The following is a 453754-nucleotide window of genomic DNA, read 5'->3' on the forward strand; positions in this document are numbered from 1 at the left end:
ATACGCGGATCATCCTGCCGTCCGCGCTGCGCCGCTCGCTGCCGAGCTACAGCAACGAAGTGATCCTGATGCTGCACGCGACCACGCTCGCGTTCACCGCGACCGTGCCCGACATCCTGAAGGTCACGCGCGACGTCAATTCGGCAACCTACATGTCGTTCCAGGCGTACGGCATCGCGGCCGTGATGTATGCCGTCGTCGTGTTCGCGCTCATCTGGGCGTTCCGCAAGCTCGAGACGCGCTGGCTCGCGTACCTCTCGCCGCGCGGCCATTAATGCATTCGCAAGGAAGGACCAAGCATGTACAAGCTCACCGTTGACAACCTGCACAAGAAGTTCGGCGACAACGAGGTGTTGAAGGGCGTGTCGATGAAGGCGAAGGCCGGCGACGTGATCAGCATCATCGGCTCGAGCGGCTCCGGCAAGAGTACGTTCCTGCGCTGCATCAACTTCCTCGAGCAGCCGTGTTCGGGGCAGATCACGATCGGCAGCGAACCGATCCAGACCACGCGCGACCGCAACGGCTCGCTGCGCGTGGCCGACCAGAAGCAGCTTCAGCGGATGCGCACGAAGCTGTCGATGGTGTTCCAGCACTTCAACCTGTGGGCGCACATGACAGTGCTCGAGAACGTGATCGAGGCGCCGATGGCCGTGCTCGGGATCGGCCGTGACGAAGCGATCGCGCGGGCGCGCAAGTACCTGGAGAAGGTGGGGCTCGCGCCGCGCGTCGAGGGCATGTATCCGGCGCACCTGTCGGGCGGCCAGCAGCAGCGTGTCGCGATCGCGCGCGCGCTCGCGATGGAGCCGGAAGTGATGCTGTTCGACGAACCGACGTCGGCGCTCGATCCGGAACTGGTGGGCGAAGTGCTGAAGGTGATGCAGAAGCTCGCCGAGGAGGGCCGCACGATGGTCGTCGTCACGCACGAGATGGGCTTCGCGCGCAACGTGTCGAATCACGTGATCTTCCTGCATCAGGGGAAGATCGAGGAGGAGGGGAATCCGCAGGAGATTCTCGTGAATCCGAAGAGCGAACGGCTCGGGCAGTTCCTGTCGGGCCGGTTGAAGTAAGTCAGCAGCAGCGTTGCGCATCGCCCGTGAAGCCGCAATGGCGTCACGGGCGATGCGGAGATTGAAGTACGCTTACAGTTGCGCGAGCGCATCCGTCGAAGGCGCGCTGCGCGACACGCACGAGCGGTAACCGGCACGGCTTCGCGCCGTCGCAGACTGGAACGCTAAATGCTTGTCAGGCTTGATCCTTTCGATGAAGGAGCACCAAGATGAGCACACCGACCACCACCGCCTTTTCCCACGTGAAGCCGCAGGACACCGCGTATCGGGGCGACGGCCTGCGCGACTTCTTCCTGTATCGCGATCTCGGCATCGCGGCCGCGACGAACGGCAAGGTCGTCGCGCAACTCGTCCGCGCGAATCATGCACCGACGGCGGGCACCGGCTGGCACCGTCACGAGGCCGAGTTCCATATCGTGATCATGCTGAAGGGCTGGGCGCGCTTCATGTACGGCGAACAGGAAACGCTGGTGGCCGCCGGAGACTGCGTGCATCAGGCGCCGGGGATCGTCCACTACCTGTTCGACTACTCGCCGGACATGGAGTATCTGGAGATCGTCGGGCCCGCCGATTTCAAGTCGATCGATGTCGAAGGGCCTTGCGCCGTGCCGCCGCCGACGCCGTGGGGCGAGACGGGCGCGTAGCTGCCCGGTTTCCCGACGCGCGCATGGTGCGCACGCTTGCATCAAACCGCCTTCAGGAAGGCGGTTTTTTCGTTGCGCGTTCCACGGAAGCTTCCGTGTGCTCCGATGACACCTGCGATTCGCTTTCCCCTTCGACACATTCTTTCGAATTCCGAATGGTTGCGAAGCTGAAGATCCGGAAAGAAAAGAAAGACATTCGTCAGCTTCGATGCGGTGGCGGCGCTGCGATGTCAAAGATCGTCAATTGCACGTGGATGCGGTGCACGGCATGTCGACGGGCGGCGTTAAGGAGGTACCAGCCGAATCACCGGCTGACTTACCCGGGAGCGTTCCATGAATCGCATCGCGAAGATCCTGACGGCTAGCGCACTGGCTTGCGCCGTTTTCATTCCGGCGCTTGCCGAAGCACATTCGCACCGCGTGTGCCATTTCGATCATCACCATCATCGCGTGTGCCGCTGGGTGCGGTAACCGTGGCTTTCCCCGGTGATGCCCGGGACGCTTTCACCATTCAGGCCAATCAGGAGAGGACTATGAAAAAGACGATGTTGATCGCCGCGCTGGTCGCCGGCATGGGTGTGTCGATCGGTGCGTTCGCGCAGGTTCCGGCCAGCGCGCCGGCCGGCACGACCGGTCTGTGCAAGGACGGTTCGTTCTACTCGGGCGCGTCGAAGAAGGGCGCATGTGCGGGCCACAAGGGTGTGAAGACCTGGTACGGCGCATCGGCTGCCGCCGCGGCCAGCGCACCGGCTGCAGCGCCTGCAATGGCGGCTTCCGCTGCGGCAGCATCCGGCACCGCGCCGGCGAAGAGCACGGCGGCGACGACCGCGGCTGCGGCGCCGGGTGGCGGCGCGGGCAAGGTGTGGGCCAACGACAGCACGAAGGTCTATCACTGCTCGACCGACAAGTACTACGGCAAGACGAAGCACGGCAGCTACATGTCGGAAGCGGATGCGAAGGCGAAGGGCTTCCATGCGTCGCACGGCAAGGCCTGTTCGTAACACCGGCCGGGCGCGCGGGTTCGCTCGCTCGCGCGTCGGCTGAACGCTGCTGGAAATCGCGCCCCGCCCCTACGGCGGGGCGATTCATTTGCAACGCCGGCGAATACCGTGCCGCCCGGCTTCAGCGGGCGTGATGCGATCACGTTTCGGCCGCCGCATCGTGCCTCGTTGCGCGCGCATCGAGCAGTGCGCGCAGCGTGACGTAGTGCGTGCCGTTTGCGTTGCCTTCCGCATCCGCGGTGCGATCGTACGGCTCGTTGTCGTGGATCGTCGCGCGCACGATCGGATAGATCTGCGTTTCCCAGCGGGTGCCGTTGAACACCCCGTAGTGGCCCGCACCCGTCTGCACGTGGTGCGTCTTGAGATACGGCGGCAACCCCGAACACAGCTCCTGCGCGGCCATCGTCTGGCCGACTGCGCAGATGTCGTCCTTCTCGCCTTCGATCGTCAGCAGCGCGGTGCGATGAATCGCCGCCGGTTCGACGAGCCTGCTGCCGACCGTCAGCTCGCCGCGCGCGAGCGCGTATTGCTGGAACACCTTCTCGACCGTTTCCAGATAGAACTCCGCGGTGAGATCGGCCGTTGCGAAGTATTCGTCGTAGAAATGCCGCAGCGTGTCGGCTTTCGCGGGGTCGCCTTTCGCGCGCTCGTAATACAGATCGGCAAACGACGCCGCATGCCGGTCGGGATTCATCGACATGAAGGCGCCCACCTGCACGAAGCCCGGATACACGCACCGCTGCGCGCCGACGAAGCCGGCCGGCACGACGCTGATCAGGTTCCGCGCGAACCATTCGATCGACTGGCTCGTGGCGAGCGCGTTGACCTTCGTCGGATTCACGCGGCAGTCGATCGGGCCCGCCATCAACGTCAGGCTCGCGGGCTGCGCCGGATCGCCGCCGGCCGCCATCAGCGCGACCGCCGCGAGCGCGGCGACGGTCGGCTGGCAGATCGCGAGCACATGCGCGTCGGGGCCGATCTGGCGGATGAAGTCGATCACGTGCGCGACGTATTCATCGAAGCCGAACCGTCCGGCCGTCAGCGGGATGTCGCGCGGGTTGTGCCAGTCGGTGATGTACACGTCGTGGTCGGCCAGCATCGTGTGCACCGTGCCGCGCAATAGTGTCGCGAAATGCCCGGACATCGGCGCGACGATCAGCACGCGCGGCTGGGGCGCGACCGGCCGCGCCTTGCGGAAATGCAGCAGCGTGCCGAACGGGGTGGCCGCGGCAGCCTCCTCGACGATCGGTACCGTTTCCCCGTCGACGACGATCGACCGGATGCCGAACGGTGGACGCCGATGCGAGAACGCGCAGCATTCGAGCAGTTCGCACAGTGCGTCGAGCATGCGGCCCGTCGGCGTGGCGTTGGACGGCGGCCACAGCGCCATCGTCGCGCGTGCGGTGGCCGCCCATGCGCGCGCCGGGCGCAGGCATTCGGCAGACCATTGATAGAACGGATAGGCAAGCAGGTTCATGACGGTCGCTCGTTGCGCTGCGTTGCATCAAACGAGGCAAGCCGTGTGCCAGCGCGCGGCTGGCACGCGCGTTGCACGCAGTTCGTGAGCGCGGCGGCGCAGGTGGCACGCGATGACGGATGGCCGAGGGCGATGCGTTGCCGCGCCGGTCTGGCGCGTGGCCCGCGCCGCGACACGGTGCGGCGCTGCGCCAGTTCGGCGAATGCGCCGCACAGGCGTGGTGCGGATGACGCCGTGCGGCGTCCGTTTTCGGTGCAGGGGCACGAACAGCATTGGGCAGGGGAGCGACATGGAATCCACCGGAAAGACGACGCTGACCATCAGCAGCCGCAATTACTCGTCGTGGTCGATGCGCGGCTGGCTGCTCGCGAAGCTGAGCGGGCTCGCGTTCGACACGGTCAGCGTGCCGATCGATGCCGCGTCGCGCGCGGAGTTGCTGCTGCTGTCGCCGTCGATTCTCGTGCCGTGCCTGACGCACGACGGCAATGCGGTGTGGGATACACTCGCGATCGCCGAATACCTGAACGAAATTCGGCCGCAAGCGCGGCTGCTGCCCGAAGACCGGCATGCGCGCGCGCATTGCCGGTCGATCTGCGGCGAGATGCATTCCGGTTTCAGCGCGTTGCGATCCGCGTTGCCGATGAACCTGCGTGCGCATTTCCCCGGCTTCCGGATCTGGTCGCGCGCGCAGCACGACATCCAGCGGATCGTGACGATCTGGCGCGAGTGTCTGGCCGCGTACGGCGGCCCCTGGCTGTTCGGCGCGGAGATCGGCATCGCCGACGCGATGTATGCGCCGGTCGTCACGCGCTTCCTGACCTACGACGTGAAGCTGGAGCCGGATATCGCCGAGTACTGCATGCAGGTGCTCGCGCATCCGTTCGTGGCGGAGTGGATCGACGCGGCGAAGGCGGAGCAGGAAGACATCGACGAACTCGACATGGAATTTTGACGCGCGGGATCGCATTGCGCTTTCAATTGCACTACACACACACGCATCGAAGTGAACAATCGAAGTGAACATTGCAAAGCAGCCGCGCAACCCGCAAACGTTTCACCTTGATTTCGCGCAAAAGCGAGTGCGAACTCCCTAAAGGATGTTGCGCCCGATGACGTAAACGAGTCACGGGGATGACTCGCGATCGCATGCTTCCGACAGGCGACGCGCAGTCCGCAACATTCAGCGCAGCAGGGGGATCGACGTGAATCGTCAGCAATCGTGGACGCGTACAGCGGCGCCCGGAGAAATCATTTACTCGGAGGGCTTCGCGGGCGAGCCCGTCATCTTTCTGATTACGGATGGCAAGGTCGAGCTGTCCACGCGATGCGACGACAAGCGCGTCATCGTCGCGACGCTCGGCCGCGGCGAGTTCTTCGGCGAATCGGCATTGCTCGCCGCCGAGCCGCGTGCCCATACCGCGAAAGCGCTTTCGTTCTGTCAGCTCACGGTCGTGCCGGCCGGCATGCTCGATGAAGAAATCGAGCGCGTGTCGGCGCTGCTGCGCCATATCGTGCGAACGATGATCCGTCGCGTGAAGCGCAAGGACGACCAGCTCGCGACCTATACGCATGCCGACTTCATGCCGGGCGTGCTGTCGTATGCGCATGTGCTGTCGCTGATGGCCGGCGCCGACGCGCGCGACTCGGGCGATACGTGGGCGCGCCGGCAGATGCAGGCCCATGCGGCGGAAACCTCGGTGCCGCTTGCCGAAGTGATCCGAAAATGCCGCGCGATTGCCGGCCATTCGCGGCCGCACGTGCTCGCGATGCTGCGACGCATGGAGAAGCTCAACCTCGTCACGATCGAATCCGCGCAGGCCGACCTTGCCGGCAGTGCAACCGACCATGCGGCTTCGTCGGATGCGCGCCAGGTCGTCACGTTCGACGCCGCACGCGTGATCGATCGCGCGCAGCAGGTTGCCGATCACGATCTCGACCTGTCGATCAACAGCGAACTCGAACTCATCGAACTGGCCGACCTCGAATCGCTGATCGGCGTCGAGAAGACGCTGTTGCTCAACAAGCTGTCGAACGGCGAGATCGCCGAAGAGGTGTTCGCGTTCCGCAAATCGAAGGTGCTCAGTTACGTCGAGCAAAAGGGCGTCGCGTATTTCTCGCGGCGCAACGCGCGTCGCGGCGGCGATGTGCGCTCGCTCGAGGATCTCGTGTGGATCGACCCGCGCACGCTGTTCGACGTGATCAGCGCGTTCGATACGTACGATCTCGCAAAACTGATCGCGAACCTCGACGATCGCGCGGTGGCCGACAAGCTGTTTTCCGTGATGACCGAGGCGCGGCGCAACGAGGTGTCGTGGGTGATGCGCCGCGAACTCAAGCTCGATCCGGTCGAGATCGAGGACATCGAGCGGCGCGTGCTGGATGCCGTGCGCGCGGCGAAGGCGCCTGCGACGGGCGTGGCGTCTGTGGCGTCGACGTCGTCGTCGGACGCGTGAAACGGGGAGGCGTATGGATCTGTTGACCCTGGCCGGAGTGGTGCTTGGCGGCGCGGCGATCGTGTTCGGTTTCGCGCTGGAAGGCGGGCATTTCTCGATGCTGTTCCAGTTCGAGGCGCTCGTGATCGTGCTCGGCGGCACGCTCGGCGCGGTGATGATCCAGAACACCTGGGCGCGCTTCTTCGACGCGGTGAAGCAGTTGCGGCTCGCGTTCGTGCGTGCGCGCGAGGTCGATCGCAAGAACCTGTCCGACCTGCTCGAATGGGGCGACCGCGCGAAGCTCGACGGGCTGCTCGCGTTCGAATCGATGGACGTGAGCGGCATCCATCCGTTCGCGCGCCGCGGGCTCGAACTGCTGGCGAACGGCGTGTCGACCGCCGTGCTCGAGGATGCGTTGCAGCGCGAACTCGATGCCTACGAGCGCAGCCGCCTGGCCGCCGCGCGCGTGTGGCAGCAGGCCGGCGGTTATGCGCCGACGTTCGGCATTCTCGGCTCGGTGCTCGGGCTTGTGCAGGTGACGAGCCATATTCTGGAGCCGGCGCAACTCGGGCCGGGCATCGCGGTCGCGTTTATCGCGACGCTGTACGGGCTGGCGTTTGCGAACCTCGTGTTCCTGCCGCTGTACGGCAAGCTGCGTGCGCAGATCGACAGCGAGCTGCGGTTCCGCAAGCTGTATCTCGACGGATTGCTCGCGATTTCGCGCAAGGAATCGCCGCATACGATCGAAACACGCCTGACCGGCGATGTGCGAGGGCGCGCGACGGAGTCGCTCGCGTGATATGCGTGTGCCTGTGCCTGTGCCTGTGTCGTACGACGAACCGGAATTCTCGACAGCATGACAGCTCGAACTGACGGCGCATCATCAGCTGATCGCGACCATGACGAACTCGAAGGCGCGCAGTCCGGCCGCTGGCTGATTTCGTACGCGGATCTCATCACGACGCTGATGGTGCTGTTTCTCGCGCTGTATGTGCTCCAGCTCGCGAAATTCAATGCGCTCGACGCGCGGTACCAGACGCTCGCGCGACATGCCGGCAGCGCCGTGAGCGCAGCCGATACCGTGACGCCCGAACGCGCGCCGGCGTGGCTCGCGTTGCTCGATTCGTTGAAGACGAATGGCCGGATCTCGCTCGTGAAAGCGCCGCACGGCGTCGAGATCGGCATCGACGCGAAGATCCTGTTCAATGTCGGCGATGCGCGCTTGCTGCCCGATTCGGCGCCCGTGCTGAACCAGATCGCGCAGGCGCTGAGCAATCACGCGACCGGCGACATCCTCGTCGAAGGCCATACCGACAGCGTGCCGATCGCGAATGCGAAATACGAATCGAACTGGGAGCTTTCGTCGGCGCGCGCGGGGAGTGTGGTGCGTTACCTGACCGAACGCGGCGTCGCACCGCACCGGCTTGCCGCGATCGGGCGAGCCGATACGCAGCCGCTCGTCGCGGGCGACGATGCCGCCGCGCGGGCGCGAAACCGGCGGGTGACGATCTTCGTTGCATACTGATTGACGCTGATTCTGCGCGTATAGGCGGCCGCATATGCCCGCCTGGTAACGACATAACGAATCTCGCATGATGAACATCTGAAATCAGCGATGCGGTTCTGCGCGTGCATGCCGATAACCCAAACTGGCTCAGACCGAGCGGTTATCGAGGGTTCCCCATGCACTTCTGGCGCAAGCTTTCCATTCAAAACAAGCTGATTCTCAGCATGACGAGTTGCCTGCTCGTGTTCGTCGCGATTTCGAGCGGACTCAGTATCCGCCTGATCAGCAACGCGGTGCGCGATCGCGTCGTTCGCGAGGAGTTGCCGACGGCCGTGAACGGCATTCGCGCCGACGTGCAGCGGCAGATGGCCGGGCCGATCGCCGCGTCGCGCATTCTCGCGCGCGACGCGTTCCTGCTGCAATGGGAAGCCGACGGCGAACCCGATGCCGGCACGCGCAACTGGATCCAGCTTGCAAAGAACGTGAAGGACGAGCAGAAGGCCGCGTCCGTGCAGTGGGTGTCGGTGAAGAGCGGCAACTACTACAACGAGGCCGGCCTGCAGCGGAAGGTGACCGACAAGGATCAATGGCTGACCAGCTTCCTGTCCTCCGGCAAGGCGTTCGACGTGAACATGGACCGCGAGGTGACCGTCGGCGGCTACATGATGTTCATCAACAGCCGCGTCGAGCTCGACGGCGTGCCGATCGGCGCGGCCGCCATGAGCCTGTCCGTCGATGCGCTCGCGAAGGGTATCGCTGCTTACCGGATCGGCGAGACCGGGTTCGCGTATCTCGTGCGTCCCGACGGCGCGATCATGATGCATCGCGATTCGTCGCTGATCGACGGCAAGCATTTCATGAAGGATCAGCAGGGCTTGCCCGGCGATGCATCGTCGACGCTGCTGGCCGGCAAGCCGTATTCGTACCTGAGCTACGACGGCGACGGTGGCGCGCGCTTCATCGCGACGTCGTTCATTCCGGAGCTGAATGCGTATGTCGTCGTAGAGGCGCCGCAGGCGGAACTGCTCGGCCCCGTGACGCGCGCGATCCGCAGCGCGGCGCTGGTCGCAGCGGTGGTGGGCCTTGGTGTCGCGCTGCTCGTGATCTGGCTGGTGGGCCGCGCGATTGCCGCGCCGATCCGCCGGGCGGCGACGCTGCTGTCGGAGATCGCCAGCGGCCAGGGCGACCTGACGCGCCGCATGACGGTCGAGAGCGAGGACGAGATCGGGCAGTTGTCGGATGCGTTCAACCGGTTCGTGTCGTCGCTGTCGACGCTCGTTCACCGGATTCGCGCGGCTTCCGCGTCGATCGCAACCGGGTCGGCGCAGATTGCTTCGGGGAACGCGGATCTCAGCGAGCGTACCGAAGGGCAGTCGAGCAACCTGGAGCGGACGGCTTCGTCGATGGAAGAGATCACGGCCGTGGTGCGGAACAACACCGAGACGGCGACGACCGCCGCGCAGATGATCAATGGTGCATCGGATGCGGCGGCGCGCGGCGGGCAGGTGGTGGGCGAAGTCGTGAGCACGATGGAGCAGATCAGCAATGCGTCGCAGCGGATCTCCGAGATCATCGTGATGATCGACAGCATCTCGTTCCAGACGAATATTCTGGCGTTGAATGCGGCTGTGGAGGCGGCGCGGGCCGGCGAGCAGGGGCGCGGGTTTGCGGTGGTGGCTTCGGAGGTGCGGAATCTGGCGCAGCGCAGCGCGCAGGCGGCGAAGGAGATCAAGGCGCTGATCGAACATAGTGCGGGGACGGTGAATACCGGGTCGCGGCTGGTCAGCGAGGCGGGGAAGGTGATGAGCGATGTCGTTTCGCAGGTTCAGGGCGTGAGCGCGATGATGAGCGAGATCGCCGAGGCCAGCCTGGAGCAGAGTGCCGGGATCGACCAGATCGGGGACGCGGTGCAGTCGCTCGATCAGATGACGCAGCAGAATGCGGCGCTGGTGGAAGAAAGTGCGGCGGCTGCGGCGAGTTTGAAGCAGCAGGCGGCGGAATTGACCCGGCTGGTGTCGGCTTTCAAGGTGGATGACTGACGATTGCGAGCTGCTGCCAACAGCATTTGTGAAAGTTGATTGATCGTAGTTGATCTGGACGAGGTAGCCGCAGTCACCAGTTGTTGGGGCGGCGCTGCCGACCTTTGTTGTAGCTGGTAGCTAGAAGTTGAGGCCGGACAAGGTGGACGCTAACTGGCATGCGATCAAGAAGTAGTTCGAGTGCGTCCCCTATTCATATTGCTATGTTGCCCCAAGCTTTTGCTTATTGATAGGTCGTCGACGACGGCGGATATCCGAACAGGTGCTTGCAGGCTCGATTTCTTCGTCAGGCACTTCTACCTCTTTGCATCCCGAGGCATCTGCCGCAGGCTACCAAAGCTCACATGCGTGGTTGATGGGGCATTCAACGCTGTCATATAGCTGTCTTCCTCTGACCGCTCTCTTGGATCGGTTTGTAGTTTCTCGCCCTTGGGGGGGGCTGAAGTATCGGGATCGAGCCTGTACCGATCGCGTGGCAGCCTAAGCAATTACTCTAGCTCTCAGCTTCATTGGATAATGATAAGTTGCCGAATCCGTGGGGCGACCGAACCTAATGAAAAAAAATTCTAGTAGTGCAGAGACAAGATACCAACGGCACTTTCGAGGAGCCGGTACGCAAGCCATGAGTGTGCTGGCGAGGCTTCGTCTCGAGGCGAAAACAACAGAGATGCCAGCATTAGTTCGAGCTGTTCATCGAACTGCTCCATCTATCGGCCGATCCTTCAGTCGGCGGGGATTGGCCGAATTCAGAATGTTGGCATGGAATGCGTCACTACCGACCGCAAGTCTAGAGCAGGAGCTTCGATTTGCTGCCGAATGGCTATCTTCACACACTGTAAAGATTAACGAATTTAGAGCCTTAGCCATCGAAGTTGAGGCAGATGTGCTCGGTGATCGCTTACAGGCTGCAAAGGAAAAGATCGATTCATTCGAGCAGACCAATGGGTGGTGTTTTTGGACTGTTGAGTTGAAGTTCGCATTGATACAGCAGTTGGAAGGGGACGATGCGCTTCGGGCCTATGCTCAAGCACTTGCGACACAAGCGAGTCCTAGAATCGCAGCATTGGCCGCCCAAGTCTTTAGTGATCGAAATGATGGACTTTTTTCCATCGATCGCTTTATTGCGAAATGCAGTGACAGTTTTCCGGTTTTGCCTGTTTCTGAGGCAAAGATTGTGTACATGTTTTACCGCGCGTTAGGTCGAATTGATGAGGTGCCAGAAGGAATGGCGGTTGTATTAAGCGCTGAGTTCGCTAATGGTCTCACGGACTATTATGAGTCATTTGTCGATGCGTGTTGTACGGTAGCGATATATGGTGTCCAGGAGCAATTGCTGACTGAAACGACTGCCTGCATCCGGATTTTGAGAAACGCGGGATTTGTGGATTGGCGCTTAGTAAAGGCAGAGGCCTTAATTGATGGGGGATTGGGGTGGGGTGTAGGCGAAGTGGGCGAGGACGTGGTTTGTCTTCAAGAGTTGATGCTCGGGAGAAGTGTTAATTCGGATGGCTGTCAAAAATCACGTTATACGGCTACGCTGTCGGGATTGATTTGCGATGTGCTTGATGTGGGGTTGGTGGCGCAAGGAAGTATCGAAAAAATAATAAAGCTTGGAATAAATAATCGAGGTCTCACGTTTGGTCCTGCATTGGGTTCGTTTGCTGTTGATCAGTCGGATGATATATTTGAAGGGAACTTAATATCTCCTTGGTTGAGTTTTATGTCGCCAACATTTCGGCTCGAAGAAATTCTTTGGATGCGAAAGGATAGATTTCGGAGTGTGGTCGAGAGATTGTCATCGTTTGGTGCATTAAACGCACGAGATATTAATGTCGCGTCACAAATTTTGAGCTGTCTTGAAAGTGCCGATATTTCGACTATTCTTGATTTGCCAGCTATTTTTCAAGTATGGATCGCGCGAGAATTCGTTGTTGGAGATAATGCGGTCGCTGCACGGGGTATTGCAGAAAGATTAGTGGGAACAGAAAGCAGCAGGAAGCATGCAACACGCATTCTTATTGCGGCAGATATCGAAGATGGTTATCTGGAGAGGGCGCTCGAGCGGACAGCACTGGCCCTTGTTGATGATCAAATGATTGGTCATACCCTCCCTCTCAAGCGCCTATTTTCAGGCAAGAAGTGGCTAGACTTCCGCGACGCTGATCCGATACTTGTTGCATGTGTTGCACACAGTGCATTCAATGTATTGGAGGAGTCTCGCATCGCATTTATTTGTCGAATGGCATGTCGAGAATTTAAGGCAGGACGGGACGAGGAGGAAATTGTATCGAAATGGCAATATTTGCCTGAGAGTGGGAGGAAATTGATCATTTCGTTCTATGAACGGGTATGGGTTGATGAATATTTGTTGCTGTTGGATTTCGATTCTTCGCAAGCAGTGAGATTGGAACGATTGAGGGCGGTGCAATTGCTTGTGCAATTGCGGGGTGAATCTTTGCAAAGATACACCGACGAAATTAAATCGCTAACTCTTCAGGAGACTTTGTGGAGAGGGCTTCAGGATGTTAACGAGTCGCGTGTCTTTGTTAACGAAGCCGCAATTTTACAGTGGGCAGAGCGTGAACTCTCGGCTGACTATGAACGTTGGCAACGTGCCGAGCGAAATCACAGGATCGCCCCAATTCCGGGTGCGCTGATTCGAGATTATCTTCTCGAGCAAGATAAAGAGAGTTTTCTCCATGCGCTGAGTAAGGAAAATCTTTCTGAGTCGACTGCGCTGCTAGTCGGAATTGTTGAACGCCTTCTTCGTCGTTTCTTGACTGATCCTGCCGATGGTTTGAACTCTTATCTAAGCTCGCGGATACGTCATGGCACATTAAAGGGAACTATTCTAGGGCCACTGGAGGAGAACGGATTAATCGGCCAGGATGGAAGCTATATCGTAGCGGAGTTATTCGATGACGTTGATATCCCAAGCAATGCTTTAGAGATTGCGACTGCATTCAATGCCTTCGGCAAGGAGGTGAATCGTATTGTCGAACATCTGCGGGATCAACGGGTTCAGATTAGAGATGCGAAGCATCCGGATGGTGCAATATCAGTCGCTTTGGATCCAATGGCCGCACCCCAGGTGCTTAGTGATCTTGCACAGAATTCTTCGAATTTTCAGGTCTTTGTCACGTCTTGCTTTGAGGCTTACTGGCATGCCCTAGCAGAGCCGATGGAGCAACTCGCTCACTTCATATCTCATAATGTTAAAGATCAAGTGCAGGTGCAGTTTGATAACCTAATCGGCGTGGTTAGGCGAGGAGGTAATAATGCAATGAGGTTGAATTCACTACTGAGAACTGTGGCTACGGCTACGCAATCCCAGTGTGATATTGCTGCCGATTGGTTTTTGCTAGAAAAAAATTCCGAACAACAAACATACAAGCTTCGCGAAGCAATCGAAATTGCCGTTAGCTCAGCGAAGAACGTAAATCGTAGGTTCGCTGCGGAAGTGGTCCTCGATCCCCAATCAAAAATTGATATCAATTTAACCTCTTATGGTCTTTCGGTAATTGCAGATTGTTTTTATGCCATTCTGGAGAACGCATGGAAGCACTCTGGGCTGGGTGTTGAAATGGATCGTGTTGATATTGCAATACTTTTCGATGATAAAACAGGGACATTGGAGATTGTTGCAAAAAATCAATTGGCAGAAAGTGTTTCTCAAAGACTGGAAGATGGAGGGCTTGAGCAGCTTTTGAATCGATATACGCGAAGTATACCGTACGAACTCGTTCCTATTGAAGGTGGGTCAGGGCTGGCTAAGCTTGCAAGCATGACGCGGACTATCGATCGGACTGTGTTCCCAGTGCCGCTAGATCTGCAGGTGAAAGATAAAATTTGGACTGTGAAAATATGCGTGCCGCTTTACTTGCGAGGGGAAGCTTACGATGCCTACGCCTAATTTCACCTTGCTGGTTGTTGAGGATGATGATCATAAGTTGACTTCAATATTTGGATTGATTCACGATATATTTCCAGATGCAAATATCGTAGCTGCTCGCTCTGTTACATCGGCGGTAAGAGCCTGCGAGAAGGGAAATATCGATTTTGCCATTGTGGATATGTCGTTGCCGACATTCGACTTCTCGGTTGATAAGGCAGGAGGAGGGAAGCCCCAAAGTCTTGGTGGAACAGAGGTCTTACGTTTCATGGAGGCAATCGAATGTACGGTACCGGCTGTTGTGCTCACGCAGCATGGAGAGTTTCCAAACAATCGCGGATCAAAAGTGACATTTCAGACGCTAGCGGAAGATCTGGCTCAGGAGTTTGGCGACTGGATGCTAGGCGCAATATACTATTCCGGGCAGGCTGGCGCTTGGAGGCGTGAGCTCACTGATTTGATTAAACGTTATATCGACGAGAAATAGATGACATTTCCAGTTTTGTTGGTCGAGGATGGGGACGAGAAAGCATCGTCCATTCGGCGTGAGCTCGTGTCCAGCGGTATTCAAGATTCAGACATTGTGAGGGTAAGCAATACGAGAGAGGCTCGGCTGGTGTTATCCGAGCGATCATTTGAGCTTGTTTTGCTTGATTTAATCTTGCCTGCAAGAGATGACAAGCCGACGGCGAGTAACGGGCTGGATTTGTTGTTTATGATGGTTGAGGAGCCCGGGCTAAATTCACCAAGAACGATTGTTGGTATAACTGCCGACGAAGATGCGCTCAGGGAAAACGAAGCTGATTTCCGGAGGCTCACGACTCAGATTATTCGCTATGATGTCGGTAGTGCTGATTGGCGAAATTCTATTAAAAATCTTGTATCGCATATTCGGCGATCTATTGAAAAATCTGTCGATTTTGATGTTGATGTGTGTTTTGTAACGGCACTCCGTAATCCGGAACTAAAGGCAATCCTGGATTTACCTTGTCAGTGGGATGGAGAGGAGCTAGTGGCCGCTTTGCCGCCTCTGAGAAAGGGTTTCATTGAAGTGGGGGGGCGAGTAGTGTCTCTTGTGGCGGCGCATGCGCCTCAAATGGGGTCGGTCTCGGCCGCACTCACGACCTCCGCGCTACTACAAGCTTTTAGGCCTCGCGTGTTGCTTATGACAGGCATATGCGGAGGCGTTGGTGATAGTCCGAAATTGGGAGATCTTGTAGTTGCTGAAAAAAGCTGGGATTGGCAGAGTGGAAAATGGATTGACGACGGATCTTTCGAGGCCGCACCGGACCAAGTTCCAGGTGACCGAGACTTGATCAACGCCGCAACGAGTTGTGAGACCGAGTTGGAGGTGCTTCATCGCGCCTTTCCAGGGGCGCGACCAGGTAATGTACCGTCACTTCATTGCGGCCCGATGGTTTCTGGTAGCGCAGTTGTAGCTGATCTGGGAAAGCATGTACTGTTTAAGAAGCAACATCGTAAAACTATCGCAGTAGATATGGAGTGCTACGGTGTATACAGCGCTGTTGCAATGTCCGCGGCGCCGAAGTCAAAGGTTCTTTGCCTGAAATCTGTTTCCGATCTTGCGAATCGGGACAAGTCTGATGATTATCAGCAATATTGTAGTTACTTGTCTGCGTCGATAGGTCTTAGAGTGATTGAGCGACACTTTTCTGGATTGTGATGATCGAATCTTGTCGCTGATCTGGGCTGATTTTTTTACATCAAAGGTATGTAGTTCAACATTAATCTGGCATTGCATTTTTGGTGGCAAGTCCGTTGCTCTGTGGAGGGTAACGTCTACGTAATGTGGAGTAGTAACGGGGCCGCTACATGCGTGGCTCCGTTACTAGGGATATATCAGTAATTTCGTGTTCAAGACATATGATGCTCCCCAGGAGGCTATATGCCTTGCAAACCGAAAGCCAAACCGGTAAACCTGCCGGCGATTCCCGCTGAGTTGCTTGAGCAATTCGGTCGCGGTCCGATAACGGCCGCAGCGATCAATGCCGCGATGCTGGCCCTCGAGAAGGCGCTAATCGAGCGAACACTGGGCGGCGAGATGAGCCGCCATCTCGGCCACCCGCCCGGCGCTGCCAAGCCGAGCGCGGTGACCAACCAACGCAATACCGATCGACAACGCAAGGTGTTGATCGGGAAACGGAAAATACGTCAATGCCGGCAGCGCACTGACTGCAGCCCCTCGCAACACGCATGTCGAAACAATCGAATGGATTAGATTCGCTTGTGGGGCGCAGCCGCTAGAGACGCGCTGCCAGCTTCCCGCATTCATGCGAAGATTGTTGATATCCCAAAAATTCCGAGACCGCCGTGACCCGATCGACCCCTGAGGGCAACCGAGAAGCGACCGCCCACCCACCCTGGATGCGCGTCGCCCTGGCCGAACTCGGCATCCGCCGCCACTCGCCGGGCAGCATCAACCCGCGCATCGTCGAATACAACAACCAGACGAACCTCGCCGGCTACGACGACAAGATTTCCTGGTGCTCGTCATTTGTCAACTGGTGCATGACGCACTCCGGCATTCGCGGCACGGGCTCCGCACTCGCACGTTCGTGGCTCGAATGGGGCCGCCCGCTGGAACGCCCGGTCTACGGCTGCATCGCGATCCTGACGCGCGACGATCCGCCAAGCTGGAAAGGGCACGTCGGCTTCTACCTGCGTCACGACGCCGAACACGTCCACCTGTTCGGCGGCAACCAGCTGGAAGAAGTGCGCGAACTCGCCTACCCGTTGAACGAAGTGATCGGATACCGCTGGCCCGACGCCGAATGATCACGCAGCGTCGGCGCACACAAAACCCCAAACACCGCCTTTTCCGCCGCTGCTAATCTGTCGAACACACCGCATCGACCCACCCGGAGCCCGTCGGCGCATCAACCCGCCGCCGCCAACCTCCGCCCCCACAAGGAACCTGCAGTGCAAACCGGTAATCTCCGTCTCTACGCGGATGCGCAATACACGAGCCCTTACGCGATGTCGGTCTTCGTCGCGCTCGAGGAAAAGTCTCTGCCTTACGAACTGGTGACCGTCGATCTCGGCAACCGCGCGCATTTCGCACCCGACTATGCGGCGACGTCGCTGACGCAACGCGTGCCGACGCTCGTGCACGACGATTTCGCGTTGTCGGAATCGTCGGCGATTACCGAGTATCTCGAAGATATATTCCCGGGCACACGGCTCTATCCGGTCGATCCGCGCCAGCGCGCGCAGGCGCGGCAGGTGCAGGCGTGGCTGCGCAGCGACCTGATGCCGGTGCGCACGGAACGGTCGACCGAAGTGCTGTTCTACGGCCCGTCGAGCGAGCCGCTGTCGAATCTGGCGCAGGCTGCCGCGCAGAAGCTGTTCGCGGCCGCCGACAAGCTGCTCGCGCCGGGCGCGGCAAACCTGTTCGGCGAGTGGAGTATTGCCGATGTCGATCTGGCGGTGATGCTGAACCGTCTGGTGCTGAACGACGACCCGGTGCCGCAACGCCTTGCCGACTATGCACGCGCGCAGTGGGAGCGGCCGTCGGTGCAGCGCTGGGTGAAGCTGAAGCGGCCGCCGCTGTAATCGCGGTTGCATGGGGCGTGTCGGCGGCTCGAAAGTACGCCGGCACGCCGTGCCTCAAGCCGTCCCGTATGTACCCAAAATCGGCATGCTAGAGTAGCCCGGCTTTCCTCCTTCACCCGAATCCACCCGAACCGCCATGAGCTATCTTCCTCAACTTGCCGCAGTCGGCGGCGTGATGTTGCTGGCGTGCGTCAGCCCCGGCCCCGACCTGATCGCCGTTTCGTCCCACGCACTCGGCAATCGCCGTGCGGGCCTGCTGGCCGCGTTGGGCATTGCGTCGTCGCATGCGGTCTGGGCGGCGATGGCGATTTTCGGGCTCGGGCTGATCGTCGCGAAGCTCGCGTGGTTGTACGAGGCGATCCGCATCGCCGGTGCCGCGTACCTGATTTACCTCGGTATCAAGACGCTGTCGAGCCTGCGTCAGTCGGCGCAACAAGCTGAATCCGCGAGCCAGCCCGTTGTTCGCGGTGGCGTGCATGCGTATCGGAAAGGGCTGCTGGTCGGCCTGACGAATCCGAAGGCCGCGGCGTTCTTCGGCAGTCTGTTCGTCACGCTGTTGCCCGCACACGCACCGGCGTGGGTGCATGGTGCGACGCTGGCCGTCGTCGTTGCCGTATCGCTGACGTGGTTCTGCACGGTCGCCGTACTGTTCTCGACGAACCGTGTGCAAACGGGTTACGCGAAACTGCGCAAGCCGATCGACGCGGTGATGGGGACGATCCTGTTGGGGCTCGGCGCGAAGCTGGCATTGGATCGCTAAGCGGTCGAGCTTTGCTGCCCATCGCGGGCAGCTACAACGGACGGCAATCTCATCTCAATAGCCGGGATGAAGTTGTCGTTCGCTCATCTTCAACGGGTCTGCACAGCCAGCACACGCCTGATATCTGCACATGTCGATTGCCGGTCTCCAACGTCAAAACGGAACCGCAGCGGGTCGGATTGCGGGATGGGAAACGACTGCGGAATATCTTCGACGTCATCCCCCGAATATCCCGGCGTACGAAGATGCGGCATCGGAGCGCTGGCGTGCCCCTTCGATGCATCCTGGTAGCACGACCACATCAAATACCGACGACGGTTCTGCACGAAGAAGTACGGCATTTGCGTCATCTGGATTTTGTATAGCGTTGTGCTGAGCAAGCGGCCCGCACCACCGATATCCCCCATCCCGGTTTCACTTCTTTGGTTTGCGCCGTTGAACACGGTGATCGACCAAAAGCCGTCCAGTCCGACTCGGGCAGTCGGTACACGCATCGGCGACGTCCAGATGGAATTGGCGGTAGCGCCGATCTGCGCGAGGTCGTCGGCACCGAGTGCGATGTCGCCGCGATCGATGACGGTTGTCCTCCGCTTGCCATTCACGAGATCAACATCGAATTCCACGAACGACAGCGTGCCGACATCCAGATCAACCAGCGAGATAGCCTCGGGGCCGAAGAGGCCGCCGGTGGAGAGGTCGATGCCGTGGCGAACCTGACTGAGCGGGAACGATTCCGAGTCTGGGCGCGCCGAACAGCGCGTGGCGCATGGTTTGTCGGTCATGCGGAATCGGGTGTCGCCGATGGATCCGCCGTTCCAGGCTGTCACAGGTGCGCAGGCGGCCGTGACGAATGTGGTGACTATCAGACTGATGGGGGCAAAAAGGAGTCGAATAGTCATGGCTGAATTCTGGATTCCGGCTATGCAGAAGAGGGCTGTGCATTATGCCGTATCGGCCTTCGTCTCCAGCGACGTCGGCCAATACCGTATCAAGCCGGGTTTGTCGGGCGTTTAAGCTGCTATTCAACGTCTGATGGCTTTTTCACCCCGCATCCATTCAGCCTTCAATTCTTCGCCACAGCCTCCACCTCCGGCCCACCCGCCGCATCGTTCCTGCTCCACCCACCCCCAAGCGACCGATAAAGCGCAACCGCCGCCAGCGCATGCTCGCGCTTGAGCTGATTGAGCGAATCCGAATCCCGCAGATACACCTCCTGCGCCGACAACACATCCAGAAAATCCGTCGCCCCGCCTTTGTAAAGCTGATTCGCCAACCCAAGCGCCTTGTCCGACGCAGCAAGCGCGCTATCGAGCTTCCGCGTCGCTTCATCGGAACTGACGAGATTCGCCCGCGCATCCTCGACTTCCCGCAACGCCTGCAGCATCGTCTGCCTTAACCCGAGTTCCGACTCGCGCATCCGGCTTTCGCTCTGCGAGATATCGGCGGTGATGCGCCCCGCGTTGAAGATCGGGCTCGTCGCACTCAACGCCGCGCTGAACAGATTGTCCGTCAACGTAGGCAACCCGAGATAAGAAGCAGCCAGAATCCCGTCCGTCAGATTCAACGAAAACTTCGGATACCGCTCGGCCTTGGCAACCCCCACCTGAGCCGCACGCCGCTCGACCTGCGCATAAGCAGTCAGCACGTCAGGCCGCCGCAGCAATGCCTGCGAAGGCAACGTCCCCGGCGCCCCAACCGGCGGGGCAGGAATCTCGCCCGCCTGCACCAACACGAGCCGATCGACCGCCTCCGGCGTCCGCCCCGAATACACGGCAATGAGATTGAGCTGATGCGAGATCTGCGCCTGCGTCGGCGGAATTCGCGCTTCGAGCGCATCGAGCTGGTTCTGCGCGCGCGTGACGTCGAGTTCCGTCGACAGCCCGAACGCCTGCCGCTTGCGCGTGAGTTCAAGCGCGTGCTGCCGGATCTTCGCGTTGTCTTGCAGGATCTTCAACTCCTGCTGCGCCCAGCGCAGATCGACATATGCGGATGCCGCATCGGCCGCGAGCGCGAGCCGCATCGCATCCTCCGCATGCTTCTGCCCGACCAGTTCGGCCTGCGCGGCGAGCAGATCGAGCCGTTCGCCGCCGAACACATCGGGCGACCAGCTCAGCGCGAGCCCGGCGCCAGCCTGCCGCACATAACCGAGCGGCGGCGGCGTGTTCTGCCGTGCGTCGGCCGCATGCGCGGTCGCGTCGAGTTCGGGCAGCAGCGCCGCGCGCTTCTGCACGGTCAGCGCCTGCGCCTGCTTCACGCGTTCGGCGGCCGCCTGCAGATCGAGATTGCCGGCGAGCACGGTCGCGATCAGCCGGTCGAGCACGGGATCGTGGAATTGCGCCCACCATGCGGCGGCGTCGATATCCGCGCGCGGCACGTCGGTATCCCAGGCGGTGGGCGCGAGCGTCTGAACGGATTCGTTCAGCGCCGGATGCTGGGCAGGCTGTACCGCACACCCTGCGGCGAATGCGCTGACAGCCAGCGCGACGAGTAGCTTTTTCATGATGATGATCTCGGCGTCAGTGCGCGTCCGGCGGCGGCGCGTTCAAGGTAATGGGTTTGGAAAACACGACGGCGATCAGCGCGACGACGAAGCATAGCGACAGCGCGTAATACGCATCCGCGTAGGTGAGCGTCAGCGCTTCGCGATAGATCAGCCGATGCAGGTTCGCGAGCCCGGCTTGCGCGGTATTCAGCGTATTGCCGGCGACCGCTCCCCAGTACGCAGCCTGCTGATCGAGCAGCGATGCGACCTGCGGCTCGCCGGCGCTCACGTGCTCGTTCAGGCGCAGGTAATGAAAATTCAGCCGGTCGTTGAGCATCGTCGCGCTCACCGCGATGCCGATCGCGCCGCCGAGATTGCGCATCAGGTTGAACAGGCCGCTCGCCGATTTCAGCCGCGACTGCGGCAGCGAGCCGAGCGCCATCGTCACGATCGGCGGCACGCTGAACTGCTGGCCGATTCCGCGCAGCGCCTGCGGCAGCAGCAGCTCGCGCCAGCCCCAATCGTGCGTGATCGGCGTGTACAGATAGCAGCCGAGGCCGAAGCAGATCAGTCCGAACACGAGCAGCGCGCGCATGCTGAAGTAGCGTGCGGCGAACGCATACGCACAGAGCGCGAGCAACTGGAACGCGCCGACCGACAGCAGCGCGATGCCGATCTGCAGCGAGCTGAATGCGCGCACCTGCGCGAGAAACAGCGGCGTCAGGAACACGGTCACGAAGATCCCGATGCCGGTCACGAACGACAGCAGGCTGCCGATCCCGAAGTTGCGCACGGCGAGCGCGCGCAGGTCGACGACCGGATCTTCTGCGGTCAGCGCATGCACGATGAACAGGAAGCCGCAGATGCCGGAGATCCACGCGCAGATGACGATCGCGTCGTCGCCGAACCAGTTCTTGCGCGGGCCTTCCTCCAGCACGTATTCGAGGCAGCCGAGGAAGCCCGACATCAGCACGATGCCGAGATAGTCGCCGCGCTTGATGAGGCTGAGGTCGGGTTCGTCGATGTGCACGTAGCGCGGCACGAGCGCGGCCACGGCAATGCCCGGCACGAGGTTCAGGTAGAACAGCCAGTGCCACGACCATTGGTCGGTGATCCAGCCGCCGATCACGGGGCCGATCGCCGGCGCGAGCGACGCGAGTGCGCCGATGGTCGTCGATGCAATGAGCCGCTGCTTGCCGGGGAACAGCACGAACGCGGTGGTGAACACGGTCGGGATCATCGCGGCGCCGAGCGCGCCCTGCAGCCCGCGAAACAGGATCATCGAGTTGATGTCCCACGCGAGCCCGCACAGCATGCTCGTGATCGTGAAGCCGACGGCCGACGCGACGAACAGCCAGCGCGTCGACATCACCTTCGACAGCCAGCCCGACATCGGGATCACGATGATCTCGGCGATCAGGTAGGCCGTCTGCACCCACGACAGCTCGTCCTGGCTCGCGGAAAGCCCGCCGCCGATGTCGCGCAGCGACGACGCGACGATCTGGATGTCGAGCGTCGCCATGAAGAAGCCGACGCACATCAGCGCGAACGCGAACACGCGCTGCCTGGTCGGTTGCGACGCAGGGTCGCCGGAAAACGCGGTGGTCATGGTCGGCTCCCGCTCAGTGCGCGTGGTCGGTATGCACGGTCACGACCGCGGACAGGCCGGGGCGCAGCACGTGTTCGAGGCCCGGCTGCGCATCGAGATGCACGCGCACGGGCACGCGCTGGACGATCTTCGTGAAGTTGCCGGTCGCGTTCTCGGGCGGCAGCACGCTGAAGGTCGCGCCGGTCGCGGGCGCGACGCTATCGACGCGGCCGTGCAGGCGCGTGCTCGACGCATCGAGCGACACGTCGACGCGATCGCCCGCGCGCATCTTGCGAAGCTGGTCTTCCTTGAAGTTCGCGTCGATCCACAGCCCGGAAGCCGGCACGACCGTCAGCAGCGGTACGCCGACGTTCGCGAGCATCCCGACGCGGCCCGTGCGGTTGCCGACGTAACCGTCGACCGGCGAGCGGATCGTCGTGTATTCGACGTTGAGCGCCGCGACGCGCTGCGCGGCAAGCGCGGTGTTCACGCGGGCCCGCGCATCGGCGAGCTGCGCGCCGAGCACGTCGAGCTGCCGCTTCGACGCGAGCAGCGCGGCGTCGCTGCGTTCGACGGCAGCACCGGCCTTCGAATAATCGGCGTCCGCGCGCTCGACGATCTGGTTCGACACGGCATCGGATTTCACGAGCTCGCGGTAACGCACGCGGTCCGATGCGGCGCGTGTCAGTTCGGCCGACGAAGCGTTCTTGTCGGCGGCGTGCTGGCCGATCACCGCGAATTGCAGTTGCTGCTTCGCTTCGAGTTCGGTCACGGCGGAGCGCGCGCTGTCGACTTCGGCGGCGGCCTGCGCGAGCTTCGCATCGTAGTCGCGCGCATCGAGCTGGACGAGCACGTCGCCGGCTTTCACGCGCTGGTTGTCGGTCACGAGGATCTTGTCGACGAAGCCGTTGACCTTCGGCGCGAGCACCGTCACGTCGCCGCCGACGTACGCATCGTCGGTGCTCTCCTGGAAGCGCAGCACGAACAGCCAGTCGAGCGCGGCCGCGGCCACCGCGACGACGACGATACTTACCGCGATGCGCATCCACGGCACACGGCGTTGCTGCTTCGCGGGCGGGTCGATTGTGGCTGCTTCGCGTGAGGAGGCAGCGGCCTGGGTCGTATCCATCGATTCACCTATGTATATGCACTTATCAAAACGATCGACGGCATGTCGTCGATCGGGGAAGGGCTAGCGTTCCGGCAGGTTGTGCGTGATCCGGAACAATTCGTCTCTCAGGCGGGCCGCCTGCGCCGGCCCGAACCGCCGCTCGAACGCTTCCTGCGCGGCGAGCCAGTGCACGTGCGCATCGGCGATCTTCGTTTCGCCGTGCGCGGTCAGCGCGAACGTCTGGCGGCGCTGCGGCGGCTCGATCCGGCCCGTCACCAGCGCCGCGCCGACGAGCGGCTTGAGCGCGCGCAGCAGCGCGGTGCGTTCGATCACCAGCACGGCCGACAGCGCCGCCATCGTCAGGCCGGGCCGGTCGCGCAGCAGCGCGAGAATGCTGTACTGCGACGGCGTGACGCCCGCCCGCGACAGGTAACGCTCGTAGAACTGCGAGATCCGGCGGGCGGCTTGCCGGACCGCGAAGCAATCGTCATCAATGAGCGTGGTCTTGTGCATGTACACATGTTAGGCGGCAAGGCCGCGCGAAGCGAGGGGTGGGGCGGGATCAGATTGGTGTCGTGGCTGTACCAATCGGCGTCAGGCCGGCACGTTTGCGCGCCGGATCAGGCCGCCGCCGGAACAATCCAGCCTTCGCGGTCGCAATAGGCGGCCGTGTAGTCGATGAACGCCTTCACCTTCGCGGGCAGCAGCGCGCGGTTCGCATACGCGAGCTTGATCTCGACGAACGCGTCGACGAGATCGGCGTTCGCCAGCAACTGCACGAGCGCGCCCGATGCCAGTTCGGCTTCGACGAGCGTTTTCGGCACGACGCCGATGCCGAAGTCGTGCATCACCATTTCGCGATTGAAGACGGGGCTGTTCGACGAGATGTCGAAACGGAACGGGACGGTCAGCGTGTCGCCGTCGATGCGGAACGACAACGCGGGCCGGCGCAGCGACGGCGATATCGGCACGAACGGATGATCGGCCAGGTCGGCCGGCGTCTCGGGTCGCGAGTGTGCGTTCAGATACGCGGGCGTCGCGACGATCACGACCGGAATGCGTTCGACCAGCCGCACGACGGTCGTCTCGCTCGTCAGCATGTACGGCACGACGATGCCGATGTCGTAGCCTTCGCCGACGAGATCGACCGGGCGCTCGGTCAGCGTGACGTCGAGGCGCACCTTCGGATGCGCGCTCTTGAAGCCGGCGATTAGCGGCACGAGCCGGTTCAGCGCGGCCGTCGTATGCGCGACGAGGCGCAGCAGGCCTTCGGGCTCGAGCGTCTGTGTCTGCGCTTCCACTTCGAGCGCGTCGAGTTCGTCGAGCACGGCCGCGCAGCGCTCGTAGATGCGTTCGGCCGTTTCGGTCAGCGACACCTGGCGCGTGGTCCGGTGCAGCAGCCGGCTGCCGAAGCGCGCTTCCAGATCCGCGACCGCGCGCGACACGACAGGCCGCGCGAGGCCGTGCATGTCGGCGGCGCGCGTGAAGCTGCGCATTTCCACCACCGACCGGAAGATCCGCAGCTTGTCGATGTAGTCCATGTCCGTCTCCTTGACGCGATGGCGGGGCGCCAGCCTCGCGCCCCCAGCCTCGTTACGGCGGAGTGTACATTGACTTTATGCATATGCACATATAAATTGCCAGGCATGAACGACCTCTCGATTGCCCAAGCGTGCAACTGCCTCGCGCTGCGTCAGGCGGCGCGCTTCGTCACGCAACTGTACGAACGCCATCTGGCCCCGGTGGGCGTCACGCCCGCGCAGTTCTCGATCATGTCGAACCTGAAGCGCCGGCCCGGCCTGCTGATGAGCGAACTCGCCGATACGCTCGTGATGGATCGCACGACGCTGCTGCGCGCGCTGAAGCCGCTGCAGCGCGACGGTTTTGTCGCGACGGCCGCGTCCGAGCACGATGCGCGCGCGCATGCGCTGAGTCTCACGAAGCTCGGCGAACGCACGTTCGCGCGGGCGTTGGTGGCGTGGCAGGCCGCGCAGGACGAATTCGAGACGCAGTTCGGCCAGGGACGCGCGAAGGCGTTGCGCGATGAACTGTTCAGCCTGACTGCGGAGCGCTAGACGAATAGGCAGCGAACTGGATCGAAATTCGAGCCATCGGCTGCCTCGACGGCGTTCAGTCATGGAAATTGGTTTTAAGATTATCCGGATCGACGGTCATCTGGACAGTTTTTACTTCCAGTTGTAGAGTCCTCTGACGGATTTCACGGGCCGGCGCGCCGCCGGCCCGAGTCACGAGGAGCAACCGATGCTGCAGTTGAGTGACCGCGACGACGCAATGTTGCGCGGGGATTTCGGCGACGGCGTTGCGCGCGCGATGCGGATCGTCGCGCGCACGGCGCAAGTGATGTCCGCGCCGCACCTGATCGACATTACGTCTGCCCATATCGACGGCTGTCTGTACCACGGCCAGACGAGTCTCGACTTCGTCGAGTATTTCGTCGACACGGGCGCGCAGGTCGCGGTGCCGACCACGCTGAACGTCGGGTCGCTCGACCTGATCCATCCCGAGCTGTACCACGGCGACCGCACGATCCAGCGCGATGCGCAGCGCCTGATGGATGCGCATCTGCAGCTCGGCTGCGAATCGAGCTTCACCTGCGCGCCATATCAGTTGAAGAGCCGTCCCGCGAGAGGCGAACAGATCGCGTGGGCCGAATCCAATGCGATCGTGTTCGCGAACTCGGTGCTCGGCGCGCGCACGAGCCGGTACGGCGATTTTCTCGACCTGGCCGCCGCGATCACCGGGCGTGCGCCGTATGCGGGGCTGCATGTCGAAGCGAACCGCGCCGCGCGAATCGTGTTCAACGCGCCGGATTTCAGCCGCCTGCCGTCGCGCGACATCTACTTCGCCGCGCTCGGCCTGGCTGTCGGAAAGATCGCGGGCGCGGTCGTGCCGGCGATCGTCGGGCTGCCGGCGGACACCACCGAAGACGAACTCAAGGCGCTCGGCGCGGCCGCCGCGTCGAGCGGCGCCGTCGCGCTGTTCCATGCGGTGGGCGTGACGCCCGAGGCGCCGACGCTCGACGCCGCATTGCACGGGCACGCGGCGCAACGCACGGTCGATGTCGCGATGGCCGATCTCGACGAGATTCGCCGCACGCTGAACCACGGCGCGGCCGGCGACGCACTCGTCGCGGTGGCGCTCGGCACGCCGCATTTCTCGCTGGCCGAATTCCGCACGCTCGACATGTTGCTCGACGCATTCGACGGCAAGCCGGCCTGCGATTTCTACGTGAACACGAGCCGCTTCATTTTGTGGGAACTGGACGAAGCCGGCCTCGCGGAGAAGTTCGCCGCGCGCGGCATCCAGATCGTCGTCGATACCTGCACGTACATCACGCCGGTGATGAAGCAACTGTCGGGGCTGGTGATGACCAACTCGGGGAAATGGGCGTCGTATGCGCCCGCGAACATCGGCGTGACGGTCGCATACGGCAGCATGCGCGAATGCGTGCGTTCGGCATACGAAGGAAAGGTGCGATTCGATGACTGAAGCGACAAGCAAGATGCTGACGGGCGACACGCTCGTACCGGGCAGCGCATGCGCGCGCCCGTTCGTGCTCGACAAGCCGCTCAGCTTCTGGGGCGGCTACGATTCGGGCGCGGGCAGGATCGTCGATCGCGGGCATCCGCAGGCCGGCGCGAGTCTCGCCGGCAAGGTGATGGTGATGCCGCACGCGAAGGGGTCGAGTTCGAGCAGCAGCGTGCTCGCGGAAGCCGTGCGCAACGGCACGGGGCCGGTCGCGATCGTGCTGAAGGAGCGCGACCTGATCATCTCGATCGGCGCGATCGTGGCTGCCGAGCTGTATGCGATCGCGGTGCCGGTGGTGTGCGTGACCGATGACGTGTACGACGCGATCGTCGCGGCGACGGGTGACGTGTCGATCGAGGCAGGCGAGGGCGACGGCGGCGCGCGGATTCATCTGGGCGACGATACGCGTTCGGGCGGATCCGGTTTGACCTGAACGAGCGGTGCGCGCCGACGGTGAGTCGGGTGGCGACCGAGGCGATGTAATCCGGGGCGCGCAGCGTCGTTCGCCTGCACCGTGGCCGCGCCTGACCCGGTCAGATGAAGCGTACGTGCCGGGTTTCTTCCTGCGTGATGGAGAGGGCCTGGGCTGCTGCATTCATCTCTCGTTTGCCGCCCGGCTGCGCCAGTCTTCGTATTTCGGGCCACAGGATCACGCCGAACAGGATGCGCAGGAGCGCACTCAGTACACACAAGCCGATGGCACTCGCGCTGATCAGCGCAAACACGTCGAGCATCGAGTCTGTGCTGAGCGTCACCGCCGATACGATCCCGCTGACCACGGCGGCGGCAACCACGCAACCGAGCATGACGACGAGGTCGATCCGGGCGCTGGCGACTTTGGCAGGGCGCAGCAGATAGGCCGAACCGTCGGTCACGTTGCGGATACCGTAGACGATCTGGCGATCCTGGTCGCCGGCATAGGCGACATTCAATCGATCGCCATCGGCGATGAACAGGCGCGTCGTCCGGTTGGTCCTGAACACGAGAGGGGATGCGATCGAATCGAGTTGGAGCGTGATTTCCTCGATACTTTGCGTGGTCGCGCCCAGGTTGTTGCTCCAGACTTTCGTCTCGATCGATTGCTGGCCGATTGCCGTTACGCGGCCGGATATGGTCTGCATGGCGTGGTTCGTCATGGGCTGCTCCGCTCCACGTCGAAACCGGACGGCTCACATAGCCAGCTATCCTGGGCTTCGCGTCGCTGCGGCTGGAATATCAGGTCGGACAAGCCTCCGATGGCGAGCAGGTTGCCCAGCAGACTGATGATGGCCACGACGGTGGCCAGTGCCGAGACGAATGCCCAACCAGAATGAAGTGCCGCGGCGGCGATAGCCAGGCTCAGCACGAGCAGGCACGACGCCCAGGCAAGCAGCGACAGGTTCCGCCGCTTTTGCGCGACCAAGTCGTAGGGCGCGACGGCAAGCTTGCCGCTCCTGATCCAGGCGATTCGGCGACGGCCGCGATGCTCGAATGTGCAGGCGCGCACCGACATGCCGGGCCTCAATTTCTCGATCTGCTTGAACGCTTCCGCGTCGACGTCGCTGGCCGTGACGAAGTAGCAGACCTCCTGCATCGTCAAACGGTATGGCGGGGTCTTCCTGACATCGGCCTTGACTCGGATGAGGTTGGTATCGACGCAGTCGATCGTGGCCTCGATCAGGGTGGTGCGATTGGGCATGGGTCGGAGCGGGCGCCGATTCGCGCGACGTCGTTTTGATGTGGCGCCCATCATACGCCAACGCTTTTGGTCGACCGTCCCGTATTGCCGGGTGGCGGATTGCCCGGCGCATGCACTGAAATCTGCGCGCAGCCGCGCCCCTGCTGCTGCCGGCTCGGCGTTATTCGCGCACCGGTGTGCCCGCGGCCGCTTCCCGATAAGCGCTCGGCGTCTGCCCGGCCCAGCGTCGGAACGCGCGCGTGAAATTCGCCGGGTCGGTGAATTGCAGTCGCTCGGCGATCGTTTTCAGGTCGAGATCCGACGCGGCGAGCAACTGCTTCGCGTCGCGAAACCGCGCTTCGTCGAGCAATTGCCGATAGCCCGAACCGGCTTCCTCCAGCCGGCGCCGCAGCGTGCGCGTCGACACGAGCAGCGCGTCGGCGAGCGTTTCCGGCCCCGGGTAATCGCCGGCCCGGCGCGCCAGCTCCGCGCGCACGCGTTCGACCAGATCGCCTTCCTCCTGCCGCACCTGCGCATACTCGTGCTCGACCTGCACGAGCGCCTGCCGGTGCGCGACTTCGTCGGCGAGCGGCAGCGGCCAGTCGAGCACCTCCCGCGCAATCCAAAGCGCATTTGCCGCGCAACCGAATTCGACCGGCGGCAACGTGTCGCGATAGCGCGCGAAATAGGCGGGCTCCGGCCATGCGAATTGCAGCGCGATCGGCGGCGACGCGCGCCCGGCCCATTGCGAGATGTTCTGCGCGAGCCCGGTCAGCACGAATTCGAACATCACGTGATGCTGCAGCACGGGACTGGCCTGCACGCCATGCAGTTCGAGCGTCGCGCCGCGTTCGTCTTCCGCATAGGTCAGCCGATATTGGCGGTTGCGCATCCGGAAGTAGCGCTGCGTGACCGACAGCGCTTCGCGGATGTCCCGCGCGGTCAGCGTCGCATAGCCGAGAAAGCCGTGCACGGTCGGCTTCAGCAGCAGCCCGAACGCGAGCCCGATGCCCGGATCGCCACCGATCTCGATCGCATTGAGCACGAGTCGCCCCCATTGCGACGGCGCGACCCGCGCGTCCGGTTCGGCCAGCACCGCATCGCGCAGGCCCGTACCGGCGCGCACGGCGGCCAGGCTGACGCCGCGTGCGGCCAGCGCCTGCAGCAGCAGGCGCGGATAGGCGACCGGAATCGTCGGCCGGCGCAGCCCGAGGCGGTCCTTGGCGAGCGGGGAGGTCATGTCGTATTGGCCGGAAATGACAAGCATTATGGCTGTTTGCCCCCTCACGTTCAAGGCGGCGCGCGCCTACGATGGCAAGCATCGCTTATTGGCTGGATCATCATGACCACACCCTTTCCGCACCTGCTCGCGCCGCTCGATCTCGGCTTCACGACACTGAAGAACCGCGTGCTGATGGGCTCAATGCACACGGGCCTCGAGGACAGCCGCAAGACACTGCCGCGGCTCGCCGAATATTTCGCCGAGCGCGCGCGCGGCGGCGTCGGCCTGATCGTGACGGGCGGTTTCGCGCCGAACGTGGCCGGCTGGACCAAGCCGTTCGGCGGCACGCTGATGACGTCGGCCGCCGCGCGGCGGCATCGCGAGATCACGGATGCCGTGCATGCGGAGGACGGCAAGATCGCGCTGCAGATCCTGCATACGGGCCGCTACGGCTATCACCCGTTCGCGGTCGCGCCGTCGAAGATCAAGTCGCCGATCTCGCCGTTCGCGCCGCACGAACTGAGCGCGCGCGGCGTCGAGCGGCAGATTCGCGCGTTCGTCCGCTGCGCGAAGCTCGCGCGCGAAGCCGGCTACGACGGCGTCGAGATCATGGGCTCCGAGGGCTACCTGATCAACCAGTTCATCTCGATGCATACGAACAAGCGCACCGACCCGTGGGGCGGTTCGTACGAGAACCGCATCCGGCTGCCGATCGAGATCATCGAGCGCACGCGCGAAGCGGTCGGCCGCGATTTCATCCTGATCTACCGGCTGTCGATGCTCGACCTGATTCCGGACGGCAGCGACTGGAGCGAAACCGTGCAGCTCGCGAAGGCCGTCGAGCGCGCGGGCACGACCATCATCAACACGGGGATCGGCTGGCACGAGGCGCGTGTGCCGACCATCGCGACGTCGGTGCCGCGCGGCGCGTTCGCGTGGGTGACGAAGAAGATGAAGGGCGAGGTCGGCATTCCGCTCGTGACGACCAACCGGATCAACCGCCCGGAAGTGGCCGAACAGATCCTCGCGGACGGCTGCGCGGACATGGTGTCGATGGCGCGCCCGCTGCTTGCGGATGCCGAGTTCGTCGTCAAGGCCGCGCAGGGCCGCGCCGACGAGATCAACACCTGCATCGGCTGCAACCAGGCGTGCCTCGATCACGCGTTCAAGAACAAGATCGCGTCGTGCCTGCTGAATCCGCGCGCGTGCCACGAGACGGAGTTGAAATACACGCCCGCGCGGCAGCCGAAACGTATCGCGGTGGTCGGCGCGGGGCCGGCCGGGCTCGCGTGCTCGACCGTGCTCGCGCAGCGCGGCCATCAGGTCGACTTGTTCGACGGCTCAGCCGAGATCGGCGGCCAGTTCAACATGGCGAAGCGGATTCCGGGCAAGGAAGAGTTTCATGAAGCGCTGAGCTACTTCGGCCGCCAGGTCGAGCTGACCGGCGTGAACCTGCACCTGAACCGCCGCGTCGACGCGAGCGACCTGATCGCGGGCGGCTACGACGAGATCGTGCTCGCAACCGGCGTCGCGCCGCGCGACCCGAAGATCCCCGGGCAGGACGGGCCGAACGTGCTCAGCTATATCGACGTGCTCGCGGGCAGGCAGCCGGTCGGCCGCAGGGTCGTGGTGGTCGGCGCGGGCGGGATCGGCTTCGATGTCGCCGAATATCTGGTGCAGGACGGCGAGTCGCCGGCACTCGATCTGGAGGAGTGGAAGGCCGAGTGGGGCGTGACCGACCCGGCCGCGACGCGCGGCGGCGTGACGCGCGCGCAGGTCGCCGCGCCCGCGCGCGACGTGACGCTGCTGCAGCGCAAGGCCGCGCCGCTCGGCAAGGGGCTCGGCAAGACGACCGGCTGGATTCACCGCGCGACGCTGAAGATGAAGCAGGTGAAGATGATCGGCGGCGTGAACTACGAGCTGATCGACGCGCGCGGGTTGCACGTGTCGTACGGCGAGCAGCGCACCGATCACGAGGTGATCGAAGCCGACACGATCGTGCTCTGCACCGGGCAGGAGCCGCAGCGCGCGCTGCTCGCGCCGCTGCAGGCGGCCGGGCGCTCGGTGCACCTGATCGGCGGCGCGGAACTGGCCGCCGAACTCGATGCGAAGCGCGCGATCGATCAGGGCGCTCGGCTCGCGGCGCGGCTGTAACGGGTGGTCGTTGCCATGTTCGTTGCGAGGTTCGTCGCGCGGCGGCGGTCTGCCGGCGCGACGGCCCGTGGCTTGCGATCCGATGCGCCGATGCGCCGATGGGCGCGCGCAGGACGGCATTGAACGGCATGTACCGCGCCACCACGCAATGCGGCGGCGCGATCGCGGCAAACCGCAGCCGGCCGGCGCGGCTCAGGCCGCTTCCGCCCGTTCTTCCTCTTCCGCTTCCAGCATCGCCTTGACGATCAGGTAGATGGCCGGCAGGTCGTCGTCGTCGCGGCGCCAGTCGACCGGCTCCTCGACGTCCGCGGCGACCAGCCGGCTGTCGCGCAGCCGGATGAATGCGTCGACGACCGTCGGATCGTTGCGGTTCAGGAAACCGGCATTCGAGAATGCCAGTTCCTCGACGTTCAGCAGCGCCTGCCAGCTCATCGTGCGGACGGCGGCAGGATGGGTGCGGCGTCGCAGGCCGAGCGCCCGCTGCGCGGGGCCGCCCGCGACACGCTGCAGATCGACGACCGCCCGCTGCGCGGCGCGCTCGAAGTGGACGGGATTGAAGCCGGGTTGCTCGGGATCGAATGCGGATGACTGGAACATGGTCGCCTCACTAAAGACCGTCTCGGATGACGGAATTCGGGTCAAATGACGCAGAAACACTGTAAATATATACAGTGTTCGGCGTACTTTCAAGCCCCCGATGACAGCAGGTGGCAGCCATTCCGCCACCGGCGTGTCAGACCGATGCCGCAATCGTCTCCCGTAACCACCGATGCGCCGGATCGCGGTGCACGCGTTCGTGCCACAGCATCGACATCTCGTAGCCGGGCACGTCGACGGGCGCTTCCACCACGCGCAGCGCGGGTACGTCGCGCACCAGCCGCTCGGGCAGCATCGCGACGAGATCGGTGCTGGCGACGGCCGACATCACGAACAGGAAATGCGGCACGGACAGCACGACGCGCCGCGCGGCGCCCGCCTTCGCGAGCGCTTCGTCCGTCACGCCGAAGAAGCCGCCGCCGTCGGGCGACACGATCACATGTTCGAGCGTGCCGAACTGCGCGAGCGTGGGGCGCCGCTTCAGCTTCGGGTGACCGGCGCGGCCGATGAGCACGTATCGCTCGACGAACAGCGGCAGGCGCCGCATGCCTGCCGGCGAACCCTCGGTCGTGTGGAATGCCAGGTCGATGCCGTTTCGTTCGGCATCCTGCTCGATGCGCGGCGGCACGAGTTCGACCACGGCGAGCCGCGTACCGGGAGCGGCCGAACGCAGTGCGTTCAGCGCGGGCAGCACGATCGTCGATTCGCCGTAGTCGGTTGCGGCCACGCGCCATGTGTTCGTCGCGATGGCGGGATCGAACGGCGTGGCGGGGATCACCGCGCGTTCGACCGCGTCGAGCGCGGCCCGCAGCGGCTCGCGCAGCGCTTCCGCGCGCGCGGTCGGCCGCATCCCGCGCGGCCCCGGCAGCAGCAGCGGATCGCCGAACAGGTCGCGCAGCTTCTGCAACTGCACGCTGACCGACGGCTGCGACATGTTCAGTTTTTCGGCCGTGCGCGTGACGTTGTGCTCGGCGAGCAGCATGTCCAGCGTCACGAGCAGGTTCAGGTCGAGTCGTCTGAGATTGTTCATGGCTATAACTGGAATATCAGGAATTCATTTCAAATATACCTTTGGCCGCGGCATCCTGCAGTCATTCAATCAACGGAGTGACGAATATGAATGTGCTGATCGTTTATGCCCATCCCGAACCGCGTTCGCTGAACGGTGCGCTGCGCGACTTTGCCGTCGGGCATCTCGAGGCGGCCGGCCACACGGTGCAGGTGACCGACCTGTATGCGATGAACTGGAAGGCGGCGTTCGATGCGAACGATGTGGCCGAGCGTGTGCCGGACGCGCGCTTCGATCCGTCGCTCGATTCGAAGCGCGCGTTCGCGACGGGTACGCAGCGCGAAGACATCGCGCGCGAGCAGGACAAGCTGAAGTGGGCCGACGCGGTGATCCTGCAGTTTCCGCTGTGGTGGTTCTCGATGCCGGCGATCATGAAGGGCTGGGTCGAGCGCGTGTATGCGTATGGCTTTGCGTATGGGGTCGGCGAGCATTCCGATACGCACTGGGGCAATCGCTATGGCGAAGGCTCGCTGGCCGGCAAGCGGGCGATGGTGATCGTCACGGCGGGCGGGTGGGAATCGCACTACAGCCCGCGCGGCATCAACGGACCGATCGACGACGTGCTGTTCCCGATCCAGCACGGCATTCTTTATTACCCGGGGTTCGACGTGTTGCCGCCGTTCGTGATCTATCGGACGGGCAGGATGAACGAAGCGCGCTTCGACGAAACGCGCGCGGCGCTCGGCAAGTGTCTCGACGAGCTGTGGACCGCGCAGCCGATTCCGTTCCGGCGGCAGAATGCGGGCGACTATGACATTCCGGCGCTGACGCTGAAGACGGAGATCGCGCCGGGGACGGTGGGATTTGCCGCGCATCTGGCGTGCGAGCAATGATCGTCGGCGCATCGTCGTGATGCGTGCCGATACCTGAACGCGGCGCTGCAAAATGACAAGGGCGACCGGCGAGAAGATCGCCGGCCGCCCTTGTCGTGCATCTCGCGGCCGTTTGGTAACGGCGCGCTTCACCTTCATTTACCGATCGTCTTCCCGCACCGAAGACGGATGCCGGCACAGCGCCCGCACTTCCATCTCCATATACGGAAACAACGGCAACTGGCTCAGCAAATCATGCAGCTGCTGCACGCTCTCGACATCGAAAATGCTGACGTTCGCATACTGCCCCGCGATCCGCCACAGATGCCGCCAGATCCCTTCGTTCATCAGGCGCTGGCACATCGCCTTTTCTTCCGCCTTCAGCGTCGCCGCCTTGACGGGATCCATGTCCGTCGGCAGACGGACGGTCATTTCCACATGAAACAGCATCCTGTACTCCTTGCGTTATCGATTCGTCGAACGGGAAGGCCGCTCACGCTTGCGCGCGGGCCCGCTCGACTTCGCTTCCCGGCACGTCCTGCTTTTCCTTGAGCAGCGAGAAATCGAAGTCGATCAGCGCGAACTGGCCGTCGACACCATACGGCTTGCCTTCCGCGCCTTCGGCCTGCTTGACCGCTGGGATCAGCCCGTCGCGCGTCGCGAAGGCGAAGTCGTCCCACAGATGCGGATCGCCTTCGATGTTGATCTGCGTCGTCAGCTTACGATAACCGTCCGCCGAAACGAAGAAGTGAATGTGCGCGGGGCGATGGCCGTGACGGCCGAGCTGGTCGAGCAACTGCTCGGTCTTGCTGCCGGGCGGCACGCTGTAGCCGACCGGCAGCACGCTGCGGAAGCTGTAGCGGCCTTCGGCATCGGTGCGGATCGAGCGGCGCAGGTTGAACGCGGGCTGCGACTGATCGAAGTACGAGTAATTGCCGAGATGGTTCGCGTGCCACACCTCGACCAGCGCGTTCGCGATCGGCGCACCATCGTTGCCGAGCACCTGGCCGCGCATGATGAGCGTCTGACCCGGATCGTTGCCGTCGTCGAGACGCGCATGGCCGACCGATTCCGGCGCACCGGCGACGTACAGCGGCCCTTCGATCGTGCGCGGCGTGCCGCCCTGGATGCCGGCCTTTTCCTCGGCCTCGTCCATCCGCACGTCGAGGAAGCGCTCGAGGCCGAGACCCGCGGCGATCAGCCCGAATTCCCGGCCGGCTTCGTTCAGGTAGTTGAGGGCCGTCCAGAACTCGCTCGGCTGCACGTCGAAATCCTCGATCGTGTAGCAGATGTCCTTCACGATCCGGTTGACGATCGCGCGCACGCGCGGGTTGCCGGGCTTTTCCGCGGCGTCGTCGAAGGTCTTCAGCAGGGCGTCGATGGCTTGCTTGTTCATCTGTGTCTCCGGTTTCGGTTGTCGTGTGGGGTCAGCGGGCGTCGCGTCGCATCCGCTCGATGCGGGCCCAGTCGAAGGTGATGCCGAGGCCGGGCGTCGCCGGCAGGTGCAGCTTGAAATCCTGGTAGCGCAGCGGCTCGACGAGGATTTCCTCGGTGAGCAGCAGCGGGCCGAACAGCTCGGTGCCCCATTTCAGCGAGTCGAACGTGCTGAACAGTTGCGCGGACGCCATCGTGCCGGCCGCGCCTTCGAGCATCGTGCCGCCGTACAGTTCGATGCCGGCCGCCGCCGCGATCGACGCGACGCTCGCCGCGCCCTGCAGGCCGCCCGATTGCGCGATCTTCACCGCGAACACGTCGGCCGCGCGGTCCTGCGCGAGCGCGAACGCATCGACGGGGCCGTGCAGCGCCTCGTCGGCCATGATCGGCACCTGTGCGAGTTGCGTGAGGCGTTTCAGCCCCGCGCGATTGGTCGCGGCGATCGGCTGCTCGACAAGGCTCACGCCGGCTTCCGCGAGCCGTGCGCCGGCCCAGATCGCATCGGTTTCGCTCCATGCCTGGTTCACGTCGACGCGCACGTCGCCGCGCTCGCCGAGCGCGCGCTTGATCGCAACCACGTGCGCGACGTCGTCGGCGACCGCGTTCGAACCGATCTTCAGCTTGAACGCGCGATGGCGGCGCGCGTCGAGCATCGCCTCGGCTTCCGCGATGTCGCGCTGCGTGTCGCCGCTCGCGAGTGTCCAGGCGACGTCCACCGCATCGGTCCTGCGGCCGCCGAACAGCTCGGACAGCGGCACGCCGAGGCGGCGCGCCTGCGCGTCGAACAGCGCGGTCTCGATCGCGCACTTCGCGAAGCGGTTGCCCTGGAACAGCTTGCGCGCGCGTGCCAGCGCGGCGCCCGGGCGTGTGGCGTCCATGCCCTGCAGCAGCGGCGCGAAGTAGGTGTCGATGTTGACCTTGATGCTTTCGGGGCTCTCCTCGCCGTACGCGAGACCGCCGATGGTCGTCGCCTCGCCGACGCCTTCGATACCGTCCGTGCATCGAATACGGACCAGCACGAGGGTCTGGCAATTCATCGTGGCGACCGACAATTTGTGGGGCCTGATCGTCGGCACGTCGACGAGCAGCGTCTCGATGCGTTCGATGGTGGCGGCAGTTGCTATCATGCGATTCCTCCTGTTGGTGCACATGGTAGGAATTCCGGCCCCGCGTCGTCCAACACTCTTTCCGACTACTTCCATACCTTTGAGGCATGAAATGGAATTGCGTCAGCTCCGCTACTTCATCGCCGTCGCCGAGGAAATGAACATCACGCGGGCGGCGGAGCGGCTGCACATGACGCAGCCGCCGCTGAGCCGCCAGGTCCAGGCGATCGAGGACGAGATCGGGCTGCCGCTGTTCGAGCGCGGTGCGCGACCGCTGAAACTGACCGATGCCGGGCGGGTGTTCTATGCACAGGCGAAGCGCCTCGTCGATCAGGCCGACGAGCTCGGCCCGCTGACGCGGCGGCTCGCGCAGCTGTCGGAACGGATCGTGATCGGTTTCGTGCCGTCGACGCTGTACGGCGCGCTGCCGGACGTGATCCGCGCGTTTCGCGAGGCGCAGCCGGACGTCGAGCTGTCGCTGATCGAAATGTTCACGCTCGAACAGCTCGGCGCGTTGAAGGGCGGGCGGATCGACGTGGGGTTCGGCCGCCTGCGTTTCGATGACGACCAACTGGTGCGCGAGGCGCTGATCGAGGAAAAGCTGATCGCGGCGCTGCCGGTCGGGCATCCGCTCGCCGATCCCGACCGGCCGCTCGCGCTCGCGGATATCGCGAACGAGACGCTGATCGTCTATCCGAGCACGCCGCGGCCGAGCTTCGCCGATCAGCAGCTATCCGCGCTGCGCGACGGCGCGCTGGTGCCGGCGGCCGTTCATGAGGTGCGCGAGCTGCAGACGGCGCTCGGGCTCGTCGCCGCGCAGGTGGGCGTGTCGCTGGTGCCGGAGAGCGTGGAGGGCGTGCGTGTGAAGGGGGTCGTCTACCGGCGGCTGCCGGAGCCGGCCGCGACGTCGCCGATCATCATGAGCCGCCGGCTGCACGGCGAGAGCGCCGCCACGGCCGCGTTCTGCGCGATTGCGCGGGAAATGATCGTGCCGGCGGCGTAACGATCGTCCTTACGCTATGAATTGCAACTAACGGCGTGTTTCAGCGTGCGCGGGTGAATTCGGAGAGGGCAGCCCGATGCGATGCCGTGCCGGCTCATGTCACAGCCGGCCGGCAAATCGTCGCGCGGTGCGCAAGCATGGCGACAACGGTTACCGCTTCCCGTCGAGCGTCTCCGACGGCGACTCGCCAAACTTTTCCCGGTACGCGATCGCGAACCGGCCGAGGTGCGTAAACCCGCAATCGAGCGCGACATCGGCGATCCGCCGGGCGGACGCCGTGCCGCGCAGCAGCTCGCGCGCATGGTCGAGCCGCGTCGCACGCAGGTACTGCATCGGGCTCATCCCGCGAAACTGCAGGAAGGCGTCGCGCAGCGTCCGTTCCGGCACGTTGGCGGCCTGGACGATATCGGCGAGCTGCAGCGGCTGCGTGTAGTGCGCGTTCACGAACTCCTGCGCGCGCCGCACGAAGCCCGGCGCCGGGTCGCGGTGCGACGCATGCAGCACGGACGGCGGATGGCCTTCGATCAGCAGGTCGATCAGCAGGTGCTCGAGCTGCGAGCCGACGCGCGGGTTCGCGTTCGCGCGTTCGAGCAGTTCGGGCGAGCGTGCGACGAACATCAATTGCTGGCGCCACGCGGCGAGCGCGGCGTCGCTGATGTGCAGCACGGGATCGAGCATCGCGCGCGGGTCGCCGGTCAGCGAGCCGACGGTCGCCGCGTCGATGCGCAGCACGAACTGCTCGCAATCGGCGGACAGCACCGCGTCGAAGCGCTCGCCGGGCGCGCACAGCACGCCGGTCTGGCCGTCGACGCCGAGCTGGCGCCCCATCGCGCGCACCTCGGCCTGGCCGGACAGGCAGAACATCAGCAGGTAATAGCCGTCGACCGCGTCGACCTGCACGCGCATCGCGTCGCCGAATGCGATCGTGCCGATCCCGAGCCCGCCGAGCTTGACGAAATCCATGTGCGACGCACCCTGCACGCGGCCGTTCGGCAGCAGCGCATGCGGCTGCATCACGCGCGAGATCCGCTCGCGCGTCTCGTCGAGATCGCGGGATTCGAACAGCCGGTGCGCGCGCAGCGCGACCGGCTCGAACGACGTTGGGGACATGGGCCTCAGCCTTTGTATGAGCGACGCGCGCTTCGATCCGACGAATGGGTCGCGATCGTGCGCCGGGACGCGTGTGCCGCCATGCTAGCGCAGAAATCCGCCGAAAGTGGATATTGCGCCGCCGCAATCGCACTTTCCGGATAGACGGCGAATATTAGCTTTTCAAAAATGGGCTCCATGCATTCAACGAAACGGATGGACAAGGAGTCCGACATGGAGCAGACAGAATCGCCCGTCGTATTCGCCGCGCGCGGCGACGCATCCGACGTGACCTTTCCGCACGACGACGGCTCGCGCGTGCCGTACAAGGTGTTCAGCTCGCGCGCGGTCTACGATCGCGAGCAGGAGCGCATCTTCCGCGGGCCGACATGGAACTTCGTCGCGCTGGAAGCGGAAATCCCGAACGCCGGCGACTTCAAGAGCACGTTCGTCGGCGATACGCCGGTGGTCGTCACGCGCACCGAGGACGGCACGCTGTCCGCGTGGGTGAACCGCTGCGCGCACCGCGGCGCACAGGTGTGCCGCAAGTCGCGCGGCAACGCGAGTTCGCACACGTGCGTGTATCACCAGTGGAGCTTCGACAACCAGGGCAACCTGCTCGGCGTGCCGTTCCGGCGCGGCCAGAAGGGGATGTCCGGGATGCCGGCCGACTTCGACCCGAAGCAGCACGGGCTGCGCAAGCTGCGCGTCGACAGCTACCGCGGGCTCGTGTTCGCGACCTTCAGCGACGACGTGATGCCGCTGCCCGACTATCTCGGCGAGCAGATGCGCCCGTGGATCGACCGGATCTTCCACAAGCCGATCGAGTATCTCGGCTGCACGCGCCAGTATTCGAAGTCGAACTGGAAGTTGTACATGGAGAACGTGAAGGACCCGTATCACGCGAGCATGCTGCACCTGTTCCATACGACCTTCAACATCTTCCGCGTCGGGATGAAGGCGCGCTCGATTCCGGATGCGAACCACGGGCTGCACAGCATCATCACGGTGACGAAGACGGGCGACGACACGTCGGCCGCGTACAAGCAGCAGAACATCCGTTCGTTCGACGAGGGCTTCCACCTCGAGGACGAATCGATCCTCGATCTCGTGTCGGAATACGACGAGGACTGCACGAACCATATCCAGCCGATCTTCCCGCAGCTCGTGATCCAGCAGATCCACAACACGCTGGTTGCGCGGCAGATCCTGCCGAAGGGCCCCGACAACTTCGAGCTGATCTTCCACTTCTTCGGCTACGTGGACGACACGCCGGAACTGCGCGCGCTGCGCATCAAGCAGGCGAACCTCGTCGGGCCGGCCGGCTACATCTCGATGGAGGACACGGAGGCGACCGAGCTCGTGCAGCGCGGCACGGTGCGCGACGGCGATGCGACGTCGGTGATCGAGATGTCGCGCGGCAATCCGGACCAGCAGGACACGGTGATCACCGAAAGCCTGATCCGCAAGTTCTGGGTCGGCTACCAGAAGCTGATGGGCTATTGAAGCGGGAGCGCGAAATGACGGAAGACATGAAGACGTGGTTCGAGATTTACATGCTCCAGAACCGCTATATCGGGCACCTCGACAACGACCGGCTCGAACACTGGCCGGAAATGTTCACCGAGGACTGCACGTACGAAATCGTGCCGAAGGAGAACGCGGATCTCGGGCTGCCGGTCGGGATCGTCCACTGCACGAACCAGCGGATGCTGCGCGATCGCGTGGTGTCGCTGCGGCACGCGAACATCTTCGAGGAGCACACGTACCGGCACATGACGTCGGGTCTGACGATCATCGCGGAGCGCGACGGCGAGATCGACACCGAGAGCAACTACGTCGTCGTGCAGACGCGCAGCAACGGCGAATCGAATGTGTACCAGGCCGGCAAGTATTACGACACGGTCGTGCGCACGCCCGACGGGCTGCGATACAAGACCAAGCGGGTGATCTACGACACGTCGCGCGTGCAGACGCTGCTTGCCACCCCGATCTGACGCAGAAGCAAGGAAAAGACATGACCGAAGCAACGCTGGCCGAGTGGCATTCGCTCGGCGCTTTCGACGAATTCTCCGAAGACGAACCGGCGGCGCGCGTCGCCGGCCAGAAGCCGATTGCCGTGTTCCGGATCGGCGACGAACTGTTCGCGATGCACGACCTCTGCACGCACGGCCATGCGCGGCTGTCCGAAGGCTATGTGGAGGACGGCTGCGTCGAATGCCCGCTGCACCAGGGGCTGATCGACATCCGCACCGGCGCGCCGAAATGCGCGCCGATCACCGAGCCGGTGCGGGTCTATCCGATCCGGATCGTCGACGGGCAGGTGGAAGTCAATGTCGGCTGATCCGTTCGTGATCGTCGGCGCGGGCCACGCGGCGCGGCGCACGGCCGAAGCGCTGCGCGAACGCGACGCCGCGGCGCGCATCGTGATGATCGGCGCGGAGCGCGAACTGCCGTACGACCGGCCCGCGCTGTCGAAGGATGCGCTGCTGAGCGACGGCGGCGAGCAGCGTGCGTTCGTGCGCGATGCGGCGTGGTACGACGCGCAGCGCATCGAGTTGCGGCTCGGCACGCGTGTCGACGCGATCGAGCGGGATGCACGGCGCGTGCGGCTCGACGACGGCACGACGCTGCCTTATGCGCGGCTCGTGCTCGCGACGGGCTCGCGGGTGCGCATGTTCGGCGGGGCAGTCGACGAAGGTGTCACGCCGTATTACGTCCGCACGGTTGAAGATGCACGTGCGTTGCGCGCGCAACTTTCGCCAGGGCGCCGCGTGGCGGTGCTCGGCGGCGGTTTCATCGGCCTCGAGGTCGCGGCTGCGGCGCGTCAGCTCGGTTGCGACGTGACGGTGATCGATCCGGCGCCCCGCTTGTTGCAGCGTGCGTTGCCGGATGTGGTCGGCGCGTATGCGCGTCAGTTGCATGACACGCGTGGCGTGGTCTTCCAGATGGCGACGCTGCCGCGTGCGATTCGTCGCGCGCCGGCCGGCGGCGCGATCGTCGAGACCGACCGCGGCGACGTGCCGGCCGACATCGTCGTGGTCGGAATCGGTGTGGTGCCCAATGTCGAACTCGCGCAGGCGGCCGGGCTCGATGTCGACAACGGGATACGCGTCGACGCGGGCTGCCGCACGGCCGACCCCGCGATCTTCGCGGCGGGCGAGGTGACGATGCACTTCAATCCGTTGCTCGGGCGTCACGTGCGGATCGAATCGTGGCAGGTGGCCGAAAACCAGCCGGCCGTCGCGGCCGCGAACGTGCTTGGCGCGGACGAGACCTATGCCGAGCTGCCGTGGCTGTGGTCCGATCAGTACGACTGCAACCTGCAGATGCTCGGGTTGTTCGGCAGCGAACGCACGACCGTCGTGCGCGGCGATCCGGCGAGCGGGCCGTTCACGGTGTTCGGGCTGGGCGACGACGGCAGGATCGTCGCGGTGGCCGCGGCGAACCTGGGGCGCGACATCGGCGCATCGCGCCGGCTGATCGCGGCGGGGGCGGTGCCGGATCCGGTGAAACTCGCGGATCTGGCGGTGAACCTGAAGACGTTTCTGTAACGTTCGAGCGACGGGGCGGAAGCCGGTCATGGGGCCGGCGGCCGACCGGGCCGGGACCCGGACGGCGATCGAAACAGGGCCGGGCATTTGGCGGCGGCCGCCGACTCGGTGCATATTGGCGGCATTGCCTGCCTTGCCGGTTGCCCATGACGCCAGACAAATCCCTCGAACTGAAACGCAGCAAGCGCCGCGCGCTATGGCTGCTGCTGGCCGCCGTCGCGGTGTTCGTCACGACGATCCTGTTGCCGCGCGGCCCGTGGGTCGACGGCGTCAAGGCCGTGGCCGAGGCCGCAATGGTCGGCGCGCTCGCCGACTGGTTCGCGGTCGTCGCGCTGTTCCGCCGCGTGCCGATCCCGTTCGTGTCGCGCCACACCGAGATCATCCCGAAGAACAAGGACAAGATCGCCGACAACCTCGCGGTGTTCGTGCGCGAGAAGTTTCTCGGCCCCGACGCGCTCGCCGCGCAGATCCGCCAGCATGATCCGGCGCAGAAACTCGGCGCGTGGCTCGGCGAGCCGGCGAACACGGACGCGCTCGGCGGCTACGTGACCAGGCTGATGAGCTTCGCGCTCGACATGACCGACGACGCACGGATCCAGTCGTTCGTCCACGACGCGTTCCGTGCGGTGATCGATCGGATCGACCTGTCGCAATCGGCCGGCGTGATCCTCGACACGCTGACGAAGGACGGCCGTCACCAGGCGCTGCTCGACGACGCGATCGAACAGGTGGTCGACGTGCTCGACAAGGAGGAGAACCGCGAGGTGATCGCGGGCTTCATCGTCGAATGGCTGAAGACGCAATACCCGAAGGTCGAGAAGATCATGCCGACGCAGTGGTTCGGCGAGAACGGCGCGCGGATGCTCGCGAGCGCGGTGAGCCGCGTGCTCGAAGGTGTGGCGGCCGACCCCGAGCACGAACTGCGGCAGCGCTTCGACCGCACGGTCGCGCGGCTGACCGAGCGGCTGAAGCACGACCCCGCGTTCATCGAAAAGGGCGAGGAGATCAAGCGCTATATCCGCGACGGCGATGCGTTCAACGAGTATGCGCGCGACTTGTGGGACCAGTTGCGCGCGTGGCTGAAGGCCGATCTCGCGCGCCCCGATTCTGCGCTGCACCGGCAGGCCGCGACGCTCGGCGGCTGGCTCGGCGCGCGGCTCGCGGAGAGCCCGGCGCTGCGCGCGTCGCTGAACGAGCACGTCGAGAAGGCCGTGCACGAGATGGCGCCGGATTTCGCCGATTTCCTGATGCGTCACATTCGCGACACGGTGCGCAACTGGGATGCGCGCGAGATGTCGCGGCAAATCGAGCTGAACATCGGCAAGGATCTGCAGTACATCCGCATCAACGGCACGCTGGTCGGCGGGCTGATCGGGCTCGGGTTGTATCTGGTGTCGCTGGTGCCGCGCTGGGCGGCCGGGTGGCTGCACTGACGCGGCCACGGGTATCGTGCAGCGGGCGCGATGGTGCGCGCCCGCGCATCACGCGTGCGCTTTCGAGCCGTGCAGTTGCAGGCCGAGCGCCTTGATGACCTTCAGGATCGTGCCGAAGCTCGGGTTGCCGTCGTGCGACAGCGCCTTGTACAGCCCTTCGCGCGACAGGCCCGCGTCGCGCGCGACCTGCGACATGCCGCGCGCGCGGGCGATCACGCCGAGCGCATGCGCGATGAAGGCCGGATCGTCGCCGGCTTCCTGCAGGCACGCTTCGAAGTAGTCGGCCATGTCGTCTTCGGTTTTCAGATGGTCGGCCGAATCCCACGGCCGGGTGCTGATCTTGTCCATCGATTACTCCATGTCGAGATGCGCGAGCATTGCGTGCGCGGCGCGTATGTCGGCCTGTTGCGTCGATTTATCGCCGCCGCAGAGCAGGATGACCCAGATCGTTCGCCGCCGCACGTAATAGACCCGATAGCCGGGACCATGGTCGATCCGCATTTCGACGACGGGCGAGCCGGCGGATTTCCAGTCGCCCGGATTGCCCATCGACAGACGGTCGATGCGCGCCTGGATGCGGCGCTTCGCGACGCGATCCTGCAGGCCGGCGAACCATGCGTCGAAGACATCTGTGGTCCGGATGCTGAACGTAGGCGCACTGTAGGGCATTGATTTCAGTATGTCAACCATAGTTCACAGGTGTGATGTGTTGAATTCCAGTGCCGCCACAGTAGGGGCGCCCGCTTCGTTTGTGCGCCAAATGGCCGTTCGGCCGAAGTCGAGATCTCGCGAATCCGTCTACAATCAAAAACGTCTTTGCCGCCCGTGCGCGCCCGCCGCGCGCGGGCGGGTCCGTTCGTCCTCCGGTATCCGGAGGCGCCGCCGCGCATTGCCGAATGCGTGGCGAGCAGTGCCGTGGTCTGTGTCCAGTAGGTAAAGCGTCCGCGTGCCGTAGGCCGGCGCGCGTTCTGAACGCCGCGTGTCCGTAGGCCGGGCAGGCGGCATCAACCGAGAGTCCCCATGAAAGCATCGGATCTGTTCGTGAAGGCGCTGGAAGCCGAAGGCGTCGAGTACGTATTCGGTATTCCCGGCGAAGAAAACCTCGATCTACTCGAATCGCTGCGGCGATCGAAAATCAAGCTCGTGCTGACCCGGCACGAGCAGGCAGCCGGGTTCATGGCCGCCACCTACGGCCGCCTGACGGGCCGCACCGGCGTGTGTCTCGCCACGCTCGGGCCCGGCGCCACGAACTTCGTGACGGCCGCCGCGTATGCGCAGCTCGGCGGGATGCCGATGCTGATGATCACCGGGCAGAAGCCGATCAAGTCCAGCAAGCAGGGCCACTTCCAGATCGTCGACGTGGTCGACATGATGCAGCCGCTCACGAAGTTCACGCGGCAGATCGTGTCGATCGGCAACATCCCGTCGGCCGTGCGCGAGGCGTTCCGCCGCGCGGAGGAAGAGCGCCCGGGCGCCGCGCACCTCGAGCTGCCGGAAGATATCGCGCACGAGGAGGGCGACGGCAAGCCGATCCCGCGCAGCTACAGCCGGCGGCCGGTGGCCGAGGAGAAGGCGGTCGCGCACGCGGTCGACGCGATCCAGGCCGCGCGCCATCCGCTGTTGATGATCGGCGCGGGCGGCAACCGCAAGACCACCCGCAAGATCCTCGTCGAATTCGTCGACAAGACCGGCATCCCGTTCTTCACGACGCAGATGGGCAAGGGCGTGATCGACGAGTCGCACCCGCTGTGGCTCGGCAACGCGACGCTGTCCGACGGCGACTTCGTGCACCGCGCGATCGAGCACGCGGACTGCATCATCAACGTCGGCCACGACGTGATCGAGAAGCCGCCGTTCTTCATGCGCGCGGACGACAAGACCGTGATCCACGTGAACTTTCTCGGCGCGCAGGTCGATCCCGTCTATTTCCCGCAGATCGAGGTGGTCGGCGACATCGCGAACGCGGTGTGGCAGATGAAGGAGGCCGTGTCGCCGCAGCCGCACTGGGATTTCGCGCGCTTCGCGATGATCAAGGAGCATTTCGACGCGCACCTGGAGAAGGGCCAGCACGATCCGCGCTTCCCGATGTACCCGGTGCGGATTGTCAACGACCTGTACAACGCGCTGCCGGTCGACGGCATCGTCTGTCTCGACAACGGGATGTACAAGATCTGGTTCGCACGCTACTGGCGCGCGCACGAGCCGAACTCGCTGCTGCTCGACAACGCGCTCGCGTCGATGGGCGCGGGCCTGCCGTCGGCGATCGCGACGAAGATCGTGCATCCGCAGCGCAAGGTGATCGCCGTGTGCGGCGACGGCGGCTTCATGATGAATTCGCAGGAGCTCGAAACGGCCGTGCGGCTGAAGCTCGACATCGTCGTGATGATCCTGCGCGACGACGCGTTCGGGATGATCCGCTGGAAGCAGGAGAACATGAACTTCCCCGATTTCGCGATGACGCTGCAGAACCCCGATTTCGTGGCGTATGCGCAAAGCTACGGCGCGCACGGGCATCGCGTCGAATCGGCCGACGATCTCGAGCCGCTGCTGCGCGAGTGCTTCTCGTCGCCGGGCGTGCACGTGATCGACGTGCCGATCGATTACTCGGATAACGAGCGCGTGCTGAACCGCGAGATCAAGCGCCTGTCGGCGCAACTCTGAATTCCCCGTTCACAGGAAGGAGTCGTTCCATGTTGAAGGAAACCTATCCGTACTACCTCGCCAACGAAGCCGTCTATGCGAACACCGATCTGGAAGTGACGGACAAGTTCAGCGGCAAGGTCGCGACGCGCGTCGCGCTGGCCGACGCGAAGGCGATCGACGCGGCGATCGGCGCGGCAGTCGACGCCGCGAAGCCGATGCGCGAGCTGCCGGCCTACAAGCGGCAGGCCGTGCTCGACCATTGCGTCGCGCGCTTTCGCGAGCGCTTCGACGAGCTGGCCGAGGCGCTGTGCATCGAGGCCGGCAAGCCGATCAACGATTCGAAGGGCGAAGTGACGCGGCTGATCGACACGTTCCGCGTTGCCTCCGAGGAATCGGTGCGCATCGACGGCGAGATCATCAACCTCGAGATCTCCGCGCGTGCGCAGGGCTATACGGGCTATACGAAGCGCGTGCCGGTCGGCCCGTGCTCGTTCATCTCGCCGTTCAACTTCCCGCTGAACCTCGCCGCGCACAAGGTCGCGCCCGCGCTCGCGGCCGGCTGTCCGTTCGTGCTGAAGCCCGCGAGCCGCACGCCGATCGGCGCGCTGATCATCGGCGAGGTGCTCGCGGAAACCGACCTGCCGAAGGGCGCGTTCTCGGTGCTGCCCGCGCATCGCGACGGCGCCGATCTGTTCACGACCGACGAGCGTTTCAAGCTGCTGTCGTTCACGGGCTCGCCGGCCGTCGGCTGGGCACTGAAGGAGAAGGCCGGCAAGAAGAAAGTCGTGCTGGAGCTCGGCGGCAATGCAGCCGCGATCGTCGATGCGGACCAGCGCGACCGGCTCGACTACGTGGTCGAGCGTCTCGCGTTCGGCGCGTACTACCAGTCGGGCCAGAGCTGCATCGGCGTGCAGCGGATCCTCGTGCATGCCGATCTTTACGACGCGCTGCGCGAGAAGCTGATCGCCAGGACGCGTTCGCTGAAGATGGGTGATCCGAAGGATCCGTCGACGTTCGTCGGCCCGATGATCTCCGAATCCGAATCGCGTCGGCTGTCGGGCTGGATGGATGCAGCCGTCGCGGCGGGCGCGAAGATCGTCGCGGGCGGCAAGGTCGACGGCGCGATGTTCGAGGCGACGCTGCTGGAAAACGTCGGGCATGAGCAGGACCTGTACCGGAAGGAGGCGTTCGGCCCCGTCGCGATCCTCGAGAAGTTCGACCGGTTCGACGACGCGCTCGCGCGCGTGAACGACAGCGACTTCGGGCTGCAGGCCGGCGTGTTCACCGATTCGCTCACGCATGCGCAGCGCGCGTGGGACGAGCTGGAGGTCGGCGGCGTCGTGATCAACGACGTGCCGTCGTTCCGCGTCGACAACATGCCGTACGGCGGCGTGAAGGATTCGGGCCTCGGCCGCGAAGGGATCCGCTACGCGATCGAGGACATGACCGAGCCGCGATTGATGGTCGTGCGGCGCCGGTAACGCGCGGCAGGCAGCGCGTTGCCGTGACGGCACGCGGGCGGGCGATCGGGCCGGCCCGCGTGCCGTTTTTCATGGTGGCGCGCGCATCGGGCCGGCGCAGCGCACGCCCCGCGCGGCGGGGCGCCCGAACGCGCTCGACTGCGGGCGTCGCCTCGTGATGTAATCGCGCCAAACTGCGGACCGGGGTACGACGCCGGAAAGCGCGAATTCATTCTTCACGAGGTCGATTCATGTCCCCCGTCTCGGCATTCAAGCTGGTTCTGTTGTCATTCCTGGCGATCGTCGCGCTCGAATGCATCGCCAAGCGGCTGCGGCTGCCGCCCGCGGCCGCGCTGCTGATCGGCGGCATCGGCATCGCGTTCATCCCCGGCCTGCCGCCGATCAACCTCGATCCCGAACTGGTGCTGCTGGTGTTCCTGCCGCCGCTGCTGATGGACGGCGCGTACTTCTCGGTGTGGGAGGAGTTCAAGCGCAACGTCGGCGGCATCCTGCTGCTCGCGATCGGTGCGGTCGTGTTCACGACGTTCGCGGTCGGCTTCGCCGTGCACTGGGTGGCGCCGTCGCTGCCGTGGGCCGCATGCTTCGCGCTCGGCGCGATCGTGTCGCCGCCCGATGCGGTCGCCGCGAAGGCCGTGCTCGAACGCGTGGCGCTGCCGCGCCGGTTGATGGTGCTGCTCGAAGGCGAGAGCCTGCTGAACGACGCGGCCGGCCTGGTGCTGTTCCGCTTCGCGGTCGCGGCCGCGCTCACCGGCGCGTTCAGCCTCGAGCACGCGGTCGTGCGCTTCGCGGAGCTCGGGCTCGGCGGCGTGGTGGTCGGCTTCGTGGTCGGCAAGCTCGTCGTGTGGTTCCTGAAGCTGCTCGACGACGACTATCTCGTGATCACCGTCGCGGTGATCGCCGGCTGGATCGCGTACATCGCGGGCGAAATGGTCGAGGTGTCGGGCGTGATCGCGACGGTGACGGCCGGCATGATCGTCGGCTGGCATCAGCACGAGGTGTTCTCGGCGGCCGTGCGCACGCGCGGCACCGCGTTCTGGCAGGTCATCGTGTTCCTGCTCGAGTCGATGGTGTTCGTGCTGATCGGGCTGTCGCTGCGCGGTGCGATGCACCGGCTCGGCGGCTTCGAGCAGGTGCTCGGCACGATGGTGCCGCCCGTGCTCGCGGTGCTGGCGGCGGTGATCGTGTCGCGCTTCGTGTGGATCTACGCGGTCGAGGTGCTGAAGTGGCCGGTGCGCGGGATCGCGCGGCGCAGCGACGCGCCCGACTGGAAGGCCGCGACGATCATGAGCTGGGCCGGGATGCGCGGCGTCGTGACGCTGGCGATCGCGCTGTCGCTGCCCGAGGCGATGCCCGGCCGCGACGTGATCCTGGTGGCGTCGTTCGCGGTGATCCTCGTCACCGTGCTGCTGCAGGGCACGACGATCGGGCCGCTGATCCGGCTGCTGCGCCTGCCGCAGCGGGAAGAACGCGCCGCGCATCACCTGACCGAGCCGCAGACGTGGGCGCACGTCGAGGCCGCACAGCTCGCGGCGATCCAGCCGCTCGTGCGCGACGAGAGCGGGGCCGTGATCCATCCGCGCCTGCTCGAGCAATACACGTACCGGGCGGAACTGACCGAGCGGGCGAAGAACGAGCCCGCGTATCCGGCCGAGGTGCGCGCCGCGCACTACGACGTGGTGCTGGCCGCGATCAGGGCCGGGCGCGCGGAACTGTTGCGCCTGCACCGTTCGGGGCACATCCATGACGAGATGCTGCACACGCTCGAACGCGATCTCGACCTGCAGGAAGTGTCCGCGCAGCACGCGCGCGGGTAAGCGGGCGCGCACCTTCATCACACGGGCCGGCTGCCTGCCGGCGCCGATACGCGCGCGGGTCGATCCTCGCCCGCCGCGCCATTTTTTTGCCTTCCCGCCAGCCGATTCGGCTTGTCTGAGTCCGGCCCCAATAAGGCAGGCAGCCAGCCTTGCAGCGCTTGCAAACCTTCTTGCGCCGGTCTCGCAAACGTTTTCGTCTTTCGAATCCGGAAATGATCTGATTTATCTGACTCCGTCTCTTTCTGCATATTTGGCAAAACTAAACCGGAAGGAGATAGATGCTGTGTTCTAATTTCATTTAGAATCAGCCGGTTATGTTTATTGAGAGAAAGAATGCGGGGGTAATGTGGGCGCCAACGGGGAAAGAAACGGCGACCGAAGCCCTGCAAGGCAGTGCCGACAGGCTAAATCGGCGGAGTCAGGCGGGATTTTCAACCGCCAAAATAAGATAGCATCCAAGTCGGATAAACAACTCATATGAAAGAATCGATTGGAGAATCGGCGTTTGAAACTGTATTTATGAAAGAATCGAGCAGTGATAATGCCTCGGATTGTCTTGAACCGGGGTTGTCGGTCCTCCTCGTCGACGATCAACCGTTCGTCGGCGAGGTGATCCGCCGCGCGCTGCGCAGCGAGCGCGACATCGACCTGCACGTGTGCACCGATGCGCACCGGGCGATGGCGGTCGCGCGCGACGTGAAACCGACGGTCATCCTGCAGGATCTCGTGATGCCGGAGATCGACGGCCTCGATCTCGTCCGCGCATGGCGCGCGGACGCCGGCACCGCTCGCGTACCGATCATCGTGCTGTCCGCGAAGGAGGAGCCGATCGTCAAGCGCGAAGCGTTCATCGCCGGCGCGAACGACTATCTCGTGAAGCTCCCCGACGCGATGGAGCTGACCGCGCGCATCCGCTATCACTCGAATTCGTACCTGATGTCGCGGCAGCGCGACGAGGCGCTCGATTTCCTGTCGCACGACATGCGTTCGCCGCAGACGTCGATCCTCGCGCTGCTCGACGTCTACCGGACCGAACACGGCGACATGCCGGCGATCATGGAACGCATTGCCGGCCATGCGCGGCGCGCGCTCGCGCTCGCCGACGGCTTCATCCACCTGACCCGCGCGCAGTCCGAGCGCCGCGCGCACGAGGTCGTGAGTCTCAACGAGATCGTGCTCGATGCCGTCGACCAGCTTTGGGAGAAGGCGGCCGGGCTCGGCAGCCGGGTCGTCGCGCACGTGCCCGATACCGAGTGCGTGACGAAGGGCGACCGCATGATGCTCACGCGCGCGGTCGCGAACCTGATCGACAACGGGCTGAAGTACGGCCCGGCTGGCACGGACGTGCACTGCACGCTGCGCGGCGACGACGATGCATGGCTGATCGGCGTCGAGGATACCGGCGCCGGCATCGCGCCGGAGCAGCGTACAGCCGCGACCGAGTCGTTCGTGCAGCTCGAATCCGCGCATGGCGCGGCGCGCGGCGGCTTCGGCCTCGGGCTCGCGTTTGTCCGCGCGACGGCGGCGCGGCATCGCGGCCAGATCCTGATGCGCAACACGGCGCGCGGCTTCATGGTCGCGCTTCGGCTGCCGGCGCAAGCGGAGCGGTGATTTCGTGGCGCGGCCTGCCGGCGCCGCGCCGTCCGCATCCGACCCCGATACGCTCGTGGCGTGCCATTCGGCACGCAGGCGGGCGCGGTTTTTTTCAACGCTGATTTTAGAAAGCCCATACCGAACATGGCCACCGTGACGCCCCGCTCGACCAATGAAAGCCTGCATCCGACGATCGGCGCTACCCGGCTGACGCTCGGCAATCGCATCCTGCTCAGCTTCAGCGTGCTGTTCGTGCTGATGCTGGTAACAGCCGGCGTGTCGTACGAGCGACTGCGCGCGATCAACAGCGAAGCCGTCAGCATCGAGCGCGACTCGCTGCCCGGCGTCTACCTCGCGTCGTCGCTGCGCGGCTCGGTCAACGAATCGTTCACGCTGCTGCAGCAGGCCACCTTCGTCGACACCGAGCCCGGAACCGTGCAGCGCGATCTCACGAAGATCTCCGACGCGCTGAAGGAGATCGAGTCGCTGTCGATGGACTACCAGAGCACGACGTTCCGCGACGACGACCGGCAGCGCTTCGCGGCGTTCCGCGGCGCCTACGACCGCTACGTGCCGCTGCTGAACGACGCCGTGCAGAAGAGCCGCGCGTCGCGCGAGGAGGCCGTCGCCGCCTACGCCAAAACGCTGCCCGCGTGGACCGAGGTCGTGCGCATCGCTAACGTGCTGGTGCAGGAGAACCGCAAGTTCGCCGAGCAGTCCGCGAAGCTGATCCGCGAATCCGTGCAGGACACCGAGGTCGTGCTCGCGACCGCGCTGGCGTTCGTGCTGCTGTCCGCACTCGGGCTCGGCTACGGGCTGTACCGTTCGATCACCGTACCGATGGCACGGCTCGTCGAGGTGCACGACGTGATGCGCACCGGCAACCTGACGCGCCGCCTCGACCTGCGCCGCCGCGACGAATTCGGCACGCTCGAAACGGGCTTCAACCGGATGGCCGACGAGCTGACCGAGCTCGTCTCGCGCGCGCAGCAGTCGTCGCTGCAGGTGACGACGTCGGTCGCGGAAATCGCGGCGACGTCGCGCGAGCAGCAGGCGACCGCGAACGAGACCGCGGCGACGACGACCGAGATCGGCGCGACCTCGCGCGAGATCTTCGCGACGTCGCGCGACCTGCTGCGCACGATGAACGAGGTGGCCGGCGTGGCCGAACAGTCGGCCACGCTCGCGGGCGTGAGCCAGAGCGGGCTCACGCGGATGGGCGAGACGATGCGCAGCGTGATGGACGCGGCCGGTTCGGTGAACGCGAAGCTCGCGATCCTCAACGAGAAGGCGCTGAACATCAACCAGGTGGTCGCGACGATCACCAAGGTGGCCGACCAGACCAACCTGCTGTCGCTGAACGCGGCGATCGAGGCCGAGAAGGCCGGCGAGTACGGCCGCGGCTTCGCGGTGGTCGCGACCGAGATCCGCCGCCTTGCCGACCAGACGGCGGTGGCGACCTACGACATCGAGCAGACGGTGAAGGAAATCCAGTCGGCGGTGTCGGCGGGCGTGATGGGGATGGACAAGTTCTCCGAGGAAGTGCGCCGCGGGATGCTCGACGTGCAGCAGGTCGGCGGGCAGTTGTCGCAGATCATCGCCGAGGTGCAGACGCTCGCGCCGCGCTTCCAGATGGTCAACGAAGGGATGCAGACGCAGGCGAACGGCGCCGAGCAGATCACGCAGGCGCTGTCGCAACTGTCGGAAGCCGCGCAGCAGACGGCCGAATCGCTGCGCCAGTCGTCGCAGGCGATCGACGACCTGACGCTCGTCGCGAACCAGTTGCGCACCAGCGTGTCGCGCTTCAAGGTCGACGCGTGACGCGCGCCGACACGCAGAACGGCGCACATGCGCTGTTCCTGATGTTCGAGCTCGACGGCGAGCGCTATGCGCTCGACGCGGCCGGCATCGACGAGGTGCTGCCGCTCGCGGTCACGAAGGCCGTGCCCGGCGCACCCGAATGGATCGCCGGGCTGCTGATGCGCGGCGGCCAGCCGGTGCCGGTGATCGACGTGCCGATGCTGGCGCTCGGGCGGCGCGCGCATGCGCTGCGCTCGACGCGGCTCGTGATGGTCCGCTACCGCGCGGGCCACGCCGGCGGCGAGCGCGTGATCGGCCTGATCGTCGAGCGCGCGACGCAGACGATGCGGATCGACCGCGCGGCGTTCCACGCGAGCGGCATCTCGACCGCGCGCACGCGCTGGCTCGGGCACGTCGCGAACACGCCCGACGGCGTCGTGCAGCAGGTGTCGGTGTCCGACCTGGTCGACGATGTCGCGCGCCTGTATCTGTTCGATGACCTGCCGGGCCACGAGAGGGAGTCCGCATGAAAGAGTCCGAATCGCGATTTCGCGACTGGCTGCTGCGCGAGACCGGCATCGACCCCGATTCGCTCGGCAACGATTTCCTGACCCGTGCGCTGACGGAGCGCGTGCACGCGCTGCAGGCGGACGGCGAGCGCCTGCCGTCGGCGGCGCGGCCGCCCGTGACGCAGGAAGCGCTCGACGCGTACTGGCAGCAGCTCAACGCGTCGGCCGACGAGCGGCGCGCGCTGATCGATCTGTTCGTCGTGCCGGAGACGTGGTTCTTCCGCGACCGCGAGGCATTCGCGACGCTGGCGCGGCTCGCGGCCGAACGGTTCGCCGCGATACCCGGCCGCGTGATCCGCGTGCTGAGCGCGCCGTGCTCGACGGGCGAGGAGCCGTATTCGGCGGCGATGGCGCTGCTCGACGCGGGGCTCGATCCGGCCAGCTTCACGATCGACGCGATCGACCTCAGCGCGCGCGCGATCGAGCAGGCGCGGCTCGGCTGTTACGGACGCAACGCGTTCCGCGGCACCGCGACGGAGTTTCGCGCACGGCACTTCACGCCCACCGGCGACGGCTGGCTGCTCGACGATCGCGTGCGCGCGTGCGTGCAGTTCAGTCACGCGAACCTCGTCGAACCGGCCGTGGATACGGGCGTTCGCTACGATTTCGTGTTCTGCCGCAACGTGCTGATCTATTTCGATCGCGACGCGCAGGATCGCGTGATCCGCTCGCTCGGCGAGCGTCTTGCCGACGACGGCATGCTGTTCGTCGGGCCGGCCGAAACGGGTGTCGCGATGCGGCACGGGATGCGCTCGGCACGCGTGCCGCTGGCATTCGCGTTTCATCGCGAGCCGGCCGGCGCGGCAGCCGACGCATGCGCGGCCCGGCCGGCGGCGGCGTCGTCCGTGGCGGCGCCGTACCGGCGCACGGAGCGCTTCACGGTCGCGCCGCTCGCGGCGACGCGCACGGTGCTGGCCGTTGCGCCGCCGGCCTGGCTCGGCGGCGCGCGCCAGCCGTTCGCGGCGCCGCCGCCGGCTGTGCCCGCGGCCGCGTTCGACGCACGGGCCGACCTGTCGGTGGCGACGGTCGACGTGGCCGCGCCCGCCGCCGAAGACATCGCGCCGACGCTCGAGGATGCGCAGGCGCTTGCGAACGCAGGCGCGTTCGACGAGGCCGAGCGCGTGCTCGCGCAGTTCTCGGCGCGTGTCGGGCCGCATGCCGATGCGTTCTACCTGAACGGGCTGATCGCGGATGCGCGCGGGCGCGCCGCGGAAGCCGGCGACTTCTACCGGAAGGCGCTGTACCTGCAGCCCACGCACCACGAGGCGCTGACGCATCTCGCGACGCTGCTCGACGTCGGCGGCGATCGCGCGGGCGCGCAATGGCTGCTCGAGCGCGCACGGCGCTCGGCCGGCTGACTACGGGATTGGGACCGACACCGTGATGACCAGAGGAATCCATGAACCGCGCCGCCGCTGCCGCTGACGATACGACGATCGACGTCGACGATTGCTGGAACCGGATCGGCACGCGCGGCGACCACTCGTGCGAGCGGCTGAACGACTGCCAGCGCTGCCTGAACTGCCCGGTCTACGCGTATCACGCGGCGAAGCTGCTCGAGCGTCCGCTCGACGCTGCCGAGATGGCCGACGCCACGCGCCGGATCAGCGCGTTCGGCGCGACGCCCGTGCACGACGACGGCAGCGATGCGCACCAGGCGGCGCTGGCGTTCCGCGTGGCCGACGAATGGCTCGCGCTGCCGATCGGCGTGCTGCGCGAGATCGCCGGCACGCGCCCGATCCATTCGCTGCCGCATCGCCGCAATTCGGCCGTGCGCGGCGTGGTCAACATCCGCGGCACGCTGCGCATCGCGATCTCGATCGGTGCGCTGCTTGGCCTCGGTGCAGGCAAGGGCGGCAACGGCGGTGACGCCGGCCGGTTCACGCGGCTGCTGGTGGCCGCGCACCAGGGCGAACCGGTCGTGTTTCCGGTCGACGAAGTCGAGGGCGTGCTGCGCTTCGGTGCATCCGACTGGGTGCCCGTGCCGGCGACGGTCGGGCGCGCGAGTGCCGGCCTGTCGCGCGGCGTGCTGTCGTGGCGCGGCAAGTCGGTGGGCCTGCTCGACGACGATCGCCTGTTCGACGCGGTGACACGGAGCATGCGATGAGCGGCGATGACGATCTGAGCCACCTGTCGCTGCTCGAGCTGTATCGCGAGGAGACGCGCACGCAGACCCAGGCGCTGTCCGAGCGGCTGCTCGCGCTCGAATCGGGCGAGCCCGATTCCGTCGCGCTCGAAGCGTGCATGCGCGCCGCGCATTCGCTGAAGGGCGCCGCGCGGATCGTCGGCGTGCCGCTCGGCGTCGACATCGCGGGGCGGATGGAAGAATGCTTCGTCGCCGCGCAGGCCGGCACGATCGCGCTGACGGCCACGCACGTCGATGTGCTGCTTGCCGGCGTCGATTTGCTGGTGCGCGTCGGCGATCCGCAGGGGCCGCCCGTGTCGCCGACCGAGATCGACGTGTTCGCGGCGGCGCTGACAGGCGCCGACGGCGCGCAGACGATGCAGGCACCGCCCGTCGTGCCGCCGCCGATGCCGCCGTCGGCCGTGCCGTATCGCGAGCATGACGGCGCGGCGAACGAGCCCGTCGGGGCCAGCGCCGCGGTGCCGCCGCTCGCCGTGTCCGGCACGATGCCCGATCCGGCCCAGGCCGGCCGCGTGGCCGGCGCCGGCGCGATGCGCCGCGTGCGCGCCGATACGCTGAACCGGCTGCTGAGCCTGTCCGGCGAATCGCTGGTCGAATCGCGCTGGCTGAAGCCGTTCGCCGAATCGATGCTGCGCGTGAAGCGCGCGCAGCGCGACGCCGCCCGTTCGCTCGATTCGATGGTCGAGCGGTTCGCCGACGATCTCGACGCGGGCGCGCTCGCGTCGATGAACGAAGTGCGGCACATGCTCAACGACCTGCAGCGTTCGTTGGCCGAGCGCATGGATGAATTCGACCGCTTCGAGCGGCGTAGCACGCATATCGCCGAGCAGCTTTACGACGAGGCGCTGCAGTGCCGGATGAGGCCGTTCGGCGACGCGACGCGCGCGTACCCGCGCATCGTCCGCGACCTCGCGCGCTCGCTCGGCAAGCAGGTGCGCTTCTCGATCGTCGGCGAGGGCACGCAGGTCGATCGCGACATCCTCGACCTGCTCGATGCGCCGCTCGGCCATCTGCTGCGCAACGCGATCGATCACGGCGTCGATTCGCCCGACGCGCGGCGCGCGCGCGGCAAGCCGGCCGAGGCGAGCGTGACGCTGGAGGCGCGCCACAGCGCCGGCTCGCTGCTCGTCAGCGTGATCGACGACGGGCCGGGCGTCGACATGGACGCGCTGCGCGCGGCCGTCGTGCGCCAGCGCCTGACCGACGACGAGACGGCCGCGCGGCTGTCCGATCCCGAACTGCTCGAATTCCTGTTGCTGCCGGGTTTCTCGATGCGCGATGCGGTGACCGACGTGTCGGGCCGCGGCGTCGGCCTCGACGCGGTGCAGGAGATGGTGCGCGGCGTGCGCGGCGCGGTGCGGATCTTCAACGAGCCGGGCGCGGGCATGCGCTTCGTGCTGCAGTTGCCGCTCACGCTGTCGGTGATCCGCAGCCTGCTCGTCGAAGTCGGCGGCGAGCCGTATGCGTTTCCGCTCGCGCATGTGCGCCGCACGCTCGAACTCGCGCACGACGACATCGACGTGCTCGAAGGGCAGCCGCATTTTCCGTTCGACGGCCGGCGTGCCGGCCTCGTCGCCGCGCACCAACTGCTCGACGCGGGCGAGCCCGACGTCGCGCGCACCAGCACGGCGGTCGTGGTCGTCGGCGGCGAACCGGAGCTGTACGGCGTCGCGGTCGACCGCTTCCTCGGCGAGCGGATGCTCGTCGTGCAGCCGCTCGACAGCCGCCTGAACAAGATCCAGAACATCGCGGCCGGCGCGCTGCTCGAAAACGGCGACCCCGTGCTGATCGTCGATGTCGAGGATCTGATCCGCTCGGTCGACAAGCTCGTGCGCGGCGGGCAGCTCGCGCGACTGACGCGCGACCCGCAGCTCGCGCTCGTCGATCGCCGCCGACGCGTGCTCGTCGTCGACGATTCGCTGACGGTGCGCGAGCTCGAGCGCAAGCTGCTGGAAAAGCGCGGCTACGACGTGACGGTCGCGGTCGACGGGATGGACGGCTGGAACGCGGTGCGCAGTGACGGGTTCGATCTCGTCGTGACCGACGTCGACATGCCGCGCATGGACGGCATCGAACTCGTCACGCTGATCAAGAACGACCCGATGCTCAAGCGCGTGCCGGTGATGATCGTGTCGTACAAGGATCGTGACGAGGATCGCCGCCGCGGGCTCGACGCCGGCGCCGACTATTACCTCGCGAAGAGCAGCTTCCACGACGAGGCATTGCTCGATGCCGTGCACGACCTGATCGGGGACGCACGCGGATGAACATCGGCATCGTCAACGACCTGCCGCTGGCCGTGGAGGCGCTGCGCCGCGTGATCGCGCTGCGCGCCGACCACCGCGTGCTGTGGGTCGCGACCGACGGCGACGAGGCGGTGGATTTCTGCGTCGCGCATCCGCCCGACGTCGTGCTGATGGATCTCGTGATGCCGAAGGTCGACGGCGTGGCCGCGACACGCCAGATCATGGCGCGCGCGCCATGCGCGATCCTGATCGTGACGGCGAGCGTCAGCGCGAACACGTCGTCGGTCTACGAGGCGATGGGCGCCGGCGCGCTCGATGCGGTCGACACGCCGACGCTCGCGCTCGGGTTGTCGACCGACGCGTCGCCGCAGGCGCTGCTCGCGAAGATCGACCAGATCGGCCGGCTGCTCGAAAGCCGCACCGCGGCGCTCGTGCCGCCGGGGCCGACGCCCGCGCGCGGCCAGCCGACGCTCGTCGCGATCGGCGCGTCGGCGGGCGGGCCGACCGCGCTCACCGCGCTGCTGCGCGCGCTGCCGGCCGATTTTCCGGCCGCGATCGTGATCGTCCAGCACGTCGACCAGGCATTCGCGTTCGGGATGGCCGAGTGGCTCGACGGCTATACGCGCCTGCCGGTGCATGTCGCGCTGCAGGGCAGCGTGCCGCAGGCCGGCGAGGTGCTGCTCGCGGCGACCAACGATCACCTGAGCCTGTCGCCGCGCGGCGTGCTCGGCTATACGCGGCATCCGGTCGAGACGCCGTACCGGCCGTCGATCGACGTGTTCTTCAACAGCGTTGCCGATGGCTGGCAGGGCGATGCGTTCGGCGTGCTGCTGACGGGAATGGGGCGCGACGGCGCGCTCGGCCTGAAGGCGATGCGCGCGAAGGGCTGCTTCACGATCGCGCAGGACGAGGCGACCAGCGCTGTCTACGGGATGCCGAAGGCGGCCGCGGCGATCGACGCGGCGTCGGCGATCCTGCCGCTCGAGCAGATCGCGCCCCAGCTGATCTCGCGCATTACGCGCCCGCTGCGCGACTGACGGCGCGCCGGGAGGGCGCGACGCCGTCCGGTTCCGGCGCGCCGGCGGACGCATTGTGTGCGGTGCGCGGCGTCACGTACAATTGCGGCCTGCGGAGATGGCATGCCTCCCTGCGGTCGTTCCCCGGCGTGTGGCGCGCGGAGCGGCCCTCAACCGCCGGTTCGCCCGGCTGATGATGCCTGCGTGTTCCTGGGTTGTCAGGAGGTCGCAGGCCGTCCATGCGGTATTCTGCCGCCCAGGTTTTGATGTTCATCGAATCTGGAAATCATGTTTTTCACGACTTCTGCCGACCTTCTCGCGACCGTGCGCTACGTGTGCCGCTGGCTCGCGCTCTCGGCCCTGCTCGGCGCGCTGGCCGGCACGGCTTCCGCGCTGTTCCTGATCGCGCTCGACTGGGCGACCGGCACGCGCGTTGCGCATCCGTGGCTGCTGTGGGGGCTGCCGGCCGCCGGTTTCGCGACCGGCTGGATCTACCATCGTTTCGGCCAGTCCGTCGCGCGCGGCAACAACCTCTTGATCGACGAGATTCACGACCCGAAGGCGCTCGTGCCGAAACGGATGGCGCCGCTCGTGCTCGTCGCGACCGTCGTCACGCACCTGTTCGGCGGCTCGGCCGGCCGCGAGGGCACGGCCGTGCAGATGGGCGGCGCGCTCGCCGATCGCGTCACGCACGTATTCCGCCTCGATCGCGAGCATCGGCGCGTGCTGCTGATGGGCGGCATCGCGGCCGGTTTCGCGTCGGTGTTCGGCACGCCGCTCGCGGGCGCCGTGTTCGGGCTCGAGGTGCTTGCGATCGGGCGCGTGCGGTACGACGCGCTGCTGACCTGTGTCGGGTCGGCGATCGTCGCGGACGTCGTGTGCCGCGCATGGGGCGTGCATCACACGGCCTATGCGATTCCGTTCGTGCCGGCCGTGTCGGCGACGGGGCTGGCCGTGACGGTCGTCGCGGGCATCGCGTTCGGCGCGGTCGGGCGGCTGTTCGCGTTCGCGACGCACGCGCTGACCGCGTGGTTCCGCGGAGTCGTCCGCTATGCGCCGCTGCAGCCGGTGCTCGGCGGCCTGCTGGTCGCCGGGGCCGCGACCTTGCTGAACGTGCCGCAGTATCTCGGCCTCGGCATCCCGACGATCGAGGCCGCGTTTCACGGCCCGCTGCCGCTCTACGATTTCGCGGGCAAGTTCGCGTTCACCGTCGTCACGCTCGCGTCGGGGTTCAAGGGCGGCGAAGTGACGCCGCTGTTCTTCATCGGCGCGACGCTCGGCAACGCGCTTGGCCAGGTGCTGGCACTGCCGGTGCCCGTGCTCGCGGGGCTGGGCTTCGTTGCGGTGTTCGCGGGCGCGGCCAACACGCCGATCGCGTCGACGATCATGGCGATCGAACTGTTCGGCGCGGATATCGGCGTGTATGCGATCGTCGCGTGCGTCGTCGCGTATCTGTTTTCCGGGCACGCGGGGATTTATCGCGCGCAGCGGGTGGCGGTGGGGAAGGGGGCGCGGGTGGAGGCGGAGTGAGGCGGTCGAAGAAAGCGGATTTGTCGAGAATCCTCGGGGAACGTGATGCAGACGATGTCGGAGGTTGAGCGTGTCGTTGCTTGTACATCTCATCGGGCCGGGAGGCGCCGGTAAAACGACCGTCGGGGCAATCGTCGCGGATCGATTGAACTGGCGGTTTCTCGATGTGGATCACTGCTTTCTGGCGTCGCACGGGAACATCGCCGAGTTCATCCGGCACCACGGATACATCGAATACGCGACGCGCAACGTCCGGCTATACGAGAAACTCAGGCGCGGTATTGCGGAGCCCGCGATTTGCGCGGTTTCGTCCGGATTCATGTTGTATCCGGCGGATGTCGTGCCGGGCTATTCGGCGCTTCGCCGTTGCATCGAGGCGGACCCGCACACGGTGCTCCTGTTGCCTGCGTTCGACCTCGAAAGCTGCGCTCGACTGATCGTCGAGCGTCAGATGTCGAGGCCGTATCTGAATGCCAATGAAGCAGACGAGACGAGGAAAATCCGCGATCGGTTTCCCGCGTTCATGCGCTTGAACTGCAAACGGCTTGCGAGCAGCGGATCGCCCGAACAACTCGCGGCCGACCTCGAACGCATTATCGTGGGGTCTTTGCGGTCGATCGAATGCGGTCCGCATCCGGTCACGAGGGGCTTGCCGACGGATGCCGATATTCGGTGATCTAACGGATCACCTGGCACGCCGGCATCCGTTACTCCTTCGGCAGCCGCGCGACATGGCGGGCCAGCAGCTCCTCGATATCGATGCCCTTTTCCGCCAGCAACGCCGTGACGACGCCGGTCAATTCGCCGAGCGTTTCCTTGACCGATTCGCGGATCGTATCGACGACGACCTGGGTGCTTCGCTCGATCTCGATGTTGACCTTGTCGTTGACGCCCTTCGCATCGAAGGTCGTCGCGCGCCGCGTTTCGGGAATCAGCCAGACTTCGAACCAGCCTTCATCGCGATTGACATCCGAAACGGTGAGACTGCAGCCGTTGATCGCGATATAACCCTTCGCGAAGACATATCGCTTGAAATCGGCAGGCACGCCGATGCGGATCATCCGGTTGTGCTCGGACGATGCGATGTGCAGGATGGTCCCCGTGAAATCGACATGGCCGGACAGCGGGTGCCCGCCGATCTCCGCGCCGTCCTTCGCGGCACGCTCCACGTTGACGCGGGCGCCGGTCGTGAGGTCGGCCAGCGTGGTGATTCTCAGGCTCGGCAACATCACGTCGAAGTCGATCAGCACCGGCGAATGGATGGTCGTCACCGTCAGGCAGACGCCGTCGACCGACACGCTCGCGCCGATCTCGATATCGTCGGTAAACCGCTCGGGGAATTCGATGCTGAACGTTCTCAGTTCGCCGTGATCCTTGATGGCGTTGATGACGCCAACGCCCTGGACAATTCCTGTAAACATGGTCGATCCCTCGTCGCAAATTTCCTGGCCGACATGATAAGTGATCCCGGAAGCGGCGGCGCTGCGGCATGCGCGTCAGGGGCGGCGAGCGCGTTACGCGGACACAAAAAAGGGCCGTGCACCTGGCACGGCCCCGATCCGGATCCGGTTGTCGACACGGCCCGGCGGCGATGACCCCGCCGCCGGGCCGCATCGCGACACGCGTGCGTCACGCCTCGGCCGGCTCGCCGAGCGGCCCGGCGTCATCGTCCGCCATGCGCCGCGGCGAATCGGTGAGGCCCTTCGCCAACTCCAGCGCCTGCCGCTCGAACAGCCGGCGGTAGATGCCGCCGTCGATGCGGATCAGCGCGTCGTGATTGCCTTCCTCGATCACGTTGCCGCGCTCGAGCACGAGCAGCCGGTCGAGCGCACGCACGGTCGACAGCCGATGCGCGACGACCAGCGTCGTGCGGCCGACCATCAGCCGCTCCATCGCCTGCTGGATCAGCAGCTCGCTTTCGCTGTCGAGGCTCGACGTCGCTTCGTCGAGGATCAGGATCGGCGCATCGGCGAGGAACGCGCGCGCGATCGCGACGCGCTGGCGCTCGCCGCCCGACAGCTTGATCCCGCGCTCGCCGACGAGCGTGTCATAGCCGTCCGGCAGCGCGACGATGAAGTCGTGCGCGCTGGCGAGCCGCGCGGCGCGCTCGATGTCGGCGCGGCTCGCGTCGGGGCGCGCGTACGCGATGTTCTCCGCGAGCGTGCGATGGAACAGCACGGGCTCCTGCTGGACGATCGCGATCTGGCTGCGCAGCGAATCCTGCTGCACGCGCGCGATGTCCTGGCCGTCGATCGTGATGCGGCCGCCCGACACGTCGTACAGGCGCTGGATCAGCTTGATGAACGTCGTCTTGCCCGAGCCCGAGTGGCCGACGAGGCCCACGCGTTCGCCGGGCGCAATGCGCATCGAGAAGTCGTCGTACAGCGGCACCGGATGGTTGCCGTAGCGGAACGTCACGTGCTCGAAGCGGATTTCGCCTTGCCCGATCCGGATGGCCGGCGCGTCGGGACGGTCGTCGATGCCCAGCGGCTGGCGTTCGAGCGCGACGAGTTCTTCCATGTCGTTCACCGAGCGCTGCAGGTTGCGGATGTGCATGCCGACGTCGCGCAGGTAGCCCTGCAGCATGAAGAACATCGTCAGCGCGAACGCGATGTCGCCGACGCTCGCCTCGTTGTTCAACCACAGCCGCAGCGCGACGCCGATCATCGCGGCCTGCATCGCGACGAGCATCGCGCCCTGCAGCCCGCCGTTGAACGTGCCGCGCACCCACGTGCGGCGCGTGCGCTGCCGCCACTTGCCGATCACGCGCGCGAGCCGCGCTTCCTCGCGCGTTTCCGCGCCGAATGCCTTGACGACCGCGTTGCAGCTCACGGCGTCGGCGAGCGCGCCGCCCATGCGCGTATCCCACAGGTTGCCGAGCCGCGCGGCCGGCGCGACGATGCCGAGCGACACGGCGACCGTCACCGAGATGTACAGCAGCGAGCCCGCGCCGACGACGAACCCCATCACGGGCCAGTGCGTGCCGAGCAGCACGGTTGCGCCGACGAGCATCGCGACCGACGGCAGCAGCGCGATCAGCACGGTGTCGTTCAGCAGGTCGAGCGCCCAGATCCCGCGCGTGATCTTGCGCACGGTCGAACCCGCGAAGCTGTTCGCGTGCCAGTCGGTCGAGAAGCGCTGCACGCGATGGAACGACGCGGCGGCGATCTCGCTCATCATCTTCAGCGTGAGCGTGATGATGTTCAGGTAGACGCCTTGGCGCAGCACCGTCGCGCCGATGCCGAGCGCGGCGAGCGTGCCGAATGCGACGAGGGCCGAATGCCACGCGGCGGCGCGGTCGGTCAGGCCGGTCGACAAGGCATCGACGAGGCGGCCGGCGAACAGCGGCGTGAGCACGTCGGCGAGCGCGGCGAGCAGCGCGAGGCTCGCGACCGTGGCGATGCGCGCCGGCTGCTTGCGCCAGTAGCGGAAGGTGAAGCCGAAGACGGCCTGGAATGCGTGGCCGCCCAGATGGGAGGTTTTTCTGGTCATTTATCGTTGCCCGGCGCATCGCGCGACGGGACTTTCCGGTTCGGAGAACGTCGAAAACGCAACAGCCGGAGCCGCGCGGAAAACGCGGGCGGAACGAAACGGGCTGTCGGAAAAAAGCGCGGCTGGCGGGTTAGCGGAAAACTCGGGAGCCGGCGCGGACGGCGGGCTGGATCAGCTGGGCCGTGGGACCACGTTCGGGAAGGTTGCTGGCATTCGGAACATCTGCACCTCCCCTGAAGTGAACGGTTGAAAGGACGCCGAAAAGACGTTCGAAGATTCTATCAGCAGTGTCCGGCGCGCCGCAACGTCTGACGAATGCGGCGTTGCAGCGTCGATACGGTTTAGTATTCGGGGTTTCGGCCCTTCTTTCGCGGGCTCTCCGCGGCGCGGCGGCGCATGGGCCGGCGGGCGCATCGATTACACTTCGGCGTTTCGCGGCGCACGACGGTGCGGCCCTCGCAGATTCACCCCGAACCATTCTGAGGAAACGATGAGCGACGTTCAGCAAGGCATCCTGACCCCGATCGATACGGTGGCCCGATACCTCACTTTCACGATGTCGAATGACGGCAATGTGGCGGCGGCGCTGGCCGCGCTGCGCGAGATCGTCGACGGCCGCGACACGGTCGTCGGTTTCGGACAGGCGCTGGCGGCGTACCTTGGGCGCCCGGTTCCGGGCCTGACCGATTACCCGGCGTTCGCGGTGAAGGATCGCACGCTGCCGGCGACGCCGGCCGATGTGTGGGTCTGGCTGCGCGCCGACGACCGCGGCGAGATCGTGCTGCGCGCGCGGGCGATCGAACGCGCGCTGGCGCCGGCGTTCGCGCTGCAGGACGCGGTCGACGGTTTCCGCTATTCGAACGATCGCGACCTGTCCGGCTACGAGGACGGCACCGAGAACCCGGAAGGCGACGACGCGGTAGCAGCGGCGATCGTGACGGGGCAGGGTGCGGGGCTCGACGGTGCGAGCTTCGTCGCGGTCCAGCAATGGCTGCACGACTTCGACCAAATGGAGCGCATTCCGTCGGGCGACATGGACAACATCATCGGGCGCCGCCGCTCGGACAACGAGGAACTCGACGACGCGCCCGAGTTCGCGCACGTGAAGCGCACCGCGCAGGAAAGCTTCGAGCCGGAAGCATTCATGCTGCGCCGTTCATCGCCGTGGTCGGACGCGCGCCGCGCGGGCCTCTACTTCGTCGCGTTCGGCTGCTCGTTCCGCGCGTTCGACGTGCAGATGCGCCGGATGAGCGGCGCGGACGACGGGATCGTCGACGGCCTGTTCCGCTTCACGCGGCCGCTGACGGGCGCGTATTTCTGGTGCCCGCCGATGAGCGGCGGCAAGCTGGATCTGTCCGCGCTCGGGCTGTAAGCGCCAGGCGGTATCGACGAACGGGCGGGTCGCGCATCGGGCGCGGCCCGCCCGTTCTGTTTTTCAGGCGGCGAACGTGTGCCGGCCGCCGCCTGCCGTGTGCATCAGTTCAACGTCGTCTCGATCCGCGTGCCGCGCTTGATGAACTGCGTCACCGGCGTCTTCTCGCAGATTTCCGCGAGACGCTGGCGCTGCGCGTCGTCGAGCGGGCCGTCGAGCGTCACGACGCGGCGCACGTATTGCACGCCTTCGCGATCGGCATGCAGCTCGGTGCGCACGGCGATGTGCGCGGCCGGCCACGTCTTGCGCTGCATATACATGCGCAGCGTCGCGGCCGTGCATTGAGCGAGACCGGCCAGCACGAACTCGTACGGCGCCGGCCCGCGATCCTGGCCGCCTTCGCGTGGCGCTTCGTCGCCGGTCAGCGCGTGCGTGCCGGCCTGCAGCCGGACGACGTAGTCGGGTGCATCGGCGTCGAGGACGGCGGCGGCATGGATGAGCGACATGGCAAGTCTCCGGTCAGCGGGAAGAAGGAAGCGGGCGCCGCGGGGCGGCGCGAAGCCGTCAGCATACCGTCCCGGTCGCGACCGCGTGCGCCATGCGGCTACGCGTCGGCGGTGCCGGCGGCGCCGGCGCTGCTGCGTACGAGCGCGGCGATGCGTTCGCGTACCCACTGGTGCGCGCGATCGGCATCGCGCGATTCGTGCCAGTAGGCGAGGAGCGGGAACGGCTTGAGCCGCAACGGCAGCGGCTGCACGACGATCGGCAGCAGCGCGGCCATCCGCAACGCATAGGTGTGCGGCAGCGTGACCAGCAGGTCGCCGGCCGCAGCGATCTGGCATGCGGCGAAATAGTGCTGGCAGGTGAGCCGGATATCGCGGAAGCGTCCGTCGTTGCCGAGCAGCACGTCGAGCGATTGCGGCTCGCCGAGCGACGATACCGCGACATGCCGTGCCGCGAAATAGTCGCCGCGCCGCAGCGGGTCGCGCGCAAGCGGATGATCGCGGCGCAGCGCGACGACGAGCGAATCGTCGAGCAGGTGTTCGGTGGCGATGCGCGGGCCCGTCTGCACGCGCCGGTCGACGACGAGATCGAGGTTGCCCGATGCGAGTTCGCGCTCGATGTCGGGCACCGCGATGCGGCGGCTCACGAGCCGCAGGCCCGGCGCTTCGTCGGCGAACGCGGCGACGATCCGTGGCAATGCAATGGATTCGAGCACGTCGCGAATGCCCAGCGCGATGCTCAGGTCGAGCGTCGCGGGATCGAATGCCGACGGGTCGCGCGCGGTGCCTTGCAGGCCCTTCAGGTGCAACTGCACGTCCGCGATGATCGAACGCGTGCGTTCGGTCGGCACGACGCGGTTGCCCTGGCGCACGAACAGCGGATCGTCGAAATGCGCGCGCAGCCGGTTGAGCGCGTGCGTGACGGCCGGCTGCGTGAGATGCAGCGCGCGGGCGGCCGCGCCGATGCCGCCGTGCACGTAGACGGCGTCGAGCACGCGAAACAGGTTCAGGTCGAGGCGATGATCGGCGGGCACGGGGTGCGGGCGGCGTGGTGAACGGTGGAGATTCTAAAGGATGCGCAGGCAACGGATACGCGGATTGTCGAGTGCGGAGATCGCGCGCGTTCGATGCATGTCGATGCCGTTCGAGCCGATACGCGAGCGCGGCTTCATCCGATGCGCGGAGCAACACAATGCGCACTGCGATGTACGACGGCCGTAACAATCGGCTGCTTCGTGAAGCGCGATTCCGTGCCGGCATGCCGGTGACCCATGGCAGCCTGTAGTAATCCGCCATCATGCTGTCCACGTCGGCCATTTCGCGCCAAAGGCGCTATCCGTTCGGCTAAGATGCCGTCGCTTCATATTTCGGGATAGCCGTCCTGTCGCACGCATTCAAACCAAATATAAGCCTGACAGTTCGACGGTATTAGAAGAAGTCGAACAAGTCGGGGGCTTGGCCAGTGAATGCAGCAGATCAGAGGTGGGTCGTTATCTATTTGAGTACGGGGTTTTCGTTGGCCCAGGCCGCGCGTCTTGGCGAGGCTTTCAATCTGGCGAATCGACTGCATGCGTACAGTGCGGATTACCAGTTGAAGTACGTATCCGAAAGGGGGGGGCTGTTGCAGTCGTCGTCCGGCGTGAGCATCGCGGCCGATCCGCTCGGCGACGAGCACGGCCGCCGCGCGCTCGCGTTCTTTCATCTTCACGGCGACCGCGCGGCCGTCAACTGGGACGACGCATTGCAGCGGCGCCTGACCGACATTCGCGATCATGCGCGCTGGATCGTCGACGCGATGGACCTGCCCGCGCTCGCGGCCACGCAGCGGCCGTCGACGGCGATCGACGTGCGGCCCGGCAGGGCCGGGCGCCGTGCCGCGTCGACGATTGAACCGCAGGCCGGCGAGGCCGACGTGTTCGCCGCCGTGCTCGACATGTTCCGCGTCGATCTCGGCGACAGCGCCGCGCAAGAGATCGCCAGCAACATGCTGCGGCCGGTCGAGCAACGCTATGCGCAGTCGATGTGGGCGTTCCGCGAACTGAGCGCGAGCCCGTCGATCCGGATGTCGGCGCAGCGGCTGCGCGCGCAGAGCGTGAACCGCATCTCGATCGCGAATGCCGCGCAGGCCGCCGCGATGAGCGAGCGCAATTTCCTGCGGCGCTTCAAGAAGGAGATCGGCGTGACGCCGACCGAATTCGTCCAGCACGTGCGGCTCGAGCGCGCGTGCCACATGCTGATCCATACGACGCTGCCGGCCGACAAGGTCGCGCGTCGCACCGGGTTCGGCAGCGGCGAGCGGCTCGCGAAGCTGTTTCGCCAGCGACTGCTGATGTCGCCGACCGAATTTCGTGTCGCCGAGCGGGAAAAGATCCTCGCTCGCGGCGCCGCGTCGCCGGATACGGACGAGGGGCCCGCATCCGCGTGTTGCGATGGCGACGGGGCGAGTTGCGGCGCGTGCGTCGACGCGCGGGAGAAAACGGGACGGATACCCGTAAAATCGTCCTGTCGCGATTTCGATCCCCGGTCTCCATGCCCATCCTCCCCACTACCGCCACTGCCCCTTTCTGCCCGTCGGAAGTAAAGGGCAGCATCACGATCGACGCCGGCGCGCCGCGCTGGCAGAAGCTCAAGCGCTTTTTCGGGCCCGGCCTGCTGGTTGCGATCGGCTATATGGATCCCGGCAACTGGGCGACCGATATCCAGGCCGGCTCGCAGTTCGGCTATTCGCTGCTGTGGGTCGTCGCGTTCTCGAGCCTCGCGGCGATCTTCCTGCAGATGCTCGCGGCGCGGCTCGGCCTCGTCGCGGGCCGGGATCTCGCGCAGGCGAGCTACGACCGCTACGGCCGGGGCGGCCGCATCGTGCAGTGGGTGACCGCCGAGGTGTCGATCATCGCGTGCGACATCGCGGAAGTCCTCGGCTGCGCGCTCGCGTTCAAGCTGCTGCTCGGCGTGCCGCTCGCGTGGGGGATCGTGCTGACCGCGCTCGACACGGTGATCGTGCTCGGCCTGCAGGGCAAGGGGTTCCGGCAGATCGAGGCGATCGTGCTCGGGCTGATCGGGACGATGGCGTTCTGCTTCGTCGCGCAGGTGGCGATCACGCCGCCCGACTGGCATGCGGTGGCCGGCGGGCTCGTGCCGGGCGATCCGGGCCACGACCGCAAGGACGCGATCGTGCTCGCGCTCGGCATCGTCGGCGCGACGATCATGCCGCACAACCTGTATCTGCATTCGTCGGTCGTGCAGACGCGGCGCGTGGTCGGCGGCACGCGCGGGATGATCCGCGACACGCTCGCGCTGGTGCGCATCGATACCTGCGTGTCGTTGTTCGTCGCGATGCTCGTCAATGCGGCGATCCTGATCGTCGCGGGCGCGGCGTTCCATGCGACGGGCCAGCACAACGTGACCGACATCGAGCAGGCCTACCAACTGATCACGCCGATCGCGGGCGGCGCGGCCGCGCTGCTGTTCGGCATCGCGCTGCTCGCGTCGGGGCAGAGCTCGACGCTGACCGGCACGATCGCCGGCCAGGTGATCATGGACGGCTTCCTGCATACGAAGATCCCGTGCTACCAGCGCCGGCTGATCACGCGCGGGCTCGCGCTCGTACCGGCGCTGATCGGCGTGCTGTGGCTGGGCGACGGCTCGGTCGGGCAACTGCTCATATGGAGCCAGGTGCTGCTGAGCCTGCAGCTGCCGTTCGCGATGTGGCCGCTGATCCGGTCGGTCAGCGATCGCAACATGATGGGCGAGCACGCGATCGGCCGCGGGATGCAGGTCGCCGCGTGGGCGCTGTTCGCCGTCATCACCGGCACCAACCTGCTGCTGATTACCGGCGTCGCGAGCTGATACAGCCTGTCACAGGCTGACACAGACGCGGCGCGTGCATGCGGTAAACTGCGGCCTTTCGATAGCCGTCCGAAGTCCGTTATGTGGAGTGAAATCAGCAACCTCGGCGATGCCGCGCTGACCTTGCCGATCGCGCTGACGTGCGCGGCATGGCTGGCGCTGACCGACTGGCGCCTCGCCGTCCGCTGGGGCGTACTGCTCGCCGCCGGCATGGGCCTGGTCGGCGCAACGAAGATCCTGTATGCCGGGTGCGGCGTCGAGCTCCCGCAATTCGATTTCCGCGTGATCAGCGGCCATACGATGCTGTCGACGTCCGTGTGGACGGTCGCACTGTCGATGCTGTGGCAGGCGTTCCGGCCGAGCAAGGCGCCCGGCATCGCGGCCGGGCTGGCCGTCGGCGCGGTCACGGCCGTCGCGCGCGTGTTCGATCTCTCGCACACCGTTCCGGAAGTCGTCGCCGGCTGGATGCTCGGCGCGCTGGTCGCGCTGCTGTTCCTGCGCGGCTACGACGGCGCGCGGCAGCGCGCGTTCTCGCCGCGCGTCGCGGCGGTCTGCCTGCTGCTCGTGTCGGGCATCGCGTACGGCCACCGCGCGCCGTTCCAGCAGATGATCGACACGCATTCGCCGCAACTCTGCGCGTTCGTGCGCGCACCGTCGGGCGACGGATTCTGACGGTTGCGGGTGGCAGGTTGCTGCTCGCGGCGGCCGGCGCTCCGGCGCCGCTTCGCGGCCGCTGGCGATCGCCCGGCGGTTGCCCGATTCTGCTTCCCGATCGCGTCCTGCCCGGCGCGAAGCGCAATGCTTGCTATCCCCCGACTCGACGAACCGGCCGGCCCTCAGGATCGGTCGCGCCGGCTCGTGCATTGGCGCAGGGGCGCGAAGGTCATGAGCAAAATTTATGACCGGGCATAACGAATATTCATTTCATCGATTGGCGGCATTCGCGTACGCTGGCTGTCGTTCAACCGGGGCGCGGCTGCCCGGCCGGTCCGGCGCGCGTCACGTTCATCTCGATATACTCGAGGAAACCGCAGGGCGCGTTGCAGCGTCGACGCGCCGGCAACCGGCCCGCGTCGGCCGGGATACGCATGGACAAACCCGTCGCGGCAGCGTTTCGCGACGACGATCACGAGAGGAGGAGGTCACATGACAGTCGTATCTTCGCGCCTTGCCGGCAAGTGCGCATACATCACGGGTGCCGCGGGCGGCCTCGGCCGCGCGATCGCGCGCCGGATGGTCGAGCAGGGCGCGCGCGTGTTCGTGACCGACATCGTCGATGCGGCGGTGCTCGACGCGTTCGCACAGGAACTCAACGCGGGCCATGCGACGCCGGTCGCGTTCGCCGCGACACAGGACGTGCGCGACGAAGCGCGCTGGCAGGCGCTGCTCGCGCAGGCGATCGATGCGATGGGCGGGCTGTCGGTGCTCGTCAACAACGCGGGGGTCGGCTCGATCGGCTCGCCCGCGCAAATCGAGCTGGACGAGTGGCGGCGCGTGATGGCGATCAACGTCGAGAGCATCGTGCTCGGCTGCAAGCATGCACTGTCGTATCTGGCCGAGAGCCAACCCGCATCGATCATCAACATCTCGTCGGTCGCCGCGTTCAAGGTGGAGCCGGATTTCACCGCATACAACGCGTCGAAGGCGGCGGTCGCGTCGCTGACGAAGTCGGTCGCGATCGACTGCGCGCGCCGCGAGCTCGACGTACGCTGCAACTCGATTCACCCGGCGTTCATCCGCACGGGGATCGTCGAGCCGCTGTTCCAGACGCTCGGCGAACGCGACGCGACGCGCAAGCTCGCGCGCGGCATTCCGCTGCGCCGGCTCGGCGAGCCGGACGACGTCGCGCACGCGGCCGTGTATCTCGCATCCGACGAGAGCCGTTTCGTGACGGCCGCCGAACTCGTGATCGACGGCGGCATGTGCGCGGTTTGACGCGCATCCAGATCCACAACCGGAGGAGAACATCGTGTCGACACCCGTGAACCGCCAACTGCTGCTGAAGACGCGCCCGGAAGGGCGGGTCGGCCGCGAACACTTCTCGCTCGTCGAGACGCCGGTGCCGGCGCTCGCGGACGGCGAGGTGCTCGTGCGCGTGTTGTACCTGTCGATGGACCCGACCAACCGCGTGTGGATGAGCGACGTGCCGCAGTACCTGCCGCCCGTCGCGATCGGCGAGGTGATGCGCGCGCTCGGCATCGGGCGCGTGGTGGCGTCGCGCCATGCAGGGTTCGCGCAAGGCGATCTCGTGCAGGGGCTCGTCGGCTGGCAGGACTACGCGGTCGTGCCGGCCGACCAGGCCGCGCAGCTCGTGAAGCTGCCCGCGCAATCGGGCCTGCCGCTGCCGACGCTGCTCGGCGCGTGCGGGATGAGCGGGCTGACCGCGTACTACGGGCTGACCGACATCGCGCCGGTGCAGCCCGGCGAAACGCTGGTCGTGTCGGCGGCGGCCGGGTCGGTCGGCTCGATTGCCGGGCAGATCGGCAAGATCCACGGCGCGCGCGTGGTCGGCATCGCGGGCGGGCCCGACAAGTGCCGCTACCTGACCGAAACGCTCGGCTTCGACGCGGCCGTCGACTACAAGGCCGACGATTTCCGTCAGCAACTGAAGGCGGCGACGCCGGACGGCGTGCACGTGAACTTCGAGAACGTCGGCGGCGAGGTGATGCGCGCGGTGCTGTCGCGGATGGTGATCGGCGGGCGCGTCGCGCTGTGCGGCGTGATCTCGAACTACAACAGCGGGCGCGCTGCCGACGACGTCGGCGTGCTGATCTCGAAGCGGCTGACGATGCGCGGCTTCCTGATCCTCGACTACCGCAAGAGCCGCGAAGCCGTGCAGACGCTCGCGGGCTGGCTGCGCGACGGCCGGCTCAAGGCCGAGGAAACCGTGGCCGATGGTCTCGAAAACGCACCCGACGTGCTGAATCGCCTGTTCGACGGCGACCATCGCGGCAAGCTCGTGCTGCGCGTCGATCCGGACGCGTGACCGGCCCGCAGCGCGGCGTGCGACGCCGGTCGTACGTTGCCGCAAGGGGGCGTCGAACGCGGTGAGTTCGATCAGCCCGGCATCAGTTTCGGACTTGTCCCATATATTGTTCGAGCCTCTCTCCCTAAAGTGAATACCAGCAAACAGGCGGCGTGACCGACGTGTCACGCCGCCTTTTTTTGGGTCACGCGGCAGAGGAGAGGGAACATGCGAAACAACGCGAAGCGGGCGGCATCGGCGACGATGCGCAATCGAACGGTGTGGCGCGCCGGTGCCGTGCGGATGATGGCGATCGGGCTTGGCGTGGCGTGCGCGATGTCGAATGCGGTGGCGGCCGGGCAGGCTGCGCCGGACGGCGTCGTGCGCTTCACCGGCGCGCTCGTGGATCTCTACGACGTGACGTTCGACATGCCGTCGGGTGTGCTTGTCGAAGGGCGAGAGGCGGCGCTCGGCGGGGCGGAGGCAACGCTCCGGTTCGATGCGCACGGCCGGCGTTTGCCGGGTGCTCATGTCGCGCTGGCCGGGCCCGACGGTGCGCCGCTCGCGCCGGATGCCGGTTCGGGTGTACGCGCAACGTGGCGCGATGCGCACGACGATCGGAGCATCCCGCTGGTGTCGGGCCGCGCTTATCGCGTGGGCCCGTATGGCGGCGTGATGACGGTTGCGGCGGATGACGCGACGGGCGCCGCGGCGCCCGTCGTGATCAGCATTCGTCATCCCTGACAGGGCGTTTGCGCGGCGGCGCGGATCGCCGGCCGCCGGGTGCGCGGCACGCGGCCACGCGGGGCGTCATTCGCCCTGTTCGGAACGTGCGTAGATGTCCCAGCTCGCCATGAACAGCGCGGCGACGAGCGGCCCGATCACGAAGCCGTTGATGCCGAACAGCGCCATCCCGCCGAGCGTCGAGATCAGCACGACCCAGTCGGGCATCTTCGTATCCTTGCCGACCAGGATCGGGCGCAGCAGGTTGTCGACGAGGCCGATCACGCCGACGCAGAACGCGACGAGGATCACGCATTTCCAGATCGCGCCGATCATCAGGAAGTAGAGCGCGGCAGGCACCCACACGAGGCTCGCACCGATCGCGGGCAGCAGCGACAGGAACGCCATCAGCGCGCCCCACAGCACGACGCCCTGGATCCCGAGGATCCAGAAGATCAGGCCGCCGAGCGCGCCCTGCACCAGCGCGACCGCGATGTTGCCCTTCACGGTCGCGCGCACGACGGTCGTGAATTTCGCGAGCAGCAGGTTCTTGTGCTCGTCGTCGAGCGGCAGCGCGCGGCGCACGCGGCGGCCGATCTCGCCGCCGTCGCGCAGCAGGAAGAACACCAGGTACAGCATCACGCCGAAGCTCACGACGAACTGGAACGTGTTCTGGCCGATGCTGAGCGCCTGGGTGGCCGCGAACTGGCTGATCTGCGCGGCACCGTCGGTCAGCTTCTTCTGGATGCCCGGGATGTTGGTCAGCCCGTATTTCTGAAGGAGGTGCTGGATCGACGACGGCAGCGCGTGGATGATGTCCTGGAAGTATTGCGAATAGTTCGGCTGCGCGTCCTTGATTTCCTGGTACACGTACGCGATTTCCTGCACGAGCGTCGCGGTGACGAACACGAGCGGCAGGATCACGATCAGGATGATCAGCGACATCGTCACGAGCGCGGCCAGGTTGCGCCGCTTGCCGAAGCGCGCGGCGAGCCACCGCTGCACGGGCTGGAACAGGATCGCGAGAATGGTGCCCCAGAACACGGCCCCGGAGAACGGCGCGAGGATCCCGCAGAGTCCGACGGTGACCGCGAACAGCAGGAAATAGAAGAATTTTTGGTGAACGAGGCCGCTATCCATGGGTGACATTCGCGCAGATTGATGCGTGGTTTGATTGAATCTCGTTGCCCCGTGCGCGATCGGTTCGCGAACGTCACGGGTTCGCGGCGAAACGCGCCGCGAGGGGCCATCCGCCGGGCGGCCCGGATCGGAGTATGCCCGCAAAGGTGCCGCCTTCATAGCCGCTGCGCGCGACACATGCGAAAACGCCGCGGCCGGGGCCGCGGCGCTGCCGGGAAGCGAACGCGGCGCGAGGCCGCGCGCCGCATCGTCAGATATTGAGCTTGGTGACCTTGGTGCCGTTCACCGACAGGTCGCCCATCAGGCCCGCGTTGGTGAGGACCAGCACCTCGACCGGCGCGGTTGCCGTGGTGGTATCGACCGCGCCGTTCGCGCCGACCTTCACGACCGCGACTGACGCGTCGGCGCCGGCTGCCCAGCCTTCGGACTTGCGGAACGAGTCGAGCGCATCCTGCGTCATGAACAGGAACACGATTGCCTTCGACTGCGCGCCGGCCTGCAGGCCGACCGACAGCGACGACGTGTTGTAGTAGCCGACGGTGCTGCCGCCGACGCGCAGCGCGCCGTTGCCGGACTGGCCGCCGACGATGAAGCCGGCCTGCAGCACGTTCGGGAACACGAGCGTGCCGCGCGATTTCGCGACGAGCTCACGCGAACCCGGCACCGTCGAATAGAGGCGCGACAGCGTCGCGTTCACGCTGGCGTCGATCGACTGGCGCTTCGACGCGCTGGCCGACGCGGTGTCGGGTTTGTCGGGCGTGGTCGTGCAGCCGGCGAGCGCGAGGCTGCCGAGCATCACGGCGGCGGCGGCTTTCATGGCGAGAGACTTCTGCATGGCGGTTCTCCTTCGTTGTCGGATTGAGGGCGGTGCGGGCAGCAGGGCGGACGGCCCCGTTCAACGGCGGGCAAGGAGCAGGCCCGCAACGAACGCGAGGCCCGCGACGACGCCGGCGGTTTGCCACGGGTTGTCGTGCACGGCCTGCGACACGCGTTCGGCCGAATCGCGCAGCCGGGCGGCCGCGCTGCCCGACGCGTAGTCGAGCGCACTGCGTGCTTCATCGAGCCTGGATTGCACGCGCTTGCGCAGTGCGGCGACATCGCCGTCGCCATCGTTTTTCAGCAGGTCTTCCAGTTCGTCGACCAGCCCGCGCAGATCGTCGGTCACGTCGGCATGCAGGTCGCGGGCGGCCGAGCGCGTCGTGCGTCCTACGCGCCGGCCGGTGCGACGGATCTCGGACAGGCCACGGTCCAGCTTGTGTTCGATCGAGTCGGTGAGCGCCATGGTGTTTATCCTCCTTCGATTCAGGGCTAACTTGAAGATAAGACGAATCCCAGCAACTGATGTGATTCACTTGGCCCAATTGAGTTTCGAGACAAATTTTCAATTCGTTGGCAGGATCGCCGCGAAGCCCCGTCGTGCGGGGCGGCGTGGCGGTTGAAAAAAATTCGCGTTTCAGGCGAAGCGGCGTATCGGGCAGCGGGACGAAGTGAAAGTCCGGTAAATATGGCGTCGCCAGGGTCGCCAGGTAAATAGTGCCGTTGCGGGACTTTTGGTGATGCAAATGCACTATTCGACGCTATATCGACGAGCACGGTTCGTGCCCGGGGCAGGCAACGTGCCGCTGTCGCCAAGCGCGACGTCGATGATCACGGGATCGTGGTCGGACGAGCGGTACGCGTCGGGTGCGTAATAAGACGATCGTTGCGCGGGCGTTTTGTAATCGGGCACGGGTTGCAATGCAACCGGTTCGTCGGCATTGATGTGCCAGACGTGCACGGCCTTCACGCGCGCCGCGAGGGCCGGCGTGGCGAGCGCGTGGTCGAGGTTGCCCGCTTCGCCGCGAAATACGTAGCTGTACGCAGCATCGCCGACGAAGCGGGAAACCAGGTTCGCGTAGCCGCGCGCTTCGAGCGCGCGAAGCGGATCTTCCTTCGCATAGCTGTTCAGGTCGCCGATCAGCAGCGCGCCGTCGGCCGCGGCGCCCGTCGGCGACGTGGCGAGCCAGTCGGCGACGCGCGTGGCCGCCAGCGTGCGCGCCGCATTCCAGCAGCCCTGACCATCCGACTGGTCGCGATCGGCGCCGGTCGCGTTCGGGCAGTTCTTCGACTTCAGGTGATTGACCGCGACCGTGAACGCGCGTGCGCCGCCGACGCGCCGGAACGTCTGCGCGAGCGGCGGGCGGTGCCGGCCGCCGAGCGCGACGGTGGCGGCGCGCCCGACCGGCGCGACCGCGCGGCTGTCGTACAGCAGCGCGACCGCGATCGTGTCGCGGCCGAGCCGTGCGGTGCCGGGATCGACCGCGCGCCAGCCGTCGCCAAGCTGCGCGGCGAGACGCCGCACGGCGCTCGCGTCGCCGTGGCCGTTGTTCGCGATTTCCATCAGCCCGACCACGTCGGCGCGCAGCGCGCGCAAGGCCGCGACGATCTTCGCTTCCTGCCGTGCGAACACGGCGGGCGTTTTCGCGCCGCGGTTGGCCGGCGCGTCGAATCCGCCGCCATGGCCGTCGCCGTTGAAATAGTTGAATACATTGAACGACGCGATGCGCACGTCGGCGTCGGGATGCCGGGCCGGTGCATCGGTACGCGGGTTCGCCGCGGCGTCGAACACCGGCGCCGCGCCGGCGATCGGTTGCAGCCGCCACGCGCCATGGCGCAGTTCGAGCACGCCTTCGACGCCGCGCACGGTGTAGCCCGCGCGCAGCGTGTTGGCGGCGCTCAGCGCGGGCGGCGGATAGCGGATGGTCGCGGGATCGCGGCGGTTCGAGCCGTCGTCGAGCACGATGCGGTTGCGCGCGTTGGCTGCCGCGTATGCGGCGGCTTCGGCCGGCGGCGCGACGTGGGTCGGGATGCGCAGCCGGCCATTGCTGAGCAAGAGGCTGCCGTAGCGGCCGAGTTCGTGCGTGTCGCTGACCGTCAGCATTTGCGGCAGGCGCACCCGCATGGCTTCGTGCGCGGCCAGCACGGCAGGCGTCGCGACCGGCAGCGTGAGCGTCGCCGGCGTGACCGTCTGCCCGCGTGCGCAGACGGCCATGCCGCCCGACAGCGTGAATTGCGTCCGGCCGTATTTCTCGTCGACCGTGCCGGTGAGATGCACGAGATCGCCGGCGTTTGCAGGCACCTTCGGCGCGTACACGAACAGGCCTTCCGGGACGCCCGGCCTGCGCAGTCGCTGCGCGTCGGCCTGCTGGACGAAGAAGCCGCCGAGGCCGTCGGCGCCGCCGAACGCCGCGGTGACGACGGCTTCGATCGAGGTCGTTTGACCGGCCAGCGGCGACGGGCCGGCGGCGCTGCGGAGGTCGGCGATCGCGGTGGTCGCGCCGCCGCAGCCAGCGCTGACCGGCAGCACGCCCGCGGCCGGCGGGGCGGAGAGGGCGACGAGTAGCGCAACGGTGGGCGCGACGGCAAGCGGCGGAAGCAGGCGTGACATGGAATGATCCCTGGAAGAAAATCCGACGGTTCGGGCAGGCATCTTGACGTCAAAATGTCGGGAATCGGCCGAATTGGCCGTTCGGCCAGAGCCGGATGGCCAGCGATGCAGGCAGGCCGCCTGCCGGCTGTTACGCTTTCGCACCGGGCGCCGAACCCGATCGCGCAGCGAACGCTGCCGCGCCCGTTCCCACAGGAGAAGTCCATGTCTTACATGCTGTTGATTGTCGAACCGACCGATCAGCGCGCCGAACGCACGCTCGACGAAGGTCAGGCGCTGTATGCACGGATGGTCGATTTCGCCGAGACGCTGAAGGCGCGCGGCGTGCTGCGCGGCGTCGAGTCGCTGGAGCGCTCCGAGCGCGGCACGCGCGTGCAGGTGCGCGACGGCGAGACGCGCCTGCTCGACGGCCCGTTCGCGGAGGCGAAGGAAATGGTCGGCGGCTTCTTCCTCGTCGATGTCGACACGCGCGAAGAAGCGATCGAGATCGCGCGCCAGTGCCCGGCCGCGCAATGGTGCACGGTCGAGGTGCGCGCGGTCGGCCCGTGCTTCCTGTGACTGCCGCGACTCGGTATTTACCCTGATTTGTGGTGGCGCGTGTCGATCCGGCCGTCTTCTGCCCGTCGTCCGGATAAGGCACCGATGAACGGGCGCCTCCTTCCACCGACGACAAGGAGTGAACGATGCGATTCATGATCATGATCCGGGCCAACGCCGTCAGCGAATCCGACGCGTTGCCGGACAACCGGCTGGTCGAGGCCATGACGGTCTATCACGAGGAACTGGCCAGGGCCGGCGTGCTGCTCGACGCGAACGGGCTGCGGCCGAGCGCGCGCGGCTGGCGCGTGCGCTACACGGGCGGCAAGGGCGCGGTGGTCGACGGCCCGTTCGCCGAAACGAAGGAACTGATCGCCGGCTATACGCTGATCCAGGTGCGTTCGCGCGACGAGGCGCTCGAATGGACGCGCCGGTTCCCCGCGCCGTTCGGCGCCGAGATGGATTGCGAGATCGAGGTGCGGCCGCTGTTCGAACTCGACGACCTCACGCCGAGCGACGCGGTCGAGCGGTTCCGCGATCTCCACGTCGGCCGCACCAACGCCTGAATTCCCACCCGAATCCAACCTCACCGGGAGCACCCGTCATGCACAAGATGGTTTTCATCAACCTGCCCGTGGCCGACCTGCCGCGCGCGAAGACGTTCTACCAGGCGCTCGGCTTCGAGGTCGTGCCGGCCTATACCAACGACCAGGCCGCCTGCCTCAAGATCAGCGACGCGATCTTCGCGATGCTGCTCGTGCGGCCGTTTTTCCAGACCTTCACCGACAAGACCATCGTCGATCCGGCGACGCACGTGCAGGTGTTGTCGTGCCTGTCGTGCGAAAGCCGTGCCGAAGTCGACGCGGTCGTCGCGAAGGCGCTTGCGGCGGGCGGTGCCGCACCGCGTCCGCCGATGGAATACCCGGGCATGTACGGCCACAGCTTCGCCGATCCTGACGGCCATGCATGGGAGCTGATGTACATGGCGCAGGACGCGTCCACCCAGGGGCAGGCGTCGTGACGCGTGAGGCGACTCACCGTGCGATCGAAGCGGTCTGGCGGATCGAGGCGCCGAAGATCATCGCGCGCGCCGCGCGCGTGGTGCGCGACGTCGGCGTGGCCGAGGAGCTGGCGCAGGACACGCTCGTCGCGGCGCTCGAGCACTGGCCCGTCGACGGCGTGCCCGACAACCCGGCCGCGTGGCTGATGACGGCCGTCAAGCGTCGCGCGCTCGACCGCGTCCGGCAGGAGTCGCTCCATGCGGCGAAGCGCGACCAGCTCGGCCACGAGATGGATGCGCTCGAAGCGCATGTCGTCCCCGACATCGCGGATGCGCTCGCCGACGCGAGCGACGACGACATCGGCGACGACCTGCTCCGGCTGATCTTCACGTCGTGCCATCCGGTGCTGTCGACCGATGCGCGCGTCGCGCTGACGCTGCGGCTGCTCGGCGGGTTGACCACGGGCGAGATCGCGCGTGCGTTCCTGACGCCCGAGCCGACGATCGCGCAGCGGATCGTGCGCGCGAAGCGCACGCTCGCGGCGGCGCACGTGCCGTTCGAGGTGCCGGCCGCCGATGCGCGGCCCGCGCGGCTCGCGTCGGTGCTCGAAGTGATCTACCTCGTGTTCAACGAAGGGCATGCGGCGACCGCGGGCGACGACTGGACACGTCCGGCGCTGTGCGACGAGGCGTTGCGGCTCGGCCGCGTACTGGCCGGGCTCGCGCCGGACGAGAGCGAAGTGCTCGGGCTCGTCGCGCTGATGGAACTGCAGGCGTCGCGCATGCATGCGCGCACCGATGCGCAGGGCCGGCCCGTGCTGCTGCTCGACCAGGACCGCAGCCGCTGGGATCCGCTGCTGATCCGCCGCGGCCTCGCGGCGCTCGAGCGGGCGACGAAGCTTGGCGGCGTGCGCGGGCCGTATGCGCTGCAGGCCGCGCTGGCCGCCTGCCATGCGCGTGCGCGCCAGGCGTCGGATACGGACTGGGCGCAGATCGTCGCACTGTATGACGCGCTCGCGGAAGTCGCGCCGTCGCCCGTCGTCGAGCTCAATCGCGCGGTGGCCGTGGGGATGGCGTTCGGGCCGGCCGCGGCGCTCGAACTCGTCGACGCGCTGCGCGACGATCCCGCGCTCGCGCGCTATCACTGGCTGCCGAGCGTGCGCGGCGACCTGCTGGCGAAGCTTGGCCGCGCCGACGAGGCCAAGATGGAGTTCCGCCGCGCGGCGGAACTGACGCGCAACGAGCGCGAACGCGAATTGCTGCTCAGGCGCGCGATGGATGCGTGACGCATGATGCGCCCGTGAGCGCGCTGCCCCGCGCGCCGAATCCACCCGCCCGACGATCCCCGCCTCCCGCCCGGCACTATCGCCCGCATTGAAAAAGCCTATTGGGGGATGCGAACGCCAGCGCCTAGATTAAAGAGCACGATGCGCGCCCCCAGGCAAACGCATCGTTCCCCACAATCATCATCGGCCCCGCTTCGCACGCGGCCGCGCCGATCCGAACGGAGGCGCAAATGGCTCAACTCAAGGGCAGCAAAACCGAAGAGAACCTGAAGGCCGCATTCGCAGGCGAATCGCAGGCGAACCGGCGCTATCTGTATTTCGCTTCGAAGGCTGACGTCGAAGGCCAGAACGACATCGCCGCGCTGTTCCGCTCGACCGCCGAAGGCGAAACCGGCCATGCGCACGGCCATCTCGAATATCTGGAAGCCGTCGGCGATCCGGCAACGGGCTTGCCGTTCGGTTCATCGCGGCTGAATCTCCAAGCGGCGATCGCCGGCGAAACGCACGAATACACCGACATGTATCCAGGCATGGCGAAGGCGGCGCGCGACGAAGGCTTCGACGAAATCGCGAACTGGTTCGAAACGCTCGCGAAGGCCGAACGCAGCCACGCGAACCGCTATACGAAGGCGCTGGACAGTCTCGTCGACTGACGGGACGCACGGCCCGCTCGTGTGACCGGCAAGCGGCCGGCTGTTCGTTCATCGCTGCCCGCATCGCGCGGGCGGCGGGTTCGCGCGCATGCGCGCCACGCTGGAGCGCCCCATGCCCCACAAGGAAGGCAGTCTCGAAGCCCCCACCCGGCATCCGCTCGACTGGCAGTCCGAAGCGTTCTACGACCAGGCCGCGATCGATGCGGAAATGACGCGCGTGTTCGACATCTGCGCCGGATGCCGGCGCTGCGTGTCGCTGTGCGGCGCGTTTCCGGCGCTGTTCGACCTGGTCGACGACACGCCGATGGGCGACATCGAGGAAGTGCCGAAGGCAGCGTTCGGCAAGGTCGTCGACCAGTGCTATCTGTGCGACCTCTGCTACATGACGAAATGCCCGTACGTGCCGCCGCATGCATGGAACGTCGACTTCCCGCACCTGATGCTGCGCGGCAAGGCCGCGCGCTACAAGCGCGGCGAAGCGACGCTGCGCGACAAGGTGCTGTCGAACACCGACGCGCTCGGCCACTTCGCGGGCATTCCGATCGTCACGCAGGCGGTGAACGCGGTGAACCGCACGCCGCCCGCGCGCCATGCGCTCGAAGCGGCGCTCGGCGTCGATCGCAACGCGTGGCTGCCGGAGTTCGCGCCGCGCAAGTTCCGGCGCGCCGCGCGGCGCTCGGACAACCCGCCCGCGCGCGACGGCGAACGCACGCCAGGCAAGGTCGCGATCTACGCGACGTGCTACGTGAATTTCAACGAGCCGGGCATCGGCCACGACCTGCTCGCGATCCTCGCGCACAACGACATCCCGTACGAACTCGTCACGCGCGAAGCCTGCTGCGGGATGCCGCTGCTCGAGCAGGGCAACCTCGCCGGCGTTGCTGCGAAGAAGGCCGTGAACGTGCCCGTGCTCGAACGCTATGCGCGCGAAGGCTATGCGCTGATCGGCGCGATTCCGAGCTGCGTGCTGATGTACAAGAGCGAACTGCCGCTGATGTTCCCCGGCGACGAAGCCGTGCGCGCGGTGGCCGACGCATTCTGGGATCCGTTCGAATACGTGATCGCGCGGCATCGCGACGGGTTGCTGAAGACCGATTTCAAGACCGGCCTCGGCACCGTGTCGTATCACGTGCCGTGCCATGCGCGCGTGCAGAACATCGGCCGCAAGACGGCCGACGCGCTGTCGCTCGTGCCCGATACGCGCGTGAATGTCGTCGAGCGCTGCTCGGGCCATGCGGGCACGTTCGGCGTGAAGAAGGAATTCCACGCGGACGCGATGCGGATCGGCGCGCCCGTGTTCAAGGCGATGGCCGAACCGAAGCCGGATTTCGTGTCGTCCGATTGCGCGCTCGCCGGCCATCACATCGTGCAGGGCATCGACGAGAAGGGGCTGCCGCCGGCGCCGCTCGCGCATCCGCTCACGCTGCTGCGCCGCGCATACGGCATCTGAGCCGATGCCACCCACGAGGACATCCCATGACGCTGACCCGCGACTCCCTGCTGACGCTCGAAGCGTACGCGAAGATCCGCAGGACCGAACACGCGCGACTCGTCGCGTACAAGCGCCGCCGCGCGGTGGCGCTCGGCAACCACCTGCGCTTCCTGTTCGAGGACGAGACGACGATCCGCTACCAGATCCAGGAGATGCTGCACATCGAGAAGATCTTCGACCAGGCGGGCATCGAAGGGGAGCTGGAAGCGTACCTGCCGCTGGTGCCCGACGGCACCAACCTGAAGGCGACGATGCAGATCGAATACGAGCACGAGGTCGAGCGGCGCGCGGCGCTCTCGCGGCTGGTCGGTGTCGAGGATCGCGTGTACCTGCAGGTCGACGGGCACGCGAGCGTCTACGCGGTCGCCGACGAGGATCTCGAGCGCGATACCGCCGAGAAGACGTCGGCCGTGCACTTCGTGCGCTTCGAGCTCGGCGCGCCGATGCGCGCGGCGCTCAAGGGCGGGGCGGCGCTGTCGATCGGCTGCGATCACCCGGCCTACACGATGCCGCCGCAGCGCGTGGATGCCGACGTGACCGCTTCGCTGGCCGGCGATCTGCGCTGACACGGCCGCTGCGCGGCTGCGCATCGGATTCCGTTTTTCCGTTTCGACCCGAAACAGGGTTTCCGCACGCGCTGCGGCGCTGCCGCTCGCCCGTCGCGGCGAAGATGTAACAAGCGTCACGAATTTGCGTGCGGGGAAAGAATGTGCATCGCGCGTCACCGTGCTTTCATCACTCGCAGAGAAACAATAAAAAGATTGTGCACGGAGATAATTAAATCGAGCGGAATTCGAATGATTTACCGATTCGTGAATATCTTGTTACGAAATTTCCCCTGATTTACCGATATCTAGCAGCAATTCCGGGGATTGTTGCCGGCAGGGGTCGGAACAGCCCGAAAAGGCCCGCTGGCGGGCATTCTTCATACCTTGTAGAGCCCCGTCACACGGGCCTTTGCGGCGGCGGGCATAAAGATCTCGCAAAAAAATTCATGCATAAATTGATTACGCATCCATGGCAGGTTGTTTCAGTGCGTAACATTAAGTCATTGTCATATTGAGATAAACCCTGAGGATGGTATGCTTCGTGCACAAAAATTCCCACATTGGAGTGAGACCGCGATTTGTGCGCCATTGCCGGGAATCGCGGCACCGTGAAAGTGCGGTGTCGCGCCGGCATGCACAACGCCGGATAAACATAATGTGCAACCGGGCCGCCCCGCGACGCGATGTGTCGCGATGGCGCCGCCAATCGCAGCCCCGGCCTGGCTGCGTGGAGAAATTACTATGTTCTTCGATGAGCTTAACGATGAAGAGTGGTTTCGTCTTTCAACGCTGATCGCCGATGAACCCATCCGGCTGAACCGCCGTGGGCGTCCACGAGCAGAACCGCGCGTCGTTGCCAACGCGGTGCTCTGGATCCTGACGACCGGTGAAGCCTGGTCCAAGCTGCCCGGCCGTTACCCGTCCGGGCCGACGTGCCGTCGCCGCTACGAAGAGTGGCTCGCGAGCGGCACGCTGCTGCAGATGATCGATGTGCTGACCCAGTTCAGCGGGCGCACGTTCGCGTATGTTCCGCCGCCGCCGGTGCCGGTCGTTCCCGCGCGCCGCGCGGAGCCCGTACCCGATAACGATCGCTTGCGCGGCGTGTTCTGGCAAAACCCCGAGTCGTGGCAATTGCCGGTCGCTCAGGCAAACGTTTGGGAGGGCGAGGGCGCGTCGGTGAGCGCGATGCCGGGCGACGAAAGGGTCGACCGGTCGGATGTGTCGTTCGTGGTGCCCGGTGCGCCGGCGGCGGAACTGCGTCATGCGCGTGCGTCGTCGGCGAGCTTTGCCGCGGCCGACCCGCAAGTCGACGAATATCGCGGCTATACGATCAGCGGCATCGCGCAGCCGGTGCAGAACCTGATGTATCGCGCCTGGGCCGAGATCTCGCAGGACGATCGGCGCGTCGAACGCTCGGGCCTCATCGGCCCGCGCTTCACCGATGCCGAGGAAGCCGAGCAGTTCGCGCTCGACTGGGCGCGTCAGTGGATCGACCGCCACGGTGCGAGCGGCGCGCCGGCGCGCGAGCCGCAAGGCGAGGTGCTGGCCGGCCTGTCCGCGCTGGCGCGTGCGGAGTCGGACATCAAGCGCTTCATCGCCGAGCGTCACGCGGGCGCGCTGTCCGAAAGCCGCAACGATCCGGTGCAGTCGGAACGCCGCGAATACGCGTACCGCGTAGGTTGATCGCCGTTTCAATGCAATGCGCGGGCCGCCGTGTGCCACGGCGCCCGCGCGGAAATCCCGTCTGTCCATGCCTGCCTCGCCCGGGGGCGCCGCCGTCGAAGCGGCGCCCCCGGCGCTTGATGCGTCACTTGCGGCCGTAGGTATCGTCGAAGCGGACGATGTCGTCCTCGCCGAGATAGGCACCCGACTGCACTTCGATCAGCTCGAGCGGCATCATGCCCGGGTTCTCCAGGCGGTGCGATACGCCGAGCGGGATGTACGTCGATTCGTTTTCGGACAGCAGGAACGTTTCGTCGCCGCGCGTGATGCGCGCGGTGCCGCGCACGACGATCCAGTGTTCGGCGCGGTGGTGGTGCATCTGCAGCGACAGTTGCGCGCCCGGCTTCACGACGATGCGTTTCACCTGGAAGCGCTCGCCCGTGTCGATCGAGTCGTAGTGGCCCCACGGGCGATGCACCTTGCGGTGATCGGTCGCTTCCGCGCCGCGTTGCGCCTTGATGCGCCCGACGATTTTCTTCACGTCCTGCACGCGTGACTTGTCCGCGACGAGCACGGCGTCGGGCGTTTCGACGACGACGAGGTTCTGCGTGCCGACGCAGGCGACGAGCCGGCTTTCCGAATGCGCGAACGTCGATTCGGCGTCTTCGAACAGCACGTGGCCGCGGCCGACGTTCTCGGCATCGTCCTTCGGCGAGATCTGCCAGATCGCGTCCCACGAGCCGACGTCCGACCAGCCCGCGTCGAGCGGCACGACGACGCTCTCGCACAGTTGCGGCAGGCTCGCGAGCGGCTCCATCACCGCGTAGTCGATCGAGTTCGACGGCGACGCGGCGAACGCTTCGCGATCGACGCGGAAGAAGTCGCCATCGTCCTTGCCCTGCGCGACGGCCTGTTCGCAGGCCGCGTAGATCGCCGGTTCGAGCTGGCGGATCGCTTTCAGCCACACCGATGCGCGAACGATGAAGATCCCGCTGTTCCACCAGTATTCGCCCGATGCGACGTACTGCTGCGCAAGTTCGAGATGCGGCTTCTCGACGAAACGGTCGAGGCGGCGCACGTCGAGGCTGCCGGTCGCGGCGTCGCCGAGCGGCGCGCCGACGCGGATGTAGCCGTACCCCGTTTCGGCATGCTTGGGCACGATCCCCATCGTCGCGATCTTGCCTTGTGCCGCGCAGTGCACGCCGGCCGCGACGGCCGCGTGGAAGCGCGGCAGGTCGGCGACCGCATGGTCGGCCGGCATCACGGTCATCACGGCATCGTTACCGTCGGCGACGAGCCGCAGCGCGGCGAGCGTCAGCGCGGGCGCGGTGTCGCGGCCGAGCGGCTCGAGCATGATCGTCGCGCGCTTGGCCGTCAGGCGCAGTTGTTCGGCGGTCGTGAAGCGGTGATCCTCGCCGCACACGATCAGCACGTCGTCGTTCAGTGCGAGATCGGCCGTCAGGCCGTCGAGGCGCAGCGCGGTCGACTGCAGCAGCGAATGATCGCCGAGCAGGCCGATCAGCTGTTTCGGAAAACGTTCGCGCGACATCGGCCACAGACGCGTGCCGGAACCGCCGGCAAGAATCACCGGCTGCACGGCAAGGCGCGTGCCGGCGGCGGGTGCGGCGGAAGAAGAATGGCGCGTTTCGGCAGCCACGGCCGGAGCATTCATGATGACACTCTCCACGGTTGAAGTCAGTGCCTGTCGTTGTAGCATGAAGTAAATCGACAATAAAACCGGGCCGATTGCCCGATATTCGCCAGGCATTCATCTGCAAGAATTTCCGAGACAGCATCGGACGCAAATAAAAAAATAAAAAATAATTCCGGGCATTGATGCCAGTGGCGTGCCTGCAAAGGGCCGGCGGCGAACATAAAGTTTCCGAAAACTACTCGATTCCCGACCAATTCGGGAAAACGTGCCGATTTAATTCGAAAACATCGCGGCAATAATTTCCGATTATTTTTCGAAATACTTGTCCGCTTGAGGAGGAATTTTCTTGTCGCTTCAATAGCGTCATGCAACGTTTGAATCGAATGTGCGGCACGGGTCGTACAAGGAGCTGTTCGGCAAACGCCTGTTCAAAGAGGAAGCAGACATGTTGAGCGTGCTGGCGAGAGTCATCGATATCGCGATGGTCGTGACGGGGGCGCTGATCGCCGCCGCGCTGCACGACGGCAGCATCTGGCTCAACGACCTGCAGCGCACGACGGTGCTGTTCGACTGCCTGCTCGTCGTCGTGTTCTTTCCGGCCATCGGCATTTACCAGTCGTGGCGCGGCAAGCGTCTCGTCGGGCTGGTGGGGCGCGTTGCGTTCGCGTGGCTCGTGGTCGAGCTCGCGGGCATCCTGATGAGCTTCAGCTTTCACCAGTCGGGCGACCTGTCGCGGCTGTGGCTGGGTTACTGGGCGCTCGTGACGATGGCGCTGCTCGCCGGCTCGAAGGCCTGCGTGCACGTGGTGCTGCGGCAACTGCGCCGCGGCGGCTACAACCTGAAGGCGGTCGCGATCGTCGGCGGCACGCCGGCGGCGCGGCGGCTGATCGCGCAGATGCGGGCGCGGCCGGAAGCGGGCTTCAACCCGGTGTGCGTGTACGACGAAAGCGAAGTGCCGGGTGAAGTCGCGCTCGACGACGTGCGCATCGAGCGGCAGTTCGAATCGCTGGTGTGGCTGGTGCGCAGCCGCGCGATCAGCGAGCTGTGGCTCACGCTGCCGGTCTCGGAGGAGCGCCGGATTCACCACATCGTCACGGTGTTCCGCCATGACTTCGTGAATATCCGTTTCATTCCGGACGTGCGCACGCTGTCGTTCTTCAACCAGGAAGTGGTCGAGGTGCTCGGCGTGCCGGCGATCAACCTCGCGGCGTCGCCGATCACCGACGTGCGGATCCTGCCGAAGTTCGTGTTCGACCGGCTGTTCGCGCTGGCGGCGCTCACGGCGCTCGCGCCGGTGATGCTGTTGATCGCGGGCCTGATCAAGCTGACGTCGCGCGGGCCGGTGTTCTTCCGCCAGAAGCGCAAGGGCATCGACGGGCACGAGTTCGAGATCTACAAGTTCCGCTCGATGAAGGTGCACCAGGAAGTGGCCGGGCAAGTCACGCAGGCCACCAAGAACGACACGCGCGTGACGCCGGTCGGCCGGTTCCTGCGCCGCACGAGCCTCGATGAGCTGCCGCAGTTCATCAACGTGCTGAAGGGCGAGATGTCGGTCGTCGGCCCGCGCCCGCATGCGCTTGCGCACGACGACATCTACAAGGATCTGGTCAAGGGCTACATGTTCCGCTACCGGATCAAGCCCGGCATCACCGGGTGGGCGCAGATCAACGGCTATCGCGGCGAGACCGACCAGATCGAGAAGATGATGGGCCGCGTGAAGCTCGATCTGTACTACATGCAGAACTGGTCGTTCTGGCTCGACATCAAGATTGTCGCGCTGACGCTCTGGAAAGGCTTCACCGGCAGCAACGCTTACTGACAGGTGTCCCCAGGAGGTCCCCCGATGGGGATCCCCCAAGGGGACTTCCCGCGGGGCGGAAAACCTGGGGCGGCCCGGCGGTTTCTTGAGACGCAATGCCACGCAGGCATTCCGGTTTTACGAATTTCAAATCATTGGTCACGAGGTCCGACACATCATGAATCTGACTATCATCGGCAGCGGTTACGTAGGTCTTGTCACCGGCGCCTGTCTTGCCGACATCGGGCACGACGTGTTCTGTCTCGACGTCGACCAGGCGAAGATCGACGTCCTGAACAGCGGCGGCGTGCCGATCCATGAGCCGGGCCTCAAGGAAGTCATCGCGCGCAACCGCGCGGCCGGCCGCTTGCGCTTCTCGACCGACGTCGAGGCCGCGGTCGCGCACGGCGACGTGCAGTTCATCGCGGTCGGCACGCCGCCCGACGAGGACGGCTCGGCCGACCTGCAATACGTGCTCGCGGCGGCGCGCAACATCGGCCGCTACATGACCGGCTTCAAGGTGATCGTCGACAAGTCGACGGTGCCGGTCGGCACGGCCGAGCGCGTGCGCGCGGCGGTCGCCGAGGAGCTTGCGAAGCGCGGCGGCGACCAGATGTTCTCGGTCGTGTCGAATCCGGAATTCCTGAAGGAAGGCGCGGCGGTCGACGATTTCACGCGGCCGGACCGCATCGTGATCGGCTGCGACGACGACGTGCCGGGCGAGCGCGCCCGTGAGCTGATGAAGAAGCTGTACGCGCCGTTCAACCGCAACCACGAACGCACGCTGTACATGGACGTGCGCTCGGCCGAGTTCACGAAGTATGCGGCGAACGCGATGCTCGCGACGCGTATCTCGTTCATGAACGAGCTGGCGAACCTCGCCGACCGCTTCGGCGCGGACATCGAGGCCGTGCGCCGCGGGATCGGCTCCGATCCGCGCATCGGCTATCACTTCCTGTATGCCGGCTGCGGCTACGGCGGCTCGTGCTTCCCGAAGGACGTCGAGGCGCTGATCCGCACGGCCGACGAGCACGGGCAGGCACTGCAGATCCTGAAGGCCGTGTCGTCGGTCAATGCCACGCAAAAGCGTGTGCTCGCCGACAAGATCGTCGCGCGCTTCGGCGAGGACCTGACGGGCCGCACGTTCGCGATCTGGGGTCTCGCGTTCAAGCCGAACACCGACGACATGCGCGAGGCACCGAGCCGCGAGCTGATCGCCGAGCTGCTGTCGCGCGGCGCGCGCATCGCCGCATACGATCCGGTCGCGCAGCAGGAAGCGCGCCGCGTGATCGCGCTCGATCTCGCCGATCACCCGAGCTGGCTCGAGCGCCTGAGCTTCGTCGACGACGAGGCGCAGGCCGCGCGCGACGCCGACGCGCTCGTGATCGTCACCGAATGGAAGGCCTTCAAGAGCCCCGACTTCATCGCGCTCGGCCGCCTGTGGAAGACGCCGGTGATCTTCGACGGCCGCAACCTGTACGAGCCGGAGACGATGAGCGAGCAGGGCATCGAATACCACCCGATCGGCCGGCCGGGCTCGCGCCAGGCCGTCGCTGCCCGCGTGCCGGGCACGGCGCGCGCGAGCGCGTAATCCGTTATTCGTTACGAGACGCCATGTTCCGGAACATCCTGATCGTCTGCCACGCGAACGTCTGCCGCAGCCCCGCGGCGGAAATGCTGTTCAAGTCGCACGCCGCGTCGCGCGGCGGCCCGCGCCCGACGTTTCACTCGGCCGGCGTGCATGCGAACGACGGCGACGGCATCGATCCGGTGATGCGGCAACTGCTCGCCGAGCGGGGCGTCGATGCGACGACCCATCGCTCGCGGCGGCTGTCGCGCCGGATCGTGCGCGATGCCGACCTGATTCTCGTCAGCGAGCGCAGACAGATCAAGGCCGTTGAATCGGTCGATCCGTTCGCGCGCGGCAAGGTCCACCTGCTCGGCAAGTGGGAAGGGGCCGAAATTGCCGATCCGCACGGCGGCCCCGAGGCCGATTACCGCGAGAGCTACTCACTGATCGAACGTCTGGTTCAAGGATGGCTACAGAAATTATGCTGAAACGCCCGATGCGCCCGATGCGCCCGATGCGCCCGGTGGCGCTTGCCGTCGCGCTGACGACTTTCCTGTCAGCCTGTGCAACCGCCCCCGGCAACTACCTCGACTCGTCGAACCTGAAGGACGAAGGCCGGAAGGAAGCGGCCGAGACCTATCCGGTTCATTACATCGACGCCAAAGTGGTGATGGACCAGTTGCAGAAGCAACAGGTCGACCATCCGCTGCCGCCGGGACGTTATACCGATCCGTCGCAGTACGTGTACCGCGTCGGCCCGCAGGACATCCTCGGCGTCACCGTGTGGGACCACCCCGAGCTGACGACGCCGCAGGGCCAGTCGTTCTCGAGCGGCGGCAACACGACGCAGTCGGTCGCGGGTGCGCTGCAGCAGCCGTATACGACCGCGCTGCCGGGCCAGGCCGATCCGTACGGCCAGACAGTGGCTTCCGACGGCACGATCTTCTTCCCGTTCGTCGGCCGCTTGCGCGTGACGGGCAAGACGATTGCGCAGATCCGCGAGGAGCTGGCGTCCAGCCTGTCGCGCTACGTGAAGAATCCGCAGCTCGACGTGCGCGTGCTGTCGTTCCGCAGCCAGAAGGTGCAGGTGACGGGCGAGGTGAAGCAGCCGGGCCCGCTCGCGGTGAGCGACGTGCCGCTGACGCTCGTCGACGCGATCTCGCGCTCGGGCGGCTCGACCAACGAGGCCGACCTGCAGCGCGTGCGCCTGACGCGTGACGGCAAGCTCTACACGCTCGACGCGAACGGCGTGCTCGATCGCGGCGAAGTGCGGCAGAACGTGATGCTGCAGCCGGGCGACATCGTCAACGTGCCGGACCGCAGCGACAGCCGCGTGTTCATCATGGGCGAGGTCAAGACGCCGGTCACGGTGCCGATGCTCAAGGGCAGGCTGACCATCGCCGACGCATTGACGGCGGGCGGCGGGATCCTCGACACCGACGCGAACCCGCGCAAGATCTACGTGATGCGCGGGATGCGCGACAACCCGACGAAGCCCGAAGTGTTCCGTCTCGACATGACGCAGCCTGATGCGCTGATGCTGTCGAGCCGCTTCCCGCTTCAGCCGCTCGACGTCGTCTACGTCAGCACGGCCAGCTCGGTGCAGTTCAACCGTGTGCTGCAACAGGTGCTGCCGACGATCCAGACGATCTTCTTCATGCGGCAAATCACGCGCTGATAGCCCGCCGGGGCGGCGCCTCCGCCCCGGCACCACTCAAGCGGGAACGAATGGTGAACACGCAAGCGAAACACTCCTACGCGGATCTGTCCGTGAAAACCGAGGAAGAGGACGTCGTCCTCGGCCAGTTGCTCCAGGTGATCATGGACGACATCTGGCTGCTGCTCGGCATCGCGGTGACGGTTATCGCGCTCGCCGGCCTCTACTGCTACATCGCGAAGCCGGTTTACCAGGCCGATGTGCACGTGCGGGTCGAGGGCAACGACAACACGTCGCAGGCGCTCACGCAAACGCAGACGGGTGCGATGATCAACAGCGGCCCGCAGCAGGCGCCGACCGATGCGGAAATCGAGATCATCAAGAGCCGCGGCGTCGTCGCGCCGGTCGTCGAGCAGTTCAAGCTGAACTTCTCGGTCGCGCCGAAGACGCTGCCCGTGCTCGGCAGCCTCGCCGCGCGCGTCGCGACGCCCGGCGAGCCGTCGCGGCCGTGGCTCGGCCTGAAATCGTATGCGTGGGGCGGGGAAGTCGCCGACGTCGACGCGATCAACGTCGTGCCGGCGCTCGAGGGCAAGAAGCTGACGCTGACCGCCGGACCGAACGGCACCTATTCGCTCGTCGACCAGAACGGCACCCGGCTGCTGTCGGGCCATGTCGGCGAATCGGCGCAGGGCGGCGGCGTGACGCTGCTCGTGCAGAAGCTCGTCGCGCGCCCCGGCACGCAGTTTACGGTGGTCCGCTACAACGATCTCGACGCGATCAGCGGTTTCCAGACCGGCATCCAGGTGTCCGAGCAGGGCAAGCAGACGGGCGTCGTGCAGATCTCGCTGGAAGGCAAGGACCCGGACCAGACCGCCGCGATCGCGAACGCGCTCGCGCAGTCGTACCTGAACCAGCACGTGGTCGCGAAGCAGGCCGAAGCGACCAAGATGCTCGACTTCCTGAAGAGCGAGGAACCGCGCCTGAAGACCGACCTCGAACGGGCGGAAGCCGCGCTGACGCAGTACCAGCGCACGTCGGGCTCGATCAACGCGAGCGACGAGGCGAAGGTCTACCTCGAGGGCAGCGTGCAGTACGAGCAGCAGATCGCCGCGCAGCGCCTGCAGCTCGCGTCGCTCGCGCAGCGCTTCACCGATTCGCACCCGATGGTGATCGCCGCGAAGCAGCAGCTCTCGGAGCTGCAGGGCGAGAAGGACAAGTTCAGCAACCGCTTCCGCAGCCTGCCGGCGACCGAAGTGAAGGCCGTCCAGCTCCAGCGCGACGCGAAGGTCGCCGAGGACATCTACGTGCTGCTGCTGAACCGCGTGCAGGAGCTGTCGGTGCAGAAGGCCGGCACGGGCGGCAACATCCACCTCATCGATTCGGCACTGCGTCCGGGCGATCCGGTCAAGCCGAAGAAGGTGCTGATCCTGTCGGCCGCCGTGTTCCTCGGGCTGATCCTCGGCACGGGCATCGTGTTCCTGCGCCGCAACCTGTTCCAGGGCATCGAGGATCCCGATCGCATCGAGCGCACGTTCAACCTGCCGCTGTACGGGCTGGTGCCGCAAAGCGCCGAGCAGGTGAAGCTCGACGCCGCGGCCGAGAAGGGCGGCGGCCGCGCGCGGCCGATCCTCGCAAGCCTGCGTCCGAAGGATCTCAGCGTCGAGAGCCTGCGCAGCCTGCGCACCGCGATGCAGTTCGCGATGTTGGACGCGAAGAACCGCGTGATCGTGCTGACCGGCCCGACGCCCGGTATCGGCAAGAGCTTCCTGACGGTCAACCTCGCGGTGCTGCTCGCGCATTCGGGCAAGCGCGTGCTGCTGATCGACGCCGACATGCGCCGCGGCCTGCTTGACCGCTATTTCGGTCTCACCTCGCAGCCGGGCCTGTCCGAGCTGCTGAGCGACCAGTCGGCGCTCGAGGACGCCGTGCGCGAGACGCCGGTGCAGGGCCTGTCGTTCATCTCGGCCGGCACGCGCCCGCCGAACCCGTCGGAACTGCTGATGTCGACGCGCCTGCCGCAATACCTCGAAGGGCTCGGCAAGCGCTACGACGTCGTGCTGATCGATTCTCCGCCGGTGCTGGCGGTGACCGACGCGACCATCATCGGCCGCATGGCCGGCTCGACGTTCCTCGTGCTGCGCTCGGGCATGCATACCGAAGGCGAGATCGCCGACGCGATCAAGCGCCTGCGCACCGCGGGTGTCGATCTGGAAGGCGGGATCTTCAACGGCGTGCCGCCGGTGCGCGGCTACGGCCGCGGCTATGCGGCCGTGCATGAATACCTGAGCGCCTGATCCGCATGGCGCGTAACCGGGCGGTCGGCAAGCGCTGCCCGCCCGGCCGACTGGAGAACCAACGATGAAAATTTCCGTGCTCGTTCCGACCTACCGGCGTCCCGCCGACCTCGCGCGCTGCCTGCTGGCGCTGCAGCGGCAGCAGCGGCTGCCCGACGAGGTGATCGTCGTCGCGCGCCCGGAGGACGACGCCACGCACGAGCGGCTCGCCGATCCGTCGGTCGGCGGCGCGCTGCCGCTGCGCATCGTGCCGGTCGACGTGACGGGGCAGGTCGCCGCGCTGAACAAGGGGCTAGACTCCGCGAACGGCGACATCGTCGCGATCACCGACGACGATGCGGCGCCGCACCCCGACTGGCTCGCGCGTATCGAAGCCGCGTTCCTGTCCGACCCGCGCGTGGGCGCGGTCGGCGGCCGCGACTGGGTGCACGAGAAGGGCCGCCTGCTCGACGAGTCGCGCGAGCTGGTCGGCCAGCTCACGCTGTCGGGCAAGATCATCGGCAATCATCATCTCGGCGTCGGCGGCGCGCGCGAAGTCGACACGCTGAAGGGCGCGAACATGAGCTACCGGCGCGCGGCGATCGGCGGGCTGCGTTTCGACACGCGGCTGCGCGGCGCGGGCGCGCAGGCTCACAACGACACCGCGTTCAGCATGGAAGTGCAGCGCGCGGGCTGGAAGCTGCTGTACGACCCGGCGATCGCCGTCGATCACTACCCGGCCGAACGCTTCGACGACGACCGGCGCGACGCGGCGTCGCTGAACGCGATCAGCAACGGCGCGTACAACCTGCAACTGACGCTGCGCGAGCATCTGCCGCCGGTCCGGCGCGAGATCGCGTGGTGGTGGTGGGCGCTGGTCGGCACGCGCGTCTATCCGGGCTTCGCGCACGTGCTGGTGTCGCTGCCTACCGCACGACGCGCTCGCGTGCTCGCGCACTGGCGCGCGGTGCGCCGCGGCGCGCGCGATGCGCGCCGCACCACCGTCGCCCCGCACCGTGCGGCCATGCCGCCGGTGACGTCATGAACGAGCCGCGCGCAACGCCGCGCGGCCGAACCCGGAGCGCTTGAATGACAGCTACCAAGGTCCATGTCCATCTGTTTTACGGCGCCGATCCGCGTACCTATCGGAAAGGCGAGAACATCGGCTGCCTGTACGGCTATCACCATGCCGAATCCGACGAATTCCGGCTGACCTATTCGCAGGACGGCGGCGAGAGCCGTGTCGCCAGCCTTGCGCGCCGCGCGCTGAAGGCGGCGCTCGGCTTCGACGTCGTGCATGCGTGGCGCAACCGTGCCGCGCTGCTGAACACCGACGTGATCTGGACGCACACCGAGCAGGAGCATCTTGCCGCTTCGCTGGTCCTGAAGCTCGCCGGCGCGCAGGGCAAGCGCCCGCTGCTGCTCGCGCAGAGCGTGTGGCTGTTCGACAAGTGGGGCACCTTCGGCGGCGCGCGCCGCTGGCTGTACCGCAAGCTGCTCGCCCGCGCCGACGCGCTGACCACGCTCGCCCGCGACAACGCCGAGCTGTGCCGTCGCTATCTCGGGCGCGATGCGGAGTTCGTCTATTACGGGCTGAACACGCAGGACTTCCCGCTGACCGAGCCGCAGCAATGGCAACCGAACCGGCCGCTGCGGATCGCGGCGATCGGCAACGACCGCGACCGCGACTGGCGTACGTTCCTCGCCGCGTTCGGCGGCGACGAGCGCTACGACGTGCGGCTCGCGACGCGCCGCCGCGTGCCGCGCGAGTGGCATGCGCCGAACGTGAAGATCGGCTCGGCGTCGGGCCTCGCGAAGCAGCACGAACTGTACGCATGGGCCGACGTGATCGTCGTGCCGCTGCGGCCGAACTTCCACGCGTCGGGCATCACCGTGATGCTCGAGGCGGCAGCCGTCGGCAAGCCGATGATCGTGTCCGACGTCGGCGGGCTCAGCGACTACTTCCCCCACGATACGGCCGCCTATGTGCCGGCGTTCGACGTGCAGGCGATGCAGCAGGCCGCCGACCGTTTCGCGGCCGATCCGGTCGCGGCGCTCGGCTGCGCGCAGGCGGCCGCCGCATGCCTGCGCGAGCGCGACCTGACCACGCAGGCGTTCGCCGAGCAACACGTGCGGATCACGCGCGACATGCTGCGCCGGCGTCGCACGCCGGCCGCCGCGGGCGTGGCGATGCCGCTCGCGGATTCGCGTCCGTCGTCGCGGTGAGAGCGCATCGATGAGTACGATTGCCGCCGAACGCGCCCCGTCGCGCAGCCGCAGCTGGTTCGCCGAGCCGAAGCACTGGGCCGGGCAGGCCGGGCTGTGGACGTTCACCGCCGCGCTGATCGCCATTCACCAGGGCAAGGTGCTGACGCTCGCGTTTCCGGTGCTGGCCATCGCGGTCGGCATCTGGCTGTATTTCAAGAGCCCGGCGCGCTATGTCGGCTTCATGTGGTGGGTGTGGTTCCTGAGCCCGGAAGTGCGGCGTCTCGCCGACTGGTCGAAGGGCGCGTTCACGCCGACGAGCCTGATCCAGGTCGCGCCGCTCGCGGTGACGATGATCGCCGGTTTCGGATTGATCCGGCATTACCGCGTGCTTGCGCAGCGGCGCGGGATACCGGTGCTGCTGATGCTGTTCGGGCTCGCGTACGCGTACCTCGTCGGCATCGTGTCGAGCGGCGTGATGGCCGCGACCTACGATCTCGCGAACTGGGTGTACCCGGTGCTGATCGGCTTTCACATCATGGTCAACGCGCGCGACTATCCCGAGTACCGCGACGTGCTGCTGTCCACGTTCATGTGGGGCATGCTCGTGATGGGCGTGTACGGCGTCGTGCAGTACTTCGTGATGCCGCAGTGGGACGTGATGTGGATGATCGGTTCGGACATGGGTTCGCAGGGCGAGCCGGTGCCGTACGGCGTGCGGGTATTCAGCACGATGAATTCGTCGGGGCCGTTCGCGTTCGCGATGATGGGCGCGCTGGTGTTCGTGCTCGCGGCGCCGCAGAAGATCCGCTGGTTCGCGGGCGCGGCCGGCTTCGTGTCGTTCGCACTGTGTCTCGTGCGATCGACGTGGGGCGGCTGGGTGATCGCGCTCGCGATCCAGCTCGCGCAGTCGAACAACCGCGTGCGGATGCGGATCCTCATCAGCGGCGTCGTGCTGGTCGGGCTATGCGTGCCGCTGCTGACCGTCGGGCCGGTGGCCGACCGCCTGGGCCAGCGTCTCCAGTCGATCACGAACCTGAAGGACGACCGCAGCTACGACGACCGCAACAAGTTCTACGCGACCTTCGCGCAGACGGCGTTCACCGACGTCGCCGGCGAAGGGATGGGCGCGACGGGCGCATCCACGAAGCTGTCGAGCGACAGCGGCGAGCTCGGCAAGTACGGCAGCTTCGACAGCGGCGTGATGAACGTGCCGTTCGTGCTCGGCTGGCCCGGCACGCTGCTGTACCTCGCCGGCGTCGTGATGCTGTTCGGCCGCACATTGCGCGCGGCGTTCAAGCTGCGCAAGGACAAGTTCGTCGGCGCTTGCCTGAGCCTGTGCCTGTCGACGTTCGCGATGCTCGTGTTCACGAACTCGCTGATCGGCACGGGCGGCCTGCTGATGTTTACAGCCATTTTTTCGATACTTTCCGCGGCGCACTGGCAAAAGGCACAACGCCAGCTGGCCGCCGCGCGTCTACGGGGAGGCGACCATTGAGAATCGCGATCGTCACGCACGTCGTGCGACATAACGACGGGCAAGGCCGCGTCAATTACGAAATCGCGCGCGCGGCGCTGGCCGAGAACTACGAGGTCACGCTGGTCGCGTCGCACGTCGCGCCCGAGCTGCTGGCCGACCCGCGCGTGCGCTGGGTGCCCGTGAAGGTCGGCGGCTTCTGGCCGTCGAACCTCGTCAAGCAGCAGGTGTTCGCGCTGAAGAGCGCGTGGTGGCTGCGCGCGCACCGCAGCGAGTACGACGTGCTGCACGTGAACGGCTTCATTTCGTGGATCAAGGCCGACGTGAATACCGCGCACTTCGTGCACGGCGGCTGGTTCAAGAGTCCGTACTATCCGTTCGGGCCTACCAAGGGGATCTGGTCGGCTTACCAGTACGTCTATACCCGCGTGAACACCGTGCTCGAGCGCTGGGCGTACCGGCGTTCGCGCGCGATCACCGCCGTGTCGCAGAAGGTGGCCGACGAGATCGCCGGGCTCGGCATCGACAGCCGCAAGATCAGCGTGATCTACAACGGCGTCGACGCCAGCGCGTTCGCGGGCGCGCAGGCCGATCGTGCGGCGTTCAAGCTGCCGGACGACGCGTTCCTGCTGCTGTTCGTCGGCGACCTGCGCACGCCGCGCAAGAATCTCGGCACCGTGCTGAAGGCGCTCACGAAGCTGCCGGCGAACGTCCATCTGGCGGTGGCCGGGTATCTGCCCGGCAGCCCGTATCCGGAAGAGGCGCGTGCGCTCGGCATCGATGCGCGCGTGCATTTCCTCGGTCTCGTGAAAAACATGCCGACGCTGATGAGTTCGGTCGACGCGTATGTCTTTCCGTCGCGCTACGAAGCGATGAGCCTGTCGCTGCTGGAGGCGATGGCGGCCGGGCTGCCGGTGGTCACCGCGCGCACGGCGGGCGGCGCGGAAATCATCACGCGCGAATGCGGGATCGTGCTGGAGGATCCGGACGATCCGGCCGCGCTCGCGCAGGCGATCGGCTCGCTCGCCGCCTCGCGCGACACCTGTCGCGCGATGGGCGACGCGGCCCGCGAACTGATGACCCGTTTCGGCTGGGCGCACATGGGCGCCCAGTACATCGCGCTCTACCGGCGCATCGGCCAACCCACGCAGCCGTCCGCTTTCGAGCGGGTCGAGCATGCAGTCACGCAGGAGCAGTCGTGATGTCTCAATCTTCCCGGCCGATCAAATCGTTGCAGATCGGCATGCACTGGTTCCCCGAACGCGCGGGCGGCCTCGACCGGATGTACTACTCGCTCGTCGGCGCGCTGCCGGGCGCGGGCGTCGCGGTGCGCGGGCTCGTCGCGGGCTCGCCGAAGGTCGCCGACGACACGGGCGGAGCGATCCAGGGCTTCGGTCCCGCATCGGAGCCGCTCGCGCGCCGGATGCTCGCCGCGCGGCGCGCGCTGCGCGAGGAGGTCCGCAGCGAGCGGCCGGACGTGATCTCGTCGCACTTCGCGCTGTACACGTTCCCGGGGCTCGACGTCATGCGCGGGATTCCGCAGGTGTCGCACTTCCAGGGGCCGTGGGCCGACGAAAGCCAGGTCGAGGGCGCCGCGTCGCTCGGGCAGCGCGCGAAGCGCTATCTCGAACAGGCCGTCTATACGCGTTCGTCGCGGCTGATCGTACTGTCGCAGGCGTTCGGCCAGATCCTGACGAACCGCTACGGGATCGATCCGTCGCGCGTGCGCGTGATTCCCGGCTGCGTCGATACCGCGCAGTTCGACACGCCGCTCACGCCGGGCGAGGCGCGGCACAAGCTGCAACTGCCGCAGGACCGCCCGATCGTGCTGGCCGTGCGCCGGCTCGTGCGGCGCATGGGGCTGGAGGACCTGATCGACGCGATCGGTGTCGTCAAGCGCCGTCACCCGGACGTGCTGCTGCTGATCGCCGGCAAGGGCAAGATCGGCGAGGAGCTGCAGCAGCGCATCGACGCGGCGGGGCTGCAGGACAACGTGAAGCTGCTCGGTTTCGTGCCCGACCATCACCTCGCGGCGCTGTACCGCGCGGCGACGGTCAGCGTCGTGCCGACGGTCGCGCTCGAAGGCTTCGGGCTGATCACCGTCGAATCGCTCGCGTCCGGCACGCCGGTGCTGGTCACGCCGGTCGGCGGGCTGCCGGAGGCGGTCGCCGGGCTGTCCGGCGATCTCGTGCTGCCGTCGACGGGCGCGGACGCGATCGCGGAAGGGCTCGGCGCGGCACTGTCGGGCGCGATCACGCTGCCCGACGAGGCCGCGTGCAAGCGCTATGCGCGCGAACATTTCGACAACGCGGTGATCGCGCGGCGCGTCGCCGGCGTGTACGAAGAGGCGATCCAGGCGGCGGGCTGAACGCTCGCGGCGCGCCACCGGCACGCCGAACCGAAGGTCGAACCGGCGCGCGTGCGCGGCCGGTTCGCGCACCGGCCGCCCGTCGAGGGCGGGCCGGCTTTCCCCATGCGACACGCGGCGCCGGCACGCATCACGTGCGCCTGAGCGTCGCGGCCCATACGCCGAGCGCGGCAACGCTCACGACCGCGCCGAGCACGCAGACGCCCGTCCATCCGGCGCGCGCATACATCATCGTCGACGCAATCGCACCGAGCCCGCTGCCGGCCGAGTAGAACAGCATGTAGCAGCCGACGAGGCGCGCATGCGCATCGGGCCGCGCACCGAGAATCATGCTCTGGTTGACGACGTGGACGGCCTGCCCGCCGACGTCGAGCAGCACGATGCCGACGATCAGCAGCGCAATCGACGTATCGCCGAACGCGAGCGGCAGCCAGGAGCACGCGAGCAGCGCGAGTGCGGCGCCGGTCGTCGCTTCGCCGCGCCCGCGATCCGCGAGCCGGCCCGCGCGGGCGGCGGCCGCCGCGCCCAGTGCGCCGACGAGGCCGAACGCGCCGATCTGCGTATGCGACATCGAATGCGGCGGCGCGCTCAGCGGCAGCACGAGCGCGCTCCAGAAGATGCTGAACGCCGCGAACATCAGCAGCGCGATCGCGCCGCGCACGCGCAGCACGCGTTCATTGCGCAGCAGCGACACCATCGACCGCAGCAGCGCCGCGTAACCGATGCGTTCGCGCGGCCCGTTCGTGTCGGGCAACAGTCGCGACAGCACGACGAGCATCGCGATCGCGAGCGCGCCCGACACGAGATAGACGGCCCGCCAGCCGGCGATATCGGTGACGACGCCGGCCAGCGAGCGCGCGGCCAGCAGCCCGGCCACGACGCCGCCCTGCGCGGCGCCCACCACGCGCCCGCGCTCGCCGGCGCCCGCGAGCGCGGCCGAGCACGCGATCAGTCCTTGCGTCATCGCGGTGCCGAGCAGGCCGACCGCGACCATCCCCGCCAGCAGCGCGATGCGTGTCGACGACGCGGCCACGCCGATGCAGGCCGCCGTCAGCAGCAGAAGCTGCACGGTAATCAGGCGCTTGCGGTTCAGCAGGTCGCCGAGCGGCACGACGAACAGCAGCGCGAGTGCACAGCCGAGCTGCGTGGCGGTGATGACGCCGCCGACGGCCGCCTGCGACACGCCGAAATCCCGCGCGATCGAATCGAGCAGCGGCTGCGCGTAGTAGACGTTCGCGACGCTCGCCGCGCAGCAGACGGCCAGCAGCGCGACGCGCGCCGCGGACAGACGGCCTTCGCCGGCCGGATGCGTCGCGCGCGTTGGCGCGTTCGACGGGACGGTATTTGAATGACAGGAAGACTCCATGGGTTCCCTCGCGCAATAGTAAACTGGTTGCAATTTGAAACTGGTGTGAGTGTAGGAAAAGTAGTTTTAAAATGCAACTTGTTGTGCGGCGGGCGACGGGCCCGCGCACGGATGGCCGGCGCTGCCGCGAGGGCGGCCGGCACGTTTGCGGAGAGGAACATGGCCAGGCAGAAAAGTCTTGCGGATTCGCCGTGCCCGGTGGCGCGGGCGACCGATATCGTCGGCGATCGCTGGGCGTTGCTGATCGTGCGCGATGCGTTCGACGGCGTGCGCCGCTTCGGCGATTTCCGCGCGAGCCTCGGCGTCGCGAGCAACATCCTGTCCGACCGGCTCAGGATGCTGGTGGACGCCGGCGTGTTCGACGTCGTGCCGGCGTCGGACGGCACCGCGTATCAGGAGTACGCGCTGACCAGAAAGGGCGAAGGGTTGTTTCCGGTCATCGTGATGCTGCGGCAGTGGGGCGAGGCGAACCTGTTCGCGCGCGGCGAGCCGCATTCGGTGCTGGTCGACCGCCACACGGGGCGCGCGATCCGCAAGCTGGCGCTGCGGCACGACGACGGCCGGCCCGTGAAGGCCGCCGACACGGTCGTGAGGAAAGTCGGCGACGCAGCGCAGGCGCCGCAGCGGTGAGCGTCATGCGCGGCGCATGACCGCACACGTTCAATCGGCAGCCGGCACCGCCTGACGCGCGGGCGATGCGCCCCGATGCGCATCGGGGCGCACCAGCGTCGCGAGCAGCGCGGCTGTGGCCAGCAGCGCGACCGACACGGCCGTTTCGATCCGCAACCCGTCCACGACCTGCCCCGCACCGCCGCCGCCGGCGAGCGCGCCGAACGCCGCGACGCCCATCGCGCCGCCGGCCTGCCGCGCGGTATTCAGCACGGCCGACGCGATGCCGGCCCGCTCGGGCGCGACCGACGCGAGCACGGCGGTCGTCATCGCCGGCACCGCAAAACCCATTCCCGACGGAATCAGCAGGAACGGCACGAGCAGGGCGGCCAGCGGCGTCGACGCGTCGACGAAATGCAGCGACCCGTAGCCGAGCGCGGCGACGAGCGCGCCCGCCAGCATCGGCACGCGCGGCCCGTGACGCGCAACGGCCCGACCGCTCGCGAGATTCGCCAGCAGGAAGCCGCCCGTCAGCGGCAGGAACGCGAGGCCCGCCTGCAACGCCGATTCGCCGCGTGCGCGCTGCAGGTAGAGCGCGAGCACGAACACGGTGCCGTAGTACGTGAGGTTCACGCAGATCCCGAACAGCACGGCCGCGCTGAACGTGCGATGGCGGAACAGCGACAGCGGCAGCATCGGCGTGGCCGTGCGCGATTCGACCGCGACGAACGCGAGCGCGGCGAGCGCCGCCAGCGCGAAGCCGCCGGCGACGACCGGATGCGCGAAGCCGAGCGGCCGCCATTCGATCACGGCGCCCGTCAGTGCGGTCAGCATCGCGATCGCAATGAGCTGGCCGCGCAGGTCGAGCGCGCGAACGGAACGGGACGGCGCGGGCGGCGCAGCCTTCCCGCGGCGCGCGGGCACCCACGCGAACGCGGCCGCGAGCCCCGCCGCGCACAGCGGCAGGTTCACGAGGAAGATGCCGCGCCAGCTCCACACGGCGATCAGCAAGCCGCCGACGACCGGGCCGGCCGCGATCGAGATCGAGCCGGCCGCCGTCCACCAGCCGACGGCACGTGCGCGCAGGTGCGGGTCGTGCCGGCATGCGTCGTTGAGCAGCGCGAGCGAATTGGGCAGCATCGCCGCGGCGCCGACGCCCTGCAGCGCGCGAGCCGTGACCAGCATCGCGGGCGCATTCGCGGCGCCGCATGCAAGCGACGCGAGCGCGAACAGCACGAGGCCGGCGATATACAGTCGGCGCGCGCCGAAACGGTCGCCGAGCGTGCCGCCCGACAGCATCAGTACCGCGAACGCGAGCGTGTACGCATCGACGACCCACTGCAGGCCGGCGACGGGCAGATGCAGATCGCCGGCGAGATGCGCGAGCGCGATGTTGACGATCGTCACGTCGCGCTGCGTGACGACGAAACCGATGCTGACGGTCGCGACGACGCGTGCAAGCACGGACGGGAAGGCGGGAGAGGGCGTGGTCGTATCCATGCGCCCATCGTAGGACGCGACGCGCGGGCGATGTTTCAGCGGGACGTGAAGCGTCGAGACGGGCGCCGCGATGCAGCCGGGCTGCAAGTGCGCTGGAAGCGGGGAGGACGAACGCCGCGATCGCACACCGATGCGGATGCGGTCTGCACGAACGGTGCCGCTACATGTGTTGGCGCGTGTTCAGCGACGCCGATCCGCTCAATGCCGTTCGCCGCGCCAGCGTCCCGGCGCGACGCCGAAACGTTTCGTGAACGCATGCGTGAACGTGCTCTGGTCCGCGAAGCCGACCATGCCGGCGATGTCGACGAGCGGATGCCGGCCGTCGGCGAGCAGCACGATCGCTGCGTCGAGCCGCAGCCGCTGCAGGTAGCGATGCGGTGTTTCGCCGAACGCGTCGACGAACAGTTGATGGAACCGGCGCATCCCGTAGCCGCAGTGCGCGGCGAGATCGGCGATGCGCAGCGGCTCGGCGAGCCGCGCGCGCAGCCAGCGGTCGATGCGCGCAAAATCGAGGCCCGACGCGGGCGCGGCGAGGCCGGCGTCGTCGAGCAGCGCGCCGCACAGGCGCGCGGCGGCCTGCCACTGGAAGCGGTGCGCGGCTGCGTGCCGCGCGTCGCCGGCCGGCGCATCGAGCTGCGCGGCGGCCGCGGCGACCTGTGCGACGAGCGATGTCAGGGCCGGCTCGATCGAGACGGCGCGCGCGCGATCGAACAGCCGCTGCGGCACCGCGAGCGACGCGGCGGGCAGATCGATCACGAGCTGGCGATTGTCGCCGAGGCCCGCGTAGTCGTGGCGCGCGCCGGCCGGAATCAGCCAGGCCGCGTGCCGGTCGATGCACCGGCCGATCCCGTCCACCGCCATCACCATCGCGCCATCGACGCCGAGCACGACCTGGTGGAAGTCGTGCACGTCCGACGCTTCGCGCGTGTCGTAGCGGCGCAGCGCGATGGCGGGGGAGGCGATGCGTTCCATCGGAAGGAAACCGGCCGGCTGCGTCGTCAGATGGCGAGCAGTTCGACTTCGAACACGAGCGTCGCGTTCGGCGGAATCACGCCGCCTGCACCGCGCGGGCCGTAGCCGAGTTGCGGCGGGATCGTCAGGCGGCGCACACCGCCGACCTTCATGCCCTGCACGCCTTCGTCCCAGCCCTTGATGACCATGCCGCCGCCGAGTACGAACGCGAACGGGTCGTTGCGGTCCTTGCTCGAATCGAATTTCTGACCATCGGTCAGCCAGCCCGTGTAGTGAACGCTGACGGTCTGGCCGGCTTGCGCTACGTCGCCGGTGCCTTCGGTCAGGTCTTCGTATTTGAGGCCCGATTCGGTCGTGGTGACAGACATGACTTCTCCTGAAAGAGGGTGGATAAAACCGCTATTGTAGGCGAGCGCGCAGCGGGTCGCCGCACGCGGCTTTCGCCCCGTCGCATGCATGCCGGGGACGGCGTCCGGGCCCGGCGCCCGCGATCGTCAGAAACGCGAATGGAACGCGCGTTTGAATTTTTCACGGCTGCGCGGCCGGGGTTGCACCACGCGAGTGCGCAGCGCGTATGAAGCGGCGCTGCCGGTGCGGCCCGCGGCATGCCCGAACAGCCGCTGCCGGATTCCGCGAAACGCCCGCCCCACGGGGCTTTCGGGCCGCCGGCGGGACGCTTGCGCCGACCCTCGCACATCGCTCGCAGTCCGCCGCACGTGTTCGAATCGAGACCCGTTCAGGCGCTGTTCGAGTGCCTTTTTTTCGACCTTTCCGACCGTGCCCTGTTTGGAAGCGCGCATCTACCGCGCGGCTTGCGCGTGCCGGCGCGGGCAGCCTATCTTTACATTTGTCGATGTCAAGATTTTGGCGGTGCGCGACGCGCCGCCCGGGCCTGCGCCGGCCGTGTCGGATGACGCGCCGGGCCGCTCCGGAACAAGGAGAACGATGAACATGAAGTCAGCCGCTTCCGCCACCGCAGCCGGGATCGTGCCGGTGCGCCGCGACCTGCGCTTCGACCTGCCGGTCGAACGCGCGAAGGACTGGCATGGCCTCGGGTCGCACGTGACCCATTTCTTCAACGCGCTGTCGCTGCTGTTCCCGGCCGGCGAGCGTTTCTTCATGGATTCGGTGCGCAATTATCGCGACCGGATCGACGATCCCGTACTGAAGCAGCAGGTGCTCGGTTTCATCGGTCAGGAGGCGATGCATACGCGCGAGCACGCCGAATACAACGAACTGATGCAGGCGAACCGCCTGCCCGCGCGCAAGCTCGACAAGCGCGTGTGGACGGTGCTCGGCTACATGAAGCGCACGCTGCCGCATTCGGTGCAGCTCGCGCATACGGTCGCGGCGGAACACTACACGGCGATGCTCGCCGACTGGCTGCTGCGCGACCCGACGCGCCTCGAAGGCTCGGTCGAGGGCTACCGCCAGATGTGGATATGGCATGCGCTCGAGGAAACCGAACACAAGGCCGTGTCGTTCGACGTATGGAACACCGCGATGAAGCCGGGGCTGCGCCGCTACCTGATCCGCATCGGCGTGTATCTGCTGACGACGCTGACGTTCTGGCCGACCGTGTTCCTGATGCACGCGACGCTGCTGTGGCGCGATCGCGGCGCCGGCCATCACGTGCGCGGCATGCTGCGCACGATCGCGTTCCTGTACGGGCCCCGTCGCGGGTTGTTCCCGCGCATCGCCGGCGAATGGCTGAGCTTCTTCCGGCCGGGCTTCCATCCGTGGGATCACGACAATCACCACCATCTCGCGCGGATCGATGCGCTCGCCGCCGCCTACGGCGAACACGGCGGCCCGCCGGCCGGCCGCGGCCGCGCGAACGCGCCGGCGCCGCTCGCGTCGGGCCGCTGACCGGCCGCCGCGCCACCGTGCGCGGGGCCGGACCGCGCATGTTGCGTGCGTGCATCAGCCGGCTTCATCTGACGATTGACCGAAGTCAATCGAAATCGGTTGCACCGGCGGTTGCGCGCCCGGCCGACCGGTTGCGCACGCATCCGCCGGCGAGCCGGTTTTGCGTGCGCCGCATCGCACGCGAACGCCGCGCGCCAGCACCGGCGCGGCTTTGCGCACAGGGCGCCTGCTCGCTCCGGCTGCGCGTCGCACCTGCTACCGGGATAACACCCATCTAGCCGCACGGCTGCCGCGTCGATATACCGTTCATGACAACGTTCGCCCTTGTGCACTATTCGTGCGCAGGGGGATTTTATTCGGACGGAAATGCGGCCAATATGTCGGTTCGATCGTGGTCCGTCTCACGCGGCGGCGAGCCGGCGCGCGATACCAACGCCAAGCGGGGAACAACGATGGTTGCAAGGTCACCCGACGCAAACGGGCACGCGGCGCCCGAGATGACGGACGTGTCCGTCACCGCTCCCGAGGCCGGACGCAAGCTGTTCGTCATCATGCGTTCGCCCGACGAGCCGTTGCTGGCGCAACTGCGCGGGCTCGGCTGGGAGATCGCGGTCGCGAAAACGGCCGGTGCCGCGCAGAACATGACCTCCGGCGTAAGCGTCGCCGCCGGGCTGGTCGATTTTACCGGGTTCACGTCGCGCGACTATCCCGCGCTGAAGGCGTGCCTGAGCCAGCCGGCGATCGGCTGGATTTCCATCGCGCAGGCCGGCATCACGATCAGTCCTGCCGTGCGCGAACTGATCCGCAGCTATTGTTTCGATTACGTGACGCTGCCGCTGCCCCACGAATGGATTTCGCACGTGCTCGGTCATGCGCGCGGTATGGCCGCGCTCGATCGCGTCGACGGCGCGGCCTATGCGGCGTCGATCGGCGAACACGGGATGATCGGCAACTGCGAGGCGATGCAGCAGCTGTTCAGCACGATCCGCAAGGTCGCGAAGACCGACGCGAGCGTGTTCATCTCCGGCGAGTCGGGCACCGGCAAGGAACTGACGGCGCTCGCGATTCACGAGCGTTCCGGCCGCGGCAAGGGGCCGTTCGTCGCGATCAATTGCGGCGCGATTCCGCATCACCTGTTGCAGTCGGAACTGTTCGGCTACGAGCGCGGCGCGTTCACCGGCGCGAACCAGCGGCGCGCGGGGCGGATCGAGTCGGCGAACGGCGGCACGCTGTTCCTCGACGAGATCGGCGACATGCCGGTCGAAAGCCAGGCGAGCCTGTTGCGCTTCCTGCAGGAAGGGAAGATCGAGCGGCTCGGCGGGCAGGAGTCGATCGCGGTCGACGTGCGGATCATCTCGGCCACGCACGTCGATCTCGACGGCGCGGTCGAGGCCGGGCGCTTCCGCGCGGATCTCTATCACCGCCTGTGCGTGCTGCGCATCCACGAGCCGCCGCTGCGCGCGCGCGGCAAGGACATCGACATCCTCGCGCACTACGTGCTGCAGAAATACAAGGCCGACAGCGGCCGCAAGATCAGCGGCTTCACGTCGGCGGCGCTCGACGCGATGCGTCGCTACGAGTGGCCGGGCAATGTGCGCGAGCTGATCAACCGCGTGCGGCGCGCGATCGTGATGGCCGAGAGCCGGCTGCTGACGCCGCACGATCTCGGGCTCGACACGCCCGGTGAAACCGAACCCGTGACGCTCGAACAGGCGAGGGCGCTCGCCGAGCGCACCGCGATCGAGAACGCGCTGCTGCGCAACGATCACCGGATCAACAGGGCCGCCGCCGAACTCGGCATTTCGCGCGTGACGCTCTACCGGATGATGATCGAGCACGGGCTGAACGATCACGACAACAACGGCGACAACGGCGGCCACGACGGCGCGCCGTCCGGCGACGCGGGGCATCAGCGGGTCGGTTGAGCGGCGCGCGCCGGGTTTCCCGCATGGCCGTGCGATCGGCCGGGCCCGGCACTCGCCGGGCCATCCGGAGACGGCCTGCGGCCCCCGTCGTGCCGCCGACGGCATGTAAAGCGCATGAAACATTTCGTCTCGGCACCCGGGCGAATTTTCGCGGCAAATCGGGCCGACCGGCCGGACGTCCATCGGTAAAAATTCCGTAGCCCATTGTTCAGCCTTATCCGGCAAGGCCGGGCCGCGACGCGGCCGGTGCATGCCGCGCGCCGCGTGTTTCAGTTTCGCAACCGCCCGCCTTCCGCGCCTGTTCCGGCCGCGACGCTACCCGATCAACCCCTTGTCCGGACGGCCTTGCGCGATGCTGGCCCGCTCCTTGCAACGGTGAGCGTGCGAGAGTCGACGACGCGAGGTCCGTCCGGTCCGGCAGCGAACCCTGCCGGTACCGGCCAGGGCGCGGTACGCGGGGGTGCGGCGGCGGAACGCGGCGCAGCAGCCGCGTTCCGGCGAGCACGGAACGTCGTCGTCTGATCGTCGGGGCACCGGCATCGTCCGGCTGCCGGAACAAGCACAGACTGAAGACGGGGTAGAAAAATGATCGATCACTACACGCTGCGGCCGGCAGGCCGTGATCGCAGCGATTCGGGGCATCGCCGGTCGAACGTCGCTCTCGCAGCCGGCCGGCATGCATCGACAGGCCATCTCTGCGCACCCGGTGCGAGGCGGATCCGGCTGGTTGCCGGTCATCCGCGCCGGGTCGGCACTTTCCTGCACGCCAACCCGATCCGCAAGGGCATGTGCGCACGGGCGCCGATACCCCGGCGCCCGATCTTCGCGTATTGATTGAAGTCGCACGATATCCGGTCGCGTCGGGCATCGTTCCCGCGAACGATTGATCTGCAATCCGAATGAGGATCGAAGCGTCGTGCTGCACGCGCGACGGATGAAGCATTCGATGCGACGGCGAACGGCGCAATGCCGTTGCCGTCCGGTGGTGAGGGGAGGGCGGTCGGACGCGCGCGACGGGCGTGGCACCCGTACGCGCGCGACGCCGTTTCAACTGCCGTAGATGTCGAAGTCGAAGTACTTCGACGCGAGCCGCTTGTAGGTGCCGTCCTTGACCATGTCGACGATCGCGCGATCGATCTTCGCCTTCAGGTCGGTGTCTTCCTTGCGCAGCCCGATGCCGGCGCCGATGCCGAGCACCTTCTCGTCGACGAGCTCGGGACCGACGAACGCGTAGTTCGCGCCGCGCGGCGATTTCAGGAACCCGATCGCCGCCTGCACTTCATCCTGAAGCGCCGCGTCGAGGCGGCCCGAGGTCAGGTCCGCGTACACGCCGTCCTGGTTCTGGTACGACACGACGTTCGCGCCTTGCTTGCCCCAGTACGCCTTCGCATACGTTTCCTGCGTCGTGCCCTGCTCGACGCCGATCGATTTGCCCTTCAGCGATTCGGCCGTCGGCAGCAGCGGCGAGCCCTTCTTCACGACGAGCCGCGTCGGCTGGTTGTAGATCTTCGTCGTGAAGCCGATCTGCTGCGCACGCTGCGGCGTGATCGACATCGACGACAGCACCGCGTCGAACTTCTTCGCCTTCAGCGCCGGAATCATCCCGTCGAAATCGTTCTCGAGCCACACGCACTTCGCTTTCAGGCGCGCGCAGATCTCGTTGCCGAGGTCGATGTCGAAACCGACGAGCTTGCCGTCGGGCGCCTTCGACTCGAACGGTGCGTAGCTGGCATCGGTGCCGAAGCGGATCGTGGTCCAGTCCTTCGCGACGGCGGGGCCTGCGGATACCGCGAGCAGGGCGATCGAAACAGCGGCAATCAGTCTCTTCATGGTTGCGTTCCTTGGCGTGGTGCTTCCGGTTTCTGTGCGACACGGTTCCACGGACACGAACCGCGTCTCGACGCGGCGTCCGCACGGCCATTAACGCAGAAAATAAAATAAGAGTCCAGAATGGACAAAAAATATCGATTTACCGGATGCACGGGCCGGTCCGCGGGTGTCGACCCTTGCAAAAATGCGAAAATGGACTAATCTTGTTAGTAGATTCATTTCGAGACTAACGATCATGTCACAACCCGCCTACGATTCGCATTCCGCCCCGCCGCAGGCTTCGGTCGCGCAGATGTCGGCGGCCGGCCTGCGTGCGTTTTTCAACATCGCGCGCGACTGGGCGCTGACGATCGACGAGCAGATCGTGCTGCTCGGGTCGCCCGGCCGTTCGACGTTCTTCAAGTGGAAGGCCGCGCCTGAATCGGCGCGCCTGCCGCGCGATACGCTCGAGCGGCTATCGCTGCTGCTCGGCATCTACAAGGCGCTGCAGATCCTGCTGCCGCAGCCGGCCGCGGCCGACGCATGGGTCAAGCGGCCCAACGACGCGGCGCCGTTCGGCGGCAAGCGCGCACTCGACCGGATGCTGGCCGGCAACGTCGGCGATCTGGTCGCCGTCCGGCAATATCTCGACGCGATGCGAGGTGGCTGGGCGTGACGATGACGATCGAAGCAAAACAATGGCCCACGACCGCCGTCGACTGGGCACCCGCCTATCGCGTGATCCCCACCCGTTTTCCGGCGATCAACCTGTTCGACCGCGTTGCATCGGCGGACGATTTCGACGCGCTCTACGCGCTCGAATCGCTGACCAACGACCGCATCCGCAACGAAGTCGGCACGCTCGACCTCGTGCCGCCCGCCGAGCGCCGCTACGGGCTGGGCTGGGGGCCGATCATGGCCGCGTTCACGCACCTGAATCCGCAGGGCAGCCGCTTTTCCGACGGCAGCTACGGCGTGTTCTACTGCGCCCGCTCGCGCGATACGGCGATCGCCGAAACGCGCTATCACGGCGCGCTGTTCCTGGCCGCGACGAAGGAGCCGCCGATGCGCCAGCAGATGCGGCTCTACACGGTGTACGCGCAGGGTGACGTGGCCGACGTGCGCACGTGGCCGCAGCGCGATCCCGCGTTGCTCGACCCGCTCGATTACGGCCCGGGGCAGGCGTTTGCGCGCAAGGTGCGCAACGCGGGCGCCGCAGGGATCGTCTATCCGTCGGTGCGCGACCCGCGTGGCGAGTGTCTGGCGGCGTTCCGCACCACGCTGCTGCGCGACTGCCATCACGCGGCCTATCTCGAATACAACTGGAACGGCTCGGCCGTCGACGCGGTGTTCGAACTGAACCAGGTCGGCTAGCGTTTTCTCGGGGGGGCGATGTGGACACGAACGCGAGGGGCAAGCGCGAGGGCGTCAGGGCAGCGGCCAGTCGCCCGCGTGGCGTTCGCGCGCCTCGGCCTGCGTCATCGACCACGTGCTGCCGGTGCGCGGCTCGGCGAGCGTGAGCCGCCCGGACGGCGCGAAAGCGCCGGTGTCGATGAACCACTGCGCGCCGATCCGCTGCGGCGCGCGCACGGGCGTGTGTCCGCTGCAGGTCAGCGACAGTCCGGCCTGCAGCGCCGGATCGGCGAGCCCCTGGACGAGATCGCGGCCCCAGATCAGCCGTTCGCGCACGTCGTGCGAATAGCTGCCCGTGTCGAGGTCGGCATCCGAGCCGAAGAATTCCGCATGCAGCACGTTGAAGCGCTCCGGGCCGTCGCCGATTACGCGCACCAGCGGCAGCGCGTCGATGCGCGCCGCATGCGCGTGCAGCCGTTCCGGCGGCAGGTCGGCGCCCCAGTCGCCGCCGATCCCGCGCCACGCGTCGGGCGACAGCTTGCCGTGCGACACGAGGCTCAGCACTTCCTCGTGATTGCCGCGCACGACGTGGCACCACGGGCGGTCGAGCAGTTCGAGCGCGGTTTCGGAGGCGGGGCCGCGGTCGACGAGGTCGCCGACCGAGAACAGGCGGTCGCGAGCCGGATCGAAGCGGATGTCGTGCAGCAGCGCGCGCAGCACGTCCACGCAGCCGTGCAGGTCGCCGACGACGAAGTCGCGGCCGGCCGGGTTCGCGGGATGGCGGCAGAGGGGGGCGGTGGCAGTCATCCCCTTATCTTAGGCGCTCGTGCCCATCGCCACGTCACGACGGAATAGCGATAATCGGGGCGCGGTACCCGCGGGCACGGCGCAGCGGGCCGTCCCGCGCGCCGGCCGAACCCTTTCCATTCGCTTTCGGAATCACACGATGACGTTTTATCCGCAGGTATTACGCAACCGGCCGCGCATGGTCGCCGCGTTCGTCGCCGGCGCGCTGTGCGCGGCGCTGCTGCCGGTTTCGCTGCGTCCGACCGCGCGTGCGCTGATCGGCTGGGATTGCGCGATCTGGCTGTATCTCGCGCTGATGTGGGTGCGCATGGTCACCGCGCATCATCACCAGGTGCGCGAAATCGCGATCCGCGAGGATGAAAACGCGACGACCGTGCTGACCGTCGTGTGCCTCGCGACCGTCGCAAGCGTCGCCGCGATCGCGATCGAGCTCGCGACCGCCAAGAGCGTCGGCTTCCGCGCGGGGCTCGGCCATTACGCGATCACGGGCGCGACGCTGTTCGGCGCGTGGTTCCTGATCCCGACGATCTTCACGCAGCACTACGCGCGGCTCTATTACGGCTCGCCGGGCAACGACCGCGCGCTGCGTTTCCCGGACCGGAACCCCGAACCCGATTACTGGGATTTCCTGTATTTCTCGTTCACGCTCGCGGTCGCGTCGCAGACCGCCGACGTGTCGCTGGCGAACCGCTCCGCGCGGCGCTCGGTGCTCGCGCAGTCGATCCTGTCGTTCTACTTCAACATGGCCGTGCTCGGGCTGTCGATCAACGTCGCGGCCGGCTTGCTGAGTTGACGCGGCCTACTTGAGCAGTTCGTACGGGCCGCCGCGTTCCAGCGCCCGCCGATACGCGGGCCGCGCGTGGATCGCGTCGAGAAAGCGCGCGATCGCGGGGTGCCGGCTGCTGCCGCCGCGCGCGGTCGCGGCTTCGAGCGGAAAGCTCATCTGGATGTCGGCCGCGCTGAAGCCGTCGCCGACGAACCAGCCGGTGCGGCTCAACGTATCGTCGAGATAGCCGAGATGCAGTGCGATCTGCGGATCGACGAAGCCCGACTGCAGCGTCGTGGCGATCTTGCGTGCGATCGGCCGCGCGAAGAACGGCATCGGCGCATGCGCGATCCGCAGCGCGACGAGCTTGAGCAGCAGCGGCGGCATCGCCGACCCTTCCGCGTAGTGGAGCCAGTACGTGTAGTCGTGCCGCTCGGGCGTGCCGGGCGGCGGCGCGAGGCGCCCGTTGCCGTAGCGTTCGACCAGGTACTCGATGATCGCGCCCGATTCGGCGAACGTGCGGCCGTCGTCGGTGACGACGGGCGACTTGCCGAGCGGATGGATCGCGCGCAACTCGGGCGGCGCGAGCATCGTTTTCGGATCGCGTTCGTAGCGCACGATCTCGTACGGCACATCCAGTTCTTCGAGCAGCCAGAGCACGCGCTGCGAGCGCGAGTTGTTCAGGTGATGGACGGTGAGCATGTCGACGCCGGAAGGGGGGCGGGAACGACATCATACCGAGCGCGCGCGGCGCGCACGCGAAAACGCATTGCGCGCCGTTTCGAGCCGTTTCGAGCCGCTTCGATCCGTTATGCGCGCCGCACCGCGATCCACGCACCCCAGAACAGGCTTGCGAAAAAACGCAGCGGCGCATCGAAGCCCGCTTCGCGCAGCAGACCGAAAACGGCGTCCTCGGAAGCCGGCGGATCGGCGCCCTGCAGGATCTTCGCGAGTTGCGCGCGCACGGCGTCGGGCGTGGCGCCTTTCATGCGCCAGCGCTGCTGCCACGCGTCGAGCAGGCGAGGGTGGTCCGCGTAGCGGCGATGGTTGCCGGCGAGCACGAGCGGCGCGCCGGGTTTCAGGCGCCGTGCAATCGCGTGCAGCAGTTCGGCCTTCGCAGCGTCGCCCGGGACATGATGCAGCACGCCGATCAGCGTCGCGCCGTCGAACGCCGGCACGTCGGGCAGCGCATCGACGCCGCCCTCGACGAACGCCGTGCGCGCGTCGCAGCCCGCGGCTTCGACGTTCGAGCGCGCGAGCGCGAGCATCGGCGCGGACGGGTCGACGGCCGTGAACCGCCAGCCCGGTTCGAGCGCGGCCGCGATGCAGATTTCCTGCCCCGTGCCGCCCGCGCCCGCGACGAGGATTCGTGCATCGGGCGTACCGATCGCCGACGCGAGCATGCACGCGGTGAGTTCGTGGCAGGCATCGTAGCCGGCGAGCGCGATGCGCGATTGCTCGGCGTATTCGTGCGCGCGCGCCGGATCGAATTTCGCGGCGCTGGAGGGAAGCGACATGACGGGTTCCTCGGGTCGGGTGCGGACGACGTGTCCGCGAGCATGGCGCAGAGCGTAAGCGGGCGCGGCCGGCGCAACAAGGCGAGCGGTCATTCCGGTATCCCGACTACCCGACTCGTCGGCACGCGCCGGCTTGCCGGTTTTCCGGGGGTCGATTCGCATTTAAAAATGTCCGGACACGTTGCATCGAGGTAGCGAATCCGGCGCATACTCGTTTCTCTCCCCCCGCCTGGCCATCGCATGCCGGGCCCCGATGCGCCGCACCGCTGGCGCGGCCATGCCGCTCGGCAAGCACAAGGAGCGCATGATGTCCGATTGTCCGCACGATCCGTATGCGCAGCACTACATTCATTGCTTGCCGTTCGGCGCGCAGCCCTGTGGCTCGCTGTGCACGACGCCGCGCACGCATTTTCGCGTGTGGGCGCCGGGCAGCACGCAGGTCCAGATCGAACTCGATACCGGCTACGGTCCGATGCTCGTCCCGATGATGCCCGCCGGCCCGAACTGGTTCGAAGTCTTCGCCGACTGCGGCGCGGGCGTGCGTTACCGCTATCGTCTCGACGATGCCGTGTCGATTCCCGATCCCGCGTCGCGCTCGCAACCCGAAGGGCTCAACGGCCCGAGCGAGGTCGTCGATCCGCGCGCGTTCACGTGGCGCAACACGTTCTGGCGCGGGCGTGCGTGGGAAGACATCGCGCTCTACGCGATTCGCCCGCACGCGGTGGGCGGCTTCGACGGCGTGCGTCGCCGCCTGCCGCAACTCGCACGCCTCGGCGTGACCGCGCTGGAGTTGCTCGCGTCGCCGCACGACAGCCTGCCGTTCGCGCCGCTTGCGGCCGAAGGCGGTCCCGATGCGCTGAAGGCGCTGATCGACGACGCGCACGGCCATGGTCTTGCGGTGTTGCTGGAGCTCGACTATGCGCGCTTCGGCAGCGGCACCGACGCGCTGCGCCACTACGCGGTGCCGTTCTTCCATACGCGCGACGATCCGCTGCAGGCCGCGCCACTTGCGCTCGATCATCCGGAAGTCTGCGATTTCTTCTGCGACAACGCGCTGTACTGGATCGACGAATACCGTTGCGACGGGCTGCGCCTGCGCGAGGCCGACCGGATCGGCGTGTCGTGGCTGCGCGAGATCGCGGACCGCGTGCGCGCGGGCGTGCCCGCCGACCGGCTGATCCATCTCGTGCTCGGCAGCGAGCGGCATCCGGCGCATCTCGCCGATACCCATTTCGATGCGCAGTGGAACGGTTGCGGCGAACGCGCGCTGCACCGGCTGACGGGGCGCGAAGGGGCGGCCCATGAAGGGATTTCCGCGCACCAGTCGATCCATACGCTCGCCCGTGCGCTGACCGCGGCCGGAGCCGCGTTCCAGCCGGCCGCGTCGACAGAAGGCATGGCCGCCGACAGCGCGCTGTCGCTGACGTCGCTCGTGCTGTCCGATGGCGTGTGGCATGACAGCGGCCGGGACGACCACGCGCAGGAGGCCGGCCTGGCCGCGCTCGCACTGTCGCTGCTCACGCCGCAGATCCCCATGATCTTCGACGAAACCGCGCGCGACATCGATCGCGCGCATTTCGTGCAGTCGGCGCTCGCGGTGCGCGCGAAGCTGATCTCGCCGCGGTTGTCCGATTGCCGGCCGCAGGACGCGCATGCACTGAAGGCGGACGGCGACGGCGATGCCGACGCGCTGTGCGCATCATGGCGGCTCGCCGACGACGAGACATTGACGATCGCATTGAACCTGTCGCCCGATGCGGTGCCGTTCGATGCACCGAGAGGGCGGATCGTGTTCGAGACGCCGGGGCGCGCGCGCGACCGGGTCGATGAAGGGGAATTGCCGCCGTATTCGCTCGTCGCGTGGCTGACGGGCGACGTCAACCGGTACGCGCTCACGCACGACGTGCGGCGCATCGACGACGGCTCATGGCGCGGGATGCGTCCGAACCTGAACGCATGAGCGTGTGAAAGCGTGAGCGCGTGAATGTCCGAACGGCGGGCGCATTGGCACCCGGCCGTGCTGCAGGCATTCCCCGATCTACCAGAACCCGCGAATGCCCGCGACGCCGTACGCGCCGTGGCGGCGCGCGTCGTCGAGGTGCGCGCGCGTCATTCCGCCGAGCGCGAAGACCGGCATCGCGGCCTGCGCGGCCAGCGCGTCGAATCGCGTCCAGCCGAGCGTCGGCGCGCCGGGATGGCTGAGCGTCGGCAACACGGGCGACACCGTGACGAAATCCGCGCCGGCGCGTGCGGCCAGCAGCAGGTCGTCGCGCGTGTGGCAGGCGGCGGACACCCATCTTCCGGCCGGCAACGGCCGCCGCGCGGCGGCGCGCAATGCCGTGCCGTCGAGATGCCAGCCGGCGCCGTCGAGCCGCATGACGCCGGCCGCATCGATCGGGCCGTTCAGCATCAGGTGCGCGCCGGCCGCGTCGCAGCGCGCGAGCGCGGCGGCGGCGAGTTGCGCGAACGTAGCCGCGTCGAGCGATTTCACGCGCAGTTGCACGAGCGTTTCACCGCGCGCAAGCACGGCCGAAAGCCGGTCGAGGAACGCCGCGCAATCGGCTGCCGACGCGGACGCCGGTTCCGGCGTGATCACGCAGCAGCGCGGCAGCGTCGCGTTCATCGCGTGCGGCGAAGCGGGGCCGTCATTCGTCGGCCTCTTTCACGACTTTCGGATAGACGCGCACGAGTACGATGCGCGGCCCGTTCATCTTCTTCACGACGACGTCGAAGCGGTCGAACGACACGCGCTGCCCTTCGGTCGGCAGGTCGCTGAGCGCCTGGATCACGAGGCCGCCGACCGATTCCGCGCGGCCTTCGTCGATGTCGATGCCGAGCGCCTGTTCGAGCGACACGACGGGCAGGCTGCCCTTGCCCATCAGCGTGCCGTCATCGAGGCGGCTCCAGTCGGCGTCGCCCTGGCGGAACTCGTCGTGGATCTGGCCGACCAGCGCGCCGAGCAGGTTGTCGAGCGTCAGGAAGCCGATCGGCTTCTCGCTCTTGTTGCCGACCAGCGCGAAGTGCGGCGCGCCCTTGCGGAAGCGGCGGAACAGGTCGAGCGCCGGGGTGTCGGGCCTCACGTACTGCACCGGGCGCACGTAGTCGGACAGGTCTTCGAGCGCCGCGCCCGCGTGACGCGCGAGCAGCAGGTCCTTCAGGTGGATCAGCCCGCTCACCTGTTCGCGCGACGCATCCTCGAACAGCGGATAGCGGCTGAAGCGGTGCCGCGCGACGATCTCCATGTTGTCGGGCAGCGGCAGGTCGCGCCGCAGCCCGATCATTTCATGGGCCGGCCGCATCAGGTCCGACACGGTCATCGACGAAAAATCGAGCGAATGCGCGAGCGTGTTCCACTCGTCGTTGCTGTACGTGCCGCGCGCCGGCTGTGCCGCGTTGCCGGCCGTGCTGCGGCGGCTGCGCAGGATCAGCTTCAACTCGTCGGTCGAGTAGTGCGCGTCGCCGCCGTGGTCGGCCGACAGCCCCGCGAGCCGGAGCACCGCGTTGGCGCTGTTGTTGAGCACCCAGATCGCCGGATACATCGCCCAGTAGAACGCATAGAGCGGCAGCGCGACCCACAGGCCGACCTTCTCGGACTGGCGGATCGCCATCGATTTCGGCGCAAGCTCGCCGACGACGATGTGCAGGAACGAGATCAGCGAGAACGCGAACACGAGCGAGATCAGGTGCACGACGCGTTCGGACTCCACGCCGATCAGGTCGAGCAGCGGGCCGATCAGTTGCGCGAAGGCCGGTTCGCCGACCCAGCCGAGGCCGAGCGACGCCAGCGTGATGCCGAGCTGGCACGCGGAAAGATACGCGTCGAGCCGGCTGTGCACGATGCCGAGGATGCGGCCGCGCAGGCCGTGCTTGCGGGCCAGTGTCTTGACGCGCGTCGCGCGCAGTTTGACGAGGCCGAATTCGGCCGCGACGAAGAACCCGTTCAGGGCCACCAGGAACAACGCGCCGATGAGCGCGAAGATCTGTAACAAAGAATCGCTCCGGTTATGACAGACCCATCAGTATAGGGCCGGAAAGGAATTTGTAATGTCTTGGGGCGGCCGACCGCTTACACCGGCGCCTCGCAGGGGACGGAGAACGTGATGACGGTTGCCGCGCCGTCGGTGAACGCGGTATGCGAAAACGCGCCGCCGTGCGCGAGCGCGACGCGCTGGCAGAGCGCGAGCGCCCAGGCGCTCCGCTTTGCGTCGCGCTCGCGCAGCATCTCGCGCCGCGCGAACGCTTCGAACGCGTGCGGTTGCGCGGGATCGGCGAGCGCGTCGGCGCTCACGGTGCAGGTGGCGCGCGCGACGAACTGCGCGCCGTCGCGCGTGCACGCGAACGTCACGCGGCCGCCGGCGGCGCTGGCTTCGACGGCCGCCGTCAGCATGGTCCAGAGCGCCTGCGCGATGCGTTCGCGGTCGGCGACCAGCGACGGCTCGCCGTCGGGCAGCGTCGCGTCGAGCGCGACTTGCCGTGCGTCGGCGAGCGCAAACCGGACAAGCGCGATCGAATCGTCGAGCAGCGCGCGCAGCGCGAATGGCTGCGGTGCGATCGCGAGCGTGCGCGTTTCCGCGCGCGGCGCATCGAGCACGTCGTCGATCAGCGCGACCTGCTGGTCGATGCCCGTGCGGATGCCGGCGAGCGCGCGCTGAAGGTTGGGGTCGGCGTTGGCGAGCTGGCGCTCGAGCACGTACGCCCAGCTATGCATCGCGTTCAGCGGGCTGCGCAGGTCGTGAGACGCGGTGGAGAGCGCCTGGTCGCGCAGGAACAGCGCCGCCTGGGTGGCGTAATGCGCTGCGCGTTCGCGCAGCAGGTCGGCGGCGGGATCGGCGGAGATGGACGTCACGGAGCAGGCCTGTCGGAAGCGGTTGGCGTGGAAGTCACGCGAACCGCCATTATAGGGACGGTGCGTGTCACGCCGGCAGCGCGTCCTCGTCCTTTTTCGGTGCGTCGCGGTTCGGCAGCAACTGGCACGCGAGCAGGCCGGCCAGCATCAGTGCGCAGCCGACGAGTGCGCGCGGCGTGAGCGTTTCGCCGAGCGCGGCCCAGCCGGCGATTGCCGCGAACACGCCTTCCGTGCTGAAGATCACGGCCGCGTGCGCGGGCGCCGCGTCGCGTTGCGCGACGACCTGCAGCGTATAGCCGACGCCGACCGACAGCAGCCCGCCGTACAGCAGCGTCGGCAGCGCGCCGCGCAGCATCGCGACGCCGACCGGCTCGACGGCGAGACCGACCGCGAGGCACGCCACGCCGCATACGACGAACTGCAGGAACGCGAGCACGAGCGGATCGTGGCGTTTCGCGAGATGGCCGACGGCCATCACGTGCGCGGCGATGACGACGGCGCCCGCGAGCTGGAACCAGTCGCCGTAGAGCACCGAGAAATGCTCGTCGATGCTGAGGAAATACAGGCCGATCGCCGCGAGCAGCGCGCCGAACCACGTGCCCGCGCCGATCCGGTGACGCGCGAACACGCCCATCAGCGGCACGATCACGACGTACAGCGAGCTGATGAAGCCCGCGTTCGCGACCCGCGTGTACTGCAGGCCGAACTGCTGCATCGAGATCGACACGGCGAGCAGCCCGCCGAGCGCGAGGCCCGGCAGCAGCAGCGCCGGTTCGCGGCGGATCGCCGCGAGCTGCGCGCGCGACGCCGTGTTGAGCATCAACAGCGGCACCAGCACGAGTGCGCCGAGCAGGAAGCGCAGCCCGGTGAACAGGAACGGCCCGATCACGTCGAGGCTCAGGCGTTGCGCGACGAAAGCGGAACCCCAGATCGCAGCGGCGGCGAGCATCAGCAGGTTGGCGCGGAGGTGCTTGCGGGCTTCGGGTTTCATCGGAATTTGTCTGGAGATTGCGGGCGGCGAAACGCGATAGCTTACGCCGAGATTGCAAGGCTGTCGGCAAACCTGCGCAATGCAGCGGCCGCGCGTGCGTCGCGCACGCGCGAATACAGCACGACTTGCGACTGCGGCAGCGGCGGCAGGCCGAATTTCGCGCCGACGTCGACCAACGTGCGCGGTGCGACGCGCCGTGCGAGCGGGCAGACGGCGAGCCCCGCCGCCGCGGCCGCCGTCACCGCCGCGACACCGCCGCCCGTAAAGCGCTCGCGCCACGGCCGACCCGCATGGTCGAGCGCGCGCAGCGCAGCGGCGCGCACGCCGCACGGGCCGGCCAGCACCGCGAGCGGCAGCGGTTCACCCGCGCGCGGCGCCCAGTCCGGTGCGGCGAGCCAGGCCAGCGGTTCGGTGAACAGCAGCGTGCCGTCGTCGCGCGGCGGGTCCTCGCCGGGCTCGTGCCGCACGATCGCCGCGTCGAGCCGGCGTTCGTCGTATTGCGCGAGCAGGCCCGCCGACATCCCGAGATGCATTTCCAGCGACAGCCCCGGATCCTGCCGGTGCAGGCTCGTGAGCACGGCCGGCAGGTCGGGCACCGCGACGTGCTCGCTGACGCCGAGCGACAGGCGGTGCGTGCCGGCCGAGATCGCGCCGAGCGCGTGGTCGTGCGCGTCGAGCAGCACCCGGGCGGCCGGCAGGAAGTTCTCGCCGTCGGCGGCCAGCTTGACCACGCGCGGCGTGCGCGCGAGCAGCGGCTTGCCGAGATGTGCTTCCAGCCGCTTCAGCTTCAGGCTGACGGCCGATTGCGTGGTGCCGAGCGCCTCGGCGGCGCGCGTGAAGCTGGCGAGGTCGGCGACCAGCACGAACGCGCGCACGGCATCGAGATCGAGTACTTTCATTTTTAACGTAAATGGATGAAATATTCATCGATGACTGTTCATTATAGATCGCCGGGGCTAACCTGACGCCGTGTTTCCGTTCTTCAACGTCACCGACAGGAGCAGGACCATGCCATTTACCCGTATCGCAGTACGCGAAGGCAAACCGGCCGCCTACCGCGCGGCACTCGTCGACGGCGTGCATCGCGCGCTGATGCACACGTTCAACGTGCCCGAGGACGACATCTTCATGGTCGTGACCGAGCATGCGGCCGAGAACTTCGTGTTCGGCCGCCATTACCTCGATATCGAACGCAGCGACGATCTCGTGATGATCCAGATCACCGCGAACAACACGCGCACGCTCGAGCAGAAGCGGGCGCTGTACCGGACGATCGCGGAGAACCTCGCGCAGCAGCCCGGCGTGCGGCAGCAGGACGTATTCATCAGTCTCGTCGAGGTGCTGAAGGAGGACTGGTCGTTCGGCAACGGCATCGCGCAATACGCCGTTTGATGTGCGACAGGGGCGACGGGGCCGGATCGTCGCCTGAGCGTTTTCGCGACGTGTACTATTGAAGTTGCTTCACGGACGACGCCGGTGCAGACGATGCGCCGGCGATTCTTCATGTGCAGGAGCCTCCATGTCGCGTGTGCTGGAAATCGTGTTGTCACTGTCGCTGGAAGGTTGGCCGGTCAAGGCTGCAAGTCGTGCTCGTGGCGCGCAGCGCGACTTCGGCGCCGAACTCGTGCGCGCGTGGCGGATCTGCCCGCAGGTCCGGATGCGTCGCGGCCATGAGCGCGTGACGATCGAGCCGTGCCAGGTCGAGGAGGCCGAGCCGAGCCCCGGCGCGAGCTGGTGGACCTGGGTCGAGTCGGGCGCGCATGGAAGGCGGGTCGTTGCATCCCGCACGAAGGCGTTCGCGCCGGGCGTCACGGCGCGCGAATTGTTCGACGCGGAGCATGCGGGGATCGTCGTCGCGATGCCGTTACCCGTACCCGCGACGCCCGCCGCAGCCGATACCGACGCGCCGACAGGCGAAGTCGATGGCGTCGCACCGGACGCCACCGCGCACTCGGCCGCCGCAGCGCAGCCGGAATCGTCGGCCCTGTGCCTCGTCAGCGAACGGCGGCGCGGACGGTGGGCCGACGACAGCGGCGTCGTGGTCGAGATGACGCTCGACGACGTCACGCTGCACGGCGGCGGCGAGCCGCCGCGCCGCTACGTCGAGTTGCGCCTCACCGCGCCCGACTGGGAAACCTTCGCCGCGCGCACGGCCGCGCTGCACGCGCTGTTCGCCGCGGCGCGCGAACTGAGCGGCGCATGGCCCGCATTCGTGCAACTGACGAGCGTGATCGATCGCGCCTGCGCGGGTGAGCCGGCCGCCGCCAAGCCGGTCAAGGCGCAGTTCGTCGACCTGGCCGGCATCCGCACGCAGCGCGCCGCGCTGTTCGCGCTGTCCGGCGACATCGTCGCGCAATGGCTCGGCAACGAGGGCGGCGTGCTCGATCGCGACGATCCCGAGTTCGTGCACCAGATGCGCGTCGCGCTGCGCCGCCTGCGCACGCTGATGCGCTTCTTCCCGCGCTTTGCCGACCGGCAATGGAAGGACACGTTCGGCGTCGACCTGCGCTGGCTTGCCGCGCTGCTCGGCACGGTGCGCGACTGGGACGTGTTCTCGACCGAAAGCCTGCCCGCGCTGATCGCGGCCGACGGCGGCGGTGCCGACTGGAACGGCACGCTCGACGCCGCGCGCGCGCAGTGCGTGGCCGCGCGCGTCGAGCTGCGGCAGGCGCTGCATTCGGCCCGCTACGCGCGGCTGACGCTCGGCTGGCTCGAATGGCTGAGCGCGCTTGCGCTGCCGCCTGCCGAAGGCGGCGACGCGCCGTCGCTGCGGCGTCACGCGACCAAGCGCGTGCGGCGGCTGTTCGGCCATCTTTACGCATCGCCGTCGCTCACGTCGCTCGACACGGCAGCGCGCCACCAGGTGCGGATCGACGCGAAGCGGCTGCGCTATGCGCTCGAATTCTTCGCGTCGCTGGCGTCGCGCCGCACGCGCAACGAGACGGTCAAGACGCTTGCGCGCGTGCAGAGCGTGCTTGGCGAAGCGAACGACACGATGGTCGCGCTGCATCATCTCGAGCAACTGGCTGCGCCGCCGTACCAGCTCGGTTTCGTGCGCGGCTACGGCGCGGCGCTCGAACAGCGCGCGGCGCGCGACGCCGAGGCGCTGCTGGCGAAGCTGCGTCCGCCGAAGCTCGACGGCAAGCCGCGTTGAGCGGCGCGCGCTGACTATAATGGCCGCCCCTTTTTCGTACGCATCCCGATGACCGACGCACCGCCTCCTTCCCCGTCCGCCGAACCGCTCGAACTGGGCGGCGAGCTGTGGCTGCGCGCCGGCGAGCAGACGCTCGGCGGCGCCACGCGCATCGCGCTGCTCGCGGCGATCGGCGACACCGGGTCGATCACGCGCGCGGCGAAGGCTGTCGGCCTCAGCTACAAGGCCGCATGGGATGCGGTCGACACGATGAACAACCTCGCCGGCGAACCGCTCGTCGCGCGTTCGACGGGCGGCAAGGGCGGCGGCGGCACGACGCTGACGCCGCGCGCGACGTCGCTGATCGCCGCGTTCCGCACGATCGAGCGCGAGCACCGCCGTTTCATCGAGGCCGCGAGCGCGGCCGTTGCCGGCTTCGACGTCGACTGGGCGCTGATCGGCCGGATCGGGATGAAGACCAGCGCGCGCAACCAGTTGTTCGGCAAGATCGCGTCGATCGTGCGCGGCACCGTCAACGACGAGGTGACGCTCACGCTGCCCGGCGGGCAGCCGGTCGTCGCCGTGCTGACGCACGAAAGCGCCGATGCGCTCGGCCTGCAGGCCGGCGCGGACGCATGCGCGCTGGTGAAGGCATCGTGGGTCGTGCTTGCGGTCGACGATGGCGGGCCCGACCTGAAGGTGTCCGCGCGGAACCGGCTGCGCGGCAGCGTCGAAGCCGTCGTGGCGGGGGCGGTGAACAGCGAAGTGACGCTGGCGCTCGACGGCGGCGGAACGCTGGCGGCCGTCGTCACCAACGACAGCGTCGATGCGCTGCAGCTCGGCGCAGGCCGGCGGGCGATCGCACTGTTCAAGGCGTCGAGCGTGATTCTCGCGGTGACGGGCTGACGGCGCGCGCAGGGCGGCGCGCGTCGGCGATCGTCTGAAAGACGGGGCGAAGCCGGCATCGCACAGCGTCTGCACGGCACCGGCTTCGTTTCCGTTTTCAGCTTATGCCGCCATGCGCGGCTTCTCTCAGGCCCCAACGTGCCTGCCACGACCACGGCCTCGCGCGTTCATGCGACGCGCGTCGGCCACTCGGCGTGCGGCGGTGTCGCCTGCACGCGTCCTTCGCTCAACTGCACGACCTGGTCGCCGAACGCGGCGACATCGTCGGGATCGTGCGAGATCAGCACCATCGGGATATCGAGCCGTGCCTGCAGTTCGGCCAGCTCGTGGCGCATGCGCTGGCGCATCGCGCTGTCGAGTGCCGCGAACGGTTCGTCGAGCAGCAGGATCCGGGGCTGCGCGACCAGCGCGCGCGCGAGCGCGACGCGCTGCTTCTGCCCGCCCGACAGTTGCGACGGATACTGTCCCGCGAGCGCTTCGAGATCGAATGCGTGCAGCCAGTACGCGACTTCGGGCGGCACCGTCTTCGCGCGCGGGTTGCGCAGCCCCGACATCAGCCCGAACGCGATGTTCTGGCGCACGTTCAGATGCGGAAACAGCGCGTAGTCCTGGAACAGGTACGCGACGCGGCGTTCGCGGGTCGGCACGTCGATGCGGCGCCCGGCGTCGAACAGCAGTTCGCCGTTCAGCGAGATCGTGCCTTCGTCGGGCGACAGCAGGCCGGCGATCGCCTGCAGCGTCATGCTCTTGCCCGCGCCGGACGGCCCGAACAGCACGACGCGCTGCGTCGTTGCCGTGAACGACAGGTCGAGCGTGAAGCGGCGCTCGGCGTTCGCGTAGGTCTTGCGGATGTCGACGACGAGGCTCATGCGGGCCTCCGCCGAAGCAACCGGGCCGCCGAACGACACAGGCGATACGAACGAGACAGGCGCTTCATGTCAGCTGACTCCGCCGGGCACGCGAAGGCACGAGCCAGCCGGTCGCGAGCAGCACGAGCACGCAGGTGATCGACGTCACCAGCACGAGGAAGTTGGCCGTGCTGTCGTCGCCGGCCTGCACGGCTGCATAGATTGCGACCGACAGCGTCTGCGTGCGGCCGGGCAGGTTGCCCGCGATCATCAGCGTCGCGCCGAACTCGCCGAGCGCGCGCGCGAACGCGAGCAGCGCGCCCGCGAGGATCCCGCGCGTGGCGAGCGGCAGCGTCACGCGGAAGAACACCGCGGTTTCGCCGAGCCCGAGCGTGCGCGCGGCGCGCTCGAGATGCGGATCGACGCCCTCGAACGCCGCACGCGCCGATTTCAGGATCAGCGGAAACGCGACGACCATCGACGCGATCACTGCGCCTTGCCACGTGAAGACGAGCTCGATGCCGAGCTTGTCGAGCCATGCGCCGAACACGCCGCGCCGGCCGAGCAGCACGAGCAGGTAATAGCCGAGTACCGTCGGCGGCAGTACGAGCGGCAGCGTCAGCAGCGAATCGACGACGTCGCGCAGCGGCGAACGCCAGCGCGCGAGCACGAACGCGGCTGCGACGCCGAGCACGATGTCGAGCGCGGTCGCCCAGCCGGCAACCTTCAGCGACAGCAGCAGCGGTACCCAGGCGTCTTGCATCGCGTTACGCTCACTTGCCCGCGGGCTTGAAGCCGAACGTCGACAGCACGGCCTGGCCCTGCGGCGACGAGACGAAATCGATGAACGACTGCGCCTGCGCGGCATGGCGGCTGTCCTTGACCACGGCGATCGGATAGGTGATGGCCGTCGTCGTCGGCACCGTCAGCGCGATTTTCACGCGGCCCGGCATGATCGCGGCGTCGGTGCCGAATACGAAGCCCGCATCGACCTCGCCGCGCGCGACGTAGTCGAGGCTCTGGCGCACGTTGGCGGCCAGCACGCCCTTCGCGCTGACGGCATCCCACACGCCGGCCGCGCGCAGCGCGCCTTCGGTGTAGCGGCCGACCGGCACCGACGCCGGGTCGCCGTACGCAATGCGCTTCACGCCGGGGGCGCTCAGGTCGTTCAGCGACGTCGGCGCGGCCGCGTGGCTGTCCGCCGGCACGATCAGCACGAGCGAGTTCGCCGCGAAATCGCGGCGCGTGCCGGGCACGATCACCTTTTCGTCGGCCGCGCGATCCATCGCCTTCTGGTCGGCCGAGGCGAACACGTCGGCCGGCGCGCCCTTGACGATCTGCTGCATCAGCACGTCCGACGCGCCGAAGTTGAACAGCACCTTGGTGCCCGGATGCTGCTTCTGGTACGCATCGCCGACGGCCTTGAACGCATTCGTCAGGCTCGCGGCCGCCGACACGACCAGCTCGTCGGCGGCGGAAGCCGGCGCGCTGAACGCGATGCCCGCGGCAAGCGTGGCGATCGGCAGCAGGCGGAGCAGGGTGCGGCGCAGCGGACGGACGGATGAGCGCATGGTCGGGTCGTTTGAATGGTTGGAAACCGTAATCGTAATATAGCGTGGGTTATAACGCTCGACATACCGCTCATGCGAAGGCACGCATGAAATGATCAGACCTGAAAAGGGGCGGGCGTGGCGGCCGGGCGGCGCGTCACGTATGCAGCATCTGCGACGACGATTCGGTGCGCTGCAGCGACGACGGCTGCGATGCAGGGCGGTAGTTCGGGTTGGTTTTCCAGCGCGCGCGGACGAACGGACGCTCGTGGCCCGACAGTTCCAGCGCGACCTTGGTGACCCAGCGGTGCGACGGCACCGTGATGCCGTGCAGCGCGACGGTGACGAGCGCGAGGCTCGCAACGACCGCGGGCACCGACCAGCGGTGCGGCACCGCGCGCCACGAACCGGCGATGAACGCGATCGCGGCGATCGCGCCGACGATGCAGCCGGTAATCGATTCGGACGGCGAATGTGCGTCGAGCGCGACGCGCGACACGCCGACCGCGATGCCGGCCGCGAGCCCGAGCGCGATGCCGGCGATCCGCACCGGCGTGCGTGCGCGGATCAGCATCAGGAAAATCGCGACCGGATAGACCGACGTCGACAGCATCGCATGGCCGCTGAACCCCGTGAAATCCCACGCGCGGATGCCGATGCCCCAGCCGAGGAACGCGATCTTCGTGAGCGCGACCACGCCGATCGCGGCCGCGAGCACGCCCAGCCACGCGGCCGCGCGTTGCCGCGAGTAGCCGAGCGCGAGCCAGACGGCGATCGTGATCGCGAGCGGCAAGGTCAGGCCGGCGCCGCCGAACGCGGTGATCATGATCCACAGGTGAGACGGCAGGTCGAACATCGGGAAGGGGACGAACGGGGCGGGGAGGATGCTTAAATCAACGCGCGAGCCGGGAAGAACGACTACAACGGATACAAGCGGCGAAGCCCCAGTATAGCGCCGCGTACGCATGAGGCCCGAATTTTGCGCCGCCGGGAATTATCCGCATGCAGGAAAAATCCCATAAACAATGTTATGGTGCATTGCACAAAGTCGAACGATGCATCCGTTGTGGTGCCCCCATTTTTCCTGACTGCGAGCCCGATCGATGACCAAAAGTCTGACCAAAGTGTGGGTGGGCGGCATGAAACGCATGCTGTCCCCGGCCACCAAGCGCACGGCGCGCGATGCGCAGCGCATGACACGCGACGCGCTCGAGGCGGCTGCCTCTCCCGCCGTATCCGATCTGTCCCCGTTGCGTGAGTCGCGCGTGCGTCCGCGTGCGGCCGCCTGGGCGGCGGGCGAGTGGACGCGCGGCGAACATCCGATGGCACCCGCGCTCGGGCGCCTCGTCCAGAATCTCGCGTACGGCCTCTACGTGCCGCCCGGCCGCCGGCGCGGCGCGATGCCGCTTGTCGTGATGCTGCACGGCTGCCAGCAGTCCGTCGACGAATTCGTGCAGGGCACGCGGATGAACCTGCTGGCCGACAAGCACGGCTTTGCCGTTTTGTATCCGGAGCAGTCGCTGCGCGCGCACGCGCACGGCTGCTGGCACTGGTATGAAGACACCGAGCGCGCGGGCCGCGGCGAGGCGAACACGGTTGCGTCGCTCGTCGATGCGCTCGTCGACGAGCACGGTTTCGACGCGTCGCGTGTCTACGTCGCGGGGCTGTCGGCCGGTGCGGGCCTCGCGTCGCTTCTTGCGCTGCACCATCCCGACCGCTTCGCGGCGGTGGCGCTGCACTCGGGCCCCGCGCTCGGCGAGGCGAATTCCGGCATCACCGCGATGGACGTGATGCGGCGCGGCCTGCGGCAGAACCCGGCCGCGGTCGTGGATGCGCTGGTCGAGGCCGACGTGTATCCGGGCATGCCCGCGCTGATCGTCCAGGGCGACGGCGACCACGTCGTCGCGCCGAAGAATGCCGATCAACTGACGGTGCAGTTCATGCGCCTGAATGGGCTGGCCGATAGCCGCGGCGCATTGCGCGGCGGCGAGCGGGTCGAGACGCGAGAAGCGGGTGCGCAGATCACCGATGTCTGCCGGGACGGCGAACCGGTCGTGCGGCTCTGCCGTGTGAAAGGGCTTGATCATGCGTGGGCCGGCGGCGACGAAGCCGTGCCGTTTCATGCGGCGGTCGGCCCCGATGCGAGCGCGATGATCTGGGCCTTTTTCGAAGCACATCGCCGCACTGTGGCGACCCAACCACGCACCGTCTGATCGACGCTGGCCAAAGCCTAGGGTTTTCCCTATAATTCGGGAAAACCCTAGTCAAAGAACCTTTGGATTGCGAGATCGAACATGTACCTGCTGAGCCACCTCTTCCTGATGCTGACCAAGAACGCTGAACAGGCCTCGAAAGAGCGCGCCGACGCGTACCTGGCCGAAGCGACCGACATCTACGATCTCGAATTCCGCATGCGCAAGATCGATCGCGAAGCGGCGATGAGCCGCCCGTATTCGATCGGCTCGCGCTAAGCCGCGCAGGGCGGGCCGGCCGGCCCGCCGTTCCGGCGAGTCACGCAAAAGGGCGCGTGCGGCTACATGCCGCACGCGCCCTTTTTGCTTGTGTCGCGTTGCGTCGCGTCAGACGACCGTCAGGCGCACCGGCACGTTGTTGCGCGTTGCGTTCGAATACGGGCACACGTGGTGCGCCTTTTCGACCAGCGCCTGCGCGTCGGCCTTGTCGAGCCCCGGCAGCGACACGCGCAGCTCGATGTCGAGCCCGAAACCGCCTGCATCGTTCGGGCCGATGCCCACTTCCGCCGTGACCTGCGTATCGACCGGCAGCGCCTGCTTGTTCTGGCCGGCGACGAATTTCATCGCGCTCAGGAAACAGGCCGAGTAACCTGCGGCAAACAGTTGCTCCGGATTCGTGCCTTCCGCGCCCGTGCCGCCGAGTTCGCGCGGCGCGGCCAGCTTCACTTCCAGCTTGTTGTCGGCGGATACCGCGCGGCCGTCGCGGCCACCCGTGCTCGTGGCGCTGGTCTTGTACAGAATGTTCATCGTGCAGCTCCTGTCGGGAAAAGGGGAGAAAAGCGGCCCGGTCGGACGGGACGTCGCCGGCCACGAACAAAATATAGAACACAAATCATTAGTGTGCAAATGAAATTTGCAAGAAAAAGCCCGGCAGTGCCGGGCGGGTCGGACGACGTTCGGTTCGTCAGCGTTCGTTGGCGGCCGACAGTGCTTCGCGCAGTTGCTGGAGATCGGCGCGCAGCCTGATCAGGAACTCGGGTGTTTGCTGCATCGCGCAAAAGAGATCGGCGGGCACCGAGCGTGCGCGCCCCTTCAGCGCACGGCCTTCCGGCGTCACGCGCACATTCACGACCCGTTCGTCGGTCGCGCTGCGCACGCGCTCGACGTAACCGAGCGCTTCCAGCCGCTTGAGCAGCGGCGTGACCGTGGCCGGGTCGAGGTCGAGCCGCGCGGCGATGTCCTTCACCGCGATATCGTCGCGCTCCCACAGCACGAGCATCGCGAGATATTGGGGATAGGTCAGCGACAGCTTGTCGAGGAGCGGCTTGTACGCCTTCGTCATCGCGTGCGAAGTCGAGTAGAGCGCGAAGCACAGTTGCTCGTCGAGCGTCTGGGGCAGCGGGGGCTGGCGGTCCATGATTCGGGAGGCGCGGCGAACGCGCGAACAATTTGCACGCAAATTATTTTGCGCGCAAAAGATCGGGTTGAACAGGGGCGGCCGGCGACGGATGCCGGGAAGGGGCGCGATCGGGAGGTGCGCCGGCAGGCAACCCGGCGCGGGGAACAGCATGACGGCCGTCGGCGCGCGCCGGCCGGTGGGGCGCTTCAGCGGCCCGACGTGGCCGTCGGCGCGCCCGGTTCCTGTACGCCGAAGCAGCCGCGATAGGTCGCGTAGAACGAGCAGTACAGCATCGTGACGATGATGATCGTCACCGGCATCATGATCGTCAGCGCATAGGCGCCGGCGCCGAGCGCCTGCAGCAGCAGCGACAGCGCGAGCGACGTGCCGAGTGCGACGGCGAACCACAGCGCGCCGTACACGACGAACGCGCCGCGATTGCGCCAGCAGCTGACGACGCTGAAGAACAGCGCCTTCGCGGGCGGGACGTCATGCCACGCGACCAGCACCGGTGCGAACCAGAACAGCATCGCGACCGGCAGATAGAGCAGCGTCGCGAAGAACAGCGCGCCGAGCGTGCCCTGCGCGGCGAGCGTCTCCGGCGTCGTGCTCGCTTCGTCCGCCGCGCCCATCATCACGTGGAACAGCGCGCCGCCGTCCACGAACGACGAAGCCGCGAACACCAGCACCATCGACGCGACGTAGATCACGCCCAGCACGAGCAGCCGCTGGGTTGCGACGGTGCCGTACGAGCGGAAGCCGTCGATGAGGATCGTCGGCATCACGGTTTTGCCGGCCACCGTGTCGCGACACGCGGCCATGAAGCCGACCGCGATGCCGGGAATGAACACCAGCGGCAGCGCCGAGCCGATCACGGGCACCATCGACACCAGCGTGATCGCCAGCAGGTACGTGAAGAACAGCGTGATGAACGCGAGCGGGTTCCGGCGGAACAGCCAGACGCCTTGACGGAACCAGACATAGCCCGTTTTGGCGGGCACTTCGATCAGTTGCATGCGGTTTGGATCTCGGGAAGCGCGGGCGTATGGGCGATACGCTCACGCAGGATGCGTTCGAAATGGCCGGGGTCGTGCGGCTTGAGCATCTCGGCCGCGCGCGGCAGGTGGAAGTCGTACAGGCGCGACACCCAGAAGCGGTACGCGCCCGCGCGCAGCATGTCGCTCCAGTGGCGGCGTTCCTCGGCCGTGAACGGCCGCACGGTCTGGTACGCGCGCAGCAGCGCATCGGCGCGCGCGACGTCGAGCACGCCGGTCGCGAGGTCGACGCACCAGTCGTTGACCGTCACCGCGACGTCGAACAGCCATTTGTCGCAGCCCGCGAAATAGAAGTCGAAGAAGCCGCCGAGCCGCACGTCGTGGCCGGTGCCGGGCGCCGCGTGCGCGAACAGCACGTTGTCGCGGAACAGGTCGCAATGGCACGGCCCGGCCGGCAGCGCCGCGTAGTCGTCCGACGCGAAGAAGCTCGCCTGGTGCGCCAGCTCGCCTTCGAGCAGCACGCGTTGCGCGTCCGTGACGAACGGCACGATCGCCGGCACGTTCTCCTGCCACCACGGCAGGCTGCGCAGGTTCGGCTGGTTGCGCGGATAGTCGCGCCCCGCGAGGTGCAGGCGCGCGAGCATCTGCCCGACCTCGATGCAGTGTTCGACCCCCGGCGCGAGTTCGGCCGCGCCGTCGAGCTTCGTGACGATCGTGGCCGGCTTGCCGTGCAGCTCGCCGAACAGCGCGCCGTCGTCACGCGGGACCGGATCCGGCACCGGCACGCCGTGGCCGGCCAGATGGCGCATCAGGTCGAGGTAGAACGGCAGCTGTTGCGCCGTGAGCTTTTCGAAGATCGTGAGGACGTACTCGCCGCGCGTCGTCGTCAGGAAGAAATTGCTGTTTTCGATACCGGACGGAATGCCGCGGAACGCAAGCACGTCGCCCAGTTCGTAGTGGCGCATCCATTGCGCGAGATCGGAGTCGGAAACAGCAGTGAAAACGGCCATGCGGGATGCGTCAGGTCAAGTTGTCGGCACGCGAGCGGCGTGCGTCGCGACAGCAGGTGAGGGGGGCGGCGCGCCGCGAGCGATGCGGCGCGCCACGAAATCAGTAGCGCAGGTTCAGCGACGGCAGGCGCGTGATCGGGACGCCCGCGTCGTGCGGCTTCGGCGACGTGTCGGGCGTCGAGCTCATCTGGTAGCGCGTGCCGAAGTTCGACTTCACGTCGATCTCGACCGGTTTGCCGCGGTCGCGGTACTCGGTGACCTCGGTGCCGTTCTTGCTCTTTTCGTGGAAGCTGGGCGTGCGGCGGATGTCGGCGAAGTCGATTTTCGACGTGACTTCGGCGCCCGGCCGGTTGATCTTGCGGAGATCGGGCAGGCCGGCGGCTTCGTTGGCCTCGGCCCGGGCCTGCGCGTCGGCGTCAGGCGTGCCGCCGGCGGCGTAAGCGACGCTGGCGGCGGCAAACGCGGCGGCAGCGGCGACGAAAATGAGCGGCTTCATGATGAGTCTCCAGTGAACCCACCGATTTTAGCAAATACTGAGCGCCATCCGGCCCCTGCGTGCGGATGGGCGGCCATAAGGGTGACCGGGTTCCGTGGTAATGTCGTCGGATCAGACGAGGTGTTGAAAATGAAAAACGATTTGAGCCGCCGGCACCGTGTGCTCTCGCCCGAAAGCCCGTCGGTCGAGGCTTTCGACGATCCGATCGCCGCCGTCGCGCGGTTGTCCGCCATTTACGACACGAATACGGGCTTCCTGCGCGACGCCTTCGCGCGTTATCGCCGCCACGAACCGATTATCGAGCACGTGCGTGCGTGCTACCCGTTCGTGCGGATCCGCACCGACGTCAACACGCACGTCGATTCGCGCCGCTCGTACGGCTTCGTCGCGGGCCCCGGCGTATTCGAGACGACGGTCACGCGCCCCGATCTCTTCGCGAACTACTATCGCGAGCAACTGCGCCTGCTGTCGAAGAACCACCATGTCAAGATCGAGGTCGGCGTGTCGTCGCAGCCGATTCCGATTCATTTCGCGTTTCCGGAAGGCATCCATCTCGAGGGCGAACTCGACCGCGACCGCCTGCTCGCGATGCGCGACATCTTCGACACGCCCGACCTGTCGTATCTCGACGATCGCATCGTCAACGGCACGTTCGAGCCGGCGCCGGGCGAGCCGCATCCGCTCGCGCTGTTCACGGCCGCGCGTGTCGACTTCTCGTTGCACCGCCTGCGTCACTACACGGCGACGTCGCCCACGCATTTCCAGAACTACGTGCTCTACACGAACTACCAGTTCTACATCGACGAATTCGTGAAGCTCGGCCGCGAGGTGATGACGGAAAGCACCGATCCCGAGGTGCGCGCGTACCGCAGCCAGTACAGCTCGTTCGTCGAGCCGGGCGATGTCGTCACGTACAACGCGAACCTCGGCGGCGAGCCGGCCGAGGGCGTGGCGCCGCCGCGCCTGCCGCAGATGCCCGCGTATCACCTGAAGCGCGCGGACGGCAGCGGGATCACGATGGTCAACATCGGCGTCGGTCCGTCGAACGCGAAGACGATTACCGATCACATCGCGGTGCTGCGTCCGCACGCGTGGGTGATGCTCGGTCACTGCGCGGGGCTGCGCAATACGCAGCGTCTTGGCGACTACGTGCTCGCGCACGGTTACGTGCGCGAGGATCACGTGCTCGACGCCGACCTGCCGCTGTGGGTGCCGATTCCGGCGCTCGCCGAAGTGCAGCTCGCGCTCGAACGCGGGGTGGCAGACGTCACACGGCTTGAAGGCGTCGAACTGAAGCGCGTGATGCGCACGGGCACGGTCGCGAGCGTCGACAACCGCAACTGGGAACTGCGCGATCATCGCGAGCCGGTGCAACGGCTGTCGCAGAGCCGCGCGATCGCGCTGGATATGGAAAGCGCGACGATCGCCGCGAACGGCTTCCGCTTCCGCGTGCCGTACGGCACGCTGCTGTGCGTGTCGGACAAGCCGCTGCACGGCGAGCTGAAGTTGCCGGGCATGGCCGACACGTTCTATCGCGGACAGGTCGACCAGCATCTGCAGATCGGTGTGAAGGCGATGGAAATCCTGCGCACGAACGGGCTCGACAAGCTGCATAGCCGGAAGCTGCGGAGCTTTGCGGAAGTGGCGTTCCAGTAAGGCAAGATGACCGGCAGCCCTTTGACGGGGCCGCCGTGTTGAGCCGTCCGAACTGGCCGGCAAGCCGTGTGTGCGGTTTTATCGGCCGGCGGCGTGCGGCCGCGCGCCGGCAATGATCGACGCGGCTTCGAAACCCCGGTCCGACCCGGTTGCCGTGGCCCTGGTCACCATTGCACCGGTTCGACCGTCCGGTCGAATGCGGCTTCGAGTAACGCGGTTTCGCGAGCGTCGAGCGTCAGCTCGAGTGCCGCGAGCGCATCGGCCATGTGATGCGGTTTCGACAACCCGACGATCGGTGCCGTGACGCCGGGCCGCCGCAGCGCCCACGCGAGGGCGATCCGGGCGGGCGGCAGGCCGCGGGCCTGCGCCACCTGGCTGACGGCTTCGACGGTCGCCGCGACCGTGTCGCGGCCGTCGTACCAGGACACCATCTGCCGGTCGGTCGCGGCCCGCGTCGTCTCGGCCTCGCGCGAACCGGCCGGCAGCCCGCGACCGAGCGGCGACCACGGTGTATAGGCGACGCCTTCCTCGATGCACAGCGGCAGCATGTCGCGTTCGTCGTCGCGGCAGATCAGGCTGTACTGGCTTTGCATCGACGTGAACCGCGCGAGGCCGCGATGCCGCTGGAACGCGAGCATCTTCATGAATTGCCACGCGTGCATCGACGATGCGCCGAGATAGCGGACCTTGCCGCTCCTCACGATTGCGTCGAGCGCGTCGAGCGTTTCTTCGATCGGCGTGTCGGGATCGAAGCGGTGGACGACGTAGAGATCGACGTAATCGGTTCCAAGGCGCTGCAGCGACGCATCGATGCTCGCGAACAGATGCTTGCGCGACAGGCCGCGCGCATTCGGACCGTCGCCGGTCGGAAAGAACGCCTTGGTCGCGATCACCACGTCGTCGCGCGCCGCGAAGTCGCGCAGTGCGCGGCCGAGGATGCGCTCGCTCTCGCCGCCCGAATAGATGTCGGCGGTGTCGAAGAACGTCACGCCCGCGTCGAGTGCCGCGCGGATGAACGGGCGAGCCACCTCCTCGGTCGCGACCCACGGCCGCCACGACGGATCGCCGTAGGTCATGCAGCCCAGGCACAGCTTCGACACCTTCAGCCCGGACGTTCCCAGTCTCACGTACTCCATTGGTGCATCCTCCGTTGCGGTGCCGATCAGCGCATGCCGCCGATCGTGTAGCCGCCGTCGACCAGGATCGATTCGCCGGTCACGAAGCGTGCTTCGTCGCTGCAGAGCCACACGGCCGCGTCGGCCACGTCTTCGGGGGTGCCGATCCGCCGGGCGGGCGTGAACGCGGCGAACGGGCGGAACATCTCGTCGCCGCCGAAGCGGCGCGCCATCGGCGTGTCGATGATGCCGGGGTTCACGTTGTTGATCCGGATGCCGTGCGGGCCGCCTTCGAGCGCGACCGCGCGCACCAGCGCATCGAGTGCGCCCTTGCTCGCCGAATAGGCGGACGAGCCGGCAAGTGCGCCTTTCGCGAGCCAGGACGACGTGTTGACGATCGCACCGCCCCCGTGCGCGAGCATCGCCTCCATCTCGTATTTGATCGACAGCCACGTACCCTTGAGATTGGTGGCGATCACGTTGTCGAAGTCGGCCTCCGTCTGCTCCACGATCGGTGCGAACGTGCCTTCCGTACCGGCATTGTTGAATGCCGCATGCAATGCGCCGTAGCGCTCGACCGTCGCGTCGACGAGCGTACGCACGCCGGCGGCGGATGCGACGTCGACGGCGATCGCGAATGCTTCGCCGCCGCGTTCGGCAATCGCGCGTACGGTTTCGTCGAGCGGCGCCGCGCGCCGCCCGGCGACGACGACGCGGGCGCCTTCCCGCGCGAACGCGAGCGCGGCCGCCCGGCCGATGCCGGTGCCGCCGCCCGTGACGAGCGCGACGCGTCCGCCGAGCCGGGCCCGCGTCGTGGCGGAAGGGGTTGATAAGATGCGTGAATCGGACATGATGGATGGCGCTCCGCGTCGAGGTGAAACGAGCCGGCCGACGGGCCGGCGCTCAGTCTTTGTCATCCGGAACCGTCAGTGGCGCGCCGGGCGTGCCCGCGTAGAACACGATCAGTTCCGCGGGCTCGTCGCCGGTCTCGCCGCGATGGGCGCCGTCGACCATTTCCGGCACCACGTCGCCGGGACCGAGCGTCAGCCGCTTGCCGTCGCTTCGGCGCACGGCGCTCAGATGGCCCGACAGCACATAGCCGATGTTGATCGACGGATGCGTGTGCCACGGCAATACCGCGTGCGGCGGGATCGCGTAGCGTACGACCGTGATTTCCGGTTGCCCCGACGGGTACGCGCGGTACCGCGAGCCATCCCATGCATGGTCGGTTCGCAGCAGCACCGTTTCGGCGACGCGAGCGCCGGTGCCCGTGTTCTGCGCGGTCGCTTGCGGCGAGGCGGCGACGATCAGTACGGCCGCGACGGCGGTCCGGGAAACGACGGAAAATAGTTGCTTGTTCATCGCGTGTGGCCCGCCGGGCCAGGGCATTGAAGACAGCGCCATTGTGCGAAGCCGGGCGCCGCGCGAATAGCGCCGCTTCGGTTGAAACCGATTCAACCGGACGGACAGGCGTCGCGACGCCATCGACGAATGCCCGGACGTTCCGGGTTTGACGGGAGCTGCGAATGGATCGTTTGAAGGCGCTGACGGTATTCGTCCGCATCGCAGTCGCGGGCGGCATCAGCTCGGGCGCCCGCGAGCTGGGCATGACGCCGCAGGCGGCCAGCAAGCAGGTCGCCGCGCTGGAGGCGTTGCTGAATGTCCGGTTATTCCAGCGCTCGACGCGCGGGATCGTGCTGACGCTCGAGGGCGAACGCCTGCTCGCGCAGTGCCGCGGCGCCGTCGGGGAACTGGAGAGTGCGTTGCGCATGCTCGACGACGATCGTGCGCACGTGGCCGGCACGATCCGCGTCGCGGCGCCTTATTCGCTGGCCCGGCGCTTTCTCGCGCCGCTGCTCGGCGAGTTCTGCGACCGGCAGCCAGGGGTCACGGCCGAGCTGATCGTCAGCGACGATATGGCCGACATCGTCGAGCAGCGGATCGACATTGCCGTGCGGACCGGCAATCTGCCCGACAGCGGGCTGGTTGCGCGGCGCATTGCCGATCTGCAACTGGTTGTCTGCGCGGCGCCTGCGTATTTGCGTCGCCATGGCGAGCCGCAGACGATCGACGCGTTACGCGATCATCGTTGCACCGCGTTCCTGTATCCGCGCACGGGCAAGCCGTTTCCGTGGGAATTCCTCGTCGACGGTCGAGTCGACACGCGACAGGTAGACCCGTTCATTGCGACCAACGACATCGACGCGGAACTCGATACGGTATTGAGCGGCGCCGCGATCGGCCAGTTCTTCGGCTATTCGGTCCACTCGCATGTGCGCGAGGGCCGCCTCGTGCCGCTGCTGACCCGGCACGTCACCTGTCAATACGGCCTCCATCTGTGCATGCCGCAGCGCATGCACCTGCCGCGAAGGAGCCGTTTGCTGATGGATTTTCTCGCTGCCCGGCTCGGTGCGCACCCGGATCTCGCGCCGCTTTCGTTTGCGGATACGCCGGCATGACGCGTGTCTTGGTCGCGGGCGAGTGTCCGGGGCGACGTCCTCGCGGGACCGCCGGGGCGATGCGGTAGAAGGGGGCATTCGCGGGGGCGGGCCGTTGTTTCGCGGCGTGTGTTGCCCACAGCGACAAGGCCGCCCGGCGCCGAAGCGCACGGGCGGCCTTGCCTGTCGAGCGATTGCGTTGCGTGGCTCAGCACTCGCCCTTCTTCGCATGTCCCGGCGGGCAGTGATAGCCGCCGCGGCCTTCGTGACCATGATGGCGCTCGTGGTCTTCCCACTCGCGGCGCTCCCAATAGCGGCGGCCGTCCCAGTAGCGGTCGCCGTGCCAGCCGACGATGACCGCCGGCCCCGGGGCGACGATGACGGGCGCAGGCGCGACGACGACCGGCGCGGGCGTGCCGATGTTCACGTCGACGTTGACGGCATGAGCGAGGCCGGACAGCGAAAGGCCGAGGCCGGCGAAGGCGAGGGCGATCAGCGAGCGTTGCATGTTCTCTTCCGTGAGGTCGTGATGAAGGGGCCGACGCGACGCGATGGAAGCGAGGGGGACCGTTCCACCGGGGGGAACGCCGCGCCGACACAATGCAGTGTGCTGGCGCGCGACGGAAAAGGCGAGTCGTGTTTATTACGGAGGATTGGCGGTTCGCAAGCGCGGGATGCGGGTAGCGGGGCCGCACATTTGACAATGGCGAGCCGCGGGTGCGGGTGGCCACGATGCGTCGCACAGCACCGGCCGCACGGACTTGACATTCGGCGGCGCACGGCCGCGAAGCAGAATTAACGGCGCGTTACAAAGTGACGCGCGGCAGACGGCCAAAGCCATGCCTGCCGCGCGGTGAGCGGTACGCCGGCCGTCGGGCCGGCGGTCGCCGGGATGGATTACAGATAGAACATCCGGTCTTCTTCAGGCCGCGGCGGCCTCTCGTCCGAGCCTTCGCCTTCTTCGTCGCCGCTGTCCTCGTAGAACGCGAGCACCGCGTCGAGCACCTGGTCGGGATCGTCGATCACCTGCATCAGGTTCATGTCTTCCGGATTGATCAGGCGCATCGGGATCAACTGGTCGCGGAACCATTGCAGCAGCCCTTGCCAGAACTCGCTGCCGACGAGAATGATCGGCACGAGGCGCGATTTTTTCGTCTGGATCAGCGTGAGCACCTCGGACAGCTCGTCGAGCGTGCCGAAGCCGCCCGGCATCACGATGACCGCATCCGAATTCTTCACGAACGTGACCTTGCGCGTGAAGAAGTGGCGGAAGCGCAGCGAGATGTCCTGGTAGTGGTTGCCGGCCTGCTCGTGCGGCAGCTCGATGTTCAGGCCGACCGACGGCGCCTTGCCGGCGTGCGCGCCCTTGTTCGCGGCTTCCATGATGCCGGGGCCGCCGCCGGAGATCACGGCGAAGCCGGCGTCGGACAGCTTGCGCGCGATCTGCACGGCCAGCTTGTAGTGCGGCGTATCGGGTTTCAGACGGGCAGAACCGTAGATGCTGACAGCCGGGCGGATCTCCGACAGGTACTCGGTCGCCTCGATAAACTCTGCCATAATCGTGAACATCTGCCACGATGCGCGCGCCTTCTTGGCCGTCGCGCGTTCTTGATCTGCGAGCGAACGCAGACTCGGAATCACTTTTCTCTTGTTCATAATGCCTGAAGAACGAAATCTGGAAGGTAAGACCCTGCTATTGGTTGACGGTTCGAGCTATCTGTATCGGGCTTACCATGCGATGCCTGATTTGCGTGGCCCGGGCGGGGAGCCGACCGGAGCGCTCTACGGAATCATCAACATGCTGCGCCGTATGCGCAAGGAAGTCAGTGCAGAGTATAGCGCTTGCGTGTTCGATGCAAAGGGCAAGACGTTCCGTGACGACCTTTATGCCGACTATAAGGCAAACCGCCCGTCGATGCCGCCCGACCTCGCGTTGCAGGTCGAACCGATCCACGGCGCCGTGCGCGCGCTCGGCTGGCCGTTGCTGATGGTCGAAGGCGTCGAGGCCGACGACGTGATCGGTACGCTCGCGCGCGAAGCCGAGCGGCACGGGATGAACGTGATCGTGTCGACGGGCGACAAGGATCTCGCGCAGCTCGTGACCGATCGCGTCACGCTCGTCAACACGATGACCAACGAGACGCTCGACCGCGACGGCGTGATCGCGAAGTTCGGCGTGCCGCCCGAGCGGATCATCGATTACCTTGCACTGATCGGCGACACCGTCGACAACGTGCCGGGCGTCGAGAAGTGCGGGCCGAAGACGGCCGTGAAATGGCTGTCGCAATACGACAGCCTCGACGGCGTCATCGAGCACGCGGGCGACATCAAGGGCGTGGTCGGCGACAACCTGCGCCGCGCGCTCGGCTTCCTGCCGCTCGGCCGCACGCTCGTGACCGTCGACACGGCCTGCGATCTCGCGCCGCATCTCGAATCGATCGAAGCGTCGTTGAAGACCGACGGCGAAGCGCGCGACCTGATGCGCGACATCTTCGCGCGCTACGGCTTCAAGACCTGGCTGCGCGAAGTCGACAGCGCACCGGCGGAAGGCGGCGGCGATGCGCCGGAAGGCGAGCCGGCGCCGGTGGTGGCGGCCGACATCGTCCGCGAATACGACACGATCCAGACCTGGGAGCAATTCGACGCGTGGTTCGCGAAGATCGACGCGGCCGCACTTACCGCATTCGACACCGAGACGACCGCGCTCGACCCGATGCTCGCGCGGCTCGTCGGCCTGTCGTTCTCGGTCGAGCCGGGCAAGGCCGCGTACCTGCCGGTTGCGCACCGCGGCCCCGACATGCCCGAGCAGCTTCCGCTCGACGAAGTCCTCGCACGCCTGAAGCCGTGGCTCGAGTCGGCCGATCGCAAGAAGGTCGGCCAGCACATGAAGTACGACGCGCAGGTGCTCGCGAACTACGACATCGCGCTGAACGGCATCGAGCACGACACGCTGCTCGAATCGTACGTGGTCGAATCGCACCGCACGCACGACATGGACAGCCTCGCGCTGCGTCATCTGGGCGTCAAGACGATCAAGTACGAGGACGTGGCCGGCAAGGGCGCGAAGCAGATCGGTTTCGACGAAGTGGCGCTGACGCAGGCCGCCGAATACGCGGCCGAAGATGCGGACGTCACGCTGCAGCTTCATCACGCGCTGTATCCGCAGGTCGCGCGCGAACCGGGCCTCGAGCGCGTGTATCGCGAGATCGAGATGCCCGTCTCGCTCGTGCTGCGCAAGATGGAGCGCACGGGCGTGCTGATCGATGATGCGCGCCTGTACGCGCAGAGCACCGAAATCGCGACGCGTCTGATCGAGCTCGAAGCGCAGGCGTACGAACTGGCGGGCGGCGAATTCAATCTCGGCTCGCCGAAGCAGATCGGGCAGATCTTCTTCGAGAAGCTGCAGTTGCCGGTCGTGAAGAAGACGCCGAGCGGCGCGCCGTCGACCGACGAAGAGGTGCTGCAGAAGCTGGCCGAGGACTACCCGTTGCCGAAGCTGCTGCTCGAGCATCGCGGGCTGTCGAAGCTGAAGTCGACCTATACCGACAAGCTGCCGCGCATGGTGAACCCCGCAACGGGCCGCGTGCATACGAACTATGCGCAGGCCGTCGCGGTCACGGGGCGTCTCGCGTCGAACGATCCGAATCTTCAGAACATTCCGGTGCGCACGGCCGAAGGCCGGCGAATCCGCGAGGCGTTCATCGCATCGCCGGGCCACCGGATCGTGTCGGCCGACTATTCGCAGATCGAACTGCGGATCATGGCGCATATCTCGGGCGACGCGTCGCTGCTGCGCGCGTTCTCGCAGGGCGAGGACATCCACCGCGCGACGGCCGCCGAGGTGTTCGGCGTGACGCCGCTGGAGGTCAATTCCGACCAGCGCCGGATCGCGAAGGTGATCAACTTCGGGCTCATCTACGGGATGAGCGCGTTCGGGCTCGCGTCGAACCTCGGCATCACGCGCGACGCGGCGAAGCTGTATATCGACCGCTATTTCGCCCGTTATCCGGGCGTCGCGCAGTACATGGAAGACACGCGCGCGATCGCGAAGGAGAAGGGCTACGTCGAGACCGTTTTCGGTCGCCGCCTGTGGCTGCCGGAGATCAACGGCGGCAACGGCCCGCGCCGCCAGGCGGCCGAACGCGCGGCAATCAACGCGCCGATGCAGGGCACGGCGGCCGACCTGATCAAGCTGTCGATGATCGCGGTGAACAACTGGCTCACGCGCGACCGGCTTGCATCGCGGATGATCATGCAGGTGCACGATGAACTGGTGCTCGAGGTGCCCGACGGCGAACTGTCGCTCGTGCGCGAGAAACTGCCGGAAATGATGTGCGGCGTCGCGAAGCTGAAGGTGCCGCTCATCGCCGAAGTGGGCGCCGGCGCGAACTGGGAAGAGGCACACTGACGCACCCCCGCGCGGTTCCCGCTTCCCGCGGCATATTGTTGCAGGGATGCTGAATATCGAGATGGTTTGCTTGTGGTCAACGCGCAAGCTCCCGGACAATGCATGTCGGACATGTCATTGACGCGGGGCGGCGCGCCCCGCGTTCCGGGATCGGACGCATCGAAGTGTTTCGAACTGCACATCGATGATGTCCGAACCGGTTAATCCACCGGGCGGCGTGAATGCATCATGTTCGCGGTGTCCGGCGGCAGCAGTTTCGAATCGCTAAGGGGGAATCAGATGCATCGGATCATCATCGTAGGCGGAGGCGCGGGCGGCCTGGAACTGGCGACGCGGCTCGGCGACCGTTACGGCGCACGCGGCAAGCGTCCCGCGCGTGCGCTTGTCACGCTCGTCGACCGCAATCCGACGCACATCTGGAAACCGCTGCTGCACGAGGTCGCGGCCGGCAGCATGGACCCGTTCACGCAGGAGCTCGAATATGCGGCGCAGGCGCGCTGGCATGGCTTCGAGTTCCAGCAGGGCGAGCTGACCGCGCTCGACCGCGCGGCGAAGCGCGTCACGCTGTCGCCCCTCAACGACAGCGACGGCGAGGAATTGCTGCCGGAGCGCGAGCTGGAATATGACACGCTCGTGATCGCGATCGGCAGCACGACTCACTTCTTCGGCGTGCAGGGTGCGCCGGAAAACGCGATCGCGCTCGATACGGTCGGGGAGGCCGAGCGCTTCCGCAAGCGGCTGATCGCCGCGTGCATGCGCGCCGAGCATCAGGCGCCGGCGCCGACCGTGCCGGGCGAGTCGGCCGAGCCGCGCATCCAGGTCGTGATCGTCGGCGGTGGCGCGACGGGCGTCGAGTTGTCCGCGGAATTGCGCAACACGGCGCAGGTGCTGTCCGTGTACGGGCTGCACAAGCTCGACCCGCGCCATGACGTCGGCATCGTGCTGATCGAATCGGGGCCGCGGATTCTGCCGGCGCTGCAGGAGCGCGTGTCGTCGGCGACGGCCGAGCTGCTCGAAAAGCTCGGCGTGCGGCTGATGCTCGGCGAGCGCGTGACCGAGGTCGCGCCGGGGCTCGTGCATACCGCGAGCGGCAAGACGGTGCGTGCGGACCTGACGGTGTGGGCGGCCGGCATCAAGGCGCCGTCCGTGCTTTCGCATCTCGACGGCCTCCAGGTCAACAAGCTCGGCCAGCTCGACGTGCGCCGCACGCTGCAGACCTTTACCGACGATAACGTGTTCGCGCTCGGCGATTGCGCGGCATGCGTGTGGCCCGGCAACGAACGCAATGTGCCGCCGCGCGCGCAGGCCGCGCACCAGCAGGCGAGCTTCCTGCTGAAGGCGATCGGCTGCCGGCTCGACGGGCGTTCGCTACCCGAGTTCACGTATCGCGATTTCGGTTCGCTCGTGTCGCTCGGCCACTTCAGCGCGGTCGGCAACCTGATGGGCGGGCTGATCGGCGGCAACATGCTGATCGAAGGGCTGTTCGCGCGCTTCATGTACATGTCGCTGTACCGGCTGCATGTCGCGGCGCTGCACGGCTATCCGCGGATGATGCTCGACACGGTCGCGCACTGGCTGCGGCGCACGACGCTGCCGCGCGTCAAGCTGCACTGAGCGTTCGTGCCCGGAGCGGGCGGGGAGTGCGCACGTCGTGCGTGTTCCCCGCCCGTTGTTTCGTGCGGGCAGCCGGACGGTTGGCCGGGTGCTTGCCGGGCGGCATCGGCCATGCGTTTTTCTTTTCAATTCGCAAGCATCCGGGCGTGCAATGGTGATCGACATGCGCATGCCGCGAAGTGACTCGACGGGCCGTCGGCGGGCTTCTGCGCGACGACCGACGCGGTCGAATCGACGCGTCGTAATTGAGTCTTACACATCTGACAGTTGACGCGACAACGGATTATTGGGCATCTTGTCCGGGTTTCCGTTTGCGGCGGGGTGCCAACCGCCGCGACATCCGCGCCGCGCGCCGGCGCGATGTCCCGTCATGCCGTATTCGCGGTCGTGACGGTGGCGCCCAATCGAGGAGTGCATTCATGTTGAAACCCGAAGTCGACAGCCTGGTCCCCCACGTTCCGTTCACGCGCCGCAAGTTCATGCAGGCCGCGCTGGGCGGCGCCTTCGCGGCGGCCGTGCTGCCCGTGTCGGCGCAGACGGTCACGACCGACAGCGACGGCCTGGACGTCGACACCGTCGAGATCCGCTCGGGCGATGCGAGCATCCCCGCCTATCGCGCGCAGCCGAAGGACAAGACGAACCTGCCGGTCGTCATCGTGATCCACGAGATCTTTGGCGTGCATGCGCATATCGCCGACGTTTGCCGCCGCTTCGCGAAGCTCGGTTATCTCGCGATCGCACCCGACCTGTTCGCGCGGCAGGGCAATGCGTCGAAGTATCCGACGATCAAGGAGCTTGACGAGCACATCGTCAGCAAGGTGCCGGACCGGCAGGTCACCGAGGATCTCGACGCGACCGTCGCATGGGCCGGCAAGAACGGCGGCGACCTGTCGCGCCTCGGCGTGACGGGATTCTGCTGGGGCGGCCGTCAGGCCTGGCTGTATGCGGAGCACAACCCGCACGTGCGTGCGGCCGTTGCATGGTACGGGTTCGTCGAAGGCAAGACCGACGAGATGACGCCGTTCAACCCGGTCGATCATGCATCGTCGCTGAAGGTGCCGGTGCTCGGGCTGTATGGCGAGAAGGATACGAACATCACGCAGGCCTCGCTCGCGAACATGCGCAAGGCGATTCAGGCCAGCGATTCGAAGCTCGCGCGTGAATCGGAGATCGTCGTGTATCCGGATGCCGGTCACGCATTCTTTGCCGACTACCGGCCGAGCTATGTGAAGGCCGATGCGGAGGAGAGCTGGAAACGCGCGATCGAGTGGCTCCACAAGTTCGGCGTGATGTAAACGGCAAGCGGCGGCACATGCCGCCGCTTCGTTGTTACGACTGCGCCGCGTCGGTGCTTACGGCGTCGGGCCGGTTGCGATCGGCCGCGACGGATCGGCGCTCCATTCGCTCCACGAGCCCGGATACAGCGACGCGCCGTGCAGGCCCGCCACCTCCAGCGCAAGCGCGTTGTGGCACGCGGTGACGCCGGAGCCGCATTGCAGGATCACGTTGTTCGGTTCGGTGCCTGCCAGTACCGTGGAGAACGCCTCGCGCAATTCGTGGCCGGTCTTGAAGCGGCCGTCGGCGGCCAGGTTGTCCTTGAAGAAGCGGTTGCGCGCGCCGGGGATGTGGCCGCCCACCCGATCGATCGTTTCGTTTTCGCCGCGGTAGCGATCCGGCGCACGTGCATCGATCACGACGCGCGTGGGCGACGTCACGTTCGCGAGTACGGCTGCCGCATCGACCGTCGATTCGAGCGGCGCAGCCGCGCGGAAGTCGCCGGCGGCCGGCTGCGGCACGTCGGTCGTCAGCGGCTGGCCGGCCGCTTCCCAGGCTTGCAGGCCGCCGTCGAGCACGGCGATCGAATCGTGGCCGAGCCAGCGCAGCAGCCACCACAGGCGTGCCGCATAGGCGCCGCCTTGCGCGTCGTACGCGACGGCCTGCTGGCCCTGCTTGAGGCCGCGGCTGGCAAGCAGCGTGGCGAGCGCATCGCGGGTCGGCAGCGGATGGCGGCCGTTGGTGCCCGTCTTGCGGCCCGACAGGTCGCGGTCCAGATGAAGGTACTGTGCGCCGGGGATGTGGCCGGCCGCATAGGCGGCTTCGCCCGCACCGGGATCGACGAGATCGAAGCGGCAGTCGAACAGCGCGACGCTGCCGGGCGCCGCGGCCAGGCGCTCGGCGAGATTGGCGGCGGAGATGAGCGTGGTGTAATGGGTGTGTGGCATGACGGCTCCCTGGAGTGCGAATGACCTGACATTCCAAGTCTAAACAAAAAAAGACGGGCCGAAGCCCGTCTTTTCGTCTGCCGGATGCCGTGCGGCGTCAAAGCGCCGCACCGGCTGTCAGATGTCGCCGAGGTGGCGGCGCAGGAACTCGTGGAAGTGCTGCATGCCGTCTTCCATCGGGCTCTGGTACGGGCCGACCTGCGACTCGCCGCGTGCCATCAGCGCACGGCGGCCTGCGTCCATCCGCATCGCGATCTCGTCGTCCTCGACGGCCGTTTCCATATAGGCGGCGCGCTCGGCCTCGACGAATTCGCGTTCGAACAATGCGATTTCCTCGGGGTAATAGAATTCGACGATGTTGGTCGTCTTCTGCGGGCCGCGCGGGATCAGCCACGACACGACGAGCACGTGCGGATACCACTCGATCATCAGGCCCGGGTAGTAGACCATCCAGATCGCGCCGAACTCCGGCGGTACGCCGTTGCGGAACTTCAGCACCTGCTCGTGCCATTTCTGGTAAGTCGTGCTGCCCGGTTTCGCGAGGGCGTTGTGCACGCCGACCGTCTGCACGCTGTACCAGTCGCCGAACTCCCACTTGAGATCGTCGCACGACACGAAGCTGCCGAGGCCCGGGTGGAACGGAACGACATGGTAATCCTCGAGATAGACCTCGATGAACGTCTTCCAGTTGTAATCGCACTCGTGCACTTCGACGTGATCGAAGTGGTACTCGGAGAAATCGAAGTGATGCTTCGTGCCGAGGTCGGCGAGGTCGCGCGCGACATGCCGGCCTTCGGCCTCGAACAGCAGCCCCTGCCAGTTCTGCAGCGGGCTTTTGCCGAGGTTCAGGCACGGCTTGTCGGGGAAGTGCGGCGCGCCGAGCAGCTCGCCTTCCAGATCGTACGTCCAGCGGTGCAGCGGGCACACGATGTTCTGCGTGTGGCCGCGCCCGTTGAGCATGATCGCCTGCCGGTGGCGGCAGACGTTCGACAGCAGTTCGATCTGGTTCGTCTGGTTGCGAACCAGCACGCGGCCTTCCTGCTCGGACGGCAGCGCAAAATAATCCCCCGCCTCGGGCACCATCAACTCGTGCCCGACGTAACGAGGTCCTTTCTTGAAGAGGGTTTCGATCTCGCGCTCGAGCAGCGCCTCATCGAAGTATGCAGTGACTGGAAGCTGGCTGTGAGCCGACTTCAACTGAAGCGCATCGCTCAGATTGGACATTCCCACTCCCGGTGTTAGCGTGAAAGCAGTGAACAACCCAACCATCGAAAAATCGATTTAGGGAAACGGAGAATTATACCCGGTTCGCCTCGCAAGGCTAGGAATAAGTGCCTGATTTGTGTCAATTTTTTGTCGGGCGACGATCGGCAGGCGCACAATGTGTGTCGGAGATGGGGCCGGAATATGTGCCCGGTTGTACCGGGGTACCCAAGTCGGCAGGTCGGAAAATTCTCTTTTGCCGTAGAATGTCCGACTTGTTTTGAAATTTGACACCCTTGTCCATGGCGAAAACCGCATCCCCAGGCGCCACGCCGCCCGGTAATGGCACCGAACCGTTGCCGGACAATTACGAGATGGCGCTCGCGGAACTCGAAACGCTGGTTGCACGGATGGAAGGCGGCGCGTTGAGCCTCGAGGATTCACTGGCGGCGTATCGCCGCGGTGCGACCCTCGTTGCGTTTTGCCAACAGCAGCTCGAGAAAGTGGAGCAGCAGGTTCGCGTGCTCGACGGCGCGACGCTGAAGCCGCTTTCGTCCGGAACGGCCGCCACGGACGGCGAAGACGACGATCTATGACATTCGAACAATGGATGCGGTCTGTGCTAGACCGTGTCGAGGACGCACTCGGCCACTATTTGCCCGCTGAAACCGCGATGCCGGCGCAACTCCACGAGGCGATGCGCTATGCGGTCCTCGGCGGCGGCAAACGCGTTCGCCCGCTGCTGTGCCATGCAGCAGGCGAACTGACCGGTGCGACGGAAGCGGCGCGCAATGCGGCGGCGGCGGCGCTGGAGATGATCCACGTCTACTCGCTCGTGCACGACGACATGCCGTGCATGGACGACGACGCGCTGCGTCGCGGCAAGCCGACCGTGCACGTGCAGTACGACGAGCCGACGGCGCTGCTGGTCGGCGATGCGTTGCAGTCGCAGGCGTTCGTTGCGCTGACCGACGCCGAAGCGCTGTCGCCGGTGCAGCAGGCGGCGCTCGTGCGCGAGCTTGCACTCGCGAGCGGCTCGATCGGCATGGCCGGCGGGCAGGCGATCGACCTGGCGAGCGTCGGCCTCAAGCTGACGCGCGAGCAGCTCGAGACGATGCACCGGATGAAGACGGGCGCACTGCTGCGCGCGGCCGTGCGAATGGGCGCGCTGGCCGGCGAGACGCCGTCGGCGGAAACGATGGCCGCGCTCGACGTCTATGCGGGGGCCGTAGGTCTGGCCTTCCAGGTCGTCGACGATATTCTCGACGTCACGACCGATTCGGCGACGCTCGGCAAGACGGCCGGCAAGGATGCGGCGAACGACAAGCCGACCTACGTATCGATCCTCGGCCTCGAGGCGTCGCGCGAGCTCGCAGCGCAACTGCGCGCCGAAGCGCACGACGCGCTGAAACCGTTCGGCGCACGCGCACAGCGTCTCGCCGAACTTGCCGACCTGGTAGTGAACCGGGTCAGCTGACGCGAAGCCCGCCGCCGCGCACACGCTACGGTGCGTGCAATAGAATGCGGGCGCGTTTGATTTCCTACAATGGAACGACGATGTACGACTTGCTGAAAACCATCGACGACCCGGCGGATTTGCGCCGCCTCGATCGTCGCCAACTCCAACCGCTCGCGGATGAACTGCGCGCGTTCGTGCTCGACAGCGTGTCGAAGACGGGCGGCCATTTGTCGTCCAACCTCGGGACGGTCGAGCTGACGATCGCGTTGCACTACGTGTTCAACACGCCGAACGATCGCATCGTCTGGGATGTGGGCCACCAGACCTACCCGCACAAGATCCTGACGGGCCGCCGCGACCAGATGCATTCGCTGCGTCAGCAGGACGGCATCTCGGGCTTCCCGCGCCGTTCGGAGTCGGAATACGACACGTTCGGCACCGCGCACTCGAGCACGTCGATCTCGGCCGCGCTCGGTATGGCGATCGGCAGCCAGCTGAACGGCGACGACCGCTTCTCGATCGCCGTGATCGGCGACGGCGCGATGACGGCCGGCATGGCGTTCGAGGCGATGAACAACGCGGGCGTGTCGGAAGATGCGAAAGTGCTCGTGATCCTGAACGACAACGACATGTCGATCTCGCCGCCGGTCGGCGCGCTGAATCGCCATCTCGCACGCCTGATGTCGGGCCGCTTCTATGCGGCCGCGCGCGCGGGCGTCGAGCGCGTGCTGAGCGTGGCGCCCCCGGTGCTCGAACTCGCGCGCAAGCTCGAGGAGCACGCGAAGGGCATGGTCGTGCCGGCCACGCTGTTCGAAGAGTTCGGCTTCAACTACATCGGCCCGATCGACGGTCACGATCTCGATTCGCTGATCCCGACGCTGCAGAACATCCGCGAACTGCGCGGTCCGCAGTTCCTGCACGTGGTGACGAAGAAAGGCCAGGGCTACAAGCTCGCCGAGGCCGATCCGGTGCTCTATCACGGCCCCGGCAAGTTCAACCCGGCCGAAGGCATCAAGCCGTCGACCGCGCCCGCGAAGAAGACGTACACGCAGGTGTTCGGCGAGTGGCTGTGCGATGAAGCCGAGCGCGATTCGCGCGTCGTCGGCATCACGCCCGCGATGCGCGAAGGCTCGGGCATGGTCGAGTTCGAAAAGCGCTTCAAGGATCGCTACTACGACGTCGGCATCGCCGAGCAGCACGCGGTGACGTTCGCGGGCGGCATCGCGACCGAAGGGCTCAAGCCGGTCGTCGCGATCTACTCGACGTTCCTGCAACGTGCGTACGACCAGTTGATCCACGACGTCGCGCTGCAGAACCTGCCGGTCGTGTTCGCGATCGACCGCGCGGGGCTCGTCGGCGCGGACGGCGCGACGCACGCGGGCGCGTACGATCTCGCGTTCATGCGCTGCATCCCGAACATGACGATCATGGCCGCATCCGACGAGAACGAATGCCGCCAGATGCTGCACACGGCGCTGCAGCAGCCGAACCCGACCGCGGTGCGCTATCCGCGCGGCGCGGGCGCGGGTGTGCCGACGGTGAAGGAATTCACCGAGATCCCGCTCGGCAAGGGTGAAGTGCGTCGCCGGACGTCGCAGCCGGAAGGCAAGCGCGTCGCGATTCTCGCGTTCGGCACGATGGTCGCACCGTCGCTCGCCGCGGCCGAGGAACTCGACGCAACCGTCGCGAACATGCGCTTCGTGAAGCCGGTCGACGCAGCGCTCGTGCGCGAACTCGCCGAGACGCACGACTACCTCGTCACGATCGAGGAAGGCTGCGTGATGGGCGGCGCGGGCTCGGCCTGCGTGGAAGCCCTGATGGAGAGTGGGGTTATCCGACCCGTACTACAATTGGGCCTCCCTGACCTGTTCATCGATCACGGCGACCCCGCGAAGCTGTTGTCGCAATGCGGCCTCGACGGCGCGGGCATCGCGAAATCGATTCGCGAACGCTTCCTGAACCCGGCGGCCGATGTCGCCGGTCAGGCGAAGCGCGTCGCATAAGCCGGCACCGCCCGCGGGCGGTGTCGGTGCGACTGGCGCAACCGGTCTTCATTGATGCGGAAAACATGGGCCTGCGGGCCCATGTTGCTTTTCCGGCTGCCGCATGACGCGGCGTGCGCGTCGTCGAACGCGCGGCTTACAAGGATTGAACAAGATGAACCAGATGAATCCCGCCTTCGTGATGCCCGACGTGCAGAGCACGGTGGATACCCGTCAGATTCCGATTCAGCGCGTGGGCGTGAAGGCGGTCCGGCATCCGTTGACGGTGCGTACCGAAAGCGGCGACGTGCAGCCGACCGTCGGCGTCTGGAACCTCGACGTCCGCCTGCCGGCCGACCAGAAGGGCACGCACATGTCGCGCTTCGTCGCGCTGCTCGAAGAGAATCGCGCGCCGCTGACGGTCGAGCGGTTCCGCGCAATGCTCGCATCGATGCTCGAGAAGCTCGAAGCCGAGGCCGGCCGCATCGAAGTCACGTTCCCGTACTTCGTGAACAAGACGGCGCCGGTGTCCGGCGTGCAGAGCCTGCTCGACTACGAAGTGACGCTCGCGGGCGAAAGCCGCAACGGCGATACCCGCCTGTTCCTGAAGGTGCTCGTGCCCGTGACGAGCCTGTGCCCGTGCTCGAAGAAGATCTCGCAGTACGGCGCGCACAACCAGCGCTCGCACGTGACGATCGACGCCGAGCTCGCGGCCGACCTGCCGGTCGAGGCGCTGATCCGCATCGCGGAGGAAGAGGCGTCGTGCGAGCTGTGGGGCCTGCTGAAGCGTCCGGACGAGAAGTTCGTCACCGAGCGTGCGTACGAGAACCCGAAGTTCGTCGAGGACCTCGTGCGCGACGTCGCGCAGCGTCTCGATGCGGACGGGCGCGTGGTCGCGTATGTGCTCGAAGCCGAGAACTTCGAGTCGATCCACAACCACAGCGCGTATGCGCTGATCGAGCGCGACAAGCGGCAGGCTGCTTAACGCCGCGGCGTTTTGTCGCTCCGATGAAAAAGGCTGCTCGTTCGAGCAGCCTTTTTGTTTTCTTGCGTCGGCGTTGCGCGGCTCAGCGTGCGAGCGATGCGAGATCCCAGCGCGGCTTCACCGTGAACGCGTAGTCGGCATTCGCCTGCTCGGGCCAGCGACCGAGCCGCAGCGCGCCCGCAAGCGCGATCATCGCGCCGTTGTCGGTGCAGAGCGCGAGATCGGGGTAGTGCACGTCGAAGCCGCGCTTGGCCGCGGCGGCCGACAGCGCGGCGCGCAACTGGCGGTTCGCGCCGACGCCGCCCGCGACCACGAGGCGCTTGAGCTTCGTCTGCTTCAGCGCGGCGAGCGACTTCGCGACGAGCACGTCGACGGCCGCGTCGACGAAGCCGCGCGCGAGGTCGGCCTTCGCGCGTTCGAGCGCTTCGCCCGCCAGCTTCGCCGCTTCGAACTTCTTCATCTGCGTGAGCACGGCCGTCTTCAGGCCGCTGAAGCTGAAGTCGAGATCGCCCGAATGCAGCATCGGCCGCGGCAGCACGACCGCGCCCGGCGTGCCCGTTTCGGCGAGCTTCGACACTTCCGGGCCGCCCGGGTAGCCGAGGCCGATCAGCTTCGCCGTCTTGTCGAACGCTTCGCCGGCCGCGTCGTCGAGCGTCTCGCCGAGCGTCTCGTATACGCCGACGTCGGTCACGCGCATCAGTTGCGTGTGGCCGCCGGACACCAGCAGCGCGACGAACGGGAACGGCGGCGGCTCGTCGACGAGCAGCGGCGACAGCAGGTGGCCTTCGAGGTGATGGATGCCGACGGTCGGCTTGTTCCATGCGAGCGCGAGCGCATTCGCAATGCTCGCACCGACCAATAGCGCGCCGGCGAGGCCGGGGCCTTGCGTGAACGCGATCGCGTCGATGTCGTCGCGGTGCGTGCCGCTTTGAGCCATCACCTCCTCGAGCAGCGGCAGCGCGCGGCGGATGTGGTCGCGCGACGCGAGCTCGGGTACGACGCCGCCGTAGTCGCGGTGCATCGCGATCTGCGAATGGAGCGCGTGCGCGAGCAGGCCGCGCTGCGTGTCGTAGAGCGCGAGGCCGGTTTCGTCGCAGGAGCTTTCGATGCCGAGAACGAGCATGGGTGCGGGCGGGGCGCGCCGTATCGGGCGCGCCGCAGGAAGGTCAACGTAACCGAAAATTATAGCAGGTGAGGGTCGCCCGCCGCTGGCGGCGGCCCGGCCCGATGCCGGGCAGGTACAATCCGCGCCATGGAAACTTATGATATCGCCGTGATCGGCGCGGGCGCCGCCGGGATGATGAGCGCCGCGGTCGCCGGGCAGCTCGGCCGCCGCGTCGTGCTGCTCGATCACGCGCCACGGCTCGCCGAGAAAATCCGCATCTCGGGCGGCGGCCGCTGCAACTTCACGAACCTGTACGCCGGCCCCGACAACTATCTGTCGACGAATCCGCATTTCGCGCGTTCGGCGCTGGCGCGCTATACGCCGCGCGACTTCCTCGGGCTGCTCAAGCGTCATCACGTGACCTGGCACGAAAAGCACAAGGGCCAGCTTTTTTGCGACCACGGCAGCGATGCGGTCATCGACGTGCTGAAGCACGAGTGCGATGCGGGCGGCATCGCATGGCGCCGGCCCGTCGTCGTCGACGCGGTGCGCCACGCGCCGGCCGACGGCTTCACGCTCGACACGCAGCAGGCGGGGTCGATCGGTGCGCGCGCACTGATTGTCGCGACCGGCGGCCTGTCGATCCCGAAGATCGGCGCGACCGACTTCGGCTACCGGCTCGCAAAGCAGTTCGGCCACAAGCTCATCGATACGCGGCCCGCGCTCGTGCCGCTCACGTTCGCGCAGCAGGACTGGGAGCCGTTCGCGGCGTTGTCCGGCGTGTCGCTCGAAGTGCGCGTGTCGACCGGCGACAAGAAGCGCGGCGGCGAATTCGTCGAGGACCTGCTGTTGACCCATCGCGGCCTGTCCGGGCCCGGCATCCTGCAGATCTCGAGCTACTGGCAGCCTGGCGATCCGATCCGCGTCGACCTGCTGCCGCAGCGCGACACGGTGGCCGACCTGCTCGACGCGAAGCGCACGTCGAAACGCCAGATCGGCTCGCTGCTCGCGGACTGGGTGCCGTCGCGCCTCGCGCATGCGTGGCTCGACACGCATCGCGTCGCGGCCGACGCGCGGCTCGCGGACCTGCCCGACAAGACGCTGCGCCAGGTCGGCGACGCGCTGTCCGGCTGGACGCTGACGCCGAACGGCACCGAGGGCTACAAGAAGGCCGAGGTGACGAAGGGTGGGGTCGATACGCGGGAGCTGTCGTCGGCGACGATGATGAGCGCGCGCGTGCCGGGGCTGTTCTTCGTCGGCGAAGCGGTGGACGTGACGGGCTGGCTCGGCGGCTACAATTTCCAGTGGGCGTGGGCGTCCGGCACGGCGGCCGGGCAGGCCGCGGCGGAGTATTCGCGCGGCGCCTGACGCGCCGGGCCGGGCCCGTTTTAGCGGGACCAGGCCCCCGTGCCTTTGTACAATCGCTCTGCTATACTCGGTAGTCTTTCCCTGCAAACCTTTATTCGTGTCGGATCATGACGATCATTCGCGTTAAAGAGAACGAGCCGTTTGAAGTTGCAATGCGCCGCTTCAAGCGCACGATCGAGAAGAACGGTTTGTTGACCGAGCTTCGTGCGCGCGAGTTTTTCGAGAAGCCGACCGCGGAGCGCAAGCGAAAGAAAGCTGCTGCGGTGAAGCGTCATTACAAGCGTATTCGCAGCCAGACGCTGCCGAAGAAGCTGTACTGAACGATTGGGCGCCGCGCGGTACGCTGAGCGGCGCACCGGTGACTCCGTGCGATCGGGTGCGATCGCGCAACCGATCAGGCGGCGAGTCGCCGATGCCGGATTCGAGCAACCCGCTTGAGACACTGTCCCAAGCGGGTTTTTGTGTTGACGCCCGTTCGCGGGCGTCGGATTCACGTTTCCATCCCGGGTGAAAGATGAGTTTGAAAGAGCAGATCAGCGAAGACATGAAGGCCGCGATGCGCGCGAAGGAAAGCGAGCGCCTGGCAACGATTCGCCTGCTGATGGCCGCGATCAAGCAGCGTGAGGTCGATGATCGGGTCACGCTCGACGACGCGGGCATCACGGCCGTGATCGACAAGATGATCAAGCAGCGCAAGGATTCGATCAGCCAGTTCGAGGCCGCCGGCCGCGACGACCTCGTCGCGAAGGAACAGGCCGAACTGGTCGTGCTGGGCGGCTACATGCCCGCGCAACTGTCGGACGCCGAAGTGGCGGCCGAAGTCCAGGCGGCGGTCGCGCAAACGGGCGCAGCCGGCCCGCAGGACATGGGCAAGGTGATGGGCGTGCTGAAGGGCAAGCTCGCCGGCCGTGCCGACATGACGGCCGTGTCCGCGCAGGTCAAGGCCGCGCTCACGAAGTAAACCCGGTCCCGGTGCGCCCAGCGATGCGTGCGCCGGGCGTCGTATTGTCTTTTTTTTGCTCGATCCCACGGTGATTCCGCATTCGTTCCTGCAGGATTTGCTGAACCGCGTCGATATCGTCGACGTGGTGGGTCGGTACGTGCAGCTCAAGAAGGGCGGCGCCAACTTCATGGGGCTGTGCCCGTTCCATAACGAGAAGAGCCCGTCGTTTACCGTCAGCCCGACCAAGCAGTTCTATCACTGCTTCGGTTGCGGCGCGCACGGCACGGCGATCGGCTTCCTGATGGAGCACGCGGGGCTCACGTTCCCGGAGGCCGTGCAGGAACTCGCGCAGTCCGTCGGGCTGACCGTGCCGCACGAGCCGTCGATGCGTGGCGGCGGTGGGGGCGGAGGCGGTGGCGGCGACTATCCTGCACCGGTGTCGAAGTCGGTTGCGACCGCGCTGTCCGATGCGATGTCCGCCGCGTGCGACTACTACCGCAAGCAGTTGCGCGGCGCGACCGTCGCGATCCAGTACCTGAAGAACCGGGGCCTGACCGGCGAGATCGCCGCGCGCTTCGGGCTCGGCTATGCGCCGGACGGCTGGCAGAACCTCGAAACCGCGTTTCCGGATTATCGCGACGAGGCGCTCGTCGAGTCGGGGCTCGTGATCGTCAGCGAGAAAACCGATGCGCAGGGCGTCGCGCGCCGCTACGACCGGTTCCGCGAGCGGATCATGTTCCCGATCCGCAACGTGAAGGGGCAGGTGATCGGCTTCGGCGGCCGCGTGCTCGGCAGCGGCGAGCCGAAGTACCTGAATTCGCCCGAAACGCCGCTGTTCAACAAGGGCAGCGAACTGTACGGCTTGTTCGAGGCGCGGCTCGCGATTCGCGAGCGCAAGTACGTGCTGGTCGTCGAAGGCTACATGGACGTCGTCGCGCTTGCGCAGCTCGGTTTCCCGAACGCGGTCGCGACGCTCGGCACCGCGTGCACGCCGATTCACGTGCAGAAGCTGCTGCGCCAGACCGACACGGTCATTTTCAGTTTCGACGGCGATTCGGCCGGACGGCGTGCAGCCCGGCGCGCGCTCGAGGCATGCCTGCCGCATGCGGCGGACAACCGCACGATCCGGTTCCTTTTTCTGCCGGCCGAGCACGATCCGGACAGCTATGTGCGCGAGTTCGGCGCGGATGCGTTCTCCGAACAGGTCGAGCGAGCGATGCCGCTGTCGCAATTTCTGTTGAACGAAGCAATTGCCGGCAAGGCGCTCGATCAGCCGGAAGGCCGCGCGAAGGCGCTGTTCGATGCGAAACCGTTGCTGCAGGCGCTGCCCGCGAACGCGTTGCGTGCGCAGATCATGCACATGTTCGCGGATCGCCTCGATATCCCGTTCGAAGAGGTCGCGGGGTTGTCCGACGTCGATACGCGGATCGCGGCGCCGCCGCGCCAGGCGCCCGCACGCAGCGAGCGGCGTCGCGTGACGGACAGCGAAAAGCGTGCGTTGCGCACGCTGGTGATGCATCCGCGCATCGCGTCGCAGCTCGACGACGAACAGATTGCGACCCTGCACGCGTTGCCGCGCATCGGCGAACTGTTCGCCGAAGTCGTCGATCATGCGCGCGCACTGGGCGACGGCGCGGAGTTCAGGATGCTGTCGGATGTCCTGCGGACGTCCTCGAACGGGGCGACTTACGAGGAAATCTTCCGCGAAATTCTGGACTATGATGAAAACGTCCGCGATTTGCTGTTACAGAATCCGGAAGACGAGACGGTGCCCGAGCGGCAGCGTGAACAGGAACGGATCGCGGGGGAGGAACTGCAGGCGGCGGTGCTCAAGATGCGTTACGACGCCTGCTGCGACCGGCTTGACAGGCTGGCGCGGCAATCCAACTTCACACCCGAGGAATTGGCCGAATTGACGGAATTGAACCAGCAGCGAACCGACATGAAGCGTCGACTCGGGCTGTAGGCGGCCGGGGAGCTTAGAGAGGGCTCCTCAGCGTGCTATAATATAAGGTTTCCAGCGGTTTGTTTTCTAAGCAAGAGGCGAGAATCGCGATGGCAAAGACGACAGGCGGAAAGAAAGCAGCAGGCAAGGGCTCGACGGAGCCGACCAAGAAGGTCACAGCGGCCAAGTTTGCTTCTTCCACCAGGACAACGTCTTCAGCTACGTCAGCCCCTGCGGGAAAGAAAACCGCGGCCGGCACTGCTCAGGCTGCGCCGGCGTCGGCAGCCAGAACACGGGCTGCCGCCAGACCCGACTCCGGGCCGGCCAAGCCGGCGGCGAAGCGGGCAAGTGCGAAAAGCGCAAGGGACACGACTGCCGACGCGGACGAAACGGCAGTACGTACTACTCATGCACCCACGGTTCAACCGGCTGTCGTCCAGCAGCCGCGAGTCGATATAGCCGGTACGGCGAACTCCATGACCAAAAAGCTGAACGAAGTATCCGTCGTTGACGACGCAAATCAGAGCGACGAGCAGCCCGCAGCCGCAGCCGCGGCTGCCCCGGGCAAAGCCAAGGTGCGCGATCGTCGCGCCAAGGAAAAGGCGCTGCTGAAGGAAGCGTTCGCGACGAGCACGCCCGGCACGGCCGAGGAGCTCGAGGAGCGCCGCGTGAAGCTGCGCGCGCTGATCAAGCTCGGCAAGGAGCGCGGCTTCCTGACGTACGCCGAAATCAACGACCACCTGCCGGACAACTTCACCGAGACCGAAGCCCTCGAAGGCATCATCGGCACGTTCAACGACATGGGCGTGGCGGTTTACGAGCAGGCACCGGACGCGGAAACGCTGCTCCTGAACGACAACGCGCCGGCCGCGTCGTCGGACGATGAAGTCGAAGAGGAAGCGGAAGTCGCGCTGTCCACCGTCGATTCGGAATTCGGCCGCACGACCGATCCGGTCCGGATGTACATGCGCGAGATGGGCACGGTCGAGCTGCTCACGCGCGAAGGCGAAATCGAGATCGCGAAGCGGATCGAGGACGGCCTGCGCCACATGGTGATGGCAATTTCCGCGTGCCCGACGACGATCGCCGACATCCTCGCGATGGCCGAGCGCGTCGCGAACGAAGAGAGCCGTGTCGACGAGCTCGTCGACGGCCTGCTCGACCCGAACGCTTCGGACTCCGCCGATACGGACGGCTTCTCCGCGAAGGAAGCGGAAGCCATCGAGAACGAGGACGAGGAAGCCGAAGAGGAAGAGGAAGAAGAGGAAGCGGAGGAGGACGACGGTGCCGCACAGGCGTCGGCCAACGCCGCCCAGCTCGAAGCCCTCAAGCGTGCATCGCTCGACAAGTTCTCGCAGATCAGCGAGTGGTTCGACAAGATGCGCCGCGCGTTCGAGAAGGAAGGCTATAAGTCGAAGGCCTACCTGAAGGCGCAGGAGACGATCCAGACCGAGTTGATGACGATCCGCTTCACCGCGCGTACCGTCGAGCGCCTGTGCGACACGCTGCGTGCGCAGGTGGACGAAGTGCGCCAGGTCGAGCGCCAGATCCTGCACATCGTCGTCGACAAGTGCGGCATGCCGCGTTCGGAATTCATCGCGCGCTTCCCGGGCAGCGAGACGGATCTCGACTGGGCCGAGAAGATCACGGCCGAAGGCCATTCGTACAGCGCGGTCCTGGCGCGCAACATCCCGGCGATCCGCGAACAGCAGCAGCGCCTGCTCGACCTGCAGGCGCGTGTCGTGCTGCCGCTGAAGGACCTGAAGGAAACCAATCGCCAGATGGCGGCCGGCGAACTGAAGGCACGCCAGGCGAAGCGCGAAATGACCGAGGCCAACCTGCGTCTCGTAATCTCGATCGCGAAGAAGTACACGAACCGCGGCCTGCAGTTCCTCGACCTGATCCAGGAAGGCAACATCGGCCTGATGAAGGCGGTGGACAAGTTCGAATACCGTCGCGGCTACAAGTTCTCGACCTATGCGACGTGGTGGATCCGCCAGGCCATCACGCGCTCGATCGCTGACCAGGCGCGCACGATCCGTATTCCGGTTCACATGATCGAGACGATCAACAAGATGAACCGCATCTCGCGGCAGATCCTGCAGGAAACCGGTCTCGAGCCGGATCCGGCAACGCTCGCCGAGAAGATGGAGATGCCGGAAGACAAGATCCGCAAGATCATGAAGATCGCGAAGGAGCCGATCTCGATGGAAACGCCGATCGGTGACGACGACGATTCCCATCTCGGCGACTTCATCGAGGACAACAACACGGTCGCGCCGGCGGATGCCGCGCTGCATGCGAGCATGCGCGACGTCGTGAAGGACGTGCTCGATTCGCTGACGCCGCGCGAGGCGAAGGTGCTGCGGATGCGTTTCGGTATCGAGATGAGCACCGATCACACGCTCGAGGAAGTCGGCAAGCAGTTCGACGTCACGCGCGAGCGGATCCGTCAGATCGAGGCCAAGGCGCTGCGCAAGCTGCGTCACCCGAGCCGTTCCGACAAGCTGAAGTCGTTCCTCGAAGGGAACTGATTTCCAGCGTCTCTCCTGCGAACGCCACCGGCATCCGCGTGATGCCGGTGGCGTTTGTCCCCTTTGTTGTTACAATGCCGGCCCGGCTTCCTTGCCGGGGCTGCGTGTAGCACGCATTGCTTCTCATCAGGGCTTGTAGCTCAGCGGTTAGAGCAGTCGACTCATAATCGATTGGTCGCGGGTTCGAACCCCGCCGGGCCCACCAGATTTCATGCCGCATCGTGTCGCGGCATGTTGTGCCGTTGAGCATAAGTTGTCGATCCGGACACGTTATGCTTTATCGGGAATCGGCTGTATGTTTGAAAGTTTGTTTCGCGGTGGCAACCGACCGCGATTGGACGCAAAAAAGCCGGCCCAGTGGGCCGGCTTTTTCGTTTCCAAGTACCTGACGTCGTCTAGCTCGGTCCGAGCGTCTCCTTGCCCCTCTGACGTCCGTCCGTGACGCCGCGGATGGCCTTGCAATGCTTGGCGAATGCAGTTCCTCCAGGCATTTGCTCAAGCCGCATGCCGGCGGGCGACCGCGCCCCGTGTGCACGGATTTGTGCGTAGCTTTGTGTGACGTCGATTTGCGCCAAGCGCGCTCGGCCTTATTAGCGCTCCGCACGGCGGTCGTACGTTTCGTGGCGCTAACAAGCGGGGAAGTCCTCGATGGCGGATTCCACTGGCAACGCGCAAAATATCCGGATCTAACAACCAGGGTTGATTCGTGGGTGTCAACTTCGATCTAAACGATTTGCAGGCGTTTCGAGCAGTGGTGGAACTGGGAAGCTTCCGTAAGGCCGCCGAGGCCGTCAATATTTCCCAGCCGGCCTTGAGCCGACGCATTGAGAAGCTCGAGGACGCTCTCGGGGTGCGTCTCTTCGAGCGTACTACACGCAGCGTCACGCTGACCACCGTCGGCCGTGCGTTCGCCCCAAGCGCGGAGCAGTTGCTCGATGATCTCGACATCGCGCTGCTCGGTATCCGCGACGTTTCATCGAGCCGCCTCGGTCATGTGACGATCGCGTGCGTGCCGTCGGTGGCCTACTACTTCTTGCCGAACGTGATCGCGAGCTATCACCGCCGCTTTCCGCGTATCAGGGTCAAGCTGCTGGATGCGAGCGCGAACGAGGTGCTTGACGCTGTCGTCAGCGGCGAGGCCGATTTCGGCGTGAGTTTCATGGGCAGCCAGGAGCCCGAGGTCGAGTTCAAGCTGCTGCTGCAGGAGCGGTTCGTTGCCGCGTGCCGGCGTGACCATCCGCTCGCGCGCAAGAAGCGCGTGACCTGGAACGAGCTTTACGAGTACGAGTATGTGTCGGTGGACAAGACTTCCGGCAACCGCCTGTTGCTCGACCAGGCGCTGACGACCGTCGCGCCGCGTGCGCCGAGCGTGTGCGAAACGCGTCACGTGACGACCATGCTCGGGTTGATCGAGGCGGGGCTCGGCGTCGCCGCGGTACCGTCGATGGCGATGCCCGGACATGACCATCCGCTGCTCACGAGCGTGCCCCTCGTCGAGCCGGTGGTCAGGCGCCGGGTGGGCATCGTGAAACGGCGCGGACGCCCGCTCACGCCGGCCGCGGAGGAGTTTCACCGGGCGGTCGTCGACGCGAAGCGCGGCGGCGCCGCACGCAGCGACGTGTCGAAGTGACGCATACGACGAACCCGACAGGAACATCGAGGAAGACCGCATCGTGAGGCTGGCAAGACTGCTTCGTTCGCTCTACGTGCAGGTTCTGCTGGCGATGGTGCTCGGCGTGAGCGTCGGCCACTTCTGGCCGTCGGCGGGCGCGATGCTCAAGCCGCTCAGCGATGCCTTCGTCAGTCTCGTGCGGATGATGATCGCGCCGATCGTGTTCTGCACGATCGTCTCGGGCATCACGTCGCTCGCGAACGGAAAAGCCATCGGACGCACGATCGTCCGCGCGCTGGTGCTCTTCTATCTGCTGACCGCCGCCGCGCTCGCATTCGGGCTCGTCACCGCGTTCGTGCTGCGGCCCGGCGCCGGCATGCACGTCGACGTGCGCCATCTCGATTCGAGCATCCTGGCGCAATACGTGCGGGATGCGCAGCCGCACGGGTTCGTCGAGTTCGCGCTGAACGTGATCCCGGACACGATGCTCGGCGCGTTCCAGAAGGGCGAGGTGCTGCCGGTGCTGCTGCTGTCGCTGCTCTTCGGTTTTTCGCTGAATGCGTATCCGCAGGCCGGGCGGCCCGTGCTGGCGCTGATCGACGCCGTCGCGCAGGTCGTCTTTCGCGTGCTCGCGATGATCATGCGGCTCGCCCCGCTCGGCGCATTCGGCGCGATGGCGTTCACGGTGGGCCGCTTCGGCATCGGCTCGGTCGGCTCGCTCGCGCGGCTGATGGCGTCGTTCTACGTGGCCTGTGTGCTGTTCGTCGCGCTGGTGCTTGCGCCGCTCGCACGGCTGCACGGCTTCGCGCTGTGGCGGCTGTTGCGCTACATGCGCGAGGAATTGCTGATCGTCCTCGCGACCTCGTCCACGGAGCCGGTATTGCCGCGGCTGATCGTCAAGCTGGAGTCGCTGGGTTGCGACAAGGGCGTCGTCGGGCTCGTGCTGCCGGCCGGCTACTCGTTCAACCTGGACGGCACCGCGATCTACCTGACACTCGCGGCATTGTTCATCGCGCAGGCGTGCGACGTGCCGCTTTCCGCGCCGCAAATCGCGGCGATGCTGGCCGTGATGCTGCTGACGTCGAAGGGGGCGGCCGGCGTGTCCGGCAGCGGGCTCGTCGCGCTCGTCGCGACGCTCGCGGTGATGCCGGACCTGCCGGTCGCCGGGGTCGCGCTTCTGGTCGGTATCGATCGCTTCATGTCCGAGGCGCGTGCGCTGACGAGCGTGATCAGCAATGCCTGCGCGGTGATCTTCGTCTCGTCGTGGGAAGGGGCGTGCGATCGTGCGCGTCTCGCACGGATGCTGAACGCGGCCGGGCCGGCGCGCCCGAACGGCGCCGATGATGCCGAGGCCGACGCCGCGCGCGACGGGAAGGCTGTCTGACGCACGCCTTCCCGTGGTTCGTGCTCAGTGTGCGGCGACCGAATCCAGGCCGGTCGATTTCACTTCCGGCTGCACGTCGGGCGACGCGAGATAGTCGAGGAGTGCCTTCGCTTCCTTCGGATGTTGCGCGCCGACGGGGATGCCGGCGGCGAAGCGTGTGACGGACTGCAGCGATTCGGGAAGCTTGCCGACGAAGGCCGCGCCCTGGACCGGCAGCAGTTCGCTCACCTGCTGCAAGCCGATTTCATAGTCGCCGTTCGCGACCACGGACGCGACCGGGATCCGCGGGATCATCTTCGCCTTCGATTTCACCTGATCCTCGATGCCGAGCTTCTTGAACAATTCCCGCTCGACATAGACGCCGCTCGCGCTGTCCGAGTAGGCGATCGACTTTGCGTGCAGCAGAGCCTGCTTGAGCCCCTCGGTCGAGCTGATGTCGGGTTTCGCCGCGCCGTCGCGCACGACCACGCCGATGCGCGAATCGGCCAGCTCGACGCGCGACCCGGGGATCACCTTGCCTTGCTTGATCAGGTCGTCGAGCGCGTAGCCGACCATGATCACCGCATCGGCAGGTTCACCGCGTGCGAGCCGGTTCGGAATCGCTTCGGGCGACTTGCCCATCGACGGGCCGAGCGCGGTGTCGAGCGTGTTGCCCGTGCGGGACGCGAACTGCGGGCCGAGCAGCTTGTAGGCGGCGGTGAAGCCGCCCGAGCTCATCACGTGCAGGTCGGCTGCCTGCACGTTTGCGGTGGCGGCGGAGGTGGCGACGAGCGCGGTCGCGCACAGCTTCAGGAACGGGTTTTTCATGGTCGTGGTCGTGCGAAGTTGGGGGGAGAGGCTCGGCGAGGGGCTTCAGTGCGCGGGCGTCAGCGTTGCCGTCCGACCGCGATAGAGTGCGAACGTCGCAAGCAGCGCGCACACCGCGGCGAGGCTCATCCAGTAGCCCGGTGCGGCCTTGTCGCCGGTCATGTGAATGAGCGCCGTCGAGATGGCGGGCGTGAAGCCGCCGAACACGGCCGTCGCGAGGCTGTAGGCGAGCGAGAAACCTGCCACGCGTACCTCGGGCGGCATCACCTCCGTCAGCGCGACGACCATCGCGCCGTTATAGATGCCGTACATGAACGACAGCCACAGAAGCACGAGCAGCATGTTGATGAACGACGGCGCGTGAGCGAGCAGCGACAGCGCAGGATAGGCGGTCACGATCGCGAGCACCGTCATGCCGACGAGCAGCGGCCGGCGGCCGATGCGATCGGACAGCGCACCGCCGATCGGCAGCCATACGAAGTTCGACACGCCGACGCACAGCGTCACGAGCAGGCTGTCGGCGGTGCTCAGGTGCAGGACGGTCTTGCCGAAGGTCGGTGCGTAGATCGTGATGAGATAAAAGCTCGTGGTCGTCATCGCGACCAGCATCATGCCGGCAACCACGACGCCCCAGTTCCGGGCCAGCGTACTGACGACTTCCCGCATGCCCGGACGATGCCGGCGGGCCTTGAACTCCTGAGTTTCCTCCAGGTTGCGGCGCAGGATGAAGATGAACGGCACGATCATGCAGCCGACGAAGAACGGAAGGCGCCATCCCCACGCGGCGATGGCCGATGTGCTCAGCCACTGATTGAGCATGAAGCCCAGGGCCGCCGCGACGACGATCGCCACCTGCTGGCTGGCGGACTGCCAGCTCGTGAAGAAGCCCTTGCGGCCGGGTGTGGCCATCTCGGCGAGATAGACCGACACGCCGCCCAGTTCGGCGCCTGCCGAAAAGCCCTGCAGCAGTCGCCCGATCAGCACGAGCACCGGCGCGAGCAGGCCGATCGTCGCGTAGCCCGGGACGAACGCGATCAGGATGGTGCCGCTTGCCATGATGCTCAGCGTGACGATGAGGCCCTTGCGGCGGCCGACGTCGTCGATATACGCGCCGAGCACGATCGCACCCAGCGGCCGCATCAGGAAACCGGCGCCGAAGACGGCGAAGGTCATCATCAACGAAGCGAACTCGCTCGCGGCGGGAAAGAATACGGCGGCGATCTGCGTCGCGTAGAAGCCGAACAGGAAGAAGTCGAACTGCTCGAGGAAGTTCCCGGCCGTCACGCGGAATACCGCGGCGGCCTTCGAACTTCCGGTCGAAAGGCTGGGGGAGGGGTGCATCAGGGTGTCTCCAGAGAATCCAGAAAATGCGCGGGGTGCGGCTGATTGTCGTTTTGGCAATGTTCGCTCGGCAGCGGGCTAACGATAAGTGCAATTTTTTGAACGATTGATGTTCTTTCGTTATCAATCGATTGCTGTCCTCGCGGGTTTTTCTTTGCGTGGACGGATCGTCCGGATCGGGAAAACACGGAGAGGGTGCAGTGCCGATGGCAATCGAAGTATGCTGTGGCGCGGCCGGCCTGCGCGCGAACCCTGTCGCGCGCCCGGACTGCCGACCAGCGCCGCGATCCGACCGGCGGCCAGAATAAACAACCTTCGCCCGGGAGCGGGGACGGCGATCATGACCATGCTGCGTTCGTGGGGTGCGATTCTTTCGTTGCTGGCGCTCGTTGCATGCGCCAGCCTTCCGCCGCAGGCTGACCGCGCGCCGACGCATGCGTACACCGACACGGAAAACACGCGGCTGGGCGTCGCGTTCCGGCAGCAGGCCCGCACGCATCCGGGGCAGGACGCGTTTCATCTGCTGACCGATCCGGTCGATGCGCTGGATGCGCGCGTGCTGCTTGCCGATCGCGCGGACCGGTCGCTGGACCTTCAGTACTACATCTGGCACGACGACCTGACCGGGCATGAACTGGCCGATGCGATCATTCGCGCGGCCGATCGCGGCGTACGCGTCCGTGCGCTGCTCGACGATCTCGGCACGAATGCGGACGACCGCAAGCTGCTCGAGATCAGCTCGCATCCGAACATCGAAATCCGGCTGTTCAATCCGGTCGCCACGCGCCGTTTCAAGAAGATCGGCACGGTGTTCGAGTTCTCGCGCGTCAACCGGCGCATGCACAACAAGGCGATGATCGCGGACAACCAGGTGGCGATCGTCGGCGGCCGCAATATCGGCGACGAATACTTCGGCGCATCGTCGATGCTGGAGTTCGGCGATCTCGATGTCGTTGTCCACGGGCCGGTCGTGAAGAACATCTCGACGGAGTTCGATACCTTCTGGAATTCCCCGTATGCGTATCCGGTCGATACGCTGGTCGGGCACGACGCCGCGCCGGGCGGGCTGGACCGCGAGCGCGAACGGTTGCGCGACTACCTGAGGGTCATGGAGGACAATCCGTACGTGCTCGAGGCCAGGCAACGGCTCGACCGGATCGTGCATGGGCAGGGTACGGAACTGTCGTGGGGGCACGCGACGGTGCTGTACGACGATCCGTCGAAGATCGCGCGCGCGCCGAAGGACAGCGACGGGCACCTGATGCCGCAACTGCGGGCGCTCGCGTTGCAGCCGGAACATGACCTGCTGATCGTGTCGCCGTACTTCGTGCCGGGCAAGGACGTCGTCGAGCGGCTGCGCGCGCTGGCGGCGCGCGGCGTGCGCGTGACGGTGCTGACCAACTCGCTCGCGTCGACCGACGTGGCGGCCGTGCATGCCGGCTACCGGCGCTACCGAAGCGATCTCGTGGAGGCCGGCGTGCGGCTTTACGAACGGCGGCCATCGGGCGACAAGAGCATTTCGAAGCAGGTCATCATCGGGTCGTCGCGCGCGTCGCTGCATGCGAAGACCTACGTGTTCGACCACAAGAGCATTTTCATCGGGTCGATGAATCTCGATCCGCGCTCGCTGAACCTCAATACGGAGATCGGCGTTTACTGCGAGAGTCCGGCGATTGCGTCACAGGTTGCAAACGATCTGGAAGCGCGGCTCGATCGGATCGCGTGGCGTGTCGAGCCGAGGACCGATCCGGCAGGGAAAGGGCGGCTCAAGTGGGTTCAGACCGATTCGGACGGGAAGGTCGCCGAACTCGACCACGAACCGGAAGTTTCGGTTCCGCGGCGGATGGAGGTCTGGTTTCTCGGACTGTTTCCGATCGAATCGCAACTGTGAGCGACGATGCGGCGCGCGACGCTCAGCAGCGCGTGCGGCCGTGTTTCTCGATGACGGCCGCGAATTGCAGCGTTGCTTTCTCGATCGTCGCTTCGCCCAGCCCGGCATACCCGAGCACGAAGCCGTTGTACCGACGGCCGTCGCCGACGCCGTAGCTGCTCAGCGGCTGAAGCAGCAGCCCATGCGCGGATGCGGCGCGGGCGACTTCGATATCGTGCAGCGGCATCGCGAGATCAGCCGACAGATGCATGCCGCCCGGGCTTTCGCGAACGCTCAGCGAGGTGCCGAGGTGGCGGGCGAGTGCCGCTTCGAGGCTGCTCCGCCGGTCTGCGTAGAGCGCCCTCATCCTGCGCAGGTGCCGCGCAAAGAGGCCGGTGTCGATAAATTCGGCCATCGCCAGTTGATCGGCCGAATGACCGCGATGGACGAGTTCGCGCAGCGTTCTGGTGAAGCGTTCGACCAGCACCGGCGGAACCACCATGAAGCCGAGCCGCAGGGCGGGAAACATCGTCTTGCTGAACGTGCCGAGATAACAGACCGGCGCGTCGGCATGCAGGCCCTGGATCGCGGGCAGCGGCTGGCCGCCGTGGCGGAACTCGCTGTCGTAGTCGTCCTCGATGATCCACGCGCCGCACGCACGCGCGCGCTCGACCAGCGCCGCGCGGCGCCGGGCGCTCATCAGCGCGCCGAGCGGGTATTGGTGCGACGGCGTCGTATAGATCAGCCGGGGCGGTTGCGCGTGCCATTGTTCGTCGGTCGGCGCCATCCCTTCGTGATCGACCTCGATCGGCACGATATTCAGGCCGGTCGACCGGAATGCGGTCCTGGCGCCGTTATAGCAGGGGTTCTCGAGCCAGCCGGACTCGCCGGGATTCGCCAGCATGCGCGCGCACAATTCGAGGCTGCTTTGCGTACCGTCGGTGATGAAGACCTGGTCTGTTTCGCAGCGCACGCCTCGCGAGACGCGGATATAGGCGGCCACGGCACGCCGCAACTCGGGCAGCCCTTCGACCGGGCCATACGCGAGCCGGGCGGGCGTGATGACTTTCCACGCGCGCTCGATGCAACGGCGCCACTGGGCAACGGGGAATTCGTCGAGCGAAGGGAGGCCGGGGACGAACGGCAGCATGCGATCAGGCTCGGGATGGGCGTTCTCCAGCCCGTGCACGCGCTCGGACAGGCGAACCGTGGCCGGGCCGCTTTCGTGCGCGGCGCTCGAACGGCCGCAGCCGTCCCATAGCGTGATCGTGCCATTGCGCGTGGCCGCCACGAAGCCTTCCTCGGCAAGGCGCTCGTACGCATAGACCGCCGAATTGCGCGCGATGCCCAGCTCCGCCGCGAGCACGCGCGTCGGCACAAGCCGCGTGCCGGGCGGAATATGTCCGTCCAGCAGCATGTCGCGCAGGCTCCGGTAGAGGGCTTCCTGCCGGCTGTGTCTTGTCGTGCCGTCCTGTCTGGAAAGCGATGAGATGAGCAGCGCGAGATCCATAGGCTGGTTCTAAAAATTATCCTTGAGCTGGTTCTTTTTAAGATTCAACGCGCATCGTATTGTTCATGCTTTCGCGGCGCCCGCGTATTTTGATCGATTTGGCGAGCCGCTGTCGATGAGGCGATCGACCGGTCGTTCAAGCGTTGAGGCTGAACGACTCCGATTCGATTCGCTTCGTAGTGCAAATATATGTTCGATCGGATACCCGCGTCTTGCCGGAACGCGGGCCGATCGATGCGTGCAAGGCTGCGCGCGAACAGGAAAACGAAACATGAAAGACCAGACCGTCATTTCTCCCACATCCCGCACCACCATTCGCCGCCTGCCGGAACTGGCCAATCACGATCGCACGCTGCTTTCCCGCATCGTGGACGAGGCCTACGTCTGTCACATCGCGTTCAATGCAGGCCAGGACACGCATTGCATCCCGACCGCCCACTGGAGGCGGGACGATGACCTCTATATTCACGGGTCAAATGGCAGCCGGATGATCAAGGCGCTGTCTGCCGGCGCACCGGCCTCCGTGGCGATTACGTTGCTGGACGGCCTCGTGCTGGCCAAGTCGGCCTTCAACCATTCGATGAATTATCGATCCGCGGTGATCTATGGGCAGTTCGACATGGTGGAGGGTCGCGCGGAAAAGCTCGCGGCCCTGGATGCATTGATGGACAAGATCGCACCGGGCCGCAAGCATGAGGCGCGACCCGGCAACGAGAAGGAACTCAACGCGACCAGCGTGCTGCGGATTTCCCTTGCGGAAGCGGCCGTGAAAGTCGGCGATTCCCTGCCGTCCGACAAGGAAGAAGATCTCGCGCTCGCTGTCTGGACGGGGATCCTGCCGCTGAAGACAGCGCGCGGCGCGCCGGTTCATGCCGACGGAAACGACAACGTGCCCGTGCCGGACTATGTCCGGAACTGGGCCGAGTGAGTCGCGCGGCTAGCGGCACGACCGCGCGGCTTCGTGGAAAACGGCGGTGCGCGGCGTCATGGGCCGTGCTGCCGACGCATGGCAGCGAGCACGTGTTTCGCCGGCCGGCCGCGCGAATACCGTGATGTCGCGGCGTGGTGCTTGTCACTCCGCGTGGTGTTCATGCGATTCGTGCGGCGGAGGCGACTGCGCAGGGTGCGGTGCGGGCGCGTGCTCGGGAGCCGGCTGCTGCGGTTGAGGCTGCGGTGCCGCGTGTTCCTGCGGTTGCGCTTCGTTCCGCGGCGGCGTCTCCTTGTGCAGTTGCTGCTGGGCGTCGTTGCGTTGCTGCATTTCTTCGCGCTGCTGTTGCAAAGCCGCATTGTGTTGCTGCATCTCCTCGCGTTGCTGCGGTTGCGCCGCGTTGTGTTGCTGCAATTGCTGCTGCCACGCGACCGCGCGATTTTCCTGCGCGGCGCGTTCCTGCTGCTTCGCGAGATGACGAGGAATGCAGAAAACCCGCGATGGCTTCGCAGCCTTCGCGGGTTTTTTACGCGGTTGCATGCGGTTGCGGGCGCGAAACGGCGCGCGCCCGCAACCGGGGCGATCATCGGTCCATCAGCGTGCGAAATCCGGCGTGCTCTGGATGAACGCGTTCAGCTTCGAGATGTTCACGCTGCCGAAGCCCGTCGTCGCATCCCAGCCGGCCTTCGCCTTGTAGCCGTAGGTGCCGCTGCCGTTGTTGCCGGACGTGACGTCGTGCAGCAGCGCCGCGTTGGTCGGGAAGTACTTGTAGATACTCGACGCAGGAAACCCGAGCGCATTGTTGTTCGCCGACTGCAGCCGAGCCCAGATGCCCGTGAAGATCGGCGCGGCGAGGCTCGTGCCGCCTTCGTTGTTCAGGTAGCCCGAGCCCCACAGCGTGTCGGACGTCTGGCCGTTCACGACGAGGATCGCGCCGGTGCGCAGGTCGGCGTCGAAGCCGACATCCGGCAGCGCGCGCTTGGTCGACCCGGTGAGGCTCGACGATTGCCACGACGGCGCGGCCTCGTACTTGCTGTACCCGCCGCCCGTCGACCACACGGTGCCCGGCTGCCAGCTCGGATCGTTCCAGACGATCTCGCTGTTGTACGCGTTGGTCGACGTATTGGTGAACAGCGTCGTGCCGCCCACCGCGATCACGTACGGCGACGTTGCCGGCTCGCTCACCGTGTAGGTCGAGCGCGACGGCGTGCCGCTCGCGCATTCGTACGCGCCGTGGTCGCCGGCGGATACGGAGAAGGTCTGTCCCTGCGCGACCGCCTGCTTGAAGATGGTGTCGTCGGTTGCCTGCGAGCCGGTGCTGTTTGCGGACGATTCGCACACGCCGAGCGACACGTTGATCACCTTCGCGACGTTGTCGGTCACCACCTTGTTGTACGCGGCCGTGATCGCCGTGAGCGTCATCGACGGCGCGGCGTAGAACACGACCTGCTTCACGCTGCCGCCGGCCGAGCCGACGATCGACTGGCTGTCGAGGTTCCATTCGACGGTGCCGGACGTGTCGGTGTACGAACTGCCGGCCGGGCCCGTCTGCACGATGGTGCTGCTGATCGTGCCGAGGCCGTTGTTCGCGGCGAACGTATTGAGGTCGCTCACCGTCTGCGACAGGTCGCCTTCGGAGATGATGCCGACCGTGGTTTGCGAGGCCGTCGGCGTGCCGTCGCCGCCGTAGAGCGACGAGAATTCGGTCGGATTGTGCGGCACCGCCGACGCGCCGGCCGGGATCGTCAGGTTGCTGGTATTGCCTTGCGGCTTGCTGCCCGCGCCGGTATGCATCAGCTCGACGTTCTGCAGGCCCAGCACCGCGCCCACGATGCCGCCGATCGCATTCGGCACTTGCGCGGCGTCGGTATTCGCATAGACGCTGCGGCCGTTGCGCGTGAAGCGCTTGAGCGTCGTGCGGAACGCGGACTTGACGGTCGCCGCGGTGCCGGACGCGGACACCAGCAGGCGGTTCGGCGCGACCACGATATTCACGAAGCCTTCCTTGCGCAGATGCGCGACGACGGACGCGACCTGCTGGTCGGTCGGCGCATACTGCGCGGCGAATTGCGCCGGCGTGAGGAACTGCCGGTAGTGCGGCGAGCCGGGCGTATGCAGGTCGCGCAGGTACTGGTCGAGTTGGGCCTCGTTGCGCAGGTTCAGCCCGAGCACGATGTCCACCGACTCGCCGGGCGCCATTTCGATTGCCGCGGCAGCGGCGGCGGCCGTGCTCGCGGCAGGTGCGCCGGCGGCGCCGCTTTCGCTCTGCTGCACGAGCGGCAGGAACCCCTTGGTGTGCGTTTCCGTCCAGCCGGCCGCCGGCGCGGCGTGGACGGTCGTCATGCCGAACGAGGCGGCCGCGGCCGCTGCGAATGCGAGCTTGACGATGCGAATGTGCTTTTGTTTCTTGTTTGCAACCTGATTCATTTGAATTACCCCTCCGGTTGAACATCGAACGGCACGAACAACAACGGTCGACAGCGGCACGGGTCATGCACCGCCGCATTCTGTCGCGCGCATGCGGATGACACGGACGCGACAGGGCCTTTCGCCCGATCCGGAAAGATGGTTTTCTCCCGGGGGCGAAATACGGAAAACGTGATAACAGGAGGGCTGCGCCGTGCTGCGGGGCAGCCGCGTTGGACATGGCGCCGGCGGGATTGCTAGAGCAAAAGCTTCGTTATCCTGCTCATTTGATTCGATCCTTCGGCCCGCTGCCGGATGGCAGCCGTCCAATGAGATGCATCGGGATGTTGCGTGCGCCGGCGCGCGAACGACACGGCCGGCTGCGAGCACTTCGGTGAGGCGGAAGCAAAAAACGTAGAGCGGAATCGATTGCGTGGTTGGCAATTCGTCAGATTGCTTGCGACTGACGGTATCAAGAACGAAAGCGGAGTGTCAAACTTTTTTTGATTATATGAAACAAATTTAAATCGAATATAGCGCAATGTTTTTGAAAAGATTGGCGGTGTTTTGTAATATTCGAGACCTGAAAGGAAGGTAATGCCGAAAACGACTCGCCGATCATTTCCGACGTGTTTTTAAATGGACTGGTTGTTGTCGAGGAAATGCTCGAATGGCCGGGGCCTGCCGGAGTGTCGAATTCGAGGACGGCATCGAGGCGAAGCGATGCGAGATGGCGAACCCGTCCGTCGCGGGCGTGCCGCGCTACTGTCTGGCACCAGCGCGTCGCAGCGCATCGGCGGCGTCCGTGTTGTCGTGCGTCAGCGCGAGCTGCAGCAGCGACTGACCGCGTCGATCGACATGGTTCGGATTCGCGCCATGCGCGACGAGCAGCGGAATCAACTCGAAGCGATTGAACAGCGTCGCGAACCCCAGCGCGGTTTCGCCGGCACCGTTCGCCTGGTCGATCGGGCAGCGCGTGTCGATCAGGCGCCGCGCGATATCGGGTTCGTTCTTGAAGAGGGCGCCCATCAGCGCCGTGTTGCCGTGACGATCGCCGATGCACGCGTTGGCGCCGGCCGACAGCAGATAGTCGAGTGCGGCGCTCTGGCCGTCGTAGGACGCGAGTATCGCGGCCGTATAGCCGTGGCTGTCGGTGGCATCGACGGGATAACCGGCGTCGTGCAATGCGCGCAGGATGTCGACGCGGCCGACGCGCGCGGCGTCGAACCAGTCGCCGTCGTAGCGCCGCAGTGCGGCGGGATCGGCCTTGCCGTACGCCGGCTGGTCGGGCAGGTGCGCGCAGCCGGCGATCGCGGCCAGCGCCAGCGCCGTGGCGGCCGCGCGGATCGCGCGTGTGAAGCGTTCTGATCGCATGGGGAGGTCCTGGTGAAGAAGTCAGGCCGACGTGCGCGGCGCGATCGTGCACGTCGGCAGCAACCGGAGTCGCGGGATCAGTTGTCGCTGAGCTTCGCCGCGAGCGACTGCACTTGCTGAACGTTCGCGTGAACGGCCTGCGCGAGGCGCGTGCCGTAGTCGGCGTCGGCCTTGTAGAAGTACGACAGCATCGCGTACTGGTTGTGCGCGTTCTCCACCTGGCCGAGATCGCCGGACAGCGCCGTGACGAGGTCGTCCTTGTCCTGCTGCGACAGGCCGCGGTAGTAGTCACCCGCCTGACGGAACGGAAGTTTCCTGCGGATCGCTTCCTGCTGCGTCGTTCCGCTGAGCGCCATGCGGACGGACTTGTACTGCGGATCCTGCGCGAGTTCGTTCAGCGTCGACGGTTCGTAATTCACGTCGCCCTTGCGGTCGCCGGCATTCATCTTGCCGTCCTGGTTGTTGTTGACCACCGGCACGACAGGCCGGTTGATCGGCAGGTCCATGTAGTTCGCGCCGAGCCGGTACATCTGCGTATCGGCATACGCGAACAGCCGATCCTGCAGCATCCGGTCTTCGGAGGGTTCGATGCCCGGCACGAGCCGCGACGGCGCGAACGCCGATTCCTCGGTCGACTGGAAGTAGTTGTCGGGCACGCGGTCGAGCGTCATCGTGCCGATCTTGCGTTCAGGGACGTCGGTCCAGACCTTCGTGTCGTCCAGCGCGTCGAAGTCGAAGCGGTTCAGGTCCTTCGGCGTGAGCACCTGCACGTACAGATCCCATTTGGGGAAATCGCCTTGCTTCAGCGCACCGTACAGGTCGTTCGTCATCATGTTCCAGTCATGCCCGATCGACGCGGCGATGTCTTGCGGGCGCAGGCCATGCACGCCTTGCTGGCTTTTCCAGTGGAACTTCACGTAGTGCACGTCGCCGCTCGCATTGACGAACTTGAACGCATGCACTGCGAAGCCGTCCATATGGCGATACGAATCGGGCATGCCCGCATTCGAATACAACATCGTCAGCATGTTGGTCGCTTCTGGCGTGTGCGCGAAGAAGTCGAACGCGAGGTTCGGATCTTGCACGCCGGTCACGGCGCTCGGCTTGTTCGCGTGAACGAAGTCGGGGAACTTGATGCCGTCGCGAATGAAGAACACGGGCCAGTTGATGCCGACCATGTCCCAGTTGCCCTGCTGCGTATAGAACTTCACCGCGAAGCCGCGCGGATCGCGCGCCTGTTCCGGCGAACCGCGATAGCCCATCACGGTGGAGAAGCGTACGAACACCGGCGTGCGGGTGCCCGGCGTGAAGACCTTCGCTTTCGTCAGGTCGGAGATGTCGGTGCTCGGTACGAACTCGCCGAATGCGCCGGTGCCGCGCGCATGCACGACGCGTTCCGGGATGCGCTCGCGATCGAACCGCTGCAGTTTCTCGATGAGCGCGGAGTCCTGCAGGAGCACGGGGCCGGCAGGCCCGGCCGTCTGCGAATTCTGATTGTCGCCGACGGGCGCGCCGGTGTCGCGCGTGAGTTCGGCGGCATGGGGAGAGGCGGAGAGAGCGACGCAGATCGCGGCAACTGCGTGCCGCAGCACGCGATGGGAGGATGAGGACATGACGATGAAACTCCTTGAATCCGGTCGGTGGTGGGGAAGCCGACTGAATTAGAAGATATCGTCAGATGATTGGCTAATTGATATTCGATATGTTTTCGATAGCCGCGGCGTCAATGCGGCACGAGCCCGTTCGTTGCGGAAGAGACGAAGCAGTATCGTTGCGCACGCAATGAGTCATTGCGCCGCACATGACACCGCGATCGTGCATGCGTCGCGCCGGCACCGTTATCCCGCGCCCGCCTGCCACCCGAGCCCGAGGCTCTTCTGCAGCGACACGTAGTCCTTGATCAGTTCTGCCGGTCCTGAAGCCGGTTCGAAGCGGGGGCAGGGCACTGCGGCGAAACGCACGGCGAAGCCGGGTGCGTCGACGTCCGCAGCGGCAAGTACGCGGCGCGTGCAAAACCCCGCCGCGCGTTGACCGCCGCGCGCCGTCAGCCCCGGCCGGTCAGCCCGGCTTGCGCTCCGCTTCGCCGTTTGACGGCGGCCGGGCTGCCGTTTCGGCGGCATTTCGGTTGTCAGGGCGGGTGTCGTTTTCATCGTCGCCGACCGGCTGCGATCCGTCCGCGTATGCGACGAGGCTGCGCTGCGGATTGGCGATCCGGATGCCGCGTTCGCGGAACGTCTCCGCGATCCGCCGGTTGAATTCACGCTGCACGCTCCAGCGCGTCGAGTCCGTGCACTGCATCTGTCCGGCCAGCGCGAGCGCCGCGCCGTCGACCTGGTCGATACCCCAGTAGCTGAAATCCGACAGGATGCCGTCGTGGTACTTCGGATCGTCGCGCAACGCGGCGCCGATCTCCTTCAGCGTCGCGATCGCGCGTTCGATGTCCTCGCCGTAGGCGATGCTGACCTTGACGGCCGCGTTGCCGAGCCCGCGATTCGTGTTGTTGACGGTCGTGACCGAGCTGAACGGAACCGTATACAGCGACCCGTCGCCCGCGCGCAGCCGCACGGTGCGGATCGACAGGTATTCGACGGTGCCCGACACGCCGGCGAGCGTCACCCAGTCGCCGACCTGCATCGCGTTTTCCATCAGCAGGAAGATCCCGGTGATGAAATCCTGCACCAGCTTTTGCGAGCCGAAGCCGAGCGCGACGCCGAAGATGCTGGCGCCGGCCAGCAGCGGGCCGACGTTCACGCCGAGCTCGCTGAGGCCCGTCAGCACGACCACGAGCGCGATCATCACGAACAGCAGCGAGCGCAGCATCGGCAGCAGCGTGCGCAGCCGCGCCGCGCGTACGAGATTGCCTTCGCGCGTCCAGCGCTGCAGACGGCGCTCGATCGCAATGTTCGCGGCTTCCCATACGACGAGCGCGACGATGGCGGCGATCGCGATCGTCATCAGCGCCGACGCGAGCCGGTGGCCGATCGTGCCGGTTTCGAACGCGCGGAAGATCGGCACGCCCCAGATCTGCAGCAGCAGCACGATCGTCACGACGCCGATCACAGCCGATACGATCTGGCGCAGCAGCGGGTAATAGCGGTACGCATGCAGATGGACGAGCGTGCGATCTTCGTCGCGGCCCTGGAACAGCCGTGCGAGTGCGCCGAACACGACGATCGACACCATCCGCATGCCGATCATCACGGCGATCGAGCGGCCGCCGAGCGTGATCAGCACGCGGTAGCCGTTGTGGACGTCGAGCGCCCACACGAACCACAGCGCCATCACGATGAATACCGATACGGGTGCCCATGCGTCCGCGAGCGCGTTGCCGACCACAGAGAAAGCAGGGTGGTCCTCGCCGACCGCGCGGATCCGAGCCGCGACCGGCCGGCGGCACTGGAGGATCAGTGCCGAGATCATCACGTGCCCGACGAGCGCGACGGCTTTCAGCAGCGCGACGTGGCCGGCCTCGCTGAGACCGAAGTTCGCGGCGATCTCGACCGCGGCCGTGCACGCGCCGACCACGATCACGATCCGGGCGATCGAGCGTTGCGCGAAGTCGGCCCACGCGTCGCTGATATGCAGCAACCGCAATTGCCGCGCATCGGGCTGGAAGCACAACCGGCTGACGATCGCGACGAGCCGGCAGATTACGTAGATGTCGATCAGCGCTTCGAGCGCGGATTCGATCGGTGTGCCCGCATCGCCGATCAACGACATCGTCAGGCTCGCGACGCCGACGAACACCAGCAGCGGCACCGCGCGCAGCGCGAGGCTGACGAGCGCACGCGGCATCCGGTGCAGCGGCGTGGTGTGGCGCTGCGCGTGGCCGCGGCCTTGCGACGACGTGGGCGCGGCGTCGGGCGGGGCGGATGCGTCCGGCGGCGGCGCGTCGTCGTCGGGCTTGACGGACTCGGACTCGGACTCGGACTCGGACTCGGACTCGGACTCGGACTCGGACTCGGACTCGGACTCGGACTCGGGCGCGGTGCGGCGCGACGTGTCGGCGCGCCGGGCGGCCACCGCGGCCAGCGCGCGCCGCAGCAGCCGCTTCGCGAACCATTCGACGACGAGCGCGGGCACGAGCACGGCGAGGATGATCCAGATCGCGTGCGCGAGATCCGCGCGCTCGTCGGCGCGCACCAGCCTGTCGTGCCACCAGCTTCCGACCGAGCCGATATCGAGCAGCGAGCGTAGCGATTCCTTCAGCGCGCCGCCGATTTCGGTGGTCCAGCGCGACCCTTGGCGGACGAGCATCGACGCGAGCCCGTTCGATGTCAGCGCGGTCGGGGCCGCGGCAGCCGACGCGCCGCTGGCCGCGGCCGCTTCGCTTGCCGCGACCGCGGGCGCGCTCAATGCGCCGACGGCCGCGATCGCGCGCAGCGTCGTTTCGACCTGGGCGCGCTCACGCGGATTTTCGAGTACGTTGAGTGCCTGCTGAGCCTGTTGCGACGTCAGCGCGGGTGCGGTGCCGGAGGCGGCCGATGGGGCTGCCGGTGCGGGAGCGGCTGCGTGGGCGGCCGAGACGATGGCGGCAAGCAGCCAGCCGAAGAGGAAATGTCGCATGGGTTGGCATGCGGGTGCGCATCGGCGCGCGGCCCGCCGGGCTGAACGAAGGACGGAAGTTAACATGATCGCGACAGGAACCGAATAGTTCCGTCGACAAATATTCAAATCAGGCATACGCGAGGCGGCGCGGGCGTTTGCGGCCCGTTGGAGCGTTGCATCGCCCGTTGCCGGCTGCGAGTTCGGACAGGCATGTGCTTGACGCAGACGGGTGACAGTCCGGCAGGTGGGCACGTTCTTCCTGTCGGTTCGTAAGGGTTTTGTAACGCCTGCTTGTCGGCGACGGTGAGCGACGCGCGCACCGTACATCGCATCGGATTGATCTGGATTCCTGTCGAATCAGGCTCGGCCGTCGTGAAAAACCGGCAGCACGTGCGCCGCGATTTCTTCGATGACATCGCGCACGGGCCGGTCAGATCCCGAATTCAGCGTGACGTGATGCGTGCCCGCCGCGCGCATGTCCTGCAGGATGTCGACCAATGCGCGGCGCCCGGTTGCATAGCCGAGCGGCAGTGCGGTGGCCGGCGTATCGGGATGCGCGGCGAAGGCGACCGATACGACTTCTCCGTCGACGACAGCCGCGCACCACGGCGCCCACGGATCGGCGACGCTTCGAAAGCCCATCGAGAACAGGCCTTCGGGCATCCCGTGCGCGGACAGCGATTGCAGCAGTTGCCGGCCTGCATCGCTGTCGCCGTCGCCGTCGCTCAGGCGGGTCGTCTTGCGCGTTTCAGTTTCGAAACATTCGCGCTTCTCGCCGCTGCGCGATTCGCGTCGACAGCCTCGCATCCGCCCGTGTGGCCTTGCGGCATGAAGCATGGTGCGCTCCTTGCATATCTGTGCGAGCCGTGAGCGCGATCGCGGGTGCAGTCGTCCGGCGATCGCTTCAGTGGGTCGGACGTATCAAAAAAACGGGGACAAGAGAATGAAAACAGACCGAATCGCAACGTGTCGTGTTGCAAACATGAATCGCCGACCTGCCAGAGTAGTCGCGTCGCCGTTGATTGCGGCGACTTGAGCGCGCGGCTTTCCGTTCCATCCGAGCAATCGGGTTCGTTCTGAACGACGACGTGCATGCGTGACGCACGAGGCCGACCGATGCCGGTCGGCCGTCGGGGATGAACCGCGAACGCCTGCGGATGGCCCGGCCCGGATCCCGGATCGTCATTCCGCCGCGCGCAACGCGAGTCGTCGTGCGGCGTATTCGTTCGCGCGCCCCGCATGGTCTCGGCGCGACGGACCTGAACCGGATCGTACAGGGAAGCCAGCGGCGCAACGATGCGCGCGGCATGGCGGAACACGCGTAGTCGAGGGGAAGCGTTCGCCGGTCGCAGCATGGCGGACGCCGCGAAATCGTGCTGTCAGTTGATCCACTACCCCGATGGATCAATTGTTGAAGCGCCCATCGCCGAGCGGCGTATGGGCGTCTTTTTTTGTGCGTCGGCTTGTCACGCGGGGCCCCAGGCCCGAGCGCGCGGCGTTCTGTATCATGTGCTGGCGTGTCTGGCCGCCCGTGCGGGCGCACGGCCTGCCGGCACGCCCGACACGCGTTGCCAACATGAACGATAAAGCCTTGCACCACCCCTCAACCGCTGGCGTCGATCCGGCCGCGCTCGATGCGCTGCACACGTTCGTCGAGCGTCATCCGCGCCTGCTCGTGCTGACCGGCGCGGGCATCAGCACCGACTCCGGCATTCCCGGCTATCGCGACCGCAACGGTCGATGGATGCGCTCGCCGCCGATCCAGCTCCAGGAATTCCTCGGCTCCGATGCCGCGCGGCGACGCTACTGGGCGCGCAGCATGATCGGCTGGCCCGTCGTCGGCCGCGCGCAGCCGAACGGGTCGCACGTCGCGCTGTCGCGGCTCGGCGGCGCGGGCCGGATCGAATGTCTCGTCACGCAGAACGTCGACGGCCTGCACCAGCGCGCGGGCAGCGGCGACGTGATCGAGCTGCACGGCGGGATCAACGGCGTGACCTGCCTGGCGTGCGGCGCGCATCATGCGCGCGCGACGATCCAGACCATGCTCGAAGCCGACAATCCCGAACTGCTGGGCGCGCAGGCCGAACCGGCCGCGGATGGCGACGCGCACCTCGAATGGGCCGCGCTCGACACGTTCCGCATCCCGGCGTGCCCCGCGTGCGGCGGCCTGCTGAAGCCGGCGGTCGTGTTCTTCGGCGAGAACGTGCCGCGCGAGCGCGTGGCGCTGGCGTCGCAGGCGCTCGAGGCGGCCGATGCGCTGCTCGTCGTCGGCTCGTCGCTGATGGTGTATTCCGGCTACCGCTTCTGCGTGTGGGCGCAGGCGCAGCACAAGCCGGTCGCCGCGCTCAATCTTGGCCATACGCGCGCCGATCCGATGCTGACGCTGAAGGTCGAGGCGCAGTGCGCACCCGCGCTCGACGCACTCACTGCTCGGCTGGGCATCGCGGGCGACACAACGGAGCACGCATCATGACCGGCGCTGCATCTTCGCCCGATCCGTCCGAGCGGCTGTCGGCGCCGGCGGCCGAACGCAATCGCGGGCCGATCCTCGACGTGTTGCGCCGCGTGCTGCCGGCGAGCGGCAGCGTGCTCGAAATCGCGAGCGGCACGGGGCAGCACGTGGTCCACTTCGCGCAGGCGCTGCCGGGCCTGCGCTGGCAGCCGAGCGATCCCGATGCGCAGGCGCGGCGTTCGATCGCCGCATGGATCGCGCATGCGGGCCTCGCGAACGTCGCCGGGCCGCTGGCGTTCGACGTGCGCGACGCGGCGTGGCCGGTCGTGGCGCTCGACGCGATCGTCTGCATCAACATGATTCACATCTCGCCGTGGGCCTGCACCGACGCGCTGTTCGCGGGCGCGGCGCGGCTGCTGCGGCCGGGCGGCGTGCTGTTCCTGTACGGCCCGTACCGTCGCGAGGGCCGGCATACGGCGCCGTCGAACGAGGCATTCGACCTGCAGTTGCGCAGCCGCGACCCGTCGTGGGGCGTGCGCGATCTCGAGGCCGTCGTCGCGCTCGGCCTCGATCTCGGGCTCGACTGCATCGAGGTCGTCGAAATGCCGGCGAACAACCTGAGCGTCGTGTTCCGGCGGCTGCCGCACGCGGAGCAATGACGCGCATGCGCGCATCACCGCCGCGTTTCCACTATCCTTTCGCCTGTGCGCGCGGCCCGGTTCGGGTCGCGCCCCGTTTTTTCCGGAGAATTGACTAATGGGCAAACAAGCAATCGGTGTGATCGGGCTCGCGGTGATGGGCCGCAATCTCGCACTCAATATCGAGAGCCGCGGTTACGCGGTGTCGGTGTACAACCGCAGCCGCGAGAAAACCGACGAACTGATCGCCGAATTCCCCGGCCGCAACCTGGTGCCGGCCCATACACTCGAAGAGTTCGTCGCGTCGCTCGAAACGCCGCGCCGGATCCTGATGATGGTGAAGGCCGGCGAAGCGACCGATGCGACGATCGCGTCGCTCAAGCCGCTGCTCGAGAAGGGCGACGTGCTGATCGACGGCGGCAATACGCACTTCACCGACACGATCCGCCGCAACCAGGAACTCGCGCAATCGGGCCTGCATTTCATCGGCACCGGCGTGTCGGGCGGCGAAGAGGGCGCGCTGCGCGGCCCGTCGATCATGCCCGGCGGCCAGCGCGACGCGTACGACCTCGTCGAGCCGATCCTCAAGCAGATCGCCGCGAAGGCGCCGTCGGACGGCGAGTCGTGCGTCGCGTACATGGGCCCGGACGGTGCGGGCCACTACGTGAAGATGGTCCACAACGGCATCGAATATGGCGACATGCAGCTGATCGCCGAAAGCTATTCGGTGCTGAAGGACGTCGCGGGCCTGACCAACGACGAGCTCGGCGCGGTGTACACCGAATGGAACCAGGGCGAACTCGACAGCTACCTGATCGAGATCACGTCGAAGATCTTCGGCAAGAAGGACGAAGAGACCGGCAAGCACCTCGTCGACGTGATCCTCGATCGCGCCGCGCAGAAGGGCACCGGCAAGTGGACGAGCCAGAACGCGCTGGATCTCGGCGTGCCGCTGCCGCTCATCACCGAGTCGGTGTTCGCGCGCGTGCTGTCGTCGCTGAAGACCGAGCGCGTCGCGGCCAGCAAGATCCTGTCGGGCCCGGCCGCCGCGCCGTTCGACGGCGATCGCGCCGCGTTCGTCGAAGCGGTGCGCCGCGCGCTGTACCTGAGCAAGGTGATCTCGTACGCACAGGGCTTCGCGCAACTGCGCACGGCGTCCGAAGAATACGGCTGGAACCTCGATCTCGGTACGATCGCGAAGATCTTCCGCGCGGGCTGCATCATCCGCGCGCGCTTCCTGCAGAAGATCACGGACGCGTATGCCAAGGATCCGGCGCTCGCGAACCTGCTGCTCGATCCGTACTTCAAGGACATCGCCGCGAATTACCAGGCGTCGCTGCGCGACGTCGTGGTCGCCGCGGTGAAGGCCGGCGTGCCGGTGCCGGCGTTCGCGTCGGCGGTCGCGTACTTCGACAGCTACCGTTCCGAGCGGCTGCCGGCGAACCTTGTGCAGGCGCAGCGCGACTTCTTCGGCGCACACACGTTCGAGCGTACCGACAAGCCGGGCAGCTTCCACGCGAACTGGTCCTGACCGGCCCGCGGGGGCGGCATTGTTGCGAAAATCTATTCTATGAATAGGGTTTTTCTATCCCGGATGTCGGCATTGTTGGCTCCGGGGAAACAGTGTTTTCGTTCTTTCATGGTTTTCCCTAGGTGCTGCCGGGACTAAACTCTGTTCATCGCTGCAGACATGGTGTGTGCGGCGGAGCAAAAAAAATCCCGGAGGTAATCATGAAATCGCTGATCGCAACGTTCGCTGCAGCTGCCGTCCTCGCCGTTCCCGCCGTCTCGTTCGCCCAACAGAACGCGCCCGTCACCCGTGCACAGGTGAAGGCCGACCTGGTCGCCGTCCAGCAGGCTGGCTACAAGCTGGGCAGCGACCGGACGAACTACCCGGAAGGCATCCAGGCCGCTGAAGCCCGTCTGAACCCGCAACAGAACGTCGCCGCCGCCGACACGACCGGCTACGGCGCGCAACCGGCCGCCGCGCAAGAATCCGGTGCACCGGCCAAGGCCAAGACCGGCTGGCAAGTCAAGCGTATCGCTGACGACGCCCCGATCTACAAGGGTCGTTAATGGTACGGCCGCTGCGGCGACCGGATCCGACCCCCCCGTAGTACAAACAGCCCGTCGTTCCGACATCCGGAACGACGGGCTGTTTTCATTGGCGGCGCGTGACGCGCCGGCGGTCAGTGCAGCGGGCGCCGGCCGCGCCCGATATCCCGGAACAGCGCTTCGTCCGGTTCCAGCACCTGCAGCCACGTTTCGTCGTAGCCGCTCAGCGTGTCGAGGGCGTCGCGCAGCCGTTCGATCGCGAGAACCGGCAGCTCGACGCTATGGCGCGTGGCGCCTGTCAGGTGCGCGACGCTCGCCAGCTGGACGAGCGCATCGGCCGCCTCGGCGACGTCGGTCGCGAACAGCAGGTGCCGGTTGAGCAATTCGACCAGGCCGCTGGAACCGGCGAAATCGTCGGCGTCGAGCTGCACGGAAAGAAACGTCGCGTTGTTCATTGTCATGCTCCTCGTTGTCGTCGGATTGCGCGCTGCTCCACCGAGTATAGGCGGCGATCCAAGTGGAGAATATGACGGGGCCGATACGGCGGGCGAGGGCGGCGGCGCGTGCGGAAAACCCGCGACAGGCCCGCCGGGCGGCCCGCGCGGTGCGATCTGCAGGCCGCCGCTACGCCGGTGCGGGCTGCAAGATTGTTGCCTGATCAGGTGCCTGTCGCGGTCCCGACCGCGACAAATGGTATCTTTGCCGATCGGGACGACGCGAAAAAGGGGCCGGTGAGCCTGTTCGCGCCGACTCCGCTATGGAAACTGACGGCCGCGAGAGCGGTCGGATACTGGTTGGTCCGGCCTCTGGCCGGACATCGTGCGTCGCGCGCCGGGGGGCGGTGGGCGGCGCAACGACGCAAATCCGGGAGGACCCTTGAGAGAAAATGTTTCCATCCACGCTGCGCTGACGCGCTGGCTGCCGCAGGCGGCGTTCATTGCCGCAGCCGTCGCGCTGTCGGGCTGTACGATGACGCCGTGGACCGACAACTGGCAGCCGTCGCGCCAACCGGCACCCATGTCGGCCGCGACGCCTGGCGTGATCGCCGGCTATTACCGCGTGAACCCGGGCGATACGCTCGCGGGCATCGCGAGTGCCTACGGGCAACGCGTGCAGGACCTGGCCAGCTGGAACCACATGGCGCCCACCGACGCCGTGTCGCCCGGCCAGGTGCTGCGCGTCGCGCCGCCTTCCGCGACATCGCTCGGGCAGCCGCCCGCGGCGGCCCAACCGGGTTCGCTCGCATGGCCGGCCACGGGTGTCGTCGCGGCGCCGTTTGCGGCCGGCAGGACGCGCGGCGTCGTGATCGCCGCATCCGGGCCCGATCATTCGGTGCGGGCCGCGGCGAACGGGCGCGTGGTTTACGCCGGGTCTGGCGTCAAGGCCTACGGTCCGCTCGTGATCCTGAAGCACGACAACGGGCTCATCACGGCTTACGGGCACAACGGCAAACTGCTCGTCAACGAAGGCGACGCGGTGCGCCAGGGCCAGCCGGTCGCCGAAATGGGCACCGACGCGAGCGGCCGTTCGACGTTCGAGTTCGAAGTCCGCCAGAACGGCAAGGTCGTCGATCCGATGAACTTCCTGCCGCGCAACGGCGGCTGACCACCTGTATCGCTACGTGTGCGCCGGGCGGCGCACACGCTCCCGCCTTCATCCTTCCTTGAGCGTCGTGGTGCCGGACTGTCTCGCGTGATTGCCGAGCCAGCGAATACCCAGTGCGAGCGCCGCCGCGCCGAGCGCGATCAGCGAGCACTGGATCGCGACCGGCAGGTAGCCATGCGGCCGCGGATCGACGAACGGGTAGGGATACCAGTTCTCCAGCGCGCCGCGCACGAGCGTATAGCCGAGATAGACGACCGGAAAGCCGAGCCACGCGAACGCGCTGCGCCACGGGATCGGCGAGCGTGGCTCCACGTACAGCCAGTCGCCCAGCATGACGAGCGGCACGATCCGGTGCAGCACCCAGTTGTTGAACGCCGGCGTGACGTGGCGCAGCGCATCGAGCCGCGCGAGCAGGAGTTCGTAGACGATCGCGGTAATCAGCATGTACAGCACGGCGGCGCCGCGCATCGATTCGTAGCGGGCCGAGCCGGGGCGCGCGATGCGCCACATCCCCGCAGCCAGCATCGCGGCCGCATAGAGGCTGCTCAGTTGCGTGAAGTAGCTGAGGTAGTTGCCGAGATGAAAGGTCGGCAGGTGCCAGTAGTCGGCGACACTGTGCAGCGTGGTGGATACCGCGAGCAACGCGGCGGTCAGCCGATAGGCCGCAACGAAGAACGCTTTGCTCATGATGCCCGCGCGCCGTCGCACCAAAGCTTTATCGTGCCACAGCCGCCCGGGCGTGCGATGCGGATTTTCCATAAGCGGGCCCGCGCGGCGCGCATGGACGATTCGTCGGATATTTGACCGGGCCGCACAAAACCGGACGTCCGCACGGCTACAATCGTGACGGTTCTGCCGGGCGCCGACCCGGTGGCGGCATTCGCCCGTCCCCGCATACAACACGAGACGAAGCATGAGAAACATCCTCGCGAAACAGACGCGCTACAGTTCGCCCGCGATCTTCTTCCACTGGGCGATCTTCCTGCTGGTGGCGCTGGCCTACCTGGCCATCGAGATCCGCGGGCCGAAAGGCAGCGACAGCCGGGTGTTCTGGATGAACGTGCACCTCACCGCCGGCACGTTCGTACTCGTGCTGTCGGTGCTGCGCGTGCTGTGGCGGGTCGTCAGCCGCGTGCCTGAAGCCATTCCGCAGGCGGCGCTGCTGCGCTGGCTGTCGAAGCTCTCGCATTTCGCGCTCTACGCGTTCATCATCGCGCAGCCGCTGCTCGGCATCATGATGATCAACATGGGCGGCAAGCCGGTGTCGCTCGACTGGCTCGGCGTGTCGTTCACGCTGTTCGGCCCCGACAAGGCGCTGCGGCCGACGATCAAGGCAGCGCACGAACTGATCGGCAACGCGTTCTACTTCGTGATCGGCCTGCATGCGCTGGCCGCGCTCTACCACCATTTCATCCGGCGCGACGACGTGCTGCGACGCATGGCGCCCTGAGCGCCACGCTCCGGAAGCACGCAGCACGCGGGGGCGCATGGTTGTGTTGACAACCATGCGCCCCCGGTCCGTTTACCGTCGTGTACGGCTGGCCATCGAGGCGAACATTCTGTAACATCTCGGCTGTTTTTACATTCCGCTTACTCGCCGCCGCGCATGCTGCACCGACATCGTCACCTGACCGCCTGGCTTGGCGTGCTCGCGATCTGGTTCGCGATCGCGGCGCCGCTGGTGTCGCAGTGGCGCGTCGCACAGGCGGCCACGCCCGACGCAATCGTCTGCAGTGCAGAGCATGGTGCGCATCGGTCGCCCGATGCGGGCCGCATGCACGATCATGCGCTGCATCTCGATGCGTGCGGCTACTGCGGCTTCTTCGCACATAGCCCCGCGAACGGCGCGCCTGCTGCCGCGCCGTTCGCTTCCGATTCCGTCGTTGCCGTTTCCGCCGCCGCGCCGCCAGCCGTCGCGGCGCGCACCGATCGCTATCCGCGCGCGTATCCACGCGCACCGCCCGAGCGCGCCTGACGCGCTTTCTTCCGTTCTTTCCACCGCCGATATCCGTGCAGCCCGTCGAGGCCGCGTGGAGGGCGTCACTCGGGCTTTCGATCATGAATATTTTCCAGTTGCGTGCGCCGCGGGCGTCACGCAATGCCGGTGCGCGGCGCATGCCGCGCGTGCTGAAACTCACCGTTCCCGCGCTCGCCGTCGGCGCGTTGGCCGCGACTGCCGCGACTGCCGCCGCGGCCGAAACGGCGCGAGCGGCCGGCGCGCCTGCGGACGATGCGGCTGCGCTGCTGCCGCCCGTCGAGGTGGTCGCGTCGCCGCTGTCGACGCCGCTCGTCGTCGTCACGGATCCGAAGGCGCCGCGCCAGCCGCTGCCTGCCAGCGACGGCGCGGACTACCTGAAGACGATCCCCGGCTTCACGTCGATCCGCAGCGGCGGCACGAACGGCGACCCGGTGCTGCGCGGGATGTTCGGTTCGCGGCTGAACATCCTGGCGAACGGGATGCCGACGCTCGGCGCGTGTCCGAACCGGATGGATGCGCCGACTTCGTACATCGCACCGGAAAGCTATGACAAGGTCACGGTCGTGAAGGGGCCGCAGACCGTGCTGTACGGCCCGGGCGCGTCGGCCGGCACGGTGTTGTTCGAACGCGTGACGCCGCGCTTCGACAAGCCGGGCATGCGCTTCGAGGGCAGCGTGGTCGGCGGGTCGTTCGGCCGCAACGACCAGAACATCGACGTGACGGCCGGCACGCCGGACGTCTATGGCCGCGTGACCGCGAACCATGCGCATTCGCAGGACTACAAGGACGGCAACGGCAACACCGTGCCGTCCCAGTGGGACAAGTGGAACGCCGATGCGGCACTCGGCTGGACGCCGGACGACCACACGCGCGTCGAGTTGACCGCCGGCACCGGCGACGGGTACGCGCGCTATGCGGGTCGCGGGATGGACGGCGCGCATTTCCGGCGCGAGACGTTCGGCCTGTCGTTCGACAAGCGGCATCTCGGCGACGTGCTCGACCGGATCGAGGCGCGCGTGTACTACAACGAAGCCGACCATGTGATGGACAACACCACGTTGCGGCAGCCCGACCCGACCAGCAGCATGCCGATGCGGATGGCGGCCGACGTGCGGCGCCGCACGTTCGGCGCGCGCGCGGCCGCGACGTTCCGTTTCGGCGACGACTTCAAGTTCGTGACGGGTGTCGACGCGCAATCGAACCGGCTCGATTCGCGCTCGGCGATGGGGCGGCAGAACTACCGCGACCAGCCGTGGGAGGCGCAGGCGACGATGTGGAACGCGGGCGCGTTCGGCGAGCTGACGTGGTACGCGAGCGACGTGTCGCGCGTGATCGGCGGCGCACGCATCGACTATGCGAGCGCACGCGACAAGCGCACGACGACGAGCGGCATGATGACGAGCAAGCCGAACCCGACCTTCGACGACGATCGCGCGCGCGTGCTGCCGAGCGGTTTCGTGCGCTACGAGCGCGATCTCGCGTCGCTGCCCGTCACGTGGTACGCGGGGATCGGCCATGCGCAGCGCTATCCCGACTACTGGGAGCTGTTCTCCGCAAAGCGCGGGCCGGCCGGTTCGGTCAATGCATTCTCGGCGGTGCAGCCGGAGAAGACCACGCAGCTCGACATCGGCGCGCAATACAAGAGCGACCGGTTCGATGCATGGGTGTCGGCCTACGCGGGCTACGTGCAGGACTTCATCCTGTTCAACTACGCGGCCGGCATGATGGGGCCGACCACGCAGGCGACCAACGTCAACGCGCAGGTCATGGGCGGCGAAGCGGGCGTGTCGTGGCGGCCGGTTGCGCCGCTGCGCGTCGAGACGTCGCTCGCGTATGCGTGGGGGCGCAACGTGGCGAGCGGCGATCCGCTGCCGCAGATGCCGCCGCTCGAGGCGCGCATCGGGCTCGAATATACCCGTGGCGCATGGTCGGCCGGCGGCCTGTGGCGGATCGTTGCGCCGCAGCATCGCTATGCGCTGAATGAGGGCAACGTGGTCGGCAAGGACTTCGGCCCGAGCGCCGGATTCGGCGTGCTGTCGCTGCATACGCAATACAACGTCAGCAAGACCGTGCAGATCTCGGTCGGCGTCGACAACGTGCTGAACAAGGCCTACACGGAGCACCTGAACCTCGCCGGCAACGCGGGCTTCGGCTATCCGGCGAACGCGCCGGTGATGGAGCCGGGCCGGACCGCATGGGTGCGCGTGAGCGCGAAGCTGTAGCGCGCGGCGTGTGTGCGTTGCAGCATGCCCATGCATGAACGCGGCCCCGCCCGAACGGGTGGGGCGCGTCAACTGATTAGAGAGCCGTGTCTAGTCGGGGCGCAAACGTTCTCGACTCGTGCTTTACTCCGGCAGTCGACGTACAGGGGGGGGCACGCGAGGGTGCCGTGCGTCGATCCGATTTCATTCGAATCGGCGGCGAAATAATCAGGAGAACAGACATGGCAAGATCGATACGTTGCAAGGTAGTGGCAGGGGCAGTAGCGTGCGCGATGAGCGCGGCGCCGTTCGCGGGAACCGCCGCGTTGATGATGGCGGCGACGACGCACGCGGCAGTCGCGGCGTCCGCGCCTGCCGACGACTACGCGGCGACGCGCTATCCGGTCATCCTCGTGCACGGGCTCACGGGCACCGACAAATACGCCGGCGTGCTCGAGTACTGGTACGGCATCCAGGAGGACCTGCAGCAGCACGGTGCGACCGTCTACGTCGCGAACCTGTCGGGCTTCCAGAGCGACGACGGCCCGAACGGGCGCGGCGAACAATTGCTCGCGTACGTGAAGACGGTGCTTGCCGCGACGGGTGCGACCAAGGTCAATCTGGTCGGTCACAGCCAGGGCGGGTTGACGTCACGCTATGTCGCGGCCGTCGCGCCCGATCTCGTCGCGTCGGTGACCACGATCGGCACGCCGCATCGCGGCTCCGAGTTCGCCGATTTCGTGCAGGGCGTGCTCGCGTACGATCCGACCGGGCTTTCGTCATCGGTGATCGCCGCGTTCGTCAATGTGTTCGGGATCCTGACGAGCAGCAGCCACAACACGAACCAGGATGCGCTCGCCGCGCTGAAGACGCTGACGACCGCGCAGGCCGCAACCTACAACCAGAACTATCCGAGCGCGGGCCTCGGCGCACCGGGCAGTTGCCAGACCGGCGCGCCGACGGAAACCGTCGGCGGCAACACGCATCTGCTGTATTCGTGGGCCGGCACGGCGATCCAGCCGACGTTCTCCGTGTTCGGCGTCACGGGTGCGACGGACACGAGCGTCGTTCCGCTCATCGATCCGGCGAACGCGCTCGACCCGTCGACGCTCGCGCTGTTCGGCACGGGCACGGTGATGATCAATCGCAGCTCGGGCCAGAACGACGGTCTCGTGTCGAAGTGCAGCGCGCTGTATGGCAAGGTGCTGAGCACGAGCTACAAGTGGAACCATATCGACGAGATCAACCAGCTGCTCGGCGTGCGCGGCGCGTATGCGGAAGATCCGGTCGCGGTGATCCGCACGCATGCGAACCGGCTGAAGCTTGCGGGCGTGTGAGCGATGACGGCACGTGAAGGGCGCGCGCCGCTGGCGCGGCGCGCTGCAATCTATGGTGTCGTGGGGCTGGCGGCGGTCGCCGGCGTCGCGATGTGGAGCGGTGCGGGATCGCATCGCGGCACGGGCGTTGCGGGCGATGTACCCGATGCAGCGGTGGCGGGCGGCGTGGCTGCCGCACCGCCGCAGGCCGCCGTGCCGGCGAGCGCGGGGCTGCCGCCGTCGCTGGCCGGTTCCAGCGCGCCGCGGCTGCCACTCGATGCCGGCGGCCATCTCGCGAAGTCGCGCGCGGTGCGCGATTTCCTCGACTACTGCCTGACCGCGCAGAGCGACCTGAGCGCGGCCGCGCTCGATGCGTTCGTCGGGCGCGAGATCGCCGCGCAGCTCGACGGCACGATTGCGCAGGTCGAGGCGCTCGACGTGTGGCACCGGTATCGCGCCTATCTCGATGCGCTCGCGAAATTGCGCGATGCCGGCGCGGTCGACAAGTCCGACCTGGGCGCGCTGCAACTCGCGCTCGATCAGCGCGCGTCGATCGCGTATCGCACGCTCGGCGACTGGAGCCAGCCGTTCTTCGGCGCGGAGCAGTGGCGGCAGCGCTACGATCTCGCGCGGCTGAAGATCGCGCAGGATCGTACGCTGACGGATGCGCAAAAGGCCGAGCGGCTCGCCGCGCTCGAGCAGCAGATGCCGGCCGACGAACGCGCCGCTCAGCAGCGGGTCGACCGGCAGCGCGCCGCGATCGACCAGATCGCGCAATTGCAGAAGAGCGGTGCGACGCCCGACGCGATGCGTGCGCAACTGACGCAGGCGCTCGGCCCCGAGGCTGCCGCACGCGTCGCGCAGATGCAGCAGGACGACGCATCGTGGCAGAGCCGCTACGCGGACTATACGGCGCAGCGTGCGCAGATCGAGTCGGCCGGCCTGTCACCGCAGGATCGCGACGCACGGATCGCCGCATTGCGGCAGCGCGTGTTCACGAAGCCCGGCGAAGCCGTGCGCGCGGCATCGCTCGATCGCGGGGCGGGCAGCGCGCAATGATGCGGGCGGCGCTGCGTGTGACCGCCCCTATGCCGCGCGGGTGATGTCCCGCGGCAGATGTTGCTCGATGGTATCCGCGAGCGTGTCGAACGCGGGCCCGATGCCTTCGTGCGCGACGCACGCATAGCCGAGCAGCAGGCCGCGCCGCGCGGTGTCGAGGTTGCTGTAGTAGCTGGTGAGCGGACGCACGATCACGCCCGCGTCGAACGCGCTCTGCGTGACCGCGCGATCGTCGCAGGCGTCGGGCAGGCCGAGCACCAGATGCAGGCCGGCCTCGTCGCCCATCACGGGCAGCGCATCGCCGAAGCGCGCGCGGATCGCGTCGATCATCAGTTGCCGGCGCTCGCCGTAAAGCGTGCGCATTCGCCTGACGTGCGAAGTCAGGTGGCCGTCCATGATGAATTCGGCGAGCACGGCCTGCTGCATCAGCTGGCCCTCGCGATACAGCTCCGACAGTCCCGTGCGGAAGGTATCGACCAGATGCTCGGGCACGACCATGTAGCCCATCCGCAGCCCCGGGAACAGCATCTTGCCGAGGCTGCCGACGTAGATCACGCGGCCGCCGTCGTCGAGCCCCTGCAGCGACGCGAGCGGGCGGCTGCCGTAGCGGAATTCGCTGTCGTAGTCGTCCTCGATGATCCAGCAGCGGTGCTGGCGCGCGTATTCGAGCAGCGTGCGGCGCCGCGCGAGGCTCATCACCATCCCGAGCGGGTACTGATGCGACGGCGTGACGAGCACGAGCCGCGGCGGATGCTGCATGTCGCCCGCGCTCGGATCGAGCCCTTCCTGGTCGACCGGCACCGGCGCGAGCGTGAGGCCGGCCGCCTGCAATACGCTGCGCACGCCCCAGTAGCACGGTTCCTCGACCCACGCGCGATCGCCGATGTCGGACAGCAGCCGTACCGCGAGATCGATCGACTGGTGGATGCCCGTCGTGATGATCACCTGGTCCGGCGAACATTTGACCGAGCGCGCGACGCGCAGGTAATCGGCGAGCGCGCGCCGCAATGGCCGGTAGCCGCCGCCCGGCGCATAGGTCAGCAGTTCGGGGTTCGCCTCCTTCCACAGCCGCGCCTGCAGGCGGCTCCATGTGCGGCTCGGAAACTCCGACACATCCGGCACGCCCGGCATGAACGCGCCCCATTGGCGCCGCGATACGCCCGCATGCTCGATCAACCGGCTGCCGCGCATCGACAGGCTGTCCTGCGCGTCAGCCAGCGGCGGGGCGCCGGCGTCCGAAGGCGGCGGCGCGACGCCCGGCGCCTGAATCGCGGCGGCGTCCGGCCGCGTGTCGGCCACATAGGTGCCGCTGCCGGTCGTCGTCAGCACGTAGCCTTCGGCCGTCAGCTGGTCGTACACATGCAGGACGGTATTGCGCGCGATCGACAGGTCGGCCGCAAGTGTGCGCGAACTCGGCAGCTTTGTGCCTGGCCCCAATTCCCCGGTCAGGATGGCCTGCTGCATCTGCTGCAGCAGCTGCCGGTACATCGGCTCGGGCGAACTGCGGTCGAGGCGGGCGGAAAGCCAGTCGGCGAGGATGACGGTATCCAGAGTGGTCCTACTAGGAATATTGAAATGGTTCCCTATTGTAGAACCGTACGGGTCGTATAGTGACTCGCATCTTGAAAACAATTGTCGCGAAGCAAGGGGACAGCCACGATGAAGTCCGATGATGTGATCGTCAGCTTTCGCGGTGTGCGGAAGACCTACGACGGCGAGACGCTGGTCGTCAAATCGCTCGACCTCGACATCCACCGCGGGGAATTCCTGACGCTGCTCGGGCCGTCGGGTTCGGGCAAGACGACCTGCCTGATGATGCTCGCCGGCTTCGAATTCCCGACCGGCGGCGAGATCCACCTCGACGGCGAGCTGCTGAACAGCGTGCCGCCGCACAAGCGCAACATCGGCATGGTGTTCCAGAATTACGCGCTGTTCCCGCACCTGACGGTCGAGCAGAACGTCGCGTATCCGCTGACCGTGCGCAAGCTGCCGGCGGCCGAGCGCGCGGAGCGCGTCGCGCACGCGCTGAAGATGGTGCAGATGGAGCGCTTCGCGAAACGCTATCCGGCGCAGTTGTCGGGCGGCCAGCAGCAGCGCATCGCGCTGGCGCGTGCGCTCGTGTTCGAGCCGAAGCTCGTGCTGATGGACGAGCCGCTCGGCGCGCTCGACAAGCAGCTGCGCGAACACATGCAGTACGAACTGAAGGCGCTGCACGAAAAGCTCGGCGTGACCTTCGTGTACGTGACGCACGACCAGGGCGAGGCGCTGACGATGTCCGATCGCGTCGCCGTGTTCGACAAGGGCATCGTGCAGCAGCTCGACACCGTCGACCGCCTGTACGAATCGCCATGCAACGAATTCGTCGCGAACTTCATCGGCGACAGCAACCGGCTGCGCGGCACCATCGCGCGCGTCGACGGCGAATTCTGCGAGTTCCGGCTCGACGATGGCACGAAGCTCGTCGGCCGCCACATCGGCGAAGCAGCCGAGGGCGCGTCGGCCGTCGCGTGCATCCGCCCCGAACGCATGAGCCTTGCCGCGCACGGCGCGAACGGGCACGCGAACGGCACGGCCGCCAACCGTGTGACGGGCGAGGCGCGCAGTCTCATCTATTTCGGCGATCACGTGCGCATGCGCTGCGCGCTGCCGGGCCAGGACGAATGCTTCGTGAAGGTGCCGCTCGGCACCGGCGCGCTCGACGCGTTCTCGCCCGGCGCACCGGTCTCGCTCGCGTTCGCGCCCGAACACCTGCGCGTGTTCGCGTGAGCATGGTTTACCCGATTTTCCGCAGCACGTCGTCAACAACAAAGCCCACTTCCACCACGAGAGGAGAGGAACCATCATGAAACGAGCAAGCTTTACGGCGCGCCGCACGGCGCTCGCGCTGGCACTGGTCGCGTTCGGCGCATCGGCAACGGCTGCCGAACTCACGGTCGTCAACTTCGGCGGCGCGAACGGCGACGCGCAGAAGGCCGCGTTCAACCAGCCGTTCGAGAAGGCGACCGGCAACAAGGTCACGGCCGTCGAATACAACGGCGAGCAGGCGAAAGTGAAGGCGATGGTCGAGGCGAAGCACGTCAACTGGGACGTGGTCGAAGTCGAATCGGGCGACCTGAACCGCGGCTGCGACGAAGGGCTGTATGAAAAACTCGACTGGTCGAAAATTGCGAAGAAGTCCGACCTGATTCCGGAATCGCCGCAGGTGTGCGGCGTCGGCTTCTTCGTGTGGTCGACGGCGCTGTCGTACAACGCGGACAAGCTGAAGGGCGCGCCGACCGGCTGGGCCGATTTCTGGAACGTGAAGAAATTCCCCGGCAAGCGCGGGATGCGCAAGGGCGCGCGCTACAACCTCGAGTTCGCGCTGATGGCCGACGGCGTCGCGACGAAGGATGTCTACAAGGTGCTCGGCACGAAGGCCGGCCAGGACCGCGCGTTCAAGAAGCTCGACGAGCTGAAGCCGTACATCCAGTGGTGGGAAGCGGGCGCGCAGCCGCCGCAGTTCCTCGTCGCCGGCGACGTCGTGATGTCGACCGCGTACAACGGCCGCATCGACGCCGCGCAGAAGGAAGGCAAGAACCTGAAGGTCGTGTGGAACGGCAGTATCTACGACCTCGACTACTGGGCGATTCCGAAGGGTTCGCCGAACAAGGCGCTGGCCGAGCAGTACATCGCGTACTCGCTGACGCCGAAGCCGCAGCAGGCGTATGCGCAGCACATCGCGTACGGTCCCGCGAACATCGCGGCGATCAAGTCGCTCGACGCGAAGACGCTCGCCAACCTGCCGAACTCGCCGGCCAACGGCAAGAACGCGGTGCTGGAGGACATCGGTTTCTGGACCGATCACAGCGACGAGCTCGAGCAGCGCTTCTCCGCATGGGCGACGAAGTAAGCGCGCAGGCGTCCTGACGCAACCGGCCGCGCGGCGCGATTCAGCGCCGCGCGGCCTTCCGCCGGATCGCGGTCCGGCCGGAGAGAAACCGTTGAATACGATGACGATCGCACCTTCCTCGCCGTCGACGGCCGCGCTCAAGCGCGAGCTGAAGGCCGCCGAGGCCCGCAAGCGCACGATGGCGCTGCTGCTGGTCGCGCCGCTCGCGATTTTCCTGCTGCTGATTTTCGTCGTGCCGATCGGCACGCTGCTCACGCGCGCGGTGCAGAACCCCGAGATTGCGACCGCGCTGCCGAACACGATTGCCGCGCTGTCGGGCTGGGACCGCAAGGCGCCGCCGGCCGATGCCGCGTATGTCGCGCTCGCGGCCGACATGACGAAGGTGGCCGACAGCGAGGCGATGGGCGCGCTCGCGCGGCGCCTGAACACCGAAATTCCCGGCTATCGCTCGCTCGTCGCGAAGACGGCGCGCGCGATGCCGCTGAAGGGCGGGGAGGGTGCCGGCGACGCGGCGCTGACGCCCGCGCAGACGCGCGAGAAATTCATCGAGCTCGATTCGCGCTGGGGCGAGCTCGCGTACTGGCAGTCGATCGCGAAGAACGGCAGCCAGGTGTCGCCGTTCTACCTGCTCGCCGCGCTCGACCACAAGCAGGACGGCTTCGGCCATATCGTGCAGGCCGATCCCGACCAGTCGATCTATCTCGCGATCTTCGGCCGCACGTTCGTGATCGGCGTCGCCGTCACGCTGTTCGCGCTGCTGCTCGGCTACCCGCTCGCGTACTGGATCTCGACACTGTCGGATCGGCGCGCGAACCTCGTGATGATCCTCGTGCTGATTCCGTTCTGGACCTCGGTGCTGGTGCGCGTCGCCGCGTGGATCGTGCTGCTGCAGAGCGAAGGGCTGATCAACACGGCGCTGATCGGCAGCGGGCTGATCTCGCATCCGCTGACGCTGCTGTTCAACCGCATCGGCGTGTACATCTCGATGACGCACATCCTGCTGCCGTTCATGATCCTGCCGCTCTACAGCGTGATGAAGTCGATCCCGCCGACCTACCAGCGCGCGGCCGTGTCGCTCGGCAGCCATCCGTTCGCCGCGTTCTGGCGCGTGTACGTGCCGCAGACCTATCCGGGCGTCGGCGCGGGCGCGCTGCTCGTGTTCATCCTCGCGATCGGCTACTACATCACGCCCGCGCTGCTCGGCGGGCCGAACGACCAGATGGTCAGCTACTACGTCGCGTACTTCACGAACGTGACGATCAACTGGGGCATGGCGTGCGCGCTCGGCGGGCTGCTGCTCGCGGCGACGCTCGTGCTGTATGCGGTGTACGGGCGCTTCACGCGCACGAACGTGAGCCTCGGCTGAGCGCCGCGTACAACGAAACGGGAAAGGGAATCCGACCATGAAACTCGCCAGGCCGCTGTTCGCGCCGCACATGTCGTTCGTCGAGCGCGCGTGGTACGTCGCGCTGCGCGTGCTCGTCGTGCTGACGCTGCTGTACCTGATCCTGCCGGTGCTCGCGATCGTGCCGCTGTCGTTCTCGTCGAGCACGTTCCTCGTCTATCCGATCCCGGGCTTCTCGATGCGCTGGTACGAGAACCTGATCGCATCGGACGAATGGCGGATGGCCGCGAAGAACAGCTTTATCGTCGCGCCGTCGGCGACCGTCGTCGCGACCGTGCTCGGCACGCTCGCCGCGATCGGTCTCACGAAGGCCGACTTCCGCGGCAAGGGGCTGCTGATGGCCGTGCTGCTGTCGCCGATGATCGTGCCCGTCGTCGTGGTCGGCGTCGGCATGTACCTGTTCTTCGCGCCGCTCGGGCTCGCGAATACCTATACGGGGCTGATCGCCGCGCACGCGGCGCTCGGCGTGCCGTTCGTCGTGACGACGGTTGCCGCGACGCTGCAGGGCTTCAACCAGAACCTCGTGCGCGCGAGCCTGTCGCTCGGCGCGAATTCCGTGACGACCTTTTTCCGCGTGACGCTGCCGGTGATCGCGCCGGGCGTGATGTCGGGCGCGCTGTTCGCGTTCGCGACGTCGTTCGACGAAGTCGTCGTCACGCTGTTCCTCGCGGGCGCGGACCAGACGACGCTGCCGCGCCAGATGTTCACCGGCATCCGCGAGAACATCAGCCCGACGATCGCTGCGCTCGCAACGATCCTGATCATTTTCTCGACGAGCCTGCTGCTTGCGCTCGAATGGCTGCGCGGGCGTAATGCGCGGCGCGCGGTGACCTGACGCGTCGGAGATGCGTCGCATGCGTTGCCGCGCAAGATGCACGGCAACGCGCCTGCTTTCATTTCGCTGACTGACGAGGCGGCTGCCTGCACGTTCGATGCGGCTCTGCAACAATACGGGGCGCGGCGGCGCGCGTTCCGAGCGGTGCGACCGGAACGCCGCCGCGAGTTCAATCCGCGACGCGGCGCAACGCGTCGCTCGTCAGCCGAGCCTCATCTTGTCCGAATTCGCTTCCCCCGCCGGCGCCCATGAGCCGGCCGTCAACTGGCGCGCGATGTCCGCGGTGCTGCTGGCCGTCGCGCTCGCGACGCTCGACACCGCGATCGCGAACACCGCGCTGCCCGCGATCGCGGCCGACCTGCATGCGTCGCCGGCCGCGTCCGTGTGGATCATCAACGCATACCAGCTCGCGATGGTCGCGACGCTGCTGCCGTTCGCATCGCTCGGCGACATCGTCGGCCACAAGCGCGTGTATATCGCCGGGCTCGCGGTGTTCACGCTCGCGTCGCTCGGCTGTTCGCTCGCGTCGACGCTGCCGATGCTGACGGCCGCGCGGATCGTGCAGGGCTTCGGTGCGAGCGCGATCATGAGCGTGAACGTCGCGCTGATCCGCGGCCTGTTTCCCGCGCACCGTCTCGGGCGCGGCGTCGGCTTCAACGCGCTCGTCGTCGGCGTGTCGTTTGCGGTGGGGCCGACGATCGCGTCGCTGATCCTGTCGGTCGCCGCGTGGCCGTGGCTGTTCGCGGTGAACGTGCCGCTCGGCGTGTTCGCGCTCGCGGTGGCGATTCCGTCGCTGCCGCAGACGGCGCGCGGCAAGCATGCGTTCGATCCGGTTGCCGCGCTGTTCAACGTGATCACGTTCGCGTCGCTGATCTTCGCGCTCGGCGAATTCGCGCAGCGCGGGCCGCTTTCCGTCGTGTTCGCGGCGGCCGCGGTTGCGCTCGCATTCGGCTGGCTGCTGATCCGCCGCCAGGCCGGGCACCCGGCGCCGATGCTGCCGGTCGACCTGTTTCGCCGGCCGGTGTTCACGCTGTCCGCGCTGACAGCCGTATGCGCGTTCGCCGCGCAAGGGCTCGCGTTCGTGTCGCTGCCGTTCTATTTCGAAACCGTCCTGCATCGCAGCGCGGTCGAGACGGGGTTCCTGATGACGCCGTGGTCGGCGATCGTCGCGCTTGCCGCGCCGATCGCGGGCCGGCTGTCGGATCGCTACCCGCCGGGCCTGCTCGGCGCGATCGGGCTCGCGCTGCTGAGCGCGGGCATGGTGTCGCTCGCCGCGTTGCCGGCGGCGCCGGGCGTCGTCGACATCGGCTGGCGGATGATGCTGTGCGGCGCGGGCTTCGGCTTCTTCCAGTCGCCGAACCTGAAGGCGCTGATGTCGAGCGCGCCGCCCGAACGCAGCGGCGGCGCGAGCGGAATCATCGCGACCGCGCGGCTGATCGGGCAGGCAACGGGCGCGGCGCTCGTCGCGCTGTCGTTCGGGATCGCGGGGCGCCACGGGCCGACGCTCGCGCTGATGCTCGGCGCGGGCTTTGCGGGGGCCGCGAGCGTCGCGAGCGGGTTGCGGCTGTTCGCGCCGTCGCATCGGGCCGGCGTGCCGGCCGCGCCGGAGCGCGTGAACGAGCAGGCGACGGAGTAGGGCACGGGAAAGTCACGAACCGGCGCGCGACAGACCACCGCCGCGCGCCGGCCTTCATGCATCGATCAGAACCCGCCCGACTTGATCAGCTGGTTGAGGTTCGCGATGTTCAGGCTGCCGAAGCCGGTCGTCAGATCCCACCCGGTGCCTGCGGTATAGCCGTACCCCTGATAGCCGTTGTTCCCCGACACGACGTCATAGCGCACGAGCGACGGGTTCGACGGAATCGCGCGATACAGGTTGCCGGCCGGGAAGCCGAGGCCCGTGCCGTTCGCCGCGAGCAGGCGCGCCCAGAGGCCCGTGAAGATCGGCGCGGCGAGGCTCGTGCCGCCGATCTGCTGCAACTGGCCGTAGTTGTAGATGTACGCGCCCGTGCTTTGCGCAGCGTCGAACGAGACGTCCGGCAACTGGCGGTTGCTGCCGGACTGCCACGACGGCGCGGGCAGGATCGTGCTGACGCCGCCGCCCGTCGCCCACAGCTTGCCGTTGCCGTCGAGCCCTTCGTTCCACACCGTCTCGTTCGAGAAGGCGCCCGCCGACGTCGTGTAGAGCGTCGTGCCGCCGATCGCGAGCACGTGCGGCGACGAAGCCGGCCACGATACCGTGTAGTTCGAGCCGTCCGGATAGCCGCGGTTGTTGCACTCGTACACGCCTTCGTCGCCTGACGACACCGAGAACGTCTGGCCTTGCGCCGCGGCCGTCGTGAAGATCTGCTCCTCGGCGTCGAGCGTGCCGTCCGCGCTCGCGTCGGTCTCGCACCAGCCGAGCGACACGTTGATCACCTTCGCGGTGTTGTCCGACACCGCGCGGTTGAACGCCTGCGTGAGGCCTGTGTTGCCGGAGGCGTTGAGGTCCGCCATGTAGAACACGAGCTTGCCGACCTGGCCGCCGGCCGAGCCGACGATCGACTGGCTGTCGAGATCCCATTCGCCCTGGCCGCTCTGGTCGTCGCTGTAGCTGCCGCTCGTGCCGTTGGTCTTGACGGTCTGCGTCGAGACCGTGCCGTAACCGTTGCTCGACGTGAACTGCTTCAGGTCCTGCAGCGTTTGCGACACGCCGCCGATCGTGATGATGCCGACGGTCACGCCGGCCGCGGTCGGCACGCCGGTCGCGTTGTAGAGGCCCGGGAATTCCTTCGGATAGTGGCCGGTCGCCGTGCCGGCCGCGAGCGCTTGCGGCTTCGCCACGTTGCCGACGCGCAGCATCGGCCGTGCACGCGCGACGCTCTGCAGCCCGAGCACCGAGCCGACGACGTCGCCGAGCGCGCGCGGCACCTGCGCGGTCGACGCGTTGGCGAAGCCCGAGCGGCCCGCGTACTGGAAGTGTACGAGCGACGTGTTGAACGCAGTCTTCACCGTGCCGGCCGTGCCGCTTGCGGATACCAGCAGCCGGTTCGGCGCGACCTCGACGTTCACGAAGCCGCTCTTGTGCAGATAGTCGACCACCGACTTCACCTGCGCGTCGGTCGGCGCGTAATTGGCGAGGAACTGCTCGTGCGTGAGGTACTGGCGGTAATGCGCGCTGCCGGGCCGGTTCACGTCGCGCGCCAGTTGCTTGAGCTGCGCGTCGTTGCGCAGCTTCAGGCTGACGACGACGTTGGTCGTCTCGCCGGCCGCGAGTTCGAGCGACGGCGCCGCACTGCGCGCCATCAACTGCGGGCCGGTCAGAAAGGCCTTCGTATGGGTATCGACCCAATCCGTCGCCGCGTGCGCCGCAGCGGCGGCGAACACGAGCGGTGCCACGCACGCAAGGCGGCGGGGCGACGGAAGGGGAAGGGCAAACCGGGCATTCCTTTTCATCGGGAGTCCTTTTTTAGGAGAGGCGACGTTACTGGAACCCCCGGCCCTTGTGGGGCCGCGAGCGGTGACGAGCGTAGGGCGTCGGTGCGGTTCGGGTAGCTGCCATTTTCCATAGCTGTCAGTTCTGACATCGGCGCGTGCGCACGCGCGCGTGGCGTCGTATGCGCAAGCGATGGCGAGCCCGGCGAGCGGAACCGGTTCGTGGCACGACGGCGCGGCAACGCGCGTCGTTCGGACGCACGAGTCGTTCGTCACTGCATCGGAACATGCGCGATCGTGGAGTGCAGGGTCGCGTGGATGGACGAGGCTTGCGTGCCGGTTGCCGCGTGCCGAGTCGCACTATGTGGTCAATGGAAGGGACTCGTCAGGAACGGATGCGTGCATGCACAAGAACGGGGCCAGTGGACCTCAAACGTTTCCCGAACTGTGGAACGGCGCGCCGGGCAGTCTTGCAGGCGGCTTTCGGATCGCGCGCCGCGATTGCGGATTAGAGGGAATGCTCGAATTCGGGGCGGGCACGCGCCGACGTGGCGGACAGGATGTCCGCGCAGGATCGAGCGACGCCGTTCGCGAAATCCCGCCTTGACTCGCGGCAATCAGCGGATATCCTTCAATCCATAACCACCGGGTTATGGATTTGGACATGCAGAACGCTCACGACATGCTTTTCAGGACCCTTGCCGATCCCACGCGCCGCGCGCTCTTCGAGCGGCTGTGCGCGGATGGCGAGTTGACGGTTGCCGCGCTGACGGCCCATGCGGGCGTCTCGCAGCCGGCCGTCTCGAAGCATCTCGGCGTACTGAAGCAGGCCGGGCTCGTGAGCGACCGCCACGAAGGCCGGCAGACGCACTACAGCGCGCAGCCGCAAGCGCTGGCCCCGTTGATCGACTGGACAAGCCAGATGGCCGGCTTCTGGCAGAACCGGTTCGATGCCCTCGAAGATCTGCTCAAAAGGATGGATCAATGAACCAAGCCTCTACCGAAACGCGCTCCGTCGTCGTCGACCGCGAGCTGCCGCATCCGCCGGAGAAGATCTGGCGCGCGCTCACGCAACCGCACCTGATCGAGGCGTGGCTGATGAAGAGCGACTTCGAACCCGTCGCGGGCCGCGCTTTCAGCTTCCGCGCGGACTGGGGTTCGGTCGACTGCAAGGTCCTGACGATCGAGCCGCCGCGGGCGCTGTCCTATACATGGGCCGCGTACGGCCTCGAAAGCGTCGTCACGTGGACGCTTACGCCGACGCCGGCCGGCACGCACTTGCGCATGGAGCAGGTCGGCTTCCGCGCGGATCAGGAGCAGGCGTACCGCGGCGCGCAGCACGGCTGGGTGCGGTTCTTCGAGTCGCTTGAACAGGTTCTGGCGCGTCCCGACGAAGGCACGGAGGCCCGCGCATGAGTACAACGGACCTCGACCCGTCGGCGCGCATCGACGCGCTGATCGCCGGCATCGCCGACTGGCGCGGTCAGACCTTTGCCGAGCTCCGCCAGACGATCCTCGCGGCCGACGCGGGCATCGTCGAGGAATGGAAGTGGATGGGCAGCCCCGTGTGGTCGTGCGACGGGATGATCGCGGTCGCGGATGCGCACAAGGGCAAGGTGAAGCTGACCTTCATGCACGGCGCGCAACTGCCGGATCCCGACCGGCTGTTCAACGCCGGCCTGGAAGGCAATGCGCGGCGCGCGATCGATTTCCTCGAAGGCGACCGGATCGACAAGCGGGCGCTGAAAAGCCTGGTGCGCGCGGCGATCGAATACAACCGGACGCATCTGAAGAAGAACGCACGAGCGGGCGCGAAGGCGCGAGGCAGCGTCGCGTAGCGCGCAGGCAAAAAAAAGCCCGACACGAGGTCGGGCATCCAAATCGGCCGCAACCGCCGCGAGGCGGCTGCGGCACCTGCAAAAGCAGCGCTTACGCTGCGAGCAGCGAGCGCAGCACGAACGGCAGGATACCGCCGTGCTTGTAGTAGTCGACTTCGATCGGCGTATCGATGCGCAGCAGCACCGGCACGCGCTGCGTTTCGCCGTTCTTGCGATTGATCACGAGCGTGACGTCCTGCTGCGGCTTGAAGTCGTCGCCGAGGCCTTCGATGTCGTAGGTCTCTTCGCCGGTGATGCCGAGCGACTGGACGCTGTCCGAGCCCTTGAATTGCAGCGGCAGCACGCCCATGCCGACCAGGTTCGAGCGGTGGATCCGCTCGAAGCTGCGTGCGACCACGGCCTTCACGCCGAGCAGTTGGGTGCCCTTCGCGGCCCAGTCGCGCGACGAGCCCGTGCCGTACTCTTCGCCCGCGAACACGACGGTCGGCGTGTCGGCGGCAACGTACTGCATTGCCGCGTCATAGATCGACTGCTGTTCGCCGCTCGGCTGGTGAATCGTCAGGCCGCCTTCGACGCGCGTGCCGTCGGCCTTCACCGGGATCATCAGGTTCTTGATCCGGACGTTCGCGAACGTGCCGCGCATCATCACGTCGTGGTTGCCGCGGCGCGAGCCGTAGCTGTTGAAGTCGGCCTTCTGCACGCCGTTTTCCTTCAGCCACTTGCCTGCCGGCGAGTCTTCCTTGATCGAGCCTGCCGGGCTGATGTGGTCGGTCGTGACCGAGTCGCCGAAGATGCCCAGCGCGCGCGCGCCCTTGACCGTCGGGATCGACGCAGCCGGTTCCATCGAGAAGTCGTTGCCGAAGAACGGCGGCTCGGCGATGTACGTCGACTTCGGCCAGTCGTAGACCTGGCCCGATTCGCCCTCGATCTTGCTCCAGAGGTCGCCCTTCTTGGTCAGCTTCGCGTAGTTGTCCTCGAACTTCTTCGGATCGAGCGCGAACTTGAGCAGCGCGTGGATTTCATCGCTCGTCGGCCAGATGTCGCCGAGGTAGATGTCGCGGCCGCCCTTGCCCTTGCCGACCGGCTCGGTCATCAGGTCGCGCGTGATGTTGCCGGCGATCGCGTACGCGACGACGAGCGGCGGCGACGCGAGGAAGTTCGCGCGGATGTTCGGATGGATACGCGCTTCGAAGTTGCGGTTGCCCGACAGCACGGCAGCCGCGACGATGTCGTTCTTCGTGATCGCTTCGTTCAGTTCCGGCGTCAGGTCGCCCGCGTTGCCGATACAGGTCGTGCAGCCGTAGGCCGCGACTTCGAAGCCGAGCTTCGACAGGTAGGGCAGCAGGCCCGTCTTCGTCAGGTACTCGGTGACGATGCGCGATCCCGGCGCGAGCGAGGTCTTGATCTTCGGATCGACCGTGAGGCCGGCCTCGACCGCCTTCTTCGCTAGCAGGCCGGCCGCCAGCAGCACGCTCGGGTTCGACGTGTTCGTGCACGACGTGATCGCGGCGATCAGCACGTCGCCGTTCTTCACGTCGACGCCGTTGCTCGTCGTGTACTGCGTGTTCAGGTCGTCCGCCTTCTTCGCGAAGCCGTTGTCGGCGACCGGCTTCGAGAACAGGTCGGTGAACGTCGACTTGACGTTGCCGATCTCGATGCGGTCCTGCGGGCGCTTCGGGCCGGCCAGCGACGGCGCGACCGTCGCGAGGTCCAGCGTCACCGTCTTCGTGTAGTCGATGTCGCCGGCCTTCGGGATGCCGAACAGCTTCTGCGCCTTGAAGTAGTTTTCGAACGCGGCGATTTCCGCCTTCGTGCGGCCCGTGCCCTTGAAGTAGTCGATCGTCTTTTCGTCGACCGGGAAGAAGCCCATCGTCGCGCCGTATTCCGGCGCCATGTTGCCGATCGTGGCGCGGTCCGGCAGCGACAGCGACTTCGTGCCGGCGCCGAAGAACTCGACGAACTTGCCGACGACCTTCTCCTTACGCAGCATTTCGGTGATCGTCAGCACGAGGTCGGTGGCCGTCACGCCTTCGCGCAGCTTGCCCTTCAGCTCGACGCCGACGACGTCCGGCGTCAGGAAGTACACCGGCTGGCCGAGCATGCCGGCTTCCGCTTCGATGCCGCCCACGCCCCAGCCGACCACGCCGATGCCGTTGATCATCGTCGTGTGGCTGTCGGTGCCGACGAGGGTATCCGGGTAGTACACGGTGTCGCCGCCATCCGCCTTCTTGTGGACGCCGCGCGCGAGGTATTCGAGGTTCACCTGGTGGACGATGCCGACGCCCGGCGGCACGACCTTGAACGTGTCGAAGGCCTGCATGCCCCACTTCATGAACTGGTAGCGCTCGTTGTTGCGCTGGAATTCCAGCTTCATGTTCAGGTCGAGCGCGTCCTTCTGGCGGAAGTAGTCGATCTGGACCGAGTGGTCGACGACGAGATCGACCGGGACCAGCGGCTCGATCTTCTTCGGGTTCTTGCCCGTGCGCTCGGCGACGCCGCGCATGGCCGCGATGTCGGCGAGCAGCGGCACGCCCGTGAAGTCCTGCAGCACGACGCGCGACACCACGAACGGAATCTCGTCGACGCGCTTCGCGGTCGGCTTCCAGTTCGCGAGCTGCTCGATGTGCTCTTCGGTGATTTTCTTGCCGTCGTAGTTGCGCAGCACGGACTCGAGCACGATACGGATCGACACCGGCAGGCGTTCGATCTTCGTCTTCAGCTCCTTGCCGAGTTGCGGCAGCGAGTAGAACTTGCCTTTGCCGGAACCGCTGTCGAATTCCTTGAGGGTCTTGTGGAGATTGTGGGCCATGGTGATTTTCCTGGGGTTAAGGCTAGGAAACATACAGATCGACGTACTCATCGACCGGCATCGCTTCGAGCTTTGCCTGGTCCAGCGACACGTCGAGAATCGCTTGTTGCTGTGTTGCCGGGAAGCGGCGGGCGAGGTTGGTCCTGAATTTCTCGACCAAGAGCGGGATGCCGTCCGCGCGGCGTCGCCGATGGCCGAGCGGGTATTCGACCGCCACTTCGGCAAGCTTCGACCCGTCCGTGAACTCGATCGTCAGCGCATTCGCGATCGAGCGCTTGTCCGGATCGTGGTAATCCTTCGTGAACTGCGGATCCTCGACGCACACGGTTTTCGCGCGCAGCGCGTCGATGCGCGGGTCCGCTGCGGCCGAATCTTCGTAGTCGGCCGCGGTCAGCCGGCCGAACAGCAGCGGCACGGCGACCATGTACTGGATGCAGTGGTCGCGGTCAGCCGGATTGGCGAGCGGGCCCTGCTTGTCGATGATGCGGATCGCGGCCGCATGCGTGCGGATCGTGATCCGGCTGATGTCGTCGGTCGAGCGGCCTGCGGCGGCGAGCTGCGCGTGCAGTTGCAGCGCGGCTTCGGCAGCCGTTTGCGCATGGAATTCGGCGGGGAACGCGATCTTGAACAGCACGTTCTCCATCACGTACGTGCCGTACGGGCGCTGGAAACGGAACGGCTGCCCGTCGAACAGCACGTCGTAGAAGCCCCAGGTCTTCGCGGTGAGCGCCGACGGATAGCCCATTTCGCCCGTTTTCGCGATCAGCGCGAGGCGCACCGCGCGGGAGGTGGCGTCGCCGGCCGCCCAGGATTTGCGCGAACCCGTGTTCGGCGCGTGGCGATAGGTGCGCAGCGCGTGGCCGTCGACGAACGCATTGGATACCGCGTTGATCAGCTCGTCGCGCGTGAGCCCGAGCAGCCGGCCGACGACGGCCGTCGACGCGACCTTCACGAGCAGCACGTGGTCGAGCCCGACCGCGTTGAACGAATTCTCGAGCGCGAGGCAGCCCTGGATCTCGTGGGCCTGGATCATCGCGACCAGCACGTCGCGCATGGCAAGCGGCTTGCGGCCGGCCGCGACGGCCGTGCGGGAGAGCCAGTCGGCCGTCGCCAGGATGCCGCCGAGGTTGTCGGACGGATGGCCCCATTCGGCGGCGAGCCAGGTGTCGTTGAAGTCCAGCCAGCGGATCATTGCGCCGATGCTGAACGCGGCCTGGACGGGATCGAGCTGGAAGGACGTGCCGGGCACCTTCGCGCCGTTCGGCACGATCGTGCCGGGCACGACGGGGCCGAGCAGCTTGGTGCAGGCAGGGTAGGACAGCGCCTCGAGTCCGCATCCGAGCGTGTCGATCAGGCAATGACGCGCCGTCTCCAGCGCGAGCGCGCTGTCGATACCGGTGTTCAGCACGTAGTCGACGATATCGACGAGTACCGTATCCGGAGCAGGGCGGACGTTGGAGACCGGGGCGGACATCGAGGGGCCGGGGGGCGCGCTTAGTTCGTTACGGGCTTCAGCTCGTTCGATTGCGTCGGCGCTGCCGTGCCTTGCGCCATTTCCGGCGTCACGCATTCGTCCGCGAGGCGCTCGCCGCCGTTTGCGTCGGAGAACAGCATCGCCTTGGTCGGGATCACGACCAGCTTGAAGCCTGCTGCCGGATCGTAGAACGTGTCGGCGCCCGTCGTCGTGGCCTGACGCGGCAGCTTGTAGTTCTTCTTCGCCCAGTGAACCGTGATGACCTGGTCGCGCTTCATGTCGCCGGCGAGGTCGAACGACAGGCCTTCCTTACAGGACCACTTGACCGCGCCTTCCGGTACCGGATCGACCTTGGCAGCGGCACGCGCCTGCGCCTTCTTGCTGCGCGGGATGATGCGCTTGGCCGGCGCCGGGCGCTTGGCCGTTGCCTTCTTCGCGGTCGTGGTAGCCGTACCCTGGGCAAATGCGCTCGGAGCCGACACCAGCATCGTGGCGGACAACGCGCCGATGGCGGTAGCGATCAGGAGTTTCTTCATGGAGTCAGAACCTTTCGATAATCAGTTGACAAGGGTCGGCAATCGAAACTGCCGGCCGGTTTGAAACTGCACGCGCCCCGAAAGCGCGCAGCGGCCGCTATTTTCACCTATTTGGCCGCGCATATTTCAGGTTTTCGGGCTCCGTTACGTTTTTTGTCGTTTCGCAAACCTCTGTCCGGTTTGCGCGTCGGCGAATGCATGAAACTCGTGTATCGGCCGGCGGTGCGCGCTTACGGCGCGCTGCCCGCGTCGGCCGGGCCGAACAGCGGCGCGGCCTCGGCCGGTACGGGCTGGCCGGTGGCCCGCGCGCGGCGCAGCACCGACCAGTAATAACGATAACTCGCGCGATCGTGCAGCGTATCACCGTGGCGCGTCGGACCCCAGTCGGCGGCCTGCGCGGCCAGCAGGATCTCGGCGGCCAGCGCGACTTCGGCGGTGCGCGGTGCGAAGGCGTCGACGATCGGGCGGATCTGCGCGGGATGGATGCTCCACATCCGCGTGAACGCGAATTCGTCGCGCGCGCGGCGTGCATCGCCGGCGGCGACGCTCATGTCGCGCACTTCGGTCGTCACGTTGTGCGACGGCGTCTTGCCGTGCGCGTGACAGGCCGCGGCGATTTCCAGCTTCGCGCGGCGTACGAGCGGGTGGTCGAACTGGCCGGGCGAGCGCATCGCGGCATCGGGGATCGCGCCGTGATGCGCGGAGACGAAATCCATCAGCCCGAAGCTCAGCGTGCCGACCGTCGGCAGCGCGGCGAGGGCGGCCGCCTGCGCGAGCGCGCCGTGCGTCTCGACCAGCACGTCGACCGGGATCGGCTGCGCGATGCCGAGCTCGCGGCGCGTGCCTTCGATGAACGCGGTCATTTCGGCCGCGTCGGCGGCGTTCGCGATCTTCGGGAGCGTGATGTAGGCGGGTGCGCGCGATGCACGCAGCACGATGCGCACGTCGTCGCGCCAGTGCGGGTGGGAAAAGTCGTGGATGCGGACGCCGACGCGGCCGAAGCGGTTCTCGGCGCTGCCGAGCAGGTCGGCGACGAGTGCCGCGTGCGCGGCTTCCTGGCCGACGGCCGCGCCGTCCTCGCAGTCGAGCGTGATGTCGAACACGGGGCCCGTTTCGGTCTGCAGCGCGAGCGACTTGCGCATCAGCTTTTCGCTGCCCGCGTAGTGATCGCAGCAGGGCAGGATCGCGGGCGGGGACGCCCCGTCGTACAGCACTTGTGCAGGAGTGAGCGCGGCCATCTCGTCTACGTCAGGGAAGCGGGTCAACGTGGAGAAAATCGGATTCGGGCGCATTCTGGGCCGGTGCGCGGCGAGCGCGGGGCGGCAAAACGTGCACGGATCGGATCGGTCGGCCGGGCCGGCGGCATGCCGGGCCCGTGCCGAAACCGGGCTGCCCGAGGGCCGCCCGGCAATGCGCGTGATGCTTAGTTCTTCAGCAGGTGGGCGACGCCATCGCGCTCTTCGAGCAGCTCGGCCAGCGTGCCGTCCATCTTCTCGCGCGAGAACGCGTCGATTTCCAGGCCTTCGACGCGCTTGTACTCGCCGTTTTCGCACACGACCGGCACGCCGTAGATGATGTCTTCGGGGATGCCGTACGAACCGTCCGACGGGATGCCCATCGTGACCCACTTGCCGTTCGTGCCGAGCACCCAGTCACGGACGTGGTCGATCGCCGCGTTGGCTGCCGACGCTGCCGACGACAGGCCGCGCGCTTCGATGATCGCCGCGCCGCGCTTGCCGACGGTCGGGATGAACGTGTCGCGGTTCCACACGTCGTCGTTGATCAGCTTCAGCATCGATTCGCCTTCGGCGGTCGCGAAGCGGAAGTCGGGGTACATCGTCGGCGAGTGGTTGCCCCACACGGCGAGCTTCTCGATCGATGCGACCGGCTTGCCCGACTTGGCCGCGAGCTGCGACAGCGCGCGGTTGTGGTCGAGGCGCAGCATGGCCGTGAAGTTCTTCTTCGGCAGATCCGGCGCCGATTTCATCGCGATGTACGCGTTCGTGTTCGCCGGGTTGCCGACGACCAGCACCTTCACGTCGCGGCTGGCGACTTCGTTCAGCGCGGCGCCCTGAACCGTGAAGATCTCGGCGTTCGCCGACAGCAGGTCCTTGCGCTCCATGCCCTTCGAGCGCGGACGTGCACCGACCAGCAGCGCGACGTCGGCATCCTTGAATGCGACCTTCGGGTCGTCGGTGATCACGACGCCCGCGAGCAGCGGGAACGCGCAATCGTCGAGTTCCATCACGACGCCTTTGACGGCGCCTTGGGCTTGCGGGAGGTCGAGCAGTTGCAGGATGACCGGCTGGTCCTTGCCGAGCAGGTCGCCGTTCGCGATGCGGAACAGCAGGGAGTAAGCGATTTGACCTGCGGCGCCGGTGACGGCAACGCGCTTTGCGGGCTTAGCCATTGAAAATCTCCAGGACGGGTGAAGCGTTGGACGCTAGCGAAAACGCCATTCTATGCGCGTTGTGCGTAGCGTTGCATTGAAGCAGGGCGGAGGATTCGCGATGGCAGACGCGGGAACCTGGAGACGGCCGTGGCACGTAGCCGGGGACGCGCTGTTTGCACCCGCGAACCCTTGCTCGACCGGGAGTGTAGGAGCCGTCACGCGCAAAGTCAAACGGTATCATATGTCTTATATAAGACAGATGTTTTGCGGAAATTGAGTGGACGAAAAAGTGCGGTTTGTGATGAAATGCGCGCCATGACATCGAACCAGGCGAATACCGCGAATCAGTCCGGCGCAGGCGGCCCAGGGCAGCCGGGCGCGAGCGATCCCGCACCTTCGCCCGCGGCCTCTGCGTCGCCCACGTTCAGCCCGTTATACCAGCAGATTAAGTCATTGATCACGCAAAGTCTCGAAACCGGTGAATGGAAGCCGGGCGAGATCATCCCGAGCGAAGTGGAGCTCGCGGCCCGCTACAAGGTCAGCCAGGGCACCGTTCGCAAGGCGATCGATGAACTGGCCGCCGAAAATCTCGTGGTCCGGCGGCAGGGCAAGGGTACTTTTGTTGCAACGCACAACGAGGATCGCGCGCAGTTCCGCTTCCTGCGTTTGCTGGCCGACGACGGGGCCGAGCACCCGCACGTGAGCCGCCTGCTCGAATGCCGGCGCCTGCGCGCGCCGGCCGAGATCGCGCGGCAGCTCGACCTGAAGCCGGCCGATCCCGTCGTGCAGGTGCGCCGCCTGCTGGAGTTCGATAGCGAAGTGACGGTGCTCGACGAGATCTGGCTGCCGGGCACGATGTTCCGCGGGCTCACGTTCGAGCGGCTGAGCGAGTACAAGGGGCCGCTCTACGCGATGTTCGAGACGGAGTTCGGCACGCGGATGATTCGCGCGACGGAGAAGATCCGTGCGGTGGCGGCGGAGCCGGCGGTGGCCGACCTGCTGCATGTGCCGGTGGGTTTCCCGTTGCTGTCGGTCGAGCGCGTGTCCTATACATACGGGGACCGGCCCGTGGAAGTGCGACGCGGCTGGTATGTCACAACCGGGTACTACTATCAGAATGACTTGAGCTGACGATGGTTCGGCTCAGGCCGAGTGCGTTCGCGTTTCCCACACTCGCGAAGCACGTTTCGGGCCGCCTTTGTTCTAGTTCGCGCAACTATTCAGAGCAGACTTTCGCTGCAGCGCGATATAAAAAGGCGCTAAAATCGCGGATTAGTGTGACAACATAGTAGGGGTCTAGCATGACTGACGCAGTAAGAAAGCCGAGACCGGAATACCGGAACATCGGACTCAGCGATATCACGCTGAAATATCGCATGCCGCTGGCGGCGACATTGTCGATTCTCCATCGAATCAGCGGCGCGCTGCTGTTCCTGTTCCTGCCGTTCCTGCTGTTCCTCCTCGATCAAAGCCTGACGTCAGAGCTCAGCTTCGAAGTCTTCAAGGCCTTCCTCTCCAACATCATCGTCAAGCTGATCGTCCTCGTGTTGTCCTGGGCGTTCTTCCACCATTTCTGCGCCGGCATTCGCCACCTGCTGATGGACGTCAATCACGACGCCGTCACGAAGGAAGGCGGCAAGCGGACGGCAGTCGTCGTCTTTGTCGTCTCGATCGCACTGACGATCGCCATGGCACTCAAACTGTTCGGAGCGTTCTAAGAAAATGGCAGCCAACAACCGAATCGGCTCGAAGCGCCTCGTCGTCGGCGCACATTACGGCCTGCGCGACTGGCTTGCGCAGCGCATCACCGCCACGATCATGGCGGTCTACACGGTCATTCTGCTCGTCCTGTTCTTCGGCGCGCACGATTTTTCGTACGAAGGCTGGGCATCGATCTTCGCCGCGCAATGGATGAAGCTCGCGACCTTCGTGATGCTGCTTTCCCTCTTCTACCACGCATGGGTCGGCGTGCGCGACATCTGGATGGACTACGTGAAGCCCGTCGGTGTGCGCCTGCTGCTGCAATCGCTGACCATCGTCTGGCTGCTCGCATGTGCGGGCTACGCCGCGCAGATTCTCTGGAGAGTTTAAAGAATGGCTGCAATCAAAACTTCCCTCCCGCGTCGCAAGTTTGACGTAGTGATCGTCGGCGCAGGCGGCTCCGGCTTGCGCGCGGCACTGCAACTGTCGCGCGCGGGCCTGTCGGTCGGCGTGCTGTCCAAGGTGTTCCCGACCCGTTCGCACACGGTGGCCGCGCAGGGCGGCATCGGCGCGTCGCTCGGCAACATGAGCGAAGACAACTGGCACTTCCACTTCTACGACACGATCAAGGGCTCCGACTGGCTCGGCGACCAGGACGCGATCGAATTCATGTGCCGTGAAGCGCCGAACGTCGTGTACGAACTCGAGCACTTCGGCATGCCGTTCGACCGCAACGCGGACGGCACGATCTACCAGCGTCCGTTCGGCGGCCACACCGCGAACTACGGCGAGAAGCCGGTCCAGCGCGCTTGCGCGGCCGCCGACCGTACCGGTCACGCGCTGCTGCACACGCTGTACCAGCAGAACGTCGAAGCGAAGACGCAGTTCTTCGTCGAATGGATGGCGCTCGACCTGATCCGCGACGCGGACGGCGACGTGCTCGGCGTGACGGCCCTCGAGATGGAGACGGGCGACGTCTACATCATGGAAGGCAAGACGACGCTGTTCGCGACGGGCGGCGCAGGCCGGATCTTCGCGGCATCGACCAACGCGTTCATCAACACCGGCGACGGCCTCGGCATGGCCGCGCGTTCGGGCATCGCGCTGCAGGACATGGAGTTCTGGCAGTTCCACCCGACCGGCGTGGCCGGCGCGGGCGTGCTGATCACCGAAGGCGTGCGCGGCGAGGGCGGCATCCTGCGCAACGCGAACGGCGAGCGTTTCATGGAGCGCTATGCGCCGACGCTGAAGGATCTGGCGCCGCGTGACTTCGTGTCGCGTTCGATGGACCAGGAAATCAAGGAAGGCCGCGGCGTCGGTCCGAACAAGGACCACGTGCTGCTCGACCTGTCGCACATCGGCGCCGAGACGATCATGAAGCGTCTGCCGTCGATCCGCGAAATCGCGCTGAAGTTCGCGAACGTCGATGCGATCAAGGAACCGATCCCGGTCGTCCCGACGATCCACTACCAGATGGGCGGCATCCCGACCAATATCCACGGTCAGGTCGTCGGCACGTCGCGCGATCACAAGGAACCGGTCAACGGCTTCTACGCAGTGGGCGAGTGCTCGTGCGTGTCCGTGCACGGCGCGAACCGCCTCGGCACGAACTCGCTGCTGGACCTCGTGGTGTTCGGCCGCGCGGCCGGCAACCACATCGTCGAGCACGTGAAGAACCAGCGCGATCACAAGCCGCTGCCGGCCGATGCAGGCGAATACTCGCTGGCGCGCCTGAACAAGCTCGACAAGTCGACTGCGGGCGAATACACGCAGGACGTCGCGAACGACATCCGCTCGACGATGCAGAAGCACGCAGGCGTGTTCCGCACGTCGGAGCTGCTGAAGGAAGGCGTCGATCAGATGGCCGGCCTGGCGGAGCGCGTGGAACACATCCACCTGAAGGACAAGTCGAAGGTGTTCAACACCGCGCGTGTCGAAGCGCTCGAGCTGGAGAACCTGATCGAGGTTGCCCGCGCGACGATGGTATCGGCGGAAGCACGCAAGGAAAGCCGTGGCGCGCATGCCCACAGCGACTACGAGCACCGCGACGACGAAAACTGGCTGCGTCACACGCTGTGGTACAGCGAAGGCGATCGCCTCGACTACAAGCCGGTTCAAATGAAGCCGCTGACGGTCGAATCCGTGCCGCCGAAGCCGCGCACGTTCTAAGCCGAGTCAAAGGAATCCGAAATGGCAAAACGCATTTTTGAAGTCTACCGCTACGATCCGGACAAGGACGCAGCGCCGCGCATGCAGACGTACGAGCTGGATCTCGAACACGAGCGCATGCTGCTGGATGCACTGGTCAAGCTGAAGGCACTGGACGAGACGCTGTCGTTCCGCCGTTCGTGCCGCGAAGGCGTGTGCGGTTCGGACGCGATGAACATCAACGGCAAGAACGGTCTCGCGTGCCTGACGAACCTGAACGACCTGCCGCAGAAGATCGTGCTGCGTCCGCTGCCGGGCCTGCCCGTCGTGCGCGACCTGATCGTCGACATGACGCACTTCTTCAACCAGTATCACTCGATCAAGCCGTACCTGATCAACGACGCGCCGCCGCCGGAGAAGGAACGCCTCCAGTCGCCGGAAGAGCGCGACGAGCTCGACGGCGTGTACGAGTGCATTCTGTGCGCGAGCTGCTCGACGTCGTGCCCGAGCTTCTGGTGGAACCCGGACAAGTTCGTCGGCCCGGCCGGCCTGCTGCAGGCTTACCGCTTCATCGCGGACAGCCGCGACACGGCGACCGGCGAGCGTCTCGACAACCTGGAAGATCCGTACCGTCTGTTCCGTTGCCACACGATCATGAACTGCGTCGACGTCTGCCCGAAGGGCCTGAACCCGACGAAGGCGATCGGCAAGATCAAGGAACTGATGGTCCGTCGCGCAGTTTAAGGTTGCAATGAGCGACGATTCGCATCAATCCGACCCGCACCGCCGCGCGCGCCTTCGCTGGCGCGCACGGCGGGGTCTGCTGGAAAACGATCTGATTTTCGAGCGTTTCTTCGGCAGATACGAGCATGACCTCACCGATGCAGACGTAGGCGCGTTGTCGCGCCTGCTCGATCTGAGCGACAACGACCTGATGGACTTGCTGCTCGCGCGCAAGGAACCAGAAGGCGACCTAGACAGCCCGGATATTCACCGGCTGTTGGAGATGCTGCGCAACGTGTAACGCGTTACGCCCGTTATCGAATCCCGTTTCTTTATTTCGATTGAGGATGTGCCATGACTCCGTCTGATGTTAAAGCCACGCTATCGTTCAGCGACAATTCGCCGAGCGTCGAACTGCCGATCTACAAGGGCACGATGGGCCCGGACGTGATCGACATCCGCAAGCTGTACGGCCAGACCGGCAAGTTCACGTATGACCCGGGCTTCATGTCGACGGCAGCTTGTAATTCGGCGATCACGTACATCGACGGCGACAAGGGCGAGCTGCTGTACCGCGGTTACCCGATCGACAACCTCGCGCAAAACGCCGACTTCCTCGAAACCTGCTACCTGCTGCTGAAGGGCGAACTGCCGAACGCAGCGCAGAAGAAGGAATTCGTCGACACCGTCACGAAGCATACGATGGTGCACGAGCAGATGCACTTCTTCTTCCGTGGCTTCCGCCGCGACGCGCACCCGATGGCGGTGCTGGTGGCGGCCGTCGGCGCGCTGTCGGCGTTCTATCACGACTCGCTCGACATCAACGAGCCGCGTCACCGTGAAGTGTCGGCGATCCGCATGATCGCGAAGCTGCCGACGCTCGTCGCGATGGCGTACAAGTTCAGCATCGGCCAGCCGTTCGTTTATCCGAAGAACGAACTGTCGTACAGCGCGAACTTCATGCACATGATGTTCTCGAACCCGTGCGAAGAGTACAAGGTCAACGACGTGCTCGTCCGCGCGCTCGATCGCATCCTGATCCTGCATGCCGACCACGAGCAGAACGCATCGACGTCGACGGTTCGCCTGGCCGGCTCGTCGGGCGCGAACCCGTTCGCATGTATCGCGGCCGGTATCGCGTGCCTGTGGGGCCCGGCGCACGGCGGCGCGAACGAAGCCGCGCTGAACATGCTCGAGCAGATCGGTTCGCCGGACAACATCCCCGAATTCATCAAGCAGGTGAAGGACAAGAATTCGGGCGTGAAGCTGATGGGCTTCGGCCACCGTGTGTACAAGAACTACGACCCGCGCGCGAAGCTGATGCGCGAGACGTGCTACGAAGTGCTGAACGAACTGGGCCTGCACGACGACCCGCTGTTCAAGCTCGCGATGCAGCTCGAGAAGATCGCGCTGGAAGACGAATACTTCGTGTCGCGCAAGCTGTACCCGAACGTCGATTTCTACTCGGGCATCGTCCAGCGCGCGCTGGGCATCCCGACGTCGATGTTCACGTGTATCTTCGCGATGGCACGTACGGTCGGCTGGATCGCGCAGTGGAACGAAATGATTGCCGATCCGGAGCAAAAGATCGGCCGTCCGCGCCAGCTGTTCATCGGCGATACGCCGCGCGAAGCGAAGCCGATCAACGCACGTTAAGTCGTGTGCGACGCGAACGGCCGGCAAGGCCGCTCGCGTCGGGCAATCGCAACGCCACGACACCCCGACGGGTCATCCCGCCGGGGTGTTTTCATTTGCGCGCCGGATCGTTGCGGCGCTCGAGCGACGGCGGTCGCGTATCGAGCGCCGGCGCATCGTCGTCGGGTGCGTGGCCGTGTTGCAGGAAGAACTGCCGGTAGGCGCCCGGCGTCGTCCCGCGCGCAGCGAGGAACTGGCGGTTGAAGTTCGCGGAATTCGGAATGCCGCAGCGAGCGGCCACCGTCGCGATCGGCCAGTCGGTGCCGACCAGATGACGGCACGCGTGCGCGAGCCGCAGACGCTGCACGTAGCGGCCGACGCTTTCGCCGAGATGCCGGACGAACAGGCGCTGCAGCGTGCGTTCGGACATGTGCGCGGCAGCGGCGAGCGTGTCGATGCGTAGCGGTTCGTGGAAGTGCCGGTCGATCGCGTCGAGCACGTGATCGAGGCGCTCGGCTTCGGGCGCGGCCGCTTCGGCGGGCGGTGTCGTTCCGTCGGGCCGGTCGTATGCGTGCGCGGTGGCGAGCGGCTCGCCGCGGGCTTCCGCGAGATCGGCCAGCGTGTCGAGCGCGGCCGCGAGCCGTGCGCGCGGCGAAGGGTCGAGCAGCCGCGGCAGCCGTGCGCGCATCGCGCGGGCCGCGTCGGCGTCGAAGCGCAGGCCCGGCGCCGCGCGCCGCAGCAGCGAGCGCAGCGGCGCGTATTCGGGGCAACAGTCGGCAAGCCGGCGCGCCCAGTCGCCGTCGAACCAGATAACGAGTGCGACTTCGGGCGCATCGCGATCGATGCGCGCGTTCGACGACCAGGTATGCGGCAGGTTGGGCGGCACGAGCACCAGGTCGTCGTCGGCGTAGCGCGCGACGTGATCGCCGATGAAGCGCTGGCCGCGGCTGTTGAGCGTCAGCGTCAGTTCGTATTCGGGATGGCGATGCCATTCGAACGGAATCCGCGCGAGCTGGCGGTGATACACGCGGATCGAACAGCCGGAAGCGAACGTCACGTGCTCGTACAGGGGTTTCATCGCGGCCTCCGCGCGAGGGCGGGCACCGCGCCGTGGCATGATCGAGAGCATTCGTCACGACGGAGCGATGCCATGTTTTCACATGTTTGCGTGGGCGTCAGCGACACCGCGCGCGCCTACGATTTCTACGCGCCGCTGTTCGCGGAACTCGGGCTGCGCCTGAAATTCCACGAGCCGGAAGGCTGGTCGGGCTGGATGCCGGCCGACGCCGACCGGCCGCTGTTCTTCTTCGGCCAGCCGCTCGACGGCCGCGCGCCCGAACCGGGCAATGGCCAGACGATCGCATTCGCTGCGCCGACCCGCGCGCACGTCGATCGCTGCCACGCGCTCGCGCTGCGGCACGGCGGCACCTGCGAAGGGCCGCCGGGCCTTCGGCCGGACTATCACCGCGACTACTACGGCGCCTATTTTCGCGACCCGGACGGCAACAAGCTCTGCGTGGTCTGCCATCGTCCGGAGTAACGCACGGTTGTCAGGATTGTATCGATAGTTGGCCGGATAGTGGTGATGATGACGGCGCGCCGGCCGTACGCTGACGGCACATCACGACACGCTTCAGCGAGGAGACCACGATGCAACTGACGATTGACGATCTGCCCGCCGCGATCCGCGCGGCGAAACAGGCGCTGCGCGCCGACCTGCCCGGTTACGCGGCCACGTTCCGCGAGCTGGAGGGCGACATCGCGCGGCAGGTCGACGCGATCCGCCGCGCACATGCGCAGGGCCGCGACGTGATTCCGGTGGTGCCGTTCGCGGATATCGTGGGCGGGAACGTCGATCGGGACGCGATTGCCGCGATTCGAACGCACGGAGCGGTCGTGATTCGCGGTGTATTCGACGCGCGGCAGGCCCGCGACTGGAACGACGAGATCGGCGCCTACCTGGACGCGAACCGCTTCGTCGACCGGCTGCATGCGCGTGCGGACGACCGCTATTTCGGCAACCTCGCGTCGGGCAAGCCGCAGATCTACGGCGTCTACTGGTCGAAGCCGCAGGTGGCCGCGCGCCAGTCGCCGGCGCTCACGCAGGCGCGCGTGTTCCTGAACCGATTGTGGCGGCATGCGGACGGCGCGCGCACGCATTTCGATCCCGGCCAGGTGCCCGCGTATGCGGACCGGATTCGCCGCCGGCCGCCCGGTTCGACGTCGCTCGGGCTGTCGCCGCATGTCGACGGCGGCTCGGTCGAACGCTGGCTCGGCGCGAACTTCCGCCAGGTCTACCGTCACGTGCTGGCCGGCCGCTGGCGCGATTACGACCCGTTCGATGCCGCGTTCCGCCCCGACGTCGAGGAAATTCCGTCGCCGGCCGTGTGTTCGATGTTCCGCACGTTCCAGGGCTGGACCGCGCTGACGCCGCAGGGGCCCGGCGACGGCACGCTGCAGTTGATCCCGGTGGCGAACGCGATGGCCTATGTCGTGCTGCGCGCGCTGCAGGACGACGTCGCCGACGACGACCTGTGCGGCGCGCGTCCGGGCCGAGCGCTGTCGATCCGGCCCGAATGGCACGCGCTGCTGCTCGATGCGCTGGTGCCGATCCCGCACATGGAACCGGGCGACGCGGTGTTCTGGCACGGCGACGTCGTGCATGCGGTCGAGGATGCGCACCGCGGCAGCGGCGACAGCAACGTGATGTACATCGCGGCCGCGCCCGGTTGCGCGAAGAACGATGCGTACCTGCAGCGCCAGCGGTCCGCGTTCCTGCGCGGCGAGAGCCCGCCCGACTTCCCGGCCGATCATTTCGAGGTCGAATTCGACGGGCGTGGCGGGGAGGGCGATCTCACGGCGCTCGGCCGCTCGCAGATGGGGTTCGAGCCCGGCGTGTAATGGGCGCGCCGCGTGCGACGGCGGCCGTTCGCGATGCATCGAGCGGCCGTCTGCCGAATCCGCTGCGTGCCGCGCGCAATTCGACGCAATCGGCTGTCGCCGCAGCCGAAATCGACGCGAATTGCGCAATTTGGCTTCCGATAATGGTCCGGACACAACGCAGCTGCCCCGTGTGCCGCACGGGCGTGGCAATGACCATGGAGGAGTCGATGCAATTCACGCAAGCGATCGTTCGCCGTCCCGCGCCGTCCTGTGGCGCGGGCCTGACCACCGCCGAACTCGGCGCGCCCGACTACGACAGGACGCTCACGCAGTTCCATGCGTATTGCGACGCGCTGCGCACGCTCGGCGTCGAGCTGACCGAGCTGCCGCCGCTGGAGGGATTCCCCGATTCGCACTTTGTCGAGGACGTCGCCGTCGTGACGCCGGAATTCGCGGTGATCACGCGCCCCGGCGCGCCCGCACGGCGCGGCGAGACAGCGCATATCGAAGCGGCGCTCGCCGCGCATCGCGACCTGCTGCCGATGCGGGAAGGCCGTCTCGACGGCGGCGACGTGATGCAGGTCGGCAAGCGCTTCTACATCGGCCTGACGGGCCGCACCGACGCAGAAGGCATCGCCGCGTTCGAATCGCTGGTGTCGCGCTACGGCTATTCGGTCGTCGCGGTGCCGGTCGGCGCCGGCCTGCATCTGAAATCGGTCGTCAACGCGCTCGGCGACGACACGCTGCTCGTGACCGAAGCGCTGGCCGCGCATCCCGCGTTTGCCGACTATCGCCGGATCGCGATCTCGGCCGCCGACGAATACGCGGGCAACACGCTGCGCGTGAACGGCACGCTGATCACGCCGGCCGGCTATCCGCGCGTGCACGACGCGATCGCGACACTCGGGTTGCCGCTGCACGTGATCGATACGAGCGAGTTCCGCAAGATGGACGGCGGCCTGACCTGCCTGTCGCTGCGGTTCTAGCCGATTGGCGCGCGGCCGCTTCGGCCGGATAATGTGGGCCCCGCGCGGAACAGGAGACGTTCCGTGCACCAGCCACGACCCGACCGGAGCGAACGCGGATGACCGACAAGAAGATGCAGCTCGACAAGATCGATCTCCGGATCCTCGACATCCTGCGTACCGACGGACGGATTTCATACCGCAAGCTGTCGGAGCTCGTGAACCTCACGCCGCGTCCGTGCCAGGCGCGCGTGGAACGGCTCGAGGCGCTCGGCGTGATCGAGGGCTACCGCGCGGTGATCAAGACGCCGCGCGCGACCAAGCCGATCGTCGTGATCGCGCAGATCGTGCTGGCCGACCACGGGCGTTCGCAGGCGCCGTTCGAGGACGAAATGCGCGTGAATCCGGCCGTGCTCGATTGCTGGCTCGTCAGCGGCACGTTCGATTTTCTCGTGCGACTCGCGTGCGAGGATCTCGACGAGTACCGGCGGATCGCGAACGTGTGGCTGGAAAGCCCGCGGTTCCGGATCGAGAAGATCGTGACGACGGCCGAGTTGCAGGCGATCAAGCGCAGCGTCGTTTGACGCGGCCGGCCGGGAAGGTCCGGTTTCGATGCGAATGATCGGCTCTAGCGATTCGTATTCCGAATCAAATTGATCGAGCCGAAATCCAATCAGGGTGAACACTATGGATGCTTTGCAAGCGGCAGCGGAGACGGCCGCACCGTCGGGGACGACGCTGAAGCGCCGTCTGCAGGGCCGCCACATCGCGATGATCGCGATCGGCGGCTCGATCGGCACGGGGCTGTTCGTCGCGTCGGGCGCGTCGGTCGCGCAGGCGGGGCCGGGCGGCGCGATCGCCGCGTATCTCGCGATCGGGATCATGGTCTACTTCGTCGTCACGGGGCTCGGCGAGATGGCGGCACTGATGCCCGTGTCGGGCTCGTTCGCGATCTACGGCGAGAAGTACGTCGACGAAGGGTTCGGCGTCGCGCTCGGCTGGACCTACTGGTACAGCTGGGCCGTGACGATCGCGATCGAGCTGGTCGCCGCGCAGATCGTGATGCGCTACTGGTTTCCTTCCGTGCCGGGCGTGTGGTGGGGCGCGGGCTTCCTCGTGCTGATCTTCCTGCTGAATACGCTGTCGGTGCGCGGCTTCGGTGAATCGGAGTACTGGTTCTCGCTGATCAAGGTCGTCACCGTGATCGCGTTCATCGCGGCCGGGCTCTTGATCGCGGCCGGCGTGCTCGGCAGCGGGCATCCGGTCGGCTGGCGGAACTTCACGACGGGCGACGCGCCGTTCGTCGGCGGCGTGCACGCGATGATGAGCGTCGCGCTGATTGCCGGATTCTCGTTTCTCGGCACCGAGCTGGTCGGGATCACGGCCGGCGAATCGGAGAATCCGCGCAAGACGATCCCGCGCGCGGTGAAGCAGATCTTCTGGCGGATCATGCTGTTCTACGTGTTCGCGATCTTCGTGATCGGCCTGCTCGTGCCGTACACGGATCCGAACCTGCTGAAGAGCGACGTGACCGACATCGGCGTGAGCCCGTTCACGCTGGTGTTCAGTCACGCGGGCTTCCCGCTCGCCGCCGGCGCGATGAATCTCGTGATCCTGACGGCCGTGCTGTCGGCCGGCAATTCCGGCACCTACGCGGCGACGCGGATGCTGTACAACCTCGCATCGGAAGGGCGCGCGCCGGCGATGTTCGCGACGCTGTCGCCGGGCGGCGTGCCGCGCAACGCGCTGTACGCGACGATGGCGGTCGGCGGGCTGTGCTTCCTCACGTCGCTGACCAACAACCAGGGCATCTATCTGTGGCTGCTCAATACGGTCGGCATCACGGGTTTCATCGCGTGGCTCGGCATCGCGGTCTGCCATTACCGGTTCCGCAAGGGGTTCGTGAAGCAGGGCTACCGGCTCGATCAGCTGCCGTACCGTGCGAAGTGGTTTCCGTTCGGGCCGCTGTTCGCGATCGCGATCTGCATCGTGATCTCGCTCGGGCAGGATTACCAGGCGTTCTTCGCGGCCCGCATCGACTGGATGGAAGTGCTGTCGATCTATGTGTGGATTCCGCTGTTCGTCGCGATCTGGTGGGCGTATCGCCGCGCGCGCAAGAGCCGGCTCGTGCGCTACGAGGAGATGGAGATCGGCCCGTGGCTGACGCGCTCGGTCGAGGCCGTCGACGCAGCCGCAACGCAGCACGGGCAGCCGCACTGAACGTTCGCCGGCGAAAGCACGGCAACGCGAGCCGGCCGCATCGCGCGGCCGGCTCCGATGAAACGACCCGTGCCGCAACGTGTGTTCAGCGCGCTTGTTTCAACTGCGCCTTCATGAAATCCACCCACGCGCGCACTTTCTGCGGCACGTGTCGCGTTGCGACGTACAGCGCATAGACGTTCTGTTGCGGAAACCGGTACGCGGGCAGCGCGTCGACCAGCGCGCCGCTTTCGAGATCGTCGTGCACGAGCCATTCGGGCAGCAGCGCGACGCCACTGCCCTGGCGGGCGAGTTCGCTCAATACCGACGCATTGTCGACGACGACGCGAGGCTTCGTGGCCGGTCGAAAAACATGGTCGTTGCCCGCGCAATCGGTGAGCGTCCATTCGGCGATCCGCTCCAGCCGGCTGTGGCCGAGCTGCGGCAGGCGGGCGAGGTCGCCGGGCGACGCCGGATGCGGGACGCCGGTCTTCGCAGGCAGGCCGGGCGCCATCACGGCGAGCACGTCGTAGGCGGCGAGGCAGACGCCGCGATAGGGCAGGTCGCGAAAGTGCTCGTGGCGTCCGAGCCGGATCGCCACGTCGAAGCGGTCGCGCACGAGATCGGCCTGCGACGTATGCGTTTCGAGCCGCACGCGCAACGCGGGATGCAGCGCGGTAAACGCATGCAGGGCCGGTGCGAGTACGCGCGCCGCATACTCGACCGTCGACGTCACGCGCAGGATGCCCTCCATCCCGCCATGTTCGCCGCGTACCTCGTCGATCGCGCCTTCGGCTTCGTCGAGCACGCGCAGGCAGCGCCGGTAGAAGCGCTCGCCGGCATCGGTCAGCTCGACGCGCCGTGTCGTCCGCGTGAGCAGCGTGACGCCGAGCTCGGCTTCGAGCTGCTTGATGTTGAAGCTGACGGCCGCTCGCGCCTGGTTCAGCACGGTCGCGGCGGCCGTGAACGAGCCGGCCTCGACCACGGCGCGGAATACGACGAAACGATCGAGGCTCACCATGGTCGGGTCGTGGATCCTGTCTGTGCGTTGGTTCGCTCGAAGGGTACCTGAATGTGCGGCCGCATGTGACGCGCCGAGCGTGGCAATGGGCGCGCGGCGTTGCCGGCGGGTGCGCCGATTGTCAAAATTTTTCGACCGGACTGGTCGAATCCGGCCGCTTACCGAAGCGGCCGCCGGCTTCTACACTGCGGCGTTTCGTGACGTTTCCGCCGCCATGCCAGACCGTTCCAGAGTTGCCACCGTCTATCTGCTCGGATTCGCGATCGATCTCGCGAACATGTTCATGCTGAACGCCGCGTATCCGGCGCTGCAGCGCGAACTGCACGCATCGGTCGCGCAGCTTGCGTGGGTCGGCAACATGTACGTGCTCGGCCTGACCGTCGTGATTCCGTTCGGCACGTGGCTCGCGCGCCGCTGCGGCGAGCGGCGCGTGTTCGCCGCATCGTTGCTGCTGTTCGGGCTCGGCAGCGCCGCCGTCGGCGCGTCGCCGTCGATCGAAGCGCTGCTCGCCTGGCGGCTGGTCCAGGGGCTCGGCGGCGGGCTGCTGATCCCGATCGGGCAGACGATGGCCTATCGCGCGTATCCGCCGCAGGCGCGGGCAAGGCTCACGTCGATCGTGATGATGGTCGCGCTGCTCGTGCCGGCGTTGTCGCCCGCGATCGGCGGCGCAATCGTCGATCGCCTGTCGTGGCGCGCGATTTTCTTCGCGATGTTGCCGATCGCGGCCGCGACCTGCGCGCTCGAGTTCGCATGGCTGCCGCGCGACGGCGTGCGCGAACGGCCGCCGCGGCTCGACTGGCAAGGGCTCGTCCTGAGCGCGGCGGCGCTCGTTGCGTTGCTGCTCGGGCTGACCGCGGCGGGGCAGCCCGGCGGCGCGGCATTCCCGCTTGCAATGCTGGCGATCGCGGTGGCTGCCGGCTCCGGTTATGTGGTGCATGCGCGTCGTGCCGCGTCCCCGGTGCTCGACCTGCGCCTGCTCGCGCAGCCGTTGCTGCGCATCGGCGTCGTGGTCTATCTGTGCGTGCCGGGCATCTTTACGGGCGTCAATCTCGTCGCTTCGCTCTATCTGCAGAACGCGCTCGGGTTGAGCGCCGCGCATGCCGGCGCATTGATGCTGCCGTGGGCGATCGCGGCGTTCTTCGCGATCGCGACGACGCGCCGCTGTTTTCCGCGCCATGGCGTGAAGCCGCTGTTCGCGTGCGGGATCGCGATCGATTGCGTCGGCATCGCGCTGCTCGCGACGCCGTGGGCGAGCTTCGAAGCCGTGCGCATCGCGGCGTTCGTCACGATGGGGTTCGGCGCGAGCCTGTGCACGAGCACGTCGCAAAGCGCGGCGTTCGCCGAAGTGCCGGCCGATCGGATGGGCGATGCGAGCGCGCTGTGGAACATCAACCGCCAGTTGAGTTTTTGCGTGGGCGTGGCCGTGCTCGGCAGCGCGCTCAATGCGTTGCTGGCGTTCGATGCGGGCCGTCTGTCGCTGGCACCGTACCGTTGGTGCTTCGGGCTGGCGGTGCTGCTGACGTTGCTGCCGCTCTGCCTGATCGCGCGGCTTCCCGCGCGCCGTGCGCCGGTCGTGCAACCCGTTTCAACCCACCCCTGAGAACCTGAGAGACTCATGAATCTGCCGAATCCGTTTTTCAAGGAAGTCGTCGATACCGTCGCCGACATCGAAAGCTGGTTGTCCGGTCGTGCAAACCCCGAGCGGCTCGCGACGCTGATGGCGCGTTTTTCGCCGGGATTTTCGATGATCACGCTGTCGGGCACGGTACTCGATTACGCGGGCGTCGACGCGCTGTTTTCACACGGACATGGCGCGCGGCCCGGGCTGGTGATCGGCCTCGACGAATGGCGCGAGCTTGCCGTGTGGTCCGACGGCGCGACGATCGGCTATCGCGAGACGCAGACCGACGGCGAAGGGCGGCGCACGGTGCGGCGCTCGACGGCCGTGTTCCGGCGCGAAGCGGACGGCGTGATCGTGTGGCGTCATCTGCACGAGACACCGGTTGCCGCGTGAGCAGCGAGCGCACCGCCCACCGTTACACGTCCAGCTCCGGATAGTGCCGGAAGATCCCCATGTCGTTGAACGGGATGCGGCGCGACGACGCGAGATAGCGCGCGACGGGCGGATGCTGCGCGACGCGATCATGCAGTGCGACGAGTGCCGCGACTTTCCGCTCCGCGCGCTTCATCGCTTTCGGAAACGCATAGCGCAAGCCTTCGATCAGCTGGAACATCGACAGGTCCGCGTAACTGAGCGCGGTGCCCGCGATATGGCCGCTGTCGTGCGGATTCTGTCCGAGCACGCGATCGAAGTAGCCGAGGAATTTCGGCAGCCGGTTCTCGAGGAAATCGGCCGCGCGCTCGGCGGCTTCCGCCTTCTGGTCTTCGTAGTACAGGCCGCTGGCGATCGGGTGATGCGTGTCGTGGATCTCGGTGACGAAATCGGCGACGGTCAGCTGGATCTGGTGTACCCACAGCCGGCCGGCTTCGTCGTCGGGCGCGAGCCCGAGCCGCGCGCCGAGAAACAGCAGGATGTTCGCCGTCTGCCCGACGACCAGGTCGCCGGCCTTCAGGAACGGCGGCGCGAACGGCACGCATTCGGCCTTCGTGCTGTCCATCATGCGCATCATTGCCGACACGCCCATCCCGCGCCCCGATTCGCGTGCGACATCGACATAGTCGGCCTCGGCTGCCTCGAGCGCGAGCCGCACGTACTCGCCGCGGCCCTGGATCTCGGGCCAGTAATAGAGTTCATAGCGCATGCTGTCTTCCTGTTCGTTGAACCGGATGCTGCCGGCATCGTGACGACCGGGCGGCCGCGCGCCGTCCGTTGCGAATAGACAGTCTAGGCGATCACGGGAAAAGCGCCGCGCGCATCATGCGTCACGCGCGCTCGCCGCCTTCCGGGCCGTAGAAGAACACCCAGGTCGAGAAGTCGTCGGAGAAGCCGACGAAGCGATGCGCCGCGTATGCGGGGACGAACAGCGCGTCGCCGGCCGCGACGCCGCATTCGCGCCCGTCGACGACGAAGCGCGACGTGCCGGTCGCGATCACGTAGATTTCGTCGCGCGAGTGCGGCGTCTGCAAGTCGTCGATGCGCGGCCGGTACAGCTCGACGTCGAGCGTGCCGTGGCGAAACAGTGTCGTGAACAGCGCGCCTTCGTCGTCGAGGCGCGCGAGCGATTCGTTCAGGCCGAGCTTCATCGTGGGGGGCTCCGGGTCCGGATCGTGGGGACGTGTGTTGCGCCATCGTAGCTCGGGTGTCGATACGTCGAAACCCCGTGCCTGTCGCGAGCGCGCCACCAGCGAAACAGGAATGCGGTTCGCTCACCACATGTGAAACGAAACCGCCCATCGGCGAAACACGGTGGCGATCGAGCGGATTCGGCCGGTGCTTTCACCGCAATTTAACCAACGCCGCCTAGGATCGCGTCGTCGATCGGCGGCGCGTCGCGATTCCGGCTCGCGCGCGGTTGCCCGGTTGCGTTTCCCCTTGACCCTGCGAATTTCGTTGACCCTGCCTGCCGCCGGGCACGGTCGTCATTCGCATCATTGCGTATCGTGCTCATGAGTCTGCCTTCCCGGGCTTCGTCCCGAAGAAAATTCCTTGCCGCCGCGCCAGCCGTCGCGGCCTCTTCACTGCTGAGCGCATGCGGTGGCGACGACGTCACGTCGGCGCCGATCACCGACGCGGCGCTTGCCGCGCAGATGTCCGCGAAGCTGAACGCGCAGCTCGGCGATGCGGCGACGGTCGATGCGATCGTGCCGGCGCTGACCGATGTCGGCTTCACGTGGGACCTGCCGGCGGTGCCGGCCGCGCAGATCGGCGCGATCGTCGCGTACAGCTTCGGCAACCGTCCGAACGCGGCGAGCGGCAACACGTCGAGCACGGGCGGCAACCAGTCGGCGCTGCCCGATCCGGGGCCCGTCAACGAAGCGCTCGCGGATGCCGTGTACCGCATTCGGCAACTGAAGCCCGTCAAGGTCTACGCGCAGTGGGAAATCGCGCGTTTTCTCGTGTCGAAATACGGGATGGGTGCCGACGTGCTGTCGTCGATCGAACCGGTGATCGCGAGCGACGGTTCGATCGTGTACCTGAGCACGGCCGGCGTCGCGGCCGTGGCCGTGTCGCGCGCGGGCGGCGCGGCGGCGATGGGCGCCGTCGCGGTGGTCGGCCATCGCGATCATGCGAAGCGCTGCATCCAGACGTCGCAGCAGGCGGGCATGAAGGCGGCAGCGGTTGCCGAGGTGCCGCTGCCGACGACGTACGACCCGCAGTCGGGCCAGCCGTGGACGCGCAACCGCAGCCTCTACCTCGTGCACGACATGTATGCGCAGATGCTGACGCGCGCGGTGACCGCGACGATGCAGGCGTTCCCGAAGGGCTGACGCCTTCCGCTCCCCATTCGACTCTCATGACCATGAATACTCGTCGCCATTTCCTGGCTTCCACTTCGCTGCTCGCCGCGTCGTGCGCCGCCGCTGCTCCCGCCTTCGCGAGCGATGCCCCCGTTTCCGATGCCGAACTGCAGCGCCAGATGCTCGGCAAGCTGACGAACGAACTGAACGACCGCGCGACCGCCACCGACGAAACCGGATATCTGCTCGACACGTTGTTCTCGTGGGCACCGCCGACCGTCGCCTCCGCCGGAATCAACACGATTGCCGCGTTCGGCTTCGGCAGTCGCGCCGGGGCATCCGGCGCCGCGCCGGTGCCGGGCCCCGTGAACGAGGCGATTGCCGACGTCGTGTTCCAGCTTCGGCAAAAGGTCGCGGCGCCGATCTTCGCGCAGCAGGAAGTCGCGGGCGTGCTCGCGTCGAAATACGGGCTGACGGCCGGCGTGACGTCGATCGCGACGCCTGCCGCGGCCGCCGGCAGCCCGATACCGACGCCCGACGGCGTCGCCGCCGCGATCGTCAGGCAGGCCGGTTCGGCCGCGGCGCTCGGCAAGGTCGGCGTCGTCACCCACCTGGATCAGGCGTCGATCGCCGTGCGCGTGTCGAATACGGCCGGGATGCAGGCCGCGGTGCCGGCCGGCCTGACGCTGCCGTCGCTCTACGACACGGCCGCGCAGATGCCGGCGTTGAGGCGGCGCGATCTCTACCTGCTGAGCAATGCGGGCGTGCAGCTCGGCATGCTGCGGCTCGACCTGATCAAGCGCGAATACCCGAACGGCTGAGGCCGCGGGCTTCGGCCCGGCGCGCGCGATCCGCGATCACGGTCCGGCGGATCCCGCGTGCCCGGTTTGCCGGGTAATGCCGATACAGGTATTGACACTACTAGCCAAACCACTGTTTTTAATGGGTTTTTTCGCGTCCGGCCTGCGCCGCGACGCGTTCTGCGTGGCATAATCGACCGCATCCGCAAGGCTTGAAGTCACAACGACCCCGCATACCCATGGCACAGACTCTCTACGACAAACTGTGGAACACCCACGTGGTCCACACCGAGGACGACGGCACGACGTTGCTCTACATCGACCGTCAGCTGCTGCATGAAGTCACGAGCCCGCAGGCGTTCGAAGGGCTGAAGATCGCGCAGCGCCCGGTGTGGCGCATCAGCGCGAACCTGGCCGTGTCGGACCACAACGTGCCGACGACGGACCGCAGCCACGGCATTGCCGATCCCGTCTCGAAGCTGCAGGTCGACACGCTCGACTCGAATTGCGATGCGTTCGGCATCACGCAGTTCAAGATGAACGACGTGCGCCAGGGCATCGTCCACATCATCGGGCCGGAGCAGGGCGCGACGCTGCCGGGCATGACGATCGTGTGCGGCGATTCGCATACGTCGACGCACGGCGCGTTCGGCGCGCTCGCGCACGGCATCGGCACGTCGGAAGTCGAGCACGTGCTCGCGACGCAAACCCTGTTGCAGAAGAAGAGCAAGAACATGCTCGTGAAGGTCGAGGGCGCACTGCCGCGCGGCTGTACCGCGAAGGACATCGTGCTCGCGATCATCGGCAAGATCGGCACGGCAGGCGGCACGGGCTACGCGATCGAATTCGGCGGCTCGACGATCCGCGCGCTGACGATGGAAGGCCGCATGACCGTCTGCAACATGGCGATCGAGGCCGGCGCGCGTGCGGGCATGGTCGCGGTCGACGACACGACGATCGATTACCTGAAAGGCCGTCCGTTCGTGCCGACCGGCGCGGAATGGGACCAGGCCGTCGAGTACTGGCGCCAGTTCAAGTCGGACGAAGGCGCGCAGTTCGACCGCGTGGTCGAGCTGAACGCGGCCGAGATCGTCCCGCAGGTCACGTGGGGCACGTCGCCGGAAATGGTCACGTCGATCGACGGTCGCGTGCCCGATCCCGAGCGCGAGAAGGATCCGGTCAAGCGCGACGCGATGGAGCGCGCGCTGGCCTACATGGCGCTCGAGCCGAACACGCCGATCGAAGCGATCAAGGTCGACAAGATCTTCATCGGCTCGTGCACGAACGCGCGGATCGAGGATATCCGCGCGGCCGCGTATGTCGTGAAGAAGCTGAACCGTCGCGTCGCGTCGAACGTGCGGCTCGCGATGGTCGTGCCGGGCTCGGGCCTCGTGAAGGCGCAGGCCGAGCGCGAAGGGCTCGACAAGGTGTTCACGGATGCCGGCTTCGAATGGCGCGAGCCGGGCTGCTCGATGTGCCTCGCGATGAATGCCGACCGGCTCGATCCGGGCGAGCGCTGCGCGTCGACGTCGAACCGCAACTTCGAAGGCCGGCAGGGCGCGGGCGGTCGCACGCACCTCGTGAGCCCCGCGATGGCGGCTGCCGCTGCGATCGAAGGTCACTTCGTCGACATTCGCAAGCTGGGGTAACGCGTGACGGCATCGAAGGTCATTGCGCGGCTGGTTGCCGCGCTGGCGCTGGCGGGGCTGGGCTTCGGCCTCGCGGGCTGCAATACCGTCCGAGGCTTCGGCCAGGACGTCAACGCCGCCGGCAACGCGCTTCAGCGCGCCGCCGACTGACGCCACCGACCGAGAATTTGCGATGTGCGCCGGCTGAATGCCGGCCCTTCAACCGGATAGACGGATCATGGAAAAATTCACTGTGCATACCGGCGTCGTGGCGCCGCTCGATCGCGAGAACGTCGACACCGACGCGATCATCCCGAAGCAGTTCCTGAAGTCGATCAAGCGCACGGGCTTCGGTCCGAACGCGTTCGACGAATGGCGTTACCTCGATCACGGCGAGCCGGGCCAGGACAACTCGAAGCGTCCGCTGAATCCGGACTTCGTGCTGAACCAGCCGCGCTACCAGGGCGCCTCGGTGCTGATCGCACGCAAGAACTTCGGCTGCGGCAGCTCGCGCGAGCACGCGCCGTGGGCGCTGCAGCAGTATGGCTTCCGCGCGATCATCGCGCCGAGCTTCGCGGACATCTTCTTCAACAACTGCTACAAGAACGGGCTGCTGCCGATCGTGCTGACCGAGCAGCAGGTCGATCACCTGTTCAGCGAGACGGCCGCGTTCAACGGCTACCAGCTGACGATCGATCTCGATGCGCAGGTCGTGCGGGCGGCCGACGGCCGCGAGTATCCGTTCGAGGTCGCCGCGTTCCGCAAGTACTGCCTGCTGAACGGCTTCGACGACATCGGCCTCACGCTGCGCCACGCGGACAAGATCCGCCAGTTCGAAGCCGAGCGGCTCGTGAAGCAGCCGTGGCTCAACACCAAGCTGGTCGGCTGATTTCGCTTTTCGGGCGGGCGCGCTTTTCGCGCGCTCGCCGGCCTGCCTCCACAACCTACCCAGTCAGGAATTACGCATGAAGATTGCAGTGCTGCCCGGCGACGGCATCGGCCCGGAAATCGTCAACGAAGCGGTGAAGGTGCTGAACGCACTCGGCGAGAAGTTCGAACTCGAACAGGCGCCGGTCGGCGGCGCGGGCTACGAGGCGAGCGGTCATCCGCTGCCCGACGCGACGCTGAAGCTCGCGAAGGAAGCCGATGCGATCCTGTTCGGCGCGGTCGGCGACTGGAAGTACGACTCGCTCGAGCGCGCGCTGCGCCCCGAGCAGGCGATCCTCGGGCTGCGCAAGCATCTCGAGCTGTTCGCGAACTTCCGTCCGGCGATCTGCTATCCGCAGCTCGTCGATGCGTCGCCGCTGAAGCCGGAACTGGTCGCGGGCCTCGACATCCTGATCGTGCGCGAACTGAACGGCGACATCTACTTCGGCCAGCCGCGCGGTGTGCGTGCCGCACCGGACGGCCCGTTCGCCGGCGAGCGCGAAGGCTTCGACACGATGCGCTACTCGGAGCCGGAAGTGCGCCGTATCGCGCACGTCGCGTTCCAGGCCGCGCGCAAGCGCGCGAAGAAGCTGCTGTCGGTCGACAAGTCGAACGTGCTCGAAACGTCGCAGTTCTGGCGCGACATCATGATCGACGTGTCGAAGGAATACGCGGACGTCGAGCTGTCGCACATGTACGTCGACAACGCGGCGATGCAGCTCGCGAAGGCGCCGAAGCAATTCGACGTGATCGTGACGGGCAACATGTTCGGCGACATCCTGTCGGATGAAGCGTCGATGCTGACGGGCTCGATCGGCATGCTGCCGTCGGCGTCGCTCGACAAGAACAACAAGGGCCTGTACGAGCCGTCGCACGGTTCGGCGCCGGACATCGCGGGCAAGGGCATCGCGAACCCGCTCGCGACGATCCTGTCGGCCGCGATGCTGCTGCGCTACTCGCTGAATCGCGCGGAGCAGGCCGATCGCATCGAGCGCGCGGTGAAAACGGTGCTCGAACAGGGCTACCGCACGGGCGACATCGTGACGCCGGGTTGCAAGCAGGTCGGCACGGCGGCGATGGGCGACGCGGTGGTCGCGGCGCTGTAAGGCATGCGGCAGTAATTTGGAAAAGGGCGCGAACGGGCCGCAAAATCGGTTTGTTCGCGCGCGGTTGGCCGTTGTGCGGGCAACCGGCTTTGTGTAGACTCGAACGATGGCGCTGATTTCCCTGATCTCCCCGGTCCTGAAACTCCACGGCAACACTGCCCGTGTGGGTGCGCGCGCCATCGTCATCACGAAAACCATTACCACGAAAACGATCATTAAACGCTGATCGCCGTCGTGCCCGCCTGTTTCCCCGCGCGGTCACGCGGGGACGGAAATGGCGGGGAAGCTCCATTCAAAGCAAAGGGTTAGTCATGAACGTAGGTCTCGTAGGTTGGCGCGGCATGGTCGGCAGCGTCCTGATGCAGCGCATGCAGGAAGAGGGCGATTTCGACCTGATCGAACCGGTGTTTTTCAGCACCAGCAACACGGGCGGCAACGCGCCGTCGTTCGCGAAAAACGAGACTACGCTCAAGGACGCGACCAACGTCGACGAGCTGAAGAAGTGCGACGTGATCATCACGTGCCAGGGCGGCGACTACACGAACGACGTGTTCCCGAAGCTGCGCGCGGCCGGCTGGAACGGCTACTGGATCGATGCGGCATCGTCGCTGCGGATGAAGGACGACGCGGTCATCATCCTCGATCCGGTCAACCTCGACGTGATCAAGGACGCGCTCGTCAAGGGCACGAAGAACTTCGTCGGCGGCAACTGCACGGTCAGCCTGATGCTGATGGCGCTCGGCGGCCTGTTCCGCGAGAACCTCGTCGACTGGATGACGGCGATGACCTACCAGGCCGCATCGGGTGCGGGCGCGCAGAACATGCGCGAACTGCTGTCGCAGATGGGCGCGCTGCACGGCGCGGTGCAGGAACAGCTCGCCAATCCGGCTTCCGCGATTCTCGACATCGACCGCCGCGTGCTCGCCACGATGAACAGCGACGCGATGCCGACGAGCCAGTTCGGCGTGCCGCTGGCCGGCTCGCTGATCCCGTGGATCGACAAGGATCTCGGCAACGGGATGTCGAAGGAAGAGTGGAAGGGCGGTGCGGAAACCAACAAGATCCTCGGCAAGCCGGCCATGGGCGAGCCGGGTTCGATCCCGGTCGACGGCCTGTGCGTGCGGATCGGCGCAATGCGCTGCCACTCGCAGGCGCTGACGATCAAGCTGAAGAAGGATGTGCCGCTCGACGAGATCAACGGCATCCTCGCGTCGGCGAACGACTGGGTGAAGGTCGTGCCGAACGAGCGTGAAGCGTCGATGCGCGACCTGTCGCCGGCGAAGATCACGGGCACGCTGACGGTGCCGGTCGGCCGCCTGCGCAAGCTCGCGATGGGCGGCGAATACCTGTCGGCGTTCACGGTCGGCGACCAGCTGCTGTGGGGCGCGGCCGAGCCGCTGCGCCGCATGCTGCGCATCCTGCTCGACAAGTAAGCCTGCCTGTCCGGCCCGCGGGCCGGGTGCACAAGATTGCGCGCCGCGCCGGCCTTGACGATATCAAGGCCGGCGCGGCGCGTTTTTCATGTGCGGGTCAGCGCATGTTCAGCAGCGTCTGGTCGACCGTCTGCTGGGTCTTGATCGTCTGCGCGTTGGCCTGGTAATTGCGTTGCGCGGTGATCAGGTTCACGAGCTCGGTCGTCAGGTTGACGTTCGAGTTTTCCAGCGCGCTGCCCTGCAGCGTGCCGTGGTTCGTGCTGCCCGGCGCGGAGATCTGAGGCACGCCCGACGCGGCGGTTTCCACATACTGGTTGCCGCCGACGTTCACGAGCCCGTTCGGGTTGTTGAAGTTCGCGAGCGCGATCAGGCCGAGCACCGCGCTCTGGCCATTCGAATAGTTGCCGGTCAGCTTGCCGTCGGTGCCGATCGAGAACGTCGTCAGCGTACCGCTCGCGAAGCCGTCCTGCGCGAGGTTGTTCACGCCGTCCTTCCCGCCGTACTGTGTCGTGCCGCCGAGGTCGAGCGTCAGGTTCTGCGGGTTGGCGCCGCCTGTCGTGTTCGGGATCGAGAACGCGAACTGGCCGAGGCTCGGCGTCGGCTGGCCGGTCGCGGCCGACGTCGTCGAGCTGATCCGGCCCGACGCATCGAACGTGACCGTGCCGAGATTCGTCGGCGTCTGGCCCTGTACGCCCGCGTAGGCCTGCCACGTGCCGGCCGCGCTCTTCGTGAAATACATCGTGACCTGTTGCGAGCCGCCGAGCGTGTCGTAGGCCTGGATCGACGAATTGTAGTTGTACGTCGTGTTGTCGCTCGCGTTGAACGGCGTCTTGGCCGGCACCTTGTCCTGCGAATTCAGGTTGAACTGGCCGGTGATCTTGGTCGTCGCCTGCGGTGCGATGTTGGCGGTCGGCGCCTGCAGCGGCACGGTCGCCGCGGTGTTGATCGCGCCGCCCGCGCCTGCCGCATAGCCCATCAGGTTGCGGTTTTGCGAGTCGACGATGGCGCCGCTCTTGTCGCGGTGGAACGTGCCGTCACGCGAGTACGTCGTCGCGCCGTTGCTCGACATCTGGAAAAAGCCGTTGCCGTTGATCGCAATATCCAGCGACGAGTGGGTCGTGTTGATCGTCCCCTGGCCGAATTGCTGCTGCACCGACGTGAGCCGCGTGCCGATGCCGATCTGCGTGTTGGTCGACGTCGCGACCGAATTCGCGTACATGTCGGCGAAGTTCGCGCGCCCCTGCTTGAAGCCAACCGTGTTTGCGTTCGCGATGTTGTTGCCGATCACGTCGAGATTGCTCGACGCGCCGGCCAACCCGCTCAAACCCTGCTGATAGCCCATGTTCGATCCCCGTAACGAGCTGGTGAGTGAATGCAGTCGTGCGACTGCGCGATGACCCTCTGGCGCCTCACGGCGTCAGCCCGGCCGATCGCGCTCCCGCCTTTCCGGCATGTGCGAACGCGATGGCCGAATTGCGCCGTTTCTTGTTTGAAGAGGATCGTAGCGACGGCAGTTATTTGATCTGTGTAATTTTGTGTAATGAAATTGAATTGCTGACGAAATGATTGTTTTCGTACGAGAAATGGATCATTCGGGGAGGGCGAAAGCCTTATGTGGCGGGGCTTGTGTGGCGGAAATTTTCAATTCGGCGATAAGAGATGAGAATTGCCTTCTTATCGCACAATTGAAATTTATTTCAATGGAATTGGCGGGCGCCGGATTTTTTTATTGGCGGCTGTTAATCCATTAACGGCAGACGGCGAGCGTTGTTGAGCGAACCCGCGCGATTCCGCAGTCGAGGTCCGGGCCTGACGCCTGGGCGTGCGACCCCCCCCGGTGAACACGCGAAAGCGGCGTCACTCGGCCCGGATGCGATGTTGCGGCGAAGATTTTCAGCAGTTGGCGGCGGGCTTTGATCAATCCGGTGCGCCGGCTGCAGCGTGCGGACCCGGGCGGCAGCGCGGCCCGATGGCCGGGCGCGCCGACGCACGAACGCGGCCGGTTGCACCTGCCGCCGACGAATTCGGCCCGAACCCGATCGCGTGAAGTAAACTACGCGGTTACGACGCACAGACCCGCCGAAAGCGTCGCGTTCCGCGCGACGCTTTTGCATTTCTGCGGCAACTTTATTGACGCTTCCAACCGCGAATCCGAGCCGCGCCCGCGCGCGGCGATAGAGCCAACGATGTCCCGAATTTCCTTGTTTCCGCGTCAGTCCCGTCTGTCGCGCGCCGTGCGTGGCGCGCTGGCGATCCTGGCCCTCGGCGCAGCCGCATCGGCCTGGGCGGCCGGCACCGGCGAACTGCCGGCGTCCGCTGTCGGCGCCGCCGCGCCGCTTACCGTGACGGTCCAGCCAGGCCAGTCGCTGAACGATATCGCGAAAGCCGCCACGCAATCGCACGATCCCGGTGTGCTCGCACGTGCCGGCCGCGCGCTGTTCGACGCCAATCCGCAGGCGTTCATGAAGCGCGACGCGAGCCGCCTGAAAGTCGGCGCGACGCTGACCGTGCCCGCGCTCGATGCGACAGGCGCGGCACTCGTGCCGGCTGGTGCGTCAGGTGTGTCAGGTGCGTCAGGTGCGTCGGGTGCGTCCGGTACGACGGCCGCCGCCGCGCCCGCCGCTGCATCGGGCGGTGCGGTGGTCGCGCAGCATGGCGCATCCGCGCCGCATCCGGGGTCGGCCGTGCAATCCACGCCGGTGGCGCCGGCCGTGCATGCGGCGCCGGCGAGCGGCGCGAGCGTCGCGACGGTAGCCGGCGCGTCGGCTGCGCCCGGCGCTTCGGCTGCGCCCGGCGCGTCAGCTGTCGAAAGCATGCAGCCGGCGGCGTCCGTTGCCGGTGCGAGCGGCCCGCATGTGTGGAGCGGCGCGATCCAGTCGGCGCCGTCGTCCGCGAGCGAGGCCGCGGCCCAGCCCGCGCCGGGCAGCCTGGCTTCGGGCACGAGCGAACCGGGCGGCGCGGCACCCGCCACGGGCGCGTCGGAACCGCGGCCGTCGAGCCTGCAGCAATTGCTGGCGCTGAAGAACCGCGTGCTGATGGAGCTGCAGAAGCACGGCATCGGCAAGCCGGGCACGACGAGCGGCGTCGCGCCTGCTCCGGCGCCCGCCGCACCGCGTCCGGCCACGAACGACACGGGCGCGTCCGCTGCCGCGTCGACGGCAGGCGAAGCCGCGTCCGGCGTGGCCGCCAGCGCGGTGCAGCCGGCCTCGGCGCCCGCGCAACCGGTCGCACCCGTGGCGGCGCCTGCGCGCCGTACCGAGCAGATGGACTGGCGCCCGGCCGCAGTGGCCGGCGCGGCCGTGATCGTCCTCGCGGCCGGGTTCGCGTGGCGCAAGCGCCGCAAGGGCCGGCGCACGGACGATACGGGTACGGTGGCGCCTGCTGATGCAGCGGGCGGTGCCGCGGCCGCGGAAGCCGAAGCCGCGTCGTCCGTCGAACGCGAACTGCCGATCCGGCCCGAGATGCCGGTCGCCCGTGACGCGGCGTCCGACATGACCCTTGCCGCGGCGACCGCCGCAGCGGCGGCGGCGGTCGAGATGCCGGATGCGGATATCTCGCCGGCGCCGGAAGCGACGAAGCCGCATGGCGAGCAGCCCGAATTCGAGCTGCCCGCATCGCCGTCCGAGCACGCCGCGGTACCGCCCGCGAGTGAAGCGGCTCCGGCTCCGCACGATGCGGAACCGGTAGAAAAGGCCGCCGCCGACAAGCCGGTCGAGACGCCCGCCGCCCCTTCGGCAACCGAGGCGCAGCACGCGGCGCTGATGCAGAACGCGATCAGTGCCCTCAACAGCCTCGACATGCCGCTGCCGCCGCGCGCACCGGATGAGCCGTCGCTGGCGGCGGACGAGTTGGCTGCGCGGGCAGGGCAGCCCGACACCGATAAAATCGCAACTAACGGTCAAGTCGGCTCGCCCCCGCCGATGGGCTCGAACGTTCCGGCCCCGGAACATCCGGCCGACCAGGACGACGAGTTCGATTGGGATCCGGACGCGGCGACGCCCGCCGGTCACGCGGGCGGCCCGGCTGCGACGTCGTCGCTGCCGCCGCTCGGCGGCGCGCAGTTCGGCGCGCTGAAGCTCGATTTCGATCTCGACCTGCCGTCCGCGCCGGGCGCCGCGTTGCCCGCGCTGACGCCGGACGAGCTCGCCCGCATCGCGCGCAACAAGCTCGACCTCGCGGCCGAGTACGTCGAGCTGGGCGACCTGTCCGGCGCGCGGACGCTGCTGCAGGAAGTGGTCGACGCGAACGACGCCGCGACGCGCGACGATGCACGCGCGCTGCTCGCGAAGCTGGCGGACGAGGCGTGATGCGGATCGCACTGGGCATCCAGTACGACGGCGCGGCGTTCTGCGGCTGGCAGGCGCAGCCGCACGGCAAGACCGTGCAGGATCGACTCGAGCGCGCGCTGGCCGAGTTCGCGCGGGCGCCGTTGCATACGACGGTGGCCGGGCGGACCGACACGGGCGTACACGGGCTCGGGCAGGTCGTGCACTTCGACACGGATCTCGATCGCGAGGATTTCTCGTGGGTGCGCGGCACCAACGCGTTCCTGCCGTCGACCGTGTCGGTGCAATGGGCGAAGCCGATGCCGGACACGTTTCACGCGCGTTTTTCGGCGTTCGAGCGCACCTATTACTACGTGCTGTACGTGCACCCCGTGCGCTCGCCGATGCTGGCCGGGCGCGCGGGCTGGATCCATACGCCGCTCGACGACGACGCGATGCGCGCCGCTGCCGCACACCTGATCGGCGAGCACGATTTCTCGTCGTTCAGGTCGTCGGAATGCCAGTCGAAGACGCCGGTCAAACACCTGTACCGGATCGACGTGCGGCGTGCGGGCCATTTCATCCATTTCCGCTTCCGCGCCAACGCGTTCCTGCACCACATGGTGCGCAACCTGATGGGCTGCCTCGTCGCGGTCGGGCGCGGCCGCTATCCGGCCGACTGGGTTGCCGACGTGCTGGCCGGGCGCGACCGCGGCCTTGCGGCACCGACGTTCATGGCCGACGGGCTGTACCTCGCCCACGTCGGCTACCCGGCGGAATTCGCCGTCCCGCCCGCGCAGCTCGGCAGCGTGCCGTGGAGCAGCGTCTGGGCCGATCTGGACCTTCAATCATGACGGATCACGCCGTTTCTCCTTCGACCTCCGCCGCGGCCGGCCTGCCGCCGCGCACGCGCATCAAGCTGTGCGGGCTGTCGCGCCCCGAGGACGTGCTGCACGCGGCGGCGCTCGGCGCGGATGCGATCGGCCTCGTGTTCTACCCGAAGAGCCCGCGCGCGGTAACGATCGCGCAGGCGGCCGAGCTGACAAGCCTGGCGCCGCCGTTCGTATCGGTGGTCGGGCTGTTCGTGAATGCGACCGAAGCCGAGATCGAGGCCGTCGTGCGCGACGTGCCGCTCACGATGCTGCAGTTCCATGGCGACGAGACGCCGGAGCAGTGCGATGCGCTCGGCCGCGCGGCACGCCTGCCGTGGCTGCGGGCGGTGCGCGTCGGCCCCTCGACGCAGCCGTCCGATTTGGTAGAATCGGCTCTTCATTATTCGAAAGCGCGCGGCCTCCTGTTCGACACCCTGGTGCCGGACTACGGCGGTAGCGGCAAGGTCTTCGATTGGTCTCTTATTCCCGCAGAGCTCGCGCGTCGGGCCGTTTTGAGTGGTGGCTTGAACGCGCAAAACGTCGGTGATGCGATCCGCCAGTTGCGCCCGTTTGCTGTCGATGTCTCGAGTGGCATCGAAGTGGAGGGCGCGAAGGGCGTGAAGGATCACGCCCGGATGGCGGCGTTCGTACGCGCGGTGCGCGAAGCGGACGCCGGGTGATGCAAGCCGGTGCGGCCCCGAAAGCGGGGCGCATCGACCGATCGAGAGAGACACCATGTACAACCTTCCTGATGATCGCGGCCACTTCGGCCCGTATGGCGGCGTGTTCGTCGCCGAGACGCTGATTCACGCGCTGGACGAATTGCGCGCGGCGTATGAAAAATTCCAGAACGATCCCGAGTTCGTCGCCGAATTCGAGCGCGAGCTGAAGCATTTCGTCGGCCGTCCGTCGCCGATCTACCACGCGCAGCGCTGGAGCGAGACGCTCGGCGGCGCGCAGATCTACCTGAAGCGCGAGGACCTGAACCACACGGGCGCGCACAAGATCAACAACGTGATCGGCCAGGCGCTGCTCGCGAAGCGCATGGGCAAGAAGCGCGTGATCGCCGAAACCGGCGCCGGCCAGCACGGCGTCGCGACCGCGACGATCTGCGCGCGCTTCGGGATGGAGTGCATCGTCTACATGGGCTCGGAGGACGTGCGCCGGCAGGCCGCGAACGTCTACCGGATGAAGCTGCTCGGCGCGACGGTCGTGCCGGTCGAGTCGGGTTCGCGTACGCTGAAGGACGCGCTGAACGAAGCGATGCGCGACTGGGTCACGAACATCGAGAGCACGTTCTACATCATCGGTACGGTCGCGGGCCCGCACCCGTACCCGATGATGGTGCGCGACTTCCAGCGCGTGATCGGCGACGAGTGCAAGGTGCAGATGCCCGAACTCGCGGGCCGGCAGCCCGACGCGGTGATTGCCTGCGTCGGCGGCGGCTCGAACGCGATGGGCATCTTCTATCCGTACATCGACGATCGATCGGTGCAGCTGATCGGCGTCGAAGCGGCCGGCGACGGCCTCGACACGGGCCGTCATGCGGCATCGCTGATCGCCGGCAGCCCGGGCGTGCTGCACGGCAACCGCACGTACCTGCTGCAGGACGACAACGGCCAGATCATCGAGACGCATTCGGTGTCGGCGGGCCTGGACTATCCGGGCGTCGGCCCCGAGCACGCGTGGCTGAAGGACAGCGGCCGCGCGCAGTACGTCCCGATCACGGACGACGAAGCGCTGAAGGCGTTCCACGACTGCTGCCGGATCGAGGGGATCATTCCCGCGCTCGAGTCGAGCCACGCGATCGCGTATGGCGTGAAGCTCGCGCCGACGTTGCCGAAGGACAAGATCCTGCTCGTCAACCTGTCGGGCCGCGGCGACAAGGACATGCACACGGTCGCCGAGCGATCGGGCATCGAACTCTGACCCCGACCGATGCGTGACCTGATCGAAGAGCCGGGCGGCGGTGCCGCGAGCGAGGCGGAGGCAGTCAAGCCAGCCGCCGTCCTGCCGCGCGCGCTGCCGTCCGGTATCGAACTGCATAACCGCGATTTCCTGACCGATGCCGCGCACCTGCCGGATGCGTCGATCGACCTGATCGTCGCCGATCCGCCGTACGGGCTCGGCAAGGACTACGGCAACGACTCGGACAAGCGTTCGGGCGACGATTTTCTCGCGTGGACGCGCGAGTGGCTCGAGCTCGCGATTCCGAAGCTGAAGCCGAGCGGGTCGATGTACATCTTCTGCACCTGGCAGTACGCGCCGGAAATCTTCAGTTTCCTGAAGACGCAGCTCACGATGGTCAACGAGATCATCTGGGACCGACGCGTGCCGAGCATGGGCGGCACGACGCGCCGCTTCACGTCGGTGCACGACAACATCGGCTTTTTCGCGGTTTCCAGAGCGTATTACTTCGATCTCGATCCGGTCCGCATCCCGTACGACGCCGACACGAAGAAGGCCCGCTCGCGCAAGCTGTTCGAAGGCAGCAAGTGGCTGGAGATGGGCTACAACCCGAAGGACGTCTGGTCGGTCTCGCGCCTGCACCGGCAGCACGCGGAGCGCGTCGATCATCCGACCCAGAAGCCGCTGGAAATCATCGAGCGGATGGTGCTCGCAAGCTGCCCGCCGGGCGGCCGCGTGCTCGATCCGTTCATGGGCAGCGGCACGACCGCGGTGGCCTGCGCACGGCAGGGGCGCGACTTCGTCGGCTACGAGATCAACGAAAGCTATTGTGCGATCGCGCACGAGCGCGTGAGCGCGCTCGCCGCGCAGGCATGCGCGTGAATCGCGCCGCCCGATCGCCGAACGCATTAAGGAAAATTGCCATGTCCCGTATCCAGCAGACCTTCGCCGCGCTCGCCGAACAAGGCCGTAAGGGCCTGATCCCGTTCATCACGGCCGGCGACCCGGATCCCGCCAAAACCGTCGAATTCATGCACGCGCTCGCCGAAGGCGGCGCGGACGTGATCGAACTCGGCGTGCCGTTCTCGGACCCGATGGCCGACGGCCCGGTGATCCAGCGCTCGTCGGAACGCGCGCTCGCGCGCGGCGTCACGCTGAAGAGCGTGCTCGCCGACGTGAAGCGCTTCCGCGAAACCGACCCCAAAACCCCCGTCGTGCTGATGGGCTATGCGAACCCGATCGAGCGGATGGGCGTCGACGCGTTCGCGACCGAAGCGCACGCGGCCGGCGTCGACGGCGTGCTCGTCGTCGACTATCCGCCGGAAGAGGCGGGCGTGTTCGCCGAGAAGATGCGCGCCGCGCAGATCGATCCGATCTTCCTGCTCGCGCCCACGTCGACCGACGAACGCATCGCCGACGTCGGCAAGATTGCGAGCGGCTACGTGTATTACGTGTCGCTCAAGGGCGTGACCGGAGCGGGAAATCTGGATGTTTCGAGCATTGCGGGTAAAATCCCGGCCATCAAGTCGCGCGTGCCGGTTCCGGTGGGCGTCGGCTTCGGCATCCGCGACGCCGAAACGGCGCGCGCGGTGGCCGAGGTGTCGGACGCCGTCGTGATCGGCAGCCGCCTCGTGCAGCTGCTTGAGAGCGCTGCGCCGGACGCCGCCGCCGCCGCGCTGAAGGCCTTCATTGCCGAGCTGCGCGCGGCCCTGGACGGCGCGGGCAAGACGGCGCGATAAACACAACACAGGAAGCGGGCGGGCCATGCGGCCCGGCCCGCCACGGAACAGGAAACCATACGATGAGCTGGCTCGACAAACTGTTGCCGCCGAAGATCAAGCAGACCGACCCGAAAAGCCGCAAGGGCATTCCGGAAGGCCTGTGGGTCAAGTGCCCGTCCTGCGAGGCCGTGCTGTACCGCAACGACGTGGACGCGAACCTGCACGTGTGCCCGAAGTGCGATCACCACATGCGCATCGGCGCGCGCGAGCGCCTCGACGGGCTGCTCGATCCGGAAGGCCGTTACGAGATCGGCCAGGAAATCGTGCCGGTCGACACGCTGAAGTTCAAGGACAGCCGCAAGTACCCCGATCGTCTGAAGGAAGCGATGGACGAGACGGGCGAGACCGATGCGATGGTCGTGATGGGCGGTGCGATCCACACGCTGCCCGTCGTCGCGGCCTGCTTCGAGTTCTCGTTCATGGGCGGCTCGATGGGCTCGGTGGTCGGCGAGCGCTTCGCGCGCGGCGCGCAGAACGCGCTGGAACAGCACGTGCCGTTCATCTGCTTCACGGCGTCGGGCGGTGCACGGATGCAGGAAAGCCTGCTGTCGCTGATGCAGATGGCGAAAACCACCGCGATGCTGACCAAGCTGGCCGAAGCGAAGCTGCCGTTCATTTCGGTGCTGACCGACCCGACGATGGGTGGCGTGTCGGCGAGCTTCGCGTTCCTCGGCGACGTCGTGATCGCCGAACCGAAGGCGCTGATCGGCTTTGCCGGCCCGCGCGTGATCGAGCAGACGGTGCGCGAGAAGCTGCCGGAAGGCTTCCAGCGCGCCGAGTTCCTGGTGAAGACGGGCGCGGTCGACATGATCGTCGACCGCCGCAAGATGCGCGACGAGATCGCGCAGTTGCTCGCGCTGCTGCAGCGACAGCCGGCCGACGCGCTGGCCTGATTGGCGCGAGGTTGTGAACACTGCGCGTCGCCTGGCTTCAGCGTCAGGCGGCGCGCTTCGTTTTTTGGCGTAGTGGCGGTACCGATCCAGATTTGATCCGATGAGCACTTTTCCCACTCTCGACGCGTGGCTTTCGCACCTCGAACGCGCGCACCCGGTCGGCATCGACATGGGCCTGACCCGCATCGGGCAGGTCAAGGCGGCGCTGCAGCTCGAATTCGCGTGCCCCGTCATCACCGTCGGCGGCACGAACGGCAAGGGCTCGACCTGCGCGTTCCTCGAGACGATCCTCGTGCGCGCGGGCTACAAGGTCGGCTGCCACACGTCGCCGCACCTGCTCGAATTCAACGAGCGCGCGCGCGTGAACGGGCAGAACGTCACCGATGACGAACTGCTGCCGCACTTCGAGGCCGTCGAAGCCGCGCGCACGTCGCTGCCCGAGCCCGTGTCGCTCACGTACTTCGAATTCACGACGCTCGCGATCCTGCATCTGTTCGCGTCGCGCGGGCTCGACGCGGTGATCCTCGAAGTCGGCCTCGGCGGCCGGCTCGATGCAGTGAACATCATCGATACCGATTGCGCGATCGTCACGAGCATCGACATCGACCACACCGAGTACCTCGGCGACACGCGCGAGAAGATCGCGTTCGAGAAGGCGGGGATCTTCCGCGCGGGCAAGCCGGCGATCTGCGGCGATCCGGCCGTGCCGCAGACGCTTGTCGACCACGCCGAAGCGATCGGCGCCGACCTGTGGCTGGTCGGCCGCGATTTCCGCTACGAGGCGCAGGCAGGCACGGAGCGCCAGCAGTGGAGCTACCTCGGTCGCGAAAAGCGCTACCCGGCGCTCGCGTATCCGGCGCTGCGCGGGGCGAATCAGCTGATCAATGCGTCGGCCGCGCTCGCCGCGCTCGAAGCGCTGCGTCCGCTGCTGCCGGTGTCCGCGCAGGACATCCGGCTCGGGCTCGCGAACGTCGAGCTGCCGGGGCGCTTCCAGGTGCTGCCCGGCAAGCCGGCGATCGTGCTCGACGTCGCGCACAACCCGCATGCGGCGGCCGTGCTCGAACAGAATCTCGGCAACATGGGCTTCTTCCCCTACACGTACGCGGTGTTCGGCGCGATGCACGACAAGGACATCGACGGCGTGCTGCGGCATTTGAAGGGCGAGGTCGACCACTGGTGTGTAACCGACCTGCCGCTGCCGCGCGCGGCCTCCGCGGAGCAGCTCGAAGCCGCGCTGCGCAAGGCTGGCGTGGAGGAGGGGCCCGATTCGAGCGTGACGCGATACGCGTCGCCTGCGGATGCGTTTCGCGATGCACTAAAAAGAGCATCCGAGAATGATAGAATCGTGGTTTTCGGCAGTTTCCATACGGTTGCCGGCGTGCTGGCCTACCGTAAATCGCAGCAACACTGACTGACGGGCAGTTTCGGACTCAGCCATTCATGGGAATTTTCTCGTTCGGCAAAAAAGACGACGACGCGCCCACGCGGCGCGGCGGTCGCACCGGGACCTCCCGGAACGTGCGCACGGAGCGCACTGAACGCGTCGAGCGACGCTCGCGCCGCACCGAGCGTCCGGAATCGGACGCACTGCTCCTCGATCCGACCCTTCCAGAAAAGCAACGTGCGCGCCGTCGCCTCGTCGGCGCGATCGCGCTCGTGGTGGCCGCCGTGATCGTGTTGCCGATGGTGCTCGATTCGCACCCGAAGCCGGTGACGGACGACATCGCGATCGACATTCCGAACCGGCCCGCGCACCAGGCGGTCGCGCCGCGTGACGACGATGCGGCCGACGTGCAGGCGGGTGTCGCGCACGACGAACCGCCGGCTTCCGATGTGGCCGTGGCGGCTGCACCGGCGCCTGCACCCGCGCCCAAGCCGGCTGCGAAACCCGACACGACGACCACGGCGAGCGTGACGCCGCCGAAGCCGGCCGCCCCCGCGGCGAAACCGGCCGCGCCGAAGCCGGCGCCCGCGACCGTCGCGAATGCCGACGCCGCGAGCCCGGACAGCAGCGACGCATCGTCGCCGGCGTCGCCGGCCGGTGCGCGCTTCGCGGTGCAGCTCGGTTCGTTCAAGGATGACGCGACGGCCCGTTCGTGGGCGACCAAGTTGAAATCGGCGGGCGTGCCCGCATATGTCGAGCATCGCAAGCAGTCGGACGGCAGCACGGCTACACTGTTGCGTGCAGGCCCGTTCGCCGATCGGTCGGCGGCCTCTGCCGCGATCGCGAAGGTGCGCGAAGCCGGTCTGACGCAGTAACGCACGATGCTGACGGCTTTCGACTACGCTGTATTGGCGGTGATCGTGTTGTCGGCGCTGCGCGGTGCGTGGCGCGGCTTCGTGTCGGAGATTTTCGGGCTGATCGGCTGGATCGCGGCGATCGTGATCGCGGGCCGCTACGTCGGACTGGTCGTACCGTATATTCCGGCGAACTGGCCGGGCGGCGCGCTGACGCAGTGGGTGATCGCCTTCGCGTTGCTCGTGATCGGCGTCGTGCTGGTCGCCGGCGTGGCGAACGCGCTGCTGTCGCGGATCGCGCAGGCGAGCGGCCTGGGCGGCGTCGACCGCTCGCTGGGCATGATGTTCGGGCTCGTCCGCGGCTGTGTGCTGGTGGTGCTGCTGGTCGCGGCGGCCGGGCTGACCGAGCTGCCCAAACAGGAATTCTGGCGCAATGCGCTATTGCGTCCTTTCGCCGAACAGGGCGTGCATGAGCTGAAGCAGCTCCTGCCCGACGGCATGGCCCAGTACGTACGCGTGTGACGACGCGGCCGGGCAGGACGTAACCGATTTTGTCATCTTGAAGGACATGCCATGTGCGGCATCGTAGGTGTTATCTCCCAATCCCCGGTCAATCAGCTGATCTATGACAGCTTGCTGCTGCTGCAGCATCGCGGTCAGGACGCGGCGGGCATTGCGACGGTGGACGGCAGCAATTTCCACATGTACAAGGCGAACGGCATGGTGCGCGACGTGTTCCGCACGCGCAACATGCGCAGCCTGCCCGGCACCTACGGCATCGGCCAGGTGCGCTACCCGACGGCCGGTTCGGCGTCGAGCGAAGCCGAGGCGCAGCCGTTCTACGTGAACGCGCCGTTCGGGATCATCCTCGCGCACAACGGCAACCTGACGAACTGGCAGCAACTGAAGGACGAGATGTTCCGGATCGACCGCCGGCACATCAACACCAATTCCGACAGCGAAGTGCTGCTCAACGTGTTCGCGCACGAGCTGCAACTGTCGACCACGGACCTCGAGCTCGATCCGGCCTCGGTGTTCAAGGCTGTCTCGGGCGTGCATCGCCGCCTGCAGGGCTCGTATGCGATCGTGTCGCTGATCGCCGGCTACGGCCTGCTCGCGTTCCGCGATCCGTTCGGCATCCGCCCGCTGTGCATCGGCAAGCTCGAGACCGAACACGGCACCGAGTGGATGGTCGCGTCGGAGTCGGTGGCGGTCGAAGGCATCGGTTTCGAATTCGTGCGGGACGTGCGGCCCGGCGAAGCGATCTTCATCGACCCGGCCGGCAATTTCCACAGCCAGCAGTGCGCGGAGCAGCCGACGCTGAATCCGTGCATGTTCGAATACGTGTATCTCGCGCGTCCGGATTCGTGCCTCGATGGCGTGCCCGTCTACAACGTGCGCCTGCGCATGGGCGACTATCTCGCCGAGAAGATCAAGCGCGAGCTGCCGAACGTGCCGATCGACGTCGTGATGCCGATTCCCGATTCGTCGCGCCCGGCCGCGATGCAGGTCGCCGCGAAGCTCGGCGTCGAGTATCGCGAGGGCTTCTTCAAGAACCGCTATGTCGGCCGCACGTTCATCATGCCGGGGCAGGCCGTGCGCAAGAAGTCGGTGCGCCAGAAGCTCAACGCGATGAGCATCGAGTTCAAGGACAAGAACGTGCTGATCGTCGACGATTCGATCGTGCGCGGCACGACCTCGCACGAAATCGTGCAGATGGCGCGCGATGCGGGCGCGAAATCGGTGATCTTCGCGTCGGCGGCGCCGCCCGTGAAATTCCCGAACGTATACGGCATCGACATGCCGACGCGCGGCGAACTCGTCGCGCACGGCCGCACCGACGACGAAGTCGCGAAGATCATCGGCGCCGACCACCTGATCTACCAGGATGTCGACGACCTGCGCCGCGCGGTGCGCGACATCAACCCGAAGCTCGAAGGCTTCGAGGCGTCGTGCTTCGACGGCAACTACATCACCGGCAGCATCACGCCCGAGTATCTCGATGCGATCGAGCGCGCGCGCCTCACGCCGGCATCGCAGGCCGATCGCGACACGGCCGGCGACACCGAGCGCTCGCAGATGAACCTGCAACTGTCGGTCGAGTGACACCGGCGTACGCTGTTGCCGAAGCGTGCTAGGATGTGGCCTTGCGTCGATTTGATATCAGCTTGCGGACGCGGGGCGACTTCCCAAAACAGCTAAAGCGAAGGCCGGCGACAGCCGGCCCGAGTCGATCGCTGTCGTACCGCACCGAAGCCCGCTGATGCCGACGCATAGCGGGCTTTTTGTTTTGGCCTGGTTTTGACCGGGTTCGCGCCTCATGAATGACCCTCGGCGCGGCCATCGAATACGGAAAACGGAACATGGACGACTCCCTCAACTTCGACACGCTTGCCGTGCGTGCGGGCACGCTGCGCAGCGACTTCAACGAGCACTCGGAAGCGCTGTTCCTCACGTCGAGCTTCTGCTTCTCGAGCGCGGCCGACGCGGCCGAGCGCTTCGCGAATTCGGAAGACTACTTCACCTATTCGCGCTTCACGAACCCGACCGTCACCATGTTCCAGGAGCGTCTCGCGGCGCTCGAGGGCGGCGAGGCATGCATCGCGACCGCGTCGGGGATGGCCGCGATCATGTCGGTCGTGATGTCCGCGCTGCAGGCGGGCGACCACCTCGTCAGCTCGCGCAGCCTGTTCGGCTCGACGCTCGGGATGTTCTCGCAGATCTTCAGCAAGTTCGGGATCACGACGACCTTCGTCGACCCGACCGACCTGAACGCATGGCAGGAAGCCGTGCGGCCCGAAACGAAGATGTTCTTCCTCGAGACGCCGTCGAACCCGCTGACCGAACTCGCCGACATCGAGGCGATCGGCAAGATCGCGAAGGCCGCGAACGCGCTGTTCGTCGTCGACAACTGTTTCTGCAGCCCGGTGCTGCAGCAGCCGCTGAAGCTCGGCGCGGATGTCGTGATGCACTCGGCGACGAAGTTCCTCGACGGGCAGGGCCGCGTGCTCGGCGGCGCGCTGGTCGGCTCGAAGGAATTCATCATGGGCAAGGTGTTCCCGTTCGTGCGCAGCGCGGGCCCGACGTTGTCGGCATTCAACGCGTGGGTGCTGCTGAAAGGGATGGAGACGCTGTCGCTGCGCGTCGAGAAGCAATCGGCGAACGCGCTGGAGATCGCACGCTGGCTCGATTCGCATCCGGCCGTCGCGCGGGTGTTTCATCCGGGCCTTGAATCCCACCCGCAGCACGAACTCGCGAAGCGTCAGCAGAAGGCGGGCGGCGCGATCGTGTCGTTCGAGCTGAAGGGCGACACGCCCGAACAGCAGCGCGCGAATGCGTGGCGGGTGATCGACAACACGAAGCTGATCTCGATCACCGGCAACCTCGGCGACACGCGCACGACCATCACGCATCCGGCGACCACGACGCACGGCCGCATCACGCCGGAAGCGCGCGCGGCAGCGGGGATCAGCGAAGGGCTGATCCGGCTGTCGGTCGGGCTGGAGGACGCGGGCGACCTGCGCCGCGATCTCGCGCGCGGTCTCGAAGGCTGAGCGCAGCGACCGGTTTCAGGGTCGACATGACAACGGGCCGCTCGAGAGAGCGGCCCGTTGTCGTTTCGGCGTACGCAATCGCACGTGCGTTTTCCGGTTCAGTAGGCATGCCCGGGCGGCGCGGCGCGCATCGCATCCACCATCCACCGCAGCGTTTCGCCGAGCGGCGTGACGGGCAACTCGCCCACCGCGCGCCGCAGCTTGTCGCGTGACCCGCTCAGGCTTTTCACCTCGTTGTGCCGCACGAAACGCGGATCGACGGTCACGTCGATCACGTAACCGGCGATGCGCGACAGCATCGCCAGCACTTCCTTCAGCGAATACGCGCGCTCCGAGCAGACGTTGAACGTCTCGCCGGCCGGCGCGGTTTCGATCAGCTTCAGGTACGCGGCCGTCACGTCGCGCACGTCGGAGAAATCGCGGCTCACGTCGAGATTGCCGAGCGAGATGCGCGGTTCGTTGTGCGCGTAGTGCGCGACGAGCTTCGGCAGCAGATACGCTTCGCCCTGGCCGACGCCCGTGTAGTTGAACGGCCGCGCGATAACGATCGGCAGCCGGTCGGCCCACAGCTTCGCCGCGTATTCCATCGCGAGCTTGCTGACCGCGTAGTCGTTCGCGGGAGCGGGCGCGACGGTCTCGTCGAGCACGCCGGCCGTCGAATTGCCGTAGATGTTCGCGCTGCTCGCGAGCAGCACGGCCGACGGGCGCTGGTCGAGACCCGCGAGCGCGGCCAGCAGGTTGCGCGTGCCGACGATGTTGACCGCGTAGGTCTGCGATGGCTCGTCCTGCGCGACGTGCGCGCGCGCGGCGAGATGCACGACCGCATCGGGCCGTGCGTCGGCCGCGGCCGCGCGCATTGCGTCCGCGTCGAGCAGGTCGACGGGCAGCAGCGTACAGTGTGCGAAGGTCGGATCGTCGGGCCGCGGCGCACCCGGCGCGACCGTGCCCCAGACGTCATAGCCGGCCGCCTGCAGGCGTTCGGCCATGTAGCGGCCCGTGAAGCCCGTCAGGCCCGTGACGAACGCACGGCGCGACGGGCGTCCGGCTTCAGAACGTGTCATGGTGTTGATTCCGCGTCAAATCTGCTTCGACCATCATCTGGCAAAGTTGTTCGAGCGTCGTCTCCGGCACCCAGCCGAGCTTGGCTTTAGCCTTGTCCGCGCTGCCGATCAGCAGGTCGACCTCGGCGGGGCGGTAGAACTTCGGGTTCACTTCGACGAGCACGTTGCCGTTCGATGCGTCGAGGCCGCGCTCCTGCTCGCCCTTGCCGCTCCATTCGATCTGGTAGCCGGCCGCCGCGAACGCCATCTGCACGAAGTCGCGCACGGTCTCGGTGCGGTTGGTTGCGAGCACGTACGTGTCCGGCTCGCTGGCCTGCAGCATGCGCCACATTCCTTCGACGTATTCGAGTGCAAAGCCCCAGTCGCGCTTCGCGTCGAGATTGCCGAGCTCGAGGCGGGTTGCCTTGCCGAGCTTGATCTTCGCGACGGTGTCGGTGATCTTGCGCGTGACGAATTCGCGGCCGCGCAGCGGCGATTCGTGATTGAACAGGATCCCGCTGCTGCCGAACAGGCCGTACGACTCGCGGTAGTTCACGGTCATCCAGTGCGCGTACAGCTTCGCGACGCCGTACGGGCTGCGCGGATAGAACGCGGTCGTTTCCGTCTGCGGAATCGCCTGGACCTTGCCGAACATCTCGGACGTCGACGCCTGGTAGAAGCGCGTCTTCGGGCTCACGACACGGATCGCCTCGAGCAGGTTCAACGGGCCGAGGCCCGTCACTTCGGCGGTTGTCGTCGGCTGGTCGAACGACACGCCGACGAAGCTCTGCGCGGCCAGGTTGTACAACTCGTCGGGCTGCGTGCGTTCGAGCAGGCGCAGGCTCGAGCCGGCGTCGGTCAGGTCGTGTTCGACGAGCGTGAGGTTGGGGTGCGTGTCGACGCCGAGCTCGGCGATACGCCAGAAATTCACCGAACTGGTGCGGCGATAGGTGCCCGTGACTTCGTAGCCCTTGTCGAGCAGCAGCTTGGTCAGGTAGGCGCCGTCTTGCCCCGAGATCCCCGTAATGATGGCCTTCTTGCGAGTTTGGCTCATGGCGTTGTCCTTGTCGAAACGATAGAGGGTGAAATTCAGGCGGTCGTGCTTGCGGCGGCCGGCAACGCGCGGCGTGCGGGGCCGCGCGTCAGGCGCCGTTCGAAGCCGTACCAGCTCAGGGTTGCGTACGCGAGCGTGATCGCGAGCGCGAGCGCGGCCGTGACGAAGCGGTTCAGGTGCAGCGGCCACAGCGCATACAGCACGCTCAGGTGGATCAGGTAGACGGTGTAGCTGACGGTGCCCACGTAGACGAGCATCGGGTTCGTCAGCACACGCTGCACGATGCCGCGGCCGCGCAGCGCGATCACGACGATCGACGTGCACAGCAGCAGCGAGATGCTGTAGAGCGCGGCATTCGACAGAGGCGTGTTCGCGGCGCGAAAGCGCGGGAACGACAGGTGCAGCCAGCCGAGGATCGCGAGCGACACGAGCGCGCCGACGATGGCGAGCGGATAGAACGGCTCCAGCGCGCGCCGGTCGCGGCGCAGCACGATCGCGAGCAGCGCGCCCGCGGCGAGCAGGTCCATCCGGAACGGCGTCAGGTAGTAGATCGGCCAGAACGAATCGAACCACGGCGTCGCGATCGCGCGCAGCACCGGCGCGGCGACGACCAGCGCGGCGGCGACCCACAGCAGCGCGCGCTCCGAGCACCACAGCACGACGAACGGCCAGAAGATATAGAACTGCTCCTCGACCGCGAGCGACCACAGCACGTTCAGGCTGTCGTGGCCGATGCTGCCGAGCGACAGCCCGATGTTGGTCGAGAAGAACGCGAACCACGGCCAGTGCGGCAGCCAGCTCGCGCCGAACAGGATCGTCGACACCAGCAGCAGCAGCACGTACGGCGGCAGGATGCGGCGCACGCGGCGTGCGTAGAAGTGGCTGAAGTACGACTGCCCGCGCGCCTTGCGCTCGAGCAGGATGCCGGTGATCAGCAGGCCGCTCAGCACGAAGAACAGGTCGACGCCCATCCAGAGCGGCGCCTTCAGCGCGTGCTGCAGGAACACGGCGCCCACCGCGATCGCGCGCAGCCCGTCGAGCTGCACGATGCGGCCGTGTTGCGGCGGGGTCAGGTCAGCGGGTCGCGAAATGCCCGTCATCGCGCCGCTCCTTCGCGACGCGCGGCGGGGGCCGCGGCGTGTCGCACATCCGATGCGTGAACGTAATGCATGCCTTTAAATGAAATATCGAGTCGAAAACGATTCTAGGGAAAAGAAATCGGCAAAAAAACGCGCGCCATTTATCTGGCGACAAACATTCAAATGCCGATTATTTCCGTCGGGAGATGAAAGGTTGCTGCCCGGACAGCCTCGACAGGCGGTGCGGAGCGGCATTTTCTACGTGATGGCGGATGAGAGGCGGTCGTTATTGCCGTTTTCGGATGCCATTTCCCGCCTGTTCCGGTTCGATATTTCACGCAGAAACATCCCCAAATATTTCCAAATTTCTTGTGATTATTTTTGCTTGTAACCTGCATCGCGACGTTTGAAACCCATTTGGCGACCGGGTGCGCCGGCAGCAGTCCGCGGCGGCGCCGGTCGCTTCCGCATCAAGTCTGGAGAAGCGCATTGCGACGTCTGGTTCTGGTTGGCATGACGGTATGGGCGGCGCTGCTGGCAAGCGCCGCACCGGCAGAAACGGTGTTGCCCGCGACGACGTCGTGGATCGGCAACACGTTCGGCTATGGCGACGGCAGCTGGACGCAGATCGACATCCGTGCGATCGCGGTGACGCCTGAAGGCAAGGTGTATACGAATGCGCCGTGGGACGAAAGCGGGGCCGAGGCGAGCGTCTACCAGGACGGGAAGATGCTCGGCTTCGCCGGCGGCACGCACGGCTGGGGCAACCTCGGCGGCAGCGCGATCGCCGTGAACGGCAAGTATGCGTACGTCGCGATCGGCGTCGGCAACGAGCGCGGCCACCTTCAGTCGCCCGGCATCTGGCCGGACAAGGGCAAGCAGTGGTTCGGCATCTCGCGGCGCACGATCGGCGACATGAAGCAGCCCGCGCCGTTTCGCGCGGCGCCGCAGGCGGCGCCGGGCGGCCGCGCCGATGCCGGCCGCGCGCGGATGGCCGCGAGCTTCATGATGCTCAACGAGGTGCCGGCTCCGGCGCGCTCGGAAGTGGGCGAACAGAAGGCGGAAGTCGGCGGCCTCGCGGCCGACGACAAGATGCTGTTCGCGACGAATCCGTCGCGCGACGCGGTGAACGTCTACGACGCCGAGACGATGCAGCAGAAGGGCACGTGGAGCGCGCACGAGCCGGGCCGCATCGCGCTCGCGGGTGACGGCACGCTGTGGCTGCTCACGGACACGCTCAACGGCCCCGCGCACCTCGTGCACGTGCGCGCGGACGGCCGCAAGCTCGACGACGCGCCCGCGCTGCCCGAAGGCACCGACGCGGTGGACGTGGCGGTCGACCCGAAAGGGCGCGTGCTCGTCGCGGACAACGGGCCGCGCCAGCAGATCCTGATCTTCTCGAAAGGCGGCAAGGGCTATGCGCAGTCCGGTACGCTCGGCGAGCGCGGCGGCATCTTCGCGGGCCCCGTGCCGGGGCGGCCGGGGCCGCAACGCTTCAACGGGCTGACGGGCGTCGGCGTCGATCGCGCGGGCAACGTCTATGTGTCGATGAACGGCATCGGGCCGCGTCACGACACGATCGGCGCGGGGCTCGGCGCGGTGCTCGAAAGCTACACGCCGGACGGCAAGCAGCGCTGGCAGGTGCAGGGGCTGCTGTTCGTCGACGGCGCATGGCTCGACCCCGCGCGGCCGAACAGCGTGTATACGGGCAACAAGCGCTTCGAGCTCGACCTGTCGAAGCCGCCGGGCCAGGACTGGAAATACGTCGGCTTCCTGTCGAACCGCTTCAAGTATCCGGACGATCCCGTGTTCCACACGGATCAGTATCCCGGCATGCCGTTCGCGCGGCGCGTCGACGGCCGCACGTTCCTGTACCTGACCGACATGTACGCCGATCACCTGAAGATCTACCGCTTCGACGCGAAGCGCGACGGCGAGGTCGCGATTCCGTCGGGCCTGATCGCGGGCCGCGCGCGGCCGGTCGACAAGGTGCCGAACAAGCCGCCGGGCGGCGACTGGCTGTGGCGCGACGCGAACGGCAACGGCCGGCTGGATGCCGACGAATTCGAGATCAATACGACCGGCAAGGCGAAGGCGGGCGGCTGGGGCTGGTGGGTCGACACGAAGGGCGACATCTGGCGCACGAGCGACGTGCGCGGCATTCACCGCTTCCGGTACGGCGGCGTCGACAAGGCCGGCAACCCGATCTACTCGTACGACAAGGTAACGACCTACCCGATGCCGCAGCCGTTCACGCAGCTGCGCCGCTCGATCTACGACGCGCAGACGGACACGCTGTACGTGACCGGCTACACGGCCGACGCGCCGCCGCAGCCGGGCATCAACAAGGAAGTCGGCCGCGTGCTGGTGCGCTTCGACAAGTGGTCGAGCGGCTCGCCGGTCGTGCGCTACCAGGTGGCGCTGCCGTGGCAGCTCGACGCGAAGCCGATCTTCGACCTGATCGGGATCACGGTCGAGGGCCGCTACATCTTTACCGTGGAGCCGGTCGGCAAGATCCACGTGTACGACAAGGACACCGGCAAGGAAGTGGGCGTGATGAGCCCGGGCACCGAGGTTGGCAAGGCATCCGGCTGGGTCGACGTGCCGTTCGGCATCAGCGCGTTCCGGCGCGACGACGGCGAATACCTCGTGTTCGTCGAGGAAGACGCGCGCGGCAAGGTGCTGATGTATCGCTGGAAACCGTGACGGGCGGCGCGCCGTCGTCGTCACACAAGGTACAAGCATGGACAAAGGCATACTCAAGAACGTTTCGATCAATTTCATCGGGCTGATCCTGCCGACCTTCGTGTCGCTGGTGACCGTGCCCGCCTATATCCACGCGCTCGGCGTCGAACGCTATGGCGTCGTCAGCCTCGTGTGGACGCTGATCGGCTATTTCGGGATCCTCGATCTCGGGATGAGCATGGCCGCGCAGAACCACATCTCGAAGGCGCTCGCGAGCGGCAACGACGACGAAAGCGCGCGCGTGTTCTGGAGCGCGTTCTGGCTGAATCTCGGCACCGGCATCGTGGGCGGGCTGCTGATCTATTTCGGCGCGTTCGTCTACACCGCGTATTTCACGAAGGTGTCGGCCGAGATGCAGCACGAGGTGTATCTCGCGCTGCCGTGGCTCGCGCTCGCGATTCCGCTGGCGAACGTGTCGTGGGTGTTCGCCGGCGCGATCAACGGCGCCGAACGGTTCGGCGTGTTCAACACGAACCAGACGATCGGCACGTTCCTGTTCCAGCTGTTGCCGCTCGGCGCTGCATGGTGGATCGCGCCGAACCTGCAGACGGTGCTCGCCGCGGCAGTCGTCGCGCGCCTGATCGCGGCGGTGATGCTCGGCCACGCGAGCATCAAGGTGCTCGGGATCCGGCGGATCGACCCGCCGCAGTGGGGCACCGCGAAAGGGCTGTTCAACTTCGGCGGCTGGATGCTGATCGCGAGCACGACGAGCATGATCGCCGACACGCTCGACCGCGTGATGCTCGGCGCCGGCATGGGCGCGAAGTTCGTCACCTACTACACGGTGCCGCAGAACCTCGTCACGCGCCTGAACATGCTGCCGAACGCGCTCGTGCGCACGCTGTTCCCGCGCCTGTCGGCGGTCGGCCGCGACCACGCGGACACGCTCGCGCGCCAGTCGCTCGAATTCCTGAACGGCGTATTCACGCCGGTCGGCATCGTCGCGATCTTCGCGCTCGCGCCGTTCCTCACGCTGTGGGTCGGCGCCGACCTGGCCGCGCATTCGGCGCCGGTCGGCCGCGTGCTGGTGATCAGCGTGTGGCTCGTCGGCCAGGCGAGCGTCACGCGGATCCTGATCCAGTCGCAGGTCAACCCGGCCCGCGCGGCGTTCGCCGGGCTCGTCGAAATGCCGTTCTTCGTCGGTGGCCTGTGGTTCGGCATTCACCACTTCGGGCTGATCGGCGCGGCGGTGGTCGTCGCGGTGCGCGCGTTCGTCGACTACGGCGTGCTGTTGTACCTGTCGGCAATCCGGATGCGCGCGATCGTGCTCGACATGCTGGCGCATCTCGCCTTCCTGCTTGCGAGCCTGTTTCTGGCGCAGGCGTGGCCGGGGCTCGGCGAGTCGATCGGCATGTGCGCGATCGTGCTGGTGCTGAACGTCGCGTGGTCGCTCACGATGACGCCGGGGCTGCGTGCGCTCGTGCGCGACCTGTTTATCCGTCTCAATGCGAGGAAAACCGTATGAATCGCGATCTGGCGGAACACGCCGTATTGAACCTCGCCACGGCCGATGCGGCCGTGGCCGAAGCCGGCGATGCCGCCGTGCTGCGCCGGCCCATGCCGGCCGAGCGGGCCAGCGCGCGCCATCCGGCGCGTACGCTGCGCGTGGCGATCGTCCACGACTGGCTCGTGACCTATGCGGGCGCCGAACGCGTGCTCGAACAGATCGTCGCGTGCTTTCCCGACGCGGACCTGTTCAGCCTCGTCGATTTCCTCGACGACCGCGCGTTCGTGCGCGGCAAGCCGGTGACGACGTCGTTCATCCAGAAGCTGCCGTTCGCGCGCACCAAGTACCGCAGCTACCTGCCGCTGATGCCGCTTGCGATCGAGCAGCTCGACGTGTCGGAGTACGACCTCGTGATCTCGAGCAGCCACGCGGTCGCGAAGGGCGTGCTGACGGGGCCGGACCAGGTGCACATCAGCTACGTGCATTCGCCGATCCGCTATGCGTGGGACCTGCAGCACCAGTATCTGGAGCAGTCGAACCTCACGCACGGGCCGAAATCGCTGCTCGCGCGGATGATCTTGCACTACATCCGCAACTGGGACACGCGCACCGCGAACGCGGTGGACGGCTTCGTCGCGAACTCCGCGTTCATCGCGCGGCGCATCCGCAAGGTCTATCACCGCGACGCGGCGGTGATCTTCCCGCCGGTCGACGTCGACGCGTTTTCGCTGAACGCGGCGAAGGAGGATTTCTACCTGACCGCGTCGCGGATGGTGCCGTACAAGAAGATCGACCTGATCGTCGACGCGTTCTCGCGCACGCCCGAGCGCAAGCTCGTCGTGATCGGCGACGGCCCGGAGATGCAGAAGATCCGCGCGAAGGCCGGCCCGAACGTCGAGATCATGGGCTACCAGCCGTTCGCGGTGCTGCACGACCGGATGCGGCGCGCGAAGGCGTTCGTGTTCGCGGCCGAGGAGGATTTCGGGATCTCGGTCGTCGAGGCGCAGGCATGTGGCACGCCCGTGATCGCGTACGGCAAGGGCGGCGCGCTCGAGACCGTGCTCGACCCGCAATCGGGTGCGAATCCGACCGGGTTGTTCTTCGACGAACAGACGCCGCACGCGATCGTCGCGGCCGTCGACGATTTCGAGCGCGCGCCGCAGCGCTTCGCACCGGATGCATGCCGCGCGAACGCGCAGCGGTTTTCCGCCGATACGTTCCGGCAGCGCTTCCTCGACTATGTGGAGGAAGCGCTGCCTGGCTCGACCGCGCAGCGCGGCACGGCCGCCGCGCCGATGCCGGCCGCGCGCGGCCCGGCGACGCTCGTGCTCGACCAGAGCGGCGTGCTCGGCGGCGCCGAGCTGTCGCTGCTCGAGATCATGAAGCACATGCGCGCGAACGCCGACGTGCTGCTGTTCGACGACGGCCCGTTCCGCGCGGCGCTCGACGAGATCGGCGCACGCGTCGACGTGGTCGACCAGGGCGCGCTCGCGGGCGTGCGCAAGCAGGGCGGCGTATCGTTCGGCGCGGTGAAGCAGCTCGTGCGGCTGGTGCGCGACGTCGCGCGGCGCGCGCGCCGCGCCGAGGTGATCTACGCGAACACGCAGCGCGCGATGGTGGTTGCCGCGTTCGCCGGGCGGCTCGCGCGCAAGCCGGTGGTGTGGCACTTGCGCGACATCGTCAGTACCGACCATTTCGGCAGCAAGCAGTTGCTGGCGATCAAGTACTGCGCGCGGTTCGGCGTCACGCGCGTGATCGCGAACTCCGATGCGTCCGCGCAGGCGTTCCGCGCGCTGACGGGCTTCACGCCGCAGCACGTCGACGTCGTGTTCAACGGCATTTCGGCCGAGCCGTTCGATGCGCTGGCAGGCGTCAGCCAGGCCGCGCTGCGCGCGCGCCTCGGGTTGCCCAAGGACGCGTGGCTCGTCGGCTCGTTCAGCCGTCTCGCGCGCTGGAAGGGGCAGCACGTGCTGCTGGAGGCCGCTGCGCGGCATCCCGACATGCACGTGGTGCTGGTCGGCGCGCCGCTGTTCGGCGAGGACGAATACGCAGCGCAGTTGCATGAATACGTCGCGCAGCACGGGATGGACGAGCGCGTGCATTTCCTCGGGTTCCAGCGCGACGTGGCCGCGTGCATGACGGCGGTCGACGTCGTCGCGCACACGTCGATCACGCCCGAGCCGTTCGGCCGCGTGATCGTCGAGGGGATGCTCGCGCGCCGGCCGGTCGTCGCGGCCCGCGCGGGCGGCGTCGTCGAGATCATCGAGGATGGCGACAACGGGCTGCTTTGCGAGCCGGGCGATGCGGCCGCGCTGGCCGATGCGCTGGACACGCTGAAGCGAGACGGCGCGCTGCGCGAGCGGCTCGTCGCGAGCGGACGCGCGACGGCGGTGCGCCGGTTCGGGACCGAGACCTACGTCCAGCGGGTCGAGAAGATCCTCGCGGATACGGCGAAGGCCGCGAAGGCGAAGAAGTAGTAGCCGGCGCGAGCCGGCGGGAAACGGCTGGAAACGGGCCCCCATGCGGCGTTGCGCTGCGTGGGGGCTTCGCTTTGGAGGGCATGTGCCGTTTCAGGGACGAGATCGACCGATCGTCGTTTCGATTGGAGTCGTGCAGCCGGCGAAGCGCGAATGCGGCGCCAGGGCAGTCGCGTGGCGAAAGCCGGTCAGAATCGGCTCACGCGGGCCGCAGCGCGGCCGGACAGCCGGGGGCTGCACATCCCCGCTCGACCGCGCGAGCAGCCGCGCTCCGGCCAAGAAAAAGCCCCCGCGCGGCGAGGCGCCGCGCGGGGGCTCCGGAACCGGTCGGGCCGGGTCAGGCGGTGCGCTCGGGCGCCGGCGCGACGACGCGGGTGGGACGGGTCGGCTTGAAGCTGGCCGACCACGTCATCGCGGGCCGTTCGAACAGCCGGTAGAACAGGTAAGCGACGGGGATCGCGATGGCCATGAACGCGAGCGACGGCCAGATCGACAGTTGCAGTTCGGAGTGGAACAGCACCGAGCCGAGGCAAACGAACAACGGCAGGTGGATCAGGTACAGCGAGTAGCTGAAGTCGCCGAACCAGCCGAGCACGCGCAGCGGCGGCGTCGGGCGCGGCGGTCGGGCGAGCGCGCGGTACAGGAAGCATGCGAAGCCGGCCGACCATAGCTGGAACGCGCCGTACTGGCCGAAATGGAACGCGGCGCAGCCGGCGGCCAGTAGCACGGCGGCCGCGCCGTACCATGCGCGCGACGGCACGGTGGCCGTGCCGCGCGCCTGCTGCGCGCGCACGTCGGCGATCCACGCGCCGATCGTCCAGGACAGCCAGTACGACGTGAAGAACTGCAGGTCGTGCCGTTCGAGCAGCCACGCCGACGCGACATTGACGAGCGCGACCGCGGCCACGACGGCCGGCATGCCGATGCGCCGGCGCAGCGCGAACAGCAGCGGGTAGATCGCGTAGAACTGCACTTCGAGCGACAGCGTCCACAGCGCGCCGTTCGACCCGTAGGTGTAGCCGGCGACGCCCTGCAGCGAGAACAGGTTCACGAGGAACGCCGCGACGCCGATGTCGCGGATCTTGTGGCTGACAGGTTCGATCTGCAGGCTGACCGCGTCGAGCGCGAGCGTGAACAGCAGCGCGGCGAGCAGCACCGGGTAGATGCGTGCGAACCGGCGCGCCCAGAAGTTCGGCGCGTCGAGCCGGTAGGCGGGATCGGCCGCGAGCTTGAGCGCCGCGTTGCGGTGGATGCAGTAGCCACTGATCACGAAGAAGATCGGCACGCCGGCGGAGCCCCACGCGAACGGGAAGGTCAGGTAGCCGGCGATCACGCTCGGGTTCAGTGCATGACCGTAAGCCTGATGGAAGCTCTGCATGCCGACCCAGACGACCTGGCGGCAGTGGAAATAGGCAACGAGCAGCGCCGCGAAGCCGCGCATCGCGTCGATCACGTGTTCCTTGTGATCGGCGACGGGCGGCGCGGTCAGAGACGATCCGCTGAAAGCTTGCATGCGATTCGATTCCTTGCGACGGATGGAGTGGAAGACGGACGAATGGGAAGTCTGGTTCCATCGTAATGCGCAAGAATTCGATCAATGAATAAAAAAAACTTGCCCGGAAATCACGGTATTCCGCATGATGGTTTTATCCGGATCGGAAAGCGGTTCCACGGGCGCTCCAATTATTTACCGATTTTTTTCTGATAGTTTGAAAGCTCCAGATGATTGAAGCAAGGAGCGGCAAAATGGACATGCATTGGATCGCGAGCGCGGCAGTACTGCTGGTCATGGCCGTGCTGTCGGCGTACCGCGAGGCGCTGAAGAACGAGCCGATTCGCCCGGGCCTCGAGCGGGGCGGCGTGCCCTATATCGAGGAATTCGAATCGTAAGAATTTGTATCCGGAAAATCGGTAATTTGTTTCTGCTTCGGCACTCGGTCCGGAAATATCGACCGGATTGAAGGGATTATATTTTTTTCCGGAATAATTGGGCAATCAGTCCATATCGAAAGTGAGCGGAGTGGAATTGGCAGTACCGTCGATTCTCGATATGCCGTTCGGAAAACCATCGCGCCGGGTCGCTGGGCGACGCGGCGCAGTCAACGCAATCAGGACGCGAACATGTTGAAAGTCACCAGGGCCGTGTTCCCCGTTGCCGGTCTCGGCACGCGGTTCCTCCCGGCCACGAAGGCGAGCCCGAAGGAAATGTTGCCCGTCGTCGACAAGCCGCTGATCCAGTACGCGGTCGAGGAAGCGATCAACGCCGGTATCACCGAGATGATCTTCGTCACCGGGCGCAGCAAGCGCGCGATCGAGGATCACTTCGACAAGTCGTACGAGATCGAGGCCGAACTCGAGGCGCGCGGCAAGGAAAAGCTGCTCGAACTCGTGCGCGGCATCAAGCCGAGCAACGTCAACTGCTTCTACGTGCGCCAGCCGGAAGCGCTTGGCCTGGGCCACGCGGTGCTGTGCGCGGAGAAGCTCGTGCACGGCGAGCCGTTCGCGGTGATTCTCGCCGACGACTTGCTGCACGGCGAGCAGCCGGTGCTCAAGCAGCTCGTCGACGTGTTCGACCACTATCACAGCTCGGTGATCGGGGTCGAGACGATCGCGCGTGAGGACAGCCGTTCGTACGGCGTCGTCGAAGGCCGCGAATGGGAAGAGGACGTCATCAAGCTGTCGGGCATCATCGAGAAGCCCGCGCCGGAAGATGCGCCGTCGAACCTCGGCGTGGTCGGCCGCTACGTGTTCATGCCGACGATCTTCGATCACCTGCGCCGGCTCAAGCCGGGCGCGGGCGGCGAGTTGCAGCTCACCGACGCGGTCCAGTCGCTGCTCGCGAACGAGCAGGTGCTCGCGTATCGTTACTTCGGCACGCGCTTCGACTGCGGCAGCAAGATCGGCTATCTCAAGGCAACCGTCGAGCTCGCGCTCCAGCATCCGGAAGTGAGCCGCGAATTCGAGGCGTACCTGCGTACCTGCTTGCCCGCGCTGGCTGCTGTCGCCTAAGCAGTCGCGCACTCCGTCGTTTCAGGTGGTGGTTGTTCCGTTGGCCCCGGCCGCTCGCGCGCCGGGGCTTTTTTGCTTTTGCGGGCGCGCGATCGTGGCGTGCGCAGCAGGCGTGTCGTATCGGGTTCGTGGGAAGGGCGGTGCCGCGTGCGAAGCGGGGTGCTCCGGGGAGGTCTGGCGTCGCGCCTGAAACCGGTGCCGACGCATTCGCCGGGTGACCGGATCGGCAGTTCGGTTGCGCGATATCCATCGACGCGTGGGCCGGCGTCGGTTCCGCCCGGGTCGGCCCATGACGCAGCCGCCGCTCGCTGCGCGTCGGCTTCCGGGCGTGACCGGTATCGCGTTTTTGCCGTTCCGTCGTCGCCGCGTTTGCGCGGCGCTCAACGCACCGATGTGCCCGGCCGCGCGACGAAGTGCCGGGCCAGCGCCGCAGCGATCGGCTTCTTGAAATCGAGCAGCCGCTTTTCGAGATAGCGCCAGGACAGGTGCGCAAGCAGCACGGCGAGCGCGAACTGCAGCACTTCGGGCAGCGCTTCGCGGACGATTTCCGGCATCGGCACGTGCGCGAAGTACGCGGGCAGCACGCCGAAGCGCGCCGGAATCAGGTTGTGGAACAGGTAGAAGCCGTAGCTGATCGTGCCGAGATAGGCGAGCGGCGCCCAGTCGAGCAGCGCCACGACGGGATGCTCGGGTTCGCTGACGATCCACAGCATCAGCGCGCCGAGCGACACGGACAGGCCGAGATCCGCGAGCCCCGCGGCCACGTCGGGCAACGGCGTGCAAGCGGGCAGCACGAGGAAGAACACGACGCCTGCCGCGCCGAGCCAGCCGGGCGGAACGCGGCGCACGGCGGCCGCGCCGCGATCGGCGAGCGCCATCGCACCGACGCCGCCGAGCGCGATCAGCGCGAAATTCCACGGGGAAAACGCGTAGATCAGCACCGGCGACGCGTCGGACAGGTAGAGCGCGAGATGCGCGATCGCGCACAGCGCGACGGCCGCGATGCCGAGCGCGACGTGCCGCGCGGCGGGCACCGCGAGCAGCGCGAGCGGCGCGATCAGATAGAACTGCTGTTCAACCGCGAGGCTCCAGAAGTGCGACGTGGAGCCCGGCCAGCCGTCCTTGACGACGCCGATCCAGTAATTCGACAGGAACACCGCGTGCCACGCGAGCCCGAGATTGACGCCGCGCTGGTAGAACAGCGCGTGCGCGATCGCGAGCGCGGCGAGCAGCAGGTAGTACACGGGGAAGATCCGCAGCGCGCGCTTCGCGAGGAACAGCGCAAGCGCGTGGCGGCGCGCCATCGTGCCGCGCTCGACCGCCTGGCGGTTGCGATGCAGCTCGCCGACGATCAGGAATCCGCTGATGAGGAAAAACGTCCACACGCCAAGCTTGCCGACGTCGACGGCAAGGACGTGGCCCTTGTGGGACAGGAAAACGAGGATGACGGCGAGGGCTCGCAGGCCGTCGAGTCCTTTGACGTATCTGACTTCGCGCATTGAGGCATCCGGGCATTGAGCGAGGCCAGTATAGGTGCGCAAATATCGAACGTAATTCGCGTTCGGACGTATACGTGAAGGTGTTTTTTGATGTGAGGGTCTGTTTACGCATGGAACGCACATGCGAATGCCCGAAATCGCTCGCAGGGCAAGGAGTGAGGAGCGCCGTTTGGCCGAGCCAAACAAGCGACGAGCGACGCCGCCATGCGGGCGATTTCGGGCATTCCCGTGGAATGGATTTTTTTAATTTGGGGTTGCCACGAGAACGGCCGCTCGCCGCGTTGCGCTCCTTGCGAATACGTCCAGTATTCGCGGCGTCGCGCGCCTCGCGAGCGGCCGTTCTCGTGGCAACGCATGTGCGTTCCATGCGTAAACAGACCCTCAAGCGTCGACGAAGTCGGTCGCGCGCAACAAAACCTGCGGGAAACCCCGCGAAAACGCATAAAAGTACTGCACGAAGCGTCACGGCGCTTGTAGAATCCGGCGTTGAAGCGCGCGCATTGCACGCTTCATGTATCCAACGAACGACCACACCTGGTAGGAGAAACATGGCGACTTCCGCAAAAAAGGTGGCCAAGAAGGCTGCCGCACCGGCCACCAAGAAAGTGGCTGCAAAAAAAGCAGCGCCGGCGAAGAAAGTAGTGGCGAAGAAGGCTGTCGCGAAGGCGGCTGTCGCCGCTCCGACGCCGCTGAAGGACAAGTTCACGAAGGCATCGCTCGCAACGCACATCGCTGAGCGCGCAGCCGTGGAAGTGAAGGCGGTCAAGGCAGTGCTCGCCGCACTCGAGAACGTCGTGCTGGGCTCGGTCCACAAGAAGGGCGCAGGCGAGTTCACGCTGCCGGGTCTGCTGAAGATCACGGCACAAGTCGTGCCGGCGAAGAAGAAGCGCTTCGGCAAGGATCCGTTCTCGGGCGAAGAGCGTTGGTTCCCGGCGAAGCCGGCCAGCGTGCGCGTGAAGGCACGTGCGCTGAAGAAGCTGAAGGACGCGGCAGCGTAATGCCGCGTAACGGCTGCCGAATGCATGTCGTCGGCAGCCGTTACGATGTCCTGCGATCCCCGTACGCGAAAGCGTGCGGGGATTTTTATTGCGCTGCGCAAATCGCGCAGCGGCGAAGAAGCGAAGACGCGGCGATATCCGGTGCGATACGTGACGCGCTACGCATGACGTGCCGCGCACGCGCCATGCCGAACGGCAATGTTCATTTGCGCTTGCCGTTGTTCCGCCGCACGTCGTTCTCGCTGCACCTGTTGTGTGCGCGTCATGACGCACATGCGGCGTGACTGAATTCATACCGGACGAAATCGCCGGACAGGTCGCCGGCGCGCGCGACGTGATCGAGCGGCATCTCGGCGCGACGCTGGAAGCGATCCACCTGTTCGGATCGGCGCTCGACGGCGGATTGAAACCGCGCAGCGATATCGACTTGCTGGTGACGGTGGCGGCGCGGCCCGACGAGCCGGTGCGGCGCGCGCTGATGCTGGACCTGCTTGCTGCGTCGGCGCCGCCCGGTTGCGCGGGCGGCGTGCGCGCGCTCGAGGTCACCGCCGTCGCGCACGGCGACGTGATGCCGTGGCGTCATCCGGCGCGGCGCGAACTGCAGTTCGGCGAGTGGCTGCGTCGCGACCTGGAAGCCGGGATCGTCGAACCGGCCCTCATCGATCACGAATTGGCGATCCTGTTGACGAAGGCGCGATTGCACAGCGTCGCGCTGGTCGGGCCGGCGGCGGCCGCGCTGTTCGAGCCGGTGCCCGCGCGCGACTTTGTCGCCGCGCTGCTCGCTACCGTCGCGCAGTGGAATGCCGAACCGGACTGGCGCGGCGACGAGTGCAACGTGGTGCTCGCGCTCGCGCGCATCTGGTACAGCGCCGCGACCGGCAGGATCGCGCCCAAGGACGTTGCCGCGGCGTGGGTGCTGGAGCGTGTGCCGGCCGCGTACCGGCCGGTTGTGGCGGCTGCGCGCGCCGCTTATCTCGAGGGCGAAGAGGACGCCGTGATCCTGTCGGGCGAACCCGTCGCCGCGTTCATCGGCTACGCGCGGCGGACCGTCGAATCGATGCTGTCGGCGTAGCGGCCGATGCGCGGTGTGCGCTATCGGCTTGCTGGCCGGCACCCCGCGAATCGTGAGTGCTTTCGCAGCCGCCGCACGCGCAAGCAGCCGATCCGGGCGCCCGCAGGCGACTCGCGACGTGCTTGACCCGCACGCCGTCATTCATGCGCAGCGCGACGCGCTGCGTCAGCCCGCCGTGCCCGCATAGGCCGCCTTCAGCGCGGCGTCGTCGAACTTGGTCATCTGCATCATCGCCGCGGCCACGCGCGCCGCCTTGGCCGCGTCGCGGTCGGCCATCATCGGGATGAGCGCTTCCGGAACGATCTGCCACGACACGCCGTAGCGGTCTCGCAGCCAGCCGCAGCCGTCGGCCGTGCCGCCGTTGTCGAGCAGGGCGCTCCAGTAGCGGTCGAGTTCAGCCTGATCGGCGCAACTGACCAGCAGCGAGATTGCGTGGTTGAACGTCTCGGTACGCGGGTGGCTCATCGCGATGAACGGTTGCCCGAACAGCTCGAACTCGACCATCCGCGTACCGTCGGTGCCGGGTACCGCCGTGACGCGCACGACGCGCGAATCCGGAAAGATGCCTGTATAGAAGGCCGCTGCTTCTTCGGCTTCCGCCGAGTACCAGAGAAAAGGCGTGATCTTCTGAATCGTCATGGCGAATCTCCTGTCTGTATTTGGCCGGAGCGCAAACCGCGTGCCGCCGTCGATACGACGGACGACGGCCGCCGGAATCGACACGCAGGGGCAATGGCCGCCGCACCGGATGCGCGGTGCCGACTGTGCGGATGGTAGTCGCCTGGCGGGCCGATGGCGACCGGCCCGGACATCCGAAAAGGGCGTTGCCGGCGCTTTGCAGCCGCCAGGCGCCGCTGTTCGGCCGGTCGATGTATGTTGGGGCTCAGGCGTTGCTCGCAGGCCCGTGGGGGTGAAGCCGGCACGCTGGAGACGGACGAAAAAAAACCAGCCACGGCCGAAGCCGATGACTGGTTTTGCAGTTCGGCGACATGGCGTCGGAGACGCCATGCACACCGGAAACGTACTTCTTAGAACTTGTGGCGCAGGCCGAGAGCGACCAGCTCTTGCGACTTCGTGCCGCCATAGCCGTACGAGCCGATCGACGCTTGCGCGTCTTGCGTGGTCGTCGCGTTGACACGTTGCGCGCCGCTCGCGTGCTGGTAGCCACCGATCAGGTAGACGTCCGTGCGCTTCGACAGCGAGTAGTCCGCGCCCAGCGAAACCTGGTGGTACTTCGCGTCCGTGTCGCCGCTCGCCTTCGTGTATGCGTAGCCGAGACCCAGCAGCAGGGCCGGCGATGCCTGATAGTTGACGAATGCGCGGCCGGTGTTGAACTTCTCGGTCGTGCCGAACGCCGACAGGCTGTCCGCCTTGTACTGCGAGTTGCTGTAGCCGAGGCCGAACGTCACCGGGCCGATTGCGTACTGGCCGGCGACTTGCGCGATGTTGATCGCCTTCGCCGTTGCGTACGCGCCGACGATCGGGTTGTTCGAGACGCCGATGCCGGTTGCCGTCGGGCTCGACCAACCGTCTGCGGCGACGGAGCGATCGTTGCCGTTCTGCACGCGCAGGAAGCTGGCAGCGACGCCGATCGGGCCGTTGTTGTAGGCTGCAGCGGCACTCCACGTCTGGCCTTGGCCCGTATGGCCCGCCACGCCACCCAGTGCATACATGCCTTCGACCTGGAAGCCTGCGAACACCGGCGACACATACTTGACTGCGTTGTTGACGCGGATGCTGTTGTCGTTGTTGTCGACGTCACCCGGCGTGGCCATGATGCTGCCGAAGTAGTTGTCACCCGTCACGGCCTGAACCATGTCGACGGACGGGTCGTACTGGCGACCCAACGTCAGCGTACCGTACTGGGCGTGGTCGAGGCCGACATACGACTGACGACCGAACATGCGGCCGCCTTGATTCAACTTGCCCGTACCGACGTCAAAGCCGTTTTCCAACTGGAAGATCGCCTTCAGGCCACCGCCCAGATCTTCCGTACCCTTCAAGCCCCAACGCGGGCCTTGCAGGTTGCCCGACAACATTTGCCATGAATTGATGGCTTGGCCGCTATTACCATGAACGAATGCGATCGACGTATCGATCACGCCATACAGCGTCACGCTCGATTGAGCTTGAGCAGCGCCAGCGGCGCCCAGCAGGGCGAGCGAGAGGGTCGAGAGAGCAAGTTTCTTCATCGTTGAGTTTCTCCACGCAAGTGATTCATCGTTATTTGTTGCGGATTGGAGAATAGCTCAGTGCCATCCACGCAAGAAAGCCTAAAAAATAAAGTGTCTCGAAAAGGTAACAGCATGAAAAAGTCTATATATATCAAGCACATCAACGACTGTTCCTATTTTTGAAATAGTTGACAATTGCTGCGCCGCGATTGTTTCAAGAGTTGATGCACATCGCAGCAGACAGCCCGTTTCGACCCGTTGATGCGGGGAAATGGGGGATTGCAAACGTTTGCGGTTGCAGCAACGAGCGCGCGGGCATGAAAAGAGCGCATCAACGCCGCGCGAATGCGCGGCGGGCAGCGTGGTTGCAAAGGGGCGGGCGGGTGTGCAAGGCGCTGTGCGCGGCCGTTTTGCGGCGGGTGTTTGAATCAGTCGCCGCGCAGATGGTCCGCGGCGTGATCGGTTTGAGCCGGCGTGGCCGATGCAGCGCCGGCGGGTCGATGCGCATTGCCGCGGGCCGCCGCGAATTCCGCGCCGAGCAGCAACACGATCGCGGAGAAGTACAGCCACATCAGCAGGACCGCGAACGATCCGGCGGCGCCAAACGCACTGGCCGTGCCCGCATGCGCGAGGTACAGCGCGAACAGCTTCTTGCCGCCCGAGAACAGGATCGCGGACACGATGCCGCCGATCATGGCGTCGCGCCACGCGACGCGCGCATCGGGCAGGAACTTCATCAATGCGGCGAACGCGGCCGCGAGTACCGCGATGCCGACGAAGAACTGCACGAGGTTCGTGACGACGACATACGGCGAATTGCCCAGCAGCCAGGTGCCGACGAACGTGATCGCGGTGTCGAGCACGAGCGACACGATCAGCAGGAACGCGACGCCAAGCACGAGCCCGAACGAGATCAGCCGCACGCGCACGAGCCCGAGCATGCTCGACCAGCGATTTTCGGTGGCCGGCCAGATCACGCTGAGCGCGGCGCTGAGCGATGCGAAGGTGGCCGACGCGCCGACCGCGAGCGCGGCGAACGAGATCAGCGTCGCGAGGCCGCCGCGCTCGCCTGCACGGTGCGCGTTCTGCACGATCGTCTGGATGCTGGCCGCCGCGTCGTCGCCGATCAGCTGGTGCGCCTGTTCGAACACCTGGCCGCGTGCGGCATCGTCGCCGTAGAACCAGCCGGCCACCGCGATCACCATCACGAGCATCGGCGCGAGCGAGAACGCGGAGAAAAACGCGATGCCCGCGGCCATCGCGGAGCAGCGGTCGGACGAGAAGCGTTTGAACGCGTTGAGGGCCCAGTTGGCCTGTTGCTGGGCAAGGCGGGTTGCTTCGGAAGTGATCTGTCGTTTCATGACGGTTCGGTTGCGCGCGGAACGCGGATCATCGTGGGTAATCAGACAATTCGGTATTGATCCGAGGATTCGAACATAGTTGCGCGAACTGTCTATAATTCCTTTCAGTTTCCCCACCCCCACAATAACGCCGAGACCATCATGCTACAAATGTCCCGGCGCCAGTTCCTGAAGGTGACGGCCACGTCGCTTGCCGGATCGAGTCTTGCCCTGATGGGCTTTTCTCCATCCGAAGCGCTGGCCGAAGTCCGACAGTACAAGCTGGCGCGCACCGTCGAAACGCGCAACACCTGTCCTTACTGTTCAGTGGGTTGCGGCATCCTGATGTACAGCCTCGGAGATGGTGCGAAGAATGCGCAGCCGAGCATCATCCACATCGAAGGCGATCCCGACCATCCCGTCAATCGCGGCACGCTGTGCCCGAAGGGCGCGAGCCTGATCGACTTCATCCACAGCCCGAGCCGCCTGACGCACCCCGAGTATCGTGCGCCCGGCTCGGACAAGTGGGAACCCATCTCGTGGAACGATGCGCTCGACCGGATCGCGAAGCTGATGAAGGCCGACCGCGACGCGAACTTCGTCGAGACGGCGGAAGACGGCTCGAAGGTCAACCGCTGGCTCACGACCGGCATGCTGGCCGCGTCGGCGAGCAGCAACGAGGTCGGCTACCTGACGCACAAGACTGCCCGCAGTCTGGGGATGCTCGCATTCGACAATCAGGCGCGTGTCTGACATGGCCCGACGGTGGCAGGTCTTGCCCCGACGTTTGGCCGTGGAGCGATGACGAACCATTGGGTCGACATCAAGAACGCGGACGTGATTCTCGTGATGGGCGGCAATGCAGCCGAGGCCCATCCGTGCGGTTTCAAGTGGGTAACGGAGGCGAAGGCGCACCGCAAGGCGCGGCTGATCGTCGTCGACCCGCGCTTTACGCGTACGGCCTCGGTGGCCGACTACTACGCGCCGATTCGCACCGGCACCGACATCGTCTTCCTGGGCGGCGTCATCAACTATCTGCTGACGAACGACAAGATCCAGCATGAGTACGTGAAGAACTACACGGACTTCTCGTTCATCGTGCGCGAGGATTTCGCGTTCAACGACGGCATCTATTCCGGCTATGACGCCGAGAAGCACGCGTACCCCGACAAATCGAGCTGGGACTACGAGCTCGGCGACGACGGTTTCGTGAAGGTCGACCCGACGCTGCAGCATCCGCGCTGCGTGTACAACCTGTTGAAGCAGCACTACGCGCGCTATACGCCGGACATGGTCCAGCAGACCTGCGGCACGCCGAAGGAGAAGTTCCTGAAGGTGTGCGAGATGCTCGCGACGACGGCCGTTCCCGGCCGCGCCGGCACGGTGCTGTACGCGCTCGGCTGGACCCACCACTCGATCGGCGCGCAGATCATCCGCACCGGCGCGATGGTGCAGCTGCTGCTCGGCAACATCGGCATCGCGGGCGGCGGGATGAACGCGTTGCGCGGCCACTCGAACATCCAGGGGCTGACCGACCTCGGGCTGATGTCGAACCTGCTGCCGGGCTACATGACGCTGCCGATGCAGGCCGAGCAGGATTTCGACGGCTACATCAAGAAGCGCGTGCAGTTGCCGCTGCGGCCGAACCAGTTGAGCTACTGGAAGAACTACAAGGCGTTCCACGTCAGCTTCATGAAGTCGTGGTGGGGCGACGCGGCGACCGCCGAGAACAACTGGGGCTACGACTACCTGCCGAAGCTGGACAAGCAGTACGACCTGCTGCAGGTGATCGAGTTGATGAGTGCCGGCAAGATGAACGGCTACATCTGCCAGGGCTTCAACCCGCTCGCGGCGGCGCCGTCGAAGGTGAAGACGGCCGCCGGGCTCGCGAAGCTGAAGTGGCTCGTGATCATGGATCCGCTCGCGACCGAGACCTCCGAGTTCTGGAAGCATCACGGCGACTACAACGACGTCGATGCGTCGAAGATCCAGACCGAGGTGTTCCGTCTGCCGACCACGTGCTTCGCGGAGGAAAACGGCTCGCTCGTGAGTTCGAGCCGCGTGCTGCAATGGCACTGGAAGGGCGCGGAGCCGCCGGGCGAGGCGAGGAGCGATCTCGAGATCATGTCGGGGCTGTTCCTGCGCATGCGCAAGATGTACCAGACGGACGGCGGCAAGTATCCGGACCCGATCGTCAACCTGACCTGGCCGTACGCGAACCCGGAAAGCCCGACGCCCGAAGAGCTCGCGATGGAGTTCAACGGCCGTGCGCTCGCCGACTTGCCCGATCCGAAGGATCCGGCCAAGACGCTCGTGAAGAAGGGCGAGCAGCTTGCCGCGTTCGCGCAACTGAAGGACGACGGCACGACCGCGAGCGGCTGCTGGATCTTCTGCGGTGCATGGACGCAGGCCGGCAACCAGATGGGGCGGCGCGACAACTCGGATCCGACCGGCATCGGCCAGACGCTGAACTGGGCGTGGGCCTGGCCGGCGAACCGGCGGATCCTGTACAACCGCGCATCGTGCGACGTGAGCGGCAAGCCGTTCGACCCGACCCGCAAGCTGATCGGCTGGAACGGCAGCGCGTGGAAGGGCACCGACGTGCCGGACTTCAAGGCGGATGAACCCCCTGAAAACGGGATGGGGCCGTTCATCATGAACCCGGAAGGCGTCGCGCGCTTCTTCGCCCGCGCGGGGATGAACGAAGGTCCGTTCCCCGAGCACTACGAGCCGTTCGAGACGCCGCTCGCCGCGAACCCGCTGCACCCGAACAACCCGCAGGCGCTGAACAACCCGGCCGCCCGCGTGTTCCCGGACGACCGCGCGTCGTTCGGCAAGGTGTCGGAGTTCCCGCACGTCGCGACGACTTACCGGCTGACCGAGCACTTCCACTACTGGACCAAGCACGCGCGGCTGAACTCGATCATCCAGCCCGAGCAATTCGTCGAGATCGGCGAAGACCTCGCGAAGGAGGTCGGCGTCGCGCATGGCGAACGCGTGAAGGTGTCGTCCAAGCGCGGCTACATCGTCGCGGTCGCGCTCGTCACGAAGCGGATCAAGCCGCTGACGATCGATGGCAAGAAGGTCCAGACGGTCGGCATCCCGTTGCACTGGGGCTTCAAGGGTCTGACGAAGCCCGGCTATCTCGCCAATACCCTGACTCCGTCCGTGGGTGACGGCAACTCGTACACACCGGAATTCAAGTCGTTCCTGGTGAAGGTCGAAAAGGCGTAAGGGGAAAGAGATGGCACTGCAATCGCTGGATATCAAGCGCGTCTCGGCCACCACGACGCCACCGCCCACGGTGCGCGAACCGGTGACCGGGAGCGTCGCGAAGCTGATCGACGTATCGAAGTGCATCGGCTGCAAGGCATGCCAGACGGCGTGCATGGAGTGGAACGACCTGCGCGACGAAGTCGGCACCAACGTCGGCGTGTACGACAACCCGGCCGACCTGACCGAGCACTCGTGGACGGTCATGCGGTTCTCCGAATACGAGAACCCGGCAGGCGACCTCGAATGGCTGATCCGCAAGGACGGCTGCATGCACTGCGAGGATCCGGGCTGCCTGAAGGCATGCCCGTCGCCGGGCGCGATCGTGCAGTACAACAACGGGATCGTCGATTTCCACGAGGAGAACTGCATCGGTTGCGGCTACTGCGTGACCGGCTGCCCGTTCAACGTTCCGCGGATCTCGAAGAAGGATCATCGCGCGTACAAGTGCACGCTCTGTTCCGACCGCGTCGCGGTCGGCCAGGAACCGGCCTGCGTGAAGACCTGCCCGACGGGCGCGATCGTGTTCGGCACCAAGGAGGACATGAAGCAGCACGCGGCCGAGCGGATCGAGGACCTGAAGGAGCGCGGCTTCGAGCATGCGGGGCTGTACGACCCGCAGGGCGTCGGCGGCACGCACGTAATGTACGTGCTGCACCACGCCGATAAACCATCGCTGTATCACGGGCTGCCCGACAACCCGTCGATCAGCCCGATGGTGAAGCTGTGGAAGGGCATCGCGAAGCCGCTCGCGGTCGCCGGCATCGCGCTGACGGCGCTCGCCGGGTTCTTCCACTACGTCCGGGTCGGCCCGAACGAGGTGAGCGACGAAGAGGAATCGGCCGCGCGCGACGAGGCGCGACGCATCAAGGAGGACGCGAAATGAAGCACGACGACCCCAACCTGATCGTCCGCTACTCGGCGAACGAGCGCACGAACCACTGGATCACCGCGATCACGTTCGTGCTGCTCGCGCTGTCCGGGCTCGCGCTGTTCCACCCGTCGATGTTCTGGCTGACCGCGCTGTTCGGCGGCGGCCAGTGGACGCGGATCCTGCATCCGTTCGTCGGCCTCGTGATGTTCGTGTCGTTCGCGATCCTGGTCGTGCGCTTCTGGCACCACAACGCGCTCGACGCGGACGACCGGCAGTGGCTGAAGCAGATTGGCGACGTGCTGACCAACCAGGAAGACAAGCTGCCGCCCGTCGGGCGCTATAACGCCGGGCAGAAGCTGCTATTCTTTACGTTGGTGGCGTGCCTGCTGCTGCTCCTGCTGTCGGGAATCGTGATCTGGCGGCGCTACTTCTCGTTCTACTTCCCGATCGGGGTGATCCGCGCGGCCGCTGTCGTGCATGCCGTGGCGGCCTTCGTGCTGATCGCGAGCATCATCGTGCACATTTACGCGGCGTTGTGGGTGAAGGGTTCGATCGGCGCGATGGTGCGCGGCACCGTCACGCTGGGCTGGGCCCGCAAGCATCACCCGAAGTGGTTCCGTGAAAGCGTGAAATAACGCACCGGAGCGGGGCGGCTCGCCGATCGCGGCGGCCTGCCCCGTCAGCCGTCGGAACCGCCTGAAGCGCCGACCTGTCGGCGCTTGTTTGGGGTCTGTTTGCGCATGGAACGCGCATGCGAATGCCCGAAATCGCTCGCAGGGCAAGGAGTGAGGAGCGCCGTTTGGCCGCGCCAAACAAGAGACGAACGACGCCGCCATGTGGGCGATTTCGGGCATTCCCGTGGACTATATTTTTAAATTGGGGGTTGCCACGAGACGGGCCGCTCGCTGCGTTGCGCTCCTTGCGAATACGTCAGTATTCGCGGCGTCGCGCGTGTTGCGAGCGGCCCGTCTCGTGGCAACGCATGCGCGTTCCATGCGCAAACAGACCCCTTGGAAGACATATTTGTGACACAACGTATTCTCGAACCGACCGAGATCTCGGCACTCGATCATTCGGCCATCCCGCGCTTTCGCCTGCCGGAGCGCGCCACCGCGTTCTCGGCGCGCGCCGCGCGGCTGCGCAAGCTTGCCGACCTGAACCCGATCAGCGGCTACCTGCGGCTGATGGCCACCGTCGCCGATGCGCAGCACGCGACGCTGCAGACGCTGGACCTGCCGTTGCCGTCGAAGGAAGCGATCGCGCGTGCTCAGCAGCACTCGATGCCGCTCGTGCCGGCGCTCGACGGCGAGCGCGATCCGCGCTGGCGCGCCGTGCTGTACGAACTGCTCGACCGCGTCGAAGGCGCCGGGCTCGTCAACCCGTCGCTCGCGAAGCTGCTCGACCGGCTGCGCCTGATGGCGCCCGCCGAACTCGACGCACAGGCCGACGCGATCCTCGCGCTGCGCTTCGCCGAAGTCGACCCGGCCACCGCGCCGTTCCTGATGGCCGCGCTGCAGGTCGTCTGGACGGACCTCGCGAGCCGCGTTGCGCCGGCCGACGTTCCGTATCTCGACCAGCCGGGGCTGTGCCCCGTGTGCGGCACGCATCCGGTCGCGAGCGTCGTGCGGGTCGGCGGCCAGTACCAGGGCTACCGTTTCCTGCAGTGCGGGCTGTGCACGACCGAGTGGCACATGGTGCGCACGAAGTGCTCGAACTGCGACTCGACGAAGGGCATCGCGTATCACGGGATCGAGGGCGGCAGCGAAGCCGTCAAGGCCGAATCGTGCGACGAATGCAAGACCTATCGCAAGATCGGCTACCAGGAGAAGGACTACGAGTTCGAGCCGCTGGCGGACGATCTCGCGAGTCTCACGCTCGACCTGCTGATGAACGAGGCCGGCTACCAGCGCAGTTCGCCGAACCCGCTGCTGTGGCCGGATGTCTCGCGGGAAGCGGATTGAAGGCAGGGGGCCGGGGGCGGTGCGCGAGCGTCGGCGCCGGCCGACCGCGAAGCATGAGACTGGAGCCACTACTACGTGACCGAACCGGGTTTGAATGAACTGAATGCGGTGCTGGCGCGCGTGCCGTCGGTCGAGCGTGTGCTGTCGTCGGCACCGCTGCAACCGCTGCTCGCCGACTATGGCCGCACGCGCGTGCTGAACGCCGTGCGCGCCGAGCTCGAACGCTGGCGTACCGCCGCGCAGCACGATCCGGCGGCGGCCGAACCGCTCGACGAGCCGCGCATCGCAGAAGCCGTCGCGCGCACGCTGGCCGCGCAGAGCGCGGGCGCCGTGCGCGCCGTGTTCAACCTGACCGGCACCGTGCTGCACACGAACCTCGGGCGTGCGCTGCTGCCCGACGACGCGGTGCGCGCGGTAGTCGACGCGCTCACGCAGCCCGTCAACCTCGAGTTCGATCTCGCCACGGGCCGCCGCGGCGATCGCGACGACCTGATCGACGATCTGCTGTGCGAACTGACGGGCGCGGAAGCCGCGACCGTCGTCAACAACAATGCGGCGGCCGTGCTGCTGGCGTTGTCGGCGCTCGCGGCGAAGCGGGAAGTCGTCGTGTCGCGCGGCGAACTGGTCGAGATCGGCGGTGCATTCCGCATTCCCGACATCATGAGCCGCGCCGGCGCCAGGCTGCGCGAGGTCGGCACGACCAACCGCACCCATCTGCGCGACTATGCGGACGCGATCGGCCCGCGCACGGCGCTGCTGATGAAGGTGCACTGCAGCAACTACGCGATCAGCGGCTTCACGAAGGAGGCGACGCTCGCCGAACTCGCGCCGCTCGCGCGCGAGCACGGGCTGCCCGTTGCCGTCGATCTCGGCAGCGGCACGCTCGCCGACCTGTCGCAATGGGGCCTGCCGCACGAGACGACCGTGCAGGAAACCGTCGCCGCCGGCGCAAACGTTGTCACGTTCAGCGGCGACAAGCTGCTCGGCGGGCCGCAGGCCGGCCTGATCGTCGGCGATCGCGCACTGGTCGCGAAGATCAAGAAACATCCGCTCAAGCGCGCGCTGCGCGTCGGCAAGCTGACGCTCGCGGCGCTCGAGCCCGTGCTGCGTCTGTACCAGGCGCCCGAGTTCCTGCGTGACCGGCTCACGACGCTGCGCCTGCTGACGCGCCCGCAGCGCGAGATCGCCGAAGCCGCCGAACGCGTGCGTCCGGCGTTGCAGGCCGCGCTCGGCGGCGGTTTCGACGTGACGGTCGAGCCGATGTTCAGCCAGATCGGCAGCGGCGCGCTGCCGGTCGACCAGTTGCCGAGCGTCGGGCTCGTCGTGCGCACGGCGGACGGCAAGCGCGGCGGCCGCGCGCTTGCGCAGCTCGAGAAGCGGCTGCGCGAATGGCCGCGCCCGGTGATCGGCCGCGTGGCCGACAACGCGCTGCGGCTCGACCTGCGCTGCCTCGAAGCCGCCGACGAAGCGGCGTTCGTCGCGCAATGCGTGCCGTTCGCGGGGCCCGCTGCATGATCGTCGGTACCGCGGGGCACATCGATCACGGCAAGACGACGCTTGTTCGCGCGCTGACAGGCGTCGACACCGACCGCCTGAAGGAAGAGAAGGCGCGCGGCATCTCGATCGAACTCGGTTACGCGTACACGCCGCTCGAGAACGGCGACGTGCTCGGCCTGATCGACGTGCCGGGCCACGAGAAGCTGATTCATACGATGGCGGCCGGCGCGTGCGGGATCGACTTCGCGCTGCTCGTGATTGCCGCCGACGACGGCGTGATGCCGCAGACGCGCGAGCATCTCGCGATCCTGCAACTGCTCGGCGTCGCACATGGCGCCGTCGCGCTGACGAAATGCGATCGCGTCGACGCCGCGCGCGTCGCCGAGGTGCACGACGAGATCGCCGCCTGGCTGCACGATTCGACGCTGGCCGGCGTGCCGATTTTCGAAACCCGTGCGACAGCCGCGGACGATCCGGGCGTCGCCGCGTTGAAGCGTCACCTGGCCGACGCGGCGATCGCGTGGCGCACCCGCCGCGACGACGGGCTATTCCGGCTTGCGGTCGATCGCGTGTTTACGCTCGCGGGGCAGGGCACCGTCGTGACGGGCACCGCGTTCGCGGGACGCGTCGCGACGGGCGACACGCTTGCGATCGTCCGTACGGGCGGCGCGGCCCGCGTGCGCAGCATCCATGCGCAGAACCGGCCGGTCGAGGCCGGCCGCGCGGGCGAGCGTTGCGCACTGAACCTGGCCGGGGTCGACAAGGCCGACGTCGAGCGTGGCGATACCGTTGCCGATGCGCGGCTCGTCACGACGTCGCCGCGTCTCGACGTCGAGCTGACGCTGCTCGCGGACGCGGGGCTGACGCTCACGCACTGGGCGCCGCTGCACGTGCATCTCGGCACGCTGCATCGCGTCGCGCATGTCGCGCTGCTCGACGGCGATACGCTCGCGGCCGGCCAGCGGATGCGCGTGCAACTGGTGTTCGACGAACCGGTGTTCGCGGTGCCGGGCGACCGGTTCATCGTTCGCAATCCGCAGGCGACGCGCACCGTCGGCGGCGGTCGCGTGCTCGATCCGTTCGGGCCGGCTCGCAAGCGCCGCACGCCCGAGCGCCGCGCGTGGCTCGATGCGCTTGCCGTGTGGCTCGACGAAGGGCGCCTCGATGCGCTGCTCGCGCAGGCGCCGCTCGGTATTCCGCGCGCGATGCTCACGCATCTGACGGGTTTCGCGCCGAACGCGCTTGCGTTGCCGGACGACGCGCTGGCGATCGGGCAACGCGACGCCGCGTCGAACGACGGCGCGGTGATTTCGCATGCGCACTGGCGTGCGTTGCAGATGCGGGCGATCGATACGCTGCGCGAGTATCACGAACGTGTGCCCGACGAGCAGGGGCTCGACGCCGCGCGCCTGCGGCGGATGGCTGCGCCGCTCGCCGGCGATGCGCTGTGGCGCGCGCTCGTCGATGCGCTGGTGGCCGGCGGCGAAGTCGCGCGAAGCGGGCCGTGGCTGCATCTGCCGTCGCATTCGGTGAACCTCGAGCCGCGCGAGGAAACGCTGGCGCGGCAACTGCTGCCGCTGATTCATGCGGGGCGCTTCGATCCGCCGTGGGTGCGCGACCTGGCCCGCGACACGGGCGCGGCCGAGGACGCGGTGCGCACGCTGCTGCGCAAGCTCGCGCGGCGCGGCGACGTGCACCAGGTCGTGCGCGACCTGTTCTATCACGCGGACGTCGCGCGCGAACTGGCGGAACTGGTCGCGCATCTCGCGCCGTCGCACGGCGGCGGCCTCGATGCCGCGACGTTCCGCGACGCAACGGGGCTCGGCCGCAAGCGCGCGATCCAGATTCTCGAGTTCTTCGATCGGGTTGGGTATACTCGCTTCCACCGCAATCTTCACTTCCTGCGGCCTGACAGCGGCTGGGCGGGTATTCAGGCGTAGGCGCTCGTTGTTCTTTTGGTTCTTTTCCCCACGGAAGGCATTCGTATCCGGTGGTACGGCCGGGCTTCAAACCCGGTTGGGGGTGTCAGACACTCCCGGGTCGGTTCGACTCCGGCTGCCTTCCGCCAGTCGGTCCGCCGATTGCGGACTGTCCGGCGGTATCCCGCCATTTCCGATTCCGAACGACGGCGAGAGCATGTCTTTTCGCCGTCTCGCTTCATGACCTGTATCGGTGCGCTTGACCGTCCCCAATGGGGATTAAAACGGCGCTTATCGATCGCAATGGTGACTTCATGGATTCATCGGTACCACGCCTGCTGGAAGTTGTCGATACCGACAAGGCAAGGTTGGACGCGATTCGTCCGCTTCCGTCGCATACGCTTGCGTCGTTACGCGAGAAGCTGATGCTGGAGTGGACCTATCATTCGAACGCGATCGAAGGCAATACGCTGACCCTGCGTGAAACGAAGGTCGTGCTCGAAGGCATTACGGTCGGCGGGAAGTCGCTGCGCGAGCATTTCGAGGTCACGAATCATCGCGACGCGATTTTCTATGTCGAAGAAATCGTCGCCAGGCAGGAGACGCTCTCCGAATGGCAGATCCGGAATATTCACGGACTGATACTCAAAGGAATCGACGACGGCGAGGCCGGGCGTTATCGCCGGGAGAACGTCGTGATCGCCGGTGTAAGCACGATACCGCCCGATTTTCTGCATTTGCCGGCCGAAATGGCCGCCCTCATCGAGTGGGATGCGCAGGCTGCGGCGATGCATCCCGTCGCGCGTGCCGCCGAATTGCATACGCGGTTCGTGAAGATCCATCCGTTTGTCGACGGAAACGGGTGGACGGGGCGGTTGCTGCTGAATTTCGAGTTGATGAAATCCGGCTACCCGCCTGCCGTCATTCGGAAGGAAGATCGACTGGCTTATTACGATGCGCTGGACGACGCATGTGTGACGGGCGACTACAGCGGCATTACGCGCCTGGTGGCCGAGTCCGTCCTGCGTGCGCTTGATGCTTACCTCCAGGTGCTGGGGCTGCGCACTCAGGGTTAGGTTCGACGCCGGCTGCCTTCCGCCAAGGACATGGAAACCGGCGAATCGCCGCACGTTCCATCACGCTTCCGGCGTCAATACGGGCGCCATGAAAAAGGCCCGCTTTCCGCGGGCCTCGTGCAATCAGCAATTGCCTTTCTTCGCCTGTCCGGGCGGGCAGAATCCGTTCCCCGGCCCGCCCTGCGGTGCGACGACGACCGGTGCACCCGGGACGTATGCGACGCACCCGCCGAGCGCGCCGACCACGCTCGCCGCGGCGAGCAGTGCGATAACCCCTTTCTTCACTTCGTTCTCCCGATATTGAGGAAAGGGCCGTGCGGCCCTTTCGATGATGCTGTCGACGCGTCAAAAACTGAAGTTGACGTTCGACTGGCTGGTCGTTGCGTTGACGTTCGTCGACTGCGTGGCGCCCGACGCTGCGTCCGCCTCGATCGTATATTGTGCCGCGGCGGCCGGCGACGCAGCCAGCGCGACCGGCAGCGAGCCCGAGTACGTACCGACGATCGGCGCGGCCGTGGGCACGTTGAGCGCATAGGCACCCGTATCCATGTTCGCGTTGATCGACGTGATCTCGTACGCATTTGCATCGATGGTCTGCAATGCACGCACGAGCGCGTCGGCGCTTGCCGTCACCGTGCCGCCGACCGTGCTTATCGTCGATGTCGGCAGCGTGATCGGCGCGTTCGATGCCGACACCGCCGTGGTCGTGTTCACCACGACCGGAACCGAGCGCACGATACCCGACGCGAAGCTGTTCTGGACGATCACGACGTCGTAGTTGCCTTGCGTCGAACTCTGGATCAGCGGCGACAGCACGAACTTCCCGGTGCTGTCGGCAACCGTGCCCCTGACTACCTTGCCGCGCTGTTCCGCATACACGGTCGCGCCGGCTTCGGCCGATGCGACGTAGCCGGAGATCGCGCCGCTCACGACGGTCGGGATCGCGGTGACGACCGGCTTCAGCGCATACGTGCCGTTGCCGCGCTGAACGATCGACTTGCACGCGTTGAAGTCGAGTACGAGGTCGACGAGCGTGTTCGGTTGCACCGTGAATGGCTGGATGATCTTGTAACCGCTTTGCGTCGCGCTCGGTGTCGCAAGCGCCTGTTCCGTGCCGCCCGTCGGGACGACCGAGTTCGCGAGGTTGTTGCCCTGGTTCTGCGCGAGAACGAGGCGGACCTGCTGATACTGGCCGGCCGGCAGCGCGGTCTGGCCGATATCGGCGAGCACGCCGTTGGTGAGCGACAGCAGATCGATTTTCAGCGGTGTCGCCAGCGTGATCGTCGACCAGCCGGCATCGTTATCGGAAGCATTCGCATTCGCGTTGACGCGAACCTGCGAGACGGTCACGTAGACGTGGTCGAATCCGCATGAAGGCGCGTCGGTCATCGCGACATGCAGCGTGCCGGTCTGCACGCTGCCGCCATCGTCGCCGCCGCCGCAACCTGCCAGCGCAAACGGCACCATGGCCGCGCATAGGGCGGCCTTCCAGAAATTGTTGTTCATTGTTTTGTCTCCCCCTCCGATGTGATTGCGGGTGCAACGAAGAATAGCTTCGGGGAACGTCCACAGTATGGACAGCTTTGAAACGAACCGTAAGTTCTGCGTCGGAGCGTAAGTACAGTCGCTTGTCGATCGGCATTCGCGACGCAAGGGCAGGCAATGCAGCTCGCAGCGAATGAATATCCGGGTCGATCGGCAGCGTAGGAAGCGCCGGAGCACGGAGCGATCGGCAAAAACTTGATCGGTAAAAGCACCAAATCTGCGCCGATTATTTTCCCGCTATAGTCGAAGAACGGGCGGTAGAGGCGGCGCCATGCGCCGACACCGTTCAGGCAATGACTGTAGACGGGTGCTGTATGAAAAACACAAACGAAAAGACCACCGGACCGGTGTGGGGTGTGGCGGCAGGCGTGCTCCTGGCTGCCGCAGGGCTGAGCCTCGGCATCTTCCCGCAGGCGCTGCACGGCGGGGGAACCGCAAACGACTTCATGGCATCCGGCGTCGCGATGCTGGGAATCTTCCTCGCCGTCTATTCCGCGCACGAATTGCGAAGAAAGCGCCTGCACTCAGCGCCGGCGCGCCGCTGATCCGCGAAGAACGTTTTGGGCCGACCGACGGCTCGGGAATGCGTCCGCCCGTCGGCGGAGCCCGAATCGACCAACCGATCGTCGACGATGATTTCGCCGGCCGCCCGGCCTGCGCGCAACGCATTGATGCTGTCGCCGGACAGGTGGCCGTCATCGTTGCCAAGCCGGACCGGCGCCAGCCGACGCGGTCCGATGCCGGCCGCGCGACCCTGCACGACCGCGACGAACCCGAACGGCAGCGCATCGGACGGCGCGTGGTCGGGCGGTTCGTCGAGCCGGAATTCGCAGCGGACGTCGATGGTGTATCCGTGGCAGGTGTACGTACTGTGCATCTGCAGCTCGCTCGGAAGGGAACGCGACGACGGACCGTGGGCGCTCATGTCGGCTCGTGCGAGCCGGTGGGGGCGTCTACGCGTTGCGGATTTCGTGGTTGTAGACGAGATCGACGATTCGTTTCGTCGGGATGCTTGCGCGCAGTGCATCGACGCCGTCGATCGGAAACCACTTGCATTTCGCGATCTCGTTGTTCGCTTGCGGCATCTGGTCCGGGCCGACTTCCGCGAAGAACACGTGATGGACCTTCGCGAGCCCGGTGAACTGCATCGAGTAAACGAGATACTGGCCGGTCAAGCCGGTTTCTTCGCACAACTCGCGATGTGCGGCTTCGAGCGGTGTTTCCGCGCGCTTGATCGTGCCGCCGGGAAGGGCCCAGCGCGATGCCGCGCGGGCGACGAGCAGTACTTGCTCATCGCGATAGCAGACGACGGTCGCGCGTTCCTTGATCGGGACGGCGCTTGTTTCCGGGGAGAGCGTGGACGCGGGGGCTTGAGGCATGCGGCAATTCTAACCAGCGCGGATCGATCGGCCAAGCCGGCTTGACCGGGTTTGACGATCGATCGTCATCGGCGCGCGGGCGACGACCCGGTGGCACGTCGAAAGCGCGAGGCGGGGCGCCGATCGCGCTGCCTGAACCCATGCCCGATGCCGTTGGGATGACGAACGATGCGGCCCGTCAGGCGCACCGTGTCGTCATGCGGTTCGCACCGCTATTTTCTTTACTTCTTTTCCGGCAGGAACCAGTTCATCACGAGCGCGCAGATGCCGCCCGTTGCAACACCCGATTCCAGCACGTTCTTCAGCGCGTGCGGCAGGCTGTTCAGAATGTCCGGCACCTGCGACACGCCGAGGCCGAGCGCCAGCGACACCGCGATGATCAGCAGCGCGCGGCGGTCGAGCTGGACGCCCGCGAGGATGTTGATGCCCGATGCAGCCACCGCGCCGAACATCACCATCGCCGCGCCGCCGAGCACGGGCTCCGGCACGGCCTGCAGCACGCCGGCGACGACCGGGAACAGGCCGAGCACCACCAGCATCCCCGCGATCCAGATGCCGACGTGGCGGCTCGCGACGCCGGTGATCTGGATCACGCCGTTGTTCTGCGCGAACACGGAGCTCGGGAACGTGTTGAACACGCCGGCCAGCAGCGAGTTCGCGCCATTGACGAGCACGCCGCCCTTGATCCGTTGCATCCACACCGGCCCTTCGACCGGCTCGTTCGAGATCTTGCTGGTGGCCGTGACGTCGCCGATCGCTTCGAGCGACGTGACGAGGTAGATGATCAGCATCGGCACGAACAGCGACCACGAGAAGCCGACGCCGAAGTGCAGCGGCGTCGGGACCTGGAACAGCGCGGCCTGGTGCATGCCGGTGAAGTCGAGGCGGCCGAGGAACGCGGCCGCGAGATAGCCGATCACGAGCGCGATGACGAGCGCGGTGCTGCGCACCCAGACGATCGGCACGCGGTTCAGCAGGATGATCGTGCCGAGCACGAGGCCCGACAGCGTCAGGTTCTCCGCGCTGGCGAACGTGCCCTTGGCCATCGCGCCATAGCCGCCGCCCATGCTGATGAGGCCGACCTTGATCAGCGTGAGGCCGATCAGCAGCACGACGATGCCGGTGACGAGCGGCGTGATCAGGCGCTTCACGAACGGCAGGATGCGCGACACGCTCATCTCGACGAACGACCCGGCAATCACGACGCCGAAGATCGCGGCCATCACTGTCTCGACCGGCGTGCCTTGCTTGACCATCAGGCTGCCGCCGGCGATCAGCGGGCCGACGAAGTTGAAGCTGGTGCCCTGGACGATCAGCAGGCCGGCGCCCAGCGGGCCGAAGCGCTTGCACTGCACGAAGGTGGCGATGCCGGAAATCACCAGCGACATCGACACGATAAGGGTCGTATCGCGGCTGGACACGCCGAGCGCCTGGCAGATCAGCAGGCCGGGCGTGACGATCGGCACGATGATCGCCAGCAGGTGCTGCAGCGCGGCGACGAAGGCGATCATCGGCGCCGGCCGGTCGTTCGGGCCGTAGACGAGGTCGCGGGCCGATTCTGCGGCTTCGTCGCCGTGGGCGGCGGGTTGGGCGGAGGAGGCGGGTTGCATGGCGAGCGGGCCGGACAAGGTGGAAAGTGCGGCATTTTAGCCGAAGGGCCCGCCGCCGCCGGGGCGCGCTGCAATAGCCGGGATTCGGCGGATCGGGGAAGTGGCGGCGGATCCGCGCACGGGTGGCCGTGACCGCGGCGCCTGCCGGTCAGCGGGCCTGCGTCGACGCGAGCGCGGTCGTGGTGGTGGTCGCACCGAACCCGGGCAGCCCGGGAAGCCGCTGCGCCATGAATTGCAGGAAAGTGCGGGTCCTGAGCGGCAGGTACCGGCGCGACGCATACACGAGGTGCAGCGCATGGGGCGGCACCATGTCCCACTTCGGCAGCAAGCGGACGAGCTGCCCGCTGTCGATCAGATCCTGAACGAGCCAGGCCGGCCCGCTGCCCACCGCGTTCCCGGCCAGGAAGCATTCCCGCAGCGCCATCGAGCTGTTCACGCGATACCGGCCGTGTACCGGAACCGCGACCTTCTCGTCGCCACGCGCAAATTCCAGTTCGCTTCCGATGATGTCCGAGCGCGCGTATCCGACATACTCGTGCTTCGCCAGGTCTTCCGGCCGGCGGATCCTCGGGGCCTGCGATACGTAACCCGGCGTGGCCACCAGCAGGCGCGGCGACGACGCGATGTGTCGCGCGACGACATCCGGCGGCAGCATGTGGCCGAGGCGAATGGCGACATCGACGCCTTCCTCGACCAGATCGATCACGCGATCGGTCAATTGAAGCTCGACCTCGATCTCCGGCCACGCGGCGAGGAACTCGAGCACGAGCGCATTCAGCCTCAGTTCGCCCAGCCCCAGCGGCGCGTTGACGACCAGCTTGCCGACCGGTCGCAGCGTTTGCCCGCGCACCTCGGCCACTGCGCTCTCGTATTCGTCGAGCACGCGCTTGCAGCGGTCGTAGAACCGGCGCCCTTCGTCGGTCGGCGCGAGGCTCGTGGTCGAACGTTCGAGCAGGCGAACGCCCAGTTCCTGTTCGAACGCGGCGACGATCTTGCTGATCGTCGGCTGGCCGGTGCCTTCCTCGCGCGCAACCGCCGAAAAATTGCCCAGCTCGATGGCGCGGACGAACACGCGCATGGATCGCAGCGAATCCATCTTATTCCTTTATGGCATGAACCCTATTCAAGTCTCCCACGTTCCAGCGCGATAGAGAATGACCTAACGTTCGTGAACCTTCAATCCCTGATGAGGAGTCGACATGAACGAGGCAAGGCAATCTTCGGCACTGGACGGCGCACACGTTGTGATATTCGGCGCGAGCTCCGGAATCGGCCTCGCGGCCGCGGCGGCCGTGAAGGCGAAAGGCGCCGACGTCACGCTGGTCGGCCGGACCCGGGCGAAGCTCGAGTCGGCCGCGCAAGCGATCGGCGGCGCGCGCGTCGCGGTGGCCGACATCGCGGACCGGCACGCGGTGCAGACCGTATTCGACACGATGACGCGCGTCGATCACCTGGTCGTGACGGCCGGCCGGTTCATTGCCGGCAAGCTGAACGAGACCGATCCCGATCATCTGCTCGGCGCGCTGCAGGAGCGTATCGCCGGGCCGGTGTACGCGATCCGGGCCGCGTTGCCGCTGATGCCCGCGACCGGCTCGATCGTGCTGACCGGCGGGCAGCTGTCGGATCGTCCGGCCGCGCAGGGCACGTCCGTCATTGCCGCCGCCGTGCGCGGCGTCGAGGCGCTGGCGCAGTCGCTCGCGCTGGAACTGAAGCCGATTCGCGTCAACGTCGTCGCGCCCGGCTTCGTCGAAACGCCGCTGTACGACGCGTTCGGCCCCGAAGCGCGCGACGCGATCCTCGCGGGCGCCGCAGCGGCGCTGCCCGGCGGCCGGGTGGGCCGTGCCGACGAAGTCGGGGAAGCGATCGCGTTCCTGCTGGGCAACGGCTTCATGAACGCCGAAATCCTGCATATCGACGGCGGCGGCCGGCTGGTCTGAGCCGGGCGCGTGGCGCGGGCCGGCTTCGGCCGCCCGTGCGGCGTCAGCCGGCCGCGCGCGTTCCCGCGCCGCGCGCCGGTGCGCGCGGCGCGCGGGAATCCGGATACGCGCGCTGGCAGACGGCAATGACCGCATCGCGCAGGCGGCGATGCACGGGGTCGCCGTGCATGCGCGGATGCCACAGCGCGCAGACGAGGATCGCGGGCAGGCGGACCGGGATCTCGAAGCTGCGCAGCCCGAGGGCCTCCGCGAGCCCCGGCGAGAACGCGTTGCCGAGGCTCGAGCGCGGCACCAGCGCGATCAGGTCGGTGCTGGCCGCGACGCGCATCGCATCCGGATAGCCCGGCACGACGACGCGCACGGTCTGGCCCGAGCCGGGCCCGTCGGTCGAATCGTCGGCCGGCCCGCTGAAATCGCCGAGCTGCGACGCGATGACGTGACGGCAGGCTGCATAGCGCGCGGGCGTGATCCGGGCCGACGCGAACAGCGGGTGCCCGGCGCGCGCCACCGCGACGTGCCAGTCGTGAAACAGCGTGCGCGTGTGCAACTCGGGCGCATCGTCGCCGCGCTTGCCGATTTCCAGGTCGACCGTGCCGTCGCGCAGCGCTTGCGGATCGCGGTCGGGCTTGGGGACGAAGCGGATGCGCACGTGCGGCGCGACTTCACCGAGCGCGGCGACCACCTGGCCGGACAGCATTTCCATGAACGATGCGGCCGCACGAATGGTGAACGTGGACGCGAGCGTCGTCATGTCGACGTCGGACGTCGCCGGCCGGAGCACGGCGCGCGCGTCGCTCGCGATCGCATGCACGCGGTCGCGCAATGCGGCTGCGTGCGGCGTCGGCACGAGCTTGCGGCCGGCGCGCACGAGCAGCTGATCGCCGGTGGAAATCCGCAGTCGCGCGAGCGTGCGGCTCATCGCGGACGTGCTCAGGCCAAGCCGGCGCGCGGCGCCGGTCACGCTGCCTTCCGACAGCAGCGCGTCGAGCGCGGTGACGAGGTTCAGGTCGATGTCTTCCATGCCGACAGGATACGCCGGTGCGAGATTTGACATGGCGTCGGATGCAATGATCGATTGCATCAGGTGCGTCTGGCGCCTGTCGCGGGGCGCGCCTATAGTGGGCGCATGACGAATCCCGGCAAAGGCGGAAACCATGCAATCGACCGTATCGAATCAGAACACCCCCGCGATCCTGCTCGTCGCGGCCTCGCGCGGGCTCGGGCTGGCGATGGCGGAGGCGTTCCTGAACCAGGGCTGGAACGTCACGGGTACCGTGCGCGAAGGATCGGGACGCACGAAGCTGCACGACCTCGCCGGCCGGTTCGGCGGCCGGCTCGCGATCGAGACGCTCGACATCTGCGAGCCGGCGCAACTGGCCGCGCTGCGCGAGCGCCTGTCGGGCAGGCGCTTCGACATGCTGTTCGTGAATGCCGGGACGACCAACGACCCGAACGAAACGATCGGCGAAGTGACGACCGACGAATTCGTGCGCGTGATGATCACGAATGCGCTTGCGCCGATGCGCGTGATCGAGACGCTGCAGGATCTCGCGACCGCGGACGGCCTGATCGGCGCGATGTCGTCGGGGCAGGGCAGCGTCGCGAACAACGTCAGCGGGATGCGCGAGGTCTATCGCGGCAGCAAGGCCGCGCTGAACCAGTTCATGCGCAGCTTCGCGGCCCGTCAGGCGGACACGCCGCGCGCGATGGTGCTGATGGCGCCCGGCTGGGTTCGCACGGAGCTGGGTGGGCCCGATGCGCGCCTGACCATCGAGGAAAGCGTGCCGGGTCTCGTGAACGTGCTGCTGCGCAAGCGTGGGCAGCCGGGGTTGGAATACCTCGATTACCAGGGGAAAACGGTGCCTTGGTGACCGGGCGCCGACGCGGGAGCGCGGGGCGGCATCGATTGAATTCGCCATGCCCGGGAAAACACCAATAAAGTTGTGTACACAACAATACTCGCTGCATCGCACAACCGTCGGCGCTTGACACACCTGCACCCGACACCGTAAATTGCCCCGGCAGATCTAGATAAGAGACTATCTGTAAGATGGTCTCTCCATGCGTCGATCGCATCTGCAATGTCGAGCCTCTTACAGAACAAATATACGGAGGCCGATTGTGCGAACGATCGCGGTCAAGCTTCATGGCATTGAAGACGTCATCTCCTTTCTCGACGCGCGCCCCGGTATCGCGGGCAGGGCGGGGCTCGTCTGGTGGCTGTCGCTCGGCGGGCTGTTTCTCGACGCATTTTCCAACTCGGCATTGAGCGCCGGCCTCGGGCCGATGACGCACGAATTGCATCTGTCGGCCGCGCAGGTCGCGTGGATGACGTCGTTCGCGTCGTGGGTCGCGATCGCGTTCAACCCGATCGGCGGCTGGATGGCCGACCGGTGGGGGCGCGTGCGGCCGCTGATCGCCGCGAAGCTGTTGTCGGTGATCGGTGCGCTGCTGGTGGTGTTCGCACCGGATTTCAATACGATTCTCGCCGGCCGCTTCTTCGTCGGGATGGCGTACGGGATCGACTTCGCGATCGCGATGGCGATGCTCGCGGAGTTCACGCCGGGCCGCCTGAAGAGCCGGCTCAATACCTGGCAGGGCATGTGGTACACGGCCGTCTGCCTGAACCTGCTGCTCGCGCTGCTGTTCCATGCGTGGCAGGTCGGCGATTCGATCTGGCGTTACTCGGTGGCGGCCACCGCGGTGTTCGGCGTCGCGATCCTCGCGCTGCAATGCGCGTTCCTCGTCGAAAGCCCGATCTGGCTCGCGCGCAAGGAACGTCTCGACGACGCGGCACGCGCGATGACGCGTATCTACGGGCAGGCCTTCGTCGCCGCGCCGGCGCATGAACGCACGCCGATCGTCAATGCGGCCACGCGCGGCCTCGCGAACATGCTGTTGATCTTCCGTGGCGTCTACCTGCCGCGCACGATCCTGGCCGCGACCGTGCAGATCGGCCAGTCGATCGAATACTTCGCGATCGGCTGGTATCTGCCGCTGATCAGCGCCGCGCTGTTCGGCAAGGACTTCGTCTACGCGACGCTCGGCGCGCTCGTGTTCAACCTGTTCGGGATCGTGGGCGGCTTCTCGTCGCCGGCGGTCGGCCGTCGCGTCGGCCTGCGTCGCGCGTCGGCGATCGGTTTCGCGGCGGTCTGCGCGATGCTGGTCGCGCTCGGGCTGTTCCATGCGCGCATGCCGCTATGGCTGTCGGTGGTCGTGCCGTCGCTGTTCATCCTGTTCCACTCGGCCGGCCCCGGCGCGAACGGCAAGAGCCTGTCGTCGCTGTCGTTTCGCGGCGAACTGCGCGCGGGCGCGAACGGCATCGTCGGCGCGCTCGGCTCGATCGGCGCGGCGCTCGGCCTGCTGGTCTTTCCGCTGTTTCGCGCGCGCTATGGCCTCGAGCACACGTTCCTGATCCTTGCGATCGTGCCGTGCATCGCGAGCGCGATCTGCTTCGCGATCCGCTGGGATCCGACGCGCACGACGATCAATCCCGACAACGAACCCGACGCGCCGCACTTCGGCGACGACGCGCGCGCCGCGTCGGCCTTCCTGAAACCCGCCATCGAGAAAACGCAGCGATGACCGAATCCCGAAACGCCATTCTCGCCATCGACGAAGGCACGTCCGGCACGCGCGCCGCGCTCGTCGACGCGAGCGGACACGTGTCGTGCCTGGAATACCTGCCGCTGTCGGTCGAGAGCCCGCGGCCCGGTGTCGTCGAACAGGACGCGAACGCGATCCTCGACAAGACGCTCACGGTCTGCCGCGCGACGCTTGCGCATGCGCACGGACAGGGCGTGCGTATCGTCGCGCTGGCGCTCGCGACGCAGCGCGCGACTGCCGTGCTGTGGGATACGCGGACCGGACGTGCGCTCGCGCCCGCGATGGTCTGGCAGGACACGCGCCATGCGGCCGAGCTCGACCGTCTCGCGGCCGACTGGGACCGTGTGCTCGTGCCGCAGGTCGGCCGGCCGGCGGGCGTGCGCTCGCCGTATCTGTGGGCCGTGCACCAGTTGCGCACGTCGCACGCGGTGGCCGACGCGCATCGCGCCGGCTGTCTTGCATTCGGCACGATCGATACATGGTTGCTGTGGCATCTGTCGGATGCGCGCGAATGCGTGACGACGCCGACCAACGCGACCTCCGCCAGCGCGTACCTGCTCGGAGAACACCGCTATTTCGATCCGTGGCTCGACGCGCTCGGCTTTCCGCGCGAACTGTTGCCCGCGCTGCGCGAGGACGCCGACGCGTTCGGCCGCACGCGCGAGGACGTGCTCGGCATCGACGTACCGATCCTCGCGTGCGCGGGCGACCAGTTCGCGGGTGCGGTCGGCCTGGGCTGCGTCGAACGCGGCCAGGCGATGTGCGTGCACGGCACCGGCAGCTTCGTCGACCTGCTGACGGGGACGGTGCGTCCCGACGCCGGATCGCACGCACAACCCGGTCACGCGCACGACGGCACGCTGGCGATGACCGCGCGGCGGCACGACGGCGTGTCGCATTACTCGCTCGAAACCTTCGTCGCGACGACGGGCTCGGCGCTGCGCTGGGTGTGCGAAAAACTGCGCTGGTTCGACGATCCCGCGCAGATCAGCGCGCTGGCCGGCACCGTGCAGTCGGCGCGCGGCGTGACGTTCGTGCCGGCACTCACCGGCCTGCGCGTGCCGCGGATGGAGCCGAACGCGCGCGCATTGCTGTCGGGCATCTCGATCGCGACGACGCAGGCCGAGGTCGCGTATGCGGTGCTCGAAGGCATCGCGCATTCGGTCGCGTCGTGCATGGAGGCCAACCAGGCCGTCGCGCGGGCCGACGTGTCCGAGCTGATCGTCGGCGGCGGCCTCGCGGGCAGCGACACGCTGCTGCAGATCCAGGCCGACGTGAGCGGCGTGCCTGTGCGCCGGATGCGCGAAGGCGACCGCGCGAGCCTGCGCGGCGCGGCGTTTCTCGCCGGCGCATCGGGGCTGCTGTGGGATTCGCTCGACGCGGCCCGCGCGACGCTTGTCACCGACGCCGTTTTCGAACCCTCGATCGATGCGGACGGCCGGCAGCGCCGGCGCGCGGCCTGGCATGCGCGGATCGCATCCGAGCTCGCGCACGCGGCCGATTTCGCTCACGCGTAAGCACGGAGAACGACCAGCATGATGTTTTTGCCTTCCAGAAAACCGCGGACGGACCGGGCCGGCATGACGGGCACCGAGCCGCTGCGCGTGAACCGCGACGAGCATCTGGCGCGACTCGAGACGGACTCGTTCGACGTGCTGATCGTCGGCGGCGGCGTGACGGGCGCGTATGCGGCGTTCGATGCGAGCCTGCGCGGGCTGCGCGTCGCGCTCGTCGAGAAGAGCGATTTCGCGTCGGGCACGTCGTCGAAATCGTCGAAGATGGTGCACGGCGGGCTGCGCTATATCGAGCAGGGCAATCTCGGGCTCGTGCGCCATTCGCTGCTCGAACGGCAGCGGCTGCGGCGCAATGCGCGCCACCTCGTGCAGCGGCTGCCGTTCCTGTTCCCGGTGATGGAGCGCGAGGGCGTGTTCGACCCGCGTCTCGCGAAAGCCTTCGAAAGCCTGCTGTGGACCTACGACATCGCCGGCGGCTGGCGCGAGGGCATCCTGCACCAGAAGCTGACGAAGGCCGAGGTGCTGTCGCATTGCCCGACCTTCAACGAGACCTACCTGACGGGCGGCTTCCTGTACTTCGACGCGCGGGTCGACGATGCGCGCCTGACGCTGAACCTCGTGCGCACGGCCGCGTTTCACGGCGCGGCGGTGGCGAATCACGCGCGCGTGGTCGAGCTGACGCGCGACGGCCACGGCAAGGTGGACGGCGCGATCGTGCAGGCCGACGGCCGCGAGCGGCGCGTGCGTGCGCGCGTGGTCGTGATGGCGACTGGCGTCTGGCTGCGCGACTGGACCGGCGCGCGCCAGGGCGATACGGCCGCGTTGCAGGTGCGGCCCGCGAAGGGCGTGCACGTCGCGATCCCGTGGCTGAAGATCCGCAACGACTGCACGGTGACGATCCCCGTGCCGGGCCGCAATCGCCGCGCGACGATCACGCGCTGGGGCAACGTGTCGTATCTCGGCACGACCGACGAGGACTACGACGGCGATCTCGACGACGTGCACTGCACGCGGCAGGAGCTCGATTTCCTGCTCGAAGGCGCGCGTTCCGCGTTGAAGGTCGACCTGAGCGCGGACGACGTGGTCGGCAGCATCGCCGGATGCCGGCCGCTCGTCGGTCCGCCCGGCGGCAAGACGATCGAGATGAAGCGCAATCACGAGATCCGGGTCGCGCCGGACGGGCTCGTGACGATCGTCGGCGGCAAGCTGACGACGTCGCGGCACATGGCCGAGCAGACGATCGATACGGTCGGCAAACTGCTCGGCCGCCGCACGCGCTGCCGCACGAAATCGGCGTACCTGCTCGGCGCGGCCGGCTACGACCCGCAGGCGATCGTCGCGTCGGGCGGGCTCGCCGCGCATCTCGGCGAACGCTACGGCACCGAGGCGCGCTTCGTCGGCGATCTCGCCGACGCGACGCCGTCGCTGCTCGCGCCGATCGTCGAAGGGCTGCCGTACAGCGAAGCGGAAGTGCTCTATGCGGTGCGCCACGAATTCGCGCGCAGCGTCGACGACGTGCTGTCGCGCCGCACCCGTGCGCGGCTGATGGCGCGTGATGCATCGGCGCGCGCGGCGCCGCGCGTCGGGGAAATCCTCAAGGCGGAGCTCGGCCTGTCCGATGCAGCCGTCGCCAGCCAGGTGCGCGACTACGTCGCCGCCGTCGCACTCGAAAAAGCCATCCTCATGGGAGAACACGGATGATCAGCAAGGAAGCCATCAAGCGCGGCTACAACCGCGGCAACTACGTCGTCGGCGCGCATACGCCGCCGCCATACTCGCTGAACCTGCCCGCGGCAGGCGGCGCGCCGGCCGGGGCCGGCATGCAGCGCGCGCCGGTCGCGGTATCGCCGCAGCAGGTCGATGCGCTGCGCGCGGTGGCCGACGAGGTGCTCGCGCAGCCGGCTGACGTCGTCGCGTGGACGCGCGACTGGTGGGCCGCGTCGATGGTCGCGGAGACGGGCGGCCGGCCCGCGACGCCGCACGCGGTGGTCGCGCGCGTGTCGACGGTCGAGCAGGTGCAGGCCGTGATGCGCATCGCGCACGCGGCGGCGATTCCGGTGACGGCGTCGGCCGGCCGCAGCAACGTGACGGGCGCGGCGCTGCCGGTGCGCGGCGGCATCGTGCTCGACGTGTGCGGGCTGAACCGGCTGGTCGGCGTCGACACCGAGAGCCAGATCGTCGACGTCGAGGCCGGGATGTTCGGCGACGTGTTCGAGGAAACGCTGCAGCGCGAGCACGGGCTGACGATGGGGCACTGGCCGTCGTCGTTCGGGATCAGCACGGTGGGCGGCTGGATCGCGTGCCGCGGCGCCGGGCAATTGTCGACGCGCTACGGCAAGATCGAGGACATGGTGTTCGGGATGGACGTGGTACTCGCGGACGGCAGCCTCGTCACGCTCGGCGGCTATTCGCGCGCGGCGGTCGGCCCCGACCTGCAGCAACTGTTCATCGGCAGTGAAGGAACGCTCGGCATCATCGTGCGCGCGCGCCTGAAGCTGCATCGGCTGCCCGACTACGGCCGCGCGATCGCGTATGGCTTCGACACGTTCTCGGCCGGCCTCGACGCGTGCCGCGAGATCCTGCAGCGCGGCGCGAACCCGGCCGCGCTGCGGCTCTACGATGCGCTCGAAAGCGGCGTGCAGTTCGGTCTGCCCGACACGAACGTGCTGCTGATCGCCGACGAGGGCGCGCGCGAGATCGTCGACGCGGTGATGGAGATCGGCGCGCGCGTGGGCGCGGAAAGCGGGCGCAAGCTCGACGGCGACGCGATCTTCGAGAAGTGGCTCGACACGCGCTACCTGACCGGCAAGAGCGCGGAAGGCTTCAAGCGCAGCCCGGGCTTCGTCGCCGATACGCTGGAGATGTGCGGCCGCTGGCGCGACCTCGCGGCGATCTATCGCGACGTGGTGGCCGCGCTGCAGGCCGTGCCGGGCACGCTGGCCGGCTCCGCGCACCAGTCGCATGCGTATGCGGACGGCGCGTGCCTGTATTTCTCGCTGCGCGGCGACGTCGCGGTGGCCGAGCGGGCCGCGTGGTACCGCGCGGCATGGGACGCGGCGAACGCGGTGCTGATCCAATACAATGCGGCTTTGAGTCATCACCACGGCGTCGGGCTGCTGCGTGCGCCGTACATGCGCGATTCGCTGGGCACGGCGTTCCCGGTGCTGCAGGCGGTGAAGCGCGCGCTCGATCCGAAACATATCCTCAACCCCGGCAAGCTCGGTCTCGGCGACGAGACCGGCCCGTACGTCGACCGGTAAACGTCATGGACAAGTCGTTGGGCGCGCGTCTCGCCCGTCATCCCGTCATCGCCACGCTGTACGGTGCCGAGCAGGCCGACAGCTTCATCGACAGCGCGGCCGAGGTCGGCATCGTCGCGAACGTCGACCTGCGCAGGCTGCAGGCGGTGGTCGCGGCGCTCGCCCGGGCCGGCAAGTTCGTGATCGTCAACATCGACAGTTGCGACGGGCTGTCGCAGGACAAGGGCGGCGTCGAGTATCTGGCCGATATCGGCGTCGCGAGCGTCGTGTCGACGCGCGTCGCGACGGTCCAGCGTGCCAACCGCGCGGGGCTGATCACGATGCAGAAGGTGTTCGTGACCGACCGTTCGACCTGGCCGCGCAGCATGAAGGCGATCGAGCAGAGCGATCCGAACCTCGTGCAGCTGATGCCGGCGCCGATGCTCGCGCACCTGAGCGAAGGCGACCGGCAGGCGCTGCCGCCGATCGTCGCGTCGGGCTTCGTCGGCAACGCGGACGACGTGCGCAGCGCGAGGCGGCACGGTGCGGTCGCGGTGTCGACGAGCGACAGCGCATGGTGGAATTTCGACCCGTCGTCGTGACGGGCTTGTGTCGAACACGGAGCACAGCATGAACGAACCCTACCTGCAGGTGATCGCGCATTACTTTGCGAAGCCCGGCAACGGCGAGCGCGTGGTCGAATTGCTCGCGGAGCTTGCCCCGGCCACGCGCGCCGAGCCGAAGAATCTCGACTACGCGTATTTCCGGTCGCCGGAGAACCCCGACCATATCGTGATCCTCGAGCGCTACCGCGATGCGGACGGGCTCGACGCGCATCGGGAAACGCCGCATTTCCAGCGGATCGGCGTTGGAGCGATCATTCCGTTGCTCGATCGCCGCGACGTGTCGCGCTACATGGTGCAGCCGGACACCGGCACGGCGACGCCACCGGGAGGCACCCGATGAACCCGTTTCAATTCCGTACCGTTCCGACGCAGGTCGTCGAATTCGGCGCCGCGCGCCGGCTCGGCGCGTTGTTGCGCGAACGCTTTCCGGCGCTCGTGCGGCTGTGCGTCGTCACCGATGCATTCCTGCATCGCAGCGGCGTGCTCGCACCCGCGCTGGAGAGCCTCGCCGCGCACGGCTGGCAGGTCACCGTGATCGACGACGTGATCGCCGATCCGCCCGAGCACGTGGTGCTCGAAGCGACCGAGCGGGCCGTCGCGGCCGATGCCGAGATCGTGCTCGGCCTGGGCGGCGGTTCGTCGATGGACGTCGCGAAGCTGATCGCGGTGCTCGCGCCGGGGCAGCAGCCGCTGGCCGACATGTACGGCGTCGACAAGGTCGCGAGCGCGCGGCTGCCGCTCGTGCAGATGCCGACGACGGCCGGCACGGGATCCGAGGTGACGGCCGTGTCGATCGTCACGGTCGGCGAGGCGCGCAAGATGGGCGTCGTGTCGCCGCACCTGTTCGCGGATGTCGCGATTCTCGACGCCGAACTGACGCTCGGCCTGCCGCGCGCGGCGACGGCCGCGACGGGCATCGACGCGATGGTGCATGCGATCGAGGCCTATACGTCCGCGCGGCTGAAGAATCCGGTGTCCGACATGCTGGCCGTGCACGCGCTGACGCTGCTGTCGCGCAACCTGCTCGCGGCGTGCGACGACGGTCGCAACCGGCACGCGCGCGAGGCGATGCTGGTCGGCGCGATGTTCGCGGGGCAGGCGTTCGCGAATGCGCCGGTCGCGGCCGTGCATGCGCTGGCCTATCCGGTCGGCGGGATCTTCCACGTGCCGCACGGGCTGTCGAACGCGCTCGTGCTGCCTCATGTGCTGCGCTTCAACGCGCCGGCCGCCGCGCCGCTGTATGCGGAACTCGCGGCGATCGTCGCGCCTTCGGCGACGGGCAGCGACGAAGCGCGGACACATGCGCTGATCGCCGAGATCGACCGGCTGATCGTCGCGACGGGGATTCCGCGCACGCTGCGCGAAGTCGGCATCGGCGAGGCCGACCTGCCGAGGATGGCGTCGGACGCGATGCTGCAGACGCGCCTGCTCGTGAACAATCCGCGCGAGGTGACGGAGGCCGACGCGCTGGAGATTTACCGGCAGGCGTGGTGACGCGGCGGCGCTTCGACGGCAGGCAGGCGACGGCACGCTGTCGTTTGCATGCCGCACCGCGTTACTTCAGGTCGCGATCCTTGCAGGTCGGCTCGAGGTCGCCGTCGAAGTATTGATACAGGTGCACGAGCAACTTGCCGTTGCCGACCTTGCGTCCGAGATAATGCGTGCCTTCCATCGACGTGCAGATCGAGAACGCGAGTGGCAGACCGCCGTCGAGTACGGCTTCCGGGCGGGCACCCTGACGCACGAAGCGGGCGGTGCCGACGATGCCGAAGCCGCTCGCGTCCACCGGCACGGACTTCGGCAGCGACAGTGCATACGCGGCGATCGTCCGACCCTCGCTCCGGTCGTCGTGCAGGTTGTCGTAAACCTGATTGGCCGGCTTGCTCGCCGGCCCGGTAATCGTGGCGCAGCAGTGCGCGATACCCTTGTCGTCGTCCGGCAGGATCTGCAGCGATGTGCCGGCCGTCAGGTGCGTGTTCGGCGTGTAGTAGACACCGAACGCGACGACGCCGACCTGCTGCGCATGTGACGCAACGGAGACGGAGAGCGCGGCGGCGGTCAGCAGCGGGCGGAGCGAACGGATCGGCATGATGGCGGCGATGATACACGCCGACCGCGAGATCGGCGAGGCGGCACATTCACGAAGCGCGCCCCGTTTGCCGCACGGGCCACGCCGCCACCGGCCGGGTTACGCGCGTGAGGCGTCGGCACCGGCTGCCACGACGTACGCCGAAGCCTGCTTCGTGCCGTCCGGCAGGGTTTGCAGATAAACGCCCTGGATTTCCGGCTCGAAGCCCGGTAGCGCGTTGATCCCGGCTTCGAGCGCGCGGAAGTAGTCGAGCGCCGGTCCGCCCCACGCTTCGCCGGGCACCACGCAGAAGATGCCGGGCGGATAGGGCAGCGCGCCTTCGGTCGCGATCCGGCCTTCGATGCGGTCGAGCGTGACGAGCTCGACGTTGTTGCGGACCAGTTCGGCATTCGCGGCCTGCGGCAGCATCGCCTGCTTCGGGAACTGCGCGCGCCGGAACATCTGCTTCTGCAGGTGCTTCATGTCGTGGCTGCGGTAGAAATCGTGCATGCGCTGGCACAACTGCCGCAGGCGCATGTTGCCGTACAGCTCCGGATACGCTTCGCACAGCGACGGAATCGCTTCGCGCAGCGGCGTGTCCTGGTCGAGATGCCGTTCGAACTGCGCGAGGTGCGCGACCAGGTGCTGCAGCTTGCCGAAACTCTCCGACGGCGTGAGCAGGAACAGGATCGTGTACAGGTCGGCCTTCTCGGGCACGACGCCGTGCTCGCGCAGGTAGCGCGCAAGGATCGGCGCCGGCGCGCCGAACGGCGCGTATTCGTGCGTGTCGCGATCGATGCCGGGCGTCGTCAGCAGCAGCTTGCACGGATCGACGAAGTACTGGTCGTCCGCATAGCCTTCGAAGCCGTGCCACGTGTCGGCCGGGTGGAAGCGGAAGAAGCGCAGGTCGTCGACGATCTGCTCGGTCGGGTAGTCGGCCCACGGGCGGCCGTCGATGTTCTGCGGAACGAACGGACGGATCTGGCGGCAGGTCTTGAGCAGCAGCTTGCGCGCATCGACGCCGTGCGCGACGCAGTCGCGCCACAGGCGCTTGCCGGCCGGGCCCGCGTGCATCTGCGCGTTGACGTCGAGCGCCGCGAACATCGGGTAGAACGGGCTCGTCGACGCATGGATCATGTACGCGTTGTTGAAGCGCCGGTGATCGCAGAAGCGCTTCTGGCCTTCGATGTGGCTGTCCTTCTTGTGGATCTGCGACGTCTGCGAGAAACCGGCCTGCTGCTTGTGCACCGACTGCGTGACGAAGATGCCGGGATCGTCGGGGCCGAGCGTCAGCATCAGCGGCGAGCAGTCCTGCATCATCGGGATGAACTGCTCGTAGCCGACCCACGCCGAATCGAACAGGATGTAGTCGCACAGATGCCCGATCCGGTCGACGATCTCGCGCGCGTTGTAGATCGTGCCGTCGTAGGTGCCGAGCTGGATCACCGCGAGCCGGAACGGGCGCGGCAGGTCGGCGCGCTCGGGCGCGACGTCGCGGATCGCGTCGCGAATGCGCGCTTCGCCGAGCGCCGCGCTGTCGACGCCGCCGATGAGGCCCCACGCGTTGCGCGCGGTCTCGAGGTAGACCGGCCGCGCGCCGGACAGCACGAGCGCGCCCAGGTGCACCGACTTGTGGTTGTTGCGGTCGAACAGCACGAGATCGTCGGGGGCGAGCAGCGCGCTCGTGACGACCTTGTTCGACGTCGACGTGCCGTTCAGCACGAACCAGGTCTTGTCCGCGTTGTAGATCCGCGCGGCGTTGCGCTGCGCTTCCAGCGCGGGGCCTTCGTGAATCAGCAGGTCGCCGAGCCGGACGTCCGCGTTGCAGAGATCGGCACGAAAAAGGGTCTCGCCGAAGAAGTCGAAGAACATTCGGCCGAGCGGGTGATTCGAGAAGAACTGGCCGCCCTGGTGGCCCGGGCAGTCGAACTCGACGTAGCCGCGCTGCACGTATTCGCGCATGACCTTGAAGAACGGCGGCAGCAGGTTCTCGCTATAGATATCGGCGGCGGCGGAAATCTGCCGGCCGTAGTAGTGGCGGCCGCCATGCCGGAGCTGGATCACGCCGCTCGCGCTCGGCAGGATCGACGGCGGCACTTCCTGGTCGGGCTCGACCGCGACGAAGAACGGAATGGAAAAACCGGTTCTTTCGACGGCATTCAGGATTCTTTGCGCCGAATCGATTCCGGTGACGATCGCCGCGATATTCGTGAAATCGGTCTGAAATACGTCGACCTGTTCGTGCGTGGTGAGGAAGGCGCCAATCAGCGCCGGCTCGACAGCGATTTTCAACAGGCTCACGCGAACTCTCCGGTAATTGGGCGGAAGCGGGCGCCGCATTCACGCAGGCGCGTCATTCCGTAATTCGATATGCGCCGCAGCCGATTGAAACGCTCCCGCGAATGCTGGATGCCGACTGCGCGCCGCACGAAGAAGCCTGGTGCGGCGCGATGCGGCGGCCGCCGGTCAGCGCGCGGCGCAGCCGATCGTAGCAACAAAACATGGCGAATTCAATCGACCGGAAAAGGCAATCTCATTGCAGGATGAGGATGATCAAATAATCGCGGAATTGGCGTGTTGCAGCGCACATAAAAATGATCCAATCATGAAATCTGTTTTGAAAGACGCCGATGGTTTGATCGACTCGTCAGCTTTTCGTTGAAAAGCATCTATGGCATAGTCGGCTCCGAATTGGATGGCGAATCAGACCGGAATTGCTAGCGTCTCATGCCGGTGCCCGTGAGACGAACAACACCAACCAGGCACCGGAACAGCGAGGGCAACAACGTGAATACTTCTGTCGGCGGCATTCGTCGTCTCGGCATGCGTGCGCTGCTGGTCGACGACGAAATCGCGCAGGAAACCGCGGCCGGGCGTGCGGTCCGCACGCTGAGCGCGGAGCTCGTGCAACGCGGTATCGACGTGCTCACGGCGACATCCGCCGACGATGCGATCGTGCTGATCCGCTCCGATCCGTCGATCCAGTGCGTGCTGCTCGACTGGGATCTCGGCGTGGATGGCCACGGGCCGTCCGAGGCCGTGGTCGAGGCGATCCGGCATCGCAACGCCAACGTGCCGATCTTCCTGCTGGCCGACCGCAGCGTCGCGTCGTCGGTGCCGGCCGCGGTCATGGGCCAGGTCGACGATTTCGTATGGCTGCTCGAGGACACGGCCGACTTCATCGGCGGGCGCATCCACGCGGCGATCGAACGCTATCGCGCGACCGTGCTGCCGCCGATGTTCAGCGCGCTCGCAAAATTCTCGCGCGTCTACGAATACTCATGGCATACGCCCGGCCACACGGGCGGCACGGGCTTCCTGAAATCGCCGGTCGGCCGCGCGTTCTTCGAATACTTCGGTGAATCGCTGTTCCGCTCCGACCTGTCGATCTCGGTCGGCGAACTTGGCTCGCTGCTCGATCACTCGGGCCCGATCGGCGAAAGCGAACGCTACGCGGCGCGCGTGTTCGGCGCGCATCGCACGTATCACGTGACGAACGGTTCGTCGACGTCGAACCGCATCATCCTGATGGCGAGCGTCAGCCGCGACCAGATCGCGCTGTGCGACCGCAACTGCCACAAGTCGGCCGAGCATGCGATGACGATGTCGGGCGCGATCCCGACTTACCTCGTGCCGACGCGCAACCGCTACGGGATCATCGGGCCGATCGCGTCCGAGCGCCTGACGCAGGTGGCGATCCGCGAGGCGATCGCGTCGAACCCGCTCGCGGCGGGGCTCGCCGACCGCCAGCCGAAGCACGCGATCATCACGAACTCGACTTACGACGGCCTGTGCTACAACGTCGCGCGCGTCGAGGAACTGCTCGGCGCGAGCGTCGACCGCCTGCATTTCGACGAAGCGTGGTACGGCTACGCGCGTTTCAATCCGATCTACCGCAACCGCCATGCGATGCACGGCGACCCGCGCGACCATCACGCGGACCGCCCCACGGTGTTCGCGACGCAGTCGACGCACAAGCTGCTGACCGCGCTGTCGCAAGCGTCGTACATCCATGTGCGCGATGGCCGCAGCCCGATTCCGCATGGCCAGTTCAACGAAACGTTCATGATGCACGCGTCGACGTCGCCGAACTACGCGATCATCGCGTCGAACGACGTCGCGGCCGCGATGATGGACGGCCCCGGCGGCGCCGCGCTGACGCACGAGTCGATCGAGGAGGCCGTCGCGTTCCGGCAGATGATCGCGCGGATGAACGGCGAATTCGGCGCGAAGGGCGACTGGTTCTTCGAATGCTGGCAGCCCGACACCGTGCTCGAGGCGCGCACGGGCCGCACGCTGCCGTTCCACGATGCGCCGCCCGAGCTGCTCGCGAGCGACCCGGCATGCTGGGTGCTGCGCCCCGGCGCGCAATGGCACGGCTTCGGCAATATCGAGGACGGCTACTGCATGCTCGACCCGATCAAGGTGTCGATCGTCACGCCGGGCGTCGCGCCGGCCGGCGGCCTGATGCCGGTCGGCATCCCGGCGAGCGTCGTGACCGCGTATCTCGACGCGCGCGGGATCGTCGTCGAGAAGACGACCGATTTCACGATCCTGTTCCTGTTCTCGATCGGCATCACGAAAGGCAAGTGGGGCTCGCTCGTCAGCGCGCTGTGCGACTTCAAGCGCGACTACGACGCGAACCTGTCGCTCGACATGGCGATCCCGTCGCTCGCGAAGGAACATGGTTCGCGTTATGCGGGCATGGGGCTGAAGGATCTGGCCGACACGATGTTCGCGGCGATGGAGCAGCTCGGCACGACGCGGCTGATGTCGGAGGCGTTCTCGATCCTGCCGAAGCCGGAGATGAGCCCGGTGCGCGCGTACGAGCATCTCGTGCAGGGCCGCGTCGAGCAGGTCACGCTCGAGGAGCTGGCCGGGCGCACGGTCGCCACCGGCGTCGTGCCGTATCCGCCCGGCATTCCGCTCCTGATGCCGGGCGAGAACGCGGGGCCGGCCGGCGGCCCTGTGCTCGGCTACCTGAAGGCGCTCGAAGCATACGACCGGCGTTTCCCGGGCTTCGCGCACGACACGCACGGCGTGGAAGTCGAGGACGGCACGTACCGCGTGTACTGCCTGAGCGCGTGAACGCCCGACCGGGCGAACGGGCGAATGGCCGCGCGGCGGCCACACAACGAAGGATCGACACCATGGAAAACGCAGCGCGTATTTCCGACGCGGCCCCGGCGGCCGCGCCGAAGAACCGGATGAATGTCTGGCAGCTCACCATCCTCACGGCGGTCAACATGATGGGCTCCGGCATCATCCTGCTGCCGTCGAAGCTCGCGCAGGTCGGCACGATCTCGCTGCTGTCGTGGATCGTCACGGCCGGCGGCTCGCTCGCGCTGGCGTATGCGTTCGCGCGCTGCGGGATGCTGAGCCGCAAGCCGGGCGGGATGGGCGGCTACGCGGAATATGCGTTCGGCAAGGCCGGCAACTACATGGCGAACTACACGTACGGGCTGTCGCTCGTGATCGCCAACGTCGCGATCGGCGTGACGGCGGTCGGCTACGGCACCGTGCTGTTCGACGCGACGCTGTCGCCGCTGCAGACGGGCCTGTGGACGATCTTCCTGCTCGTGCTGACGACGGTCGCGAACTTCGGCGGCTCGCGCATCACCGGCCGGATCGGCGCGGTGACCGTGTGGGGCGTGATCATTCCGGTCGTCGTCGTGTCGCTGATCGGCTGGTTCTGGTTTAGCGGCGCGACCTGGGGCGCCGCGTGGAATCCGCACAATATGCCGTTCGGGCCGGCCGTCGGCGGCTCGATCGCGGTGACGCTGTGGGCGTTCCTCGGGCTCGAATCGGCGTGCGCGAACTCGGACGCAGTGGAGAACCCGGAGCGCAACGTGCCGATCGCCGTGCTCGGCGGCACGATCGCTTCGGCGATCTTCTACATCGTGTCGACCAACGTGATCGCGGGGATCGTGCCCAACGCGATTCTCGCGGCATCGAACGCACCGTTCGGCATCGCGTTCGCGACGATGTTCACGCCGACCGTCGGCACGATCGTCACCGCGCTGATGGTGATCGCGTGTATCGGCTCGCTGCTCGGCTGGCAGTTCACGGTTGCGCAGGTGTTCAAGAGTTCGGCGGACGTCGGCTACTTCCTGCCGGTGTTCGCCCGTGCGACGCGCACGGGCACGCCGATCGTCGGCATGGTGATCCTGCTCGTCGCGCAGGTCGCGCTGGCGCTGATGACGATCAGCCCGGAACTGAGCAGCCAGTTCCAGCAGATCGTCGATCTGGCGGTCGTCACGAACCTCGTGCCCTACGTGATGTCGATGGCCGCGCTGATCACGATCCAGAAGGTCGCGAAGGTGCCGCCGGGCAAGGCGCTGGTGACGAACGTGATCGCGATGGTGGCCACCGCGTACAGCTTCTATGCGCTGTTCAGCTCGGGCGCGCAGGCGCTGATGCTCGGCGGCCTGTGCGTGTTCCTGGGCTGGACGCTGTTCGGGTTCGTCAGCGCGCGCTTCTACCAGATGGAAGTCGATGCGCACGTGAAGGAGCCGGGGAAGTCGCTGCAGGCGTGATGGCGGGCGGCGGCCGCCGCCGTTATCGGGCGGGTCGAATCAGCAGCGGCGGGATGTCCTGCTTCAGCAGGTCGACGACGGCCCGCACGCGCGGCGGCAGCGGCCGCTGCGCGTGCACGAGCACATTGAGCGCGAAGTCGGGGACTTCGTATTGCGGCAGGATCCCGACGAGCTTGCCGGCCGCGAGCGCATCGACGCAGGCCGGCTGCTGGATCACGCCGATGCCGCCGCCGGCCACGATCGTGTCGAACATCGGGCGCCAGTGGCTCGTCGTCATGACCGTCCGGATTCGCGCGTATTCGAGCGCGTTGCCTTCGCGCCGCAGCGGCAGCTGTTCGCTGGCGAAGACGCCTTTCACACGGATGAACGGGTGGTTCGCGAGATCGGCCTTCGTGTCGATCGGGCCGTACCGGTCGAGATACGACGGCGCGGCGACGAGCAGGCGGCGGACCTCGCCGACCGGGTGCGCGACGAATCCGCCGTCGCCGAGTTGCCCGACCCGGATCGAGATGTCGACGCCTTCCGTGACCGGATCGACGATGTCGTCGTTCAGCACCAGGTCGACGTGCAACCGCGGATACGCGGCGCGGACATGCATCAGCACGCCCGGAAGCACGACCTCGCCGAAGCATTGCGGCGCCGCGAGCCGGATCGTGCCGTCGAGCGCGTTTTCCGTCTTCGAGACCGATGCGACCGCGTCGTCCGCCGCCTCGAGCAGCGCCTTGCTGCGTTCGTAGAAGATGCGGCCTTCCTCCGTGCAGGCAAGGGTGCGCGCACTGCGCATCAGCAGCCGTGTGCCGAGATGCTTTTCGAGTTTCTCGATGCGCTCGCTGACGGCCGGTTGGCCCATGTCGAGATCCCGCGCCGCACCGGACATCGTGCCGCGCTCCACGACCCGGACGTAGATGCGCATCGTCGCCAGCAAATCCATGAAGTCGCGCCTTTTGTCTTTCGGTTCGATTTTTGCCGATCGACGGATGGTACCAAAGCGGCGTCGGCGCGACGGTGTGCGTTGAACCGATACTGACTATCGGCCGGAGGGCGCCCGGTGCCGGCGCGCATGTCGACTGCCGCGCAGTGGATACCGTCGCCGAAGCCGCGTGCGTTCATCGGCGTCGTGAGCGAAAATCGGCTTCCTTCCGCGCGATCGACAGGAGACGACGACATGACGCAACAGAACGAAGCCCTGCGCACGCGCTGCGTCGCATGGCAGGTCGTGCAGACGTGGCAGGCGGCCGAATGGTGCCGGCTCGTGGAGTCGCGAACGGGAATCGACCTGTCGGGTTCGGTGGTGGGCGCGATCGACGGCACGCCGTTTCGCATCGACTACGCGATCGCGTGCGGCGCCGACTGGCTCACGCGCTCGGCGCGCGTCACCCGTTGGGTCGGCACGATGCCACCGCAGCAGCGGGACATCGCCTGCGACGCAGGGCAATGGACGATCGACGGCGTCGACGCACCGGCGCTCGCGGGCGCGACCGATATCGATCTCGGCTTCAGTCCGTCCACCAATACGCTGCCGATCCGGCGGCTGGCGCTGGCCGTCGGCGATTCGGCCGTGATCCGCACCGCATGGCTGCGCTTTCCGGATTTCGACATCGTGCGCGGCGAGCAGCGCTACACGCACACGGCGCCACATGTGTATCGCTACGAGAGCGGCACGTATGCGGCCGATATCGCGATCGACGAAGCGGGCCTCGTCACCGACTACGACGAATGGCGGCGCATCGGCGCGGCGCCCGCGTCGTGACGTGTCAGCGCGCGCTGGCGACCGACAGCTTGCCCGGAATCAGCTTCAACGCGCTGAACGTGTCGGCGATGTTCTGCTGATACGCGACCGTCGCGTCGGTGATCGGCTGCACGCCGTACCCGGCGCGCTTGAGCGCGACTTCGAGCGTCGGCGCGTCGAGGCCGACGAGCGGCGACAGTTGCGCGGCGACGTCGGGAATATGATCGCGCGCCCAGCGATCGGTTGCGTCGACTTCGTCGAGCAGCGCGCGCAGCACCTGCGGGTGCGCAGCCGCATACTTGCGCGCGGCGAGGTAGTACTGCGTGTTGCGCACGAGCCCGTCGCCGTTCGCGACCACACGCGCGCCGAGCTGCCGTTCGGCCGCCGCGAGGTACGGATCCCAGATCACCCACGCATCGACGCTGCGTTGCACGAACGCGGCGCGCGCGTCGGCGGGCGTCAGGTAGATCGGCTGGATGTCGGCATACGTGAGACCCGCAAGTTCGAGCGCCTTCACGAGCAGGTAGTGGACGTTCGAGCCCTTGTTGAACGCGACCTTCTTGCCGCGCAGTTGCGCGACGGTGCGGATCGGCGAATCGGGCAGCACGACGATCGCCTCGCCCTGCGGCGCGGGCGGCTCGTTGCCGATGTAGACGAACTCGACGCCGGCGGCCTGCGCGAAGATCGGCGGGGTTTCACCGACCGTGCCGACGTCGATCGCGCCGGCGTTCAGCCCTTCGAGCAGTTGCGGGCCGGCCGGGAATTCGAGCCATTGCACCGCGACGCCCTGGCTCGCGAGACGCTTCTCGAGCGTGCCGCGCGCCTTGAGCACGACGAAGTTGCCGTATTTCTGGAAGCCGATGCGTAGCCGCGTGCCGTTGTCGTCAGCTTGCGCGGGCAGGGCCGCGAGCGGCCCGAGCGCGAGCCCGGCCAGCCCGGCGGCCGCGCCTTGCAGCCATTGGCGGCGGCGCGGGTTCGCCGGGTTGGTTGCAACGTCTGCGTGCGGTGTGTCGTTCATCGGAGCGTCCTGCGTGCGGGTTCACGGGCCGCGCGCGAAGGCGGCGCGGCCGGCGCAGGACCGGGCCGGATGCGGGCGACGCGCGCAACGGGCCGGCCCGCGCCGGATTCAGGACGATACGGCCGCGCGGGCCGGCGGCCAACCAATGAATGCGCATATGCAAATCAGCAGCGCTCAATCGGTGCCGGCGGCGCTTTCCTCGATCGAGTCGACACGATTCGGATAAAACGCGAGGTGCCCGCGAATCGCTTCGACGGCCGGATACGGATCCTCGTAGGTCCACACGGCATTGGTCGCGCGTTCGCCGCCGGCCGGGATCGAGTAGTACGCGCAGTCGCCCTTGTACGGGCAGTAGGTGGAATGGTCCGTGCGTTGCAGCAGCGACAGGTCGGCGTCTTCGCGCGGGACGTAGAGCACGGCCGGATAGCTGGCCTCGCGCAGCGCCAGCGCGCGGCGCGTATCGGCGACGACCTTGCCGGCCACCGTGACCACCACGCGCCGCGGATGCGGTTCGACCGTGATCGGATGATCGGGGCCCGGCGACTTCACCGGGCGAGAGGGCGTATCGGGGCTGATCGACATCGTGTGTCCTCCAGGAATCGGCGGCGCGGCGGCGCCGGGCGGATCCCGGCGCGCCCGTGCCGGCGTTTGCCAACCGATACGATGCGCCATTTCGGGAGAATCTGCAGGGGGCCGGAAGGCGGTGGCGCGACAGCGCGGCCGGGCAATCCGCCGGCGCTCGCGCGGACGTTTTCATGCACGGGCAGCGGGATGCATCCGCGACGATAAGCAACGCCGAATTAATTGGTAAGCGATCGGCGGGATGCGCGCGAAGATCGGCCGTCGTCATTCGCATGACAGCCATCCTTCCTGTCCGCCACCATGAAGCATTCTTTCGTTTCGTCAGCCGCGCGCCGTACGCGCGGCGTATCGCATGCCGTGGTCGCGCTGCGCTGCATCGCCGCGTCGCTGCTGCTTGCCGGCGCAGCGACACACGCGCTCGCCGCGCCCGCGGGCAAGACACTCGTGTACTGCGCCGAAGGCAGCCCGGCCGGCTTCGATCCGGGCCAGCACACGACGAGTACCGATTTCGACGCGAGCACGTACACGATCTACAACGGGCTCGTGCAGTTCAGGCGCGGCACGCTCGATCTCGAACCGTCGCTCGCGACGAGCTGGGACGTGTCGCCCGACCAGCGCACGATCACGTTCCATTTGCGGCGCGGCGTGAAATTCCAGACGACCGCGTGGTTCAAGCCGACGCGGCCGTTCCAGGCCGACGACGTCGTGTTCACGTTCCGCCGCATGCTCGATCCGGACGACCCGTTCCGCAAGGCCTATCCGGTCAGCTTCCCGTATTTCAGCGATCTCGGCTTCGACCGCAACGTCGAGCGCATCGAGAAGATCGACGACTACACGGTGCGCTTCGTGCTGAAGACGCCCGACGTCGTGTTCGTGCGCAATCTCGCGATGGCGTTCGCGTCGGTGCTGTCGGCCGAATATGCGTCGCAGCTCGCGGCGCGCCATCGCGAGGCCGACATCAACCAGTTCCCGGTCGGCACGGGGCCGTTCCTGCTGCGCACGTACCAGAAGGACGCGCTGATCCGCTACGACGCGAACCCCGACTACTGGAAGCCGGACGACGTGAAGCTCGCGCGGCTCGTGTTCGCGATCACCCCCGATCCGGCCGTGCGCCTGCAGAAGCTGGTGGCCGACGAGTGCCAGGTGTCGGTGTTCCCGCGGCCGGCCGATCTCGATACGGTGCGGCGCGACCCGAAGCTGGCGCTGTTCTCGGGGATGGGCTTCAACGTCGGCTTCGTCGCGTACAACACGCAGCATGCGCCGCTCGATCGCGTCGACGTGCGGCGCGCGCTCGACATCGCGATCGACAAGACGGCGATCGTGAAGACCGTCTTCAACGGCGACGCGAAGATCGCGACGAACCCGATGCCGCCCTCGCAGTGGTCTTACAACCCGCGCCTGAAGGATGCGCCGCGCGATCCGGCCGCGGCCAGGGCGCTGCTCGCGCAGGCCGGGTTCCCGAACGGCTTCGACCTGACGCTGTGGGCGATGCCCGTGCAGCGCCCGTACAACCCGAATGCGCAGCTGATGGCGCAACTGATCCAGCAGGACTGGGCGAAGATCGGCGTGCGCGCGAAGATCGTCAGCTACGAATGGGGTGAATACAACCGCCGCGCGAAGCACGACGGCCAGCACGATGCGATCCTGTACGGCTGGTCGGGCGACAACGGAGACCCCGACAACTGGCTCGGCACGCTGCTCGGTTGCGACGCGGTGCACGGCAGCAATCTCGCGAAGTGGTGCAACCAGGATTTCGAGCGGCTGGTGGACGCGGCGCGCTCGAATGCGGACGTCGCGAAGCGCACGGCGCTGTACGAACAGGCGCAGGTCGTGTTCAAGGACCAGGTGCCGTTCACGCCGATCGCGACGTCGATCGTGTCGCTGCCGGTGTCCAAACGCGTGCATGGGCTGACGTTCTCGCCGCTCGGCGGGCACCGGTTCGACGGGGTTTGGCTGGATTGACGAACGGGCCGCGCGGCCTGCGCTTTCGTTCGCGCGGCGTGACGGGAAAGGCCGGCGCGATGCAGTGCGCGCCGGCTGCCGTCAGTTCAGATGCCGTTCGTTTAGTTGAGCGCGACCGCCGCCGCGGCTTCGACCGGCGAACCTTCGAGCGCGACCGAAGGCCGGCCGTCGGGGCCGACCGGCACATCGCCGGTGAGCGTCGTGCGATAGAGCTGGCGGTCGAAGTCGAGATCGAGGATGTCGACGGGCGCGAGATGCGCGGTCGAGCGGTTGTCCCAGAACGCGATGCTGCGCGGTTCCCACTTGAAGCGGATCGTGAATTCCGGCCGCGTCACGTGTTCCCACAGCAGTTCGAGCAACGCCTGGCTCTCGCGCGGCGTGAGCCCGACGATCGATTTCAGGAAGCTCGGGCTCACGTACAGCGCGCGTTCGCCGGTCTCCGGATGCACGCGTACCAGCGGATGCTCGGTCACGAGCGGACGGCGTTCGACCGCCTCGTCGAACGCGCCGGTCGCGCGCGCACCGGCCGGCGGCGTGAAGCGGTGGAGGCCGCGCAAGCCGTCGACGAAGCCGCGCAGCGGCGCGGACAGCGTTTCGTAGGCGCGCACGAGGTTGGTCCAGTGCGTGTCGCCGCCGTACGGCGGGATCGTCACGCCACGCAGGATCGACGCCCACGGCGGGTTGACGGCGGCCGTCACGTCGGTGTGCCAGCCGGTCCACGGCCGGCGCACCGGTTCGCCTTCGAAGCGCGTCGCCTTGCGATGCTTCGCGATCGAATAGACGGCAGGATGGCCGTCGACGTGCCCGAACACCGGGTGGCCGACCGTCGGCTCGCCGAACTGCGCGGAGAACGCGACGTGCTGCTCGTGCGTGAGGAATTGCTCGCGAAAGAAGATGACGCGCCATTTCAGCAGCGCGGCGCGGATCGCCGAGATTTGCGGCGTGGTCAACGGTTGCGTGAGGTCGACGCCGCGGATTTCCGCGCCGATATGGGCGGACAGCGGAATCACGTCGACCGGCCGGGCGGCGGGTTCGGGTAGGGCGCTCATGCGACGCTCCTGGCGGAAGTGAACGGGGCGGACGGCCGACATCGTTGTGCGTGCAAGTGTCGGCACGGCGGCGGGAGGGTCATGGTTGGGTGTCCTGCATGGAATGACGGGGCAGGCGCGGCGGCGCGCACGGAATGGCGCCGCCGCGGTGCGCGGGCGTTATTGCAGCGTCGCACCCGGCCCCTTCAGCACGACGCTCCGGCGGCCGTCGATGCCGACCGGCACGTCGCCGTGAACGGTCGCGCGGCGCACGACGCGGCGCGCATCGCCGTAGTCGTTGATCGCGTAGTGCTGCGTCGCGCGGTTGTCCCAGATCGCGACGTCGCCTTCCTGCCAGTTCCAGCGCACGGTGTTCTCGAGACGCGTCACGTGCTCGTGGAATACCTGCAGCAGGTGCGCGGAATCCTGCGCCGACAGCCCCTTGAGCCGCTGCACGAAATGCCCGAGCACGAGCGTGCGCTCGCCGGTTTGCGGATGCACGCGCACGACCGGGTGCTCGGTTTCGTAGACGGTCGACGTGAACACTTCGCGGTAGCGCTTCAGTTGCGTATCGTCGGCCTGCGCGTGCGTCGACGCGTAGTCGTATGCGTTCGTATGGAGCGCCCACAGCGTGTCGGCGAGTGCGCGCAGCGGGTCGGGAAGGTGCGCGTACGCGGCGGCCGTGTTGGCCCACACGGTATCGCCGCCGAACGGCGGAATCACGACCGCGCGCAGGATCGAGATCTTCGGGTACGCGTCGACGAACGTCACGTCGGTGTGCCACGAATTGGCGCGCGCGCCGTGCGCGGAATCGAGCTCGAGCAGGTGCGCGCTGCCGTCGACGGACGGCACGGTCGGGTGGGCGACCGTATCGCCGAAGCGGCGCGCGAACGCTTCCTGCGCGGTGTCGTCGAGATGGTGCTGGCCACGGAAGAACAGCACCTTGTGGCGCAGCAGCGCGGCCTGGATCGCGTCGAACGTCGCATCGTCGAGCGTGCCGGACAGCCGGACGCCGGCGATCTCGGCGCCGATCCGGCCCGCGACCTGGCGAAGCTGAAGCGGGGCGGCGGCCGTGCGCGGCGCGGCGTGCGAAGCGTGGGAAGACGGGTGGGCGGCGTGCTGGACTTCGGACATCGGGAGTCTCCTGGAGTCGGGTCGGTCGAGTCTCCATTCAAGCAGGGAGCGCGCGGAACCGGAACCGATGAATCGTCACAACCTTAGCGTCTTCACTGCGATGATCGATATGTGTCGTCATGCTGAGCAATGCGGTGCGTCATGCCCCTACCATGCAAGCCGCCATTCGCCGATCCGGTGCGGGCGCGCCGTGTCGATACGCTTGCCGCCCGTACGGTCGTCGTCCGGCGGGTCGCGGTCGTCGAAAGCGGCGAGCACGGTGTCACGCAACCGCGCGAATTCCGGCGAATCGCGCCGGCGCGGCCGCGGCAGCGCGACATCGACGATGCGCTCGATGCGGCCCGGGCGCGGCGCCATCGTGACGACGCGGTCGCCGAGGTACACGGCTTCGTCGACGTCGTGCGTGACGAGCAGCATCGTGATGCGCTCCCGTTCCCAGATGCGCAGCAGTTCGTTCTGCATCCGCGCGCGGGTCTGCGCGTCGAGCGCGCCGAACGGCTCGTCGAGCAGCAGCACGCGCGGGCGGTTGACGAGGCCGCGCGCGATCGCGACGCGTTGCGCCATCCCGCCCGACAACTGGTTCGGATACGCGTGCTCGAAGCCGTTCAGCCCGACGAGCGCGATGTGGTCCGCGACCGCGCGCCGCTTCGCGGCTGCGTCGAGCGGCGCATTGCGCAGCGCGGCGCCGATGTTCTGTTCGACGGTCAGCCACGGGAACAGCCGGTGATCCTGGAACACGATCCCGCGCTGCAGCGACGTGTCGCGCACGCGTTCCTCGCCGGCGCGGATCTCGCCCGCGTAGTCGGCGTCGAGCCCGGCGATCAGCCGCAGCAGCGTCGACTTGCCGCAGCCGCTTGCGCCGACGATCGTGACGAATTCGCCGGCGCGTACATGCAGCGACACGTCGTCGAGCACGGCGAGCGATGCGCCGCGTTGTGCGTAGCGCTTGCTCACATGGAGGATGTCGAGCGAATCGGAGGCGAGGGTCGTCATGGCGGTGCGAGGAAGGTTGCGGCAGGGAAGGGAAGGAAAGGGCGATCAGCGCGGCAGGTCGCCGCGCCGGGCCAGCACCTTGCGCTCGATCGCCCGCGCGATCGCGTTCAGTGCCCAGCCGGTCGCGCCGACGACGATGATCCCGAACAGCACGAGATCCATCCGGAACTGCTCGCTGCCGTCGATCAGCGTGTTGCCGATCCCGCTGCCGGCGACGAGCAGGTATTCGGCGCCGAGCGTCGCGAGCCACGAATAGATCAGGCCGAGATACAGCCCGGTGAAGATCGACGGCAGTGCGGCCGGCAGGATCACATGGCGGACGAGCTGAAGCCGCGAGTAGCGCAGCGCGCGGGCAACGTCGACATACGCGCGCGGTACCGCGTGAATGCCGTCGCACGTGTGCGCGGCGACGGGCAGCAGCGCGGCGAGCGACAGGAATACGACCTTGGCGACGTCGCCGAGGCCGAACCACACGGAAATCAGTGGAATCCACGCGAACAGCGAGATCTGCTTGAACGTGTCGAAGCTCGGGCCGATCATGCGCGCGGCGATGCGCGACAGCCCGAGCGCGGCGCCGAGCAGCAGCCCGCCCGTCGCGCCGATCGCGAAACCGCAGGCCTCGCGCGCGAGCGAGGCGGACAGCGCACGGCCGAGCGCGCCGCTCGTGGCCTGCGCCCACGCGGTGCGCAGCACGTCGGCCGGGCCGACGAGCAGCCCGCTTTTCACGAGGTGCGCGGAAGCGATGGCCCACCAGAGCGCGAACGCGGCGAGCGGCAGCACGAAGCCGCGCCAGTCGGGCGCATGCAGGTGGCGGGCGGCCGCGGCGGCCGGCGGCGTATCGTCCGGCGTGGCGGAATGCGTCACGGGTGGAGCTCCTTCGGTTGGGCGGGCAGGCCGGGTCAGCCGCGGAACGCGGACGGCACGCCGCGGCGCAGGCGCGCTTCGAGCGCGTCGAGCAGCCGGTTGATCAGCAGGCCGACCGCGCCGACCACGACCACGGCCGCCATCACGAGATCGAGCTGGAACAGTTGCCGCCCGTACACGATCAGGTAGCCGAGCCCTTCGGACGACGCGACGAGTTCGACGACGACGAGCGCGAGCCACGACTTCGTGAACGCGAGCCGCACGCCGGTCGCGAGCGTCGGGATCGCGGCCGGCAATACGACGTGGACGATGCGTTGCCGGCGCGTGTAGCCGAACACGCGCGCGACTTCGTCGAGTGCGGGCGGCGTCTGGCGAAACCCCTGCAACGTGCTCAGCGTGACGGGGACGAGCGCCGCATGCGCGATCAGCAGGTACTTGAGCGGTTCGCCGACGCCGACGAGCAGCAGCAGGAACGGCAGCCAGCCGAGCACCGGAATCTGCACGAGCGCGTTGAAGCTCGGCAGCACGTAGGCCTCCAGCGTGCGCGACAGGCCGAGCGCGACGCCGGTCGCGAAACCGAGCAGCGTGCCGGCCGCGAAGCCGACCAGCACGCGCTGCAGGCTGACCAGCGTGTGGCGCGCGAGATCGCCGCTCGTCGCGAGCTCGGCGAGCGCGTCGAACACGCGTTCGGGCGGCGGCAGAATCTGCTGTGCGATCCAGCCGCGCGCGCTGCCGGCGGTCCACAGCGCGAACAGCAGCACGGGCAGCACCCACGGCGCGAGCCGCCACGACAGCCGCTTCACGCCCGCCGCACGGTGCAGCTGCGTGGCGAGCGCATGCGGCTCGGACGACGGGACGGGAAACGCGGTGTCGCTCATCGGGGCAGGTCCGGGTCAGGAGAGGGGCTTGCCGGCCGCGTCGTAGCGTTGCCAGTAGTTTTCGAGCTTCAGCGTGCGCAGCGCGTTGTCGAGATATTTCGGCTCGAACCAGCCGTCGACGTCGACCGGCTGACGGATCAGCTTCAGCTGCAGCGCATCCTGCGCGACGGCCTTGTAGCGCGCGACGACGAACGGGTCGATCAGCGGGGACAGGCGATCCTTCAGGCGCTGGTTCGCGTAGTCGGCCTGCCACGACGCATATGGCACGCCGCTCCTCGCCCACAGCTTGAACAGCGCATCGCGATTCGCCTCGTCGGACGACCATTGCGCGCCTTTCACGAATGCGTTGACGACGCGCTGCACGATGTCCGGATGCGCGCGCTCGAAATCGTCGAGCACGAGCAGGTGGGTCTGGCGCGTGAACTGCGGGCCGTCGTTCTGCGATTCGTAGATGATCTTCGCGAGCCCCGCGTCGCGCAGCTTGTACAACTGGTAGTCGCCCACCGACGCGTCGATGCCTTTCGACGCGAGCGCGGCGAGCGCGCTCGCGGAGTCGAGATTGATCACGCGCAGGTCGCGTTCGCCGAGGCCGTTCTTCGCGAGCGCGTTGTCGGCGACGAGTTGCAGGTTGGTGCCACGGAAGATCGACACGCGGCGGTCTTTCAGGTCCTTGATCGAACGGATCGTGGAATCGGGCGGCACCGCGATCTTGACGCCCGAGCGCACGCTCGCGGCGAGCAGCAGGCGCGTCTTGATCCCGTTCGCGCGGGCAAGCACGGCGGGCAGGTCGCCCTGGTACGCGAAGTCGAGCGCGTGGTTGGCGATCGCTTCGTTGACGGCCGGCCCCGCACCCTTGAAGAACAGCCACTGCACCTTGATGCCGTCGGCCGCGAATTCCTTTTCGACGAGCTGCTGCAACTGCGCGGTGGCGGCGCTCGATCCGCCGAAGGTCGGCGGATCGCCGGCGCCCTGCTGGGCGACGCCGATGCGGACGGTGGCGGGCTTGTCGGCGTGCGCGGCGGCGGCCGGCAACGCAACGAGGGACGCGATCAGCAGCGATCGCAGCAGGCGCAGTGGAAGCATGAATCGATCGGTCATGGTGCGTCGGGTAGCGGGTAAGCGAAATCGGGCCGGGAAGCGTCGTGCCATTCTGGTGGACGCGTCCGACGCGGGACAAGCAACGATTTGAACTATGCTTATCGCCGCTTGGCGGGTTGCCGCGCCGGGCGCGCCGTTCTTTGCGGGCGAGAGCCGAATTCACATGTATCGGAAATTCATTCAGGATTCCAATTATTGTTGATTGAAATCGATCGCCGAATCCGGGCGACGAGATGGGGAAAGGCAATTGAAAAAATGTGATACGAGCCCGTCATATTTACCGGACCGGCCGGGCGTCGCGCGGATGGACGACCGACGGGACGCTCGCGAAAGGCCGCGCGACAGGGTGAATGCGAATCGGTCCGGCATGCCGAAAAATCGAATGAAAACGGTTCGACTGCCAGCCGGGAAATGACGCGCCGCGACAGTTGACATACTTACTCCGGCATGACACTCCGGCATGCGATGGACGCAAAATGCCACGAAAAAAACGACGGCAAATGAACGGCTGGCTTTCATCGTTGCAGGGTGTCATCCATAAATGCACTCCGACGCTAAATAATTTGAATTCGCCTGGAAAATTGTCTATACCCTAGACGAATCATCGCGATCGACATCGTGCTGGACCGATCGCGCAACAGATGCACATATGAAACGATGGAGATCGTCGTTGCATATCGCGCGTCGCAGTAATCGAGGAGATTCCGGGGGATGCGAACGGCCTCATGCCAGGGCCGCCCGCCATGCGCAACCACCGGAACAACGGAGCGTCTTTACGTTCAACGGTCGGTCACCGACCCCGTCTCACGGAGGTTGTCATGCTGCAATACGTCAAGTCCCTGCTGCGCGACGAACGTGGCGTCAGTTCACTTGAATATGCAGTGCTGGCCGGCATCATCGTGGTCGCACTCGCGGCGGTTGGTACTTACCTCAGCGGCACTTCAGGCCTGCAGAGCATATTCACGTCACTGATCAACAAGGTCACGGCGTTGATCTGATCTCCTGAACCCGCGCGCCGCCGACGAACACACGGATCCGCAGCGGTACGACGTATCCAGCCGGGGCGCGCCGACGAACGGCCTTCCCATGCTCTATCTCGTGCAGTCGGTGGCCACGGTCGTGCTGGCGTCGCTCGCGGCGCAGGATCTGCGCGACCGGCGCTTGTCCAATCGCGCGGTGCTGGCGTTCGCGATGCTGTATTTCGCGGCGGCGGCGCTCGCGCGCGACGGGCTCGCGCCGCTTGCCGGCCATGTCGCGACCGGTGCGGCGATGCTGCTGCTGTTCGGCGGCATGCGCCACGCGGGCTGGATCGGCGGCGGCGACGTCAAGCTGGCGGCGGCGGTGTTCCTGTGGGCCGGCCCGGCATTGGCGTTCCCGGTGCTGACGATCGTCGGCGCGGGCGGCACCCTGTGCGGCCTCGCCGTGCTCGCGGCTGTCGCCCGGCAGCGGCGCGCCGCGCCGGTTCGCGCGGTCGCCGTTCGCGGCGTGCCGTACGGCGTCGCGCTCGCGCTCGGCGGCACGCTGGCCGTCTGGGCGTCGTTTCCGCATGCGGTTTCGCTTACCTAGCCCGGGGGGACGCACGCCGCCATGCCCAAACCGCTGAGAATGGCCGTGCTTGTCATTGCCGCCGGCATCGGCGCGTTCATCCTGCGCGAACTGTACGTCGCCGCGTCGACGCCGCCGGCGCCCGCCGAAACGGATCAGGCCCGCGTGCGCGTCGCGGCCGCCGATCTGCCGGAAGGGCTGCTGCTGCGCGACAACGATCTTGCCTGGAAGCGCCTGCCGCGCGCGCAGGTGCCGCCGGGCGCGTTCGTCGAGTCGCAGCCGGGCGCGGACCTGAAAGGCGCGCTGCTGCGCAACCGCGTCGGAGCCGGCGCACCGATTCGCGCAGAGAACGTGATTCCGGCCGGCGCACCGGATTTTCTCGCGGCCGCGCTGCAGCCCGGCATGCGCGCGATCTCGGTGCCGGTCGACGACGTGTCGGGCAACGCGGGGCTGATCCAGCCGGGCGACTTCGTCGACGTGGTGCTCACGCAGCAGATCGGCGGTTCGGCGACGTCGCCCGGCACGTTCGAGGCGGAGACGGTCGTGCGGCGCACGCGGGTGCTCGCGGTCGGCTCGGAATTCCAGCGCGCGAAGGCACCCGCGAGCGCGCCGGACGCGACGGCCCGCGCACGCACGGTCACGCTCGAGGTCGCGCCGCGCACCGCGCAGGTCGTGCTGGTCGCGACCCGGCTCGGCTCGCTGTCGCTCGCGCTGCGCAGTTTCGCGACGAGCGACCGGCGGCAGCCGGCGGGCGGTGACGAGCCTGAGCCGGACACGCAGCCCGTGTGGGCCGGCGACGTGTCGCGCGCGGCCCGCGAGGTTGCGCGCGCGCCGTCGGCCGGGCCGGATACCGGCGCGCGGCCGGCGTGGCGGAGCAACGCGGTGGTGATCTATCGCGGTTCGTCGATCGACGACGGATCGCGCGGCGGCGGCGCCGGCACGCCGGGCCTGCCGCCGCTGCCGTCGGGGCTGCCGGCCGGGCCGGCGATGCCGGGCGGCGGCAATGTCGCCGCGGATGCGGCGGTGCAACCGCCGGGGGCGGCGGTGCAATGACGGATGATTTGACGGGAACTCGCATGGTGCGCATGGTTCGTTGGATCGCCTTCTGGTGCGTGGCCTGCGTCGTTGCGTCCGGGGGCGCGTCCGCGCAGGGCGCGCGAGCGCCGGACGCGGGCGCGGCGCTGTCGATCGCGACCGGCAAGGGCGAGTTGCTGTCGCTGCCCGAGCCGGCAGTCGCGATGTTCGTCGCCGATCCGTCCATCGCCGACATTCAGGTGCCGTCGCCGCGCACCGTGTTCGTGTTCGGCAAGAAGGCCGGCACGACCACGCTGATCGCGCTCGGCGCGAACCATCGCCCGATCCTGCGCAAGACGGTGATCGTGCAGGTCGACACGGCGTCGCTGCAGGGCGTGCTCGACAGCCGCTTTCCGCAGCTGAAGCTGTCGGTGTCGGGCGCGCCGGGCTCGCTGATGGTGACAGGCAAGGTGCCGAGCGCGGCCGACGCCGACGCCGTGATGCAGTCGCTCGCGCCATACCTGCACGACAAGGAAAAGATCGTCAACCGGCTGACGCTGTCGCGCCCGATCCAGGTGAACCTGCGCGTGCGGGTGTCGGAGGTGAGCCGCAACGTCACGCAGCAGCTCGGCATCAACTGGAGCTCGCTTGGCGCCGCCGGCAACTTCGTCGGCGGCCTGTTCAACGGGCGCACGCTGTTCGATCCGACGAACGGCCTGTTCAACCTGTCGCCGACCGGCGCGTATTCGGTGCTCGGCGGGTTTCACGCGGGGCGCTGGTCGATCGACGTCGTGCTCGACGCACTCGACCAGGAGGGCCTGATCACGATGCTCGCCGAACCGAACCTCACCGCGATGTCCGGCGAGACCGCGAGCTTCCTCGCGGGCGGCGAGGTGCCGATTCCGGTCGCGCAGGCGGGCACCACGACCGGTGCGATCACGGTCGAGTTCAAGCCGTTCGGCGTGTCGCTCGACTTCACGCCGACCGTGCTCGCCGACAACCGGATCAGCCTGAAGGTACGCCCGGAGGTGAGCGAGGTCGACGCGAGCAACAGCGTGACGACCGGCGGCGTCAAGGTGCCGGGGTTCACCGTGCGGCGCGTCGAGACCACGGTCGAGTTGTCGAGCGGGCAGAGCTTCGCGATCGGCGGGCTGCTGCAGAGCCAGACGGCCGACACCGTGTCGCAGATCCCGGGGCTCGGCCGGCTGCCGATCATCGGCCGGCTGTTTTCGTCGAAGAACTTCCAGGACAACAAGACCGAGGTGGTCGTGATCGTCACGCCGTACATCGTGCAGCCGACCGGGCCCGGCCAGCTCGAGCAGGCGATCGACACCGTCGCACGGCCGAGCAGCGACCTGGAGTTCGCGGTGCAGCGCAACCTCGGGCTCGACCTGTTGTCAGGCGACACGCCACGCCTCGTCGGCGCGGCGGGCTTCGTGTACTGAACCGGAGGAGCGCGCATGCGAATTCGACCGTCCGTTGCCGCACTGCTGTCGCTGTCGCTCGCGGGCTGCCTGTCGGCGCCGCCGCCGGTCAGCTTGCCCGATGCGCGGGCGATCGGTTTCGACGGCGCGCACGCGGTGCCGCCCGACTGCGCGACGCTGATGCAGCCGTCGCATCTCGTCGACGCCGGGTTCGGGCGACCCGGCGTGCCGTTCGGCTGCGCGACCTACACGAACCTCGCGGCGATGCTTGCGCGGCCGGAGGATCTCGTCGCGCCCGTGCCGTACGGCGGCGCCAACGCGGAGGCCGCGGCCGGCGCGGTGCGCCGCTACGTCGAGGATCGCGTGAAGCAGCCGCTGCCCGGCACGACACAGACGACCGGCGCTCCCGGCCATTGAACGGACCCTGATGCCATCGCGATGCCGACCATGAACATCCTCGACCGCCAGAACGCCAGGCACGCCGCGTCCGCCGGCGTGGCGGATCTCGTTGCGGTCGTGTCCGATTCGGGCAGCGAGGACGTGATCAGCCGCGTCGCGCAGGACCTGTCGATCACACGCACCCACGTCCAGGCGGGCACCTGCGACGACGCGATCCGGCTGCTGCAGCTGTACGAGCGTTCGCCGCGCCAGCTGGTCATCGACGTGTCGCATTCGGTGCTGCCGGTGTCGGACCTGATGCGGCTCGCCGACGTGTGCGACCCGTCGGTGCGGGTCATCGCGATCGGCACGCAGAACGACGTCGGGCTGTTTCGCAACCTGCTCGGCATCGGCGTGCAGGACTACATCGTCAAGCCGCTGACCGTCGAGCTGATGCGGCGCGCGCTGACGGCGACGGAATCGGTCGTGCAGGCGCGCACCGGCAAGATCGTCAGCTTCGTCGGCGCACGCGGCGGCGTCGGCGCGACCACGATCGCGGTGAATCTCGCGCGCTGCCTGGCGGGCGAGAAGCGCCGCCGTGTCGCGTACATCGACCTGAATCTGCATGGCGGCGGCGCGAACTCGATGCTCGGGCTGTCCAGCAACAACGGGCTGATCGAATTGCTGAGCATGGAGCAGCGTCCCGACGACGCGTTGTTCGAGCGCATGTTCGTGACGAAGGGCGACCGGTTGCACATCCTGTCCGCCGAGCTTGCATACGGCGCCGACGCACCGCTGAGCGATCAGGCGGTCGCGCGCCTGGTCGACATGCTGAAGGACCGTTTCCACTACGTGCTGTTCGATGTCGGGAGCGGTGCCGGCAAGCTGTTCGAGGACGCGCTCGAGGCGTCCGATCTCGTCCATCTCGTGGCCGACCGCTCGGTGCACGCCGCGTACGAAGCCGCGCGGCTCGCGCGCTTCGTGCGGGAACTGCCGGGCGAGCGGCAGCTGTCGATGGTGTTGAACAATCCGCTCGCGCCGGTCGCGGGCCGCGTCGAGCCGGTCGATTTCGAGGAGGCGTTCGGCGGTGCGATGCACGAACTGCCGAACGAGCCGCAGACGCTGGCGGTTGCCGAAAACCTCGGCGAGCCGATCGAAGGCGGGAAGCGACATGGCTTCCTGGACGGGATCCGGCAACTCGCGAACGGCATCACCGGCGAACCGATGGCCGTCGCCGAGCCGTGGTTTGCGCGGTTCTTCAAGTGGAGGAAAGGATCGTGACGTTCGGTACCCGCAACCGGCCGCCGGCCGACCCCGCGCCGGCCGCCGCTTCCACCGCTTCCACTACGGCGCGCGAGCCCGTGCCGCCCCCGGCGGCCGCGCCTGCGCCCACGCCCACGCCGCTGCCGACCCGCGCGCCCGCGGCCGCCGACACCCACGAGACGCTGATCCGCTCGAACAAATTCGACGCGATCCGCAGCGCGGTGTTCGCTTCGATGAACATGTCGGCGGCGTTGATGAAGACGCGCGACGAAGTACGCTCGGGCATCGAGCAAGTGGCCGCGCACACGGTCGAGCGCGAGCGCCTGAAGATCACGGCCGGCGAGCAGGTGCTGATCGTCGATGCGATCCTGAACGACATGTTCGGCGTCGGGCCGATCGAGCCGTTGCTCGCCGACGAAACGGTCACCGACATCCTCGTCAACGGGCCTGACCAGGTCTACGTCGAACGCGCGGGCCGGCTCGAGCTCACGTCGCTGAAGTTCCGCGACGACGCGCACGTGGCGAGCGTCGCGCAGCGGATCGCGGCGGCGGTGGGGCGCCGCGTCGACGAGAGCAGCCCGATGGTCGACGCGCGTCTCGCCGACGGCAGCCGCGTAAACGTCGTGCTGCCGCCGATCGCGATGCGCGGCCCGTCGATCTCGATTCGCAAGTTCGCGAAGCGCGACATCACGCTCGCGCGGATGGTGCATCAGGGCAACATCTCGCATCCGATGCTGCAGGTGCTGAAGGTCGCGTGCGCCTGCCGGCTGAACATCGTGATCTCGGGCGGCACCGGCTCGGGCAAGACGACGCTGCTCAACGCGCTGTCGCAGCACATCGAGCAGCACGAACGGATCGTGACGATCGAGGATGCGGCCGAGCTGCAGTTGCTGCAGCCGCACGTCGTCAGCCTCGAGACGCGGCCGGAGAATACCGAGGGGCTCGGCGGGATCTCGCAGCGCGACCTCGTGCGCAACGCGCTGCGCATGCGGCCCGACCGCATCATCCTCGGCGAGATTCGCGGTCCCGAGGCGTTCGACGTGCTGCAGGCGATGAACACGGGTCACGACGGCTCGATGACGACGATCCATGCGAACACGCCGCGCGACGCAATCAGCCGGCTCGAAAGCATGGTCATGATGGCGAACGCGAACCTGCAACTGCTGTCGATCCGGCGCCAGATCGCGAGCGCCGTGCACCTGTTCGTGCAGATCGAGCGGATGCGCGACGGCGTGCGGCGCGTGACCCGGATCACCGAGATCGTCGGGATGGAAGGCGAGGTGGTGATCACGCAGGACCTGTTCGCGTTCCGCCAGGACGGCGATACGACGCGCGACGCGGTCAAGGGCGTGTTCGAGGCATCGCCGCTGCGGCCGTCGTTCGCGGCGCGCGCCGCGTATTACGGCGTCGAGGACGCGCTCGCCGAGGTGTTCCGCCAATGAGGGCCGCCGACCTGTTCGCGTTGGGCGCGTTCGTCGTGATCCTCGCGATCGGGTTCGGGCTGTCGTCGCTGTTCGATCGCGCGAACCGCACGCCGGCGCAGCGCATTCGCGCACGGATGCGCCGGTTGTCGCCGACGCTGGCGAGCCGCGACGGGCATGCGCTGGCCGCGGCCGGCGTCGCGCTGTTCAGCCTCGAACACCGGCAAGGCCGCGTGCGCACATGGCTGCAGCGCCGCGTGACGCGCGTGCGCGCGGTAGGCGGTGAAGGCGGCGTGAGGATCGTCGTTGCCGGCACGATCGTCGGCGCGATTGCCGCGATCGTCGCGGTGAAGCTGATCGGGCCGCCGGGTTTCCTGCGTCCGCTGATCTACGCCGGGCTGCCGCTGGTCGCGATGCGCGCCAGCTACCGTGCGCTGGTCGAGCGCTTCCGGGTCCGCTTTCTCGAAGCGTTCCCGGACGCGATCGACGTGATCGTGCGGGCCGTGCGCGCGGGCATTCCGGTCACGCAGGCGATCAGCATGGTGGGCGACGGCGCGGCCGAGCCGGTGCGCTCGACGTTCCGCTCGATGGGCGACAGCCTGCGCGTCGGCGCGGACCTCAAGGACGTGCTGACGCACGCGGCGGACCGGCTGATGATCGCGGACTTCTCGTTCTTCACCGTCTACCTGCTGCTGCAGCGCGAGACCGGCGGCAGCCTGGGCGAAACGCTCGACGAATTGTCGAGCATCATCCGCACGCGCCGCGACATCCGCCTGAAGACCCGCGCGCTGACCGCCGAAGGGCGCATCACGACGAACATCATTTCGGCGGTGCCGTTCGTGATGATCGGCACGCTGTTCCTCGTGAACCGCTCGTACGTCATGCTGCTGTTCACGACGCACGCCGGCAACACGATGCTGACGATTGCGGCCGGGCTGCTGACGGTCGGGCTGCTGGTGATCCGCAAGATCTCGAAACTGGATACCGCGCGATGACGATGTCGATACTGGCCGCCCGCGGCCTTGAATTGCTGCTGTTGCTCGCCTGTGTCGGGGTGGCGCTCGCCACGCCCGGCGGCGGCGTGCGCCAGCGGATCGCCGCGCGCGCACGGCAGGCGGCCGGGCAGCACGCGCCGTCGCTGGCGGCGGGACGGCTGCAGCCGGGCGAAGTCCGCCTGGACCTGACGCGCCGGCTCGCGCAGCTCGGCGAACGGCTGCCGGTGCTCGACCCGATGCAGCGCGTGAAGCTCGGCCTGCAGCTGACGCGCGCGGGCTTTCGCGAGCGCCGCGCGGTGTCGTCGATGATCGGCATCAAGCTGAGCTGCGGCGTGCTGCTCGCGAGCATCGCGATCGTGTTCAGCCCGTATATTCCGCGTCTCGGCGAGCACTTCGTGATCCGTGCGGTGGCGATGGTCGGTGCGTTCGTGATCGGCGTGATCGTGCCCGAATACGTGCTCGGCGCGATGGTCCGGCGGCGGCGGCGGATCATCGCCGCGTGCTTTCCCGACGCTCTCGACCTGCTCGTGATCTGCACGATGGCCGGCAACAGTCTCGCGTCGGGCATCCGGCGCGTCGCGCACGAACTGGCGCGCATCTGCCCGCCGCTCGCCGACGAGCTGGCGGTGTGCGCGGACGAGCTCACGCTGAGCGGCGACGTGTCCGCGACGCTCACGCATTTCGCGCTGCGCGTCGACTTCGCGTCGGCGCGCTCGCTCGCGACGACGCTCACGCAGTCGCAGCGGTTCGGCACGCCGATCACGCAGGCGCTGCGGACCCTGTCGCGCACCGAGCGCACCGAGCAGATCGTCACGCTCGAGGAAAAGGCCGCGAAGCTCGCGCCGAAGATCACGCTGCCGATGATGCTGTTCATCCTGCCGACGGTCGGCCTGATCGCGGCGGGCCCGGCGGCGATTCGTCTGCTCGAGGTATTCAAATGACACGATCCGTCGTACGCACACTCGCGCTTGCGGCCGTGCTGCCGGTGCTGGCCGGCGGCTGCGGCGCGCCGGGCATCCAGACGCGGCCGGTGCAGTCGCACAAGAGCGACGACCCGCAGGCCGAATTGCGCATCGCGGACAGCGCGCTCGCCGGCGGCAACGCCGATCTCGCGTCGACGCTGTATCAGAAGGTGCTCGCCAGGCATCCCGAGTCGCTCGCGGCGCGCCTGGGGCTCGGCGACGTCAACTACCGCGCGGGCGACCTGGAGCGCGCGCGGATCCTCTACGACGAAGCGCAGCGGCAGGCGCCCGCGGAGCTCGGCCCGCGGCTCGGGCTCGCGCGCGTCGCGTTGCGGCAGCGTCGCCTCGACGAGGCCGCCCAGCGCTATCGCGACCTGCTGGCCGCGCAGCCGAACCATCCGCTGGCGGCGGAAGGGCTCGGCACCGTGCTCGACCTGCAGGGTCGCCATGCGGACGCGCAGGTCGTGTATCGCGACGCGCTGCGCGCGCATCCGGACGCGCAGGGGCTGCGCATCGACCTCGGGCTGTCGCTGGTGCTGAGCAACCGGCCGCGCGAGGGCGTGAACGTGCTGCTCGACGTCGCGGGGCTGCCCGACGCGCCGTGGCAGGCGCGCCAGAACCTCGCGTTCGCGTACGGCGTGCTCGGCAACACCGATTCGGCGAAGCGGCTGCTGTCCGCGGATTTGCCCGCGTCGGCGGTGGCCGACAACCTGCGCTTCTACCAGGCGGTGCGCGCGCGGCTCGCAGCGCGCGGCGGCGCCGGCGGCGCGCTGCCGCTGTCCGGCGCGGCGCTGGAGCCGGGCGTCGCGCCACCGGGCGCGGGGGCCGCAAAATGACACGCGGGGCGAGGGGCAAACGCCACGCGCGCGGCGTCGTGTCCCTCGAGTTCGCGCTGATGCTGCCGTTCCTGCTGATGGTGCTGATCGGCATCATCGACACGAGCCTGCTCCTGTGCGACAAGGCCGTCATCACGAACGCGAGCCGCGAGGCGGCGCGCGCCGGCGTCGTGCTGCGCGTGCCGATGCTGACCACGACGCAGATCGCCAACGTCGCGCTGACCTACACGCAGAACAGCCTGATCACCGGCGGCACCGCGACGCCGCCGACCGTGACCGTGACGCAGGCGAACGGCACGACGGCGGGCACCGCGCTGACGGTGACGGTGACCTACACGTATTCGGGGATGGTGCTGGGTTCTATGTTGAGCGTACTCACCGGCCCGGTGACGGTCTCGGCCACCTCGGTGATGCTCTATGAATGACGCGGGCGGGATGCGGCCTGTCGGCCCCGCGCGGCAGCGCGGCTCGGTCGCGCTGTTCTTCCTGATGTTCCTGATTCCGCTGCTGTCGTTCGGCGCGCTGGCGATCGACATCGCATGGGTGGCCGCGGTGCGCAACCAGTTGCAGAACGCCGCCGACGCGGCCGCGCTCGCGGGGGCCGATGCGATGATGTCGCCGAGCGGCGGCGCGCTGAACTGGTCGCAGGCCGCGCCGGCGGCGAACGGCGTGATCGCGAAGAACTCGGCGGCCGGCGCCGAACTGTCGACCGGCACGGTGGCCACCGGATACTGGAACGTGAAGCGCAGCCCCGCGTCCATGCAGCCGACGACCATCACGCCCGGCGCATACGACGTGCCGGCCGTGCAGGTCACCGTCTCGCGCGCGCCCGGCGTGAACGGCGGTTCGATCCCGCTGCTGCTCGGTGGGCTGCTGGGGATACCCGGCGCATCCGGCAGCGCGACCGCGGTGGCGGTGCTGGCCGCGCCGGGCGGGGTGGCGGCCGGCGGGCTGTTTCCGGTCGCGATGGACCAGTGCGTGTACAACCAGTACTGGAACTCTGTGACCAACCAGCCGCTGATCGATCCGGTGACGGGCCAGCCGTTCCAGTTCTCGATCACGAACGGCCAGACCTATGGCTTGCTGTGCATGGGCGGGCAGTGGACGTCGTTCCAGTCGACCGCGACCGACACGACGACGATGGGCGGCCTGATGGTGACCGGCAACCCGACGACGCTCAATATCGGCGACAGCATCTACCTCGCGACCGGCGTGAAGGCGACGCTCTACACGTCGGTGCCGGTCGGCGCGACGGTGGTGCTGCCGGTCGTCACGCAGACCTCGAGCAGCACCGTCGTGCCGATCGTCGCGTTCGCGGCGTTCCATATCGACGCGTCGTCCGGCGGCTCGAACAAGTACATCCAGGGCCACTTCGTCGCCGGCGTGAAGCTGACCGGCGTCGCGACCGGCGTCGGGCCGTACTACGGCGTGTACGTGCCGCCGCGGCTCGCGTTGTGAGCGCCGGGCCGCGCGCGGCGCAGCAGCATGAGGAGGGCGAAGAGCGTCACGGCCGGGCCGACCTGCGGCAACTGCAACCACGGGTTCAGGTATTCGGCGGCCGGCAGCAGCCACATGAGCGCGATCGCGGTCTGTTCGCCGCGCAGCCAGCCGTCTCGCCAGCCGGTCGCCAGCATGCACGCGATCGCGATGCCGAGCCACGCGAGCTCGTAGTGCCACACGTACGGGTTGGCCGCGAGCGTCGCAACCGCCAGCACCGCCGCGCGCAGGCGCGGTTCGCGCGAGCGCGCCCACACGATGCATGCGGCCGCGATCGCGAGCGCCGCGATGCACGCTTGCGCGGCATACGCGACGCCGAGCGGCAGGCCCGCTAGCCGGAACGCGGCGAACGGCGTCGGCGACACGAACCAGAACACGACGCCGTGCTCGAGGATGAGCGACCGCACGAGCGCCGTGCCGGCGACGAACAGGCGCAGCGATTCGATGCCGCATACCAGTACGCTCAACGCGACGAACGCGGTGGTGGCGAGCGCGGACCACGCGAACGCGCGCCATGCGCGCGCGGCGACCAGCACGAACGGGAACAGCAGCGCGAGCTGCGGCTTGACCGACAGCAGGCCGATGCAGAGGCCTGCCCACATCGGCCGCCGGTCGGCCCAGTAGACGGCCAGCGCCGCGCACGACGCGGTCAGGAATGCGTTCTGCCCGAACGTCGCGGTGACGAACACGCACGGGGCGGCGACCAGCGCGAACGCGCCGACGCGCCGCGCGCCGGGGATCGCGCCGAGGCCCGATACGCGCGATGCGGCGAAACCGAACGCGACGACGCCGAACGCGACGAACAGCGGATAGCCGATCGCAAAGGGCAGCAGCGCCAGCGGCGTCACGAGCAGCAGGTTGGTAGGCGGGTACAGCCACACGACGACGTCGTCGCGGCGGAAATGCGGGAACCACTCGGCCGCCAGCCGTGAGAAGGTCGGGAAATCGTAGGCCTGCCACGGCGAGCCGTGCAGCATCACGTACGACGCCGTCCAGAATATCGAGTAATCGGCACCCGGGCGCGACGGGGCGGTGCCGGGCGCGTGATGAACGACCCACGCCCAGATCACGACGAACAGCGCGTAGAACACGAGCACGAATGCGCTGTACGTCACGACGCGTCGGGGCGTCAGCCATGCGCGGACGGGGTGGTCCGCCGCTTGCAGCGATTGCCGGGAAAGGTCCATGCGCCGCGTGCCCGGTTACTTGATCGAGGCTTTCCGGATGCCGTGGCCGGCAGCCGCGGGCATCGCCGTCCGGCGGCGGGCCGCGTGCGTGCGCTTGAGCGGGAACTGCAGCAGCTTCGACGCCGGATGCGCGATGGCGTCCCGCTCGGCGCGGTAGCGCCGCCGGACGAGATAGACCGGGCGCTGCTTCGACTCGTGATAGATGCGGCCGAGGTATTCGCCGATCACGCCGATGCCGATCAGTTGGATGCCGCCCATGAACAGCACGACGGAAATCAGCGACGCGTAGCCGTGCACCGGATTGCCGAGCAGCAGCGTGCGTACGACGATGAACGCGCCGTACACGAGCGCGAACATCGCGAACGTGAGGCCGACATAGGTCCATATGCGCAGTGGCACCGTGCTGAAGCTCGTGATGCCTTCGAGCGCGAAGTTCCAGCGCCGCCACCCGGAGAATTTCGAGCGGCCGCCGCTGCGCGGCGCGCGCGTGTATTCGACGATCGCGGTGCGGAAGCCGACCCACGCGAACAGCCCCTTCATGAAACGCCGCCGCTCGGGCAGCGCGCGCAGCGCGTCGACCACCTCGCGGTCCATCAGGCGGAAGTCGCCGACATTCTCCGGCATCTCCACTTCGGACAGCGCGTTGTGCACGCGATAGTAGAGCGCGGCCGCCGCGCGCTGCAGGTACGGGTCGCACAGCCGGTCGGTGCGTTTCGCGGCGACGACCTCGGCGCCGGCGAGCCAGTGGTCGATCATCGCGGGAATCAACGCGGGCGGGTCTTGCAGGTCGGCGTCGATCAGGATCACCGCGGCGCCGGCCGCTTCGTCGAGGCCGGCGGTGAGCGCGGCCTCCTTGCCGAAACGGCGCGTGAGATCGATGACGCGCACGCGCGGGTCGCCGGCCGCGACCGCGATCAGCCGGTCGAGCGTACGGTCGCGGCTGCCGTCGTTGATGCAGACGATCTCGAAACGGACCGCGTCGACCGACTCGAGGACGGGCAGCGTTTCCGCAAAGAACGCGTCGATCGCTTCGTCCTCGTCGTGAAACGGCACGACGAGCGATACCAGTGGCTTTCTGGCTTGCGTGGACATGCTTCCCCCGAGAGACCGGCCTGCGCTGCACCGTATGGATCCGGTTGTCGTCCGCCGCTGGCCGGACGACAGGCATTCTGATCATTGTAGGCAGGAATCGGCGATTCGTAGCACGATTCGATAGTGATGCGGCGTGCGGGCGCGGGCGCCAGGATGCCGTTTTGGACGTTTTGGACGTCGAGGGAGGGCGTGATGCAGGTTCAGGACCTGATCGGTGCATCGCTGGACTACTGGGTCGCGATGGCCGAAAGCTTCGGTGCGCCATGCGTCGCGGACGGCGTATGCCTGGCGATCCGCGACGCCGGCGGCACGAGCGTGCCGTTCGCGCCGTCGTCGTCATGGACGGACGGCGGCCCGATCGTCGAGCGGTTGCCGTTCGCCGCGTTCGAGCGCGACGGCGGGCGCGGCGCGTGGCGGGCCGTGCTGCACCGGGCCGTGCCGGCCGCGGGCGAGCGCTGCACGTTCAACCAGTCGGCGCCGACGCTGCTGGTCGCCGCGATGCGCACGCTCGTCGCGTCGACGTTCGGCGACGATGTGCCGGACCTGGAGATGGCGCGGCCGCGCTGAACGCCGCCCCGCGCGGAATCTTTCACGCAGACACGTTCCGGATCGCGATCGACGCGACGTCGACGCGCCGCGGCAGGATCGCGTCCGCCGCCGCGCGATCGGCGACGCGTTGCAGCACGTCGATGTCGGCGCTGCTGAGGCTGCGTTGCGCGAGCGCGGCCCGGCGTGCGATGTCGGTGGCCGCGTCGGGCGGCAGGCGCGTGAGCGACGCATAGACGTTCGCATAGTCGGCCGGGTGCGCGAGCGCCCATTGGCCCGCGCGGGTGAGCCGCGCGAGCACGTCCGCGAGCGCCGCGCGCTTCGCGCGATCGTCGAGCGTGTCGACCGGCGACGTGAGGAACGCGAGCCCGGAATTGATGCCGCTGCCGTCGCGGACGATGCGCGCGCCGCGTCGCACCGCATGCCCGTAGTACGGGTCGAACGTCGCCCAGATGCCGATCCGCTTTGCCTCGAACGCGGCGAACGCGTCGACGGGCAGCACGAAGCGCACGTCGACGTCGCGCGGCGCGAGGCCGTGTTCGCGCAGCGCGCCGTACAGCTGGTATTGCGAGATGCTGCCGCGCGCGGACGATACGACGACGGTTTGCCCTTTCAGGTCGGCCACGGCGCGAACCGGCGAGTCGGGCTGCACGACGATGCCGAGCGATGTCGGCGAGCCGACGCGCGTCGCGACGATCCGCAACGACGGATCGCCGAGCGCGGCCGTCAGCACGGGCAGGTCGCCGGCCGGCGCGAGATCGATCGCGCCCGCGCGCTGTGCCTCGAACAGTGGCGCGGCGCCCTGGAAGTTGGCCCAGCGGAACCGGTAAGGCGCGCCGTCGAGCACGCGCGCGGCTTCGGCCAGCGCGCGCAGGCCGCCGGCCTGGTCGCCGAGCACGAGCGTGACGCTCGACAAATCGGCGCCGGCCGCATGGGCGGGCAGCACGATGCCGCCGGCGAGCGGCGCGGCGGCGAGGGCGGCAAGACGCTGCAGCATGCGGCGGCGCGCGGTAACGGAAGCGGGGTTCATCGGCGGCGTGTCCTCGGTGATCCGCGCGCGTGCGGCGCGGCTGCCGGGCAGGTTACGGAATCGGTTTCCGGCCGACAAACATCGAATCGTGAAATGCATATTCGCGCGGCGACGCCGGTGCGGCCGGCATCGACGCGCGGGCGCCTTGCACGGCGCTTTACTTGGCCGGCGGCACCGTGCGCAGGAACGCCCGCACCGCCGGCGCCTTTTCGAACCGCCGGTGCGCGAGCGCGAGTTCCGACATGATCGGCTTGCCGGCGATCGGCCGGTACACGACGCCCGGCAGCGACACGCAAGCGGCGAGCGCATCGGGAATCACGGCGACCCAGCCGTTCACGGACACGCAGGCGAGCACCGCGAGCAAGCCGCCCGGCCGCGCGGCGATCACCGGCGCGAAGCGGCCGCGCCGCGCGACTTCTAGCGTGCCGCGCTCCTGTTCGGGCACCGCGAAGCGCGCGTCGGCGAGATCGGCCGCGCGCACGGCCGCCATCGACGCATGGCGCGAATCGGCCGGCACGGCCGCGACGAATACGTCGCGCTGCAGCGTGACGATCCGCAGGCCGCCGGGCAGCGGCAGCGGCGGCCGCACGTACGCGAGGTCGAGCCGGCCCGCGTCGAGCTGGTTCGCGACGTCGTCCATCGGCACTTCGCGCAGGTTCAGCTCGATGCGCGGGTGCGCGGCCCGAAACGCGCCGACCGTGCGCTGCAGCGTGCCCGAATAGACGGCGGACGACACGTAGCCGATCTCGATCCGGCCGAGTTCGCCGCGCTCGGCCAGCGCGGCGAGTTCGCGGCCGCGCTGCAGGTGCTCGAACGCGGCGCTGGCCTCGGCGAGATAGGCCTCGCCGGCCGCGCTCAGCGTGACCGCGCGGCGCGACCGGTGAAAGAGCCGCACGCCGAGCACGCGCTCGGCCTCCTGGATCTGCCGCGTGAGCGCGGGCGGCGCCATGTCGAGCGCTTCGGCCGCGCGGGCGAAATGCAGGTGCTGCGCGACGCTCAGGAACGCGCGCACGTGACGGAATTCGAGCCGGTCCATGATTGCAATTTTCGTCAATAAAACAGCGTCGGAGTATCAATGACAGGCAATACCGGGCAAGCCTAGCATACGGTTCGTTCATCCTGTTCCGGAGTTGCCGATGTCCCAGCCTTCACCGGCGTCGCGCGCGGGCGCCGCCGCCCCGCGCACGGGCGCCCGAATGCCCGCCGCCGCGACGCTCGCCGTCGCGTCCGCGACCTGTTCGCTGATCGTGCTCGACACGAACGTGGTCGCCGTGTCGCTGCCGAGCATCGCGCGCAGTTTTCACGCGAGCTTTGCCGATATCGAATGGGTCGTGAGCGCGTACATGACCGCGTTCGCCGCGTGCCTGCTGCCGGCCGGCGGGCTCGCCGATCGCTTCGGGCGCAAGCGGATGCTCGGCGCGGGGCTCGCGCTCTTTTTCGTCGCGTCGCTCGGCTGCGGCGTCGCGCCGTCGGCCGGCTGGTTGATCGCCGCGCGGGCGGTGAAGGGTGGCGGCGCCGCGCTGCTGCTGACGGCCGCGCTCGCCGTGATCGCGAACCGCTTTCCGGACGGGCGCGAACGGGCACGGGCCTGGGCGATCTGGGGCATGTGCATGGGGATCGCGACGGCCATCGCGCCGCTCGTCGGCGGTGCGATCACGCAATGGATCGGGTGGCGCTGGGTGTTCCTGCTGAACCTGCCCGTCTGCATGCTGCTGGCGGCCGGCGCGCGCGTCGCGATCGACGAATCGAACGATCCGCATGCGAAACGCGTGGATGCGGCCGGCAGCCTGCTGTTCGGCGCGGCGCTCGCGTGCGCGATCGCGGCGCTGATCGGCGCGCCGTCACACGGCTGGCTGTCGGCCGCGACGCTCGGCCGGCTCGCGCTCGCCGCCGCGCTGTTTGCGGGGTTCATCGGCGCGGAGCGCTGGCAGGCGCGGCCGATGATCGATCTCGCGCTGTTCCGCCAGCCGCGCTTCGTCGGCGCCGTGCTCGCGATGTTCGGCTATGCGGCGTGCGCGCAGGTGATGATGACGTTCCTGCCGCTGTACCTGCAGAACGCATTCGGGATGTCGGCGATCGACGCGGGGCTCGGGATGCTGCCGTTCGCGTTCGCGATGATCGCCGGCCCGTCGCTCGGCGCGGCGCTGGCCGCGCGCGTGTCGTCCGGCGGCGTGCTGGCGGGCGGGCTCGCGCTGATCGGCGCGGGCAACCTCGCGACCGCGGCGCTGACGGCCAGCGGCGATTACCGGCTCGTCGCGATCGGCATGTTCGTGACGGGCTGCGGTGCGGGCATCATGAACGGCGACACGCAGAAGGCGATCATGGCCTGCGTGCCGCCGAATCGCACGGGCATGGCGTCGGGTATCAGCACGACGACGCGCTTCTCGGCGATCGTGACGGCAGTCGGCGTGCTCGGCGCGGTGCTGGCGGCGAGCACGCACGCGCGGCTCGATCGCCTGCTGTCCGCCGCGCCCGGCCTGCGCGCGTTCGCCGATGCGCCGTTCATGTCGAGCCTGCTGGCCGGCGACCTGGCGCAGGCGCTCGACCGCGTGCCGCCGTCGGCCGCCACCGCGCTTGCGCAGGTGGCGCCCGTCGCGTTCGCGAGCGGCTTCGCCGACGCGCTGACGGTGAGCGGCGTGCTTGCGCTCGGCGCGGCGATCGTTGCATACAAGTTGCTTGCGCAACCGATGCGTGACGCGTGATGAGGTGTTCCGGCGGGTTACGCACGCGCTGCGCATCGGGCGCGATCCGGCGGAACCATCAAGCTCGCGCGTTCCGGTTTCACGCGGCGTATGCAAGATGTCATCGACGAACGGTATTCTGCCGACCCGGGCACGGCCGGGTAAATCAGGCGGGTCTGACAACCGGAGCGCATCGGGAAGCGTCACGGTAACTTGCGCGGGCGCATTTCATCGAGACCGTCGGTCGACGATCCGGTTGTGTTCGAATCCGCAGGGGACGTATCGACCTGCACGGCATCGCGCGCCGGACCGGAATCGCGCGCGACGTCGCCCGGACACGCCCCGACGTGCACCGTGCGGGTGTCGGCTTCAGGATTGCCGTCGTCGCCGATCAGCGAGAAGGTGACGCGCGCGGCCGCGCCGGGGGAGGCCTGCCACGCGCCGAACGCGACGGTCGTACGGGAAAACGGCGCGATCATGTCGGGAACCGCCTGCTTCACGGTATCGTCCAGCGCGACCTGCACCGCGCCGATCGTCGCGTAATACGGCGTGGGATTGTCGATCGTCAGCGCGAGCCCGCGGCGCGCGGGCGCGAGCGACAGCACGAGTTTCCGCAGCCGGCCCACGCCCGGATCGGCGAGGCCGGCCGGGCGCACGAACAGCTTGATCTGGGTGCGCATCGTGACGGTCACGGTCTGTCCGTCCTGTCCCCAATCCTTCGGCGTGGCGGGGATCTCGTACAGGTTGAGCCAGCGCAGCGATTCGCGGTCGGTCGGCAGCGGCTCGCCGGCATTGATCAGCCGCAGGCTCGTCTGGTCGTGCGGCGCCATGCGGAAGATCGGCGGCAACGCGACGACTGGCGCGTCCGACGATTGCGGCACCGACCGGATGTCGCCATCGTCCACCCAGGCCTGGACGAGCACGGGGTACGTGTTCAGGTTGTAGAGCTGGACCGACTGTTCGGTCGCGTCGGCGGCGAAGACGATGCGCGAGACTTCCGGCGTCACGCCCGCGAGCGCGGGGGCGATTGCGCCGACGCACAGCGCGGCGCACGCGATGCGGCGGCCGGCCCGTTGCGCGCGCGATGCCCATCCCCATGCACCGCGCAAACGGGCCGACACGGCGGCCGCGCCCTGTCGAACGTCATTGCACACGGACGATCACCTGCGCGGTGGCGTTGTAGCGGCCCGCCGTCACCGGCGTCGAACCCGGTGCGAACGCCTTGAAGGTCGCGTTGATGACGCGCGTGTAGCGCGTCTGCCCGTTGACGGTCGATTCGGCCGTCGCGTCGTTCAGCACGGGGTCCCAGCCGTCCGCGGCGCCGCCGGTCGTCACGTACTGGTTGCTCAGGAAATTCAGCGCGGCGCCGCCCGGCCGCGACAGCGCGACGCCGACGCCGGTCGCGACGCCCGGGTCGGTGCCATAGCCGTTCGACAGCAGGTACGTGACGCCGCTGCCCGAGGTCTTCAGCCCCGCGTTGATCGCCTGCTGGACGTTCGCCGGCGGCGCGAGGAGCCCGAGCGCGGTCTGGTTGGCCGCCGTTCCGCTGACGAAGGCGCTCATGCCGCTCGGCGTCGCGCTCTGGCATTCGATCCGCACCGTGATCGGCCATTGCCGGGAGCCGCCTTGCGTCAGCTCGCTGATCGACATCGTCGGAAACAGGATCATCGGCGTCGTATTGGTGACCGCGCAAGTCGCGGCGCGCCGCACGGTGATGTTGCCGTACGGATTGATCGCGGCCGGCCAGTCGCCGTACCAGCCCGAATAATTGGTCGCGGAATCGGCGCCGACGAACAGGCCGCTGGAAGGAATCGTGCCGGATGCGCCGCCGCGAAACGCGTTGTACGCGAACGGCTGCGATTCGGCCCACGCGCCCGTCGACCGGTTGCCGCCGTTCGGGCACGTGCTGCACTTGAACAGCTCGACCTTGTACGCGCTGAAGTTCTTGGCCTTGACGAGGAACCAGCCCTGGCTGTCGACGTCGAGGCCGGTCAGCGGCCGGGCCTGCCAGTAGCGTGTCGCGGTCTGCCCGGTCGTCGCGTTCGTGACGCGGAACACGACGCCGGCATACCGCGACTGGTACGTGCCCGGGATGCCCGAGACGGCGCTGACGTCGTTGCCGCCGGCGCTCGCGTTGTCGCCGTTGGTCGCGAAGTACTCGAACATCGTGCCGGCGGAATCGGGCGAGCAGCGGTACAGCACCTGCTCGGGGCTGTAGCTGCCGGTGCCGTTCGCGCCGAGGTTGTAGACCGGCGAGACGAGACTGGCGATCAGCGTGCCTTCCGGGACGAACGACGACGTATCGACGTTGATCGTCATCTTGTATGCGCCGGCGCCCGCCGTGTCGGGTGCGCCGGCCCAGGGCCGCGCGATCGTGCCCGGGGCGGTGTAGTACGCGGAATTGACGTTGGTGGTCAGCCCGGTGATCCTGAAGCAGCCGCGGGACGTGGACTGCGCGCGGGCGGGCGAGATGCCGATCGCGAGTGCCGCGATCGCCAGCGCGGCGAGCAGCGCGCCACGATATCGCCGCGTGACGGATCGGCCACCTTCGGTCGAACGGTACGGCATGAATGACACTCCTCTTGAGGTCGATCGCGACATGCGTCGCGACCGGTTTCGATGAACGCCACGCGGGGGCGAGCGGCGGTGGTCCGCGCAGCCGGTCATTTCAGCGCGAGCGGCAGGCATCGCGCGCGGATGCGCACGATCGGCGCTTTCGCCGCCGCCGGCGCGGGCAGGTCGTAGCGCATCGCGCACTCGTCCTCGCGCCGCTTGCCCCAGCGGACCCTGACCGTGCCGTGCGCCGACGGCACGCGCGCATACGCGAGCCCGCCTTGCCCGACCACGCCGATCGACGTGCCCTTGCCGTCCAGCACGTTCGCGCCCAGCGGCAGCCGTTCGCCGTCGGGGCGCGCGCCCTGGATCAGGACCGCATGGCCGGTCAGCGTCGCGAACTTGAGCAGCACGGCCGAGCCCGCATACGGCGCGACCCGTACCTGGTTGCCGGTCAGTTCGGTGTCGCGATCGATGCCTTGCGTGTCGAGCGCGACGTCCGTGTAGCGGTAGGGCGTGAGCGACGGCACGATCGCGTAGCCGAAGCGGTCGACGCGCGCGCCCATCCCGCTGCGCACGGTCGCGCCGCGCGCACCCTTGGCCTCGACGATGCCGAACGTATCGCCGAGATACGGCCCGAGCGTGACGCCGCCGCGGTGCGCGACGATCGCGCCGCGCGCGGTGGCGCCTGCCTGCCAGAAATGATCGCCGTTCGAATAGCTCGCGCCCGTCGTGATCATCGACAGGTTCTTCTGCAGGTTGCCGCTGTAAGTGCGCGCGCCGTTGCGCGTTTCGCCTGACAGGCTGAGGCCGTAGCTGAGCGTCTGCGCTCGGTCGGCAATGCCGCTGAGCGATGCCTGGTACGACGTGCCCTGGTCGTTGCCGTGCGACACGCTGCCCGACAGCGAGGCGGTGCGCGGCCCCGACCCGAGCGGGATCGAGACGGTCAGCATCAGCACGTTGCTCGTCCGCATGTCCGCGCCCGCCCGCCCGTAGCCGGGCAGCAGGTTCTGCATCGGCCCGCTGTCCGGCGCGACGACGGTGGCCGTCTTCTGCCGGACGAACGACAGGTTGTAGCTGATCGACCGGTAGTGGTTGTTGTAGCTGAGCTGGACCTGCGTGTCGTGCGGCCGCGATTCGTAGTAGCTGCTGGTCGTGGCGGACAGCGACAGCGCGCCGTACTTGCCGAAATCCTGGTTCACGTTGAGCGTGAACTGCTCGCGCTGCTGGTAGGTCGACGACGCCCAGGTTTCGCCGCGTCGGTACGCTTCGCGCGCGCTGAGCGCGTCGATGAACTCGCGATAGCCTTTCGTCGAATAGCGATATCCGGCCAGCGAGAAGGTCGTCTGGGTCGGCGTGAAGGTGTGGCTGTACGTAATGGAACTCATCCAGCCGTTCAGCCAGCCGCCCTGCGCGTTGCGCGCGTGGGACCAGGTCGTGTTCCAGCCGAACGCGCCGATCCGCGTGCCGAGCACGGCGCCGGCCAGCACCGACTGGTAGTCGGGCGAGACGCGCACGGCGCCGTTGGCCGTCAGCGAATTGGTCAGGCCGCGCTGATAGGTCAGGTCGGCGAATTTCGCGTGAGAGCCTTCGATCTGCCGCACCTGGCCGAGCGTGACGCTGTAGTGGGACACGCCGGGGCGCATCGAATTCGGCACCGCGGAGAACGGCACCGTGAAGCGCGACACCTGGCCGTTCGCCTCGTGCACCTCGACGTCGAGATCGCCCTGGTAGCTGGTCGGGTTCAGGTCCGTGATCCGGAACGGGCCGGGGGCGACCGTCGTCTGGTAAATCACGTGGCCGTTCTGGTTCACGACGACGCGCGCGTTGGTCTGCGCGACGCCGTTGACGACCGGCGCATAGCCGCGCATCGCGTCGGGCAGCATGCGATCGTCGGATTCCAGGCGCACGCCCGTATACCCGACCGTGCTGAACAGGCTGCCGCTTGTGAAGCTCTGGCCGACGGTGAGCTGGCTGCGCAGGCCGATCAGCGGCCGTTCCGCGTAGGTACGGATATTGTTCCAGCGGCTGATGCTGTTGCCGGTGCCGCCGTTGTAGGTGAACGAAGACTGCTGGCGTACATGCCACAGGCCGACGTTCACGCCGGCATTGAGCCCCGTGTAGACTGAATTCGCGCGCACGCCGTATGCCGACGAAGTGTAGTAGCTCGCGTCGTAGTTCACGTACGCGGCGGTTTCACCCGCGTCCAGCGACGCGGGATCGACCGCGCCGCGTGGCGCGACCTTCATCTCGAGCTGCGGGACGCTGAGGTCGAGCCGCAGGCGCGACAGGTCGAAGGTGGTCTGCGCGCCCGGCACGCGCCGCGTCAGCGGGCCGCAGAATGCCGGCGATGCGTCCGCCGGGGGCGCGTCCGCGTGATCCGGTGCCGTCTCGGGTGAGGACGGCGTGCCGTCGGGTGCATCCTGCCCGGGCGCGGCGTGCGGCTGGCGTGCGTGCGCGGTGTCGCGCAGCAGTACGCCCGCGGACGTCAGCAGCGCATCGCTCAGGCACGGGTACAGCGCGCCGTCATCGGCGTTGCGGAACGTGATGTCGCGCCGCGAAACGAAGCGATCGTTCACGTACAGGTCGACCTGGTAGCGCCCGGGATCGGCGGCATGCGTGCGGTTGAAGCGCTCGATGTTCGCGACGCCGAGCGGTGTACCCAGCAGCAACCGGCTGTCGAAGTTGTACGCGAGCGCGGTCGCGCCGTCGGCCTCGCGGCCGACTGGCGCAGCCGTGAGCGCGTGGGCGGGCGTCGCGAAGCCGAGCGCGACGACGAGCAGCGACAGGTGTGCGTAGCAGAGTGCTTCGCCGGCCGGAGAGGTTGCGCGGACGGACGCGGCGCGAGGTCCGGGGCGGCGGGCGTGTCGGGCGTTTCCGGCGTCTCGATGGGCCCGCGTCATTTATCGGGGCCGCCGGTCGAGCGGTATTCGTGCGTGTCGATCGCGCCGTAGTCGTTGACGTAGCGAATCGTGATCTTCGCCGCGTCGGGGCCGGGCAGGCAGGCGCCGTTCAGCATCCAGCGCGCGCTCGAGCGCGGCGCGACCATGTCCGCGGTGAACGTGGCGACCTGCGTGCCGCACGTGGCGCTGCCGCCGAGGACCGACACGAAATAGCCGGTGGGGTTGTCCAGCACGACGCGCGTCTTGTCGTCGTGCCGGTCGAGACGCAGCACGAGCTTGTCCGGCGCCGTTTCCGGCGAGCCTTCGATCGTCGCGGGACGATAGAACACCTTGATCCGGTTGCGCAGCATCACCAGCATCCGGTTCTGGTTCGCGTAGGCCGCGTCCAGCGACGGAATCTGCAGGCTGTTGAGATAGAAGATCGATTCGCGATCCTGAGGAAGATCGCGGCCGACGAAGATCAGCCGGGCCGTCTGCCCGGTCTTCGGTTCGATCCGGAAGATCGGCGGGTTGACCAGGAACGGCGCGTCGGCGGTATCGGGCGTCGATTCCGCGTCGCCGGCGTCGACCCAGACCTGCATGACGCTCGGGGAATCGTCCGGGTTCGTGAACTGGAGGTTCTGTTCTTTCGCGTTGCCTGCGAAGATCACGCGCGTATTGGTCATCACGACGCTGGCGGCGGCAAGGCTTGCGTGGCAAGCGCAAATCGCCAGCAGCGCCGAGCCGAGCACATTCAGAGTGTGCGGTCGGTTCATCGGCTTCCCCGGGTGGTGGTCTGGTTTTGGTCTGTTCTGGAGGGTGAGGGACGCGGCGGCTTCGCACGAGGTTCCGAGGCAGGAGGGCGAAGTGCCGCGTCGGGTGATTACTGGTAGTTGATCGCGTACTGCACGCTACCGAGCACCGAGCCGGCCGTCGCGCTGCCGTTTTCGGTGATGTAGCGCACCGCGAAGTCGTGTGACGCCGACGTGTCGCCGACCGCGAGGCTCAGGCCCGGCGCCGCATAGCCGGATGCGCCGCTCAGGTTGAATGGCGTCGTGGCATTGTCCGGATCGAGCAGTTGCAGCGCGACGTGGGTGGCCGTGCCCGTATTGCCGAGGTTGCCGTTGGTCGTCACCTGGTTGCCGACGAACACCGTATTGATCGCGCGCGCGGCCGTGGTCGGCGCCGTGCAGCCGCTCAGGCCGATCGTGAAGCGGGTTTCGCCGGCCGTGCCGCCGGCGGTGGCCAGGTCGGCCGTCGACACGGTCGGCAGGAGCACGGTCGGGCTGGACGCATTGCCGTTGACCGCGACCGTGCAGGTCTGGTCCGTCACTTCGCCTTGGAACTGGATGGTGTTGCTGCTTTGCGCGAACGCGAGAGCCGGTGCCGCTGCGAGCATCAGGGCGAGAAGAGTCTTTTTCATGAGCGTGTCTGTTTTCGCTGGATTGATATGGGTGGCGCGGTCCGGGCGGTCGCCGGGGCGACGACGCATGGCGTGGCCGGCCTAGAGGAAGGTCAATGTCTCGTGTGGTATCGCGATATCCCTTGTATATGGCACTCCTTATCGATGAAAGATGAGCGGCATGGCGTCGTCCGGGTACCGCTCCGGTTTCGAGCGACTCGCGAGCCGGATTCATCAGGCCATCGATGTTATTTCTCGCGGGCGAGGCGGGAAATGGGAGTGCTCCGAATATTTGTTAAATCGACTTGTCGATTTGACGGCGTGCGAGTGCCGGCGGGGGCGCAGCGTTCAGTGCGTCGCGTCTTGCGTCTCGCCGTCGCTTGCCGGGCACCGCGCACGCAGTGACGCGAACGCGCGCCGGCATTCGTCGTCGTGAGCGCTGCCGCTTGCGAGGCGCGTATGCAGGTGCGTGCACGCGCTTGCCGTGAACGTGTCGCCCATGATCAGCGCGGCGCCCCTGATCCGGTGCAGGATGGCCAACGCGGCCGTGCGATCGGCGCGTTGCCGTGCCGCGTCCAGCGTGTCCAGGTCGGCCTGCAGCAGCGCCGCATAGGTGGCGGCGAGATTCGTTGCGTCATCGGCCGGCGCCGGAGCGGGCGGCGACTGGCGCAGGTCGAGGTCGCACCACAGCGAGACGACCGTGCGGAGCGCGTCCGCGCGGATCGGTTTGTCCAGCAGGCCGTCCATGCCGCTTGCGAGCGCGCGTTCGTGATGGTCGGGTTCCGACGAGGCCGAGATCGACACGATCGGCGTATGCGCACCGGTGCCGGTCTCGAGGTCGCGGAAGCGCCGGGTCAGCGTGAAACCGTCGATATCGCCGAGATCGAGATCCATCAGCACGAGATCGAAGCGACCCGTCGAGAACGATTCGAGCGCCTGCCTGCCGGTTTCCGCGAGCACGGTCACGCATCCCGTCGCACGGATCTGGCGATCGAGCACGGCGAGATTGGTGCGGTGATCGTCGATCACCAGGATCACGGGCTGGCGGCGTTCGCGCGGTGGCTCGACCGCGCCGTCGTCCGATGCGTGCGGCGGTGCGGGCGCGTCGCCGGGCAACGGTGCGTTCGAGACGGCGGCGACACCGCGGGCGGGCAGCGTGACGGTAAACACCGAGCCGGTGCCGGGCGTGCTCCGTATCGCGATCGAGCCGCCCATCCGTTCCGCGAGCATCCGGCAGATCGTGAGCCCGAGCCCCGTTCCGCCTTGCCGCCTGTCCGGGCCCGATTCGGCCTGCCGGAACGCGTCGAAGATCGCGGCCTGATCGGCCGGTGCGATGCCGATGCCGGTATCCGACACGGCGATCGTCAGCGTACCGGGCTGCGATCGTGCATCGGGTGGCGTGAACGACAGCGCGATGTCGATCGTGCCGGCTTCGGTGAAGCGGATCGCATTCGAGATCAGGTTGTACAGAATCTGCCGGACCCGCGCGGCATCGATCAGCAGCGCGGCCGGCAAGGCGGCGTCGCGCGTGATGGTCAGCGCGAGGCCCTTTTCCCGCGCGCGGATCCGCATCACGTCGGCCGTCTGCCGCGCGAGTTCGGCGAGGTTGGTCGCGGTGCGGCACAGGCGGATCTCGTTGGCCTCCATCCGCGACAGCGCGAGGATGTCGTTGAGCAATGCCGACAGCGCGTCGGACGCGGTGCCCGCGATGTGCAGCAGGTCGGTCTGTTCGCGCGACGGCGTCGTCTGGCGCAACAGCTCGACCGAGCCGATGAGCGCATTGAGCGGCGTGCGGATCTCATGGCTCAGGACGGCGAAGAAGCGCGACCGGTTGTGTTCGCTGCGCCGCGCGCGCTGGCGCTGCACGTGCGCGTGGAAGGTCGCCGCGACGAGCGCGAGCACGAACAGCACCGACAGCGCGACCTCTTTCGCGCGATACCGGACGATCGCGCCGAGCGTCGGCGAACCGTAGTCGGTCTGCTCGACCCAGCGGCGCTCGATCGCGTTGGCCTGGCCGACCGAGATCGAGTCGAGCGATTTGTCGAGGATCGATCTCAGTATTGCGTCGTCGCTGCGCACGCCCATCGACAGGATCACGGGCAGGTCGGCGATCGGCCCGCTCGCGTGCAGATCGCCGACGTACCGGCGGCGCAGGAACGGTTGCGCCGAGCACGCGCACAGCAATGCGAAATCGGCCCGGCCGGATTTCACGTCGCGCAGCGTGTCCTCGGTCGTGTCGCGCAGGAGCGTCCGGATGTGCGGGAAGCGCGCGTGCAGCATTCGTTCGTTCGCGCCACCGCGCTTGATCGACACGGTCTGGCCGTCGAGATCCTGCAGATGCAAGACGCGTACTTCTGACGTGCGTCCGACGAGCACGGTCGAGCTGATGAAATATGCGCGCGTGCGCAGCACGCGGCCTTCGAGTGACGGCGGGAGCATCTGCGCCGACAGGCTCGGCATCAGGTCGGCCCCGCCGTCGACGAGCGCGCGGTGGCCGTTGGTCCACGTGCGCGTCGGCGCGAGTTCGAAGCGCAGGCCGGTCATGTCGGCGACGGCCGCGAGGTAGCCGGCCGCGACACCCTGCATCCGGCCGTTGCGGACATATTCGATGGGCCGCCAGTCGCGATCGAACGATACGCGCACGACCGGATGGCGCGCGATCCACTCGCGTTCCTCCAGCGTGAAGACGGGCGCGGCGCCGTGGGCGGGAAGGTACGGACCGACGAGCGGCAGGCACGCCAGCACGATCGAGATCGCACGGCGCAGGCCCGGTAAGCGGGACAGGAGGGAGGCCATCGGCGGTCAGTCGAGCTTGTCGACGATCGCGTAGAGTTCGAAATCGGTCCGGATGCCCAGTTTCCGGTAGGCCGACTGCTTTTGCGTGCTGATGGTCTTCAGGCTGCGGCGGAACTTGGCCGCGATGTCGGACACGGACATGCCGGTCGCGATACAGCGCAGCACCTCGCGCTCGCGCAGCGTAAGGGTTTCCGGCGCCTGGCATGCGCAGGGCGTCCCGTTTTTCGCCGTGGCCGCAGGCGCGGCGCGATACACGGCCGCTTCGTCGTCGAGCAGGGTGTTGACGCGATGCGCGCCGCGCGCGACTTCGCGCACGACCGTCACGAGCCGCTCGAGCGGCTCCTCCTTGCCGACGAAGCCGCGTGCGCCCGCGTTCATCGCGAGTATGACCGTCGACAGCGTGTGGAAGGCCGACGACACGACGATCTTCACGGCGGGCATCTTGTTCTTCAGCAGCCGGATCAGGCTGATGCCGTCGATGTCGCCAGGGCGGAGCTGATAGTCGGTGACGAGCACGTCGATGCGCATGGCGCGCGCGTTGAAGGCCGCGATCAGGTCGCTCGCCGACGCGTAGCGGCCGACGATCGCGATGTCGGGTTCGTCCTGCAGGCGCAGCGCGAGCCCGAACGTGACGATCGGGTGATCGTCGAGTAGCGCGACGGCAATCTTTGTGTGTGTTGTATTCATCGTTTTCCTGTTCCGTGTGTAATCCGGCCGGCCCGTTCCCGCGCGGGACGTGCAGCGGATGCTCGACGCAGGGGCGGCGTGGCGACCCGCCGGCGCATGCATCGCAAGGCACCGGGAACGATCGCGTGGAAGCTGGCGCGCGGACGGAATCGGAACGACGATGCCGATCGCAGCGGAAAACCTGGCTCACTCGTGGTCCGGGCCTGGAAAACCGGATGACGGCGGCGCCCCTTATATCAAAAAAAGAAAATAAGGCGCCGCCGATGAGCATCCCATCTGGATTGCTCTTAAAAAGTGTCAAGAAATCTTTAAGTGCCGGAGTGGCATGTCATTCGGTTCGCCGGCGCAGGTGAGTCGAGACAGGGCCTACTGGCTTGAATCCGGGCCGTATGACGGGGTGCTCGAAGTGAAACGCGACCCTCTGAAAAGAGAATTGGCGCGAAGCGGATTTTTTCAACCGAATGACGTTTGATATTCGTCAAACGATGTATCGCTTTTCTCAAAAATGGAGTTGATATTTTTTATTTATTCGTATGAAGAATGCGCGGAATATCCGGTGTATTCGTGACGGCCGTCGGCGTGCTCGGCGCGGTGCTGGCGGCGAGCACGCACGTGCGGCTCGACCGCTTGCTGTCCGCCGCGCCCGGCCTGCACGGGTTCGTCGATGCGCATTTCATGTCGAGCCTGCTGGCCGGCGACCTGGCGCAGGCGCTCGACCGCGTGCCGCCGTCGGCAGCCGCCGCGCTTGCGCAGGCGGCGCCCGTCGCGTTCGCGAGCGGCTTCGCCAACGCGCTGACGGTGAGCGGCGTGCTTGCGCTCGGCGCGGCGATCGTTGCATACAAGTTGCTTGCGCAACCGGTGCGCGACGCGTGATGCGGTGTTCCGGCGGATTTCGCATGCGCTGCGCATCGGGTGCGATCCGGCGAAACCATCAAGCTCGCGCGTTCCGGTTTCACGCGGCGTATGCAAGATGTCATCGACGATCGGGATTCTGTTGCCCGTGCTCGCGCGGATCGCCGTCGTGCTTGCCGCGCTGCGGATCGGCACGGGGCCGTAGATGCTGGCGGAATTCTATGGACGCGAAGCGCATGTGACGTCGCGCACGCTCCTGCTGTCGACGCTCGGGTCGAGCGTGTCGCTGTCGGTGCCACGGTCGGTGCCGCTCGCGCGGCATACCCGACGCGGCACGCCGTGTCAGCCGTTCAGCGCATCGCGAGTGGCCTGCGCATCGTGCAGGTCGCGCGTTGCGTCGCGCAGCTTGTGCTGCTTGTCGGCGAGCTTGCGCTGCGCCTTGTTCACCTTCTTCGCGTCGCCGAGCGATTCGGCTTCATGGACGTGCGCCTGTGCGTCGCGCACCTCGTCCTGCGCATTTTGCAGATCGCGCTGCTTGTCGGCGACCTTGCTTTCGGCACGCGCGCGCTGGTCGGCGTCCGTGCAGTTGTCCCTGATCCGTTCGAGCGCGATCTGCTGACGCATCTCCTGACGCGTGTTGCCGAACCGCTTCGCATCGTCGATCTGCGTCTGGAGCGCGCGGATGCGCGTCGCGCAATCCTGCGTGTCGGCGAATGCGCCGGTGCTCGCGAGCAGCGCGACCGGGACGGCCAGTGCAACGAGTGCCTTTTTCATGTGTTTTTCCTCGATAAGGCAGCCACGGGCGGCGGCGATGCGGCGCTCGTCGGCAAGAGTTCAAGGCGTCATTCTGACGATTCGGTGCGGAGCGGGTAAATAGGACCGGTCTGACAATCGGCGGTCGAGAAGGTCATTCCGGCGATCCGGTGTGAGGTTGGCCGGCGGAAGATCGTCGGGATGCGTGGAGACCGACGCGTGCGCGGGTCAGTGCGACTTCGTCGCGAGGCGATGGATGCGTGCCGCATGGGCGACGCGCGGCGGGTGCGACGCACGGCAATGCGTCGCCTGCCTGCGGCGCGTACGTCGTGTCGGCTCGGGCGTTTCCAGTGCTTCGGGTGCTTCGGGCTTTTCGGGCGCTTCGGCTGCGGCCGGCGTGCTCGTCCGGGCGTCTGCATCCGCACCGGCGGCAACCGCGGCAACCGCCGGCTGCAAGGCATCGGCCTCAAGCCAGGCGCGCGTCGCTTCCGCGATCAGCCCGCGCAGCCAGCGCACGCCTTCGGCACACGATCCCGATTCGTTCCACGTCATCCGGTACACGATGTCCGGCGGCTCGACCGGCAGCGCGACGGCGGCGAGCGGCAGCAGCTTCGCATAGTGCCGCGCGAGCCGGTACGTGGTGGTCAGGATCATGTCGGAGCGCACGAGCGCATGCGCGGCGAGTTCGACGTGCGGCAGCGTGACGGCGATCCGCCGCTGCAGGCCCACGCGTTCGAGCTGCCGGTCGATCGCGCCGGACGCTTCGAGCCACGACGGCGTCGGGCACAACTGCGGCGCTGCCGCGAAATCGGCGGCCGTCATCGCGCCGCGCCGCGTGAGCGGATGCGTCGCGCGCATCAGGCACACGATACGATCGTCGAACAGGTCGTCCTGCCGGAATCGCGACGAACGGGCCGGGCGATTGTCGATCACGACGTCGAGCTCGCCGTCGGCGAGCGCGCGCTCGTCGTCGAAGCCGTCGCCGAGCGGATGGAACACGAGCTGCGCGTCCGGCGCGCGCTCGCGGAACAGCGCGACGAGCTTCGGCACGAACAGCACGTTCAGGTAGTCGGGGCAGCCGATCCGGTAGGTGCGCACCGACGTGCGCGCGTCGAACGTCGGCTGCTGGATGCGGATGAAGTCGATCACGCGCAGCGCGTTGCGCAGCGGTTCGACCAGCCGCGCGCCGAACTCGGTCGGCACCATCCCGTAGCGGCTGCGCACCAGCAGCGGATCGCCGAGCAGCGTGCGCAGGCGCTTGAGCGCGGCGCTCGTCGCCGGCTGCGACATGTTCAGGCGCACGGCCGCACGCGACACGGTGCGCTCGGTCAGCAGCACGAGCAGGATGCGCATCAGCCGCGCATCGAGCACGTCGAGCGCGCCCGCGGCGTCGGATGCGTCGCGGGGCAGGGCGTCCGGGTCTAGTGGGTCCCGCATGCCGATAGGCCTCCCGGCGATACGGGGCGCGAGCGCGGCGCGACAGCCGGCCGGCGGCGCATCATCGTGCGAAGCTTCCCGGCCAGCCGACGATCCGCTTCGGGCGCGGCGGCGCGTACGTGCGGACCTTCGACGTCTTCAGCTTCAGGCGCACCAGCGACTCGGCGAGCGCGACCGCGGCCGACACGCCGTCGACGACCGGCACGCCCGTGCATTCCTCGATCTGCCGGTCGAGGCCGGCCATCCCGCCGCAGCCGAGGCAGATCACTTCCGCGTGATCGTCCTTCACCGCGCGTTGCGCCTCGCCGACGATCGACTCGATCGCGCGGGCCGGGTTCTCTTCGAGCTCGAGCACCGCGAGGCCGCTTGCGCGCACCGACGCGCAGCGCGCGTCGAGCCCGGCGAGCTTCAGGCGATCCTCGATCAGCGGCACCGTGCGGTCGAGCGTCGTGACGACGGAGTAGCGATGGCCGAGCAGCATCGCGATGCTCGCGGCCGCTTCGGTGATGTCGACGACGGGCACCGTCAGCAGTTCCTGCAGGCCTTCGCGGCCGTGCTCGCCGTAGCCGGCCTGGATCACCGCGTCGTACGGCTCGTCGTAGCTCAACACGCGATCCATCACGGCGATCGCCGCGAGGTAGCTCTCGAAGTTGCCTTCGACCGACTCCGCGCCGAAGCGCGGCGTCAGTCCGACGATCTCCGTGCCCGGCGATGCGGCGGCCTGCGCCTGCCCGGCGATCGCGTCGGTGATCGACTCGGTCGTGTTGACGTTGACTACCAGGATCCTCATCGTGACTCCGTATGCGTATGTTCAGTGTCGGGCGCAGGCGACCGCGATGTGTTCGCCCGAGCGCTCCTCGTATTGCCGTTTGCGATCGGCCAGCAGCCAGTACACGCTGCCCGCGATGGCCGCGCCGAGCAGCCACGAGAACGGCGTCATCGCGCTGAAGGCCGGCACGACGGCGAGCGTGATCGAGATCAGCGCGGACGGCACGAGCGCCGCGAGCGCCTTGCGGTTCACGCCGCGCGTGTAGTAATAGGCGCCCGTCGGCGCTTCGGTATAGAGATCGGGCACGTGCACGCGCTGCTTGCGCACGAGCCAGTAGTCGACCGTGATGATCCCGTACAGCGGGCCGAGCAGCGCGCCGAGGCCGGACAGGAAGTAGACGATCACGATCGGGCTGTTGTACAGGTTCCACGGCAGGATCAGCACGGCGATCGTCGCGCTGATCAGGCCCGCGCGGCGGAACGACAGGCGGTGCGGCGCGAGGCTCGTCAGCACGAAGGCCGGCGCGACGAAATTCGCCATGATGTTCACCGCGACCGTCACGATCAGGAACGCGAGGCAGCCGAGCACGAGGAACAGCTTGTTCGGCACCGTCGCGATGATTTCCGTCGGGCTGTGGATGATGTGGCCGTTCAGCTTGAACTGTGCGCCCGCGAGCACGAAGCTGATCGTCGCGAACACGATGATGTTCACCGGCAGGCCCCAGAAATTGCCGACGCGCACCGTCTTCGCGCTCGGCGACGAACGTGCGAAATCGCAGAAGTTGAGCACCAGCGTGCCGTAGATCGCGAGCCACAGCGAGCCGCCCGCGAAGATCTCCGTCCACATCTTCAGGCCGGTCATCGGCTTGCCGATCGACATCGCGAGATGGCCGCCCGTGCGGCTGAACATCCACGCGGCGAGCGACAGCGTCGTGACGAGGATCACCGGGCCGGCCAGTCCTTCGTACTTGCGGACCATTTCCATCCCGTACGTGAGGATGCCGATCTGCACGAGCCAGATCGCGACGAACGTGATCCAGCCGAGCGTCGACAGCCCGAAGATCGCGTTCTGGTCGAACGCGGCGAGGCCCGGCCAGATCGCGGTGAGCAGCACGCGCAGCACGACGGACGCGAGATAGGTCTGGATACCGAACCATGCGATCGCGATCACCGCGCGGATCATCGCGGGCAGCAGCGCACCGTAGATGCCGAAGCTCATCCGGCTGATCACCGGGAACGGCACGCCGGTCTTCTGGCCCATGTAGCCGGTGAGGTTCATGAACCAGTACACGAGCACCGCGCCGATCGCGAGCGACGCGAGCATCTGCCAGCCCGACAGGCCGAGCGCGAACAACCCGATCGCGAACGAGTAGTTCGCGATGTTGTGCACGTCGTTGGTCCACAGCGCAAAGATGCTGTAGCGGCCCCATGTCCGGCCCTCGGCTTTGGTCGGCGCGAGGTCGGGGTTGTGCAGCCGCGGGCTCAGCGCGGGGTCGCGCGTGGCCGTATCGGTTCGATGCGATGCGTCGTCCGCGCCGAGCACGATGCCCGGGCGGTGGGTGGCTTCCAGTTGCACGCCGTTGTCTCCTTCCATGTGCGGGGCGCGACACCGGCAGCGTGTGCACGCAGCGCCGGTCCGGCCGCCGTGGACGTTATGTCTCGGATTTGTTCGCGAGTATGGTTGGCCGGTGTGGCGATGGGAAATTAAATATTCGGCTGGGGGGCATTTGGAAAATGAATGAAATGCGTCCGGCAGCGGCGGCCGGGCGCGGTACGCGAATTGCTTCCCCGCGGGTTCCATTCACATCGACATCGGAGGTTTCATGCAGCGATATTCCTTTCGTCACGTATCGCGAGCCGTCTTCGCCGGCATCCTGATTGCGGGCCTGGCGGCAGGCGCAGGTTGCCAGAAGAAGAGCGACGGCGGCGGCGGGGCCAGTTCCGAATCGAGCGCAGCAGGCGGCATGTCGGCCGCGCCGCCCACCGCGCCGTCGGGCATGGCGAGCAGCGGAGCGGCCGCCAGCAGCGGCGACAGCGGCGCGAGCATGCCGGGCGCGGCCTCCGCGCCGGGCGGCGCGAGCGGCGGCTGACGGGCGGCTGGCCGGTCGGGCGGACGACGCGCCGGCCGCGCGCGTGCTGTCGATTGTTCGGGTGCCGTGCCGGCCTGGCACGTGCGCCGGGTGGCGCGCGTGCGTGCGGCCGTGCGCATGAAAGATTTGCAAGGACCGTTGTAGCGATTCCCGGACCGGCGGCGACAGCGTGAGCCGGCGCGCGCCGGCCGGACAAGGAGGCACGATGCAGAACGCGGAATCGAACCCAACCCCGCAACAGCAGCGGGAAGCGGTGGCGAAGAGCCCCGTGCAAACGCCGGCGGCCGGCGACATGCCTGATGCGGCGACCCAGGCTGCGCAGGCGGTGCGGCGTCCGCTGACGCCGGAGGCGGTTGCAGGGAAGATGCCGACCGGCCTGCCGCCGATCGACGTCGACGCGCATGCGGTCGACAGCGGCGATCCCGTGCGCCGGGCCGCCGGCCGGATCGTCACGCTCGACAACGCGAACATGGCGATGACCGACAACACGGTCGACGTCGACGGCAAGGGCATGGAGGCGCGCACCGGCGCGTCGAAGTGGCACGACAACGTGATCTATTCGAACGCGTCGCTGGACGACGCGGTCGATACGCCCGACGAAGGGCTCGGCGGGTTCGAGAGCCGGCCGTCCGGCAACCTGCCGCAGATCGCGACGCGGCCGGGCTGGCGCGTGCGCCATGTCGGCGATGTCGATATCGGGCACGGCGACGGCACGCGCGTCGAGCATGTGATCTGCTTCGAGCGGGCCGACTGACCGACCGCGAGGGTCGAGGTCCGGCGGCCGGCGCAACCGGGCCGGCCGCCACGACCGTTGGCGGTCCTTACTGTGGGCCCAGTTCCAGCGCGGACGTATCCGCGTCGTTGCCCTGCGCAACCAGCACGTGGATGTCGTTCGGCGTCACGTCGCTGACCCCGCCCGACGGAATCGTCAGGAGCAGCCAGTCGGCGTTGTTGGCGATGGTGACCGGCGGAGTCTTGAGGATCGGCGTTTTGCTGCCGGCCGTCGTGACGATCACCTGGTAGCTGCCGCCGTTCAGGTAGATCGAATCCTGCGTCGTGGCAGGCACCGCGTTCTGGTAGGCGGCGCCCGCCAGCGTCGGGCTTTGCGTCGTGATGTCGGTGCCCGGAGGGACGACGTACATGTCGACGTTCTGCGCGTTCGGCGATGCGTTGAAGCTGCGCACGCGCGCCTTGTCCGACAGCAGGCCCTTGTCGAAGGGGTCATCGATCATGGAGATCAGCGACGTCGTGCTCGGCAGCGCGATCGTCGTGTAGTGGTGGCCGTTTGCCGCGCTGAACGACTGTGCGGCGATGGTCGAGGTCGTGCCCGAGATGTCGTAGCTCGCGGTCTGCGTACCCGAGTCGATGTCGTGATAGCGCGTCACGCCCTTGTACGCGATACCCGCCTGGTCGATCTTCGCATTCAGGTAGTAGTCGAGGTTCGGCCCGGCCGGCACTGCGTTGATGAAGCGTGCCTGCGGCTTCGAGATGCCGAGTATGGTGCCGACGTCGTTGCCGTCGCCGCCGCACGCCGCGAGCACGGAAATGACCGAGCACACGGCTGCGATCGTTCGTATTGATTTCATGTCGTCCTCTCGTTCAGAAAACCTGCTTGCGATGCGGGATCGCCGCGCGAAGCATTGCGCGGTGCGCAGCGCCGGTTGAAGGAAGGGTGTTGTCCGCCGGGGCGGCGGGCGCGTGGATGGTGCAAGCGATGTGCCTGCGCGGCGGCGGGCGGCGGAAAGCGCGCACGCGCCGGGGTGGCGGCGTGCGCGGGGCGAAGCAGGGGGCGTTGGGGCGGCCCGCGCGCCGGGCGCGGTTGTAAAAAGCGGACAGCGTCCCGCAGGCGACGCGATGGGTCAGCGGCTCGCGAGCGTGACCGCATACATCCGCGCGCGCTATGCGCCGGGCAACCGGCGTGGCGAAACCTGGCGGAAGCATCGGCGAGGATCAGGCAGGAGCGCGCGCATTGACCGCCGCGCGAGCGTGAGCGTCCGAAACGATGTACCCGTCGGGCAAAACTACCCATCGCGTAAAAGCGGGCGCGGCGACGGCTGTAAATCTTGCCTGCTTCGGCTATCGTTTAACTATTCGAAACAATGTGTTCACCGAAAGGGGCATGATCTCCGGCGATCGAGCAGGCATACTGTCGCCTATGTTGCTCAATACACGCCGAACGGCGTGCGCTTTCCCTCCATGTCCATTCCAGTCTCTTTTCGCACCTTGCGATGGTTGACCGTCGCGGCTGCCGCATGCTTGCTCGCCGCGTGTTCGACCGCTTCCGACGTGACCGCGACGTCGAACCCGAACGTGTTCACCGTGACGACGCGCACGGTCGGCATGTCGACGACGTGGGCCGACGCCCATGAGAAGGCCGTCAACGAAGCCACCAACTACTGCACGCAGCGCGGGATGCGCGCGAGCATGAAGCAGGAATCGCTGACCGGCGGCAGCCGCGTCGACGCGCGCTCCGAACTCGCGTTCGAGTGCCATCCGACCTTCGAGACGGCGTCGAACCCGCGCGGTTGAACGACCGGCGGCGCGGTTGCAGCGCCGCTGCTCGCGTTTTCCTTCCCCCGCATGCAAACCGACCCGCGATGCCGTTGACGCACATCGCGGGTCGGCGCACGTCCGGCTTCCGCCGGGCCGCTCAAGCAGGCTGCGCCTCGTACAGCTTCACGCACGCGGAGAAGTCGAGCGCGCCGAGCCCCTGCTGGCTCATCGACTGATAGAGCTGCTGCGCGAGCGCGCCCATCCACACCGGCTGATGTGCGCTTCGCGCCGCTTCGGTCGCGAGCCCGAGATCCTTCAGCATCAGGTTCGCCGCGAAGCCGCCCGCATAGCCGCGCGCGGCCGGCGCCGTGTCGCTCACGCCCGGATACGGGTTGTATGCGTCCGAGCTCCAGCAGCGGCCGGTCGACGTGTTGATGATGCCGGCCAGCACGCCCGGATCGATGCCGAGCGCGGCGCCGAGCGCCATCGCTTCCGACACGCCCATCATCGAGATCCCGAGCAGCAGGTTGTTGCAGATCTTCGCGATCTGGCCGGTGCCCGTGCCGCCGCAATGCACGACGTTCTTGCCCATGTCGAGCAGCACGGGGCGGATGCGCTCGAACAGCGCACCTTCCGCGCCGACCATGAAGGTCAGCGTGCCGGCCTGCGCGCCGCCGGTGCCGCCCGACACGGGCGCGTCGGCGAGCGGGAAGTCGCGTTGCGCAGCCGCTTCGGCCACCGCGCGCACGGTGCCGGGATCGATCGTGCTGCAGTCGATCAGCGTCGCGCCGGCGCGTGCGCCGGCCAGTATGCCGTCGTCGCCGAGGTAGACGGCGCGCACGTGCTGCGCGGCCGGCAGCATCGTGATCACGACCGCGCCACGGGCGGCCGCGTCGCGCGGCGAGCCGGCGGCCGTCGCGCCCGCGCGCACCGCGGCGTCGACCGCGTGCGCGTCGAGGTCGAACACCGTCAGCGCGTGGCCGGCCTTGAGCAGGTTGGCGGCCATCGGGCCGCCCATGTTGCCGAGTCCGATGAATGCAATTTCCATGTGGGGGCTCCGGCTCAGCGCAGCGCGATCGTCGTGTTCACGCCGCCGGCCGTCGCGTCGTCGTCGAACCAGCGCGCGGTGACCGTCTTCGTCTGCGTGTAGAACTGCACGACCTGCTTGCCGTACGGGCCGAGATCGCCGAGCTTCGAGCCGCGCGAGCCCGTGAAGCTGAAGTAGGGCACCGGCACCGGAATCGGGATGTTGATGCCGACCTGGCCGATGTCGATCTCGCTCTGGAACTTGCGCGCGGCCGCGCCGCTCTGCGTGAACAGGCCCACGCCGTTGCCCATCGGGTTGCGGTTGACGAGCGCGATCGCTTCGTCGAGCGTGTCGGCTTCCATCACGACCACCACCGGCCCGAAGATTTCTTCCGTATAGATCGACATGTCGGTCGTCACGCCCGAGAAGATCGTCGGGCCGACGAAGTTGCCCTGCTCGTAGCCGGGCACCTTCACGTCGCGGCCGTCGAGCAACAGCGTCGCACCTTCTTTCACGCCTGCATCGATCAGCGACAGGATGCGTTCCTTCGCCGCCTTCGACACGACCGGCCCGACGTCGGTGCCGGCTTCGGCGCCTGCGTTGACCTTCAGCGCCTTCGCCTTCTCGACGAGCTCGGGCAGCCAGTCGCGCGCGTTGCCGACCAGCACGACGACCGACGTCGCCATGCAGCGCTGGCCGGCCGCGCCGAAGCCCGCGCCGACGAGCGCGTTGATCGACTGCTCGCGGTGCGCATCGGGCAGCACGACCGCGTGGTTCTTCGCGCCCATCATCGACTGCACGCGCTTGCCGTGCTGGCTGCCGAGGTTGTACACGTGCGTGCCGACGCGCGTCGAGCCGACGAACGAGATCGCCTTGATGTCCGGATGCGTGCAGAGGCGGTCGACCACGGTCTTGCCGCCGTGCACGACGTTCAGCACGCCTTGCGGCACGCCGGCCTCGATCGCGAGCTCGACGAGCTGCATCGTCGACAGCGGATCCTGCTCCGACGGCTTCAGCACGAACGTGTTGCCGCACACGATCGCCATCGGGAACATCCACAGCGGGATCATCCCGGGGAAGTTGAACGGCGTGATGCCCGCGCACACGCCGATCGGCTGGCGCAGCGTGTAGGTATCGACGCCGCCCGCGACGTTCTCCGCGAATTCGCCTTGCTGCAGCGTGCCGATCGAGCACGCGTGCTCGACCACTTCGAGGCCGCGGAAGATGTCGCCCTGCGCGTCGGGCAGCGTCTTGCCTTGCTCGGCCGTCAGCGTGTGCGCGATCCGTTCGAGATTGCGGCGCACGAGATCCTGGAACTTCAGCATGATGCGCAGCCGCGCGCCGATCGGCGTCGTCTTCCACGTCTGGAACGCGCGCTGCGCGGACGCGATCGCGGCGTCGACCTCGTCGAGCGTCGCATACGGCACGCGGCCGATCGTTTCCTGCGTCGCGGGGTTGACGATGTCGCCCCATTCGGCGCTTTGCGATTCGACGAACGTGCCGTCGATCAGCAGCTTGGCGGTGGGCAGGGCGAGGGTGGTCTGGGGAACTGCGGCGTTCATGGATGTCTCCGGGAAACGGTGGTGCGAAGAAAAATGGTGGTCTGCGTCCGTCGCGCGTGCGGCCACGGCGGACGGCAGGTCGACCTGAAAATCGGGGCGATGCGGGCCGGGGTGCTTACGTACGCGCTGGACGCATCAGTGCGGTACACACGAGCGCGAACACGCCGAAGCCGACGAGGTACGCGATCACGTAGTGCGGCTGGCCGCCGCCGGCCTTGAGCAGCGACGTCGCGATCATCGGCGCGAAGCCGCCGCCGATCACGCCGGCGAGCTGCACCGACAGCGAGATGCCGCTGTAGCGGATTTCCGCCGGGAACTGCTGCGCGAACAGCAGCGATTCGGGCGCATAGAGGATCGGGAACACGACGCCGAGGCCGAGCACGATCGCCCACCATGCGTACGACGTCTGCTGCGTGCCGAGCATCATGAAGAACGGCGCGGCGAACGCGCACATCAGCACGAGGCCGATCGCGAACATCCGGCGCTGGCCGATGCGGTCGCTGAAATGCCCGCACAGCGGCATCGTGACGAGCGACAGCGCGGCGCCGGCCGTGATCGCGTGCAGCATCTCGGCCTTCGGCAGATGCAGCTGCTGCGTCGCGTACGCGAGCGCGAACGTGACGACCATGTAGAACCAGGTGTTCTCGGCGGCGCGCGCGCCGACGATCGTCAGCACCTCGCGCGGATGGCGGCGCAGCGCGGCCGTCACCGGCGACTTCTCGGCCTTGCCCTGGCGCTGCATCTTCTCGAAATCGGGCGACTCGGGCACCTTCGCGCGGATGAACCAGCCGAGGCCGACGAGCGCGATGCTCGCGAGGAACGGCACGCGCCAGCCCCACGACAGCATGTCGGCTTCCGGCAGCGCGGCCACCGCGGCCATCGCGACCGACGACAGGATCAGGCCGAGCCCGACGCCCGTCTGCGGCAGGCTGCCGAACAGCCCCTTGCGGCCCTTCGGCGCGTGCTCGACGGCCATCAGCACCGCGCCGCCCCATTCGCCGCCGACCGCCATCCCCTGCAGGAAGCGCATCGCGATCAAGAGCGCGGCGGCCCAGTAGCCGATGCTGTCGTACGACGGGATCAGCCCGATGATCATGCTCGGCACGCCCATCAGCAGCAGCGTGATCATCAGCATCGCCTTGCGGCCGATCCGGTCGCCGAAGTGGCCGAACACGATGCCGCCCATCGGCCGCCCGATGAAGCCGACCGCGAACGTGCCGAATGCGGCGAGCGTGCCGGCGACGGGGTCCAGCGACGGGAAGAAGATGCGGTTGAACACGAGCGCGGCGGCGGTGCCGTAGAGGAAGAAGTCGTACCACTCGATCGTCGTGCCGGCCATGCTGGCCCAGCCGGCCAGCAGGTAGTGCTTCGCGGTGCGGGCGGGGGCCGGCGTCGCGACGGCTGCGTGCTCATCGAGGGTGGATCGCGTCTGCATGGTGTCTCCGTATTTATTGCCCGCGGCTCATGGTCCACAGGTCACGGTCGAGTATAGTTATGCGCGAATCCATGATGTACCGACAAAGAAACCGGTTGGATATGCATTTATGCATATCGACGGCCGGCCCGGAGACCCCAGCCCCTTTTTTCCTCGCCGATGCGACATGCCACCGAGCCGATTTCCGGCAACCTGAACTGGGACGACCTGCGTTTCTTCCTCGAAGTCGCGCGCACGCAGCGCGCGAGCGGCGCCGCGAAGCGGCTCGGCGTCGACTACACGACCGTCGCGCGGCGCATCCGCGCGCTCGAGGCTGCGATGGGCACGCTGTTGTTCGACAAGTCGCGCTCCGGCGGCTTCACGCTGACGGCCGAAGGGCAGCGGCTCGTCGCGTATGCGGACGCGATGGAGACGACCGTGCAGTCCGCGTGCGACCAGGTCGCGAACACGGGCGAGGCGCTGTCGGGCCACGTGCGGATCGGGTCGACGGAAGGGTTCGGCTGCTTTTTCCTGGCGCCGCAGCTCGCGCGGTTTCGCGCCGAGCATCCGCATGTGACGGTCGACCTGCTGCCGGTGCCGCATTTCGTCAACCTGCCGAAGCGCGAGGCCGACCTGGCGATCACGCTCGAGCGGCCCGAGCGCGGGCCTTATGTGGTCACCAAGCTGTGCGACTACCAGTTGCGGCTCTATGCGACGCGCGACTATCTCGCGAACCACGCGCCGATCACGTGCACGGACGATCTCGCGCGGCACGCGTTCATCAGCTATGTCGACGATCTCGCGTTCAGCAACGAACTGCTGTACCTGGAGCGCGCGGTGCCGGGCGCGACGGCCGGGCTGCGCACGACGAGCGTGATCGCGCAGGTTTTCGCGGCGCTGCAGGGCGGCGGGCTTGCGATCCTGCCGTGCTTCATGGCGGCCACGCAGCCGGCGCTGGTGCCCGTGCTGCCGGACGACGTGGTCGTCACGCGGTGCTTCTGGCTGACATGCCGCGAGGATCTGCGCAAGCTGCGGCGCGTGACCGCGCTGTGGGATTACCTGCGCGCGGCGGCGGACGCGAATCGCGCGCTGCTGTCCGGCGAATCGGGGAAGCTGAGATTCGTCGGCGAAACCGAATAGCGGGAGGCGGCCGCCGCGGCGATTCTCCCGGCGAGCGCGGCAGCGGTGCTTGCGCGGCACAAGGCGGCCGCGACAGCTATCATCCCTTCATGGTTGCACCGGCAGCCGCCAGGAGCGTGACGTGGAAATTCATTCGCAGTGGACGTTCGATTGCCGGCCCGAGCATGTGTGGCCGCATTTCCTCCATGCGCGGATGGACGACACGCGGCCGTTGCTGTTTCGCCTCGGCGTACCGAAGCCGGTCAGTTGCCGCGTGCTCGAAGGCATGCCGGCCGTCGGCAACACGCGGCAGTGCACGACCGATCGCGGCACGATCGACCAGCGGATTCTCGTGCTCGACGAGAATCGCCGGCTGCGTTACCGGATGGTGTCGTCGACGGTATGGTGCCGCGACTGGGTCGGCCTGCTCGAGGACGAATTCACGCTGACGCCCGTCGAAGGCGGCAGGACGCGCGTCGAACGGCGCACCGTGTTCAGCGCGCGTGGCCTTTTTTTCAGGCCGGTGCGGCAGGTCGGGCTATGGATCGCACTGCAGCAGGCCCACCGGTATGCGGCGCGCAACTGGCTGCGTCTCGCGATCGCGGCGAAGGGGCAGGCCGCCGCAACGGTGCTGGTGCCGGGCGGCTAGGGCCTACGCGTAATAGATTTGTCCGATATCCGTGTCGCGCGCCTGACCGCTGCGCTCGGCCTCGATGCGTGCATCGGCGAAATCGCGCGTGCACAGATCCGGGCGGCCCAGCGCCTTCAGGATGCCGGACGTGCGCCACGCCGGCAGCCAGTCGGACCATGAAAGCCGCACGCCGAAGATCAGCGCCAGTAGGACACCCATCATGAGCGGCGCGCCCAGCAGCATGAACAGGTCGACCTCGAGGTTGGAAAACCCGCCGTCGCCGGTCCAGAGCACCAGCAGCATCATCGGGATCAACAGGCAGTTCACACCGATGAACGACCATTTCCAGGCCAGCCACAGCGTGTGCGCCAGGCCGGCCAACCCTGTATCGCCGCACGCGTAGTCCATGGCCAGATAGCGCCGATCGGGAGACGACAGCGCGAACAGGCGGCCTTGCCGATTGATGACGGCCACGACTTCGTCGCCGGCCTCGAAGCATTGCCCGCCCAGAAAGCCACGGTACGTTTGACCGCCGATTTCGATCTCGACCGGGAGTTTGGCCACGACGATCCTGCCGTTCTTGCCGACGGTCACCGACGCGTTTTGCGACACGTAGGTTTTGCTGTCGCGGATATTCGCGTACGACCACGTTGCCGGGTGCGCGATCTTGTCGGCTTCGGCATTCAGGCGGGCGAGGATGCTGTCCTCTTCGGCTTGCTGAAACACCAGCGCGTTGGCCGCGGCGCCGTTGCCGGTCAATGCCGCCATGATCGGCACCACGTTGTGCGTGAACCAGTAGCCCAATGATTGCTTCCGGGCTTCCGGGTCCACCGGCGGGACCCGATGGCTGTCGGAGCTGTCCTGATCCGGGCGTTCGAGAAAGCGCAGTGCGGTCAGTTTGCCTTCGACAAGACGCAGGGATGACGACATAGGGGAACGCGGCCGCAGTGGGTCATGGTTTGCGGAGTCTACCAGTCGTCTGCCGATGCGCGCGGCGCGCCGTTGCGTCGGTCCTGCATCGCGGCCGGCAGCGCTGCGAACGCTCACTGGAATCCGCCGCTCAACCCGGGCAGCCGAGCCGATCCGCGAGTTCGTTCAGATCCCTGACGTCGAAGTCCCACGCATCGTCGGCTTGCAGGTCGGTCGTCTGGCCGGGGCCGTGCTCGGTCGGCCGCAGCACGAACGCGGTCGACAGCCCCTGCCGGCGCGCGGCCGCGAGATCGCCGTTGTGCGCCGCGACCAGGCACAGCTCGGCCGGCGCGATGCCGAGAATCTCGACCGTGTCGCTATATACCTGCGGCGATGGCTTGTACGCTCGAACGACTTCGGCGCCGAGAATCGCATCCCACGGCAGCCCCGCGCGTTTCGCGACGTCGACCATCAGCCGGATGTTGCCGTTCGACAGCGGCGCGATGATGAAGCGCCGCTTCAGCCGGTGCAGCGCGGCGACGGCGTCGGGCCACGGGTCGAGGCGGTGCCATGCCAGGTTCAGCGCATCGACCTCCTCATCGGGCACGCCGTCGATCCCGAAGCGATCGAGGGTGCGGACCAGGTTCTCGCGGTGCAGCACGTCGAGCCGCACGTAGCGGCGGCGCCCGCTGCGGATTTCTTCCATCGACGGCGTATATTCGGCTCGCCAAGCATCGGCGAACTCGAACGGATCGACCGCGGGCGCGTGGCGGTCCAGAAACGCGGCGGCGTCGCGCGCAACACCGCTTCTCCAGTCGACGATCGTTCCGAAGACATCGAACACGAGCGCCTTGATTTCGGTCGGGGCCATCTGGGATCCTTGACGGGGCGGGTGATCGGGGCATGCGCCGCGGTGCCGCCGACACGGACGGGCACGGCCTTTCGCCGACATTAGACCATGTAAGCGGGTGGCATCGGGCGCCCGTTCCGGCCAACCGGAATCATCCGGGACGCTTCATCCGCGTGTCCGCCTCCGCGTTCAAATTCCGGTTGCCGATATTCGACGCCACGCGCCGCTTTCTCGCAGGGATTTTGATCGGACGAAATTGCCTATTCCACATATGAAAATTTCGCAACGTGCATTGTTGTCCGCGACCCCTTCAGCGATTTCCAAGAAAATGTAAAAGGACGCGGTTCGTCGATCGGTGCCCCAATCGAAATAGCGACATGACGCCGCACTTCTGATGGCACCAACCACGCCCGGGTCGAACCCTTCGTCGCGCCCATTTCTCGCCCGTAACCTTCTTTGCATTTAGTAACAAGTCGGGTTGATTCGTTGCGGCCGCATGCGTAAATTTTGCACGTCGCCCGGCGGCATCCGGCAGTTGGGCGATGTTTCATTTCTGCATATCACGCATGCCGGATACCTGGATGGCCAGCCATCCGACCCTGCAAGTACGCATGCCGTATGGGCTTGATCCAGCGGTCGAACTTGCAATCAGTATCGATTCGATCACATGCAGCCCGACAGGATCCGGCGCGCCGTAATGGGCCCCGCCGAGTTTTCCCGTCGCGCCGGACTGGAGCCGGCGTGACAGCGGAATGAATGGTCGAATTTTGATATTTGAATCGCACTCCTAATTCATTGAGGAGACTCAGCCGGATTTTCAACGGTATGAATCAACTTTGCGCAACGCGCGAAAGAGGACAGAAAATGGAATTCGTACGAATGGGTATCGTCTTTGTTCATCTAATCGCCTGCTGTGTCGCAATCGGTCTCGTGCTGACCAGTGACATTGCGATGGTCAGGCGGCTTTTGGATTCCGACGCGCCCGCCAATCTTGCCCAGGTTCACCTGCCCAGCCTGCAGCGCACCATCACGTTGGCGCTGACGATGCTTTGGATCACCGGCATCGCGATCATTGCGTTCGATATGCGGACCCAGGGTCTCGCGTATCTCCACAATCCCAAGCTGCAGGCCAAGATCGGCATCGTCGTGTTGCTTACCTTCAACGGTATCGCATTGCACTCCATGGTCCTCCCGGCATTGCAGAAAGTGGGATCCCTGCTGGAGCTTTCCTTTGAACGGCGCATGTTTGCCATTTTCGCGGGTGTGGTTTCCGCGGTCTCGTGGTTCTATGCGGCGATGCTGGGCGTCGGGCGCCCGCTGAGCTGGAAGTATTCGCTGTTCCAGATCCTGGCCGCTTACCCGGCACTGATTGCCGGCGGAATCGCCACCATGTTGTTCATCACGGCACTGGCGAAATCCAGGAAGCCCCTTGAACAGCGGAATACCGAAAAGGTCGCGGCCTATTGATCGCCGGCACCCGACGGATGCGTACTGCCCGCGGCAGTGCGCATCCCGTTGTCGGTCGCGCAAGCCGCGCTTCGGCTGGCGCGGGATCGCGAATCCTGAGGCCCGGGCGAGTGTCAAAGCGTCCTGACCAGCCGGTAGAACACCGATGCGAGCGCGTTTGCCCGGCGCCGGGTTGCGGGCGGAGGCCCGGATCGTGCTACGCCGGTCATCGCACACGTTGATTTCCGGTGCACAGAAGGATCCACGGCCTGCCTCGGCAAATCAGCGCCGGCCTCGCTCGCAATCAGTCATTCAACGATCCGTTCATCGCGAACGGCCACTCGCCGTTCTTGTTTCGATTAACCGAAACAATCTATCAAATTGTTTTCAAATTGCGCGCAGGCGGGCCGGCCGAGCGCGCCGCGGCCCGCCGCACGGCCCGCGCACCTTTCGGCAAGCTGACCGATGGCCGCATGTCGCGACCGCGCGTAACCCCTGATGCGAACGAATACGCCGGACGTCACGGATTAGTGTTAAATGTATCTCCGCGCGCCCTGGCTCGGCGCGCGAATGGGGCGCTTCGGGGTATCGGCGTCAACCCGGGGTGAAAACGGCACGAAGGATCGATAACGAACCGGGCGCATCAGACCCGGTCGGACAGACGGCAGGATTCATCTTGAATACCGAACCGCAACGTTCTCGTTACAGCCTCGGCCTCGCCGCGGAAGTACTCGCGTCCGAGCAAAGCGTGCTGAGGCTGATCACGCGCAACACACCGCTGCCGGAACTGTTGATCGAAGTCTGCCGGCGCGCCGAGACTTTGCTCGGCGGCGGCGCATCGTGCACGATCCTGCTGCTCGATGCGGACGGCATGCACGTGCATGTCGGCGCGGCGCCATCGCTGCCCGCGCAGTACAGCGCCGCGATCGAAGGTGCGTCGATCGGGCCCGCGGCGGGCTCATGCGGCACGGCGATGTACGAGCGCCGGATGGTCGCCGTCGAGGACATCGAAACCGATCCGCTGTGGGCCGACTACCGGTCGATCGCGCTGCCGCTGGGCCTGCGCGCCTGCTGGTCGGTGCCGTTCCAGGACGAGTCCGGCATCGTGCTCGGCGCGTTCGCCGTCTATCATCGCAAGCCGCGCCGGCCGAGCGACGAGGAAACCGCGCTACTGCGCGACATCAGCAACAGCGTCGGCCTCGCGGTGCACCAGGATCGCATCGCGAAGCAGCTCGTGCGCAGCGAGGAACATCACCGCCTGGTCGTCAACAGCCTGAACGAAGGGATTCTCGTCGTGTCGCGCGACGGCGTCGTGGTTGCCAGCAACCCGAGCGCGAACCGGATGATGCGCGTGAAGGGTGACCTCGTCGGCCGCCGGCTGTCGACGGTGATCTTGCGCAAGCTGCACGAGGACGGCACGCCGATCGCGCCCGACGCATGGCCGAGCCGGCTCGCGCTCGAGACGGCCACGCCGATGCTCGGCTACACGGTCGGCTTCGGCCTCGCGGACGGCGACATCATCTGGGTGCGCGGCAACGCGGTGCCGATCGTGAAGCCGGGCGAGACGCAGGCCGACTCGGTGCTCGTTTCGTTCAACGACATCGGCCCGGTGCGCGAAGCGCAGCAGCAGTTGCGCTACCTGGCGACGCGCGATGCGCTGACGGGCCTCTACAACCGCCGCTGGCTCGGCGAGCGCATGCGCGAGCTGTTCAGCGGGCACGATGCGTCGGCCGGCCCCGCGCGCGTCGCGATCCTGTTCATCGATCTCGTCGGCTTCAAGAAGGTCAACGACACGGCCGGCCACGATGCGGGCGACGCGCTGCTGCGCAGCGTCGCGACGCGGCTCGCGGCCTGCGCGGGTAGCCGGTACGCGCTCACGCGCGTCGGCGGCGACGAGTTCGTGATCCTCGTCGAAGATTGCGACGATCCCGATCGTCTCGCGGTGCTCGCGCGCGAGGTGATCGACGCGATCGCGAAGCCGTTCGCGATCGCGAACAACGAGTACTGGCTTGGCGTATCGATCGGGATCAGCGTCGCGCCGCGCGACGGCGACGATGCCGTCACGCTGATGCGCAACGCCGATTCGGCGATGTACGACGCAAAGCAGCGCGGCCGCAATCACTTCACGTTCTTCACCGCGCAGCTCAACCTGCGGCTGCAGCGCCGCTTCGCGATCGAGCAGTCGCTGCGGCGCGCGCTCGCGTCGAACATGCTGCGGCTCGCGTACCAGCCCGTCGTCGATGCGCGCAGCGGCCGCACGGTCGGCGCCGAGGCGCTGCTACGCTGGACCAGCCCCGAGCTCGGGCCGATGTCGCCGGCGGAATTCATTCCGGTCGCGGAAGATACGGGGCTGATCGTCGCGATCGGCCAGTGGGTGCTCGAAACGGCGTGCCGGCAGGCAGCCGAATGGCGCCGCACGATCGCGCCCGACCTGATGCTGGCCGTCAACCTGTCGCCGCGGCAGTTCCACGAAGGGCTCGTCGAATCGGTCGGTCGCTGTCTCGCGCAAACGCGGCTCGATCCGTCCGCGCTCGAACTCGAGATCACCGAAGGAGTGCTGATGAACGACACGGACACCGTGCTGCCGATGCTCGAAGCGCTGACGGACATGAACGTGCGGATCTCGGTCGACGATTTCGGCACCGGCTATTCGTCGCTCGCGTACCTGAAGCGCTTTCCGCTGCACAACCTGAAGGTCGACCGCTCGTTCGTGTCGGGCGTGCCCGATCATCACGACTCGGTCGCGATCACGCAGGCCGTGGTCGCGATGGCGCATTCGCTCGGGATGAAGGTCACGGCCGAAGGCGTCGAGACGCAGGCGCAATCGCGGTTCCTGCAGCAGATCGGCTGCGACATGCAGCAGGGCTACCTGTTCAGCCGCCCGCTGGACCCGAACGACTACGCACGCCGGTTCGGCGCAGTGTGAACGCGGCGTGCGCCTAGTCGTCGTGCGGCGCGCCGAAACCGCCGGTGCCCGGCGGTGGCGCCGCATCGATCTCGACGCGGTTCTTGCCTTCGTGCTTCGCGCGGTACAGCGCGCGGTCGGCCGCCTCGATCAGCAGGGTGGTCGGCAGGCCGGGCGCCGGCACGATGCTCGCGCCGCCGATGCTGATCGTCACGGTGTTGCCCGTCGACGAATGCGCGTGCCGCAGCCGCAGCGCCTCGATGGCAAGACGGATCTTCTCGCCGAGCAGCCGCGCGGCGCCCGGCGACGTGGCCGGCATCACGACCGCGAATTCCTCGCCGCCGAAGCGCGCGGCGAGATCGCCGGACTGCCCGAGGCAGCGCTCGATGGTCGACGCGATCTGCTTGAGCACGCTGTCGCCGGACACGTGTCCGTACGTGTCGTTGTACAGCTTGAAATTGTCGACGTCGATCATCAGCAGCGACAGCTCGCTGCGCTCGCGCGTGCCGCGCCGCCACTCGGCGGCGAGATATTCGTCGAGATAGCGCCGGTTCGACAGCCCGGTCAGGCCGTCCGAATGCGTGAGGCGCCGCAGCTCGAGATTGGCTTCGAGCAACTGCTGCTGCGATTGCCGCAGCGCGCGATAGGCCTCGTCGCGCTGCAGCAGGTTCATGTACGAGCGCGAGTGGTAGCGGATGCGCGCGACGAGCTCGATGCGGTCGGGCAGCTTCACGAGATAGTCGTTCGCGCCGGCCGCGAACGCGGCGCTCTTGATCACGGGCTCTTCCTGCGTCGACAGCACGATGATCGGCACGTCGCGCGTCGCCGGATTCTGTCGGTACGCCTTCACGAGGCTCAACCCGTCGGTGCCGGGCATCACGAGGTCCTGCAGGATCACGGTGGGCCGGGTTTCAATCGCGGTGGCCAGCGCATCGTCCGAGCGCGGGCAGTAGTGGAAGTCGATGCTTTCCTCGTCGACGAGCGCGCGCCGTACGGCTTCCGCGACGATCGTCTGGTCGTCGACCAGCAGCACCATCGCCGGCACGTCGGCGGACGACATGGTCGGGCCGCCCGGCGGGCGAGTCAGGTCGCTAGTCATGATCGATGCGGGTTGTCGCGAGGGCAGGCATGGGTGTCGCGCGTGTTCATCGGTCTCAGATCCGCGCGAGCGCCGCCAGCTCGCCCGCAATGCGCCCGAGCGGCAGGATCGTGCGCGCCGCGCCGAGCGTCGCGGCCGCCTTCGGCATGCCGTACACGGCGCTCGTCGCCTCGTCCTGCGCGATCGTATGGTAGCCCTTCATCCGCAGCGCCTTCAGGCCGATCGCGCCGTCGCGGCCCATCCCCGTGAGCAGCACACCGATCACGCGGCCGGGCCAGTGCTCGGTCAGGCTGTTGAAGAACACGTCGACCGACGGCCGATACGGCGTGGCGGCCGGCTCGCGCGTGTATTCGAGCGTGCCGGCGCGCGTGATGCGCAGGTGGTCGTCGGTCGCGGCGAGCAGCGCGACGCCCGGCTGCGGGCGGTCGCCTTCACGCGCGACGCGTACGGCCAGCGGCGTCTGGCCGTCGAGCCATTGCGCCATGCCTTCGGCGAATGCGCGGTCGACGTGCTGCACGATCACGATCGGCGCGTTGAAATCGGCCGGCAGGCCACCGAGGACCGACGCGAGCGCGCCGGGGCCGCCGGCCGATGCGCCGATCGCGATCAGCGGGCCGCCGCCGGCGCGCGTGGCCGCGCCGGCGACGCGCGTGCCGCCCGGTGCGTCGAGCAGGCGGCCGATCTGGTCGATCTTCGCGAGCAGCAGCTTGGTCGTGTCGCCGGCCGCGCCTTCGCCGAGGCGGGGCGTATCGACCGCGTCGAGCGCGCCGGCGCCCATCGCCTCGAACACGCGCCACCCGTTCGCGCCGATGCAGCTCGTCACGATCAGGATCGCGCACGGTCGTTCGGATCGCATGATCCGCCGCGTCGCTTCGATCCCGTCGAATTTCGGCATGACCAGGTCCATCAGCACGATGTCGGGCGGCTGCGCGGCGCACTGTTCGACGGCTTGCGCGCCGTCGGTCGCGACCCACAGCACTCGGTGCTCGGGCCGTCGCGCGATCGCGCGGCGCATCGCCTCGACGGCAAGCGGGAGGTCGTTGACGATGCCGATGTTCACAAGCGGAATTCTCCGGTCGGTTCGAAGTGTTGGAGGTGGGCCGGGTTCATGGAAGGGGCTGCCTGTTCGGCGCCGCAGGGCGGTATCGGCGTCCGGACGGCACGGCATTCTTTTGGGTTGACGACGCCCCGCATGCTGTCATGCGACGCGTGCGGCGGCAATCGAAAAATTTGCGCATTGCGCCGATTCAGTGCGTTTCCTCTATGGCGATGCGGGATTTCCGGCCGGCCGGGGAACCGGGCCGGCGCATGCGTGCATGCCGCGGCCACGCGATCTCGCCACGGCAGGCCGCTGAAGCCGGCATGTTACCGTGCCGGCTTCGACAAAAAAACGAGGAGAACCGGATGGCCGCACCCGACACCACGCTCGTCAGCCGCGACCCGCACGCGCCGGTCGTGATCGAGCGCGACGGCCGGTTGCTGTACCGGATCGACATCGAGAGCGGGCATGCATCGTTCTACCGCGAGTTTCCGGTCGAGCCCGACGCGGTGCGCGTGCTGCGCGACGACGCCGAGCGTTACTACTTCCTGTTCGCGGCGCTTCATCACCCGTACCAACTGCGCGCGACGAACCTGTCCGACGCCGAGCGCGAACGCTACTTCAGCACGATCCTGTTTGCCGGCCGCGACGAGGTCGACGCGTTCCTGACGCAACTCGACCGCGCCAGCAACGGTGCGGTGGCGAACCTGCTGGGGATCTTCACGCAGGCCGACTACGGGCAACTGCGCGCGGGCCGGTGGTTCGGCACGGGCGCCGGCACGCCGGCCGCATAGCGGGCCGCGACCAGGTATCCGGCCGCGCACCGGACGCGCGGCCGCACCGTCAATGGCTGCGCGCGTACCCCTGGATCAGCGCGCGCATCATCCCTTCGACCGTCGCGTCGCGCAGGTCGCCTTCCTGCTCGACGTCCTCGACGAGCGCGGCATAGGCGGTGGCGAGCGTCACGCGGTCGACTTCGTGGCGCTGTTCCATCAGCGTCACCATGCCGTCCTTCGCCAGATGCGCGGAAAACGCGCGGCTGCCGATGGTTTCGAATACGTCGATCATGACGGCTCTCCCGAACGTTGCCGATGCTTTCCAGTTTAGTCGGCGCACCGGGGCTCCGCCACGCGCGGCCCCGATGCGGGACATCGCATGCCGCGATCCGGCGCGCCCCGCGCCGGCCAGACACCGATTCATCAGATGAAACACCGCCGGCACACGGCCCGGGCGAGCACGGTATCCGCGCGCTTCAACGTTTACCCGAGGCGGTAAATCGTCGACTTTTTATCGATAAAGTCTCGTGCTAGATTTCGCCGTCGGAGCCCGGTCCAAACCGGGCAGGCGTCGCGCTGCCGGCGCGTCGCGCGTCCAATACAACGCAAGGAGGAGCAATGCTGGTGCTGATTGGGGTGCCGATCGTCGTGATCGGCTTCGCGCTGCGCTTCAATGCGCTGCTGGTGGTCACGATCGCGGGGCTCGCGACGGGGCTGGCGGGCGGGCTGAATCTCGTCGACATCGTCAGCGCGTTCGGCAAGGCGTTCACCGAAAACCGCTACATGGGGCTGATCTGGCTGACGCTGCCGGTGATCGCGCTGCTCGAGCGCAACGGGCTCAAGGAGCAGGCGAAGCGGATGATCGCGCGCGTGCAGGCGGCCACCACGGGCCGCGTGCTGATGCTGTACTTCGTGCTGCGCCAGGCGACCGCCGCGCTCGGCCTGACGTCGCTCGGCGGCCACGCGCAGATGGTGCGGCCGCTGATCGCGCCGATGGCCGAGGCCGCCGCCGTCGGCCGGTACGGCGAGCTGCCGGAGTCGGTGCGCCAGCAGATCCGCGCGCATGCGTCGGGCGCCGACAACGTCGCCGTGTTCTTCGGCGAGGACATCTTCATCGCGATCCAGTCGATCCTGCTGATCAAGGGCTTTCTCGAACAGAACGGGATCGCCATCGAGCCGCTGCACCTGTCGGTGTGGGCGATCCCGACCGCGGTCGCCGCGCTGCTGATCCACTGCACGCGCCTCGCGCTGCTCGACCGCCGGCTGGCGCGCGGCTTCGGCCTGCTGGAGCGGGAGGGCGCGCGATGATCCGTCTCGAATCGCTGTACACGCTCGCGGGGCTGATGTTCGCCGCGTTCGCGTGCTTCAACCTGACGGACCGCACGAACCCGCGCCGCGTCGTCAATTTCGCGTTCTGGGCGATCTACGCGGCCACGTTCCTGTTCGGCGCGTTGCTGCCGCATTTCGTGACGGGCTGCCTCGCGATCGCGCTCGCGTTGATCGCAGGCTCGGGCAAGCTCGGGCGCGGCAAGTCCGACGAAGCCGGCGACGCGGCGGCCGTGCGGCGCGAGACCCTCGCGCAGCGTTTCGGCAACCGGTTGTTCCTGCCCGCACTGCTGATTCCGGTCGTCACGCTGATCGGCACGTTCGCGCTGAAGCACGTGCCGTTCGTCGACCCGAAGAGCGTGACGCTGATCTCGCTTGTGCTCGGCACGATCGTCGCGTTCGTCGTCGCGCTCGCGATGCTGCGCGATTCGCCCGTGCATGCGCTGAAGGAGGCGCGCCACACGATGGACGCGGTCGGCTGGGCCGCGATCCTGCCGCAGATGCTCGCGGCGCTCGGCGCGCTGTTCGCGATCGCGGGCGTCGGCGGCGTGGTGTCGGGGCTCGTGAAGGACTGGGTGCCGATCGATTCGCCGTTCGCGGTCGTCGCGGCCTACACGGTCGGCATGGCGCTGTTCACGATGATCATGGGCAACGGCTTCGCCGCGTTCCCCGTGATGACGGCCGGCATCGGCCTGCCGCTGATCGTCCACCAGTTCCACGGCAACCCGGCGATCGTCGGCGCGATCGGGATGCTGAGCGGCTTCTGCGGTACGCTGATGACGCCGATGGCCGCGAACTTCAACATCGTGCCGGCGGCGCTGCTCGAACTGAAGGACAAGAACGGCGTGATCAAGGCGCAGTGGCCGACCGCCGTGCTGCTGCTGGCCGTGAACACGCTGCTGATGTACGCGTTCGCATTCCGCTTCTGATCCGCTCGAAGAGATGCCCATGACCGACCGACTCACGCCCGAACTCGCCTCGAAATTCGCGTCGCTCGCGCTCGCGCACCTGACCCGCGAATATCCGAACAAGCTCACGCATTCGCTCGAAGGCCCGCACGACGTGCAGGGGCCGCGCGCGCTGCACCCGATCTTCTACGGCAGCTACGACTGGCACTCGTGCGTGCACGGCTACTGGCTCGTGCTGCGCGTGCTCGAACGCTACCCGGCGCTGCCCGAGGCCGAACGCATCGTCGCGGTCGTCGACGCGCACTTCACCGACGCGAATGTCGCCGGCGAGCGCGCGTATCTCGCGCTGCCGCACAACAGCGGCTTCGAGCGGCCGTACGGCTGGGCGTGGCTGCTCGCGCTCGCCGCGCAGCTCGAGCAGCTCGCGCTGAAGGGCGTCATGCCGCAGGCCGCGCGCTGGGCGAAGACGATGGCGCCGCTCACCGACCTGTTCGTGTCGCGCTTCGAGACCTTTCTGCCGAAGGCGACCTATCCGCTGCGCGTCGGCACGCACTTCAACACCGCGTTCGCGCTGGCGCTCGCGCTCGATTTCGCGCGCGACACGCAGCGCGACGGGCTCGCGGCGCTGATCGTCGATACCGCGAAGCGCTGGCACCTGAACGACGTCGCATGCCAGGCGTGGGAGCCATCGGGCGACGAATTCCTGTCGCCCGCGCTGATGGAGGCCGAGCTGATGCGGCGCGTGCTGCCGGCGGCCGAATTCGACGGCTGGTTCGCGCGCTTCCTGCCCGATCTTGCGCGAGGCGAGCCGGCGACGCTGTTCGAGCCCGCGACGGTCAGCGACCGCAGCGACGGCAAGATCGCGCATCTCGACGGGTTGAACCTGAGCCGCGCGTGGTGCCAGCGCTCGCTGGCCGGCGCGCTGCCGGAAGGCGATGCGCGGCGCGCGAAGCTGCTCGATGCGGCCGACCGGCATCTCGCGAGCGCGCTCGCGCACGTGGCCGGCGACTACATGGGCGAACACTGGCTCGCGACGTTCGCGTTGCTCGCGCTGGACGCGTAGCGCGCGAAACCCCGCCGGCGGCAAGGTCATCGGCGCGCGGCTATACTCGCCGCTCGGGCCGCCTCGCGCAGCATGTGTTGCGCAAAGCGGCCATCCGCCAGTTCGCCGCCTCGCCATGGACAAGCTCATTTCCTACGTCGCCGCGATCCACGGGCTTGCCGGCCCCGTGTCGATCGTGTCGCACGCGACGTCGCACGACCGCTGGACCGACGACGACGTCGAGGTCACGCGCGACGAAACCGAATACCGCTTCGACAACGGCGCGATCGTGCGCCGCTCGGTCGAGCAGGACCGCGCGCCGTCCGACCTGCTGTGCGCCGAATGCTGGATCGATTACGACGTGCTCCGCCATCCCGATGCGCAGCCGGTCAGCCCGTCGCGGCTGACGTTCGACAACGCATGCCGCGAAACCTTCTGGCTGCGCTACCACCTCGCGTGAACGAGTAAACGCGTGAACGCTTGAGCGCGCGCGTTCGCATCAGCCCGGCGGTACGCCGTCGGCCGCATGCAGCAGCGGCGCGAGCCGCGCGGCCGCGTCGCGCATCTTCAGCACGTGCTCCAGCAGGTCGTTGAGCGTCGCGCGCGCGGTCGGCGCATGCACGGCGGGCGTCGCGAGCACGCGGCCGCTCGCGGCTTCCTTCACCGGCACCGCGGCGGCCACCATCCCGCGTACGAATTCCTCGTTGTCGATCCCGACGCCGCGCGCGGCGAGCCGGTCGAGTTCGGCCGCGAGCAACTGCGCGTCGGTCAGCGTCCGGTAGGTCATCTTCTTCAGCGTGAGCCGCGTGAGCAGTGCGTTGCGCTCCAGTGCGTTCATTACTACAACCACGAACGTATCAGATTGAAACTAAAAGGGCTGAGTCCGGTGCAATACAGAACTCAGCCCTTGTTGGCCTGGCATCTTTGAACCGTCCAACTTCCGGGGTTCAGTTCACGCGCGCCGGGCCTTCGCGCATGCGGGTCTGGCGGCGATCCGATGGATTGCCGGGCCAACTATCAGGCCGACCGATAGGAGCGATCAGGGGATGCGACTTTATGCCGGCCGCCAGCCGGCATAGCATGGATGAACCGATTCACGGGTGCGCCCCGGCGGGGCGCGCCATCATCCGCGAACGAGGACAGACGATGGAACATCGGGCACGCGAGCGTGACGAGCAGGCCGAGATCAAGACGACGACGTGCTACATGTGCGCGTGCCGCTGCGGCATCCGCGTACACCTGCGCGACGGCGAAGTGCGCTATATCGACGGCAATCCGGAGCATCCGCTGAACCAGGGCGTCATCTGCGCGAAAGGTTCGTCGGGAATCATGAAGCAGTACTCGCCCGCGCGGCTCACGCAGCCGCTGATGCGCAAGCCGGGCGCCGAGCGCGGCGACGCGCAGTTCGAGCCGGTGTCGTGGGCGGTTGCGTTCGACGTGCTCGAAAAGCGCCTCGCGCACCTGCGCGCGACCGACCCGAAGCGTTTCGCGCTGTTCACCGGCCGCGACCAGATGCAGGCGCTCACCGGCCTGTTCGCGAAACAGTTTGGTACGCCGAATTATGCGGCGCATGGCGGGTTCTGCTCGGCGAACATGGCGGCCGGGATGATCTACACGATCGGCGGCTCGTTCTGGGAATTCGGCGGGCCCGATCTCGACAACGCGAAGCTGTTCTTCATGATCGGCACCGCGGAGGACCACCATTCGAACCCGCTGAAGATCGCGCTCGGCAAGTTCAAGCGCGCGGGCGGCCGCTTCATCGCGATCAATCCGGTGCGCACCGGCTACGCGGCGATTGCCGACGAATGGATTCCGATCCGCCCCGGCACCGACGGCGCGCTGTTCATGGCGCTGATGCACGAGCTGATCGCGCGCGACGCGTTCGACCTCGAATTCGTGTCGCGCTTCACGAACGCGGCCGAGCTGGTCGACCAGCGCGACGGCGCCGATACGTTCGGGCTGTTCGTGCGCGACGCCGGCGCGCCGGAGGTCAACGCGCTGTATCCGCAGAACCGGATGTGGTGGGACGCGAAGACGAACCGCGCGGTGCTGCACCATGCGGAAGGCGCCGAGCCGGCGCTCGACGGCCGCTACACGCTCGACGACGGCACGCCCGTCGCGCCGTCGTTCACGCTGCTGCGCGAACAGGTGGCCGGCTGCACGCCCGAATGGGCGGCCGACATCACCGGCATCGCGGCCGACACGATTCGCCGCCTCGCCCGCGAGATGGAGACGGTCGCGCGCGATCACGCGATCGAATTGCCGGTGCGCTGGACCGATTCGTGGGGTAAGGAACACGCGACGGTGAAGGGCGTGCCGATCGCGTTCCACGCGATGCGCGGGCTGGCCGCGCATTCGAACGGCTTCCAGACGATCCGCGCGCTGGCCGTGCTGATGTCGCTGCTCGGCACGATCGACCGGCCGGGCGGCTTCCGCCACAAGACGCCGTATCCGCGTGCGGTGCCGCCTTCGGCGAAACCGCCGAACGACCCGGCCCAGGTGCAGCCGAACACGCCGCTCGCGACCGGCCCGCTCGGCTGGCCGGCGGGCCCCGAGGACCTGTTCGTCCATCCGGACGGCACGCCCGCGCGGCTCGACAAGGCGTTCTCGTGGGAATACCCGCTCGCGGTGCACGGGCTCATGCATTCGGTGATCACCAATGCGTGGCGCGGCGATCCCTATCCGATCGACACGCTGCTGATCTTCATGGCCAACATGGCGTGGAATTCGTCGATGAACACGACGGAAGTGCGCAAGATGCTGGTCGACAAGCGCGATGACGGCGAATACCGGATCCCGTTCCTCGTCGTATGCGACGCGTTCGCGTCGGAGATGACGGCGTTCGCCGACCTGATCCTGCCCGACACGACCTACCTCGAGCGGCACGACGTGATGTCGGTGCTCGACCGGCCGATCTCCGAATTCGACGGGCCGGTCGACTCGGTGCGCGTGCCCGTCGTGCCGCCGACCGGCGAATGCAAGCCGTTCCAGGAAGTGCTGATCGAGCTCGCGAGCCGGCTGAAGTTTCCGGCCTTCACGACGGCGGACGGGCAGCGCAAGTACCGCGACTATCCGGATTTCGTCGTCAACTTCCAGACCGCGCCCGAGTCGGGCACCGGCTTCCTGATCGGCTGGCGCGGCAAGGACGGCGACAAGGCCGTCGTCGGCGAGCCGAACCCCGACCAGTGGAAGCGCTACGCGGAGAACAACTGCGTGTATCACCACCGGCTGCCGGAGCCGCTGCAGTACATGCGCAACTGCAACGGTCCGTACATGCAGTGGGCGGTCGAGAACGGGATGCGCAAGTTCGGCGTACCGATCGTGATCCAGCTCTACTCGGACGTGCTGCAGAAATTCCGGCTCGCCGCGCAGGGCCGCACGTCCGGCCGCCAGCCGCCCGACCATCTGCGCGAGCGCATCGCGCGCTATTTCGATCCGCTGCCGTTCTGGCATCCGTCGCTCGAAAGCGGGCTGACCGATGCGAACCGCTATCCGTTCGCGGCGATCACGCAGCGGCCGATGGCGATGTACCACTCGTGGGATTCGCAGAACGCGTGGCTGCGGCAGATCCACGGCGAGAACCACCTGTTCGTGAACCCCGTGACGGCCGCCGCGCAGCAGATCGACGACGGCGCGTGGATCTACGTCGAATCGCCGTGGGGCAAGGTGCGTTGCCGCGCGCGCTACAGCGAGGCCGTCGAACCCGGCACCGTGTGGACGTGGAACGCGATCGGCAAGGCGGCCGGCGCGTGGAACCTCGGCCCGCAAGCGGGCGAGTCGCAGCGCGGCTTCCTGCTCAATCACGTGATCACCGACGAGTTGCCGGATGCGGCGCGCGCCGGCGCGCGGGTGTCGAACTCCGATCCGATCACGGGGCAGGCCGGCTGGTACGACGTGCAGGTGCGGATCTATCCGGCCGAAGCCGATGCCGCGACGACGCTGCCGCAGTTCGCGCCGATGCCGGCGCTGCCCGGCACGCCGCGCGTGCTGCAGCGCGTGCAGGCGTATTTCGCGGGAACCGGCGCATTCGCCGCGCGGCTGCGGCGCGCGGCGTCGGCGGGCCCGCAGTCTGACGATCGCTAATCGAAGGAGCGCAACCATGACCCAGATGGCCCTCGTCATCGACCTGAACGTGTGCGTCGGCTGCCATGCCTGCGTGACGAGCTGCAAGGAATGGAACACGTCGGGCGAGGCCGGCAGCCTCGCCGACCTGCGCCCGTACGACGACGATCCGTCCGGCACGTTTTTCAACCGCGTGCAGACGTACGAAGCCGGCGTGTTCCCGATGACCGACACGATCCACTTCCCGAAGTCGTGCCTGCACTGCGAGGATCCGCCGTGCGTGCCGGTCTGCCCGACCGGCGCGAGCTACAAGCGCAAGTCGGACGGGATCGTGCTGGTCGATTACGACAAGTGCATCGGCTGCAAGTACTGCGCGTGGGCGTGCCCGTACGGCGCGCGCGAGCTCGACGAAGGCCGCAAAGAGATGACGAAGTGCACGCTGTGCGCGGACCGCATCGACAACGAGGCGCTGCCCGAACGCGACCGCAAGCCGGCCTGCGTGCTCGCGTGCCCGACGTCGGCGCGGCTGTTCGGCGACGTGCACGACCCGGAATCGGACGTGTCGCGCGCGATCCGCGAACGCGGCGGCTATGCGCTGATGCCGGAATGGGGCACGCGGCCGTCGAACCATTACCTGCCGCGCGTGAAGACCGAAGCGTCGTGCGGTTGCGGGAGCGGCGGCGGATGCGGCGGCACGTCGAACGGGCGTAATGAGGACGAGTCGTTCGAAGCACGCGCGGCGCACGGCGACATCGATCTCGTGTCGCTCGCGACGCGGCGCTGAACACCGCGCATTTCATTCAGACATAGACGGAGTTTTCATGCGCCCAGCCTTTTCGGTCGTTTTTCTCACCACGCTGTGCGGCGCCGCACAGGGCTTGCTGCTGACGCTCGTGATCGTCGAGGCGCTTACGCGGCTGGCCGGCGTCGACGTGGCCGCCGCGTTCTACGTGACGGGCGCCGCGCTGTCGGTCGCGCTCGGCGTGCTCGGCCTGTTCGCGTCGTTCTTCCATCTCGGCCACCCCGAACGCGCATGGCGCGCGATCGCGATGTGGCGCACGTCATGGCTGTCGCGCGAATGCATCGCGCTGCCGGTGTTTCTCGCGTGCGCATTCGCGTATGGCGCGGCGCACCTGTTCGGCTGGCGCGGCACGCTGCTGATCGGCGCGGCCGGCGCGCTCGCGAGCGTTGCGCTGTTTGTCTGCACCGCGATGATCTACGCGTGCCTGCGCTTCCTGCAGGAGTGGGCGAGCCCGCTGACGCTCGTGAACTTCGTGCTGCTCGGCTGCGCGTCGGGCTGCACGCTCGCGACGGCCTGCGCCGCGTGGCTCGCGCCGGCGCTGGTCGGCCGGCTCGCGGCGGCCGCGTGCGTGCTGACGCTCGCGGGCTGCGTGGCCCGGCTCGCATCGCTTGCGCGCAACGCGCGGCTGCGGCCGAAGTCGACCGTGCAGAGCGCGACGGGGATCCGCAATGCGAAGGTCGAGCAGAAGTCGCGCGGCTTCACGGCCAGCGCGTTCAATACGAAGGAGTTCTTTCACGGGCAGGGCAACGGCACGCTGCGCGCGGTGAAGGCCGGCTTCCTGACCGGCGCGTTTGCGGTGCCGTTCGTGCTCACCGGGGCGGGTGCGCTCGCGCCGACGTCGGCCGCGGCGGCCGTCGCGCTCGGCGCGGCGTTCGTGATCCAGTATGCGGGGCTGGTCGCGGAGCGCTGGTTCTTCTTCGCGGATGCGCGGCATCCGCAGAATCTCTACTACCAGCGCGCGTCATGACGATGCGTTCTGGCGACTGCGGCGATGCACGCGCCGTTGTCGCCGGCGATCGGCGCCGCGATACATACGATGCCCGCGACGAATTCCTCGTTGTCGATCAAGACGCCCTTGTGCGCGGTGCGGTCGAGTTCGGCCTCGAGCAGTTCGGGATCCGAGATCGTGTTCTGCGTGTAGCGCGCCAGTCGTTGGTCGGAAACAGCGACTGGTCGAACTGCCCGTAGATGAACGGAAATTCGTAGTGCTGCCAGTTCGCGAGCTTCACGAATACGAAGACGTATTCGCTGCCTTGGTGAGCGCGGCGGGGAAGGGTGGATCACGCCCTCCCGCCGCAATCGGCGTTACTGGTAGAAGTTGAGCGTGACCATTGCCGAACGGCCCGGCGCCCACGTCGCGTAGATCGGATACGCGCTCGCGTAGTACTTCTTGTCGAACAGGTTCTGCACGTTCAACTGCACGTCCATCGTCTTGTTCACCCGCCACGTTGCGGCCGCGTCGAAACGCGCATAGCCGGGCGTCCACTTCTTCGTCGTCGCGGATACCGACGCATAGGTCTGGCTCATCACCGTCGCGCCCGCGCCGAGCGTGAGCTTCGGCATCACGTCGTAGCTCGTCCACAGCGTGAAGTTGTGCTTCGGCACCATCACCATCGGCAGGCCCGATGCGCCCGGGCTGCCGGGGCCCGCGTCGGTCGTGATCGCGTTCAGGTACGAGTAGCCGCCGAACACGTGCCATTTCGGCGTCAGGTTGCCCGCGAAGCCGAATTCCGCGCCGCGCACGCGCTGCTTGCCCGCGTTGACCGTGTGACCGAGACCGTCGCTGACGCGTGCATTGGTCTTTTCGGTCTGGAACAGCGCCGACGTCAGCGACAGCTGATCCTGCAGCACGTCCCACTTCGCGCCGATCTCGATGTTGCGCGAGCGCTCGGGCGCGAGATCCTGGTTGGTCGCGGTGATCTGGTCGGTGCCGCCGCCGAGGCCCCCGTTCGAACCCGGCGGGTTCGACGACGTGCCGTACGACGCGTACAGGCGCACGTTGCTCACCGGCTTGAACACGAGGCCGAACTGGTAGCTGAACAGGTTCGACGTGTTCGACAGGTCGGCGACGCCGGCCTGCTTGCCGGTCGTGTCGTAGCGGTCGAAGCGCAGCCCCGTGTTGAACTGCCAGCGCTCGGACAGCTTGACGGTGTCGAAGATGTACGCGGATACCGTGTCGGTGCGCGTGTTCGTCGTCGGGCCGGGGAAGGCCTTGTCGCCGTTCAGCACGATGTTGCCGGTCCACGGCATGTTCGGGTTCCAGCCGCCCGCGAGCGGCGTGCAGTTGCCGGCCACCGAGCACGGGCCGCCGGAGCGGATGTTGTTGCCGGCCGAATCCGACACGAGATAGCCCTCGTAGCGCGCCTGTTCGTGGCTGAACTCGACGCCGGCCGTCATCGTGTGCTTCATGCCGAACAGGCTCGCGCTGCCGGTGACTTCGGTCTGGTTCGAGAAGCCGTTGAGCGCGTACTTGCCGCTCTTCGCCTGCAGCCCCAGCATGTTCGGATTCGACGCGAGGATCTGCGGATTCGTCGCCACGTAATCGAGCGTCGAACGGCCGAACATCGTCGTGTTCCTCAGCTTCCAGTCGTCGTTGATGCGATGCTCGACGCGCACCTCGCCGGTGTCGGTCTGCCCGTAGCGGTAGTCGCGCGTGTTCAGCCCGAAGAACCGGCCGCGATCGGTCGGCACCGGCGTGCCGCCCGACGCGCGGAACGGCACGCTGAAGTCCGGCATGTCGTACGAGTTCATGTGGTAGTAGCTGACCGTGACCGTGGTCGGCGTGTTCAGCCCGAACACGATCGACGGCGCGACGCCCCAGCGCTTGTTGTACACGTCGTTGCGGCCGGCCTGGTTCGCGTCGTGGCCCATCACGTTCAGGCGCACGGCCGTCGTGTCGTTGATCTTGCGGTTCGCGTCGACCGTCGCGCGCTTGTAGCCGTCGGTGCCGAAGCCGATGCTGCTGTTGATGAAGTTATCGTTCTTCGGCGTCTTCGTGACGATGTCGATGCTGCCGCCCACCGAGCCGCGGCCCGCATACACCGAATCGGGGCCCTTGATCACGCTGATCTGCTCGACCGCGAACGTCTCGCGGTTCTGCAGCCCCGAGTCGCGCATTCCGTCGACGAAGATCGAGTTGCGCGATTCGAAGCCGCGGATCACCGGACGGTCGGCCGACGGGTTCGCGGCCGCGTCGCCGCCGAGGAACGTGATGCCCGGCACCGAGCGCAGCGCGTCGGCGAACGACGTGACGTTCTTTTCCTTGATCAGTTGCTCGGGAATCACCGTGACCGAGCGCGGCGTGTCGAGCAGCGGCGCGGTGAACTTGTACGACGGCGAGCGCTTCACCTGCAGGTCCGACAGCGCGGACGACTGCACCGCGATCGTCGGCAGCGTTGCCGGCAGGTCGGCGGACGGGCCCGGTTGATCGGCGGCAGGTGCGGGGGCGGGAGCGGTTTCGGCGGAGGCGAGCAGCGGCGTCAGGAAAACGGAGCAGGTCAGCGCCGACACGAGGGCGCGAGGCCTCGTCTTGAACTGGGCAGGCATATCGGGAAGCAACGGAAGGTTCGGTGATCGGGTGCGTTTCTTCGATGCCGGCCGGACAGGCGCAGGCCATCGGAAAACGTCAATGTAAATGCGTATGATTCGCGTTTGCGATCGCAATTGTACGAATTAGTATCAAATATGTAAACACTTGAATGGTTTTTGTACTAAATCAGTCAGGCTTTCGTGGGTGGAGCGGCTGCCTTTGCATCGCGTGCAACACCACTTTCCATTGCACGGCCGGCGCGCGGCGGCGGCGACTCGCTACACTCCCGTACCGGTTGGACGGGCCCCGGCATCAGGCCCGAGCAAGGAGACAGAACACGATGGACACCCAACGCGAAGCGGTCGTCACGTACCGCGGCAATGCGATCGAGAACACGCACGTCGCCCATGTGGCGGTGGTCGATGCACGCGGCCGGTTGCTGGCCCGGTTCGGCGATCCGTTCCGGATGACGCTTGCACGGTCGGCGGCCAAGCCGGCGCAGGCGCTGTCGGTGATCGAGACGGGCGCGCCGGAGCGCTTCGGCTTCGACGACGCGGACATCGCGCTGATGTGCGCGTCGCACAGCAGCGAGGACCGTCACATCGAGCGCACGCGCGCGATGCTCGCGAAGGTTGCCGCGCATGAATCGGACTTGCGTTGCGGCGGCCATCCGCCGTTGTCCGAGGCGGTGTACCGGTCGTGGATCAAGCGCGACTACACGCCGACCGGCGTGTGCAGCAACTGCTCGGGCAAGCATGTCGGGATGCTGGCCGGCGCGCAGGCGATCGGCGCCGCGATGGCCGATTACCATCTGCCCGACCATCCGATGCAGGTGCGCGTGAAGCATGTGGTGGCCGATGCGTGCGGCTTGCGCGACGACGAGGTCGACTGGGCGATCGACGGCTGCAACCTGCCGACGCCGGCCTTTTCGCTGGATCGCCTGGCGCGTCTTTACGCATCGCTGGCCGACGGCGCGGACAGGGTGGAAGCGGGCGGCGACGGGCTCACCGATCGCGTTCGCGCACTGGCGCGCATTCATCGTGCGATGACCGCCCATCCGGAACTGGTCGCCGGCGAGGGGCGCTACTGCACGGTGCTGATGAACGCGTTCGACGGGCAGGTGGTCGGCAAGCTCGGCGCCGATGCGTGCTACGGAATCGGCGTGCGCGCATCGGAGCGCACGCGGCAGCTCGGTGCCGACGGCGCGCTCGGCATCTCGGTGAAGATCGAGGACGGCAATCTCGACGTGCTCTACATGGTCGTCAGCGAAATCCTCGAGCGGCTGCAGATCGGCACGGCCGCGCAGCGCGCGCAACTGGCCGGCTTCCACCGGCCGCCGATGCTGAACACGCAGGGTGTCGAGTTCGGGCACGCGACGTTCCCGTTCGAATTGCAGCCGGCCTGAACGCCGTCGCCGCGCCGAGGCCGCCGGCCCGCGATCCGGGCCGCCCGCATCGGCGCGCGCCCGCTCGCTGAACGGCCGGAACGCGGGTACGAACGTGCGCGCTATGCGCGTGCGCCGCGAATCTTCGTCAGTTCCAGTTCCGACAGCTCGCCGATATGCGCGAGGTGCTCCGCGAGAAAGTCCTTCAGCACGCGCAGCTTCGCCGAGCTGCGCCGGTTCGCCAGATACGCGATGTAGATGAACTCGCCGGTCAGCCGGTTCTGCAGCCGGTAGCGCGGCAGCACGGCTTCGAGCCGGCCGCTCGCGAGCAGGTCGCGCACCAGCCAGATCTCGAACTCCGCGATGCCGAGCCCCGCGCAGGTCGCTTCGAGCAGCAGCTCCGAATGGTCGGTGACGAGATTGCCGGCCGGCAGCACGCTGTGCTGCGCGTCGCCGCTCACGAGATCCCAGCGCGGATCGCCTTCCGGGTGCACGTAGCGCAGGCAGTTGTGGTGCTTCAGGTCGTCCGGCGTCGACGGGCGCCCGCTGCGGTCGAGATAGCCGGGCGTCGCGCACAGGATGCTGTCGTTGCGCGACAGGCGGTGGACGACCAGGTTGTCCAGGTAGTTCTCGCCCTCGTGAATGTCGAGATCGAAGCCGCCGGCCACGAGGTCGTTGTGGTTGTCGGTGAGCCGCACGTCGAGCTGGATCGTCGGGTAGCGCGCGAGAAACGGCGCGACCAGCGGCGCGAGATGACGGCGGCCGAACGCGACCGGCGCGGTGAGCTTCAGCGGACCGCTCGGCTGCGCGTTCAGTTCGGCGACGACGCGCAGCGTGTCGTCGAGTTCGGCGATCAGCGTGATCGCGCGCTCCAGGTAGATATGGCCGGCCTCGGTCAGCGTCACGCTGTGCGTCGACCGGTGCAGCAGCGCGACGCCGAGCGCGTCCTCGATGGCCGTCACCTTGCGCGCGACGGTCGACGTCGACACGTGCATCTCCTTCGCGACCGCCGAAAAACTCCCTGTTTCGATCACTCTCACGAACGCGCGCATCGCGCCCAGGTGATCGATGCCGGTTTCTTTCGTGCCTCTTTTCATCCAATTCTCGCTGTTGCGTCCCACGCAAAACCGCTTTCGATAATACAGAAGCGAGCTTGTTTTTGCAAAGGCATAGAATGCGAACCCGTCGCGTCGGGAAGTGGCGAACGACGAGCGGCACGAGACACTCAGGAGGGCACGATGACAGAAAACGGCTTCCGCGTCGAAGCGGATCTTTTAGGTAAACGAAGCATTCCGGACGACGTCTACTACGGCGTCCATACGCTGCGCGCGAAAGAGAATTTCGACATTTCCGGCCGCACCATCGCGTCGCTCCCGTACCTCGTGATGGCGCTCGCGGCCGTGAAGGAAGCCGCGGCCGACGCCAATTGCGAGCTCGGCCTGCTGCCGCGGCCATACCGCGACGCGATCGCCGCCGCGTGCGTCGAGATCCGCGAGGGGCGCCTGCACGACCAGTTCGTCGTCGACGTCATCCAGGGCGGGGCCGGCACGTCGACCAACATGAACGCGAACGAGGTGATCTGCAACCGCGCGCTCGAAATCATGGGGCACGCGCGCGGGCAGTACGAATACCTGCACCCGAACGAGCACGTCAATCTCGCGCAGAGCACCAACGACGTCTATCCGACCGCGATCCGCGTCGCGACGTGCTTCGCGGTCGAACACCTGCTCGAAGCGATGGCGCGCCTGCGCGATGCGTTCGCGGAGAAGGCCGACGCGTTCGCGGGCCTGCTGAAGCTCGGCCGCACGCAGTTGCAGGACGCGGTGCCGATGACGCTCGGCCAGGAATTCTCGACCTACGCGGTGATGCTGACGGAAGACATCGCGCGCCTGCAGGAAGCCGGCTGGCTGATTCGCGAGATCAATCTCGGCGCGACCGCGATCGGCACCGGGATCACCGCGCATCCGCAATACGCGGAGAAAGCGCTGGCGGCGCTGCGGCGCATTACCGGGCTCGACCTGAGCACCGCGCCGAACCTGATCGAGGCGACGCAGGATTGCGGCGCGTTCGTGCAGGTCTCGGGCGTGCTCAAGCGGATCGCCGTCAAGCTGTCGAAGATCTGTAACGACCTGCGGCTGCTGTCGAGCGGCCCGCGCGCGGGGTTCGGCGAGATCAACCTGCCGCCCGTGCAGGCCGGCTCGTCGATCATGCCCGGCAAGGTGAATCCGGTGATCCCGGAAGTCGTCAACCAGGTCGCGTTCGAGGTATTCGGCAACGACCTGACCGTGACCTTCGCCGCCGAGGCCGGGCAGCTTCAGCTCAACGCGTTCGAACCGGTGATCGCCAGCGCGCTGTTCCGCAGCTTCAGCCACCTGACGGCCGCGTGCACGACGCTCGCGCAGCGGTGCGTGAGCGGGATCACGGCGAACCCGGAGCGGTTGCGCGAAACGATGGAGCGCTCGGTTGCGCTCGCGACCGCGCTGAACCCGTACATCGGCTACAAGCGCGCGACCGCGGTGGCCGCCGAAGCGCACGCGACCGGCAAATCGATCCGCGAGGTCGTGCTGGAGCGCGAGTGGATGACCAGCGAGCAGCTCGAAGAAGCGCTGCAGCCCGAAGCGCTGATCCGGCCGCGCGTGCTTTGACGCCGGCCGCGCGCGGCCGCACCTGAAGCGCCCCTGCGCGGGGCGCGATACATCAAGAAAACAACGGAGACTCACGATGAAACACACCAGCGAGCGCCCGGCCGATACGGCCGGTGGCGCGGATTCCGGTCATCCCGACCCCGACGCGATGTTTGCGTCGCACGAAGCCGGCTATGCGAAGCAGTTGAAGCCGCGGCACGTGCAGATGATCGCGATGGGCGGTGCGATCGGCACCGGCCTCTTTCTCGGCGCGGGCGGCCGCCTGCAGCACGCGGGGCCCGCGCTGGCGCTCGTGTATCTGGTCTGCGGCGTGTTCGCGTTCCTGATCATGCGCGCACTCGGCGAACTCGTGATGCACCGGCCGACCAGCGGCAGCTTCGTGTCGTACGCACGGGAGTTCATGGGCGAGCGCGCGTCGTTCGTCGCGGGCTGGATGTACTACCTGAACTGGGCGACGACCGGCATCGTCGACATCACCGCGGTCGCGATCTACATGAAGTACTGGGCCGTGTTCACCGACGTGCCTCAATGGGTGTTCGCGCTCGGCGCGCTCGGGATCGTGTCGGTGATGAACATGATCGGCGTGAAGGTGTTCGGCGAGATGGAGTTCTGGTTCTCGATCGTCAAGGTGGGGACGCTCGCGGTGTTCCTCGCGGTCGGCGCGCTGTTCCTCGCGAGCGGCCATCCGGTCGCCGGCCAGATGCCGGGGCTCCACCTGGTCGCGGATCACGGCGGGATCTTTCCGCACGGCATCCTGCCGGCCGTGCTGATCGTGCAGGGCGTCGTGTTCGCGTACGCGAGCATCGAGCTCGTCGGCGTCGCGGCGGGCGAGACCGCCGACGCGCGCAAGGTGCTGCCGAAGGCCATCAACAGCGTGATGTGGCGCATCGCGCTGTTCTACGTCGGCTCGGTCGTGCTGTTGACGATGCTGCTGCCGTGGACCGCGTACAGCGCGCACGAAAGCCCGTTCGTCACGTTCTTCAGCAAGCTCGGCGTGCCGTATGTCGGCACGGTGATGAACGTCGTGGTGCTGACCGCCGCGCTGTCGAGCCTGAACTCGGGCCTCTATTCGACCGGGCGCGTGCTGCGCTCGCTCGCGATGGGCGGATCGGCGCCGCGCTTCGTGTCGCGGATGAACGCGCGCGGCGTGCCGTACGGCGGGATCCTGATCACGGTCGCGATCAACGCGATCGGCGTGCCGCTGAACTACATCGTGCCGGCCCAGGCGTTCGAGATCGTGTTGAACATGGCGTCGCTCGGGATCATCACGACGTGGGGCTTCATCGTGATGTGCCAGATCCTGTTCCGCCGCGCGGTCAATCGCGGCGAACTGAAGGACGTGTCGTTCCGGATGCCCGGCGCGCCGTTCACGTCGTGGCTCACGCTCGTCTTCCTCGCCGGCGTGCTGGTGCTGATGGCGTTCGACTATCCGGGCGGTACGTGGACCGTCGCGACGATTCCGCTCGTCGTGCTCGCGCTGGTGGTCGGCTGGAAGCTGGCGAAGCGCGGGGCCGAGCGTGAGCGGGCGGTTGCTGCACCCGCATCCACGCGCGTCGTTGCCGATCCGGCGCAGAACGCGTGACGGTACGCGCCGGGGGCGCCGGCCCGTTCGCGGCCGGCGCCCCCGGCGCGGTCAGTTCAACCCGGTGCGTTCGCCGACCCATCGGCCGAAATCGCCGGCCATCTCCGCGGTCAGTTCGTGGCCGGCCGCATACAGCCGAGTATCGTGCGCGACGCCGAGCGCCGTGAGCTTCGCATCGGCGGTGTCGGCCCACGCGACGGGCAGCTTGTCGTCGAAGCGGCCGTGCACGATCAATGCATGGAGCGCGCGTAGCGCCTCGCGCGGCGCAATCAGCGGATCGATTTCGGGCAGGATGCGCCCGCACAGCACGGCGAATGCGGTCACGTCGCCAGGCGATGTGAGGCCGACACTCGCGCTCATGATGCCGCCCTGGCTGAAGCCGGCGATCACGGTCGGCAACGCGGGGGCCGCGCCGTCCTGTGCGCGGAATACGCGGAGCAACGTGATCAGTTGCACGCGGCTCGCGTCCGCACGCGCCGCATCGATTTCGGGGCCGTTCGGGCCGAAACGCACCGGAAACCACGCATGCTGATCGGGCCCGAAGGTGAGCGGGCCGCGCAGGAACGCGATCTCGATGCGCGGATCGATCGCATCGGCAACGTTCAGCAGATTGGTTTCGTTGCCGCCGACGCCGTGCAGCAGCAACAGGCGCGCGGCGGGGCGGCCGGCGGCCGGGCGCAATCGGTACTGGAGGCCCGAATCGGGGTCGGTGGTCAGCGGCAGGTCGGTCATCGCGCGGGTCCGGAAGGGGAACGATGCGACAGTCTAGAGCGTGCGGGCGGGGAGGTGAATCGCCGGGTTGCGATTGATTGTTTCCTGGGAGGAATGAATTGTCGGGTTGTAAGATTTTCGTCAGAATTGAACTGCATTCCAGAAACAGGAGGGATGCCGAATGGTTCTTGCCGAAGAACTTGAGTCCGACAGTGCTGAAGCCGTTCAATTCCCGGACGACGCGACCGAGTCAGCCCCGCATGAATGGGCATGGCTGTGGCCTTTAATCGGCCCGGTCGATCCGGATTTTGAACGTGCAGCCGTCACTCGACCGGATGATTGGATCAGGTGCGCGCGCACCTGATCGTTGCGTCAGCGGAGCGTAACCAGGATGCAACCTCGCCCCAACTGCCCGGATTTCACCGCAGCCGAATGATCGTCGACTTCAGCTCCGTGTATTTCTCGAGCGCATGCAGCGAGTTGTCCCGCCCGTTGCCCGATTCCTTGAAGCCGCCGAACGGGAAGTTCATATCGTCGGTTTCCTCGTAGCCGTTCACCCACACCGTGCCCGCGCGCAGCCGGCGCGCGGTTTCGTGCGCGGTCGTCAGGTTGGCTGTCCACACCGACGCCGCGAGCCCGTAGCGCGTGTCGTTCGCAAGCGCGACGGCCGTGTCGAGGGTGTCGAATGCCGTGACCGCGAGCACGGGCCCGAAGATTTCCTCGCGCACGATCCGCGCATCGGCGCGCGGACAGTCGAACACCGTCGGCTCGACATACTGGCCGCCGCTCGCGGTGCGCGCGCGCTTGCCGCCCGTGAGCAGCGTCGCCTCGTCGCGCCCCGCGTCGACGTAGCCGAGCACGCGCTCGACCTGCGCGGCGTCGATCAGGCTGCCCATCCGCGTATCGGGCGACAGCGGGTCGCCGGGCGCGTACTCGGGCGCGATCGCCAGCATGCGCGCGACGAACGCGTCGCGGATCTCGCGATGCACGAGCAGCCGCGAGCCGGCCGTGCACATCTGCCCGGTGTTGTAGAACACCGCGTGCGCGACGGTGCGCGCCGCACGGTCGAGGTCGGGGCAGTCGGGCAGCACGATCTGCGGCGACTTGCCGCCGAGTTCGAGCCATACACGCTTCAGGTTCGAATCGGCCGCGCAGCGCGCGACCCGATGGCCGACCGCGGTCGAGCCCGTGAACGCGATGCAGTCCACATCAGGATGTCGCGCGAGCGCTTCGCCCGCGTCGCCGAAGCCCGGCAACACGTTGAGCACGCCGGCCGGCAGCCCGGCCTGCGCCGCGAGTGCGGCGAGCCGCAGAGCGCTCAGCGGCGATTTCTCCGACGGCTTCAGCACGACGCTGTTGCCGGCCGCGAGCGCGGGCGCGCATTTCCACATCGCGATCATCGCGGGGAAATTCCACGGCACGACCGCGGCGACCACGCCGATCGGCTCGCGCGTGACGAGCCCGACGAGATGCGCATCGGCCGGCACGACTTCGCCGCCCGTCTTGTCGATCGCTTCCGCGAACCATTCGAGACAGTACGCGGTGGACGGAATGTCGACCGTGGTCGTGTCGCCGATCGGCTTGCCGGTGTCGAGTGTTTCGAGCAGCGCGAGATCGTCCGCGTGCTCGCGGATCAGTGCCGCCCAGCGCAGCAGCACGTGCTTGCGCTCGCGCGGCGTCGCGCTGCGCCATGCGCCGTGCTCGAACGCACGCCGCGCGGCCCCGACCGCGAGGTCGGCGTCGGCTTGTCGGCAATGCGCGACCTGCACGAGTACCCGGCCGTCGATCGGACTCGTGCACGTGAAGGTCGTGCCGTCGTGCGCGTCGCGGAACGCGCCGTCCACGAAGGCGCGGGATTCGATCTCGAGTTGGCCGGCGCGCGCGCGCCAGACGTCGGGGTTCTGCATGGGAGGCTCCGTCGGGTTCAGCGAGAGGTTCGGCAAAAGGTTCAGCGAGAAGCGGGGGCGGGGCGGCGGATCGCGATCGAGCGGCCCGCATGCAGCTCGCGGGGCGCGCGCACATGTTCGGCGTGAATTGCGTCGAGATGGCGGCGCATCGCATCGGGAAACGGCGCCGAACGCTTCGCGTGCATGTCGACGTGGGTCAGCAGTTGCTCGCCGGTGGCGAGTTGCGCGCCGGTCGTCGCGTGATGCATCGAATGGAACACGTGCAGGCGCCGGTCGTCCACATCGAGCAGTCGCAGCGTGAGCGTGAGCGGGTCGCCGAGCATCGCTTCGCCGAGGTGGCGGATATGCGTTTCCGCCGAAAAGATCGAGCAGCCGGCTTCGCGATAGTCGTCGTCGATGCCGAAGTAGCGGAAGAACGCGTCGCTGCTGTCGCCGAACACGAGCAGGTAGCACGATTCGCTCATGTGGCCGTTGTAGTCGACCCATTCGGGCTGCACGGTGCAGCGGTGCAGTTCGAGCGGCGTCGCGATCGGCGCGCCGGGATCGTACGGGCGCGACTTCTGTCCTTCGTAGGCCGAGCGCAGGCGCGGCTCGGCGGCGGGGTTGAGGTGGGTCGTCATCCAGTGCCCTCCGAGGTTCGGAACGGACCCGCGCGTCGTTCGCGCGGCTGCCGGTCGATGTTATGACGGGTTGAACGTTTTTTCAATAAAGAGATCGCCGATGCGTGTAAACACCGGTGCGGACCGGGTCCTCAATCGATTGAACATTCATTCAACGAAACCTATACTCGGCAGCGCCGCGATGCCGAAGCGAAGCAGGCGGGCGGCCTTTCTCGAACCACGAAAATCGATCCGCCTCGCGGAAACTGGAGACACCGGAAATGAAGAAACGCTTCCTGCTGGCCGGCATGATGTCGGTGATGGTTCAGGGCCACGTGCATGCACAGAGCAGCGTCTCGCTGTACGGGATCATCGACGGCGGCATCACCTATGTGAACAATGCGGGCGGCGCGCATGCGACCCTGTTCGACGACGGCGTGTCGTACGGCAACCGCGTCGGCCTGATGGGCACCGAGGATCTCGGCGGCGGCAACAAGGCCGTGTTCAAGCTCGAGAACGGCTTTCGCCTCGGCACGGGCAAGCTGAACCAGGGCGGCGCGATGTTCGGCCGCCAGGCGTACGTGGGCCTCGGCAACGACTGGGGCACGCTGACCTTCGGCAACCAGTACGACTTCGCGTACGAATTCACGGCCGCGTTCAACGTCAGCGCGTTCGGCAGCGGCTACGGCGTGCACCTCGGCGATTTCGACCGCCAGAGCGGCGACCGGCTGCAGAACGCGGTGAAGTTCGTCAGCAACAGCTTCCACGGGCTCGTGGTCGGCGGCATGTATTCGTTCAGCAACGATGCGGGCAGTTTCCACGACGGCAGCGCGTGGAGCGTCGGCGCGACCTGGACGCACGGCGATTTCTCGACGGGCGGCAACTACACGCGGCTCAACTCGCCGCGCGGGCTCGCGGCGCTCGATCCATACGCACAGATGGGCGTGAAGACGATGCTCGGCCAGACGGTCGCGAGCGTCGATCCGGCGACGGGCGCCGTCACCGACCTGCACGACTCGACGCCGTTCGCGATCGACTCGCAGTCGATCTTCGGGATCGGTGCGTCGTACGTGTTCGGCAAGCTCACGCTCAGCGCGGACTTCAGCAACACGACGTTCAAGGGCTACGGGCAGTCGTCGACGATGCGCGTGTACGAGGCGGGCGGCCTGTACCAGGCGACGGCGCCGCTGTCGCTTGTCGCGGGCTACCAGTACACGACGTTCGAAGGCCATCACTGGCACGAGGTCGCGCTCGGCACGCACTACGCGCTGTCCAAGCGTACCGACGTGTATGCGGCCGTCGACTGGATGCGCGCGTCGCAGGGCGTCGACGCGGTGATCGGCTACAGCTTCACGCCGTCGACGAGCCGCACGCAGGCCGCCGCGCGCATCGGCATGAAGCACAGCTTCTGATGCGTTATCCCGGCAAGGTCATCTGAACCGAGCCGGGATGAACGAAGGTCCGTGCGGCATGCCGCACGAACCTTGCCACGTCACGCGTCGAGCCTGACCAGCGCGTCGACGGCAACCGCACCGTGCTCCATCACCAGCAACGGGTTGACGTCGAGTTCGACGAGCGTATCCGCATGCGCCTGCGCAAACCGCGCGATCGCCATTACGTTCGCGACCACGGCGTCGAGATCGGCCTTCGGCCGCCCGCGATAGCCGGTCAGCAGCGGCCCGAGCTTCAGCCCGAGCAGCGCGTCGCGCACGTCGCTTTCGCGCACGGGCAGCAGCAGCGTCGCGGTGTCGCGGATCAGTTCGACCAGCACGCCGCCGGTACCGAGCACGAGCGCCAGGCCGAAGTTCGGCTCGCGCTTCACGCCGACGATCAGTTCGAGCAACGGCGCGTCGGCCATTTTCTCGACGAGGATGCGCTCGATGCGCACGTCGGGCGCGTAACGCGCCACCTGCGCGGTCATCCGCTCGACCGCGTCGGCGACGGCTTCGGGCGACGGGAGCTTCAGCGCGACCGCACCGGCCTCGGTCTTGTGCGGCAGGCGGTCGCTGACCACTTTCACGCACACGGGGAAGCCGAGCCGTTGTGCGGCGGCCGGCGCGTCGGCGGGCGCGACGCATTCGGCCGGCGGCACCGCAAGCCCGTACGCGACCAGCATCCGCTTGCTGGCCCACTCGTCGTGCAGCGTCGCCGTGCCGTCGCCGCCCTGGCCGGCGCGCAACACGGGCAGCGCGCTCAGCGCATCGGCGTCGAGCACGCGGCGGCGCGTGTCGCCGTAGGCCATCGCCGCGCCGAGCGCGTCGATGCCGTCGGCGAGCCCCTGCAGCGGTGCGATGCCGGCCGCGGCCATGCGCGCCGCGTGATCAGGCGGCGTCAGGTCCGGAAACACCGAGATCACCGCGCCGACCACGCCGTGCTGGCGCGCGGACGCGGCGAACGCGCTCGCCGCGATGTCGCACAGCGGCCGCTCGCCGGTCGCTTCCTGAGGGTAGTCGAGGATCATCGCGGCCGCGCCCGGGCGATCGGCGAGCAGCGCGTCGCAGCAGGTGCGCATTTTGTCGGGGTCGCCCCATGGCGTGGTCGTGAAGTCGAGCGGGTTCGCGATCGTCGCGTACGCGGGCAGCACCTTGCCGAGCGTATCGCGGCCCGCGTCGCCGACCGGCGGGAACGCGATGCCGCGCGCCTCGCCGAGGTCGGCGACGAGCCCCGCATCGCCGCCGGACGTCGCAAGCGCGGCGAGCGTGCGGCGCTCGGGCACGCCGGCGATCGCGAGCAGCTTCAGCGTCTCGACGAGGCCGACCGGGTCCTTCGCGCGGATCACGCCGAGCCGCCGGAACAGCGCGTCGTACAGCGCGTCCGAGCCCGCGAGCGAACTCGTGTGGCTCATCGCGAGCTGCGCGCCGAGCGTCGACGTGCCGCTCTTCAACGCGACGATCGGCACGCCGCGCGCGAGCGCGCGGGCGGCGGCCTCGCTGAACGCGCGCACGTCCTTCAACCCTTCGAGATGCACGCCGATCGCGCGGATGCGCGGATCGTCGACGAACGCGTCGACGAGGCGCGCGATGTCGACCGATGCCTGGTTGCCGACGCTCGCGAGGTACGCGAACGGCACCGAGCGTGTGCTCATCGACAGGTTGTACGCAAGGTTGCCGCTCTGCGTGATCACGGCGACGCCCGATTCGACGCGCGGCGCGCCGTGCGCGACGGGCCACAGCGCGCTGCCGTTCAGGCCGTTGATGAGCCCGTAGCAGTTCGGTCCGAGCACGGCCATGTCGCCGGCCGCGTCGACGAGCGCTTGCTGCAGCGCGGTGCCGCCGGCGCCGGTCTCGGAGAAGCCGGACGCATACACGATCGCGCCGCCCGCGCCGCGTTCGGCGAGCGCGCGCACGACGTCGATCGCCTGTCGTGCCGGCACCGCGACGAACACGGCGTCGGGCGCGGCGGGCAGGTCGGCGACGCTCGCATGGCAGCGCACGCCGTCGATCTCGGCATGGTTCGGGTTGACGAGCCGGATGTCGCCGGCATAGCCGTAGTCGCGACAGCGCTGCACGGCGCCGGCGATGCCGCGTCCGCCGACGAACGCAATGCTGGCCGGTTCGAGCAGCCGGCGCAGGTTGGCCGCGGCGGCGGCACGGCGATCCCTGACTGCGGGAGAAGAAGTCATGACAGGTCCTTTCGGAAGTCGCGCACGGCCGTGCCGGCGCGACGGTTCGCGTCAGCTGTAGCGTCGAAGGATTTCCTTGGACAGGATGTGCCGCTGGATCTCGGACGTGCCTTCCCAGATGCGCTCGATGCGCGCATCGCGCCAGAAGCGCTCGATCGGCAGTTCGTCCATCAGCCCCATGCCGCCGTAGATCTGCACCGCATGATCGGTCACGTGGCCGAGCGTTTCGGTCGCGAGCAGCTTCGCGAGCGCGGCATCGCCGTCGGTCATCGTGCCCAGGTCGAGCTTCTGCGCGGTGTAGAGCGTGACGAGTTCCGCCGCGCGAATCTCGGTCTGCATGTCGGCGAGCTTGAACGACGTGCCCTGGAATTCGCCGATGCGCTTGCCGAACTGCTGGCGCGTTGCCGCCCATTCGGCGGCCATCTCGAACGCGCGCTGCGCGCGGCCGATGTTGTTCGCCGCGACCATCACGCGGCCGGCCGTCAGCCAGTCGTTCGCGAGCTCGAAGCCGCGATGTTCTTCGCCGAGGATCTGCGCGGCGCTGACGCGGCAGTCGGTCAGGAAGATCTCCGACTGGTGGTAGCCGCGCAGGCTCGTGCAGTGCGGGCCCGGGCGCACGGTCATTCCCGGCGTGTCCTTGTCGATCAGGAAGCAGGTCACGCGCTTGCGCTTCTGGCCGCGCACCTCCTCCTCGCCGGTGACGGCGAACAGGATCACGAAATCGGCCGTATCCGCGTGACTGATGAAGTGCTTGCTGCCGTTGATCACGTAGTCGTCGCCGTCGCGTACCGCGCGCGTGCGGATGCCCATCGCGTCGGAGCCGGCGCCCGGCTCGGTCAGCGCGAAGCAGTCGACGCGCTCGCCGCGCACGGCCGGCCTCAGGTAGCGCTCGACCTGGTCGCCCTTGCATGCCATCAGGATCTTGCTCGGCCGCGCGACGAACACGTGCAGCGCCCAGCTCGTGCGGCCGAGCTCGCGCTCGACGAGCGCCTGTGTCACGTAGTCGAGGCCCGGGCCGCCGGCGCTCTCGGGCATGTTGAACGCGTAGAAGCCGAGCTCGATCGACTTGCGGCGGATCGAATCGGCGAGCTCGGGCGGCACGTCGTCCGCGCGGTCGACCGCGAATTCATGAGGCTGCAGTTCCTTCTCGACGAACTGACGCAGCGACGTCACCAGCATTTCCTGCTCTTGGGTCAGCGAAAAATCCATCAGTCATCTCCCGACAAAATGAGGTGCGCGACCTTCGACCGACGCGCGAAGCGCTTCCTGGCCGTCCTCGCTGTGGCCGCAAGCGACGCCGGCTGCCAGCTCGCCGCGCAACTGCTCGGCGAGGGTGTGCGTGAGCGACTGCGCGAGCAGCGCCTTGGTATGGCCGAACGCGACGCTCGGCCCCTGCGCGAGACGCGCGGCAAACGCGGCGACGTGCTCCGCGAACGCATCGGCATCGACAACTTCGGACACGAGCCCGGCCGCGAGCGCGTCCTGCGCATTCCAGCGTTCGTTCAGGAAGATGAAGCGGCGTGCGACGTCGGGCCGCGCGATGCGCGGCAGGAACCAGCTTCCGCCCATGTCGGGGCTGTAGCCCATGCCCGTATACCCGCAGCGCAGCGTCGCGGCCGTGCTCGCGATACGGAAGTCGCATGCAAAGCCGATGTCGGTGCCCGCGCCGACCGTCGAGCCGTTCAGCGCGGCGACGGTGGGGCGCGGAAACGCGGCGAGCGCCTGCACGAAGCGGTGCGCGCGCTCGGTCCACCCGTAGGTGTCGAGTTCGCCGTTGCGTTCGGCCTCGGCCCATTCGTCGACGTCCGCGCCCGCGCAGAACGCGCTGCCCGTGCCGGTCAGCACGAGGCAGCGCACGGCCGGGTCGTTCGCGAGCGCGTCGAGCGTGTCGCGAAGAAAGTCGAGATGCGGCCGCGCGAGCGAATTGCGCTTCGCCGGGCGGTTCAGGTGAAGCGTCACGACGCCGTCGTGACGTTCGATTCGGATGTCCTCGATGCTCATGCTGATCACTGTCTCCTTGGTGTTGGGTTTCGTGTTGTGTCAGAGCCGGCAAGGGTCGCCGCTACTTGCGGACCGCATTTCGGCATAGTATAAGTTCTGTTAAATGAACGTTCAACCCAATTGTGAGTCGACCAGGAGACACACGATGAGTGCGGTGATGGAGACGTCGGCAGGTGTGGAGGAGGGCAGGCCCGGTGCGCACGCGGCGCGCGCGGAGCCGGCGGGGCGCATCGCGAGCGGTGCCGGCCTGCAGATCGATCGCGTGTCGAAGTGCTACGGCAGCGTGCACGCGTTGCGGGAAACGACGATCGACATTCCGCGCGGCGAGTTCCTGACGATCCTCGGGCCGTCGGGCTCCGGCAAGACGACGCTGCTGACGATCGTCGCGGGCTTCGAGCATCCGACCACCGGCGACCTGCGCGTCGGCGGCCGCAGCATCGTCGCGTTGCCGCCCGAGAAGCGCAACTTCGGGATGGTGTTCCAGGGCTATGCGCTGTTTCCGCACATGACGGTCGAGCAGAACGTCGCGTACCCGCTGATGGTGCGCAAGCAGAAGGGGCCCGACGCGGTGAAGCGCGTGAAGGCCGCACTCGATCTCGTGCGGCTCGGCCCTCTCGCCGATCGCTTGCCGCGCCAGTTGTCGGGCGGCCAGCAGCAGCGCGTCGCGATCGCGCGCGCGCTGGTGTTCGATCCCGATCTCGTGCTGCTCGACGAACCGCTCGGCGCGCTCGACCGCAAGCTGCGCGGTGAGGTTCAGGTCGAACTGAAGGCGCTGCACGAACGGCTCGGCGCGACTTTCCTGTTCGTCACGCACGATCAGGAGGAGGCATTGTCGATGTCGGACCGGATCGCGATCATGCGCGACGGCCGGCTCGAACAGATCGGCACGCCCGACGGGCTGTACGAACAGCCGGCGAACCGCTTCGTTGCGGATTTCCTCGGCAAGAGCAATTTCATCGAAGGCGTCGCGCTCGGCGGCGATACCGCGGCGACGCACTACCGCGTCGGCGCTGCGCGCTTCGTCGCACCCGCGTGCGGCGCGCGGCCGGACGACCCGCTGCTGTTCGCGCTGCGGCCGGAAAAGGTCGCCGTCTCGGCGGCATCGTGTGGCGGCGCGCACAACGAAGTGGCCGGCCGGATTCGCCACTGGAGCTATTTCGGTTCGTCGTACCGCTTCGAGATCGAGACCGCTGCGCTCGGCTGCGTGACCGCCGACGTGCCCGCATGGCGCGGACTCGCGTCGCCGCGCACCGGCATGGACGTGTTCGTGCAGTGGGAGCGCGACGCGACGTGCCGGATCACGCCGGACTGACGCGCAGACCGATCCATCCCGCGCGAGGCGGCGAGTGCCGTCGTCGCCGGACGATTCACCGGCCCCGGAAACGACGAGACGCGTGCGGGAGCCGCCGAGGGCCTGTTCACGCTAATAACGGGCTTGCGCTGGCCCCCAGAAGGGCCGAGCGCAAGGAATGCGACGAAGCGAATACTCGACGTATTCGCGAGGAGTATGACGCGGCGATCGGCCCTTCTGGGGGCCAGCCCCACGAATGATTTTTTCCAAACAGGGGAACGTGCCTTGCCGGCCGCATTGCGGCGTCGCGCGTCGCTTGTTTGGCTCGGCCAAACGGCGCTCCGTGCTCCTTGCACTACGACCGGCAAGGCACGTTCGCAAGCCCGTTATTAGCGTGAACAGGCCCTAGCCTGGAGGAGACACCATGACGAACCGCTATCTGCAGGACCTGCTCGATCAAGCACGCGACCTTCAACCTGCGACGTCGCAGCGCCGCCGGGATTTCCTCCGGCTGTGCGCGGCCGCAGGCATCGCGCCGACGCTGCTGTCGCTGGGCGCGAAGGATGTGCTGGCCGCGAACCCGAAGGAAATCGTGCTGAGCGCGTGGGGCGGCGAGGCACGTTCGGCGTTCCGTTCCGCCTACATGGACCCGTTCACGAAGGCGAGCGGCATCAGGATGGGTTACGACTCGTCGCCGGAAGACGGCAAGATCAAGGCGATGGTCGAGAACCGGAACGTGATCTGGGACGTGATGGATCTCGACGGCTTCGCGGCGATCAAGCTTGGCAAGCAGGGCTTCCTGCGGCCGATCGACTATTCGGTCGTCGGTCGCAACACGCTGCCGGGGCTCGCATCGGATTTCGGCGTGCCGTCGTACCTGCTGAGCTACGTACTCGTCTACGACGCGCGCAAGTTCGGCGCGAATCCGCCGAAGAACTGGGCCGATTTCTGGAACGTCGGCAAGTTTCCGGGCAAGCGCGGGCTGTGGAAGTGGATGGGCGGCGCACTCGAGGCCGCGCTGATGGCCGACGGCGTCGACAAGGACAAGGTCTACCCGATCGACGTGCCGCGCGCGCTGAAGAAGCTCAAGGAGCTGCGCTCGAACGTGCTGCTGTGGGATTCGGGCGCGGACAGCCTGCAACTGCTGCGCAACGGCGAAGTCAGCATGGCGTGCATTTGGCATACCCGCGCGAACGTGCTGCAGCGCGAAAGCAGCGGGCGGTTCCGCTATACGTGGGAGCAGGGGCTTGCATCCTGCGACGTGTGGGGCGTGCCGAAGAACAATCCGTCGGGCGACGCGATGTGGCAGTTCATCAAATTCGTGCAGGGCATCGAGCCGCAGGTGCGCCTGCTGTCGCTGCTCGGCAACGGGCCGGTGACGCCGGCCGCGACGGCCGCCGTGCCGCAGGCGTTGCGCGCGGACAATCCCGGCACGCCGGAGAACTGGGCGAAGCAGTGCAAGGTGAATCCCGAATGGTGGGCGCAGCATTACGAAGCGACGCTCGCGCAGTACACCGACCTGATGTCGTCCTGAGCCGCCGCCGCATGAGCGTGACACCATGAATACCCTGTCTTCACCTGTCGCGGGCGCCGCCCCGCTCGGCCGTGCGAAAGCCGACCGCTACTGGCTGCTCGTCGTGCCGCTGCTCGCGGTGCTGATCGTGCTGTACGTGTATCCGCTCGCGCGCGTGCTGTGGCTCGGCTTCGCGGTGCCGGAGCCCGGCCTGCACAACTACGCGCGGCTGCTCGACAACCACGGCGTGCACCGCGTGCTGTGGACGACGCTGCGTGTGTGCGCGGTCACGACCGTGTGTTCGGTCGCGCTCGGCTACGCGATCGCGTATGCGATGGCGCACGTCGGGCCGCGCCAGCGGATGGCGCTGATGTTCGGGCTGCTCGTGCCGTTCTGGGCGTCGGTGCTGGTGCGCGCGTTCTCGTGGCTGTTCCTGCTCGGCGAACATGGGCTCGTCAACACGCTGCTGATGCGCGTCGGGCTGATCGACTCGCCGTTGCCGCTGATGCGCAACGAGATCGGCGTCGTGATCGGAATGATCCACTTCATGATCCCGTACGCGGTGCTGCCGCTGTACGCGAACATGAAGGGCATCGACCCGCAGCTTGCACGTGCATCGCAGGGGCTCGGCGCGGGCGCGCTCGTCACGTTCCGCAAGGTGTATTTCCCGCAGACGCGGCCGGGCATCGTCGGCGCGGCGATCCTCGTGTTCATCTTCTCGCTCGGCTTCTACGTGACGCCGGTGATTCTCGGCGGCGGCCGCACGGTAATGATCGCCGAATACATCAGCACGCAGATCCTGCAGCTCATGAACTGGGGCAGCGGGGCGGCGCTTGCGTCGCTGCTGCTGGCGTCGATCCTGGCCGCGCTTGCCTTGCTCGCGCGTTTCGTCGACCTGCGCGAGCTGTTCGGCGCGCGCTGAATCGGACCGGAGGAATCGAAGATGAAGACCAGACTGACGGCCGGGCGCGCGCTGGTGATCGGCATTGCGTGGGCCGCGATCCTGTTCCTGATGCTGCCGCTGCTCGTGTCGGTGCCCGTGTCGCTGACACCGAGCGATTATCTGTCGATGCCGGACGGCGCGCTGTCGCTGCGGCACTACCGCGTGCTGCTCGACGACGACGGCTGGGTGTCGGGTTTCCTGCAGAGCGGGCTGATCGCGCTCGTTTCGTCGGTGATCTCGGTGACGCTCGGCACCTTGTGCGCGATCGGCCTGTGGAAGGTTGCGTCGCGGCGCGGCGAGCTCGTGCGCGGCGTGATCCTGTTTCCGCTGATCGTGCCGCCGATCGTATCGGCGCTCGCGTTCTACCGGCTGTGGGGCGAGCTCGGGATGCTCGACAGCTATCCGGCGGTGATCCTGTCGCATGTCGTGCTGTCGGTGCCTTACGTGGTCGTCGCGGTGTCCGCATCGCTCGCGACGGTCGGGCTGCGGATCGAGCAGGCATCGCGCAGCCTCGGCGCGAACCTCGCGCAGACGCTGCGCTACGTGATCCTGCCGTCGATCCGGCCCGGCGTGCTGTCGGCGGCCGTATTCGCATTCATCCTGTCGTGGGACGAACTGGTCGTCACGCTGTTCATTTCGAGCCGGGGCGTCTACACGCTGCCGCGCCGCATGTGGGACGGGATGCGCGAGAACGTCGACCCGGCAATCGCGTCGGTCTCCACGCTGCTGCTGGCCGCCACCTGTGTCGCGATTGGCCTGTCGCTGCTGCGCAAGCGCACGGCCGGGCCCGTCTGATTTCAACCGAATTCAACGTTACGTTGCGGAGAAAAACGCACCATGAAAGTCCTGATCGTTCATGCCCATCCCGAACCGCAGTCGTTCACCACGTCGATGCTGCACCGCGCGGTGAGCACGCTCGAAGCGCAGGGGCATACCGTGACGGTGTCCGACCTGTACGCGATGCAGTGGAACCCGGTCGCGAGCGCCGCCGATTTCGGCGTGCGGAAGAACCCGGACTATCTCGTCTATGCGCTGGAGCAGCGCGAAAACGTCGCCGCGCACGCGATCGCGCCCGATATTGCCGCCGAACTCGACAAGCTGGTCGCGTGCGACCTGCTGATCCTGAGCTTCCCGCTGTTCTGGTGCTCGATGCCGGCGATCATGAAGGGCTGGGTCGACCGCGTGCTCGTGTCGGGCAAGGTGTACGGCGGCGTGCGTTTCTACGACCGCGGCGGGATGCGCGGCAAGCGCGCGTTGCTCGCCTATACGTGCGGCGGGCGCGACCACATGTTCGGTGTGGACGGCGTGCACGGCGAGATGGACCTGATGCTGCGCCACGTGCTGCGCGGCACGCTCGGCTATGCGGGCTTCGACGTGCTGCCGTCGTTCGTCGGCTATCACGTGCCCTATATCGGCGACGCCGAGCGTGCGGCCGTGCTCGAACGGTACGATGCCTACCTGGCACAGCTCGACCGGCTCGAACCGATGGCGTTTCCGTCGCTCGACGATTTCGATGGCGACATGCGGCCGCGCGAACGCGCGCCGCAGGAAGCGGCGCAGGACTGAACGATTGACATGAGTGCGAGCGATGACCCTGACGTCGAGCGACGTGCTGCTGTTCCTGACGGGCCTGCTGACGCTGTTCTGTCCGCCCGTCGCGATCCCGATGTATGCGGCGGTGACCGGGCATTTCCCGGACGCGACGCAGCGGCAGATCGCGTTCAGGCTGTTCGCGTGGATCGCAGCGCTGATGGTCGGCGCGGTGTGGGGCGGGCAGTTCCTGCTGCGCATGCTGGGCCTGACGCTCGGCGCGCTGACGCTGACGGGCGGCCTCGTGCTGTGCCTGTGGTCGATCCCGATGATGCGCGGCACGGCGAACGACGAGCGCAGCGGCGGCGACACGCGGCTCGAGTATGCGCAATGGCGCAACTACATCGCGGTGCCGTTGATCTTCCCGCTGTCGATCGGCAGCGCGGTGATGTCGCTCGTGATCACGACCGCGACGCGCTTTCATGCGCCGGCCGACCTGCTCACGCTGAGCGCCGCGTGCGTGCTGCATGCGGGCGTGATCGGGCTCACGTATGCGTGCTCGGCGTCGTGGTGCCGCCGGCTCGGCGAGATCGGCCGGACGCTGGTCGAGCGGCTGTCCGGCATCGTGCTGACCGCGATCGCGTTCCAGATGCTCGCGCAGGGCGTCCGCGAACTGCTGCCGGGGCTCGCGCATTGACGGCTGCGGCCGGCGTGCGATCCTGAAAACTACCCTGAACGATGGAAACCTCATGAAAACAGTAGGCATGTACCTCGTCGACCTGCTCGCCGCCTACGGTGTCGACACGGTATTCGGCATTCCCGGCGTGCATACGATCGAGCTGTACCGCGGCTTGGCCGGCAGCGCGCTGCGTCACGTGAGCGCGCGCCACGAGCAGGGCCTCGGCTTCATGGCGGACGGCTATGCGCGCGCGACCGGCAAGCCCGGCGTGTGCTTCGTCATTACCGGGCCCGGCATGACGAACATCGCAACGTCGATGGCGCAGGCCTATGCGGATTCGATTCCGATGCTGGTCGTGTCGAGCGTCAATGCGTCCGGCGACATCGGTTCGGGCAACGGCCATCTGCACGAGCTGCCGGACCAGCACGCGTTCGCGGACAACGTCGCCGCGTTCAGCTACACGGTGCCGCGCGCCGATGCGCTGCCGCAGGCGATCGCGCGCGCGTTCGCGGTGTTTTCGGGCGGGCGCCCGCGCCCCGTGCACATCCAGATTCCGCTCGACGTGCTTGCGGCGACTGCCGATGCACTGCCGCCTGTGCCGACCGTGCCGCCGCGCATCGCACCGGGTCCCGCGTCGGCCAAGGGTATCGACGCGTTCCGCGCGAAGGCCGCCGCCGCGCGCGCGCCGCTGATCCTCGCGGGCGGCGGTGCGCTCGACGCGGCCGACGACGTGCGCTGGATCGCGGAAGCGCTCGACGCACCGGTGGTGATGACGATCAACGGGCGCGGCGTGTTGCCGCCCGAGCATCCGCTCGGCATCGCCTGGTCGGCGTCGAGCGACGCGGTGCGCGCACTGATGCGCGACAGCGACCTGATCATTGCGCTCGGCACCGAACTGGGGCCGACCGACTACGACTTGTATGCGACGCACAGCTTCGCGATGCCCGCGCCGCTCGTGCGGATCGACCTCGATCCGCAGCAGTTGTGTCGCAACGCGGTGCCCGCGCTGCCGCTGCTCGGCGACGTCGGCGAAACCGTGCGCGCACTCCGGCGCATCTGGTCGGCCGATGCGCGCACGCGCGCGGACGGCGACGGCATCGAACGCGCGGCGATGTGCCGCGCGGCGGCGCGGCAGGAACTGAACGACGAGATGCGGCGCGACCTCGCGCTGCTCGACAGCGTGCGCGACGCGTTGCCCGATGCGGCGATCGTCGGCGATTCGACGCGCATCGTCTACGCGGGCAACGTCGGTTTCGCGGCACCGCGCCCGCGCAGCTGGTTCAACGCGTCGGTGGGATTCGGCTCGCTCGGCTACGGGCTGCCGGCCGCCGTGGGCGCGAGCCTCGGCGACGCGTCGCGGCCGGTCGTTTGCATAGCCGGCGACGGCGGGTTCCAGTACACGCTCGCGGAGCTCGGCACCGCGGTGCAGCATCGCGCGCGCGTGATCGTCGTGCTGCTGAACAATGGCGGGTACGGGGAGATCAAGCGCGCGATGGTCGACGGCGGCGTCGAGCCGGTCGGCGTCGATCTGCACACGCCGGATTTCGTCGCGATCGCGCGTGCGTACGGATGGGGCGCGCAGCGAGTCGAAGAGGGCGCATCGCTGGCTGGTGCGCTGAGCGACGCCGCTGCCCACGACGCGCCGTACCTGATCGAGATTCGCGCGGCCTGAAAGCGCGAACGGCCTCGCTGGGCGAGGCCGTCGTGTCCGCCGCCGGTGGCCCGGCGGCGCGTGCGCGTTACGCGCGCTTGCGGGCCGTCTTCGGCGGCGGGAGGAACGTATCGACGACGCGCAGGCAGCTCGTCAGCGCGTCTTCCGCCGTAAACGACGTCGGGTCGCGCGCCAGTTCCAGCCAGAAGCCGTCGATCACGGCCGTCAGCGTCAGCGCGGCGAGATCGCTGTCGACGGTGCCGCCACGCACTTCCGCGATCTGGTCGAACAGCTTCTTCAACGCCTGCCGGTAGCCGCTGTACAGCTCCTTGTGCGCCTTGCGGATCACCGGGTCGCTGTGCGCGACGCTCCAGAAGCCGAGCCATACCTTCACGTTCTTCGGTGCGAATACAGGCGCGGCGAAGCATACCTTGATGATCGCATTGAGCTTGTCCTCCGGGCTCGTCGCGTTTGCGGCCGCCGCGCGCGACACGTCGAGCAGGTCGGCCGCGAGCCGTTTGTAAGTCTGCGCCATCAGTTCGTCTTTCGACTGGAAGTGATGGTTGATCAGCCCGCGCGAGACCTTCGCTTCCGCGCAGATGCGGTCGATCGTGGTCTCGGAATAGCTGTAGCGCGCGATGCAGCGCATCGTCGCATCGATGATCGATTGCTGGCGTACCGCGGGCGTTTCTCGGATGCCGCGGCTGCGTGCCTGAACCGGTGCCGTGCCAGGAGTCTTTTTCACGTGGTGACCTTACGGAATCGTCGTGGCACCGATTATAGGGGAGCGCCGGACGCTTGTTCAATTAGGGTGTCGAAAGCCTCGCGAAACCCTCGAAAACCCTTGCTCCGGAAATTTTGAAATCTGTTGAACCACTGTTCAACAGCGCCTATACTCGACTCCGCATGAGGTTGGTCGGCCATTCAACAAGGCGTCACGATTCCGCACGGGACGGGCGTGAGAATTCGACACAGGAGACAGCATGTTGGCGCGGGTGGAGAGTTTGAAACCGGTCGTCGAGGAACGCGTGCAGGTAGACGACCTGCACAAGCGGTTCGGCGAACTGGAGGTGTTGAAAGGCGTGTCGCTGAGAGCGCATGAAGGCGAGGTGATCTCGCTGATCGGCGCGAGCGGATCGGGCAAGAGCACGCTGCTACGCTGCATCAACCTGCTCGAGACGCCGACCCGGGGGCGCATTGTCGTCGACGGCGAGGAGATCGGGCTGAAAGTCGACCGCAAGGGGCGCACCGTGCCGATCGATCCGCGCCAGGTCGAGCGAATCCGCACGCGGCTCGGCATGGTGTTCCAGAGCTTCAACCTGTGGGCGCACCGCACGGTGCTGGAAAACGTGATCGAGATGCCCGTGCACGTGCTGCGCGAACCGCGCGCCGAAGCGATCGCGCGCGCCGAGCAACTGCTCGAACGCGTCGGCCTTGCCGACAAGCGCAACGTCTATCCGGCCTTCCTGTCCGGCGGCCAGCAGCAGCGTGTCGCAATCGCACGTGCGCTGGCGATGCGGCCGAAGGTCATGCTGTTCGACGAGCCGACCTCCGCGCTCGATCCCGAGCGCGTCGGCGAAGTGCTGAAGGTGATCCGCGATCTCGCGTGCGAAGGCCGCACGATGATTCTCGTCACGCACGAGATGGCATTTGCGCGCGACGTGTCGAACAAGGTGCTGTTCCTGCACCAGGGGCGTGTCGAGGAGAGCGGCACGCCGTCGGAAATCTTCGATACACCGCAGAGCGAGCGCTGCCGCCAGTTCGTCAACGCGCACCGCCAACACCATTGAACCGCGGGCGCGGCCCGCGCGGCCGGCCCGAACGATCCGAATCTTTCCCGCAAGGAGTCCGACCATGAAACGCGTCGTACGCAGTCTGCTGTGCCTGTTCAGTATCGTCGTCGCGGCGCTCGCGCCGCTCGGTTCCGCGCATGCGTCATCGGGCGTGCTGCGCTTCGGCGTTGCCGCCGAGCCGTATCCGCCATTCCTGATGAAGAGCCCGACCGGCCAGTGGAGCGGTTTCGAGGCCGACCTGATCCGCGCGCTGTGCGACCAGATGAAGGCCAAGTGCGAGATCAAGGAAGTCGCGTGGGACGGCATCATCCCGGCCTTGCTCAGCGACAAGATCGACGTGATCTTCAACTCGATGTCGATCACACCGGAACGCCAGAAGGTGATCGCGTTCTCGCGGCCGTACTACGAGACGCCGGGTACCTTCGTCGGCGCGAAGAACCAGAAGCTCACGCTGACGCCGGACGGCCTGAAAGGCAAGGTGATCGGCGTGCAGGGCTCCACCGCGAATGCCGAGTTCATCAAGATGGCGTACGGCAAGGGCGCGACGGTGCGCCTGTACAACACGCAGGACGACTGCAACGCGGATCTCGTCGCGGGCCGGATCGACACGATGTATCTCGATCAGCTCGGCATCCTCGATTTCCTGAAGTCGAAGGATGGTTCGACGTTCGAGCTGAAGGGGCCCGGCAGCGTGAAGATGGATCCGGCGATCTTCGGCTACGGCGTCGGCGCGGGGATGCGCAAGGCCGATGCGCCGTTGAAGCAGCAGATGGACCAGGCGCTCGAGCAACTGCATGCGTCGGGCAAATACGCGCAGATCGCGAAGAAGTATTTCCCGGTCGATCTCTGGCCGCACTGAGCGCGGATACCGGCATACGGGCGTCACGCACGGACGAGGAGGCGGCATGGACGGTTGGGGATGGGTGAGCTACCTGGGCATGGACCCGGACGGCTGGGGCGTCGCGCTCTTGCAGGGCGCGGGCGTGACGCTCGAGATTTCGCTCGGCGCGTTCGTGGTCGGCATCGTGCTCGGGTTGCTCGGCGCGGCCGCAAAGCTGTCCGGCGTGCGCGCACTCGAACGCATCGCACAGGGCTACACGACTCTGTGCCGCGCGGTGCCCGAGCTGCTGCTGATCCTGCTGCTCTATTACGCGGGCACCGATGCGATCAACTTGCTGATGACGGCGCTCGGCGTCGGCCCCGTCGCGGTCAACGGCTTCGCGGCCGCGGTGATCGTGCTCGGCATCGTGCAGGGCGCGTACGCGGCGGAGATCATCCGCGGCGCGATCCTCGCGATCCCGTACGGGCAGATCGAGGCCGGCCGCGCGTTCGGCGCGCCGCCGGGGCTCGTGTTCCGGCGCGTCACGCTGCCGGCGATGGCGCCGTACGCGCTCGCGGGCTTCGCGAACCTGTGGCTGATCCTCGTGAAGGACAGCGCGCTGATCAGCGTGGTCGGCTACAGCGAGTTGCTCTACACGGCGAAGCAGGCGGCCGGTTCGACGCGCCAGTACATGCACTACTACCTGATGGTGGCGGCCGTGTACTTCGCGATCACGTCGCTGTCCGGCGTGCTGTTCCGCGAGATCGAGCGGCGCTTCGGCCGCTGGATGCCGGCATCGTGAGCCGCATCGTACTTTCCCACGCACTTTCCCGTCGAACCGGATCAATGTCATGGATCTGAGCGTATTGTCCTCATACGGGTCGCTGCTGCTACTTGGCGTGCTGACCACCGTCAAGCTGCTCGTCATCTCGGCCATATTCGGCTTCGGCCTCGCGATCGCCGTTGCGTTTGCGCGGCTGTCGTCGAATCCGGTCGTCGCGCGGGGCAGCAAGGCGTTCACCGAAGTGATTCGCGGCACGCCGCTGCTCGTGCAGATCTACCTGATCTATTACGGCGTCGGCTCGCTGTTCGCGGGCTGGCCCGCACTGCGCGAGAGCGTACTGTGGCCGTTCCTGCGCGACGGCTTCTGGTATGTCGCGTTCGCGCTCGTGATCAGCGTCGGCGCGTATGTCGGCGAGGTGCTGCGCGCGGGCCTGCGCGGCGTGCCGAAGGGCGAGATCGAGGCCGCGCGCGCGATGGGGATGCGCCCGTCGATGATCGCGCGCCGCGTATGGCTGCCGCGCGCGATCCAGATCCTGCTGCCGACGCTCGCGGGCGAGACCGTGATGCTGCTGAAATCGACGGCGCTCGCGTCGACGGTCGCGGTGATGGACGTGCTCGGTGCCGCGAACTACATCCGCGCGCAAACGCTGCGGACCTACGAGCCGCTGCTGGCGATCGCGGTGATCTATGTCGCGCTCGCGTTCGTGATCGAGCGCGCGTTCGGCCGGCTCGAGCGGCGCGTGCCCGTGCGCATGCCGCGCTGAATGAAACAACTGACGACGCGGCGGCCGGGCGTGCGCCGCGCGATGGAGGACGCATGAACTATTCGAAGCTGGTCGATCGCCTGCAGGGCAAGCGTACGACTGCATGGGACATTCACTACGCGGCGCAGCAGGCCGTCGCGGCTGGCGAGCCGGCTATCATCCTGAGCGTCGGCGATCCCGATTTCGCGACCCCCGACGTGATCGTCGAGCGCGCGGTCGCCGCGCTGCGCGGCGGCGACACGCACTACAGCGAAGTGCGCGGCCGCGCCGAATTGCGCGCGGCGATCGCGCGCGAGCATGTCGCCACGACCGGTCAGTCGGCCGGCCCCGAACACGTGATCGTGACGGCCGGCGCGCAGAACGCGCTGTTCGCGATGTCGCTGTGCCTGTGCGGGGCGGGCGACGAGGTGCTCGTGCCGGAGCCGATGTACCTCACCTACGAGGCGAGCGTGCGCGCGTCGGGTGCGACGCTCGTGCCGGTGCCGGTGCCGGTCGATGCGTCGACCGGCTTCCATCTCGACATCGATGCGCTTGAAGCGGCCGTGACGCCGCGCACGAAGGCGATCTTCTTCGCGACACCGTGCAACCCGACCGGCGTCGTGATGCCGCGCGCCGATCTCGAACGGATCGCGCGGCTCGCGTGTGAGCGAGATCTGTGGGTCGTATCCGACGAGGTGTATGCGGCGCTGACGTTCGAGCGCGACATGGTCAGCATCGCGTCGCTGCCGGGGATGGCCGAGCGCACGGTGACGGTTGGCAGCCTGTCGAAGTCGCATGCGATGCCGGGCTGGCGGGTGGGCTGGGCCGTCGGCCCCGTCGAACTGATCGAGCACGCGGAGCGGCTCGCGCTGTGCATGCTGTACGGGCTGCCGGGCTTCATCCAGCAGGCGGCCGTCACCGCGCTCGACAACCGGGCCGCGATCGTCGCGGACATGCGCGAGCTCTACCGGCGCCGCCGCGATCTCGCGTACGGCCGGCTGCGCGACGTGCCGGGCCTGCGCTGCCTGCTGCCGGAAGCGGGCATGTTCATGATGGTCGACGTGCGCGGCACGGGGCTCGACGCGCATGCGTTCACGTGGGGGCTGTTCCGCGCGAAGCAGGTCGCGCTGCTCGATGCGAGCGCGTTCGGCGATACGGCGTCAGGCTTCGTGCGCTTCGGCTTCGTCGTCGACGACGCGCAACTGACCGACGCGTGCGAGCGCATCGCGGCGTACGTTGCGAGCCTCGGCGTCGATGCTCGTTCGGCGTCGTGACGCCTGCGGCGATCCTGAAGGAGAGAATACGATGATCGAAACGCTGAGCTGGCCGGTGCCGGGCGACAACGGGCAGCCGCTCGCGATCCGTGCGTGGCGGCTGTCGGCCGGCGACGGCCCGCGCGTGCACCTGCAGGCCGGCGTGCATGCCGACGAGATTGCCGGGATGCTCGTGCTGCACCGGCTGCTGCCGCAACTGTGCGCGGCGCACGATCGCGGCGTGCTGCGCGGCACGGTGACGGTCGTGCCGCAGGCCAACCCGCTCGGGCTCGCGCAGTTCCGGCAGGGGCGGTTGCTCGGTCGCTTCCATGAAACGACGCACCGCAATTTCAACCGGCATTTCCACGAATCGGCCGCGATGCGCCGGCCCGCGACGACCTTCGCCGCGTGGCAGCGCACGCTGCTCGCCGCCGCGTGCGACGCCGATATCGTGCTCGACCTCCACACCGATTCCGAGGCGCTGCCGTACGTGTATCTGCACCGCGACCTGTGGCCGGCCGGCCGCGATCTCGCGGCGGCGCTCGGCGCCGATGTCGCGATCTTGTGGGACGAGGACGACGACGGCGCATTCGAAGGCGCCGTCGTCGCGCACTGGGCGCGTGACGGCGGGCTGCGCGACCGGCTGGTCGCGACCGTCGAACTGCGCGGCCAGTCCGATGTTTCCGATGCGCTGGCCGAGCGCGACGCCGACGGCGTGCTCGCGTTCCTGCGCGGCCGCGGCGTGATCGCGGAGCCGCCCGGCGCATGCGACTGGCACGGCGAGGCCGTGCCGATCGCCCATATGGAAACCGTGCTCGCGCCCGTGTCGGGCGTGCTCGTCTACGAACGCGAACTCGGCGCGACGGTCGAGGCCGGAGAGCGTATCGCGCGGATCGTCGCGCATCCGGGCGCGCCGGGCAGCGAGCACGTGCTGGTCGCCCCGCAGGCCGGACGCATCGTCACGCGCAACCGCGAGCGGCTGGTCGCGCAGGGCGATGTCGCGCTGAAGCTGACGGGTTCGCGGCCGTCGGCGGGATGGTCGGGCGGCGCGCTCGATCCTTAAACGACGGCGCGGGCCCACGCATCGAATCCGGTATTTTCCGCGTGAAGGGGCGGAAACGAATCAACTCGTACGATAATGCGCAAACGTTTTACCGGCATTCAATAATATCGATGTCGCGGAATATAAATAAACAATGATTATCCGCTGCTCCGTCGATTCAATAAACTCCGCAACCATACTGGCGCTGGGGCCCAGAGGTTAACGGCAAATTCGCGAAAAACTTTAGGTTTTTCCCGTCGCAATTATTCATTTCAATTCCGTCAATGATCGATTGATTAACGGTCATCGGACAGTCATACACCATCCCCGATAATTCGGCGCTCATATTCTTTCAATAGACCAAGGCGCGATCGAAGCCGGATCGCTGCGGGGAGCTGTACTCATGACCATTCGTCATCGCATTACGCTGCTAGTCGTCCTGACGTTCTTCGCGCTGTCCGCGATCGGCATCTATGCCGTGTACCAGACGCGCAAGAGCGCGTCCGAGGTGCGCCAGGTCACCCAGGGAATCGTGCCGAGCGCGCTCGCGTCGGCGGATCTCGTCGCCGATGTGAAGAACATCCAGATCGCGACGATGACGCTCGTCTATGCGCCCGACGCGAACACCGCCGCGCAGGCGCGCGACGAGTTGAAGGCCAAGCAGGCCGCGCTGCGAGCCGCACTCGACGTGCAGGCGAAATCGGCGGTCGGCCGCGCGCAGGAAGGCCTCGTCACGCAGGCGAAGGACAGCGTCGCGAACTATTTCGCGGCGATCGACGACACCGTGAAGATGAAGGCGGACGGCAAGGCCGAGATGGCGCAGGCCTACCTGTTCGCGAACGTCGCGCAGTATCGCGACGAACTCGAAAGCATCGTCGACACGCTGCGCGTCGAGAAGAACCGCCAGAAGGACGACGCGATCAGTGCACTGAACGGGATGCTCGCGACCACGGCGACCGCGATTGCGGGCGTCGCCGGCACGGTGATCGTGCTGCTGACCGCGCTCGGCTTCGTGCTGTATCGCCAGATCACGCGCCCGCTGATCGGGATGCAGACGGCGATGAGCGAGATTGCGACGAGCCAGGATTTCACGCGCCGCGTGCCGGTGGGCCGGATGGACGAAATCGGCCATTCGATCGTCGCGTTCAACGGGATGATCGAGAAGATCCAGGAGAACGCCGCGCAGCTCAAGCAGAAGACGGCGGACATCCAGGCGATGCTGCAGAACATGCAGCAGGGCATCCTGACCGTCGTCGAGGGCGGCGTCGTGCATGCGGAGTATTCCGCGTACCTCGAAACCATCTTCGAGACGAACGACATCGCCGGCCGCGACCTGATGGCGCTCGTGTTCGACGACACGGCGATCGGCGCCGACGCGCGCTCGCAGGTCGACGCGGCCGTGCACGCATGCCTTGGCGAAGACAGCATGAACTTCGGGTTCAACGAACACCTGCTCGTCAACGAAGTCGCGAAGCGGATGCCGGACGGCCGCGAGAAGTGGCTCGACCTGAGCTGGTCGGCGATCACCGACGAGACCGACACGGTCGTGCGCCTGATGCTGTGCGTGCGCGACGTGACCGAGATTCGCGAGCTGACCGCGCAGGCCGGCGAGCAGCAGCGCCGCCTCGAGATGATCGGCGAGATTTTGTCGATCAGCCAGGACAAGTTCCACGACTTCGTGCACAGCGCGAAGGGCTTCCTCAGCGAGAACGAGCGGATGATCCGCCAGCACGAGCGCGCCGATCACTCGATCGTCGCGGAACTGTTCCGCAACATGCATACGATCAAGGGCAATGCGCGCACGTACAGCCTCCAGCATCTGACGAACATCGTCCATGAAGCGGAGCAGGCGTACGACTCGCTGCGCCGCGCGGACGGCGGCCCCGAGTGGAACCGCGACGCGCTGATGGACGATCTGGCCCGTGTGCGCGAGGCCGTCGACCGCTACGCGACGATCAACGCGGTCACGCTCGGCCGCAACGGCGAACCGGCGCAGGGTGGCGCCGACTACCTGATGGTCGAACGCGCGCACATCAGCGAGAGCCTGCGCGTGCTCGACGGCGCCGATCCGGCGAACGCGTCCGACTGGCATGCGGCGCGCGACGCCGTGCGCCGCATGCTGAGCCAGCTCGGCACCCAAGGGATCGGCGATGCGCTCGGCGGCGTGATCGAGTCGCTGCCGTCGCTTGCGGCCGAACTCGGCAAGCCGGCGCCCGTCGTGCACATCGACAGCCACGGCCGTCGCGTGCGCAGCGAGATCGCCGCGACGCTGAAGAACGTGTTCATGCACCTGCTGCGCAATTCGATCGACCACGGCATCGAATCGTCCGAAGAGCGCCGCGCGGCCGGCAAGGCGGCGTCCGGCACGATCGACATCGCGGTTGGCGTGGGCGGCGGCGAGCTGTGGTTCGTGCTCGGCGACGACGGCCGCGGCCTCGCGCTCGACCGGATTCGCGGCATCGCGCGCGAGCGCGGCTGGATCGATGCCGACAACGAAGCGGCGCTGTCCGACGAAGCCGTGGCCGAGCTGATTTTCCGGCCGGGCTTCTCGACCGCGAACGCGGTGACCGAAGTGTCGGGGCGCGGCGTCGGCATGGACGCGGTGCGCAACTTCCTGAAGCGCGACGGCGGCGATATCGCGCTGCGCTTCACCGACGATCGCGTCGGCGCGCCGTATCGCGCGTTCGAGACGATCGTGTCGCTGCCGCCACGCTTCGCGGCGGACGGGGTTGCTCACGGCGCCGTGCACGAGCGCGCGCGCATCGCGGATATCGGCGCGGCGGAGTGACGAAGTGATCGCGCAGGCATGGATGATCCAGGGTGCCGCCGCGCTGGCGGGCGGCGCAGTGGTCGCGGTGGTGGCGGCGATCGTGTTTCGCGTGATGCGCAAGCGGCTCGTCGCGGCGCTGGAACACGACGCGGCCGCATTGCGCGACGCGCTCGCCGCGGCCGACGCTCGAGCCAAACAGACGGCGTCGGCGCATGCGGAGGCGGCCGCCGCATGGGCGCACCGCGAGGCGCAGCTCGAGGATGCGCTGGCGCGCGAGGCGTCCGCTGCCGGCACGCAGCGCGACGCGCTGCAGGCGCTGTCGGCCGACCGCGCCGCGCTCGCGCAGCAGGCGATGAAGATCGCCGACGAAGCCGCGCGCCTGCGCGGGCTCGCCGGCACGTTCGAACGCTGGCACGAGCAGATGATCTCGCTGACCACGCAGAACCAGGACATGCGCGCGAAGAACCAGGAGCTGTCGGCGATCGTCGCGCACGTGTCGATCGTGTCGCTGAACGCGTCGATCGAGGCCGCGCGTGCGGGCACGGCCGGGCGCGGCTTCTCGATCGTCGCGAGCGAGGTGCGCGGGCTGGCCGCGCGCTCGCAGCAACTGTCGAACAGCTATCGCGACAGCCTGAACCGCAACGATCTCGTGACGGCCGCGACGTTCCAGGACATCCAGGCCGGCGGCAAGATGATCACGGCCGCGCTCGCGACCGTCGAGACGCTGGCTGGGCACCTGCACGCGCGGATCGAAGGAGAGGCGGCGTGATCAGCGCGCAGGCCAGGGCCGGCTTCGAGCGGATCTTTTTCGATGCGGCGCGCACGCGGCTCGCGTCCGGCGGCGCGTGCGAGATCCGGCCATCCGCCGGCCCTGCCCATGACGGGCACGATCACGCGCACGCGAAGTCGCGAGCGAGGCCGAAGGTGTCCGAGCACGTCGCGGTGCTGACGATCTCGGCGCTGCATTTCCGCCTGCTGCTCGCGCTGCGCTTCAGCGACGACGATGCGACGCGCCGCCGTTTCGCCGGCGCGACGGCGGGCACGAGCAGCCAGCGGCCGCTGTCCGAAGCGTTCATGGAAGTCGCGAACCTGTGCTGCGGCGCGATCAACCAGGCGCTGATCGCGCCGTTTCCCGATCTCGGGATGTCGACACCTTACCTGCTGAGCGGCGCGAGCATCGACTACCTGCCCGCGCTCGCGCCCGATCACGTGGCCGCCTACGACCTGACGCTCGACGGCGACGTGAGGGTCGGCGCGACGCTGTGCGTGTGCGCGAACGCGCCGGTCGATTTCCATGTGCCGGAAACGGCAACGGTGGATTCCGGCGGCGAGCTCGAACTGTTCTGACCGACCATTAGGAACCCTTGATATGACCGAAGACCAACCCGTCAGCAAGGTGCTCGTGCTCGACGACAGCCGCGCGCATGCCGACGCGATCAAGCGTTTCTGCGACGAGCACAACCTGGTCTGCCTGACGGTGCGGCGCAACCGGCTGCTGAAGGTGCTGCGTTCGAACATCGATCTCGGCGCGATCCTGCTGGCCGAGGATTACGGCGGCTCGCCGGCCGAGAGTGCGATCATCGCGACGCAGATCGATGCGCTGCGGCCCGAGTTGCCGATCATCCTGCGCCGCGAATCTCTGGCGTCGCGCGACGGGTTGCCCGAGGCGCTCGCTCGCGTCGCGTGCGCGGCCTACGTCGCGGACGACATGACGCCGCTCAAGCGCGCGATCGACGAATACCTGTTCGGCCGCGACTACCCGAACGCGCTCGTGCGCGGCATCTCGGAGATCACCGAGGCGCGCATCGACAGCCTGTTTCCGGGCATGACGATCGAGCACGAAACGCCGTGCATCGTCCGCGACCAGATCATCTTCGGCGAAGTGTTCAGCCTGATCGCGCTCGAAAGCGCGTGGTGCCGCGGCTACATGCTGCTGCAGACGAGCGAGCAGCCGCTGCTCGAGATGCTCGGCGGCACGCGCGACGGCGGCCGCGCACCCGATTTCCGCGACGTGAACAGCGTGCTCGGCGAGCTGACCAACCTCGTGTGGGGCGCGTTCAAGAACCGCTATCTCGGCGACGCCGAGGCGCTGGCGCGCCACCCGGTGCAGGTGCCGCTCGTCGTCAATCACAAGCAGAAGTTCATCTCGTTCGGCGGCGACTGTCCGCAGCTCTGCTTCAAGTACCGGATGACCGACCCGGCATCCGGGCGCTCCGTCCGTCTCGACCAGCGTTTCGTGTTCAGCCTCAGCTGGTCGCCGGAGGATTTCCGGGAGTCGGTGCAGGACGTGGGGCCGATGGTCGAATCGGGCGAACTCGAACTGTTTTGAAGTCAGCAACAAGGAAAGGGGAACAAGGCATGGCAAAGATTCTGGTGGTCGACGATTCGGGCACGGTGCGCGACGAGGTCGCGGGTTTCCTGCGCAATCACGGGCTCGACGTCGCGACGGCCGTCGACGGCAAGGACGGGCTCGCGAAGCTCAAGGCGACGCCCGGCGTGCGCCTCGTGATCAGCGACGTGAACATGCCGAACATGGACGGCCTGACGATGGTCGAGAAGATCCGCGGCGAACTGGCGAACTCGACAGTCAACGTCGTGATGCTGACGACCGAGAGCAGCCCGGCGATGAAGGAGCGCGGCAAGGCCGCCGGCGTGAAGGGCTGGATCGTGAAGCCGTTCAAGGGCGACGCGGTTCTCGACGCGCTGAAGAAGCTCGCGGGCTGACGGTCGGTCGGAGAACGCGGCGGCGGGAACATCCTGTCCTCTGGGGTTGTATCGAGAGAATCGGTAGGGCCTGTTTACGTTCGATGAATCGTATTGACATCGTGTCTTCTGCGCGTGCCGGCCAAGATGAGTCGGACGTTATTGGGCGACGAGGCGTGGGCACGAATCGAGTCCGTATTACCGGGCAAGGAAGGCGGTCGGGGGCGAACGGCGGCGAACAATCGTTGGTTTGTGGAAGCCGTTCCCTGGATCGACCAAACGGGCTGCCGGTGACACGATTTTCCGAAGGACGTCGGCCGATGGCATATCGGTGTACTTGCGCTTCTTGTGCTGGCGTCGTCAAGGTGTGTCGGAACGCATGGCGCGCGAAGTGTCCGACGAGACGGAGATCAAATGAATTAGTTAGGAGAGCGCCTGACGGGGGGAGCGGGCTGGTACGCAATTGTTTGTGCCTTGCAGTACGGGAGCTAGCGTTCACACCGCCCGTGCCTTTGACCGAGGCGCACGCGGGCCACGTAGTGTCCCGATGGATCGAGCGTCCACAGCAAGGCTCGCACACGCCGTAGCCATGACGTCACCGTCGCTCGCGTGACGTGCATTTCGGCGGCGACCGAATCGAGCGAATGTTGATGCGCTAGATAAGGTAGGAATTCAAACAACTTCTCCTTGTTTTTCAGATTTTGAATTGACGTGCCGTGAAGACGCGTGAAGGTTCGGTTGCAAGCGTCACAGCAAAATGTGGGAACGGGATGGTGGCGGCTGCTGCGATAAACGAGCCACGTGTTGTCGCTTGCGCACCTCGGACAAGATGGCGGGGCGGGATCATCGGACAGGATCTGCCCAATGGCGCGCGTGAGAAACGCTGTCAACTCGGAATCGCCCGTGCGGCGAAGCGACGTATCGCTCGCCTCCATTCCGAAGCGGTGCCGAAAATGCCAGGCCACCTGATCCAGGCTGATTGACCAGTGCGCCATGAGTTCAGTGATCTGATCGAGCGGCCCCCCCACTTCCTGTTCGCGGGTGGTCCGAATTTCCGCGTCGAGGCGATCGAGTTCGCTCTGCAGTTCTGCTACTGTCTTCGTCATCTCATTTGTCCGACTGCGCGCTGCACCTCGGGCCTTGGCCCTCGTTGTCCAGCCGTCTGCGCACCTGTGTTTCCACTCGTGCCATGTAGCAAGATGTCCGTTGCTATCCACCACTCTCGGTTTCTTCCCACTGCGCCAGAAGCTCGGCTGGAATCGCCGTGACGACCTCAGCGTAAGGCTTGCCGACGAACCGCTCCGCACGTTTGAGCAACACAGGAATCGGGCTGCTGGGTTCGTGGGTCTCGAACCACGTTCGCGCCGTACGAATCAGAGCGAGCGCGGCCTGACGGTCCGCCGGTGCGGATCTCGGTTGGGCCATGATGCGCTCGGTGGCGCTAACCGTTCTGTCATTCGCCGGTTCGAGCTGCGCTGACGCATCACTTCCTGATGATTCGCTGGAGGCCGACGTGGGATCATGGGATTCTTCCAACTGCTCGATCGCGTTCACCGACACGGGCGCATTCAATTTTCCGAGGAGTCGCGTGAGCGACGACACGTCCGGCAGGTACCCTTCGAGATGAACGGCGCACCATGCATCGATTGCAGCGAGATGCGTAATCGCATCGTCGAAGCCCGCCATCACCTCGGGCTGCTGCGCGCGTACATCCCGCAACTGCTGCGCAACAGACTCGGGCGCGAGGGCATCGGCGGGGCGAGGATGCGCAAAGGCACGCTCGACGTCGCGCACCTGCAGTCGCGAGAGCGTCGACTTCGAAAGCACGATCTCGCGTACGTCGGCAAGCAGTCCGTCCGGATCGGCGAGCGCCTGTATCGCATTCATCCGCATTTCACGTGCGGCGTCGCGCCCACCGTCGACTTCGGGCTGTGGATGCACCTGCTCGGCAAACGCATCGAGCCAGGCGGCCAGCAATCCTGTGCCATCTGCAAGACCTGCGGCACCGGCGAGCCGCGTGCGGCTTCGCGTGTACAACACGGCGACTCGAATATCCTTCGTACGCAGCATGAGCCGCTGGCAGTCGCGTTCGAGCTCGCTCCAGTTGACGGGATCGGGGGCACCGACGAACGCGCCGTACTGCACGTCCTGCCTGGGCGCCGCACGCGCGAACAGCACCACGAAATCGTGGTCATATTCGAGGTCGGGGCCGCACGGCATGGAATTGCTCACGGGCGCGAGCCAGTCGTGATGCGGCGTGTCCTTCGCGGTACCTTTACCGGATATGGACTGTCGGGGTGACTGCTTTTTGCTCATGGTCGATTGTCGGATTCAGTCGTGCGCTGTTCGAAATGTCGCACGTAACGCTCGGGCTCGAACCGCATGCCGGTAATCGGCCGGTCGGGGTTCGGACGGCCCAGCCACCCGGACCATCCCATGCGCTGCCGGCCGCCCATGACGGCTGGCGGCGCACTTTCGGGTTTGATGCGCAGCTCGAGCTCCCATTCCAGTTCGTAGCCGACGAACGCACGCACCCATTCGACGAGACGCGGCAGATCCTCGCCCTGCGGTGTGAAGCGCAGATACGCGTCGAGATCGATGGGGCCGATCACGATGCGGAATCGGTGCTGGCGGTCCGGCGCCACGCGCCCGAGCATCGCGGCCTGTCCCATCGTCGCGGCGGGGCCCGGCCGGCCCATGCGCCCCTGATCGGCCGGGTCGATCTCGATCCAGTGGAACACGTTCTCGTCGATCGTCACCGGCACGCCGAAGTAGTGCTCGAGTGTGGCGCGAAGTCCGTCCGAGTTGCGCGATTCGCGTACGAGATGCGCGGACGCCGCCAGTCGCGCGTGCGAGGGTAGGGGGCGCCTCCCGATTTCGGCGGTGTCGTGACCCGTGAGGCTCGCGATGTAGAACGAAAACCGCTCGTCGTCTTTCCGGTCGAGCCCGGCTGTCGACTGTGCCGATGCCCACGCGCGATAGAACAGCGTCAGGAACCGGTGATGGAAGATGTCGAGGAAGTCGACCGTCGTCGTGTCGCGACGGCCCTCTTCGCGTTCGCGCGCCCATTCGGTTACATGGATCGGCAATGGCCCGTTCGGCCCGAGCATGCCGAGACCGAAGAGCCGCACCTTGAGCCGTCCCGCCGCTTCCTGGACGCTGGCGATTTCGCGCGGCGCGAAGGCGAGACTTGGTTGCTGACCGAGCCGAAACGGCTCCGCCTGCGGTCGGCGCGCGGTGCCGACCGGATCGACCGTGGGGTTCGCACCGACGCGTCGCAACAGCGACAGGAACCCGAAGCGCCACGGCTCCATCTGAAGACTTTCTAGCAGGTCGGGCGAGAGCGTGCTGTCGCGCACGAGCGCCGGCAGGGTGGCACGTTTCATCACAGCACTCCGCGTGTCCCGGTGCGCACGGGCCAGCGTGCGATACGGCCGCGCTGCATCGAATGCAATTCAGTCTGCGTGAAGCTGTTGATCGACACGTGCCGTGCCAGCCAGTGCTCGAGAATCGTACCGAATAGATAGGGGCTCACGCCGGAGAAGCCTGCCTCGTCGACCGTCACTGCACACTCGATGCCACGCCCGAACGTCATCGGACCCGTGCCCGGCAGCTTGCGTGTTACCGGACGCGTCTTGACGCCGACGAGGCTTTCGACTTGCCGCAGATGTTCGTTGTTGTCGTTCGAAAGGTATAGGCGCAGCAGGTCGCGTAGTCCCTGACCGCCGTCACGGTGATCGAGACCTTCGAGCGGCAGGTAGTTGAAGTTGAGCTGGCGGATCAGCCGCCATGCCATTTCTCGCTCCGCATACGGTGCTTTCGGCGGACTCGGTGGGCGAATGAGACCGATACTCTCGACTGGCGCGGACTCCTCTGTCGCCAGGTCACGCACGCCGTCGCGCGGCACGAGCGTGGCGAGATCTCGGTTCGTCAGCAGCGCATTGACTGACAGAAAACGGATGTCCTCGCCATAAGGGGCCTCGTTCTGGTCAACCAGAGAGAGAAACACTTCGGTGCCGACATAGGGGGTCCGCGTGCCGTAACGGCGCGCCGAATCGGACACGAGTCGTCGTTCGCGCCGTGTCGAGAAGTACCGCCCGTGATTGCCTTCGTCGTTGTTCAGCGTCTGATAGAGCGGACGGAATTCCAGTTCGTCCGAGGTTGCTGCGACCTGTCCATGCACGGTCTCGACCGAGAACACTTCGTAGTCGAGCGGTGCGAGCCGGGCGGGCACCAGATGAGACTCGGTCTCGTGGGGAGAAATCTCGATGCGGTCGGTATGCCGTTTGAAGAGGTTGATGACGGGCGTGCAGAACAGCGCGAAGCGCGACGCGTCGACGAGGTTCGCGAGTTGGCCCGGCGCCCGGTCGAGCAGCACGACGATTTCGACCTCGCGACCGTTCACGCGGGACAGCCCTTCGGCAAGACCGTTGAGTGCGAAGAACCAGAACCGTGCCGGGCACGCGAAGTATTCGTGCAACAGGTTGTGCCCGTGAAACTTCGTCCAGGTGAGTGGCAGCAAGTTCTGATCGGTGCGCAAGCCCTCATGTTCGACCGCACCGTGAGTCACGGCGGCGGGAGAACGGCCCGGTACGCCGAATTCGCCGGGAGCGGCAATCACGGATGCGACGCCGGCGACGTGCAGCAGCTCGAAGAGGTGCGAGGCGACCTGTTCGTCACCGGCCAGATACACGGGCAGCCGGTCGAGCCCCTTCAGATCGGAGATGAGCATGTCGCCTGTCGTCGCCAGCCGTAGCCGCAATGCACCGCGCACCTGTCTGTCGGGCGGAACATAGCGGTCGAGCGCCGGAATGTCGGGCGGAATGCCCGTCAGGCGCGCATCGGTGATCGTGAGCGGCCAGAGCGTGACGTCCTGCCCGCTCGTAAACTGGCAAGCGGTTTTTTCGCCATCGGGAACCCGCGCCTTGAACGATGTGCCGCGCGCGATACGGTAGCCTGCGGCCAGATTGCCTTCGGCGTGACCGGGATACAAGCGCGCGACCGCGATCGACGGCGTGGGCGCGACGTAATTCGGGTAGATCACTTCCAGCAGCCGCCCCGTAAAGCGCGGAAACTCGGCATCGAGCTTGAGTTGCATGCGCGCGGCCATGAAGCAGAACGACTCGATCAGGCGCTCGACATAAGGGTCGGCCACTTCACCCGCCTGCATGCCGAGCCGGCGTGCGATCTTCGGATGCGCCTGCGCGAACTCGGTGGCGAGTTCGCGCATGTAGATGAGTTCCTGGTTGTAATAGTCGAGTAGTCGCGGGTCCATCGGAAAGGTCTCGTTCTGTCGTTATGCCGTGCTTACCCGGAGCGCATGCCGGTGATCTGGATCTCGCTCGTCTCGAGATCGAGCGAGCTCTGCACCATGAATTCGAGCGGATACGGGTCCATGTGAACCAGGCCGCGCACTTCGAACGCGAGCACATTGTGATGGCCGCTGGCGTCGTCGCCCTGACGGGGCGACACCACCAGCGAATCGGGGATCAGCCGCGGCTCGAAATCAGTGATGGCCTGCCGGATCATCCGCTCGATGTCGTTCCACTGGCGCGACGCGAGAAAGGTGCCCGCGAGCGGCGGCACGCCGAAATTGACAGTCGACGCGGCCGCCTGCGGGTGGCGTGCGCGCTCGATCCGGTCTTCAATGCTTGTCGTGTTGAGCAGATAGGCGAGATCGCGCTGGACGATGTCGCGCATCTGCTTGCGCGTGACGGCATATTCTTCGGGTGCTTCGACGAGTCGATGCGGTGCGTCGTCCCGCAGCCGGTCGAGCAGGGTCGGCATCAGATGCGCGTTTGCCCGCCGTGGAGGGCGCGCGACGAGCGAGTTGCCCCGCATGAGAGGCCGCTTGCGCTCAGTCATCGACCGGCTCTCCGGTGGTGGCGCCATCGACAACACGCGAGCCGAACTCCGCGTGGATCAGTTCGAAGAGACCGAAATCACCCTGATCCGTTGTCCAGGTTTTTTGTCCGTGCGCGATGACGGCGGTACGTCCAGCCTCATGCCAGGCCGTTTCGCGCCCCAGACGCAGTGCATCGGTCGCGGCCTCCGAGCCGGGGTAGCGGGCAGGCATGAAGCCGCGCACGATACTGCCGTCGGTCAGTGTCAGCACACACGGCGCCCAGACGAGATCGATGAGGTTCGCAGGTGGCGCCACGCGCCACGCGGCGAGATCGGCGAACGGTACCCAGCGGTAGTGCCCGGCCGTCATGACTTCGCACACCGGGCCGAATCGCGAATCGCTGTCGGCGATCCAGCTCGCGACACCCCGGGGCGTGTGCGCTGCGATGAGCGGCGCCGCGTCGAGTGCTTTTTCTCGCGCTTCGTCGGCGTGCTCGCGTTGCCCGTCGCCAGCAAGTCGCAGTGCGAATGCCAGTTCCATCACCCACGGAGCCGGTTCGAGGACGAACCCAGGGCGTTCGAATCCCGCGGCAACCTTCTGTCGCCAGCGCTCGGCCCGGACCAGGTCACGATAAACCTGGGCGGCCTGCGTCTGTTGCGGCTCAAGCTTCGCCCACGTCTGCAGTTGAATCACGGCGCGTGCCCAGTCGCCTGTTACGCACAGCCACTGGAACAGCGCCCACCGATGGGCGGCGAAGGTTGGCTGAGCGCGAATACACGATTCGATCCGCTCGATCTGGGTGGCGATCGGCACGTCGTCCAGGCCGTGGCCAGACGGCTCTCCGACAGCAAATGGCATGTTCATGCGTCGTCCTTGCGTACAGGTGCGGCCAGCGGGCTATCGACCGACAGCGCGTGATGCTCGCGCCGAGTGAGCGCGGGCGGTAGCGCTGGCGCGCGGCGGATTTCCGCCGCGTGGAATTCGGGTGGCGCAAAGAGGCGCAGGACTTCCGGCACGGGTTCGATCTCCGGCTCGGGAGTGAAACCAGTGTCCAGGTGGCCGAACGCGTCCTCGAGGTTGCGTTTGCCTGACAGCATCACTTCGATCGAACCGAAGGCGGCTGCGTTTGCCGGTGTTGGCCGGACGTCGTGAGAATCGGGCGTAACTGAGGCAACAGGTGTCGCAGGCGAATCCAACTGTTCGCCCCATGAGCCGGGAAGGGCGGTGTGCGGGTCCGTCAGCGCGCGCCAGTATTGTGCGTGAAGCGTTTCGACGAGGTCGTCGGTGCGCTCGGGAAACGGCGTCGCCTGCGACCCGGTACCGCGCTTCCCCCGCGCGGCATCCGCAGTCACGCCGTGGCTGCCGATCAGATCGAGGATCGACGTATTGCTGCCCGCGCGATCTGATGGTTCGAACCGGAGAAAGTCCGCGCTGTCCTCCTGCTGCTCAGGACCGCACGGCTCGTTACGCAGATCGGGAGCGGGAAGCGAGGTGTCGGGTCGGCGGTGCCACGGCAAGCGGAATGAGCGCATGGAAGAGGCGGTTATGACGGAATACGCATTTTACCCATGAGAGCGTGCCATTCGTCCATTTGAAATAGGGTGTTGTTATTTGAAAATATTATCGAGATTAAATCTCGAAATAATAAATTGATTGCTGGGTTCGTTGGGATTGTTGAATGTCAAGGTGGCGGCTGGTAAATGGGTGATTGTTAAAAAGTCGTTCACATTTTTTGGTGGAATTTCTCAGTTGCAACAATGGCTTGGGCGTCGTAATGTTCGTGTAATTCGTGCGTGTGTGCAGCGTGGTTGGTAATTCAATAGCCTCATGGTTGACGCGAGGTGACAAGGCATGACTCAGCGCAGGTTTTTGCTCATTCTCATGGGTTGACGGCGACGCTAATTAATTGGAATAATGCGCGGCCTGAGAGGGTTTCACTTTCTTTATGTGTGAAATGCGGCAGTAGACCAATGCCGCCTGAATAGGATTCCTGATCGCTCCGGCCAGAGCCAGGAACATACCGAATAAACAACAAGAAGGTTCGCATGACGATTTCACGCCAGGCGCTGTTCGGCAAGCTCGGGGTTCAGCTCTACCGCAGCATCGAATCGGCAACACAGTTCTGCAAGCTGCGCGGTAATCCGTACGTGGAGCTCGTCCACTGGTTGCATCAGCTCCTGCAGCAACCCGACAGTGACCTGCATCGCATCGTGCGGCACGCTGGGATCGAGCGCGACGTGCTCGATCGCGACTTCGCACGGGCGTTGGCTGTGCTGCCGGCCGGCGCCAGTTCAATCAGCGACTTTTCCTGGCATATCGAGACGGCGATCGAACGCGCGTGGGTGCTCGCGACGCTGAGTCATGGCGATCGCCGTGTGCGCGGCGCGTGGCTCGTTGCTGCGCTTGTCTCGACGCCCGAGTTGAGGCGTGTTCTGCTGTCGATCTCTCCCGCGTTCGGCAAGATTCCTGTCGATGGGCTGGACGATGAGCTGCCCGCATGGATCGATGGTTCGCCCGAAGCCGCCGATGCGCCGTACGACCACTGCGACTTTTCGGCGGCAACGCCGGGCGAGGCGACCGGCGCAATTCCAGTTGCATCAAAGGGTGGTTCGCTCGATCAGTACTGCACAGACCTGACTGCGCGCGCTCGCGCGGGCGAGATCGATCCGGTCATCGGCCGTGAACTCGAGATTCGCACGATGATCGACGTGCTGCTGCGCCGTCGGCAGAACAACCCGTTGGTGACGGGTGAGGCCGGCGTCGGCAAGACGGCCGTCGTGGAAGGGTTGGCTCGCGCGATCGCATCGGGCAATGTGCCGCCGAAGCTTGCCGATGTGCGGCTGCTGTCGCTCGACGTCGGCGCGTTGCTCGCCGGCGCGAGCATGAAGGGGGAGTTCGAAGCGCGTCTGAAAGGGCTGCTCGAAGCCGCTGGAAAATCGCCGACGCCGGTGATCCTCTTCATCGACGAGATTCACACCCTGATCGGCGCGGGCGGCCAGGCGGGCACGGGCGATGCCGCCAATCTGCTGAAACCCGCGCTTGCGCGGGGCACGATCCGTACGATCGGCGCGACGACCTGGGCCGAGTACAAGCGTCACATCGAGAAGGATCCGGCGCTCACGCGACGCTTCCAGGTGTTGCAGGTCGCGGAGCCGTCCGAGGCTGCTGCCGTCGATATGGTGCGCGGACTCGTGCAAACGTTTTCCCGACATCACGGCGTCGTGGTGCTTGACGAAGCGATCCGTGCGGCGGTGACGCTGTCACACCGGTATATCCCATCGCGTCAGTTGCCGGACAAGGCCATCAGCCTGCTCGACACCGCCTGTGCGCGTGTGGCGCTGTCGCAGCATGCCGCGCCGCGTGAACTGGACGACGTGCGTCAGCGTCTCGCGGCCGCGCGTGCCGAGGAGGCGTTGCTCGTGCAGGAAGCCCGTATCGGTCTGGATGCCGACAGGGCATTGGCAGATGTGCAAGCGCGTATCGATACGTTGACGGCAGAAGAGGCCGCGGTCGAGCGTCGCTGGCGCGCACAGGCGGTGGCCGCGCAGGCGTTGCTGGCCGCGCGCGACGCCATTGGACCCGACGACGGCGAAACCCCACGGGACCAGACGGCGGCGCTTCCGACGCTGCGCGAACTCGAACGCACGCTTGCTGCGCTGCAGGGCGATGCACCGCTCGTCTTCCCCGAGGTCGACGAGGCGATCGTCGCCGAAATCGTGTCCGATTGGACCGGCATCCCTGTCGGACGCATGGTGACCGACGAGGTCGCGGCCGTGCGCACGCTGCCCGACACGCTGGAGACGCGCGTGATCGGCCAGACCGACGCGCTGCGTCAAATTGGCGAACGCGTGCAGACCGCACGCGCAGGCCTCACGGACCCGAAGAAGCCGCTTGGCGTGTTCCTGCTCGCGGGTCCCTCAGGCGTCGGCAAGACGGAAACCGCGCTGGCACTCGCCGAAGCGCTGTACGGCGGTGAACAGAACCTGATCACGATCAACATGAGCGAGTATCAGGAGGCACACACCGTTTCGGGCCTGAAAGGGGCACCGCCGGGTTATGTCGGCTACGGCGAGGGCGGTGTCATGACTGAGGCGGTGCGCCGCCGTCCGTATTCGGTCGTACTGCTCGACGAGATCGAGAAGGCCCACCGCGACGTGCACGAGATGTTCTTCCAGGTATTCGACAAGGGCTACATGGAGGACGGCGACGGCCGCTACATTGATTTCCGCAATACGACGATCCTGCTCACGAGCAACGTCGGTTCGGAACTGAGCACGAGTCTCTGCGCCGATCCGTCGCTCGCGCCGAATCAGGATGGCCTGCGGGAAGCACTGACGCCCGAACTACTCAAGGCTTTCCCGGCGGCATTCCTCGGGCGCGTGACCGTCGTGCCCTACCGGCCACTTGCAGACAGTGCACTCGCCAGCATCGTCCGCCTGCATCTGGGGCGCGTCGTCAAGCGTATGGCCGACGGCCACGACATCGCGCTGACGTATGACGACGCGGTCGTCGATTACATCGTCGACCGCTGTCTCGTGCAGGAGACAGGCGCACGCGTGTTGATCGGATTCATCGAGCAGCACGTGCTGCCTCGACTGTCCGCGCTGTGGCTCGATGCCTTTGCATCGAAGCAGATGCTATCGCGTATTGCGATCGGCGTGGCCGACCCATCCTGTGCACCGGCACAGGCCCTCGTGTTCGAGGCGATCGTCCTCCATTCAGACGAGCCAGTTCTCTGAGCTCGTAATCCAACCACCACCGTTCAGGAGCTTCATTCATGGCCGCTTCCAGCAGTTCGCAGAAATTCATTGCGCGCAACCGTGCGCCGCGTGTGCAGATCGAGTACGACGTCGAGGTCTACGGCTCGGAGAAGAAGGTCGAGCTGCCGTTCGTGATGGGTGTGCTCGCCGATCTGTCGGGAAAGCATCCGGTCGAGCCGCTGCCGGCGGTGTCGGACCGGCGCTTCCTCGAAATCGACATCGACAATTTCGATGAGCGCATGAAGGCGATCCGGCCGCGTGTCGCGTTCGCCGTGTCGAATACGCTGACGGGCGAGGGCCAGATGATGGTCGACATGACCTTCGAGAGCATGGAGGATTTTTCGCCCGCCGCGATCGCGCGCAAGGTCGAGCCGCTGCGCCAACTGCTGGAAGCGCGTACGCATCTCGCCAATCTGCAGACCTACATGGACGGCAAGTCGGGCGCCGAGGCGCTCGTCACGCAGTTGCTGCAGGACCCGGCGCTGCTCAAGTCGCTGGCCGCCGCGCCGAAGCCCGAGCGGCACGCTGACGAAGCTGCCGATCAAGACGGCGCGAACTGACCGACGAACCGATAAAGGATGACCATCATGGCGAAACAGGAAGCACGGGCCGCAGTTGCGCAGACGGCCACCCAGTCTGATTTCACTCAGCTGCTGGAGCGCGAGTTCCGACCCAAGACCGACGACGCGCGCGAAGCCGTTGAACTGGCCGTTCAGACGCTCGCCGAGCAGGCGCTGGTGCAAACGGCGACGATCAGCGACGACGCCTACAAGAGCATCGCGGCGATCATCGCGCAGATCGATCACAAGCTCTCCGAGCAGATCAACCTGATCCTGCACCACGAGGATTACCAGGCGCTCGAATCCGCTTGGCGTGGCCTGAATCACCTCGTGTCGAACACCGAAACCGACGAACACCTGAAGATCCGCTTCATGGACGTTTCGAAGGCCGACCTGCATCGCACGATGCGCCGCTACAAGGGGCTCGCCTGGGATCAGAGCCCGCTCTTCAAGCAGATCTATGAAGAGGAGTACGGCCAGCTCGGCGGCGAGCCGTACGGGTGCCTCGTTGCAGACTACTACTTCGACCATACGCCGCCGGATGTCGATCTGCTTGGCTCTATCGCGAAGGTCTCGGCTGCCGCGCACACACCGTTTATCACCGGTGCCGCCCCGTCGGTGTTGCAGATGGAATCATGGCAGGAGCTGGCGAATCCGCGAGACCTGACGAAGATTTTCACGCAGAACCTCGAATACACCGCGTGGAACTCGATGCGCAACACCGAGGACGCGCGCTATTTGGGGCTCGCGATGCCGCGCTTCCTCGCGCGCCTGCCGTACGGCGCGAAGACCAACCCGGTCGACGAATTCGATTTCGAGGAAGACACGAACGGTTCGGACCATTGCCGCTATGGCTGGGCGAACGCGGCGTACGCGATGGGCGTCAACGTCAACCGCTCGTTCAAGCAATACGGCTGGTGCTCGCTGATTCGCGGCGTCGAGTCGGGTGGCACGGTCGAGAACCTGCCCACCCACACCTTTCCGACCGACGATGGCGGCGTTGACATGAAGTGCCCGACCGAAATCGCGATCTCGGACCGGCGAGAGGCCGAACTGTCGAAGAACGGCTTCATTCCGCTCGTGCACCGCAAGAACACCGATCATGCGACCTTCATCGGCGCGCAGTCGCTGCAGAAGCCTGCCGAGTATCACGATGCAGATGCGACGGCCAACGCGAACCTGTCCGCGCGTCTGCCGTACCTGTTTGCGTGCTCGCGCTTCGCGCACTACCTGAAGTGCATCGTGCGCGACAAGATCGGCGCGTTCAAGGAGCGCGAAGACATGCAGCGGTGGCTGAACGAATGGATCATGCATTACGTCGATGCCGATCCGACCAACTCGTCGCAAGAGACGAAGGCACGCCGGCCGCTTGCGGCCGCTGAAGTGGTCGTCGAGGAGGTCGAAGGTAATCCCGGCTACTACAACTCGAAATTCTTCCTGCGTCCGCACTTCCAGCTTGAGGGGCTGACCGTCTCGCTGCGGCTCGTGACGAAGCTGCCGTCGATCAAGGAAGCGGCGTAACCGGAAATAGGTCGTCTCAGGCCGCGCGTTGGACCATCTTCTCTCGTGGTGCGCGGCCTCTTTTCATTCAAACAAGGAGCATTGACATGGCACAAGACATTTTCCTGAAGATCGACGGCATCAACGGCGAGTCGCTTGACGACAAGCACAAGGACGAAATCGAGGTTCTGAACTGGGAGTGGGACATCCAGCAAGAATCGACGATGCACGCCGGCAGCGGCGGCGGCGCCGGCAAGGCGACCGTCAAGGATCTGACGTTTGATCACAACATCGACCGCGCAAGCCCGAACCTGATGAAGTATGCCCTCACGGGTAAACACATCGACCAGGCAACGCTGGTCATGCGCAAGGCCGGTGGCAACCCACTGGAATACCTGAAGCTCACGATGAGCGACGTGATCGTCACGCGCGTGAAGCCGTCGGGCAGCAAGAACGATGCGGAAAAGAGCCGTGAATCGGTATCGCTGTCGTTCGCGAAGGTCAAGCAAGAGTACGTCGTGCAGAACGCGCAAGGCGGCAGTGGTGGCGCCGTGACCGCGAGCTTCGACATCAAGGGCAACAAGGAAGCGTAATCGCGTGGATTCCTCGCAACCGGCGCAGGCGCATCGCCTCAGCCGGTTGTGGGGTGTCCCGTACTGTCAACGAGGGCTCATCGCTGCATGCGTTCGATACAGACCGTCGCCACGCTCGCCTGCGCGCTCGCGCTTTCCGCCTGCGCGAGCAGTGGCGAACCGAAGCCGAAGGAGCCGATCCGGCTCGACATGCGCGTGAACGCGCTGCCCGACGTCAATCCGGACGACCGGGGAAGGGCTGCGCCGATCGTCGTGCGCATTTACGAACTGAAGAACGACGGCGCCTTCAACGCGGCCGACTTCTTCACGCTGCAGACCCGGGACAAAACGGCGTTGGCCGACGACGTTGCGAAACGCGACGAGCTGCAGTTGCGCCCCGGTGAGCACCAGACGCTCGTTCGCCGGCCCGATCCGGTCACGACGACCATCGGCGTGATCGCGGCTTATCGTGATTTGCCGAACGCGGTTTGGCGCGCGGTCTACACGATGCCGGCTGCACCGGACAAGGCGTGGTACCGCTTGTTCACGCCGAAGCTGAAACTGACCATCGATCTCGAGGCCAAGGCCGTCAAGATCGAGGAAGCCAAGAAATGAAACACGTCGCGCAACAAAACGGACGATACGTATGAGCTGGTACGCCAAGGTTGCCTGGCAGGAAGGGCTGTTCTTCCGTCCGCAGCTGTTCCAACAGCAGGATCGCTATTTCGAGAAATACGCGCATCAGCGCGCGGCGCCGCTGTCGCCGTTCTTTTTCGGTTTCACGCACTTCGCGCTCGACCACGAGGCGCTTGCGCTCGGCAAGGTGGTTGTCAAGTCGGCCGCGGGCGTGTTTGCCGATGGCACGCCGTTCGATGCGCCGGGTAACACGCCGTTGCCGCCGCCGCTGACGATCCGGCCCGAACATCTGGACCAGGTGATCTATCTGGCCGTACCCGTCCGGTTGCCGAATTGTGAGGAGACCACCTTCGACAACACCCTGGATTCGCTCGCACGCTATCAGGTGTTCGACACCGAATTGCGTGACACGAATTCGATGGGTCTTGCCCCCGAATCGGTGCAGTTGTCGAACTTGCGCGTGCGTCTGCTGCCGGAAAAAGAGCTGGGCGACGCATGGATCGGTCTCGCACTTACGTGCGTGAAGACGATCCGCGCGGACGGCAGCATCGCGCTCGACGACACGCTCGTACCGCCGGTATCCGGGTACGGCGCGAGTGACTTGCTCACGAGCTGGGTCACGAAGATTTACGATCTCGCCCGCCTGCGTGCGAATGCGCTTGCGCAGCGACTCGCCGGCACCGACGACACGACCGCGAGCGCGGCGACAGTTACCGATTACCTGCTGCTGCAAATTCTGAACCGCTACGAGCCGCTGCTGCAGCATCTGCTGCGCGTGCCGGCAACGTCGCCGGCTGACGTGTACGCGCTGATGATCGGCATGGCGGGTGAGTTGTCGACGCATTTGCGCACCGACACGCGCCGGCCGCTCGAGACGCACCCACCGTATCAGCATACGACGCCGCACGTGTGCCTGAAGCCGGTCGTCGACGATACGCACCGGCTGCTCAACGCCGTGCTGGTGCGCAGCGCGCAGAGCATCGTGCTGGAGGATCGCGGTCACGGCATGCGTAACGCGGTGGTCGATCCGGTTGATATGCAAGGGTTCACCGCACTGGTGCTGGCCGTGCATGCGGCGATGCCGCAGGATGTGCTGCAACAGCAGTTTCTTGCGCAGGCGAAGGCGGGGCCTTCGGACAAGCTGCCGAGCCTCGTGCGCAGCCACCTGCCAGGCATTGGCCTGCAGGCGCTGCCGGTGCCGCCGCGGCAGATTCCGTTCAACGCGGGCTACATCTATTACGAATTGACCCAAGGCGGACCGCTTTGGGAGGAAGTCGTGCGTCACGGCGGCGTTGCGCTGCACATCGCAGGGGACTTCCCGTCGCTCAAGCTCGAATTGTGGGGCGTACGTGCATAAGCGCGACTTAAGCGAGGATATATGTTCAAGAAGGTTGCGGTAACGATCACTTATTTAGTCTTCCTGTCGATGTTGTCAGGTTGCCAGACGCTGGGTTGCGCTCTATGCAACTGTTGTGGAAGTTACGGACGATGAGCTTTGGCCGGAGCTATCTTGACACGGACCCCGGGGTGGGGCGTCCTGGGAGGTAGTCGGATGCTACGGTGGTTTCGCGTTGCACCTGGCAGGCTTTTTCCGTTGCCGTAGCTGCACGGAGGGCAGGATGGCTGTAGGCGGTCAATGATCCGATCGATTCAACGGAGATCACGGAATGGCTTTGTTTGACGCACCACGAACACTATCGGTTTCAGGCGCGGCTCTGCCGCTGTACGGCGGTCGGTCGATCCTCACGCCGGTGAAGTTCACCGGCGGCGAAACCATGGGCGAGTTGTTCGAGTACACGCTTGAATTGAATACGCCGGATGCGCTCGGGTTTTCGCAGAGCATCGCGGCGAACGTCAAGCTCGACAAACTGATCGGTACGGAGGTCACCGTCTCGATTCAGCTCGAGGGCAAGGGCCGTTTCATTCCCGGCTTGGCCGGCAATGCCGGAATGGCCAATCTCGGTGCGGGCGCGCGCGAGATCACAGGTATTGTCAGTCATGCGACGATTGTGCGTGAAGACGGTCGTTCGATCGTGTATGCACTCACGCTGCGGCCATGGCTCTGGCAAGCAACCAAGAATTGTGACTGCCGAATCTTTCAGGACATGTCGGTGGTCGAGATCACCGATGCGGTGCTCTCGTCCTATCCGTTCCCGGTCGAAAAACGTCTCACGACACCGCGACCGAACAAGGCATGGCCCAAGCGGGACATTCAACGCCAGCACCTCGAAAGCGACTGGACGTTTCTGCAGCGCCTGTGGGAAGAGTGGGGCATCTACTACTTCTTCGAGCATAGCGAAGGCAAGCATCGCCTTGTGCTGTGCGACTCGATGGGCGCGCTCAAGCCGCTTGGTGACGCTTATGCAGCGCTTCGCTACGAGCCGCCGACCGGTCGACGGCTTGACGAGGAACACATTCAGGACTTCTCGGTCTCCCACGCGCTGACCTCGGGTGCGGTGACGAGCGTCGACTACGACTATACGTTGCCGCGTGCGGACCTGACGGTGATGCGCGAAGATCCTCGCGAAACGGGGCTCGCCCACCAGGAGCGTTACACATGGGGCGATTACGCGCAGCCGCAAGCTGGCGCGGCTGGGCTCTCGGGCGATCACAACGAGCCGCGCACGGAAGCGGAGTACCTGACACTGGTGCAGATGGAGGCTTGGCGTTGTCAGGGGCTGAGGGCCTACGGCAAAGGGAACCTGCGGGGTGTCGTGGCCGGGCAGACGTTCGTGCTGTCGCATTATCCGCAGGATGCGGCGAATCGCGAGTATGCGGTGATCGCCTGCAAGCTGACGATCGAGGAGATTGGCGAAGCGTCGGGATCCGGCCAGCGATACCGTTGCGAAGCGGATTTTACGGTGCAGCCGACCAATGAGCCGTTCAGGCTGCTGCGTACGATTGCAAAGCCACGTATGAACGGCGTCGAGTATGCCGTCGTGACGTGCCCGGAGAATCAGGAAATCTGGACCGATGCATACGGTCGGGTGAAGCTGCAGTTTCTGTGGGATCGGCTGGGCGAGAACGATGAGCGATCGAGTTGCTGGGTACGCGTGGCCGGTGCGTGGCATGGCGATCAGTTTGGTGGAATCTTTCTGCCGCGTCGGGGGCATGAGGTCGAGGTAGCTTTCGTCAACGGCGATCCGGACTTGCCGATCATCGTAGGTAGTGCGACCAATGCGTTCAACATGCCGCCGTTCGATTTGCCGAAGAACCAGGCGCTTGCTGGTTATCGCAGTCGGGAGATCGGCGGTCGGCGGGCGAACACGCTCGCCTTCGACGATACGAACGGGAAAATTCAGGCGCACCTGTCGAGCGACGAAGGCGCCTCGCAGTTGAATCTGGGGCATATCACGCGTATCGCGGGGAATGCCGGGCGGCAAGATGAGCGCGGTCGTGGGGCTGAATTGCGGACTGACGGTCATGGCGTATTTCGTGCCGGGCAGGGCATGCTGCTCACGACCGAAGTTCGGCAAAACGCGCAGGCCCATTTGACCGACATGGGTGAAACGACTGCTCGACTAGTAGAGGCCGAGCGTTGGCAGTCGATGATCGCGCAACTGGCGCAGCAGGCGACGGCTCAGGACGCGAACAGCCATCAGGAGGAGGTCGCCACGACACTCGCCAAACAGAACGCCGCGATAAGCGGAGCGCCAGGCAGCGCGGACGATGGTTTCCCTGAACTCGGTGCGCCACACGTCGTTATTGCTGGTGCCGCCGGCATCCAGACCACGACTCCGGCGACAACGCATATCGCAAGCGGTCAGCATGTCGCGCTGACGAGCGGGGAGCACATCGCGGCGTCGGCGAACGGCAGCGTTCTCATCAGTGCGCAGGATACGGTGCGCCAGTTTGCGGCACGGGGCGGCATGAAATCCGTCGCGGCAGACGGGGACATCGACATTCACGCACTTCAGAAGGCGATCAATCTGCTCGCTCTGCTTGAAGTCAACGTAACCAGCGACACGATTCATATCAGTGCGAAGAAGAAGCTGGTGTTGAACGGAGGCGGCAGCTATATCGAGCTAGAACAAGGCAGTATCAAGAGCGGCACCAACGGTGTCTGGCTTGCCCATGCAGCCAATCACTATTTCCCGCATCCCGACGAGGTACCTGTCGAGCTTCACGTTCCCAAGGTGTGTATCGAGTGTCTGCTGAAAGCCGCGAAGAGCGGTGCATCCGCTGTTCCTCGGCTTTGAGGTTTGCTTCATGACAATAGTAGACGGCAACGCAAAACTTTACGGTCTGGTTGATGGTGCTCAGTATCCGGAATCGATGGCTACATGGGTGCTCGAATTCTCGCCAGAAGTGCGATCGCTATTTGAAGGGCTACCGGAGGAGGAAGCCGGAAACGCCGCGCCGATCCTTTTCGAGATCGACGATGCAAAGAGCGATTGGGTTCGCCAAATTGATGAGATGGACCGGTATCGACCATGCTTCACGGTGGTGCGTAGCGCGTTGAGTATTGATGAGTTCAAGCTGCACTTGCAGCGCTTTCTCTTTGTCGACATCGGCGAAGGGATGCAGGTACTGCTCCGCTGGTTCGACCCGCGTTCGCTTCCGTCGATTCTGGAGGTCTGGGGGAAGGCTGCGCAGGCCGAACTCACCCGTCCGATGGCAATGTGGATGTACCGGGGTGGCCGCTCGGAGTGGCAACGCGTTGAAATCGATGAGCGTGCGTCGGCCGCAGACGCGGGAGAGTTTCCCCAGTCCTTCAGTCAACAGCAGCTCGACGAGTTGGAACGGCATGATGAACCGCATGCGCTCATGAGCGAGTTGAGCGACCTTGGTTTGATCGACGCGAGTCAGTCGTATGCAATCAGATACCCGGATTTCCTTCGACGCTATAACCGTGCAGGTGAGTGGGAGCTGACTTCACGCGCGGACCGCCACGCATTCTGTGTGGCCTCGTACCAGTATGGAGAGTCTTTCGAGCGCCACGATGAAATTCGATTGGCAATCAGGTCGAGTATCGCCAGCGGGGCTCCGTTGGTGCAATCGTTCGAAATGGTTCCGGCCTATGTCTGGCGGGAGTTGATGCGTAGCCTCGAGAAGAAGAAGGCACTCCAAGAACCGGAGGTTGGGAAATGATGGTGTTTGTCCGGAAGCGTTTCGCCGCGGTATTCGTCGTTGGGTTGCTGTTGACGCTGGCGGGTTGCTCAGATGCGGACGAGAGCAATCCGTCAGATGTGAGCGGCTACAACTATACCGACTACTACATTGCAGGTTTTCGTGTCGGGAATGAAGGTCAAGATCTTTGGGCGGGCGGCCCAAACATTTTTCCGAAACGGCATGGCGAGTCTCGCTCGGGTGGTGGCGGGGGAATGTGTTGCATCAGTATTCCTTCCAAATGGCGTCCTGACATGAAGCTCGTGGTCAAGTGGAAGGTCGACAAGATTCAAGATGGAAAAACTCCGAGCAAATGGTACACGGCGACCACGGAAGTTCCGCCGTATGGGCCGCGTACCTATGGTTTTTGGGTGCATTTTCTCCCGGGTGACCGTATTCGCGTTGAAATTCAGGATAAGCCGCCAATGCCAGTTAAACCTGCTGAATGGGATCCCTACATTGTGCAAGGCGTGCTGGACCCGGAATTGAACAAGAAGTAAGGGGAAGATGCGATGAGTGTAATCCGCTAGCCGGGGCTATTCAACGAGCACAATCGTCCGAAATATGCGAAAGAAATTCAAGAGCCGGAGATTGGGAAATGATCGTGTCTATCTGGAAGCGTTTCGCCGCGCTATTCGTCGTTGGGTTGCTGTTGACACTGGCGGGGTGCTCAGATGCGGACGGGAGCAATCCGTCAGATGTGAGCGGCTACAACTATACCGACTACTACATTGCAGGTTTCCGTGTCGGGAATGAAGGTCAAGATCTTTGGGCGGGAGGGCCAAACATTTTCCCGAAACGGCATGGCCAGTCTCGCTCGGGCGGTGGCGGGGGAATGTGTTGCATCAGTATTCGTTCCAAATGGCGGCCTGGCATGAAGCTTGTGGTCAAGTGGCGACGTGACACGCATCCCTACGACGACGATCGAAGCGGTGATCAATGGCTTACTGCGACGACAGAAGTTCCGCCATACGGGCCGCGTACGGCCGGATTCTTGGTGCACTTTCTGCCTGGTGACCGAATTCGTATCCAGATCCGTGATGAGAATGGGGTTATCCCCAAAATCGACGATCAAGATCCCTACATCGTGCAAGGCGCGCTGGATCCGGAATTGAACAAGAAGTGAGGAGAAATGCGATGAGTGAAATCCGTTGGCCCGAACAATTCAACGAGCAAGGACGTTTGTCCGAGGGGGCGGCTGCCCGATCAATGGGCAAGAGTGCGTTGGCTGGGGAAACGCCAGGTTGCCCACAGACACTACATGTAAATTTGTTCTTTGACGGCACGAATAACAATCTGGAAGAGGACATAAAGAGCGCGGAAAGACCCACGCATAGCAATGTCGCAAGATTGTTCAACGCATGTAGTTACAACTACGCGGATGGGGAGTACCGGTTCTACGTGCCCGGTGTCGGTACGCCATTTCCTGAAATCGGTGAGAAAGAATTCACGGCGAAGGGTAAGGCATTCGCTGCTGGTTTCGGCATGCGCGTCGCGTGGGGGTACACTCGCTTGCTGAACGCGGTGCATCAAGCAATGACAGGTAGCGCGCTGATGGATAACACGGAAGCACGGGCGGTGTGCTCGCTGATCGACGATGAGGTCATCGCGTCCAGCGGAACTCTGGTTTCAGCCGTCTCGAACATTGCTAAGACCAGCCGCGTTGCAGGAGTAGCGGCAAGTAGTCCTATGTTTTACTACGGATACAAGGTTCGATCGAAGCTTGAGCGATTACATGGGGAGCTGTCGGCGCTTCAAAGGAAGCACAGCAGCCCGGGCGGGCAGCTCAACCGGTCGATTAAGAAGGTGTGGGTTAACGTTTTAGGATTTTCTCGCGGAGCCGCTGGCGCCCGGGTTTTCGTGAATCGTCTCATCAACTCGTGGGCGCCGGGCGGAATGATCGCTGGTGCGATTCCGTACGAAGTCAATTTCCTGGGGATCTTCGACACGGTCGCATCGGTTGGCATACCCGATACCGCTACTGCGGCGATCGATCGAGCAGAACTGGACGGGCATTGGGCCTGGACGTCAAGGGGCGCGCTCAACGTTCCGGTGTCGGTCAGGAAGTGTGTGCACTTTTTTTCGATCCATGAGCAGCGGATGAGTTTTCCGCTCGATTCTATTCGGGAGCGGCAGGTATATCCAATAGGTGAACCCCGTAGGATCGAGATTGCTTACCCAGGTGTGCATTCTGACGTCGGCGGTGGTTATCCCGTCGGCGACCAGGGTAAATCGAGAGAAGGGGAAGGCAGCAAGCTCAGTCAGATTGCCTTGCACAACATGTACATTGAGGCACTCAAGGCCGGTGTGCCATTAATGCTGCAGGCTGACATTCGCAAGCGCGATGACTTGGTGAGAGACTTCGCGTTGTCGTCGTCAGTCGCGCGGACATTTAACGACTGGCTGTCAACCGTCAATCAGAAGCCGCTCGACAGCGTTGAAACGGCGTTGCGTATTGGCATGGGGCAGTCTCTCGCGTGGCGGACGCTGCGCGCGGATATAGGAAATTCTCATGCATACGTTACGTCTCAGGAGTTCTTCCGCCGTGCGCGCGAGGACCAGGTCACACCCTACGGACTGGAAAAGCGTATCAATCAAAAGGGATCGTCAGCTCGGCTTGACGACCTGAAGCGTGAAAAGCGCGAACTTGAAATCCGAAAGAACACCCTCGAGGCTGCAGCGCTTGGGACAATCCGAAACCCTGTCGAGTCGAATGCACTAAAAAGACGAGCCGCGCAGCTTGCGGAGCAAATCAAGAAGAAGGATAAGGAGATACTTGAGGCCGCCGCAGATAACGGAAAGGAAAGTCGACCTGGAGAGGGGGCGACGGACATCACCACCAATGACAAGACCGACCTTCTTGAGGCGGCCGAGGAATTTCGTCTCCTGTTGGCATATTTGCGCCCCGATCAGCGAACGCGCTTGCGGGTGTACTGGTCACAGGCACCTGCGAAAGCAGTCAAGATGGGGAGCGGGCTCTTCTCGGCAGAGATTTTCATTTCACAGAACCCCAACGCCTACTATTTGACCGTCGCTCGAAAGAACGCGGGTCCTCACCGACGACAAGGTTCGAACACCGTTTGGTTGGGCGATCGTGATCTCGCCATCCAACTCCTCGGCGCTGTCGCCGCCTACCAGCCGGTCTTGGACTTCGTGCTGGCTCCGGAAACGCAGATGTTGCCGTTTCTACTTGAGCACACGTCAGACGAAGCAGTGCGGAAGCTCTCGCCAGCCGTCGTGCGCCTAATGGACGATTACGTACACGACAGCCGCGCCTGGTTTCGAGTTCCGTATTTTCACGAATATTCACCAGGTGGCTATGGATGGGCGCGCACGTTCTTTGTCGGCAATGACAGGCGTGTCCGTAACCTCGGTCTTAAGGAACAAGCTGCGGCCGTTGCCGCATCGCGAGAGCAGAAGGCGACAGTGGATCGCGGCGAGTTCGTTGTCGAGCAGTCGAGGACTTTGCCGCCCCCGGTGAAATTCGACTTCAGCAATCTTCCGCGCTAATGAGCGCGTCAGCCTACGAATAGCACCATGTCAATCAGCATCGCAGTCGTCGGGGACGCAACCGACCATGGCGGCCGGATCATTACCGGCTCGGATACCCACAAGATCGGCGGCAAGAAAATAGCCCGCCTGCACGATCTTGTCGATTGTCCGGGAACCTATCCGGACGGGCGTCCGCACGGCATCAACAAGATTATCGAAGCCCATCCGACGCTCAGCGTCGGCGGGCGGTACGTGGCATTACATGGGCACCGCACCGAATGCGGCTGTCGGTTGATTGCCGCTTCAACGGCCAAGGTTGGGCGCTAACTATGTCGACACCAAGGAAATCCAGCACACCGTTTGGCGTCGCGGATACTCCCTCGAACGACGAGGAATCATTTGAGAAAGCACTGAACCGGGACGACGATACGCCCGTCTGCCCGGATATTGCGCCTCCCGAAGTTTTCGAGCAGCGTCTCACAAAGGTCAAGACCGCATCAAATCCGTTGCTCGAGGCATCGCGCGTGTTGCTGCGTGCGCAGGCCGACATGCCCGAAACGTTTGAGTCGAAAGATTCAGTCGTGCTGTTGCGCAGGCTTCTTGTGGAGGAGGTCCGCGTATTCGAAAGGCTTTGCGAGCAAGCAAACATCCGGCGCGATCACATGATCGGCGCGAGTTACTGCCTGTGCACGGCACTCGACGAAGCGGTAGCGCAAACCGCATGGGGCAAGAAGGGCTCGTCGGCAATCGAATGGATGCAGGGCGGGCTTGCGACCACCTTCCATGGAGACATCAAGGGCGGCGACAAAGTCTACCTGCTGATCGGCCGGTTGCTGGAGGACCCTCACGAGCATCGTGACCTCCTTCAGGTGATCTACCGCATTCTCAGTCTCGGTTTTGAAGGACGCTACCGAGGTGTGGCCGATGGCCCGCGCAAGCACGACGCGATTCGTCAGCGGCTCTATAACGTGATCACGTCGCAGCGCGAACCTGTGCCGCTGACGCTTTCGCCTCACTGGCAATCGACCGCGAAAGGCAAGCGCCAGTCATTCACCGATTTTCCGGTATGGATTACCGTCACCGTCTTGTCGGTGATCCTGCTCGGACTTTTCGGATGGTTCAAGTACGAACTGTTCAGTCGCAGCGAGGACGTTCAGAAGCAGATTGCCGACATCGCCCGCATGACGCCGCCGCCTGCACCGCCGCCACAGTTGCACCTCAAGCAGTTGCTCAAGGATGAAATTGCCGCCGGCACCGTCAGTGTCGACGAAGACGCTCGCCACAGCGCCGTCACGTTCCGCGGCGACGCGATGTTCAAGCCCGGCGGCGCTTCGGTTCAGGCATCGATGAATCCGCTGATTTCGAAGATCGCGGGCGAGATCGCGAAGGTGCCCGGCAAGGTAACGATCATCGGCTACACCGACAACGTGCCGATTCGCAGCCGGCATTTCGCATCGAATCAGGCGCTGTCGGAAGAGCGCGCCACCCAGGTCATGCAGATGCTGCAAGCCTCGGGCGTGCCGGCGAACCGACTCGAAGCCGTCGGCAAGGGTGATGCCGATCCAGTCGGCGACAACCGCACCGCGCAGGGGCGTGCGCAAAACCGGCGCGTCGAGATCGACGTCGCACGATAAGCCAGATCCGTTTCCGGAATAACACATGAAGAAGTTCCAGTTCCTGTCGTTTCTGGCCTCGCGCCAGTTCCTCGCGTTCCTCGCACTGATTGTCGTCGCACTGGTGATCTGGTTCGTCGGCCCGTTTTTCGCGTTCGGCGGGCTCAAGCCGCTCGCCGGCGCCGGCATGCGCGTGCTGCTGATCGCGCTGTTGCTTGCCGGCGTGCTGCTCTGGCTCGTGGGCTGGTCGACGAGCGTCGTGTTCGCCGCATTGCTTTGCTTGCTGATCTGGTACGCCGCGCCGCTGCTCTCGTTCGGTCACGTGGCGCCATTCGAGCAGGTGTCGGCCCGACTCACCGCGATCGCGCTGGTGATGGCCGTTTTCGTTCTTTTCGGGATGTTCCGCCTATGGCGGAAAATGCGCGAAGACGATGCGTTCCTGAAGAAGATGCTGCGCATGGAGCGCCGCAAGGATGAATCGCCTGCTGCACCACGCTTGCGGAAAATCGAAGGGATCGTGACGAGCGCGCTCGCGCGCCTCAAATCGATGCGTACCGGCGCGCGCGGTCTTGGCAAGCTGTTCCAGGGCAAGCGCTATTTGTACGAGCTGCCTTGGTACATCACGCTTGGTTCGCAAGGGGCCGGCAAGACCAGCGTACTGATGAACGGCGGATTGGTGTTTCCCGTTGCCGAGCAAATGCAGCGTGCGGCCGGGGCGTCGGCCGGTGATGCTGCCGCGGTGGACTGGTGGCTGACCAATGACGCGGTGCTGATCGACACGGCCGGCTACTACACGCATCATGGCATGTCGACGGCCGAGGACGTCGATGCGCCCGTCGCGGAAACGGGAAAGCTGGCCACCGGCGTTCCGGGCAAGGACGGCGCCGATGCCCAGCCGGTTGCGAAAGACGCTGAAGACGATGCGAAACGGAATGAGGCGTCGCAATCTAAAGCCGCCGCCGTGTCGACAGCCAGCGGCCATGTCGTTCCGCCCGGTCAAGGCGCGGGCGAACGCCGACAGAAGGTCGACCGAGCGGAATGGCTTGGGTTTCTGGGCATGCTGCGCCGGCATCGGCCCCGCGCGCCGATCAACGGCGCGTTGCTGACGATTGATCTTGCCACGTTGGCCGGCGCCGACGAACAGGCGCGTGTGGCTGAGGCTGCCGCGTTGCGCGCGCGGCTGGCCGAACTGAGACAGGAGCTGGGTATTCGTTTCCCTGTCTATGTGATGGTCACGAAGATGGATCGTCTGACGGGTTTCGCCGAGTATTTCGGGGCGCTGACAGCCGAGGGGAGAGCACAGGCATGGGGCTTCACGCTTCCGTATGGCAAGGAAACGGTTGCGAAGGAAGGGTTGCGCGCCCGCTGCCACGCGGAACTTACCGAACTCGCGCAACGGCTTAGCTCCTCGATCGATACGCAATTGCAGGATGAGTACGATTCGCGCAAGCGCCGGTCGCTTGCTGCGCTGCCCGAGGAGTTTTCTGCGCTGCTCGGACCGCTGCTCGACCTGATAGATCGGGTGTTTCTCGATTCACGGTACGACGATACCCAGCTCCATTCGACGTTGCGCGGTGTGTATTTCACGAGTGCACGACAACGGGACGGCGAGCTCGTTGTCGAGCGCAGTACGGTCATTCAACGCCTTCTGTCGACTCAGGACCACGCTCCGGTTTCGTCGGCGCGTGCCGCCGAGGGCAACCAAGGGTTCTTCCTGCATGATCTGCTGACCCGTGTCGTGTTCCCGGAAGCGCATCTCGTGAGTCCCAACTTGCGTTGGGAATACCGTTACCGGCTCTTGCGCCTGATCGGTCACACATTGGCCCTGCTGTTGTTCGTGTGGCTGGCGATCGGCTTGCGCGTGAGTTTCGGCAACAACAGCGGCTATCTCGACACGATTGGCCGAAAGGTGCAGGCGCTTACGGCCCGCGTCACGGAGTTGTACAAGACGCCCAAACTGCAAGCCGTGCCCGATACGCTGACAGAAGCGCGTTATTTGCCGACCTTCCCGGGACTCGACCTGTCCGATCCGGACAGCGCGTGGCGCTACGGTCTCTACACGCCGGCGGACGTCGCAACCGAAAGCCTCCGCACCTACGACGCACTCGAAGACAACCTGCTGTTGCCGCAGATCGTGCATCGTCTGGAGAGCGTAATGTCCGGCGCGATTGCGAGCAAGGATTCAAAGGCCGCCTACGATGCGCTGCGCGTGTACCTGATGCTGTACGACAAGGCGAAGTTCAATGCAGGTGACGTCAAGGCATGGGTGCTTGACGACTGGGCGAAGACCGATAGCGCGGCTGCTTTCGGTGGAAGGGCGTCGATGATCGACCACGTGCAACAGCTTTTCTCCGGGGAGCGTGTGGTGCAGTCTCCGCTGATCCGCAACGATGCGCTGGTGCAGCAGGCACGCGCGTTTCTCGACGGTAGCAATGCCACCGACCGCCTTTACCAGCGCGCAAAGGCGGCCATGCTGAAGGAAGCGCCCGACGAGTTTACGTTGCTGCGCGCGGTGGGCCCGCAAGCCGGCACGGTATTCACGCGAGCGAGCGATGCACCATTGTCGCGCGGCGTGTCGGGGCTCTTCACGTTCGACGGCTATCGAAATCTGTTCGACAAGCGGCTGCCTGAGTTCGTGCAGATCGCGCGTGACGACGACGCATGGGTGATGGGGCGCTCGTACTTGGGCGAGGCTCAAAAAAAAACGGCTGAGATCGTGAGCAACGCCGCCGGCGCGGACGATGCGTTGACCGACGCGGTCCGCCGCGAATACCTGATGGAATACTCGCAGCAGTGGGAGGCATTTCTTGGCGACATCCGGACCGTGAGCGGCACGAGCCTTGCGTTCAATCTGAAGGTGCTGGGCAGCTTCGCGGCGCCCGATTCGCCGCTCGTGCGGCTTGCGCGCGCAGCCGTGCACGAGACGACGCTCACGCAACCGATGGCTGCGTCGGACGGTTCGCTGCTGCAGCGGGCCGCCGACCAACTCAATCAGAAGGCGGACAAGGCGCTGGGCATTCGGGCGTCGGAGCGCGTTGAACGGGAACTCGTCGACAATCACTTTGCGGCGCTGCGCGAGGTCGTTACCGGGAGCGTGGATGTGCAATCGGATACACAGCCTGCCGCCACGCCGGCGGACAAGACGGGGCTGGATGGCGTCACCAACCTGCTGAACGACTATTACACGGCGCTCACGGTTGCCGACAATGCGTTGTCGAACAACAGCATGCCACCGGCGAGCGACGTAGCTGCGAAACTGAAAATGACGGCCGACACGATGCCGGCGCCGTTTCGCGCCGTATTGCTGCAGCTTGCCGCCGATGGTTCGCGAGAAGTCAATCAAGGCATCGGCCAGTTGCTGTCACGCCAGATGCAGGCGGTGGTCGGCGACACGTGTCGGTTGACGATCGAGGGCAACTATCCGTTTTCACCGGATAGCAAGCGCGACGTCAGCATCGACGATTTCACCCGGGTGTTTGCGCAAGGGGGCTTGATCGAAGACTTCTTCGTGAAGACGCTGGCACCGTTCGTCGATACGTCCGCGAAGCCGTGGCGCTATCGGACGCTGCCAGGCGCGACCGAGCCCGTACAGGGGCCGGACCTGGAGCCGTTCGAGCATGCGAAGGCAATCCGCGACGTCTTTTTCAACGATCCCGGTCACAAGCAACTGACCTGGAAGGCTGACATCCGGATTCCCGAGCTCGACCCGACGATCATGAGCCTGTCGCTCGACATCGATGGACAGACGACGCTCTATCAACACGGTCCGGTCGCGCCTTTCACGGTCACGTGGCCGGGACCGCGCGGCGGCGTCCACACGGAAATCACAGCCAGCCCGCGGATTCGGCCGGACACGTCGACGATCGCAGCGGACGGGCCGTGGGCGTTGATGCGCCTGCTCCAGAAAGGTCGTGTGGTGGAGACGGCGACGCCGGGCCGCACGCGCGTCGCGTTCAGTTTCGACGGTCGTCAAGCGGCACTCGACGTCGCGAGTGCCGGGAGTGTCGCGAATCCGCTGACGAGCGACGTGCTGAAGACGTTCCGGTGCCCCAGCACGATGTCGGCGTTCAACCTGCCGGATAGCGGCCCGCCGCCGGGATTGCCGCGAGGCATGTTGCCGGCGAGCGCGGGAAGCGCTTCCCGCTGAACCGGGAGGGATCGATCAAGATGACTCTTTCGACAACCGATCCGCAGGGCCGCGCAGGCGCCGTGGCATCGCCGCCTGTTGCCGCACGGCTCAAGACCGCGGAGCAGGCGGTCAACCCGCTGCTCGAAGCGTCGAGCGTCCTGTTGCAGGCGTTGGCCGATACGCCCGAAATGCTCGATGCCGACGCTATTACACGGTGGCGCCGATGGCTGGGGCAGGAAGTTCGTCTCTTCACCCGGATCTGCGGTGAGCTCCAGCTCAGATCCGAGCATGTCCGGTGCGCAAGCTATTGCCTGTGCTCCGCGCTCGACGAGGCAGCGATGCAGACGCCTTGGGGAAGGGGCGAAACAACCGGCGTCGAATGGCAGGACAACAGCCTGGCGAGTGTGTCGGGGCATGATCGTCAGGGCGGCGACCGTGTTTTCCGGCTGATCGACGAGGCAATGCGCAATCCTCGCGAGAACCTCGATCTGATTGAGTTGTACCAAAACATACTCGATCTCGGGTTTCGTGGGCGATACCGATTTGAAGCAGGTGGTCACAAGCGCTTGCAGGTCATTCGCGAACACGTGCACGACGTGGTTATGACGGGTGGACTGAGCGTGAATCGCGTCAGCGAGCCGCCGAAACGTACGCGACAGACGGTCGATCCGTGGGTACGTCCGGTCGCGGTGCGTCGGTCGCGAGCGAGGTTCGTCGGAGGTCTCGCTGTTGCGTTATTGCTGGGGGCCGGGGGTTACGCCGCGGCGGACCGTTGGGTTCGCACGAAAGAGAGACTCCGGGCTTTGCCGCTTGATGCGCTCGCTCGAAACCTGGAACAGCGGCTTCGCGATGAGGTTGCCGCAGGGAATGTCGAACTGATCCGCGATCCCGGGAGCGATACGTTGACGCTGCGGTTTGGCGGCCTGTTTGCGCCTGGTGATGCAGCGGTGGCGCCGTGGGGGGCTTCCGTGGTGGCTTCGGCCGGGCGGGAAATCGCGGTGCTGACCGGCAGTGCAACCGTGCACGTGGCGGGTTACGCGGACAGCACGTCGGCCCGTTCGACACGCCAAGCGTCCAACCAGGCGCTTTCCGAAGCGCGTGCCCGGCACGTGGCCCAAATTCTCGTTTCGGCTGGCGTATCGGCGCCGCGTATCAGTGTCGAGGGAAATGGAGATGCCGATTCGCTGGCGGATAACGGAACCGCGGCGGGAAGGGCGAGAAATCGTCGCGTCGAAGTGACCATCACGGATTGACGTTCGATTGCGGGCAATCATCGCTGCGCGTCGTGTTCGCGCAGCCGATGATGTTCTATCGGAATATCGCCGGCGACTGGCATCGCGACGGCACGCGCGATCACGACATCACGGAGGGCAGCAACGTATTGAGCGTGCTGTCGACCTCGACGGACGGTTTCCGCGACCTGCAGTTGCGCCAGCGCGGCGGCAAATGGCGTCAGACGTTTCGCTGGTCTGCGGGCGATGGCGAGTATCAGCCGCGCTGAAGCGGCGTGATCGTCGACGGCCGCGCGCTTCGAACATGATGCAGGAATCCGACATGCAGGTATTCAAGGGCTGCATCGCCATGCTGATCGGCACGGTTCTATAGTCTTCGATTACCGGGCGGATGGCGCGGCGGTCGCGAATTCGTCGACGACGGCTTCGATCACCGCCTGCACGCGTGCGGTCTTGTAGAGATCGGCATGGGCGACGAGCCACACGTCGAAATGATTGCATCGCCGGGCCATGAGACGCACCAGTTCCGGCTCGGCTTCGGCGCGGAAGCACGGCAGCTCGGCAATGCCGAGCCCTGCAAGCGCGGCCTCGACCAGCATCATCGTTGACGATGTCTGGAACATCACGCGGCCGCGTGAAGTCGGTTCGCCGCACAGCGCGTCCCACATCGTCGGCACCACCGGCTGCTGGTACATCACCAGGTCGTGTCCGTCGAACGCGCTGCCCGCGACCGGTTCGCCGCGCTCGGCCAGGTAGCGGCGCGATGCGTAGATGCCCGTTTCGAGATGTCCGAGCCGCCTGACGATCAGGTCCGGCGATTCCGGCCGCAACGTGCGAATCGCGAGATCCGCTTCGCGGCGCGTGAGATTGGCGATTTCGGCCGACGTCACGCACACGACGTCGACGCCGGCATGCCTGCGCCGCAAGCGGGCGATGGCGGGAATCACGAAACGCTTGCCGAGCGAGTCGGTCGTGGCAATGCGCACGGATCCGGCCAGCTGCTCGTCGAGCCCCATCACGCGCCGCTCGATCGTGAGCGACGCCCGTTCCATCGTTTCGGCGGGTTCGAGCAGCGCTTCGCCCGCGGTCGTCAGCACGTAGAGGGCCGGCGTTCGGAGAAACAGGCGGGCCGAGAGCTCATCTTCGAGCGCGGCGATCCGGCGTCCCACCGTCGCCTGATCGACGTTCAGTTGCGCCGCGGCGCCGCGAAGCGTGCCGGTGCGCGCCAGGGCCAGGAAGAAGCGGGCATTGTCCCAGTTCATGCGGATCGACGGTGTCATCGGGCAGGGCGGCGGCGGACGGGATGTGGGGATGCATATTTGCATCAGGCAAATGCAAAATTACCACTTTTCTGCATCGCGTGCCGTTCCTAGACTCCCGGCATCTGCCTGGAGATCTCATGACCGATTGCAATCCTGTTTCCGTTCCCGTATCCATGACGGCAGCGTGCCGACCGACGGCGCGCGAGCGCCGCTTCACGCTTGCGCTGGTTGCGATCGGCATGTTCATGGCGGTACTCGATACGACGATCGTCAACGTTGCGCTGCCCGCGATGCGCACGAGTCTCGGCGCGACGGTCGCGGAACTCGCGTGGATCGTCGACGCGTATACGCTCAGCTTCGCGGCGCTGATCCTCGCGGGCGGCGCGCTGTCCGACCGGTTCGGCGCCAAGCGCATCTATCTCGCGGGGCTGGCGCTGTTCGTCGGCGCATCGGCGGCGTGCGGCGTCGCGTCGTCCGTGGCCATTCTCGTGGCCGCGCGCTTCGTGCAGGGCATCGGCGCCGCGCTCTTTCTGCCCGCGTCGCTCGCGGTCGTGCGCAGCACTTTCGACGTGCCTGCCGAGCGGGCGCGGGCGATTGCGGTCTGGGCGGGCATCGCGTCGGTCGCGGTGGCGGTGGGGCCGGTGCTGGGCGGCATCCTGGTGGATGATTTCGGCTGGCGCAGCGCTTTCCTGATCAATGTGCCGACCGGCGCGCTCGCCTTCGCCGGGGCGGCCGTGCTCGTTCGGGCGTCGGTCGCGCGGCATGCAAGCCACTTCGATTGGGCCGGCCAGTGCATTGGTGCAACGGCACTCGGCGCGCTGTGTTTTGCCGTGATCGAATTGCCGACGCGGGGCCCTGGCGCCGCGGAAGTCCGGTGTGCACTGCTGGTCGCCGGGCTCGCTGCCGCCGTGCTGATCGTCGTCGAGCGGCGTGCCCGCAATCCGATGGTTCCGCTGGCCTGGTTTCGCAATCGTATATTCGTCGCGATGAACCTGATGGGCAGTCTCGTGTATGTCGGCTACTTCGGTCTGCTGTTCGTGCTGAGCCTGTACCTGCATGGGCGCTTCGGCATGAGTGCGCGGCAGACGGGGCTGACGCTGTTGCCGTTTGCGCTGAGTCTGTCGCTGGGCAACCTGTTGTCGGGAAAACTGCATGGCCGCGTCCACCCGGTCCGGCTGATGGCAAACGGACTCGGGATGGCGGCGCTGGCCATTCCGGCGCTCGCGGTCGCGCTCACGCTGCGCGCGCCGTGGCCGGTGGTCTGGGCGGCCATGGCCGCCTTCGGCACCGGGACCGCGTTGTCCGTGGCGCCGATGATCGCGACCGTGCTCGAACAGGTGCCTGCGGATGCGGCGGGCGTGGCGTCGGGATTCCTCAATGCGGCGAGACAGGCAGGGAGCCTGCTCGGCGTGGCCATCGCAGGCGCCGCGACGATACTGTTGCCGAATCTGACCGACGCGCTGTGGGCGATCGCAGCGGTCGGCTGTGTCGCCTATGCGACGGCCGCCCTTGCCGCGCGGACGGCGGGCACGGCGAAAGGCACGTGACTGGACGCCGCGCCGAATGTGGAGGACCATTTCATCGATACGCCGCGAACGCGCGTGCACGATCGCTGCGCTGTTCACGCCGGACCGAACCCTGTCGAGCGGAACATCATGGAACCCGATCAAGAGACTGCCGAGCCGATCCTGTTGCGCGAGGCGCACGACGGCGTCGTCACGCTGCGGCTGAACCGGCCGCAGCAGTTCAACGCGTTGTCCGAAGCGATGCTCGCGAGCCTGCATGACGCGTTCGCGTCGCTCGCCGCCGATCTGCACGTGCGCTGCGTCGTGCTGGCAGCCGAAGGCAAGGCATTCTGCGCGGGCCACGACCTGCGCGAAATGCGCGGCAAGCCGGATCTCGACTACTACCGCACGCTGTTCGCGCAGTGCAGCCGCGTGATGCTCGCGATGCGCGCACTGCCGGTACCGGTGATCGCGCGCGTGCACGGCATCGCGACGGCGGCCGGCTGCCAGCTCGTCGCCGCGTGTGACCTGGCGATCGCGGCCGATACCGCGCGCTTCGCGGTATCGGGCATCAACGTCGGGCTGTTCTGTTCGACGCCGGCCGTCGCATTGAGCCGCAACGTCACCGCGAAGCGCGCGTTCGACATGCTCGTGACCGGGCGCTTCGTCGACGCGGCGACGGCCGCCGCGTGGGGGCTCGTCAACGAGGCCGTGCCCGAGGACGCGCTCGACGCGGCCGTCGCGCGCAAGGTCGCGGAGATCGTCGCGAAGAGCCCGGCCGCGGTGCGCTACGGCAAGCAGATGTTCTACCGCCAGCGCGAGTTGCCGCTCGACGAAGCCTATGCTTATGCGGGCGACGTGATGGCGCGCAACATGATGGAAGAGGATGCCGGCGAAGGGATCGACGCGTTCCTCGAGAAACGGAAGCCGACGTGGCGTTCGTAGCGCGCCGCCGGATCGGTATGTCGCGCGGGGCGGAAGGGCCGTAACCCACGCGGTATCGTCGGCCCGGGTTTCCTGTTCGCCGGAAAGCAAACGGGCCGCCCGGGGCGGCCCGAAAATGAAGCGGCATGCGCGGCGACGCGGTAGCGCGCCGCCGGATCTTCCCCGGTTAGCGCCCGTAGCTCCCGGTCCGCAGCGCCGGCTGCACGGTCGACGCACCGGGCGGCACGATCACGACCGGCACGCGGCGCGCGAGCGCGCACATCAGCTCGTAGCCGATCGTGCCGCTGGCTTCCGCGACATCGTCCACCTTCACCTGGTCGCCCCACAACTCGACACTCGAGCCGATGCCCGCGTTCGGGCACGGCGTCAGGTCGACGGTCAGCATGTCCATCGACACGCGGCCGACGACGCGCGTCATCACGCCGTCCACCGCGATCGGCGTGCCGGTGGGCGCGTGGCGCGGATAGCCGTCCGCGTAACCGCACGCGACGACGCCGACCCGCATCGGCCGATCGGCCGTGAAGCGGCGGCCGTAGCCGACGGTTTCTTCCGGCGACAGCGTCTGCACGCCGATGATCCTGCTCGTCAGCGTCATCGAGGCCATCAGCGGCGTATCGGCGATATGCCGCGACGCACCCGTCGGCGATGCGCCGTACAGGATCGTGCCGGGCCGCACCCAGTCGCGGTGCGCGCGCGGATGCCACAGCACGGCCGCCGAATTCGATACCGAGCGCTCGCCCGGAATCCCGGCCGTGGCCGCGTCGAACTGTTCGAGCTGCCAGTCGACCTCGCCTTCGTCGGCGTTCGCGAAATGCATCATCAGCGTGATCTTGCCGATCGACGGCGCGCTCGCCGCGCGCTCCCACGCGGCGCGGAACGCACCGGGCCGGTAGCCGAGCCGGTTCATCCCCGAGTTCATCTTGAGCTGGATGTCGATCGGCTGCCGCGGCTTCGCGGCGATCAGCAGGTCGAGCTGCTCGTCGCAGTGCACGGCCACCGTCAGCCGGTGGCGATCGGCCAGCTCGACGTCGGCCGGCTCGAAGATGCCTTCGAGCAGCAGCACGGGCTTGTCCCAGCCGAGTTCGCGCACGCGCACGGCTTCGTCGAGATCGAGCAGTGCGATGCCGTCGGCGGCCGCGAGGCCCGGGTAGATCCGCTCGATGCCGTGGCCGTAGGCGTCGGCCTTGATCACGGCCCATACGCGCGATTGCGCGGCGGTGCGGCGGATGAAGTCGAGATTGTGGCGGACAGCGTCGGGGCGGATATGGGCGACGATGGGACGGGGCATGGCGATGGCTCGGGTCGGATGTCGTTCGGCGCGCGCGGCGGCGCGGGTTCGGCAGGCTGGCGCGACAACGCGCCGGGTCAGTGTTGAACGCTATCTTATTGGTGTTCGACCAGTTTTAATTAACGTATTTGTCGACGATTTGGTGGAATTTTGGGTGCCGGGCCGGGGCTGACCGCGGCTGCCGGCGGCCCGCACGGCCGAGTGTCCCGTCTAGAAAACCGGTGCGCGAACGGCGCGGCTCGATGCTAAGCTCTCGGCGATCTTATCAGTGAACAATGTAATCATAAAGGAGGAGACTTTTGATGACGACGTCCCAGCTGTGCCTGTTCATCGTGGCGCTGTTGCCGTTCCCGATGACGTTTCTCGCGAAGGCCCGCAAGGGCTACGACAACCGCACGCCGCGCGACTATCTGGCAAAGCTCGAAGGCTGGCGCGCACGCGCGCAGGCCGTGCACCAGAACGCATGGGAAGCGCTCGCGCTGTTCACGGCCGCGCTGGTGGTTGCGTGGCACAACGGCGCGAACGCGCACCACGTCGACCAGCTCGCGATGGGCTTCGTCGCGACCCGCGTCGTCTATGCGCTGATGTACCTGCTGAACTGGGCGTCGCTGCGTTCGCTCGTGTGGTTCGCCGGGATGGTGTGCGTCGTCGCACTGTTCTTCGCCGCGCCGTGACCGGCCGGTGAGCCGGCGGGGCCGGCTTTGCGTGCCGGCTCGCTACGCGCTGCCCGCGCCCCGTGCGTGACTGTCGTTGGATGCGGGCGCAACGATCTTGGCGACGAACGGCGGCGCCTCCGCTTCGCGGCGCAGGAACGCGATCAGCGGATCGAGCAGCCGGTGCCGCGTCGACGGGTGGCGGCGCAGCACGAAGCGCCATGACGCATCGCGTGCGAGGCCCGGCACCAGCGGCACCAAGCGAGCGCTGCGCAGTTCGGGCTCGATGAGCGGCATGCGGCCGAGCGCGATGCCCGCGCCGCCGAGCGCCGCGCCGATCACCTGGCTGAAGCTGCTGTAACGGACGATCTTCGTCTCGAAGTCGTCCGGCAAGCCGAATTCCGAGGCCCAGTTGCGCCAGTCGATCTCGGGGCTGTTCTCGTGCATCTCCTGCAGCAGCCGCGAGCGGCACACGTACCCCGATGCGTACGGATACAGCTCGGGGCTGCATACCGGAAACACGGTCTCCCGCATCAGCACGTCGTCGTCGGCCCGCAGCCGGTGCGCGGGCACGTGCACGATCGCGAGATCGACGCTGCTGCGCGCGAAATCCGGTTCGTCGTCCAGCACGACGGCATGCAGCGGCGTTTCGGGATGAAGCGACGAGAATTCCGCGAGACGGCGCGCGAGCCACATCGACGAAAACGGCGCGTTGGCGGAAACGGTGAGGCGTTGCGCGGTGCCGCGAATCTCGGCACAGGCGTCGGTCAGGCGCGCCAGCGCATCGCCGACGGCCGGCAGCAGGCGCACACCGGCCGGCGTGAGACTGATGCCGCCGAGCCCCGTGCTGCGTTCGAGCAGCCGCGCGCCGAGCGATTCCTCGAGAGAACGGATCTGGTGGCTGACCGCGCTCGTCGACACGTTCAGCTCGGCCGCCGCGCGCGCGAACCCGCCGAGGCGGACGGCCGCCTCGAAAGCCCGCAGTGCGCCAAGGGGAGGGAGGTGCGACATGCGGGGTATTGTAGTTGACTCAACACCCGTTGAAAAATCATCTTTTGCCGCGCGCGGGCGGCGCGGGTAGCCTCGATCCGGTCAAGAAAAAACGCAACGCAACACCAACCGGAGAACTGCATGTATTTCGACCGACGACTATGGGCCATGATGGCGGGACTGCGCTGGCGGGTGGCCGCGGCCGTCGCGCTCGGGCTGCTCGCGATGGGTGTCGGCATCCTCCGTTTCGTGTTTCTCGGCCGCGTGCTGGCGCTGGTTTTTTCCGGCGCACCGGCGCGCAGCATCGGCGAAGCCGTCGTTGCAACGGCGGCCTGCGTGCTGCTGCGTGCGTGGCTCGATCATCGCCGCACGGTGCTCGCGCAGCACACGGCCGGGCGCGTGCAGGCCACGCTGCGTGCGCGGCTGTTCGACCGGATCGCCGCGCTCGGCCCCGCATGGTTCAGCGGCGAACGCACGGGCGGCGTGATGCTGGCCGTCGTCGACGGCGTCGAGCAACTGCAGACCTTCTTCGGCGTCTACCTGCCGCAGCTCGTGATCGCCGCGTGCGCGCCGGTGATGATCTTCGCGGTGCTCGCGTGGTGGGACGTGCCGACGGCCGCGATCCTGCTGGTCGCGGCGCTCGTCACGCTCGCGCTGCCGCAGCTCGTGCATCGCGCCGACCGGCGCGCGGCGCTCGCACGCTCGGCCGCCTTCAACGCGTTCGGCGAGGAGTTTCTCGACGCGGTGCAGGGCCTGCCGACGCTGAAGGCGTTCGGGCAGGGCACCGCGTTCGGCGCGAAGCTGGCCGCGAAGGCGCGCGCGCTGTCCGACAGCACGTTCTGGGTGCTCGCGCTCGGCCTGCTGACGCGCCTCTTCACCGATCTCGGCACCGGCCTCGGCGCGGCCGCGGCGATCGCGGTCGGTGCATGGCGCGTGCGGCACGGCGACATGAGCCTCGAGGCACTGCTGATCGTGCTGATGGCCGGCAGCGAAATCTTCCGGCCGCTGCGCGACCTGCGTGCCGTGCTGCACCAGGGGATGATCGGCCAGTCGGCGGCCAATGCGATCCACGCGTTGCTCGACGCGGGCAGCCGCGCGCCGGCCGCCGACGCGCCGCGCATGACGGGCCTGCGCGCGGAGATCGCGTTCGACGGCGTCAGCTTCGCGTATCCGGGGCGTCGCGCGGACGCGCATGCGGCGCTGAGCTTCTCGGTTCGCGAAGGCGAGACGGTGGCGATCGTCGGGCCGAGCGGCGCGGGCAAGTCGACGATCGTGCGCCTGCTGCTGCGCCAGCACGACGTGCAGGGCGGTGCCGTCCGCATCGGGGGCCACGATGTGCGCACGCTCGACGCCGACCAGGTGCGCGAGATGATCGCGGTGGTCGCGCAGGATGCGACGCTGTTCGACGGCAGCGTCGCCGACAACCTGCGGCTCGGCCGCCCCGACGCGAGCGACGCGGACATGATCGCGGCCGCGCGCGCCGCCAACGCGCACGATTTCATCTCGGCGCTACCCGACGGCTACGCGACGCGCATCGGCGAACGTGGGCTCATGTTGTCGGGCGGCCAGCGCCAGCGCCTCGCGATTGCCCGTGCGCTGCTGCGCGATGCGCCGATCCTGCTGCTCGACGAGGCACTGTCGTCGGTCGATGCGGAAAACGAAGCGCTGATCCAGCAGGCGCTCGACCGGCTCACGCGCGGGCGGACGACGCTCGTGCTCGCGCACCGGCTGTCCAGCGTGATCGGCGCCGACCGCATCCTGGTGCTCGATCAGGGGCAGGTGGTCGACGAGGGTACGCACGCGGCGCTGATCGCGCGCGACGGCCCGTATCGCCGGCTGATGGGGCCGCAACTGGAAGCGGTTGCCGAATCCGTCGGCGCGGCGACGACGGCCGGTGCGACCGCGCGCGCGTCGTCGGGCCCGCAGGTGCGGCCGCTGAACGACGATGCGGCGACGATCGGCTGGCCGGAAACCTTGCAGACGCTGCTGCGGTTCGTGCGTCCGTGGCAGGGCAAGGTCGTGCTGACCGTGCTGTTCGGCATCGGCCGCGTGCTCGCGTTCATCGGCGTCGGCGTGATCGGCGCGATGGTGGTAGGCGCGGTGTCGGCCGGCCACGCGAGCCCCGCGCTCGTCGTCGCGCTGCTCGTGATCGCGCCGGTGGCGGCCGTGCTGCACTGGCTCGAATCGTGGCTCGCGCACGACATGGCGTACCGGCTGCTCGCGGAAATGCGCATCGCGCTGTTCGCGACGCTCGAACGCCTCGCACCGGCCGGGCTGCTGCGCCGCCGTTCCGGCGATCTCGTCTCGCTCGCGACGCAGGATGTCGAGACCGTCGAATACTTCTACGCGCACACGCTGGCGCCCGCGTTCGTCGCGGTGCTCGTGCCGGCCGCCGTGCTGGTGCTGCTGGCGTCGGTCGCATGGCCGCTCGCGCTCGTGCTGCTGCCGTTCCTGTTGTGGGCCGGGCTGGCGCCCGTGCTGGCGCGGCGCGACGTCGACCGGCTCGGCACCGGCGCGCGCGAAGCGCTCGGCCAGCTCGGCGCGCACCTGACCGAAACGATCCAGGGGCTGGCGGAGCTCACCGCGTTCCAGGCGATCGCGCGCCGGCGCGCAGCGTTCGTGGCCGAGGTCGATGCGTACCGCAAGCAGCGCGCGAAGCTGCTCGACGATCTGTCGACGCAAAGCGCCGCGCTGGAAATCGCGAGCGGGCTCGGCGGCCTGGCCGTCGCGGCGCTCGGCGCGCTGCTGTGCGCGCGCGGCTGGTTTCCGCGCGAGTCGTTGCCGCTGCTGGTGCTGGTTGCCGTGGCCGCGTTCATGCCGGTTGCCGAAATCGGCCAGGTTGCGCGCCAGTTGGCCGACACGATCGCGTCGACGCGCCGGTTGCGCGCGCTGGAGAAGGAGCCCGTGACCGTGACGGACGGCACGCACGCGATGCCCGGCAATCCGGCGGTGCGTTTCGAGGCAGCGTCGTTCACGTATCCGGGCCGCGGCGTGCCCGCCATCGACCGCGTGAGCTTCGAGGTGCCGCCCGGCAGCACGGTTGCGCTGGTTGGCGCGTCGGGCGCCGGCAAGTCGACGGTCGCGAGCCTGCTGCTGCGCTTCTGGGATCCGCAGCAGGGCCGCGTGACGCTTGGCGGCGTCGACTTGCGCGACCTGCGGCTCGACGACCTGCGCCAGCACATCGCTCTGGTTGCGCAGGATACCTACCTGTTCAACGACACGCTCGAAGCGAACATCCGGCTCGCCGCGAACGATGCATCCGACGCGGACGTGCAGCGTGCGATCGATCATGCGGCGCTCGGCGAATTTGTCGCGCGGCTGCCGGACGGGCTCGCGACGCGCGTCGGCGAGCGCGGCGTGCAGCTGTCGGGCGGCCAGCGCCAGCGTGTCGCGATCGCGCGCGCGTTCCTGAAGGATGCGCCCGTGCTGATCCTCGACGAGGCGACGTCCCATCTGGACACGATCAGCGAGCAGCAGATTCGTGCGGCGCTGGAAGACCTGATGACGCAGCGCACGTCGATCATCATCGCGCACCGGCTGTCGACCGTGCGCAATGCCGACCTGATCCTCGTGATCGAGCAGGGCAGCGTGATCGAGGCCGGACGCCATGCGGAACTGATGGCGCGGCAGGGTGCGTATGCGCGGCTCGTGTCGCATCAGGCCAGCGGGGTGGCGGCGTGAGCGACGCCGCAGCGGAGCGTCGCCGCCCGGCGTTTTCGCGCGAATTCCGCACCGTTCGTTGAGCCGCGCCGGCGGTTGCCGGCATCGCGGGTACGGCCGCCCCGGCACGGCGCCGCGTCGAATCGCCGACGATCCACACGAACGAGCCGGCGCACGGGCGCCGGCGATTGCCTGCGGGTTGCGCTGTCGTCAGCCCGTCGCCCTGGCGGCGCGGGACGGCCAACCCGCCCGACCCGCCTGCCCATACCCAGCGCCGCCATCCGCGCTTCACGCACCGCCATCCGCCCGCGCGGCGCGATCCGGCCCGGGCGCTTCCCCCCGGGCCTCTCCCTTTCCTCTGACCTATCCGTCCCGCGCGGCCCGGGTTTGCCTCGATGCATTTACCTGTTGCGCGTTTTTTTGTTGTCGTAGTATCGCCGTTGACAACACTTGTTGCACTAAGGTCTAATTCGACATCGCATGTTGCGGTGCGGCTTGATGTCGTCGTTCCCGCCGGCCGGCTGGCCGGCCACATCGCTCAATCATGCGGAGAGAAACCATGAGTCGCCGTTCCTTCCTGAAAGCCGTCGCGGTGGTCGCCGCGCTCGGCGCAAGCCTCGCGCACGCGGACACCCAGGCGCTCGTCGTCGGGACCGACACGTCGTTCATGCCGTTCGAGTTCAAGCAGGGCGACAAGTACGTCGGCTTCGATCTCGACCTGTGGGCGGAGATCGCGAAAGACCAGGGCTGGAAATACAAGATCCAGCCGATGGATTTCGCGGGCCTGATCCCGGCATTGCAGACCCAGAACATCGACGTCGCGCTGTCGGGGATGACGATCAAGGAGGAGCGCAAGAAGGCGATCGACTTCTCCGCGCCGTACTACGACAGCGGTCTCGCGGCGATGGTGCAGTCCGACAACACGACGATCAAGTCGATCGACGACCTGAACGGCAAGGTGATCGCCGCGAAGACGGGCACCGCGACGATCGACTGGATCAAGGCGCACCTGAAGCCGAAGGAGGTCCGCCAGTTCCCGAACATCGACCAGGCCTACCTCGCGCTTGAAGCGGGCCGCGTCGACGCGGCGATGCACGACACGCCGAACGTGCTGTTCTTCGTGAACAACGAAGGCAAGGGCAAGGTGAAGGTCGCGGGCCAGCCGGTCAGCGGCGACAAGTACGGGATCGGCTTCCCGAAGGGCAGCCCGCTGGTGCCGAAGGTTAACGCGTCGCTCGTGAAGATCAAGGCCGACGGCCGCTACGCGCAGATCTACAAGAAGTGGTTCGGCGCCGAGCCGCCGAAGATGTGAGCGTGACCACACGCCATGGCGCGGCCGGGTGGCCGCGCCGGTCTTGAATCGAACGGGGAGCGACAAGTGAATTTCGATTGGTCGGCGATCTGGGCGGCGTTGCCGGACCTGATGGACGGGGTCCGGTTGACGGTGTTCATCGCATTACTGGGGCTGGTGGGCGGTTTCATCGTCGGGATGATCGCGGGCATGTTCCGCGCATACGGACCGAAGGTGATGAACGTGCTCGCACAGGTCTACATTGAGCTGATCCGCGGCACGCCGATCGTCGTGCAGGTGATGTTCCTGTATTTCGCGCTGCCGCTGCTCGCGCATATCCGCATCGACGGCCTGACGGCCGCGATCATCGCGATCACGGTGAACTCCGGCGCGTATCTCGCGGAAGTGGTGCGCGGCGCGCTGCTGTCGATCCCGAAGGGGCTGACGGAAGCGGGGCTCGCGATGGGGCTGTCGATGCCGCGCGTGCTGCTGAAGATCGTCGGGCCGCTGGCGTTCCGGCGGCTGATTCCGCCGCTCGGCAACCAGTG

General features: G+C 66.8%; 401 protein-coding genes, 2 tRNA genes, 7 pseudogenes and 1 riboswitch (2 of these 411 running past the window's edge). Of the genes and pseudogenes, 257 read left to right on the forward strand and 153 right to left on the reverse strand.

The genetic code is table 11. The features are described 5' to 3' along the window. The 5 genes from BFF94_RS00980 to BFF94_RS00995 form a co-directional block, all read left to right on the forward strand. On the forward strand, positions 1-275 hold the end of the coding sequence (locus tag BFF94_RS00980) for an ABC transporter permease (RefSeq protein WP_128842367.1). Its footprint begins 439 nt before the window's first position; 275 of the gene's 714 nt are visible here — the last part of the coding sequence; its start codon lies beyond the left edge, outside the window; its stop codon occupies positions 273-275. 24 nt (positions 276-299) lie between these two features. After that, entirely contained in the window at positions 300-1067 is a 768-nt protein-coding gene (locus BFF94_RS00985) for an ABC transporter ATP-binding protein (RefSeq protein ID WP_128842368.1), read from the forward strand. A gap of 209 nt (positions 1068-1276) precedes the next feature. Next, positions 1277-1711: a cupin domain-containing protein gene (locus BFF94_RS00990; protein ID WP_128842369.1), complete on the forward strand. Its 435-nt coding sequence runs from the start codon at positions 1277-1279 to the stop codon at positions 1709-1711. A 333-nt stretch (positions 1712-2044) separates the two neighbouring features. Then, on the forward strand, positions 2045-2182 hold the full coding sequence (locus BFF94_RS37720) for an HHHH-motif protein (RefSeq protein ID WP_012365487.1): 138 nt from the start codon (positions 2045-2047) through the stop codon (positions 2180-2182). Between the two features lie 62 nt (positions 2183-2244). After that, positions 2245-2712, forward strand: coding sequence for a DUF3761 domain-containing protein (locus BFF94_RS00995; protein WP_219138856.1), 468 nt, complete (start codon positions 2245-2247; stop codon positions 2710-2712). Between the two features lie 139 nt (positions 2713-2851). Here BFF94_RS00995 and BFF94_RS01000 read toward each other — a convergent pair whose 3' ends face one another. Continuing rightward, the gene (locus BFF94_RS01000) at positions 2852-4189 is read right to left on the reverse strand and encodes a polyhydroxyalkanoate depolymerase (RefSeq protein WP_128842371.1); all 1338 of its coding nucleotides are present in this window, start codon (positions 4187-4189) and stop codon (positions 2852-2854) included. 289 nt (positions 4190-4478) lie between these two features. On the opposite strand from BFF94_RS01000, the gene BFF94_RS01005 reads away from it, so the two are divergent. From BFF94_RS01005 to BFF94_RS01060, 12 genes and pseudogenes are all read left to right on the forward strand, one after another. After that, a complete protein-coding gene (locus BFF94_RS01005) occupies positions 4479-5141 on the forward strand; it encodes a glutathione S-transferase family protein (protein WP_128842372.1) in 663 nt (220 codons plus the stop codon). A 250-nt stretch (positions 5142-5391) separates the two neighbouring features. Continuing rightward, entirely contained in the window at positions 5392-6642 is a 1251-nt protein-coding gene (locus BFF94_RS01010; protein WP_128842373.1) for a cyclic nucleotide-binding domain-containing protein, read from the forward strand. 13 nt (positions 6643-6655) lie between these two features. Beyond that, positions 6656-7420 (forward strand): flagellar motor protein, encoded by a 765-nt coding sequence (locus tag BFF94_RS01015; RefSeq protein WP_124544220.1) that lies wholly within the window; start codon positions 6656-6658, stop codon positions 7418-7420. Positions 7421-7477: 57 nt separating this feature from the next. Continuing rightward, positions 7478-8146, forward strand: a complete 669-nt coding sequence (locus tag BFF94_RS01020; protein ID WP_128842374.1) for an OmpA/MotB family protein — start codon at positions 7478-7480, stop codon at positions 8144-8146. Positions 8147-8304: 158 nt separating this feature from the next. Beyond that, positions 8305-10167 (forward strand): methyl-accepting chemotaxis protein, encoded by a 1863-nt coding sequence (locus BFF94_RS01025; RefSeq protein ID WP_128842375.1) that lies wholly within the window; start codon positions 8305-8307, stop codon positions 10165-10167. 622 nt (positions 10168-10789) lie between these two features. Beyond that, positions 10790-14080 (forward strand): hypothetical protein, encoded by a 3291-nt coding sequence (locus tag BFF94_RS01030; protein WP_128842376.1) that lies wholly within the window; start codon positions 10790-10792, stop codon positions 14078-14080. Further along, positions 14067-14546: a hypothetical protein gene (locus BFF94_RS01035; protein ID WP_128842377.1), complete on the forward strand. Its 480-nt coding sequence runs from the start codon at positions 14067-14069 to the stop codon at positions 14544-14546. Before BFF94_RS01030 ends, BFF94_RS01035 begins: the two co-directional genes overlap by 14 nt. Continuing rightward, a complete protein-coding gene (locus tag BFF94_RS01040; protein WP_128842378.1) occupies positions 14547-15743 on the forward strand; it encodes a phosphorylase family protein in 1197 nt (398 codons plus the stop codon). A gap of 222 nt (positions 15744-15965) precedes the next feature. Next, a pseudogene (locus BFF94_RS01045) lies at positions 15966-16232 on the forward strand (IS256 family transposase); the annotation flags it as partial. A gap of 212 nt (positions 16233-16444) precedes the next feature. Next, complete coding sequence (locus BFF94_RS01050; RefSeq protein ID WP_128842379.1) at positions 16445-16855, forward strand: TIGR02594 family protein; 411 nt, start codon at positions 16445-16447, stop codon at positions 16853-16855. Positions 16856-16999: 144 nt separating this feature from the next. Next, the gene (gene yfcF / locus BFF94_RS01055) at positions 17000-17632 is read left to right on the forward strand and encodes a glutathione transferase (RefSeq protein ID WP_128842380.1); all 633 of its coding nucleotides are present in this window, start codon (positions 17000-17002) and stop codon (positions 17630-17632) included. A gap of 136 nt (positions 17633-17768) precedes the next feature. Further along, complete coding sequence (locus tag BFF94_RS01060) at positions 17769-18392, forward strand: LysE family transporter (RefSeq protein ID WP_128842381.1); 624 nt, start codon at positions 17769-17771, stop codon at positions 18390-18392. An 89-nt stretch (positions 18393-18481) separates the two neighbouring features. Here BFF94_RS01060 and BFF94_RS01065 read toward each other — a convergent pair whose 3' ends face one another. The 6 genes from BFF94_RS01065 to BFF94_RS01090 form a co-directional block, all read right to left on the reverse strand. Then, the gene (locus BFF94_RS01065; RefSeq protein WP_128842382.1) at positions 18482-19291 is read right to left on the reverse strand and encodes a hypothetical protein; all 810 of its coding nucleotides are present in this window, start codon (positions 19289-19291) and stop codon (positions 18482-18484) included. Between the two features lie 164 nt (positions 19292-19455). After that, positions 19456-20892 carry an efflux transporter outer membrane subunit gene (locus tag BFF94_RS01070; RefSeq protein ID WP_219138857.1) on the reverse strand — a complete coding sequence of 479 codons (1437 nt, stop codon included), beginning with the start codon at positions 20890-20892 and terminating at the stop codon, positions 19456-19458. Positions 20893-20908: 16 nt separating this feature from the next. After that, on the reverse strand, positions 20909-22483 hold the full coding sequence (locus BFF94_RS01075; RefSeq protein ID WP_128842383.1) for a DHA2 family efflux MFS transporter permease subunit: 1575 nt from the start codon (positions 22481-22483) through the stop codon (positions 20909-20911). A gap of 13 nt (positions 22484-22496) precedes the next feature. Beyond that, positions 22497-23591 (reverse strand): HlyD family secretion protein, encoded by a 1095-nt coding sequence (locus tag BFF94_RS01080; RefSeq protein ID WP_128842384.1) that lies wholly within the window; start codon positions 23589-23591, stop codon positions 22497-22499. Between the two features lie 63 nt (positions 23592-23654). After that, complete coding sequence (locus tag BFF94_RS01085) at positions 23655-24086, reverse strand: MarR family winged helix-turn-helix transcriptional regulator (RefSeq protein ID WP_128842385.1); 432 nt, start codon at positions 24084-24086, stop codon at positions 23655-23657. Between the two features lie 107 nt (positions 24087-24193). Further along, complete coding sequence (locus tag BFF94_RS01090) at positions 24194-25114, reverse strand: LysR family transcriptional regulator (protein ID WP_128842386.1); 921 nt, start codon at positions 25112-25114, stop codon at positions 24194-24196. A gap of 105 nt (positions 25115-25219) precedes the next feature. Here BFF94_RS01090 and BFF94_RS01095 point away from each other — a divergent pair, with 105 nt between their 5' ends. The 3 genes from BFF94_RS01095 (at position 25220) to BFF94_RS01105 (ending at position 27555) form a co-directional block, all read left to right on the forward strand. Further along, positions 25220-25648: a MarR family winged helix-turn-helix transcriptional regulator gene (locus BFF94_RS01095; protein WP_128842387.1), complete on the forward strand. Its 429-nt coding sequence runs from the start codon at positions 25220-25222 to the stop codon at positions 25646-25648. Between the two features lie 187 nt (positions 25649-25835). Continuing rightward, entirely contained in the window at positions 25836-27083 is a 1248-nt protein-coding gene (locus BFF94_RS01100; RefSeq protein WP_128842388.1) for an aconitase X, read from the forward strand. Next, positions 27076-27555, forward strand: a complete 480-nt coding sequence (locus tag BFF94_RS01105) for an aconitase X swivel domain-containing protein (protein WP_128842389.1) — start codon at positions 27076-27078, stop codon at positions 27553-27555. The genes BFF94_RS01100 and BFF94_RS01105 overlap by 8 nt, the downstream gene beginning before the upstream one ends. Positions 27556-27655: 100 nt before the next feature. On the opposite strand, the gene BFF94_RS01110 is transcribed toward BFF94_RS01105, so the two are convergent. The 3 genes from BFF94_RS01110 to BFF94_RS01120 all read right to left on the reverse strand — a co-directional run bounded on the left by BFF94_RS01110 (position 27656) and on the right by BFF94_RS01120 (position 30046). Beyond that, positions 27656-28258 carry a hypothetical protein gene (locus BFF94_RS01110; RefSeq protein WP_128842390.1) on the reverse strand — a complete coding sequence of 201 codons (603 nt, stop codon included), beginning with the start codon at positions 28256-28258 and terminating at the stop codon, positions 27656-27658. Beyond that, positions 28255-28800: a hypothetical protein gene (locus tag BFF94_RS01115; protein WP_246637200.1), complete on the reverse strand. Its 546-nt coding sequence runs from the start codon at positions 28798-28800 to the stop codon at positions 28255-28257. Before BFF94_RS01115 ends, BFF94_RS01110 begins: the two co-directional genes overlap by 4 nt. 160 nt (positions 28801-28960) lie before the next feature. Further along, the gene (locus BFF94_RS01120) at positions 28961-30046 is read right to left on the reverse strand and encodes an AraC family transcriptional regulator (protein ID WP_219138858.1); all 1086 of its coding nucleotides are present in this window, start codon (positions 30044-30046) and stop codon (positions 28961-28963) included. A gap of 75 nt (positions 30047-30121) precedes the next feature. On the opposite strand from BFF94_RS01120, the gene BFF94_RS01125 reads away from it, so the two are divergent. Next, positions 30122-32155, forward strand: coding sequence for an NADPH-dependent 2,4-dienoyl-CoA reductase (locus BFF94_RS01125; protein WP_219138859.1), 2034 nt, complete (start codon positions 30122-30124; stop codon positions 32153-32155). 192 nt (positions 32156-32347) lie between these two features. On the opposite strand, the gene BFF94_RS01130 is transcribed toward BFF94_RS01125, so the two are convergent. Beyond that, a complete protein-coding gene (locus BFF94_RS01130; RefSeq protein ID WP_128842393.1) occupies positions 32348-32752 on the reverse strand; it encodes a DUF2471 family protein in 405 nt (134 codons plus the stop codon). Between the two features lie 136 nt (positions 32753-32888). Then, a complete protein-coding gene (locus tag BFF94_RS01135) occupies positions 32889-33782 on the reverse strand; it encodes a LysR family transcriptional regulator (protein ID WP_219138860.1) in 894 nt (297 codons plus the stop codon). An 86-nt stretch (positions 33783-33868) separates the two neighbouring features. Here BFF94_RS01135 and BFF94_RS01140 point away from each other — a divergent pair, with 86 nt between their 5' ends. Beyond that, a complete protein-coding gene (locus BFF94_RS01140; protein ID WP_128842260.1) occupies positions 33869-34654 on the forward strand; it encodes an NAD(P)H-dependent oxidoreductase in 786 nt (261 codons plus the stop codon). Between the two features lie 138 nt (positions 34655-34792). On the opposite strand, the gene catC is transcribed toward BFF94_RS01140, so the two are convergent. From catC to BFF94_RS01155, 3 genes are read right to left on the reverse strand one after another with little or no spacing between them, the layout of a single operon-like run. After that, entirely contained in the window at positions 34793-35083 is a 291-nt protein-coding gene (catC, locus tag BFF94_RS01145; RefSeq protein WP_021157297.1) for a muconolactone Delta-isomerase, read from the reverse strand. Positions 35084-35126: 43 nt separating this feature from the next. Next, a complete protein-coding gene (gene catA, locus BFF94_RS01150; RefSeq protein ID WP_128842259.1) occupies positions 35127-36029 on the reverse strand; it encodes a catechol 1,2-dioxygenase in 903 nt (300 codons plus the stop codon). A 31-nt stretch (positions 36030-36060) separates the two neighbouring features. Further along, the gene (locus tag BFF94_RS01155) at positions 36061-37194 is read right to left on the reverse strand and encodes a muconate/chloromuconate family cycloisomerase (RefSeq protein WP_128842258.1); all 1134 of its coding nucleotides are present in this window, start codon (positions 37192-37194) and stop codon (positions 36061-36063) included. 91 nt (positions 37195-37285) lie between these two features. Between BFF94_RS01155 and BFF94_RS01160 the strand changes: the two genes are divergently transcribed. Beyond that, on the forward strand, positions 37286-38176 hold the full coding sequence (locus tag BFF94_RS01160; RefSeq protein WP_128842257.1) for a LysR family transcriptional regulator: 891 nt from the start codon (positions 37286-37288) through the stop codon (positions 38174-38176). Between the two features lie 150 nt (positions 38177-38326). Here the strand turns inward: BFF94_RS01160 and andR are convergent, their stop codons facing one another. Continuing rightward, on the reverse strand, positions 38327-39286 hold the full coding sequence (andR, locus tag BFF94_RS01165; protein WP_219138861.1) for an anthranilate 1,2-dioxygenase regulatory protein AndR: 960 nt from the start codon (positions 39284-39286) through the stop codon (positions 38327-38329). A 213-nt stretch (positions 39287-39499) separates the two neighbouring features. Here andR and andAc point away from each other — a divergent pair, with 213 nt between their 5' ends. From andAc to BFF94_RS01190, 5 genes are all read left to right on the forward strand, one after another. Further along, on the forward strand, positions 39500-40771 hold the full coding sequence (andAc, locus tag BFF94_RS01170; RefSeq protein ID WP_128842256.1) for an anthranilate 1,2-dioxygenase large subunit AndAc: 1272 nt from the start codon (positions 39500-39502) through the stop codon (positions 40769-40771). A 14-nt stretch (positions 40772-40785) separates the two neighbouring features. After that, positions 40786-41262 (forward strand): anthranilate 1,2-dioxygenase small subunit AndAd, encoded by a 477-nt coding sequence (andAd, locus tag BFF94_RS01175; protein ID WP_128842255.1) that lies wholly within the window; start codon positions 40786-40788, stop codon positions 41260-41262. A 20-nt stretch (positions 41263-41282) separates the two neighbouring features. Further along, a complete protein-coding gene (andAb, locus tag BFF94_RS01180) occupies positions 41283-41609 on the forward strand; it encodes an anthranilate 1,2-dioxygenase ferredoxin subunit AndAb (protein ID WP_128842254.1) in 327 nt (108 codons plus the stop codon). Continuing rightward, positions 41599-42819, forward strand: a complete 1221-nt coding sequence (andAa, locus tag BFF94_RS01185; RefSeq protein WP_128842253.1) for an anthranilate 1,2-dioxygenase system ferredoxin--NAD(+) reductase — start codon at positions 41599-41601, stop codon at positions 42817-42819. Before andAb ends, andAa begins: the two co-directional genes overlap by 11 nt. A 146-nt stretch (positions 42820-42965) precedes the next feature. Beyond that, complete coding sequence (locus tag BFF94_RS01190) at positions 42966-44252, forward strand: DUF445 domain-containing protein (RefSeq protein WP_128842252.1); 1287 nt, start codon at positions 42966-42968, stop codon at positions 44250-44252. A gap of 48 nt (positions 44253-44300) precedes the next feature. Here BFF94_RS01190 and BFF94_RS01195 read toward each other — a convergent pair whose 3' ends face one another. Both BFF94_RS01195 and BFF94_RS01200 read right to left on the reverse strand, forming a co-directional pair. Beyond that, the gene (locus BFF94_RS01195; RefSeq protein WP_039344756.1) at positions 44301-44600 is read right to left on the reverse strand and encodes an addiction module antidote protein; all 300 of its coding nucleotides are present in this window, start codon (positions 44598-44600) and stop codon (positions 44301-44303) included. Between the two features lie 3 nt (positions 44601-44603). After that, a complete protein-coding gene (locus BFF94_RS01200; protein WP_128842251.1) occupies positions 44604-44921 on the reverse strand; it encodes a type II toxin-antitoxin system RelE/ParE family toxin in 318 nt (105 codons plus the stop codon). 351 nt (positions 44922-45272) lie between these two features. Here BFF94_RS01200 and BFF94_RS01205 point away from each other — a divergent pair, with 351 nt between their 5' ends. The 12 genes from BFF94_RS01205 to BFF94_RS01260 all read left to right on the forward strand — a co-directional run bounded on the left by BFF94_RS01205 (position 45273) and on the right by BFF94_RS01260 (position 61766). After that, positions 45273-46913 carry an acetolactate synthase large subunit gene (locus tag BFF94_RS01205; RefSeq protein ID WP_128842250.1) on the forward strand — a complete coding sequence of 547 codons (1641 nt, stop codon included), beginning with the start codon at positions 45273-45275 and terminating at the stop codon, positions 46911-46913. 29 nt (positions 46914-46942) lie between these two features. Next, positions 46943-48376: an aldehyde dehydrogenase family protein gene (locus BFF94_RS01210; RefSeq protein WP_128842249.1), complete on the forward strand. Its 1434-nt coding sequence runs from the start codon at positions 46943-46945 to the stop codon at positions 48374-48376. A 230-nt stretch (positions 48377-48606) separates the two neighbouring features. Beyond that, complete coding sequence (locus BFF94_RS01215; protein WP_128845467.1) at positions 48607-50190, forward strand: Na+/H+ antiporter; 1584 nt, start codon at positions 48607-48609, stop codon at positions 50188-50190. Positions 50191-50667: 477 nt separating this feature from the next. Beyond that, positions 50668-51801 (forward strand): hybrid sensor histidine kinase/response regulator, encoded by a 1134-nt coding sequence (locus BFF94_RS01220; protein ID WP_219138863.1) that lies wholly within the window; start codon positions 50668-50670, stop codon positions 51799-51801. Between the two features lie 126 nt (positions 51802-51927). Continuing rightward, the gene (locus BFF94_RS01225; RefSeq protein ID WP_128845465.1) at positions 51928-53604 is read left to right on the forward strand and encodes a methyl-accepting chemotaxis protein; all 1677 of its coding nucleotides are present in this window, start codon (positions 51928-51930) and stop codon (positions 53602-53604) included. After that, positions 53601-54113 carry a chemotaxis protein CheW gene (locus BFF94_RS01230; RefSeq protein ID WP_219138864.1) on the forward strand — a complete coding sequence of 171 codons (513 nt, stop codon included), beginning with the start codon at positions 53601-53603 and terminating at the stop codon, positions 54111-54113. Before BFF94_RS01225 ends, BFF94_RS01230 begins: the two co-directional genes overlap by 4 nt. Next, a complete protein-coding gene (locus tag BFF94_RS01235) occupies positions 54110-55510 on the forward strand; it encodes a CheR family methyltransferase (protein WP_219138866.1) in 1401 nt (466 codons plus the stop codon). Before BFF94_RS01230 ends, BFF94_RS01235 begins: the two co-directional genes overlap by 4 nt. Before the next feature lie 41 nt (positions 55511-55551). Then, a complete protein-coding gene (locus BFF94_RS01240; protein ID WP_128849311.1) occupies positions 55552-56259 on the forward strand; it encodes a chemotaxis protein CheW in 708 nt (235 codons plus the stop codon). Then, a complete protein-coding gene (locus BFF94_RS01245) occupies positions 56256-58565 on the forward strand; it encodes a hybrid sensor histidine kinase/response regulator (protein ID WP_219138867.1) in 2310 nt (769 codons plus the stop codon). Before BFF94_RS01240 ends, BFF94_RS01245 begins: the two co-directional genes overlap by 4 nt. Next, complete coding sequence (locus BFF94_RS01250; protein ID WP_219138869.1) at positions 58562-59581, forward strand: chemotaxis response regulator protein-glutamate methylesterase; 1020 nt, start codon at positions 58562-58564, stop codon at positions 59579-59581. Before BFF94_RS01245 ends, BFF94_RS01250 begins: the two co-directional genes overlap by 4 nt. Before the next feature lie 84 nt (positions 59582-59665). After that, positions 59666-59770, forward strand: a riboswitch (Fluoride riboswitch). A gap of 78 nt (positions 59771-59848) precedes the next feature. Further along, positions 59849-61090: a voltage-gated chloride channel family protein gene (locus tag BFF94_RS01255; RefSeq protein WP_128841554.1), complete on the forward strand. Its 1242-nt coding sequence runs from the start codon at positions 59849-59851 to the stop codon at positions 61088-61090. Between the two features lie 70 nt (positions 61091-61160). Continuing rightward, complete coding sequence (locus BFF94_RS01260; protein ID WP_246637202.1) at positions 61161-61766, forward strand: shikimate kinase; 606 nt, start codon at positions 61161-61163, stop codon at positions 61764-61766. A 31-nt stretch (positions 61767-61797) separates the two neighbouring features. Here the strand turns inward: BFF94_RS01260 and BFF94_RS01265 are convergent, their stop codons facing one another. Together BFF94_RS01265 and BFF94_RS01270 are read right to left on the reverse strand one after the other, a co-directional pair. Continuing rightward, the gene (locus BFF94_RS01265) at positions 61798-62511 is read right to left on the reverse strand and encodes a riboflavin synthase subunit alpha (RefSeq protein WP_128841552.1); all 714 of its coding nucleotides are present in this window, start codon (positions 62509-62511) and stop codon (positions 61798-61800) included. A 208-nt stretch (positions 62512-62719) separates the two neighbouring features. Continuing rightward, on the reverse strand, positions 62720-64582 hold the full coding sequence (locus tag BFF94_RS01270) for an ABC transporter ATP-binding protein (RefSeq protein WP_128841551.1): 1863 nt from the start codon (positions 64580-64582) through the stop codon (positions 62720-62722). A 490-nt stretch (positions 64583-65072) separates the two neighbouring features. Between BFF94_RS01270 and BFF94_RS01275 the strand changes: the two genes are divergently transcribed. Beyond that, a complete protein-coding gene (locus BFF94_RS01275; RefSeq protein ID WP_128841550.1) occupies positions 65073-65954 on the forward strand; it encodes a Dyp-type peroxidase in 882 nt (293 codons plus the stop codon). Between the two features lie 104 nt (positions 65955-66058). Here the strand turns inward: BFF94_RS01275 and BFF94_RS01280 are convergent, their stop codons facing one another. Next, the gene (locus BFF94_RS01280; RefSeq protein ID WP_128841549.1) at positions 66059-66460 is read right to left on the reverse strand and encodes an OsmC family protein; all 402 of its coding nucleotides are present in this window, start codon (positions 66458-66460) and stop codon (positions 66059-66061) included. A gap of 98 nt (positions 66461-66558) precedes the next feature. After that, entirely contained in the window at positions 66559-67491 is a 933-nt protein-coding gene (locus BFF94_RS01285; protein WP_128841548.1) for a LysR family transcriptional regulator, read from the reverse strand. 482 nt (positions 67492-67973) lie between these two features. Between BFF94_RS01285 and BFF94_RS01290 the strand changes: the two genes are divergently transcribed. The 6 genes from BFF94_RS01290 to BFF94_RS01315 all read left to right on the forward strand — a co-directional run bounded on the left by BFF94_RS01290 (position 67974) and on the right by BFF94_RS01315 (position 74012). Then, entirely contained in the window at positions 67974-69038 is a 1065-nt protein-coding gene (locus tag BFF94_RS01290; protein ID WP_219138870.1) for a helix-turn-helix domain-containing protein, read from the forward strand. Then, positions 68987-70303 carry an Nramp family divalent metal transporter gene (locus BFF94_RS01295; protein WP_128841547.1) on the forward strand — a complete coding sequence of 439 codons (1317 nt, stop codon included), beginning with the start codon at positions 68987-68989 and terminating at the stop codon, positions 70301-70303. The genes BFF94_RS01290 and BFF94_RS01295 overlap by 52 nt, the downstream gene beginning before the upstream one ends. 81 nt (positions 70304-70384) lie before the next feature. Beyond that, entirely contained in the window at positions 70385-70975 is a 591-nt protein-coding gene (locus BFF94_RS01300; protein WP_128841546.1) for a phosphatase PAP2 family protein, read from the forward strand. A 474-nt stretch (positions 70976-71449) separates the two neighbouring features. Then, positions 71450-72238, forward strand: coding sequence for an SDR family oxidoreductase (locus BFF94_RS01305; RefSeq protein WP_128841545.1), 789 nt, complete (start codon positions 71450-71452; stop codon positions 72236-72238). Between the two features lie 34 nt (positions 72239-72272). Beyond that, positions 72273-73289: an NADP-dependent oxidoreductase gene (locus BFF94_RS01310; protein WP_128841544.1), complete on the forward strand. Its 1017-nt coding sequence runs from the start codon at positions 72273-72275 to the stop codon at positions 73287-73289. 207 nt (positions 73290-73496) lie between these two features. Further along, a complete protein-coding gene (locus tag BFF94_RS01315; protein ID WP_128841543.1) occupies positions 73497-74012 on the forward strand; it encodes a thioesterase in 516 nt (171 codons plus the stop codon). Positions 74013-74078: 66 nt separating this feature from the next. On the opposite strand, the gene BFF94_RS01320 is transcribed toward BFF94_RS01315, so the two are convergent. The 4 genes from BFF94_RS01320 to BFF94_RS01335 all read right to left on the reverse strand — a co-directional run bounded on the left by BFF94_RS01320 (position 74079) and on the right by BFF94_RS01335 (position 78558). After that, entirely contained in the window at positions 74079-75131 is a 1053-nt protein-coding gene (locus BFF94_RS01320; RefSeq protein ID WP_128841542.1) for an AI-2E family transporter, read from the reverse strand. 250 nt (positions 75132-75381) lie between these two features. Next, positions 75382-75966, reverse strand: coding sequence for a BPSL1445 family SYLF domain-containing lipoprotein (locus BFF94_RS01325; RefSeq protein WP_128841541.1), 585 nt, complete (start codon positions 75964-75966; stop codon positions 75382-75384). A gap of 60 nt (positions 75967-76026) precedes the next feature. Further along, entirely contained in the window at positions 76027-76413 is a 387-nt protein-coding gene (locus tag BFF94_RS01330) for an ElaB/YgaM/YqjD family protein (protein ID WP_128841540.1), read from the reverse strand. A 285-nt stretch (positions 76414-76698) separates the two neighbouring features. Further along, positions 76699-78558: an ExeM/NucH family extracellular endonuclease gene (locus BFF94_RS01335; RefSeq protein ID WP_219138872.1), complete on the reverse strand. Its 1860-nt coding sequence runs from the start codon at positions 78556-78558 to the stop codon at positions 76699-76701. Between the two features lie 204 nt (positions 78559-78762). On the opposite strand from BFF94_RS01335, the gene BFF94_RS01340 reads away from it, so the two are divergent. From BFF94_RS01340 to BFF94_RS01375, 8 genes are all read left to right on the forward strand, one after another. After that, positions 78763-79116, forward strand: coding sequence for a YciI family protein (locus BFF94_RS01340; protein WP_034185206.1), 354 nt, complete (start codon positions 78763-78765; stop codon positions 79114-79116). A 125-nt stretch (positions 79117-79241) separates the two neighbouring features. After that, complete coding sequence (locus tag BFF94_RS01345) at positions 79242-79661, forward strand: YciI family protein (RefSeq protein WP_219138873.1); 420 nt, start codon at positions 79242-79244, stop codon at positions 79659-79661. 38 nt (positions 79662-79699) lie between these two features. Continuing rightward, entirely contained in the window at positions 79700-80116 is a 417-nt protein-coding gene (locus tag BFF94_RS01350) for a VOC family protein (RefSeq protein WP_128841796.1), read from the forward strand. Beyond that, positions 80113-81381, forward strand: a complete 1269-nt coding sequence (locus tag BFF94_RS01355) for an RNA polymerase sigma factor (protein ID WP_128841795.1) — start codon at positions 80113-80115, stop codon at positions 81379-81381. The genes BFF94_RS01350 and BFF94_RS01355 overlap by 4 nt, the downstream gene beginning before the upstream one ends. Positions 81382-81611: 230 nt before the next feature. Continuing rightward, positions 81612-82034, forward strand: a complete 423-nt coding sequence (locus BFF94_RS01360) for a rubrerythrin family protein (protein ID WP_128841794.1) — start codon at positions 81612-81614, stop codon at positions 82032-82034. A 112-nt stretch (positions 82035-82146) separates the two neighbouring features. Then, positions 82147-83484: a heterodisulfide reductase-related iron-sulfur binding cluster gene (locus BFF94_RS01365; protein WP_128841793.1), complete on the forward strand. Its 1338-nt coding sequence runs from the start codon at positions 82147-82149 to the stop codon at positions 83482-83484. A 26-nt stretch (positions 83485-83510) separates the two neighbouring features. After that, positions 83511-84092, forward strand: a complete 582-nt coding sequence (locus BFF94_RS01370; RefSeq protein ID WP_128841792.1) for a DUF3501 family protein — start codon at positions 83511-83513, stop codon at positions 84090-84092. 723 nt (positions 84093-84815) lie between these two features. Next, entirely contained in the window at positions 84816-85757 is a 942-nt protein-coding gene (locus BFF94_RS01375) for a DUF6566 family protein (RefSeq protein ID WP_128841790.1), read from the forward strand. 124 nt (positions 85758-85881) lie between these two features. Here BFF94_RS01375 and BFF94_RS01380 read toward each other — a convergent pair whose 3' ends face one another. Beyond that, positions 85882-87408: a mannose-1-phosphate guanylyltransferase/mannose-6-phosphate isomerase gene (locus BFF94_RS01380; protein ID WP_128841789.1), complete on the reverse strand. Its 1527-nt coding sequence runs from the start codon at positions 87406-87408 to the stop codon at positions 85882-85884. 427 nt (positions 87409-87835) lie between these two features. Between BFF94_RS01380 and BFF94_RS01385 the strand changes: the two genes are divergently transcribed. The 10 genes from BFF94_RS01385 (at position 87836) to BFF94_RS01430 (ending at position 100738) form a co-directional block, all read left to right on the forward strand. Continuing rightward, positions 87836-89209 (forward strand): undecaprenyl-phosphate glucose phosphotransferase, encoded by a 1374-nt coding sequence (locus tag BFF94_RS01385; protein ID WP_128841788.1) that lies wholly within the window; start codon positions 87836-87838, stop codon positions 89207-89209. Positions 89210-89366: 157 nt separating this feature from the next. Then, positions 89367-90779, forward strand: a complete 1413-nt coding sequence (locus BFF94_RS01390; protein WP_128841787.1) for a UDP-glucose dehydrogenase family protein — start codon at positions 89367-89369, stop codon at positions 90777-90779. A gap of 23 nt (positions 90780-90802) precedes the next feature. Further along, complete coding sequence (locus BFF94_RS01395) at positions 90803-91246, forward strand: low molecular weight protein-tyrosine-phosphatase (protein ID WP_128841786.1); 444 nt, start codon at positions 90803-90805, stop codon at positions 91244-91246. Beyond that, complete coding sequence (locus BFF94_RS01400; RefSeq protein ID WP_128841785.1) at positions 91225-92436, forward strand: polysaccharide biosynthesis/export family protein; 1212 nt, start codon at positions 91225-91227, stop codon at positions 92434-92436. Before BFF94_RS01395 ends, BFF94_RS01400 begins: the two co-directional genes overlap by 22 nt. Positions 92437-92486: 50 nt before the next feature. Next, positions 92487-94709 carry a polysaccharide biosynthesis tyrosine autokinase gene (locus BFF94_RS01405; RefSeq protein ID WP_128841784.1) on the forward strand — a complete coding sequence of 741 codons (2223 nt, stop codon included), beginning with the start codon at positions 92487-92489 and terminating at the stop codon, positions 94707-94709. A 64-nt stretch (positions 94710-94773) separates the two neighbouring features. Beyond that, complete coding sequence (locus BFF94_RS01410) at positions 94774-95733, forward strand: glycosyltransferase family 2 protein (protein WP_219138874.1); 960 nt, start codon at positions 94774-94776, stop codon at positions 95731-95733. A gap of 44 nt (positions 95734-95777) precedes the next feature. Next, the gene (locus BFF94_RS01415; RefSeq protein WP_219138875.1) at positions 95778-96914 is read left to right on the forward strand and encodes a glycosyltransferase family 4 protein; all 1137 of its coding nucleotides are present in this window, start codon (positions 95778-95780) and stop codon (positions 96912-96914) included. Positions 96915-96924: 10 nt separating this feature from the next. After that, positions 96925-98391 carry an O-antigen ligase family protein gene (locus tag BFF94_RS01420; RefSeq protein WP_128846458.1) on the forward strand — a complete coding sequence of 489 codons (1467 nt, stop codon included), beginning with the start codon at positions 96925-96927 and terminating at the stop codon, positions 98389-98391. Beyond that, positions 98388-99572: a glycosyltransferase family 4 protein gene (locus BFF94_RS01425; RefSeq protein WP_128846461.1), complete on the forward strand. Its 1185-nt coding sequence runs from the start codon at positions 98388-98390 to the stop codon at positions 99570-99572. Before BFF94_RS01420 ends, BFF94_RS01425 begins: the two co-directional genes overlap by 4 nt. Further along, a complete protein-coding gene (locus tag BFF94_RS01430) occupies positions 99572-100738 on the forward strand; it encodes a glycosyltransferase family 4 protein (protein WP_219138877.1) in 1167 nt (388 codons plus the stop codon). Before BFF94_RS01425 ends, BFF94_RS01430 begins: the two co-directional genes overlap by 1 nt. Before the next feature lie 130 nt (positions 100739-100868). Here the strand turns inward: BFF94_RS01430 and BFF94_RS01435 are convergent, their stop codons facing one another. Further along, positions 100869-102104, reverse strand: coding sequence for an MFS transporter (locus BFF94_RS01435; protein WP_219138878.1), 1236 nt, complete (start codon positions 102102-102104; stop codon positions 100869-100871). Positions 102105-102263: 159 nt separating this feature from the next. Between BFF94_RS01435 and BFF94_RS01440 the strand changes: the two genes are divergently transcribed. Beyond that, positions 102264-102734 carry a winged helix-turn-helix transcriptional regulator gene (locus tag BFF94_RS01440; protein WP_201260460.1) on the forward strand — a complete coding sequence of 157 codons (471 nt, stop codon included), beginning with the start codon at positions 102264-102266 and terminating at the stop codon, positions 102732-102734. Positions 102735-102764: 30 nt separating this feature from the next. Here the strand turns inward: BFF94_RS01440 and BFF94_RS01445 are convergent, their stop codons facing one another. From BFF94_RS01445 to BFF94_RS01455, 3 genes are all read right to left on the reverse strand, one after another. Next, positions 102765-104213: an MFS transporter gene (locus tag BFF94_RS01445; RefSeq protein WP_219138880.1), complete on the reverse strand. Its 1449-nt coding sequence runs from the start codon at positions 104211-104213 to the stop codon at positions 102765-102767. A 198-nt stretch (positions 104214-104411) separates the two neighbouring features. Further along, positions 104412-105185 (reverse strand): helix-turn-helix transcriptional regulator, encoded by a 774-nt coding sequence (locus BFF94_RS01450; protein ID WP_219138881.1) that lies wholly within the window; start codon positions 105183-105185, stop codon positions 104412-104414. A 26-nt stretch (positions 105186-105211) separates the two neighbouring features. Beyond that, a complete protein-coding gene (locus tag BFF94_RS01455; RefSeq protein WP_031399816.1) occupies positions 105212-105553 on the reverse strand; it encodes an FKBP-type peptidyl-prolyl cis-trans isomerase in 342 nt (113 codons plus the stop codon). 583 nt (positions 105554-106136) lie between these two features. Between BFF94_RS01455 and BFF94_RS01460 the strand changes: the two genes are divergently transcribed. The 3 genes from BFF94_RS01460 to BFF94_RS01470 all read left to right on the forward strand — a co-directional run bounded on the left by BFF94_RS01460 (position 106137) and on the right by BFF94_RS01470 (position 109813). Beyond that, a complete protein-coding gene (locus tag BFF94_RS01460; RefSeq protein ID WP_219138882.1) occupies positions 106137-107054 on the forward strand; it encodes a metal-dependent hydrolase in 918 nt (305 codons plus the stop codon). Between the two features lie 452 nt (positions 107055-107506). After that, positions 107507-108979 (forward strand): sigma-54 dependent transcriptional regulator, encoded by a 1473-nt coding sequence (locus BFF94_RS01465; RefSeq protein WP_128842433.1) that lies wholly within the window; start codon positions 107507-107509, stop codon positions 108977-108979. 585 nt (positions 108980-109564) lie between these two features. Then, entirely contained in the window at positions 109565-109813 is a 249-nt protein-coding gene (locus BFF94_RS01470) for a hypothetical protein (RefSeq protein WP_128842434.1), read from the forward strand. Between the two features lie 213 nt (positions 109814-110026). On the opposite strand, the gene BFF94_RS01475 is transcribed toward BFF94_RS01470, so the two are convergent. After that, positions 110027-110809, reverse strand: a complete 783-nt coding sequence (locus BFF94_RS01475) for an ABC transporter substrate-binding protein (protein WP_128842435.1) — start codon at positions 110807-110809, stop codon at positions 110027-110029. A gap of 235 nt (positions 110810-111044) precedes the next feature. On the opposite strand from BFF94_RS01475, the gene BFF94_RS01480 reads away from it, so the two are divergent. Together BFF94_RS01480 and BFF94_RS01485 are read left to right on the forward strand one after the other, a co-directional pair. Further along, positions 111045-111464, forward strand: a complete 420-nt coding sequence (locus BFF94_RS01480; RefSeq protein ID WP_114180560.1) for an MbcA/ParS/Xre antitoxin family protein — start codon at positions 111045-111047, stop codon at positions 111462-111464. Positions 111465-111466: 2 nt separating this feature from the next. Further along, positions 111467-112162, forward strand: a complete 696-nt coding sequence (locus BFF94_RS01485) for an RES family NAD+ phosphorylase (protein WP_128842436.1) — start codon at positions 111467-111469, stop codon at positions 112160-112162. 54 nt (positions 112163-112216) lie between these two features. Here BFF94_RS01485 and BFF94_RS01490 read toward each other — a convergent pair whose 3' ends face one another. Further along, positions 112217-112948, reverse strand: a complete 732-nt coding sequence (locus BFF94_RS01490) for a metallophosphoesterase (protein ID WP_128842437.1) — start codon at positions 112946-112948, stop codon at positions 112217-112219. A gap of 139 nt (positions 112949-113087) precedes the next feature. On the opposite strand from BFF94_RS01490, the gene BFF94_RS01495 reads away from it, so the two are divergent. Continuing rightward, entirely contained in the window at positions 113088-113741 is a 654-nt protein-coding gene (locus BFF94_RS01495; protein ID WP_128842438.1) for a DUF1345 domain-containing protein, read from the forward strand. A 6-nt stretch (positions 113742-113747) separates the two neighbouring features. Here the strand turns inward: BFF94_RS01495 and BFF94_RS01500 are convergent, their stop codons facing one another. Both BFF94_RS01500 and BFF94_RS01505 read right to left on the reverse strand, forming a co-directional pair. Further along, positions 113748-114416 carry a glutathione S-transferase gene (locus BFF94_RS01500; protein WP_128842439.1) on the reverse strand — a complete coding sequence of 223 codons (669 nt, stop codon included), beginning with the start codon at positions 114414-114416 and terminating at the stop codon, positions 113748-113750. A gap of 107 nt (positions 114417-114523) precedes the next feature. Then, on the reverse strand, positions 114524-115231 hold the full coding sequence (locus BFF94_RS01505; RefSeq protein WP_128842440.1) for a class I SAM-dependent methyltransferase: 708 nt from the start codon (positions 115229-115231) through the stop codon (positions 114524-114526). A gap of 307 nt (positions 115232-115538) precedes the next feature. Here BFF94_RS01505 and BFF94_RS01510 point away from each other — a divergent pair, with 307 nt between their 5' ends. Beyond that, positions 115539-117191 (forward strand): DUF3459 domain-containing protein, encoded by a 1653-nt coding sequence (locus tag BFF94_RS01510; RefSeq protein ID WP_128842441.1) that lies wholly within the window; start codon positions 115539-115541, stop codon positions 117189-117191. A 78-nt stretch (positions 117192-117269) separates the two neighbouring features. Here BFF94_RS01510 and BFF94_RS01515 read toward each other — a convergent pair whose 3' ends face one another. The 5 genes from BFF94_RS01515 to BFF94_RS01535 form a co-directional block, all read right to left on the reverse strand. Next, positions 117270-117854: a thiamine phosphate synthase gene (locus BFF94_RS01515; RefSeq protein ID WP_219138884.1), complete on the reverse strand. Its 585-nt coding sequence runs from the start codon at positions 117852-117854 to the stop codon at positions 117270-117272. Between the two features lie 22 nt (positions 117855-117876). Further along, positions 117877-119220: a hemolysin family protein gene (locus tag BFF94_RS01520; RefSeq protein ID WP_128842443.1), complete on the reverse strand. Its 1344-nt coding sequence runs from the start codon at positions 119218-119220 to the stop codon at positions 117877-117879. A 77-nt stretch (positions 119221-119297) separates the two neighbouring features. Continuing rightward, the gene (locus tag BFF94_RS01525) at positions 119298-120077 is read right to left on the reverse strand and encodes a sensor histidine kinase (RefSeq protein ID WP_128842444.1); all 780 of its coding nucleotides are present in this window, start codon (positions 120075-120077) and stop codon (positions 119298-119300) included. A 67-nt stretch (positions 120078-120144) separates the two neighbouring features. Further along, the gene (locus BFF94_RS01530) at positions 120145-121068 is read right to left on the reverse strand and encodes a DMT family transporter (RefSeq protein ID WP_128842445.1); all 924 of its coding nucleotides are present in this window, start codon (positions 121066-121068) and stop codon (positions 120145-120147) included. Positions 121069-121109: 41 nt separating this feature from the next. Beyond that, positions 121110-121967, reverse strand: a complete 858-nt coding sequence (locus BFF94_RS01535; protein WP_219138886.1) for a LysR family transcriptional regulator — start codon at positions 121965-121967, stop codon at positions 121110-121112. Between the two features lie 109 nt (positions 121968-122076). Between BFF94_RS01535 and BFF94_RS01540 the strand changes: the two genes are divergently transcribed. From BFF94_RS01540 to BFF94_RS01550, 3 genes are all read left to right on the forward strand, one after another. Further along, a complete protein-coding gene (locus BFF94_RS01540; protein WP_047901420.1) occupies positions 122077-122460 on the forward strand; it encodes a tautomerase family protein in 384 nt (127 codons plus the stop codon). Positions 122461-122587: 127 nt separating this feature from the next. Beyond that, the gene (locus BFF94_RS01545) at positions 122588-124222 is read left to right on the forward strand and encodes a CHAD domain-containing protein (protein WP_219138887.1); all 1635 of its coding nucleotides are present in this window, start codon (positions 122588-122590) and stop codon (positions 124220-124222) included. A 48-nt stretch (positions 124223-124270) separates the two neighbouring features. Further along, a complete protein-coding gene (locus tag BFF94_RS01550) occupies positions 124271-125107 on the forward strand; it encodes a TOBE domain-containing protein (RefSeq protein WP_219138888.1) in 837 nt (278 codons plus the stop codon). A 167-nt stretch (positions 125108-125274) separates the two neighbouring features. Here the strand turns inward: BFF94_RS01550 and BFF94_RS01555 are convergent, their stop codons facing one another. The 4 genes from BFF94_RS01555 to BFF94_RS01570 form a co-directional block, all read right to left on the reverse strand. Further along, positions 125275-125976: a sulfate/molybdate ABC transporter ATP-binding protein gene (locus BFF94_RS01555; protein WP_128842068.1), complete on the reverse strand. Its 702-nt coding sequence runs from the start codon at positions 125974-125976 to the stop codon at positions 125275-125277. Between the two features lie 64 nt (positions 125977-126040). Beyond that, a complete protein-coding gene (gene modB / locus BFF94_RS01560; protein WP_219138890.1) occupies positions 126041-126718 on the reverse strand; it encodes a molybdate ABC transporter permease subunit in 678 nt (225 codons plus the stop codon). Positions 126719-126728: 10 nt separating this feature from the next. Continuing rightward, a complete protein-coding gene (gene modA / locus BFF94_RS01565; RefSeq protein WP_219138891.1) occupies positions 126729-127526 on the reverse strand; it encodes a molybdate ABC transporter substrate-binding protein in 798 nt (265 codons plus the stop codon). A gap of 136 nt (positions 127527-127662) precedes the next feature. Beyond that, positions 127663-128361 (reverse strand): phosphatase PAP2 family protein, encoded by a 699-nt coding sequence (locus BFF94_RS01570; protein WP_128842067.1) that lies wholly within the window; start codon positions 128359-128361, stop codon positions 127663-127665. 247 nt (positions 128362-128608) lie between these two features. Between BFF94_RS01570 and BFF94_RS01575 the strand changes: the two genes are divergently transcribed. Both BFF94_RS01575 and BFF94_RS01580 read left to right on the forward strand, forming a co-directional pair. Further along, entirely contained in the window at positions 128609-129718 is a 1110-nt protein-coding gene (locus tag BFF94_RS01575; RefSeq protein WP_128842066.1) for an extracellular catalytic domain type 1 short-chain-length polyhydroxyalkanoate depolymerase, read from the forward strand. 81 nt (positions 129719-129799) lie between these two features. Beyond that, entirely contained in the window at positions 129800-129976 is a 177-nt protein-coding gene (locus tag BFF94_RS01580) for a DUF3563 family protein (RefSeq protein ID WP_128842065.1), read from the forward strand. 108 nt (positions 129977-130084) lie between these two features. On the opposite strand, the gene BFF94_RS01585 is transcribed toward BFF94_RS01580, so the two are convergent. The 5 genes from BFF94_RS01585 to BFF94_RS01605 form a co-directional block, all read right to left on the reverse strand. Further along, the gene (locus BFF94_RS01585) at positions 130085-130504 is read right to left on the reverse strand and encodes an organic hydroperoxide resistance protein (RefSeq protein WP_128842064.1); all 420 of its coding nucleotides are present in this window, start codon (positions 130502-130504) and stop codon (positions 130085-130087) included. 157 nt (positions 130505-130661) lie between these two features. Beyond that, positions 130662-131114, reverse strand: coding sequence for a MarR family winged helix-turn-helix transcriptional regulator (locus BFF94_RS01590; RefSeq protein ID WP_128842063.1), 453 nt, complete (start codon positions 131112-131114; stop codon positions 130662-130664). 188 nt (positions 131115-131302) lie between these two features. Continuing rightward, positions 131303-132112, reverse strand: coding sequence for a BPSS1780 family membrane protein (locus BFF94_RS01595; protein ID WP_128842062.1), 810 nt, complete (start codon positions 132110-132112; stop codon positions 131303-131305). Continuing rightward, on the reverse strand, positions 132103-133101 hold the full coding sequence (locus BFF94_RS01600) for a homoserine kinase (RefSeq protein ID WP_128842061.1): 999 nt from the start codon (positions 133099-133101) through the stop codon (positions 132103-132105). Before BFF94_RS01600 ends, BFF94_RS01595 begins: the two co-directional genes overlap by 10 nt. A 100-nt stretch (positions 133102-133201) precedes the next feature. After that, positions 133202-133597 carry a hypothetical protein gene (locus tag BFF94_RS01605; RefSeq protein ID WP_128842060.1) on the reverse strand — a complete coding sequence of 132 codons (396 nt, stop codon included), beginning with the start codon at positions 133595-133597 and terminating at the stop codon, positions 133202-133204. 129 nt (positions 133598-133726) lie between these two features. Here BFF94_RS01605 and BFF94_RS01610 point away from each other — a divergent pair, with 129 nt between their 5' ends. After that, the gene (locus BFF94_RS01610) at positions 133727-135253 is read left to right on the forward strand and encodes an AMP nucleosidase (protein ID WP_128842059.1); all 1527 of its coding nucleotides are present in this window, start codon (positions 133727-133729) and stop codon (positions 135251-135253) included. Between the two features lie 164 nt (positions 135254-135417). Here the strand turns inward: BFF94_RS01610 and BFF94_RS01615 are convergent, their stop codons facing one another. The 3 genes from BFF94_RS01615 to BFF94_RS01625 are packed head-to-tail and all read right to left on the reverse strand — an operon-like array spanning position 135418 to position 137730. Beyond that, entirely contained in the window at positions 135418-136389 is a 972-nt protein-coding gene (locus BFF94_RS01615) for an aldo/keto reductase (RefSeq protein WP_128842058.1), read from the reverse strand. A 26-nt stretch (positions 136390-136415) separates the two neighbouring features. Further along, positions 136416-137219, reverse strand: a complete 804-nt coding sequence (locus BFF94_RS01620) for an SDR family NAD(P)-dependent oxidoreductase (RefSeq protein WP_219138893.1) — start codon at positions 137217-137219, stop codon at positions 136416-136418. 52 nt (positions 137220-137271) lie between these two features. Continuing rightward, complete coding sequence (locus BFF94_RS01625; protein ID WP_246637203.1) at positions 137272-137730, reverse strand: cupin domain-containing protein; 459 nt, start codon at positions 137728-137730, stop codon at positions 137272-137274. A gap of 164 nt (positions 137731-137894) precedes the next feature. On the opposite strand from BFF94_RS01625, the gene BFF94_RS01630 reads away from it, so the two are divergent. Beyond that, positions 137895-138827 carry a LysR family transcriptional regulator gene (locus BFF94_RS01630; RefSeq protein WP_128844003.1) on the forward strand — a complete coding sequence of 311 codons (933 nt, stop codon included), beginning with the start codon at positions 137895-137897 and terminating at the stop codon, positions 138825-138827. A gap of 187 nt (positions 138828-139014) precedes the next feature. Here the strand turns inward: BFF94_RS01630 and BFF94_RS01635 are convergent, their stop codons facing one another. Together BFF94_RS01635 and BFF94_RS01640 are read right to left on the reverse strand one after the other, a co-directional pair. Next, a complete protein-coding gene (locus BFF94_RS01635) occupies positions 139015-139314 on the reverse strand; it encodes a hypothetical protein (RefSeq protein WP_128844002.1) in 300 nt (99 codons plus the stop codon). Positions 139315-139703: 389 nt separating this feature from the next. Next, complete coding sequence (locus tag BFF94_RS01640) at positions 139704-140462, reverse strand: LOG family protein (protein ID WP_128844001.1); 759 nt, start codon at positions 140460-140462, stop codon at positions 139704-139706. Between the two features lies 1 nt (position 140463). Here BFF94_RS01640 and polA point away from each other — a divergent pair, with 1 nt between their 5' ends. From polA to BFF94_RS01655, 3 genes are all read left to right on the forward strand, one after another. After that, a complete protein-coding gene (gene polA / locus BFF94_RS01645; RefSeq protein ID WP_128844000.1) occupies positions 140464-143214 on the forward strand; it encodes a DNA polymerase I in 2751 nt (916 codons plus the stop codon). A 279-nt stretch (positions 143215-143493) separates the two neighbouring features. After that, complete coding sequence (locus tag BFF94_RS01650) at positions 143494-144828, forward strand: NAD(P)/FAD-dependent oxidoreductase (RefSeq protein WP_128843999.1); 1335 nt, start codon at positions 143494-143496, stop codon at positions 144826-144828. A gap of 419 nt (positions 144829-145247) precedes the next feature. Then, positions 145248-146123, forward strand: coding sequence for a dienelactone hydrolase family protein (locus tag BFF94_RS01655; protein WP_128843998.1), 876 nt, complete (start codon positions 145248-145250; stop codon positions 146121-146123). Between the two features lie 57 nt (positions 146124-146180). On the opposite strand, the gene BFF94_RS01660 is transcribed toward BFF94_RS01655, so the two are convergent. Continuing rightward, complete coding sequence (locus tag BFF94_RS01660) at positions 146181-147050, reverse strand: sulfurtransferase (protein ID WP_219138895.1); 870 nt, start codon at positions 147048-147050, stop codon at positions 146181-146183. Positions 147051-147167: 117 nt separating this feature from the next. Beyond that, the gene (locus BFF94_RS01665; protein WP_128843996.1) at positions 147168-148274 is read right to left on the reverse strand and encodes an aromatic ring-hydroxylating oxygenase subunit alpha; all 1107 of its coding nucleotides are present in this window, start codon (positions 148272-148274) and stop codon (positions 147168-147170) included. Positions 148275-148555: 281 nt separating this feature from the next. Here BFF94_RS01665 and BFF94_RS01670 point away from each other — a divergent pair, with 281 nt between their 5' ends. The 4 genes from BFF94_RS01670 to folE2 all read left to right on the forward strand — a co-directional run bounded on the left by BFF94_RS01670 (position 148556) and on the right by folE2 (position 152679). Then, a complete protein-coding gene (locus BFF94_RS01670) occupies positions 148556-148849 on the forward strand; it encodes an exodeoxyribonuclease VII small subunit (protein WP_006479428.1) in 294 nt (97 codons plus the stop codon). After that, positions 148846-149730 (forward strand): polyprenyl synthetase family protein, encoded by an 885-nt coding sequence (locus BFF94_RS01675; protein ID WP_128843995.1) that lies wholly within the window; start codon positions 148846-148848, stop codon positions 149728-149730. The genes BFF94_RS01670 and BFF94_RS01675 overlap by 4 nt, the downstream gene beginning before the upstream one ends. Positions 149731-149810: 80 nt before the next feature. Then, positions 149811-151715, forward strand: a complete 1905-nt coding sequence (dxs, locus tag BFF94_RS01680) for a 1-deoxy-D-xylulose-5-phosphate synthase (RefSeq protein ID WP_128843994.1) — start codon at positions 149811-149813, stop codon at positions 151713-151715. Positions 151716-151869: 154 nt separating this feature from the next. Next, positions 151870-152679: a GTP cyclohydrolase FolE2 gene (folE2, locus tag BFF94_RS01685; RefSeq protein WP_128843993.1), complete on the forward strand. Its 810-nt coding sequence runs from the start codon at positions 151870-151872 to the stop codon at positions 152677-152679. An 82-nt stretch (positions 152680-152761) separates the two neighbouring features. Here the strand turns inward: folE2 and tsaD are convergent, their stop codons facing one another. Next, positions 152762-153802, reverse strand: coding sequence for a tRNA (adenosine(37)-N6)-threonylcarbamoyltransferase complex transferase subunit TsaD (gene tsaD, locus BFF94_RS01690; protein WP_128843992.1), 1041 nt, complete (start codon positions 153800-153802; stop codon positions 152762-152764). Between the two features lie 120 nt (positions 153803-153922). Here tsaD and BFF94_RS01695 point away from each other — a divergent pair, with 120 nt between their 5' ends. From BFF94_RS01695 to dctA, 8 genes are all read left to right on the forward strand, one after another. Further along, positions 153923-155152 carry a BaiN/RdsA family NAD(P)/FAD-dependent oxidoreductase gene (locus tag BFF94_RS01695; protein WP_281426096.1) on the forward strand — a complete coding sequence of 410 codons (1230 nt, stop codon included), beginning with the start codon at positions 153923-153925 and terminating at the stop codon, positions 155150-155152. 107 nt (positions 155153-155259) lie between these two features. Further along, positions 155260-155472, forward strand: a complete 213-nt coding sequence (rpsU, locus tag BFF94_RS01700; RefSeq protein WP_006751743.1) for a 30S ribosomal protein S21 — start codon at positions 155260-155262, stop codon at positions 155470-155472. Between the two features lie 194 nt (positions 155473-155666). After that, positions 155667-156113: a GatB/YqeY domain-containing protein gene (locus BFF94_RS01705; RefSeq protein WP_128843990.1), complete on the forward strand. Its 447-nt coding sequence runs from the start codon at positions 155667-155669 to the stop codon at positions 156111-156113. Between the two features lie 70 nt (positions 156114-156183). Next, on the forward strand, positions 156184-158061 hold the full coding sequence (gene dnaG / locus BFF94_RS01710; protein ID WP_128843989.1) for a DNA primase: 1878 nt from the start codon (positions 156184-156186) through the stop codon (positions 158059-158061). An 89-nt stretch (positions 158062-158150) separates the two neighbouring features. Then, positions 158151-160574 (forward strand): RNA polymerase sigma factor RpoD, encoded by a 2424-nt coding sequence (gene rpoD, locus BFF94_RS01715; protein WP_128843988.1) that lies wholly within the window; start codon positions 158151-158153, stop codon positions 160572-160574. Positions 160575-160703: 129 nt separating this feature from the next. After that, positions 160704-160779: transfer RNA gene (locus tag BFF94_RS01720), tRNA-Ile, on the forward strand. A 501-nt stretch (positions 160780-161280) separates the two neighbouring features. Then, entirely contained in the window at positions 161281-162204 is a 924-nt protein-coding gene (locus BFF94_RS01725; protein WP_128843987.1) for a LysR family transcriptional regulator, read from the forward strand. Between the two features lie 43 nt (positions 162205-162247). Continuing rightward, positions 162248-163570, forward strand: coding sequence for a C4-dicarboxylate transporter DctA (gene dctA / locus BFF94_RS01730; protein ID WP_128843986.1), 1323 nt, complete (start codon positions 162248-162250; stop codon positions 163568-163570). A gap of 24 nt (positions 163571-163594) precedes the next feature. Here dctA and BFF94_RS01735 read toward each other — a convergent pair whose 3' ends face one another. After that, complete coding sequence (locus tag BFF94_RS01735) at positions 163595-164377, reverse strand: substrate-binding domain-containing protein (protein ID WP_128843985.1); 783 nt, start codon at positions 164375-164377, stop codon at positions 163595-163597. A 45-nt stretch (positions 164378-164422) separates the two neighbouring features. Continuing rightward, on the reverse strand, positions 164423-165718 hold the full coding sequence (locus BFF94_RS01740) for an MFS transporter (protein WP_128843984.1): 1296 nt from the start codon (positions 165716-165718) through the stop codon (positions 164423-164425). A 340-nt stretch (positions 165719-166058) separates the two neighbouring features. Between BFF94_RS01740 and BFF94_RS01745 the strand changes: the two genes are divergently transcribed. After that, the gene (locus BFF94_RS01745) at positions 166059-167609 is read left to right on the forward strand and encodes a phospholipase D family protein (RefSeq protein ID WP_128843983.1); all 1551 of its coding nucleotides are present in this window, start codon (positions 166059-166061) and stop codon (positions 167607-167609) included. Between the two features lie 22 nt (positions 167610-167631). Here the strand turns inward: BFF94_RS01745 and pdxR (BFF94_RS01750) are convergent, their stop codons facing one another. Beyond that, on the reverse strand, positions 167632-169098 hold the full coding sequence (gene pdxR / locus BFF94_RS01750; protein WP_128843982.1) for a MocR-like pyridoxine biosynthesis transcription factor PdxR: 1467 nt from the start codon (positions 169096-169098) through the stop codon (positions 167632-167634). A 271-nt stretch (positions 169099-169369) separates the two neighbouring features. Between pdxR (BFF94_RS01750) and BFF94_RS01755 the strand changes: the two genes are divergently transcribed. Next, on the forward strand, positions 169370-170026 hold the full coding sequence (locus BFF94_RS01755; protein ID WP_128843981.1) for a pyridoxamine 5'-phosphate oxidase family protein: 657 nt from the start codon (positions 169370-169372) through the stop codon (positions 170024-170026). Between the two features lie 144 nt (positions 170027-170170). On the opposite strand, the gene BFF94_RS01760 is transcribed toward BFF94_RS01755, so the two are convergent. From BFF94_RS01760 to BFF94_RS01785, 6 genes and pseudogenes are all read right to left on the reverse strand, one after another. Then, on the reverse strand, positions 170171-170440 hold the full coding sequence (locus tag BFF94_RS01760) for a hypothetical protein (protein WP_201260406.1): 270 nt from the start codon (positions 170438-170440) through the stop codon (positions 170171-170173). Positions 170441-170620: 180 nt separating this feature from the next. Then, complete coding sequence (locus BFF94_RS01765) at positions 170621-172453, reverse strand: S53 family peptidase (RefSeq protein ID WP_128843980.1); 1833 nt, start codon at positions 172451-172453, stop codon at positions 170621-170623. A 741-nt stretch (positions 172454-173194) separates the two neighbouring features. Next, positions 173195-173806 carry an ankyrin repeat domain-containing protein gene (locus tag BFF94_RS01770; protein WP_219138897.1) on the reverse strand — a complete coding sequence of 204 codons (612 nt, stop codon included), beginning with the start codon at positions 173804-173806 and terminating at the stop codon, positions 173195-173197. A 77-nt stretch (positions 173807-173883) separates the two neighbouring features. Then, entirely contained in the window at positions 173884-175419 is a 1536-nt protein-coding gene (locus tag BFF94_RS01775) for a catalase (protein WP_128843979.1), read from the reverse strand. Between the two features lie 445 nt (positions 175420-175864). After that, positions 175865-178372, reverse strand: coding sequence for a mechanosensitive ion channel family protein (locus BFF94_RS01780; protein WP_219138899.1), 2508 nt, complete (start codon positions 178370-178372; stop codon positions 175865-175867). 339 nt (positions 178373-178711) lie between these two features. Next, positions 178712-178915 (reverse strand): annotated as a pseudogene (locus tag BFF94_RS01785) (LLM class flavin-dependent oxidoreductase); the annotation flags it as partial. A 575-nt stretch (positions 178916-179490) separates the two neighbouring features. Here BFF94_RS01785 and BFF94_RS01795 point away from each other — a divergent pair. From BFF94_RS01795 to BFF94_RS01815, 5 genes are all read left to right on the forward strand, one after another. Beyond that, entirely contained in the window at positions 179491-179679 is a 189-nt protein-coding gene (locus BFF94_RS01795) for a hypothetical protein (protein ID WP_158061927.1), read from the forward strand. 251 nt (positions 179680-179930) lie between these two features. Further along, entirely contained in the window at positions 179931-180827 is an 897-nt protein-coding gene (locus BFF94_RS01800) for an NAD-dependent protein deacetylase (protein WP_219138901.1), read from the forward strand. Next, positions 180824-181465 (forward strand): DUF938 domain-containing protein, encoded by a 642-nt coding sequence (locus BFF94_RS01805; RefSeq protein ID WP_128843011.1) that lies wholly within the window; start codon positions 180824-180826, stop codon positions 181463-181465. Before BFF94_RS01800 ends, BFF94_RS01805 begins: the two co-directional genes overlap by 4 nt. Before the next feature lie 97 nt (positions 181466-181562). Beyond that, on the forward strand, positions 181563-182975 hold the full coding sequence (gene gnd / locus BFF94_RS01810) for an NADP-dependent phosphogluconate dehydrogenase (protein WP_128843010.1): 1413 nt from the start codon (positions 181563-181565) through the stop codon (positions 182973-182975). Between the two features lie 200 nt (positions 182976-183175). Further along, the gene (locus BFF94_RS01815; RefSeq protein WP_043177725.1) at positions 183176-183520 is read left to right on the forward strand and encodes a DUF4148 domain-containing protein; all 345 of its coding nucleotides are present in this window, start codon (positions 183176-183178) and stop codon (positions 183518-183520) included. Between the two features lie 113 nt (positions 183521-183633). On the opposite strand, the gene BFF94_RS01820 is transcribed toward BFF94_RS01815, so the two are convergent. Beyond that, complete coding sequence (locus tag BFF94_RS01820) at positions 183634-183954, reverse strand: hypothetical protein (RefSeq protein ID WP_128843009.1); 321 nt, start codon at positions 183952-183954, stop codon at positions 183634-183636. Positions 183955-184375: 421 nt separating this feature from the next. On the opposite strand from BFF94_RS01820, the gene BFF94_RS01825 reads away from it, so the two are divergent. After that, positions 184376-185104: a peptidoglycan DD-metalloendopeptidase family protein gene (locus tag BFF94_RS01825; protein WP_219138903.1), complete on the forward strand. Its 729-nt coding sequence runs from the start codon at positions 184376-184378 to the stop codon at positions 185102-185104. Positions 185105-185152: 48 nt separating this feature from the next. Here the strand turns inward: BFF94_RS01825 and BFF94_RS01830 are convergent, their stop codons facing one another. Then, positions 185153-185791 (reverse strand): Pr6Pr family membrane protein, encoded by a 639-nt coding sequence (locus BFF94_RS01830; protein ID WP_128843007.1) that lies wholly within the window; start codon positions 185789-185791, stop codon positions 185153-185155. Positions 185792-186017: 226 nt separating this feature from the next. Here BFF94_RS01830 and BFF94_RS01835 point away from each other — a divergent pair, with 226 nt between their 5' ends. The 5 genes from BFF94_RS01835 (at position 186018) to BFF94_RS01855 (ending at position 191658) form a co-directional block, all read left to right on the forward strand. Then, positions 186018-186554 (forward strand): cytochrome b, encoded by a 537-nt coding sequence (locus tag BFF94_RS01835; RefSeq protein WP_128843006.1) that lies wholly within the window; start codon positions 186018-186020, stop codon positions 186552-186554. A 156-nt stretch (positions 186555-186710) separates the two neighbouring features. Beyond that, positions 186711-187079, forward strand: coding sequence for a DUF2946 domain-containing protein (locus BFF94_RS01840; protein ID WP_219138905.1), 369 nt, complete (start codon positions 186711-186713; stop codon positions 187077-187079). A gap of 83 nt (positions 187080-187162) precedes the next feature. After that, positions 187163-189304, forward strand: a complete 2142-nt coding sequence (locus tag BFF94_RS01845) for a TonB-dependent copper receptor (protein WP_219138907.1) — start codon at positions 187163-187165, stop codon at positions 189302-189304. Between the two features lie 221 nt (positions 189305-189525). Then, entirely contained in the window at positions 189526-190620 is a 1095-nt protein-coding gene (locus BFF94_RS01850) for a triacylglycerol lipase (RefSeq protein ID WP_128843003.1), read from the forward strand. A 3-nt stretch (positions 190621-190623) separates the two neighbouring features. Continuing rightward, positions 190624-191658, forward strand: coding sequence for a lipase secretion chaperone (locus BFF94_RS01855; protein ID WP_219138909.1), 1035 nt, complete (start codon positions 190624-190626; stop codon positions 191656-191658). 27 nt (positions 191659-191685) lie between these two features. Here the strand turns inward: BFF94_RS01855 and pdxR (BFF94_RS01860) are convergent, their stop codons facing one another. Then, positions 191686-193209 carry a MocR-like pyridoxine biosynthesis transcription factor PdxR gene (gene pdxR, locus BFF94_RS01860; protein ID WP_219138969.1) on the reverse strand — a complete coding sequence of 508 codons (1524 nt, stop codon included), beginning with the start codon at positions 193207-193209 and terminating at the stop codon, positions 191686-191688. A gap of 108 nt (positions 193210-193317) precedes the next feature. On the opposite strand from pdxR (BFF94_RS01860), the gene BFF94_RS01865 reads away from it, so the two are divergent. The 5 genes from BFF94_RS01865 (at position 193318) to BFF94_RS01885 (ending at position 199423) form a co-directional block, all read left to right on the forward strand. Then, positions 193318-194424 carry an ABC transporter ATP-binding protein gene (locus tag BFF94_RS01865; RefSeq protein ID WP_128849403.1) on the forward strand — a complete coding sequence of 369 codons (1107 nt, stop codon included), beginning with the start codon at positions 193318-193320 and terminating at the stop codon, positions 194422-194424. A gap of 76 nt (positions 194425-194500) precedes the next feature. Continuing rightward, positions 194501-195547: an ABC transporter substrate-binding protein gene (locus BFF94_RS01870; protein ID WP_128849405.1), complete on the forward strand. Its 1047-nt coding sequence runs from the start codon at positions 194501-194503 to the stop codon at positions 195545-195547. Between the two features lie 100 nt (positions 195548-195647). After that, positions 195648-196913, forward strand: a complete 1266-nt coding sequence (locus BFF94_RS01875; RefSeq protein ID WP_162285584.1) for an ABC transporter permease — start codon at positions 195648-195650, stop codon at positions 196911-196913. Between the two features lie 37 nt (positions 196914-196950). Next, positions 196951-197787: an ABC transporter permease gene (locus tag BFF94_RS01880; protein ID WP_128849409.1), complete on the forward strand. Its 837-nt coding sequence runs from the start codon at positions 196951-196953 to the stop codon at positions 197785-197787. A gap of 217 nt (positions 197788-198004) precedes the next feature. Beyond that, positions 198005-199423: an MFS transporter gene (locus tag BFF94_RS01885; RefSeq protein WP_219138911.1), complete on the forward strand. Its 1419-nt coding sequence runs from the start codon at positions 198005-198007 to the stop codon at positions 199421-199423. A 65-nt stretch (positions 199424-199488) separates the two neighbouring features. Here the strand turns inward: BFF94_RS01885 and BFF94_RS01890 are convergent, their stop codons facing one another. Beyond that, positions 199489-201222, reverse strand: a complete 1734-nt coding sequence (locus BFF94_RS01890) for a S53 family peptidase (protein WP_128849412.1) — start codon at positions 201220-201222, stop codon at positions 199489-199491. A 643-nt stretch (positions 201223-201865) separates the two neighbouring features. Between BFF94_RS01890 and BFF94_RS01895 the strand changes: the two genes are divergently transcribed. The 3 genes from BFF94_RS01895 to BFF94_RS01905 are packed head-to-tail and all read left to right on the forward strand — an operon-like array spanning position 201866 to position 203039. After that, a complete protein-coding gene (locus tag BFF94_RS01895) occupies positions 201866-202189 on the forward strand; it encodes an ArsR/SmtB family transcription factor (RefSeq protein ID WP_041493622.1) in 324 nt (107 codons plus the stop codon). Next, positions 202186-202617 (forward strand): SRPBCC family protein, encoded by a 432-nt coding sequence (locus BFF94_RS01900; protein WP_128849417.1) that lies wholly within the window; start codon positions 202186-202188, stop codon positions 202615-202617. Before BFF94_RS01895 ends, BFF94_RS01900 begins: the two co-directional genes overlap by 4 nt. Next, positions 202614-203039 (forward strand): DUF1801 domain-containing protein, encoded by a 426-nt coding sequence (locus BFF94_RS01905; RefSeq protein WP_128849420.1) that lies wholly within the window; start codon positions 202614-202616, stop codon positions 203037-203039. The genes BFF94_RS01900 and BFF94_RS01905 overlap by 4 nt, the downstream gene beginning before the upstream one ends. Before the next feature lie 91 nt (positions 203040-203130). Here BFF94_RS01905 and acnA read toward each other — a convergent pair whose 3' ends face one another. From acnA to BFF94_RS01930, 5 genes are all read right to left on the reverse strand, one after another. Beyond that, the gene (gene acnA / locus BFF94_RS01910) at positions 203131-205848 is read right to left on the reverse strand and encodes an aconitate hydratase AcnA (RefSeq protein WP_128849422.1); all 2718 of its coding nucleotides are present in this window, start codon (positions 205846-205848) and stop codon (positions 203131-203133) included. Between the two features lie 22 nt (positions 205849-205870). Then, complete coding sequence (locus tag BFF94_RS01915) at positions 205871-207322, reverse strand: bifunctional 2-methylcitrate dehydratase/aconitate hydratase (RefSeq protein WP_128849424.1); 1452 nt, start codon at positions 207320-207322, stop codon at positions 205871-205873. A 20-nt stretch (positions 207323-207342) separates the two neighbouring features. After that, the gene (locus BFF94_RS01920) at positions 207343-207858 is read right to left on the reverse strand and encodes a hypothetical protein (protein ID WP_128849427.1); all 516 of its coding nucleotides are present in this window, start codon (positions 207856-207858) and stop codon (positions 207343-207345) included. Between the two features lie 230 nt (positions 207859-208088). Further along, positions 208089-209096, reverse strand: coding sequence for an HpcH/HpaI aldolase/citrate lyase family protein (locus tag BFF94_RS01925; protein ID WP_219138970.1), 1008 nt, complete (start codon positions 209094-209096; stop codon positions 208089-208091). A 185-nt stretch (positions 209097-209281) separates the two neighbouring features. Continuing rightward, a complete protein-coding gene (locus tag BFF94_RS01930) occupies positions 209282-210268 on the reverse strand; it encodes a malate dehydrogenase (RefSeq protein WP_128849430.1) in 987 nt (328 codons plus the stop codon). Between the two features lie 288 nt (positions 210269-210556). Between BFF94_RS01930 and BFF94_RS01935 the strand changes: the two genes are divergently transcribed. From BFF94_RS01935 to gltA, 7 genes are all read left to right on the forward strand, one after another. After that, on the forward strand, positions 210557-211381 hold the full coding sequence (locus BFF94_RS01935) for a GntR family transcriptional regulator (RefSeq protein WP_219138971.1): 825 nt from the start codon (positions 210557-210559) through the stop codon (positions 211379-211381). A gap of 170 nt (positions 211382-211551) precedes the next feature. Next, complete coding sequence (gene sdhC, locus BFF94_RS01940) at positions 211552-211968, forward strand: succinate dehydrogenase, cytochrome b556 subunit (RefSeq protein ID WP_128849432.1); 417 nt, start codon at positions 211552-211554, stop codon at positions 211966-211968. A gap of 4 nt (positions 211969-211972) precedes the next feature. Continuing rightward, entirely contained in the window at positions 211973-212341 is a 369-nt protein-coding gene (sdhD, locus tag BFF94_RS01945; RefSeq protein ID WP_011355745.1) for a succinate dehydrogenase, hydrophobic membrane anchor protein, read from the forward strand. Positions 212342-212344: 3 nt separating this feature from the next. Further along, entirely contained in the window at positions 212345-214120 is a 1776-nt protein-coding gene (gene sdhA / locus BFF94_RS01950; protein ID WP_128849435.1) for a succinate dehydrogenase flavoprotein subunit, read from the forward strand. 21 nt (positions 214121-214141) lie between these two features. After that, positions 214142-214843, forward strand: a complete 702-nt coding sequence (locus BFF94_RS01955; RefSeq protein WP_128849439.1) for a succinate dehydrogenase iron-sulfur subunit — start codon at positions 214142-214144, stop codon at positions 214841-214843. Between the two features lie 7 nt (positions 214844-214850). After that, on the forward strand, positions 214851-215123 hold the full coding sequence (locus BFF94_RS01960) for an FAD assembly factor SdhE (protein ID WP_059566010.1): 273 nt from the start codon (positions 214851-214853) through the stop codon (positions 215121-215123). A 53-nt stretch (positions 215124-215176) separates the two neighbouring features. Continuing rightward, the gene (gltA, locus tag BFF94_RS01965) at positions 215177-216478 is read left to right on the forward strand and encodes a citrate synthase (protein ID WP_128849442.1); all 1302 of its coding nucleotides are present in this window, start codon (positions 215177-215179) and stop codon (positions 216476-216478) included. 91 nt (positions 216479-216569) lie between these two features. Here gltA and BFF94_RS01970 read toward each other — a convergent pair whose 3' ends face one another. Further along, positions 216570-217535, reverse strand: coding sequence for a helix-turn-helix domain-containing protein (locus BFF94_RS01970; RefSeq protein WP_219138913.1), 966 nt, complete (start codon positions 217533-217535; stop codon positions 216570-216572). A 72-nt stretch (positions 217536-217607) separates the two neighbouring features. Between BFF94_RS01970 and BFF94_RS01975 the strand changes: the two genes are divergently transcribed. The 5 genes from BFF94_RS01975 (at position 217608) to BFF94_RS01995 (ending at position 222525) form a co-directional block, all read left to right on the forward strand. Beyond that, positions 217608-217997, forward strand: coding sequence for a VOC family protein (locus BFF94_RS01975; protein ID WP_128841442.1), 390 nt, complete (start codon positions 217608-217610; stop codon positions 217995-217997). 110 nt (positions 217998-218107) lie between these two features. Beyond that, a complete protein-coding gene (locus BFF94_RS01980; protein WP_128841441.1) occupies positions 218108-219358 on the forward strand; it encodes a DUF1479 domain-containing protein in 1251 nt (416 codons plus the stop codon). A 209-nt stretch (positions 219359-219567) separates the two neighbouring features. Continuing rightward, positions 219568-220326, forward strand: a complete 759-nt coding sequence (locus tag BFF94_RS01985) for a dimethylarginine dimethylaminohydrolase family protein (protein ID WP_128841440.1) — start codon at positions 219568-219570, stop codon at positions 220324-220326. A 98-nt stretch (positions 220327-220424) separates the two neighbouring features. Next, the gene (locus tag BFF94_RS01990) at positions 220425-220889 is read left to right on the forward strand and encodes an Lrp/AsnC family transcriptional regulator (RefSeq protein WP_128841439.1); all 465 of its coding nucleotides are present in this window, start codon (positions 220425-220427) and stop codon (positions 220887-220889) included. Between the two features lie 103 nt (positions 220890-220992). Continuing rightward, positions 220993-222525 (forward strand): amino acid permease, encoded by a 1533-nt coding sequence (locus BFF94_RS01995; protein ID WP_128841438.1) that lies wholly within the window; start codon positions 220993-220995, stop codon positions 222523-222525. A gap of 85 nt (positions 222526-222610) precedes the next feature. Here BFF94_RS01995 and BFF94_RS02000 read toward each other — a convergent pair whose 3' ends face one another. Next, complete coding sequence (locus tag BFF94_RS02000) at positions 222611-223525, reverse strand: LysR family transcriptional regulator (RefSeq protein ID WP_128841437.1); 915 nt, start codon at positions 223523-223525, stop codon at positions 222611-222613. A gap of 214 nt (positions 223526-223739) precedes the next feature. Here BFF94_RS02000 and BFF94_RS02005 point away from each other — a divergent pair, with 214 nt between their 5' ends. Further along, positions 223740-225125, forward strand: a complete 1386-nt coding sequence (locus BFF94_RS02005; protein ID WP_128841436.1) for an MFS transporter — start codon at positions 223740-223742, stop codon at positions 225123-225125. Positions 225126-225140: 15 nt separating this feature from the next. Further along, on the forward strand, positions 225141-225539 hold the full coding sequence (locus BFF94_RS02010; RefSeq protein WP_128841435.1) for a DUF4440 domain-containing protein: 399 nt from the start codon (positions 225141-225143) through the stop codon (positions 225537-225539). A gap of 22 nt (positions 225540-225561) precedes the next feature. On the opposite strand, the gene BFF94_RS02015 is transcribed toward BFF94_RS02010, so the two are convergent. Continuing rightward, positions 225562-226287 carry a glutathione S-transferase gene (locus BFF94_RS02015; protein WP_128841434.1) on the reverse strand — a complete coding sequence of 242 codons (726 nt, stop codon included), beginning with the start codon at positions 226285-226287 and terminating at the stop codon, positions 225562-225564. Between the two features lie 121 nt (positions 226288-226408). Continuing rightward, on the reverse strand, positions 226409-226729 hold the full coding sequence (locus BFF94_RS02020; protein WP_128841433.1) for a cupin domain-containing protein: 321 nt from the start codon (positions 226727-226729) through the stop codon (positions 226409-226411). 363 nt (positions 226730-227092) lie between these two features. Between BFF94_RS02020 and BFF94_RS02025 the strand changes: the two genes are divergently transcribed. From BFF94_RS02025 to asd, 8 genes are all read left to right on the forward strand, one after another. After that, complete coding sequence (locus tag BFF94_RS02025) at positions 227093-227914, forward strand: hypothetical protein (protein ID WP_219138915.1); 822 nt, start codon at positions 227093-227095, stop codon at positions 227912-227914. 32 nt (positions 227915-227946) lie between these two features. Next, the gene (locus tag BFF94_RS02030) at positions 227947-228705 is read left to right on the forward strand and encodes a Tat pathway signal protein (RefSeq protein ID WP_128841432.1); all 759 of its coding nucleotides are present in this window, start codon (positions 227947-227949) and stop codon (positions 228703-228705) included. Positions 228706-228923: 218 nt separating this feature from the next. Further along, positions 228924-230333, forward strand: coding sequence for a 3-isopropylmalate dehydratase large subunit (leuC, locus tag BFF94_RS02035; RefSeq protein WP_128841431.1), 1410 nt, complete (start codon positions 228924-228926; stop codon positions 230331-230333). Between the two features lie 3 nt (positions 230334-230336). Continuing rightward, complete coding sequence (locus BFF94_RS02040; protein WP_085041497.1) at positions 230337-230483, forward strand: entericidin A/B family lipoprotein; 147 nt, start codon at positions 230337-230339, stop codon at positions 230481-230483. Positions 230484-230550: 67 nt separating this feature from the next. Then, entirely contained in the window at positions 230551-231201 is a 651-nt protein-coding gene (gene leuD, locus BFF94_RS02045) for a 3-isopropylmalate dehydratase small subunit (RefSeq protein WP_128841430.1), read from the forward strand. Between the two features lie 76 nt (positions 231202-231277). Then, complete coding sequence (gene leuB / locus BFF94_RS02050; RefSeq protein WP_128841429.1) at positions 231278-232345, forward strand: 3-isopropylmalate dehydrogenase; 1068 nt, start codon at positions 231278-231280, stop codon at positions 232343-232345. A gap of 106 nt (positions 232346-232451) precedes the next feature. Next, positions 232452-232571 (forward strand): hypothetical protein, encoded by a 120-nt coding sequence (locus tag BFF94_RS02055; RefSeq protein ID WP_006487736.1) that lies wholly within the window; start codon positions 232452-232454, stop codon positions 232569-232571. Positions 232572-232656: 85 nt separating this feature from the next. Further along, positions 232657-233778, forward strand: a complete 1122-nt coding sequence (gene asd / locus BFF94_RS02060; protein ID WP_128841428.1) for an aspartate-semialdehyde dehydrogenase — start codon at positions 232657-232659, stop codon at positions 233776-233778. 97 nt (positions 233779-233875) lie between these two features. Here asd and flgE read toward each other — a convergent pair whose 3' ends face one another. After that, positions 233876-235120, reverse strand: a complete 1245-nt coding sequence (gene flgE / locus BFF94_RS02065) for a flagellar hook protein FlgE (protein ID WP_128841427.1) — start codon at positions 235118-235120, stop codon at positions 233876-233878. 26 nt (positions 235121-235146) lie between these two features. Between flgE and BFF94_RS02070 the strand changes: the two genes are divergently transcribed. The 13 genes from BFF94_RS02070 (at position 235147) to BFF94_RS02130 (ending at position 249289) form a co-directional block, all read left to right on the forward strand. Then, on the forward strand, positions 235147-235344 hold the full coding sequence (locus tag BFF94_RS02070; protein ID WP_128841426.1) for a hypothetical protein: 198 nt from the start codon (positions 235147-235149) through the stop codon (positions 235342-235344). Between the two features lie 620 nt (positions 235345-235964). Next, positions 235965-238085, forward strand: a complete 2121-nt coding sequence (locus BFF94_RS02075; RefSeq protein ID WP_219138917.1) for a FimV/HubP family polar landmark protein — start codon at positions 235965-235967, stop codon at positions 238083-238085. Next, positions 238085-238897, forward strand: a complete 813-nt coding sequence (truA, locus tag BFF94_RS02080; protein ID WP_128844225.1) for a tRNA pseudouridine(38-40) synthase TruA — start codon at positions 238085-238087, stop codon at positions 238895-238897. Before BFF94_RS02075 ends, truA begins: the two co-directional genes overlap by 1 nt. Further along, positions 238894-239595, forward strand: a complete 702-nt coding sequence (locus tag BFF94_RS02085) for a phosphoribosylanthranilate isomerase (RefSeq protein ID WP_128844223.1) — start codon at positions 238894-238896, stop codon at positions 239593-239595. The genes truA and BFF94_RS02085 overlap by 4 nt, the downstream gene beginning before the upstream one ends. A 55-nt stretch (positions 239596-239650) precedes the next feature. Further along, positions 239651-240844, forward strand: coding sequence for a tryptophan synthase subunit beta (gene trpB / locus BFF94_RS02090; protein WP_128844221.1), 1194 nt, complete (start codon positions 239651-239653; stop codon positions 240842-240844). Positions 240845-240853: 9 nt separating this feature from the next. Next, entirely contained in the window at positions 240854-241705 is an 852-nt protein-coding gene (locus BFF94_RS02095; protein WP_128844218.1) for a DNA-methyltransferase, read from the forward strand. A 41-nt stretch (positions 241706-241746) separates the two neighbouring features. Then, a complete protein-coding gene (trpA, locus tag BFF94_RS02100) occupies positions 241747-242562 on the forward strand; it encodes a tryptophan synthase subunit alpha (RefSeq protein WP_219138920.1) in 816 nt (271 codons plus the stop codon). Between the two features lie 62 nt (positions 242563-242624). After that, entirely contained in the window at positions 242625-243497 is an 873-nt protein-coding gene (gene accD, locus BFF94_RS02105; protein ID WP_014899949.1) for an acetyl-CoA carboxylase, carboxyltransferase subunit beta, read from the forward strand. Between the two features lie 100 nt (positions 243498-243597). Then, the gene (folC, locus tag BFF94_RS02110) at positions 243598-244908 is read left to right on the forward strand and encodes a bifunctional tetrahydrofolate synthase/dihydrofolate synthase (RefSeq protein ID WP_128844216.1); all 1311 of its coding nucleotides are present in this window, start codon (positions 243598-243600) and stop codon (positions 244906-244908) included. Between the two features lie 29 nt (positions 244909-244937). Next, on the forward strand, positions 244938-245756 hold the full coding sequence (locus BFF94_RS02115) for an SPOR domain-containing protein (protein ID WP_219138922.1): 819 nt from the start codon (positions 244938-244940) through the stop codon (positions 245754-245756). A 6-nt stretch (positions 245757-245762) separates the two neighbouring features. After that, entirely contained in the window at positions 245763-246257 is a 495-nt protein-coding gene (locus BFF94_RS02120) for a CvpA family protein (RefSeq protein ID WP_128844440.1), read from the forward strand. A 51-nt stretch (positions 246258-246308) separates the two neighbouring features. Continuing rightward, entirely contained in the window at positions 246309-247841 is a 1533-nt protein-coding gene (gene purF, locus BFF94_RS02125; RefSeq protein ID WP_128844443.1) for an amidophosphoribosyltransferase, read from the forward strand. Between the two features lie 257 nt (positions 247842-248098). Next, positions 248099-249289, forward strand: coding sequence for an O-succinylhomoserine sulfhydrylase (locus BFF94_RS02130; RefSeq protein WP_128844446.1), 1191 nt, complete (start codon positions 248099-248101; stop codon positions 249287-249289). 98 nt (positions 249290-249387) lie between these two features. Here the strand turns inward: BFF94_RS02130 and BFF94_RS02135 are convergent, their stop codons facing one another. From BFF94_RS02135 to BFF94_RS02145, 3 genes are read right to left on the reverse strand one after another with little or no spacing between them, the layout of a single operon-like run. Next, positions 249388-250350, reverse strand: a complete 963-nt coding sequence (locus BFF94_RS02135; RefSeq protein ID WP_128844449.1) for an NAD-dependent epimerase/dehydratase family protein — start codon at positions 250348-250350, stop codon at positions 249388-249390. Further along, positions 250337-251383, reverse strand: coding sequence for a GDP-mannose 4,6-dehydratase (gmd, locus tag BFF94_RS02140; protein WP_128844451.1), 1047 nt, complete (start codon positions 251381-251383; stop codon positions 250337-250339). The genes BFF94_RS02135 and gmd overlap by 14 nt, the downstream gene beginning before the upstream one ends. A gap of 35 nt (positions 251384-251418) precedes the next feature. Further along, entirely contained in the window at positions 251419-252483 is a 1065-nt protein-coding gene (locus BFF94_RS02145; protein ID WP_128844454.1) for an acyltransferase family protein, read from the reverse strand. Between the two features lie 492 nt (positions 252484-252975). Between BFF94_RS02145 and BFF94_RS02150 the strand changes: the two genes are divergently transcribed. Genes BFF94_RS02150 through BFF94_RS02160 form a run of 3 tightly spaced genes read left to right on the forward strand, consistent with a single transcriptional unit; the run spans position 252976 to position 259131 of the window. After that, complete coding sequence (locus tag BFF94_RS02150) at positions 252976-255168, forward strand: NHL repeat-containing protein (RefSeq protein ID WP_219138972.1); 2193 nt, start codon at positions 252976-252978, stop codon at positions 255166-255168. 37 nt (positions 255169-255205) lie between these two features. After that, positions 255206-256672, forward strand: coding sequence for a flippase (locus BFF94_RS02155; RefSeq protein WP_128847178.1), 1467 nt, complete (start codon positions 255206-255208; stop codon positions 256670-256672). Beyond that, positions 256669-259131, forward strand: coding sequence for a glycosyltransferase family 4 protein (locus tag BFF94_RS02160; RefSeq protein ID WP_219138924.1), 2463 nt, complete (start codon positions 256669-256671; stop codon positions 259129-259131). The genes BFF94_RS02155 and BFF94_RS02160 overlap by 4 nt, the downstream gene beginning before the upstream one ends. Positions 259132-259468: 337 nt before the next feature. On the opposite strand, the gene BFF94_RS02165 is transcribed toward BFF94_RS02160, so the two are convergent. After that, a complete protein-coding gene (locus BFF94_RS02165) occupies positions 259469-260644 on the reverse strand; it encodes an acyltransferase family protein (RefSeq protein WP_128846245.1) in 1176 nt (391 codons plus the stop codon). 233 nt (positions 260645-260877) lie between these two features. Here BFF94_RS02165 and BFF94_RS02170 point away from each other — a divergent pair, with 233 nt between their 5' ends. Together BFF94_RS02170 and galU are read left to right on the forward strand one after the other, a co-directional pair. Then, a complete protein-coding gene (locus BFF94_RS02170; protein ID WP_006479318.1) occupies positions 260878-261021 on the forward strand; it encodes a hypothetical protein in 144 nt (47 codons plus the stop codon). Positions 261022-261252: 231 nt separating this feature from the next. Further along, the gene (galU, locus tag BFF94_RS02175; RefSeq protein WP_128846242.1) at positions 261253-262140 is read left to right on the forward strand and encodes a UTP--glucose-1-phosphate uridylyltransferase GalU; all 888 of its coding nucleotides are present in this window, start codon (positions 261253-261255) and stop codon (positions 262138-262140) included. Between the two features lie 380 nt (positions 262141-262520). On the opposite strand, the gene BFF94_RS02180 is transcribed toward galU, so the two are convergent. Next, the gene (locus tag BFF94_RS02180; protein ID WP_128846239.1) at positions 262521-263639 is read right to left on the reverse strand and encodes an acyltransferase family protein; all 1119 of its coding nucleotides are present in this window, start codon (positions 263637-263639) and stop codon (positions 262521-262523) included. A gap of 548 nt (positions 263640-264187) precedes the next feature. Here BFF94_RS02180 and BFF94_RS02185 point away from each other — a divergent pair. Both BFF94_RS02185 and BFF94_RS02190 read left to right on the forward strand, forming a co-directional pair. Then, positions 264188-264637, forward strand: coding sequence for an HU family DNA-binding protein (locus tag BFF94_RS02185; protein ID WP_128851081.1), 450 nt, complete (start codon positions 264188-264190; stop codon positions 264635-264637). A gap of 280 nt (positions 264638-264917) precedes the next feature. Next, positions 264918-265709, forward strand: a complete 792-nt coding sequence (locus tag BFF94_RS02190) for an AadA family aminoglycoside 3''-O-nucleotidyltransferase (RefSeq protein ID WP_219138925.1) — start codon at positions 264918-264920, stop codon at positions 265707-265709. Between the two features lie 165 nt (positions 265710-265874). Here the strand turns inward: BFF94_RS02190 and BFF94_RS02195 are convergent, their stop codons facing one another. The 3 genes from BFF94_RS02195 to BFF94_RS02205 form a co-directional block, all read right to left on the reverse strand. Continuing rightward, positions 265875-266348 carry a VOC family protein gene (locus BFF94_RS02195; RefSeq protein WP_128851078.1) on the reverse strand — a complete coding sequence of 158 codons (474 nt, stop codon included), beginning with the start codon at positions 266346-266348 and terminating at the stop codon, positions 265875-265877. Positions 266349-266737: 389 nt separating this feature from the next. Beyond that, positions 266738-267901 carry a porin gene (locus tag BFF94_RS02200; RefSeq protein WP_128851076.1) on the reverse strand — a complete coding sequence of 388 codons (1164 nt, stop codon included), beginning with the start codon at positions 267899-267901 and terminating at the stop codon, positions 266738-266740. A 410-nt stretch (positions 267902-268311) separates the two neighbouring features. Beyond that, the gene (locus BFF94_RS02205) at positions 268312-269244 is read right to left on the reverse strand and encodes a YihY/virulence factor BrkB family protein (protein WP_128851073.1); all 933 of its coding nucleotides are present in this window, start codon (positions 269242-269244) and stop codon (positions 268312-268314) included. A gap of 141 nt (positions 269245-269385) precedes the next feature. Here BFF94_RS02205 and fdnG point away from each other — a divergent pair, with 141 nt between their 5' ends. From fdnG to BFF94_RS02245, 8 genes are all read left to right on the forward strand, one after another. Further along, complete coding sequence (gene fdnG / locus BFF94_RS02210) at positions 269386-272457, forward strand: formate dehydrogenase-N subunit alpha (RefSeq protein WP_143269802.1); 3072 nt, start codon at positions 269386-269388, stop codon at positions 272455-272457. 10 nt (positions 272458-272467) lie between these two features. Continuing rightward, on the forward strand, positions 272468-273382 hold the full coding sequence (fdxH, locus tag BFF94_RS02215; RefSeq protein WP_043177545.1) for a formate dehydrogenase subunit beta: 915 nt from the start codon (positions 272468-272470) through the stop codon (positions 273380-273382). Next, positions 273379-274005 carry a formate dehydrogenase subunit gamma gene (locus BFF94_RS02220; protein WP_059599523.1) on the forward strand — a complete coding sequence of 209 codons (627 nt, stop codon included), beginning with the start codon at positions 273379-273381 and terminating at the stop codon, positions 274003-274005. Before fdxH ends, BFF94_RS02220 begins: the two co-directional genes overlap by 4 nt. Before the next feature lie 390 nt (positions 274006-274395). Continuing rightward, positions 274396-275331: a formate dehydrogenase accessory protein FdhE gene (fdhE, locus tag BFF94_RS02225; RefSeq protein WP_201260497.1), complete on the forward strand. Its 936-nt coding sequence runs from the start codon at positions 274396-274398 to the stop codon at positions 275329-275331. A 75-nt stretch (positions 275332-275406) separates the two neighbouring features. Beyond that, positions 275407-276846, forward strand: coding sequence for an L-seryl-tRNA(Sec) selenium transferase (gene selA, locus BFF94_RS02230; RefSeq protein ID WP_219138926.1), 1440 nt, complete (start codon positions 275407-275409; stop codon positions 276844-276846). Beyond that, the gene (gene selB, locus BFF94_RS02235; RefSeq protein ID WP_219138927.1) at positions 276843-278768 is read left to right on the forward strand and encodes a selenocysteine-specific translation elongation factor; all 1926 of its coding nucleotides are present in this window, start codon (positions 276843-276845) and stop codon (positions 278766-278768) included. The genes selA and selB overlap by 4 nt, the downstream gene beginning before the upstream one ends. 32 nt (positions 278769-278800) lie before the next feature. Beyond that, positions 278801-278896: transfer RNA gene (locus BFF94_RS02240), tRNA-Sec, on the forward strand. A 165-nt stretch (positions 278897-279061) separates the two neighbouring features. Further along, positions 279062-279823, forward strand: coding sequence for a Fic family protein (locus BFF94_RS02245; protein WP_128851083.1), 762 nt, complete (start codon positions 279062-279064; stop codon positions 279821-279823). A gap of 123 nt (positions 279824-279946) precedes the next feature. Here the strand turns inward: BFF94_RS02245 and BFF94_RS02250 are convergent, their stop codons facing one another. Together BFF94_RS02250 and BFF94_RS02255 are read right to left on the reverse strand one after the other, a co-directional pair. Next, on the reverse strand, positions 279947-280108 hold the full coding sequence (locus tag BFF94_RS02250; protein ID WP_128851060.1) for a hypothetical protein: 162 nt from the start codon (positions 280106-280108) through the stop codon (positions 279947-279949). Positions 280109-280168: 60 nt separating this feature from the next. Beyond that, positions 280169-281329, reverse strand: a complete 1161-nt coding sequence (locus BFF94_RS02255) for a DUF4382 domain-containing protein (protein WP_128851058.1) — start codon at positions 281327-281329, stop codon at positions 280169-280171. Positions 281330-281682: 353 nt separating this feature from the next. On the opposite strand from BFF94_RS02255, the gene BFF94_RS02260 reads away from it, so the two are divergent. Further along, entirely contained in the window at positions 281683-281913 is a 231-nt protein-coding gene (locus tag BFF94_RS02260; RefSeq protein WP_128851055.1) for a hypothetical protein, read from the forward strand. Here the strand turns inward: BFF94_RS02260 and BFF94_RS02265 are convergent. From BFF94_RS02265 to BFF94_RS02280, 4 genes are all read right to left on the reverse strand, one after another. Next, complete coding sequence (locus BFF94_RS02265) at positions 281856-282293, reverse strand: hypothetical protein (RefSeq protein WP_372454152.1); 438 nt, start codon at positions 282291-282293, stop codon at positions 281856-281858. The genes BFF94_RS02260 and BFF94_RS02265 overlap by 58 nt on opposite strands. A gap of 28 nt (positions 282294-282321) precedes the next feature. Next, the gene (locus BFF94_RS02270) at positions 282322-282747 is read right to left on the reverse strand and encodes an NUDIX hydrolase (protein ID WP_128851053.1); all 426 of its coding nucleotides are present in this window, start codon (positions 282745-282747) and stop codon (positions 282322-282324) included. 221 nt (positions 282748-282968) lie between these two features. Continuing rightward, positions 282969-284357 (reverse strand): nucleobase:cation symporter-2 family protein, encoded by a 1389-nt coding sequence (locus BFF94_RS02275; RefSeq protein WP_128851050.1) that lies wholly within the window; start codon positions 284355-284357, stop codon positions 282969-282971. A 148-nt stretch (positions 284358-284505) separates the two neighbouring features. Further along, positions 284506-285453, reverse strand: coding sequence for a LysR family transcriptional regulator (locus BFF94_RS02280; protein ID WP_219138928.1), 948 nt, complete (start codon positions 285451-285453; stop codon positions 284506-284508). A 103-nt stretch (positions 285454-285556) separates the two neighbouring features. Here BFF94_RS02280 and BFF94_RS02285 point away from each other — a divergent pair, with 103 nt between their 5' ends. Beyond that, positions 285557-286294 carry an SDR family oxidoreductase gene (locus BFF94_RS02285; RefSeq protein WP_219138929.1) on the forward strand — a complete coding sequence of 246 codons (738 nt, stop codon included), beginning with the start codon at positions 285557-285559 and terminating at the stop codon, positions 286292-286294. A 43-nt stretch (positions 286295-286337) separates the two neighbouring features. On the opposite strand, the gene BFF94_RS02290 is transcribed toward BFF94_RS02285, so the two are convergent. Further along, positions 286338-287315, reverse strand: coding sequence for a LysR family transcriptional regulator (locus tag BFF94_RS02290; RefSeq protein ID WP_219138973.1), 978 nt, complete (start codon positions 287313-287315; stop codon positions 286338-286340). A gap of 133 nt (positions 287316-287448) precedes the next feature. Here BFF94_RS02290 and BFF94_RS02295 point away from each other — a divergent pair, with 133 nt between their 5' ends. The 8 genes from BFF94_RS02295 (at position 287449) to BFF94_RS02330 (ending at position 296773) form a co-directional block, all read left to right on the forward strand. Further along, on the forward strand, positions 287449-288165 hold the full coding sequence (locus BFF94_RS02295) for an SDR family oxidoreductase (RefSeq protein WP_128845129.1): 717 nt from the start codon (positions 287449-287451) through the stop codon (positions 288163-288165). 250 nt (positions 288166-288415) lie between these two features. Next, on the forward strand, positions 288416-289879 hold the full coding sequence (locus BFF94_RS02300) for an MFS transporter (protein WP_128845127.1): 1464 nt from the start codon (positions 288416-288418) through the stop codon (positions 289877-289879). Next, entirely contained in the window at positions 289876-291417 is a 1542-nt protein-coding gene (locus BFF94_RS02305) for an FGGY family carbohydrate kinase (protein ID WP_128845125.1), read from the forward strand. Before BFF94_RS02300 ends, BFF94_RS02305 begins: the two co-directional genes overlap by 4 nt. A gap of 18 nt (positions 291418-291435) precedes the next feature. Then, complete coding sequence (locus BFF94_RS02310) at positions 291436-293115, forward strand: glycerol-3-phosphate dehydrogenase/oxidase (RefSeq protein WP_219138930.1); 1680 nt, start codon at positions 291436-291438, stop codon at positions 293113-293115. Beyond that, positions 293112-294674, forward strand: coding sequence for an FAD-binding oxidoreductase (locus BFF94_RS02315; RefSeq protein ID WP_219138931.1), 1563 nt, complete (start codon positions 293112-293114; stop codon positions 294672-294674). The genes BFF94_RS02310 and BFF94_RS02315 overlap by 4 nt, the downstream gene beginning before the upstream one ends. Positions 294675-294679: 5 nt before the next feature. Continuing rightward, positions 294680-295255 carry a glycerol-3-phosphate responsive antiterminator gene (locus BFF94_RS02320; protein ID WP_128842654.1) on the forward strand — a complete coding sequence of 192 codons (576 nt, stop codon included), beginning with the start codon at positions 294680-294682 and terminating at the stop codon, positions 295253-295255. A gap of 28 nt (positions 295256-295283) precedes the next feature. Further along, positions 295284-295619 (forward strand): putative quinol monooxygenase, encoded by a 336-nt coding sequence (locus tag BFF94_RS02325; RefSeq protein WP_128842653.1) that lies wholly within the window; start codon positions 295284-295286, stop codon positions 295617-295619. Continuing rightward, positions 295616-296773: an iron-containing alcohol dehydrogenase gene (locus tag BFF94_RS02330; RefSeq protein WP_128842652.1), complete on the forward strand. Its 1158-nt coding sequence runs from the start codon at positions 295616-295618 to the stop codon at positions 296771-296773. Before BFF94_RS02325 ends, BFF94_RS02330 begins: the two co-directional genes overlap by 4 nt. 61 nt (positions 296774-296834) lie before the next feature. Here the strand turns inward: BFF94_RS02330 and BFF94_RS02335 are convergent, their stop codons facing one another. Then, positions 296835-297368, reverse strand: a complete 534-nt coding sequence (locus BFF94_RS02335; protein WP_128842651.1) for a hypothetical protein — start codon at positions 297366-297368, stop codon at positions 296835-296837. Positions 297369-297467: 99 nt separating this feature from the next. After that, positions 297468-299648, reverse strand: a complete 2181-nt coding sequence (locus tag BFF94_RS02340; RefSeq protein ID WP_128842650.1) for an ornithine decarboxylase — start codon at positions 299646-299648, stop codon at positions 297468-297470. A gap of 139 nt (positions 299649-299787) precedes the next feature. Here BFF94_RS02340 and BFF94_RS02345 point away from each other — a divergent pair, with 139 nt between their 5' ends. From BFF94_RS02345 to potE, 3 genes are all read left to right on the forward strand, one after another. Then, positions 299788-300009 (forward strand): hypothetical protein, encoded by a 222-nt coding sequence (locus BFF94_RS02345; RefSeq protein ID WP_246637205.1) that lies wholly within the window; start codon positions 299788-299790, stop codon positions 300007-300009. Positions 300010-300134: 125 nt separating this feature from the next. After that, on the forward strand, positions 300135-302435 hold the full coding sequence (locus tag BFF94_RS02350) for an Orn/Lys/Arg family decarboxylase (protein ID WP_504740281.1): 2301 nt from the start codon (positions 300135-300137) through the stop codon (positions 302433-302435). Positions 302436-302497: 62 nt separating this feature from the next. Beyond that, positions 302498-303883: a putrescine-ornithine antiporter gene (potE, locus tag BFF94_RS02355; protein WP_128842649.1), complete on the forward strand. Its 1386-nt coding sequence runs from the start codon at positions 302498-302500 to the stop codon at positions 303881-303883. A 22-nt stretch (positions 303884-303905) separates the two neighbouring features. Here potE and BFF94_RS02360 read toward each other — a convergent pair whose 3' ends face one another. Then, complete coding sequence (locus tag BFF94_RS02360; protein ID WP_128842648.1) at positions 303906-304814, reverse strand: LysR family transcriptional regulator; 909 nt, start codon at positions 304812-304814, stop codon at positions 303906-303908. Positions 304815-305048: 234 nt separating this feature from the next. Here BFF94_RS02360 and BFF94_RS02365 point away from each other — a divergent pair, with 234 nt between their 5' ends. Beyond that, a complete protein-coding gene (locus BFF94_RS02365; RefSeq protein ID WP_128842647.1) occupies positions 305049-305633 on the forward strand; it encodes a putative glycolipid-binding domain-containing protein in 585 nt (194 codons plus the stop codon). 4 nt (positions 305634-305637) lie between these two features. Here the strand turns inward: BFF94_RS02365 and BFF94_RS02370 are convergent, their stop codons facing one another. Further along, positions 305638-306630, reverse strand: coding sequence for a sulfonate ABC transporter substrate-binding protein (locus BFF94_RS02370; protein WP_128842646.1), 993 nt, complete (start codon positions 306628-306630; stop codon positions 305638-305640). A gap of 174 nt (positions 306631-306804) precedes the next feature. After that, positions 306805-307212, reverse strand: a complete 408-nt coding sequence (locus BFF94_RS02375; RefSeq protein WP_128851355.1) for a DUF427 domain-containing protein — start codon at positions 307210-307212, stop codon at positions 306805-306807. A 300-nt stretch (positions 307213-307512) separates the two neighbouring features. Between BFF94_RS02375 and BFF94_RS02380 the strand changes: the two genes are divergently transcribed. Next, positions 307513-309174 (forward strand): ABC transporter substrate-binding protein, encoded by a 1662-nt coding sequence (locus BFF94_RS02380; protein WP_219138932.1) that lies wholly within the window; start codon positions 307513-307515, stop codon positions 309172-309174. 101 nt (positions 309175-309275) lie between these two features. On the opposite strand, the gene BFF94_RS02385 is transcribed toward BFF94_RS02380, so the two are convergent. The 6 genes from BFF94_RS02385 to BFF94_RS02410 all read right to left on the reverse strand — a co-directional run bounded on the left by BFF94_RS02385 (position 309276) and on the right by BFF94_RS02410 (position 315154). Continuing rightward, positions 309276-310223 (reverse strand): TauD/TfdA dioxygenase family protein, encoded by a 948-nt coding sequence (locus BFF94_RS02385; protein ID WP_128851357.1) that lies wholly within the window; start codon positions 310221-310223, stop codon positions 309276-309278. Positions 310224-310382: 159 nt separating this feature from the next. Next, entirely contained in the window at positions 310383-311336 is a 954-nt protein-coding gene (locus BFF94_RS02390) for a TauD/TfdA dioxygenase family protein (RefSeq protein ID WP_128851359.1), read from the reverse strand. A 147-nt stretch (positions 311337-311483) separates the two neighbouring features. Then, the gene (locus BFF94_RS02395; protein ID WP_128851362.1) at positions 311484-312329 is read right to left on the reverse strand and encodes an ABC transporter ATP-binding protein; all 846 of its coding nucleotides are present in this window, start codon (positions 312327-312329) and stop codon (positions 311484-311486) included. Positions 312330-312374: 45 nt separating this feature from the next. Next, a complete protein-coding gene (locus BFF94_RS02400; protein ID WP_219138933.1) occupies positions 312375-313193 on the reverse strand; it encodes an ABC transporter permease in 819 nt (272 codons plus the stop codon). 35 nt (positions 313194-313228) lie between these two features. Beyond that, on the reverse strand, positions 313229-314071 hold the full coding sequence (locus BFF94_RS02405) for an ABC transporter permease (protein ID WP_128847879.1): 843 nt from the start codon (positions 314069-314071) through the stop codon (positions 313229-313231). Between the two features lie 15 nt (positions 314072-314086). Next, positions 314087-315154 (reverse strand): ABC transporter substrate-binding protein, encoded by a 1068-nt coding sequence (locus BFF94_RS02410; protein WP_219138934.1) that lies wholly within the window; start codon positions 315152-315154, stop codon positions 314087-314089. An 833-nt stretch (positions 315155-315987) separates the two neighbouring features. On the opposite strand from BFF94_RS02410, the gene BFF94_RS02415 reads away from it, so the two are divergent. The 12 genes from BFF94_RS02415 to BFF94_RS02470 all read left to right on the forward strand — a co-directional run bounded on the left by BFF94_RS02415 (position 315988) and on the right by BFF94_RS02470 (position 326465). Next, entirely contained in the window at positions 315988-316167 is a 180-nt protein-coding gene (locus tag BFF94_RS02415) for a Flp family type IVb pilin (RefSeq protein WP_128847877.1), read from the forward strand. Between the two features lie 88 nt (positions 316168-316255). After that, positions 316256-316735: an A24 family peptidase gene (locus BFF94_RS02420; RefSeq protein WP_219138935.1), complete on the forward strand. Its 480-nt coding sequence runs from the start codon at positions 316256-316258 to the stop codon at positions 316733-316735. A gap of 21 nt (positions 316736-316756) precedes the next feature. Beyond that, the gene (cpaB, locus tag BFF94_RS02425) at positions 316757-317767 is read left to right on the forward strand and encodes a Flp pilus assembly protein CpaB (protein WP_219138936.1); all 1011 of its coding nucleotides are present in this window, start codon (positions 316757-316759) and stop codon (positions 317765-317767) included. A gap of 23 nt (positions 317768-317790) precedes the next feature. Further along, a complete protein-coding gene (locus BFF94_RS02430; RefSeq protein ID WP_219138937.1) occupies positions 317791-319173 on the forward strand; it encodes a type II and III secretion system protein family protein in 1383 nt (460 codons plus the stop codon). Between the two features lie 15 nt (positions 319174-319188). Further along, the gene (locus BFF94_RS02435; protein ID WP_128848141.1) at positions 319189-319569 is read left to right on the forward strand and encodes a CpaD family pilus assembly lipoprotein; all 381 of its coding nucleotides are present in this window, start codon (positions 319189-319191) and stop codon (positions 319567-319569) included. A 21-nt stretch (positions 319570-319590) separates the two neighbouring features. After that, complete coding sequence (locus BFF94_RS02440) at positions 319591-320811, forward strand: CpaE/TadZ family protein (protein ID WP_128848144.1); 1221 nt, start codon at positions 319591-319593, stop codon at positions 320809-320811. After that, positions 320808-322235, forward strand: coding sequence for a TadA family conjugal transfer-associated ATPase (locus BFF94_RS02445; protein ID WP_219138938.1), 1428 nt, complete (start codon positions 320808-320810; stop codon positions 322233-322235). The genes BFF94_RS02440 and BFF94_RS02445 overlap by 4 nt, the downstream gene beginning before the upstream one ends. After that, positions 322232-323209, forward strand: coding sequence for a type II secretion system F family protein (locus BFF94_RS02450; RefSeq protein WP_128848710.1), 978 nt, complete (start codon positions 322232-322234; stop codon positions 323207-323209). Before BFF94_RS02445 ends, BFF94_RS02450 begins: the two co-directional genes overlap by 4 nt. Continuing rightward, the gene (locus tag BFF94_RS02455; protein ID WP_219138939.1) at positions 323206-324150 is read left to right on the forward strand and encodes a type II secretion system F family protein; all 945 of its coding nucleotides are present in this window, start codon (positions 323206-323208) and stop codon (positions 324148-324150) included. Before BFF94_RS02450 ends, BFF94_RS02455 begins: the two co-directional genes overlap by 4 nt. Continuing rightward, the gene (locus BFF94_RS02460; RefSeq protein ID WP_219138940.1) at positions 324147-325007 is read left to right on the forward strand and encodes a tetratricopeptide repeat protein; all 861 of its coding nucleotides are present in this window, start codon (positions 324147-324149) and stop codon (positions 325005-325007) included. The genes BFF94_RS02455 and BFF94_RS02460 overlap by 4 nt, the downstream gene beginning before the upstream one ends. Continuing rightward, on the forward strand, positions 325004-325432 hold the full coding sequence (locus BFF94_RS02465) for a TadE/TadG family type IV pilus assembly protein (RefSeq protein WP_128847386.1): 429 nt from the start codon (positions 325004-325006) through the stop codon (positions 325430-325432). The genes BFF94_RS02460 and BFF94_RS02465 overlap by 4 nt, the downstream gene beginning before the upstream one ends. Next, a complete protein-coding gene (locus tag BFF94_RS02470) occupies positions 325425-326465 on the forward strand; it encodes a TadG family pilus assembly protein (protein WP_128847383.1) in 1041 nt (346 codons plus the stop codon). Before BFF94_RS02465 ends, BFF94_RS02470 begins: the two co-directional genes overlap by 8 nt. On the opposite strand, the gene BFF94_RS02475 is transcribed toward BFF94_RS02470, so the two are convergent. Together BFF94_RS02475 and BFF94_RS02480 are read right to left on the reverse strand one after the other, a co-directional pair. Continuing rightward, entirely contained in the window at positions 326429-327691 is a 1263-nt protein-coding gene (locus tag BFF94_RS02475; protein ID WP_128847380.1) for a glycosyltransferase family 87 protein, read from the reverse strand. The two genes, BFF94_RS02470 and BFF94_RS02475, sit on opposite strands and share 37 nt — an antisense overlap. 15 nt (positions 327692-327706) lie before the next feature. Further along, entirely contained in the window at positions 327707-328783 is a 1077-nt protein-coding gene (locus BFF94_RS02480; protein WP_128847377.1) for a glycosyltransferase family 2 protein, read from the reverse strand. 192 nt (positions 328784-328975) lie between these two features. Between BFF94_RS02480 and BFF94_RS02485 the strand changes: the two genes are divergently transcribed. Then, positions 328976-329350, forward strand: a complete 375-nt coding sequence (locus BFF94_RS02485; RefSeq protein ID WP_219138941.1) for a phage protein NinX family protein — start codon at positions 328976-328978, stop codon at positions 329348-329350. A gap of 22 nt (positions 329351-329372) precedes the next feature. Here BFF94_RS02485 and BFF94_RS02490 read toward each other — a convergent pair whose 3' ends face one another. Then, positions 329373-330359 (reverse strand): ABC transporter substrate-binding protein, encoded by a 987-nt coding sequence (locus BFF94_RS02490; protein ID WP_128848743.1) that lies wholly within the window; start codon positions 330357-330359, stop codon positions 329373-329375. Between the two features lie 157 nt (positions 330360-330516). Continuing rightward, positions 330517-331395: a LysR family transcriptional regulator gene (locus BFF94_RS02495; protein ID WP_219138942.1), complete on the reverse strand. Its 879-nt coding sequence runs from the start codon at positions 331393-331395 to the stop codon at positions 330517-330519. 100 nt (positions 331396-331495) lie between these two features. On the opposite strand from BFF94_RS02495, the gene BFF94_RS02500 reads away from it, so the two are divergent. Beyond that, a complete protein-coding gene (locus BFF94_RS02500) occupies positions 331496-333061 on the forward strand; it encodes an MFS transporter (RefSeq protein ID WP_219138943.1) in 1566 nt (521 codons plus the stop codon). A 182-nt stretch (positions 333062-333243) separates the two neighbouring features. On the opposite strand, the gene BFF94_RS02505 is transcribed toward BFF94_RS02500, so the two are convergent. The 7 genes from BFF94_RS02505 to BFF94_RS02535 form a co-directional block, all read right to left on the reverse strand. Then, positions 333244-334194 (reverse strand): fimbrial biogenesis chaperone, encoded by a 951-nt coding sequence (locus BFF94_RS02505; protein ID WP_246637206.1) that lies wholly within the window; start codon positions 334192-334194, stop codon positions 333244-333246. Continuing rightward, the gene (locus tag BFF94_RS02510) at positions 334184-335608 is read right to left on the reverse strand and encodes a fimbrial protein (RefSeq protein WP_219138944.1); all 1425 of its coding nucleotides are present in this window, start codon (positions 335606-335608) and stop codon (positions 334184-334186) included. The genes BFF94_RS02505 and BFF94_RS02510 overlap by 11 nt, the downstream gene beginning before the upstream one ends. Positions 335609-335703: 95 nt before the next feature. Further along, positions 335704-338496: a fimbria/pilus outer membrane usher protein gene (locus BFF94_RS02515; RefSeq protein ID WP_246637207.1), complete on the reverse strand. Its 2793-nt coding sequence runs from the start codon at positions 338494-338496 to the stop codon at positions 335704-335706. Then, positions 338493-339251: a fimbrial biogenesis chaperone gene (locus BFF94_RS02520; RefSeq protein WP_128851349.1), complete on the reverse strand. Its 759-nt coding sequence runs from the start codon at positions 339249-339251 to the stop codon at positions 338493-338495. The genes BFF94_RS02515 and BFF94_RS02520 overlap by 4 nt, the downstream gene beginning before the upstream one ends. A 107-nt stretch (positions 339252-339358) precedes the next feature. Next, positions 339359-339898: a fimbrial protein gene (locus BFF94_RS02525; RefSeq protein WP_128851346.1), complete on the reverse strand. Its 540-nt coding sequence runs from the start codon at positions 339896-339898 to the stop codon at positions 339359-339361. 327 nt (positions 339899-340225) lie between these two features. Further along, positions 340226-342673 carry an ATP-binding protein gene (locus BFF94_RS02530; RefSeq protein ID WP_219138945.1) on the reverse strand — a complete coding sequence of 816 codons (2448 nt, stop codon included), beginning with the start codon at positions 342671-342673 and terminating at the stop codon, positions 340226-340228. 6 nt (positions 342674-342679) lie between these two features. Continuing rightward, entirely contained in the window at positions 342680-343360 is a 681-nt protein-coding gene (locus tag BFF94_RS02535) for a response regulator transcription factor (RefSeq protein WP_128851341.1), read from the reverse strand. Positions 343361-343924: 564 nt separating this feature from the next. On the opposite strand from BFF94_RS02535, the pseudogene BFF94_RS02540 reads away from it, so the two are divergent. Together BFF94_RS02540 and BFF94_RS37725 are read left to right on the forward strand one after the other, a co-directional pair. Next, a pseudogene (locus BFF94_RS02540) lies at positions 343925-344233 on the forward strand (MFS transporter); the annotation flags it as partial. A 118-nt stretch (positions 344234-344351) separates the two neighbouring features. Then, positions 344352-344507: pseudogene (locus BFF94_RS37725) on the forward strand (AEC family transporter); the annotation flags it as partial. 47 nt (positions 344508-344554) lie between these two features. Here BFF94_RS37725 and BFF94_RS02545 read toward each other — a convergent pair. The 5 genes from BFF94_RS02545 to BFF94_RS37730 form a co-directional block, all read right to left on the reverse strand. Next, positions 344555-344986: a DUF1090 family protein gene (locus BFF94_RS02545; RefSeq protein ID WP_128851338.1), complete on the reverse strand. Its 432-nt coding sequence runs from the start codon at positions 344984-344986 to the stop codon at positions 344555-344557. Between the two features lie 207 nt (positions 344987-345193). After that, on the reverse strand, positions 345194-346402 hold the full coding sequence (locus BFF94_RS02550; RefSeq protein WP_128851335.1) for a LysR family transcriptional regulator: 1209 nt from the start codon (positions 346400-346402) through the stop codon (positions 345194-345196). A gap of 61 nt (positions 346403-346463) precedes the next feature. Next, positions 346464-347192, reverse strand: coding sequence for an aspartate/glutamate racemase family protein (locus BFF94_RS02555; RefSeq protein ID WP_128851332.1), 729 nt, complete (start codon positions 347190-347192; stop codon positions 346464-346466). A 21-nt stretch (positions 347193-347213) separates the two neighbouring features. After that, positions 347214-348764, reverse strand: coding sequence for an NCS1 family nucleobase:cation symporter-1 (locus BFF94_RS02560; protein WP_128851330.1), 1551 nt, complete (start codon positions 348762-348764; stop codon positions 347214-347216). A gap of 249 nt (positions 348765-349013) precedes the next feature. Then, positions 349014-349379, reverse strand: coding sequence for a hypothetical protein (locus BFF94_RS37730; RefSeq protein ID WP_246637208.1), 366 nt, complete (start codon positions 349377-349379; stop codon positions 349014-349016). An 86-nt stretch (positions 349380-349465) separates the two neighbouring features. Between BFF94_RS37730 and BFF94_RS02570 the strand changes: the two genes are divergently transcribed. Continuing rightward, positions 349466-350014 carry a DUF3005 domain-containing protein gene (locus BFF94_RS02570; RefSeq protein WP_128847999.1) on the forward strand — a complete coding sequence of 183 codons (549 nt, stop codon included), beginning with the start codon at positions 349466-349468 and terminating at the stop codon, positions 350012-350014. 67 nt (positions 350015-350081) lie between these two features. Here the strand turns inward: BFF94_RS02570 and BFF94_RS02575 are convergent, their stop codons facing one another. Beyond that, entirely contained in the window at positions 350082-350846 is a 765-nt protein-coding gene (locus BFF94_RS02575) for a DUF4397 domain-containing protein (RefSeq protein WP_128847994.1), read from the reverse strand. A gap of 576 nt (positions 350847-351422) precedes the next feature. Beyond that, entirely contained in the window at positions 351423-351602 is a 180-nt protein-coding gene (locus tag BFF94_RS37735; RefSeq protein ID WP_246637218.1) for a hypothetical protein, read from the reverse strand. Here BFF94_RS37735 and BFF94_RS02580 point away from each other — a divergent pair. Next, positions 351547-351789 (forward strand): hypothetical protein, encoded by a 243-nt coding sequence (locus tag BFF94_RS02580; RefSeq protein ID WP_246637209.1) that lies wholly within the window; start codon positions 351547-351549, stop codon positions 351787-351789. The two genes, BFF94_RS37735 and BFF94_RS02580, sit on opposite strands and share 56 nt — an antisense overlap. Positions 351790-351910: 121 nt before the next feature. Here the strand turns inward: BFF94_RS02580 and mmsB are convergent, their stop codons facing one another. From mmsB to BFF94_RS02595, 3 genes are all read right to left on the reverse strand, one after another. Next, entirely contained in the window at positions 351911-352801 is an 891-nt protein-coding gene (mmsB, locus tag BFF94_RS02585; protein ID WP_219138946.1) for a 3-hydroxyisobutyrate dehydrogenase, read from the reverse strand. Positions 352802-352815: 14 nt separating this feature from the next. Continuing rightward, positions 352816-354342, reverse strand: a complete 1527-nt coding sequence (locus BFF94_RS02590; RefSeq protein WP_219138947.1) for a CoA-acylating methylmalonate-semialdehyde dehydrogenase — start codon at positions 354340-354342, stop codon at positions 352816-352818. Positions 354343-354457: 115 nt separating this feature from the next. Then, complete coding sequence (locus BFF94_RS02595; protein ID WP_128843019.1) at positions 354458-355777, reverse strand: MFS transporter; 1320 nt, start codon at positions 355775-355777, stop codon at positions 354458-354460. A gap of 159 nt (positions 355778-355936) precedes the next feature. Between BFF94_RS02595 and BFF94_RS02600 the strand changes: the two genes are divergently transcribed. Further along, on the forward strand, positions 355937-356896 hold the full coding sequence (locus BFF94_RS02600; RefSeq protein ID WP_128843018.1) for a LysR family transcriptional regulator: 960 nt from the start codon (positions 355937-355939) through the stop codon (positions 356894-356896). A 121-nt stretch (positions 356897-357017) separates the two neighbouring features. After that, entirely contained in the window at positions 357018-357524 is a 507-nt protein-coding gene (locus BFF94_RS02605; protein ID WP_128843017.1) for an SRPBCC family protein, read from the forward strand. Between the two features lie 3 nt (positions 357525-357527). On the opposite strand, the gene BFF94_RS02610 is transcribed toward BFF94_RS02605, so the two are convergent. Both BFF94_RS02610 and BFF94_RS02615 read right to left on the reverse strand, forming a co-directional pair. Then, on the reverse strand, positions 357528-358436 hold the full coding sequence (locus BFF94_RS02610; RefSeq protein ID WP_128843016.1) for a hypothetical protein: 909 nt from the start codon (positions 358434-358436) through the stop codon (positions 357528-357530). A 130-nt stretch (positions 358437-358566) separates the two neighbouring features. Continuing rightward, positions 358567-359286 carry a haloacid dehalogenase type II gene (locus tag BFF94_RS02615; RefSeq protein WP_128843015.1) on the reverse strand — a complete coding sequence of 240 codons (720 nt, stop codon included), beginning with the start codon at positions 359284-359286 and terminating at the stop codon, positions 358567-358569. 843 nt (positions 359287-360129) lie between these two features. On the opposite strand from BFF94_RS02615, the gene BFF94_RS02620 reads away from it, so the two are divergent. Next, positions 360130-360732, forward strand: coding sequence for a hypothetical protein (locus BFF94_RS02620; protein WP_246637210.1), 603 nt, complete (start codon positions 360130-360132; stop codon positions 360730-360732). A gap of 655 nt (positions 360733-361387) precedes the next feature. Beyond that, positions 361388-363637, forward strand: a complete 2250-nt coding sequence (locus tag BFF94_RS02625; protein ID WP_128843013.1) for a putative bifunctional diguanylate cyclase/phosphodiesterase — start codon at positions 361388-361390, stop codon at positions 363635-363637. 13 nt (positions 363638-363650) lie between these two features. On the opposite strand, the gene BFF94_RS02630 is transcribed toward BFF94_RS02625, so the two are convergent. Both BFF94_RS02630 and BFF94_RS02635 read right to left on the reverse strand, forming a co-directional pair. Beyond that, complete coding sequence (locus BFF94_RS02630) at positions 363651-364715, reverse strand: diguanylate cyclase (RefSeq protein ID WP_128843012.1); 1065 nt, start codon at positions 364713-364715, stop codon at positions 363651-363653. Positions 364716-364770: 55 nt separating this feature from the next. Continuing rightward, a complete protein-coding gene (locus BFF94_RS02635) occupies positions 364771-365775 on the reverse strand; it encodes a chemotaxis response regulator protein-glutamate methylesterase (RefSeq protein ID WP_219138948.1) in 1005 nt (334 codons plus the stop codon). A 344-nt stretch (positions 365776-366119) separates the two neighbouring features. Between BFF94_RS02635 and BFF94_RS02640 the strand changes: the two genes are divergently transcribed. Then, positions 366120-366548 carry a hypothetical protein gene (locus BFF94_RS02640; RefSeq protein WP_128843583.1) on the forward strand — a complete coding sequence of 143 codons (429 nt, stop codon included), beginning with the start codon at positions 366120-366122 and terminating at the stop codon, positions 366546-366548. Positions 366549-366597: 49 nt separating this feature from the next. On the opposite strand, the gene BFF94_RS02645 is transcribed toward BFF94_RS02640, so the two are convergent. Continuing rightward, entirely contained in the window at positions 366598-366822 is a 225-nt protein-coding gene (locus BFF94_RS02645; protein WP_128843584.1) for a hypothetical protein, read from the reverse strand. Between the two features lie 326 nt (positions 366823-367148). Between BFF94_RS02645 and BFF94_RS02650 the strand changes: the two genes are divergently transcribed. The 4 genes from BFF94_RS02650 (at position 367149) to BFF94_RS02665 (ending at position 370266) form a co-directional block, all read left to right on the forward strand. Beyond that, a complete protein-coding gene (locus BFF94_RS02650) occupies positions 367149-367838 on the forward strand; it encodes a DUF969 domain-containing protein (protein ID WP_128843585.1) in 690 nt (229 codons plus the stop codon). Next, entirely contained in the window at positions 367835-368785 is a 951-nt protein-coding gene (locus BFF94_RS02655) for a DUF979 domain-containing protein (RefSeq protein WP_128843586.1), read from the forward strand. The genes BFF94_RS02650 and BFF94_RS02655 overlap by 4 nt, the downstream gene beginning before the upstream one ends. 19 nt (positions 368786-368804) lie before the next feature. Continuing rightward, positions 368805-369827, forward strand: coding sequence for a DUF2891 domain-containing protein (locus tag BFF94_RS02660; protein WP_219138949.1), 1023 nt, complete (start codon positions 368805-368807; stop codon positions 369825-369827). Positions 369828-369942: 115 nt separating this feature from the next. After that, positions 369943-370266, forward strand: a complete 324-nt coding sequence (locus tag BFF94_RS02665) for a hypothetical protein (protein WP_128843588.1) — start codon at positions 369943-369945, stop codon at positions 370264-370266. A gap of 39 nt (positions 370267-370305) precedes the next feature. Here BFF94_RS02665 and BFF94_RS02670 read toward each other — a convergent pair. Further along, positions 370306-370644, reverse strand: a pseudogene (locus BFF94_RS02670) (IclR family transcriptional regulator domain-containing protein); the annotation flags it as partial. Between BFF94_RS02670 and BFF94_RS02675 the strand changes: the two are divergent. The 4 genes and pseudogenes from BFF94_RS02675 to BFF94_RS02690 all read left to right on the forward strand — a co-directional run. Further along, positions 370639-370734, forward strand: a pseudogene (locus tag BFF94_RS02675) (IS3 family transposase); the annotation flags it as partial. The pseudogenes BFF94_RS02670 and BFF94_RS02675 sit on opposite strands and share 6 nt — an antisense overlap. A gap of 218 nt (positions 370735-370952) precedes the next feature. Further along, entirely contained in the window at positions 370953-373889 is a 2937-nt protein-coding gene (locus BFF94_RS02680) for a molybdopterin oxidoreductase family protein (protein ID WP_219138950.1), read from the forward strand. A 16-nt stretch (positions 373890-373905) separates the two neighbouring features. Beyond that, on the forward strand, positions 373906-374652 hold the full coding sequence (locus tag BFF94_RS02685; protein WP_128843589.1) for a 4Fe-4S dicluster domain-containing protein: 747 nt from the start codon (positions 373906-373908) through the stop codon (positions 374650-374652). 37 nt (positions 374653-374689) lie between these two features. Beyond that, positions 374690-375637 (forward strand): dimethyl sulfoxide reductase anchor subunit family protein, encoded by a 948-nt coding sequence (locus BFF94_RS02690; protein WP_219138951.1) that lies wholly within the window; start codon positions 374690-374692, stop codon positions 375635-375637. Positions 375638-375648: 11 nt separating this feature from the next. On the opposite strand, the pseudogene BFF94_RS02695 reads toward BFF94_RS02690, so the two are convergent. After that, a pseudogene (locus tag BFF94_RS02695) lies at positions 375649-375819 on the reverse strand (IclR family transcriptional regulator domain-containing protein); the annotation flags it as partial. A gap of 156 nt (positions 375820-375975) precedes the next feature. Further along, a complete protein-coding gene (locus BFF94_RS02700) occupies positions 375976-378216 on the reverse strand; it encodes a TonB-dependent receptor (RefSeq protein WP_128842298.1) in 2241 nt (746 codons plus the stop codon). 323 nt (positions 378217-378539) lie between these two features. Between BFF94_RS02700 and BFF94_RS02705 the strand changes: the two genes are divergently transcribed. Beyond that, positions 378540-379604, forward strand: a complete 1065-nt coding sequence (locus tag BFF94_RS02705) for an asparaginase (protein WP_128842299.1) — start codon at positions 378540-378542, stop codon at positions 379602-379604. A 101-nt stretch (positions 379605-379705) separates the two neighbouring features. On the opposite strand, the gene BFF94_RS02710 is transcribed toward BFF94_RS02705, so the two are convergent. Continuing rightward, the gene (locus BFF94_RS02710) at positions 379706-380680 is read right to left on the reverse strand and encodes a LysR family transcriptional regulator (RefSeq protein ID WP_128842300.1); all 975 of its coding nucleotides are present in this window, start codon (positions 380678-380680) and stop codon (positions 379706-379708) included. Between the two features lie 141 nt (positions 380681-380821). Here BFF94_RS02710 and aspA point away from each other — a divergent pair, with 141 nt between their 5' ends. Next, positions 380822-382228: an aspartate ammonia-lyase gene (gene aspA / locus BFF94_RS02715; protein ID WP_128842301.1), complete on the forward strand. Its 1407-nt coding sequence runs from the start codon at positions 380822-380824 to the stop codon at positions 382226-382228. 76 nt (positions 382229-382304) lie between these two features. Beyond that, positions 382305-383810, forward strand: a complete 1506-nt coding sequence (locus BFF94_RS02720) for an amino acid permease (protein WP_128842302.1) — start codon at positions 382305-382307, stop codon at positions 383808-383810. Between the two features lie 51 nt (positions 383811-383861). On the opposite strand, the gene BFF94_RS02725 is transcribed toward BFF94_RS02720, so the two are convergent. Beyond that, a complete protein-coding gene (locus BFF94_RS02725) occupies positions 383862-384542 on the reverse strand; it encodes an alpha/beta hydrolase (RefSeq protein ID WP_128842303.1) in 681 nt (226 codons plus the stop codon). A 160-nt stretch (positions 384543-384702) separates the two neighbouring features. On the opposite strand from BFF94_RS02725, the gene BFF94_RS02730 reads away from it, so the two are divergent. Continuing rightward, positions 384703-384885, forward strand: a complete 183-nt coding sequence (locus BFF94_RS02730; protein WP_246637211.1) for a hypothetical protein — start codon at positions 384703-384705, stop codon at positions 384883-384885. 55 nt (positions 384886-384940) lie between these two features. Here BFF94_RS02730 and BFF94_RS02735 read toward each other — a convergent pair whose 3' ends face one another. Beyond that, on the reverse strand, positions 384941-386428 hold the full coding sequence (locus BFF94_RS02735) for an aldehyde dehydrogenase (RefSeq protein ID WP_167376784.1): 1488 nt from the start codon (positions 386426-386428) through the stop codon (positions 384941-384943). Positions 386429-386469: 41 nt separating this feature from the next. Further along, positions 386470-387048 (reverse strand): thioesterase family protein, encoded by a 579-nt coding sequence (locus tag BFF94_RS02740; protein WP_219138952.1) that lies wholly within the window; start codon positions 387046-387048, stop codon positions 386470-386472. Between the two features lie 260 nt (positions 387049-387308). On the opposite strand from BFF94_RS02740, the gene BFF94_RS02745 reads away from it, so the two are divergent. Further along, positions 387309-388439: a porin gene (locus tag BFF94_RS02745; RefSeq protein ID WP_128842305.1), complete on the forward strand. Its 1131-nt coding sequence runs from the start codon at positions 387309-387311 to the stop codon at positions 388437-388439. 80 nt (positions 388440-388519) lie between these two features. Here the strand turns inward: BFF94_RS02745 and BFF94_RS02750 are convergent, their stop codons facing one another. Genes BFF94_RS02750 through BFF94_RS02760 form a run of 3 tightly spaced genes read right to left on the reverse strand, consistent with a single transcriptional unit; the run spans position 388520 to position 392650 of the window. Then, positions 388520-390649, reverse strand: a complete 2130-nt coding sequence (locus tag BFF94_RS02750; RefSeq protein ID WP_219138953.1) for an acetate--CoA ligase family protein — start codon at positions 390647-390649, stop codon at positions 388520-388522. Positions 390650-390700: 51 nt separating this feature from the next. After that, on the reverse strand, positions 390701-391858 hold the full coding sequence (locus tag BFF94_RS02755) for an acyl-CoA dehydrogenase family protein (protein WP_128847202.1): 1158 nt from the start codon (positions 391856-391858) through the stop codon (positions 390701-390703). A 3-nt stretch (positions 391859-391861) separates the two neighbouring features. After that, positions 391862-392650: an enoyl-CoA hydratase/isomerase family protein gene (locus BFF94_RS02760; protein WP_128847205.1), complete on the reverse strand. Its 789-nt coding sequence runs from the start codon at positions 392648-392650 to the stop codon at positions 391862-391864. A gap of 145 nt (positions 392651-392795) precedes the next feature. On the opposite strand from BFF94_RS02760, the gene BFF94_RS02765 reads away from it, so the two are divergent. The 7 genes from BFF94_RS02765 to BFF94_RS02795 all read left to right on the forward strand — a co-directional run bounded on the left by BFF94_RS02765 (position 392796) and on the right by BFF94_RS02795 (position 400278). Beyond that, the gene (locus tag BFF94_RS02765) at positions 392796-393962 is read left to right on the forward strand and encodes an ABC transporter ATP-binding protein (protein ID WP_128847208.1); all 1167 of its coding nucleotides are present in this window, start codon (positions 392796-392798) and stop codon (positions 393960-393962) included. 403 nt (positions 393963-394365) lie between these two features. Then, entirely contained in the window at positions 394366-395475 is a 1110-nt protein-coding gene (locus BFF94_RS02770) for an ABC transporter substrate-binding protein (protein WP_128842112.1), read from the forward strand. 25 nt (positions 395476-395500) lie between these two features. Next, on the forward strand, positions 395501-396376 hold the full coding sequence (locus tag BFF94_RS02775) for an ABC transporter permease (protein ID WP_128842113.1): 876 nt from the start codon (positions 395501-395503) through the stop codon (positions 396374-396376). 21 nt (positions 396377-396397) lie between these two features. Next, positions 396398-397192, forward strand: a complete 795-nt coding sequence (locus tag BFF94_RS02780; RefSeq protein WP_128842114.1) for an ABC transporter permease — start codon at positions 396398-396400, stop codon at positions 397190-397192. Between the two features lie 42 nt (positions 397193-397234). Next, a complete protein-coding gene (locus BFF94_RS02785) occupies positions 397235-397963 on the forward strand; it encodes an NAD(P)H-dependent oxidoreductase (RefSeq protein WP_128842115.1) in 729 nt (242 codons plus the stop codon). Positions 397964-397985: 22 nt separating this feature from the next. Further along, positions 397986-398624: a MarC family protein gene (locus BFF94_RS02790; RefSeq protein ID WP_128842116.1), complete on the forward strand. Its 639-nt coding sequence runs from the start codon at positions 397986-397988 to the stop codon at positions 398622-398624. A 52-nt stretch (positions 398625-398676) separates the two neighbouring features. Continuing rightward, positions 398677-400278, forward strand: coding sequence for a 5-guanidino-2-oxopentanoate decarboxylase (locus BFF94_RS02795; protein ID WP_128842117.1), 1602 nt, complete (start codon positions 398677-398679; stop codon positions 400276-400278). A gap of 67 nt (positions 400279-400345) precedes the next feature. On the opposite strand, the gene BFF94_RS02800 is transcribed toward BFF94_RS02795, so the two are convergent. Beyond that, positions 400346-401002, reverse strand: coding sequence for a TetR family transcriptional regulator C-terminal domain-containing protein (locus BFF94_RS02800; RefSeq protein ID WP_246637212.1), 657 nt, complete (start codon positions 401000-401002; stop codon positions 400346-400348). A 238-nt stretch (positions 401003-401240) separates the two neighbouring features. Between BFF94_RS02800 and BFF94_RS02805 the strand changes: the two genes are divergently transcribed. From BFF94_RS02805 to BFF94_RS02855, 11 genes are all read left to right on the forward strand, one after another. Beyond that, on the forward strand, positions 401241-402047 hold the full coding sequence (locus tag BFF94_RS02805) for an ABC transporter ATP-binding protein (RefSeq protein ID WP_128842118.1): 807 nt from the start codon (positions 401241-401243) through the stop codon (positions 402045-402047). A gap of 64 nt (positions 402048-402111) precedes the next feature. After that, positions 402112-402909 (forward strand): transporter substrate-binding domain-containing protein, encoded by a 798-nt coding sequence (locus tag BFF94_RS02810; protein ID WP_128842119.1) that lies wholly within the window; start codon positions 402112-402114, stop codon positions 402907-402909. 46 nt (positions 402910-402955) lie between these two features. Beyond that, on the forward strand, positions 402956-403672 hold the full coding sequence (locus BFF94_RS02815; protein ID WP_128842120.1) for an ABC transporter permease: 717 nt from the start codon (positions 402956-402958) through the stop codon (positions 403670-403672). 49 nt (positions 403673-403721) lie between these two features. After that, complete coding sequence (locus tag BFF94_RS02820; protein WP_128842121.1) at positions 403722-404417, forward strand: ABC transporter permease; 696 nt, start codon at positions 403722-403724, stop codon at positions 404415-404417. A gap of 53 nt (positions 404418-404470) precedes the next feature. After that, positions 404471-405670 carry a pyridoxal phosphate-dependent aminotransferase gene (locus tag BFF94_RS02825; RefSeq protein WP_219138954.1) on the forward strand — a complete coding sequence of 400 codons (1200 nt, stop codon included), beginning with the start codon at positions 404471-404473 and terminating at the stop codon, positions 405668-405670. Between the two features lie 31 nt (positions 405671-405701). After that, positions 405702-406712 carry a succinylglutamate desuccinylase/aspartoacylase domain-containing protein gene (locus BFF94_RS02830; protein WP_219138955.1) on the forward strand — a complete coding sequence of 337 codons (1011 nt, stop codon included), beginning with the start codon at positions 405702-405704 and terminating at the stop codon, positions 406710-406712. 382 nt (positions 406713-407094) lie between these two features. Further along, on the forward strand, positions 407095-409479 hold the full coding sequence (locus tag BFF94_RS02835; RefSeq protein WP_219138956.1) for an MCP four helix bundle domain-containing protein: 2385 nt from the start codon (positions 407095-407097) through the stop codon (positions 409477-409479). Positions 409480-409501: 22 nt separating this feature from the next. Next, complete coding sequence (locus BFF94_RS02840) at positions 409502-410230, forward strand: methyl-accepting chemotaxis protein (protein WP_219138977.1); 729 nt, start codon at positions 409502-409504, stop codon at positions 410228-410230. Continuing rightward, complete coding sequence (locus BFF94_RS02845) at positions 410227-410808, forward strand: hypothetical protein (RefSeq protein WP_128842071.1); 582 nt, start codon at positions 410227-410229, stop codon at positions 410806-410808. Before BFF94_RS02840 ends, BFF94_RS02845 begins: the two co-directional genes overlap by 4 nt. 22 nt (positions 410809-410830) lie before the next feature. Further along, positions 410831-411790 (forward strand): chemotaxis protein CheX, encoded by a 960-nt coding sequence (locus tag BFF94_RS02850; RefSeq protein WP_128842072.1) that lies wholly within the window; start codon positions 410831-410833, stop codon positions 411788-411790. A 29-nt stretch (positions 411791-411819) separates the two neighbouring features. Next, a complete protein-coding gene (locus BFF94_RS02855) occupies positions 411820-412185 on the forward strand; it encodes a response regulator (RefSeq protein WP_011355572.1) in 366 nt (121 codons plus the stop codon). Positions 412186-412652: 467 nt separating this feature from the next. Here BFF94_RS02855 and BFF94_RS02860 read toward each other — a convergent pair whose 3' ends face one another. From BFF94_RS02860 to BFF94_RS02890, 7 genes are all read right to left on the reverse strand, one after another. Beyond that, complete coding sequence (locus BFF94_RS02860; protein ID WP_128842074.1) at positions 412653-413270, reverse strand: DUF746 domain-containing protein; 618 nt, start codon at positions 413268-413270, stop codon at positions 412653-412655. Between the two features lie 103 nt (positions 413271-413373). Further along, entirely contained in the window at positions 413374-414480 is a 1107-nt protein-coding gene (locus BFF94_RS02865; RefSeq protein ID WP_128842075.1) for a type VI secretion system protein TssA, read from the reverse strand. Continuing rightward, complete coding sequence (gene tssG, locus BFF94_RS02870; RefSeq protein WP_128842076.1) at positions 414477-415550, reverse strand: type VI secretion system baseplate subunit TssG; 1074 nt, start codon at positions 415548-415550, stop codon at positions 414477-414479. Before tssG ends, BFF94_RS02865 begins: the two co-directional genes overlap by 4 nt. Continuing rightward, positions 415550-417439, reverse strand: coding sequence for a type VI secretion system baseplate subunit TssF (gene tssF / locus BFF94_RS02875; protein ID WP_219138957.1), 1890 nt, complete (start codon positions 417437-417439; stop codon positions 415550-415552). The genes tssG and tssF overlap by 1 nt, the downstream gene beginning before the upstream one ends. Before the next feature lie 32 nt (positions 417440-417471). Beyond that, positions 417472-418029: a type VI secretion system baseplate subunit TssE gene (tssE, locus tag BFF94_RS02880; protein WP_128842108.1), complete on the reverse strand. Its 558-nt coding sequence runs from the start codon at positions 418027-418029 to the stop codon at positions 417472-417474. Next, positions 418022-418873, reverse strand: coding sequence for a type VI secretion system accessory protein TagJ (locus BFF94_RS02885; RefSeq protein ID WP_128842077.1), 852 nt, complete (start codon positions 418871-418873; stop codon positions 418022-418024). The genes tssE and BFF94_RS02885 overlap by 8 nt, the downstream gene beginning before the upstream one ends. Then, positions 418870-419541 (reverse strand): TagK domain-containing protein, encoded by a 672-nt coding sequence (locus BFF94_RS02890; RefSeq protein WP_128842078.1) that lies wholly within the window; start codon positions 419539-419541, stop codon positions 418870-418872. Before BFF94_RS02890 ends, BFF94_RS02885 begins: the two co-directional genes overlap by 4 nt. A 513-nt stretch (positions 419542-420054) precedes the next feature. On the opposite strand from BFF94_RS02890, the gene tssH reads away from it, so the two are divergent. From tssH to BFF94_RS02970, 16 genes are all read left to right on the forward strand, one after another. Further along, a complete protein-coding gene (gene tssH, locus BFF94_RS02895) occupies positions 420055-422748 on the forward strand; it encodes a type VI secretion system ATPase TssH (protein ID WP_128842079.1) in 2694 nt (897 codons plus the stop codon). A 38-nt stretch (positions 422749-422786) separates the two neighbouring features. After that, positions 422787-423329, forward strand: coding sequence for a type VI secretion system contractile sheath small subunit (tssB, locus tag BFF94_RS02900; RefSeq protein ID WP_128842080.1), 543 nt, complete (start codon positions 422787-422789; stop codon positions 423327-423329). Positions 423330-423356: 27 nt separating this feature from the next. Then, positions 423357-424850 (forward strand): type VI secretion system contractile sheath large subunit, encoded by a 1494-nt coding sequence (tssC, locus tag BFF94_RS02905; protein WP_128842081.1) that lies wholly within the window; start codon positions 423357-423359, stop codon positions 424848-424850. An 86-nt stretch (positions 424851-424936) separates the two neighbouring features. Further along, a complete protein-coding gene (locus tag BFF94_RS02910; protein ID WP_057925018.1) occupies positions 424937-425422 on the forward strand; it encodes an Hcp family type VI secretion system effector in 486 nt (161 codons plus the stop codon). An 87-nt stretch (positions 425423-425509) separates the two neighbouring features. Further along, complete coding sequence (gene tssJ / locus BFF94_RS02915) at positions 425510-426016, forward strand: type VI secretion system lipoprotein TssJ (protein ID WP_128842082.1); 507 nt, start codon at positions 425510-425512, stop codon at positions 426014-426016. Positions 426017-426047: 31 nt separating this feature from the next. After that, on the forward strand, positions 426048-427394 hold the full coding sequence (tssK, locus tag BFF94_RS02920) for a type VI secretion system baseplate subunit TssK (RefSeq protein WP_128842083.1): 1347 nt from the start codon (positions 426048-426050) through the stop codon (positions 427392-427394). 310 nt (positions 427395-427704) lie between these two features. After that, on the forward strand, positions 427705-430236 hold the full coding sequence (locus BFF94_RS02925; RefSeq protein ID WP_128842084.1) for a type VI secretion system Vgr family protein: 2532 nt from the start codon (positions 427705-427707) through the stop codon (positions 430234-430236). Then, complete coding sequence (locus BFF94_RS02930) at positions 430211-431128, forward strand: DUF4123 domain-containing protein (RefSeq protein WP_246637213.1); 918 nt, start codon at positions 430211-430213, stop codon at positions 431126-431128. Before BFF94_RS02925 ends, BFF94_RS02930 begins: the two co-directional genes overlap by 26 nt. Beyond that, entirely contained in the window at positions 431125-431646 is a 522-nt protein-coding gene (locus BFF94_RS02935; RefSeq protein ID WP_128842085.1) for a DUF3304 domain-containing protein, read from the forward strand. Before BFF94_RS02930 ends, BFF94_RS02935 begins: the two co-directional genes overlap by 4 nt. Positions 431647-431744: 98 nt before the next feature. After that, positions 431745-432272, forward strand: coding sequence for a DUF3304 domain-containing protein (locus BFF94_RS02940; protein ID WP_128842086.1), 528 nt, complete (start codon positions 431745-431747; stop codon positions 432270-432272). Positions 432273-432283: 11 nt separating this feature from the next. After that, positions 432284-434656: a T6SS phospholipase effector Tle1-like catalytic domain-containing protein gene (locus tag BFF94_RS02945; RefSeq protein ID WP_128842087.1), complete on the forward strand. Its 2373-nt coding sequence runs from the start codon at positions 432284-432286 to the stop codon at positions 434654-434656. A 27-nt stretch (positions 434657-434683) separates the two neighbouring features. Continuing rightward, complete coding sequence (locus BFF94_RS02950) at positions 434684-434965, forward strand: PAAR domain-containing protein (protein ID WP_128842088.1); 282 nt, start codon at positions 434684-434686, stop codon at positions 434963-434965. Between the two features lie 2 nt (positions 434966-434967). Next, entirely contained in the window at positions 434968-436272 is a 1305-nt protein-coding gene (tssL, locus tag BFF94_RS02955; RefSeq protein WP_128842089.1) for a type VI secretion system protein TssL, long form, read from the forward strand. 25 nt (positions 436273-436297) lie between these two features. Next, entirely contained in the window at positions 436298-440398 is a 4101-nt protein-coding gene (gene tssM / locus BFF94_RS02960; protein ID WP_219138958.1) for a type VI secretion system membrane subunit TssM, read from the forward strand. A 20-nt stretch (positions 440399-440418) separates the two neighbouring features. Continuing rightward, on the forward strand, positions 440419-441633 hold the full coding sequence (gene icmH / locus BFF94_RS02965; protein ID WP_128842090.1) for a type IVB secretion system protein IcmH/DotU: 1215 nt from the start codon (positions 440419-440421) through the stop codon (positions 441631-441633). After that, positions 441630-441881, forward strand: a complete 252-nt coding sequence (locus BFF94_RS02970) for a hypothetical protein (RefSeq protein ID WP_246637214.1) — start codon at positions 441630-441632, stop codon at positions 441879-441881. Before icmH ends, BFF94_RS02970 begins: the two co-directional genes overlap by 4 nt. 111 nt (positions 441882-441992) lie before the next feature. On the opposite strand, the gene BFF94_RS02975 is transcribed toward BFF94_RS02970, so the two are convergent. Further along, complete coding sequence (locus BFF94_RS02975) at positions 441993-442874, reverse strand: LysR family transcriptional regulator (protein WP_201260361.1); 882 nt, start codon at positions 442872-442874, stop codon at positions 441993-441995. A 137-nt stretch (positions 442875-443011) separates the two neighbouring features. On the opposite strand from BFF94_RS02975, the gene BFF94_RS02980 reads away from it, so the two are divergent. Beyond that, positions 443012-444421, forward strand: a complete 1410-nt coding sequence (locus BFF94_RS02980; protein WP_128842110.1) for an MFS transporter — start codon at positions 443012-443014, stop codon at positions 444419-444421. Between the two features lie 108 nt (positions 444422-444529). Next, positions 444530-445324, forward strand: coding sequence for an enoyl-CoA hydratase (locus BFF94_RS02985; protein WP_128842092.1), 795 nt, complete (start codon positions 444530-444532; stop codon positions 445322-445324). Positions 445325-445490: 166 nt separating this feature from the next. Here BFF94_RS02985 and alr read toward each other — a convergent pair whose 3' ends face one another. Then, positions 445491-446612, reverse strand: a complete 1122-nt coding sequence (gene alr / locus BFF94_RS02990) for an alanine racemase (RefSeq protein WP_128842093.1) — start codon at positions 446610-446612, stop codon at positions 445491-445493. A gap of 302 nt (positions 446613-446914) precedes the next feature. Between alr and BFF94_RS02995 the strand changes: the two genes are divergently transcribed. Then, on the forward strand, positions 446915-447286 hold the full coding sequence (locus BFF94_RS02995; protein WP_128842094.1) for an MAPEG family protein: 372 nt from the start codon (positions 446915-446917) through the stop codon (positions 447284-447286). Between the two features lie 42 nt (positions 447287-447328). Here the strand turns inward: BFF94_RS02995 and BFF94_RS03000 are convergent, their stop codons facing one another. Further along, positions 447329-448276 carry a LysR family transcriptional regulator gene (locus tag BFF94_RS03000; RefSeq protein WP_128842095.1) on the reverse strand — a complete coding sequence of 316 codons (948 nt, stop codon included), beginning with the start codon at positions 448274-448276 and terminating at the stop codon, positions 447329-447331. 120 nt (positions 448277-448396) lie between these two features. On the opposite strand from BFF94_RS03000, the gene BFF94_RS03005 reads away from it, so the two are divergent. From BFF94_RS03005 to glnP, 3 genes are all read left to right on the forward strand, one after another. Beyond that, complete coding sequence (locus BFF94_RS03005) at positions 448397-451936, forward strand: ABC transporter ATP-binding protein (RefSeq protein WP_219138959.1); 3540 nt, start codon at positions 448397-448399, stop codon at positions 451934-451936. Between the two features lie 538 nt (positions 451937-452474). After that, positions 452475-453227, forward strand: a complete 753-nt coding sequence (glnH, locus tag BFF94_RS03010) for a glutamine ABC transporter substrate-binding protein GlnH (RefSeq protein WP_128842096.1) — start codon at positions 452475-452477, stop codon at positions 453225-453227. Between the two features lie 15 nt (positions 453228-453242). Beyond that, a protein-coding gene (gene glnP / locus BFF94_RS03015; protein ID WP_175681083.1) for a glutamine ABC transporter permease GlnP crosses the window boundary here: on the forward strand, positions 453243-453754 show its 5' portion. 196 nt of this gene lie beyond the right edge of the window; 512 of the gene's 708 nt are visible here — the first part of the coding sequence; it begins with the start codon at positions 453243-453245; the stop codon falls past the right edge of the window.

This window comes from Burkholderia catarinensis, from assembly GCF_001883705.2.
Taxonomy (GTDB): domain Bacteria; phylum Pseudomonadota; class Gammaproteobacteria; order Burkholderiales; family Burkholderiaceae; genus Burkholderia; species Burkholderia catarinensis.

What these genes read in the sequence shown, in the direction of transcription:
- BFF94_RS00985 (WP_128842368.1), top strand. Translation starts at nt 300, where the DNA reads ATGTACAAGCTCACCGTTGACAACCTGCACAAGAAGTTCGGCGACAAC.
- BFF94_RS00990 (WP_128842369.1), top strand. Translation starts at nt 1,277, where the DNA reads ATGAGCACACCGACCACCACCGCCTTTTCCCACGTGAAGCCGCAGGAC.
- BFF94_RS37720 (WP_012365487.1), top strand. Translation starts at nt 2,045, where the DNA reads ATGAATCGCATCGCGAAGATCCTGACGGCTAGCGCACTGGCTTGCGCC.
- BFF94_RS00995 (WP_219138856.1), top strand. Translation starts at nt 2,245, where the DNA reads ATGAAAAAGACGATGTTGATCGCCGCGCTGGTCGCCGGCATGGGTGTG.
- BFF94_RS01000 (WP_128842371.1), bottom strand. Translation starts at nt 4,189, where the DNA reads ATGAACCTGCTTGCCTATCCGTTCTATCAATGGTCTGCCGAATGCCTG.
- BFF94_RS01005 (WP_128842372.1), top strand. Translation starts at nt 4,479, where the DNA reads ATGGAATCCACCGGAAAGACGACGCTGACCATCAGCAGCCGCAATTAC.
- BFF94_RS01015 (WP_124544220.1), top strand. Translation starts at nt 6,656, where the DNA reads ATGGATCTGTTGACCCTGGCCGGAGTGGTGCTTGGCGGCGCGGCGATC.
- BFF94_RS01020 (WP_128842374.1), top strand. Translation starts at nt 7,478, where the DNA reads ATGACAGCTCGAACTGACGGCGCATCATCAGCTGATCGCGACCATGAC.
- BFF94_RS01025 (WP_128842375.1), top strand. Translation starts at nt 8,305, where the DNA reads ATGCACTTCTGGCGCAAGCTTTCCATTCAAAACAAGCTGATTCTCAGC.
- BFF94_RS01030 (WP_128842376.1), top strand. Translation starts at nt 10,790, where the DNA reads ATGAGTGTGCTGGCGAGGCTTCGTCTCGAGGCGAAAACAACAGAGATG.
- BFF94_RS01035 (WP_128842377.1), top strand. Translation starts at nt 14,067, where the DNA reads ATGCCTACGCCTAATTTCACCTTGCTGGTTGTTGAGGATGATGATCAT.
- BFF94_RS01040 (WP_128842378.1), top strand. Translation starts at nt 14,547, where the DNA reads ATGACATTTCCAGTTTTGTTGGTCGAGGATGGGGACGAGAAAGCATCG.
- BFF94_RS01050 (WP_128842379.1), top strand. Translation starts at nt 16,445, where the DNA reads ATGCGCGTCGCCCTGGCCGAACTCGGCATCCGCCGCCACTCGCCGGGC.
- BFF94_RS01060 (WP_128842381.1), top strand. Translation starts at nt 17,769, where the DNA reads ATGAGCTATCTTCCTCAACTTGCCGCAGTCGGCGGCGTGATGTTGCTG.
- BFF94_RS01065 (WP_128842382.1), bottom strand. Translation starts at nt 19,291, where the DNA reads ATGACTATTCGACTCCTTTTTGCCCCCATCAGTCTGATAGTCACCACA.
- BFF94_RS01070 (WP_219138857.1), bottom strand. Translation starts at nt 20,892, where the DNA reads ATGAAAAAGCTACTCGTCGCGCTGGCTGTCAGCGCATTCGCCGCAGGG.
- BFF94_RS01075 (WP_128842383.1), bottom strand. Translation starts at nt 22,483, where the DNA reads ATGACCACCGCGTTTTCCGGCGACCCTGCGTCGCAACCGACCAGGCAG.
- BFF94_RS01080 (WP_128842384.1), bottom strand. Translation starts at nt 23,591, where the DNA reads ATGGATACGACCCAGGCCGCTGCCTCCTCACGCGAAGCAGCCACAATC.
- BFF94_RS01085 (WP_128842385.1), bottom strand. Translation starts at nt 24,086, where the DNA reads ATGCACAAGACCACGCTCATTGATGACGATTGCTTCGCGGTCCGGCAA.
- BFF94_RS01090 (WP_128842386.1), bottom strand. Translation starts at nt 25,114, where the DNA reads ATGGACTACATCGACAAGCTGCGGATCTTCCGGTCGGTGGTGGAAATG.
- BFF94_RS01095 (WP_128842387.1), top strand. Translation starts at nt 25,220, where the DNA reads ATGAACGACCTCTCGATTGCCCAAGCGTGCAACTGCCTCGCGCTGCGT.
- BFF94_RS01100 (WP_128842388.1), top strand. Translation starts at nt 25,836, where the DNA reads ATGCTGCAGTTGAGTGACCGCGACGACGCAATGTTGCGCGGGGATTTC.
- BFF94_RS01105 (WP_128842389.1), top strand. Translation starts at nt 27,076, where the DNA reads ATGACTGAAGCGACAAGCAAGATGCTGACGGGCGACACGCTCGTACCG.
- BFF94_RS01110 (WP_128842390.1), bottom strand. Translation starts at nt 28,258, where the DNA reads ATGACGAACCACGCCATGCAGACCATATCCGGCCGCGTAACGGCAATC.
- BFF94_RS01115 (WP_246637200.1), bottom strand. Translation starts at nt 28,800, where the DNA reads ATGCCCAATCGCACCACCCTGATCGAGGCCACGATCGACTGCGTCGAT.
- BFF94_RS01120 (WP_219138858.1), bottom strand. Translation starts at nt 30,046, where the DNA reads ATGCTTGTCATTTCCGGCCAATACGACATGACCTCCCCGCTCGCCAAG.
- BFF94_RS01125 (WP_219138859.1), top strand. Translation starts at nt 30,122, where the DNA reads ATGACCACACCCTTTCCGCACCTGCTCGCGCCGCTCGATCTCGGCTTC.
- BFF94_RS01130 (WP_128842393.1), bottom strand. Translation starts at nt 32,752, where the DNA reads ATGTTCCAGTCATCCGCATTCGATCCCGAGCAACCCGGCTTCAATCCC.
- BFF94_RS01135 (WP_219138860.1), bottom strand. Translation starts at nt 33,782, where the DNA reads ATGAACAATCTCAGACGACTCGACCTGAACCTGCTCGTGACGCTGGAC.
- BFF94_RS01140 (WP_128842260.1), top strand. Translation starts at nt 33,869, where the DNA reads ATGAATGTGCTGATCGTTTATGCCCATCCCGAACCGCGTTCGCTGAAC.
- catC (WP_021157297.1), bottom strand. Translation starts at nt 35,083, where the DNA reads ATGCTGTTTCATGTGGAAATGACCGTCCGTCTGCCGACGGACATGGAT.
- catA (WP_128842259.1), bottom strand. Translation starts at nt 36,029, where the DNA reads ATGAACAAGCAAGCCATCGACGCCCTGCTGAAGACCTTCGACGACGCC.
- BFF94_RS01155 (WP_128842258.1), bottom strand. Translation starts at nt 37,194, where the DNA reads ATGATAGCAACTGCCGCCACCATCGAACGCATCGAGACGCTGCTCGTC.
- BFF94_RS01160 (WP_128842257.1), top strand. Translation starts at nt 37,286, where the DNA reads ATGGAATTGCGTCAGCTCCGCTACTTCATCGCCGTCGCCGAGGAAATG.
- andR (WP_219138861.1), bottom strand. Translation starts at nt 39,286, where the DNA reads ATGTCCCCAACGTCGTTCGAGCCGGTCGCGCTGCGCGCGCACCGGCTG.
- andAc (WP_128842256.1), top strand. Translation starts at nt 39,500, where the DNA reads ATGGAGCAGACAGAATCGCCCGTCGTATTCGCCGCGCGCGGCGACGCA.
- andAd (WP_128842255.1), top strand. Translation starts at nt 40,786, where the DNA reads ATGACGGAAGACATGAAGACGTGGTTCGAGATTTACATGCTCCAGAAC.
- andAb (WP_128842254.1), top strand. Translation starts at nt 41,283, where the DNA reads ATGACCGAAGCAACGCTGGCCGAGTGGCATTCGCTCGGCGCTTTCGAC.
- andAa (WP_128842253.1), top strand. Translation starts at nt 41,599, where the DNA reads ATGTCGGCTGATCCGTTCGTGATCGTCGGCGCGGGCCACGCGGCGCGG.
- BFF94_RS01190 (WP_128842252.1), top strand. Translation starts at nt 42,966, where the DNA reads ATGACGCCAGACAAATCCCTCGAACTGAAACGCAGCAAGCGCCGCGCG.
- BFF94_RS01195 (WP_039344756.1), bottom strand. Translation starts at nt 44,600, where the DNA reads ATGGACAAGATCAGCACCCGGCCGTGGGATTCGGCCGACCATCTGAAA.
- BFF94_RS01200 (WP_128842251.1), bottom strand. Translation starts at nt 44,921, where the DNA reads ATGCCCTACAGTGCGCCTACGTTCAGCATCCGGACCACAGATGTCTTC.
- BFF94_RS01205 (WP_128842250.1), top strand. Translation starts at nt 45,273, where the DNA reads ATGAAAGCATCGGATCTGTTCGTGAAGGCGCTGGAAGCCGAAGGCGTC.
- BFF94_RS01210 (WP_128842249.1), top strand. Translation starts at nt 46,943, where the DNA reads ATGTTGAAGGAAACCTATCCGTACTACCTCGCCAACGAAGCCGTCTAT.
- BFF94_RS01215 (WP_128845467.1), top strand. Translation starts at nt 48,607, where the DNA reads ATGTCCCCCGTCTCGGCATTCAAGCTGGTTCTGTTGTCATTCCTGGCG.
- BFF94_RS01220 (WP_219138863.1), top strand. Translation starts at nt 50,668, where the DNA reads ATGAAAGAATCGATTGGAGAATCGGCGTTTGAAACTGTATTTATGAAA.
- BFF94_RS01225 (WP_128845465.1), top strand. Translation starts at nt 51,928, where the DNA reads ATGGCCACCGTGACGCCCCGCTCGACCAATGAAAGCCTGCATCCGACG.
- BFF94_RS01235 (WP_219138866.1), top strand. Translation starts at nt 54,110, where the DNA reads ATGAAAGAGTCCGAATCGCGATTTCGCGACTGGCTGCTGCGCGAGACC.
- BFF94_RS01240 (WP_128849311.1), top strand. Translation starts at nt 55,552, where the DNA reads ATGAACCGCGCCGCCGCTGCCGCTGACGATACGACGATCGACGTCGAC.
- BFF94_RS01245 (WP_219138867.1), top strand. Translation starts at nt 56,256, where the DNA reads ATGAGCGGCGATGACGATCTGAGCCACCTGTCGCTGCTCGAGCTGTAT.
- BFF94_RS01250 (WP_219138869.1), top strand. Translation starts at nt 58,562, where the DNA reads ATGAACATCGGCATCGTCAACGACCTGCCGCTGGCCGTGGAGGCGCTG.
- BFF94_RS01255 (WP_128841554.1), top strand. Translation starts at nt 59,849, where the DNA reads ATGTTTTTCACGACTTCTGCCGACCTTCTCGCGACCGTGCGCTACGTG.
- BFF94_RS01265 (WP_128841552.1), bottom strand. Translation starts at nt 62,511, where the DNA reads ATGTTTACAGGAATTGTCCAGGGCGTTGGCGTCATCAACGCCATCAAG.
- BFF94_RS01270 (WP_128841551.1), bottom strand. Translation starts at nt 64,582, where the DNA reads ATGACCAGAAAAACCTCCCATCTGGGCGGCCACGCATTCCAGGCCGTC.
- BFF94_RS01275 (WP_128841550.1), top strand. Translation starts at nt 65,073, where the DNA reads ATGAGCGACGTTCAGCAAGGCATCCTGACCCCGATCGATACGGTGGCC.
- BFF94_RS01280 (WP_128841549.1), bottom strand. Translation starts at nt 66,460, where the DNA reads ATGTCGCTCATCCATGCCGCCGCCGTCCTCGACGCCGATGCACCCGAC.
- BFF94_RS01295 (WP_128841547.1), top strand. Translation starts at nt 68,987, where the DNA reads ATGCCCATCCTCCCCACTACCGCCACTGCCCCTTTCTGCCCGTCGGAA.
- BFF94_RS01300 (WP_128841546.1), top strand. Translation starts at nt 70,385, where the DNA reads ATGTGGAGTGAAATCAGCAACCTCGGCGATGCCGCGCTGACCTTGCCG.
- BFF94_RS01305 (WP_128841545.1), top strand. Translation starts at nt 71,450, where the DNA reads ATGACAGTCGTATCTTCGCGCCTTGCCGGCAAGTGCGCATACATCACG.
- BFF94_RS01315 (WP_128841543.1), top strand. Translation starts at nt 73,497, where the DNA reads ATGCGAAACAACGCGAAGCGGGCGGCATCGGCGACGATGCGCAATCGA.
- BFF94_RS01320 (WP_128841542.1), bottom strand. Translation starts at nt 75,131, where the DNA reads ATGGATAGCGGCCTCGTTCACCAAAAATTCTTCTATTTCCTGCTGTTC.
- BFF94_RS01325 (WP_128841541.1), bottom strand. Translation starts at nt 75,966, where the DNA reads ATGCAGAAGTCTCTCGCCATGAAAGCCGCCGCCGCCGTGATGCTCGGC.
- BFF94_RS01330 (WP_128841540.1), bottom strand. Translation starts at nt 76,413, where the DNA reads ATGGCGCTCACCGACTCGATCGAACACAAGCTGGACCGTGGCCTGTCC.
- BFF94_RS01335 (WP_219138872.1), bottom strand. Translation starts at nt 78,558, where the DNA reads ATGTCACGCCTGCTTCCGCCGCTTGCCGTCGCGCCCACCGTTGCGCTA.
- BFF94_RS01340 (WP_034185206.1), top strand. Translation starts at nt 78,763, where the DNA reads ATGTCTTACATGCTGTTGATTGTCGAACCGACCGATCAGCGCGCCGAA.
- BFF94_RS01345 (WP_219138873.1), top strand. Translation starts at nt 79,242, where the DNA reads ATGCGATTCATGATCATGATCCGGGCCAACGCCGTCAGCGAATCCGAC.
- BFF94_RS01350 (WP_128841796.1), top strand. Translation starts at nt 79,700, where the DNA reads ATGCACAAGATGGTTTTCATCAACCTGCCCGTGGCCGACCTGCCGCGC.
- BFF94_RS01360 (WP_128841794.1), top strand. Translation starts at nt 81,612, where the DNA reads ATGGCTCAACTCAAGGGCAGCAAAACCGAAGAGAACCTGAAGGCCGCA.
- BFF94_RS01365 (WP_128841793.1), top strand. Translation starts at nt 82,147, where the DNA reads ATGCCCCACAAGGAAGGCAGTCTCGAAGCCCCCACCCGGCATCCGCTC.
- BFF94_RS01370 (WP_128841792.1), top strand. Translation starts at nt 83,511, where the DNA reads ATGACGCTGACCCGCGACTCCCTGCTGACGCTCGAAGCGTACGCGAAG.
- BFF94_RS01375 (WP_128841790.1), top strand. Translation starts at nt 84,816, where the DNA reads ATGTTCTTCGATGAGCTTAACGATGAAGAGTGGTTTCGTCTTTCAACG.
- BFF94_RS01380 (WP_128841789.1), bottom strand. Translation starts at nt 87,408, where the DNA reads ATGAATGCTCCGGCCGTGGCTGCCGAAACGCGCCATTCTTCTTCCGCC.
- BFF94_RS01385 (WP_128841788.1), top strand. Translation starts at nt 87,836, where the DNA reads ATGTTGAGCGTGCTGGCGAGAGTCATCGATATCGCGATGGTCGTGACG.
- BFF94_RS01390 (WP_128841787.1), top strand. Translation starts at nt 89,367, where the DNA reads ATGAATCTGACTATCATCGGCAGCGGTTACGTAGGTCTTGTCACCGGC.
- BFF94_RS01395 (WP_128841786.1), top strand. Translation starts at nt 90,803, where the DNA reads ATGTTCCGGAACATCCTGATCGTCTGCCACGCGAACGTCTGCCGCAGC.
- BFF94_RS01400 (WP_128841785.1), top strand. Translation starts at nt 91,225, where the DNA reads ATGGCTACAGAAATTATGCTGAAACGCCCGATGCGCCCGATGCGCCCG.
- BFF94_RS01405 (WP_128841784.1), top strand. Translation starts at nt 92,487, where the DNA reads ATGGTGAACACGCAAGCGAAACACTCCTACGCGGATCTGTCCGTGAAA.
- BFF94_RS01410 (WP_219138874.1), top strand. Translation starts at nt 94,774, where the DNA reads ATGAAAATTTCCGTGCTCGTTCCGACCTACCGGCGTCCCGCCGACCTC.
- BFF94_RS01415 (WP_219138875.1), top strand. Translation starts at nt 95,778, where the DNA reads ATGACAGCTACCAAGGTCCATGTCCATCTGTTTTACGGCGCCGATCCG.
- BFF94_RS01420 (WP_128846458.1), top strand. Translation starts at nt 96,925, where the DNA reads ATGAGTACGATTGCCGCCGAACGCGCCCCGTCGCGCAGCCGCAGCTGG.
- BFF94_RS01430 (WP_219138877.1), top strand. Translation starts at nt 99,572, where the DNA reads ATGTCTCAATCTTCCCGGCCGATCAAATCGTTGCAGATCGGCATGCAC.
- BFF94_RS01435 (WP_219138878.1), bottom strand. Translation starts at nt 102,104, where the DNA reads ATGGAGTCTTCCTGTCATTCAAATACCGTCCCGTCGAACGCGCCAACG.
- BFF94_RS01440 (WP_201260460.1), top strand. Translation starts at nt 102,264, where the DNA reads ATGGCCAGGCAGAAAAGTCTTGCGGATTCGCCGTGCCCGGTGGCGCGG.
- BFF94_RS01445 (WP_219138880.1), bottom strand. Translation starts at nt 104,213, where the DNA reads ATGGATACGACCACGCCCTCTCCCGCCTTCCCGTCCGTGCTTGCACGC.
- BFF94_RS01450 (WP_219138881.1), bottom strand. Translation starts at nt 105,185, where the DNA reads ATGGAACGCATCGCCTCCCCCGCCATCGCGCTGCGCCGCTACGACACG.
- BFF94_RS01455 (WP_031399816.1), bottom strand. Translation starts at nt 105,553, where the DNA reads ATGTCTGTCACCACGACCGAATCGGGCCTCAAATACGAAGACCTGACC.
- BFF94_RS01460 (WP_219138882.1), top strand. Translation starts at nt 106,137, where the DNA reads ATGAAGTCAGCCGCTTCCGCCACCGCAGCCGGGATCGTGCCGGTGCGC.
- BFF94_RS01465 (WP_128842433.1), top strand. Translation starts at nt 107,507, where the DNA reads ATGGTTGCAAGGTCACCCGACGCAAACGGGCACGCGGCGCCCGAGATG.
- BFF94_RS01470 (WP_128842434.1), top strand. Translation starts at nt 109,565, where the DNA reads ATGATCGATCACTACACGCTGCGGCCGGCAGGCCGTGATCGCAGCGAT.
- BFF94_RS01475 (WP_128842435.1), bottom strand. Translation starts at nt 110,809, where the DNA reads ATGAAGAGACTGATTGCCGCTGTTTCGATCGCCCTGCTCGCGGTATCC.
- BFF94_RS01480 (WP_114180560.1), top strand. Translation starts at nt 111,045, where the DNA reads ATGTCACAACCCGCCTACGATTCGCATTCCGCCCCGCCGCAGGCTTCG.
- BFF94_RS01485 (WP_128842436.1), top strand. Translation starts at nt 111,467, where the DNA reads ATGACGATCGAAGCAAAACAATGGCCCACGACCGCCGTCGACTGGGCA.
- BFF94_RS01490 (WP_128842437.1), bottom strand. Translation starts at nt 112,948, where the DNA reads ATGACTGCCACCGCCCCCCTCTGCCGCCATCCCGCGAACCCGGCCGGC.
- BFF94_RS01495 (WP_128842438.1), top strand. Translation starts at nt 113,088, where the DNA reads ATGACGTTTTATCCGCAGGTATTACGCAACCGGCCGCGCATGGTCGCC.
- BFF94_RS01500 (WP_128842439.1), bottom strand. Translation starts at nt 114,416, where the DNA reads ATGCTCACCGTCCATCACCTGAACAACTCGCGCTCGCAGCGCGTGCTC.
- BFF94_RS01505 (WP_128842440.1), bottom strand. Translation starts at nt 115,231, where the DNA reads ATGTCGCTTCCCTCCAGCGCCGCGAAATTCGATCCGGCGCGCGCGCAC.
- BFF94_RS01510 (WP_128842441.1), top strand. Translation starts at nt 115,539, where the DNA reads ATGTCCGATTGTCCGCACGATCCGTATGCGCAGCACTACATTCATTGC.
- BFF94_RS01515 (WP_219138884.1), bottom strand. Translation starts at nt 117,854, where the DNA reads ATGAACGCGACGCTGCCGCGCTGCTGCGTGATCACGCCGGAACCGGCG.
- BFF94_RS01530 (WP_128842445.1), bottom strand. Translation starts at nt 121,068, where the DNA reads ATGAAACCCGAAGCCCGCAAGCACCTCCGCGCCAACCTGCTGATGCTC.
- BFF94_RS01535 (WP_219138886.1), bottom strand. Translation starts at nt 121,967, where the DNA reads ATGAAAGTACTCGATCTCGATGCCGTGCGCGCGTTCGTGCTGGTCGCC.
- BFF94_RS01540 (WP_047901420.1), top strand. Translation starts at nt 122,077, where the DNA reads ATGCCATTTACCCGTATCGCAGTACGCGAAGGCAAACCGGCCGCCTAC.
- BFF94_RS01545 (WP_219138887.1), top strand. Translation starts at nt 122,588, where the DNA reads ATGTCGCGTGTGCTGGAAATCGTGTTGTCACTGTCGCTGGAAGGTTGG.
- BFF94_RS01550 (WP_219138888.1), top strand. Translation starts at nt 124,271, where the DNA reads ATGACCGACGCACCGCCTCCTTCCCCGTCCGCCGAACCGCTCGAACTG.
- BFF94_RS01555 (WP_128842068.1), bottom strand. Translation starts at nt 125,976, where the DNA reads ATGAGCCTCGTCGTCGACATCCGCAAGACCTACGCGAACGCCGAGCGC.
- modB (WP_219138890.1), bottom strand. Translation starts at nt 126,718, where the DNA reads ATGCAAGACGCCTGGGTACCGCTGCTGCTGTCGCTGAAGGTTGCCGGC.
- modA (WP_219138891.1), bottom strand. Translation starts at nt 127,526, where the DNA reads ATGCGCTCATCCGTCCGTCCGCTGCGCCGCACCCTGCTCCGCCTGCTG.
- BFF94_RS01570 (WP_128842067.1), bottom strand. Translation starts at nt 128,361, where the DNA reads ATGTTCGACCTGCCGTCTCACCTGTGGATCATGATCACCGCGTTCGGC.
- BFF94_RS01575 (WP_128842066.1), top strand. Translation starts at nt 128,609, where the DNA reads ATGACCAAAAGTCTGACCAAAGTGTGGGTGGGCGGCATGAAACGCATG.
- BFF94_RS01580 (WP_128842065.1), top strand. Translation starts at nt 129,800, where the DNA reads ATGTACCTGCTGAGCCACCTCTTCCTGATGCTGACCAAGAACGCTGAA.
- BFF94_RS01585 (WP_128842064.1), bottom strand. Translation starts at nt 130,504, where the DNA reads ATGAACATTCTGTACAAGACCAGCGCCACGAGCACGGGTGGCCGCGAC.
- BFF94_RS01590 (WP_128842063.1), bottom strand. Translation starts at nt 131,114, where the DNA reads ATGGACCGCCAGCCCCCGCTGCCCCAGACGCTCGACGAGCAACTGTGC.
- BFF94_RS01595 (WP_128842062.1), bottom strand. Translation starts at nt 132,112, where the DNA reads ATGCAACTGATCGAAGTGCCCGCCAAAACGGGCTATGTCTGGTTCCGT.
- BFF94_RS01600 (WP_128842061.1), bottom strand. Translation starts at nt 133,101, where the DNA reads ATGGCCGTTTTCACTGCTGTTTCCGACTCCGATCTCGCGCAATGGATG.
- BFF94_RS01605 (WP_128842060.1), bottom strand. Translation starts at nt 133,597, where the DNA reads ATGAAGCCGCTCATTTTCGTCGCCGCTGCCGCCGCGTTTGCCGCCGCC.
- BFF94_RS01610 (WP_128842059.1), top strand. Translation starts at nt 133,727, where the DNA reads ATGAAAAACGATTTGAGCCGCCGGCACCGTGTGCTCTCGCCCGAAAGC.
- BFF94_RS01615 (WP_128842058.1), bottom strand. Translation starts at nt 136,389, where the DNA reads ATGGAGTACGTGAGACTGGGAACGTCCGGGCTGAAGGTGTCGAAGCTG.
- BFF94_RS01620 (WP_219138893.1), bottom strand. Translation starts at nt 137,219, where the DNA reads ATGTCCGATTCACGCATCTTATCAACCCCTTCCGCCACGACGCGGGCC.
- BFF94_RS01625 (WP_246637203.1), bottom strand. Translation starts at nt 137,730, where the DNA reads ATGAACAAGCAACTATTTTCCGTCGTTTCCCGGACCGCCGTCGCGGCC.
- BFF94_RS01630 (WP_128844003.1), top strand. Translation starts at nt 137,895, where the DNA reads ATGGATCGTTTGAAGGCGCTGACGGTATTCGTCCGCATCGCAGTCGCG.
- BFF94_RS01635 (WP_128844002.1), bottom strand. Translation starts at nt 139,314, where the DNA reads ATGCAACGCTCGCTGATCGCCCTCGCCTTCGCCGGCCTCGGCCTTTCG.
- BFF94_RS01640 (WP_128844001.1), bottom strand. Translation starts at nt 140,462, where the DNA reads ATGAACAAGAGAAAAGTGATTCCGAGTCTGCGTTCGCTCGCAGATCAA.
- polA (WP_128844000.1), top strand. Translation starts at nt 140,464, where the DNA reads ATGCCTGAAGAACGAAATCTGGAAGGTAAGACCCTGCTATTGGTTGAC.
- BFF94_RS01650 (WP_128843999.1), top strand. Translation starts at nt 143,494, where the DNA reads ATGCATCGGATCATCATCGTAGGCGGAGGCGCGGGCGGCCTGGAACTG.
- BFF94_RS01655 (WP_128843998.1), top strand. Translation starts at nt 145,248, where the DNA reads ATGTTGAAACCCGAAGTCGACAGCCTGGTCCCCCACGTTCCGTTCACG.
- BFF94_RS01660 (WP_219138895.1), bottom strand. Translation starts at nt 147,050, where the DNA reads ATGCCACACACCCATTACACCACGCTCATCTCCGCCGCCAATCTCGCC.
- BFF94_RS01665 (WP_128843996.1), bottom strand. Translation starts at nt 148,274, where the DNA reads ATGTCCAATCTGAGCGATGCGCTTCAGTTGAAGTCGGCTCACAGCCAG.
- BFF94_RS01670 (WP_006479428.1), top strand. Translation starts at nt 148,556, where the DNA reads ATGGCGAAAACCGCATCCCCAGGCGCCACGCCGCCCGGTAATGGCACC.
- BFF94_RS01675 (WP_128843995.1), top strand. Translation starts at nt 148,846, where the DNA reads ATGACATTCGAACAATGGATGCGGTCTGTGCTAGACCGTGTCGAGGAC.
- dxs (WP_128843994.1), top strand. Translation starts at nt 149,811, where the DNA reads ATGTACGACTTGCTGAAAACCATCGACGACCCGGCGGATTTGCGCCGC.
- folE2 (WP_128843993.1), top strand. Translation starts at nt 151,870, where the DNA reads ATGAACCAGATGAATCCCGCCTTCGTGATGCCCGACGTGCAGAGCACG.
- tsaD (WP_128843992.1), bottom strand. Translation starts at nt 153,802, where the DNA reads ATGCTCGTTCTCGGCATCGAAAGCTCCTGCGACGAAACCGGCCTCGCG.
- rpsU (WP_006751743.1), top strand. Translation starts at nt 155,260, where the DNA reads ATGACGATCATTCGCGTTAAAGAGAACGAGCCGTTTGAAGTTGCAATG.
- BFF94_RS01705 (WP_128843990.1), top strand. Translation starts at nt 155,667, where the DNA reads ATGAGTTTGAAAGAGCAGATCAGCGAAGACATGAAGGCCGCGATGCGC.
- rpoD (WP_128843988.1), top strand. Translation starts at nt 158,151, where the DNA reads ATGGCAAAGACGACAGGCGGAAAGAAAGCAGCAGGCAAGGGCTCGACG.
- BFF94_RS01735 (WP_128843985.1), bottom strand. Translation starts at nt 164,377, where the DNA reads ATGAAAAACCCGTTCCTGAAGCTGTGCGCGACCGCGCTCGTCGCCACC.
- BFF94_RS01740 (WP_128843984.1), bottom strand. Translation starts at nt 165,718, where the DNA reads ATGCACCCCTCCCCCAGCCTTTCGACCGGAAGTTCGAAGGCCGCCGCG.
- BFF94_RS01745 (WP_128843983.1), top strand. Translation starts at nt 166,059, where the DNA reads ATGACCATGCTGCGTTCGTGGGGTGCGATTCTTTCGTTGCTGGCGCTC.
- pdxR (WP_128843982.1), bottom strand. Translation starts at nt 169,098, where the DNA reads ATGGATCTCGCGCTGCTCATCTCATCGCTTTCCAGACAGGACGGCACG.
- BFF94_RS01755 (WP_128843981.1), top strand. Translation starts at nt 169,370, where the DNA reads ATGAAAGACCAGACCGTCATTTCTCCCACATCCCGCACCACCATTCGC.
- BFF94_RS01765 (WP_128843980.1), bottom strand. Translation starts at nt 172,453, where the DNA reads ATGAATCAGGTTGCAAACAAGAAACAAAAGCACATTCGCATCGTCAAG.
- BFF94_RS01770 (WP_219138897.1), bottom strand. Translation starts at nt 173,806, where the DNA reads ATGCGATCAGAACGCTTCACACGCGCGATCCGCGCGGCCGCCACGGCG.
- BFF94_RS01775 (WP_128843979.1), bottom strand. Translation starts at nt 175,419, where the DNA reads ATGTCCTCATCCTCCCATCGCGTGCTGCGGCACGCAGTTGCCGCGATC.
- BFF94_RS01780 (WP_219138899.1), bottom strand. Translation starts at nt 178,372, where the DNA reads ATGCGACATTTCCTCTTCGGCTGGCTGCTTGCCGCCATCGTCTCGGCC.
- BFF94_RS01795 (WP_158061927.1), top strand. Translation starts at nt 179,491, where the DNA reads ATGAACCGCGAACGCCTGCGGATGGCCCGGCCCGGATCCCGGATCGTC.
- BFF94_RS01800 (WP_219138901.1), top strand. Translation starts at nt 179,931, where the DNA reads ATGAACGATAAAGCCTTGCACCACCCCTCAACCGCTGGCGTCGATCCG.
- BFF94_RS01805 (WP_128843011.1), top strand. Translation starts at nt 180,824, where the DNA reads ATGACCGGCGCTGCATCTTCGCCCGATCCGTCCGAGCGGCTGTCGGCG.
- gnd (WP_128843010.1), top strand. Translation starts at nt 181,563, where the DNA reads ATGGGCAAACAAGCAATCGGTGTGATCGGGCTCGCGGTGATGGGCCGC.
- BFF94_RS01815 (WP_043177725.1), top strand. Translation starts at nt 183,176, where the DNA reads ATGAAATCGCTGATCGCAACGTTCGCTGCAGCTGCCGTCCTCGCCGTT.
- BFF94_RS01820 (WP_128843009.1), bottom strand. Translation starts at nt 183,954, where the DNA reads ATGAACAACGCGACGTTTCTTTCCGTGCAGCTCGACGCCGACGATTTC.
- BFF94_RS01830 (WP_128843007.1), bottom strand. Translation starts at nt 185,791, where the DNA reads ATGAGCAAAGCGTTCTTCGTTGCGGCCTATCGGCTGACCGCCGCGTTG.
- BFF94_RS01835 (WP_128843006.1), top strand. Translation starts at nt 186,018, where the DNA reads ATGAGAAACATCCTCGCGAAACAGACGCGCTACAGTTCGCCCGCGATC.
- BFF94_RS01840 (WP_219138905.1), top strand. Translation starts at nt 186,711, where the DNA reads ATGCTGCACCGACATCGTCACCTGACCGCCTGGCTTGGCGTGCTCGCG.
- BFF94_RS01845 (WP_219138907.1), top strand. Translation starts at nt 187,163, where the DNA reads ATGAATATTTTCCAGTTGCGTGCGCCGCGGGCGTCACGCAATGCCGGT.
- BFF94_RS01850 (WP_128843003.1), top strand. Translation starts at nt 189,526, where the DNA reads ATGGCAAGATCGATACGTTGCAAGGTAGTGGCAGGGGCAGTAGCGTGC.
- BFF94_RS01855 (WP_219138909.1), top strand. Translation starts at nt 190,624, where the DNA reads ATGACGGCACGTGAAGGGCGCGCGCCGCTGGCGCGGCGCGCTGCAATC.
- BFF94_RS01865 (WP_128849403.1), top strand. Translation starts at nt 193,318, where the DNA reads ATGAAGTCCGATGATGTGATCGTCAGCTTTCGCGGTGTGCGGAAGACC.
- BFF94_RS01870 (WP_128849405.1), top strand. Translation starts at nt 194,501, where the DNA reads ATGAAACGAGCAAGCTTTACGGCGCGCCGCACGGCGCTCGCGCTGGCA.
- BFF94_RS01875 (WP_162285584.1), top strand. Translation starts at nt 195,648, where the DNA reads ATGACGATCGCACCTTCCTCGCCGTCGACGGCCGCGCTCAAGCGCGAG.
- BFF94_RS01880 (WP_128849409.1), top strand. Translation starts at nt 196,951, where the DNA reads ATGAAACTCGCCAGGCCGCTGTTCGCGCCGCACATGTCGTTCGTCGAG.
- BFF94_RS01890 (WP_128849412.1), bottom strand. Translation starts at nt 201,222, where the DNA reads ATGAAAAGGAATGCCCGGTTTGCCCTTCCCCTTCCGTCGCCCCGCCGC.
- BFF94_RS01895 (WP_041493622.1), top strand. Translation starts at nt 201,866, where the DNA reads ATGCAGAACGCTCACGACATGCTTTTCAGGACCCTTGCCGATCCCACG.
- BFF94_RS01900 (WP_128849417.1), top strand. Translation starts at nt 202,186, where the DNA reads ATGAACCAAGCCTCTACCGAAACGCGCTCCGTCGTCGTCGACCGCGAG.
- BFF94_RS01905 (WP_128849420.1), top strand. Translation starts at nt 202,614, where the DNA reads ATGAGTACAACGGACCTCGACCCGTCGGCGCGCATCGACGCGCTGATC.
- acnA (WP_128849422.1), bottom strand. Translation starts at nt 205,848, where the DNA reads ATGGCCCACAATCTCCACAAGACCCTCAAGGAATTCGACAGCGGTTCC.
- BFF94_RS01915 (WP_128849424.1), bottom strand. Translation starts at nt 207,322, where the DNA reads ATGTCCGCCCCGGTCTCCAACGTCCGCCCTGCTCCGGATACGGTACTC.
- BFF94_RS01920 (WP_128849427.1), bottom strand. Translation starts at nt 207,858, where the DNA reads ATGAAGAAACTCCTGATCGCTACCGCCATCGGCGCGTTGTCCGCCACG.
- BFF94_RS01925 (WP_219138970.1), bottom strand. Translation starts at nt 209,096, where the DNA reads ATGGCCGCGCTCACTCCTGCACAAGTGCTGTACGACGGGGCGTCCCCG.
- BFF94_RS01930 (WP_128849430.1), bottom strand. Translation starts at nt 210,268, where the DNA reads ATGGCTAAGCCCGCAAAGCGCGTTGCCGTCACCGGCGCCGCAGGTCAA.
- BFF94_RS01935 (WP_219138971.1), top strand. Translation starts at nt 210,557, where the DNA reads ATGCGCGCCATGACATCGAACCAGGCGAATACCGCGAATCAGTCCGGC.
- sdhC (WP_128849432.1), top strand. Translation starts at nt 211,552, where the DNA reads ATGACTGACGCAGTAAGAAAGCCGAGACCGGAATACCGGAACATCGGA.
- sdhD (WP_011355745.1), top strand. Translation starts at nt 211,973, where the DNA reads ATGGCAGCCAACAACCGAATCGGCTCGAAGCGCCTCGTCGTCGGCGCA.
- sdhA (WP_128849435.1), top strand. Translation starts at nt 212,345, where the DNA reads ATGGCTGCAATCAAAACTTCCCTCCCGCGTCGCAAGTTTGACGTAGTG.
- BFF94_RS01955 (WP_128849439.1), top strand. Translation starts at nt 214,142, where the DNA reads ATGGCAAAACGCATTTTTGAAGTCTACCGCTACGATCCGGACAAGGAC.
- BFF94_RS01960 (WP_059566010.1), top strand. Translation starts at nt 214,851, where the DNA reads ATGAGCGACGATTCGCATCAATCCGACCCGCACCGCCGCGCGCGCCTT.
- gltA (WP_128849442.1), top strand. Translation starts at nt 215,177, where the DNA reads ATGACTCCGTCTGATGTTAAAGCCACGCTATCGTTCAGCGACAATTCG.
- BFF94_RS01970 (WP_219138913.1), bottom strand. Translation starts at nt 217,535, where the DNA reads ATGAAACCCCTGTACGAGCACGTGACGTTCGCTTCCGGCTGTTCGATC.
- BFF94_RS01975 (WP_128841442.1), top strand. Translation starts at nt 217,608, where the DNA reads ATGTTTTCACATGTTTGCGTGGGCGTCAGCGACACCGCGCGCGCCTAC.
- BFF94_RS01980 (WP_128841441.1), top strand. Translation starts at nt 218,108, where the DNA reads ATGCAACTGACGATTGACGATCTGCCCGCCGCGATCCGCGCGGCGAAA.
- BFF94_RS01985 (WP_128841440.1), top strand. Translation starts at nt 219,568, where the DNA reads ATGCAATTCACGCAAGCGATCGTTCGCCGTCCCGCGCCGTCCTGTGGC.
- BFF94_RS01990 (WP_128841439.1), top strand. Translation starts at nt 220,425, where the DNA reads ATGACCGACAAGAAGATGCAGCTCGACAAGATCGATCTCCGGATCCTC.
- BFF94_RS01995 (WP_128841438.1), top strand. Translation starts at nt 220,993, where the DNA reads ATGGATGCTTTGCAAGCGGCAGCGGAGACGGCCGCACCGTCGGGGACG.
- BFF94_RS02000 (WP_128841437.1), bottom strand. Translation starts at nt 223,525, where the DNA reads ATGGTGAGCCTCGATCGTTTCGTCGTATTCCGCGCCGTGGTCGAGGCC.
- BFF94_RS02005 (WP_128841436.1), top strand. Translation starts at nt 223,740, where the DNA reads ATGCCAGACCGTTCCAGAGTTGCCACCGTCTATCTGCTCGGATTCGCG.
- BFF94_RS02010 (WP_128841435.1), top strand. Translation starts at nt 225,141, where the DNA reads ATGAATCTGCCGAATCCGTTTTTCAAGGAAGTCGTCGATACCGTCGCC.
- BFF94_RS02015 (WP_128841434.1), bottom strand. Translation starts at nt 226,287, where the DNA reads ATGCGCTATGAACTCTATTACTGGCCCGAGATCCAGGGCCGCGGCGAG.
- BFF94_RS02020 (WP_128841433.1), bottom strand. Translation starts at nt 226,729, where the DNA reads ATGAAGCTCGGCCTGAACGAATCGCTCGCGCGCCTCGACGACGAAGGC.
- BFF94_RS02025 (WP_219138915.1), top strand. Translation starts at nt 227,093, where the DNA reads ATGAGTCTGCCTTCCCGGGCTTCGTCCCGAAGAAAATTCCTTGCCGCC.
- BFF94_RS02030 (WP_128841432.1), top strand. Translation starts at nt 227,947, where the DNA reads ATGAATACTCGTCGCCATTTCCTGGCTTCCACTTCGCTGCTCGCCGCG.
- leuC (WP_128841431.1), top strand. Translation starts at nt 228,924, where the DNA reads ATGGCACAGACTCTCTACGACAAACTGTGGAACACCCACGTGGTCCAC.
- leuD (WP_128841430.1), top strand. Translation starts at nt 230,551, where the DNA reads ATGGAAAAATTCACTGTGCATACCGGCGTCGTGGCGCCGCTCGATCGC.
- leuB (WP_128841429.1), top strand. Translation starts at nt 231,278, where the DNA reads ATGAAGATTGCAGTGCTGCCCGGCGACGGCATCGGCCCGGAAATCGTC.
- BFF94_RS02055 (WP_006487736.1), top strand. Translation starts at nt 232,452, where the DNA reads ATGGCGCTGATTTCCCTGATCTCCCCGGTCCTGAAACTCCACGGCAAC.
- asd (WP_128841428.1), top strand. Translation starts at nt 232,657, where the DNA reads ATGAACGTAGGTCTCGTAGGTTGGCGCGGCATGGTCGGCAGCGTCCTG.
- flgE (WP_128841427.1), bottom strand. Translation starts at nt 235,120, where the DNA reads ATGGGCTATCAGCAGGGTTTGAGCGGGTTGGCCGGCGCGTCGAGCAAT.
- BFF94_RS02075 (WP_219138917.1), top strand. Translation starts at nt 235,965, where the DNA reads ATGTCCCGAATTTCCTTGTTTCCGCGTCAGTCCCGTCTGTCGCGCGCC.
- truA (WP_128844225.1), top strand. Translation starts at nt 238,085, where the DNA reads ATGCGGATCGCACTGGGCATCCAGTACGACGGCGCGGCGTTCTGCGGC.
- BFF94_RS02085 (WP_128844223.1), top strand. Translation starts at nt 238,894, where the DNA reads ATGACGGATCACGCCGTTTCTCCTTCGACCTCCGCCGCGGCCGGCCTG.
- trpB (WP_128844221.1), top strand. Translation starts at nt 239,651, where the DNA reads ATGTACAACCTTCCTGATGATCGCGGCCACTTCGGCCCGTATGGCGGC.
- BFF94_RS02095 (WP_128844218.1), top strand. Translation starts at nt 240,854, where the DNA reads ATGCGTGACCTGATCGAAGAGCCGGGCGGCGGTGCCGCGAGCGAGGCG.
- trpA (WP_219138920.1), top strand. Translation starts at nt 241,747, where the DNA reads ATGTCCCGTATCCAGCAGACCTTCGCCGCGCTCGCCGAACAAGGCCGT.
- accD (WP_014899949.1), top strand. Translation starts at nt 242,625, where the DNA reads ATGAGCTGGCTCGACAAACTGTTGCCGCCGAAGATCAAGCAGACCGAC.
- folC (WP_128844216.1), top strand. Translation starts at nt 243,598, where the DNA reads ATGAGCACTTTTCCCACTCTCGACGCGTGGCTTTCGCACCTCGAACGC.
- BFF94_RS02115 (WP_219138922.1), top strand. Translation starts at nt 244,938, where the DNA reads ATGGGAATTTTCTCGTTCGGCAAAAAAGACGACGACGCGCCCACGCGG.
- BFF94_RS02120 (WP_128844440.1), top strand. Translation starts at nt 245,763, where the DNA reads ATGCTGACGGCTTTCGACTACGCTGTATTGGCGGTGATCGTGTTGTCG.
- purF (WP_128844443.1), top strand. Translation starts at nt 246,309, where the DNA reads ATGTGCGGCATCGTAGGTGTTATCTCCCAATCCCCGGTCAATCAGCTG.
- BFF94_RS02130 (WP_128844446.1), top strand. Translation starts at nt 248,099, where the DNA reads ATGGACGACTCCCTCAACTTCGACACGCTTGCCGTGCGTGCGGGCACG.
- BFF94_RS02135 (WP_128844449.1), bottom strand. Translation starts at nt 250,350, where the DNA reads ATGACACGTTCTGAAGCCGGACGCCCGTCGCGCCGTGCGTTCGTCACG.
- gmd (WP_128844451.1), bottom strand. Translation starts at nt 251,383, where the DNA reads ATGAGCCAAACTCGCAAGAAGGCCATCATTACGGGGATCTCGGGGCAA.
- BFF94_RS02145 (WP_128844454.1), bottom strand. Translation starts at nt 252,483, where the DNA reads ATGACGGGCATTTCGCGACCCGCTGACCTGACCCCGCCGCAACACGGC.
- BFF94_RS02150 (WP_219138972.1), top strand. Translation starts at nt 252,976, where the DNA reads ATGACGGTATGGGCGGCGCTGCTGGCAAGCGCCGCACCGGCAGAAACG.
- BFF94_RS02155 (WP_128847178.1), top strand. Translation starts at nt 255,206, where the DNA reads ATGGACAAAGGCATACTCAAGAACGTTTCGATCAATTTCATCGGGCTG.
- BFF94_RS02160 (WP_219138924.1), top strand. Translation starts at nt 256,669, where the DNA reads ATGAATCGCGATCTGGCGGAACACGCCGTATTGAACCTCGCCACGGCC.
- BFF94_RS02165 (WP_128846245.1), bottom strand. Translation starts at nt 260,644, where the DNA reads ATGCAAGCTTTCAGCGGATCGTCTCTGACCGCGCCGCCCGTCGCCGAT.
- BFF94_RS02170 (WP_006479318.1), top strand. Translation starts at nt 260,878, where the DNA reads ATGGACATGCATTGGATCGCGAGCGCGGCAGTACTGCTGGTCATGGCC.
- galU (WP_128846242.1), top strand. Translation starts at nt 261,253, where the DNA reads ATGTTGAAAGTCACCAGGGCCGTGTTCCCCGTTGCCGGTCTCGGCACG.
- BFF94_RS02180 (WP_128846239.1), bottom strand. Translation starts at nt 263,639, where the DNA reads ATGCGCGAAGTCAGATACGTCAAAGGACTCGACGGCCTGCGAGCCCTC.
- BFF94_RS02185 (WP_128851081.1), top strand. Translation starts at nt 264,188, where the DNA reads ATGGCGACTTCCGCAAAAAAGGTGGCCAAGAAGGCTGCCGCACCGGCC.
- BFF94_RS02195 (WP_128851078.1), bottom strand. Translation starts at nt 266,348, where the DNA reads ATGACGATTCAGAAGATCACGCCTTTTCTCTGGTACTCGGCGGAAGCC.
- BFF94_RS02200 (WP_128851076.1), bottom strand. Translation starts at nt 267,901, where the DNA reads ATGAAGAAACTTGCTCTCTCGACCCTCTCGCTCGCCCTGCTGGGCGCC.
- BFF94_RS02205 (WP_128851073.1), bottom strand. Translation starts at nt 269,244, where the DNA reads ATGAAACGACAGATCACTTCCGAAGCAACCCGCCTTGCCCAGCAACAG.
- fdxH (WP_043177545.1), top strand. Translation starts at nt 272,468, where the DNA reads ATGGCACTGCAATCGCTGGATATCAAGCGCGTCTCGGCCACCACGACG.
- BFF94_RS02220 (WP_059599523.1), top strand. Translation starts at nt 273,379, where the DNA reads ATGAAGCACGACGACCCCAACCTGATCGTCCGCTACTCGGCGAACGAG.
- selB (WP_219138927.1), top strand. Translation starts at nt 276,843, where the DNA reads ATGATCGTCGGTACCGCGGGGCACATCGATCACGGCAAGACGACGCTT.
- BFF94_RS02245 (WP_128851083.1), top strand. Translation starts at nt 279,062, where the DNA reads ATGGATTCATCGGTACCACGCCTGCTGGAAGTTGTCGATACCGACAAG.
- BFF94_RS02255 (WP_128851058.1), bottom strand. Translation starts at nt 281,329, where the DNA reads ATGAACAACAATTTCTGGAAGGCCGCCCTATGCGCGGCCATGGTGCCG.
- BFF94_RS02260 (WP_128851055.1), top strand. Translation starts at nt 281,683, where the DNA reads ATGAAAAACACAAACGAAAAGACCACCGGACCGGTGTGGGGTGTGGCG.
- BFF94_RS02265 (WP_372454152.1), bottom strand. Translation starts at nt 282,293, where the DNA reads ATGAGCGCCCACGGTCCGTCGTCGCGTTCCCTTCCGAGCGAGCTGCAG.
- BFF94_RS02270 (WP_128851053.1), bottom strand. Translation starts at nt 282,747, where the DNA reads ATGCCTCAAGCCCCCGCGTCCACGCTCTCCCCGGAAACAAGCGCCGTC.
- BFF94_RS02275 (WP_128851050.1), bottom strand. Translation starts at nt 284,357, where the DNA reads ATGCAACCCGCCTCCTCCGCCCAACCCGCCGCCCACGGCGACGAAGCC.
- BFF94_RS02280 (WP_219138928.1), bottom strand. Translation starts at nt 285,453, where the DNA reads ATGGATTCGCTGCGATCCATGCGCGTGTTCGTCCGCGCCATCGAGCTG.
- BFF94_RS02285 (WP_219138929.1), top strand. Translation starts at nt 285,557, where the DNA reads ATGAACGAGGCAAGGCAATCTTCGGCACTGGACGGCGCACACGTTGTG.
- BFF94_RS02290 (WP_219138973.1), bottom strand. Translation starts at nt 287,315, where the DNA reads ATGGAAGACATCGACCTGAACCTCGTCACCGCGCTCGACGCGCTGCTG.
- BFF94_RS02295 (WP_128845129.1), top strand. Translation starts at nt 287,449, where the DNA reads ATGCAATCGACCGTATCGAATCAGAACACCCCCGCGATCCTGCTCGTC.
- BFF94_RS02305 (WP_128845125.1), top strand. Translation starts at nt 289,876, where the DNA reads ATGACCGAATCCCGAAACGCCATTCTCGCCATCGACGAAGGCACGTCC.
- BFF94_RS02310 (WP_219138930.1), top strand. Translation starts at nt 291,436, where the DNA reads ATGATGTTTTTGCCTTCCAGAAAACCGCGGACGGACCGGGCCGGCATG.
- BFF94_RS02315 (WP_219138931.1), top strand. Translation starts at nt 293,112, where the DNA reads ATGATCAGCAAGGAAGCCATCAAGCGCGGCTACAACCGCGGCAACTAC.
- BFF94_RS02320 (WP_128842654.1), top strand. Translation starts at nt 294,680, where the DNA reads ATGGACAAGTCGTTGGGCGCGCGTCTCGCCCGTCATCCCGTCATCGCC.
- BFF94_RS02325 (WP_128842653.1), top strand. Translation starts at nt 295,284, where the DNA reads ATGAACGAACCCTACCTGCAGGTGATCGCGCATTACTTTGCGAAGCCC.
- BFF94_RS02330 (WP_128842652.1), top strand. Translation starts at nt 295,616, where the DNA reads ATGAACCCGTTTCAATTCCGTACCGTTCCGACGCAGGTCGTCGAATTC.
- BFF94_RS02335 (WP_128842651.1), bottom strand. Translation starts at nt 297,368, where the DNA reads ATGCCGATCCGTTCGCTCCGCCCGCTGCTGACCGCCGCCGCGCTCTCC.
- potE (WP_128842649.1), top strand. Translation starts at nt 302,498, where the DNA reads ATGGAAAACGCAGCGCGTATTTCCGACGCGGCCCCGGCGGCCGCGCCG.
- BFF94_RS02360 (WP_128842648.1), bottom strand. Translation starts at nt 304,814, where the DNA reads ATGGATTTGCTGGCGACGATGCGCATCTACGTCCGGGTCGTGGAGCGC.
- BFF94_RS02365 (WP_128842647.1), top strand. Translation starts at nt 305,049, where the DNA reads ATGACGCAACAGAACGAAGCCCTGCGCACGCGCTGCGTCGCATGGCAG.
- BFF94_RS02370 (WP_128842646.1), bottom strand. Translation starts at nt 306,630, where the DNA reads ATGAACGACACACCGCACGCAGACGTTGCAACCAACCCGGCGAACCCG.
- BFF94_RS02375 (WP_128851355.1), bottom strand. Translation starts at nt 307,212, where the DNA reads ATGTCGATCAGCCCCGATACGCCCTCTCGCCCGGTGAAGTCGCCGGGC.
- BFF94_RS02380 (WP_219138932.1), top strand. Translation starts at nt 307,513, where the DNA reads ATGAAGCATTCTTTCGTTTCGTCAGCCGCGCGCCGTACGCGCGGCGTA.
- BFF94_RS02385 (WP_128851357.1), bottom strand. Translation starts at nt 310,223, where the DNA reads ATGAGCGCCCTACCCGAACCCGCCGCCCGGCCGGTCGACGTGATTCCG.
- BFF94_RS02390 (WP_128851359.1), bottom strand. Translation starts at nt 311,336, where the DNA reads ATGTCCGAAGTCCAGCACGCCGCCCACCCGTCTTCCCACGCTTCGCAC.
- BFF94_RS02395 (WP_128851362.1), bottom strand. Translation starts at nt 312,329, where the DNA reads ATGACGACCCTCGCCTCCGATTCGCTCGACATCCTCCATGTGAGCAAG.
- BFF94_RS02405 (WP_128847879.1), bottom strand. Translation starts at nt 314,071, where the DNA reads ATGAGCGACACCGCGTTTCCCGTCCCGTCGTCCGAGCCGCATGCGCTC.
- BFF94_RS02410 (WP_219138934.1), bottom strand. Translation starts at nt 315,154, where the DNA reads ATGCTTCCACTGCGCCTGCTGCGATCGCTGCTGATCGCGTCCCTCGTT.
- BFF94_RS02415 (WP_128847877.1), top strand. Translation starts at nt 315,988, where the DNA reads ATGCTGCAATACGTCAAGTCCCTGCTGCGCGACGAACGTGGCGTCAGT.
- BFF94_RS02420 (WP_219138935.1), top strand. Translation starts at nt 316,256, where the DNA reads ATGCTCTATCTCGTGCAGTCGGTGGCCACGGTCGTGCTGGCGTCGCTC.
- cpaB (WP_219138936.1), top strand. Translation starts at nt 316,757, where the DNA reads ATGCCCAAACCGCTGAGAATGGCCGTGCTTGTCATTGCCGCCGGCATC.
- BFF94_RS02430 (WP_219138937.1), top strand. Translation starts at nt 317,791, where the DNA reads ATGGTGCGCATGGTTCGTTGGATCGCCTTCTGGTGCGTGGCCTGCGTC.
- BFF94_RS02435 (WP_128848141.1), top strand. Translation starts at nt 319,189, where the DNA reads ATGCGAATTCGACCGTCCGTTGCCGCACTGCTGTCGCTGTCGCTCGCG.
- BFF94_RS02440 (WP_128848144.1), top strand. Translation starts at nt 319,591, where the DNA reads ATGCCGACCATGAACATCCTCGACCGCCAGAACGCCAGGCACGCCGCG.
- BFF94_RS02450 (WP_128848710.1), top strand. Translation starts at nt 322,232, where the DNA reads ATGAGGGCCGCCGACCTGTTCGCGTTGGGCGCGTTCGTCGTGATCCTC.
- BFF94_RS02455 (WP_219138939.1), top strand. Translation starts at nt 323,206, where the DNA reads ATGACGATGTCGATACTGGCCGCCCGCGGCCTTGAATTGCTGCTGTTG.
- BFF94_RS02460 (WP_219138940.1), top strand. Translation starts at nt 324,147, where the DNA reads ATGACACGATCCGTCGTACGCACACTCGCGCTTGCGGCCGTGCTGCCG.
- BFF94_RS02465 (WP_128847386.1), top strand. Translation starts at nt 325,004, where the DNA reads ATGACACGCGGGGCGAGGGGCAAACGCCACGCGCGCGGCGTCGTGTCC.
- BFF94_RS02470 (WP_128847383.1), top strand. Translation starts at nt 325,425, where the DNA reads ATGAATGACGCGGGCGGGATGCGGCCTGTCGGCCCCGCGCGGCAGCGC.
- BFF94_RS02475 (WP_128847380.1), bottom strand. Translation starts at nt 327,691, where the DNA reads ATGGACCTTTCCCGGCAATCGCTGCAAGCGGCGGACCACCCCGTCCGC.
- BFF94_RS02480 (WP_128847377.1), bottom strand. Translation starts at nt 328,783, where the DNA reads ATGTCCACGCAAGCCAGAAAGCCACTGGTATCGCTCGTCGTGCCGTTT.
- BFF94_RS02485 (WP_219138941.1), top strand. Translation starts at nt 328,976, where the DNA reads ATGCAGGTTCAGGACCTGATCGGTGCATCGCTGGACTACTGGGTCGCG.
- BFF94_RS02490 (WP_128848743.1), bottom strand. Translation starts at nt 330,359, where the DNA reads ATGAACCCCGCTTCCGTTACCGCGCGCCGCCGCATGCTGCAGCGTCTT.
- BFF94_RS02495 (WP_219138942.1), bottom strand. Translation starts at nt 331,395, where the DNA reads ATGGACCGGCTCGAATTCCGTCACGTGCGCGCGTTCCTGAGCGTCGCG.
- BFF94_RS02500 (WP_219138943.1), top strand. Translation starts at nt 331,496, where the DNA reads ATGTCCCAGCCTTCACCGGCGTCGCGCGCGGGCGCCGCCGCCCCGCGC.
- BFF94_RS02510 (WP_219138944.1), bottom strand. Translation starts at nt 335,608, where the DNA reads ATGCCGTACCGTTCGACCGAAGGTGGCCGATCCGTCACGCGGCGATAT.
- BFF94_RS02515 (WP_246637207.1), bottom strand. Translation starts at nt 338,496, where the DNA reads ATGACGCGGGCCCATCGAGACGCCGGAAACGCCCGACACGCCCGCCGC.
- BFF94_RS02520 (WP_128851349.1), bottom strand. Translation starts at nt 339,251, where the DNA reads ATGAACCGACCGCACACTCTGAATGTGCTCGGCTCGGCGCTGCTGGCG.
- BFF94_RS02525 (WP_128851346.1), bottom strand. Translation starts at nt 339,898, where the DNA reads ATGAAAAAGACTCTTCTCGCCCTGATGCTCGCAGCGGCACCGGCTCTC.
- BFF94_RS02530 (WP_219138945.1), bottom strand. Translation starts at nt 342,673, where the DNA reads ATGGCCTCCCTCCTGTCCCGCTTACCGGGCCTGCGCCGTGCGATCTCG.
- BFF94_RS02535 (WP_128851341.1), bottom strand. Translation starts at nt 343,360, where the DNA reads ATGAATACAACACACACAAAGATTGCCGTCGCGCTACTCGACGATCAC.
- BFF94_RS02545 (WP_128851338.1), bottom strand. Translation starts at nt 344,986, where the DNA reads ATGAAAAAGGCACTCGTTGCACTGGCCGTCCCGGTCGCGCTGCTCGCG.
- BFF94_RS02550 (WP_128851335.1), bottom strand. Translation starts at nt 346,402, where the DNA reads ATGCGGGACCCACTAGACCCGGACGCCCTGCCCCGCGACGCATCCGAC.
- BFF94_RS02555 (WP_128851332.1), bottom strand. Translation starts at nt 347,192, where the DNA reads ATGAGGATCCTGGTAGTCAACGTCAACACGACCGAGTCGATCACCGAC.
- BFF94_RS02560 (WP_128851330.1), bottom strand. Translation starts at nt 348,764, where the DNA reads ATGGAAGGAGACAACGGCGTGCAACTGGAAGCCACCCACCGCCCGGGC.
- BFF94_RS37730 (WP_246637208.1), bottom strand. Translation starts at nt 349,379, where the DNA reads ATGCGCACGGCCGCACGCACGCGCGCCACCCGGCGCACGTGCCAGGCC.
- BFF94_RS02570 (WP_128847999.1), top strand. Translation starts at nt 349,466, where the DNA reads ATGCAGAACGCGGAATCGAACCCAACCCCGCAACAGCAGCGGGAAGCG.
- BFF94_RS02575 (WP_128847994.1), bottom strand. Translation starts at nt 350,846, where the DNA reads ATGAAATCAATACGAACGATCGCAGCCGTGTGCTCGGTCATTTCCGTG.
- BFF94_RS37735 (WP_246637218.1), bottom strand. Translation starts at nt 351,602, where the DNA reads ATGCCGACCGTGCGCGTCGTCACGGTGAACACGTTCGGGTTCGACGTC.
- mmsB (WP_219138946.1), bottom strand. Translation starts at nt 352,801, where the DNA reads ATGGAAATTGCATTCATCGGACTCGGCAACATGGGCGGCCCGATGGCC.
- BFF94_RS02590 (WP_219138947.1), bottom strand. Translation starts at nt 354,342, where the DNA reads ATGAACGCCGCAGTTCCCCAGACCACCCTCGCCCTGCCCACCGCCAAG.
- BFF94_RS02595 (WP_128843019.1), bottom strand. Translation starts at nt 355,777, where the DNA reads ATGCAGACGCGATCCACCCTCGATGAGCACGCAGCCGTCGCGACGCCG.
- BFF94_RS02600 (WP_128843018.1), top strand. Translation starts at nt 355,937, where the DNA reads ATGCGACATGCCACCGAGCCGATTTCCGGCAACCTGAACTGGGACGAC.
- BFF94_RS02610 (WP_128843016.1), bottom strand. Translation starts at nt 358,436, where the DNA reads ATGTCGTCATCCCTGCGTCTTGTCGAAGGCAAACTGACCGCACTGCGC.
- BFF94_RS02615 (WP_128843015.1), bottom strand. Translation starts at nt 359,286, where the DNA reads ATGGCCCCGACCGAAATCAAGGCGCTCGTGTTCGATGTCTTCGGAACG.
- BFF94_RS02620 (WP_246637210.1), top strand. Translation starts at nt 360,130, where the DNA reads ATGGAATTCGTACGAATGGGTATCGTCTTTGTTCATCTAATCGCCTGC.
- BFF94_RS02630 (WP_128843012.1), bottom strand. Translation starts at nt 364,715, where the DNA reads ATGACTAGCGACCTGACTCGCCCGCCGGGCGGCCCGACCATGTCGTCC.
- BFF94_RS02640 (WP_128843583.1), top strand. Translation starts at nt 366,120, where the DNA reads ATGGCCGCACCCGACACCACGCTCGTCAGCCGCGACCCGCACGCGCCG.
- BFF94_RS02645 (WP_128843584.1), bottom strand. Translation starts at nt 366,822, where the DNA reads ATGATCGACGTATTCGAAACCATCGGCAGCCGCGCGTTTTCCGCGCAT.
- BFF94_RS02650 (WP_128843585.1), top strand. Translation starts at nt 367,149, where the DNA reads ATGCTGGTGCTGATTGGGGTGCCGATCGTCGTGATCGGCTTCGCGCTG.
- BFF94_RS02655 (WP_128843586.1), top strand. Translation starts at nt 367,835, where the DNA reads ATGATCCGTCTCGAATCGCTGTACACGCTCGCGGGGCTGATGTTCGCC.
- BFF94_RS02660 (WP_219138949.1), top strand. Translation starts at nt 368,805, where the DNA reads ATGACCGACCGACTCACGCCCGAACTCGCCTCGAAATTCGCGTCGCTC.
- BFF94_RS02665 (WP_128843588.1), top strand. Translation starts at nt 369,943, where the DNA reads ATGGACAAGCTCATTTCCTACGTCGCCGCGATCCACGGGCTTGCCGGC.
- BFF94_RS02680 (WP_219138950.1), top strand. Translation starts at nt 370,953, where the DNA reads ATGGAACATCGGGCACGCGAGCGTGACGAGCAGGCCGAGATCAAGACG.
- BFF94_RS02685 (WP_128843589.1), top strand. Translation starts at nt 373,906, where the DNA reads ATGACCCAGATGGCCCTCGTCATCGACCTGAACGTGTGCGTCGGCTGC.
- BFF94_RS02690 (WP_219138951.1), top strand. Translation starts at nt 374,690, where the DNA reads ATGCGCCCAGCCTTTTCGGTCGTTTTTCTCACCACGCTGTGCGGCGCC.
- BFF94_RS02700 (WP_128842298.1), bottom strand. Translation starts at nt 378,216, where the DNA reads ATGCCTGCCCAGTTCAAGACGAGGCCTCGCGCCCTCGTGTCGGCGCTG.
- BFF94_RS02705 (WP_128842299.1), top strand. Translation starts at nt 378,540, where the DNA reads ATGGACACCCAACGCGAAGCGGTCGTCACGTACCGCGGCAATGCGATC.
- BFF94_RS02710 (WP_128842300.1), bottom strand. Translation starts at nt 380,680, where the DNA reads ATGAAAAGAGGCACGAAAGAAACCGGCATCGATCACCTGGGCGCGATG.
- aspA (WP_128842301.1), top strand. Translation starts at nt 380,822, where the DNA reads ATGACAGAAAACGGCTTCCGCGTCGAAGCGGATCTTTTAGGTAAACGA.
- BFF94_RS02720 (WP_128842302.1), top strand. Translation starts at nt 382,305, where the DNA reads ATGAAACACACCAGCGAGCGCCCGGCCGATACGGCCGGTGGCGCGGAT.
- BFF94_RS02725 (WP_128842303.1), bottom strand. Translation starts at nt 384,542, where the DNA reads ATGACCGACCTGCCGCTGACCACCGACCCCGATTCGGGCCTCCAGTAC.
- BFF94_RS02730 (WP_246637211.1), top strand. Translation starts at nt 384,703, where the DNA reads ATGGTTCTTGCCGAAGAACTTGAGTCCGACAGTGCTGAAGCCGTTCAA.
- BFF94_RS02735 (WP_167376784.1), bottom strand. Translation starts at nt 386,428, where the DNA reads ATGCAGAACCCCGACGTCTGGCGCGCGCGCGCCGGCCAACTCGAGATC.
- BFF94_RS02740 (WP_219138952.1), bottom strand. Translation starts at nt 387,048, where the DNA reads ATGACGACCCACCTCAACCCCGCCGCCGAGCCGCGCCTGCGCTCGGCC.
- BFF94_RS02745 (WP_128842305.1), top strand. Translation starts at nt 387,309, where the DNA reads ATGAAGAAACGCTTCCTGCTGGCCGGCATGATGTCGGTGATGGTTCAG.
- BFF94_RS02750 (WP_219138953.1), bottom strand. Translation starts at nt 390,649, where the DNA reads ATGACTTCTTCTCCCGCAGTCAGGGATCGCCGTGCCGCCGCCGCGGCC.
- BFF94_RS02755 (WP_128847202.1), bottom strand. Translation starts at nt 391,858, where the DNA reads ATGGATTTTTCGCTGACCCAAGAGCAGGAAATGCTGGTGACGTCGCTG.
- BFF94_RS02760 (WP_128847205.1), bottom strand. Translation starts at nt 392,650, where the DNA reads ATGAGCATCGAGGACATCCGAATCGAACGTCACGACGGCGTCGTGACG.
- BFF94_RS02765 (WP_128847208.1), top strand. Translation starts at nt 392,796, where the DNA reads ATGAGTGCGGTGATGGAGACGTCGGCAGGTGTGGAGGAGGGCAGGCCC.
- BFF94_RS02770 (WP_128842112.1), top strand. Translation starts at nt 394,366, where the DNA reads ATGACGAACCGCTATCTGCAGGACCTGCTCGATCAAGCACGCGACCTT.
- BFF94_RS02775 (WP_128842113.1), top strand. Translation starts at nt 395,501, where the DNA reads ATGAATACCCTGTCTTCACCTGTCGCGGGCGCCGCCCCGCTCGGCCGT.
- BFF94_RS02780 (WP_128842114.1), top strand. Translation starts at nt 396,398, where the DNA reads ATGAAGACCAGACTGACGGCCGGGCGCGCGCTGGTGATCGGCATTGCG.
- BFF94_RS02785 (WP_128842115.1), top strand. Translation starts at nt 397,235, where the DNA reads ATGAAAGTCCTGATCGTTCATGCCCATCCCGAACCGCAGTCGTTCACC.
- BFF94_RS02790 (WP_128842116.1), top strand. Translation starts at nt 397,986, where the DNA reads ATGACCCTGACGTCGAGCGACGTGCTGCTGTTCCTGACGGGCCTGCTG.
- BFF94_RS02795 (WP_128842117.1), top strand. Translation starts at nt 398,677, where the DNA reads ATGAAAACAGTAGGCATGTACCTCGTCGACCTGCTCGCCGCCTACGGT.
- BFF94_RS02805 (WP_128842118.1), top strand. Translation starts at nt 401,241, where the DNA reads ATGTTGGCGCGGGTGGAGAGTTTGAAACCGGTCGTCGAGGAACGCGTG.
- BFF94_RS02810 (WP_128842119.1), top strand. Translation starts at nt 402,112, where the DNA reads ATGAAACGCGTCGTACGCAGTCTGCTGTGCCTGTTCAGTATCGTCGTC.
- BFF94_RS02815 (WP_128842120.1), top strand. Translation starts at nt 402,956, where the DNA reads ATGGACGGTTGGGGATGGGTGAGCTACCTGGGCATGGACCCGGACGGC.
- BFF94_RS02820 (WP_128842121.1), top strand. Translation starts at nt 403,722, where the DNA reads ATGGATCTGAGCGTATTGTCCTCATACGGGTCGCTGCTGCTACTTGGC.
- BFF94_RS02825 (WP_219138954.1), top strand. Translation starts at nt 404,471, where the DNA reads ATGAACTATTCGAAGCTGGTCGATCGCCTGCAGGGCAAGCGTACGACT.
- BFF94_RS02830 (WP_219138955.1), top strand. Translation starts at nt 405,702, where the DNA reads ATGATCGAAACGCTGAGCTGGCCGGTGCCGGGCGACAACGGGCAGCCG.
- BFF94_RS02835 (WP_219138956.1), top strand. Translation starts at nt 407,095, where the DNA reads ATGACCATTCGTCATCGCATTACGCTGCTAGTCGTCCTGACGTTCTTC.
- BFF94_RS02840 (WP_219138977.1), top strand. Translation starts at nt 409,502, where the DNA reads ATGATCCAGGGTGCCGCCGCGCTGGCGGGCGGCGCAGTGGTCGCGGTG.
- BFF94_RS02850 (WP_128842072.1), top strand. Translation starts at nt 410,831, where the DNA reads ATGACCGAAGACCAACCCGTCAGCAAGGTGCTCGTGCTCGACGACAGC.
- BFF94_RS02855 (WP_011355572.1), top strand. Translation starts at nt 411,820, where the DNA reads ATGGCAAAGATTCTGGTGGTCGACGATTCGGGCACGGTGCGCGACGAG.
- BFF94_RS02860 (WP_128842074.1), bottom strand. Translation starts at nt 413,270, where the DNA reads ATGACGAAGACAGTAGCAGAACTGCAGAGCGAACTCGATCGCCTCGAC.
- BFF94_RS02865 (WP_128842075.1), bottom strand. Translation starts at nt 414,480, where the DNA reads ATGAGCAAAAAGCAGTCACCCCGACAGTCCATATCCGGTAAAGGTACC.
- tssG (WP_128842076.1), bottom strand. Translation starts at nt 415,550, where the DNA reads ATGAAACGTGCCACCCTGCCGGCGCTCGTGCGCGACAGCACGCTCTCG.
- tssF (WP_219138957.1), bottom strand. Translation starts at nt 417,439, where the DNA reads ATGGACCCGCGACTACTCGACTATTACAACCAGGAACTCATCTACATG.
- tssE (WP_128842108.1), bottom strand. Translation starts at nt 418,029, where the DNA reads ATGACTGAGCGCAAGCGGCCTCTCATGCGGGGCAACTCGCTCGTCGCG.
- BFF94_RS02885 (WP_128842077.1), bottom strand. Translation starts at nt 418,873, where the DNA reads ATGAACATGCCATTTGCTGTCGGAGAGCCGTCTGGCCACGGCCTGGAC.
- BFF94_RS02890 (WP_128842078.1), bottom strand. Translation starts at nt 419,541, where the DNA reads ATGCGCTCATTCCGCTTGCCGTGGCACCGCCGACCCGACACCTCGCTT.
- tssH (WP_128842079.1), top strand. Translation starts at nt 420,055, where the DNA reads ATGACGATTTCACGCCAGGCGCTGTTCGGCAAGCTCGGGGTTCAGCTC.
- tssB (WP_128842080.1), top strand. Translation starts at nt 422,787, where the DNA reads ATGGCCGCTTCCAGCAGTTCGCAGAAATTCATTGCGCGCAACCGTGCG.
- tssC (WP_128842081.1), top strand. Translation starts at nt 423,357, where the DNA reads ATGGCGAAACAGGAAGCACGGGCCGCAGTTGCGCAGACGGCCACCCAG.
- BFF94_RS02910 (WP_057925018.1), top strand. Translation starts at nt 424,937, where the DNA reads ATGGCACAAGACATTTTCCTGAAGATCGACGGCATCAACGGCGAGTCG.
- tssJ (WP_128842082.1), top strand. Translation starts at nt 425,510, where the DNA reads ATGCGTTCGATACAGACCGTCGCCACGCTCGCCTGCGCGCTCGCGCTT.
- tssK (WP_128842083.1), top strand. Translation starts at nt 426,048, where the DNA reads ATGAGCTGGTACGCCAAGGTTGCCTGGCAGGAAGGGCTGTTCTTCCGT.
- BFF94_RS02925 (WP_128842084.1), top strand. Translation starts at nt 427,705, where the DNA reads ATGGCTTTGTTTGACGCACCACGAACACTATCGGTTTCAGGCGCGGCT.
- BFF94_RS02935 (WP_128842085.1), top strand. Translation starts at nt 431,125, where the DNA reads ATGATGGTGTTTGTCCGGAAGCGTTTCGCCGCGGTATTCGTCGTTGGG.
- BFF94_RS02940 (WP_128842086.1), top strand. Translation starts at nt 431,745, where the DNA reads ATGATCGTGTCTATCTGGAAGCGTTTCGCCGCGCTATTCGTCGTTGGG.
- BFF94_RS02945 (WP_128842087.1), top strand. Translation starts at nt 432,284, where the DNA reads ATGAGTGAAATCCGTTGGCCCGAACAATTCAACGAGCAAGGACGTTTG.
- BFF94_RS02950 (WP_128842088.1), top strand. Translation starts at nt 434,684, where the DNA reads ATGTCAATCAGCATCGCAGTCGTCGGGGACGCAACCGACCATGGCGGC.
- tssL (WP_128842089.1), top strand. Translation starts at nt 434,968, where the DNA reads ATGTCGACACCAAGGAAATCCAGCACACCGTTTGGCGTCGCGGATACT.
- tssM (WP_219138958.1), top strand. Translation starts at nt 436,298, where the DNA reads ATGAAGAAGTTCCAGTTCCTGTCGTTTCTGGCCTCGCGCCAGTTCCTC.
- icmH (WP_128842090.1), top strand. Translation starts at nt 440,419, where the DNA reads ATGACTCTTTCGACAACCGATCCGCAGGGCCGCGCAGGCGCCGTGGCA.
- BFF94_RS02975 (WP_201260361.1), bottom strand. Translation starts at nt 442,874, where the DNA reads ATGAACTGGGACAATGCCCGCTTCTTCCTGGCCCTGGCGCGCACCGGC.
- BFF94_RS02980 (WP_128842110.1), top strand. Translation starts at nt 443,012, where the DNA reads ATGACCGATTGCAATCCTGTTTCCGTTCCCGTATCCATGACGGCAGCG.
- BFF94_RS02985 (WP_128842092.1), top strand. Translation starts at nt 444,530, where the DNA reads ATGGAACCCGATCAAGAGACTGCCGAGCCGATCCTGTTGCGCGAGGCG.
- alr (WP_128842093.1), bottom strand. Translation starts at nt 446,612, where the DNA reads ATGCCCCGTCCCATCGTCGCCCATATCCGCCCCGACGCTGTCCGCCAC.
- BFF94_RS02995 (WP_128842094.1), top strand. Translation starts at nt 446,915, where the DNA reads ATGACGACGTCCCAGCTGTGCCTGTTCATCGTGGCGCTGTTGCCGTTC.
- BFF94_RS03000 (WP_128842095.1), bottom strand. Translation starts at nt 448,276, where the DNA reads ATGTCGCACCTCCCTCCCCTTGGCGCACTGCGGGCTTTCGAGGCGGCC.
- BFF94_RS03005 (WP_219138959.1), top strand. Translation starts at nt 448,397, where the DNA reads ATGTATTTCGACCGACGACTATGGGCCATGATGGCGGGACTGCGCTGG.
- glnH (WP_128842096.1), top strand. Translation starts at nt 452,475, where the DNA reads ATGAGTCGCCGTTCCTTCCTGAAAGCCGTCGCGGTGGTCGCCGCGCTC.